This window comes from Paenibacillus sp. GP183, from assembly GCF_900104695.1.
Lineage (GTDB): Bacteria > Bacillota > Bacilli > Paenibacillales > NBRC-103111 > Paenibacillus_AI.
Genome location: NZ_FNSW01000001.1, coordinates 1,153,430 through 1,614,802 on the forward strand (window position 1 = coordinate 1,153,430; position 461,373 = coordinate 1,614,802).

Genomic DNA, 461,373 nt, shown 5'->3' on the forward strand with positions numbered 1-461,373 from the left:
GTCTTGCCTTCTTCAAGCTCAAAATCAACGCCATCAACCGCATAAACCTTCTCTTTTAATCGGGTCTTGTAGTATGTCTTTAAACCGTTCACTTTCAGGATGTGTTTACTCATAGTTAGCTCCTTATTTTAGGATTGAAAATTTCATCCATCCCCGTATTCATCATATAAAGAGAGAATGTAATGATGGCAATAGAGAAGGCTGCCGGAATGAAAGCCCACCAAGCGCCGGCTACAGGAGCTTCAAAGACCAGTGCCCAGTTCATGAGAATTCCAAGCGAAATCGTATTGTAAGGTCCCAATCCCAACATGGAAATCGATGCTTCTGACAAAATCCCTGACGCAGTTTGAAGGACAAATGCCATCACCACATAAGAAGCAATATAGGGAAGGATTTCGAACACAATAATGCGGGGTGTACTGTGTCCGGAAATTTTTGCGATATTCACATGGTCTCGATTTCTTAACGACGTCGTTTGGGCGCGTACAGCCCTAGCCGTCCATGGCCAACTAGTAATCCCAATGATTAGCGCTGTCACTAAGGAGCTACGGGAATTAATACTAACCGAGACTAAGATCAAAATAATAAAGGAAGGAATCACGATAAAGATATTGGTAATCGTCGAAAGGATATTATCCCACAAGCCCCCAATATAGCCCGAAGCCAAGCCGATGGAGAGCCCAATCACTGTAGCGCAAATACCTGCAATCAGCCCTACCTTGACGGATGTTCGTATTCCATACATCAACTCTAGAAAAATATCTCTGCCGAAGTTATCCGAGCCCAGTATCATGCTGCCACCTGGCGGTTGGAAAGCTAGTGCCATCATGTCAAGCGGATCATTCCGATTAATCAAAGGGTAAATACTTACTATGACAAGCACAATCAATAATGCAACTGCTCCTATCACAAATTTAGGAGATTTAATTAAGATACGAACCGTATGTGTCATTATTAACTTTCCTCCATTTGAGCCGCCTTGATTCTGGGGTCAACCACTCCATAAATCATCTCAATGATGAAGTTTGCGAGTAGAACCGTAACCGCAATGAGCAGCGTGCAACCGGATATTAATGGATAATCCAACTGCCTAATGGCTGTGAACAGCCAAGTCCCGATTCCGGGATAACTGAATACAATTTCGCAGATCAAAGATCCGCCTACCATAGTCCCTATAGATAAAGCAAGACCCGTTATTTGTGGCAGCATCGCATTTTTAAATACATATTTGGCAATTTTCGAATCTCGAATACCAAGTAATTTACTATAAAGAACATAATCTGAATTCAATTCATAAATGGACATCTCTCTCATTCCGATGGCTTGACCACCGATAGTTACCAAGACAATCGAGATGAATGGGAGCGTATGATGCCTGATGACAGATCCTATAAAATCAAGACTCAAATTGGGTATTTTCTGATAATCATATCCCCCTGAAGGCGGAAACCAGTGTAAATTAAGAGCAAATATAAACAGCATAATAATAGCTAAAGTGAAAAATGGAATGGAATTTATAAATAAGGCAACCGGAAATATGACCTTATCAAGCACACCTTTCTTGTAGGCTGCTACAGCGCCAAGGACATTACCCAGTATCCAACCGACTAAAATGGCGGGCAATTGAAGTGCAACCGTCCAAGGTATGGCAGAGGCCAATATATCCGTTACTTTTTTGGGATATAAACCAAATGAGGTCCCCAGATTACCCGTCAGCAGGTTTTTGACATATATCACAAACTGAGTGCCGATAGGCTTATCTATCCCGAACTCAACCATGAACGTTTCATATACTTTCTTAATCGAATCACTGTCCGTCATTCCCTGAGTTACCAGAGTAGCAATTGTGCTTACAGGGTTTCCTCGAATCAATCTTGGTAATAAAAAGTTCAACCCTACAGCTATAATCAGCGTTAGAAGATACCAGCAGAACTTTTTGAAAAAGTACTTGGCATAGGTATTCAATTCAAGTGCACCCCCTTGTATGAAGAGGCCTATATTCAGGTTCAATTCCTAATCCCCGTATATAGGCCATATTTGGTTAGTTATGAATTTGATACAATGCTTTTACACCGGCTCCATCGATAGCGATTTGTGGAGGAATATTGCTTCCATCTCCCTCAACCGGGAACCCTTTCCAAACGGATTCATTGACGGTATAGAATTTCCACGGTCTGTACATGAGCGGGATGGATGGAATATCCGTCAGCCACATTTTGGTTAGATCCGTATACATGGATTTCAGCTGTGCTTCATCCGAAACCACCGGTATTTTGTCAATAATCGCATCAGCCTTTTCATTTTTATACCGGCCCCAGTTCCAGAAAGCCATTTCGCCAATTGCAGGAACGCCATTGGAATACATAATCGTTCTTGCTCGGTTCCAAGGCTGGCTCGGGCTTACTCCACCGGCAGGCGTATTCATGATAATATCGAATTTGCCTGTTTGCAGGTCATTAGTCCACACCGGTGCTTCAGGGAATTTGGTTCTAATTTCGATACCAATCGCTTTCGCGCTTTGAGCTACAATCTCCAGAGAGGCATTCCAGTCGGACCAGCCGTAAGGGCATTCAACATCAAATGGGCCAAGTCTTGTTCCGTTCAAGATGCGAATTCCATCGGATCCTTTTTTAGCTCCTATTTTGTCGAGCAGCTCATTCGCGCCCTTCACGTCGGTCGTCCACTGCTGAGACTTGATGGCAGCTTGATCCACGTATTTGGATTCCGCGACGGATGTGAGAGTAAGAGACGGCTGCATGGCTGCTGAATATCCGCTCATAGCCAGATCTGAAACTTTTTTGTAGTCAATGCTCATGGCGATCGCTTTTCGAACATCCGCATTGTCAAGACCTTTCTTAGATAGGTTGAAGAAGATCGACGGCATAGAACCTGGGAGGTAGTACGGCGCATCCTTCAAGTAAGTTTTAACAGGAGCCCCGTTCTTCCACATATTCCAAACCTGAGGAGTAAACTGCTGAGACATATCAACCTGACCGTTCTTGAATGCGAGGTCCCCGGCAGCGTTATCCTTATAAACAATATGAGCAATATATTTAGGAGCGGGAAGCTTGCCAAAAAGGGATTTTCCCCAGTAATTATCGTCCCTGCTGACGATAACTTTCTGGTCATTATAGAAATACATTTTATAAGGTCCCGTACCAATCGGATTAGCATTAATCTCCTTGCGCAGAGTTGCCAAATCATTATTTGATTTCTTCTCTAGTTCTTCCCAAATTTGTTTCGGAAGCATAGGAATGATCTCAACACTATCAAGTACTGTAAGCTTGTTCGGATTCTTTGCGTTTAATTTTATATTAACCGTATTCGCTCCGTCTGCGACGACATCGTCAATGTACGTCCAGTAACTGCTCCAGTTAACGCCATACTTCTTCCCTAGTTTGTATGTGTATACGACGTCATCGGCAGTAAACGCTTTTCCGTCGCTCCATTTGGCGTCTTTGTTAAGGTCAATTTTTAAAGTCATATCATCAGTCCAGGCATATTTGGTACCGAGAAGAGGCTCCATTTTTCCGTCAAGTTGGTTTATCATGAACAATGTTTCATAAATCAATTCCCGGGAGTCTCCATAGTTGACCGGGAAGGCTGGATTTCCGCTTATCAAATTGAAATTGGTTGGAGCCCCCCACTGCAAACCGTTAATATAAAGCGTCTCGTTCCTTGGTGTTTCTTTGGTATCACTTGTTTGTGCTGTCTGGGTGGCGGCAGGTTGAGTCGTGGGTTGAGCTGTCTCTTTTGCTGGTTGAGTGGACTGCGTAACAGAAGGCGGTGGTGTGGACTGACAGCCTACAATAAAAACGGCTGCAACGGCTACAGTTAAGATCGGTCGACTAATTGTCTTAAACTTCATCGATACCCCTCCATTCATGTAAATCATAGGAAAAATGCATATCTAGTTTGTTCTCTAATATAGTAAAATAAAGTAGTTATGAAAGCGCTACCTTTTTTTCGGAAAATATCCCAGATTTTCGGAGGAATGAACAAATGACGCACTTTCCCGATTATTTGAAAACGTATCCCAACATGCACTCCTCTTCCCCGCTTCATCTTAGAATTAACCGTCTGGATAATGGGTTTCGAGCGCACCGGCACGATTACCTGGAGTTTTCTTTCGTGGTAGATGGCAGCGGTTCAGAAACAATCAACGATGTTAGCCACCCTATGGTACCAGGTACATTCACGTTTGTTCTGCCTTATCAGGTCCACGAAATCTTCACTGATCCCGGAAACACCTTGGTTTTATATAATTGCGAGTTCAGTATGGACTTACTGATGGAACCGGGACCAAATAACGAGTTGGCTGGTTTGATTAACGACCTAAATTCATTGCAGGCATACGTTCAGTTTGAGGTGCATGAAATGGAACAAATGCGCAGATTAATTGAGGAGATGTTCGAAGAATATAATGGAAGTGACCGATGGCGAAGAACAGTCCTTCAGATTAGGCTGAAAGAAATATTAGTTCGTTTCGATCGTTATCGTCGAAAAGGGATATCGCTTCAGGGAGATGTGCGTCATTCTTCTAAAATAAGTGCATCAATTTGGCCGATTATTCACTATATCCACTGCAATTATCAAGAGGATTTTACCTTAACTGACCTAGCCGCTCTGTTCGCTATGAGCATGTCCCGTATTAGTGAAGTCATCAAACAAGCGACAGGCCAAACCTTTGTCCATTTTCTGCACGATTTACGTTTACGACACGCCTGCAGTCTGCTCGTTTCCACAGACATGAGTGTTATCGAAATTGCCCATGAGGTGGGATACGGTTCCTATAAAACGTTTTCTCACATTTTCCGTGAAATTAAAGGAGTAGCTCCGAAAGATTATCGTAAGATCAAAATCACAAATATTAATTAAGTGGTTCTGTTGCAGGAATTAAAAAAGTCTAGACGATCTGTTCGGTCAAACTAATTTTTATGCGATTAAACCGAACAACTGATGGATGAGTTGAACGACAAAAAGGGGCGACGAATGATTACATTCGACTTGCCCCTTTTTGATCATATGTATCGTTTCAATTCCTGTTATCGTTTGCTCTGCAGTTCGAAATGATTTAAACCACAGCATCAGGTTCGTTCGTTTCTTTATGAATCGATGGTCCTGTTCTATGATGTTATTGAGATACTTTGTCTGTCTGACCTGCGTTTCCTGAGATAGTTTATCATTCTTTTTCATATTCTCGATTGCAACTGGGTAGACCGGGTTCTTATCTACGGTAATCACTCTTGGAATTTGAACATGATCTAAGGCTAGAGCTTTCCGAAAAAACCGTTGTGCGGCTTTCCTATCCGCTTCTCACTTAACATAAAAAATGGTTTTACCTTTTGAATCCACAGCACGAGAAAGATAAGTCCATTGACCTTTTACTTTGATATAAGTTTCGTCACAACGCCATGAGTCATTCAAATGTTTGAGAAGGGGTCGAACTCTGTTGGCTATTTCAGGGGCATATTGATGTCCTGCCCGTTGATATGAAAAAAAGGATGGGTTTAGTCAAACTGTACCTGTTGGAATTTTTTCATTAAAATTTGTGACCCAAAGGTCATGGATGGTTACTTCAGTAAACTAAAAGAGGAGCCTGCCTCTAAGCAACTCCTCCGCTATCGTTCTCCGTTAGCATTCCTGTAGAGCGTTAATTTTGAGCTTTGCAAAAAAACGAGCGCCTCGGTACGATGGGAGTAGGTAACGGGTCAAAGCCCTTTTAAATCCCATCATCCAGGAGGACGCTCTACTATGAAGTTTAAATCGCAAGCCAGACAAAATCAACTCATTGAAAAAATTACCTCTTCGCATCTCGTTGTCGGGATCGACATCGCTCAGCAGACACATGTTGCTGCCGACGACGGTCGCACTTAATTGATGAGCTGTTTGCAGCTTCTGGATCCATTGAAGTAGGCTGTTAAATCCATCTTCGTCATTCGTAAACGACAACGCTTCTCCAATGATGATGCCGCGAAAGTTTACAGCGCGTTAAACCTCAATACCGTTTTGTATGACGTAGATTGGCTTATTCGCAGGATTTCAAAGAAAGCACGGAGTACCGGATACATTAAACCAAAGGGCACTGACCCGTACCGTTAGCAAAACCGGCCTCCACCCCTTGGATAGGTGTAACGAAGGAATGAGAGGGCTATGACCCGTTGAGACATGGGAGTGAAAACCTCCGAGGGTGGCGTGGAGAATGCGTGCAGTATATGGAAACAACTGGAGATATTTCTCCTCTCCTCTATTCCCGCATGCCTTCATTGTTGCCCAAGTATAGTACGGTCACCCCCACTTATCCTAAACTCCTAATCAAAGGGGCGAAATCCTGCGAATAAGCGAGCAAACGTGAGAAAACTGAATCGTACCGAGGGAGTTAAACAAAAACTATTAAATATAATGAAAAATAAATGGTTTCCCTATTTTAATTGTCTGTTCCAATGGATTGCTTATAAACATTTTTACGGTTAATTTGCATGAAAAGTTCAGGTTTATCTATCTGTTCAAAACCATATTTGGCATATAAAGAATGGGCATCGTTGGTGGCTAACATCATTCTTCGAACCCCTTTAAGTTGAGAGTGATTAGTAATGACATCGATTAACCATTTGGATAATCCTAAACCACGATAATTTGGAAGGACAAACACATCACAAAGGTATGCAAATGTCGCTAAGTCAGTAATGATTCTTGCAAAGCCCACTTGTTTACAGGTTCCTTCTACGTCCTCTTTATAAACCCCAAAACATAATGGAGAATTTTCTATCGATTTTTCTACTACTTCTCTTGGCACCCCTTTTGCCCAATACGATTCTTGATTAAGAAAATTAAATATCGTTTCTATATCTAAGTCTTCTTTCACTGTGGAAATCGTAAAAGCCTTCTCTCTCCATATTGTCATTATCTCTTCCCCCACGTTTTACTTTTTTTATCAACTAATTTATTTATATAACCATTTACTTTAGTTTTCAATCTCTTTTGTCACTATCCTGCCCGTTCGTATTATGAGGTCACCGAGTTTATCACTGTCAGCCTGCTTGATCTTTTATACTTTATAATTCAAATGATTCTTAACATCAGCGATTTGGTTACTGATATCCTCGAGCTTACGAAACAATTCTTCATCCGATCTCTTTTTTAATTGATACACTTTTAAAAAGCGATAAAGAAGGTAAATGAGAGCCCAAGGAGATAAGTAAAAGATAAACATAACAATTTGTCCAATAATGTATGGTGACATATAGAAACCCTCCATCCAGATTTTGATATACTACATATTACCATATATAAAGTAAGCCAAGACATAAAACTGGATCGTCCAAGGGTGGCCACTACGGCAATGAACTAACGTTTTCCGTTAGCGTAGCGATCTGGCCATTCTTCGCGTGATGGCCTTTCTAAAATGTATGTGATTACAGATATTAATATATTGAGATATCTGTTCCATAAAAGTGAAGTTGAAGGCGTTTTGCTACGGACTGCGAAGAGTAATTATCCCATGATGTACTATATAATGGGATTCTTTGAGATTGGCGTATTGCTTGTGCCCAAGAAGAGGCTACACGGATCGCGTATCCTTTTCCTCGATAATCCTCCAACGTCTCCACCCCAGCCTCTGCAGCCTTATCGCTATTTCTTGCGCTAAAACAGACAGATACCGCTATGTTGTTTTCCGTCACCATATAACAAGGTTCTCGAAACTTTATTTCCGACAATAGGGGTCCCGCCAACATTTTAACGAAAATATACGCTAAGCCCTCGGATGTGTCTGGCTTAGCGTTTTTTCTTACTTTAAGCCCAACAGTCCAGGCGGCATAACCCGGACCACCGGTCATTCAACTCCTTATGTTATTCATAATTTGACTGAAGATATTTTCTTGTTCAACCCAGTCCACATCAGGCAGAATATGCTCCACTTTGGCGCCCATTATGGCTAGATCCGCAGCTAACCGTTCAATGGCGGAGCTAATTTCATAGGAAACAGGTATGCCGGGGAAGCTGGCTGCCCAGGCGATCCGTAACTTATTTAACGCTGGTGAGGGCACTTCATTCACTGGTACGGGAGGCACATCAGTATCCATAATATCTGGTCCGGCGATGACCTTGAAGGCTAATGTTAAATCCTCAATGTTGCGTGCCATCGGCCCGATACAAGCCATTTGGCGGAAAGTACGAATTGTTCCTGGAAGTTCGGGAATATGGCCAGCTAAAGAGACCCGTCGCTCAGTTGGTTTAAGACCGAATATACCGCAAAAATGAGCCGGAACTCGTATTGAACCAGCTAGATCGCTACCAATTTCAAGAGGTATCATTCCCGCTGCGAGAGCCGCCGCAGCTCCCCCGCTTGAGCCGCCTGGCGTACGGTCTAGATTCCAAGGATTTTGAGTGCGTCCGAAGATAGGATTATTTGTTTGATAGTCACTTAAGAGAACGGGTACATTGCTTTTCCCTATGATGATGCCTCCTGCAGCCTTGAGTCGTGCAGAAACGGTGCCATCTTCGATTGGCACGTAGTCGTTTAGAGGCGTAAAACCCGCGGTGGTTCGTAACCCGATGGTCGAGTGGCAATCCTTGAGCGTAATAGGGAGACCATGTAGGGGCCCCCAGTTCTCATCACGAGATAATGCTTCATCAGCCGCTAACGCCCTCCGTCTTGCCCCCTGCTCATCCAAGGTGATAATGGCGTTGAGCTGACCGTTATGAAGCATTATCTGGGCCAGATGAGCTTCCAATACCTCGACTGCCGAAATTTTACGTTCACGGATTGCATGAACCAAAGCGGATGCACTTTGGAAAATCAAGTCACTCAAATTCACTACCTCCTCTTTAGATGCACTTTCTCAGCAATATTCATTTTTAGTAGAAAATTCGTGATATGATAAAAAAGTTTTCCTTTTTTGTTATATGACGTTCCTCGATTATGTATCACATCAGCTAATTGTGAAGAGCCGCCGTCGCGGCAAGCTCCTCAACTCTTGTACCCGTTAGCTTAATCAGTCGCTCCATGTTGTAAATCTACTCCATCACAAGCCAAGATTTTGCATCCTCCGGATCGTTAAAAAAATTTATTGGCATTGAGATATTTCCATTTCGCTTGATTTTATTACGAATTCTCCATTTCATTATAGATGAGCAACCAACAATTGAAAGCTTACGAATAGACTTGTTTAACCGGCCTATACTCTCTACAAACTCATTTATTACCTCTTGTGTTAAGCTTGTTTTATAGAAATCAACCCAAATATCTAGGCGTCTATGAGTTTCCAATATAAACTCTTCTTCCAATTTTATTAAGGAAAACAAGGCGTCTTTATTAGAATAAAAACTTCCATATTTAAGACAATGGATTTCGCCATCTTTATAAAAATAGGGAAATAACGAGCCGCCAGGTGATTTTATACTGTTCACAATAAAACCTCCTCCTCCTAATACTAATCGATGAATACGTGATATTTACCCACCCAATAATACCACAATTTGTAATGCAAAACCTTTATACTTACTATGTTAATCTGTCCGTTTGTTGAGCAAACGGCTGCTGATCATTAGATCTTCAGCCGTTCTATTACGCTATCGTTCTCCGTTTTGATATGCTCAATTTCAAGCCAAGTAAATTGCAGACACAATCACTTGTTTTGAGACCTATCCGTAGACAGAAAGAGACCCACAGACTAGTTGGCGGGTGCTGTGGGTCTTAATGTTATATGAAAAAGGGGGTCGAGTTCTATTATATGCTTGGTACATTATCGCAGTGTCAACGGCTTGTTTCATTATGATTACAAATGCCGCTGCACATCTTCAAAAGTTAGTGTTTTGTTCAGATGTTCTTTATCGTTAGCTTGTATTATTAAATCGTGGAACTCTTCGAAGACGAACTTGAAGATGTGTTGGAAATGTTAGAATTGCTTTGTGTATCCAATGCCGATTTAATATCTTGAATGAGTTTAGACATTGGATCGGTTTGGGAAGAATCTTGCGAATTTTGAGAGGCAAGTGCTGCTTTAATATCTTGAATCAGAATATGAATCGGATCATTATCTGAAGTTTGGGTATAATCCTGATTCGATTTGGCATTTAAGATGGATTTAACATCTTGTATGATTTTGGAAATTGGATACGTTTGTGAATTTTGACCTGAAGTCGTTGTGGAATCTTGATTGGATGGAGTATTTAAGGAATTCAACACCGTATCAATGATCTGAGCAATTGGGTTTGTTTGTGAATTTTGCGAAGAATATTGGGCTCCTTGAGCGTCTTGAATACCGCTCTGACCCAGTTCTACCGAATCCGCTCTTTTCGCATGGTGTTGATGATGGCTTTGCTTATCAACAGCCGTATCAGACTTTTGACTCTGATACGAATGATTGATTTGATAGCTCGAATAATTCAAACTGCTGGTACTTGTTGGTTGAATGCTCAATTTAATCACTCCCGAATTTGGATTAGTGTAGCTAACATCTTTTATCGGAGAGTACATCGAATAATGTTATGAAATCAAACTGAAAGTTTGCTGAATATTCTTGTGCACAGTAAAAACGGACTCGATTATACTTTTTGGAATAACTGATAGTAAAAATCTTTTCAGTATAAAGGCAAGGCATTGAAGCATTAGATAAACTATTCTGCCAGTTAGCTGAGAGAAGGGCTCCACATGGATGCCTTTCGATATTGATCTCTAGATTTCCAATAGCTTAACGAAGCATACGTTACACATCTTCTCCGCTGTCAAATAGCTCTTTGATCATCATTTCTTTGTTATTGAGGAACTGCTTCATGATGATATAATGATCGGTTTCTTCTAAAGTTCTGGTTTCAATCCCAAATGGTGTCAAATTATAGATTAACGAATCCGGATATGCCATGAGAATTGGGGAATGAGTTGAGATAATAAACTGAGAGTTCTTTTGGACCAACTCATGAATTCGTGAAAGCATGGCCATTTGTCGTAGTGGAGACAAGGCCGCCTCAGGTTCATCCAAAATATATAATCCTTGCCCTCCAAAGCGGTTAATAAATGTGGCAAAAAATGATTCACCGTGAGATTGTTCATGTAGAGATTTCCCACCGTAAGAATTTATGATAGGTGGGCCAAAAGAAGGTTCGTTATCCAAATTCTCTATATTCGTTGCTAAGTTATAATAACTTTCTGCCCGAAAGAAGAAACCATCCCGGGGTTTATAAACTCCACGTACCAAACGAATAAATTCATGTAAGTTTGAATGAGTGGATTGCGTGGAAAACGAAAAATTTTTGGTTCCACCTTCCGGATTAAATCCCCAAGATACGGCAATCGATTCCATTAGCGTCGATTTCCCCATCCCATTTTCACCAACAATATAGGTCACTTTGGGATGGAATTCCAGCCTACTTAGGCTCTTAATCACTCCGAGGTTAAATGGATAATAATCAAAGGAGGGAACAATGTGCCTCTCTAATTCTATGCCTCTCAAAAATGGATCGAAAGAATTGATATTCATCTGCCTATCACCTCTACAGTCAAGCAAGTGTTATAAGTTAATTATGCACCTTTAGAGTGAAATTTAAAGTATAAGCTAGCTATAATTGTATGAAAGATACTTAATAAGCTGCCCTTTAAATGAGAAAAGCCACCAATCCAGTTGGCAGCGTCGTGTATTTGTGCTATCGTTATCCGTTAGTTAAGTCATTTCACTCCTAATACTTTCAGCATAGCGCCTATATTCCCAACATGTAAATATTCGTGGAAAAGATTAAACAAAAGAAGCTCCTCCACCGTCTCACCCTTGGAGGGATTATCCTTAGACCTAGTATCCAACTTGCCTGTAAAGACACGACGGATTAGGGGGATTTGGGCCTTTAGTTGGGAGAGAATTTCATTCCATGATGGCGGTTCCCCGTTCCACTCAGATGGCTTTGTCCCATTTACAAAAAATGCTTTATACTCAGCCGACAGAGTCTGATTTTCTCCGGACAGCCTGGTAATTAAGCCATCTGTCTCTGTTACGATATGACCGAGTTGCCAAAGGATATTGTTATTGAATCCAGTGGGAACAACATAGCGTTTATCAAGAGGACAATCCCCAACTTGTTTCAGTAGTTGCTCTCGACCCCTTGCCAGGGCATCAAATAAAACGTTTTCCCTCATCTCGATTCCTCTTAACTTCTACGTATAAGATGATGTTCACTATAACGTTATCAAGCCAATTCTTCCTTTTTAACTATATCAATACCGACTACTTCCATGCAATATTTCCAGTTAAAATTATCAACTAATAATGTATATATTCTACAATGTAATTGCATTAGCTGCCCGTTAGCTGAGCGGATATCAACTGTTTTATTTTATCCTCAAGATTGCTTCGTCGGGAATGAGTACAAGTTCTTGTCACCCGACACAAGATGAAAACAAAAAGTAGGGGTATAAAACGCATGTATTGAAATAATGGCCCGATTGGCGACGGCGTGTATCGGACGCTTGTCTGGCATTGTTCATTGGCAGGGTTTCACTCGGCCGGAAAAGGGAAGGGCTTTTCATAGATGCTGATTTCGTAGTCGGGCTTCATACCGGCCTTCTCATAGAGGCGGTAGGCGCCCGAAGGGTTCGCAGTGTCGAAGCCAAGCGAGACTAGCGGCTGCCTAGCGCGATAGGATGTCTCGAACACGCACTGCAGCAGCGCAAGCGCAAGACCGCGGCCACGGAACGGCCGGCGTACGCCGACCTGCTCGATGAAGAGCAGGTCTTCACGCATGCGGCCGAGCGCAAAGCCAGCGACGGCACCTTTCGGGTCGCGGGCTATCAGCCACCATCTTTCGTCGAAGGTAGGCAGCTGCGTCTTTTCGACCCATTTCTCGAAGGAAGGCACCGTGAAATCCCAGTGGTCGGCGAACGATTCTACATAGGCTTCATAGACGGCTTGTTCATCGCGATCCTTCGCGAACGGCTCTATTGTGAAGCCCTCCGGTGGCGCGGTTGCGGCCGGTTCGGCATCCAAGCGGATTCCCATGCGCTTGAAGTAACGGACCGAGGTGAAGCCGTGAGCCTCCAGCAAGCGGACGGCATCTTCGCATAACGTCGGGATCATGCTTTGTAGGCGCTTCGAGACGCCGGATTCATTCCGAAGTGCCGCAGCGCGCGCTTCGAGCGCCGCAACGAGCGCCTTGCCGACGCCTCGGCAGCGAGCGGTGGGCAGCACGCATCCGCAGCTGAACAGCTTCTCTTCGCTGTCCTCCTCGAGGAAGGCGTAACCGATTAATGCTGAGTCTGTGTCTTCAACGACCCAAACATTGTTCTTGAGATCGAAGCGGGACCACATGTCTAGGACGTCGTCTAGAACGATGTCTGGCGCGCCGAGGTCTTCGGTATCGCAGGCAGCCACAAGGTTGCACACAGCTGGGCGTCATCCATTGAGGGGCGACGGATGCGGAAGGTCGTTTTCGTCATATAGGGGTAATCTCCTTAACGGGTATTCAATTACGTTTGGTTTGATTATACACTATTGAAGATTACTGCCCTAGTTGAGTCAGCACGTCTTCGCTGCCCTAGGATTATGCCCATATGTTTGTGTTGTCGGACACTTAACACCCGGCCTTTTTGCTGTTTGCGCTAGCTTAGCTTTCAATCTTTTGCATCATCTCCAACAGAGTACGTTCGGTTCCCACATTACCCGGAAAGACAATGTAAGGCATCCCGGCAAATTTGGCCTCGCTTCCGGTTTGCCAAACCGGAATTCCGGCGGACACTTGGCCAAGCACTCTCGCTTTACGGATGTTCAGCCCTTTAGTAGCCACATCGCTTGAGGTAATGCCGCCTTTAGCAATGATAAACTTAGGCGTTACTTTCAGGGAACGCACGATTTGAACAAGAGCATTCGAAACGATAGTACCGATCTCAAGATTCTTGGATTTATCCTCAGCAGCGACCAAATCACGGCTGCTATAAACGACTACGTTATGCCCCTGAACGAGCCGCAGGTTCATTTCCTTGATGACCCGTTCCAATTCGTCCGCCTTCCGCTCCGAGTTCAAAATCTTTTCCACATCCAATTTCAATGAGTAAATGTCGGTGTTTTGCAGCAATTGCTCCAGCTGACGTGTGGTCTTTTGGACATACGATCCGACTACGACAAGTCCACCGTTGGACTCCGCGCCTTTCGCGATCAGTTTATCCTTCGTCAAATAACCCTGCTCTCCGAACCCGCCGTACGCTTTAACAAAGGAAGCCGCCGTTCGAAAAATAAATTTCTTGCCTTTTGACTCCGCTTGTACCAGCGCAAACGACAGCACATCGAGATCGGCATAAGATAGCGCGTTGACAATAACAGGTGAATTGCCTTGGACCCTTAATAAAATATCCTCCACGGCATCCGGTCCGCTTCTTATGTCATCCAAACCGACCACGGTGCACTCCTCAGGTTGAAACCGGCCCTCCGTTTTTTCCTCCACCCATTTCGTAAGATCGCCATGCCTATAACCGAACACCTTGTCCCTGGCAAATTCCGACTGTTGTGCGGGAACCATGATGTCGCCTTCGAGAACGTAGTGAGTATTCTGATAAGTCAGTCGACCGCCTTCAATAAATGCGGGGATGATCAGATGACCGTCGTAGCCTTTACCCGTTAACCGTTTCATTTCTTCCGATAAGACATCAATTTCCAAAGGATAATACCCGCGCAAGGTAGAATCGCTGCGGCTGACAAACGCGAAATCGACACCCGTCTCGCTAGCAATCTGATAAACATTACCGGCGATTTCACGATTAATCCGCTCCGTCTCCACCGCATCCAACCCCCGCGTATTGGTAAGTATGTAAAACACCGTTTCTTTCTTTGTAAAGGCCTCCCGAAGTAGGCCTTTATCCCACTGGGTCAACACGTCGATGCCTTGGACCGTTTGCACGCCTGTAGGGTCATCGTCCAGCACAATGATTTTCTTATGCTGTGTGTCGTTCATCCGCTTGATTTGCTTACGAAGGTCCTGACCGGTCCACTCAGCCGGCAATATTTGTTTGAGCGCGGAGAAGGACAAAGTGCCGTTTTCCCCCATACGCTTATCCCTCCATTCTCTTCACTTCAACATGCGCAAGCTTCTCGTAAAACTGCACGATTCCGCAGTGATCGAGACCGGCTTTCCCGTCCGCCTTCATTGCGTGAAAAATCTCCAACAGCTGGCTGGATAAAGGCAAAGGAACCCCTATCTCATGGGCTGTTTCCATTACATTGGCGAGATCCTTCAAATTGATGTCTATTCTTCCGCCGGCAACAAAGTTCCGGTCAAGAACCATAGGAACCTTTGCATCTAAAACGGTGCTTCCGGCAAGTCCGCCCCGGATGGCCTGGTACATTTTATCGATATCAATGCCGGCTTTTGCCGCTAAAACCAGAGCCTCCGACATCGCCGCAATGTTCAGGTTAACAATGATTTGATTGGCTAATTTCGCCATTGTCCCACTCCCGATTCCGCCCACCAGTGTCACGCTGCTGCCCATACAATGCAGTAAATTTTTGACACTCTCGAATATCTCCGCCTTGCCGCCGACCATAATTGCGAGCGTCCCGTCGATCGCTTTCGGCTCGCCTCCGCTAACCGGAGCGTCGAGCATTTCCACTCCCTTTTTCGCAGCCGCCGCAGCAATTTCCTTGGAAGCTACAGGAGTGATAGAGCTCAAGTCTACAATGATGGTTCCCGGATCCGCACCCTGCAGGATCCCGTTCTCACCTAGAACCACTTCCTTAACATGCTGTGAATTAGGAACAATGATAAAAATAATATCGCTTTGCTCCGCAACCTCTCTTGGCGATAAAGCCGCTTGCGCTCCCAAAGCCGCAACATGGTTAACGGCTTCTTGATTAATATCGTACACGGTCAATTGATAGCCCACCTTGATTAAATGCAGCGACATCGGTCTTCCCATAATGCCCAAGCCAATAAATCCGATACGTTGTTTCATTTCTTTCCCTCCCGCGGTTCGATAGAGTAAGTGATATGAATCTTATTTTATATGAAAATGGAGAATGTTGGTTAATAATTCCTTATATCCGAAAAAAAAGAATGTGGAGTTTTTGTTCTCTATATTTTTACCTATCTCTACTTGGGCTAAGATTCCATCCATTAGGCAATTCGCCGCCTACTACGGCAAAAGCCCGTAAAATAAAAAAAACCGCGCAGCGCGCGGACCGTCATTCGATTTTGTTTATCGCGCGAAAGCTTGTTCCAATCTGTCCGCCAGCTCTTCAGGCAACTTCCAGCCGGTTGCTCCCGCGTTGTCGACGATTTGCTCGGAGCGCGTTGCGCCGATGATCGCCGATGAAACGGCCGGACGGTTGATGAGCCAGTTCAGGCTTACTTGAGACGGGGATTTTCCGAGCTCTGCAGCGACATCTCTAAGCACGCCGAGCGCTTGCTGAAGCTTCTCGACCTGCGACTTCATGTTTTCCGCCCTGTCCCAGGTCAAAGGGTTGCTGTCGCCGGCGCGGCTGTCATCCGGAATACCTTGATTGTACTTCCCTGTCAAAATGCCGCCTTCCAGCGGACTGTAAATGATCATCCCGATGCCTTGGTCGACGCAAAGTGGCTGAAGCTCCTTCTCGACCTCCCGGCTAATCAAATTGTATTTCGGCTGGGCGGAAACAAAGCCGGCCAAATTTCTGACGTCGCTGATCCAAAGCGACTTGGCAAGAAGCCACGCCGGGAAGTTGGAGCAACCGATGTAGCGCACCTTTCCTTGGCGGATCAGATCATCGAAGGCGCGCAGCGTTTCCTCGAGCGGAGTTCCCCAATCGACGTCGTGCGCTTGCAGCAAATCGACATAGTCGGTATCGAGCCGTCTTAAAATATTTTCCACTTCCTGCATGAAATGTACACGGGACAAGCCTTCGTCATTCGGGCGCTCCCCTACCCGCTTCATCAGCTTCGTCGCCACGATGAAATCCGAACGATGTCCCTTCATGGCACGTCCCTGAATTTGATCCGCTTCGCCGCCGGTGTACCGGTTCGCGTTGTCGATCAGGTTGATGCCGAGATCATAAGCCTCGTGAATAAGACGAATCGCGTCTTGCGACGTCACCCTGCCCGGTATGCCGAAGGGTGGATTCGGACTGCCGAAATTCCAGCATCCCAAGCTGATCTTCGAAATTCGCAGGCCGCTGTTGCCCAATCTGCCATACTCCATAACGAACCACTCCATTCCAAAGATGTGAGGCTATTTTGAATGTAACAAATATTTGTTTCGGGTGACTAGTTCAGCTTAATACATCACATGCCTTTGTTCTTTTGCGGATTCATATGCGCATTCGATCAGACGGGTAATCCCAATTGCCGCCTCAATGTCAAAGTAGGGTAAGCTTAGCGCCGTATCGGACGACACAAGCCCTACAAACTGGGCGCTTGGAAGTTCGTCGTCTTCCGGAACGTTCTCGCTCGGAACCGGCACCAAGTTTTCGTGGCCAGGCACATGTTTGGATTGCAGCAATACCCGGAAGTTGGACTTATTCGTGCCGGAAATGACCAATGTTCCCTCTGTGCCGATGATCTCCAGCAAATTATCAATGCGGTAAGAGACAAAAGAGGTGTGGGAAGTACCGATGGCTCCGCTGTCAAATTCAATTATGGTGGTCGAATTTTCATCGCTTCCGGTACCGTACAGTTCATTCATAAGGCAGGTAACCTTTGTGGGTGTTCCGCAAAAATGCGGCAGAAGATATAATCCGTGGCAGCCCAAATCCAATGTCACTCCCCCGCCAGTTTGAGCAGGATCAAACCAGTACGCCGGAAGCATGTTTTTATCCAATGCCGCTTGATGAGCGCGTCTGAAATAGGCTGACGTCACGCGGCCGAGCTTGCCTTCATCCACCAGCGTTTTGGCGTAGCGGTATGGGCCAATGATCTTGGATTCCAGGGATACAGCAAATTTTACACGATTGTCGAGAATGGCCTTTTTGATCGCCAGACAGTCTTGCACCGTTAGCGCCAGCGCTTTATCGGTGAAAATATGCTTTTTGGCGTTGGCGGCCTTTACGATGACTTCCTTGTGCATTGCGGTGGCACACTCCACTATTACCGCATCTATATCTTTTCTGCTAAGTACGCTGTCCAAGTCGCCTTCATAAGCGACCCCGAACTTTTCGGCAAAAGCTTTGCCTCTTTCTTCATCATCATCCCAGACCACTTTTAAATCCGCTATTCCGGTCTTTAATGCTTCCTCTACAAAATTTTTGGCATGAACATGCCATGCGCCAAGTAATGCCAAATGAACCATATTTCTCGCCACCTCGTTATTAATTTTTCGAATTGGAGAATACAAATACTCATCTCCTGTCCTATTTTTCGTGATTATGTCACGTTATTATGCTTCTCCACACAACTTCTGGATTCCTTTCTTTTTTTATCGAATATTTAAATATTGTTAACCGGTAATCAAAAGGGGAGTTTTGTGTCAAACGAGCCCTAGGATTATGCGTCCATGTTTGGGGGATCTCATAGCACACAGTGCCCATAGCCCGTTATCCATTCTACGCTTTAATAGCAAGCGGTGAGCCTTCCCGTTACTTCAATAAACGAAAAAGGAGCTACCGCAATGGACATGGGGATGATCCATTAAGTTTTGGCCCCAGGTATGAAGCAGTGAAATAAATCCGATTTGAGCACCTAGATACTTGGGATCATTAGCAAGCTCTAAAAGGGTTTCCGCGCTTGCTTTAAACAACAGAGTGTACATCACTTTCTTGTTTCTTAAGGCAATTGCTCGTAATTCAGTTGGCAGTGTAAAGACGATGTGGAAATACGGGATAGGTAATAAATCTTTTTTCCGTTCTTCCAACCATCTTTCTTTGGGCAGGTTTTGACATTTAGGACAATGCCTGTTACGGCAGGAGTTGTACGAGATTTGTTTGTGTCCGCAATCGTCGCATTGGTCCACGTGGCCTCCCATCATGGATGTTCGGCAGTATTGAATAGCATGCATCGCTCTAATCATCGGTAAGGACAGTTTATGGTGAGCTCTATACTCATCACCGTACTCTCGAAAGATATCTGCAACCTCAATCATGGACTATCTCTTTCAGACGATCGAGCGGACTTTTAACGTTTAAGAGGTCTTTGCGGGTTAGATACAGATATATATTCGTTGTTTTCGGGCTGGTATGTCCAAGCAAATTCTGAATATGGTAAATGCTTGTTCCTGCTTCCAATAAATGCGTCGCAAAACAGTGACGGAGCGTATGGACGGACACCTGCTTATGTATTCCAGCTATACTCTTAGCCTTTTCAAACATTTTTTGAATGGAACGTGTGGTAAGCGGTTTATCCTGATCATAACCAGGGAACAACCATTCTTTGGGTCTACATCGTTTCCAGTATTCTCTAAGAATATGTAAATTTTCAGTTGATAACAGGCTGTATCGATCTTTCTTCCCTTTCGCTTGCCGAATTCGGAGTTGCATGTTCTTGCTATCTATATCCGCAACTTTTAGATTAGCAGCTTCACTTACACGAAGTCCGGCAGCATATATGGTCATTAAAATGGCTCTATGTTTTATGTTGGTTAACGCATCAAAAATCCCCTTTACTTCAGCTGCGGAAAGTACAGAGGGTAATTGTTTTGGTGTTTTGGTTCTCGGAATTGCTTTAACGTCCCAAGTTCTCCCTAATGTGATTTCATAGAAAAACTTTAACGCACTATACATTGTGTTGATGGAGGAATGGCTTTTGGTTTGGGTTGAAAGTAATAGATGTAGGTAGTCTTTAATTTCAGTGGTTCCGAGTAAACTAGGAGATTTTCCGTAGTGGCGAGAAAATTCAGTAACACAACGCAGGTACGCTGCTTGGGTATTGGGACTATATCCCCTTAACTCTAAATTGAACTTCATCTGTTCTTTTAAAGTAGGCATTGTATTCGCTCCTTTCAAATCATTACTGGTCATTATTCCCAATAATGATTTAAAAAAAGCTTGCAAGTTAGCCACCGCGCAGCGGTTTAGTTCAACGTCTTATTTACGAATTTCGCGAACTTTCCATATATAAGGTATTCACGAAAGGAATTAAACTATCCTGCCCGTTCAATGAACAATAAAAACAGCCCCATTACGAGTTTGGTTGTTTGAGGTCAAGAAGATAACGTCCCCAGAATGTAGCTCCTACAATACATAGACTTCCGAACCAGTTTGTCACGGACAAAACTTCACCACCTAGGAAAACTGCAAAAACGGCTCCAAAGACAGGTTCCATTCCCATTAGTAGTCCAACTCTTGAAGGAGATGTTTTTCGAATAAAAACAATTTGGGCATAGAAAGCAAAGATTGTACAGAATAGAGCTAAGTATAGAGTAGGAAGCCAAAATTCCTTAGATTGTGGAATTACAAATAAAGATGAACCTTCTAAAGCGAGGCTGGATACTCCTGAAAAAATAGCCACTACGCATAACTGAATGACTGTTAACGCACTATTATCTAACACTTTTCCATTTGTCAGTTTTTTTGTAAATGTCATCTGAATAGCTCTTAGCAGTGCAGCTCCAAGAATTAAGGTATCCCCTATATTAAACAAGATTGTATCTTTGTAAGTTAAAAGTCCTGTTCCAATAATAGATAAGCCAACTGCTAGGAAAAAGAGATATCCCGTGAACTTCTTGTTTACGAACCAATCCATTAAAGGAGTCAAGATGAGCGTTAGGCTGATAATGAAGGCAGAATTTGAAGCTGAAGTATAGTGGATTCCCCATGTTTCAAAAGAGAAAATAGAAAATAAAAATAATCCAAAGACAGTACCAATTTCCCATGTCTCTTTGGAAGCATTTCTTAGGTTCTTCCATGTAAAAGGAAGCATTATGAGGACGGTGGCTAAAAAGCGGTAGAACAAGAACATAAAAGGTTCATATTGATTTAATACTGTCTTGGCAGTTATGTAGCTCGACCCCCAGACTACCGCAACTAGAAGCAGAATAACGTCTCCTGCCCTTGGGTAGGAATTGATAGCCCTTCTTCTCTTGGGTGTTGGGATTGAACTTTTCATAGTATTCTCCTGTACTTTTCAAAATGGCAGTTATTATTCGCATTATACCACTTACTTACTTAGCGATACTGCCGCCCGTTATTTTAATAAACCAAAAAGAGGAGCTGCCCCGAAGCAAGTTCCTCCACTATCGTTTCCGTTAGCATTCCTGTAGAGCGATTATTACGAGCTTTGCAAAAAAACGAGCGCCTCGGTACGATGGGAGTACGCAACGGGTCAAAGCCCTTTTAAATCCCATCATCCAGGAGGACGCTCTACTATGAAGTTTAAATCGCAAGCCAGACAAAATCAACTCATTGAAAAAATTACCTCTTCACATCTTGTTGTCGGGATCGACATCGCCCAGCAGACACATGTTGCCCGCGCTGTAAACTTTCGCGGCATTATCATTGGAGAAGCGTTGTCGTTTACGAATGACGAAGATGGATTTAACAGCCTACTTCAATGGATCCAGAAGCTGCAAACAGCTCATCATTTAAGTGCGACTGTCGTCGGCATGGAACCCACGGGACACTATTGGCTTAACGTGTCTCGATGGTTGGCTGCTCACCAATTTGAAGTCGTTTTGGTGAACCCGCATCTTGTGAAAAAGAACAAAGAGAACAGAGATAATACGCCCTCGAAGAGCGACAAAAAGGATGCCCTTGTCATCGCCGACATGGTGAAGAACGGGTACTACTCGTTTAGACGCAACACCCCTGAAGCGTTCGAGGAACTCCGTGTTCTTCTTTCGAACCGAGACTCTGTGGTGAAACGTCTCGTCAGCGCAAAAAACCAAATCCACCGTTGGGTGGACATTGTTTTCCCTGAATTGCGGCATGTATTCAAGCACATCACGTGTATCGGTGCCTTGACCACGTTACGCCTCTTCCCTACACCGGCAGAATTAGGCCAACTACAACCGCAAGACGTGATTAAAGGGTGGAAATCACTCATGAAGCGGCACAGCGGTTCACGAAAAGCCCAGGAACTCATTACACTGGCCAGCCTCTCTGTCGGATCTCGCCAAGCTACTCATGCATACCAACTGCATTTGAAGCAACTGCTTGCAGAGTATGATCTGGCCTGCGAGCAGCTGCAGGTCGTAGAGCAGGAGATCGTCGCTGTGTTAGAACGCATCCCCTTTGCAAAATCCATGCTTGCGATCAAAGGAATTAGTGCAATTTCACTGGCCAGTATTCTGGGTGGGGCTGGGGATTTAAGCGGATTTGTTCACGGGAATGCTTTGCTGCGCCATGCCGGCCTAAATCTTGCTGAATCAAGCTCCGGTAAATGGACCGGACAGATGATCATTAGTAAACGCGGACGCTCCCGGCTCCGCCGCTTCCTCTACATAGCGACCATGTGTTTAATTATGAATAATCCAGAGTTTAAAGCGATGCATGCTTACAATGTGAACGTGAAGAAGATGAAGAAAAAGAAGTCCGTTATGAAGCTCTGCGGTAAATTGGCTCGCATCTTGGTGGGGATGGCTCGCAGCGGTCAAGCCTACACACCTATAAAAACATGGCCACTTGAGCAAGCAGCTTAAACCTCAATACCGTTTTGTTAGACGTAGATTGGCTTATTCGCAGGATTTCAAAGAAAGCACGGAGTACCGGATACATTAAACCAAAGGGCACTGACCCGTACCGTTAGCAAAACCGGCCTCCACCCCTTGGATAGGTGTAACGAAGGAATGAGAGGGCTATGACCCGTTGAGACATGGGAGTGAAAACCTCCGAGGGTGGCGTGGAGAATGCGTGCAGTATATGGAAACAACTGGAGATAAACTCACTCTCCTTTATTCCAGCACGCCTTCATGTTGCCGAAGTCTAGTACGGTTGTTCCCTCCTCCTTCTATACTCCTGTCCAAAGGGATGAAATCCTGCGAATAAGCGAGCATGCGTGAGAAAACTGAATCGTGCCGAGGGAGTTTAGTAGGGGGCGTGTTTCAATAGAAAATCTTGATCCTAACTCCCCCCTGTGACTTCATCCAATTCACTTACTAATGATTCCAATGATCTATCCTCCCCATACAACTCTTTCAAATGTTTTACATGAGCTGTTCCCCATTCATGCATTGCCTCTAAAAGAGTAGTCATTCCTTTGCCGTATTCTGTGATGGAATATTCAACTTTTGGAGGGATTTGGCGATATATCTCACGATGAACGATACCGTGATACTCTAAATCCCGTAATTGTTGGGTAAGCATTTTTTTTGTTATATCCGGCATTGCTTTTTGAAGTTCGTTAAATCTCATCGTGCCATTTGATAAAAGATGAAACAGAATGATGGGTTTCCATTTGCCAACAAGAATTTCTATTACCGTATCGAATTTACAACCATTGTACATCTGAGATCCTCCTTTAATAATTTTAGGTATCTTTTTGCATACTATGTTTAAATTAAGTGCCTACTTCCAAATAATCTACTTATAACTTATTATACTCCCATAAGATAATTATTCAACGAGAGGAGTACAAATTTATGAATATCGCATTATGGATCGTGCAAGGCATCTTAGGATTAGCTTTCGTTATGATTGCTTCTATGAAAGTTTTCCGTTATGAGAAAGTACAAGCCGCTGGGATGACTAAAGGCTTAGTTATTTTTGTCGTGTTATCTGAAATTCTTGGAGCACTTGGCTTGATATTGCCTTTTGCAACCGGAATTGTACCTACATTGACACCTATTGCGGCTATTGCACTTGGCGTAGTCATGGTTCTTGCTACTGGAATTCATGCGAAGAGGAAAGAATACCAGAGCATCGGTATGCCCATCATTTTCTTGGCGTTATTGATATTTGTCGCCGTCGGACGTTGGTAATTCTGATTCCCAACAAAAACGATTACGCCTGATCGGGAACTGCTGATCAGGTTTTTTTACGGTACAATCAACCACGCTATACTGCCCCCGTTAGTTGAGCAAACAAAAAACGGCTGCCGAAGCAACCGTACTGCACAATCGTACCTGTTAATAGAATCATTCTTTTTTATTAATCATCCGAAAACAATGTTCCATTCGTCCAAAAATCTTTATGTTTGTTCCACCATCGTAGTGATTCTGGTTTTAAGAAAGGAATAAAGCTATTCGATTCCACATCCAAGGTAAAGGTCCTCCAACAATCCTACTGTTATAGCTTCTTTGACCAAAGCATCCCCATAGATATGCAATATCTCTACAACATCAAAGACCTGCGAAACTCGTCAACTCTATTTCCCTTCAACAATTCAATTAAATGATTAGCGAAATCCGCAAAGTCTATATAAAGTAATTGTTCTTCTCCAACTTCATATCCAGCATCATTCTTATAATCTTCCCATCTGGACTTATAAGAAGGACAAGCTTTTAGTAGTAAATCCATTACTTCTTGTTTCTGAATTTGCTTTTCCATTAAACCGCCAACACACAATATAAAATCATTATTACTTTTATTTTACCAAACACCGTCATTACGCGATATTGCCCGTTAGCTGAACAGGCTGCCGATCGTGCCGGCAGCCTTCAATTTCCTCATCTCGCGGACCAGGACCACACCTTCCCATCAACACCTTCAGCCGCAATTCTCACCTGATCTTTAACTCCTAAGTTGAAAGGAAGCAAGGTTGACGCATTAATCGACGGTTTAAATGGAAACACTGCATATCCCTTCTCTCGTTAAGATCATGTTAAGGCGTAACTTCAACCGTCCTTCTTTCATAGCTGCTCATTATACCCAGTTCGATCATCCGGATGGCCATACGAGCTTGTTCCGGTTTGACCTCCAGCTCGGTCCTACCGGTAATGGCATCATAAACATTTTGAAAGTAGGATGTGTACGATCCTGGTATCGTTCGGACACGACCGACATAATGGAGACCTGCGATGGAGGTGTTTAACGTCCCCCACATGGTTTCAGGCTCCACCCCCCAGTTTGGCTTCAGAGGTGTTTCTCCATCGATCAACGCTTTCTCCTGAGGATCAGTCCCATACTTGACGAATGAGCCTTGTGTTCCGTGCAGCACATAACGCGGACCGTGCTCACGAACGAGCGGGGAAGACTTGATGCGGATTCTGAGTCCGTCTTCGTAACCCAGAACGACATTGAAATAATCTGATGCGACGGCATTGTCGCGAATAGCACGTATCTCCGCGTCAATCGTCGCCGGCATGCCGAACAGGGTGAGCGCCTGGTCGAGTAAATGCACCCCCAGATCGTAAAACACGCCTGCACCAGGCGAATCGCTATCCCGCCAATTGGCTCCCACTGTCGGACGGTACGAATCCCAGCAAAATTCGGCTTCGCTTATCCGTCCCAGTAAATCTTTGCGGACGATCTCCCGAACGGTTAGGAAATCGCCGTCCCAACGCCGGTTATGGAAAACGCTAAGGACTTTTCCTTGTTCTTTGGTTAGTGCGATCAATCGATCCGCTTCACCGGCAGTTACCGTAAACGGCTTCTCGACGATGACATGCTTTCCCGCCAGAAGAGCGTCCTTCACGAATTCGTAATGATCGGTGCTTGGAGTCGTCACGACGATCAGATCGATAGTATCGTCCCGGTACAGCTCCTGCACATGATCCACGACTTCCACCCACGGATACCGTACTTTCGATGATGTGCCACTCCGCTGCACCACTTTAACCAGCTTCAAACCGGGAACGGTGGTAATCACTGGCGCATGAAAAGTTCTGCCGGCGTATCCGTAGCCGATTAAGCCTACGCGAAGTTCGTCGCCCATGAAAATCCCCTCCCTTTTATGAACCGATTGCAAGCTTATTTAATTGCTGCTGCATCATATATTGAGCATGATACAAATTAGCGTGCAAACCGTTTGCACGGGGCAGCTTTTACAACCAGCCCTTATGCTCCGAACGAACATTTATCTTAAAGTCGGTCAATTGTTCCGTTTGTACCGTCTTATAGGTCATGCAACCGGATAAGAGAAATAGAATTGACAACAATGCCGGCACCATTTTTCTTATCAGGATCCCTCCTTCAAATACAATGGATAGCTCTATCGGGAAACCATAGAACTATCCTTTATTTTATGGGATATTGGAAATACATCACTCCGCCCTTTAACCATCCATTGGCCAAATTGGACCCGGTAATCGATGCTTCGGTAAGTTATACCAATTATTTTCTGAATCGTCTCCGAGAAATTATTGCTGTTTAGGCCATATCGCTTCCAATTGAATTCCGTTGTTATCGAAAAATCCGAAGCTTCTCGTCGGTCCATTGCTCAGCAGTGCGGTCATTTCCACGCTAAGGCCCTCCAACCGGCTCCTCATTAGCAGGCCGGCGGCTTCATCCTGAAGCGCAAAAGCAATATGCTGCAAAGCGCCCGGGATAAAGGTCAGGCGCTGCAGCGCTTCAGGGTGCGAATGAATTTGCGCATCAGCGAGCTCGAAGAAATGCAACCCCCAAGTTTCGGAATCGGCCCCCGGCTTAATGAAAGAATGCCGCCCGTGAAAGGGATTTGAGGGTTGTATGGGGCTTGATTGCATACCCAAAACTTCCGTATAAAACTGGATCGTTTTTTCCAAATCTCGCGTAGCCATTGCGATGTGGTGAATGCCATGCCACTCCATCGTTTCACGTCCTTTATCGATTGGTTCGAACCGCGCTAATATTTCAATGTTAGTATAAGTTGCGTACAGGGAGAAGTCTGTCGATTGGTGGATATTCGTTCGCTAAAGGGGATCAGCTGGAGTCGGACGCCAAATGTTAAGCTGCCGCCAACAAAGCTAATTTTACGGTTAAATTGAAGAAAGGGACACAGACGGATGCGCTGACTGACGAAGCGAGCAAGAATTTAACGGCGATAGCGATCGCCGCGGTTCCGGGTTCGACTGTAGATATTAAAGGGGCGAAAAGCCGAGATCCGCCTACAGGGGATAGTCCCACCAGCGAAGGTATCATGGTGAAATGTTCTCAGTTAATTTTAAATTCGGGAAATAAACGGATTCCCATCGTTCTGGGTAATGACGATTACACTCGGCGGCTGCATAAACACATTGAGTCCGTACAACAAGGGCTCCCGCTCGGAATTCCGAATCCGGAGGCGTGGATGTGTTTCATCCTCTCGGATGAAGTTGCCTCGTTTCTCGCCTGGCTGCGCCAATCCGACCTGGAAGGACAGGTGAACGCCTGCTCTCAAGGTGATCTGTCCACCGGGCAAATTCTCTCTCTCATCACGGAAGCCGCGGGAAAGCAGGCGAACATTCTCAGCGAAACGGAACAGAAATCGCCTTTCGGTCCCGCCGTTTCAAGGTATATGGATACAACCAAAGCGGTGCAAGCCGGCTACACGTTCCAGCCACTGACCGATTGGATGCCGAAATTGATCCGGGAGATAGTTGCGTAACCGCTCTAATGTCAGTTAGTGGAACGAGGGCTGCACGCGTACAGGTCCATTTGTTATTTTACTTGCGTTCTCGTTAGCGGAGCGAAACAACGGCTGCCGACGACAAGTAACTGTTAGTTCCACTCCCTAGTTTATCAGGGGAAAGAGTATCAAGATCAAGAAAAGAGGGGTTGCCGCCCCTCTTCTACTTCTCCTCTTTCCGCCACCCACCCCATATGCCCATGCAATTGCCGTCCGGGTCGACTATTGGAAGCTGTAGCCGCCGCCTGGTTTATAGACCATCTCCTTGATTTCAGCGCCCTTCTGCTTCATCACTTCGTTGAGTTCATGGATGTTATCCACTTGGAAAGAGAAGAAAATCTTCCTTTCCCCTTTGGCGGAGACAAAAAATCCATTTTCGGAACCTCATTCGAATGTATAAAACCGAACCCCATCCGTTCACGTTCAGCCAAGCTTCCTCGTCACCTTCGTTGTAGGGGAAGCAGAAGCCGAGCCCGAACGTGCCCGTATACAACTCTACGATAGCACTATGAGTATGTCTTTCCAAAATGTGAAGTGAGGCGTTCATACAACCACATGAAGCACGTTTCTTGTCGAATAGTCATTCCTTGTTGCTCGCCAATCATCCCTTTATTTATTACCCAAGACCGCCTGCTTCCGAAGTAAGGGAGAACACATCAGGCAAAAGATCAGCATGCCGCCGGCTGCCGCCCCGAGCATGGCACCGACGCCAAACTGATCATAGACGCTTCCTCCCGCCACCGGTCCCAGGCCGCTGCCGAGAAACAGCGAAAACGCAAAAACCGAAACGGCCGTGGCGCGTCCCTGCGGAAGTAAATCCGTCGCGTAGGTTTGCAGAGTGGAGTGGCAGTAGCTGAAGCCGAAACCAAGTACCACGAAACCGAGAGTAAGCCCGATCACGTTTTCCCAGCTCCATACAACGCCAAAACCAGCCGCCATCAACAGCGAACCCAAAACCGGCATGCGCGGAGCTCCGATTCGGCGCAGCACCGCTGTAATCGTACGGCTGCCGAGAAACGCTCCTAAACTGTAAATTGCTGTCAGCAAGCCGATGGCGAGATACGATAGATGAAGAACCGACACGCCATAAACGCTTAAAAACGTAAAGCCGCCAAAAAACATAAAGCCTTCCGTGAACACCAAACCGTAGATCAGCCATGCTCTGCGATTTTTGAGCAAGGCGATATAACGAAGCCGAAGTGAAATCGTTGCTCCTGCAGGAGCCGCTCCATGCTTCCGTTGAAGAAACAGAGCCAGCAACGCGGGAAAGGCTACCAGCCCGATGATGAAAAACAGGAAGCTGAAGCTTGCAAACTGAGCGACTAATCCTCCCACCACAATTCCTAAAGCTTGGCCTGTAGTCGAAAAAGACATGAAGAACGCTATCGTACGCGGCCTTTCCGTAATGGCGTATTGGTCTCCGATCAACGCCAGCGTCGTCGGAATAATGCCCGCGGCAAACATGCCTGTAATAAACCGCATGATTAGCAGCCAGGTGAAATCATGAACAAATCCGCAGGCGATCGTGCCCACTGCAAATAAGCAAAGCGACATCAAGATCGTCCTGACTTTGCCGAACCGGTCCGCGATCGGGCCAAAAGCTAGTTGAAACACGCCGTATGGAATGGAATAGGCCGTAATAAGCAAAGCGGCTGTTGACGCATCGGTGTGAAATGTATGCGAGATCGCCGGCAGCATCGGCGTGATGGCTCTGCTATCAGCGTTGACAAGAAATCCCCCGAAGCCAAGCGCCCATATCATTTGCTGCCGTTTGATGTCGTTTTGACTGTTTTGCGGCTTGGATTTGTTGGCATCGGGCACATTTTGCGGTGTTGCTTGCACATGTAAATTACTCATCTGGCTGTTCCTCCCATTTATGTTCTGCAGTTATTACGTCGTGCTTCAAAATTTCAAGCATATGCTTCATCAGCAGCACTTCCGGCGCTTCGAACATGCTCATATGTCCACACGCTTTGATTCCGCTTCCCGGAAAATTAACATCTTTACAATCATTGCCTTACTGTCTGCGTTCAAAAGCAAGACGTACAGCAAGACCAGTAAAGACACTTCCCATAAGCTAACGCTGTACCCGTAACCATGTAGGTCGCGTGCCAAACCAAGCAGCAACCCTACTCGCTGCAAGAACAATCAAGAGGTTGACCGTAAAACTAACGGTTATTTGAATTAGACCCAAAGACGCGCTTTGAATAAACAAAGAACCCCGCGAGGGGTCTTCAAACTGTGGCAGTAGTGACACATACAGGATAGCAATTTTGGGATTAAGCAGGTTAGTCATGAACCCCATCAGAAATAACTTCTTTGGCGGGTCAATAGAAAGAATTCGAGGCGATAGAATAGATGCAGCCCCGGGCTTGATGGCATTCCAAGCAAGCCAGAGTAAGTAGGCAGCACCTGCGAGCTTGACAGTTTCGAATAGAAATGGAACCGCAGTAAAAAGTACTGTAAGCCCGAACATTGTTGCAAAAATGTAAACAAGAAAGCCAAGCATGACGCCAAGAAGAGAGATAATCCCAGCCAAACGCCCTTGCGTTATAGAACGAGAAATTAGGTATATCATGTTAGGACCAGGAGAACAAACCATACCAAGCGAAACTAATGAAAAAGCTAACAAAGTACCGAAACTCACCATGATTTTTCTCCTTACTATATTTGTCCAATTATTCATATCAAGACCATCTTGTTTACCAGTCTATATTCCCTTATGATTAGTGTCAATTCCGTAATGTTGCGTTATACTGCCCGTTACTTCAATAAACCAAAAGAGGAGCTGCCACGAAGCAACTCCTCCGCTATCGTACCCATCCCTCGGTTTTAAGGGGTTCTCTCACGTATACTCACTCATTCGCAGGATTTCATCACCATTGGATACAGTGATCGTTAGGGATGTAAGCTGATGAGAGCCCGCCGTTACATTTTTGGGCATACGGGAATAGAAGAAATGGCTGGAACATTTCCTTAAAGCCTTTTTCTACTGCACGTATACTCCACAAAATCCCTGGAAATTCACCATCCCATGGCTCAACGGGTCTATGCCCTTACATTCCATCGTCATATCTGTCCAAGGTGTGGAGACCGATTGCGTTTAGCGGATGGGTCTGTGCCCTTATCGGGTACGAACTCGGTTCTCCGTGCTTTCTTTGTTTGAAATCCTGCGAATGAGTCAATCTACGTGGCTTTCAGATGTCTTATGCAGCTTGTGTAAAAACGGGACTCACTTTTTCGGGAGAAAACGTTTCTCCTCCTTGGACGATGCCGATCAGGATCCGAGCCAGTTTTCCAAGAAGTTTAAATATCGACTGTTGCTTCTTCATTTTCTTGACTTGAACATTGTGTTCATGCATCTGTCGAAAGACGGGATTCGTTCCCACGAGAGTGATCGTAGCCAGATACATATATTTTCGCAGCGTAGCATCTCCCCGTTTGGAAAGCACGATCTGCCCCTTGCGCTTGCCAGACATGCTTTCAGCCAGATTTAAGCCCGCTTTACGCAATAACTGACGTCCATGGGCGTACTGTTTGAGGTCGCCTGCACCGGAGAGAATGGCCGCGATGAAGATCGTGCCGAGGCCTTTGACCGACCGTAGTTGCTGGGCCATAGGGATCTTAACGAGAAGTGCCCGTACTTCCTGTTCCATCTTCTCTAGCATTTCAACGATACGCTCATACTCTTCCAATAACCGCTCTAAATCCTGCTTCGCTTCGCTCAGAGCTGTCGTGTCTCCGACACTCTTCTTCGCTTGAGCGATGAGTTGTGCCGCTTTCTCCATTCCGGTTGACCCGCCCGCTCGCTTCATATGCTGCTCTCTCCAACCGGTGATGACCTCCGATACGGATAGAGATTCTAATTCTAGCGGAGAAGGAAATTCTTTGAGCGTAGCCAAGGATCGTGGGCAGGTCCAATCCTTGAAAACCGACGTGTACTCGGGGAACCGAATGTCCAACCAACGGATGAGCCGATTCTGCAGACGGACGCTATGAGTCACCCAAAATTCCCGATCACTCATCATCGTACGCAACCTTTGGAACACGCTTGCCTGTCGAGTATAATCGTAGTAGTATCCTCGACAGACGACGTCTGCAATGACAAGCGCGTCCTTGGGATCACTCTTGGATGGACTGTTATCGCGGTTCTCCTTGTTTCTTTTGGTGGTGGCAGGGTTCACCAAGACGACGTTAAGGCCTTTGTTTGCAAGCCAATTCGCCAAGTTCCACCAATAGTGTCCTGTAGGTTCCATACCGATGATGACGGTCTTCAGTTGATGCTTCCGTTGCAATTCATCCATCCAACGTTGTAATTTTTCATAACCTTCAAGCGCATTTTTGAACGTGAGATGTCGCTTAGCAAGAACGATGCCTCGAAAGTTAGTGGCTTGAGCTACATGAGTTTCCTTTGCCATGTCGATGCCTACAACGAGCTGAGTCGGGGAAATTCGTTCAATCCGTTGATTTTGTCCGTTGATTTGCTTAAACTTCATAATAAGAGCGCCTCCTTTGATGTTGTTGTGGACAAACCCATCATACCGAGGCGCTCCTTTTTTAGCAAAGGCCATTTCTTAGCCCATACAGGAATGTTTAGCGTAATACATTCGTATGATTGGAGCGAACCTCATCCAGAAGTTGCCGCATTCGCTCATGTGTAGATAATGTATACTCACAGACAGGCTCCAAGCTAACATAAACGCCCCATCTCTCCGCCTCTTCGATCAACTCCTCGACCGTTTCCTTTAAGACGGACCAGCCTATATCTCTGTAAAGCAGCGGGTCTTGAGCTTGGTATGTGTTCCAATCTCCGGTTTCCGTAGCTAAAATCGTCGTTCCAAAATCTCTGGCAAACCGAAGATGCTCTTTAAAGCGATCAATCTCATAGCGCCTTTGCACCGGATCCGGGTGAATCGGATTTATGTAGCAGCCAAGAACGCCAATTCGAATCCCCTGTTTATCAAACTGTTCTCCGATGTGATTGGCAAGCCAGGGCTCAGCTTTCCCAAACTCGTATCAAAATCACCAATCGCCTTGGCCAAAGCCAGCTGCCTTTAGGAGGAAAAGGACTTGAAATCGGATCATTGGTAATGGGTCCAGAAATAGGGGAATAAATTCATCCACACTGTTTATGATTTGAAACATGGGTGGAAATTCATTTATTGATTTCCAAGCTGTACATGAAGCATCATCCAATAACATAGTATAAGGAACCTTTTGACCCTGCTTGACTTGAGGCGAATCCTGAGGTTTAAATATTTGTTTATCACAACCTACTATAGCTATTAACACCATACAAAAAAGGATGAACCTGATCTTAAAATTCATAATATCATCCCTTATATTTATTGGTAATATTTTTATAATACTTCTTTAATAACGTTTATTTTTGAGTAATGTTGCATTACAATGATGTTTCTTAAAAGCAAAGAACTATACAATCCGAAACTCCGTTTTTAGAATCCGGATGGTGTCACCTTCTTTGATGGGATAAGACTGATAGGGGATGAGCGGTTCGTCATTCAATAAGGTTCCGTTTTTGGAACCCAGATCCTTAACACCATAGCCTTCAAGGGCTTTAAAAATCTCTGCATGCAGCCTAGATACTCCTGCTTCATGTTCCACATAGCTGCATTCTGCCTCTCCTCTTCCGATCGTAAAGGAATTTCCTAACATCGGAATTTGTTGCTTGCTTCCTTCCCTGTTCACTTCAATCATCGCAGCTCTGGCTTTCAATGGTATTACGGCGACTGCCTGTTTGCTTCCCAAAAAAACGGTTGCATTACTTGGTGCACCTGACAATAGGGTGGTATGCTTATGTAAATTTTCATAGTAATCATGAATATTCACTTGTAATTTTGGTTCCGAAACTTGAGGTGAAATTGATTTATTGTTTTTCTTGTTGACGAGTTTATTCCATTTCGAAGCTCCAGACGGAACCCATATAAAACTAAAGAGGATCCATAAATCGATCAATAATAGGGACATTCCACAGGCAATATACAGCATGGCATCGTGTGGATGATCTAAATACCTTTTCCAAATGAAAGATAAGACCAAAAAAATTACGACCAAAATAAGCAATCTATTTCTTTGTGAAAGCAGAATCGGATTGTCATTGTCTTCGAATGTTTTTAATTCCGGTTCAGGGTGCTTATGGAATATAGGACTTGGCAGTGGAGATAAGAAAGGTCTATCATCTTTTTTCGAAGGTGTTTGTGGAATAACATTCGGGGTTTCAAGTTCATATTGAGGTAGCTTGTTCATTTGCGGCTTCCCCATCCATTCGAGAAGCTTTTGTTTAAAGGCGGACAGATTGAAATCTTCGTTACAAGCTTTAAGCAGTTCGTCCAATCCTGCGCGTTCGTCCGGCACGACGATTTTGATAAGACGCTCAATGAGCATCCCTACTTGAGTATGTAAGGGGATTACTCCGACTAACTGCTGAAACGGCAAATAGGTTAAATACACATCCGTGATCTCGCTGCCTATGAAAATAAAATTTTCCTTAAGCAAATATTGCGATTCATTCAGCATGTAATTTCCACTTTGCTCCAACGCGGAAAGGATACCAAACATCAACTTAATGAATTGAGCTTTAGTCAGTCTTTCCGCCTTCAATACTTGGGAAAGCATCCGTTTGGAATGCATATGATAGAGCAGGCTGATTTGAAAATCAATTTCCTGAACCTCCAGTGGAAGCAGCCTCGGTATTTTATTGGATTCCAGCATACGAAGCTGAACGCCGGATAGCTCCTGCGAATAGATCCCATCGCTGCGATGAAGCTTCATGACCAATCCGTGACTGTAAACAAAATCATATCGTAAACCATAGATTTCCTGCATCGAATCCATCTCTTCTCCTCCTGTCTAACCTTGCGAATAATACCAAGCCGTGAAGACACCGGGTAAAACAGCATACATAAAAGGGAATTGTAAGAGCTATTGCTGCTTCATTTTTTTGAAAGTTAAATAATCCTTGAAAACAACAATCGAGAGCAGCCAGCCTGTCATTCTTTTTCCAACAGGTATAAGTTTTTTACGAACTAAAAGCAGTATCAACCCAATCACACCTGCGTAGATCAAGGAATACATGATGCTCTGCCATACAAAGACTGTTCCCATCAAAGCGCCAAGAGCAGCAAAAAGCTTCACATCACCCGCTCCCAATGCACCAAATATGTAAAGGACCAGAAGTATAAAAAAGCCAATAGAAAGTCCTATTGCCGAATCCAATAATCCATACCAGCCATCAAAAGCAATATGATATAGAAGTCCTGCCATTGCTGCACCCACGTTGAGAGTATTGGGAATCAGCGAGCTTCTAACATCAGAAATAAATGCGGTTAATATAAAAACGGCCAACAGTATAGTCACTTGCCACTACTCCTCTTCAATCCAAGTTAAGCACCGAGCCATGCTCGCTCATAGGCTTGTTTTTTCAAAATCAATGTTCGATTTATGAAAGGCAGCCGTAATCTAAATGCTAATTGAGCTTCCACTCCTAAATATTTTTCTCCACTTGTAAGTAAGTCCGGAAATATGACAGAAGTAACCTTCAAATTATCACGTCGAATTAACGTGCTGTCTGAAAATGCAAATACAATTGGAGTAAATGCAGCATTTACTCGCGGCCTAAACTGATTCTCGATGAAGCTGTTATATTCCGATTGAAGCGTGCCTTCTCCTTGTTCGCGCAATTCTTTTTCCAGCTTTAATAAGTCCAATAGTTGATCAGGGATATAAGCCGAATAATTATCGATAAAGTCTTCGACACCGATCATTTTGTCTCTTGCTGATTGCACCGTATTGACAGCAGAATTAAACACGCTCGATGTCTGACTTTGATCGAATTTGAGCTTTGCTTCTTGAACTACCAGCTTCACAGGGTACAACTGCGTGGCAATCGATTTGGCGGTTTCCGTTACTGCCGTCTGCAAAGCCATCTCAGCTAATGAAATTTGAATGAACATAATAAGAGAAACGATAAAAGTCAAAAATAGAGGCAAGAGCAGCGCTGCTTCCAGTACGATTCCGCCTTGTTCACTTTTGACAAGCTTACATTTCATTTATCTAGTCCTCCGTTTTTAGTATGACAAAGCAGAAGTTCGTGTTATTTCACAGCGGTTCATGTTTACCTTACAGCCAAGCAGATCGCTGCCGCTTATAAGCCTCATGATTCCTGGGATAAACCATAATCGAACCGTACTGGTTGCGTGACCCTGTACATATGTCGTTTGATTCTGTAAGTCTTTGCCTGTATTAAGCTCGATCAATGCCTGCATACGAGCCATCAGCTTGGTGTCATTACTATGCAGCAGCAGGAAGATCCGTAAATAGTCCTTATACGTTAATGTTAATACTGAAGATGCGAGTTTGGAGGACAACTCCACTTGATTTCCCTTAACCAGTTCATTCATATCCATAAAAGCTTTTGCCGCTCCTTCTGCTGCTGCAGCTAATAGAACCAGAAGTGGCGAGCCTGCGTTTAAAAGTTCTTTTTTCGGATCAAGCAATGCCTCCAACGTACGAATAGCCAATCTAAAAGAGAACATCTCCGCATAGGCAGAAGAAATATTAGCTTGGCAGGAAGAGAACCCATAAAGTAAATACTCGACTTCTTGTAAAGCTAATTTGTGTGAACCGGGATTGATCCGTTCATTCGATATTTTGGGTTGACCATTGATGTCTTTTTCAAAGCCATAGGTTCGGTAATTGAATTTGGTTAGCGCAAACTCATTCAGGTACAGCTCATTTCTGCTTCCCTCGGCAATACTCGCAAAAGCTCCCAGCATATCCATGGCCTTTAAACTCACTTTGTCTGATTTATCCAGATCGTAGGAAACTCCGCTTCCTATAACAGCAACATGGTTATTAATAGCTCGATATTTTTGATAAAGACCTTCCTTAGTTGGAACCTCCGGATCTTGTAAAATGCTAAAGAAGCTTTGGTCATTGCTGCTGCATCCGCCCATTACCAGCTTCGCTTGATCCAAAACAGCCTGGATCTTGTTTTTTTGGGCTAGTTTATTAGCCGTTAATTGTTTCTGTTCACCCATGCGCTGTTCTTCTATTTTTGACTGCTTCACAAAAAATTCGTTTGCTGTATTTTCATAGGCGTCATTTGTGGCTTTGGCCCGATTAGTATTGGCCAGTGTAAATAAGTAAATGGAGGAAATCGTACCTTTATATCCATTAAATAAGGCAAGAACAGCCGCTACTGAAGAAGAGTAAGAGTGAAAATAATCATCGTTAAGCACCTTTACACTCTTGAATGCATCGTACAGCTTGTTTGATCCATTGCTACCGCCCATGATTCGTTCAAGCTCATTACGCAAATTGTCGTTCGTATGCTTGGCCCTGATCAGCAAGGGTTCAATCTCACCTTGGTAAGAGGCGATGATCAAGCTTTCCGACGCAGCTTCCTGCTTAATTTGGATTAACAATCCCGCATATTTTATTAAAGCTTTGAGAATCTTATCCAGCTCATTTTGCACAACTGCCAAATCATTCAATTGACTTTGAAGTACTTGTTTGGATTGGATGATAGAAGCAATGCTTTCCATACTTGGTTTTCCAGCTTGAACAAGCGACGATAAGGTGAGGTCCAATGCTTGCATAGCATCCTGAATCGATTTGATCTGATCACGAATATGGATAAGTGAATTTTGGATTTCATCTACATTATGTATACCTATTATCTCAGCTAACGAAGCAAGCTCGACTATTTCCCCTTCATATCTCGAGTGTAATTCTATCGCTTTATCGTGCAGCGCCTTGGCATGAATCCATGCTTGGTCCAGGTCATCGTTTCGTTTATCCAACAGCTTCTCCAACGCTTCAGCTTCTTTGGAGAACTGTGAGGCGGATTGAAATGGAGCTGAAGCACCGCTTTTTTTGAACTTATCCGTAATCTCCAATGCAAATTCAATGGGAGCTTTAAGCTTCATGTCCTCTAAAATTTGCCTTTCGAAAATAGGATGGCTGGCCAGCGAATATATAGGTGTGAGTCGAGACTCGCTTGGCACAGGAACCGTATCTACAAAATGAAAAGCACCTGAGGCAGTGCTGCCAGACAAATTCTTGCCAAAGACGTTGCTGAAAATGTTTAGCGCTTCTTCAGTTGACAGACCTAAACCATATAAACCGTTTCCTTGAAGCTCTGTATCAAATGCCGATAGTGATGACCTTACACCAGCTTTGACAGCCGCTTCTGTTTCTTTTTCAGCAAGCTTTATTCTTGCAAAATCAATCAGCACCGCTTGAAACAAAAATATGGGAACGATGATCAGAATGAGATATACCGAGACGGCTCCATTCTCCCTATGCCATATGAATTTCAATCCCTCTCCCCTTTCTAATTGTGCAACACGACTGCAATTCCCTTATTCTCCAACTCCCTTCGCAGCTTATCACTTGGACCAACAACGCCGGCGGCATTTTTTTTAAAAAAATGCCACACAATGCCTTTCACTTGCGACCCTTGTTTCAAAAGCTCAAAATCCTTGGTCATTTGCTCTGACCTTAGTTGATTTTCTGTGAACGTATAAAAAGCAATATGAGCCACTCCATGTGCATCCAGTGCGTCTATCGTACGGCTTTTTCCCGTTGGAGTAATCAGCACTTTCTCTTGGCCATTCACAAGTGATTTCAAATAGGAGGCAGCTTGCCTTTCGGAAGTAATGGTAACTGTGTCTCCTCCAAAGCTTCCTGATGGTTCAACGAGAGCTTCTTTTGCCTTCCGTGGTGTAATTCTACCTTTTATGGCACCTATATAAGTTCTTGTGATATCCGTAAGACGAATAAGTTCAACGGGTTCAACAACTCGTGAGGAGGCTTGAGCTTTGATGCTATCTGCCCCATTCCAATGAAACACGCTTTTTGATAAGTAAAAAGGCTTCTGTAAAGCGATAGTTACTTTGCGATCAATCAAATGGTTCGTATAGGTTGCCGTTCCTGATAAAAAAGAGGGGATAAGACTGGATGCTTTTGCAAGCTTGCTTTCCGTTAGATTCATTATGTTTGATGGAGCTGATGGAATTTGAACTGTAGCCGGTGCATTTGGAACAATAAACCCGAAAAGGTCGGCTGCACTGTCATTCGTAAACCTCCAATATAAACCATCTGTCTCATTGGGATTGAAGTTGCCTGTCTTAGAATCCATATGACTGTTATTCCAGTTATAAGCTGCACGTTCAGCTATGATTCGAGCTATCTGCTGTACATAAACCTTTTGGTACATATACAACCCGAGAAATAGAAGGCAGATCGTGCCCAGCATCACCATTGGCATCACCAGGGAGGCTTCAATAGTGAAGCTTCCATATTCATTTTTTATCAGCTTTTTCATCAATTTATGGAGTGCAGCTGCCGCTCGATGGATCACAAGGTGTAACTGTACTGCCGTTTAAATCTGTATTGGCAGTACCAATTAGTTGATTAAACCAGTGAACGATCCATTTGCGAAAAATAATCGCAATCGCGACCAATACAGCGACAATCAATAATATTTCCAATGTGCCAAGGCCATCTTCATCCTGCCAAAGTTTTTTTAACATGGTCCATACGTTATTCATATCATCTCTCCTTCTATTGATTCATCATAAGTAATGCCGGTGCGGCCACTATGAGCATAACCACTGCAAAAATGAGCACCATCGGAAAAACTAACTTGGAAGAAGCTTCCTCACCCAGCGTTTTCGAAACCGTTTTGCGCCGCTGCCAAAGCTCCTGGGACAAGCCATGCAAGGCAAGGACAAAATCATTCCCTCCTCTTTTGTAATTTAGCATCAATGAAGAAGTGAATAGAGATACCTCGTGCATGGCGCAGCGTTTGCTGAAATCCTCCATCACTTTGGGAAAGGAAATATTCATCTCAAGCTCTCGGACAGCCATGTCCATTTCCTTAAATAAAGGAGATTCAGCCTCATTCCTGCGTTTTACCTGCAAGCACCGTATCCATGCTCTTTGTACGGTTTCTCCGGCATTCACAAGAAGAACTATAGTACTCAATACCTCGGGAAGCTCCATAATGATCTGCTGCTGTTTTTTGCGTATTTGAGCGTCCAATTCTTTGAGCATGAGCAAAGGGGTGACCATCGCACAGAAAAGTCCCAACCCTATATAAACGACATCCCCGCCAGCTAGTACAGCTATAAGGTTAAAGAATAGCAAGCATAAAGAACCTGCCGATACTTGTTCCGCATAAAATAACTTGGAACGATTAATACTGTTGGACCGGCCATGAAGCAATAATAATTTATGATGAATGCGCAATGTGAAATCAGGCAATCTCTCCATGAGTTTGGTTTGATCTAGAAACAACAAGCCTGCCGGATGAAGGAAGGTGAGCTTGAAGGAAAAAACATTTTCATTCATAAAGCTGCTGTATTTCTTTCGGCCGAGGATTAAATAAGCAGATAAGAGAACAAATTCGATAGATAATGTAATGGAGCTAAACATGATCACACCTTGATATTCATAATTTTATGGGTTAACAAGCCGCAAGCTGCTAGCAGCAGTAAACATAAACTCATAATGATCAATCCAATTCCTTTATAAAGCGGCTCCATATACTCGGGTGAGGTGAAACTCAGCAAGGCTACAATAAGAATGGGTGCGATCAAGAGAACTCTGGATTCGAATTTCTTTTGCGCAATCATCACCGTGATGTCCTGCTTGATTTCCAGCTTTTCCCCGATAATACCTGAAGTTCGCTTCATCACTTCGATCAAGTTACCTCCAGTTCGTTTACATGTGACGAACACATCAGTGAAGCTGGCGGCATCCTCCAAATGAGCTCTTTGCGAAAAATCCATCAATGCGGCTTCAATCGGTTCCCCATTTTCCATCCTTCTGCATATAATGCTGAATTCATGAACAATAAAGCAAGATGGATCCGGATAAAGCACCCGCAGATCCTCCAACGCTTCCCGAAACGCGGTTTCAACGGACTTGCCTGCGGATAAAGATGATGATAAACAGCTAAGAGCTTGTTTAAATTGAACATTCAATTTGTTTTTGCGTAATCGGATCATGTGCCCCTGGTAGTATCTTGGGTATAGAATTGCCAGCAAGGAAAGCAGCAGGGCCATGATCATGCTTTTGTAAAAAACATAGCCAATCATGGAGAGCGGAATCGCTAAGATAAAAATCGACAAAACTTTTTCTTTGCTGGATAAAAGATATTCATCATAGCGGATGAGTGCTTGCGTCGATTTGTCGACAGAGTGTACGGGATGGGAAGCCTTCTTTTTCCGATCCCACCAAATAAATAATACCCAGCTAATCGCGCCAAGTATAAAAGTCGGTGCGGCTAAGTGCAAATAGCATCCCTCCTTGTTTGGTTAAACCATTCTGGCATGCGCTTACCCGCCATCTGCAGCTTATGGTCATTCACTAATGGATTACCTGTGTATTCCAGTTGACCGATAACCTTGCGATCCTCGGTTTCTCCCATTTCCTTAAAGAAGAATAACGGGTTTAGCATGATTTCGCCATCGATTATTCCTATCATCTCGTGAATCTCGGTTACCTTCCGGGTACTGTCGCGAATTCGGCTCAAATGAATCATAATATCGATTGCCGAGCTGATCTGCTTGCGGATAACCTCCACTGGAAGCGAGGCACCGCTTAAGACCATCGTTTCCAAACGGCTTAGCATATCCGCTGCTGAATTGGCATGACCCGTGGATAAGCTTCCATCATGACCGGTATTCATCGCTTGCAGCATATCCAAAGCCTCAGCTCCGCGAACCTCGCCCACAATGATCCGATTGGGTCTCATCCTCAGCGAAGCACGAATCAAATCTCGAATAGGAATCTCCCCTCTTCCTTCCGTATTCGCATTCCGTGTCTCCAAACTAACAAGATTAGGAATATTGCGAATTTGCTGCTCAGCTGAATCTTCAATAGTAATAATGCGTTCCTCTGCAGGAATGGAAGCCGCTAACGCACCCAAAAATGTCGTCTTCCCCGATCCTGTGCCTCCACCGATAAAAATGTTGTAGCCGGATTCAACCAGGCTTTGCAGCAGCTCGGCAGCCTCATGGGTCAAGCTCCCCTTGCGAATTAAATCGTCCATCTGCAGCGGCTTCCCCGGGAACTTACGGATGGTCATACTGGGACCGCTGAGTGAGGCAGGAGGCAATACAACATGAACCCTCGAACCGTCAGGAAGCCTTGCATCCACTATGGGCGTTCCTTGATTAACGATTCGGTTTACTTTTGCCACGATGGTTTGAATGATGTCCTCCAGCTTCTCTTCACTCTCAAACTGATCAGGATGCCGAGTTATAATCCCCTGTCTTTCTATAAAAATATCCTTGTACCCATTGACCATAATTTCCGTTATCGCAGGATCTTCCATCAGCGGCTGCAACACATCCAAGCCGCGATAAGAATGAAACAAACGCAATACCCAATCCTTAATATCCCTGGAAGTCCAATCATGCTCAGATGAAACAGAGAAAAGAACTTCTTCAATCAATTCCTTTAGCTGCTCATCCGAAGTATAGCTCGATAAATCCAATTGTTCTTTGATTCTTTGCTTCAACACAGCCATTAGCTCCCGATCCCGTTCCTGATTTTGCTCCATCAGACGAGTGCTCCTTTGAGTTGGTTAGCTTCGAAAGCTTGCATCAACTGGTCAGGAAAAATGCCGCCTGTAAAAAAAGGCTCCAGTGAATGGACAGTCTTCCATTCTGGCATATAGGGCAGATAACCGCTCAAAACAATGTCGGCAGACCCAAAATCGTTTTGTATGGTTCCCGTGTATTTATTGAGAACAAAATGTATGCCGCTCTGAACTCCAAACGATTTCATAACAGCCTTTGTTTTATGCAGACAATTCAGTTCATCCAAAACGAGCCACAGCGTAATATCGCTTAACTTCAAAGCCTGACTGATTCTTACATGCAGCGAAGCCTCCAAGTCAATGATGATAAAATCATAGCTGTCCATTGCAACTAAAGCCTCAATCAGATGACGTGTTTCTTCTGCGCTCATTTCTTGAGCCTCTCTTAAGAGATGGCAAGGGGATAGAAAATCAATGCCCAGCCGAAGATCTTGTTTAATAAACATTCCAAGCTTGCTATTTAGCTGCTCAGGCATACTTTTCACAAAATAGAGAATCCGTGAAAAGTGCTGGGGATCTGCCCCCTGTAACAAATGAAATGCGAAGCTGGGCGCCTCCAGACTGAGAAAAAGCACTTTTTTGCCGCGAAAAGCAAGTTCTCTGGCTAAATGAACAGCTGACAAGGTCTTGCCGCAATTACCAATTGCTGAATAAAGCGAAACTATTTTAGTGGTATTCTTGGATGGAGTAGAGTGAAGCCTGTGTTTATCCTGATAAAAGTCAAGGATTCGCGACAGCAGTTGCTGTAAAGATTGAAACCGATATACAGCTGGAACATCCGGATCGATTAATTCATCCGCCAGTAGAATGTTGCTTATAGACAGCATACAAAGACGTTCTTTGTACTTCTCACATTCAGGAAGAAAAGATTCTGAAGCAAGTAAAATGCAGAAATCACTAATTGTTTCAAGCAGTCTGTCTACATATTCCGTTTTTGTAAATAGCTTGGGCTGTATCCTTTCCTCGAACTTAGACGACTTGATAAACGCAGCCAGCCGCTCCGCATAAAAATGGTCCTCGTCGAGCAGCAGCAGTTGAATTTTTGCCATAATAACCTCCTTAGAGTTTTGCTTTAGCAAAACTAACTTCGTAAGCATAGTCTTTCTACGCAAATGTGAGATATAGTCCGCTAGCTAATAAAAATGCACCCATCACAGCCGTTACAGCAGCAATTCGGATTATTAGAGTTCTGTTCATGCATCCATCAACCTCCCCGGGACACAAAAAAAGCACTCGCCGACTCAGAGAATCTCTGAAATCAGCGGTGCTTCCGCTTATGTATTTTTATGTATTTGTTCAATTGATGAAATTATATCATAACGATCACATTATTCAACCTTTTTTTGTAAATTAAATCTGGAAAATAAATTCTTAGGTCTTGCTTCGCTACGGATAAGTTTCTCTTCTGGAATCAGCTCTCGAAGCAAAGGGTGTAATGCAGCTCTCAGCTTATCCAAAACCGCAGGTTGATCCTGAATGAATTCTCCTTTCCAAAGGCAGCGCACAACGTTTTCAAACGGAAGCTCCGGCAAGGTGCAAATAACAGGACCTGGAAGAGACTCCTGCCATTCCTTACGGATGCCTGAAGGTATTTCTTTGTTGGCGATGTAACGCACCGATTTGCCTCTTGCTTGATAATCGATCAGCTGCTTAAGGCGTGAGCGCGAGCTGAGCCTATTGATTTTAGCCGGTGAGGCATCGAGCACGATGATGATTTCATCTGCACTTTGGCAGAGTTCTTGAACCGAGGGCTCCCCCCAGCCTGTTGAAATATCCCAGATGACGATAGGCTTGGTCATGGAATAGAGCAGCTTGAAGGTATCCGCTGGAGTCCAGGTGCCCGAGAAGCCATCGAGATGAATGGGAATCCAGGTGGTTAAGCCATTCTCCCAAGTCGGCTGATGCAATAAGCTTCCTGCACTAGCCGCAGCATCTGAAGCAAACGTATAAGACGGCGGAGCTTTGGCATCTCCAAAAAGGAGCATGTACAAGTCTGGCTCATTCGTGGGCTGTTCAACCAAGGCTTGAGGAACTCCGCAGGCATGAAGCACACGGGCGATGGTAACGGCCGTGAAAGTAGATCCAACGCCTGCATACAAACCGCCAACGACAATTAATTTGCGTGGGATAGAGGCAGGCGTGTTTGGTAATCCCAAGGCAGACGATCGAGCCGCTGGCTTATTGGGGTTAGACGCAAGCGGCGCCAACCGGTGCTGCACTTCCAGGGCCGACTGGCAGCGGTCCTGCGGATTGTCGTGCAGCAGCATCTGCACGGTGTCGGTCAGGGACTGCGGCAGGTCAGGACGCAGCTTGGCCAGCGGGATTTGAGTGATGTACATATACTGGCCTCTGCTTAGCAAGTAATACATCATCGCTCCAAGCGTGTAGAGGTCCGAACGGGCATCCGTTTGCGCTGAGGCCAGCTGTTCAGGGGCAGCAAACCCGATGGTGCCGAGCTGCAGCGTATCCGCATTCTTCCCCAGCGTGAAATGTCGGGCTACGCCAAAATCAATCAGCCTTACACGATCATGCTCATTGATCATTACATTCGAAGGCTTGAGATCGCGATAAATGATCGCTTTTGGACGAAACGAGTGCAGATAATGAAAAAGCTCGCAAAGCTGCAGCGAATAGTGGACGACTCGATCAACTGAAAGCTCACGGCTGCTGCGTTCAAATAGATCATGCAAGGTAGGTCCCTGAATATAATCCATAACCAAATAAGCAAAACCGCCCACATCCGACGCAAAATAATCCACCAGCTGCGGCAGCTGAGGATGCTGGAGTTGAGCCAACATTTCAGCTTCTTCGAGAAAGATCTGCACATCAGTACCTACATGCAGGCACTCCTTTACAGCCCATCTCTTTCCTTTGAGCTTCAAATCCTCAGCCAAAAAAACACGGCCCATCCCTCCTTGACCCAGCAAGGAAACAATCCGATATCTTCCTCCTAACGTATCTCCTTCATCAATATGTTTAAACTCCACAATAAAAAAATCGCCCCCTACAGGTAAGAATTACCTAAAGTATAAGGGAACGATTTATTAAAATCCATATATTTCATAAAATGGTTGACTTAATCAGATACAAAGTCAGCTCCTCGCGATTATGAAACAACTGCTTGGCTTGCACCAAGTGCAGCTGCGATTCAAAAGCTTGCAGCAGTTCTTTAACCGTTTGAAAAGGCTTCTTGTGCATCAATTTCACCGTGATAATGGCAGTTCCGCCCTGCTTCAGAGCATAGAGCAGATCGGCTACAAGCCGGCCCATTTGCCTTGGGCTCCAGCTCATATCGCAAACAAGCAGATCGAATTCCTCATCTCGCAGCTTTACATCGCCGGCATTCTTTTTATGAAAAGTCAGCTTGGGATTACTGATCAGACTGGGATGCATGCTCGCTGGATCAATCGCGGTTACCTTCAATCCTTTTTCCAATAAAAAAGAAGTCCAACCTCCCGGCGCAGCCCCGATATCGAGAGCATTCTTATAGGAGCCGAAATCGAGGCCAAAACGCTGCTCCGCTTCCAATAGCTTGAATTTCGCCCGCGATATTTGGTCCTCTTCTTTATGAAAACGAATAGCCCCGCCGGACCAATCCGATAGATTATCCTCCGGGCGGGAAGTCCCGATATACACCTTCTCGGCTGTCACATATACAGAAACGATGCGGTCGGCATCTTTGACCACCGGTTCCGCACCAAAGTGCGATGCGAATAACTGATCCATAGCCGATTTTACGGCAATAGGCGCATATGGCGCCCCAGATCCCTCTTCTTTGCGTACTTGCACTGCTATCTTTTCCCCGGCCTCAAAGGAAGCATGTTCCTTCAGCCATTGAACCAGCTCGCTCAAATCCGCTTCAGAACGTGAACTCTCCAAAACATGATCAACCGGCTGCATATGCCTCAGAAACATAGGCTCTTGCTGTCTGATCAAACGAGCAGCTTCTTCGACCGAAACCGGGAGTTCAAAAATGAAAACCTCGGTCGGTACCAAAAGCGTAAACCGCGCATTCGGAAATAATCGCTTAATCTCTTCTTGCGCATATTGGGCAAAGCCATGATTGGATGTTCCTATAAATCGGGAAATGTTCATGCTGGCAGCACCTTGATCCATGGACGGTCTTGAAACCATTCAAGCTCGATAGGAACCTCAAAGGTTTGATAAATATTTTCAGTGGTAAGCACCTCACGTTTGGGCCCAGCCGCAATCAATTTGCCGTTATCAATCAGCGCAACATGGGTGAACAGCGGGATAATTTCTTCAATATGATGAGTCACATAGATGACCGTTATTTTCTCTTTGCTCAGTTCATTAATGTCATTAAGTAATCGCTCGCGCTCATATAAATCCAGGCCGGAAGCCGGTTCATCCATAATTAAAATATCCGGACTCATCATCAAAGCTCGGGCCAGCATCACCTTTTTGCGTTCACCCTGCGAAAGTGTTCCGAGCGGTTGATCCTTGAGATGCGCAATCCTTACACGCTCCAGCATGCGAACCGCTTTTGCCTTAACCTCGTCAGGTATTTCCTCGTAAAATCTCAGAAACGCATATTCACCCGTGGCTACAACTTCCCAAACCGGATCAGAGAGATTCAGCTTTTCAAACAAGGATTGGCTGATATAGCCTATTTGCTTGCGCACAGCTCTAACATCGCACTGGCCATACACATTGCCCAGCACTTCAACTTTTCCCCTGCTTGGAAATTCATATCCGTTCATCATTTCCAGGAGCGTCGTCTTGCCGGAGCCGTTCTTCCCCAGAATGACCCAATGCTCTCCCGCTTCAACATGCAAATTGACATCGTCCAGAATATGGCGTTCTTCGCGAATAAATGAAATATGGCTTAAGTGAATCATATGGTCTTAACCCTCTCCTATTATCTATGTATAAGTCTCTTGAGCAATTTGCTTTATCCTTGACTCGGGCACTGGTGTCTGATAAAGCTGAACATCTTCGGGTTTAGCAATGATTAACATTTCGTACATCCGTTTTCTAGCGGGAAGGCTTGAGGAATGCAGATAAATCTCTTTGGCGAATTTCTTATGCCGGATCATCCAGTTCACCACCTCGTCGCCATTCTTTTGATTCCAGCCGAGATCATGGTCCAGAGAAAGCACCTGGATTTCAAATTCCTGCAGCAGCAAAATGCACTGCTCAGCGTTATTTGCCGAGGTAAAGCCTCGCGGGCATGGACGCATATCATCCAAGTAAACGTGAATCATGACTCCGGTTTCTCCTCTCAAAGTGGTTAGGGCTTATGCTGTCCCTGCGGCAAGAGATTGTACAAGGGCAATTTCAGTCTGATGGCCCCCATGCTCGGCAGGCTCTGTTTCCAGAACAACAGGAATCCCGCGCAAATAAGGAGAAGCAAGCAGCATACGGAAGGCGTTCAGTCCAACTTGACCTTGTCCGATATTCGCATGACGATCGCGGCGTGAGCCAAAAGGATGCAGTGAATCATTCAAGTGAACGGCCTTTAAATGCTGAAAATAACCGAGCTTCTCGCCATTTTCCTCAAAGCGCTTCCAAAGCGATTCACTCCAAATACCACCGGCAAAAGCATGGCACGTATCGAAGCAAAATCCAATCCGCTCCTGCACAGCACACAGTGAACGAACCTGGACGAGCTCTTCTAGCGTGGTTCCCATACCTGTACCTTCACCGGCTTGATTTTCAAGTAAAACCAGTGAATTCCCTTTCCAATCCATTAATGCTTCATTCAGTAATTGTATAATATTTTTGTACCCTTGCAAGAGGTCTTTTCCATGATATTTGCCAAAATGCACAACAAGGCCAACAGAGCCGCATGCTTCCGTGATTTCAAGAGCATTCATCAGCACCGCCCGCATCAATGGTCGATCTTCTTCGTCTACTGCGAGATTCAGTGGATAGGGAGAATGCCCAATGGATAGCAGGCCCTTTTCCTTGCTGAAGTCTGCACAGCTATGAGTGTCTTGGGTATTCCATTTTGTTTTAAGCGCCAAGCTTCTTGGATTTTTGGGGAAATATTGAAAAGCCCCTGCTCCCATACCGAAAGCTGCGTGGGCCGCTCCCTCGTAGCTCCCTCTTGTACTCACATGAGATCCGATGTGCATGCTTTTGTCACTCCTTTACCTCTGACAATTCGAGCAGTAAAAGCATTTTTTCGCGGACAATTCCCTCTTGATCAGAGGGTGGCCGCAGCGTGCACAGGGCTCGCCTTCGCGATCATACACCTTGCACATGGAATCGAACTGCCCGGTTACCTTATCGCCAGCAAACAAAGGCTCCATGTAACCGCCATATCTAATCGCCTCTTTCAGCACACTTTGCATGGACTCATAAAGCTGAACCTGTTCAGTGGGGTTAAGCGAATTCGCTCTTCTCGCAGGGAGTAGCCGGGCATCAAAACAGATTTCATCCGAATAACAGTTGCCTATACCGGATAAAAAGCCTTGATCGACCAGGGTCACCTTTAAATTCGTTGTTTTGGCGGATATTCGCGTTTTAAAATCAGGGAGCTTAAAACCTCGATCAAGCGGCTCAGGACCAAGCTTTTCCAAAAGACCATCGACCTCATCCACCGTATGCACATGCAAATAACCAAGTCGAAGACCGATAAAATATAGTTGCTTGTCACCAAAGCTAAGAGTAACCTGAACGGTACGGTCGGGTTTGTCTGCCTCAGACCCAAAAAACATCGAGCCGCCAAGCATCAGATGAAGCAGCAGGATCTTGCCGCTGGATAAATGAAACAAGATATGCTTCGCTCTTCGTTCTATATCCTTGATGCTGGTGCCGATCACTTCTCTAGCAAAAAGCTCAGGGGCCACATTTAAAGATTTTGGCCGCTCAATGTCAACAGCAGTTATCTTTTTACCATGGATCAATGGATGCAGCTGCTTTTTGTAGTTTTCCATTTCAGGCAGTTCCGGCATTGCAGTCCACTCCCCATGTCTGATTTTGGTAATTGATTCTGTTATATCCATTCCAGGGCAATGTTATAAGTGTACCCATCAATCAACCATGATACCTAATTAACCACAAGCCAAAATGAGTGAATCGTTATGAAAATCAACAGACTTTGATCGATATCATGCTCAAATTAAGCTGTCCATGACATAAACAGGCTTATTGCGCCGCTTTTTGCTTGAGCCTACAGATGCTGTATGATGCCCTCGCAGATTTGCAGTCCCCGATGCATAATGGGCCTGGGCTGTTGGATCAAGAGTCAAGCTGCTCCTCCCCTTATTGCTAGCTTGTAACGCTTTGGTTTGCAGCTGCAGCAGCTTCAAATTCAGACGCTCCAATCGATGTTTAAGCATGAGCTCCTGCTCCGACTGTTTCTTGTCCAATCGTGACAATGCTCTTCTGCGCCAAAGCTTGGTCCATGCCTCTTCGGTATAAAAAAGGGCTTGCTGGATATCTTTCTCGCGATGCTCATAATACATGGCCAGCTCTATATAAGGCTCTAGGTTCGCCGACAAGCCGCTCTTTTTCCCTTCAATATGCCGCAGCCAAAGCTGTGAGGCTCGCTTATACGCGCCTTTTTTCTTATAGAAGGCAGCGAGCAGCAGCATGGCTTGAGCAGTCCCCTCAGAAACGAGCGGTCTCTCCATCATGCTTGAACGCAAGCGCTCAAACACAGCCTCGGCCAGATCGTCCCGCCCCATCTTATCCAGCCAAACACCGATGCGGTAGGTTTCTTCGTCTTGTGCATGCGTATGGATGCCGCTCAGATTAGCGGATTTGCCGGCTTCTTCGGAGCTGACTGAGCTGATCTCCCACTCCCCGCTTAGCAGCTTCCCAAAATGGGTGGCCAGCGCGGCTAAGCTCACGATGTCGTGTTCATTATGTATAAACAAACCCTTCAACACCCGAGCATCTTTTTCCGCCAAATATTGAAAATATAACGTCGGTGCCATCGAGCCCGGCACATCCCCCACTCTGTTAAAGCCAAGAATGTTCTCTTCCACACTGCTAAGTCTGCAGGAAGGCAAACAGTTCCTCCAAAGACTTCTGGATGAATATAACAAATCAAGCTGAAGCAAGGCGCTGTCATTAAACCCAAGCCGGTTCAGCACATAACGGTTTTTCAAGATCGGCCAGTCAAAGCTGCGTCCATTATAGGACACGATATGGGTATAGCGGCTGAGTTTATCCTGCAGATAGCGCAGCATGGCCAGTTCCTCGCTGGGGTTGCGCATGAACAGCTGCTCCACCACAAACTGATCCCCGGTGTAGTAACCGATGCCCACCATGAAGGGCACATTGCCCGCGCCGACCCCAAGCCCGGTCGTCTCCGTATCAAAGAAAAGCAGCCGCTCCAGCCCGACCTCGGCTGCTTGATGAAACCGCGCCAGCTCACCCACGCAATCAGCCAGCTCCTCCAGCTGATATCTGCCGTGGCGGCTGCCAAGGCTGTAAACCCGGCGCCTCAAAATGAAGGCGCCGTATGCGCTCGTCTCCAGATGGGCGCCGAGCTTCGCCCAATCCTCGCCCGCGGAAGCCGCAGCGGACGCAAGCGCCGGAGCCCGGTCCGCTTCCGGCTTCTTGAAGCGGCTTAACCGCTCGCGGAGCCCGCTCACCGGGCACCGCCTTCGAGCTGCGTCAGCAGCTCCAGCGCCAACTGCTTGCCGAGCAGGCCGACCTCTTCGATCGGCCCGACGCAAGCCGGGCAGCCGCTCAGGCAACCGCAGGCGGTGATCAGGCCGCGCGCTTGCCGCATCAGCTGCCCGTGCACCTCGTAGAGCCGCTCGCTGAGGCCGACTCCTCCCGGGTAGTGGTCGTAGAAGAAGACGGTCGGCAGCTTGCTGTGCATGGCCTTCACCTGCGGCACGACCCGAATGTCCATCGGGTCGCACATCAGGTACAGCGGCGCTATGTGCGCCAGCACGTTAGCGATGCCCAGCAGGGCGAACTGGACATCGTTCGTGGTTTTCCCTGAAGTCATCGACTCGTCGAAGGTGAACCAATAGGAGCTGGTGTGCAGCTCCTCCTCAGGCAAATGGATCGGACCTGAGCCAATATTCTCGTGCGTATGCAGCCGGATTTTCTTAAATATTGTCGGCTTCGCATTCACGGTAACATCCCCAAATTCACGGAGCAGACCGCCCTCTTTGACTTCGCGGTTCACATGCAGCACCTTAAGCTCTACAGCTAAGTTGGCGTCTGTGTAATAATCGACGTTGACTTGACGAATGAACGCCTTTTTCTCTTCATAATCCAGCTTCTCCACCTGAAACTGGACGCCTTCGTGAAGATAAATGGCTTCCTCATGGATCAACGTCGGCGCCCCGAAACGATCCACCTCGCCAATCACGCGATGGACAGGATTGGTAATATCAATAATGACAAAATTCTCCTGCGTTGCAGAGCGCAGAGAAATATTATGAGCCGGGAATGACTGCTCCATCCAGTACCAGCGGTCCTGAACGGTGTGGAGCACCTGCTCCTCCGTCAGGAAATCGAGGATGTCCCTAAGCGGCTCCCCGCCGAATTGTTCTCCCGCTTCAAATGGCAGCTCATAAGCGGCGCACTTCACATGATCCACCAGAATGATCAGGTTGTCCGGGTGAATGCGCGCCTGCTCCGGCGGGCGCTCGAAGAAGTACTGCGGATTCTGGATCAAATATTGATCCAGCGGGTTGCTGCTCGCGACGAGTATCGTCAGCGAGCTTTCCTGGCGGCGTCCGGCGCGCCCGGACTGCTGCCAGGTGCTGGCTATCGTGCCTGGATAGCCGTTGAGCACGCACGCTTGCAGCTGGCCGATGTCGATGCCCAGCTCCAGCGCGTTCGTGCTGACCACGCCGCGGATTTCGCCGCTGCGGAGGCCCCTTTCGATCTCCCGGCGCAGCTTCGGGAGATAGCCCCCGCGGTAACCGCGGATCGATTTGCTGCCCAGCTCATGCGCTACAAGCTCCTGCAGATAGGTCAGAAGGATCTCGACCCGCACGCGGCTTCGCGCAAATACAATGGTCTGGATCCCGCTGCGCAGCAGGGTTCCAGCCAGCTTCCGCGTCTCCAGCACCGAGCTCTTGCGGATGCCAAGCTGCTGGTTGACGACCGGCGGATTATAGAACGCGAAGTGCTTCTCCCCGGCCGGAGCGCCGTTATTGTCGACAAGCGCCACTTGCTCGCCAATCAAGCGCTCGGTATGCTCCTTCGGGTTGTCAATCGTCGCCGATGCACAGATGAAACGCGGATTGGAGCCGTAAAAACGGCAGATTCGCTTCAATCTGCGGATTACATTGGCGACATGACTGCCAAAGACGCCGCGATAGGTATGCACCTCATCAATCACCACATAGCTGAGATTCTCGAACAGCTTAACCCATTTGGTGTGATGCGGCAGAATTGCGGAATGAAGCATATCCGGATTCGTCACCACGATATGCCCGGCATTGCGGATGGCCTGCCTTACGGTTGGCGGAGTGTCTCCGTCATACGTGTGAGTTTTGAAATCGACTCCCATGAAATCAACCATTTCCTGCAGCTCCGCAACCTGATCTTGCGCCAAAGCCTTGGTCGGAAATAAATAAAGCGCGCGGGCGCTGTCGTTCTCCAGTATCTTCTGCAGAACAGGAAGGTTATAGCAGAAGGTTTTGCCCGATGCAGTAGGCGTCACAGTCACGACATGATTGCCGCTCAATGCCTCTCGAAAGGACTCGGCTTGGTGTGTATAGATTTGATGAATGTTTCTATGCTTGAGGGCATCGCGTATGCTCTCATGCAGGCCAAGCGGGAAATCAACCAGCTTCGCCTCGCGCGGGGGTATTGTATGCCAATAAGTAACCTGAGACATAATCTCCGGGGATTTACGGATCCAATCAATCATTTCGTTGATGGAAGACATCTTGCCTGTTAAAGGATTCATTGAAGAAACTCCTTACAACTGAGATGCTTCTATTTTACAGAATATATGTTCGTATGGCAATATGTTTATAGCTGTATACCCATCCAAACTACTTGAAGCGTTTCGCGATGTCCGCCAGCCGTCTTGTCCCATCCCGCAAACAGGCTTCATTGACAAAAGAATAGCTTAATCGTATCCATCCTTGCATTTCACGCAGAGGATCAAACAGGGTTCCTGGAACGAATGAAATGGACTGCCGAATGCTTTCGCTTCGGATTGTTCCCACTGTCAACCCGTCAGGCAGCTTGATCCATAAGTTAAGTCCGCCGTTTGGGGTAACCCATGTCCAGCCGGTAGATGCTAATTCTTCTTCCATGATGTCTCTTCTGATTTGCAGGGCGATCCGCAGTTTCTCCAAATGCTGCTGCATTCTTTCCGATTGAAAATAATGCAAAAATATTTTCTGATTCACCAGCGGCGACCCATTGTCGGCAAGAGATTTGGCTGTGATGAGCGGCTCGATCACGGACGGCTGTCCGATTACAGCGCAAATACGCAAACCCGGCGCCACATACTTGCTAAAGCTGCGGATATAGACCACCCACCCCTCCGTATCATAAGCAAACACAGGCTTGGGAGGAGGCACTTCGAAATACATATCATGAAACACATCGTCTTCAATCAGCAGACATCTGTATCGTTCAGCAAGCTCGACCAGGTGCTTTCGCTGAGCAGAAGGAACTGTATAACCCGTCGGATTATGAAAGGTAGGATTCATGTAAAAAAACCGCGGTTTATACTCTCTCATCAGCATCTCGACTTTGTCCAAATCATAGCCTTCAGGGCTAATTTCAACGTCAAGAAAACGTGCGCCCTGCTGACGGAAAATATCTAAAGCAGCGCTGTAAGTCGGACGTTCAACCAAAATGGCATCCATGGGCCTGATGAATAATCGGGAAAGCAAATCTATGGCCTGCTGTGCCCCTGTCGTAATGAGCAGATTGTTTGCTGTCAAATGAACCCTCAGCTGACGAACCATATATCGGCAAAGTACGTCGCGAAGCTCCTCGTCACCTTGCACACTGGAGTAAGTTCCCATTAGCTTCGGGTAAATATCGAACACTTTCTTGACATATTCAGACAGATAAAGGTTCGGCAGCAAGCTCGGATCGATTAAAGATTGGGAAAACTGATAAACGACCGGTATTCTTTGAATTTCGGATAAATAGTTTTTCAAGTGACTTGGAGCTTCAATTGGTCGGATAGCGGTTTGCTCGTAGAGCTCTTGCTCCGGATCATCTGTGCTTACATAATAACCGGACTTTTCTCTTACATAGGCCTTTCCATCCTGTTTAAGCATCTGATAAGCTCGGAAAACCGTTAACCGATGGATTTGCAATTCACTCGCGAGAAGCCGAATCGATGGAAGTTTGTCATGTGCTTTCAACTCACCTCGATCAATTCGGGTCATTATGTAATCATAAACTTGTTTAAAAAGCAGTTTGGTGTCCATAGTCGTTGTGAGTTTATTCTTCACGATTCAACCCCCTCTACGCTTATTGTACACTACTTTTTCTCAAACTGTTCTGTTCGGAGAAATCTGTTCTACAAACTGTGTAGTATGATACATACATAACGAAAGGAGATTCACGATGATCATTATTAATTATCTGCTGGTATGTCTTGTATTTGGAACCACGTTTCTGGCTATTAAAATCGGAGTCGATGCTTCAGGTCCGCCATTCTTTCTAGCCGGGTTGCGTTTTTTCAGCGCTGGCTTAATTCTGTTTCTTTGGATGATTTGGAGGAAAAAAGCAAAATTCGCCTTGCTGCTTCGCAAAGAAATGCTGTTTACGGGAATTGGTCTGACATTCGGAACTTTCTCGACCTTATACTGGGCCGAACAATATGTGGCTTCAGGAATTGCTGCCGTACTGTCGGCAACTGGCCCGATCATGATTCTTATTTTACAAATTGTTGTTTTAAGGCAAAGATCGACGATTCGTTCTACATTTGGCTGTATCATTGGATTTGCTGGAGTATTCTTGCTGCTGCTTCCAAAGCTTACAGTATCCGTTAGTCTCTTGTGGGCTGTCGGTTGCATCGCTATTTTAATTGGCGAGCTTTCCTATTGTGCAGGAGCACTATACTCCAAAGGTGTTATTCAGAGCCTCCCTGATGCTTCACCCATTGCTCTAAATGCTGTTCAGATGATGTATGGAGGTGTGTTGCTGCTAGTACTGTCATTATTTACTGAACAGGTTCATTTAAAGAGCTTAATGTCGGCAAGCGTGATTGGATCACTTCTCTATTTAATCGTCATCGGTTCCATGGTAGGGCACAGCCTTTTCTACTGGCTTGTCGCCAAAACGAATCCTGTCTTTCCTGCAACATGGCTTTACATATCCCCGCTAATTGCTCTTGGCTTTGGAGCCCTGTTCTATCAAGAGACCATCACTTGGATTACTGCTATTGGAGTTGTTACGATTATTGTCGGAACGGTACTGGCCAATCTGGATAGTTTATTGCCGTTGATCCTTAGATCGAAAACATCTTCTGTAACCTTACGGAAACCTGTATAAATCTATCAGGTGCATGAGAAAAGGAGCCTTACAAAAGTAAGGCCCCTTGGTTTAGGATGTAGTTATCATTGTCGATTTTTGTATCCTTTAATGGAGATCAGAGGAGTCATCATAATCATAGCGAATTCCGTCCGGCATGGACTCTATGACATGATTCGTCAAAAGGTTGTTGACCTGACGGGTGCTGCTTTGCAGCTTTAAAAGCACCTCGCGAAATTCCTCATTGCGGCGTTCATCGATTTCACTCTGCATGGCAGATCTTAATGCTTTTTCGATAATGTCAATATCCTGACTCGTGAAATTCATCATTTGCACCTCAATTATGCTGACAACTAGCTTCTAGTATATCCCAAAAGCAAGATTTACATACGAAGGCGTCTCCTTGTTTATCTCGCATGATTTCGATACAATTTATGAAGAGACAACCTAGAGGAGGAATCATTGATGAGTTCAGCAATAACAAAGGAAATTGAAGCCCACAGACAACCCGATCATGAAATCCATCCGCAATTTTTGACACGTTGGTCACCAAGAGCCTTTAAGGAGCAAGAAGTCCCGGATGATGTGCTTCACAGTGTATTCGAAGCAGCGCGTTGGGCGCCATCCGGCAGCAATCTTCAGCCTTGGCGGTATATCATCGCACATACTCCTGAGCAGCGCAGCAGATTTTTGGAGTTTATCAATCCTTTTAATGTCGAATGGTGCCAAAAAGCTCCGGTGCTTGCTGTTGTGGCTTCCCAAACCAAAGCAGCAAACGGTAATCATAATGGATCTCATGCCTTTGATGCAGGAACCTCTTGGGGCTATCTGGCTCTGGAAGCCGCCAATCAAGGCTTGATCACCCATGCAATGGGCGGTTTCGATAAAGCCAAAGCCCGTGAGATTCTTCACGTTCCGGATGAATATGAGCTGCACGCAGTCATTGCCATTGGCTATCGCGGCCCGAAAGAATCGCTGTCGGAGAGATATCTGAACCGTGAATTCCCTTCTTCTCGCAATCCTGTAAGCGATATGGTGTTTGAGGCAGATTTCGGACAAAAATGGTCATGACTATAAGGTTGAACAGGATGCTTTCCTGCTCAACCTTTTTTCCTGTTTTGGTCCGATTCCTGCTTACTAGAGGCAACATCCACCTTACCCTGCTTGGTGAAGCAAATGGCAGCATAGCAGATGAATGATCATTTATACGAGTGTCGGTGAAACCGACTTAATGATGAATTCGTAGAAAAAGCAAAAAGGACTGAGGCAATCGGATGAAACGATACAAGGTGATTAATGCTAAAACAGCGATGCTGATATCCTTGGCGTCCATGTTCCTCACAGTATTACTGGTATTCTTAATCGGACACCGTTCTGTATTCATAAAGCTGGAGCTCACGTTAGGAATACTCGCTCTAGTACTTTTTTGCTTTTTCTGTCTCGGCTTGTATATGGGCTTTCGAATGCAGAACGATCCCTTTTTCAAGGAAGGTTGGAAACCCTTTAAGGGAAAGTGGGATTCATTAGATCTTTCATCGGCCGGCAGCCTGATGCCTTTCGAGATTGTCGGGGAAGGCTTATGGGGTTTTCTTCTCTCGATTCTGGCCTGGATTGCTTTCTCGCTTGTAATGGTCCTGCTATTATTCCTGATCGGCAACATGCTTTGGGGCGTCATCTTTTTCATGATTGTAATGTTGTATTGGCTGTTTTATAGGGCATACCGGAACGTCTTTCTCAAAAGTCGCTATTGCCGAAATCGTGCATGGAGAAGCCTTGCTTATGGCAGTTTGTATACAGTGCTCTATACGGGTTGGGCATTTTTGTTGCTCCAAGTCGGGGCCTGGGTGATTCACATGCATTAAGTAGTGACTAGTTGATTCTCCTGATCAGGTTCGAGCATTCTCTTTTCACGACTAGAACGTCGTTATTTAAACCACAAATAAATCGGTATGAATAATAGGGAGGTAATAATACCGGCTAAGCCCATGGCGAATCCACTCAGGCCCCCTCGGGTTTCCGAATCTTTTAGCAGTCTTGCAGTTCCTATCCCATGAGCTGCAGTACCGATGGCAATGCCAATCGAAACCCCGTCTTTCATTCCGAACCAATGCAATATCTTCGTTCCGAACATACTGCCAAAAAGTCCGGTTAAAACGGTTAGCACTGCGGTAAGCTCCGGCAATCCTCCCAAATGACGCGAGATCTCAATCGCAATTGGCGAAGTTACCGATTTGGGCATCATGCTAAGCAGGATTTCCCGGCTTCCGCCGAGGAATCCCACTAAAGCAGCAGAACTAGCGATACCTGCTGCCGAGCCTGCTGTTACAGCGATAAAGATACGAGTGAAATGTTGTTTGATCAGACCGGCGTTTTTATACAATGGAACCCCAAGAGCTACTGTGGCAGGACCCAGCAAAACAGTAAGCATGTCTCCCCCAACTCTATAAGCCTCATAAGGAATATGAAAGAGAAGCAGAATCAAAATAATAAACCCGGAGCAAACAATAAGCGGATGCAGCCATTTCCAGCACTGTTGGATCAATAACGCACCGGAATAAGCCAAGACGCTGACAGCAACACCGAATATCGGATTGGTAATCCATTCAGGCACGTTCATTCTGCACCACCTTCAGACTCTGAACTTCGCAGCTTGGAGGTGATAAAGCCGGTTACTAGTAAGACAGCCATGGTGCTGCCTGCTAATCCAATGCCAATCGATAACCAATTTGATCCTATCAACGGGAAAAAGACCATGGTTCCAACCACAATAGGCGTAAAGAAAAGCATCAGATGGCCTGTAAGCCAAGATGCAGTCGTCTCTACCCATTCCAGCTTGATCAGCCTGGCAAAGAGCGCGCCAGTAAATAGAATAAGGCCAATCACATTGCCGGGAAGCGGAAAATGGAGGCTCATTTGAAGCCAGACACCTATTAGATTAAAGCCTAGTAATATAGCGAATCCTAGCATAGCTTCTCCTTTAGGGTATAAAATCGTCCTGAGTTGGCAATCGTAAAAAAGGCTTTTCAATCCATCTAAAAAGGAGCGATTTCCCATGGCAAAACCGGATAACCGCGAAGATAACGAAGAGCATCTGCAAGAGCATATCGATCATACGATAGGTAATCTGCACGAAGCCAAAGACTACCTGGACGAGCACGCGGATGAAATCACAGAGGAAGAGAAGCAATCCATTGAAGCTAAGAACGAACGGCGAGAAGAGAGCATTCAAGCTTTCATTGAAGAAAAACGCGACGAATCGAAGCGTTAATCGGCTTCTACTAATCAGCCTATTCCACAATGGAATGGGCTGTTTTGGGTTGAGGACTCATCAGCATTCGATGGGTGTTTTTTCTATTTCAAAGCCCCACAAATCTCTGGCCAAATGACTGCTTGAGTGGACGCTTCTCGCTTCCTGCAGCAGCATAACTTCTTCTTCCTCCTGATAACGCGAGCTGATATGCGTCATTATCATGTCTTTGACACCGGCTTCTTGCGCCGTGCGAGCTGCATCAAGGGTCGTGGAGTGATCAAAGGCGTCGGCTAACTCCTGGCGTTCCTTGGCAAAAGTAGCCTCATGGACCAGCACATCGGCTCCCTGAGCCAAAAGAACCGCATTGCTGCAATATTTCGTATCGCCGAGAATCGTGACCCTTCTGCCCTTGCAAGGCGGTCCGACAAAATCAGCGCCATTCAAGATTCGGCCGTCTTCCAGCTCAACCGTTTTACCTTGCTTGAGCTTCCCGTAAATCGGACCGGACGCTACACCAAGAGCCGCTAATTGGGCATGCTTCAGCTTCCCAGGCTGGTCACGTTCCACGATGCGGTAGCCGAAGCTTTCAACCCGGTGCTGGAGCTTGCCTGTTTCCACTACAAATCCATCATCCTCAAAAAGAAGGCCTTCCCGCTCAATCTCAACTATGTCCAGTGAATAAGACAAATGAGCATCACTCAATGACAGCGCATTCTCTATAAAGCTGCGAATCCCTTTCGGTCCGTAAACTGTAAGCGACGTCTCCCCGCCTTGATAGGACCGGCTTGTCAACAGGCCGGGAATGCCATATATATGATCGCCATGCATATGGGTTATAAACAGCTTTTCGGTTTTGCTAAGCTTTACAGGAGAATACATCATTCGCTGCTGGGTGCCTTCTCCGCAATCGAACAGCCAATAAACCCCTCGTTCAGCAAGCAGGTCCAGTGCAATCGAAGTGACATTGCGCTGCTTGGAGGGCATGCCTGCTCCAGTTCCTAAAAAATACAATTTCACTTCAAGCGGCTCCATTCTATGAAAAGTTCATCATGTCTATTTGTTATTATCATTTCCATAAATGCCTAAATCAATGAATAGAAGCGAAGGACGCCTTTTCCATTTGGGGAATGGCAGTTCCTTCGCTTTTAACGTTCATGGAAGTGTTAGGCCTTATCCACGTTAAAATAACGTGCTTCAGGATGGGCAAACACAATAGCAGAGACGGAAGCTTCCGGCTCCATCATGAAGGATTCCGTCAGCTCGACACCGATATCCTCCGGCTTCAATAAATCAAACAACGGCGCCTGATCTTCCAGGTTCGGGCAAGCCGGATAACCGAAAGAGAACCGCTGGCCGATATATTTGGCACCGAATCTTTCCTGCATTGTCATTTGCGGAGCATCCGCAATTCCCCACACATCGCGCATAATGTGATGGATGCGCTCAGCAAAACCTTCCGCCACTTCAAGCGCGGTAGCCTGCAGAGCGTGGGATTTGAGATAATCGCCTTTATCTCTCCACTCCTTGGCCAGCTCGTTAATGCCATGGCCCGCCGTTACCAGCAGGAGCCCGATATAGTCCATCTCCCCGCTTTCCACGGATTTCAAATAATCCGACAAGCAGTAATAAGGCTCGGTTTCCTGCCGCGGGAAGCTGAAGGTCTGAAGCACCTTGCCAGGATCCTCCGGGTCATAAACCAACACATCGTTGCCGCTGGATTGAGCCGGGAAGAATCGATATATGCCGTGCGCTTCGATAATGCCACTCTTCTGCGCATCCTGCAGGATGGCATCCACGGTTTCCTTCAGCTGTAAGGCCTTGGCGTCTTTATCGCCAAGCAGCTGCTCGACCTTGCCCTTCAAGCCAAGATGATGCCCAAGCAGCATCTGCATATTCACATAGGGCATGATGTGACCGATCGGGTAATCGCGCAGAATATGGCGATCCAGATCCGGCGGCACCTGAACGGGCACCGTTTTGGAAATACTGGAGCTCGTCACCCGTGTCAGTTTAGGCATATCATCCTTCTTGCCGGCTTCCATGACATCGGATTCCTTGCTTTCCCTCAGCTCCTGGATCAGGCGTTTACGCTGCTCAGGATCACTTAAGCGGTTCGCGATGTCAAGCCCGTCCATCGCATCCTTCGCATAGAGAACCATGCCTTCGTACTCCGGCGCGATTCTCGTTTTGGTGAACTTGCGCGTAAGCGCTGCGCCTCCAACGAGAATCGGCACATCCACTCCGGCGCTGCGTAGATCCTGCGCAGTAATAACCATTTGCTGCGCCGATTTAACAAGCAGGCCCGAAAGCCCAATGGCGTCCGGCTTCTCTTTACGGAATGCTTCGATCAACTGCTCAGGCGGAACCTTGATGCCGAGGTTGACGATTTTATATCCGTTGTTGGAGAGAATGATCTCCACCAGGTTTTTCCCGATATCATGAACGTCCCCTTTGACGGTCGCGAGAATGATTTTACCTTTGACTGCGGATTCTGCCTTCTCCATAAAAGGTTCCAGAAAGGAAACGGAGGCCTTCATGACTTCAGCGCTTTGCAGCACTTCCGCCACAATCAGCTCATTATTGTTGAACAACCTTCCGACCTCTGCCATCCCCGTCATCAATGGACCATTGATCACTTCGAGCGGTGTATACTTAGCCAGCGCAAGCTCGAGGTCCGGGATCAGGCCTTCCTTCGTGCCCTCGATGATGTAGGATCCAAGCCGTTCTTCCAAGGAAAGGTTGGAGATTTTTTCTTTCTTCTCCACCTTTTTCCCACGAAAATGGGCGACAAATTCAGCAAGCGTCTCATCATTCGTGTTATAGATCAGATTTTCGGCCAATTGACGCTCATCTTCAGGAATGGAAGCATAACGCTCCAGTTTTTCCGTATTCACAATCGCATAATCCAGTCCGGCCTTCGTGCAATGGTACAGGTAGACAGAATTCAGCACTTCGCGGCCAGCGTCCGGCAATCCGAAGGAGATGTTGCTGAGACCCAGAATCGTCTTCGTTTCCGGGAAAGCTTCCTTGATAAGCCGAATGCCTTCAATCGTCTCCACAGCTGAACCAATATACTGCGGATCTCCAGAGCCAACCGGGAACATATTGGGGTCAAAAATGATATCTTCAGGGTTCAAATTATATTTATTTACGAGCAGATCGTAGGAGCGGGCAGCTACTTCCATCTTGGCCTCTCTTGTAACGGCTTGCCCTCTCTCATCAATTAAAATCACAACAACGGACGCACCATAACGGTGAATCAGCGGGACTATGCTTTGAAACTTCGATTCGCCGTCCTCCAGATTAATGGAGTTGATGATCGCTTTACCTTGGGAATACTTGAGCCCCAACTCAATAATATGGTCATAAGTGGAGTCCAGCATTAGCGGAACTTTAATCTTCTTGACCACCTGAGGAAGAAATTGATTGACCGCGAAGGCTTCATCAATGTCGGTATCCTGCAAATTGATATCGATGATATGCGCGCCATTTTTCACCTGGGCACGCGCGATTTCAGAAGCCTCATCGAACTTTTCTTCCTTAATTAGCCTTTTGAATTTTCTGGAGCCCGAAATGTTGGTTCTTTCGCCAATCATGATCGGCCGATTTTCCGGCTCGATATAAACGGTCTCAATCCCGGAAACGGCTGCAGGATGAGTTCCGAACTGAGTTCTCGGTTTGTACTGAGCCATCGTTTCCGCTAACACCCGAATATGATCAGGCGTTGTTCCACAGCATCCACCGGCTATGTTTAGCCATCCCTGCTCGGCAAAGCCGGCCATTTTCTTGGACAGCGACTCCGGAGATTCGTGATAGTGTCCGTTCTCGTCAGGCAGTCCCGCATTCGGATAACAGCTTACCGCCGATTCCGCAATTTCCGACAAGGTGCGGATATGATCGCGCATAAATTCGGGTCCGGTCGCACAGTTAAGTCCGATTGAAATCGGCTTCAAATGCTCTAACGAAATATAGAAGGATTCGATATTTTGCCCGGCCAGAGTAGTTCCCATTGGTTCAATGGTCCCCGAAATCATGATCGGCAGCGTGAAGCCAAGCTCTTCAAAAGCCCTGCGAACTCCGATACTGGCTGCTTTTACATTCAGTGTATCCTGTGAGGTTTCGATCAGCAGCGCGTCCACTCCGCATTCAATCAGCGCTAAAGCTTGTTCATGATAGCTTTCTTCCAAATTCTCAAAAGTAACACCGCCGGTAACGGATAATGTCTTGGTTGTCGGTCCTAAGGCTCCTGCTACATATCGCGGCCATTCCTGCGTCGAGAATTTCTCTGCAGCTTGTACTGCCAGCTTGGCAGCAGCAATGTTGATCTCTCTCGCCCGATCTTGAAGGTTATATTCAGCCAGCACCACACTGGTGGCGCCAAATGTGTTGGTTTCAATCATATCTGAGCCCGCAGCAAAATAAGCCTCATGGATTTTTTGAATAACATCAGGTCGTGTCAAAACCAGAATCTCGTTACAACCGTCAAGATCTTCGCTGCCGAAATCCTCGGCGGTCAGATCCTCGCGTTGAATCATAGTGCCCATAGCCCCGTCTAATATTAAAATTTTCTTCTTTAATTGATCTTCTAGTGATGGTCTGCTCATTACCTAACTTCCTTTCGGCCCTCAAATCGTTAATTTTTAGTCTATCAGAATCAAGTCAGTAAGGGAAGATTGTTTAATATCAATATTTCCTATAAGGTAGGTCGGATTTGTTTATGCGTCCATCGACAACTACAGTTTTTTCCACTATAATATTTATTATATACGTTAAAGGAAAGAGGGATATGGACATGGCACAAATTAGAATTCGCAACACGAATGAGCGTATTTCGTTAGAAGATCAAGTAAAAGCTTTTTTGGATACTCAAAATGTAGTGTACGAACACTGGGATATGAATAAGCTCTCTGCACCTCTGCGGGAAAAGTTCACACTTAGCGATGAAGAAAAGGCACAAATTCTGGAGACCTTTGATTCGGAGATCCGTGATCTTGCAGCTAGACGCGGCTATGAAATCTGGGATTTGATCACTCTATCGGATGCGACTCCCAACATAGAAGAGCTGCTCAAAAAGTTCGAGCAGGTGCATACGCACACGGAAGATGAGATTCGAGCCATCATATCGGGCAAAGGTATTTTCATCATTAAAGGTGAAGGCGACCTCGGATATTACGATGTCGAGCTGGAAGCCGGAGATGTCATTTCGGTACCGGAAAATACGAACCATTTCTTCACATTGATGGACAATCGCAAAATCGTAGCGGTTCGCCTCTTCATCGAAAAAGATGGCTGGATCGCTCACAATGTGGATGATCCACAGTTCGTAAAGGCTTAATCAATTTGTTATTAAAAAAGAAATGCCCAACGATTTGAAGGAATGAAACTCCTGACAATCATTGGGCTTTTTTTGTTCATGCTCCTTCGATGATTGGCAAAATATCGCGCAAACGGGATACCTCATGAGTTGGTACAATCTCATTCGTGCGCTGGATGGCGTGATGATTGATCCAAATATTCTTCATCCCTACTCTTCCTGAACCAAGAATATCTGTAGTCAGCTTATCTCCGATCATGATGCCTTCATTCGCCGTGATATTTAATAAGGATAATACGTGATTAAAAATTGCTGCAGCTGGCTTCCCTTCGCCAAACTCACCCGAGATGACGATATGCTCAAAATAACCGGCTAATTCAGGCACACCAGATATCTTTTCCATTTGCAGGTCGGGAGCTCCATTAGTGAGAAGCAGCAGCCTGTATTTGGATTTCAATGCATCCAGCACTTGAAAGGTTTCTTCATACAAAAGAGGTCTCGCTCTGCGCTCTGCCGGAAATAACTCTCCAAGCTTGTACCCCAACTCACGATTCTCAATGCCTAAAGTCATAAGACCTCTAGTCCAAGATTCCGTTCGATACCCCGGAGCCAGCTGCTCAAGCTTGCGAAAATTCTCATTGTCGCCTTCGCTAAAATTGGCCCACAAGGCCTCAAAGGGATTAATACCAATCATTTTGGTAAAAGGAAACGGTTCATAAGATTCGTACAGGGCACGCGCCTCTTTACGCACCGCCTCTTCCAGGTCCCCAGGGTTAACGGACACGTGCTTAGCCGCCTCTTCGCAAGTTGCCCGGAAAGCCTCTCTAACGCTTTGCTCGTCCCAAAGTAACGTATCATCCAAATCAAACAGCACAGCCTTGAGAGTCATCTTCTTATTTCCCCTTTTATTCGCATATCTTTATATAAGAAAAAGAATTATTTCTTTTCTTCGTCTACAAATTTAATGTTTTCCAGATGACCTCTAAGCGAGCTACGAAAAGCTTCAATATAAGCTTGTCTTAACTCATTGCGTTCATCAATCTCCTCATCGGTGAGACCTGTAGTTTTTGCTTTAGCCGCAAGCTCGTTGATCCTTTGTATTTTTTGATCCATGGAGTCGCTCATGTTTGTACCTCCTGCATTTGGATATGACTATTACTTTGCCATCCTCTTCAGGGATTGTCAAGACGAAAAGACCATAGATAGAAAGAAAACAGACCTGGAAAAGCATCCAGATCTGTTCATAGAACGATAAGAAAGTCTCGATCAAAAACAAGTTAAGGGAGAATCAATACGTCGCCTGCGTTGACGGAACTGGATGTTAAACCGTTCAATTTCTTAATATTTTCGATGTACGAACGAACGTTCTGTCCATTCGAAGCATGCGTGGATGCGATATTCCACAATGTATCTCCACTATTCACAATAATCTTTTTTGCGGCAGGAGATGGATTAGAAGCTGAATGGTTATCATAATAAGATCCGCTGGAGATCTTTAAGTTATTCGTATGAGTGGATGCTGTGTTCGCGGCATAAGCCTGTACAAACGCACCAAAGGAAAATACAAAAGTTAAAACAACAAGGGCAATGAAGAAATGAAGAGACTTGTTTGGCCCTTTGACCGCAGCCTCGGTTCTGTGTGCAGATTTTAATTTGGAGCTTACATTACCGTCATAAGAATTGGAATAAGCTATGTACATAGTTAGGATTCCCCCAAACGTTTGTTCTGTTCTTGTTTTTAGAATATCACGAACAAATGTTTGTGTCAACAAAAAATTAGAACTTATGTTTGTACGAACTCCGGTTCTATGTTATACTTCGTTTAACGATTCCCACTAATTGGAGTGATAACCATTGAGCAAGATTTCCCAGCGGCAGCATGCAATCATGGAATTTATCAAAACAGAGGTTAAGGACAAGGGCTACCCCCCATCCGTGCGAGAAATAGGAGAAGCGGTTGGCTTGGCTTCCAGCTCTACCGTTCACGGACATCTGGAGCGTCTTGAGAAAAAGGGCATGATTCGCCGAGATCCAACCAAACCAAGAGCCATTGAAATTCTGGGCACTGATGATGGAGCAGCCAATTTTGCAATGTCGGTAGCAAGGGTTCCCCTAATCGGTAAAGTCACCGCAGGCTTGCCTATTACAGCGACCGAAAATATCGAAGAATATTTCCCGCTTCCAGCTCATTATGTGGGTGATTACAATGTGTTTATGTTAAGCATCGTTGGAGACAGCATGATCGAAGCCGGCATCCATGACGGAGACTATGTCATCGTCAGGCAGCAGCAGACGGCAAATAACGGAGACATCGTAGTCGCCATGACTGAAGACGATGAAGCAACCGTCAAACGCTTCTACAAGGAAAAGGACCACATCAGGCTGCAGCCTGAAAACTCCGCTTTGGAACCTATTCTACTGAAGCATGTGACCATTTTAGGAAGAGTAATCGGCTTGTTCCGGGACGTAGTATAAAATGGCCGTCCCCATAAACAGCTAAGTTATTCCAGAGATCGAAAAAGGATTGAGCGAGATGATCATATCTCCTCAATCCTTTTCTTATTTAGAGAGTATAGAATGCAGTGTTAGTTCTTGCTTTACAGCTCCCGAGAAATAGAAGTGATAGAAAAAAGCCCGCTGATTGAGAGCTTTCCTCAAATCAGCGGGCTTGTCTGCACCTTTTAGTAAAGAGTCAAATATTGATCACGTTCCCATGCATGAACCTGGGTGCGGTACATATCCCACTCTATTTCTTTAAGCTCGTAAAAATGGGCAAGCGCATGTTCGCCCAAAGCATCGCAAATCACATCGTTGCGAATCAGCTCATCCAACGCATTTTTCAAATTAACCGGCAAGCTTGGAATGCCTTGATCTTCTCTTTCCTCTTCGGACATCACGTAGATGTTGCGGTCGGTTGGAGGCGGAAGCTGCATTTTGTTCTTGATGCCATCGAGGCCTGCAGCAAGCATTACAGCAAGAGCAAGGTATGGATTCGCAGCCGGATCAGGGTTACGAACTTCAATGCGGGTGCTTAATCCGCGGGAAGCCGGAATACGAACCATCGGACTGCGATTGCTGGCAGACCATGCTACATAGCAAGGCGCTTCGTAACCAGGCACAAGGCGCTTATAGGAATTAACGGTAGGATTTGTAATAGCTGCATAAGAGCGCGCATGTCTAAGAACACCTGCCATATATTGTCTGGCAACAGCACTTAAGCCCAGTTTGTCATTTTCATCGTAGAAAGCGTTCTCGCTGCCTTTGAACAGAGATTGGTGGCAGTGCATACCGGAACCATTCATCCCAAACAAAGGTTTAGGCATAAACGTTGCATGCAGGCCATGCTCTCTGGCAATCGTTTTTACAACAAGCTTGAACGTTTGAATTTGATCTGCCGCTTTAATCGCATCTGCATATTTAAAATCAATCTCATGTTGTCCGGGAGCTACCTCGTGATGGGAGGCTTCAATTTCAAAGCCCATTTCCTCGAGGGTCAAAACAATTTCACGGCGGCAGTTTTCGCCAAGATCCATGGGAGCCAGATCAAAGTATCCGCCCTGATCGTTAAGCTCCGTAGTTGGGTTGCCCTTCTCATCGGTTTTGAACAGGAAAAATTCCGGCTCGGGCCCGACATTCATGGCCGTAAAACCCATGGTTTCTGCTTCCTTCAATGTTTTTTTCAGGATAGCGCGCGGGTCTCCGGCAAATGGAGTGCCATCCGGCATATAAATATCACAGATCAAGCGAGCCACTTTACTTTCTGTAACCCAAGGGAAAATAACCCAAGTGCTTAAATCCGGATAAAGATACATATCGGACTCTTCAATCCGCACATAGCCTTCAATGGAGGAACCGTCAAACATCATTTTGTTTTCAAGCGCCTTCTCTAATTGGCTTACTGGAATTTCCACATTCTTGATGGACCCCATCAAATCCGTAAACTGCAAACGAATAAATCTTACATTCTCATCCTTGGAAATCCTGATAATGTCCTCTTTTGTGAAGTTTCTGTCGGTCACGCAGTCATTCTCCTCTCTAATGAAAAGCCTGTTTTAGTGAAAAAATCGGGAAAGCTCTCCTTGAATGAGCGATACCTGACCAGGACGCTTGCCTCCACCGATCAGCTGCTGCTTAAGCATTTTGTGCAGCTGAGAATCGGACAGCTCCTTGCGCTTCACCTCGGTATGCTCATTAAGAATGGTAGCGTCTTCCGAATCCTTGGAAACGGGCAGAAGCACCTGCTTGATCCCTGCAATGTTGACACCTTTTTCAATCAAATCTCGAATTTCCATCAGCCGCTCCACGTCGTTGAACGAATAAAGACGCTGGTTTCCAGAGGTTCGGGCCGGTATGACAAGCTCATGCTGTTCATAATAACGAATTTGTCTTGCAGTTAAATCGGTCAGCTTCATGACGATTCCTATCGGGAATAACGCCATATTTCTACGTATCTCTTCACTCATCATTTATCACTCCTGTGCAGGTTCTACCTAACCCTATTGTAACGCTGTAACAAATAGGTGTCAAGGAGTGTCAGGTTTGTTTACAGTTTCAATAAATTCCATCACAAAAGATTCTTCTGCTGCATATGCTCGAGCACCGTCAGGATACCAAGCTTGCAATGCGAGTATGTAAGCCCGCCCTGCATATAAGCAATGTAGGGCTCGCGGATCGGCGCATCGGCGGACAATTCCAGGCTGCCGCCCTGGATGAAGGTCCCCGCAGCCATAATGACCGGATGCTCGTATCCGGGCATGTCCCAGGGCTCGGGCACGACATGGGCATCCACGGCGGAAGCCTTCTGGATGCCTTGCACAAAAGTGATCAGGTGCTCCGCGGAGGTGAAGCGGATCGCCTGGATCAAATCCGTGCGCTGCTCCTCCCAGCGCGGATGGGTTTCAAACCCGAGCTCGGCGAACACCGCGGCGGCGAGCGTCGAGCCCTTGATCGCTTGGCCCACGAGGTGCGGGGCAAGGAAAAGCCCTTGATACATGGCTCGCGTCGCGCCGAGCATGGCCCCGACCTCGCCACCAATCCCGGGGGCGGTCAAGCGGAAGGCGGCGAGCTCCACGAGGTCGCGCCGCCCGGCAATGTAACCCCCGGACGGGGCGATGCCGCCGCCGGGGTTCTTGATCAGCGAGCCGGCCATCAGGTCGACGCCGGCTTCCGTCGGCTCCGCCGTTTCGGTGAACTCCCCGTAGCAGTTATCGACGAAGACGATAACCTGCGGGCTGAGTTCCTTAACGAAACGCACCATCTCTGCGATCTGGGCGACAGTAAAAGACGGCCGCCAGTCGTACCCGCGGGAGCGCTGAATGCCGATCACCTTGGTGTTCGGCTGAATGGCTGCAGCGATCCCCCGCCAGTCAGGCGTGCCGTCGGCAAGCAGCTCGACCTCGCCGTACTGGATGCCGAAGTCCTGGAGCGAACCGGTACCGTCGCCGGGTTTGCCTATGAGCTTATGCAAAGTGTCATAAGGTTTACCTGTGATGTAAAGCAAGTGTTCGCCCGGCCTGAGCACACCGAACAAAGCGGTCCCGATCGTGTGCGTGCCGGATACAAAATGCGGCCGAACCAACGCGGCTTCAGCGCCTAATGCATCCGCAAAAACAAGATCAAGCACTTCCCTCCCCCGGTCGTTATAGCCGTAACCGGTAGAACCCGCAAAATGATAGTCACTGACCTGATGCTTCTGGAAAGCGCGAATTACCTTCCATTGGTTCGTATCAATGGTACTTTCAATTCGCTTAAAGGCGCTCTGAATCTTTTCTTCCGCTTGCTCGATGAGTTGTGTGATTTTTTCCCCGTTGTGCATGATTCAATAGCTCTCTTCCTGATCTTCTTCACGTTTGGGCATAGGCGGATCCAAATCGTACGCTGCGAGCAGGTACCCCATTTTTAAATAATCGTCCTTATTGATCCGCACCTGAAAACGCATATCCTCACCGTCCACAGCTTGCTCAACAACTTCGCCTATACGATAAATGAGCGAGATCATATCGCCTTTGTCCGCCGGAATCCGAAAGCTTTTGGTTTCGCCCATCAGCTTGTTTTGAATCGCATGGCGCAGCCGCTCCAAATCCTCTTCCGAGTAGGCTGAGATTTTCAGAAAATCACCCGCTGTCGAAAGCATTTCAATCTCCTGTTTGTCGCAGAGATCGATTTTATTGAACACAGTGAGCTGCTCCTTGCCGTGCGCGCCCAGCTCCTGAAGCACTTCCGCAACTACGCGCATTTGATCGCTGCGCATATCCGTTGAGCTGTCCACCACATGCAAAATCAAATCGGCTTCATTCGCTTCTTCCAAAGTAGCCCGGAAGGAGGCAACCAAATCATGCGGCAGATTCTGGATAAAGCCAACCGTATCAGTGATGACGATTTCTTTGCCGCTGGGAAGCATCATCGTTCTCGAGGTCGGATCGAGCGTAGCGAACAGCTGATTTTCGATAAAAACATCGGCGTGCGTCAGCTGCTTTAGCAAAGTAGACTTGCCTGCATTCGTGTAGCCAACCAAAGCTACCTGAAAAACACCGGTCTTCTTCCTGCGCTCACGATGCAGCGTGCGATGCTTGACTACTTCCTCCAGATGCGCCTTCAGCTCTTCGATACGGCCGCGGATATGACGGCGATCGGTCTCCAGCTTGGATTCCCCCGGGCCTCTGGTCCCGATCCCTCCGCCCAGTCTGGACAAATTTTTGCCCTGCCCCGACAATCTGGGCAGCAAATAGCTGAGCTGCGCCAGCTCAACCTGAATGATGCCTTCCCGCGTTTTGGCGCGCTGCGCAAATATATCGAGAATCAGTTGGGTGCGGTCGATGATTTTCACATCCAGGCTGGCTTCCAGATTGCGCACCTGCGCACCGGACAGCTCTTGGTCAAAGATCGCAGTATTGGCACCCAGCTCATCCAGACGCACTTTCAGTTCTTCCACTTTTCCCTTCCCAATGAACCATTTGCGATCAGCCGATTCTTTATTTTGGGTCATGGTTTCCAATACCTCGACGCCCGCCGTTTCAGCCAGCTTTGCCAGCTCAAGAAGGGAATATTCAGCCAGATCCTCACGCTTCTTCTCCTTTTGGGTCAACACGCTGACCAGTATGGCTCGATCCAGGATCTCACCTTCAACGTTATGTGTGTTCAGTTTCATGGCAGTCTCCTTTACCGGATACCGTCCATCCTCATCCGGTTCATATCTACCATATTTTGAAGCAATTCGCAGGGAAAGTCAATTTAACGGGATTCCAATCCTCCTCATTTTTACCCACAAAAAAAGCATATCCAACATCAAAATGTCAGATACGCTGGCCGTTCCGTTCAGGTCTTCACCTTTAACCTTAAATCCTCTGGACGAATAGTCATCAGCTCTTGCTTGGAAGGAGTATTCGTATAATGATTCAGAAGCCTCACCGCCTGATGGCGGATCGATTTTTCCAACAGATTTCTCACATATCTCGCATTGCTGAATATTTGCCAGCTCTCCGCTTTTTCCTCAGCCAGATGCTGTTTCAGCTTGGTGACCGCTTGCGGCACCAGCACATATTCACGTTCCTTGGCCATGAGCTCCGAAATTTGAATCAGCTGATCGATGTTGTAATCCTCGAAATCCACTTGTATCGGAAACCTCGAGGGCAATCCCGGATTGGTCCCAAGAAACTGCTCCATCTCTTCCGAGTAACCGGCCAGAATCAGAATGAATTCATTTTTCTTGTCCTCCATCCCTTTTACCAGACAGTCGATAGCTTCCTTTCCAAAATCTTTTTCGCCGCCTCTGGCCAAGCTGTAGGCTTCATCAATAAACAAAATGCCGCCCATTGCTTTTTTCATCAAATCCCGTGTCTTCAGAGCCGTGTGCCCGATGTATTCACCTACCAGATCCGCTCGCTCTACTTCGATAAAATGCCCTTTGCTCAGCACTCCCATGGCATGAAACATACGCCCCATCAGCCGCGCCACCGTCGTTTTTCCCGTACCTGGATTTCCCTTGAAAATCATATGATACACATGTGAATTACTGAGCAGCCCCGCCTCCGCACGAAACTGGCTGACTTGCAGCAGAGCATAAATCTCGTGCACCAGTTCTTTGACGTTATCCAGACCGATCATCTGATTAAGCTCTTTGAAAATATTGGAGAGCGGTCCATTCTGAGGTGATCTCTTGTTCAGCATTTGATCTTCTATTACCGCTGCCGGCTGGGCTTCCGCATGTCTGAGTACGATATTGATCTGTCTGGAGGGTACGGTGCTGTTTCTCGGCTCCCTGGCAATCACACGACCACTCATGGATATCACCTCATTGTCTAGGTGGTTTCAATATACGCAGGAGCCCAAAATAAAGTTCCTAGGGATCAGTCCTTCCCTTCATACTTATTAGGCCCGGGGCTTTTTTATGTAGATAAAATAATCCGCGGATCGGAAATGGATACCATTTGAGATCCAATGTGAAGCAATAAAATGTAGATTGTATATTTATGCATTTTTTTGTATAATTATAAATATTCATTGAATTAAGGGAAAGGGTGTTTCTCTTGGAAACTGTGAAGCAAATCGATCTGATTGAACGTTTATCCGTCCAAATTTGGCCCGCGGAGCACATAGAGCCTCTCTGCAATTGGATCTTACGCGCTTCCGGCGGAATAACCCGAAGAGCTAACAGCGTTTTTACTTGGGGAAATTTTCCCGAGGACTCGGAGTGGCTGAACCAAGTTGAGAGCTTCTATCATAATCGTGGGCTGCCTGTTTATTATCATGTCAGTGAAGCATCTCCGGACGGATTGGATGCAAAGCTGGAGCAACTTGGCTATCTTAAGGATGCTCCCACGATTGTCATGACAGCAGAATGTAAGGAAGTATTGGCGTTATCCAAGCTTAAGTGGGAACAAAAAGCGAATGCTGCATTAACGTCAGAATGGTTGACACCAGTTGATGACAAAAGGTTGGATCCTGCGGCTAAGGAAATATGGGTGAAGCATTTTATGAGTCTGGAGAAGTTTTCTGACGAGAGAGCTGATTTTTATAGGGGTTTGATGGATAGGATTAGCCCAATAAAAGGATTCATGCAATTGCGGCTAAATGGGGTGACGGCAGCGGTGGGAACTGCCGTGGTTGAACAAGGCTGGGCCGGGCTGACCAATGTTGTGGTAGGCGAGCAGTTCCGCGGTCAAGGCATCAGCTACAGGCTTATACAGGAATTAGCCGAGTGGAGCAATCAGCAAGGGGCTTCGAATTTATATTTGCAAGTCATGGCGGATAATAACAGTGCCATTCGTTCATATACGAATTTAGGTTTCTCCCCGCAGTACGGTTACCATTATCGCTGTAAAGTGTAGCTTGAGTTCAACTACAGCGAATTCATCAAACCAAGCTGCAGGAGCAGCTTATCAATCTGCCACTTGGTATAGGCCAGCGTTTCTCTTGCTTCGTGATAAGGCATGAACAGTACCTGTGAGCCCGTTGTCGCAATCGCTGGCTGCTTGATGCCTACAGTGTGAGCAATATCCAAGGACCGAGCACCATGAAAATTATGTGTCATAATGATAGCTGATTTCCAGCCGGATTTATCCATAATATGCTTGCTGTACAGCAAATTTTGATAGGTGCTGGTAGCTTCAGGTTCCAGAACGATGACGGAATTCGGGATACCTTGTTTTATCAAGTACAGGCGCATCCCTTCCGCTTCGGTAAGCTTCGAACCGTTATGGTCGAGTCCCCCTGTCACGATGATGTGCTTGAACTTGCCTTCATGATAAAGCTTGAGAGCAAGATCCAAACGCTCTTGCAAGCCGGGACTTGGAATGTCATTGCGAAGAGAGGCTCCAAGAACAATTCCCGTATCTGCAGAGGCAGGAAGCGGCGAATGGGGAGTGCTCTGCACCTGCCACTGAATATATACAACCCAAATAATCGAGAGGAAAATCAGTAGAAGCAGCCCTCTATACATGATGCTCAAGCCGCGTACGGCTGTTCCGCTGCCTTTGCCGCTTCGAGCCGCTTGTTTATTTGTGCCTCTGCTGCTTCGATCAAACCATGCATATCTGCCTTTTCGGCGTTCCACGGTCCGGCTGTCCCTGCGAGCTTTTGCCAATTTCACGACTGTTCGACTCTCCTCATTCTTTTTCCAAAAAGGCGTTCACTTCTTTAAACAGCTGCGCAGCTTCTTCACCCAAGCAGATGAGGTGATTGGACCTGGGATACCAGGTGAGCTTTCGATAGCCTCCAACCTTCCTATAAATATAACGGGCGCTGAGCGGATGAACCACATAATCCTCTTCGCTTTGGATAATTAAAGTAGGAACCGAAACCTTGGACAGCTCCGGCTTGAGATGCCGAACGAGTCGTGTAAACTGCCATGCCGCGCGAATGGGTGTGGATCTTAGCTTGTTAAAAAAATCCCGATCCCGATATATCCCATCCTGCCGAATGACTTTAAGCAGTCTGCCTGGACTCACATACACGACAGGTGTATTTATCAAAACCAGCCGCCGAACAGGATAACGCGATGTCAAGTAGGCGGAAAGCAAGCCGCCCATGGAGAATCCGACTAAATCAAAGCTCCCGTACTCCGCTGTCATCCGATGAGCTTGCTTCTCGGCAGAATCCACCCATTCGGTCCAATGCCAGGATTCCAGCTCGGCCATATTTTCTCCGTGCCAAGGAAGCTTGGGCACGCTGCAGGTTTTCCCTTTCTTTTGCAAATAATCACTGAGCGGCTGGACCTCGAAGGGACCGCCGGTAAACCCGTGAAACAAAAGACATGGCGGCTTCTCCAAGTTGCTCAGCTCCTTGCGTGCTTAATGAATCGGCATTACTTTTCTTTGATAGAAATGGATTGGATGGTTACTTTTTCTGTCGGCATGCTGGGAGAAGTGTCACTGCCGCCCGGATTCATTTTAACGGGAGTATCCGCGATTTTCTGGACATTCTCAATACCTGACGTCACGATCCCGAAAATGGTGTAGTTCGGACGAGCATTCAGTGAAAATATCGCATCCGGACCTGTGCAAATAAAAAACTGACTGCCGTTGGTGTCAGGTCCGGAGTTTGCCATCGCGACAGTGCCCTCTTCATACTTGTAAGGTGTATTGAGTTCATCCGCAAAACGATAACCGGGACCACCGCTGCCATTCCCCAGCGGATCACCGGTTTGAATCATAAACGATTTAATGATCCGGTGAAATATGACATTGTCATAGAAGCCTTGCTTGGCCAAGAACACAAAGTTATTTACCGTCTTGGGCGCCTCTTTGGCAAAAAGCTGAATCGTAAATTTGCCTTTGGACGTTGTTATTTCTGCTTCGTAGGACTTCTTGGGGTCGATTATCATATCTGGAGCCTTACTCCACTGCTTCGGCTTGGCCGATGCGCTTGGCGCTGTAGACGAAGTCGGAGCTGCAGTTGAGCCTGCGGAAGACTTGCCTGAACCTGAGCTTGCGCAGGCGGATAGAAGTACAAAACTAACTGTAAATAAAACAAGCACATTCCATCTTGATCTAAAGCTTATCATCTAAAAAGCATCCTCTCATATCTATTCTAATTGGTTTAAGTGCCGGCGCCTGTAGCAGGTGTCGCTGAAGGCGAGGGCGATGGTGAAGGTTTTGTACTCGGACTCGGACTAGGGCTGGAGCTTGGACTTGCACTTGGTTTGCCCCCGCCACCATTACCCGTTCCGCCGTTTGGCGATGGGCTTGGTGATGGAGATGGTTTATTGCCATCCGGCGAAGGAGATGGACTCGCTCCGCCTGGCAATGGTGATGGATTTAGCGGATTCAGTACCGCTCCATCTGCTGGAATAGCGATCTGCGCGATATTTGATTTATCTCCTGCAATCGAGGTGTCCGTGTTCATTGGGACCACGTAATATGAATACGTTTCACCAGGCGATACAGTCGTATCGAACACTTCGGCCGTTGGTGATTGGGTGATCATTTGCGCTTGATTTTGCTTCGAATCCGAACGGAATACTTGATAAATGACCTTTGAATCCTGCAATGGTGTCCAAGTCAGGCTCACGGTTTTTGTCATAGGGGCATAGACTGCAGCCAGATCACTGATACTCTTGGGAGGCTCGGTTAAATCAGCCACTCCATTTGGTTTGACAAATGGCTTTACCGGTTTGCCGGCTAAAGCTTTAGACATGACTTCCTTGAAAATGGCAGCTGTGCTTCCGCTGCCGACGGTTACATAGTGCTTGATATCTGTATTGTCGAAGCCTTCCCATACGGCAGCAGTCCATTCCGGTGTGTACCCGACAAACCAGACATTGCTGTCATACTTTTCAAGTCCTTTGAAATCGAGTCCTGTTGAACCCGTTTTACCGGCTGCCGGCCGATCCAATTTGGCTCTTACACCTGTACCGCCATCCACGACACCTTGCAGGAGCAGCGTCATATAATAAGCGGTCTTTGGAGAAATAAGATCCTTTTTCTCCTGCTTGAATGCGGCCACAATAGTTCCTTTGCTGTCCTCGATTTGATTAATGGCATGTGATTTGTTTTGTGTACCCTGGTTTGCAAAAGCACTATACGCCGACGCCATGCTCATCGGAGAGGCACCTTGCGTTAAACCCCCAAGCGCTATAGCCAGATTATTATCTTTGGGGTCCATTTTGATGCCCAGCTTTTCGGCAAATTTCACACCGGTACGTACACCAATTTGATCCAGCAGCCATACTGCCGATAAGTTATAGGATCTCTTGACGGCCTCAAACATGGTCACTTCTCCGTGCTCGGTATTATCATAGTTATTCGGCGTATATCCTTTTCCGTTTCCGTAAGTTTTAGAAACGTCCTGCATTTTCGAATACGGATTATAATTTCCGCTTTCCAGGGCCGGGCCGTACACAGCAATCGGCTTGAAGGCAGATCCCGGCTGTCTGACGCTGAATACACGGTTTAGTGTCTTCTTCTTGTAATCCCTGCCTCCGATCATCCCGACAATACCGCCGTCCTGATGATTCAGGATAACCATGGCGCTCTGTATTTTCTCGCCGTCAGCAGCATCCTTTTGAAAAAAATTGGGATTCGCATATGTTTGCTCCATGATGAGCTGGGTCTTGGAATCCATCGTTGTTTTGATCTTATATCCTTTGGTAAGAAGCTCTTCTTCAGTAATGTTATAAACAGATTCAGCTTCCTTCACAACATAATCCATAAACGTCGCATACTGCTCATTGGTCTTGTTTACAGGCGCAACATAAGGTATATCAACAGCAGCCGCTCTTTCCGCCTCTGTGATATAGCCTTGATCAGCCATTAATTTCAACACAACCGCCCGGCGTTCTTTGGAATTGGCAGGATTTTCGATCGGCGAATAAGTTGACGGTGCTTTAGGAAGGGCTGCGAGCGTTGCTATCTGCCATACCTCTAGTTTGTTTAAGTCAGGCTGGTTAAAATAAACCATCGACGCGGCTTTAATCCCGTAAGCTCTGCTGCCGAAATAGATGCGGTTTAAATACATTTCAAGAATTTGATCCTTGGTAAATTGTCTTTCCAATTCAATGGCGATCGATACCTCGGACACTTTACGGAATGCCGTTTTCTGTGAGCTTAAAAATACGTTTTTGGCCAGCTGCTGAGTGATCGTGCTCCCGCCTTCTACCGCACTGCGATGCAGGATATCTGTATAAAGCGCTCTTCCCATCGAATAAAGATCAACCCCGGCATGAGATTCGAACCTGCGGTCCTCGGTCGCGATAAAAGCATCCTTCAGCTTCTGCGGAATATCTTTAATACTGACGCTTTCCCGATTTTCGCGATACAGCTTGGATACCTCGACACCATTCACATCATAAATATGGGTCGACTCGGGCGCATCCATTTTACCAATATTTTCACTCAAAATCTTGGCACCGTTAAGCATGATCAAAATGTACATGCCCATCCCGCATATCACAGCCAGAATTGCTGCAATAACTGCACCAAGCAACAGTTTTTTTACTTGAAATTTTTTCTTTCTGCCCTTTTTTTGCGGCGTCTTTGGATGATTTGTTGCAGCCATGTTCCACCGACCCCTTTTTTTAGTATATTTCTCTGTAATAAAAGAACAACCCTACATGTAAGGTTGTTCATTTCGGTTCCTATTAGGTTAGACGATTGGCCAAAATAAAAAGTTGCAAATTACTCCGTTCCTTCAGCCGGCATGAGCGAAACCGATCTTTGCGGAGTAAAGGTTGAAATGGCATGCTTGTATACCATTTGTTGACGGCCTTCACTATCAATGATAATCGTAAAATTATCAAAAGCGCGAATCAGCCCTCTGATTTGAAACCCATTAGTTAAATACACAGTTACGGGAATGCTCTCTTTGCGAAGTTGATTCAAGAAATTGTCCTGGATGTTAATGGATTTGTTCATCAATGGGTCCCCCTTAATGGAATCGAAACTTTTATTGTAGTTAGTTATATTCAATTTTATGTACAAACTTTCCTGTTATTATATCACTAATTTTTTTCAAATGCGCAGAAAAGTTTGTTTGATCGGTTACATCAACCCAATTAATCTCCTTCATATGGCGGAACCAAGAGAGCTGGCGCTTGGCGTAATGTCTCGTATTTCGCTTAAGGAGGTAGACTGCAGCCTCGAGGGAAAGTTCTCCTTCCAGGAAGCTTATGATCTCTTTGTAGCCCAGCCCTTTCATGGAAACCGTGTCCCTGGGACACCCTGCTGCGAGCAGCGAGCGAACCTCTTCGACAAGGCCCGACTCCATCATGGCGTCAATCCGCTCTTCAATCCGTTTATAAAGCAAGGCCCGATCCATAGTTAAGCCTATGATACAGAGTTCATATGGAGAATCCTTGGTTTGATTAGCCATATGCTCGGAAAGAGGTATCCCCGAAACATGAGCTATCTCCAATGCGCGAATGACTCGCCTGCGATCGTTATAATGGAGCCTCTCCGCACTTTCCGGGTCAATGGCTCTCAGCTTGTCATGGAGCGCTTCCTCACCACGCTGATCGGCAAATGCATCTTGATCGTCGCGGAATTGCTGATCCGTTCCCACCTCGGTGAACCGATAGTCGTAACAGACCGATTCAATGTAAAGACCTGTGCCGCCCACGATAAAAGGCAGCTTGCCGCGCTGATGAATTTGGGGAATTAATTCTCTCACCAGCTCTTGAAATTCGGCAACTGAAAACGGATCCTCCGGATCATGAATATCGATCAAATGATGAGGCACCAGTCTCCGTTCAGCTTTCGAAGCTTTTGCTGTTCCAATATCCATACCCCTATAAACTTGCATTGAATCACCGGAAATAATCTCACATTCATATTTCGCGGCAAGTTCCAGACTGAGCCTGGTTTTGCCAATGGCCGTAGGGCCAATAAGCACCAAAAGCCGGGGCTTGGATGAACCTTCACTCACAGCCTGATCACTCCATAAGTTGTTTTCGTATTGGATCGGGGTACATGCTCAAAGCCCAATCGGGTAAATTCACCGCTGTTCCATTTTTCTTTGAGCACAATGCTTTTTCGTGCTATGCGCTTTGCCTGTTCCAAGGCTTCAAAAGTAATGGCATTGCTGTTTGCCAGTTCCCGCAGTGGTGAGATCGAGCTGGATTCTTCAATGGGACTGCGAAACATAGGATCAAAATAAACTGTATCCACGCTTCGCGCCTCAAGTGATTGCATGTAGGCGACATGCTCGGCATGCCTCACCTGCACACGCCGCATAGCCTCATTAAGCCCGGGAATGTCCGAATGATAGGAGGCCAAGCCTTCTTGAATCAGCAAAGCAGGAATTCGTTCGCTTTCGATTGCTGTTACTTGCCCTTTGCTTCCGACTGCAAATGAAAAAACAATCGAGTCGGATGCCAGACCTGCCGTGCAATCCAGCACAGTGTCTCCTTCTTGAACATCCGAAGCTTGCAGCAGCAGATCCGTTTGACCGTCAAGCAGCCGTTTGACGCGAACCGCAGCCATACTGGGATGAAAAAAAATCGCCGGCTGATCATCTACATAGTACCTGATCTCATCCTCAGTAACAAGCAAGAGGGAAATGATCCCATATCTACTCCGGAGCTTTTCCAAGGAGTCCTTCCCTCTTGGCACAAAGGTACCCTCCCATATTGCCGCTGTTTGGATGGCTTTGTCTTGAAGTTCCTCAGATGGGTTGTAAGATGTGGTTACAAGCACTGGGTTACATCACCCGCTTAAACATTTTTTCAAGCTCATAATTGGAGAAGCTGACTACGATCGGCCTTCCATGCGGACACGTATACGGATTCCGGCACTCAGCCAATCGGTCAAGCAAGGTTTCCATCTCCAAGGTTCCGAGACTTTGATTGGCTTTGATCGATGCCTTGCAGGAGCATAAAATGGCTGATTTCTCGCGGAGCTTTGCTATATCTACGGCTTTTCTCTCCGTCAAAATCCATTCACACATATCTTCTATGATCGATTTTTCGTCGCCGTCCGGAAACCAATGCGGATGGGATCGGACCAGGAACGTATTGCCGCCAAACGCCTCCAGATAGACTCCCGACTGTTCAAAAAGCGCCAGCTTTTCAGCAATAATTCCGGCTTCGGAGGGAGTGAATTCAAGCGTGATGGGAACGAGCAGTTCCTGGCTGGCTTCCGTCGGATTGCCAAAGCGTTCATAATAATATTCATAATGAATCCGCTCGTGAGCGGCATGCTGATCAATCAGGTACAGCCCGTCCGGACTCTGCGCGACCAGGTATGTGCCGTGCAATTGACCGATCGGAGTCAGACTCGGAAACTCGGGAAGACTCGGGGCTTCCGATTGGCCGGATGCCGACATTTGGTTCATGAAGCTTTCTGCTGCACGCTGCTGCTGTTGAAAGGAAATCTTGGGACGGCCGGAATCAATGCTCCGCGCAGGACTGCCTTGCTGTGAGCCGGAGCGATAAGGCGAGGCTGCTTCCTGCACCTGCGGGAGAGAATTGCTCCAGCTGCGAGCGCTTGACTGCGGCGTCCGTTCGCCCTGCGAGGGTCGCTCCGTCTGGTGGAGCTCGCCTGGCGCCGACTGTTGAGGCCGCTCAGGCTGCTGCGCTGGATCTGACACTCTCGTCAGCTCCAATTGCTCCTGCACGTAGGCGCCCTTTGGCACTGCAGGCTTGGCGCCCTGCGGAATCAACACCTGTTTGCCGAGTGCCCGCTTCACTTCTGATTCCACAAAAGCAGTCAGCTCGGTTTCTTTACTGAACCTCACCTCCAGCTTGGAGGGATGCACATTGACGTCCACCAACGAAGGATCCATGCTGATATGCACTACTGCTACCGGAAAGCGATTAATCGGCAGCAAGGTATGATAAGCTTGCATGAGCGCTTGGTTCAGCGCAAAATTGCGCACATACCGACCATTGACAATGGTCGAGATGCCTCCGCGGTTGGCGCGCGTCATCTCCGGCCTCGCGATATTACCACTGAGGACATAATCGAGGCTTTCCGCCTGTATGGGCAGCATCTGTTTGCCTACAGCAGTACCGTAAATGGCTGCGATTACCTGTACCAAATCTCCGTTGCCCAGTGTTTGCAGCAGCAAATTCCCATTATGCTTTAAGGAAAAGGCAATCTGTGGATGGGCCAGGGCAAGACGATATATATAGTCGGACACATGTCCGAGTTCGGTTTGTATCGTTTTCATATATTTCAATCGCGCAGGCGTATTGAAGAACAGTTCTTTGACCGTCACTTCAGTTCCTCGAGAAGCCGCTGTTTCTTCAACAGAACGAATGGCTCCGCCTTCGATGAATATTTTGCGCGCGAGTCCGCTGTCTGTTGAACTGGTTATACATTCCAGTCGAGATACAGAGGCAATACTCGGCAGAGCTTCACCGCGAAATCCCAATGTACGGATGGAAAACAAATCTTTATTGGTCGAAATCTTACTTGTTGCATGCCGTTGAAAAGCAAGCTCGGTATCTTCCGCTTCCATGCCGGATCCATTATCCGAAACGCGAATTAATTGAAGCCCACCCTCTTCAATCGTTATATCAATTCGGGTGCTTCCCGCATCTATTGAATTTTCAACAAGCTCTTTGACTACGGAAGAAGGTCTCTCCACGACTTCTCCCGCCGCGATCTGGTTGGCGATATGCTCGCTAAGCAGTTGAATTTTGCCCATGAGATCAGTTCCCCTTTACAGCTCGAATCGTGACCTTCTCCCCTTGATCTGTAACCTGCAGCTGTGAAAAAACAGAAGCAAACTGGTCGACATTCACATAACTCGTTCCAGCTTTAATGACCAGCTTGTCCGCTTCAACAGGAAACGTAAGCTTCTTTCCAGCGGAAGAGATCTCAACAGCTCTAGTTTCATTATTCCATGAAATTCCGGCTTCAATCATCGCAGCCAAGGCGCGCGTAGGTGCAAAAAGCTTGCCATTTTCACGAAACAGAGGAAAAGTATCTCTTATCTCAACACCGTTCACAAGTACTTTATGCTTGGACGATTCCACCGTTACATTTTGAATACCGGCTTTTTTCAACGCTGTAATCATCTGAGCCGCACTGCCATCCGCGACAATATCAGGTGTAATTCCTACTTTGTTCACTTTGTGCTTGTTCGGTGTCAAATACTCTTCAATGGTTACTTTAAGCGCCCCGCCGGCGGGGATTTCATAAAGCTGCTGAACACTGCCTTTTCCATAACTCTGTAAACCGATAACCTTCGCTACACCGTAGTCCTGCATAGCTCCTGCTAAAACCTCGGATGCACTGGCGCTATTTTCATTTAGCAGCATATAAACCGGCACATCCAGCGAAGATCCGCCTTGAATGAGTATCGGTTGATCCTGATTGTTTCGATCCCGAGTATGAATCAATGTTCCTTCTTTGATGAAGTTTTTGAATATATTTTGCGCTGATTCCAGGAAACCTCCAGGATCGTCACGCAGATCAATAATCAGTGAGCTAAGCCCTTTGGATTTTAAAGCTAATAATTGCTTGGTAAACTCCTCATCCGCATCACTGGAGAAATCCGTAACTTGAATATACCCAATGTTGCCATCAAAGCGCTTGCTGTATACCTCCGGTATATTAACTGCAGCTCTAGTAATGTTGACGTTGATGAGCTTGCCTTCACGAAGTACCGACAATTGAACCGAGGTTCCGGCTTCGCCGACTATTTTCGCTACTACCGCGCTCAGCGATTCACCTTTTACCGAAACGCCGTTAATCGCCTGGATATAATCGTCACGCTGCATGCCCGCTTTTTCCGCAGGAGAACCGGCAAAGACCTCAATAAGGTAAACCCCGTCCGCATCGATTCCGACTCTAGCTCCCATACCGACGACATTATTTTCAATCGAATTTTCAAATTTCTTCAATTCCGAATCGCTGAAATACATAGTATACGGATCCTGCAGCTGCGCGAGCATTTCCTTAATACTCTTACCTGACAAATCGCTTTCGGTTACTCCGCTGACATGCACATTGGAAAGAATAGTTCTCACCTGTGAGGTCTGCAGGCTGCTTTCGTCTGCAGCAGCAAGTGCAGGCATCGATAACAATAGAACCGAGGTTAAAGCTAATGTGACTTTCAATCTGTTCATGTGCCGCTGTCTCATATTATCCTCTACCTTCTTCGCTTGTAATGGTACTGCTTGTCGTGCCTTGAAGCTTTTGTTTCATTTCATAAATAAGATTGAGAGCCTGCAGCGGAGTCATATTAATCAAATCCAGACCTTTCAGTTGGTCGATAATCGGGTGGGATTTGGAATCCAGCTTCTTTTTGTGCTTGTCCGAGGATGAGCCGTCTTCTTCAAAAAGTGATAGCTGCACAACAGGTGCCCTATGGGATGATTTAGTCGGTGAGTGCGGAGCTTCATAATGTGACTGACCTTCAGCCGCTTTGCTGGCGATCGATGCAGCTTCGGTTTCAAACCGCTTGGCCTGAATTTCAAAAGCGCTAAGAAGCTCATACGAGCGTTGAATGATCGGCTGCGGAAGACCGGCGATTTCGGCGCAATAAATTCCGTAGCTGGAGCTTGCCGCGCCTCGGATCAGCTTGCGCAAAAAAGTAACCTGACGTCCGCTTTCCTTAACAGCCATACAATGATTGCGCAGATACTGAAGGCTTTCCTCGAGATGCGCAAGCTCATGAAAATGTGTCGAGACCAGCGTCTTGCAGCCGACTTGATCATGCAAAAACTCAATTACAGCTTGTGCTATGGCCATGCCTTCACCAGTCGAGGTACCGCGTCCCAGCTCATCGATAATGACCAGGCTTCTCTCAGTCGCCTTTTCCGTCATGACCTGGATGTCCATCATCTCGACCATGAATGTGCTTTGGCCGCCTATGAGATCGTCCGCCGCCCCAATTCTTGTGAAAATCCGGTCCGTTATCGGCACCTTTGCCGATCGGGCAGGCACAAAGCAGCCGATTTGAGCCATCAGGCAAATGACGGCAACCTGGCGCATGTAGGTGCTTTTGCCGGCCATATTCGGGCCGGTGATGAGCAGGATGCGTCCGTCCTCCAGCTCCATGCTCGTTTCGTTGGCGATGAATGAGCCCTCTTTCAGTACCTCCTCCACGACGGGATGCCGGCCTTCTTCCAGCATGAGATCATAGCCCTCGCCGATCTGCGGACGGCGATAATGATGGGCCGCGCTTACCGCTGCAAGTGATTGCAGCACATCAGCAGCAGCGATCAGCTCGGCGAGCCGCTGAAGCCTCGAGATATGCCCGGAAATGCGGTCGCGCAGCTCGGTAAACAGCTCATATTCAAGATCTACCATTTTATCCTGCGCCTCGAGTATCAAAGCTTCTTTCTCTTTGAGCTCTGGCGTCACGTAACGCTCTGCATTGGCCAGTGTCTGTTTGCGCTCATAGCGGCCTTCCGGCAAAGCTGACATATTGGCCTTGGTGATTTCAATAAAGTACCCAAACACTTTGTTGTAGCCGATTTTGAGAGATTTGATGCCAGAAGCTTCCCGTTCCTTGCGTTCCAGCTCCGCTATCCACATCTTGCCGTTCTTGTTCGCTTCCCGCAGCTGATCCAGGTACTCATGATAACCCTCGCGAATAATGCCGCCATCGCGTATCGAGACCGGGGGCTCATCTTCGATAGAACCGGCAATCCATGACAGGATATCGTCGCAAGGATCCATGTCCTCAACAAGCTTCTGCAGCGTTACGGAGCCTGAATTTGCACATACATCCTTGAGCGCCGGAATTTGCTGCAGGGAATGCTTTAAAGCGTTCATATCGCGGGCATTGGCATTTCCGTAGGAAATTCGCGCCACCAGTCGCTCCAGATCATAAACCTCTTTCAAAGCCAGCTTCAGATCCTCACGGATGATAAGCTGGTGGCAGAGCCTGTCCACCGCTTCAAGCCGCTCTTCGATCCGGGAGAGATTCATCAACGGTTTTTCGATCCAGCGGCGCAGCATTCTGGCCCCCATAGCCGTAACTGTTTGATCCAGCAACCAGAGCAGAGAACCCTTCTTGGTCCTTTCCCTAACGGTTTCGACAAGCTCGAGATTTCTCCGCGTAAAAGGATCCATAGTCATATACTGATCGTGCTCATAGAATCGGATATGCTTGATGTGAGTGAGCGATCTTTTTTGCGTTTCTCTGAGATAGGTCAGTAATAGAGCTATACCCTTGCGATTTACAAATTGAAGTGTCGGAAGAGCAGCATCGGCGGCAAAATGTTCATCCAGAAGATGCTCGTCCGCTTCTGAATAAACTGTAGTCACGACCTTATTGCTCCATGTGGAAGTGAATGGCGCAATTTGCTTAAGCAGAGCTTCCGAAGCAATGATCTCGGCAGGATTGTAAGCATTCAGTTCATCGAGCACAAGCTCTGCCGAATCTTCCAGATGCGTCGTATAAAGCTCACCGGTGGAAATATCGCAGGCTGTGAATCCATACCGGGCATTGCTGTATACAATTGAAACTATGTAATTGTTCAGGGATTCCCCTAGCAGTTTGCTGTCCATGACGGTACCCGGCGTCACAATCCGCACGATCTCCCTGCGAACCATGCCTTTGACGTCAGCAGGGTCTTCCATCTGCTCGCAAATGGCGACCTTATAGCCTTTTTCAATCAAGCGGGCTATATATCCTTCGGCTGCATGATAAGGAACTCCACACATGGGAATTCGTTCTTCCACACCGCCTGCCCGCCCGGTTAACGTAATTTCCAGCTCACGCGAAGCGTTCAAGGCATCCTCGAAAAACATCTCATAAAAATCGCCCAAGCGGAAAAACAGGAACGCATCCGGGACCTCTGCCTTCACGTCCAAATATTGCTGAATCATCGGTGTATACTGAACCATAGGATCCTCCAGGCATTTAAAAGAAATCGATAAGTCGAAATAGGCTGTTTGTTCAAGACAACAATTGACAAGTTACTCCATATTCCCATGTTCTATTATATCACGATTTTATGTTTGGTAGAGTCTTTCCGGTTGATAGGGGGCGATTTTCCAAGCCTTGCGGAAGTCGGCCCGCTCATTCCATGGTTCCATACGGACAATCATGGCTTTGAGTGGTTCCAGGCAGCCGGCGTGACGGCTGTAGCCGGGGAGCCTTTCCAGGTCTTCCCACAGCTGCGCGATGAGGCTGCGCACCTGCTCTTTATCGCCCCGATAGTAGGCAGCCTGCACATCGGTTTCCCTGAGCGGCTGCCTGCGCAGCGACCAGTAGTGCTCGGCGATCAGCGCAGCCAGCGACAGCACACCGCGCGTGACCGCGGGCGACACCAGCCAGCTCGGCAGCGTCCGATACTCGAAGCCGCCGTGCGGCTGCGGGCGAAAATCGCCGAGCCCTCCATATCGAGGGCGGCGCTGGCCGGTCGTCTCGCCCTCGATCTGCATGAGCGGCAGCGCCAGATAGTTATCCAGCGCACGCAGCATATGACCATTCAGCCACAGTCGGCTGAAATGGATATGCCCGCCGAGGGGGAAGCCCCTCAGCGGCATGCCGCCCGAGAGCCAGGCGAGGCTCTCGTCGGGAATCGCGCGCGCGGCGAGCTGCATCGTATGATGCAGATTCCTCGCCAGCTGGCGTGGGTCTACGCTGGGCTGCGGGCGCAGCTCGGCCAGCGGCAGGATCACGCGATGTCCGCTGAGCACGATGGCATCGCAGCCCACAGGGCCTTCCCGCTCCAGAAAGCGGGAAGCTGCCACGACCTTGCCCTGCGCGCTGAGCAGCAGGAACTCGGGGTCGCTGCCGAGCATGACAGGCTCGGTGCGCGCCAGCTCGCGCGTCAGCTCGGCGTCATAGCGCTGGATGGCGCGCGCAAACAGCTGACACAGCCGGCGGGTCAGCCGGGGAAGCGGTTCGACATGCAGCACCAGGGTATGGCCGCTTGGCAAAACGCCAACTGTCACTACGCCAAAATCAAGGCCAAGCGCATAAATCGCCTTAACGGATTCCCTCGCCGCTCGCCGTATATGAAAGGTCGATTGATCCGTTCCAATTTCGGTGTAACCGTCCTGAACCCCTTCTTGAATGACTAACTCGGGAACACCGTTTTTCCTTCTTTGCCCTGATGTCCAGGCCTTTTTTTTCTTCTCATAAATGGCCAATGATTGTAAATGAAAAACCGGTATTTTGTATTGGTAAGGAAAATAAGGAACGGTTTGAGGCTCGCTATGGGAAGATAACGTCTTAATTCCATTAATACTTAGAAGCTCATCTCTTCTTCTTGGATCCTGCGCTCGTTTAATCGCCTCGGCAGGTTGAAGCTTCAGGCAATCCAGGCGCTGATTTTCCCGCTCGTCGGCAAATAACCCCCATTGAATAACGACCTGCTTTGGCCATGCTTCCGGAAGCTGCGTGCCACTCTGGATACCGGCTTGCTCAGCCATCAGCTGCACATGGGTTCCTCCAGCATGAAGCAAAAAGGTTTGCACCTGTCAAACGCCTCCTTGTGCCAATCATCCCCTGCAAATTCAAGCCCATTTTATCCACAAAAACAAAAAAGAGGGCAAATGCCCTCTGCCGAATCCCCTGCTCCCGCATATGGTGGAGTATAGAATCGGATTATCCTAAATCATCTTCCAGCAGGTCAGCATCAAGATCTTCGAACTCGCCGTCCAAGGCATCATCGAAATCGATGTGCTTATCGCCAAAATCGTCGCAATGATCGCATACCTTAACACACACCTTGGTTTCAGCAATCATCTCCACTTGATATTCCCTTTCCACCCGGATGACCACGCTGTCGCCGCTTGAGGAAATACTGGCTTCCACGCAGTTGGGCTCTTGAGTGGCGACCGCGGATACCTCTGCCGTAGCGGACTTATGTTTTTTATCCAAGTAAGTAAGGGGTACGATTTCTACATATGTTACCGTTTCCTTGGCGACATCCGTTTTGGTGTTGCGGTCATGCGAATACCAAATGTTGATATCATAAGTACCTACGACCTCGACGCCGTCTCCCGACTGAATGGCTTCATATTGATTATTGATGAGCCATGCGCCTAATATGCTGGACGGAGAAAAAGGCGGAGTGACGGTATGGCTCACATGCGAAAATTTGCGACCTTTGCCACAGACAGCCTTCGTAATGATCTCTCTGCATTGCATATCCTTATCTATTGACATCCTTTCAACCTCCTCCATACAATCATTCATTACAAGTGTATGCAGGACATAGGCGTTTGTTGATTAAACAAGTGTGTATGTCTTAAAATTATTTGTAATTATCCGCAGGGACGCGTAAATTCGGACTTTTTAACATATTCTTTATCTATTTTTCAGCTTTATTTCATAATAGTTGATTATCCTTGTTAGTAGACCCCCTTTCATATATCAGCCCTGCGATCTTAATAGACCGCAGGGCTGGCTAATTTCTAGGGACCACCGAAAAGGATTAACTCATTTCGGGCTTCTGTTTCTTTTGCTTTTTGGCAATGGACAAGAAATGCATAAGCTCCGTATCCAATTGCAGCATTGCAGATCTTACTTCAAATTCGACCCGAGATTCAGGCAGAGGCATTTTTTTAAATCTCGCCTCCAAGGAGGACAAGAGCTTTTCTGTGTGTCCTGTATAGTATTCATTCTTTACATCCTCGCTCAGGCTGTCGAATAATGATGCTATCCATTCTCCTTGCGGCAGATTCTCATAAACCTGCGCAACCAGCGCAGTCATTCTCTCAATCGATTCTAATTGCTCGCCCCGCATATAGAAATAAACACTCCAATAAGTTTCCGCGCCAAAAACAAGCGAATTGTCAAGTGTTTGCTTCGCCAGCTCTGAGCCTTGCTTCACGGCTTCATGCGCTTCAAGAATTTCTCTTCCATCCCATACAATACTATGATCTCTTAGATGATGAGCGATATGCACAAAGATTTGCGAGAATAGCTGTTCGACTCTCACTTTTTGCGCTAAAATCGCCTTGTCCAACTTTGGCATGTAAGCAATGTTTATCAAAGTAGCCGTACCAAGTCCGATGATCAGCAACTGGATCTCATTCCACACACCCTGAAGGTTGATGATCCCTCTGCTATATATATGAAACATGACCACGGATCCGGTAACCACGCCTTCACTGAGACGCAAACGGTGCAGCAGTGGAAAAACGATGCAAACAAATATGCCGATCAGCCAGATGTGAAATCCAAACAAGCTAAGCAGCATTATCCCAAACAACAGGGCGAAAACAGATGCAGCGATTCGCTTGAGCGCGCTGTCAATTCCTTTGCGTTTGGTCACTTCCACACCGAGAATAGCTAGAAGCCCGGCAGAAATGGGCGAGGTTAGGCCGATCCACTCTGATATATAGATGGCGGCCACTGCTGCCAAGGCTGTTTTAATTACCCGAAAGCCCATTTCTCGTACCTCTCCCGTTTCTCATGCTAAATACCGTAAACTGTTTTGTACTTATCCTCCAGGTAGCCCACAAGATAATCCGGATTCAATTCTTCTCCCGTCACCTTCACAATGATTTCAGTAGGAGTCAGCAGCTTGCCGTACTGGTAAATTTGCTCGGACAACCATTCTTTGATCGGCAGTAAATTGCCGGATGCAATCCATGCCTCGTAGTCGGGGAATTGCTTTTTCAGCTGATGGGCAAATTGCGCAGCATACATATTTCCAAGTGAATAGGAGGGGAAATATCCAAAAGAACCATCTGACCAGTGAACATCCTGAAGCACTCCTTCACTGTCCGAGGCAGGAGTGACTCCCAAATATTCCTTATACTTCGCATTCCACACTTTAGGCAGGTCGGCGACAGAGATCTTGCCGTTAATCAGCTCTTTTTCGATTTCATAGCGAACCATAATATGCAGATTGTACGTCAGTTCATCGGCTTCAATGCGAATGAGCGAGGACTGAATGTGATTGATCGCGCGGTAGAACTCATCCACAGAAATACCATCCAGCTGTCCTGCAAAAGTCTTCTGTAAATTCCCATAATAACGATCCCAAAAAGCGCGGCTGTGGCCGACCATATTTTCCCAAAAACGTGATTGTGACTCATGAATGCCCATCGAAGAACCGCTGCACAGATTGGTACCAATCAGGTCGGGAGAAATATTTTGCTCATACAGCGCATGACCTCCTTCGTGGATTGTTCCGAATAATGCGTTGGTGAAATCATTTGGCTGATACTTGGTTGTGATTCGCACATCCCCCGGATTCAGTCCGGTGGCAAACGGATGTACCGTCTCATCAAGACGTCCGGCTTCGAAATCATAATGCATCTGGCGCAGGATAAATTCGTTGAATTCCTTTTGCTTATCCTTGGCGAAAGGTTGATTCAAAAATGAACAATCCGGCGGGTTTGGCGCGTTTTGGATCGCCTGAAGGAGGGGTACAACCTTCTCCCGAAGTGCACTGAATACTTGGTCCAGCTTGGCGACCGTCATGCCTGGCTCGTACATATCGAGCAGCGTATTGTATTTGTTGTCCTCATAGCCCCAGAGCTCTATAAATTCATTAATGGTATGTACAATCTTCTCCAAATAGGGCTGAAACAAAGCGTAATTGTTGCTATTTTTGGCTTCTTCCCATGCCGTTTCAGATTGAGCGGTGAGTACTACATAAGCTTGATATTTATCAGGTGGAATCTTTTTGCTGCGATCGTAATCTTTTTTGCTTTCTGTGACCATTTTTCGCGAGGTTGGATCCAAAGCATCAAAATGCTCAAGCTGGGTTAAATAAGCCAGGTACCCGCCCATATCATCCGATATCGTCATGCGAAAAGCTTCCGTAGACAGCTCGCCGACGACCTCGGACCTTGCTGAAAGTCCTTTCTTCGGCGCTCCGGTTCGCATATCCCAATAAATCAGGCCAACCGCTTCCTCGTAATGCTTTATTTTACGAACAAGCCTCTTGAAGCCAGCCAGCTGTGTTTCACTGCTCATTTGACTCACGGTCAATTCCTCCTTGACTAAAAACTCTACTTATAATCATACGTTTTCCCTGATCCAGAATCAACATTTCAATCGGCATATGTTACAATAGTACAAAGGAGTTGTTCCCATGCAAATCACATTTACCGAAGCAGCGATTCAGCAATTGGAACCCGTTGTATACAAAGATGCTCTGCTGAAGCTCGTGTTTGATTCCGATGGCTGCGGATGCGCAGTGAACGGAGTACCTGCTCTCTGGGTTGTGCCTGAAGCGGATCCTAAGGATCTCCATGCTGAAGCTTCCCCTTTCGAGCTCGTATACAGCCCCAAGCATGAAATATTCTTTGAGGATCACATGAATATAGACTACCAGCCGGAAAACAGATCTTATTTGCTGAAGAGCAATAATCAAATTTATAATGCAGGTATGAAAGTGATAGACAAGAGATAAAAATAGAGCTAGCGATAAAGCAGCCATTCCGGAGGGAAATCCATGTCTTTGATTGATGATATTTTGAGTTACAACCAAACCTTTGTGGAGCAAAAGAAGTACAAGGAATTTCTGACAACCAAATTTCCAGATAAAAAGATGGTCATCCTGACTTGTATGGATACAAGGCTTGTAGAGCTGCTTCCCAAAGCGATGAATTTGCGCAACGGCGACTCTAAAATCATTAAAAATGCCGGAGCTCTGGTCTCCCATCCTTTTGGGAGCGTCATGCGCAGCATTATTGTGGCTGTTTATGAGCTCGACGCCGATGAAATTCTCGTCATTGGCCATCATGATTGCGGCATGACCGGATTGAACTCGGACAATGTGCTTGCGAAAGCCAAAGAACGCGGCGTGTCCGAAGAAGTTCTGGCTACGCTCAGCAACTCCGGCATCGATCTGAGCCGCTGGCTCACCGGTTTCGACCATGTCCAGGAAGCTGTGGTCAAGAGCGTCAACATCATCCGACACCATCCCCTGCTACCCACCAATTTACCCGTACACGGATTCATCATGCATCCGGAAACAGGTAAATTGGATTTTGTGGAAGATGGCTATGCCGCTGCGGTAATATTGTAACGAATTACTTGAACGAGTGGCTGTCCCTTAGCTATTTTCATGGCTTTTGGGGCAGTCCGGAGTATTATTGCATACTGCTTAAAAAGGTGACTTAATAATGTGAAGGTGAAGGCGGTTAAAAAGGTGAGGTCTGACGCGATGGTAGAGTAGCTTGAATGTAATAAGACGTATTTTACGTATTATCGACGGGATTTAATGAATGTCTCTCGAAATAAGTCGTATATTGCGTCTTACAGCTAGGAATCCGAAGTAAACTCGAGAAAAACAATGGTTTAAGACGTATATTACATGCTAATGAATTATAAATATTTATAAAAAATGAAGGAACTGTCCCTCAGCCATTTTCATGGCTGAGGGGCAGATCCTATTTATACATCTATTAGTGCCCGCGAGCGCTTTACTTCTGGAAGAATGATTTTCATTCTTCCAGCTCACACGAGAATACAAGGCGGCGCTGGAAGGATGTTTTTCATCGTTCCAGCGGTCATTTAGCAACCGTGAAACTTCTTTTTGCTATTGGAAGAATGTTTTTCATTCTTTCAGCACTCGCGAGAATGTAAAACGGCGCTGGAACGATGTTTTTCATTGTTTTTCATCGTTCCAGCGCCGTTAATGGCATGAAGGAGCCTCTCCGAGCTTCTAGACTAATTCAATACCTTCACCAATCGCTTGGTTACACCGTTTGGTGTATCGATTTGCTCATACATACGGATGGTAATTCCGCTCTCGAGTTGATCTATTTTTACGCTGCTGAATGCGACCGTCTGCTTGCCGCTTACCAGCTTTTGGCTGCCGGTAAATGACAACGTCTGCGTTGCCAAAACATGTCCCAGCGAGTCTGACAGATCAAATGTCAATTTGGAGAAATTCGGATCGACGATCACTTCTTCCTGACGAGTGACATCCATGTCCAGAGTCAGTTTATAGGCATAACTGGAGCTGCTGTAAGTGGCGGATAAACTGTAATCCTTCACATTGACCAGGAATGGATAGAAAGAAATCGGGCCGTCTGCTGCATCATTTTGCATCTCGACTTTAAAAGCACCGATGCTTGTACGAGTGCTGTCATATATATTCATGGCCAATTGATCCGCTGTTTCGGCAGTTGGAATCAGGAATGAATAGCTAACGACATTGCTCGTATTGGGGAGCAGGGTTTGTGTGGCTTGCGTTTGTCTGACTCCCGTGTACGTATAACCGAGCTTGTTGACCAAATCGGTTTGAAAATTAGGTAAGGTTAGCGATGCTGTGCCTTTGTTCGTTATTTTATACTTGGCAATGGCGGTTTTGTAGCCAAGGTCATCATTGGTCTGCATGTGCAGCTCCATTAATGACACATCGATATTAGAGTCGATGAAGCTGCTCGAGCTCAAACTAAACGGTGTGCCCAATTTGTAACTTTGGGCATTCGCGTAAGGAGTTTCTGATTGGCTGCTGCCGGCATCACTCAGCGTTGTGATCATAACTGGCAGAGATGTGCTCATCTGCCCCGTGCCTTGCGCAGTTGGATCTTGACTGCTTGAGCTTGAAGTGGAAGTGGCTGGTTTCTTTTCCAAGACAACCAGCTGCAAATCCGAGATATTAAGACCGGCAGCAAGTACCCCGGAATACTTGTAAGTCACAGATTCTTTAGGCGATAAGAAGGCCGGCCTTACCGTATTATCATTGGAGGTAATCCCTATATTGCTGTTTGTTGCCTGAAATTCTCCTGCTAACACAGGGACAGCAGCAATATCCGAACCATTATTGGTTAATGTTACATTGGCTTGTACATGAACCCCGTCAGATTGTTTGCTTGCCGAAGCCCATGAAGTCGTTATATTCACACCCTGCAGGTCCGCATAAGGGTAAATGGCAGCTGCACCCGGCTTGTTGATGATCATTGTGGATTTTAAATCGATAGAAGAAACGACTTCCTTAACAGAGCCAGTTTTCTTAAGAAATTGCAGAACAAGCTGATCTGCGTCAATTTTACTTGAAATGGCTGCTTGCATGGTCATCTTCACTTTTTGACTGGGTAATAAAGTAACTCCATCTCCATCGACCACAAGAGCTGCGTAGGTCAAACCGGAATTATCTTTATAATTGTAGGATAAGCCGGCGGGCAGCTTAAAGCTTGAACTGCCCAAATTTTCGACGTAAAAATCCGTGTACATATTCCAAACGCCGTCTTTCAATACTCTGTAGCTCTGGCCGAGTTCAAAAGCAGCTAATGCATCCTCAGGGAGAGTCGCGTCCACACCAGACAAATTGAGAACGACTTGCTTAGCCCCAGGATTACCGACTTGAATGGCAGAAGCTACGGACAAGGTGCCGATTTCCTGAGTATAAGGCGCCTGACCGGACCATTCAAATAAATCCACTTTCAACCCATCCGCCTTAGCATCTGCAGGAACTTGCGAAATAAATTTATAATCCTGTACCTGCTGCGATTTCACACGGGCACTTACCTTTTCACTTAGCTTGGCCGTATACGAAACACCGCTGCTGTCGATAATTTTGACTCCGTAACGATTGAAATCAATGCTTTGACCGCTTCCATTATGGAGCTCCAGGGTGAATCGTAATGAACCCGTGTCTGCACCCGAAGCCAGTGTAACATTATTCAATGAGAAATATACAGAATCCTGGATATATACACCTTCATTAGCTGCAAATACTGATGCGGATAGAGGGAGCACCAGCATACTTGCCGCTGTGGCCAATAAAGCTGATTTTGTAAAAAGCTGCTTGATGTTAATTGGTTTTTTCACTGTATGGTTCCTCCCTAGAGTTTTGATTTAGCAAAACTGACTTCGTAAGCATTAACTGAGATTTGCTTTAGCATAGCTGACTTCGTAAGCATAAACTTTTGTTTAAATTTTGGACTTAATCCGAACGCAGAGCGTCTATCGGACGAAGCTTGGAAGCTTTGTTGGCCGGGTATAATCCGAATATCACTCCTACGGCTAAAGAGAACAGAAATGCATATAGACTGACATTTGGAGAGATAAGTGTAGCTTGCTTTGGAAAAAAATGCGGAATGGCTAAGGAAAGACCTATGCCCAGCAGCAATCCGATTAATCCGCCTAAACCGCTGATCACCGTGGCTTCAACGAGAAATTGAAACAAAATGTTCCGTCTTTTGGCACCAATCGATTTGCGTATGCCAATCTCCCTCGTCCTCTCGCTTACTGTAACCATCATGATATTCATGATTCCAATCCCGCCTACCAGCAAGGAAATTAAGGCAACGGCAACCAGCTGTGTTGTCAGCGTGTTATTGGCATCTTTGCGTGCTTTGAGCAGTTCATCCTGGTTGGTCAAGGTAAAGCCGGTATCCGTTTTGAATTTATAAGTCAGGTATTGCTTCATGGTATCCTGAGCTTTGTAAATATCTTCTTTGGATGATGCTTCTATAAAAGTAGTGCGGATTTGCCCCAGTTTGAATTCACGTCTGGCCGTTTCGAGCGGGACAATGACCGAGCTATCAATGGAAGTTCCACTGATATTGGAGCCTTTGGGCTTGAGCTTGCCGACAACTGTAAATACAGATCCATTGATATTGATTTCTTCACCAACCGGATCTAGAAAACCAAAGTATGCTTTTGATACTTCACTGCCGATAACGGCGACTTTATTGCGAAATTCGATGTCGGCATCCGCGATAAATCTGCCTTTCTCCATCTCTCCTTTCACGATACTAAGATAACGGTCATTCGTTCCGATTACATTGTAGGTGGACTGTGTTCGATCATATTTGATATTAGCTCCTGGCAATGTCATTGTTGGAGCTATGGTCTGAAATTCCGGAAAACTCTCAAACCTCATTAACTCGTTATAGTCGAGCTGAGTCGCTCTTCCTGCTCCATTCGCATTGACCACCAGCAGATTCGTGCCCAAGTTCTCATATTGCTTGGAGATCGCAGCTGTAGTTCCGCCTCCGATGGAGACCAGCGTCACTACAGAACTGACGCCGATGATAACACCAAGCATCGTGAGCATAGTTCGCAGTGGACTGGAAACAACCGTTCTCATGGCCATTGCGAGTAACTCTGTCAATCTCATACAATCACCTCTTGCTGCAGGCTATGTTGGGCGAAGAAGCGTTCATCACCGATGATAAATCCGTCCCTTATTGTGACCATCCGTTTAGATATCCGAGCAATTTCCGGGTCATGTGTGATTAGAATAATGGTATTGCCTTGCTCGTTTAATTCGATCATCAACTCCATAACTTCCGTTCCTGTCTTCGAATCCAACGCACCTGTAGGTTCATCAGCCAGCAGCATGGACGGAGAAATAGCAAGCGCTCTTGCAATGGCCACACGCTGCTGTTGTCCACCCGAAAGCTCACTAGGCTTGTGATTCCCTCTGGTGCCCATACCCAGCATATTCAGCACATGTTGGCTTTTCTCCATGCGTTCTTTTTTTGAAAGTCCGGCATAGATCATCGGAAGCTCCACATTCTGCAAAGCCGTCAATCGAGGAAGCAAGTTAAATTGCTGAAAAATGAAACCGATCTTTTGATTTCTCAGTTCGGCTAATTGATTGTCTGACAAATTCTCTGTCGAGACGCCGTCCAGTATATAGCTGCCGGAGGTTGGGATATCGAGCAATCCGATGGTGTTCATTAAAGTGGATTTTCCGGAGCCGCTAGGGCCAACAATGGCAACAAATTCGCCTTCTGCAACGGTTAATGAAATTTGTTTCAAAATATGAAGCTCCTCGATGCCTCGTTTATAAACCTTCGTTATCTCACTAAGCTCGATCTTGTTCATACAGCTTCCCTCCATTCCCGGACAACTAGTTGCCTCCGCCTCTATTACCACCATTACCACCATTGCCGCCAGGTCCACCAGCACCACCAGCTCCTCCAGCTCCACCAGGACCACCAGGTCCGCCAGCACCACCACCACCGAATCCGCCTTGTCCGCCACCTTGCTGGAACTGCTGACGCAAGGCGTTTATGTCCTGCTGGCTTAGATTTTGCTGTCTTTTTACGACCGGTGTGACGACTTTATCGCCTTCCTTCAAGCCTTCTGTAATCTCAATCTGAGTTTTAGAGGTAATGCCGATTTTAACCTCGTGCATCTGTTCGTTTGTACCGTCTGCATTTTTCAAAGTGACATAACGTTTGCCGTTCGACCTTTGGAGTGCTTCAGGCGGCAGATAGATCACATCTTTTTTATCCTGAATCAAAATTTCAGCTGTTCCCGTCATGCCGTATTTAAGCAGCTGATTCGGGTTGCTTACTGACAATACGACAGTAAAGAAAGTAACTCCATTCGTAGTAGTTCCCACCGTAGAAACCTGAGAAACCTCACCTGTGAAGGTCCGGCCGGTCAAGGAATCCACCTTTACATCGGCTTTCATGCCTGTCTTGATATTGGGCAGATCGAGCTCGTCCACCTGCACGGGCAGCTGCATCGCTGTCGGATTCGCAACACCGCCGAGCTGAGTTCCCGCCTTAATGATACTGCCAACAGGAAATGCGCTGAGTATGTTTGATTTTTGATTGACAAAATCGGTTGAGAATACTCCGTCAAAAGGAGCTTTCACTATTAAAGCATCCAATCGCGCCTGTGCATCATCCACGGCCAGCTTTTGCTGATCGAGGCTTGTTTGCTTGGCGACAAGATCATCTGCCAGTGTATCATTGCTAAATAAAGCTATTGTGTCCCCCGATTGAACCATATCCCCTGATTTAAAGTTCAGCTTGATCACATTACCTGGAACACCCGCAAGTATATTCACCACCTGGCTGTATTCAAGCGTCCCAGATGCCGCCGAATCCACAGAAATGGAGCCGATATTCGCCGTTCCCTTAACGCTTAATCCAGCATCGACTGAATTGTCATTTACAATCGAAATCTCGATATCCAGGAGCTTGCCACCTTTGCCATCGCCTCGCGGGTTCTGCCCAATCGATGTAATCGTTCCAACCTTAGTCAGCATAAACCCGTCGATGGCAAGATCAATGGAATCTCCTTTTTTCAATTGCATCGCAACATCGAAATTAAAAGGAAGCTTGACCTTCAACACTCTGAGGTCAGATATGGTGGCGATCTTCGTTGTTTTATTTACACTGGACCCTACGTCCAAATTGGCCGAATAAGTCAGCTTGCCGCTGATTGAAGCACGCGACTGCAAACTGCTCTGCTCAACCTGGAGTGATTTTAAATCCCTCTGCAGCTGATCATAATTCGCCTGTGCCTTTCTTAAATTACTTTCCAGAGTTGGATCCGAAAGCTCTACCAGGACATCGCCTGCTTTAACCGGCATGCTTCTTGTCAGCTTCATCGATTTGACCGTTCCCTCACTCGGGACGGAAATAATTTGACTGTCCTTGGCTTCGAATTGGGCCGTACCTGAAACGACCGAGCGGATATTACCCTTTTTTACCTGAACGATATTTTCTGTCGCCGTCTCTGCTGCCGTCTTATTGCTTTTGCCCAGAAACAGATATGTACCTCCTGCGCAGATTACGATTGCAAGAGAGATTAGAAAACTTTTACTGCGCAACCACTTCATCCTTGTTCCTCCTTAGAGTTTTTGCTTTAGCAAAAACTGGCTTCGTAAGCATTCTCTTAGAGTTTGCCTTGGCAAACTTGCATCGTAAGCATTATCTGAGTTTTTGCTTTAGCAAAAACTGACTTCGTAAGCATTATCTTATTTATAGCTTCACTTTCGATTCAAGCAAATCAACAAGCTGTTGTTCCATACTTTTTCCAAAGCCTTGCCCCGACGGACCCTCACCTTCTCCTCTGCTGCTAGCAGCGGGAGGCGGATGATTACGTCTATTCTTAAATTGCTCGATCAGCTTGTCTCGTTCTTCCTGGGTGAGATGATCGAAATTTTTGCCAGCCCCGCGATTCATGCTGTCTTTCATTTTGATCGCCAAATCATTATAAAACGCTTGTTGATCTACATTTAGAAATTCGAGTGCCTGCTTCTGCTGATCGGCCGTCAGATTGCCCTGATCCCTGCTGTTTCGAATCAAAGGCAGCAAAGCTGCAGCCTGCTCATTGCTGATGGAAAGTCCTTCCTTGCGGTCCATTTGCAAAAGCGCCTGAAAAAGCAGCACCATCTCCCGTTCTTTACGATTTTGCACAACCGGTTGGCTCCCATCTGTTGAGACGGGCTCTGGTGAATTGACAGCTTGCTGAACTGCTGGTTTGATTTCAGTTGAGCTGGCGTATCCAGTGAGCAAGGACAAGATCATCATGCCGCTTATACTCACCCGGAACCATCCGTGTTTCATCCTCCCACCTCCGAAACAGTAGGGTAAGACGAGGGATTACTCCCTCGGACTCCCCGTCAAACCGTGCATGCGGATTTCCCGCACACGGCTTTCCTTCGTCAGTTCCCCATCTTCAGGAGTGAGCTCTCTTCATCCGTCACCGGATTGCACATTTCACTCCTGAATTAGGAACGTGTGGTGAGTAAGCTTGTTAGAAATACCATTCCTGCCGATTCCAATACTTTGTTAGGTATCAGCGAATTAGAAACCGTAGATTTCTTTTGACGCATGAAGGCTCGAACCCTCATACGCGTCCATTCATCCAAACGTTGAAACTTTTTCTTTACATTCCCTATGCCGAAATAGTTACCAAAACCCCGTGCGATTTCATTTAGTTTCTTGAGCATTTCGCCAAAGTTATTCGCTTGTTGTCTGCGGGTGACTTCCCGGATTTTATCCTTGTACTTCTTCACTTTCGTGTCGGGTACCATCAGATAGTCTTTCCAGAAGTCGAATCCTAGGAAACGAAAGCCTTCATCGAAATGCACCACTTTTGTTTTCTCAGGGTGCATTCGAAGCTGTAATTCCTTTTCCAGAATGGTCTTTGCCGCTAGATACGCTTCTTCTGCTTGCTCCTTTGTTTTGCAAAGAATAACGGCATCGTCTGCATACCTTACCACAGCAAAACCTTTCTTCTTCATCCCCCAGTCGAAATGGTTCAAGTACAAATTCGCAAGCAATGGCGACAAATTCCCGCCCTGCGGAGACCCGATTTCCGTTTCATGGAACTGGCCACCTTCCATGAATCCCGCCGATAGCCATCCGCGAATGAGCGTCAGCACTTTTCCGTCAGTGATTCTCTCATGCACTTTCTCCATCAGTGATTCGTGTGGAATTTCATCGAAGAAAGACATGATGTCCAGGTCAACCGCATATTCGTATCCGCCACGTTTCGCGCGTCGAATCGTATTCACTGCTTGGTGCGCCGAGTATCCTGTACGAAAGCCAAAGCTATAATAGTAAAAATCCTGTTCGAAGATCGGTTCAATGATTTGGCGTACCGCTTGCTGACATACGCGATCTCGGATTGTGGGTATCCCTAACGGTCTTAACTTCCCATTTTCCTTCTTGATGAAATGTCGTTTCACAGGGTCGGGTTTATACCGCCCTTGTTGCAGTAACCTTTGGAGTTCCCTTAGGTTTATGCTCACGTTTTTCTCGAACATCGCAATGCTTACGCCATCGATTCCGCCGCTTCCTTGATTCTTCTTTACAGATAGCCATGCTTCGTACAGATTATCCATTTGGTACACTTTATCGATCAGGGAGTAATATCGTCGTTTCGGTTTCATTGGTGTTTCACCACCTTTACCGCTACTCACCAAGCCGGTCTTGTTCTCGCTACAGATGATCGATTCCTTGCTTGTTCCACGGCGTGACAAATGCGTTTTAGACTCTTTGTCAATCGCTCCTATTTGTTCACCGTGTACTCAGGTCGCCAGTAGCCCTCTATCCGTTGGCGTTCTTTCGCCATTGGCGGGACTCACCCACTTGGAGCTACCCTCATTGGTTTAAGGCACTTACGATCTCCCACTCACGCAAACTCACAGACTTTGACGAAGCACGTCCCCTTTGCCTCTGTCTTCCCTCTTTTGAAGTGGAAGCAGGTTATGCGACTGAGTTTTTTTTCTACGACAGCATAATCAACTAACTGTTCAATAAATTCCATTTATGCTCTAAGTCGTTGAGGTAGCCTTCGGTATTGCGATTAAACTTTTTACGTAATATGACACAGGTTAAACGCTGGTCCCACTGTGCTTTCCGTGCTTTATAACGACTAAAGGAAACGGAACGCAGTCGTGAAATCACATGCTCTTGACGAAGCGCATCGTTCACCAATACGATCATTTCACCATTGCGTACGATGTAGCTGTTCCAGTTACGAAGTCCTGTAATTCGACGGTGACTAGCCTTCGTCTGTCGAAAGAATTGCTCCAAGTCATTATTTGTTCTTGGAATGTAATAATGATCATAACAAGTGAATAGACCTCTCCAAAACCCTTTGGAAAAGTTGAGTAAATTGTTAACCATGAGTTCGTCATTCTCAAGCGTGTAGGTTTGTTTTACCCAATTCAGTAACATTGATAGCTCCCATTCAACCGTCTCGCTAGTTTTATCTTCACCAGGGGTAAGGATAATGGCGATATAATCCATCGGTTTCATTAGCCGCGATACGGCTTCATAAACAGGATTCATTTCATCTATTTTGCTGAATATTCTGATAATATTTTGAAGCAAACTAGGCTCTTTTTTTACTCAAGCATCTTTGTAAAGAAGCCTGAATCGCTTGTGCACGTTCATAAATCATTAATCCAGGAAGCTCCAATGGTGGATCTCCGTCTTCTAGGAGCAAGGCTCGGACAGCTGCCACATATCCCTTGGCAATCTGCGCTTCGGTAATTTCAGCAGTTTCCGAATCTGGCTGTTCCGTTTTCCCCGTCTCGGATGCTTGGATCTCAGCCTGTTCTATTTTTCGTTCGATGTCCCGAATCCCGCGCATGCTTTTTTTGAGTTCCATTTTTAATTTACGATCGGCTTCGACAATGGGTTTGGCTATGTCCTTCAGATAATGGTACTGACAGTATTGGTAAGGCACATCCGGTAACAAGGTCTCAAATGCCAGCCGAATGGATTTTTGCCCGTCACTTACAATACCTACAATTGGATAGCCCAACTCCATGATGGGTTCAATGAGCGTCTTCAGCTCTTCTGCCGTTCCGCTCTTCATGTTTTGTGCAGCGAGTACCGTGCCGCTGAATACTTCGCGTAGGACATATAGAGTTTCATTCCCTTTCTCAGGCTGAACGCCATCCATCGATAAGATGACGCCGCCATTTTGTTCGGTAGTCTCTGCAAGTACTTTGTTTACATGATCATCCAAACTCGCAGAAAGCAACGTCTGATAGCGTTCGTACAAATTTTGAGCATGCCTTTCACTCGTTGGAATACCTCGTTCATTCAACGCATCAGCAACTTCTTTAACTGTTCGATGCTGCTTAAAGCGCAGTTCTCCAACGAGAGCAAGCACATCATATCCATATGAGGAATGCTTCATGCTAAGCATCTCAGCTTCAGCAGATTTATACGCAACTCCTGTATGTGTACAATCTAGATTTTTGCAAGCATAAGCCATACTCCATGCATGGATGATTCCGTTTGTTGTGACAATCTTTTTCTCCCATGCTGTATGGGTTCTCCGCAATTTTGACTCACAGTGCGGACATTTTTTAAACTCAGGTCTGAAGTAAACTCTGGGCGCAGCACCCAATCTATTTTTCTCAAGCATTAAGGTCATCTCCTACAATAAATTCTGACCTTTATACTTTCGATAAAAGATTGGAAATTCCTGCTAGTCAATCTTGCTGTCGTAGTTTTTTTTCTCGTGCGCATACTCATCCGAGTTTTATCCTCCAGACTGTTACCAGCTTTCATCGGCTCGGACTTACTCGCTACTACGGGACGATCCGCCATCTCGCAGCCCATCGGTTCGACTTTCCCCTCTAGGTTATATCTCTCCTACCTTGTCCGCGTTTACGTCAAGGAAACTACGAGACTTCCCTCAGTTATCTACACATTCTGTTCCATCCATCCTGACCCTAATCACGTCGATGAGCCTTGCAGGTCATATCCCTTTATTTGTTTTCCTGCAAGATATGCTTATTCGCATAAGTTTCCCCGTTTTCATGGCGGGTCACCCTACACGCCGCCACCTCTGGTTCACCGCATTCCGGGCTGGACTTTGCCTGCAGGCCCTTCGGATTCCCCCTCACGAGAGACACCCTGCCAATCCTGCTCCTATTGGAGTAGGACCTTATCTTCGGCTGCGGCACTTTAAAGGGTAAAGTTACCGAGTGGATTTGAACCACTTAGATTGTGCGACTGTGAGGCGCACACAAAAAATCCTGCCCACTGTGGACAGGATAACGGTTAAACATGAACAATGTATGCTCAAGTTGTAAAATAAGTGTGAATTGATTGCTTATGGCTGGATTCTTGGGAAAACAATGCGGAATTCGGTGCCTTCTCCCACCCGGCTTTGAACTTCAATCGTTCCATTCATCCCGCTGATCAGGTGCTTCACAATAGTCAGTCCCAGTCCGGTTCCGGATCCACCATCCGTTCGCAGCGTTCTGGATTCGTCCGCCTTGTAAAAACGGTCCCATATTCGCGCCAGCTCTTCAGCAGGCATGCCCACTCCGGTATCCCGCACATAAAGATGAACTTCTTCCTCATTCGCTTCCACAGCCAATGTGATTTCACCACCCGCAGGAGTGAATTGCATGGCATTGTAGACCAGATTCTGGACAATTTGCGCGAATCGATCTGGGTCGAGTAAAGCCCAAATGGCCACATGGCCGGGATAAGGAACGATCATTTGCAAGCTAAGCCCCCGCTGCTCAATCGGGCTCCGCAGCAGCTCCAACACATCTTCCAGCTTGGCCAGCAGGTTTACAGGCTGCAGTCGGAAGCTGTCAGCGCTATTCTCAATTCTGGCCAGATCGAGGAGATCATTGACCAGTCTTTGCAGTCTCTGCACTTCAAAATCGCACAGCTGCAAATAGTGAGAGTATTTCTCCTCCGGGATAACGCGATCATTCATTGCAATAATGAATCCGCGCAGCGTAGTTAACGGCGATCGGAGCTCATGGGAAACATTCGCCAAGAACTCTTGGCGTGTTCCTTCCCAATGCTCCAGTTGATCCACCATGAAATTAAAACTGGATGCAAGCTGCCCCACTTCATCATGCGTAGTCACGGGCACTCGCGTGGAAAAGTCGCCATTAGCCAGATCCAGGGCAGCTCTATTTATCTGCTGAATTGGCTTTGCCAGCATTCGGGAGATTATAAACAAGATCAAGCCAACTGCGAGCAAGGAGAAAAGCAGCGGCACTAATATATTGATCCTCACCGCTGCAATCGTCTCGCTGATATCGCCTGCTGGAACTTGGAGCAGCACAACAATCGGCTGTCCGCTGAGTTGAGAGGGGGCATAATAGGCGAAAATGTTGTTCTTCTGATTCGCTCCCCCCTCCGGTTTAGCTATCTCGAAGCCGGACTTGCCTTTCACCCCGTTAACAAACAAGCTGTCCATAAATGGCGGAAGTGCGGCACCTTCCAAATTGGAAGAGCCATTCATGACTGCACCCTTGCTGTCGACTAATAGGATTTGTCCATTGATGCTCCTTGCCAAAAGCCGAACCGTTATCCGCAGCTCTCTCGTAGAAATGGAACCATCTTGAAACGAATTAAGCAAGCGGGTGACTTCCGTGTATCGAGACTGCAGCAGCACCTTTTTATCCTTGTAAAAAAGATCCGTAAAATAATAATTCCAGAACACGCCAAGTCCGACAAAAAAAAGCACGCACGTCGCCAAAAAAGACAAAAAGATTTTAAGATACAAGCTTTGGAATAGATCCGATATTCTTTTTTTCATCATATGTCATGCACCTCGAGGGAGTATCCGATGCCCCAAAGCGTTTGGATAGTCCACTGCGGATGTGCGCCGAGCTTTCTTCGAAGATTTTTGACATGCGCGTCCACCGTTCTTGTTCCGCCGATAAAGTCGAAGTTCCAAACATAACCCAGCAGATCCTCCCTGGAAAACACTCGCCCGGCATGCTTAATGAAGAAATTGAGCAGCTCCATTTCCTTCAGCGTCAAATCCACCCGATTACCGTCTACAGTAACCTTGAACTGCTCCATATCTACGCAAATGTTGGCAGCGCAAAGCATTTTGGCGGGTGGCTTGGGCTTCTCCGCTGTGTCGGGTTCAGTCAATCTCGCTCTGCGAAGGACGGCTTTGATCCGTGCCATCAGCTCATTGGGGTCAAAGGGCTTTACCACATAATCGTCGCTCCCCAGATTAAAGGCTCTAAGCTTATCGATCCCTTCTCCTTTCGCCGAAAGAAATATCACAGGAGTCTGGGCCGCAGGACCATCCAGCTTGCGAATGCCTTCACAAATTTCATACCCATTGACATCGGGAAGCATAATATCAAGCACGACCAGCCTCGGCTGCTGCGTTCGAACAACCTCAATCACATCTTGTCCACGATGTAGAATAACAGCCTCATAGCCCGAATGCTCCAAATACAATCTCACAACCTCAGCGATATTCGGTTCATCATCTACCACCATAATTTTGGATGAATCCTTCATGAGGATACTCCTTTTTGCTGCTGTCTCTTGCGAATTTGCACTTCTCTCTCTTCTATAACTTTCGATCGGTCGCGCAGTGTGTGTTTATGAATCAAATGCTCATTGCTTATATCGCTAGGTACTGACCACAATAGGCCAAGCCGTCGGCTTTCTTGCTGACATTGCTCTAACAGCCTTGGATCCTGGATGGGCAGCTCGATATCTTCATAGACGGGAGTTCCTGAATTTAAAGCCTTAATTCGCTCTGCGATACTATCTTTTAGAGTCTTTGGGTGCATGCCAAGTGCTTCGATATGCTCTTCACTCAGGTGATTCCATGAGCTTTGCAGCATTTTGACTGCGCCCGCAAAATTACCTCTTCGCTGGTGATATAAACCTACCGCAAGCTGGATCAGTCCAACGAAAGCTAAACTGTGCGGGTCACCGGGATGTTCCTTCCAATACGCCTCCAATACTTCATGACACTCGAAATAATCGCGCTCAGCTTGAAAAAAAATCAAATAGTCCAGATAAGCCTGCGGGTACATATTCATAAGATGACTCCACCTTTTGTATAAATAATTGAAACTAATGAAAGAGTAATACGTATGGAATGGTCGGAAAAGCTTCAAGACCACTATAACAAATTCCGGAAGGGGATCATATGATGTTAAAAAAAATGCTCGTCTTAATCATGGCAAGTATGTTACTATTCTCAGTTTCTGCACCAAATCTGGTAGATGCCAAACCTTCTTACAAATCTGGAACCAAGAGCTTCTCGCCAACTCAAAAAGCGCCTACTAGCAATGTTACTCCAAAACAACCAGCCAGTCCAACTGGTGCAGCAGCTCCAAAACCTGGATTTTTCAGCGGCGGCTTGATGAAAGGGTTATTGATCGGCGGTATCGCAGGCATGTTATTCGGCGGAATGTTCGGAGGCATGGGGGCTTTCGGTAATATTCTTGGATTATTGGTCAATGTGTTCGCGATTTTTCTTCTCTTTGTTGTCATCCGAAACATCGTGATGTACTTCATCAATCGCAGAAAATTGAATGATACTAATAACAAGAGGTACTAAACTTATGCACTTGTCCGAGCAAGAAGTCATTAACGCAGTATGTCTTAATATGGCTGAGCGAAAGCAAGTCAAGCCTACGGATGTCAATGTCGAGCTGATGTGGGATGAGGATACCGGTTTTTCCGCAGAGGTCTTTACGAATGGACGCAGTCAAATTTTGGTCCAGGGAAATTTGCTTGAAGCGATTGAACAATATATGTACAACCAGTATGAGATGCGTGTTTTCCGCGATCAGATCGAGCTGCGATTGGAAGAAGAAATCGTTGCCGAAATTGCAGAATAAAAAAAAGAACCAGGCGAGGGTTAACCTCTTCCTGGTTCTTTTTTGTTTTACGCATTTTCGAGCTCAACAACCAAAAGGGTACGAATTGTATCTGATTCTGAGCATTGCAGCCATGAAGGAAATGATCACAGATTCCTTACCCGTGTCCGTATGGAGCAAGCGTCCAAGTTTTTAAAAGCAAGGCCCGCCGAGAAAGTTGTCGATATTTTCGAGTAGGTCGGATATGTCAGCATGAGGCATTTTTCCTATGTTTTCAAGGAATATTTACACATGCCTCCTGGTGAATATCAGGACATGCAGCATGGGCAGCTAAGCCCCAATTCCACGAACCGACAATTCAATTAAGCTTTGATTAAATCTATGAAAACGCTCTATGGACTACTTGTCTCAGCTATAAAACCATAGTATGATTGTTACATATCGTATCATAGCAAGGAGGTGTAATATATTGAGCGCTGAAGAAGAAGTAGTTTACGATAGCGAAGCTGAGGGCGCAGAAGAGTCCTCTGAAGAAGTTGTAGCTGAAGATGCTGTGTCGGAGGAAGCCGCTGAAGAAGCAGCTGTAGCCGAAGAAGCAGCTGATGAAACTGCAGTTTCCGAAGAGGCAGCCGATGAAACTGCTGCATCCGAGGATGCCGTTGAAGAAGAAGCGGCTGAAGATGCAGTGAGCGAGTAATGAATTGTAAAATACCAAGGGCTGGCTCCGAGTCTAACGACGAAGAGACAGCCCTTGTTTCATCCAAACCAAATAAGCAGCAAAAAAGTATCTGTAAATTTGTTGAGGTGCAGAAAGTACAACTGGAATTGCGGTATGCTTCATTTCGAAAAAGTGGCATGTAAAACCTACATCTATTTTCCGATGCAGGCAGAAAATAATTGGAAATTTCTGTTTTTAGATGTAGGTTTTACATTTTATATGTCAAAAAATAAGCTGCTTGATGAATTTAGATGTATGTAATACATCTCGGCTTTGGCTTCAGAGCATGTTTCATTCTACTGCTCACGTACTCCCCGATCCGATCCGCTGCGAAACCAAGAAATTTCCCTATAACCACCAAACCAATTAAATAAGCGCATGATAGCTCATGCGCTTGTCGAAATATTCTCTCAGGAAAACACCAAGGTCAAAGTCAAGGCCAAGATCAATTTCAAGAGCAAGATCAGATCAAGATCAAGACCAACCAAGACCGTTAAAACCCCGAACTCCTCGGCACCTCCTTGCATTTATCCCCTTGCAAGTTGGTCTTCCAGCTCCTCTGTGTCGTCTGTCGGTGCCTGACAGGCGAAGTTTTGGCACACGTACGCTGTCGCACGGCCGCCGAGCGGTGTTTTGTCCTGCACCAGCGGGATGAGCGCACGGACTTCTTCACCGGCCGCACCGGCCGGGTGAAGAATGAGCAGCGCATTCGGCAGGAATCGCCGCTGCACGATGCCGAGCATGTGCTGCGTCCCGCTCTGCGCCGGGTCGCCGGCGATCACGATTTCGCTGCTGCCGCTGTAAGCGAAATCGATCGCGGCGAGGAACAGCGCATGCCCCGGCGGGTAGCTCGAGACAGCTCCGGCGAAGGCCTGGAGCTGTTCGTCGGCCTTCTGCGACAGCTTCGCGTCGTAGGTCAGCTTTGCAAGGCGCAGCAGATTCAAGGCTGCTGCAGAATTGCCCGACGGCATCGCGCCGTCGTAGATCTCTTTGGGGCGGGTGAGCAGCTGCTCGCTGTCGCTGCCGTAGAAGAACAGCCCGCCCTTGTCTGCATCCCAGAACAGCCGCAGCATCTCTTCGTTCAACTGGACGGCTTCACGAAGATAGCGAAGCTCGAAGGTTGCTTCGTACAGCTCGATCAATCCCCAGACGAGGAAAGCATAGTCGTCTACATAGCCCGCGAACGCGGCCTCGCCATCACGGTAGCGAGCCAGCAGGCGCCCGTCTTCTCTGCGCAGATTCTGCAGCAGGAAGTCCGCCGCTCTTGAAGCCGCCTCTGCATACAGCGGCTTATCCATGGCTCGCGCTGCTTTCGAGAGCGCGGCGATCATCAGCCCGTTCCAAGACGTAAGGATCTTGTCATCCTTACCCGGATGAATGCGATCCTCCCGCTCTAGGAACAGCTTCTGCCTTGAAGCCTCGATCCGCTGCTTCAGCTCTTCCAGAGGAATCTGCTTGCGCTTAGCAAACGCCTCAAGCTGCGTTCCGATCAGATTCGGAATATTGTGCCCCTCGAAATTCCCTTCCTCTGTGATATCATACAGCTCACAGTAGAGGTCTCCTTCTTCGGCACCCAATAGGTTCACGACTTCATCCGGCTGCCACACGTAGAACTTGCCTTCTTCCCCATCCGAGTCGGCATCCTCAGCCGAGTAAAAAGCCCCGCCCTCGTCGGTCATATCCCTCAGAATATAAGTGAAAATTTGCTCGGCGACCTCTGCATATTTTACTTTTCCAGTAATCTGGTATGCTTCGGTATAGGTCATTGCCAGCAGAGCATTGTCATACAGCATCTTCTCAAAATGTGGAACCAGCCACTTCTCATCCACCGAATACCTGGAGAAACCGAAACCGATATGATCATAGATGCCGCCTTGATGCATCGCTTCCAGCGTTTTTTCAACCATAGCCAGAGCTTCGGCATCACCTGTTTTCTTGTAATACCTGAGCAGGAAGGACAGGTTATGCGAGGTAGGAAATTTGGGTTTGCTGCCAAATCCGCCGTATTCCGTATCAAACATCCGCTCATACATTTGAAAAGCCTTTTGCAGCGTTCCTTCCGAGATACTGCCGCCCTGCTTATTCTCCAATAGGCGACTAGTCGTATCTTGAATCACCTGATCCCCGATTTCCCGAATCTTCTCGTGATCCTCGTTCCACTTTTCCGTAATCTGCTCAAGAAGCTCCATAATCCCTGTTCGGCCGTACTTGCGGCTTTTGGGAAAATAAGTCCCGGCAAAGAAAGGCTTTTTATTAGGAGTCAAAAAAACCGTGAGCGGCCAGCCGCCTTGTCCGGTCATAGCTTGACATACAGCCATATAAATATGATCAATATCGGGACGCTCTTCCCTATCAACCTTAATGCTGATGTAGTTTTCATTGAGCCGAGCAGCTACCTCTTCATCCTCAAAGGATTCGTGCGCCATGACATGGCACCAATGGCAAGTTCTTAGGATAACCCACGTTAGCTATACCCGATAGATAAAAAGATTGGCTTATTTTCACGGCTTGCCGTTTCAAAAGCTTCATCTGACCAAGGGAACCAGTTGACCGGATTGTATTGATGTTGTAAAAGATACGGCGACTTTTCCTTGGCTAATCTATTGGGTATATTGTTATTAGTTGGCATATGACCACCCCCATTCAACTGGTAAATTTTAATTAAGTTTATCATACCCAAGACAAAAGAAAAAACCCCAAGAAGGGTTTTACTGGAACTTCACTTTTACCTCCACGTTGTGTTCAAGTGTTGAAGTGTCCGGTGCATCCTGCTTCGGTGCTTGAGTAAGAAGTTCCTGTTCAAAATTGCCTAGTTCTTGGTTCAAGCAAAAATAAATGTGTTCCATGTAAATTCCACTGTTTCCGCAACGATTTCACACAGGGTCACGTTAAAATAAAAAAGGGTAACCGAATATCTGGCGGCTACTCTTAATTGATCATATTACCATGGATGATAGAATGATAATCTATTTGAACAGAATTTGGATTTGATTAGGTCCAGTGCGTTTCATAACACGATAACCTGTAGTTGCTTCTGACGCGACTCCTTCATCGTTGGATTTGCAATATCCATTTACAAGGCAAGTGCCGTCATCTCGAACAAGAAGTTGTCCAAGGAGTCCAACAGCCACCCATTCAGGTCGTAGCAAACGTGAGATATATTCTTTTGAACTGTCGTACTCTGGATTTAAGATGGGTTCAGTTTTTGTGTATTCCGGAGATAGTATGTTCCCTTTTTCATCCCGTTTTTCCGGAACAACAACATTATGGTATTGAATTCTACCCCAGTCATCCGTTATGAACAGTTTGTGCCAACGCAAATCTGCGCTGGCTGCAATCATTGCAGGGGTAGCACTTGTAACCCCTAGAATGTAATCATCATCTGCATTCGCTTTTCTGATTTTACCACCTTCTAGGGTAACGAGATAGCCAACTTCAATAGAATTGCCGTCCAAGGTTTCGAACATTTCAGCGTAATCCGCACCAGCTGGGCCAATTAAAGCACCATCAAAACGGACATTGCCTGCATTATCAAGAATCACTGCATTAAGTGTCGGACCAATTGCAAGACCGTTGCCAAGATGAAAAGAAAATGGAAAAGCGGCTGTAGCATTTTGACCGATTATGAAAGCACCAGTTTGGCCGCCTGTGTTGGTATTGTCTCCTCCGGCATACGAAACAAATGAATCTGCAACTGTGTTGTTACCTGCCGCATGAGAAGCATCACCACTTGCTGTTGTGCTTTGCCCTTCAGCGTGGGAACGTAGCCCACTAGCGACTGAACCCTCCCCTTCGGCGTGGGAAGAATCCCCACTAGCGGTTGTACTTAACCCTTCTGCATGAGAAGCAAATCCACTCGCAGTTGAATCAACGCCTTCTGCATGTGAACCAACGCTTCCACTGGCGGTTGTTAAGACGCCTTCCGCATGGGAGGAAGTTCCACTGGCATTTGTATTAAAGCCTTCCGCATGGGAAGCAACACCACTTGCGATACTAGAAATTCCTTCTGCGTGAGCAGCAGTATTAGTGGCTGACGTAAGCTGTCCTTCACTATGAGAATCCAAAGCAGTAGCGCTGGTCTGGTTCCCTTCTGCATGAGCATGAGGAGCGCCAGCCATTGTGAGATAACCTTCAGCGTGGGACGCATCTCCACTGGCAGTTGTATCATAACCCTCTGCATGTGCCGTGTCTGCTGTCGTCTCGGTTAGGTATCTTTCGGTGTGGGAAGCATTCCCCCCCGCTGTATTGGTGCTGCCTTCCGCATGTGATGCTTCACCATTAGCTGTCGTACGATATCCCTCTGAATTGGACGCTGTTCCATTTGCTATTGTCTCTAGTCCTTCTGCATGCGAACAAGAACCATTTGCGTTTGAACTGCACCCGTTTGCCACGTGACACATCCACCCCTCTTAAACTCTTAATTTTTAACCTACTATCGATATATGTACAGGCGTGGGATTTGGCTTGTTCGTTTGGCTATATGAAAGGGATGCTGTACAAAAACAAGCACATTCATGGACGCGACTACAATAAAAGAACCCGCCAGCCATTTGCTAGCAGGTCGATAGAAGGGATGACAACTTTCAGGCTTTCTGCCCAAAAGTAGGAAAATCGTTTATATACGTTTGGTAATGGGAAGTGTTGAACTGACTGAATATTCCGACTTCCCCTACATGATAATAAATATTAGAACATAATTTGTGATTGGAGTGCTTTAGTGTGTGTTCTAGTTCGGTTTATACAAATATAACGGGAAATGTAGTTGTAGATTTGCTGATTTTAATGTTAGTGGGGTTGATTTTTATGCGTTTAAGTTTTCCTAGTCTTTATTCCGATTATAAGGAAATTAGACAGGAGAAGAAAACGATATTGAAAATTTTATGGATAATCTTGGGGACAATTTCGATACAATGGGGAACGTTCTTTTTGGGTTTGATTATCTTTTTAGCTTCTTTTGTTAGTTTGATTTCAAAATACGTATGTTAATTGAAAATAATAACAAGAGAAAGTAAAAACCCACCCTAATCGCAGGTGAGTTTTGTCCCCAGATTGCAGGTGTTTTACTAAACTATTTGGCTGGAGTCGGGCTGCTGCTAGTATTATTGCTATTCGGGTTATTACCGCCGCCATTTTGCCCGTTTGCCCCGCCTTGACCTCCTGGTCTTCCTTGACCTTGACCTCCTGGGGCACCATTTTGTCCTTGACCTCTTGGGAAGCCGCCTTGACCTCCAGGGCCGCCACCTTGACCTCCTGGACCACTAAAATTTGCATCCTTATGTGCCATTTTACCGCCTAAATGACCTGTATATGTAACCAAACCTACACCAATGAGTGCGATAATTAAGTAAATTGGTGTTTTCCCGATGTCTATCTTTTTTCTATAATGGAAAAACAAACGGGCCAAGCTCAGTATGATAAACAAATACATCGTCAAATTTGCATAAAGCTGGTGATCGTGAAAGTACGGATTTCTTGTTTCCTGCTGTCCATCTGGTCCCGTAAGTACGGCGGCGATTGCACCGAGGGTACCGATAATCAAACAAAGAAATCCAGCAGTGTGCCAATCTTTCTTCTTAATAATTACTGCACACAAGTCGAAAATAAAACTGAAGATCAGCATCGCAATGGGAATGTGATTAACGATAAAATGAGCATTATTTAATAGGTAAGTCATAGCCAATCCCTCATCTCTATAGAGTTGCCTGCATATTATTGAGCCGGCTTCTAAAGATAATTATAAGCTTGGACTTGTATTTTAAACCTTAAAATAAGCTGAATGTCTGCTGAAGAAATGCTGAAAGAAATGTTGAGAAAATCACTATGAAACGGTTTGCTATCAAAGTAAATAATTCAGCAATATGTCTATGTACAAACCAAAAAAGCACATACCCTGAAGTTTCCGGTTGCGCTTTTTTGTCTATTAGTTCAAATCGCTTATATCCAAGGCAACAGCTTGCGCTCTAGCCATTGAAGTCCCCGATTAAAAAGAAGCCCTAACAAAGACAGGATCAGAACACCAACCATAAGCTTTGTTGTGATCATCAAATTCCCGTAGTGCAGGATCATGGAGCCAAGGCCTTGTTGAGCTGCAATCATTTCTGCAGATACCAGCAGCAAAAGGGAGGTACCAGCCGCAAGCTTAAGTCCAGCAAAAATCATCGGCAGGGCTCCCGGGAGTATGACTTTACGTATGACGTTCAAATGACTGGACCCGAAAGTGACCGCTGCTTTAATCCAAATAGGATCAACATTTTTGACTCCTGAATAGGTATTAATCACAACTGGGAAAAATACACCAAGCGCAATCATAGTAAACTTTGGTGTTTCCCCTATACCAAGCCACAAAATAATCAAGGGCAGCAGTGCAATTTTCGGAATCGGATAAATGGAATATACGATAGGTGTAAGTACAGCATCCACCCAACGTGAAAAACCTAACAAAAGTCCGAAAACAATACCGCATACAGCGCCGATAGCATATCCTATGATAATCCGGTACAAGCTTGCAAGTACATTTTCGTGCAGCTCACCACTGATCAGCATATCCCAACCGGCCAATAGAATGGATGAAGGAGCCGGAAGAAACAGTGGCGGTACTAACTCAAGTTGGCAAATCAATTCCCAAAGGACCAGTATACCTACAATACCGATCACAGAAGCGTAGCCTGGTATCTTCTGTTCCAAGAAGGACACACGATTGCGTATGATATGCCGTTTCTGTCCTTGCACCGAAGAGTGGATAGACGCTGCGGTTAAATCTTCTTTTGATGATGGACTCATTATCTATCCCTCCTTCAGTGCTTCTTGTGCATCATGCCGGATAAGCTGCCAGATCTCATTGGCATAACGCTCGGAAGCAGCCCTATACTGCTCATGATCTCTACCGGTCTTAGGAAGATCGATTTGAATGATTTCTTTGATTTGACCGGGATGACGAGATAGCACTATCACCCGGTCAGCCAAGTAAACCGCTTCCTGAATATTGTGAGTTACATATAAAGTACTTAGCCGTGTGCGGTTCCAAATGGAAAGCAATTCTTCTTGCATCAGAGTTCGCGTCTGTGCATCCAGAGCCGAGAATGGTTCATCCATCAACAGTAAATCGGGTTCAACTGCAAGCGCTCTGGCTATACCAGCACGTTGGCGCATCCCTCCCGACAACTGCTTCGGATAGGCTGATTCAAAACCGGTGAGCCCTACCATATCAATAAAATGTTTGCCTTTATCCCTCTGCTCTTTCTTGCTTGCTCCCTGTTCTTCCAGACCGAACACGACATTTTCGTAGACAGTACGCCATGGGAAAAGTGCGATTTCCTGAAAAACGATGCCGAGCCGAGGCGGTTTTTCGGAGGATAATCCTTCGAAGTAAACCTCCCCGCTGGAAGGCGTCAGCAGACCACCGACAATATTTAAAAGTGTGGACTTCCCGCAGCCGCTGGGACCAACCAGCACTACAAACTCCTGCTCTTCAATTGTAAAGTTGATGTTTTGGAGAGCGGTAACATCCCGTTTCTTTGAATCAACGAAGTGTTTCTCCACTTTATTCACTACGATTCTCATAACGTTATTTCCCCAGCTTTTTCAATGCTTGATCCAACAAATCAGTGTTAACGATTCCCTTGGTATCGATAGCTTTGTCAATCAGCTTCTCTTTGGCATACCAGTCCACCTGTGTCTTGATATCATTCGCCAAAAGCTTACCGTCGCGGTCCATATAAGGGAGTCCCTGCTTCACATTTTCTTCTGGCTGACCCGTATATTTGGCAATAATTTTAACCACTTCGTCGTAGTTAGCTCCAGGAACGACTTTACCATCTTTTTGCGTTAATGCCGCATCGTAGTAATACCGTGTGGCTTTGGCATAAGCCTCTAAAAAGCGTACGGCAGCATCTTTATTGCTTGCAAGCTTCGGCGAGAAAAACACGCCGGATGTTTGGTATTCCATCTCGTCGCCTACCTGCGCCACGACCTTACCATAGCCAGCCTTCACAACAGCGGTAAGGTTAGGTTCATTAAGCATAACCGCATCTACCTGTTTGCTTTTGAGAGATTCCATTAATCCGGAAATGCTGTTCAGAGGTACCAATTCAATATCCTTGAGCGACAAACCGTGTTTATCAAGCAGTCGTCCAATCATGTAATGATAAGTGGAACCGGTCTGTGTAATTCCGATTTTCTTTCCTTTCAATTCCTCTATCGATTTGATAGGCGAATCTTTATGCACCATCAAGGCTGTAGATGAATAGCCCTTTTGCTCCCTGCCTTTATCCGCAACAATAAGGAGCTTTTGACCACCAGCCACCATATTGTAAAGACTTGCTGTAATACCTGTTGCGCCTACATCCACACTTCCGCCTGCGGTTGCTACAGCTATTGGCTGTGCTGCATCAAACCATTTGGCTTTCGCGTCAATATTCTGTTCCTTGAAAAATCCTTTCTCGATCCCGATAAATAACGGGGCAGAGCTGGTAAGCTTAAGCATTCCGATTTCAACAGAAACCGGTTCTGATTTTACAGGCTCCGCTGAGTTCCCTGCGGCAGGTGTTGGTGTTGCCTTTTGACCACAGCCAGCCAGAGCAGTGGTTACACATAGAATTGCAGTTATTGCCAAGAGTGATGCCTTTTTCATTCAGTTATACCCTCCAATATTTTTCTAGGTTGCAATAAAACAAAATTCTATTATATTTCGACAAAAAAAATCGAATCTCCTGCTCATGTTAATCATATATTGAATATTAATGACTCCATTTAAGTAGATTCTCATTTCCCTCCTGATTTAGTCGTGTGAGATACACAATTTGCCCCGTATGATAGGCATAGTGTACTGTGACATGATACAACAGCTCCATCATTGGCCGGGAATAGGAGTTGATCCCTGCTCCAGGCGGATAACTAATATTTATTTCACGCTCGAGATCATCTTCTGAGAGAGCAATAAGCACTTCACGAGACTTTTCCCTCACGGCTGACAAATACTCAGAAAGTTCCCTGCATGTGTAACCTCCCTCAGCCAAAAATTCAGCGGAACGCTCCCGCACATAAGGATAGCCGCCTATACTGCTAACTATATTGTGGTATTCGTTGCCTGCTAAATGAAGACATAAATTCCCTACACTATTAGTCCCCTCCCTGAGTTTTTTCCATAAGGCTTTATCAGAAATTCGACTTAGCGCCAGTTGATTTTTTTCAAGTTCTTTATCAAGAAAATTCAAGGTCATATCAATGAACAATATTATTCCTCCTCGTGAATATAATAAATCATAATAAAATAAAGCGTCACTACATTCATAGAATTGGGATACGAATCATATCATAACATTTTCGGAGATTTCGTCCAAAGGATTTCATTTCATTCCTGGAAAACCGACATATCGGTTGGGCTGCAAACACTTTTGTAAACCGGGATGAGTATCCCTGATATTCAAAAAAAAAGCATGATTATGCCCTAAATTCGAAAGGGTTTAATCTTGCTTGTTAAATGCTGTTCATTGCTTATTTAATGATTCACACGAACATCTCACCAATGGTGTGTTGGAGCAAATACGGGCTTTATCGCCGTATTCTTAATACTATTTCATCGGTGGCTTATTATATCCTTTGTCTCCGTAAGGCTGCAATTTCTCCAGCCACCGCTTTTCCATTTGCTTAACCTCCCAGCGCACGTCGGTAACTCCGTCAGCTTCTTTCTCCTCTAGCACCTCATATTTGAAAGCTTCGGCCCCCAGTTCCTTCCAGTCCTTTTGCATCTGGGAATTAGCAAACCTGCCCATGTCCAGTTGGCCCTGAAGGTTCACCCATTTGTTTTTCAGATTGGGATAGCTATCTACATAAATTTTGCCGTTGGCTTTGTTTGTTATTTGTATTGCACCCATGTAAGTCTTAAGCTGCTTGTATTCCTCCAGCAGCTCCCTACGCTTGTTCTTGTCCATGTATTTCTCTCCTTTCGAGGCCTATAAATGACTACAACAATCACAAATAAACCTTTTTAATACCCCATTTCTTTTAATAAACGGGATAATACACGAAGTCGTTCTCCAATCATTTCGCTATCATCACTAAGAGCCTGGGCGAACAGCTTAATGTCATAATCAATCATGGGATTTTCTGCACAAACGGATACTGTCATTGCATCCCCTTGCAGCCCAATACGATCAATCATTGTGTTATCAGGATCATAAAGCTTCGGGAAACGATATGAATCCTGAAAAAATAAACTGCTTCTGCAAATCAAAATGGCAAGGTCAAGTACGCGGTGCATCGGCAACTCTTCTGATTGACGGGACCATTTCTCCCCTGTGTATCGCCATACTTTGGCTGAGATATCGACCTTTCCCCTATCATTCCACTGAGCCAATCCCAGGGACAGACCTTTCGCATCCGTGTTCCGGGCGTATCGGCCGTCAACCTGCTCATAGTTTTCCGACACGACAACAGGCTTATGTTTTAAAGTTGTTGGTATTTTCATTTTTTCACACACTCCACTTTTATTTTACTGATTTACTTATTTACTAATTTAGTAATTTACTAAATATAAAATCATCTTAACCTGCATTTCATCATCTGTCAACCCGGTTATTTGACCAAAAGTAGCTCTTACGAGCAGGAATGTTCTGTCCACCCAATAGATAAGAGTAGGCCTACTCACCCACCAACGATAAAAAAACACGCCTCAATTGGCGTGTTCTATGTTTGAGAGGATGAAACAAGCGAAACGAGTTAGAAAGGATCAGGTGATGGATGCATTATAAATTGACTTAATTGAATGGGATAGCATAGTGTTGAATTCTTCGTCTGTTTGCTGGGCAGTTAACCCCTCCGATAGGGCACGCGAAAAGCTTGCAATTAAGCCGTTATTATGGGCTAGTTTTTCATTTGCTTCCTTTTGATCGTATCCGCCCGACAGAGCAACAACCCTTATAACATGCGAATCATCGATAAAATCGCTATAAAAATTATCTTTAGTCGGTATTGAAAGTTTGAGCATTACTTTTGAGTCTTTATCAAGGGCGGATAATTGCTTAAAAATCTCATCCTTTAATATTTTTTCCGATTTCTCCTTGTTCGTGCTATGGATATCTACTTCAGGTTCAATAATCGGAACGAGCCCCATCGACAGGATTTGTTTGCCAAGATCGAATTGCTGCTCAACTACTTTTCTAATTCCTTCCGGGTTGGCTTCTTTAATAACCGAACGCATTTTTGTCCCAAAAATATTTTTTTCATTCGCCTGCTTTAATAGGCCGTTCAAATCGGGAATAGGCTTCATGAGTTGAACGCCATTCTCAAGCTCGGCGAGCCCTTTATCGATTTTTAAAAAAGGCACAATCCCTTTCTTCTCCCAAAGATAATCGGCGGTAAATTGACTCTCAATTGTACGATCCATGGTGTTTTCAAATAAGATAGCACCCAAAATATATTCCGAATCAAACGCCGGACTCGTGATTATTCGCTTTCTCATTTCATGAACCAAACCAAGCATCTCTTCGTCATTGGAATAGCTCTTTTCCTGAATACCGTACTGCAATAGTGCCTTTGGAGTACTTCCGCCACTTTGGTCCAACGCTGCGATAAAGCCCTTTCCCGTATGAATTCGATCCATTTGTTCCTTTTTCAATGATATTTCTCCTTCCTTTTCGTGGAATGATTACCGCTAAACAAGTGTCAAGATTAGAAGTGATTAATTTTATGAGAAACGACGTGTCGATCGAAGAGGCTCGTAGCCATATTCCGCTATAAAAGGATCCATCGCATACAATGGCTTATATTCATTGCCAGGAATCTTATAATAATCCAAAACGTAATGATCTCCTAGAATGGATGTAAGAATTTCCAATGCAGGTATATGACTGCTAATATCCGGACCTACTAAATTAAAGTTTCTTACGCCAGATTTCATTGGCGCCTCTACTACCCTCACCATTCCCTCAACGACATCGCTTGCATACACATGCCCTAAGACGATAAAAGGAACAGACATCTTGGTATCCTTTTCGACCAAAGGCGGTATCCAATCCTCATCAGCTACGGCACCGAAGCGTAAATTGATAAAATCCGTGTCCGAATTTTGGCGATGAAAATAACGGGTCAATTCCTCCACCATTGCTTTGCTGAGCCCATACGCATCTGTTGCCAGACAAGGATGATCAGCTTGCATCGGCAGCTCAAGCGGAATAAAATCATCGTCCAGGCTGCCTACTGCTGCAATTGAGCTGGCCGTCACGAATTTTTTGCATCCACGATTAAGCAAATACCGGTAAAGCCTTCTCGTACCAAGTACATTGACGGCAAGTCCGTCCTCTTCGGAGCAACCTCCGGTAACGGCAGCCAAGTGAATGACCGCATGGATCTCGTAAGGATCCAATCCGCGCAAATCTTCAAAACGATCAAACGATCCTCGGACGAACGTTGCATCTTCACTAAAGGGATGCCGTGACAAACAAATGACAGTATGCTGGCTTGCCAAGCGATTGACCAATTTCTTTCCGATAAATCCGCTTGCGCCAGTAATCAGAATATTCATCGTATCATCTCCATTTAGACCAAGATCTTATTTAAATTATACATAAAATGATCATAAGTTGTTGCGTAACTCTGCCACAAAAAAAAGGAGTTACACGAAGCAAGCTCCTCCACTATATCAGTTAGTTGAATGCCTTACAGGAGCTGAGCCGCTCTATGGCATTTCGTGATGTCTCTCCTGAGGAAGCAAACGGATGATCAGCCGGTAAAAGGTGACGTTCATAGCGTTAGAGACGAGATAAAAGAGAAACGAGTAATAAAGCGACCAGCCTTTATAATGGTACACATGGCACATCCAAGCCACGGCCTCCAAACCGGTTGTCACCAAGGCGACGGCGAGCAAATAGGCAGCGAGACGCCAGCCTCTCGGCCGTAACCATACATATACCCGGACGACGAGAAGCGATACGGGCAGGTACGTAAAACAGTACAAGAAAAGGTCAAACCATTCGTATTGTGGAAGGTCATTGATGTCATACAGATCGATGGGTGGCGACAGCGCGATTGCAAAATCGACCGTTTGCCCCAAATAGAAGTTGAACAGCCACAAGCCGATCACTACGATCAAAGAAAAGCGGTTCCTAATCAATAGATAGATCGACCAACCGAGCACAGTGGCTGCTATGACGAACCATTCGTTCAAATCGAAACGGACGGGTGGATAAAGGATCATGCGGTCGCCCCCCGCCTGCGCAGCAGTTTGCGGGTCGCTGCCAATATTAAATAAACGATACTGGCATCTACCAAGTTACGGATGAATGAAAAACCTGGGTTCCAATTTATCAGTTGTACATACCCGGCAAACACGAGCGAATAGTCGACCAAACCGTGGAATGCCGTGAAAACCAGCAAAGCTAGCCACTTGAGCGCTGAAGGGACAGACTGCCAAAACAGGATGAACATAAGCCATAACGTCTGTGTAGGACAGAGCGCCACAAAGTAAAGAGTTTTTACGATATATGGAATCCAGCCAGGTGCGGGTTTGAACAGTTGGAGATTAAAACCGAAGATAGTGAAAAACTGATCGTTTAGAATGGTGGCAATAAAAATGCCGTATATGATCATGATCGGATGCAGATGCCTGCGTAAGAGAAAGAGACTGAGGATGGCTATTACACCGAGGATGAGAAAGCTGGAAAAAATCAACCATTTCACCTTTGACACCACTCTTTTCCATTTAGGATGACAGCATTAGTATGGTGCTATTGCCGCAAAATATACCTACACCATCTTCCGCTATAGGCATATATCTATAAGATCAGGTGATCTATCGTGATTAACCAACAGTGGGAGGCTATATATGATGCAGTACCCTAATTGGCAGAATCCCCGTCAACAGTACCCTTATCGACAAGCGTTTTACCAGCTGACGAATCCCGTTTCAACAGAAGTCAATCAAATAGGCCAATATCAAATGATCTTCCATTGGAATCGATTGGATTGGGACTTTCCTGATTTAAGCATGAAGCTGGATTTTGAAACCAATCAATATTGGAAAAAGGCGATGCCTGCCGGAGTAAAGGTCGACCAGCAAGGCCATTATTACGTTTCAGTGCCCCGCTGGGCCGAGGGCATTCCTTCCACCATGAATCGAATTGTGATCAAAAATGGAAAACCACTCTTGGATGCTTTTCCGAGTTGGGAATGGAATCAAGCGGGTAATGTCAATGTTCTCCAATCGGTCCTTGGTTATGAAATCGATGAATTTAACCGGATGTGGCTGCTCGATCAAGGGAAGATCGCCTACGCTCCCTCTCCGGAAGGGTCGCAGAAGCTGATCGTCTGGGATTTGAATACCAACCGGATGATCGACTGCATCATCATTCCAAATGAAATTGCGCCGTATCGGACTTCTTTTTTAAATGATTTGGTCGTGGACAATAAGAACGGTTTTGTCTATATTACCGATTCCGGTTGCGGCTCACCGGATCACCCTCTTGACGGCGGAATCATTGTGTACAATATGAGGACGAGAACTCTCAGACGGGTGCTCGATCGGCATTTCAGTACACAGGACTTTCCCGATTTTCATTTTCAAATTGACTATAAGCCGGTTTACAAGGATAACCCTCTTCGAATCGGAGCTGATGGCATCGCCTTATCCGCGGATCGTTCCACATTGTATTACTGTCAGGTCACCGGGCGCAATCTATATGCAATTGATACTATGCTGTTAAGAAACTTTAATACGCCATTAGAAGAAATCCGCAAGGTAGTACGTGCCATTGGCAGCAAGCGTACGACCACCGATGGAATGCATGCGGATAATAAAGGAAATGTCTTTTACACCATGCTGGAAGGAAAGGGAATAGGCATTTATACACCTTCTAGCAATACATTTCAAGATATTGTGTCTGACGACCGAATGCTATGGGTAGACGGAGTTGCTTTTGATCAAAAGGGCTCTATCCTCTTCAATAATAACCGGCTTCACGAGATGTTTGGGAAATACGAGATTGATTGGACTTATCCCTATAACCTCATCATTTGGAAAGCATTTGTGGGCCATGGCGTAAAGTCTTACTTGTACACTGATTTATAACTATCTGCACGTTAACGGAGAAAGGGCAGTCATTCGGGGCTGTTGACAAACTAGCTAATTAAATAGGGTTATTGAGGGCCGTGTAGAATTAGTTTCTATACGGTCTTTTTCTTTGGATGGTTGCGCTATGATGGGCGTGGATAAAGATAAACAAAACCAATTCATGTATGTAAGCCTAGATGATCTAGTACCACAAGATCACCTGCTACGGGATATCCGAAATAAACTTGACTTCTCTTTCATTTATGAGAAAGTACAACACCTTTACTCACCCATGGGGTGTAAATCCATTGACCCTGTCCTCCTAATGAAGATGCTGCTCATTGGTTACTTGTTTGGAATACCTTCAGAAAGAAAATTAGAGCAAGAGATCATTGTTAATCTTGCTTATCGTTGGTTTCTTGGCTTAGATCTGGCTGAATCCGTTCCAGACCACTCTACGCTAAGTCAGAACCGTCGCAGGAGGTTTAAAAATAGCCAGGTATTCCAGGATATCTTTGACCATATTGTTTCAGAATGTATGACAAAAGAAATCGTGACTGGAGAAGTTATTGTTGTAGACTCTACTCACATAAAGGCTCATGCATCCATTGGCAAAACAGAAAAAATCGTAGTTGAGAAAAAGCCTACGGAATATTTAAAGGAGTTAGAGCAAGAAGCCCGTCGAATTGAATCTGAATGGGATAATGACCCCAACAAGAAAAAGGGCGGGAGAAAACGAAAAGAAGAACCGTCTGAAAAAGAGGTAACACAGAGTAAAACCGATCCTGAAGCAGGACTACTGAGCAGACCTAACAAACCTAAGGGATTTCACTATTTGGCTCATACCAGCATTGATGTGAAACATGGAATCATAACGGATATTCATGTTACGCCAGCAAACATTAATGACCACGAACCATTCACCGCACGATTAAGGGAACAACAACACAAGTTTAATTTACGAATCCAAAAGGTTGGAGCAGATAAAGGTTACGATCGCTCTCCTGTGCACCACACATTAGAACAACTTGAGATCAAAGGATACATAGCGCCGATAAATTCTGATGATAATCATTTACATAAATCGGGCTTTAATTATGACAGTAAAAGCGATACATATACGTGTCCAGAGGGAAAAATCCTGCGATTCTCACACCTTAAATGGAAAACGGAAAGGCAAAGTTCCAGTAAAATTTATGCCTCGCAGAGAAAGGACTGTAAGCAATGTCCATTACGCTCTAGCTGCTTCGGTAAGACAGGGGGTCAAAAGAAGATTGAACGCCCGTTATTTCAAGAAGCAAGAGAACGAAAGGTAGCCCGAACACAAACGAACGTATATCGCGATGTTCAAAAAGCAAGGCGTGTCTGGTGTGAGGGTAGCTTTGGAACGATGAAAAGATGCCATAACCTAACGTTTACATACAAGAAGGGCATTCAGAGCGCCACCGAACACTGCCTTCTTTCTGCATTGGCTTTAAACATAAAGCGTTATGTAAAAGTGGTATGATTCGAGAGGTCAGCCTCCGAATTCACACGTAAATAAGGGCAAAAACAAAGTGGAATAAGGAAAATTGATTCCCTAGCCCACATTGTCAACAGCCCCATGCGGCAGCCCTTTCTCAATAGCGATTCTAATTCCTGGCTTTCCGCGAATTAAGGAGTGCTTATTCCGGTCTTGTATTTGATTTGTCGGGTGCTATGTATTCAAGCATATCCGTTGGTGACCCAGCGAGTTCATGATTGGGTTTCAAACCCGTGCACAAATCCATCATTGAGGCGCTTCTTTTCTCATTGACGTAAAAACTGACGAGTTTTATAATGATCCAATATGTTTTATTATTCATTCGTCAAAGGAGGTGGCCGTTACCCTGCCTTAAGCTATTTCATAAGGTCAGGCATCGGCAATCAAATGCGAATTGCAGAAGGCATTGAAATGTTGGAATTAAATTTGGGTCCCATGACGATTCATCCGACGATCCTGTACGACAAGGATTCCTTGGTGTTGATTGACACCGGCATGCCTGGCTCCGCTCCGGCTATTCTGGAATTGGTGAAGCAAGTCGGGATTGGGGATATCCCGCTGCGTTCGATTATTCTGACGCACCAGGATATCGACCACATTGGCGGCTTGCCCGCATTTCTGGCGGATGGAGATGAAGCTCCGATCGTGTTCGCCCATGAAGACGACAAAGGCGCAATTAACGGTTCACAGCCGTTGCTCAAGATGACTACGGAAAGACTGGCCGCAATCCTTCAACAGCTTCCGGAAGAAGCGCGAAGCCAATTCGAAGAGACTTTTCTCCATCCGTCACACCCTAACGTGGACCAAACGATCACGGACGGGGAAACACTACCTTTTGCTGGAGGCCTTACTGTTATTCACACCCCGGGACATACGCCCGGCCATGTCAGCTTGTTCCATCAGCCGAGCAAGACGCTGATTGCCGGTGACGCTATGGTTGCCGAGAATGGCGAATTAAAGGGACCTAGGCCTTCCAATACGCCTGATATGGAGAAAGCTTTGAAATCGTTGAAGAAATTCAATGACTTCGACATCGAGAACGTTATCTGCTTTCACGGCGGAAAAATTCAAGGCGGCGTTAACAAACGTATTGCCGCGTTGGCTGACCCGTCATGATCCGTTTCGTTGTCACCCTCATTTTGGCACTTGCGGGAGGAACGCTTTTCACGGTTATTCATTCTCCCCTGCCCTGGCTCCTTGGTCCGATGGTTTTTGCCTTGCTTGGAGCGCGGGTACTGAAGAAGGTCAAGCCGCTATGGCCCAGCTACATGCGGGATACGGCGTTGATCATCATCGGTTATTCCATTGGCTTGTCGTTCACGAAGACTACGCTGAATGAGATGGGACAGCAATTGCCGACCATGATCATGATGACGGTTCTCCTGCTGCTGTTCAGCACACTGATAAGTTTCTGCTTCTCGAAGCTGTCGGGCCTGCCGCTGCCGACGGTGTTGATGGGGAGTATTCCTGGCGGATTGTCGCAGATGGTTATCCTTGCGGAGGATACCAAAGGAATCGATCTGACGGTCATGACGTTCCTCCAGGCGTCTCGTCTCATTATGATTATTTTCTGCGTTCCGCTTCTCATCTTCAGTCCGCTGTTCGGAGGCACCCGATCAGAAGTCGCGGGAATCGAAGCAGCGCACGCCCAATGGGGAGACCTGTTTCCCAACATTCTGCTGTTCGCCGTCGTCTGCGTGGTATCCGCTCTGCTGGCCAAGAAAATCCGGTTTCCTTCCGCATATCTGCTCGGGCCGATGATCGCGACCGCCGTTCTTCATCTGTCCGGGGTGATCGGGCCTGCCCTTCCATCCGGACTTCTGGACGTTTCGCAAATGCTGATCGGAACGTACGTCGGTTTATTGCTTCGCCCGGAGACCCTGACGAACAAATTTAGAATCACTGGCCTGGCGATTATTAGCGGCGCCGTCCTGATCTTGGGCTCTCTGTGTTTAAGCGTGCTGCTTAGCCGCATGCACGGCGTCACAGCGGCGACAGCTTTCCTGAGCATGGTGCCCGGTGGCATGGATCAGATGGGGATCATGGCCAAGGAGATCCACGCCGATATCGCGATCGTAAGCTGCTATCAACTATTTCGAACCTGGTTCATCTACTTCGCGGTTCCTCCTCTTTTGAAGCTGGCCTTCAAATATATGATGCCGGCGACGAATGCGGGGGACGAGGCGCTTGGAGGAAGCTGATGGGGCATCAATTGAGAGGGATCGTCTATTCCCTGTCCCTGCAATACACCTAGCATGTGGGTAAGCACTAGGTGTTCCCAGTAAGAAGATCGATAAATTGAAAATCAAAACATTTCTGCCCTTTTCGCTTCCCAATAGAAGCTCGGAAGGGCATTGTTTGTATTTCAGGACATTTCCCAAAGCCCTCACCTGAGTTTGCATCGACATCGGCAAAGCAGGCCAAATGTTCCGCTGTTCGTTTTCAAAACATCCCTAATTGCTGCATTAAATTTCTCGTTCAGTCAAAATGAAGCCAGGTTCAATGGGACAGAACTTTATTTTCCTCTACACGTAATTTCCTTTACATGTATATTCGTTTCATAGTATATTCTAATTAAGGCAATCATCAATTCTAAGTAAAGGGTGTTTCAATTCATTTGGAGAGGAGGTCCTTGATTCGCAATAGGTGAAGGTTTGAAGTATCCAGGGCAGCACAAACATTCAAGTAAGATAAAATTCATGATATGGGAGTGATTGACAATGACAAATAATAACGCAAAAAAAGACACCGCAACATATATAGAGGACCTGAGTCTCGTCGTAGAGCGCACCTTCGACGCTCCTCGTGAAATCGTCTGGGAGGCTTGGAGCCAACCGGAGCACGTTGCGCTTTGGTGGGGCTATCAAGAAATGAAACTGCATGTTTGCGAAATTGATCTTCGAGTTGGCGGCAGCTATCGCTTTGTTCAGCTTACTCCTGACGGAGCAGAATTGCCGTTCAAGGGTGTGTATCGGGAAGTCGTTGAGCCGGAGCTGATGGTTTACACACAAATCTTTGACGTTGAACCCTATTCGATCCACGAAGCGGTCGTCACGGATACGTTCGTTGAACATCCCGGCGGTAAGACGAAACTCACAAGCAAAACGGAATTTCCGACATCAGAGGCTCTCCAAGGTGCATTGGCTTCCGGGGCGGAAGCAGGAGCGGCAGCTTCGATTGAACGGTTCGCCGAGCATTTGAAGTCCTTGATAGCAGACAACTAGGCAAACTCGGTAGGAAGCATAGCGACCGCATCATCATGCAATGCCAAATATTCCTTGACAAAAAAAAATCGAAAGGGAGTAATTTGAAACGAGGGGAGCTCAAATCATGAATTTAACAACTTTGAACGCGCTCGCTGAGCCCAACCGATTGCACATTGTCGAGCTTTTACGTGACGGCCCTCTCACAGCGGGGGAAATTGCTGATCGGCTTGAGCTCAATCACCCTCAAACTTCCAAGCATCTACGTGTACTGAGTGATGCCGGGCTCGCTGAGGTACAGCCGGTTGCCAATCGCCGGATCTATAGGCTGCGGCTTCAGCCTTTCGCAGAGCTTGGTTCTTGGCTGGAGTCATTTCGCCTTCTAAAAGAGGAAAGGTTCGATCGGTTTGACCAATATATAAAGCGGCTGCAACTCAAGGAAAAGAAACCACAAGACAATGACCAAACGGATTAATGTGACTCGGAACATTGAATAGGAGGAATTAAATTGGCCGAACATAACTTTAATCAAGACGTCACAGAATACATCCAAAAGATTGAGCAAGAATGGCAAGTCGAGGTTTGTGAGCTTATTCGCAAGGTTATCCATCAATCCGTTCCGGACGTAAAAGAACAGATAAAAATGACAACGCCTAATTATACAAAGAACGGTAAAGTAGTCTGTACGTTTTTCGCTGCGAAAACCTGGGTCACGTTAACGATTTTCAATGCCGGAAATCTGGAAATACCGGAAAGCTTGCATAATGTTTCAGATTACCCCGACCGCATGCAGCTCAAAATCAAAAAAGGGCAAGCTTTGGACGAATATGCTTTAGCTAAGTTCATGGAGCTAGCTGCTAAATCTATTTAATGAACGTTGTAGATAAAACCCGCGTTAAGGCGGTCAGGGGTGGTCTCAAAAGGTCTGAACTGACCCTGGGATCACCCCATTTACCATGCAAATTAAAGGAGAGATAATTTATGGATCATGCTAAATCCGAATACGGAGACCTAAAAATTATTTCTGCTGAAGATTGCGGAAATGCACCAAAAAAAGAATTGCTAAGGGAATTCAATATAGCTTTTGCTAAAAACGATATAGGCTTTATTATCGAGAATATTACGGACAATGTCTTATGGAATATCGTCGGGGATAAACGGATCGAAGGAAAAGATACTTTTGCCGATACGCTGAAACAAATGAGGAATAGTACAGCAATAGAATTATATATCAGCAACATCATTACACACGGTAATACTGGCTCTGCTAACGGGATTTTAACATTTGAAAATAAAAAAAGTTATGCTTTCTGTGACGTATATATTTTTAGCTCTGCAGCCAAAAATGCAAAAATTAAAGAAATAACTTCATATGTAATTGAAGTAGCTTAATCCTCTATTTTGCAGCTCCTCTTCCCTGATAGGTGTTTGTCCGTTTCGTATAAACTCCACATACATACCCTGTATATCATCTATAAATTAATGCAGGAGTGTGAATAATGAGGAGAATAAGGCGCAAGAAAGCAAGACTAACCCTGCGTGTCGTCATAGACGGAAAGATAACTTCCATTCGATATCCTATGCCCAAAAAATTGAAAATTGTGGTCGTCATGAACAACCAGTTCAGCAATGCAGCCAATACGACTCAAATCGCAAGCGGTGCTGGTCAAAGCGGTGCAGCTGGAAATAATGCCGCTATTGATTCCTCCAATACACAGCAGCAGCAGAGCGTCGGAGCTGACGGACAAGCCAGAAACACCGGTATGAGCCGCAAGCAAACTGAACGTCACATAAAGCGCAGAAAATGGAAAAAGGAAGAAGAAATTGTGATTGTCCTTAATAATCAGATGCATGTAACCGAAAACAGCACAACTCCAACGGCAGCCACTCAGGTTGCGGGCGCTGGCGGATCTTTCAGCGCCGGTGGCACCAATGCTGCGATTGAAAGTTCGAATACTAAACAACAACATGCTGTAGGTGGAAGTAAAGAAGCAACGGCATTAAACGAGGGGATGAACTCCGGGCAAGAAGAAAAATAATCATGCACACCCTGCAGGTCCACCGATGACTGGGTAATCCATAAAACGTTAACTTTTTGTTTTTTTACGGTAAGTGATATAGTAAAGTAGTACTTATCAATTAACCGTTGAGGAGTGAAGAAAATGTCTGTAGATGTTTATATCAATTTTAATGGAAACTGTCGTGAGGCGGTAGAGTTTTACGCAAAGGTTTTTGGCACAGAACAACCGCAAATTATGACCTTTGGAGAAACGCCGCCTAGCCCGGAATATCCTCTTCCAGAAGAAGCCAAACATTTAGTCATGCACACACGGCTTAACATTGATGGAAGCAATGTGATGTTTTCCGATGTTTTCCCGGGAATGCCGTTTGTTGCAGGAAACAACATAAGCCTCTCTTACATCAGTAAGAACATAGAAGAAATTAAATATTTATTTCACAAACTGAAAGAAGGCGGCACTATTGGCATGGAACTTCAAGAAACCTTCTGGAGCAAATGCTACGGCAGTCTAAAAGATAAGTTCGGCATTGAATGGCAATTTAATTATGACAGAGGCGAAATGAGCATGTAGTTTAAAATAATAAGCTTAATGTCAAGATTAGGATATGGAACTTTTCTTCAGAGAAAAGATTCTGTATCCTTTTTTGTTAATCTTAATCATAATAATTACTACCTTGACAGATTTATTGATAAATATTACTATTACTTATGTTAGTAATTATTACGAAATGATGGTTCAGATAACTGTGTTACTAGTCGGGGAGGAAAAGATCTACATGTCAAGTTTTCGCTACAAATTTTCATTAATCTCTTTAACCGCAGTAATTTCAACTGCCCTATTATTATCAGGCTGCAGCTCTACGGCTACGAAAGCAAAAGATACGACAAGCGCACCCGCTGGTAAAATTAAAATTGTTGCCGCGGAAAACTTTCTGGGAGAAGTGGCAACCGCAGTTGGCGGAGATCGTGTAGAGGTAACCTCCGTAATTACAAGTCCTGATATGGATCCCCATGCTTACGAGGCTACCACGGATACATCTAAAGCTGTTAGCGACGCACAGGTGGTCATCTATGTAGGAGTCGGCTACGATGTATGGATTGAAAAGCTGCTCAAAGCAAGCTCCGCTTCCAAAAAGGTCATTAACCTCGGCGAGCTCTTAGGCAAAAAAGACGGAGATAACCCTCATGTCTGGTACATTCCCGAGTCCATGCCCAAGCTGGCGGACGCACTAGCCGAACAATTGGGCAAAATCGACTCAACACAGATGGATGCCTTCAAAAAACGCGCGCAAGACTACAAAACCAGCTTGGCTCCACTTACAGATTTGGTCAAAAAGCTGAAGCAAGCTTCTCCAACGGATGTTGCGGTATCCGAACCTGTTTTCGGATACATGTCTACAGCTCTAAATCTGAATACAGTTAATGAGAAATTTGCATTGGCGATTGAGGAAGAAACAGATCCTGCCCCCGGCGATGTCGCGGCCTTGCAAGATGTTCTCAAGGGGAAAAAAGTGAAGATGTTTATACAAAATACGCAGGTCAACAGCCCGACTGTGAAAACCATGGTCGATTTAGCCGGAGCCAACCAAATCCCTATCGTTCATGTTACGGAAACGGAACCTAAAGGCAAGAACTACTTGCAATGGATGACGGATCAGTTAACAGAGATCAAGAACGCGCTTGGCGTCAAATAAATAAGCATGGTTATACTATAGGTTGTCGGAACTTCTCTCTTAATGAGAGAGTTCTTTTTTTGTCAAGCATCATGATATAATAAGAAGCAATCCGATTCATGGAATGCTCGGGAAGGAAGGTTTTGATTATGGGCTGTGAATTAGCGGTACAAGATATCAGTGTTCATTTGAATGGCAAATCGATTCTGAATCATATTTCGTTCTCGATCAAGCCTGGGCAGTTTATGGGGATTATCGGACCGAACGGCGCGGGGAAAACGACATTGTTCCGAGTTCTGTTAGGCATGCTGGAGCCCTCTCGCGGTTCGATGTCGTTTCAGGATGAGAACCATAATCCGGTAAATCGAGCCTCTGTTATCGGATATGTTCCTCAATCTCGACAAGTCGATCCGGAAATTCCGATGACAGCTGAAGACTTTATTAGTTTGGGTCTTCCCCATCGGTACAGATTCTGGTCGACTACGAAGGATCGTCAGACGATCTCGGAAGCACTTCGTCTTACGGATTCCGTTCATTTGGCCAAACAGCCTGTCGGCAAATTGTCGGGTGGAGAGAGACAGCGTATTTATTTAGCTCAGGCGCTGGTAAGGAATCCACAAATTTTGCTATTGGACGAACCTACCTCCAATCTGGATCCTGGAGCTCAGGAGCAAATGGCCTCGGTCGTAGACAGAATTTGTCGAGAGCGGAATGTTTCCGTCCTGTTTATAAGTCACGATATTAACTTAATCGCCAGATACGCTGACCGTATTTTATATATAACTCGCGGGCAATACGCGGAAGGCACTGTAGAAGAAGTGATGCAGACGGATGTGCTAAGCCGGTTGTACGGAAGCACGGTGGAAGTAATGAAGGTCGATTCTAAACTGCTTGTCGTTTCTTCAGGCAAAGATGCCGTAGCGCCTATTTGTTATCATGGCGAGGCACTGTAACGAGCGGTAATTCAAGGAGGTTTCATCAATGCTACAATACGATTTCATGCGGCATGCATTCGCGGCCGGGACCATTGTCGCCATCATGTGTGGTGTCATCGGCGTCTTCGTCATTGCCCGAAATTTGTCTTTCATCGCGCACACCTTCTCGCACATCGGGTTTTCCGGAGCATCGTTTGCGGTCTACATGGGATGGCATCCATTGGTCGGGCTTTTGCTGTTCACGGTATCCAGCGCTCTCGCGGTGGGTCGAATGGGCATCAAGGTTTTCCGCAGGGATGTATCCATCAGTGTCGTGTTGAGCATATTTTTAGGTTTAGGACTTCTATTTTTGTCATTGTCCACCAAGCAAGCTAGTACGATGTTCTCCCTGCTCTTCGGCAGCGTTGTCGGCATCAGCACGCAGGATGTTTGGGAGCTCGTGTTACTTTCCTTTATCGTACTGCTTCTGCTTGGTGCCGGCTATCGGATGCTGAAGTTCGATTCCTTCGATCCACTCGGCGCGCAGGCAGCCGGGCTCCCCGTTCGATTTATCTCCGTAGGCTTTCTGCTGCTCTTATCCATAGCGGTAGCCGAGGCCGTACAAATTGTCGGGGCCCTTCTGTTATTTACACTAATGACCATCCCAGCCGCCTCGGCACGCTACTTATCTCAATCGGTAGCCAAGATGATCTTATTCTCTGCAGGGTTTGCGGTATTAGGCGTTTGGCTTGGTTTAATTCTCGGCTATTATTTGAATGCGCCGGTCAGCTTCTTTATTACCGCGCTGGAAGGTATCTTTTATTTCACTGCTTTAGGCTGGTACACGATGCGGGAAAAGATGCAGGCGAAAGATTCATCCCCCGCTCCTTTAACTTCACCCGGAACCGCGGAATGAGATAAACCTCTATTGTGGTAAAAATGCAAGAAAAGAGCAGATGGCTAATCACGCATCTGCTCTTTTCTCTTTTATTTTTTTCATATATCCGTTTAATCTACAGCCACAAGTTCCGCTGATGGCATATTCGGAAACCGGTCTTCAAACGCCATTGCATCCAGCTTCATTTCTTCCTCCGTCAGCAGGCAGGCATCGAGCGATTCAATGATTTGCTGCCGGTTCATGTCGATTCCAATAAAGACGATTTTATTAACACGATCACCATATTGGGGATCCCAATCGACCGCAATTTCGGGGTCGTCAAGGAGCGTTTGCTGCTTTTCCTCCTCTGGCAAAGCAGCTACCCAGTAACCGGCTGGGCCGAATTGGATCGACGGTCCTGCCTGGCTGAAGCTCTGGGCCATATCATCCCGGCTGGCCAGCCAGACGGTTCCTTTGGCGCGAACGATTTCAGCCGGCCAATCCTCCATCCACGCCATCAGTCGCTCCGGATGAAAAGGCCGCTTACGTTCATAAACGAAGGAGGAAATCCCATATTCCTCTGTTTCAGGCGTGTGATGTCCTTTCTCCATCTCTTGGATCCATCCCGCCGATTGACTGGCTTCTTCGAAATCGAATCGCCCCGTATTCAAAATCTCCGAAGGATCAATATCCCCATATTCCGAACGAATCACCCTGGCCCTCGGCTGCAGCTTGCGAAGCACTTGCTCCAGCTCATTCAACTCTTCCAGCTCGACTCTATCGCACTTATTCAGGATAAGCACATCGCAGAATTCGATTTGACTGATCAGCAGATCGACAACATCGCGTGTATCATCGCTTCCCACAGCCTGCTGACGATCAAGCAGGCTTTCACCGGAAGCATAATCATGCCAAAACCGATTAGCATCTACGACCGTGACCATGCAGTCCAACCGACAATATTGTGACAGGTCGATGCCCTGCTCCTCATCGATATAGGTGAACGTTTGAGCTACGGGAACAGGCTCCCCGACACCAGTTGATTCGATCAGCACATAATCGAAGCGTCCTTCCTTCGTAAGCCGTTCCACTTCCCGCAGCAAATCTTCCCGCAGGGTACAACAAATGCAGCCATTGGACATTTCCACCAGCTTCTCATCCGTACGAGAAAGTCCTGCACCATCGCGAATCAAATCCGCGTCAATGTTGACTTCGTTTAAGTCGTTGACGATAACGGCTACCTTCAGCCCTTGCCGATTGTTAAGCACGTGATTTAAGATCGTCGTCTTGCCTGCTCCCAAATAACCGCTAAGGACCGTAACGGGAATTTTATTCATGGATTGTTGATTCATAGAACCTCCTGATTTAAATGTAATAATTACGATTTTTAATTTATTTTAATCCGGGCATTAGCCCGGTTAATAATAGCTGTGTCAATAGTCTGCATTCATTTGCTGCTGTACGTTCTCCCGGCGCTCCAATGTGCATTCGGGACAATATCCGTAAACCTCAAAGCGGTGATGCATCACCTCATAATTGCCCGGAAGCTCCGACATATTAGGCATCGGACAATAGTCGAACGTGATCGTTTTTTCACATTTCATACAAATCAGATGGTGGTGGTGATGAGCCAGGCAGCTCGCCCGAAATTTGAGCCCGTCATTGAAATAAAACTGCTCGAACACGCCCATTTCGCTTAGCAAACGGAGATTCCGGTATATGGTGTCGAAGCTGACACCGGGATATATTTGCCGCATATGTTCATAAACATCTTTCGGCGACAAGTATCCATTCGCTTCTGCGAATAAAGCCGCCATCGTTTTGCGCTGTTCAGTCACTCGCCAGCCTTTGTTTGCCATGGACTTGATGATTTGTTCAACAGTAGCCGTATGCTGCATGTCTGTATTCCTCCGCTTATAATACTATAATTTCTATAGTGCATCATCACGGTTCTGGAGTCAAGGATACGGTTATATCCCATTCAATCAGCAACAACTGCCCGTTCCCGTTTTTAACCCTCCAGTTCTCGAATGACCTGATCCACTTGTTGCTTATCAAAATGCTCACCGATAAAAACTGCGACAGTTTGAACCTCCTGCTGTGCATTCAGTTTGACAATCTCCATTTCCCGATAAGCGTACTGGAATAAAAAGCGATCTTCACTTTTGGTAAACTGGAGAATCCCTTTGGCGCGGTACACTTCTGAAGGTAATTGACCGAAGAGTTTTTCAAATTTCTTATGATCGATAGGTTTGTTAAAATAATGAGTATGGACCATCACATGGTTATGGGTATGATGCTGCTGTCCATCGTTGGGTTGATCTTGAAGAACCTTTTTCATCTCTGTATGGCTAGTCATTTGAAGCAGAGAATCTATTTCCACATTGCAGCGCATGGTCTCCTCGATTCTTGCTTTGGAATTAAGCTCCCGGAGACGGGTGTTAACCTCATGGAGATCTTTTTCCTCAATTAAATCGATTTTATTGAGCAATATCAGGTCTGCACAACGGATTTGTTCATCCATCAATCGGGTTGTCTTACCTTTCTTCCCACGAGACGCATTAAGAAAATGTGGCGCCGAGACCACCGTTATGACAAGCCGTAAATCAATCTCCACAATAAGCGAGGTGTTCGTTATTCCCTCAATCAGCTCTAACGGGTTAGCTATACCGGTCGATTCGATGATGATGACATCTGGCTGTTCATTTCTTACAATCGCAAGCAGACTCTTGCTTAAATCTTCTCGTATCGTACAGCAAATGCATCCGTTAAGCATCTCTGCCATAGGTACATTATCATCAATTAATAATCCTTCTAAATTTACATCGCCAATTTCATTCATTATGACTGCCGGCTTTTTGTTCTGCTGCAAATAATACTTCAGCATGTTCGTTAACAATGTTGTTTTTCCGCTTCCCAAAAAACCTGAAAGAACAAATACCGGGATTGTCTCCATCTAATTATGACCTCCGTATAGGCTTGTTTGCAGTTGATGTCCAAACCCCATGTTACACACATTGATTGCAGTATCCGAAAATTTCAAACTTGTGCTTGACCACTTGGAAATGATTTGGAATTTCTGCAACATAAGGCATCGGGCAAAATTCGAGCGGATAAATGTGGTCGCAGGATAAGCAGATTAAATGGTGGTGATGATGGCTGTGATTATTGGTAAAGCAGCCGATCCGGAATTTGATTCCATCCTCAAAATGAAACTGCTCTACCACGCCCAAATCATCCAGTACCCGCAAATTGCGGTATACGGTATCAAAGCTTAGCCCGCTGTGCTTTGCTTCAAGCCCCTCGTAGACTTCCTTTGCCGTTAAATAGCCAGGTGCCTCAGCAAACAGCCGCGCCATTGTTCTGCGCTGTTCAGTAATCCGTAGCCCCTTGCCAGCCATCGTACGCAGCATCTGCTCAATCATGTTCTCAACCACGCTGAATTCCGCCTTTCCTTAAACTATAACTGTTCCAGCGCCGCATTCACGGTTTCCTTGGAACCGTAAACGGCAAAATTCTCTTGGTGCTTCGTAATAGTAAAAATTACGATATTTGTTTAAATATACTCTGGTCGAATAATGACTGTCAAGGGTTAGCCATGCTTTGCTAACAAATTTTACGATAAAGGTGACAAGTCCTCTCGCTCGTCCGCATAAGATGAACAGGAGGTGAAACTGTCATGGATCTTATATTGTCTATTCCCGCGGCTATCGGACTCGGCGCTCTTCACTCGCTGGAGCCCGGTCACGGCAAAGGAGTGATTTCCGCGTATTTGATTGCAACGCGCGGGAAAACAAGAGATGCCGTACTGCTTGGCTTAGTCTCTTCCATCACCCATACGTTTTCGATCGTCATCTTGTCCGTGGCCGCAACTTCTGCAATCAAGCTGCTCGCACCCGATAGCTTGACTCGCTGGCTGGAGTTGTTATCCGGGGTTTTGATTACAATCATCGGAGCGCGAATCTTGTATCGCCATGTTAGACCCCGCATGGTTTCCATAGGAAAGCTATCGGCGAACCATGACGCCATCCATGAGCATCACCACCACGAACATCATCACCATCATCACCACCATCAGGAGAAGCCGTCCTCGCTAGCCGGAATTGTAACAGTAGGCTTGTTAACCGGGTTGATTCCATGCCCCAGCGCGATGGCGATATTCCTCGCTTCGCTAACAGCAGACCAAATTTCGCTCGGTCTCGTGCTGGTCTCCGCCTTCTCGCTCGGAAGTGCTGTCACAATGTCGATGATCGGCATTCTTATCGTTCACGCCGGAAAAACAGTCAAAATGATGGACCGCATTGGATTTGTACGTTCTTTAAACTTGCTCTCCTCATTGCTGATTCTTGGTCTTGGTGTTGCAGTGACTTTTCAAGCGCTGCTTCCTCTCCACGCTTGATTATGGTTGGTGAGAAAAAAGCCTTCCGGAACTGAATCCGGAAGGTTTATCTCACTTCTTCTTTTATTGAATACCTAACGCCTTACCGATATTATCTAAAATATCTGTCATCCATTTTACATAGTTTTTTCCTTCTGGTTCTGTCTCCGTTACTTCTACAATAGGAACACCAGATGATTTCGCCATTTTTACGATATTATCGACCGTGGGACTTGTATTTTGAATATCATATACGAATAACTTCACGGCTTTGCTTTTAATGTCTTCTTGCATTTGAGCGATATCCGCAGGTGAAGGGTCATTACCGTCATTAATCGCTTTACCGAATTTTGTGTTATTGATGGTTAGATTCATCGCGGCAGCCATGTAATCAAAGATGGTTTCCGATACAGCAATTTTGGCGCCGGATTGTTTTAGCTTCTGAATCTTAGCTTTGATCGAATCCAGGGAAGTTATATACGCTTGCGCATTTTTATGAAAATTTTGATCCCCGCTTGGATCCAGCTTCGTCAGTTCATCAGCAATTTTATTAGCCAATTTGGGCATGGTTTCGGGGTCATACCAGACATGTGGATTATCCCCTGCTTTTTTTCCCATTACATCATCAGCTACTTTGATGACTGACTTCGATTTTGAGGCAGGGTCAGCATTTACAAGCTTCTCCATCCACTCATCATACCCGACGCCGTTCAACACAATTATTTTGGAATTACTAACGGTTCTTGCCACATCCGGAGTGGGTTCATAATCATGCGGATCAACACTTGGATTGTTAAGAACTGAGGTGACTTCTACACGGTCACCGCCGACAGCTTTGGCTGCTTCTCCATAAAAATTTTCCGCTGCGGTGATTTTTATCTTTGCGGTGGATACAGTTTGAGCAGAGGATGAAGCCGAGTTAGGTGACGCAGATCCCCCGCAAGCCGATAGCAGAAATAAGAAGGATAGGGCGATGCAGCTTGCTTTAAGCGGGATTTTGTTCAACGACTTGTTATTCATGGTTACTTTTTTCCTCCAAACGGATCTATGTAGATAGATATTATAAACTTGATTTGTTCAAAAATGATTGGGCTTGCACCCTGGAAACTGTTTCTGTCGGTTTCGTTCCTGCAAGAACAAAGCACCAACCTAGTGATAAAAAATAAATCGCTCCCTCAATTCCCGAGATCAAAAAACTGATCGGAAGGTTGGTATAGTAACCAAGCGTTAATCCCAGCCACATCCCGATAAGGGCAATCAAGATCGAATAAAAAATCATGCGTCCCAACGAATGAGTAAAATTACGAGCAGCCGCTGCAGGAATTGTCATCAGCGTAAATACCATAAGAGCCCCTACTACTTGAGAGGCTTCTGCTGTGGCAACAGCCAGCACAACTAAAAACCCGATAGAGATGAATTGAAGCGGCAATCCTGCTGCTTGTGCGCCGATGGGATCGAACGAATCAAACGTCAGCATTTTATAACCGACAGCCAACACAACCAGGACCCCGGCAGACAAGTATAAAATTTGCCAGACCGCGTCTAAGCTGATTCCAAGGATATTGCCAAACAGCAGAGCAGACATTGAATTAGCCTGCTTTGACGAGAGGGACAAAAACAGAAGCCCGAGGCCGAGAAATATACTTAAAACTACACTTATAGAGACATCTCTTCTAAACACCTTCACTCCCATTTGACCGATCACAATACTGCTTGCTACGGTAAAGAGAAGAAATCCATTTAACGGGTTGAAGCCCATATACACAGCAAAAGCTGAGCCAGAAAATCCGATATGAGAAAAGGTATGGGCAAGAAAAGAGCTGCTTCTTGCAATGACAAAGACGCCTATGACCCCACACATAATTGCAATGATCGTCCCCGCTAAAAAAGCATGATACATAAAAGCATAATGAAACATGTAGTCACATCCCTATTCCTTCACTGAATTTACAATCCTTTCTTGTAAATCGTAATTATTACATGTTTAATAATAAATATTACGATTAAATTTGTCAACTCTATTTCATCCGATAATTGTCGAGACGAAAAAGGGCTTTTTACCGGATACATAGTTTTAAAGGGCGGAATACATTAATGTACCGTTAAGTCGAGAGACTGGAGGTTCATAAATGAGCGATAGAACGTTATATTTATTTGATTCGATTGATAAAACAACAGTAAAAGCCGTTGTTGAAAGTATTGTAAAACTCAACAAAATCGACGATGACATCGATAGAAGAGAGAAAGAATATAAGCGAATACCGATTGACCTTATTATTAACAGCAATGGCGGCAATGTGTACGACGGGCTTGGACTGATTAATGTGATCGTAAATAGCAGGACACCTGTTTATACACATGTGCATGGTCTTGCAGCGAGCATGGGTTTACTTATCGCGGTTAGCGGTCATAAGAGGTTCGCAGGCAAATTGAGTACGTTTATGTATCATTCTGTCTCCAATCATATCGGCGGCCACCTGGAACACTTGAAGACTCGGCTGGATGAAGTGCAAAGATTGCAAGGGATCTACGATCAGCATTTATTATCCAAAACTAAACTCCGAATAGATGATCTAAAAAGCGTTCAGGAACATCAGCGCGATTGGTTCATAGATCCGGAGGAAGCATTAAATCTGGGAATTATTGATGAGATTATTTAGATGCCGATTCATTAAAATGGATCACAAAAAGGCCTAACCTGCTGAGGTTAGGCCTGATTATATTTTCGAAATTAAAATACTTTTCTCAAAATAACTGCTTGTAATAAATAGTGGTCCCATCCATTTGTCCATTCACGGAAAGTGCATAATTCGGGATTTGCCCGACTTCTATGTATCCTCGTGATTTATATAAAATATTCGAAGGATCCCCGGTTCTGGTGTCCAGAACTAACAAGCTTCGCCCCTCTGATCTTGCAAATTCCTCCGCAGTTTGCATTAACATCTGTGCAATCCCTTTTCTTCGATAGGCGGGGTCTACCATTAATTTGGCTACTTCTGCGCGATGGGACCCATTTTGCTTTAAAACCAAATGCAATTGAATGGTTCCAGCTATGATTCCATCACAAACCGCTGACCATAAAATGACTCCGGGGTTGATCACTTCTTTCCAATAATCAACGGCTGCGTCCTGCTGTAATGGCGGCAAAAAGCCAATTGATGCGCCATCATTTACAACTTTAATTAAAAGATCAGATAAGAACGATAAGGTTTGATTCTCCATGGTTTCAACCTGTTTGATTTCAATTTGACTATTCATACTCAATCTCCTTCTTCAACTTCTACATCCATACTTGATTCGGATCGACCTATCCAGAGCAGAACAATAATCAAAATAAAGGCAATAAGCGCCAGGAACGGAATCGTGATAAAACCAAGCCAATTGATATAGTCCTGATTACAAGGCACCCCGGAGGTGCAAGGAAGCAGCTTGGCGAGACCTGGAATCTTTTGCTCCGCATAATGGTACAGGGATATTGAGCCGCCGATGACGCTAAGCGGAAGCAGGTAAGGAATCTGTCTACGGTCGTTTTTGTAGCACGCAATTGCCAGCAGAATGGCCTGCGGATACATAAAAATTCGCTGAAACCAACACAGCTTACATGGCTCAAAGCCCATATAGTCACTGAGAAACAAGCTGCCTGACACGGCAACAAGTGAAACGACCCAAGCCAGATACAGGCTGTACGTTCTGCAAAAGGAAAGCAATTTCATTGCGGTTAACTCCCCTTTTGCGCTTGTTCAATCGCTGACTTGATTGCATTATAGTCGAGGGATCCCGTATATTTTTGGCCGTTGATGAAAAGGGTCGGTGTGCTGTTGAGCTGATTTTTGGCCGCGAAAGCGTTATGCTCGTCGACTTCGCTTTGATATGTCTTGGCGTTGATGTCCTTCAGCAGCTTATCATAATCGACCTTGATTCCTTCTTTTTTGGCGAGATCCGTCAGGAACTGAGGTGTAGCCCATTGAATCTTTTCATTCCCTTGATTTTTATAGACTGCATCGTAAAATTTCCAAAACTCATCGTTGTTCTGATGGAACACAGCTTGAGCAGCTAAAGCGGCCGTATTGGAATCAGGACCAATAATCGTAAAATTCATAAAGTAAAAGGACGCTTTGCCGGTATCGATAAAATCCTTCTTCAATTGAGGCTCGACTTGCTGACTGAAAAACTGGCAGGTAGGGCATTTATAGTCCCCAAGCTCAACAATTTTCACCGGTGCGTTGATATTTCCCAAAACCGGAAGCTTGTCATATGCGATATCTAACGGTTTCGGCTTATTTTGCGCTATTGCAATGACAGCAATGATGATAATCACGGCTGCTGCGGTTATCCAAATTAACCTCCTCATGCGAGTTTGATGCTTGGCTTGCTGAATGCGCTGCTCTCTGCGAGTTGCTTTTTTGGCGTTGGTTTTCAAAAGGCCCTCTCCTCTTTCTATTAATAAAGTGGTGACTTATCGAGTCTAGAATTAAGCCAATTAAAAGTCAATGATTAACTCCCTTATAATTAGGGTAATAGATAATACGCAAGCATCTTTCCCACTCTGAATGTTGAGAGGATGAGTGAAATGAAAACGATTAAGAAGTTTCATATGACGAATGAGCTTGTGCCGGAAACCGGAACTTATATATGTGAAAAAGGTGTGCCCAAGGATTTTCGCGAAGGTGAATTGTTCTCCAATTGTCCAGTGAATGATGATCATACCTCTTGGAGATCTGCGAATCATGAGCACAAAACAGGCGATACCGTAACCGAAGCAGGCATGTACGGAGATCCGGATGGAGAATTGATGGATCTCAGACAGGGAGAACCCTTCCCCGTTTGTCCCAAAACGGGACGAAATACAACATGGAAGTATGTGTATATATCCAACTAATGACATAACCGAGCCGAGGATCCACCGTCCTCAGCTCTTTTTTTTGAGTTCTAATGTGTCATCTCTTCATACAAAGAGATGTACTGTTGAGCGGACTTCTTCCAGCTGAAGTCGCTCTTTCTGACATTCTGATGCAGCCGGAGCCAGGAACCGCGATCATGCTCGTAGAAGCCAATCGCACGGCGAACGGTATACAGCAGGTCATGTGCATTGTAATTGCTGAAGCTAAAGCCTGTCCCTTCGCCTGTAAATTCATTGAAAGGTTGAACCGTATCTTTCAAGCCCCCGGTTTCTCTCACGATCGGGATCGATTTGTAGCGCAGCGCGATCAATTGTCCAATCCCGCAAGGCTCAAATTGGGAAGGCATAAGGAAGAAATCCGACGAAGCGTAAATTTGTCGGGCAAGTCCGTCATCGAATGTGATGAGTGCGGCAACTTTATCCGGCTGGGCATGCGCTGTATCGCGAAGCAGCTGTTCATATCGGTACTCGCCAGTTCCCAGAATGACCCATTGGGCTCTAATAGAGAGCAGCTCAGGCAAAACGTGCTGAATCAGATCGAGTCCCTTCTGCTGAACCAATCGTGTCACCAAGGCTATCATGGGAATAGTCTCATCTACTGGAAGGCCGAGCCGTTCTTGCAAGGCGAGCTTATTTTGCTGCTTTTTGGACAAGGAATCCTTATAGTTAACGACCAGCTGGGAATCATTCATCGGATCAAAGGATTCATAGTCAATCCCATTGACAATCCCGCTCAAACTGCCGCATCTATGACGAAGCAGGCTGTCCAAATTTTCGCCAAAATAAGGAGTCTGAATTTCTTCTGCATACGTTTGGCTTACAGTGGTGATGCGATCCGCAAAGTTCAATCCACCCTTAAGAAAGCTGGCCCCGCCATGCAGCTCCAAAGCTGTTCCCGTAAAATAATCATCGGTGAGGCCAAATAAATCCTGCAGCGTCTGGCGTCCGAAAATACCTTGATATTTCAGATTATGAATCGTCAGCATGGTCTTCATATTTTCATAAAACGGGAAATGGCTGTAGTGAGCCTTGAGCAGGACAGGAATCATGGCCGTCTGCCAATCATGGCAATGAATCACGTCAGGGTGAAAGTCCAAATAAGGCAAAGCTTCAATGACACCCCGGCAAAAGAAGGCAAAGCGTTCCGCATCATCATCATATCCGTAAAAACCGCTGCGCTTGAAATAATACTCGCTGTCGGCAAAATAAAAGGTAATTCCATCATACTCCAAGGTTTGGATGCCGAAATATTGCTTTCTCCAGCCCAGGGTTACTTCAAACGAGTCTATCGTGTGCATACCTTCTTTATAAATCTGGGGAATATCCTCATACTTGGGGAGAATGACACGGACATCGATCCCCTGACGCTTAAGCTCTTTGGGCAGAGAGCCAATCACATCGGCCAAACCGCCCGTTTTAGCAAAAGGTGCCGCTTCGGAAGCTGCAAACAGGATGTTCATCGTTCCACTCCTTCATGGCTTTTTCCGCTTAGATGACCTTGGTTTTGGCTGCAATGAACGGTGTTTTTTGATCACCGGTAAGGACTCGGCCGCGGCTGATAAAGACATCCTTATCGAGAATGGCATTTTCAATGATTACATTTTCTTCGATTTCACAGTTTTGCAGGATGATGCTGTTTTTGACATAGGCGCCTTTGCCAATTTTAACACCGCGGAATAGAATGCTGTTCTCTACCTTGCCCTCTATGATACAACCGTTGGCAATCAGAGCGTTTTTCGCGGCTGCAGTTTCCAGATAGCGGGCAGGCGGCTCATCCTTGACCTTGGTATAGATGAGATTCTTCTGGAAAAACAGCTCTCTCCATATATTTGGATTCAAAAGCTCCATGCTGTGCTTATAATAGCCTTGAACGGAATTGACAATCCCCAGATGGCCTTCGAATTTGTAACCATATACGCTGAGCTTGTCGATGTTTTTCATAATGCCGTCCCGCACCAAATGATCGTAGCCCTGTGCCAGGCAGGATTCCACCATATCCAGCAACAGCGCTTTGCTCATGATGAACATTTCCATGGAAATGTTATTCGTACGCAGCCTGCCCGTGTGATCCTCCATGACCGTAACTCTTCCGTCATCCTTTACGGCAAGCCTGCGGAATTTGGCTGCTACATCTTCATCAATTTGCTTGTATAGAACTGTAATGTCCGCTTGCATATCCTGGTGATAACGGACGGCATCCCTGTAATCCACATTGCAAACCATATGGCTGCGCGTAATCATAACAAACTCTTCCTTACCGCGATAAAAGTAATCGCGATGGCTGTAAAATTGAAACAGGTCGCCTCTGGAAATGCCAGTCGGCTCATCCAAAACGGAAGGCAATACGAACAGCCCGCCTCTCTTGCGGTCGAGATCCCACTGTTTCCCGGACCCCAGATGATCCATTAAGGAACGATATTTATGCTGAGTAAAGACCGCCACATTGTCAATTCCGGAGTTTACCATACTCGACAAAACAAAATCAATCAGACGATAGCGTCCGCCAAAAGGAACCGAGGCCAGATTGCGGAAATAGGTCAACTCTTCCAAATCATCCGGTTCATTCACAAGATTAATGACACCCATCACATTCTTCATTGAACTCATCCCTTCTGATTTGTAGTTGCTTTAACCCTCTCATTGCTGCCGATCAATACGATTTCTCCATTGCCGCCAACAGTGGCTCCATCCTCTACAACCGTGTTTTCCCCGATGATCGATTTCACGATCGTTACATGATTCCCGATCTTGGCATTAGGCATAATAACAGAATCCTTGATGACTGTTCCTTCCCCAATGTGTACACCATAGAACAGGACCGAATGCTCGACTTCACCGAAAACTGCGCAGCCCTCATTGACCAGAGAGCTTTTCACTATAGCGTTGGGAGCAATATATTGTGCCGGCTGATACGGATTAACGGAATAGACGCGCCATTGTTTATCGTTGAGGTTAAGCCCGTTATTCTCATCGAGAAGATCCATATTGGCTTCCCACAGGCTCTCGATGGTCCCGACATCTTTCCAGTACCCTTCGAAAGGATAGGCAAACAATCTTGCTTGATCCTGCAGCATCAGAGGAATGACGTCCTTGCCAAAATCCTTGCTGGAATCAGGGTTTTCTTCATCCCGGATCAAATATTCCTTCAATGCTTTCCAGCTGAAAATATAAACGCCCATGGACGCTAAATTGCTCTTGGCATCTTTCGGCTTTTCGTTGAATTCCTCTATCTCTTGCTTGTCATCCACAGTCAAAATACCAAATCGATGGGTTTCTTCCCATTTTACTTCAATAACGGCGATGGTTGCATCCGCCTTCTTTTCCTTATGAAAATTTAACATTTTATCGTAATCCATTTTATAAATATGATCACCTGAAATGACTAACACATATTCGGGATCGTAATTTTCGATAAAGCCGATATTGCGATAGATGGCATTCGCTGTGCCTTTGTACCAATCGCCGCCTTTTTGCTCCATGAACGGGGGAAGTACGGTAACTCCGCCGTATTTTCGATCCAAATCCCATGAGCTCCCGATACCAATATAAGAATTAAGCACCAAAGGCTGGTACTGCGTCAGTACCCCAACTGTATCAATTCCCGAGTTTGTGCAATTGCTGAGCGTGAAATCAATAATTCGGTATTTGCCCCCAAAATGAACAGCCGGCTTGGCTAAATTACTGGTAAGCACCCCTAATCTCTTTCCTTCTCCTCCCGCAAGGAGCATGGCCACGCATTCTTTACTTCGCATTTTTCCGTTCCCCCTTCTTGGTTGGCCTGGTCTCACATTTAAGATAGATTGCGGCAAGCGGCGGGACCTGGATGTCCAGACTGTACGGAAATTGCTGCCACTGCTCATTCACACTGGTCAGCTTATCTATATTGGCCTTTCCAGATCCTCCATAGGCTTCCAAATCGCTGTTGAACACTTCTTGATAGCTTCCCGGCCGGGGTACCCCAATGCGATAATCGGGATGATAAACCGGTGTGAAATTACATACGAGAATGAGATCGTCTTTCGGTAATTTTCCTTTTCTCATAAAGGTAACCACGCTTTGGCTCTCATCGTGAGGATTAATCCACTCAAAGCCTTGGGGATCATGATCGAATTCCCATAGCGCGGGTTCACTCCGGTAAAACTGATTCAAAGCGTTCACATAATTGAACATCTTGCGGTGCATCTCATACTCTTCCACCAAAAACCAATCCAGCATCTCAAGATCCTTCCACTCATCGAACTGGCCGAATTCCCCGCCCATAAAAAGCAGCTTTTTCCCGGGGTGGCCGGTCATGTATCCGTAGAAGGCTCGCAGGTTTGCGAACTTTTGCCAATAGTCGCCCGGCATTTTGTGAAGCATGGAGCGCTTGCCGTGTACGACTTCATCATGCGACAAAGGAAGTACGAAATTTTCATTGAAGGTATACATAAAAGAGAAGGTGATCAGATTATGATGCCATCTTCGATCGATCGGATCGAGCTTCATATAGCGAAGCATATCGTTCATCCAGCCCATATTCCACTTGTAATTAAAGCCAAGTCCGCCTTCATGAACAGGCGCTGTAACGAGAGGCCAATTGGTAGAGTCTTCCGCCATCATAAGGGCATTCGGGAATTTCGAGAAAATCACTTGATTCAGCTTGCGAATCAGCGCAACCGCCTCCGGATTGTCATCACCGCCGAATTGATTGGTCAGTTTCGGCGCTTCGCCGGATCTTCCGAAGTTAAGCAAAAGCATGCTGGCAACCGCATCCACTCTTATACCATCGATATGATAAACATCCATCCAAAAGACTGCGTTCGAGATTAAAAAGCTGATCACTTCCGGCCTGCCAAAATCAAATGTCAAGGTCCCCCATTCAGGCTTTTCTGCTTTCAACGGATCCTCATATTCATAGAGCGGGTCACCGTCAAATTGACGCAGCCCGTGATCGTCTTTGCAAAAGTGACCCGGCACCCAATCCATGATGACGCCGATTCCTCTTTGATGGCAGCGGTCCACGAAATACATGAAATCCTTGGGTGAGCCGTGCCTGCTGGTTACGGAGTAGTAGCCTGTAGCTTGATATCCCCAAGAGCGGTCAAAGGGATGCTCGGCAAGCGGCATCAGCTCAATGTGGGTGTAGCCCAAATCTGCTACATAATCAACCAACTCGTCGGCGAGCTGCCTGTAAGGATACAGGACATCACTGAACCGCTCCTCTTTTTTCCATGTGCCCAAATGAACTTCATAGATGGAAAGAGGGCTATGGTAAACGGATGTTTTCTCTTTTTGCTTCTGCCACTTTGTATCCTTCCATTCATAGCCGTCCAGATCATATATTCTTGAAGCTGTGCCCGGCCTGAGCTCGGAATAAAAAGCATAAGGGTCTGCTTTGGTCAATACCCGCCCGTCTCGAGAGTGAATTTCATATTTATAATGATCATATTCCTTGGCCTCGGGAACGAACAGCATCCAGACACCGAGTGTGCTTAATGGAGCCATGTTATGCTCGCTGCCCGACCAGCCGTTAAAATCACCAACGACCCTAACAGCACTTGCGTTAGGCGCCCACACAGTAAATCGTACCCCAGGTTGTTTTGTATCCTTGCTGAGATGGGCGCCCAGAAGTTTATAGCTTTGGTAAAGGGATCCTTCATGAAGCAAGTACAAATCATCGGGGCTGGGAACTATACTCGTCACCTTCATAACATCCCTCCTAAAAGTTTTGTGTTAGCAAAACTGACTTCGTAAGCATCATCCTTAGAGTAAAAATACAACAAATGACACGGAATTCCTTTATTCCATACCTCTAAAAAAGGATTTTAATCGTTCCTGGTGAAAACTTACATGATACCCAAATAGAATAGGTGGAATGAAAGAGAATGAAAGACAAGATGAAAGGTTTACTCGTTGGATTAACCATTGGCACCCTGATTAGCGGATCAGCCGCTTATGCAGCCGGAACCCAGATTGAGGTGGCTTTCAGAGCTCTCAAATATATGTTTGACGGTGTCGAAAAAGCGCCTGTCGATGGAGGAAAAGGCTTTATTTATGAAGGCACTACATACGTACCGATTCGCTTTGTAAGCGAGTCTCTCGGTAAACCGGTTGAATGGGATGAGGCGAGCCAAACGATTTGGATCGGCGATAACCCGACCCATATTGTGGCAACCTACCAAGGCGGCCAGGTTACGAAGAAGCAGCTGGACACTTTCCAAGCGATCACCCAATTTTTTAGTCCGAGCTATGCATCTGTAAAGGACAGTGCCGAGTATCGCAAGTCCGCAGTCCAGGATCTGATCAGAAATCGGATTCTTGCCTCGCGTGCTGTCGAAGCCGATTTGAAGGCTGCCCAAGACAAAGCAACCGGGCAAATCAATGCCTGGAAAGCCCAGGACACCGAAAAGTGGAGCCAATCTTTGCAGGCGGCGAAGCTTACGGAATCGGATGTTGAACAGTTTCTAGCCCAGAATTATGCAATGACAAGCTTGCTTAATTCAAGTATCACAGAAGACGAGTTAAAAGCCAAGTTTCAAGCCAATGTGGCTGCGGATAAAGACATCTATACGGTCGCATCGGTGAGACATATTTTGATCTCCATCAATGACCCGCAAGGGCAGCCTCTTCGTACCAAGGCAGATGCTTTGGCCAAAGCAAAGGAAATTGCGCTTCAGCTTAAAAATGGCGGCGACTGGGCCAAGCTAGCACTGGAAAGCTCTGATGATCCAGGCTCTAAGGATCAAGGCGGATTATACAAGGATGCCGAGGTTTCCGCATGGGTACCAGCTTTCAAGAAAGCCGCGGTTGAGCTGCCCATTGGCCAAATTAGCGAACCGGTGGAAACCAGCTTTGGCTACCATGTGATGAAGGTCGAAGCAAGAACCGTCAAAACCTGGGAGCAGGTCAAGCCGGCGTTGATGCTTCAGCTTGCCAAGGCAAAACTGCAAACGTTCGTAGAGCAAGAGCTACCAGGTTTGATTATAAAACTGGATATCAGGTAGAATAGAATAATGTCTATTTCAGAATGAAGGATGGATTGCAGCATGTTTGAAGCAAAAGATTGGACCGATTATGAATTGCTCGATACCGGCGGCGGCGAGAAGCTTGAGCGCTGGGGCACCTTTGTCCTGAGAAGGCCCGATCCCCAGATAATATGGCCCCTGGAGAAAGAGTCCCCATCCTGGCAGCAGGCCGATGCTCAGTATCATCGAAGCTCAAGCGGAGGCGGCCAGTGGGCTTATCGCACAGAGCTTCCCGAACGCTGGACGATAACCTATGACCGGAAGCTTACCTTTTACATCAAGCCGACTGGCTTTAAGCACACAGGCCTTTTCCCTGAGCAAGCCGTCAATTGGAAATGGATGATGGATAAAATTGAAGCTGCCGGAAGGCCAATCAAAGTGCTCAACCTCTTTGCTTACACAGGCGGAGCAACGACAGCTTGTGCACATGCAGGGGCTGAGGTATGCCATGTCGACGCATCCAAGGGTGTCGTGCAATGGGCCAAAGAAAATCTCCATTTGTCCGGTCTTGGTGCTCGTCCTGTTCGTTTTATCACCGATGATGTCTTCAAATTCGTGCAGCGGGAACAGCGCCGCGGCAGCAAGTATGACGCCATCATTATGGATCCGCCTTCTTATGGGCGCGGTCCGAATGGCGAGACCTGGAAATTGGAGGATGACCTCTTCCCCTTTATTCAGACATGCATGTCGATTTTATCCGATAAACCGCTGTTTCTCCTGATCAATTCCTATACCACCGGAATTTCGGCCACAGTGCTTCAAAACATTCTGGCGATCGCCATGAAGCCTAAATTTGGAGGGAGCATCACCAGCGGCGAAATCGGCTTGCCGATCACACACTCCGGGATGAAATTGCCTTGCGGTATCCTGGCACGCTGGGAGGAATAAAGCATGTCCGGCATTCCTGTCCTCTATGAAGATAACCACATTCTTGTTGTTGTGAAACCGGTCAATATGCCGACTCAAGAGGATGACTCCCGAGACCCGGATTTGCTGAACACCCTGAAGGCCGAGCTTAAAGTTCGCTATCAAAAACCGGGAAATGTTTATTTGGGTTTGGTGCACCGTCTGGATCGTCCGGTTGGAGGCGTGATGGTTTTTGCCAAAACGTCCAAAGCCGCTTCCAGATTATCTGAGGAAGTAAGAACCCGTCATTCGGATAAAACTTATGCAGCCGTTGTTCACGGTAAACCGATGAAATCTGAGGATACACTGATTCATTGGCTTCTTAAGGATACGAACCAAAATAACGTTCATGTTGTAAGGGAAGGCGCAGCCGGAGCCAAAGAAGCCATACTGGATTACCAAACTCTCGGCAGCTCCGATTGGTTAAGCTTAATCAGGATCAAGCTGCACACCGGCCGTTCCCATCAGATTCGAGTCCAGCTTGCGGCCATCGGCTGCCCGCTATTCGGGGATCAGCGCTATGGGGCCGGTTTGAATAAGCCTGGACAGCAGCTGGCGTTGTGGTCAACCGGGCTTTCCTTCCAGCATCCCACACTCAAAGAGCCTTTACAATTTAGCTCTCTGCCGCCTCAGCAGCATCCTTGGTCCTTATGGTCCGAATTAATTCGCGACCTTTCCCAGTAAATAGATCAGCAGCTTTTGATTATGGGCGGAAACGCGATTCAGGTAAGCATTCAGCAATAGTTCCCGAATGCGCACGCCTCTATCGCATTCCGCTTTTCCTTTGTCCGTCACATTGACCCAGACGATGCGGCGATCCTTTTCGTCGCGTTCACGGGCAATCAGCTCGCTCTTCTCCATGCGGTCCAGCAATGTCGTGATCGCCGCGGGCGTGGTCGCAAGAAATTCGATCAAATCCGAAGGCTTCATCCGATCCCCTGCCATCAGCAGCTCCAATACGTTGAGCTGTCCTTCCGTCAAAGTCGGCGCAAGCTGAGCTTCCATCTGCGACTTTAACTCCTTGCTCAATTTCAGCCATATTTTTCCGAATTCGTGAGAATACATAGACAACCTCTCTTTCCGCAGCATCTACCTCAAAGTATAGCATTATATAAAGGTTAATGGCATTAATATTTTCAGACAAAACCCGCGTTCTTATGGGAATTTTGTCGAGAATAGGCGCTTTTAACCTTTGCGGCTGAGCCCACATACAATGCTTTATAAGTCAGGCTAAAGGAGCGTTTCAATATGGAAGCATGGAAGCAAGAACTCGGGGAAAAGGCGATAATTCTAGGCATACTAAAAGACCCGCAATGGCTGGATCGAATGGATGATCCGTTGCCATTGTGGGCCGTATTGGAAATAGTGGTTCAGCTGCTCGATAAGCTGGATCCCCCGTCCGTCAGTTATGATTAAGGGGCTCGAAGCACATCGACGATCGAATCGGTTTTCCCGACTGTGATTAACTGCCTGCCCGGCGCTTTGCGGTCCTCGAGCGGAGCTGTCTCGGTGGAGAAGCGAATCCGCTCCCCGCTGGCCATAATGGCTGTGATGATGTAATCCATCTTCACAATGAATGTGCGGATCAGCATAGAGCCGTTAGGCCTTACCCGCTTGCCTTCCTTGAATTCGAAGGTCAGGATGCCTTTGCCCCCGCGGCCCTGGATCGGGTAATCCACGACCAAGGAACGCTTGGCATAGCCAAGGTCTGAAATCACGAGCACCTCGCCCTCGTCCCCATAAATCCACTCTGCGGCGATGACCTCGTCATCATCCTTCAGCTGAATGCCGCGAACGCCAGCTGCCGCGCGTCCCATTGGATTCACTTCCTCTTCCCGGAAGCGAATGCTCATGCCCTGCTTGGTGACGAGCAGAATCTCCTTCGTGTTGTCGCTCAGATGGACATGAATCACTTCATCCTGATCGGACAGCTTGCAAGCGACAATCCCGATGGAGCGGTTGGTCATGTATTCTTTAAGCTCAGTACGCTTCACTTGTCCCTTGCGGGTTACAAACACTAAAGATTTGGTTGGATCGTCGAAGTTCTTTAAAGGGATTACATTGACGATACGGTCCTCCTTGGCGATTGGAATCACATTTACAATCGCGGTGCCGTTCTCTTTCCATTTATACTCAGGCACTTGATGGACAGGCAGGAGGTAGTACTGGCCTCTCTTCGTGAAAATCAGCAGGCTTTCAATGGTGTTGACATCAAGCAGAAAGCGCATGAAATCACCTTCTTTGACGCCAGTGCTTTCCATTTCCCCGCCGGAGCGCGTAAAGGAGAGCTTGCTGGTGCGCTTAACGTAGCCTTCGTTCGAGAGCGTAACGAACACATCCTCAGAGGTTACCATAACCTCCAACCCCACCTTAAGCTCCTCCACTTCGCCTTGAAGCTCGGATCGACGATCTATTCCATATTTGGTGCGGATTTCGCCCATTTCCTCTTTAATGACGCCAAGCAGCTTCTTGATGCTTCCGAGAATGCCGCGCAAATAAGCGATGGTTTTCTCAACATCCTTCAGCTCTTTTTCAAGCGAATGAATTTCCAAATTCGTCAAACGGTACAGCTGCAGCACCAGAATGGCATCCGCTTGCCGCTCTGAAAAACCGAACTGAGCAACGAGATTGTTTTGCGCGTCCTGCCTGTTCTTGGAAGCTTTGATGCAGGCAATGACCTCGTCGAGGATATTGAGCGCCTTCACGAGGCCTTCCAGCACGTGTGCCCGGTCTTCTGCTTTCTCCAGCTCATACTGAGAGCGGAAGGTTACAACTTCCTTCTGGTGCTCGATGTAGGCTTCAAGGATATCTTTGATCCCAAGCTGTCTGGGATGTTTGTTGACAATTGCGACCATATTGAAATTGTAAGTGACCTGCAGGTCGGTTTTTTTCAGCAAATAGGCAAGTATACCCTGTGCGTCTGCCTCTTTCTTCAGCTCGATGACAATCCGCAGCCCGTTGCGTCCGCTTTCGTCGCGAACCTCGGCGATACCCTCTACCTTTTTCTCCAACCGAATATTTTCCATTGCCGTAACGAGGCGAGATTTGACGACCTGATAAGGAATCTCGGTTATCACAATTTGCTGTCTGCCGCCGCGCATATCTTCGATGGCCGTCTTGGCGCGGATATGGATGCGCCCCTTGCCGGTTTGATAAGCTTCGCGGATGCCATCCTCACCCATAATGATCCCGCCTGTCGGGAAATCGGGGCCTTTGATAATGCCCATCAGCTCTTCGAGCGTGATGTCCGGCCTATCGATCAAGGCGATGCAGGCGTCAATGACCTCTCGGAGGTTATGCGTCGGGATTTCCGTGGCAAAGCCGGAAGAAATGCCGCTGACTCCGTTTACCAGCAAGTTCGGATAACGCGATGGCAGCACAACAGGTTCCTTGGTCGTATTGTCGAAGTTATCCTTGAACTGCACAGTCCGCTTCTCAATATCGCGAAGCAGCTCCATCGCGATTTCAGACAAGCGGGCTTCGGTATAACGCATGGCAGCTGCAGGATCATCATCCTGCGAACCCCAGTTGCCGTGGCCGTCGATGAGCACGTGGCCCATTTTCCAAGGCTGCGCCATCCGCACCATGCCTTCGTAGATGGAGGAATCTCCGTGAGGGTGATAATTCCCCATGACATCCCCGACGGTTTTGGCCGACTTGCGGTACGGCTTGTCCGGCGTATTGCCGGCATCGTACATCGCATAAAGAATTCTGCGCTGAACAGGCTTCAGCCCATCCCGGACATCCGGAATCGCCCTGTCTTGTATAATATATTTGGAATAACGCCCGAATCGATCTCCTACGATTTCTTCCAGAAAAGCGGGTAAAAACTGCTCAAGTATGCTCAATTCCAGTCACCACTCATTCCACATATTCCGTAAAGTCTACATTCTCAATAATCCAACGCTTTCGCGGGTCTACTTTGTCTCCCATAAGCGTGGATACCCTGCGTTCCGCTTTCGCGGCGTCTTCAATCTGCACCTGAAGCAGTGTGCGGGATTCGGGATTCATCGTGGTTTCCCACAGCTGATCAGGATTCATTTCGCCGAGACCTTTGTAGCGTTGAAGCTCGCTTTGTTTGCCGAACTCCTTGGTCATCGCCGCAAGCTGATCATCTGTCCAGGCATAACGAACAGCAGTGTTCTTGCCCGCTTTTTTCGTCAGCTTGAACAGCGGCGGCTGGGCGATATATACCTTACCACCGTCAATCAGCTGTTTCATATAGCGGTAAAAGAAAGTCAGCAGCAGCACTTGAATGTGCGCTCCATCGGTGTCGGCATCGGTCATGATGATGATTTTGCCGTAATTGCATTCATCCAAATCAAACTCGGACCCAACGCCCGCACCAATCGCCGCAATAATCGCCTTATATTCGTCGTTCTTCATAACGTCGAGCAGCTTAGCCTTCTCGGGATTCATCGGCTTGCCCTTGAGCGGAAGAATAGCTTGATGCTTAGAATCCCTGCCCTGCTTGGCTGAACCTCCCGCAGAATCGCCTTCGACGATAAACAGTTCATTGCTCATCAAATCCTTGGATTGAGCGGGTGTCAATTTCCCGTTCAAGTTCGAGCTTTCGCTGCGGCCCTTTTTGCCGCTGCGGATTTCCTCGCGGGCTTTACGTGCAGCTTCGCGCGCTTTGGAGGCCTGAACGGCTTTCTTCAGCATCATCTGGCCAACCTGCGGATTCTCTTCAAGAAACACGCTCATCTTATCGGTCACGATGGCATCGACAGCACCTCGAGCCGATGCGCTGCCAAGCTGGTCCTTGGTTTGGCCTACGAATTCGACCTCTCCCATCTTGATGTTGATAACGGCCATCATGCCCTCGCGCAGGTCCGTACCATCGAGATTCTTATCTTTCTCTTTAAGCAGTCCAGCTTTTCGGGCATATTCATTCATCACACGGGTATAGGCCGTCTTAAAGCCTGTCTCATGCGTTCCGCCGCCGCGCGTTGGGATGGAATTGACAAAGGAAGCGAGCGTCTCAGTATATCCATCGTTATATTGGAGCGCCACTTCAACCTCGATATCGTCCTTTTCGGAAGCAAAATGAATGACGCTGTGCAGCACGGTTTTATCCTCATTGAGGAATTCCACGAACTGCTTGGCTCCGCCCTCATATTGGAAGGTTTCCTGATTATCGGTTCGCTCGTCCTTCAAGCTCACTTGAAGACCGGAGTTAAGGAAAGCAATTTCTTGCAGCCGCTCTGACAAGGAATCATAGTTGATAGTGATCCCGCTTTGAAATACCCGCCGATCCGGCTTGAACGTCACTTTGGTTCCTGTGCGGTTCGTATTGCCTAGTATCTCAAGTCCGCCTACAGGCTCGCCAACGTGCTCTTTACCGTCAGCATCCACCCAATATTCAAAGCGCTGCTTGTGAATTTTTCCGTCGCGATAGATCTCGACTTCGAGCCACTCGGAGAGCGCATTCGTTACCGACGCACCAACTCCGTGCAAGCCGCCTGATTTTTTATATCCGGCCCCGCCAAACTTGCCGCCCGCATGTAAAATCGTGAATACAACCTGCGGTGTAGGTATTCCAATCTTATGCATGCCAGTAGGAATGCCGCGTCCGTTATCAGTGACAGTAATAGATTGGTCTTTATGTATAATAACCCCTATCTTGGTGCAATATTTCGCAAGATGCTCGTCGACCGCGTTATCCACGATCTCCCAAATCAAATGGTGAAGACCAGATGTACTGGTACTGCCGATGTACATACCCGGTCTTTTGCGGACTGCAACCAGCCCTTCGAGTACCTGAATCTCATCAGCGCCATAATTCGCATCAAGGGCACCTTGATTTGTAAATATATCTAGCTGCTCGGCCATCAAAGCGCCTCCTCAGAGTTTTTCGTAGAAAAACTTACATCGTAAGCATCTACTTTAGAATTTTCGTAGAAAATTTACTTCGTAAGCATCTACCTTAGAATTTTCGTAGAAAATTTACTTCGTAAGCATCTACTTTAGAGTTTTCGTAGAAAATTTACTTCGTTAATTGAATATATCCTTCCGGGTAAAGACTGTAAAGGAAACGATTAAAGAGGCAATCGCCCAAAGAGCAAGCACACTGAGCGAGAAGCTCAAATCCATCCCTTTAATCGGCGGATTAGCTCCTGTTAAATATCTGGTCAAATCAAGATTGACCATAAATAAATATTTCGCTGTCTCCCACGAGGAAACCATGTTCGAAAGGATCGTACCCGATATGAGTACGGCCAGCATAATGCCCATGCCTGCGGCAGTTGATCGAACAAGCACTGAGAGCATCAGCGACATGAGGGCCACAACCAAAGCTGAGAACCAAACGAGGCCGAATTCCATAATAATGAAAAGCCATTGCCCCACAGCCCTGACATGACTGAAGTCCACATCGGATCCATTCGCTGTTATACCGACGAAAACTGGAAGGTCCCAGCCGCCGAAGCCAAAAACGATGCCTGAAACGAGGTAACATAGCACACCTGTAGACAGTATGGTCAGCGAAGTAAACAAGACCAGCGTGATTAACTTGCTCATTAGGATTTTCCACCGTCTTATGGGTCTTGTCAACAATAATTTAATAGTCCCCGTAGAATGCTCAGATGATACGATGTCCGCAGAAATGACCATAATGATCAGCGGGATGAATAATCCTACTGCGTTTTTCACAAACTCGCGGGTAAAAGTCACCGCATTCGGCGATGAAGGATCGACGTTTTTTTCCAAATAATAATTCGCGATCTGGGTTCTCGCCCTGAGTTGCAGCTTCCATTCTTCCGGAGTGCGCGGGCTGCTGAGTGTTTTTTGCCAATCGATGATTTGTTGGCGCTGAACGGCTCTCCAATCCTGGGTGCCGAACTGCTTCTGGGTATTTTGGGAAACCCGCATTTGCGCGTAAGTAAACATGGGAATGAGCGCAAGCAGGATGAGTAAAATGACATAAAAACGCTTTTTCTTGATCATTTTAAGGCATTCATTTTTGACGAGAGCGACCATATTATTCAATTCTTTCACCCTCAGTCAGGCTCAAGAACAAATCTTCGAGCGTTGGATTTTTAATTTCGACTGAAAATAAGCTGACGCCTGCCTCGACTAGAAATCGGCTGAGCTCAGGAACAGACTCTACATTCATTTGCGTGACGATACTCATATTATTTGCGCTGCCTATGGCAATCTGATCCTCCGTATTTTGTTCCTCAATCGCTTGAACATAGGGTGACTCTTGAATCAGCTTCAATGCGACTTCACCCGGAGCAACAGTCCAAACCACTTTGCCTCCGGCTTGATCGATCAGCTCATCCACTTTGCCCACCTGTATGACCTGTCCATGACTGATGATGGCAACCCGGTCACAAAGCTGCTGAATTTCGCTGAGCAAATGACTGGAAACAAATAGACTTAAACCGCCTTCTGCCAGCATGCGAATGAACTCCCGCATTTCTTTGATCCCCTGCGGATCAAGTCCGTTCGTAGGCTCATCGAGAATAAGCAGCTTTGGCCTGCCAAGGAGTGCCTGGGCGATACCCAGCCGCTGCCTCATGCCCAGTGAGTACGTACGCACCTTATCATGAATGCGTTGATTCATCCCGACAATGGCAACAACCTCTTCAATCCGTTTGTCATCCACATCAGGCAGCATTCTTGCAAAATGCTCCAGATTTTCCCATCCCGTCAAATAGGAATAGAGCTCGGGATTTTCCACGATGCAGCCTACATACTGCAGCGCTTCATTATGATGCTTCTGCACATCGAAGCCGCATATCGTAATCGTGCCCTCAGTCGGCCGAATCAAATCAACCAGCATGCGGATGGTGGTCGTTTTACCGGAGCCGTTTGGACCGAGGAAACCGAAGATTTCGCCGGCGTATACGTCAAAGGTGATGCCTTTGATGATTTCTTTATCTTTAATCCGTTTTTTCACATTTTTGACCGAAAGCACGATAGTTGTATCGGGAGCAGCGGGCGTCAAAGGCATAAATGTCTCCTTTCTATTTCAGTATTTGTGCGATCCGTTCAGCTATACGCGCATAGCCGTCTTGATTCGGATGAAAATGATCGGTCGATAAATACTTGAGTAAATTACGTTCAAATAGATCGTAGATGGGTACCAGTACCATATTCGGATAACGGTTTGTCATCGTAAATACCCTGCTGTTCCACTTTTGAACAACGAGGTCGCCTTCCTTCTTGGGATCCAAATCGGAAAAAGGATGATACAGACCGACATAAAAAATAACCGCATTCGGATTGGCCTGATTCACCTGGGCTAAAATTTTATCCACATTCGCAAGAGCGTGTCCCATCCTGTCTTCAGCGGCTTTTGCATTAAATTCCTGCAGATCCGTACCGTTAAGAATACCGGCTCCGCCTTGAAAAATATCATTTCCTCCTATCGTCAGGAGAATTATATTCGCTTCGGCCAACGCATCCTTCGTTTTCTTCAAACCCAGATCCGTTAAAACTTCCTTAGTTGTATAACCGGGGATAGCCAAATTATTAAGGACAAAAACGGGCTTCCCTGTTTGCTGCTCCAGCTTGTCCCGGACTTGTCCGACATAGCCTTTACCTGTCGCATCTCCGGTTCCTGCAGATAATGAATCGCCAAGGGCAACGATATTCAGCTTGTCCTTTCCTTCAATAAGCTTGTCTTTCTGCTCAGCAGGTTTAGATATATTCAAATCACTGGAAGCTGCACGGGGGAATAGGATTTGATTGGAAGCATACAGGAATCCGCCAATAAAAAGCAGCGTTGTCAGAGATGCCGTGAGGCCAATTGTCCCCCATAAAAGCCTTGATGTCTTCAAACGGAGTCCCCCTATTTAAAAAATGGCTTAATTCACCTTTAAGAGTAAAGCTTCTCCAAAAAATTTGCAACTTGGATGAAAACACTAGAATGACTAAAACAAAAAGGGCTAACCCTCAGCTATTTTCATAGCATTTGGCTTAGCCCATTATCTTGGTTAGATCGCATCCAAAAACTTATACTGAGCTTGGATCAGCCCGTGGTAGATTTTTTGCTGCTGCATCAGCTGCTCGTGATCGCCGCTTTCCATCACTTTGCCGTGATCCAGCACGATGATTTTGTCGGCACTGCGAATCGTTGAAAGGCGATGCGCCACGATGAATGAGGTCCGGCCAGCCAGGAGCGTCTTTAACGCCTCCTGGATCTTCAGTTCCGTTTCGGTATCGATGCTGGCAGTTGCTTCATCCAGGATGAGAATTTGCGGATCTGCGAGCAGCGCTCTGGCAAAGGAAATCAGCTGCCGCTGTCCCATTGACAGCACATTTCCCCGCTCCTGTACCTCCGTATCAAAGCCATTTGGCAAATTTGTAATAAAATCAAAGGCATGAACCGCTTTGGCAGCTAGCTCAACTTCTTCATCCGTCGCATTCAAACGGCCAAATCGAATATTGTCGCGGATCGTTCCCGAAAAAATAAAAGTATCCTGCAGCACGACGCCAATTTGTGAGCGCAAGCTGTTTAACGTAACATGACGGATATCCTGACCGTCTATAAGCACTCTTCCCTCTACGGGATCATAGAATCGGCATAAAAGATTCATAATAGTGCTTTTGCCGGAACCGGTATGCCCGACCAATGCGATGGATTGTCCAGCTTCAACGTCCAAGCTAATCCCTTTCAATGCGGGACGGCCCGGCTCGTACTCAAACACCAGATTGTCAAAAGTGACATTACCTTTGATGCTCTTCAGCTTCTTCGCATTAGGCAACTCGGCAACGGACGGCACTTCATCGATCGTTTCAAAAATCCGCTCTGCAGAGGCCATTGCGATCAGCAATTGAGAGTACATTTGTCCCATGCGGTTGATGGGCTCCCAGAAGTAACCGATATAGGTGGCGAAAGCAACTAGCAAACCTATAGTGATTTCCTGCGACTGGATTAAAGTAGCGCCTAACCAAAACAGAATGCAATACCCTAATGCTCCCGTCACTTCAATAATCGGACCGAATGTTTGATTTAACATGGACGCTTTATTCCAGCTAAGCCGGTTATCCATATTCATATTATCGAAAAAAACAATGTTTTCCTTTTCCTGCGTATAGGCCTGTGTAACTCGTATGCCTTGGATACATTCATTTAAATGGGAGTTGATTCTGGATTGCTTTATGGTTACGACCTGCCAGGCTTTACGAATAGTTTTGCGCAGTTTGGTTGAAACAAGAAACATTAAAGGTACCGTAATAATGATCGCCGCACCAAGCTTGACGTTGATAGCGAGTAGAATGACCATAATCCCAACCAGCTGAACACAGTCAATCATCAAATTGACTACGCCGTTCGTAAATAATTCTTGCAGTGAGTTTACATAATTGGTCACTCTGACGAGCACCGAGCCTGCTGGCCTTTTATCAAAAAAACGAAAGGAAAGCAACTGAATATGGCTGAAAAGCTCATGGCGTAGATCAAAAATCACTTTCTGCCCGATCATGTTCGTGTATCGAATGCGGAAGCTATTGGCTGCCCATTGAATCACATACACAGCCAGCATGATCCCTACCAACAGGAACAGAAGCTTGCTATCCTTGCCTTTAATCGCATGGTCAATCGAATAACTGATCAGCAGGGGAACGGTCAATTTCGTTATAGCCCCAACAATCATCATGATGATAATGATCGGTAGAATTTGTTTAGCATAAGGCCTCATATAGCTGCCCAAACGTTTTACTTGCTTCCAATCAAAAGGCTTATCCAGCAGCTCGTCATCCTGGTATATAAAACGCTGCTGTTGCTGTTGCTGTTGCTGTTCTTGCTGCTGCTTTGCTTCCGAACCAGCAGGTTCGCCGCTCGTTTTTATCGAGACACTCAATTGGCTAACCTTCTTTCTGAAAGAGGTAATTGATTTACTTTGTTCGGTTGGTCCGAATATTGAATGTTATAGGTGTCCAGATAAGGGCCCGCCTGCTCAAGCAGTTCTTGATGCTTCCCTCTTTGCACTATCCGTCCGCGATCGAGCACGATGATCTCATCCGCGTGCTTCAGCGAGGATATTCTATGGGCAATAATAAAGGTCGTGCGGCCTTGCATAACTTCCTTAAAGCCGGATTGAATCTGGTGCTCGGTCTCCATATCTACGGCGCTGGTAGCATCGTCCAAAATGAGAATTTTCGGATCTTTAATCAACGCTCGAGCAATTGCAATCCGCTGCTTTTGTCCACCGGAAAGCCCGAGACCGCGCTCACCTACGATCGTGTCGTAGCCTTCAGGCAGCTCCATGATAAAATCATGCGCTTTAGCCAGCTTGGCAGCACGAATAATTTCGTCCATGGATACATTTTTGCGTCCATAGGATATGTTATTGCGAATAGTGGAAGAGAACAGGAAGGTTTCCTGAAAAACGGTAGCTACTTGCTGGCGCAGGCTCTCAACCTTAATATTTCGAATATCCACGCCATCCAGCAGGATTGCGCCTTCTTTTACATTGTAGGCTCTCATTAAAAGGTTAACGACCGTAGTTTTTCCAGAGCCGGTACCTCCCAGCAACCCAATGACTGATCCGACTGGAGCATCCACTGAAAAATCAAACAAAGATGGCTGTTGTTCTGTATAAGCAAAAGTAACGTGATCGAAAACAACATGCCCTTTCACATCCGAGCTGCTCAGATCAGATGCTTGGGCTCCATCCTTGACATGGACATATTGATGAAGAATTTCGAGAATTTTTTCACCTGAAGCTTTGGCTTGCGTAAAGTTGTTGATATGAAATCCGAGTCCCCACATGGGGCCAATGATGTACCAAATTAAACTGAAAAAAGCAACAAGCTCACCGAGCGTCAATTTACTCTGGATGACCATGTATCCGCCCGCGCCCAGCAAAATGACAACACTTAGATTAGCGAGTACTTCCATGACAGGAAAATATTTGGCCCAAATGCTGGCCGTACTGATATTATTCGTTCTGAAATCGTTATTGCGAATCGAAAACTTATCAACTTCGTGCGGCTCTCTGGCAAAGGATTTAACTGTGCGCACACCCGTAATATTTTCTTGAACGGCTGTAGTCATCGTGCTCATGGATTGCCGCACCATCCGGAAAGCCGGATGAATTTTGCCCTCGAAGCGAATAGCCGTAAAAGCCAGAAATGGCATGGCTGACATGGTTATAAGCGTTAACTGCCAACTGATGGTGAACATCATGGCCATCCCGAATGTCAGCATCAGGAAGACGTTAAGAATTTGGGCAAAACCAAAGCCGATAAACTGACGAATGCCTTCCAGATCTGCAGTCAATCGGGACATCAGATCCCCTGTTCTCGCTTGATCGTAATATTGAAATGATAAGTATTGAAGCTTGTTATAGAGTTCATTCCTCAAGCTGAAAGCTACTTTATTACCAATACGCCCCCCGGTAAATCCATGAAAAAATTGAAACATTGCTTTGACGGAAACCACGCCTATCACAAGCAGGGAAAGCATGGGTACCACTTCGAATCTACGCTTCGTGATCACTTCATCAATCAAATAACGAAGTAAATTCGGGTAGACCAGGCCTAACGCCGTTGTCATCATCAAACAAAATATTGAGGCGAACAACAGCTTTCGTTCAGGCCAATAAAAAGATTTTAACTGCTTAAACACTTCCACTTGAAAGTAGCCTCCTCATGAAGGTCAAATTGAGCTGAATTGTTGCTAAAATAGGTTACTTTGATTCTTTATGAATAGTAACATCATCCATCCCGGTGAGCAATCAGAGGATAGCAGTATATCATAGCATAAATACGCATATACAGCCAAAATAAGGTTATAATCGAATCTATCCTTCCATATGATCTTTTTCCTCTTAAATGGAATCGCTTTCATTCCCAATTTAGTAAGTGAAATAAATCACTTTATAGAGGTAAAAGAATGACCGCTTTTTTAACCTGAAAAGCATCCTAAATGACGAGCGCGTTTGTCAAGTTTGATGCGAAGCAAGATAAGTTTAGAATTTATCAAAGAAGAAAAAACATTGACCCTTAAGCCAATGTTTTTCCTAATTCAGTAATTCTTTCAATTGTTGTTGTATCGCATTTAACACATTGACATCTACTTTCATCTCTAATGCGTCGTGCAGTCCGTGTACATGTTCAGACAGCTGCCGTTGGTGCAGCTCTTTTAATTCTTGCAGCCAATTCTGCATCTGAATCACATATGCTTGCTCCAGTTCTTTTCTTTGCTTTTCCAGCTGCTCGGCTACTGGCTCGTTCATTCGGCTTTCCAGCTCTGACCGGAGCTGGTCCTTGCCTTCGCCTTCAAAAAAGTGCTTCGCATTTTTGAACAAACCCATCATGAGCTTGGAGGGTACCTCAGGCATTTCCAATCCGGCGAGAACTTCGGGTGTCACGAAGGGCTGAGATTCATAAGCGCTCGATTCATATCCGTCCAACCGGTTGCTTATTTGTTGTTCCCATTCCTTAAATCTCTTGGCCGCAAGTAGATTGATCCGATTCTCCACGCGCAGTGTAGTTGCCAGTACCTCTTGCGACAAATCATGGGCGATCATGCCCTGCAGTTCTTTCCATGCGGATATCAAAACTTGCTTCGGATCCAAAGACGCCTCCCGGAAGGAAGAGGGATTGAAGGCCAGCCTGTACAATTCTCCAAAACGAAACAGGGTGCGTTGTTTTACATAATACAGCAGCTCTTGAATTTCTTTGCTCAATTCCTTGATTTCCGTCACAATATCGGAGTTCTCCAAATACGTGTGCACTTGCTGCTCCGCCAGTTTTAATTGCGTTATCCGTTGATTGCGCTGATCTTCGCCTTCCTGTGAGCTTTGAATCCACTGAGCCATGATATGAATGGCACGTGAGAGCTCTCTGTCTGCCGCATGAATGGCGATTTCACTTAACTCATCATAAGTAAAACACACAAAATCCGCTTCGAAGGGGCGAATTCCCGATTGCTGAATCTGCTCTTCGCTGCCGTTTATTTTTCCTTCAGCCGCCAGATAGCTGGATATGGGATAAATGCGCGGATGGCGAATACCATGCTGGAGCAAATTGTTTGTCACATGCTGAACGACTCCACTCAGCTCTTCCTGCGTTGAGGCCAGATCAGACGCATTGACGATGAAAAACATTTTATCCATTTCAAAGCTGTCTTTCACGCGTCCCAGCTGCAGTAGAAATTCTCGATCAGCCCCGGAAAAGGCATGATTGTAATAGGTCACGAAAAGGATGGCGTCGGCATTTTTGATGTAATTAAAAGCTACTCCCGTATGGCGTGCATTGATCGAATCAGCTCCGGGTGTATCGACCAAAATGATACCGAGGTCCGTTAAAGGGTTCGCATAGAACAACTCAATTCTTTCCACGAAGCAGGACTTGGTCTCGTCCGCCACATACTCCGGAAATTGTTCCTTGGTAATCCGTAAATCCTGCCCGATGTTCGGACTGGCTTCGTTCCAGCCTTTCTCCACAGCTCTTAGAAACGAATAGTGGGGTTTACCTTTCACAGTTATCTGTGAAGGAGACAAATCCCGAATACAATCCAAAGCGCTTGGCATATCTTGGACCGTTACACCGAGCAGATCCAGTGAGTACATGACGTCCTGCAGGATGACGTCCGCTGTTTTCATTTTGACTCGGGCCGTGCCATGCGGCCATCCTTCCTCCGGCGGCACAATCCGATTGATCGCCGCCGTGGTCGGGTTCGGCGACACCGGCAAAATCCGTTCGCCCATCAGTGCGTTGGCGAACGACGATTTGCCGGCGCTGAAGGCGCCGAACAACGCGATCGTGAACGTCCGCTGGCGCAGACGTTCTGCCTTGCCGCGCAGGGAGCGCGCTATCGAGCCCATCGCCGGCTGCGCCTCGATCAGGCTCGAAGCCGCCAGCAGGGCTGCGGCTTTGCGCTCCAAGCGCCCTCCGTGTTCACCGTCCGTGAACACGCTAACGCCAAAGGCTGCGGCCTCCGGCTGCGCGGCCGCGCCCAAGGCTGCCGAGGCCCCGGCGGCAGCCAGGATCGTGTCCATCGAGGACACGTACAGCTCCCCGCCCAGCGGGGCTGCTGCTTGGTCCTCGATGGCCGCGAACTGCTGCAAATCCGGCAGAGCCGGCGGAAGAGGCTTCCGCCAGCTTGCGATTTGCAGCAGCTCGCGCTGCGCGGCGGCTTCGTCGTGCTCGAGCCGCTGCAGCTGCCTGTAGGCGCTGAGCTGGCCCTCCAGCGCCGCCAATTGCGCCGCAAGCCCGCTTGCGGCTTGCGTGGATTGCTCGCGGCACTCGGCCGCGAGCAGATCGATGACCGCATAGGCACGCTTGCGGTACAGCTGCTTGACTTCAGCAGCGACCTGCTTCGTATAGTTAATCGTGTACTCTCCGCCGAACACCGCTCCCGGATTCACCTGCTCCGCAAGCCACTGCGGCGTCACGTCGATATGAAGTGCTTCGATCTCCGCCGTTAGCGGCTTCGCTGGAAGCCCATACGTACCGGTCGCCTTGGTCAAGGCATCCCGCAAATGCCAATCGAGCTGAGCCTCAACCTGTTCAGCCAGATCCAATTGAAACGCCAGCAGGCGTTTCTCTATTTCGGCAGCCGTTTGCGCAGCTCTCGCAAACAGCCCTGTCTTAAACCCAGGCTTACGGCTTTGCAGGTAAGCCTCAGCCCGAACCCGCGTCAACGCCGGGGTAATATTCGCATTATCAATAATGCTGCTTATCTGTTTGCGTACGCCTGTAACCAACTCTTCGGGCAGTCTGTGCAGCCTGTCCAGCTCGAACCGCACCGCTTCAGCCTCTTGTCTCACTGCCTCTGTTTCGGCCGCTGAGCCCATGGCTTCGCGCAGCTCGGCCTTAACGGGCTCGTTTTGCTCCGCACACCACTCGCCATGCTCGCCAATCAAATAGCGAGATGACGCATCTATGCTGTAAAGACGAAGCTCCTCACCGCGTTCCATTAACGCTCGAAGCAGATAGCGGAGCTTCTTCCACTCGTTCTGCGGGTGATCCTGCTGCTTCATCGTGACATACAAAATCCCGTCAGGTTCAATGCCCCAACTGCGAAAAGCTTGCAAGGTTCCTTCCTGATACTGCGGAAAAGGCAACTCATGCTCCTTATGCTTATCGATCATGTTCACAATAAGATAAAGCGGCTTGCCCCACTCCTTCATCTTCTTAGTGAAAGCCAAATTGATTTCCGACTGCACATGGTTATAGTCCATGATGTAAAAAACTACATCCGCCAGATGCAGCGCCGATTTGGTCGACTGCTCATGCGCATGGTCTGTCGAATCAATTCCTGGTGTATCCAGGAATGCCGTATGCTCACCGAGAAACGGCAGTGGATAGGTTATCTCTACATGTTCAATATCGGTTCCATTCACAGCATACTTATCCAGTTGTTCCAGTTCTATCCGTTCCTCTTCCCCGCTCAGCTTATGGGTCACACTAGCGCCGGACACCCCATTGCGGATGCTTACAATATTGGCGCTCGTTGGAATCGGGCTGGACGGCAGCAGCGGATGGCCGCATAACTGATTGATGATCGTCGACTTTCCCGCCGAGAAGTGTCCGCAAAAAGCAATGTTCATCCGATTGGAGCTTATTTTATCAAGCAGTTCTTGCATTTTACCTGCGTTGTTAAGGTCGCCGGCTTCCTGCAGTTCCTCTTGGATGCGGTGCAGCGCATCGGACATCCGTAATTCGCCGCCGACAGCTTTATTCATCATGGTTCAATTCTCCCTTATCGCTAACAAAAAATCTCCGCTAGGGAGATTTAGGATTGTAATGCCTTTTCTTTTTCCGGCAAAAAGATTTCGAAGATGTGCTTGTGCTGGAGGATGGTAATATCCTTTTCCTTGACCTTCATCACAACGACTTCTGGTTTGATTTTCATCCGGTCTATGTAGTTTTGCGGCACTTCGCCAGCTTCACTGACCGTCACACCCTCGATTTCCCTCTCTTCGTTATCTTTAAAAGGCGTATTGATGATCTGCTCATAAATATCGGAAAATACCTCAAAATTGTTCGTATACACTGCGATGCATTTCATTTCTATCCCATCCTTTATCTACTTTTCATAGTTCATCTGTTTTCTTACTTGAGCTAGTCTTTCTGGAAATGCTTGCTTTCATACGCTTTTTGCCTTCTCTGCATATGTCCAGAAGAGGACAAATTTCACATTGCGGGTTTTGCGCTTTACAGTGATATCTGCCAAAAAAGATGAATCGATGATGTGTCAGCGTCCATTCCTCTCGCGGCACGGCCTTCATCAGCTTTTTCTCGACTTCAAGCACCGAATCGTCCCATCCGGCTAATCCCAGCCTTTTGGAAACTCTCTCCACATGAGTATCAACCGCAATCGCTGGAACTCCAAAAGCGGTGGATACGACAACATTGGCCGTCTTCCTTCCAACTCCGGGCAGCTCAACCAGTGACTCATGCGTCTTCGGTATTTGTCCGTTATGCTTGTCAATCAACAGTTGGCACAGCTTTTGAATATTACTTGCTTTATTGCGGAACAGTCCGATTCGCCGAATATCGTGTTGCAGTTCTTCTAAAGAAACAGACAAATAATCCTCGGGAAGCTTATATTTTTGAAACAAAGCCGGCGTTACTTTATTAACGGTTTCGTCCGTAGCTTGAGCTGACAGCAGTACGGCAATGGTCAATTCAAACGGATTGCTGTGCGTTAATTCGCAATGCGCATCCGGGAACACTTCACCGATTACATCTAGTATATACCTTACCTGCTTCCGAGTCATAATTCCTCTTTCCTTAGGTGTAATATGTTCAAGTGTAGCGTTTTGTGGAGGGAGAATCAATCCTTTCCTTTAAGAATTTGCGAACATTTTATGAGAAAAAAATAAAATCCGCCTGACGCGGTAGAGACCCTCTACCTAATCAGACGGATTATGAGATTAAAAAGATGCATTATTGCTTTTGGATTTCAATAATTTGATCATCCACTACATAAATGGATATTGAATCATTGGCCGCAAGCGAGCCTAAAGTCATGGATTGTGTATCTTTATGGATATACACTTTGGCATAGAGATTAAATCTGGTTTTATCTGAAGAAGCGGCAGGCAGTACATTCAGTTGGTTCAGTACATTGTCATAAAAAGAAAATACTCTTTGCGCGGAGCTGGCTACCTGAATCAGCAGCTTATCACTCGCGTCTTTCATAATTTGTACACGGTCGCCGATCTTCAGAGCATCAAAGCTGACCACATTTCCGCCGTTTTGCTTCAGCAGGTAATTCGCGCCAAAACTGATGACTTTGTTGCTGCCGCTGAAATCCTGAATTGTAATACTGGAGCTGGCCGCATCCAAGGCCGTAATTTTACCGCGAATCGGAGTGACGACTTCGGCTTTTGCTATAGCTGAACCCTTAAAGGTCAGCTTTACATATTCATCTTTGGTGAAATCCGTAATCGCTGCCGCAGATTGACTAGTTTGATTTACTAGTGGAACCCCAGTTAAATCATATGTTACAAGTGCTCCAGCATCATTGACTACTGTAACCTTATTGGCGGCTGTATTGGTAATTGCAATTTTGTAAGCAAAAGATTTATTTACAACAATTTTGTTGATCGTGTTCTGATCATAGCTTAGTGTAATGCTAACTGGGTCTCCGACCAGCAGATCAGAAATCGTGCTGGTGGATTTGTTCGGAATTTCAACAGCGGGCTGATAAATATTCTTGAAGCTAAGCAGTTGACCACTGTTTGTCTTGATTGCAAAATCATTCGTCGAAACATTCAGTTGGCTTATAGAGCCATCGATCTGAGTTGAATAATCAACCGAGATCACCTTACCGTTCGAAACCTTCAAATCAATTCTTTTACCACTCGTAAACATGCTGGAAAAATTTGAGAAAGGTAAAGAAGTGCCCATGTAATTGATAATCGTTTTATCTGTCAGTGTGTAAGCTTGGGGATCGCCCTTACTGTCTTGCACGAATAGATATTTGGTTGGTGCATCATAACTGATTATTTTCGCAAAATAATTGTTGGCTACTGCGCGATTCGTAGCCGTAATTCTCGTTACTTTATTATTCAGCTTTTCCAAAGTGACTAAATCGCCTTTTTCCAAATCAAACAATCCTGCGTTTGGAAGTCCATCGATGACCACTTGAACATTATTTGCTAAAAAGTCTGCGGATAGAATTCCACCTGCTGTTTTAATATAATTGATGGTGGTTTTATCTGAGTTAAGATCCTGAAAAGTTCCGGCTACTGTAACACCAACATCCACCTGTTTTTTAACGGTAATCCTGGCGATTTGGCTGTTTACCACATCGTAGGAAATCGTATCCCCTACATGCAGCCCGTCCAGATTAATCAGAGTGTTATCCGTGGAGGCGATGATCGCTTGACTGGAAACTGGAAAGCTTTCAACTGAATTAGTTGAGGCTTCAAGCAGGGTGAGTTTATTGTCGCTCTTTGAAATTACTTGAAGGGTGCCTTCCGCTTTTTTGTTGATTGGCACCTGCTTGACCACAATTTGCGTGATTTTTGGACTTTTTGAAATTTTGTTCTTTTTTAGCTCAATGATGCTGTCTTTCAATAATGAATCCAAACTCAGACCACGGCCATCCTTGTCGGTAACCGTTACATCTGCAGCCAACTCTTTTTGCACATAATCCTTCACTACGTCACTGTAATAAGTGAGAGTAAGATCGTTCAGGTTTACCTTGAACAAAGTTCCTGATTGGACATCCATCTGCAGCTCATCCTTCAAAACTTCAACGAAATATGCGGTCCCATTAACTTGAATCAAGGAAACTTCATAAGATGGCTGGATGCTGGAGGGAACAATAGTGTCATCGTTCTTGTTGCCGTAAAAAACAGTATCATTGGATAATGTATAATTGCTGATATCCCCGTTTTTATCCATAATGGAAATGCTTCCGCTTGTAAGGCTGTTTAAATATCCCTTTACTGCACGTGCAGGCAATGAGGCCAGATTTTTTTGCGAGCGGCTGAGGAATGCTGCCATTTGTGCACGCGTTACCGCGCCTCCAGGCTTGAAGGATCCATCTTCAAAGCCGTCAACAATTTTCAATGAAACAGCAGAATTAATATAGCCTAAATTGGAATAAGCTATGTCGCTGTTATCGGTAAAAGAAGTCGGAGCGGATGCCAAGCTGTCTGCTGTTGCCTGCTGTCCGATGGCGCGGATTGTAATTTTGGCTACCCATTCCCGACTAGCGTTGCGGGCTCCCCATTTTGTTTTGGTGTTGTTCGGAAGCAGCTTTTCTTCATCCAACTTAATTAAACCTTTGTTTAAGGCAACAGCTACATATCCGTTAAAAAAGTCATCGACCTTCAAATAATCTGGGAATACAGTTGTCCCTTTGAGTGCTTTCACTTCACTTTCAAGCCCCATCATGCGAATGGCCATGACGATAACTTCCTGCTGCGACACCGAGCTTTCAGCACGGTAATTGCCATCCTCATACCCTTCAATAATGCCTTCAAGCGCCAGCTTGCTGATATGCCTGGCTCCCCAATACGTGGACTTCACATCAGGGAACTTTAGTTTGACTGTGCTGGCAACGGTTGTGGTGGTTGTTATTGGTGTATCAGTGGTTGATTGTGCGTATACAGGGCTCGCGGCTGCACCAACTACGATCATTGTGCTTAAGAGTACTTTAGCAATCTTCTGTTTCTTCATGGACAGGGTGACTCCTCTATTTATAAATTAGTTGGGGCGTTTGATCGGATATGGCAGATCCATGTGTCCCATTAAGCTATCCACTTTTTGGCCGTCCTTGAGCACGGAAAGTGTCTTCACTTCAGGAAACTGGAAGACGGTTTTTTTGAGTGCTTGAAGGAAATAGTCCTCTCCTGGAGCACCCAATTGAGTATTGGATCCAAACCCAAGATCGAGCTTCAAATCGCCGGATGCTTTGTCAAAAGCTACGGTTTTAAAAGTGACACCCGCAAATAGCGATGCCAAACTGGAGTCGCTGCTTTTTTTCAAAGCGTTCAGGGTCGCAGCATATGGAGCTTCATCCGGCTTATAGGTTACGGTTGCTTCTTTTTCAACGAGCTTCGATTGATTGCTGTCTGTGAAGTAAACCTTTACCGTGCTCTGTTTGAGTTCAGGTGTCGGTGCAGGTGTTGCTGATACAACTGGAGTTGATACAGGTGTTGTTGTCGGCTGAGTTGCATTAGTGGCAGGCTTTTGTCCACATCCCGAAACGGCTAGAGCAATAAAACTGGAAATTAAAATTCCTTGATAAAGGTGCTTTTTCATAAGTATTCATTCACTCCTTATTTGAGGTTCAAGTATTCTTTGATGGCGGAAGCTAAGGAGGCTGCGACTTGATTCTGGAATGCGTCCTTAAACATTGAAGCTTCATCACTTTGGTTGGATAAATACCCGACTTCAACTAATACGGCTGGCATGGTTGTTTTAGCAATGACGCGAAAATCCGCTTGCCTGACGCCACGATCGGGGAAACCAGTCGCTGCGACTGTATTCTTGTGAATCAAGTTGGCAAGGGCAATGCTGTCCGTCCTGCTGTAGTAAGTTTCCACCCCCGAAATTTTGGGCACATATTTATTGCCATGAATGGACAAGAACAAATCTACCTGATGCTCATTGGCGAATTTAGCTCTGTCATCCAGTTCAACAAATGTGTCATCATTACGGGTCATGAGCACCTCAATACGCTTATCTGCAGAAAGCAGCATATTTAATTTGTTCGCCATGGAGAGGTTGAAATCCTTCTCTTGTTTACCAGTTATGGAAATCGCGCCTGGATCTTTTGCCCCATGACCGGCATCTATCACAACTTTAATCGTATGCTTCTTGATCGCGGCAAGCATTATGCTTGGATCAAGAGACGGGAGGATTTCAAAATCCGCTTTTTCCTTCAAATCCAGAATAATGCGTACTGTGGAAGGAACGCTGTTGTAATTGGAAAAACGAATTTTCTGAATGAGCGGGTGATTCGATGGGAGCTCGCCTTGCGTTCCTGTCAGCTTTTTCGTCAAATTATCACCCAAAGCTGAATAGGGCAAATCAAATACGATTCGATCCGGATTCTCCAGCTTTAACATGGTCGGCTTCAGAATACCATCTTTGGACCTCACTATGATTCCTGTGCCGGATGTTTCAATAGATTCAACCAGTTTAACCGGTTGATTGGCGGGTATCGCAGGTGACTCTGCAGGTGGAATTACCGGTTCTATTTGAGGCCCATTCTTTACCGGAACCGGGGTTGGGGATGCTGTTGGACCCACTGGACTCGGCTTTGGACTTGCTGGCTGGTTTTCCGGAATCGGCGGTTTATCGGGAATCGAATCAGTTGGAGCTGCAGATTCCTTTTTGAACATATGCACTGAACTGGTTAGTCCATCCCAATTAAACTGGACACCAAATTGCTCACCAATGACACGTAACGGAAGCATGGAGCTGCCTTCAACTATAATTGGAGCAACTTCAAGCATCTTGCTTTTGCCTGAGACCAGGATATTAGGCTTGTCGATCGTGAGCTGAATGCTGGTATCACCTTTGTCTATTGACACTTGACGCTTGGCTTCATCCCACTTCACTTTCGCCCCTAATTCTTCTGCGACGATTTTCAAAGGCACTAAAGTATTGCCTGCAACAAGACGCGGAGCTACTTCTGGCTGCAAAAGCTTTTCATTCATATACAGTTTAATAGGCACATCCGCACCCCAAACCATACTCGGTAAAATCAGCGTACATACAAACAGCGCCAATAAAACTGCAGGAAGTTTCATTATTCACCTCTATATCATGTTAAAAAATTATGAGATCAATGAAAATATGGGTCGGCACAACGTCCTATCCAGCAAAAATAGCCGTTTCTTATGTATTATTATCTGGTTTCACGCAAAACCCCTTTCATTCGACATGTGTATATGGATTAGACGCGAAAAACTGGCAAAAGTTGCAACAAAAAATACCACTATGCGATAGTGGCAGATGTTTATATATCAATTGTTGTCGCTGCGGGAGAGCGTTGTTGCAGGGTTAGAGGAAGCAGTTGTTTAAACACCAAAAAAAAGTGGCTGCTCCCGTCCTGAAGGGAGCAGCCATGTTAACTTACTTATATGCTAATCGTGCGTGATGCTGTTCTTCGTATGCTGCAATTTTTTCTGCATGCTGAAGCGTTAACCCGATGTCGTCGAGACCTTGCAGCAGGAATTGGCGGCGGTGCTCATCCAATGTAAAGCTGATGTCCAGGCCGAAATTATCGCTTAGCTTGTTGTTTTCCAAATCCACATTCAGCTTATAGCCTTCATGAGCAGCCGTGCGCTGAAACAGCTCCTCGACCTGCTCTTCGGACAGGGTAATCGGCAAAATGCCGTTCTTGAAGCAGTTGTTGTAAAAAATATCCGCATAAGACGGAGCGATAATAACCTTGAAGCCGTAATCCTGAATCGCCCAAGGCGCATGCTCACGTGAAGATCCGCAGCCGAAGTTGGCTCTGGAAATTAACACGGAAGCCCCCTGATAACGAGGTTGGTTCAAGGAAAATCCCGGAATAACCGCACCGCTTTGATCCCATCTCCATTCAAAGAAAAGAAATTGTCCGAATCCTGTGCGTTCGATCCTTTTTAAAAATTGCTTGGGGATGATCGCATCCGTATCGACGTTCACACGGTCTACCGGTGCAACCAGGCCTGTATGCTGCTTGAATTCTTCCATATTGAAGGTCTCCTTTACACTTCTATATTAAGCTTGCTGATAAGTTTTGAATTTCCAATCACGTACATCGACGAAATGCCCTTCAATGGCTGCCGCCGCCGCCATAGCAGGAGAAACCAGATGCGTACGTCCATCTCGGCCTTGGCGTCCTTCAAAGTTACGGTTGGATGTCGATGCGCAGCGTTGACCCGGAAGCAGATAATCCGGATTCATCGCCAGGCACATGCTGCATCCGGCATCGCGCCATTCAAAGCCCGCTTCGACAAATATTTGGTCCAAGCCTTCTTCTTCCGCTTGAATTTTCACGCGGCCTGATCCCGGTACAACAATCGCTTGAACATTCGGCGAAACCTTGTAGCCTTCAGCTACCTTGGCTGCAGCGCGAAGATCTTCGATACGGCCGTTTGTGCAGGAACCGATAAATACAACATCTACACGGAGATCGGTCATGCGGGTTCCAGGTGTAAGACCCATGTATTCAAGCGCTTTTTCAGAAGCTTTACGCTCATTTTCAGTTGGGAAGCTCTGCGGATCGGGGACAAGAGCATTAATGTTTGTGCCCATGCCCGGGCTTGTGCCCCAGGTTACTTGGGGAATCAAGGAATCCGCATCGAATTCCACCACACTGTCATAGACTGCGCCGTCATCAGTCACATAATGCTTCCATGCGGCTACTGCTTCATCAAATGCTGCCCCTTGGGGTACAAACTCGCGGCCGCGGAGGTAGCTGAAAGTCGTTTCATCAGGAGCGATTAAGCCAGCTCTTGCGCCACCTTCAATCGACATGTTGCAAACGGTCATACGCTCTTCCATGGAAAGTCCACGAATGGCTTCGCCCGTATATTCAATGACATAGCCTGTTGCAAAATCAGTTCCGTATTTAGCGATGACACCAAGAATCAAATCTTTGGCAGTAACGCCCGGGTTCAGCTTGCCGTTGATCCGTACTTCCAATGTCTTAGCCTTCGACTGCTGCAAGGTTTGAGTCGCAAGCACGTGCTCCACCTCACTCGTACCGATACCAAAAGCAAGTGCGCCAAACGCGCCGTGTGTGGAGGTATGGCTGTCTCCGCAAACGATCGTTTTGCCGGGTTGGGTAAGTCCAAGCTCAGGTCCAATGATGTGCACAACACCTTGATCCAGGCTGTCAAGATCGTATAGCGTGACACCGAAATCGCGGCAATTTTGCGAAAGTGTATCAATTTGCTGCTTGGAGATCGGATCTGAAATGTTGAAACGGTCTTTAGTAGGCACATTGTGATCCATCGTCGCGAATGTCAAATCCGGTCTGCGGACCTGCCGTCCGCTTAAGCGCAGTCCTTCAAAAGCTTGCGGGGAAGTCACCTCGTGTACAAGGTGCAAATCAATATACAAGATGCCTGGCTTGCCTGCTTCTTGATGAATGACGTGATTATCCCAAATCTTCTCAAACATTGTCTTTTTACTCATTTATCAATCACCTCTCGCGAATCTTTTAAAGTCATCCTATCACTTTTCGCTTCATAGTTCCAAGATATAATTTCTATAAGCTTAATAGGATAAGACTATAAGATAATGCATTCCGGTGTATTGGGAGGATTACATTACCCATGAGCTTCTCGATATTACCGATATGCAGCCGCCTTGAAATGTATAGGTGCTACGGCCAAGATTCGGTCAATTACAAATACTCTCGGTGCTCGCTGCTGCAAACAATATGCACGTACTACTCTGCCCTTAATCGCCCGAACCTCAATTTTGCGTTGTGTAACCTTTCCCAATCTGTCCAGATAGATGATTTCCACCACTCGACCGATATACTTATTCATTCCGATCGCCTCCTGAAAGCGAACATATGTTCTGACTATTATAACCAAACAAAAGGCATACATGCAAGTCATACTAGGATAAACGGCTACGCTGTCCTAAAAGACGAGCGCGTTTGTCAAAGTTGATGCGAAGTAAGATAAGTTTAGAAAAACTTATACTTTCTTATCAACAAAAAAATCCTACCCCCAACAGAGGTAGGACAATGAAATAAAAAGGTTATGAAAAAAAGTTTAAAAACAGGAAATAAAATTTCCTTAATCAAATATACAACACAATATATTGTATGTCAATTAGCAAATTATACCTACATATAGGATTTATCGCCAGTACCATGTCGGAATTTACAAATCGTTTCATCATTAACAAGCTTTCTGGGAAAGATAATTCTGAAGTAAATACTTTATTGGAGCATTTAAATGAGAAAAATTATCTTAACGGTTGTGTTTTTGTTGTCATTCATCATATCAATGACTGATCCTTCTGGAACGCTGGCAAAACCAATCAAGAAGGATGACATTTATATCATTATTGACCCGCTCAAAAATCATTTAAAATTATTTGTGAACGGCGCTCTTTATAAGACGTATCCAATAGCATTAGGTAAACGTGAGACTCCTACACCGGTAGGGGATTTAAAAGTAATAAATAAATCCAGAAATTGGGGATCCGGGTTTGGCACTCGCTGGATTGGGTTGGATGTTCCTTGGGGAACCTATGGAATTCACGGTACCAATAATCCCTATTCCATTGGAACTGATACAAGCCACGGGTGTATTCGGATGTTAAATCAACATGTGGAACAGCTGTACGAATTTGTAGAAATCGGAACACGTGTAACCATTTTGGGTCACGTCCTTGGTGAACCGCAAATGGAACCCAGACGATTGGCTAAAGGGGATAGCGGGGCTGATGTGCAATTGATCCAACATTTACTGCAAAATGCAGGTTATTTTAAAGGTACCTGTAACGGAAAATTTGGTCCGTCAACCGAAAGAGCACTCTTAGCCTTCGAAAAGGAACATTCCCTTCCAATCGATGGAATTATGAGCCAACATGATTATATGGAGCTTGGACTTCTAGAATGAAGCCGATGCTTTCCGAACTGCATTTTTTGTGCAGCTTAGGTTATCCTAATCCTAACATCCCCAGTAAACAGGAGGAATTCATATCCAACACTTCATCATAAAAATCGTGATCACGGCAGCTGTCAGCACCTTTCTTCTAAGTTCCTCTGCTGATGCAAAGCCTAAAAAAGACAGAGCTTATTATGAAGCCAGAGGGGAAGTGGTATGGGAGGTACCCACCTCGGAAAAAGTGATTGCACTGACTTTCGATGATGGTCCCGATCCGGAGAATACTCCCCGTGTTCTTGATCTACTCAAGCAGTATGACGCCAAGGCAACCTTCTTCTTAACAGGAAAAAAAGTGGAGAGATATCCCGACATAGTGAAAAGAGAGCAAAATGAGGGTCATGAGCTTGCGAATCATACTTATAACCATACCTTTTTCAATAACCGTGCCTCCTTTTCCAAATTAAAACAGGAGTTGCTGCAGGCCAATGACGCGATATTCAAAGTTACTGGACAGAAATCTCATTTGTTCCGTCCTCCCGGCGGCTATTACAATGAAAAGCTCGTCAACATGGCCAAAGAGGAAGGCTACATAGTCATCATGTGGTCCTGGCATCAGGATACCAAGGATTGGAGTTCACCCGGGGTGAACAGGATCGTAAAAAATGTATTGAGTGATACGCGAAATGGAGATATCGTGCTGTTTCATGACTATTCGGATGGCCAAACCCAAACCGCGGATGCGTTGAAGATTATTTTACCCAAGCTAAAGGAACGCGGCTACCGTTTTGTTTCCGTTTCGGAGCTGCTGGCTTACGGTAAGCTGAAGCCCCGTGAAGTCAATGATAAAGACGCGATTAAGTGAACGTACTGAGGCATTAAACAACCCGCCCTCCATTAATGGGAGAGCGGGTTGTTTGTCAATACGTATGATAAATATGTTCACAGGTCGCCGAGTTGGGTTCGTAAAAGCAATGCTTTTTATATCTGCTTACAAAAGGCTGATTATACCATGTCGACGGGCAGTTTGCCGGGGGCCTGAAGTACCACAAGCTGAATTTTGCCGGCCAGTACCTTTCACCATTTATAGATCCCCGGGCTAAACGTTTTTCCTTGTCCCGGGCTGATTGATAAAAGAAGCCATGTATCGTCGCTTCAAATGCATGCGGTTGAAACACCATCTGCGGGATTGTCCGAAGCCCCCTGAAATCGGAGCAGTTCGCTCTGATCCGGTTGATCCCCACGTTTCCAACGAGCTGCATCCCCCGAATGCCTTCACCTTCCGCTTCCGCTCGAAGCAATCTGGCCAGGAGCGCAACATCCTGATTCCGAGCTTTCACTACTGCCATCCATTTCACCTCTCTTCAGTGTCATACACCTAACATATTGTGAATACAGCCAATGGGTGCGTAGAAGAGTAACGGTGATTGATATATAATAGCGATAAACTGCATTTGATAAAAAGGAGATACCTCTGTCATGGAACTAAGACAGCTGCAATACGCGATTCAAATTGCGGTCGAACGGAATTTCTCACGCGCCGCCGAAAAGCTGCACATCGCGCAGCCCTCACTCAGCCAGCAGCTCTCCAAGCTGGAAAAGGAAATCGGAGTTCTGCTATTTCAGCGCAGCACCAATTCGGTTGAGCTTACCCATGCCGGCTCACTTTTTGTGGAAAAAGCCCAAAGCATTCTCGATAAGGTCGAGCAGCTGAAAAAAGAAATGGAAGACATCTCGCAGATGAAAAAAGGGCGTCTGGTCGTAGGGAGCATGCCGATTACCGGCTCCACCATTCTTCCATTTGTTGTACCGGTCTTTCAGGCCGCGTATCCGGAGATTGAGATTTCGCTCGTTGAGGAAACCTCGTCACAGCTCGAAACGCTGACCAGCAACGGACAGACTGACATCAGCCTGCTTTCATTGCCTTTAAGGGAAGATTCCCTCTACTACGAAACCTTGCTGGTAGAAGAAATCGTCCTTGCCGTTCCTCCGCAGCATCCACTCACAGGCCGGAAAGAGCCGATCGATATCAAAGAGCTGCAGCAGGAGTCCTTCATTGGACTCAAGAAAGGTCAAGGCTTCAGCAAGCTAACCTTGGATCTATGCCAACAGGAAGGCTTTACCCCGAAAATTGTATTCGAGTCCAGCAATATGGAGACTGTGCAATCGCTTGTTGCAGCAGGAATGGGGATTGCTTTTGTGCCCATTTTGATTTCCAAACGAAGCTGGAGCGAGCCTGCTCCTATTCATCTAGCTCTAAAAGGGCGGCCGACTCGAACCTTAGTGATAGCGTACCGTAAAGGCAGATATATATCGAAGGCGGCGGAAGCTTTTATCGATACGATGAAGCAGGTTATGAAAGATTATAGATGACGATGTTCAGCGGGCATAGCGGGTAGGCACCTCTCCCCTTTCTGCAGCATAGTCTATATCAAAATTTCTTATAGAAAACAAAAAGTTTTCTAATAAAGACATCAGGAGGAGATTGGATTGCTGATAAGTCAAATTGAGCAGACATTCTGCAAATTGGCAAAACCCGATATCGATCAGTTAAAAGCTGCTATTCTATCGTTAGGACCTCATCTGAGTGAGGTAAAGAACTATAAGACGGAGCCGGAACAACTGCCATATGGCCGAAATGTGCTGCTTCGTACGGATGAACTGGAAGTCATCGTGATCCATATCCCTGGCCATCAACAAACAGCTATTCACGACCATGGTGAGTCGGTTGGCTGTGCATATGTTGTTGAAGGCGAACTGATGAATACGATCTGTTCGTTGGACAAAGATGGCTTTCCGCAGCCGGAAGCTTATCAACAAATTCGAGCAGGCGAATGCTTCACTGCGCCATCGGAACAAATTCATGAGCTGGCCAACCTCCGTGATGAAAGCATGATCTCCTTTCACGTCTATGCCCCGCCGCTTAAAGATGTTAAGCGTTATATACCTTATGTGGAGGGTCGACTAGCGAATTCGGGAAAAGCTAACCAAGCCTAAGAGATTTATCTTTGTCTTTTTCCCTTGCTCTCTGACCATACCCATAAATTGTCCAAGGAATTGTTCCCAGCTTAGACCGATTTCTTTTTTCTTGCCGTTGTCTTCAACGATCGTGTTCACGCTTTGATTTAAAGCGGCTTCCAGATGCCTTAATGCTTCTCGCAGATGATAATCTACATTATGCTCCATCTTGTAGTACATTCTCCTTAGCTTTCATTAGTGGCGCTGACTGCTCTTTAGCTTTTAATGAGAATTTATCGGCTTCGCTATGAATCATATTTCCAAACAATAAAGTAAAGAAATCGCACCATTTTTGCGCCAATTCCATGGGAAAATGTTCGTTTTGAACCTCAACTTTAGTCTGGTTGAATGCCTTTTCCAGATGCGCGGCTGCTATGTCCAAATGATGAATGACGGATTCTTGTTCTATCATTCACACCCCTCCCAGATCATAAGATCAAGTCTATTTAATTCGCGTAAAGAAAAGCTTCTCAGAAAATTATTTGCTTATTATGTACATTCGGGGTTGGAATATTCATGCGGAGGGGTGAAGGCTGGAGAAATACGTGTGATAATGCTGATTAAGGACTAATGGGAATATGACCCTATTAGTCCTTATTTTCTAATTCATGGCGTGAACTGTATTCTCTTGTTCCATGGGGTCTTTAAACATCCTTGATTCTTGCGATGCTGAATCCGTCATGAAATTAGGCATGCCTTGCTTGAAAACAGCGCTGCCAGCCTGATGTCCGACGACGGTTCCGACCTTGGCTCCGAGAACACCCCCCAAGACGGCTCCTGCTACAGTACCGAATCCCGGAAGTAACGTAGTGCCGAGCATACTGCCGTATTCCACACCTGCCCAGACGCCGACCCCACCGGTTATATTCTCGGTCGTTTCCACTGCATATTTCTTACGATATATCTCTCCTTGATTCAAGCTCTTGGTATCCTGATATTGCTTTACACCCCCAAACAAAAGTCCTGCCAATACAGAAATGCCTTGATACATAAAATATTCCCTTCCTTCTTGGAGTTAGTGTAAATCCGGCAAAAAGTGATCCTAATCACTTTAACTTGAGGGCTGCTGATTTCGTGCTTCTTCAACAACAGATTGCAATTGCCTCTTCATACCGGCTGCTGCTTCTTTGGCTTTCTCCGATAAGTCGAGCGCCATCTCCGTTGCTTTAACCGCCATTTTCCTTGCCGTTGATTTAGTTTCCTCTATCACGGGCTCCGTGATGTTAGACAGCCTTTGAATAGTAGCCGACTTTTGATTGAAAACAGCGTTGCCAGCCTCGTGTCCCACGGTGCTGCCGACTCTAGCCCCGAGTATACCTCCCAGAACAGCTCCTACAGCTGTACCGACTCCAGGAATTAATGTGGTGCCGAGCATACCGCCGTATTCGACACCTGCCCACACGCCTAGCGCACCGGTTACATTTTCGGTCGTTTCAACTGCATATTCTTTACGATCCATTTCACCTTGATTCAAATTCCTGGTATCCCGAAATTGCGTTATCCCACCAAACAAAGCTCCTGCCCATAAAGAAATGCCTTCAAACATAAACCATGTTCCTCCTTCCTGGAGTTAATGTAAGTTTGCGAATGCGGATTTTAATGGAACGAAAGAAAAAGCTCCTGAATTTCCAATTACCAACAACAATGGAAGCACGCGAACGTAAACTTTCGCTCAACTTATCCTGTTGAAAGGTTGCCCTATTTTTCAAAAAAACTTGCAGGCCAAATGTAAACATTTTTCTGGTTTGTTTCTTTAAGCAAAATCAAGGGGAAGGCTGCTGATTTCGGGCCTCTTCAACAACCGATTGAAATTGTTTCTTCATGCTCACTGTTGCTTCTTTGGTCTTTTCCGATAAGTCAAGCGCCGTTTCCGTTGCTTTGATCGCCATTTTCCGCACCGTATTTCTGGCTTCCGGCGACAACGCCAACAATAAAGCTACTGCGGCCAAGGTTAATCCGAAAGGTGATTTGAACATATTGGATCCTCCTGTACTGGTTAAATTCATACTACATGCCTAAAGTTTCCATCTATTTCTTTTTTATGCATCTTATTTTAATGAATAATTCATTTCGTGCTTGGTAAAACATATTTCAAAACATGAAGCCAAGTAAAAATGCCATTCAAGGAGACGAAACCTTTATGCCTTCGATTGTAGAGAATAGATTTGTCCGCCTTATGCCGGGAAGAATCCGGATTGAAGTGTACGGACTTCTTCAGAACACAAATATGGCCCATAAGCTGATGCAATCTTTCACTGCCGCCTCAGGCGTGACCAAAGTTGATCCCTGCCCCCTAACGGGCAGAATGCTTCTCCTTTACGATGAAAGGAAAATTTCCTCCAGCGATATTTTCCGCATGATTTTTGCGGCAGAACAGCCGGAAAGCGAATGCGGACCCGACACGGCAAATACCTTTTGTGAAGAACGTCCGGAAACCGAATTGGCCAGGAAAGAAGCAGCTGCAGCATCTGAACTTGGAATATCCGTAGCGCAGTCAGGAGAAGATAGGGGACTTATTGTTTCCAATAATCATCTTGCTTCCATTAGTACCTTACCGGAAACGATCTACCCGCCTGCATCACCCAAGAAAAGCGTGCCTCTCCCGCTCGTGGTGGCGTTGGGGGGGCTTGCCCTGTTAGGTGCTAAGCGGCTTTTGTTCGGAAAATCGGCATTAGCTGGCAGCGCCGTTCCCTTCTATTTTGCGGGACTGGTAGCGGTCGTGACCGGTTACCCGTTTCTAAGCCGCGGTATTGCCCGATTCGGCAGCGAGAAGCAGGTCAATACCGATCTTATTCTCGGCTCGAGTGCGCTAGCCTTGGCGCTGATTCGCGAAAATGTGGTGGTACTCGCCGGAATCAGCATTATACAATATATCAACTGGAAGCGAACACAATTCGCATTGAGCGAAGTACAGGCCGTTGCATTGCCCCCGGAGATCCGCGACTACAGCAACAAAGCAGGGAAGCTTGGAATGGCAGCCGCCGCAGCGGTCTGGGCGGTGACGAGGGATCCGCTGCGCGGACTCGCCGTGCTTCTGGCGGCCAACCCGCGGCCGGCGACGATTCCTGCAGAGTTCGCATGGAAACAGGCTGAGGTTGAGTTCAAAGAGCATGGGATGGACATTCCGAATAACGGCTCTCTATCCCGTTTTGCAAGGACCAAAACATTGCTGCTTGAGGATACGTCGCTTCTTATGGAAACAAATGTTTACGAGACCAGATGCGCTTCCCAAAATGAAGAACCTGAAAAAATCATCTGCACAGTTGCCTCCTTAATGGAGAAAATAGAGCATCCCTGGAAAGAAGGAGTTCGCCATTCAGCGAAAAGAACTTGCCGCACGCTGCGTACCGCTTTCCATGTGGAGCAGGAAGACGGCGGTGTTCGGGGCACCATCAATAATACCTTATATTCCGTCGGGACTCTGTCTTATTGCGGGCGGGCCGGAATTGCCTACGAAAGCTACTATTTGGAAGCCAAACGTTTGCAAAAGCAAGGGTTTGAGGTGCTTTTCGTCGCAAAGCAAACAGACAATGGCACTATTTGCCTGGGGTTTATCTATCGCCAACTCGAGAATTTAACCCTGGATACCAAACAACGGTTACAGCGGTTGTATGAGCAAGGGTTAACGGTTGCTCCTCTACGCGATTCCGCCTGGGCAGACAGCAAGCAGATATCCGGCTTGAGCATGGACACTGCTTGGCTTGGTGCTAATGAAGGTGACATACTTGAACGAATTTCCATACTTCGTCAACAAGGCGAGGAAGTGCTTCTGATCACAGGACAGGAGCCGCATGAGACCAGCCGATACTTGACGGAAACTGGAGTATCCTCCGTTGGTTACGAACAGCTTGAGTCGATTCTTATCGCTTTAAAAGGGGTTCGGAAGATTGAATCCAAGGTAAATAAACACTTTCAAATTACAAAAAAATGGAATTTAATAGGGCCGGTTCTTGCATCACTCGGAATGATGAGTGCGCCGCTAATCAATTTGGCAGCAGACGCAATTTCGCTTATTTTTATGGCGAAATCGCAAAAAACGGCAGCTGCCGCTTTCGCGGGAAATGCACCAATAATATCCAATGAAGTGGCCGCCACAGCGGAAGCGCTGAACTGGCATGCCGAGCCGTGGGAAAACATTAAGCAAAAGTTCAATGTTAACGAGCGGGTTGGGCTGAGTTCAGAGCAGCTATTAGTCTCGCAAAGCTTGTTTGGTCCTAATCAGTTAGAAAAGAAAAAAATCATTCCCTGGATCGTTTCATATTTGAGGCAATTCAAGGAATTCACTATGCTGGTGCTAGTTGGGACAGCAGTCCTCGCCTTTTTTAACGGAGGTGCGCTTGAAGGATTGGCTATGGGCGCAGTATTGCTCGCCAATGCAGCAATGGGCTCTTACCAGGAGCGGAAAGCGGAAAGGGTGATTCAAAACCTTAACCAATTTCAACCGCCAGAAACATCTGTGATTCGCAATGGAGAGCAAATGCGCATTTCCGCGACCGAACTGGTACCGGGGGACATCGTACACCTGGAAGCTGGAGATCGGGTCCCGGCGGATCTGCGCATCATCAGCTCCAGCAACCTTGAAGTGAATGAAGCGGCTTTGACCGGAGAATCCGTACCGGTGGAGAAAAATGAAGTTACGGTTACGGAAGATTGTCCATTGTCCGAACGGAACAATTTGCTCTTCATGGGGAGTGACGTATCTCGCGGTAAGGCGCTTGCCGTCGTCATACAGACCGGTATGGATACGGAGATCGGGCATTTGATCAGGCTCCTGAAAGAAGAGAATAAGGAGCTTACTCCACTTCAAGAAAAAGTAACTTCCATCAGCAAAAGATTCGTAAAGTGGGCGCTCCTCGCCGGCGGCGTTATTTTCATAACCGGTGCATTGAGAGGTTTGGCTATGAAGGAATTGATTACCACGGCCATCACGCTCGCTGTTTCCGCCATCCCTGAAGGACTTCCTGTTACAGTAACTATTGCCTTAAGCGCCGGTATTATCCAGATGGAGAGGAAACGGGTTGTGGTTCGCAAGCTTTCCGCACTGGAGACGCTTGGAAGGACGACGGTGATCTGCACCGATAAGACAGGTACTCTTACCAAGAATGAGATGACGGTTAAGGAAATCGCTTCAGTCGAACACCGTTGGACTGTTAAAGGAAACGGTTATGAACCTATCGGATCGATAGAAATGGACGGCGGCTGCGAAGGTGCCCCAGACAACATGGAAGATCAGCCGGACTTGCAAAAGGAACTGCAGCGTATCATTCAAATTGCAGTGTTATGCAACAACAGCAAGCTGCATATGAAGGAGGACAAATGGAAGATACAAGGCGATCCAACTGAGGGAGCCCTGCTGTCGATGGCGGCAAAAGCCGGTCTAGGACCGGAGCATTTTGCTCATTGGCATCGTTGCGATGAAATTCCATTCGATTCGAATACCGCCAGAATGAGCGTTGTCTGTAAGGATACGGCTACCGGGCAAGATTGTTATTTTCTTTCGAAAGGTTCCGTTGAGAGCATCCTGCTGCACTGCAGCTCATATCAGCTGAACGGAGAGGTTTTTCCACTAACTGATGAGATCAGGGACAAAATTATGAAGCAAAACGAAAAGCTTGCCGGTGATGCCCTTCGAGTGCTTGGATTGGCCTGCTTCCCTATCGACCCGAATGAGGATCGCCCATCCGGCATCGATATAGATCATATGATCTATATCGGAATGGTAGGGATGATAGACCCGCCGAAAGAAGATCTGGAAAAAATTATTCGTCAAGCCTACTCGCTCGGTGTCAAGACGGTTATGATTACTGGCGACCATCCCATCACTGCAATTGCCATCGCCAAGCAAATCGGAATTTTTGACGGGAACAAAGTGCTGTCCGGCTACGAGCTGGATCGATTAACAGATGAAGAGTTGGACTCCGTTGTTGAAAATGTATCGATCTTTGCGAGAATGACGCCCGAGAACAAGCTGCGCATTGTCAAGTCACTTCAACGCCAGGGGCAAATAGTTGCCATGACCGGAGACGGTGTCAATGACACACCGGCCATCAAACAAGCGAATATAGGCATCGCTATGGGACTAACGGGAACTGAAGTAGCAAAGGAAACGGCGGATATGGTGCTCCAGGATGATCTATTTAGTTCCATTATGGACGGTGTCAAGGAAGGCAGAACGATTATCGGCAATTTACGAAGGGCGCTCGGATGCCTTTTATCCGGTAATCTGGCTGAAATCCTTGTCATAAGCGGAGCCGTTTTTGTCGGTATGCCGTTACCGCTTGTTCCCATTCAAATTCTGCTGATGAATCTTTTGACGGATGCCCTGCCGGCTATGGTTCTTGCCGCCAATCCAGGCAACAAAACGAAAGAGACCCGACGCGTTGATATCGTAGACAAACAGCTGTATCGAAAAATCGTGACGCGCGGCGCAGTGCTCGGAATGGGATCTATCGCACTGTTTGCTTCCGCCCTCGCATCCGGCGCCCCTGTTAGGGTCGCGCGAAGCGTAGCTTTTGCAACTTTAATTGCAGGCAAGCTTATTCAGACCTTTTCCTGGCGGCGGGAAGATTCTAACGAAACCGTAGTCGATTTACGAAAAGATCGGTTCATGCTCGGAACAATAGGAATATCAGCCCTAGCTCTACTTACTACCCTTTATGTTCCTCAGGTAGCCCGATGGTTCAAAACGGCGCCTTTGACTTTGCGTCATTGGGTGCCGATCCTATTAGTCGGGGCTTCCGTCTCAATGATATCGAAAGCTATCCTGGCCGTTTTATCTGGCAAACAGCCCTTAGACAATGCCGATCAGTCGGCAAACCCACCCTATTCCGCAGCTTGATTGCGGAATAGGTAATATTTCCTGGAGGTGATCAGTCAATTATGGAGCGAAATGTTGAAAAAATCATTATCCTGGCAGCTTTGGTCTTTGCGGCTCCGTCGCTGCTCCCTATTGCCAAAAAAACTTTGCGGATTGCGCGCGATGAAGTGGAGGACATCTTTGTCGAAGCACAGTTTGAAAGAATGAAAAAACAGCTCGACAAAGAAATTGCTTCCGTATGACTAACGATTTATTTGTCAAACTGGGCATTGCGTTGCTTCTAGGCTTCCTGATCGGGATTGACCGCGAGTTGAAACATAAGCAGATCGGTATGAAGACCTTCATGGTCATTTCGGTAGCCAGCTGCCTGATTACTATCGTTTCCATCGAATCCGCCCAACGTTTTGCCATCTTGGGACGGACAAATATGGATCCGCTGCGGCTTGCAGCGCAAATTGTAAGCGGTGTCGGATTTATTGGGGCTGGAGTGATTTTAAGACGCCAAAACGATGTGATTTCGGGCTTGACTACAGCGGCCATGGTATGGTCGGCATCCGGACTTGGAATCGCCTCAGGCGCGGGCTTTTACAAGGAAGCCGTTACAGCCATGGTGCTCATCATTGTGATCGTCAATCTATTCCCGATGATCATCAAGCAGTTCGGGCCCCACAAGTTGAGAGAGCACGAGCTTTCCATATACATCAAACTGGAGCCGAATGACGAAATACATGCTCTCATCGACCGGATAAGCCATGAATTGGTCAGGGTGAAGCATGTCAAAGTGAAGGATCTGGGCGAAGATTACCAGCAATTGGAATTGGCCGTCTCGGCACATAACAGGATGTCGATTACGGCGATTTACTACAACATCAAGCAGATGCCGCATGTCCATGAGGTTGAAGTGGTGGATATACGATTCTAGTGGTACGAGATAATATCACAAGGAATGCCACAAATACAACATAAAGAACAATCGGCAGAGCGCTGGGCTCTGCCGATTATAAATTGACAATTAGAACTGAAGCTTCGATTCGATAAATGCCTTCAGCTCACTGATGGGCATTCTTGTTTGCTCCATCGTATCACGATCTCGCACCGTCACTTGTCCATCCTGCTCGGAGTCAAAATCGTACGTGATACAAAACGGCGTGCCGATTTCGTCATGACGACGGTACCTTTTGCCTATGGATCCGGCTTCGTCATAGTCTACCATATAATGCTTCGCAAGGTCGGCAAACACTTGCCCGGCGCCTTCCGACAGCTTCTTGGAAAGCGGGAAAATCGCTGCTTTAATTGGCGCTAAGGCTGGATGGAAGTGAAGCACGGTGCGGCTGTCATCCCCTTCCAGCTGCTGCTCTTCATAAGCATCGATAAGGAAGGATAGCGTTACACGATCTGCACCCAGGGAAGGCTCGATGCAATAAGCCATATAGCGTTCATTCGTCTCCGGATCGATATAATTAAAATCTTCGCCGGAGTGTTCCATATGCTGCTTGAGATCGAAGTCTGTCCGATCAGCGATTCCCCAAAGCTCGCCCCAGCCGAAGGGGAATTTATATTCTATATCTGTCGTGGCGTTGCTGTAATGGGAAAGCTCGTCATCATTATGGTCGCGCAGGCGCAAGTTGTCCGGTTTGAGTCCAAGAGTGAGCAGCCAGTTGTGGCAGTAGCTGCGCCAGTACTCGAACCATTTCAAATCCTCGCCCGGCTTGCAGAAAAATTCCAGCTCCATTTGCTCAAATTCACGGGTTCTGAAGGTAAAGTTGCCTGGGGTTATTTCATTGCGAAAGCTTTTGCCGATTTGCCCAATGCCAAAGGGCAGCTTTTTACGCATGGTCCGCTGGACGTTCTTAAAGTTCACAAAAATCCCCTGTGCCGTTTCAGGACGCAGGTACACCGTATTGGCACTGGATTCAGTCACACCCTGGAATGTTTTGAACATCAGATTAAACTGGCGGATATCCGTAAAATCCTTGCTCCCGCAATCCGGACAAACGATATCATGCTCCTTGATCAGCTTGGCCATATCGTCGAAGGTCATGCCGTCGACAATAATTTCAATGTCCTTCTCGGCGAGCTTCCCTTCAATCAGCTTATCCGCCCGGTGACGTGCTTTGCACTGCTTGCAATCGATCATCGGATCATTAAAATTGCCTACGTGGCCAGAAGCGACCCATACCTGCGGATTCATCAAAATCGCAGCATCCAAGCCGACGTTATAAGGCGATTCCTGGATGAATTTTTTCCACCAAGCCCGTTTGATATTGTTCTTTAGCTCGACGCCGAGCGGTCCGTAATCCCAAGTATTCGCCAATCCTCCGTAGATTTCGGAGCCCGGAAAAACAAAGCCTCTGTGCTTGGCCAATGCTACGATTTGTTCCATACTGACACTCATTATTACTCGCCCCTTCAAATGTGTTCAATAAATAAAAGCCCGCCATCCCATAGGCATCCACGATGCCTAGGGACGGGAGCTTATGACCCGCGGTTCCACCCTAGTTGATACGCAGCCTTACAGGCAGGCGCATCCCCTTTATTTGATGTCGGCTCCAGACTGCCGCTTCCCTGTTCTTCGTCCGGGCTTTCACCGCCCCCGGCTCGCTTTACGCAAGAATCATTCAGGTACTATAGGTCCTTCTCAGCCAAAATTCCTATGTGATTGGATCTAGTTTACAAAAGATAACGAAAAAAATCAAATATCTTTATCGGCAAGATCCATGGAGCGCAGCAAAACCTCCAGCTCCGGATCGGGCTCAGGGTACTTCAGGTTCATTTCCTCGAGAGCTTTTACAACGATTTTCAGGACCAAATAATCGCGAAACCAGCGATTATTCGCCGGGACCAAGTACCAGGGAGCTTCTTTGGTATTGCATTCATTGAACACATCCTCATAAGCGCTTTGGTATTCATTCCATAGCTTGCGCTCTTGCAGATCAGCCGGATCGAACTTCCACTTTTTCTTCGGATTGCTCAGGCGGTCCTTCAATTTTTCCAGCTGAAAATCTTTGGAAATGTGCAAAAATATTTTGACCACCTTCACCTGGCTGCCCACCAGAAGCTTTTCAAAATTACGTATGTGCCTGAACCTGCGTTTAGCATCCTTATTGGAAATCAGGCCGTGAACACGCGTTATGAGCACATCTTCATAATGAGACCGGTTGAAGGCAGCAATATAGCCTGCGGCCGGCACAGCTTTATGGGCGCGCCAAAGGAAATCGTGGGAAAGCTCCTCATCCGTCGGCTTTTTGAAGCTGGTCACCTGAAAGCCTTGAGGATTCATCGAGGACAGGACTTTTCGGATGACTCCGTCCTTACCGCTGCAATCCATTCCTTGAAAAATAATCAGGAGGGCGTGCTTTTTATCAGCGATCAGCTCGTCCTGAAGATCTTCCAGCTTTTCTTTCAAAGTCTGAAATTCAGACTGGAACGCTTCATTTTCTTCCATTGCTCCCGTGTCATCAGCATCGTAATCCTTCAGTTTTACATTCCCGTTTCGCGACAGTATATACGATTTCAGCATGAAGATTACCTCCTTAAACATGTTTTCAATACAACTGCGGACGGCGATCCTCGAAAACGGGAATTTTATTGCGGACTTGCTGAACTTCTCCCAAATCTATCGTTGCTTGCAAAATTTCTTCCGCTTCCCCCCCTTCAACCAAAATCTCGCCCCATGGATTGATCACCATGGAATGACCGAAAAATTCAGTGGTTCCGCTTTTCCCTACACGATTGCAGGAAACCACGTACATTTGATTTTCAATAGCTCTGGCCATCAGCAGAGTTCTCCAATGATGAAGCCTTGGATGAGGCCATTCTGCCGGAACGAACAAAATTTGCGCTCCATCCAGAGCCAGCTTGCGAGCCAGCTCAGGGAATCTTATGTCATAACAGATCATGGCGCCGGCAGGTGTGCCTTCAAGCTCAAAGCTCCCTAACTCATCGCCGCTGGACAAATATTTTTCCTCGTCCATTAAACGGAAAAGATGAATTTTGGAATAATCCGCAACCTGGTTGCCGTCCCTGTCAAATATATAAATCGTATTGAGTACTTGTTCCGCTTGTTTATCGGCAATTGAACCTGCTATCACATGGACTTGATGCTTAGCCGCAAAGCTGGAGATCAGCTCTCTTGTCCTCTCGCCTTCCCTATCCGCCAATTGATGGATTTCCTCCAATGCGTATCCGGTATTCCACATCTCGGGAAAGATAATCACATCGGGCTTCACCTGAGCATAAACCGCTTGTTGCAGCAGCTTTTCCAAATGTGCAAAATTCACATCCGGTTCCCCGATCACAATATCCATCTGCAGTAATGAAATCGTCAAAATGTTTGCCGCTGTCATTCAGAGCTTCTCCTTCCGGAATTACATCCATACTTTGATACTAATATTAGTCGAAGTTCCGCAGCAGTTCAATGTTTAGCGCTATACACCGCTAGTAAATCATGTTACATTATTTTTATTGCAAAATGACAGCTTCCCGGAGTGTGATCCATAATGGCAGCCTTTTCTCAAAAAACTAGCTCCATCCCTATACAACCGGCCGATCGGATTGCTGGCCTGCCAACCCAATTTTTTGCCAATCTGGTGCGCAAAGCAAATGAGCAAATCGCCCAAGGGCACGATGTGATTAATCTCGGTCAGGGCAATCCGGATCAGCCGACGCCTGCTCATATTGTACAAGCTATGCAGGAAGCTTCCGCGAATCCGGCCTATCATCGCTATCCGCCTTTCAGCGGTTTTCCCTTCTTAAAAGAAGCGATTGTCCAGCGCTATAAAGAGGATTACCAGGTAGATCTCGATCCGGAAACGGAAGTCGCTATACTGTTCGGAGGGAAGATCGGACTGATCGAGATCAGTCAGGTTCTGCTCAATCCGGGAGATGTTTGCCTCGTTCCGGATCCCGGATATCCGGATTATTGGTCAGGTGTCGCATTGGCTGGAGCCGAAATGGCTTTCATGCCTTTGAAGGAAGAAAGCCGCTTCCTGCCGGATTATTCTGTTCTGGATCAAGAAGTTTTAAAACGCGCCAAGCTGATGTTTATGAATTATCCGAACAATCCTACAGCGGTTACGGCTCCGGCTTCTTTTTATGAAGAGACGGTGGCTTTCGCGGAAAAGCACGGGATCGTGGTTGCCAGCGATTTTGCCTATGGAGCTATTGGCTTTGACGGGCAAAAACCTATCAGCTTTCTGCAGACTCCCGGAGCCAAAGAAGTCGGCGTAGAGTTCTACACCTTATCCAAATCCTACAACATGGCCGGCTGGCGGGTAGGCTTCGCGCTTGGAAATCGGGAAGTCATCCGACTCATTAACCTGCTGCAGGATCATTACTTCTGCTCTTTATTTGGGGGCATTCAAGTCGCAGCAGCCACAGCTCTTACTGGACCGCAGGACAGTGTCATTGCTCTTAACGCGCTATATGAGAGCCGCAGAAATGCCCTGTTTCAAGCGCTTAAAGGCATTGGATGGCAGGCCCGTCCATCAGAGGGTTCCTTCTTTGCCTGGCTTCCTGTTCCGAAGAATCATACCTCCACAAGCCTTGCTGATTTGCTTCTGCAGGAAGCCAAGGTTGTGGTAGCTCCGGGAATCGGCTTCGGCATGCATGGCGAGGGCTATGTTCGACTGGGTCTCCTCACCTCGGAGGAACGTCTGGAAGAAGCAGTACAGCGGATCGGCAATTTGCAATTATTTGATTGATGTCATCGATGTCATCAATGTGAATCTGCGTCAACCCCGAACCGACACCGAGCGCAGGCCGCTGCTCCTTTACAATGGATGACCCGCGTGCTATTCTAAAAAGAAAACGAACGTAGTGATGGGAATAGTAGGAACCGAGAATCATGCTTCAGAGAGTAAGCTCCACTGGCTGAGAGAGCTTACCGTGAATCGGTGCCGAACCCGCCCCTGAACGGTCAACGATGAGTTGAACAGTACCCTTCTGTTACCAAGGGAACCCGAGTTGGACACACTTTACGTGTCAATTTAAGGTGGTACCGCGGAAGTTACAGGCTTCCGTCCTTACAGGACGGGGGTCTTTTTGTTTTTTCAATCACGAATCCGCTAAAAGGTAAAAGTAAGGATGGGATCAATCATGCAGCAGCGTATCGTCGTTAAAATAGGGAGCAGTTCATTGACATCGGAAAACGGCGGATTGAATGTGGACAAAATCCGCTTTTTCGCAGATGAGCTGGCCAGCTTGCTGGCGTCCGGATATCAGACGCTGCTCGTCACTTCAGGCGCTGTAGCAGCAGGCTTCACTTCCCTTGGGTACAAGACGAGGCCCAAGGCGCTCCACGAGAAGCAGGCCGCCGCGGCGGTCGGTCAAGCCCTGCTGATGCAATCCTACCATGAAGCGTTCGCGGCCAATGGCATTGGAGTTGCGCAGATTTTGCTGACGCGCTACGACTTCTCGAACCGAAAGCGCGTGAATAACGCACAAATGACGATAGACGAGCTGCTCCAGCGGGGCGTCATTCCGATCATCAACGAGAACGACACGGTCTCGGTGGATGAACTGAAGTTCGGCGACAACGATACGCTGTCGGCGCTGGTCGCCAACCTTGTGAAAGCCGGCCGGCTGCTGATTATCACCGATATGGACGGCCTGTACACCGACGACCCCCGCAAGAACGCGAGCGCGCAGCGCATCGATCGCGTGGATCTGATCAGCGATGAGCTCATGCGCATGGCTGGCGGGTCGGGGAGCGCTGTCGGCACAGGCGGAATGCGCTCCAAGATCGAAGCCGCGCGGATAGCGATGCGCGGCGGAGTGCCAGTATTCGTCGGGCGCGTCGTGGAGCCCGGCGATCTGTCCCTTGCCCTCGGCAGCAGCGGCAAGGGTACGTACTTCGACACGGCGCTGAGCAACCTGTCGATGAAGAAGCAGTGGGTCGGCTTTCACTCGCCGACCGCTGGCACGATAATCGTCGACCGCGGCGCCGAGGCGGCTTTGCTCTCCGGCGGCAAGAGCCTCTTGCCGGCAGGGGTTAAGGAAGTCGCTGGCGACTTCCACCCCGGCGACGTCATTGAGGTCGCCAGCCTCAGCGGCGAGACGCTCGGCCGCGGCGTTGTCAATTACGCAGCTTGGCAGCTGCAAGCGGCAGCGGGGCTTTCCACCGACGAGGTGCGAAAGCGCGTTGAGGTGGCACGGATCGAAGTCATTCATCGCGATGAATGGGTAACGATCAAGTGAATATTGGAATTTTAAATGGAGGCCTAATCCGATGAGTGAAGTTATAGAGAAAGCCAAGCTGGCGAAACACGCGACACGAATCCTGGGGAATTTGACGACGGAGCAGAAAAATGAAGCATTGCTGCTCATGGCTGATGCGCTTATGACGGAGCAAGCATCCATTATCCAAGCCAACCGCCTGGATTTGCAAAGTGGTCGTGATAAGGGTACCAGCTCATCATTGCTCGATCGATTAGCTCTAGATGAGAAGCGGATCGAAGCGATGGCCGAAGGGCTGCGGCAAATAGCCGATCTCCCCGATCCGGTCGGAGACCAGCTTGAAGAGATCACACGTCCCAATGGGCTGAAAATAAAAAAAATCCGAGTTCCTATCGGAGTTGTCGGCATTATCTACGAAGCCAGACCAAATGTGACGGTCGATGCAGCGGGCTTATGCCTGAAGACCGGCAATGCGGTAGTACTGCGTGGAGGTTCTGCTGCCCTTCATTCGAATGAGCGCATCATTGAAGTACTTCATGCTGCTCTTCGTCGTTCCTCTATTCCAGCGGAGGCTTTGCAAATCATCATGGATCCTGACCGTTCCTCAGTGGATGAAATGCTGAAATTGAATGGCTTATTGGATGTGCTTATTCCCAGAGGCGGAGCCTCTCTTATTCAAACAGTTGTTAAAAACGCAACTGTCCCCGTCATTGAAACGGGGGCAGGCGTGTGTCATACTTTTATAGACGAAACCGCTATTCCCGAGATGGCGATCCAAATAGCGATAAATGCGAAGGTGCAGCGCCCTTCTGTCTGTAATTCAATGGAAACCTTGCTTGTCCATGAAGCTTTTGCGGCCAAATATCTCCCAGCATTAGCCGAATTATTTATATCGGCCAGCGTCGAGCTGCGTGGGGATGAATACTCCAGAGCCTTGGTGCCTGCTATGAAACAAGCCGCTGCCGAAGATTGGGATACCGAGTATGGCGATTATATTCTTAATGTCAAAGTCGTCCAAGGTCTGGATGAAGCTCTTGAGCATATTCGCCGGCATGGCACCATGCATTCGGAATGTATCGTGACCGAGAATGCCGCCCATGCAAGGCGGTTTATGCAAGATGTTGATGCCGCTGCGGTATATCATAACGCATCCACCCGCTTTACAGACGGTTTTGAATTCGGTTTTGGAGCTGAAATCGGCATCAGCACACAGAAGCTGCACGCTCGTGGTCCCATGGGACTTCCTGCACTGACATCTATGAAATACCGCGTTTATGGAAGCGGGCAAATTCGTGAATAAATCTCTTTAGGAGGCTTTATATATGACTTCTTCCCTAACCCAAGTTCGCATAGCCTTTGTCGGGGCCGGCTCGATGGCCGAAGCGATTTTTCGCGGACTGATTGAACGGGGTATAACCAAGCCCGACTATCTGTATGTGATGAACCGCTCGAATCAAACCAATCTGGACCGTATTCACGGGCAGTACGGCGTTCAAGTAACCAACGACCCGGCTACAAAGGAAGCTTTTATCCAGCAAGCGGATGTTGTTGTCCTCTGCATGAAGCCCAAAGATGTGGAAACGTCTTTTCAAGATTTGAAACCGCTGCTAAGCGAGCGGCAATTGCTGGTTTCCGTTATTGCAGGCCTGTCTATCGCCAAAATGGAACGCCTGCTGGATACGCAAATGCCAATCGCCCGCACCATGCCTAACACATCCAGTAACATTGGGCTCGGCGCGACAGGTATAAGCTTTTCATCAACTGTGAATGAAGCTAATCGTCAATTGGCTGTGGACATGTTTGAAGCCGTTGGCATTGTCAGCGTGGTTGAGGAATCAAAGCTGGATATTGTAACGGGAGTTTCCGGGAGCGGTCCAGCTTATGTGTATTATTTCATGGAAGCGATGATGAAGGCTGCCTTCGACGGCGGATTAACTGAAGAGGATGCACGCAAATTAACGGTACAAACGGTCCTCGGTGCTGCCCATATGGTCCAGCAAACCGGAGAAAATCCGGCTGAGCTGCGCCGCAAGGTGACTTCACCGAATGGATCCACCCAAGCAGCCATTGAAGCATTGGACGGCCATCAATTTTCCGAGGGGATTGCGAGCGCAGTATTCCGCTCTGCTCAGCGGGCCAAGGAAATGGGCGAACAAATCGCGGTGAAAACACTATGAGCGCTTATTGCTTAGCTACATATCGCTGTTTTGACGAGAAAGCGGATTTTGCCAAAAAAGCGGCAGGCATTGCCGTCGGACTCACGGTTGGCAGCTGGACAGAGCTTCCTGAAGCCCAAAAGGCGCAGATGGAAAAGCATTTAGGCAAGGTTATTTCTGTTGCCGTCCACGAGCCTGAAAATGGACAGCCCACTTCGGAACGCTATGCGGATATCCAAATTGCTTATCCGGATGTGAATTTCAGCCGGGATATTCCCGCTCTTCTTGTTACCGTATTCGGCAAGCTGTCGATGGACGGCAAAATCAAGCTGACCGATCTTTCTTTCTCTTCCGAATTCCTTTCCGTCTTCCCAGGACCGAAATTCGGGCTTCAAGGCGTCAGAAATTTGCTGGGCGTGCATGACCGCCCTCTGCTGATGAGCATATTTAAATCCGTGATCGGCTACGAGATGGCTGCGCTTCGTGAACAGTTTTATTTGCAGGCAGCAGGCGGTGTAGATTTAATTAAAGATGATGAGATTCTTTTTGAAAATCCGCTGACTCCGCTTGAGAAACGAGTTGAGACTTGTATGGAGGCCGCGGCTCAAGCAAGCCGTGAAACCGGACAAAAGCTGTTGTATGCCGCGAATATTACCGGGCCAACCTCCATGCTTGCTGATCAAGCCAAAAAAGCAATTCGAGCTGGAGCTAACGCCATTCTTTTTAACGTATTGGCATATGGCTTCGATGCTCTACATGAGCTCAGCTCGGACCCGGAGATTCAAGTGCCGATTATGGCTCACCCTGCGATGGCCGGAGCCTTTTATCCGTCACCGCATTATGGCATATCCGCTTCAGTCCTGCTGGGCAAGCTGATGCGAATGGCTGGGGCTGATCTGGTGCTGTTCCCTTCTCCTTACGGATCGGTCGTTATGCCTCGTGAAGAAAATCTGGCCATCAAACATGCGCTGCTAACCTCGGATTTGGCTCGTGATTATTTATATGATTCAACTGGATCGGAAGTCTCTTTGCCCTCCAGCTTTCCCGTTCCTTCAGCAGGTATCCATCCCGGCCTAGTACCTTTGATTCTGCGGGATTTTGGCAGCGAAGTCATCGTCAATGCCGGAGGCGGGATTCATGGTCACCCGCAGGGTACGATAGCAGGAGGTAAAGCTTTTAGACAGGCCATCGAGGCGAGCTTAAAGCGTATTCCTCTTCGCGAGCACGCAAAATCACATCAAGAACTTCAAATTGCTATCGACACATGGGGGATCAAGGAATGATATCATCTGAAGCTTATAACACAACTGATCCATTTGATGACAGTAAATCAACTGTAATCTTCTGTGATTTTGACGGCACAATCACGGTCAGCGACAATATTTTAGCGATCATGAAGCATTTTGATCCTCCCGGCTGGGAAGATCTTGTCGAGCAACTGGTCGCCAAGAAGCTGTCAATTCGCCAAGCTGTGGGTGCGATGTTCGCCCTCTTGCCGACATCCCGAAAGGATGAAGTTATCCATTATGCCATTCATAATGCCAGCATTCGTGATGGCTTCGAAGATTTTGTGGATTATTGTAAAATCAATCAGATTACGCTGCTCGTAACCAGCGGGGGTATCGACTTCTTCATTTATCCCCTGCTCGCTCCATTTGCCATTACGGAATCGAATATATACAGCAACGCCAGCTCCTTTGCCGGTGAGTGCATCGAAATTCTCTGGCCGCATCCATGCGATGAGCATTGCCATGTGGATTGCGGCATGTGCAAAACATCGATCATTCGATCGTACGACAGCAGGCAATATCATCGCATATTAATTGGTGACAGCATCACGGATTTTGCAGGTGCCAAATTGGTCGATACCATCTTTGCCAGATCTCATTTGATTGAGCTTTGTGATGAGCTCGGGTTGCCCTATACGCCTTTTGAAACGTTTTTCGATATTATCAACAGATTGGAGCAGATGAGCGGATGAGTGGAGTGATTCGTTTAGAAGACAAACAGCGGGCTTTTGCCGAGCTGCGGGAGGTTAAATCGGGGCTTGCCGCTAAAGGCTGGTTCCCCGCTACAAGCGGCAATCTCTCTATTCGTGTAGGACAATTCGAACCGAAGGATTTCACATTTGCCATCACTTCAAGCGGAAAAGATAAATCTGTGCAGACTCCTGAGGATTTTTTGCTTGTGAACGAAAAAGGGATACCTACCGAAGAGACCAGCTTAAAGCCTTCCGCGGAAACATTGATTCACTGTGAAATTTATCGCTTGACCGGGGCAGGTGCTATTTTTCATGTGCATACGGTATTCAATAATTTGGCTTCCGAGCTGTTTTGGGAGCGTGGATCTATCCCTGTGGATGGCGTGGAGCTGATCAAAGGCTTTAACATTTGGGAAGAAGACGCTCAAATTGAAATTCCGATCCTCCCGAATTATGCGGAAATTCCGCGTATTGCCGAGCTGATGGAAAAAGCAATCGTGCCGAGGATTCCAGGAATTGTGCTGCGCAAGCATGGAATCTATGCTTGGGGCGCCAATGCCTTTGAAGCCAAGCGGCACTTGGAAGCTTTTGAATATTTGTTCGAATATGTATACCGTTGGAATCTGCTGCGCCCATCAAAATGATGATACTTCTTGTATTTTAACGAGAATTGCGAAAACGCTGCGTGTATTCTTTGGCCTGTTCCACGGTAGCTACCCGATTGCGGCTCCATTCCAGCAAAATGCGGTCAATATAACGGAAATGAACTTTTCCGGCAAATACAGCTTCCTTCAAAGCGGCCAGGATCAGCTCTTCCCGGTAAGCGTCCTTATCCAGCCAACCGCTTATGGTCTCCAGCTCCATTGGGGTAAGAGGCCGGGCAAATTCCTTTTCAATAACGGTAAAAATGTCTTTGCCTTGGCTTGCTGCAGTGGCTTTCGGTACTTGAGACAATCGCTGCAATCGCAGCGCTTCATGGTCCTCAATTAAATTTGCAGCCAGCTTGTTGTAAAGCAGATCCAAATTGTATCGCTCATATTGGATTCCTGAGGCATCATCCACCTCCTCATCGATAGCGATAAAATTTTCATTCATCAGCTTCTGTAATCCCGATATGACTTGCTCTGGAGGAGCTGTCATTTGGGCTTGAATTTCATCAATCGTGGGAAAATCATTCTTGGCTTTATCCAAAGATGCGATTAGATGAATGACGATCATAACTTCGAGTTCGGTAAGCTTCATGCGCTTGTAATATTTTAAGAGCAAGGTAGGAATCGCTACAGTTCCTTCCTTCAATGCAGCAAGCAGCGCGGATTGCATTTGTTTATGCTGTTGATCACTTAAGGCCATCCGGGCTTCGCCCCTTTTTAACAATTTTCATACTCTCTTATTGTACACTATCTGGTTGAAAGATTCAGTTGCCGATTCAGTCCAAATGAAAAAAAACGCTGATTTTGTCAGCGAATCCGGAATATCGAGAAATTATCGACATTTTTTTACACAAAAAAGCTGCCATTGGCAGCTTCCGATTAGTGTCGAGTAAGCCCAGAGGACTTCTCGGCACCTTTTTTTAATGCTATGCAATTCTGGATATACTCGCCATGAGCAACTCTCTAAATATACTGCCGGAAAGGACTTCTTCCCGAAGCAGTACATCCAGCGCTTGCTCGAAAACGGTACGTTGTTTTTCCAGCAATTCACGAGTACGGGAGGTTAACTCCGCCATGATTGCGGCGTTTTCCTTCATCAGCTCTTCCTTGGGAACCATTTCCCGTTCCACGATGCCCAGCGATGTCAAGCCGCAGTCTATCATGTTGCGAACCATCAGCAGTGCCTGATCGAAGTCATTGCGAGAACCCGTGCTCCGTCCTCCGTAAAACATCTCTTCGGCGACTGAGCCTCCAAGTGCGATCATGATTTGCTGTTCAATTTGTTCCTTCGTGTACAAATATTGATCCTGCTGCGGATTATGACGCACATAACCGAGCGCTTTCCCTCTCGGAGTTACAGTCACCTGCGCAACGGATCCCGGGCGAACGAGCTCTGCTACGATAGCATGTCCAAGCTCATGGTAGGCTACTCGCTGCTTTTCCTCTTCATTCGTCTCCCGGTCCGTGCGTTCCCCCATCATCACTTTATCGATGGCGTCAGCCAGATGCTTCTGCTCGATCAGTGATTTTTCTTCACGCAGTGCATATATCGCAGCTTCATTCAAAACACCTTCCAGTTGGGCACCGGAGAAGCCAAAGGTTTGATCTGCCACCTTTTCGAGGACGGTACCTTCAGCGAGCGGTTTATTCTTCATATGAATACCCAGGATAGATAAACGGCCTTTCTTATCAGGCAGCTCAACATCGATATGACGATCAAATCGGCCCGGGCGCAGCAGGGCGCTGTCCAGCATTTCCTTCCGGTTGGTTGCCGCCATGATCAAGATGCGAGGCGCGTCATCCGTATGAATGCCATCCATCTCAGTTAACAATTGATTCAGTGTCTGGTCATACTCACGCTGCTGTCCGCCATCTCGTTTGCCTCCGACGACATCAATTTCATCAATAAAAATAATCGCGCTCTCTTTGCCTTCTTTTTGAGCTTTGGAACGTGCTTCCCTAAATAGATCACGTATACGGCTGGCTCCAACCCCCACATACATCTCTACGAATTCGCTTCCTGAAGCGGCCAAATATACAGAGTTCGTATAATGGGCGGCAGCTTTAGCCATTAAGGTTTTGCCCGTTCCCGGAGGACCGGTCAGCAAAATTCCTTTCAGCGGACGAATTCCCAGCTTCTTGATCTGCTCGTGCTTAATCAAAAAATCAAGAGCCTCCATCAGTTCTTTCTTGGCCCGATCCTGACCGCCGATTTGATCAAAATTTAAGAACGAAGGAGTCCGGCCTTTCGCTTTCCGTTCATTTGATGTACTTATCCCTGGGACGGAGCGGCTGCGAAGCATATAGTAGATAGTAAAAGCCAACAATCCAGTAAACAAAACAGGCATGATGTTCACACCTATAAAAATAAGAAATATTAATAATACCGGTAGAAACCCGATGAAAATCTCTTTTCCCAGCTTACTCATTAGGCCACACCCCAATCTTACCGGACACTCGAGGCAGCATAATGAATTTACTGCTTGTCCCTTTATTTATACGCACATAAACATACTTACTGTCCATTTGTGTATCTACCGTTAATCCACTCACCGAAGCAGCTTTAGCTTGCAGAGTAATTGGAATATTGGCATATTGTTTGGTTTCCATGGCTTGTGCTACATCGAAGAGAGCTTTGGACCACCATGCATCCAGCTCGGGTGACGATTGTCCGGTTACACGAACGACCAGCTCACGCTGACCTATAATAGTGGAACCTTGTTTTGAAATTTGTTGTACAATTTCACGAAGATTGGCATCCTGCTTTAGTTTTAACTCCAGCAATACTTGAGTGCTGCTCAGGTTTGTTGTGGAGCTTTCCACACCAGGAGCCTTATTCGCAATATCGGTCAGGGGTTGCTCCATGGCATAACTGTTATAGGCAAACCATCCTCCGAATAAAACTACGGCAGAAACGACGACACTTATAATTATGGGCATAGGACGCAATTTCATCAGCCATGTACCCCTTTCTATCAGATTTTAAACATCTTTTTTATATACAAAGAGTATATCACATTTTCTATACGATTGTGAAAGAAATCTGTGGCAAAAAATAAAACTCAGCCTAATGCAGGCTGAGTCGATACGTATCTAAATATGTCCCATCTTGAAAATTGTAATAATCATAGAAGTATCGGGTACCTGTATCCAGCTTCTTTTTATAAAAAACTTCCCAAATATATTTGCCTTCAATCATACCAGGCATCACGCGGAGCAACTCAATACTCGGATCTTTCTTCAGTACCATAGTGCGCACTTGCTCCTCAGTAAATCCTTCTGCCGCCATTTCAGAATGAACGTCATTATCTGAAACCCACACGATCACCTTTTGGCCGATTTTATCTTCTCCGAAAATAATTTTCATAGGTTTGTCACCATAGAAAGCTTCAACCTTAGTAGCTTTTGCCAAAATAGACTTCTGATAGGCGGTTTCAACCGCGGAAGCTCCATCGGCCCAATGCTCATGCTGAACGTTCATATAGAAACGGCTGAGAAAAAAAATCAAAGTGACCAGGATGAAAATACCGATAACCGTTACTCTTCTCCAAGTCAAGTTGTTTCAGCTCCTAACCAATCAGTTTGTCAAAGCAAAGCTCGAATTCACGTTTGATTCGTTCCTCATCCAGAGTCAGGCATTCGCCTCCGCGGACAATCCATTGACCATCTACACACACATCAGTCACATCTTTGGCTGACGCCGAGTAAACAATATGTGAAACAAAATCCGTTTTGGGCAGAAAATGCGGTTGATCCAGATCAAGCGCGATAAAATCGGCTCTCATTCCAGGCTTTAGTTGCCCCAAATTCTCGAGCCAAAGAGACTCAGCTCCGGTAAGAGTTCCCATCTTCAAAGCTTCTTTGGCTGGGATCGCGAGCGGATCTCCGGTCGCACCTTTGTGAATTAGCGCAGCTAAGCGCATTTCTTCAAACATATCCAAATTGTTGTTGGATGCTGCCGAATCCGTACCTAGGGAAACCTTTACTCCAGCAAGCTGAAGATCCTGCACACGAGCGATCCCGCTCGCCAACTTAAGATTGCTGCCGGGATTATGAGATACATTCACTTTATGCGCAGCCAGAATAGCAATCTCATCGTCTGTCAAATGAACGCCGTGAGCTATCAGAGTCGGTCTGGTAAACACTCCACACTTTTCCAAATGCGCAGCTGGTCTTAAACCGTATTGCTGCTCATTAAAAAATACCTCACGCGACGTTTCGGACATATGCGTATGTATAGGTAAATTCAAATCATGCGCTGCCTGCACGAACCTTTCAATATAATCAGGCGGGCAAGTATATGGAGAATGCGGTGAAATCATGGTTGTAATTCGGCCATCTGCAGCACCATGCCATTCTTTGGCAAATTCCGTCGCTTCCTTCAGCTTGGCATCCTGAATATCCGGAGGACATATTCCAATGACTCCGCGACACAAGCTTCCCCGCATTCCGGATTGCTCCACGGCCTTGGCTACCTCATTCATATGATCATACATATCCACAAAAGTCGTTGTTCCGCCTTTAACCATTTCCAGAATCGACAGTAAGGTTGCCCACTTAACATCATTAGCCGAAAATTTGGCTTCCATCGGCCACATTTTTTCTTCTAGCCAAATTTGCAGCGCCAGATCGTCACCATAGCCGCGCAGCAAAGACATAGCCGCATGTCCATGTGTGTTAACCAAACCAGGCATATACAGCTTATTGCTGCCGTTCACTACGTCATCATATTGCTCAATCGGCTCGGGAATATGGTCGCCTAGATAGGCGATGCGATTACCCTCTATAACCATACAGCCTTTTATCAAAGGGGCTGTTTCATCTACCGTAACGAAAATACCGTTCGTAATTAAAGTTTTTTTCATGGTATGTATAGACCTCTCTCTGCGCGCGACTTGGCTCAAAATATCATCTTTTCCAATGTACAACTTCACGCCTGTAAAATCAAGAATTCCCTTATACATTACCAAAATGTTATGATATTTTTAAGATTGTGAGTTTTCTACATATTTTTGATTGTTTTTGAGTACAAATTTATGAATATTATGTAAAGTTTATTAAATACTCAGCAGATGCATGAAGATTAGTAAGTACTCTGCCGAACATTTTAAGGAGGCCGAAATGACCCCAATCTTTGCCAGAAAAGAAGAAACTGATTTTCTCCAATTGCTGATCCAAGCCGCAGAAATTGCGCTTGAATCCGCGCAAATGTTCCGGATTGCGATGATGGGAGAAAAGCCGCCAACAGCTTATGTGGAAACCATTAGGAATTTGGAGCACAAAGCCGATTCCATCACACATCAAATTTTCAAAGGTTTAAATAATAAAGGGTTCAAAACGCCTCTGGACAGCGAACATATCATGGAGCTGGCCTCTAAGCTGGATGATGTGACGGATGGGGTCGAAGCTGCAATTGCCCGGTTTGATTACTTGAATATTGACAGCTCTGATGATGTCATGAAAGAATTTTCGGCTGTCCTTGTGTCCTCATGCCAACATATTCTCGATGCATTCAAGCTGCTCTCCAAGAAAAAATATATGCAAATAACCGAGCATACAGTGATCATCAACAGCCTTGAAAATGAAGGTGACCGTTTGATGCGTGAAGGAATCCGACAAATTTTCCTGGCTAAAAGAGACCCTTACCAGGATTTTAACCTGAAAGAAATATATGAACGCTTGGAACAAACCACCGACGCCTGCGAAGACGTAGCCAATATTCTGGAAACTGTTGTTCTTCGTTACTCATGAGGATCAACAAGGGGGATAGATAGGCAACGACGGTATAAAGTTTGGGTTAAGGCGGCTAAAGGTGAGGTATGGGATGGTGGTAACAGTAGCTTGATTGTGATAAGACGTATTTTACGTCTACTAATGGAGATTTATAGGGTAACTTTCGGAATAAGACGTATCTTACGTCCTAATCGCACGAAATATTGAGAAGATTGGTAGAAAACTATGAATTAAGCCGTATTTTACACACTACTAATGTAGGACCATTTATTATCGGGTGATTTAGATGTATTTTACGCCTTTTTTTCGAAGCAAGAAATTGGAGCCTCTGCGAGAAGAGCCACATGCTATGAAAGCAAAAGTCTAACAAAAAAGGGCGTTCCATCTGCCATTTTCATGGCCTTTGGAATAGCCCTTTTGTATGTTTGCTGTTTCTCAGCGGACATTGCCGCCAGGTGTGCTGCTTGGCGCCGAACTGCTGGCGCTCACGCCCGATGGCACCGGTGTCGCCGAAGGCTTCGGTGAGGTCGAGGCTTTCGGCGTTGTTGACGCTGGCGGAGGCGACGCCACAGGCGTATTCGTCGGCGCCGCAGATGGCTTCGGTGTCGCCGACGGTGTCGCTAGCGGTGTAGCTGACGCCGCGGCGCCTAGTCCCGTACCGCTTCCTGCTCCCGCACCTGCTCCTGCGCCCCCCGCTCCTTCCCCGCTTCCCGTACCTGCGCCCGTTCCCGCACCGGCTCCCGTACTTGCGCCAGCTCCCGCACTAGCTCCAACCCCTCCGCCGTTGTCAGGCATCTGTGTCGGAGTCCCCGTAATCGGGCTGACGCTTGGTGACGGGCTTGCCGATCCTGTGTTGATCGGCGTCAGTACATCTTTAGATACCGTTGGCGCATCCTGCTTTGCAAAGGCCATCATCGTCGCGAGATATTCCGCTGATGGATTGATCCGCTTAATCTCGCCATCCGGCAATCGATACCCGTTGGGCATAGCGAAGGCAGTGGCTTGCTTATCCTTCACAACCTGGCTGATCACTTCCTTAAAGATCGCCGCCGGGTACTTGCCTCCGGTTGTTGTCAAATAATGATCCCGATTGGTATTTGTATAGCCCAGCCAAACTGCAGCCACCAGCTCCGGTGTATATCCGACGAACCATGCGTCCTTGGAACCGTCTATCTGGTTTACTTTCTTGTCCTTAAATTCCGCTGCATCGGGTAGCTGCGTCGTTCCGGTTTTACCGGCTACCGGCCAGTTCATATTCGCATTCATCCCAGTTCCTTGAGTTACAACCTTCTGCAGCATAGTCGTCATCGTGTAAGCGACGGATGGATCCAAAATCTTGCGATTTACCGGTGCTGCCTCTTTGATAGTCTTTCCGTTCCGTGTGACAATTTTTATAATGGCATATGCCTCGGACAGCTCACCGGAATTGGCGAACATGGTGTAGGCTTGAGCCATGATAAGCGGAGAAGTGCCTTCCTGCATTCCGTCAAGCGCCAAGCCGAAGGTACGGTCGCCTGAAGTCAAAGGAATCCCCGCCTGTTTGACCATATCCATTCCTTTAGTAATCCCAACTTCTTTCAACATGGCCACCGCGGGTACGTTGTAGGATTGAACCAATGCTTCCTCCATGGTTACCCAACCATGAAATTTATCTCCGTAATTGTTTGGCTTATATCCGTTAAAGTCCGTTTCTTCATCGTCGATCAAATCAGTCGGCTTAAAGCCCTGAATCAGGGCAGGTGCATAGGCGACTATCGGCTTAAGCGATGAACCGGGTTGACGCTTTAATTGCGTTGCCGCATTAAACCCGCGGAATATGCGATCTTTGCTCAATCCCCTGACTAATCCGCGAATAGCTCCCGTTTTCGCATCAAGGATGGCGATTGCGCTCTGAAGTCCACCCTTGTCCTCCGGAACCATTTTCGGATTGCTGTATACCGATTCAGCGGCATCCTGGACTTTCGGATCCAGATTTGTATAAATCTTGAGGCCGGAGGTAAGTACTTCCTGTTCACTTAATTTAAATTTATCGGTTGCTTCATGGATGACATGATCCACATAGGAAGGGTATTTATTCGTTTCAGCCAAAATCGATTTGTCGGCCAGACGTATGGGTTCAGCTGTAGCTTTATTGCGCTGATCTGCAGTAATGCGTCCCTGATCAGCCATCAGATTCAGCACCAGATTCCGGCGGTCTTTGGCTTTACCGGGATTATCAACCGGAGAATAGTTGTTTGGAGCCTTCGGTAATCCAGCCAACATTGCGGATTCAGCCAATGTAAGCTCGGAGGCGTCTTTGCCAAAATAGATCTGTGCAGCCCTCTGAATCCCATATGCTCCTTCGCCATAGTATATGTAATTCAAATACATTTCCAATATTTGTTTTTTGCTGTAGTTCTGCTCTATTTTTACGGCAGCAATGGCCTCATTGACTTTGCGGGAGAGTGACTGCTCAGAAGAATAAGCATAAGCTTGGCCAATTGCTGGGTGATGGTACTTCCCCCCTGCACCACCGTATGATTTCGCAGATTGGTGTATAAAGCACGGCCAAGACCTTGTAAATCCACACCTTTATGCTCATAAAAGCGTGAATCCTCTACGGAAACAATGGCGTCTACGAGCGATTTTGGAAACTTGTCATAGGGCAGGTACTCCATGCGCGAATTGCTAATCTCTGTAACAACATTGCCATTGACATCATAAATCACAGTCGGGCTCGGCGGTTCCTTGCCCAGCTTGGATATGTCCGCATGGTCATACATGGCTACAGCTGTCTTATAAGCCCATCCTCCAGCCGCAAGAAATACGATAAAGAGGAACAAGCTGCAGATGCCAACCACCTTCAAGAAGGTTCTAAGCATGGGTTTTTTCTTTGCTTTTTGGGTTGCCTGTGTTTGTTTGCCTTCTTCATTCTGATTCATGTCCAGCCCCCGCAGTACTTGGATGTGAATGCAATCTCTTTAATCGTCATTACCACGAAACAAAGGAGGCCAAACATGGAGTAATCCATTATGGAAATTCAACAAAAAAAACCTAGCCTTACACGCTTGGCAGTGTGTAGGCTAGGCTAATTATTAAAAGCTACTTCAATCCAGATAATAAGCCAAGCTTTGCAGCTCGGTAGTGAAATCCGCATGATGCACGCGGACTTCGCCCGGCACCTTAATATTGATGGGTGCAAAGTTCAGAATGGCCTCGGTACCTGATTCAATGAACTGATTTGCGACATTTTGCGCTTCCAATGCAGGAACCGTAATTATCCCGATTCTTACATTCAGCTTCTTTATCGTCTCACGGAGCTCCTCCATGGGCTGTACGATCAGGTTATTGATCGTTTCCCCTACTTTACCGGGTGAAGCATCAAATACAGCAACGATTTTCATCTGATCATTTAAATAAGCATTATAATTGCATAAGGCGCGGCCCAAATTTCCCGCTCCGACCAAGGCTACTGGTATTTGCTTGTCCAGCTTCAATATCTGGCGGATTTTCTCAATCAGATAGGCGACATCGTAACCGATGCCCTTCTTGCCAAACTCGCCAAAATAAGCCAGATCCTTGCGGATTTGCGCGGGATTCAGGTCCAACTTCAGGCCCAAATCCTGCGAAGAAACGGTATTTATGTTTTTCATCGTCAGCTCATTCAGAAACCGCAGGTAGATCGGCAGCCTTCGAACTACCGCTTCGGATATTTTTATTGTTTTCATGGCTTTTTTCACCCATCCATTCCTGGATTCTTGGTACCATCTGCTCGGTATTCATGTGCTCGATCTTGGGGCCAGGCAGTGAATACAAGAAATATTTGCCGTACTGTGTGTCTATGACGCGGGTATCATAAATGATGACAACGCCTTTATCCGACGCTCTTCTCACAAGCCTTCCGAAGCCCTGCTTGAATCGAATGACCGCCTGCGGTACCGAAAACTTCATAAACGGATTCTCATTGCGCTTCTTAATATTCTCGCTTTTGGCCTCAACTAAAGGATGGTTGGGCGGCTGAAAAGGCAATCTTACAATGGCCAAGCAGCTTAATGCGTCTCCCGGGATATCGACCCCTTCCCAAAAGGAGCTTGTGCCCAGCAGAACACAGGAATGGTTATCCTGGAACAGCCGCGTTAGCTTGCTGCGATTGCCGCTGTCCACGCCTTGCCCCAAAACACTGATGGAATGCGGCTGAAGCCGTTCCTTCAAACCAGAATAAATCTGCTTCAGCATTCGGCTTGAAGTAAATAATACAAGCATTCGCCCATGAGTAGCTAGAGCTACCTCACTTAAAGAGTCAATCAGAGCTTTAATAAATACTTGGTCTCCCATGGAACCCTTGATTCCCGGAAAATCTCTGGGGATACAAACAAGCGCTTGCTCTCTATAATTAAAAGGTGAAGGCAATTGAACCGTTCGAACTTTGCCGCCTTTTTCTTCATTCTCGGGAATTTGCAGCCCTAATTGATCGGCCGAGTATTGGAAGGAACGATTCACGGATAATGTCGCCGATGTCATCACAATACTGTCTTTAGTGTCAAAGAAGTGCTGCTGCAGAAGTGAGCTGACATCAGTAGGAACACTGATCAATTGCAAAGATTTCGACTTGGAATAAGCTCCGGCTTCCATCCAATAAACATAAGCCTTATCCGTCATTTTCATAAAGAAATGCAGCGCGTCTCTGTGTCCATAGAGTTCTTTGAGAATCCCGCCCAAATCTGTAATCAAGCTCTGTACTTCATATTTGTCCTGGACATCCTTGATTTCATTAACCAGCTTTTCAAGAATGCGAACAATCTCACTGGCATTCAGGAAAATGCTTTCTTCCATGATCAAAAGTTCGGGCCACATTTGCGGCAGATGATCCTCCCTTACACGAAGCACAAATTGACCGGACTCCGATTGGGAGGCATCGCTTTTGGAGGAAACAAGCTCATAGAGGCTCTCACTCAAACGATCCCATTCTTCTTTAATCAGTACAACCTTTGGATATAGAGTATCTATGACCTGGCACCATCCAGCCGCTCGCTCTTCCTCCTCAAACTTTTGCAGCCGGAAGCGCAGCATGGGCAGCTGACCGCTTCGATTGTCCTTATAGAGCCACTGCAGGGTATGAAGAAACGCCGAAGAATGGAGTTCTATCCCCAAATGCTTGCTAGCCACTTCTTCAAAATGATGAGCCTCATCAATGATCAGATTCTTATATTGCGGAAGCAGCCGGCCTTCCGCTTTCATGTCCGTAAACAGCATGGAATGATTGGTTATGACTAAATCAGCTGCATTTGCATCATTTCGAGCCCTGTGATAAAAGCACTTCTTGAACCAGGGACACTGCCTGTTCAGGCAAGAATCCGTATCGCTGGCGACCGTATGCCAAAACTGCCGCCCTTTATTGCCAAAATGAATCTCTTCCTCGTCCCCGTTCTTGGTTTCGCCAAGCCAGACAACCATCTGCCCCGCAGTAATCGGATCCTCTTTGCCATTCTCATAATCTCTCATACTCAGCTTATTCTCAAATTTGCGCAGGCACAAATAATGGCTTCTCCCCTTAAGCACGGCTGCTTGGAAGGGCACCGGGAATATCTCGCTAAGCAAGGGAATATCCCGCTCGCGCAGCTGTTCCTGCAAATTAATCGTATGTGTACTGACAATCACCTTTTTGTCATGCTTGAGTCCATAGTATAGGGAGGGGATTAGATACCCGAGCGATTTGCCAGTCCCGGTACCTGCTTCAATCATCAGATGCTGCTCGGACTCCAGTGAATCCTCAACCTCTTGAACCATCTGCTCTTGCGATACCCGGTCTTCATAAACTTCAAATTTATCTTGAAGAGACTTTTTTATGTCTTTATAAAAATCAGGAAATGGGGTCTCCAGAGCCTTTAGCGTCTCCTCCTCCCGCTCCGATTCCTCTTCGCCCCAGTCTCCAACATTCACCGTAAATTGTCTGAAATATCGATGTGTGTCCATATCTACAGCTGTTTCTGCTTCTTTAAATGCGCGAATTTCATCCATAAACCAACCCAAATCACTGGCATCCGGCTCAAAAATCTGGCTTAATCTTTGTACACTCAGCAGCGGCAGACCCACCAAACGCTGCATGCAAATGATCCACAGCTCGGCTGTAACTTCTGCATCGCTATCCGCTTGATGGGGTCTGTCATGATGAAGCCCGAAGGTTCCTGCAACCATGCCAAGCTGAAAGCTGGTAAGCGATGGAAATAAAATGCGCAGCGCATCGATGGTATCCAGGACTCTTCCTTCAAAAGCTGGAAAACCGCTGCTGATCAAGCCTTTCTGCAAAAATCCCAGATCGAATGGGATATGATGCCCAACCAGCACGCAGTCAAATAAAAGCGGAAACATTTCGGTCATCACTTGATCAAGAACCGGTGCATGCTCAACCATCTCGTCCGTGATACCGGTTAAAGTCGTAATCAAAGAAGGTATACAAATCCCCGGATTGACCAAGGAAGTATACCTGTGGACGATTTCAAAGCCATCTATGATAACGAGCCCGACCTGAATAATTTCATCGGCGGCCTGGCTCCCCGTCGTTTCAAAATCCAAAACTGCAAATTTCACTTTATACCTTCAATCCCTTCGTTATCCCCTTTTCCTAGCATACCAAATTCCTTTGGCAAAAGGGAATAGCTAAGATCTTATTCCTCCAAATGAAGAAATGATTCCATCGTGGTGGGATCATGATGGTACGCCTTTTTGAAATATTCATACGCGATTTGCATATTTTTATTCTGAACCTGAATGCATCCCATGGCATTGTAGGAAATTGCCTTCATCTTTGTGTTATCCGTCAGCGGCAGCAAGAACTGAAAATGGCGGTAAGCCTCATGAAAGTCGCCTTTACGAAGATAACCCATGGCCAAATAAATACGGGCCAATAAAAAATCAGGCTGCAGCCGAACGAGCGCTTCAAATTCATCTATGGCCTGATCGTACATAAACAACTTGTAATAGCCCTGCCCTTTTGAAAATTCGGAGGTCATCTTGCCGGACAGCTCGAGCTCAAGCAGCTCCTCATGTAAATGTTGGGCTGTCTTCGGCAGTGCTCCATAAAAAGTTCCCAGCTTCTCTTCGAATAAAAGCCAGCTTTCGATACATTCATCGCTCATCGCCTTCAGAACCTGAAGCTGCTCCTCAAGCGCCGCTTTTTCCTCGCCGACTGAATTGGGATATCCGCTCAGAATTTCATCCAACACCTCGTTCATGGTGGAAAAAACATGCTTGAACATGCTGCACCTCGCTACAACCAGAGTTTGTATTCACATCACAGTCGAATGGATTTCTTCTTTAAGCAGCTGCGCGACCTGATTACCCGCTCCCATTATGGCAATCGTCGGTTGATGCTTCCTCGCTTCTTCCTCCGTCATCATGGCATAGGACACGATGATAATCGTATCGCCCGTTTGAACCAGTCTTGCTGCTGCGCCGTTAAGGCATATGACCCCCGAGCCTCGAGGACCTGGAATAATGTAGGTTTCAAGTCTGGCTCCGTTATTATTATTCACTATTTGCACTTTTTCATTAGGGTACATATCGACAAGATCAATTAAATTTTCATCAATGGTAATACTTCCAACATAGTTCAGGTTGGCTTCGGTAACGGTGGCGCGGTGGATTTTGGATTTCATCATCGTTCTAAACATAACAATCACTTCCTCAAGGAAATTAGTTGATTATCGATGAGATCGGACTTGCTGAATTTGTTGGAAAATAGCTGATTATCGATAAGTCTGGCCTTGCTGAACTTGACGGCTAACGCGACAATCACTTGATCGCTTTCCAGTTCATCACTTCTTTTGAAAGGCTCTAATGAAGGATAGGCTAATACCTCGATATAGTCGATCTCACCGAGCGAAGCTGTGCGAATATGGTTACTGATTTCACTCATAAGCTCTTCAGCTGAGAACTGCGGATGGTCCCTGATAAAATCTGCTGCAATAGCTAAGGATTGAGACAGCACCAAGGCTTGTCGCCGCTCAGCTTCGCTCAAATACACATTTCTGGAGCTCATCGCCAATCCGTCGGCTTCCCGCAGTGTCGGACATGGGACAATGTCCACAGGGAAATTCAGATCACTCACCATCTGCTGAATCACGGCTATTTGCTGAGCATCCTTTTGCCCAAAAAAGGCTTTATCCGGCTGTACAATATGGAACAGTTTACTTACAACCGTGGCCACTCCATCAAAATGCCCAGGCCTCGTAGCACCGCACAGCCTTGCGGTCAATCCGCTGACAGATACAGTTGTTTTCATGGGTCCGGGATACATTTCTTCAACGGAAGGCGCAAAAACGATATCGACACCCTCGGCTTCCGCCAAATGCAAATCACGCTCGGCATCCCGCGGATATTTATCAAAATCTTCATTCGGCCCAAACTGCAGCGGATTTACGAATATACTAAGCACAACGATATCGGTCTGCGCTTTGGCTGCCTTGATCAAGCTTGCATGTCCTGCATGCAGAAAGCCCATTGTAGCAACTAAACCAACTTTCACCCTATCCGGGCCTTGATTCAGCCGATGACTTGCAAGACAGTCTCTAAGCTGTGAAATGCGTGTGATCACTTCCATGACAGTCTACTCCTTGTCCCCATTTAAGTATTGGATCACATCATGATCCATATGAAATGAATGCTCGGGACCGGGAAATTGGCCGCTTCTGACTTCATTTGCATACGCCGCAAGCCCGTTTCGAATAGTTTCCCCAATCTGGGCATAAGCCTTGACAAACTTTCTGGGAGCGCTGGTTGAACCATACTCGAGTAAATCATGAAAGACCAATACCTGTCCATCACAGCTCACACCGGAACCGATGCCGATCGTAGGTATGGACAGCTCCCTGGAAATCCAGGCTGCCAGTTCTTCCGTCACCAGCTCCAGGACAATCGCAAAGGCTCCCGCCTTCTCAAGCGCCTTAGCGTCTTCCAGCAGCTTCTTGGCCTGCTCGGAGCTTTTCCCTTGAATCCGGTAACCGCCTAACTGATGCACAGACTGCGGCGTCAATCCGATATGCCCGATCACGGGGACTCCAGCTTGCGTAATCGCTTGAACCGTAGAAGCTATCTCCGCACCGCCTTCAAGCTTGACCGCTTTGGCATGGCCTTCCTGCATCAATCGAGCTACGCCGGCCAGCGTATGATCCAAGCTTCCGTGATAAGTAAGAAACGGCATATCCGCCACAATGAATGTAGAAGCTGCGCCCCTAACCACTGATCTTGTATGATAAACGATATCGTCCAGCGTGACGGGCAATGTAGAATCATATCCAAGCACTACGTTCCCCAAAGAATCTCCGACCAAAATGACATCAATTCCCGCTTCCTCCGCCAGCTTGGCTGAAGGGTAATCATAGGCTGTGACCATCGTGATCTTTTCCCCGTCCTGTTTCATTCTTCTCATGCGGGCGGTCGTAAGCGCCTTGCGCTGATCCATAGCAATCTCCCAGCTTTCCCATAAAATAAAAATACCTTTTAGCCGACAGCTAAAAGGAACCTATGCGCATAAAAAAAGCATATGATCCTTCTGTCTCGGTCCAAAATGGCTCAGAGCAGAATCCGACATACTACTGTATTATAATTCAATTGGGCTAAAACCTACATCATTATGCTTGAAAAACAGGATAAGAATGCAGTTCCAAGGGATACCGCTTCTTGGTTTAAGTATACCATACTTGTGCAGGTTTACCATACCGACTTCAATCCCGCTCAACGCAGCTCAACGTCACCCGAGAAAACGCGAATCGATTCACCCGATGCCAAGGATATGGTCAATGCACCTGACTCATCAATCGATTCAGCCATCCCCTCCATTAAACCATTGGGTGTTTGCACCCGAATAGGACGGTGCAAGGAAACGCTGTAGGTTTCCCATAAAAGCCTGATGGGTCCAAAGCCCTCCTCATGATACAGCCCATACAAATCTTCAAACTCCCGCAAAAAAGCTTGGATGACAGCTGTCCGGCTTACTGCCGAACCGGATTCAATCGCTAATGACGTAGCCACGCCGCGAAGCTCCTCCGGATAATCCTCCAGCCGCAAATTTGCGCTGATGCCGATTCCGGCTATCACATATTTTAAACGCTCGTCTTCACCGTTGATCTCAAGCAATATCCCGCATACCTTTTTTCCATGGATCAAGAGGTCATTGGGCCACTTGATGCCGATTTCCACCTTGCACAGCTTCTGAATGGACCTGCAAACTGCAACAGCGGCAAGCAAGGTCAGCTGCGGAGTGAAATAAATCGGAATCCTCGGAGTAAGCACCAAGCTCAACCAGATCCCTTTGCCGGGCGGGGAATGCCAATGGCGGCCCATACGGCCTCTGCCTGAGGTTTGGCGTTCTGCAAGCACAAGAGTGCCCTCCACTGCTCCAGAACCGACCAAAGCATGGGCAACAGCTTGCGTGGAATCCACCTCATCCAGGATATGGAGCTGGCGACCCATCACTTTGGTTGTGAGGCCGCCAATCAGTTCCGCGGCATTCAGCTTTTCAGGTTTGCTAATCAGCTTGTAGCCTTTGCGAGGTGCAGAATCAAATTCATAACCGGCCTCGCGCAGACTCCGGATATGCTTCCAAATGGCCGTACGGCTGCAGTTCAATTGTCGGCTGAGCTCTTCACCGGACAGAAAGGCATGCGGATGCTGCTCGAATACTTGTAAAATACGTTTGTTCATGATGGGCTCTCTCTCATTGAAATTGAAAACATAGTCAGGGGTGGGATGCTCCCCATTGCCTTGCTGCTAGCAGCAAGGACTCCCGATCATTGTGCAGCTCATTCAGAGCGGTACATTCCAGTAATTCCTGCAGCACCAAGCCGATCCAAGGTCCAGCCGGGCGATCCAAAGCCAGAACCAGGTCGCTGCCCGTGATCGACAATTGTTTAAGCTGCGTGCAGGACAGCTCCTCGAGCCACTTCTCGCCGGATTGGACCAGCGGCGGAACAAAAGTACGCAGACTGGCCTCCAGGCTGGCCAGGACAGGCTCTGCCGAGGATGCAGCCGCATCTCGGGCGAGAGCTGGCTGGCTGGCCTCCAGGCTGGCCAGGACAGGCTCTGCCGAGGATGCAGCCGCATCTCGGGCGAGAGCTGGCTGCAGGGCGCGCAGCACCTGCAGCCAAGCGCGGGCAGTCGGCACGCCGTGCCGGACCGCGGCAAGCTTCCAGATCCGCGCCAGCTGCAGCGGATCCTCATAGGGCGCCGAACCCGCGGCGCCCAGGGTCAAGAGTTGCCGCGCAAGCTGCTCGTGCAGCGCGAGAATCCCGGTCACCGCGTCCGTGTCGGCGCGAGAGAAGGTCAGCTCCTGGAGCGCCGAGCGGACCATGTCCGCAGGCGTCTCCAGGAGCAGCAGGAGCAGCGCCCAACGGGCGTTCTGCTCCTGCAGCGCGCTGACGGCGTCCAGCGCTTCGGGCCGGGCGAGCCAGCTTTCAAAAGGCAGCGGAAGCTGCTTTTTGAAATGGCGCCACAGGCGGCTCGCCAAGAGCAGCTGCACGGCCCGTGCCGGGGCAGCGCCTGCGACCATGCGCTGGAGCTCGCTGCGCACGCGCTCCATGGCGACGTGGCGCAGCAGCGGAGCTTGCCGCAGCAGCGCCTGCCACGTCTTCGCTTCGACCTGCAGGGCATAGGTCGAAGCGAAGCGAATACAGCGAAGCATGCGCAGCGCATCTTCGCCGAAGCGCTGCTCCGCTTCGCCGACGCAGCGGAGCAAGCCCGTTTGCAGATCCTTTTGTCCGCCAAAAGGATCGATCAGGGTTCCGCTCCGGTCCAAAGCCATCGCGTTCATCGTAAAATCCCGCCGCCGGAGATCCTCCTTCAGGCTGGAAACAAACGCGACCTCTTTGGGTCTGCGGTAGTCTTCATACTGCGACTCCGTGCGAAACGTCGTCACCTCGTAGGCTCCCTGTTCCAGGATCACGGTAACGGTGCCGTGCTGCAGACCCGTCGGCGCAGTCCGGGTGAAGAGGGCCATGACCTGTTCCGGCAATGCCGAGGTGGCGATATCCACATCTTGAATCGGCCGCTTCAGGAGATAATCGCGAACGCAGCCGCCAACCAAATAAGCTTCAAAGCCCTGATCCTGAAGCTTGTCCAGAATAAACCCGGCTTCTTCATGTTCCAAAACTCCGTGCACACCAGCACCTCATTCTAAGTCCGCCTGCTCGTTAATTAGCAGATGGGTTCCTCCAGCTTCATCTCTTCCGGCATCTCCCTACCCAGCACCCGGTAGTAGATCTCTTCATATTGTTTACGGATCAGGTCGTTGCAAAACGTGAAGCGAGCCCTGTATTGGCAAGCTTCCACCATCCGGGCATAGAGCTCGCGATCGGTTAACAGCTTTAACGTATAGTTTGCCATGGTTTCCGTATCGCCAACTTCGGCCAAGTAACCCGATTCGCCATGCGTGATCAGCTCCGGGATACCCCCCGCGTTCGAAGCGACTGTAGGCACTCCGCAGGCCATCGCTTCCAGGGCGACTAACCCGAAGCTTTCCTTCTCGGACGGCAGCAGATTAACATCTGCCAATGAGAGGATCTGTGCAACATCATCCTGCGTGCCGCAAAAAGTCACCTTTTCCGTTAAGCCCAGGTCTTTGACCTTGGCAATAATTTTGCAAAGCTCCGGTCCTTCTCCAACAAAGATCAATCGCGAGGGAATTTTTTTGGCAACTTGGGCAAAAATATCGACGATATCCGAAACGCGCTTCACCGGCCGGAAATTGGAGATGTGAATCAAAATCTTTTCATCAGGCCTGGCGAACTCCAGCCTGAGCTCCTGTACATCCCTCGGGTAATACTCGCGTTTATCTATAAAATTGTAAGCCAAATCAATAGGGCGGCTGATATCAAGCAGAGATCGGGTTTCCTCAATGAGATTATTGGAGACAGCTGTTACGGCATCGCTCTCATTTATGGCATACCGAATCAAATTGCTGATCGATTGATCCTGACCGAGCACCGTGATATCAGTTCCATGAAGGGTAGTGACCACCTTCAGGCTACCTCCCGCCATTTGCTTGGCGAGCAATGCACAAACAGCATGTGGAATCGCGTAATGCACATGCAGCAAGTCCAACTGATTCATCTGGGCGACTTGGGCCAGCTTGCTGGCCAGCGAAAGATCATAAGGAGGATAGCGGAATACGTAGTAATCGCTGACCTCCACTTCATGATAAAATATATTTTTATCGAATTTACCAAGCCGAAAAGGCATACTGTGTGTGATAAAATGCACTTCATGGCCTTTTTCCGCTAGCAGCTTTCCAAGCTCCGTCGCTACGACTCCCGATCCGCCCAATGTCGGATAACAGGTAATTCCGATCTTCAGCTTCTTCTCCATATTCGGCCTCTTCTCCGCTTACCTGAACATATCCACGAGTTGTGGTTGTTTCGAAATAAATCCTTCTGCATAGCCCACCATGCGTTTTTGTCCCATTAAACGATCTCTTGCTTCCACCCTCTCCACATAGCCTTGATTCAGTGGGGTAGAGACATAGTCATTTCCTTCCCCAGCAGTCACAAATTGGGAGCGATAGGCTTCTAAAGCAGCTATTTTCTTGCCATAGCAGTCTGAAACGTCGACTAGCAGATCAGCTTCAACTACATCATTAATGAAATAAAAATAAAGCTGTTCAACCTGAAAGGCCTTGGCATCCGGCAAATATTTGCGCAGCTTGGCGTTAAATACCGCTTCCTGGATTAGCTGCGAGCAAGCGACGTGATCCGGATGACGGTCCTGCCAATAAGGGGCAAATACAATTTTAGGTTGGAGTGCCCTTATTTCATTTGTAATTCGCTCTATAAACGTTTCCTTGAGGAGCAATCCGCGATCCGGAAGTCCCAAATTGGAGCGCATCGTAATCCCAAGAATAGCCGAGGCTTGCTCCGCCTCATTCTTTCTCGATTCAACAGAGCCGTTGGATGACAATTCGGCATAGGTCAAATCACAAATCCCGACTTTAAAGCCTGCTGCTGTATGCTTGGCGATGGTAGCTCCCATGCCAATCTCTGCGTCATCTGCATGCGCACCAAAAATCAAAATATCCAGCTGTGTTGGTCCCATGGCTACTCTTCACCTTGTTTGTATTTATGAACGATTTCCCTCCAGGCAAAATCCCCGCGATCCAGTGCCTTCACGAGAATTTCAGCTGTAGCCATATTCGTGGCGCAGGGAATACCTTGCACATCACACAACCGCAAAAGCGCCGTAATATCCGGTTCATGCGGCTGAGCCATCAAGGGATCTCTCAGGAATATAATCAGATCCAGCTCGTTTTGAGCGACCATGGCCCCAATTTGCTGATCCCCGCCAAGCGGACCTGACATATATCGATGAATGTCCAGCTTCGTATTCTCCATAATTCTCAGACCGGTTGTGCCTGTTGCATAGAGATGATGCCCCTGAAATACGTGTTCATAGGCCACCACAAAATTGACCATCTCATCTTTCTTTCTGTCGTGTGCAATCAGTGCAATATTCATCAACTGTCGCTCCCTAGTCTATAAATTGCTCGAAGCCGTATACCATTCCGGTGTATGTCATTACTTGTCTCACACCTATCGCAACTCCCGGCATATAAGCGGAACGTTCATAGGAATCGTGGCGCAATTTCAGTGCTTGTCCGTGTGAAGCCATAATGACTTCCTGCTGCGCAAAAATACCCGGGAGCCTTACGCTATGTATTCTAAACCCATTGTAATAACCTCCGCGCGAACCTTCGATGGTTTCCTCTTCCTGCGGATTTCCCTGCCGCAATTCTTCCCTGACTCCTGAAATCATTTCTGCGGTTTTGACCGCCGTACCAGAAGGAGCATCCAGCTTTTGGTCGCCGTGATATTCGATAATTTCCAGATGGGGGAAATATTTGGCGGCCTGCTTGGCAAAACGCATCATCAGGATGGCTCCGATCGAGAAGTTGGGAGCAATCAACCCGCCGATGCCTTTTTCAAGGCAATGCTTGTCCAGCAGATCAATATCGTTCAAGGTAAATCCGCTGGTGCCGATTACGGGACGAATGCCATGCTTAATGGCCAGATTCGTGTTTTCCAATGCAACATGTGGCGTGGTGAAATCAATCATGACATCGGCTCTGGATTCCACCAAGGCCAGCTCCAAATCATTCTGCAGCCGTATGCCGCATTCGTCCAGCCCAACCAGTCTGCCCATATCGACGGAATCGGAAGAACGGCACACGCCGGCTGCCAATTCAAAATCCGGCTCCGTCAGCACCAATTTAACAACCTCGCGTCCCATTCTTCCACTTGCTCCCGTGACAGCTACTCTAATTTTACGCTCCATGATAGTAGATCTCCTTTGTCATTTCTGATCATAAGAATTAGCTTGAATGTTATCTTGAAGCATGAGCTGATGCTTGTATTCCGTGATCTGTTGACTGGCAATTTCATGCAGGGGATCGAGCCGCAGCACTTCATTTACCGCACTCAGGGCTTGATGGTATTCCTGTCTGGATGCGTAAGCCGCACCCAGAATCAGATACGCTTCTATGGCTAGAGGATCCAGAATGATGGCTTCCTTCAAAAGCGCGATCGCCATATCCAGCCTTTCGTTTATCGGATTTAAAAGCTTCTCAGCCTGCTGCACCTTTTCCCGCGCATACAAATATTGCAAATGAAATCGATAGGATTCATTATCCGGTTCCAATCGAACCGCGTGCTTCGCACGATTCAAAGCCTTCTCCAGCTTGTTGCTTCTGGCATAGGTAATGGATAATTTATAGTGGTAGTCAGCATAATCCGGTTCCAATGCAATTGCTTTTTCAAACCACTCTATGGCTTTTTCAAAATCAGACCCGAGAATGGATTCGTATGCTTTTTGTAATTCTCGTTCTCCATCCACCTGCCCATCCTCCCTTCGATAACCGAAATTACAAAATCAGGGGATGGTACAGTTTATGAACTTCAAGTAGGTTCGGTGTTAATTTTAGTCCAACGACCAGCATCTCGTGTATTGAACTTATGCATGACTTTCTCATGAGCCTCGGTTAGATCGATTCCCAGAGAATTAGCGAAACATATCGTAATAAAAAGGATATCTCCAAGCTCCAACTCAATGGAGTTATCTGCTTCCGTCTTTTTCTTTGGTTTTTCTCCAAAGCTGTGATTGACTTCGCGCGCGAGCTCTCCGACCTCTTCGCTCATTCTGGCCAGCATGGAGAGCGGGCTGAAGTAACCTTCCTTGAATTGTGAAATATAAGTGTCAACCTCTTGTTGCAGCTCTTTGAGCGTTCTGTCTGACATAGTAACCCTTCTTTCAGGTCATTTCTGAACTTAAGCCATCCCTTCCATGTTATCGTAAACAACTTGCATTGACAAATGATTTTGAATTTTTTTCTTTCCAGCAAAAAGAGGTATAATTGACCTGTGTTCAAGTCCTTATACCCCTCGGAGGATTTCCATTTATGCCATTGAAAAGTTTTACAGATCGATTGACTTCCCTGCTCGCCATTACACTGGGAACGGCTATTTATGCTTTCGGCCTGCATTACTTCGTCATCTCAAACGAGCTCATGGAAGGCGGCGTGACCGGCATTTCCTTATTGCTGAATTACGTGCTCGGGATCCCTCCGTCTATTTCAACCCTGGTGCTGAATATTCCCCTGTTTTATCTTGGTTGGAAAATGTTTGGCAAGAACTCGATGTTTTATACCATCTACGGGGTTATTTCCCTTTCCATTTTCTTATGGATCGTGGAATGGCTGATTCGTTATCAATGGATCATACCCTTTCAAACTGAAAAGGATTATTTTCTTGCCACCTTATATGCGGGAGTAACCTTAGGCTCAGGACTGGGCTTGGTATTTCGCTATGGAGGGACAACCGGCGGTTCGGATATTGTGGCGAGAATCGGCCACAAGCTAAGGGGCTGGAGCATAGGGCAAGTGATCTTGTATATCGATGTGATCGTCATCGGGGTTGCACTTTTTTACATTCCAAAAGAAAAAGTGCTCTATTCATTGGTAGCTGTCTTTATTTCATCCAGAATGATCGATTATATAACGGAAGGAGCCTATGCTGCCAAGGCCTTCACCATCATCAGCGACCATGCTGAGCAGTTGGCTAGTGCCATTTCCGATGAGTTGAACCGCGGTGTGACCCTTTTTCCGGCAAAAGGAGCCTATTCCGGCCAAAACAAGGATGTCATCTATTGTGTCATCTACCGACAAGAGAGCAGAAGGCTGCGTGAGCTTATCAAAGGCATTGACCCCTCAGCCTTTATCATTATTGATGAGGTGCATGATGTGGTGGGTGAAGGGTTCAAAACAAGCTAAATTCACTCAACCCTTCTCTTTTTTGTTGACAGTCTGATTGGTTTTGAACATTCTCCAGCCTGCATAGGTCAATACCGTGCTGATGATGGCGCCGAATAAAAACACCCAGATGATTGGCGTTTGGTTATCTGCCAAGGGTAGATAGGCAGTTGCCTCCTGCCGTTTGTTGAAAATTTGATCCAGTGTATGCTGGAGCTGTTCAATCCCTTTGACCACATTTTGTGAAGCCATCGGCTTGGATTTAACTCCCGTTTGGATAAAGTTGATAACAGAGTCCAGCTTCTCTATGAGGGATGGATCTCGGCTGATCTGCAAGGACGGATGAATCAGAAAAATATGCTGCTTCAGTTTTTCATAACTATTAATCGTTTCTTGCTCATTGGAAGCTTTAACAGCCTGCTCCAGATGAGTGAGATCATTGCGGAGCACCTTGTCATATTGGAGCCACATCGGCTGGCTCGTATGAGTCAGAGCATCTGTTGCCAATCGAATTTGAGCTGCTGCTGCCTGGCCTTCTATGTGAGATAAAGAAGCGGCATTGTATACTCTCTTGGCCTCGGTTATGGAAGATGTCAGTGCATGAAGGCCTTCGATCGAAGTTACACCTTGAAACTGGATATGTGTGATTTGATCACTGAGCTGGAGCAGCATATTACGCGCTTCCATCATCTGCCCATCCATGGCTTTCTTATACATATCATCTGCCGTCCTATTCAGCAGCTGCATTTTTTGCTGCTGCTGAGGGTCGGCTTTTTTTGTGGGATTCGCAGATTTGGAGGATCCGCAAGAGGCAATTAATATAATAGCCATTAACACTGTGATTAAGAGTATCCAACTACGACCGCTGAAATAATCAAACATGGGACATTCCTCCTTCAAAATCAGCTTATGGAGGTTTGTCCCATTTTAGACCAAGCTATTCGATTGTTTTTGATTTTGTTTTTCTTTGGACCATCATGATTACAGCTATCCCTATTCCTATGATGCTCAAGCTTATGGTGAACTTCTCAATCCAGCCCAGGTCATCCATAAGTTCATCCGGCAGCCAAGGAAAAATACCGCGGTGATAATCCATAAAATCATTCCAAAATGTCCAAACAGCAACAGCGAGTATTGAAATCCAGCGATAGGTATAGAATCTGGCGAACATTAAGGCTTCCACGGCCATACCCAAATGAGAGGCAGTCAGCATCCAATCCTGCCAGCCAAGGATATTGCCCTGTGCGGCACCGGCAAAAATCATCGCCACGGCCCAAACGCCATACTTGATGGAAGTAATCAGAGCAAAAGCTTCCACAAAACCCCGCAGCGCTGATGCGCTCTTTCCAAGCGGAGAAGATTGGATGCCGTCTCGGATCAAGTAAAGTAAAGAAAGGGTAAAGAACAAGCTCGCCGTAGGACTGTCGGGAACAAACCATACATACCACAGAGGTTTTTCCGCGATGGTAAACATCATTTGCGACCAATACCATTCATATCCGTATAGGGTACCGGCTAAATTAACAATAAATAGCGTCCAGATGATCACCTTGCTGGTTAAGAAAGGTTTACTCAGCAAAAATGAAAATGATAACTGCTGCTGCAAACGTGCTCCTCCTTCATTTTCGTTCAAAAAACCTGACCGCTTAGTTCGGTCAGGTTTTGATGTTCATGTTTATCCTTGATTATTGAGCCTTTTTTTGCATCGCCAGCCAGTTGGCCAGCTTATCAATGTCGGCGTCGGTTAAGCCTTTGCTTTTATTGGCATCGTATTGAGCAGGCATGTTGCCCTTGCCGTTTTTGATAACTCCCAGGATTTGATCCTTGGAGAGTACATCGCCAATACCGAGCAGCGCCGGGACTCCAATGGAAGGATTACCCTTCAGGTTGCCGCCATGGCATTGCAAGCATGTGGCTTTGGCAAATACCTTGGCGCCTTCATCATCAGGTGCAACAATCGCAACGGCTGCTTTTTTGGCGCCTCCGGAAGTACCAGCGCCGCCTGTCGCGCCTTTGGCAGCTCGCAATTCTTCTTCACGCTTAATGTCCTCAGGGATAATATTCTTATCTTTCAGTTCGAACTGGTAATGTGACCAAGATGTATAAGTCAAATACGAAGTAGCGATTAAAGTCAAAAACATGAGTGTTGATGCAATCGGCCTTCTGTAAAAACGCCGCTCCTTGCCTGTATCCAGAAATGGCGCAAGAAGTAATGCACCAAACATAATGGCCGGTACAAGTACGGTTCCCATGATGATATATTTATCTGAAGTGTACGGATATTTCAGAAGCTGGTACAGGAACAGGAAGTACCAGTCAGGCATTGGAATAAACGCTGTATTTTTAGGGTCAGCCGGATATCCCAGCGGAGCCGGTTCCGACATAACCAATACGAGAATTCCAACCATCACGACGACTCCAACCATCCACTCTTTCAGCAAAAAGTTGGGAACGAATGCTTCTGATTTTCCCGGATAAGCCGAGTAATCCTTTGGAATCATCTTTTCCGTTTTTTTGATAACACGGGAATCCCCGACGAAAACTACTTTTTCATCCGATTTATGACCATGTGCCACGCATTAACCCTCCTTTCAATTATAGCGGTCCGGAAATACCTTGCTTGCGAATCATGAAGAAGTGTCCTGCAAGTAAAGCAAGCAGTACGCCCGGCAGGAAGAAGACATGAATAGCAAAGAATCTGGTCAATGTTTGTGCTCCTACGATTTCTCCGCCCTGCAGAAAAGTTTGAATATAAGGTCCAATGATAGGTGCGGATGCTGCAATCTTGATTCCTACTTGCGTTGCATAGTAGGCTTTGTTATCCCAAGGCAGCAGATATCCGGTAAAACCAAGACCCAGCATAACGAAGAAAATCAGCATTCCTACAACCCAGTTCATTTCACGAGGCGCTTTATAGGAACCTGTAAAGAACACGCGCAGAGTATGTAAGAACATCATGACAATGACAAGGCTGGCACCCCAGTGATGCATACCCCTGACAATGACACCGAAGGCCACTTTATGCTGAAGGTAATCAACACTGGCATAAGCATTAATAATATCCGGCGTGTAGTACATCGTTAAAAACATACCGGATAAAATTTGAATAACTGTAATAAAAAACGTCAAGCCGCCAAAGCAATAAACAAAAGCGGAAAAGTGATGCGCAGGATTTACGTGTTCCGGCACCTCGTGATCCGCAACGTCCCTCCACATCGGCGTGATATCAAGACGTTCGTCAATCCAGTTGTACATATTTTTCAACATCTGATGGTTACGCCTCCTTATTTCACTCTTGTGTTATGGCCAAGCGGACCTACATAAACAAAACCACTCTCTACTTTTACTTGATATTCGTCGAGGGGATTCGGTGCTACGGCAAGGTTTTTGCCGTCAGCCGTATAATGCGCGCCGTGACAAGGACAGAAATATTGATTTGGATAGGCAGGATTATCATTCCAGTTTACCGTGCATCCAAGATGCTTACAGGTCGGATTCAGAGCAAATATTTTGCCGTCCGCTCCTTTGGAAATCCATGCAACCAGTTCCGGATCGCTCTCATACCAGCCGTCTACTTGATGGATTTGGAATGAAAACGATTTAGGCTCTGTCGTAATTTTGCTTTCTTCAACAACTTTGATCCAAGCGGCCTGAATCTTTGGTTTAAGCACCGGATCTATCGCAAATCTGAGCATCGGCACAATCATGCCGGCTCCCATAAAAGCCCCAGCTCCACCTAAAGTATAGGTTAGAAATTGGCGGCGGGTAATTTCGCGCTTGGTTCCAGGTTTCTGTACATGCTGATCATCATTTGGATTGTTGTGGACATTCATTGATTCAGTCTACCCCCCTACATTTGCTTCCATTCGAATAATGAAGCAAACTTTTATCACCTGTCGTTCGATGTTACATTCATAACTAGGACATTTCTAATAATAGCTCACGACCTTGGAAGCGTCAAGAAAGGGAAGCTTGTTTTAAAGCATCGAATTCTTGCATGAAAGCCAAATTTAATTAAATTGTCACATCTACTATTTGCTTGGACGGAAACGGCTCTGTGCACCTAGCTTTCGCATTTTATTTTCCAAAAATACGTTAATCTTGAAAGTAGCTGTTCTCAGCTCCAAAGCAGCTGCAATTGCCTGGATATCCCGATTTTCATTTCAGACTGATGATCCATCCATTTTTCCATATCTATGTAAAAGATTTCGTCCACCGTTTGCTTCAGCCAGCTCTGTGATTCCGATTCTGTCGTCAATACTATCACATACGCGAAACCGGCTTCCTTCAAACGTGATCCGAGGGTATTGATTTGTACGGACAAGTCCATGCCTTCCACATAATGAACTGCAGGATAGGTAACTACTCTGCCTTTATAAGGGATCTCTATCAGATCAAGGGCATCACGGAGCTTTTCAAGCGCTTCTGTTGCCTGCCACGGCTGCTCCCTGCCCGTTAATCCGGTGACAGGCAGCAAGCAGGTGTCCAAGTAAGGCTGTAAAGCTTCCCATTCCTCTTTTATCACATCGCTGAATTTCATCGCATCTGCTCCTTTATTTCTTTTCGATCCGGGTTACAGTTACTTTAAAACAAAAAAAGACATATGTCACCACATGTCCATTTATCCATTCGATTAATTGGGTGTTTTCAATCCTATAAGCTCGGAAGTAAGCGCAAAAAACAGCTCTTGATCTCCTTTGTCCAACGCGTCGTCTATCTCTTGATAAAGCTCCTTCTCTTTTTGCTTTCGAATCGATTCATCCCAGATGATTTCAGCAAAAACCGCGAGCAGCGCATCGTTCGTTATATTCATTTTCCCCATAGGACCGATCTACCTCCTACTCTTAAGCATATTCAACGAAATTTTCACCGTTAAGTACACCAGCCCGCTTGATCGATTAATGTGTCTTTACCCAATTTCCTGGGAGTTAATATCAATCCGGTCTTCTTCCTTCACATATGTGCCTTCAATGACCTCGCTTCCGAGCTTTGTCATTTGAATGACACGTCCATGCAGCTCATCCTCGCCTATACGGATCAGACCAAGATGCATCATCATTTGTAAAATCCGCTGCTCCAATATGGATTCGGAGGAATCGTAATAAAATGGTTTAATCAGCTTGCACAGCACATCTCCCAGGGAAGCGGCCGTTACCCAGGAACCAGCTAACCGCTGGACCCATTGGACGATGGATTGGATATTCGGGATCGGACCTTTATAAAGCCTCAACCAGAAACGGTATATTTGAACGAGATTTTCTTTGCTGCCTTCGAGCACTTTATTTTTGCCGGAATCCGTTAAGGCAAGAATCGAATTTTGCTCGACAATCCAGTGGTGGAAATAACAATAATCGTAGATGAATGAAAACCGGCTTGGATATTCCTTGAACATCCGTCCATATCCGAATCTCCAGGCTCCTTTGGTGACCATTTCCTCTTTAACCGACATGCATTCCAATATTTGCTGCAGCTGGCGCTTATACATACTGTTGTCCGGAGACAGCATAATCTCAGGTTGCATGGATATGTACTTTAAAAATTGGTAGATATCTTCATGTATGAGCATTTGCTCTTCTCTATAAACCCTGGGATCATCAACAACAACCAGCGACTCCCGGAATTTCACCGTCAAAACATCGCGAAAACGCCGTTTGAGATCATGGGGAACCTGAAACAAATATTTGGTTTGCTGCGAGTAGCCGTTGAACAGCCAGCCCAGCTGCTTGAATTTGGTGATCACTTCTCGCGGATTCTTGGTGTCGGCTTCATTCTTGGGGAACATGCTTTGATTCACTCGAGCGGTCAATTCTTCAAGACTAAATGAGTTTCTGGCATCCGAAAGCAGTGAATTCAAAAACCGGACATCCTCCAGTCGCAAGCCTTGAATGTGGCGCTCGAATACCTCTCGGCGATTAAGAGTGCTAAGAATGGATTGGATCAATTCATTTTTGGAGTGCCCATTGCACTCACACTCGTAAGTGTCGGCAATTCTGCCGAGCTCCTGAATATCCGCATAGCTGAGCATATCTGCGAGATTCATTTCCATCTTAATCTCTCCCTTCCGCCGGTTTCTATTAACCATTATGGGAGACTTAATTGTAAAATATTCCGGTTGCGCAAAAAAACACTGCTCTTTTTTGAGCAGTGTTTGTCCTAGCTTTCCAGATGGACCAAACAGTTATAGAGCACAAGTTCCCACGAAGAATCCGTGCGCTTGAGGATGGTCAGTGAGGTGTTTTGCAAAAATTCGTCCTGCTCCATGCTTAAAGCCCTCAAAATCTGAACAATGAAGCCGCCGTGCGAAATAAGGAGCAGCCTCTCATCTGAGGCATTGGTCGCCAATTGCTCCAAAAAATCATGCCAGCGAGCAAGCACCTGCTCATTCGTCTCGCCGCCGAGATCCAGCTTCTTCCAATCGGCTCCCCAACGGTCTATTCTTTCTTGCTCCTTCGTGCCTTCGACTTGGCCAAAGCTCCTTTCACGCAGCCTGGCATCAAATCCAAGAATGGGGATTCCGGAGATGGCGGAGATGATCTCCGCTGTTTCGCGAGCTCTGGACAAATCGCTGCTGAATATCCCTGTCCATGCTTCATTCTTCATTCTATGTCCCAGCAGCCTCGCCTGGGCTCTGCCTTCTTCAGTCAAGCTCGTATCCATCTGTCCCTGCATTTTGCCCAGTTTGTTCCATTCCGTGCTTCCGTGCCGGATCAATCCAATAGTCGTCATTTTGTCCTCCCGAGGATAAACGGTTTCGCGGTCCTAAATGAAAAATGCTCCCCTAAAGGAGCAATGTAAGTATGCTATTGTAAAGCGTTTATGCTTTTGTTCTTGAAAACCAGTTCATGATCAGCATTGTAGCTATTAGACCGAGAATGGAGACTACAAGCAAATAATGCGGATAGGAATGAATAGGCCCAACGTTAAAACGCAGCGGCTCCATAAAGCCCGTATTCAGGCTTGCCACAGCTGTGCCAAGAGAATGTCCATTCAAGGATGCAGAGTTATCGCTAGGAACAAATACCTTTGGCGCTTGCAAATCATTCATGGAAGATCCTGAAGAAGCTAATGATGCTCCCGTCGACCGATCATTTAAGATAGAGAATAGAAAACTGACTACAAACAGAGCCAGAGAAAAAGCAATAACAGTTGTTAAATTTCTGCGCAGGTTATGTGAAATAGCATACATCCGATTCGGAACTGGGATTCTCCATGATTCGTCATGGTAGATTCTCGTCATGACCCTGTCGGAGACCGCATGTCGATAATCGGATTCCGCCTTGCTTTCAACGGCCGAACGAATCAGAACCGTACTTTCCTCCCATATTTGGAACTCTTCTTTGCAGGAGGGGCAAGTTTTGATATGGCTGTCCACTGCTGCGCGACGCAAGTCATCATTCGGCAAATCCCAGTAATCACCAAATAATTCTTGAATGTCACTACATTTCATCTTTGATTCATCCCTTCGTACTCTTCGAATATCGATTCCGCAAAATAAGGCTCCAGCTGAAGCTTGACACTCGCACGGGCCCTGAAGAGCAGTGACTTCACGGAACTGACAGTCTGGTCGAGAATGTTGGCAATTTCCTGATAATCCATTTGATCATACTCTCTCAGGATCAATGCGGACTTTTGCTTCTCTGGCAAACTGTTGATCGCTTCACGGACCATATAAATTTTCTCATTACGCAGCGCAGCTTGCTCCGGCATGGCCTCGAAGGATGCCTGAGGCGTATGCCCGCTTTGCTCCAGTGATACTTTGACGTTTTTATTTTTACGCAGCTCACTAAGCACCGTATTTCGGGCTATCGTGTAAAGCCATGTAGAAAAAGAAGCCTCAACTTCACGAAAGGAGTGAAGGCTGCGGTAAGCTTTATAGAAACTCTCGTTACACAGATCCTCAGCCAAGGCTTCCATCTGCGAGCTTTTAAGCATATGAAAGATAAATGCAAGAATTTTACGCTCGTAACGACGCATAAGCTCGTTGTAAACCTGAACGTTTCCATCCTTGATCTCTCTTATCAACTGGGAATCGGTCATTACGGGCGACTCTCCTCGTAATTGAAAGGTAGTGCTCCCCAGCTGCTCTTATCATGTTTGACTGCACAGGGAGAAAAAAGTTGCGGAAAAAGAACACTTTGGATGAAATAAATTGAACCTTATAAGAAAGTTCTGGACAAACCATTAAATTCCTCCTTACTTCGACAATCTTTTTGAAAACTGGACTGAGTTTGCTTCTCCTGCCGGACAAGAAATCACCTATTTAATTGTGTAAGAAAAAGTGCAGCAGTCCTGTATTTTGGGCAAAAAAAAAACTGCCTATAGAGGCAGCTGCACTTATGGTGCTAGTATCGGATAGGAGTGGAGAGAAACCATACTGTACTTTTATTATATGTATACGTTTTCAAAATGTCAACGTTTTTTTTGAAAACGTTTGCGGAGGTCATATGCAATGTATTTCTACACATGAACAGCATATTGCGCTTTAAGCATTTCTGCAGCGCGATCAGCATCCTCCTGATTGCGAAAGGATAGCCTTAACACTCCAGGAACGTCCTCTCTGCTCTCTACAATTTGAATATTGCTCAGATTAATTTTTTCATTCCCAAGGGCTGTTGTTACTTGTCCGATGATTCCGGGATGATCGGGAATATCGATGTAAATGTCATATAAGGAAGTGATCATGCCTTTACGTCGTTCCGGCAGCTTGCTGCGAAAATCGCCAGCCAGTTGAAATTGCCGGGTAATGCCCTCCCCATCGGACTGCTGCAGCAAGTCTATAAAACGAGATACCTCAAGCTTCCAATCAGTAAGCAATTTCAGCAGGATTTCACGGTTATTGATTAAAATATCCTGCCAGATCACGGGATCCGAAGAAGCAATTCGGGTAATATCGCGAAATCCGCCTGCAGCCAAATTCTGATAAAGCGGATTGGTCTCATTGTAGGCGCGAATTTGATTGACCAGGGCGACCGCAATGATATGCGGAAGATGGCTGATGGCCCCGACGATATCATCATGCTGTTTGGCATCGACCTGAATGATCTGAGCTTTGGTCAACTTCAGCAGGCCTGACAGCTTATCCACTTCCTGCCTGGGTGTATTTGCGGCAGGCGTGAGGACATAAAACGCATTCTCAAATAAATGGGAGGATGCGGCCTCTACACCTGACCGCTCAGAGCCTGCCATCGGATGTCCGCCGATGAAATGCACGCCATTCCAGGAAAGGGCTTCAGCCGCCTCCATGACGGAAGCCTTTGTACTGCCCACATCTGAGATAAGGCACCCAGGCTTCAGCGGCAGCTTATTCAGCTCTGAGAGATAAGTTTCCAAAGAGCCGACAGGCACACATATGAAAATATAATCTGCATTCTTTACCGCCTCTGCCATGGAGGTAGTCGCCTCGTCCACTACATTGCGCTTGAGCAGTTTTTCAACGGATTTAGGGTTGGGAGAATGTCCAGTCACCGTAAAGCCTGTTTTTCCTTTATAGCATAAGGCTAGCGATCCGCCGATTAAGCCGACGCCAAATATCGTAATTTTTGTCATGTGATCAACCTTTTTTGCTTTTTATTCTACCTTATCTCTTTAGCACTTTCCAGCGCAAAATAGGTTTACAGACTTTTCCCTTTAAGCCCACCCACAAATTGACTGATTCGCGAAAGTCCTTGCGGACTTGCGGGATCAGCTTCCAAATGAGAGAGCACCTCTTCTATCGAGCGAACAATCGCGCTGCCGACAACAACGCCATCGCAGGCTCCTGCGAATTTGGCAACCTGATCTCGAGTTGAAATACCGAACCCTACAACAACCGGCAATGAAGTTGCCGCTTTAACCGTAGCGATGAAATCATCAATTCCACCGAAAAACTCGGACCTTACGCCTGTGACGCCCAGCGAAGATACACAATAAACAAATCCGCTGGCGTTAGCCGCGATTCTCTTGATTCTATCATTGGAAGTTGGAGCAACTAGCGGTATCAAATGAATGCCATATTGCATAGCGATAGCACGGGCTTCCTGGTCCTCTTCCAGAGGAAGGTCAGGAATGATGATGCCGCTGATCTCATTTTCTTTCATTTGCTTGAAAATGCGATCCAAACCGATTTGCAGCACAGGGTTATAGTAAGTAAATAGAATGAATGGCAGCTTTGAACCTCGGCTTCTGGCCTGTCTGGCAGTCTCGATGACATCAAAGATCGAAACACGATTCTTTAAAGCTCTTTCCGAGGAGCGCTGTATGACAGGACCGTCGGCTAGCGGGTCTGAGTAAGGAACTCCGAGCTCCAATAAATCGGCCCCTGCTCGTTCCATCTCAAGAATGATTTCCAGAGAAGCTTGCGGCGAAGGATCTCCAACCGTCAGAAAAGGGATTAATGCGGTTTCTCCGCGGCTTTTTAGTTCGGCAAATCGTTGATCGATCAAATTCATACTCGCCCCTCTTCTCTATCCAGATAGCTCATAATGGATTCAACGTCTTTATCCCCGCGTCCCGACAAGTTGATGATCATTATCTGATCCTTGGACATGGTCGGGGCAAGCTTGACGGCTTGAGCGATGGCATGCGCGCTTTCAAGCGCAGGAATAATTCCTTCGGTGCGGCTTAACAGCTGCAGGGAGTCAAGCGCTTCCTGATCAGTGATCGGATAGTAAGTGGCGCGCTCCGAATCCTTCAGATAAGCATGCTCAGGACCGATACCCGGATAATCAAGTCCAGCGGAAATCGAATGCGCCGGCTGCACTTGTCCGAATTCATCTTGCAGCAGGTAGCTTAGTGAGCCTTGGAACACTCCCGGAGAACCTTTGGTCATCGTAGCGGCATGTTCTTCCGTATCTATGCCGCGGCCAGCAGCTTCTACGCCAATCAGCTTGACATCCGTATCCTGCACAAATGGATAGAATATCCCCATCGCATTGCTTCCGCCTCCAACACAGGCTACTACAGCATCTGGCAGACGACCTACCAATTGCAAAATTTGTGCGCGCGACTCATCGCCGATCACACGCTGAAAATCGCGCACCATCATTGGATAAGGATGAGGTCCGGTGACTGAACCGAGTATGTAGTAGGTATCCTCTACATGGCTGACCCAATAGCGCAGCGTTTCGTTGCAGGCATCCTTTAAGGTGCGTGTTCCCGACATAACCGGGATCACCTCTGAGCCAAGCAGCTTCATGCGAAACACATTGAGCTGCTGACGTTTGGTGTCCTCTTCTCCCATGAACACCTTGCATTCCATGCCCATCAAAGCCGCAACCGTTGCGGAAGCAACCCCATGCTGGCCTGCGCCGGTCTCGGCAATGATTTTGTTCTTGCCCATACGTTTGGCAAGCACCGCCTGGCCGATCGTGTTATTGATTTTGTGCGCGCCTGTGTGGTTCAAGTCTTCACGTTTTAAATAAATCTTCGCTCCGCCGAGCAATTGGGTTAACCGTTCCGCATAATACAGCGGTGTGGGTCTTCCGGAATACTGCTGCTGTAAATAACGGATTTCCTCGATGAAATCCGGATCGTCCTTGTAGCGTTTATAGGCCTCTTCAAGTTCAGCCAGCGCATTCATTAAGGTCTCTGGTACGTAACGGCCGCCGAACTTTCCAAATCTTCCAAACTCATCAGGTACTTGAGCCATGATGGATCACCCTTTCCACAAATGCTGTAATTTTGGATACGTCTTTGACTCCATCCGTTTCTACGCCGCTCGACACATCGACTCCGTCCGGTTGATAGTCTTCCAGAAGCTGAGTCACATTATCCGGCTGCAAACCTCCGGCAACGAGCAGCTTGACTCCTACCTCGCGAGCCCATTCCTGGTAGGGCGGGATGCAATTCCAGGCAAAAGCATTCCCGGACCCGCCTCCATAGACGGGATCAAACGTATCTAGGAGTACAGCGTCGATGCTTCCTCTATAATCATCCAATTGCTCCGCTACCGCTGCAAGGGTAGGAACGCGATCCCCCGATTTTTGTAAAAGCACCGCTTTAATTACGAGAACGCCAAATTGCTCTTTTACCCGTTTGCAAAACTCGGGGGATTCTTGTCCATGCAATTGAACCACATCCAGTGGAGCTGTTTGCAGTGTTTGGAGCAGCTCGTCCTCGCTTGGATTCACAAAAACGCCAACGGTCAAGGGAATATCGTCACCCGTTAAAGCTTTCTTTTGCAAAAAACGGATCATCTCTCCTGCTTGCTCGGGAGTAACCTGACGCTTGCTCCTCGCAAAAACAAAGCCGATGTGGGCAACCGGTAAATGGGCAATTGCTTGCAGCACTTCGATGCTCCGGATGCCGCAGATTTTCACGGTTGGAGCCGCAGATGAAGCCATACAGATCTTCCTTTCGACTAAAGCTTGGCCTCCGATGGGCTCATCGGTCCCATCAAATCATGGACGGCTTGCTCCACAATGGATTGTCTCATAAAATACTCACCGATAAGTACGGCATGAGCGCCGACTGATTCCAGATAAGCCATATCTGACTGCGAAGAAATGCCGCTTTCGCTTACAATTGTAATGCCCTTGGGGATATGGAGGATCAATTGTTCCGTTGTTTTGAGGTCCGTTGCAAACGAGTGCAGGTTGCGGTTATTGATGCCGATCAGCTTGGTATCCAGCTCCAAAGCACGATCCAGCTCAGCTTGATCATGAACCTCCACTAAGGCATCAAGTCCCAGCTCCCTCGATAAAGCGAGGAATCGCTTCATCTGTTCAGTGGTGAGAATAGCTGCAATCAGCAAAATGGCATCCGCGCCAATAAGCCGCGCCTCATAAATCTGCAGCTCATCAATCGTGAAATCCTTGCGCAGCAGAGGAACTTGTACAGCCTGGCGCACTGCCTTCAAATAATCGTTGCTGCCTTGAAAAAAATCCACATCCGTCAGCACCGAAATGCAGTCCGCGCCTGCCCGAACATAAGACTCAGCAAGGCTCACCGGGTGAAAATCCGGGCGGATTAAGCCTTTGGAAGGCGATGCCTTCTTCACCTCGGCGATTAATCCCATATGCCGCCGGCGGGAGCCTTCGGCCAAAGCTCTTTCGAACCCGAGGCAGGCCGCAAGCTGGCTGATTTGCTGTTCCGCATCCCGAAGCGACAAGCTTGTCTTCAGAGCGGCTACCTCTTGCCGTTTGCAAGCTACGATTTTATCAAGAAACATGGCTGAGATCTCCTGTGAATTGGACTAATTCTTTCAATTTGTCAGCCGCTTTGCCGCTGTCAATCACGCTACCGGCAAATTTGACGGCCTCTTGCAGAGTAGCGCATCGTCCCGTTACATAGAAGCATGCTCCGGCATTGGCGAGCACAATATCGCGGTGAGCTCCCTTTTCTCCAGCCAGGATACGATGAATAATAGCTGCATTCTCCTCTGCATTTCCGCCGATTACTTCTTTCAGCGGATAGGTGCGAAGCCCCAGATCATCCGGAGTAAGCTCATACGTATGGATCTCGTTATCTTTGAGCTCTGTCACCTTCGTTGGCGCCGAGACGCTGATCTCATCCAAGCCGTCCAGACTGGCGACAACAAGAGCCCGTTTGAGTCCCAGCGCCCGAAGCACCTCGGCTATAAGCTCCGTCCGGGTGCGATCAAAGATACCCAGCACCTGCCGGTCGGCTCCGGCTGGATTCGTCAACGGTCCCAGCAGATTGAATACCGTACGGAATCCCAATTCTTTGCGGGGTCCGGCGGCATGCTTCATGGATTGATGATAGGCCTGAGCAAACATAAATCCAATACCGACCTGATTGATGCATGCAGCCGCCTGCGCACCACTCAGCTGGATATTGACGCCCAGCGCTTCCAATACATCCGCGCTGCCGCTTTTGCTCGACATGGCGCGATTGCCATGCTTCGCTACACGAATCCCGCCGGCAGCGGCAACCAGCGCTGAAGCCGTAGAAATATTAAACGTATCCGATCCGTCTCCCCCAGTGCCGCAGGTATCCAGCAGGTTCGTCTGCGATACATTAACCTTCATGGCTTTGCTGCGCATGGTCTCGGCAAACCCGGTGATTTCATCCAGGGTTTCTCCCTTCATCCGCAGCGCCGTCAACAAGCTGCCGATTTGGGCTGAGGTTGCCGCCCCTTCCATGATCTCCGCCATCACGCCGCGCGCTTCATCCCTTTCCAGGTTCGAGCCGCTCACTACCTTGGAAATGGCTTGCTGAATGATCAAAAGTGCACTCATTGCTGTTCCCTCCTAAGAGTTTTGCTTTAGCAAAACTGGCATCGTAAGCATAATCTCAGTGTTTTCGTTAGAAAACCGGTTCATAAATTTCATCTTTTTGGCTTATTTACATGTTGATGAAATAGTCTTTATTGATATCGCTGACCGGCTTCTCCGCTGGAGCGAACATCACTTCGGCCATCCGTATGGATTTCAGCATGCCCTTTGCCTTGTTGACCGTTTCTTCGTATTCCTTTTCCGGAACAGAATCCCAAACAATCCCCGCTCCTGCCTGCACATAGGCTTTGCCATTTTTAAAGATGATCGTGCGAATCGTAATGCAAGTGTCCAAATTCCCGGAGAAACCCAGATAGCCAATGGCCCCTGCATAAGCTCCTCGCGATTCCTGCTCCAGCTCGGCGATGATGCTCATCGCTCTCAGTTTGGGCGCACCGGATACTGTTCCGGCAGGCATAACGGAAAGCAAGGCATCGAAGAAATCTTTGTCCTTGGCGATTGTGCCCGTCACATTGGAGACAATGTGCATCACGTGGGAATAGCGTTCGATTTCCATGAAGGTGTCGCACTTTACTGTACCGAACTCTGCTACCCGACCGATATCATTGCGCCCCAGATCGACGAGCATCAAGTGCTCGGCTCGTTCCTTCTCATCGGCCAGAAGCTCCTGCTCCAGCCGCATATCCTCCTCCGGTGTCGCGCCTCTCGGCCTTGTTCCGGCAATCGGTCGGGTTTCCACCTTTTCCTCCTCCACCCGGACAAGCAGCTCGGGGGATGTGCCCACGATCACCTCATCATCCATTTTGAGCACATACATGTAAGGAGAAGGATTTAAGGTTCTCAGCACTCGATAGACCTGCAAAGGGGATACTTCCGTTTCAATTTCGAAACGCTGGGAAAGCACAACCTGAAAAATGTCGCCGGCACGGATATAGGCTTTGGCTTTTTCCACATTGCCGATAAAAGCATCTTTTGTAATATTGGAATTTACCTGGCCAAGCTCCAGCTCGGAAGCTATCGGATTATGCGTCATGGTGTCCATGCTGAGCGGACGTTTGATTTTCTCAATCGTGGCGTCGATTTTGGCACAGGTTTCGTAATAGGCCTTCACGATGTCTTCATCTGTAGCAAACGGCGCGACATGCACATTCGCAATCACTTTGATCTGTTGTTTAAAATGATCGAAAGCAATCACTTGATCGCAGAACATGAACTGCATGTCATTCATCTGCAAATCGTCCACCCGATGGGCTGGCAGCTTCTCGTAGTATTGCAGTAAATCATATCCGAAGAAGCCGACAGCGCCTCCGGTAAAACGGGGTAAATCCTCCAGCTGAGGACTGGTATACGATCGAAGATATGCTTTTAAAATATCAATGGGCTTCTCTGCCGTTGTTGTGGTCTCCGATTTAGTTTGCACCTCGGTCAAGCCGTTCTTGGCACGGATCATTAAAAATGGATCGGAGCCAATAAAAGAATATCTCGCCCATTTTACGCCGCCCTCCACACTTTCCAGCAAAAATGCACGAGGCTCTTGATACAAATGATGAAACACGCGAATCGGTGTTTCCGTGTCTGCCAATAAATGGCGCACGACTGGAATTAGGTTGTAGGTGCGGGCAAGCTGAATGACTTCCTGGATTTCCGGTGTATACATGGTTTACATCCCCCTCTCAGCAGGCCGCAAAAAAACCTCTACCGAAGTAGAGGCGTCTGTTCATCAAGTAAGAAAAAGATGATTCCATAGAAAACAACAAAATAGGCACATCACTCACCTATTCTCTGCTCTGCTCATCTAAACTCTACTCAACTCTGGCTCTGCTCTACTTACTCATCTATACTCACTATACTACTGACCTTTGGAATTTGTCAATTTCACAATATCTGGACGAAGGCTTTGGGCGGCTTTCAAATAAACATGATTCATTTCATCCTGACCCTTGGTCGTATTGACCAGCACCATAAGCCGAATGCATCTAGGCAAGCTGTTCTCCACCGGAATCTCCAGTGAGCACATCAGAGGCACCAGCGCCCAGTCACTCATTTGACGAATGGCTCTAGCCGGGAATGTCGCAGTGATATCATGGGTAACTGTAATAAAAACGGAGCTGATTTCATCGGGCCTAAACTCATTGGCTTCTATAATCGCTTGAAGCAGCTCGGATGTTGCGGATAAAATCTCTTGCTCTTCGTTGTGCTCGACGGTTGTTGCGCCGCGTATGCCACGATTCCACATCGATTAGGTCCCTCCCTTCAATTGGTCCACAATGGCTCTAACCTGTTCAGGCTTTACATCCTTGCGAATCTCGACCTCGCCGATCCGCTTAGGTACAATATAAACCATTGAACCTTCCATGAACTTTTTATCATGCATCATCGCACTCATAATTTTATCCGTATTCAAATGCGGCGGAATCGTCACAGGTAAACCAAACTTCTCAAAAAGACGTTTAGTCTCGTCATGAATCTGCTCCAAGTATCCGAATTCCCGCGCCAGCTTCGCCGCACCGACCATGCCGATCGCAATCGCCTCGCCATGCAGCAGCTCGCCGTATCCGGCAACCGCTTCCAGCGCATGGCCAATCGTATGGCCCAGGTTCAAGATAGCGCGAAGATCTTGCTCTCGCTCATCCTGGGACACGACGATCGCCTTTACCCTGCAGCCCTGATACAGCGCATATTCAAGCGCTTCCGGGTCCAAGGCCAGCAGCTTTTCCGCATTCGCGTCGCACCAGTCGACGAAGCTCTCGTCCCAGATCAAGCCGTGCTTGATCACCTCCGCCAGCCCGGCCCGCACCTCGCGGACGGGCAAGGTCAAGAGCGTGGAGATGTCGTAGAGCACCATCTCCGGCTGATGGAACGCCCCGATGATGTTCTTCGCCATCGGGTGGTTGACCGCCACCTTGCCGCCGACACTGCTGTCGTGGGCAAGGATCGTAGTCGGGATCTGCACGAAGCGGATCCCGCGCATGAAGCTCGCCGCCGCAAAGCCGGCGAGATCGCCAACGACGCCGCCCCCGAGGGCGATGATCGCAGACTTGCGATCGAGGCCCGCCTCCAAGGCGGCCGTGACGATTCCCTCGAGCTGCGCGAGGGATTTGGACGTTTCGCCTGCGGGAACCACGCAGGCTTCGGCTTTGTAGCCGCCGTGCCGGAGCCCGGCCATCACCTTGTCGAGGTGATGGGGGGCGACGGCGGCGTCGGTGACGACGAGCAGCGGCGAGATGCGGCTGATCTGGTGCTTGTCGAAGTAAGCAGCGATGCTGTCCAAGAGGCCGCTGCCGATGTAGATGGGGTAGGAGCGTTCAGCCAGATCGACAATGAGCTCTTTCATATTAATAGCTCTCCACTTGAGCTAGGTAATTGTTCAAGTTGCCGCGGATTTCCTCCAGGGAATCGCCGCCGAATTTCTCCATGAAGGCCTGCGCCACTTCCCATGCGATGACATTTTCCATGATCACGCCTGCAGCAGGCACGGCACAAGTATCCGAGCGCTCCACTTGAGCGGTGAACGCTTCCTTCGTATCAATATCAACGCTTTGCAGGGGTTTGTAAAGGGTAGAGATAGGCTTCATAACACCGCGGACAACAATCGGTTCACCTGTGGTCATACCGCCTTCAAAGCCTCCGGCCCTGTTGCTCTTGCGGCGGAAGCCGCCTTCCTCCGTATACACGATCTCATCGTGAACGAGAGAGCCTCTGCGCTGTGAAGCTTCAAAACCAATGCCGAATTCTACACCTTTGAACGCTTGAATGGAAAGTACCGCCTGCGCTATTCGGCCATCCAGCTTACGGTCCCACTGCACATGGCTCCCCAATCCGACCGGCGCGCCTTCGATGATCACCTCAACAATGCCGCCAAGAGTATCGCCGTCTTCTTTGGCTGCATCAATGGCAGCAATCATCTTTGCTTCTGCTACACTATCAACCACTCGCACAGGAGATTCCTCTGTGACGCGAATCAATTCATCCATCGAAAGCTCTTGGCGTTGAACTTCCACTTCACCAATACGGATGACCTGTCCGGCCACCTTGATGCCGAATTCGGCCAGCAGTTGGCGGGCAACCGCTCCGCACGCCACACGCATCGTTGTTTCCCTGGCGCTTGAACGTTCCAGGATATTGCGAAGATCCTTTTGGTTATATTTGAGTCCTCCGTTCAAATCGGCATGCCCGGGTCGCGGTCGATTGACTCTGCGTTTGCCTTCGCTATCATCGGCAATCGGTTCGATTCCCATAACTGTCGTCCAATGCTTCCAATCATTGTTCTCGACTACGAGCGCAATTGGAGCTCCCGTCGTTTTGCCGTGACGGACGCCTCCCACGATATTCGCCGTATCCTTCTCAATTTGCATCCGGCGGCCGCGGCCGTAACCCTTTTGCCGTCTTTGCAATTGAAAATTCAATTCATCAAAATTCAAGTTTACATTGCTCGGAAAACCTTCAATAATTGCTGTAAGCTGCGGTCCGTGCGTTTCACCTGCCGTTAAATATCTCAACTTTGGTTCCCCTTTCTCCAGTTCCAATCCAAAACGCTTTAGCGCTTTGGTGCGTGTAAGTATCTGTTGTCATTATAGTATAGCTCTATGAGTTTGGCAACCAGGACAGCGAAGGGACAACAACAAAAACACGCCATCCCAATAAGCTGCTCGGCAGCTCCAAGAATGCGTGTCTGTAACCGTCCGGCACCACTAGATACGCTCTAGCCGTGCATAGGCCGCTTCTGTATAATCCGGGAGCTGTCGGCCAACTGGGAATCGTTTAGCAAGCTAAGTATTTGCATGGAATCGATTCCTAGTATTTGCGCGCATTCCTGAATCGTGATGATTCCCTGACGGTAAGCGGAAATCACTTTTCTCTTATCCATATAAACCCTCCTAAGAGCTGATACAGCCATTTCCTCTTAGTATTGGAATTTATGGAAGAGGTTATACCTACGAAGCCAGAAACGTTTCTCAGAGCATTTTTTTGCGATAAAAGAATGTATCAGCCGACTCCAGATCGTATTGACCGGGTGTAAAAATTTGCTCCGTGGACCCAACGAATAATAATCCTCCGGGCTTTAGCGCCTTTGCAAACTTTTGATACAGAAGATGCTTGGCTTCCTCAGTAAAATAAATAATGACGTTCCGGCAAACGATCAAATCAATGTCTCTGTCGAATGGATCAACCAGCAGATTTTGCTTTTGAAATTTGACGGCTTGCTTGAGCTGTTCCGAGATGAGAAACGTGGCCGCCTGCTCCTGCCGAAAATATTTCTTGATGTAATCTTCTGGAACGTCCCGAAGTGAGCGGTCAAGATAAATTCCCTTTTTTGCTTTCTCAAGAGCACCTTCATCAATATCGGTTGCCAGCAAATGAGCTTCCGCAAGCACACCTTTTTCCGCTAGAATCATGGCCAGCGTGTAAGGCTCCTCACCCGTTGAACATGCTGCGCTCCAGACCTTGAGCCTGCGGGTTTTTCGTAGCATTTCTGGAATGAACCGTTTCTCCACGATCTCCCATCGGTTCGGGTTGCGCCAAAACTCCGACACATTGATTGTCATGCGGTCCAAAAACTCATAAAATAAAGACTTATCCTTCATCATTTCATCGAAGAAAGCGGCGAATGTATGGAACCCGCGTTTTATTCGCAGCGTTGTTAATCTGCGCTTCATTTGGGCTTCTTTATATTGCGCCAAATCTATGGAAGTAAAGTCTTTTATCTTTTTGATAAAGAGCAAGAAATCTAGATCTTGTTCCTCCACGCTTTGCTCCCACCTTGCCTTAGGCTAAATCCACTGTTGAATGGTTTGCTTGTATTCCACAATCTCTTCGGGCTTGAAGAAATTGCTGATTTCACGCTCCGCACTCTCAGGTGAATCCGATCCATGAATCAGGTTCCTGTTGGTATGCAATGCGAAATCACCGCGAATTGTGCCTGGAGCGGCATCCAATGTGTTCGTTTTTCCGACAACCACCCTGGACAATGCAATGACTTGATCCGCTTGCCAAACCATGGCAAATACAGGTCCGGCGGTAATAAAATTTAACAAATCATCGTAAAATGGCTTGCCTTTGTGTTCCGCGTAATGGAATTCGGCTTGTTCCCTGGTGACGACCATCAGCTTGCTTCCTACCAATTGAAAGCCCTTGCGTTCAAATCGTTTCACTATCTCTCCGATTAATCCGCGCTGGACTCCATCGGGCTTGACCATAAGGAAAGTTTTTTCCATGTAAAATGAGCCTCCTTATATCCATTTTCAATAGGTTCGATTACCGATAAAATGAGCTATCTCAATCAGATCTTTTTTTGCCCTGATCTCAGGTAGAGTATCCAGAGCATGAATGGCTTTGTCTATGTATTTTTGCGATAAAGCTTCCGCTTTGGTTACTCCCTCACTGCTCCGAATGATCTCGAGAAAGTGATTTACATCCGTTTGTCCATCCAACTGCTCGATCCGCGATAATTCGTTAAGAATAGTGGCTTTGAGCTGGGGCTCTTGCAGGGCAAACAAGACGGGAATCGTAATGTTTCCTTGTTTGACATCGCTGCCGGGCGGCTTGCCGATCTGCTTCTCGGTGCCGCAAATATCGAGTAAGTCATCTCGAATTTGGAATGCCATTCCGACGTTGTAGCCAAAATCGTAAAGCTTGCTGCTCACGGAGTCAGGTGCTTCCGCTGCCATCGCTCCGAGCTGGCAGCTAATCGCAATCAACAAGGCTGTCTTGCGCTTGATTCGCAGTAAATAATCGCGGATGGTCTGCTCTGTATGGAAAAAGAAACGGATTTGCTCCATCTCTCCGATACAAACCTCTACAATGGCTTTGGACATAATTTGATGGACAGCCGGATTGGCAATTTTCGTGACGACGCCGAGCGCCTTTGCGAATATATAATCACCCGTGTACATGGCTATTCGATTGTCCCATTTGGAGCGGACCGTGAGCTGGCCGCGCCTTGTATCGGCATCATCAATCACATCGTCATGCACCAAGGTCGCCATGTGGATCAATTCCAGAGGTACCGCAATATGCTTCATCGTTTCGAGCTTGTACGTTCCAAATTCGCCTGCCAGCAAGACAAAAACAGGTCTTATGCGCTTTCCTCCAGCTTTAAGCAAATGCAGCGAGGTTTCCTTCAACATGGCATTGTTGGAATAGACGCTTTCCTCCAGCTCCCGTTCTATGGCGGCAACATCTTTCTTTTTTCTCGAATAAATGTCCAGTAGATTTTTCATTCCGTCACCCGTGCTATTCTTTTCTCGAACCAAATCTCAATGGAGGGCATCTTTGGCAAAAGGCCAAGCTCCCAGCAGTATTGATAGTAAGTCCGCAATCCCTTCCATTGCTGTGAACCAAAGTCGTAGCAGAGCTGGCCGAAGTAATTCCTCCAATATTCCTTGCTTCCGCCGATCGTACGTTCAGCTTCACCAATCATCGCTTCCGGGCTTTCCAGACCCATTTTCTTGCTTTGGACGAAGGATTCAAACACCCTCTTAACCAGCTCGGGGTGCTTGTCTACTGTATCTTTGCGAACCGCCCAAACAGCGAACGACATCCACTCACCCGTCCATTTCGCCCATTCTTTCCCAAGGTCGGTTATCCTATACTTCGTATTCCGCCAGCTTTCGCGTATGGCATCATCCCCAATCAGGAGCGCCGCATCGTGCTTTATCATCATATCATCCAATACTGGAGAAGCAAAGGAGTAGCCAGGTTTCCCAGCGTAAAATTTTTCAATAATAATTTTTAAGAGATGAATGGAGGTCGCCGAGCTTGTCGTCAGGGCTATTCGACCGTTTACGATCTCATGCAACGGCTTTTCATGAAAAAGCAAAATGGAATTAACCTTGCCGAAGGCGCTGACGGATAAATCGGGATAGAGCACATAATCCTCAAAAACTTCTCCATAGGCGAAGGACGAAATAGTCCCCATGTCAATCTCTCCGGCAGCCAACGCTTTATTCAAACCGGTCGGCACCTGGTTGACGATTTCAATGTCTTCCTTGCTCACGAGCTCGGGGAAATAGTAGTAGATCGGCCATACATTGGTATAGTTAATTCTTCCGATCCGAATCTTGTTGTTTTGGCTCTTCATCGCTGTTCTCCCCATCTTTTGTACGCTCCGCTGGCGCTCGTTATCCCGATTACCCGATGGCCGTTCATTTGTGATGCACCAAGACCAGATCAAGCAGCGTAAATGCAAAGACAACCGTGCTTAATATCCCATTCATCGTAAAAAATGCAGTGTTGAGCTTGGATAAATCCTTGGGTGAAACGAGCTTATGCTCGTAAAAAAGAATGAGATAGGCGATTACAAGACCAAGCAAATACCATAAACTTAGATTCGTCATAAAAAATAATGTAATAAGTCCGACTGCAGTCAAGATGTGTAAAATACGCGCCGTGTATAACGAAGCGGCAATTCCAAAACGGCTGGGGAACGAATACAGTCCTTCCTTGCGGTCGAAATCCACATCCTGGCATGCATAGATCAGGTCGAAACCGGTACTCCAGCAAACGATGGTCAGGTAAAAAACAAGCGAAGCCCCTGAGATCGAGCCGGTTACCGCTACCCATCCCCCAAGCGGAGCCAGTCCCAGTGTCAAACCAAGGATAAAGTGGCAGGTCCAGGTGAATCTCTTGGTGTAGGAGTAAAACACTAGTAAAAATACTGCAATGGGCAGCAGCTTCATGCTCAAAATGCTAAGGTGCATTGTGGCCCAAATGAGTAAAGCAAACGATAGAATGATATATAATAACACTTGACGCGTTGAAAGAAGTCCGGCTGGTATGGCGCGATTCGCTGTTCGCGGATTTTTCTTGTCGATCACCCGATCGATGACCCTGTTGAGCGACATGGCCGCTGTTCTTGCTCCGATCATCGCGAGAGTGATCCATCCGATTTGGATCCATGATGGCATATGCCCTGTTATGACTACTGAACCGAGGATCGCTCCCATAAACGCGAAAGGCAATGCAAAGACTGTATGCTCGAATTTGATCATTTCCAAAAATATTTTAATTTTTGTCCACATGCGATATTTACACTCCCGAATTTGATTTCCCCTTCAAACCGATATGAAGGGCGGCTACTCCGCCGGTAAGCGGATAAGCTTCAACGTGCTGCAGCCCTTGCTCCCTGAATATAGCAGCGAGTTGGATATGGTCCGGAAAGCTCACTAACGATTCCGGCAGCCATCTGTATTGTTCATACCGCTTGGCAATTAATTTCCCAAGAACGGGCAGTACCTTTTGAAAATAAAAATAGTACATCGCCTTGAAGGGCTGCCAGGTTGGCTTGGACAGCTCAAGCGACACCACCATGCCTCCAGGTTTGACTACACGCTGCATTTCTCTGATGACTTGCTCCAGATCAGGGACGTTGCGCAGGGCAAATCCAATCGTTGCATAGTCGAAAGTATTGTCCTCATAAGGCAAGCTCATCGCATTACCGCGAATGAGCTTGATTTGCGTGTCGAGTCCCAGCTGTTTAATTTTATCGGCTCCGTAATCGAGCATGTTTTGGCTGAAATCAAGTCCCACTATGGAACCGCTGCCGCTGGCTTTCGCCAAGCTGATGGTCCAATCACAGGTTCCGCAGCATAAATCAATTGCGGTTTCCCCCGGCTTGACTTGTATTTTGTTCATGGTGAATTTCCGCCAGGCCTTATGCCTGCGAAAGCTTAAAATATTGTTCATCATGTCATATTTGGGAGCTATACTCTCAAAAACGGAATGAACGAACTGCTCCTTGGATTTGGATTCCACTTCAATGACACCTCAAATTTCTTCCAGCAGCTTTGGCTTGGATAAATGACGAAGGAAAGGCTGTCCTATGTGAAATAGTTCACTAATCAGCTTATCCGAATCGAGCTTCTGTACCTTTGTGTAGAGCTGTTTGATTTGGGAATCCAGCATCTGATACAGCTGTGAGGAGATATTGTATTTATGCAGCAGCGTTTTTATTTTGAAGGAATCCAGCTCTGCGGTTTGAAGCTGTTTGCGCTCTTCTTTGGAGCCATTTTGCAAAATGTACCAGAATCCCCAGCTTTCACGAAAATCAGCATCCGACTCCATACGAAACAGCTCTTCAAAAATAACCTCGCACTCGGTAAAGCCTTGGAGCATGTCCGGCCATGCCTGTTCGTACATTTTATCTAAAAGTCCTGTATAGGATAAAAAAAGCTGTGCTTTAATGGCAACAGATTGATGAATATATTCTTCGGCAGAGCATTTCAGCTGCTTCATCTTCATGTACAAATTCATTTTGAGTCTGTTCACTTCACAAATCGCATTGGATAATTGCTTCACCAGCTCGATCTGTCCTGCCTCTGCCAGCAAATGATAAAAGCGCGAACTGAAATAATCGCCTGCCAGCACCTTTAATTGTCTGGAGCGAGCCGCTTTCTTCTCCTTCACGTCATTGGAAATGGATACCTGGTCATGCGTATCCAGCCCCAATTGAACCAATGAGGTAACAAGCGCAAATAGTTCGCTCGTGTTATTCTTTACCGGGCTCCCGTTTAAAAAGGCAAATAACAGTCGCGTACGAAATTCAGGAAAGCCAGGCAAGTCTGTATGGTTTTGGATCATGTCATAGTTCGTATATTGTTTGGCGATCTCTGGGATGCGATAAGAATTCATAGAAAAGCCTCCGTAACCTTATGCCAATCTCATTTCTTGCTAAATCCAATTAATTATATCATAACCAGTACGATGAAGCCTAATTAATTACAACGGATAGCGTGCCTGCCATCTGGAGGTATAAGTCAGATGAAAGCGGGCTTTCACCTGCTGCTCCAGCAGAATGGAGCTGACTTCCTGCAGACGCGCATCCAAATTTTGAGCATTATCCCTATCTGCCGCCATGGCTAAAACCATTTGCGCATTGGTAAGAGCTGTAGCGTTCGAATAATCCATAATTCGTACAAGGACCTGGTTCACATTCGAAGTTCGGGTGAATGTCAATTGAGCGATAGCATATAGATCCCGATAAACCAACGCTTCTTCCACATTCCTTGGCAGACTGAGATCAATCGAGAGAACACTTTGGCTCAGTTCAACTTTGCGAATTCGCAGCTGCAGGGGGATTTGGACAAGCAGATCTACAAGGTTGCGGTCCGACAGCTGAACAACCTGGACGGTGGAGCCTGTCTGAGCAGAATTGGATATTGACAGATTTGTGGCCTCCGGCAATAAGGACATGGCTAACGCCAACAATCCTGAAAGTGCTGCAGTGATGAGGATACGGGCTTTCCATTTCATGTACATGGCCTCCCTGAAGTTTTCCATGGGAAAACTTGCTTCGTAAGCATAAGCTAAAAGCTTATACACCATTGTACAATGAAAAAAAGCAGGCTATGCCTGCAAGCCGAACAATTATTCCTCCGTGTCGATCGTACCGAACTTGGTCAATACAATCGCTTTGCCGCGAACCTTCACTGCCGAGGTATGCTCCGTAAATTGGGCGATCATGACTTCGCCTTTATCCAGCTTCTCGGTATGATGGAATCGGGTATCCTGACCTCTGGTTAATCCGATCACATGAACACCGTTTTCTTTGGCTTTAACTACAAAATATTCATTTTGTCCGCCGCCGCTGCCCTGATTGTTTTCCATGCCTTTTCCCCCATTCCGTTCATGGCTTAACACTGCTTCTCTTATGATGCTAAAAAAGCGATCACAAGTCAACCCTCCTGACAGATTCCTCAAGGATAAACGGCTACGTCGTCCTAAATGACGAGCGCGTTTGTCAAGGTTGAAGCGAAGTAGGATAAGTTTAGGAAAACTTATACTAACTTATCAACGAAACAAAAACCTCCCGATTAAGTGTTATCTTAACGAGAGGTTTCGAAATCCCAAATCAAAATTTCCTGCATAGAGCCTGATCGGAGTAGCGGGATTCGAACCCACGGCCTCATCCACCCCAAGGATGCGCGCTACCGAGCTGCGCCATACCCCGTAATCTTTCACTTTAGTTATTATAGTGCGTGCTTTTGCAAATGTAAAGGCATTTGAAAGCCATAGAAAAAAGCCGCGTCTGTGCACAGCCGCGGCTTCTTCTAATATGTAAAACTAGCAATTATTGAATTCCGTCCTTAAGCGCTTTTCCAGGTTTGAATGCCGGGATTTTACTTGCAGCGATTTCAATCTCTTCACCGGTTTGCGGGTTACGTCCTTTACGAGCGGAACGTTCACGAACTTCAAAATTCCCGAAACCTACAAGTTGTACTTTGTCTCCGCTTTGCAAAGCTTCAGAAATTGCGTCAAAAACAGCATCCACTGCTTTAGTTGCATCTTTCTTGGTAAGCTCGGAGGTTTCTGATACCTTGTTGATCAATTCAGATTTATTCATGCCATTCACCTCCTCCCAAAATTCTTTCATCCATTACTTTTCTGTTTTCACTGTTTCTCTAAAAAATATACATAGAAACAGAAAAATGATTGATTTCGCAGCGAAAAAATTGCTTTTCGACCAAACGAACAAACCTATCGTAATACACGGGCGAAGCAATTTCAAGTCCAGTTTGCTTTTTTTATGATAGATTTGGATAAAATAAGACAAAAAGCACTCTTTTGAGTGCTTTTGGACTATAACCTGCCAAGGAAGCTGAAACTGTACGGCATTAAAGTATAATGGCGATCAATCCACCGGAACCTTCATTGATAATACGGCCCAAGGTTTCCTGCAATTTGTATCTCGCGTTATCCGGCATCATCGCAAGCTTGCCTTGAATGCCTTCGCGAACAATGGAATGGAGTGATCGACCGAAGATGTCCGATTCCCAAATCTTGAGTGGATTGGCTTCAAAATCCTGCATCAGATAACGAACGAGCTCTTCGCTTTGCTTCTCGGTTCCGATGATCGGCGAGAACTCGGATTCCACATCGACACGAATCATATGGATGGACGGCGCTGTCGCTCTCAAGCGAACTCCAAACCGAGAGCCTTGCCTGATCAGTTCAGGCTCATCCAGATTCATCTCTGCAAGCGTTGGAGCAGCAATTCCATAACCCGTGGTCTTGACCATCTCCAGAGCTTCTGCGAATTGATCATATTCCCGCTTCGCATGCGTAAGATCCTGCATCAGCTGCAGCAGATGATCTTTTCCGCGGATTTCTACCCCTACGACCTCGACCAGAATGCGGTCATACAGTTCATCCGGGGCATACAAATCAATTTCTGCAACGCCTCGACCCATATTCATGCCAGCCAGAGCCGCTCTATCAATGAAATCATATTCGCCAAATTGATTAACTACACGATCCACGTCACGCAGTCGACGAATGTCTTGAACCGTGTCGCGTACGGATGTTTCAAATCTATCGCGCAGCCAATGGTTTTCATTCAGCACCATCACCCAGCTCGGCAAATTAACATTGACCTCGTGAACAGGAAACTCATAGAGCACCTCGCGCAGTACAGAGACCATTTCTTCCTCACCTGCAGTGGCGACGCTCATGGTCATTACGGGAACATCGTAGCGGCTTTGCAGCTCGCTGCGAAGCTCCTTCGCTGAATCGCTGCTCGGCTTTTGTGAATTCACAATGACGATGAACGGTTTGCCGACTTCTTTAAGCTCTGCGATGATTCGTTCCTCCGCCAGAATATATGAAGATCTGGGGATTTCCGAAATTGTGCCGTCGGTCGTGATCACAACACCAAGAGTGGAATGCTCTTGTATCACCTTACGCGTTCCGATTTCTGCCGCTTCCTGAAATGGAATGGGTTCATCGAACCAAGGGGTGCTGATCATGCGGGGACCATTTTCATCCTCATAGCCTTTAGCCCCTTCTACTGCGTAGCCTACACAATCTACTAGGCGTACATTGACATTCAAACCTTCCGCGACAACAATTTGAACCGCAGTATTCGGCACGAACTTGGGCTCTGTTGTCATAATGGTGCGGCCTGCTGCGCTCTGCGGGAGTTCATCCGTAGCACGAATTCGTTCCGTTTCGCTTTGAATGTTCGGCAGAACCACAGATTCCATAAAGCGCTTAATAAAAGTCGATTTACCTGTGCGGACCGCGCCGACAACCCCAAGATAAATATCTCCTCCCGTACGCTCTGCAATGTCCTTAAAGATATCCACTTTCTCCAAGAGAATCCCTCCTACAGTTTTGCGTAGCAGCTCTTCAGGCTGCGACTTGATAACTCGTACAATCATTTGTTCTAGTAAGAAATATATGTTTCTTCGATAGAATTATGTTAGGTGCGCAAATCTTTTTTCAATAATCGCACACACCTAACAAACTCATTCTCACATGGAACCTCTGAAAAAATATATGTAACAAGTCCAAAGCTTATGTCAAAAAAAATAACCTTTCGCATAAGTTCGCAAAAGGCATGTACATCATTGCTTTTTCATTGCTGATAAGGCAGCGGCTGCTTGTCGCTCCACCTGTAAGCAAAGGATCGGGCGGGTACAAAATAAGAATTCGCAACAAGCAATTCTCGCAAATCAGGCACGGGGTCCAGCTTGCTTTCTAGTTGTTTCGAAGTAATCACTTTCATGATGTCCGGCGCATAATCAATGGCAACAGTACCTGTTGATTGTTGGATGATATAGTTAATAAGGCTTTGTCGATTGTACGTCGATTTGACGGCCGGAGCTTTACCCCCAAGCTTTTGCATATCCAGATAATAAAAATCAGGAGTGATTTGAATCCCAATAGGCAGCGCTCCCGCATGCTTCGATTTATAATCTTCCACCTGTTTTTGCAAATCAACTACAGACTGATAGGCTGTCAGATCCATAAGCTTGACCTCCGCCCTGGTCTCAACATTAATGAGCACATACATAAAAATGCCGCCTTTTTCAAAGGCGTTTGCCGGTACAGCGCTTAATAAATTCATTCTTTGCAGCTTGCCAAAATCAATGACATATTTTTCGTACAACGGAGTTTTCATGTCGCTGTTCTTGATCGGCAGCACGCCTGTCTTGGTCCGATACTGATCGATAGCTTGTTGAACAACAGTGATGAACTCCGATGGATTCACTTGATTTTCCTTGCGGAGCTCATTTGGATAGGCACATCCCCCAAGCATTACCAGTAAAAGAACCCCCGCCAGAAAGCTAAAAGAAGTCCTAGTATACCGTTTCAAACCGATCCCCTCCTTCAAGGATAAACGGCTACACCGTCCTAAATGACGAGCGCGTTTGTCAAGGTTGATGCGAAGCAAGATAAGTTCAGAAAAACTTATACTTTCTAATCAACGATCTAAATAACTACATCCAATCGTCTTCTTCCTTCTGTTTAGACAATTGGGCGCGGATCACAGCTTTCAATGGATCTTCAGGAATGAAAACTTCTACATTCCCCTTAACCCTTGCCTGGCAGGACAATCTGTACCCTTCCGAAGCTTGGCTGCCTATTTTCAAACGCTCGTTTTGATTCATTGGCTCAAGCCCGCTCTGGTCTTTGACCATCACCTTGCACATCAAGCAGGCCGCTTTCCCTCCACAGCGAGTGCGAATGGTCACTCTGGCCTTTCGGCCTGCATCGAACAAGGTTGTTCCGGGCCGCACTCCAATCTTTTTGTTATCCGGCCAAAATGTGATTTCCGGCAAAGACATGGCTATCCCCTACTTCTGGTTTCCATAGTATGTGAAGTTGTGCCAAGCAATTTATCTAATCGAAGCATAAATTCCGGCGACCACTGATTGCGTTCAATCAGATCCTGCAATACCGGCAAGTGCTGCTCCGGCTTGATGAGCATAGCAGCTGCAATAGGCTTATAACGGTCGGGACGATCACGCAGCATGTTAAAAAGCAGTTCATGCGCTAGCGGCATTACTGCTAAGACAGTTCCTTGTATTTCCACATTGAGCGCATACTGCTGCAGGAAGTACTCGGCCTCTGCGTAATAGTGAGAGCCATTCTTATGAACACTGAATCCGCCTACAGCTTCAACCTGCATATCCGCTACCCGATAATGACTTAGTGTTGATGTGTAAATCTCGGTTGTACTGAGCAGCGGTTGATCAAGAGCCCAATTTTGCAGGATATGAAACAATGCCTCCACTTCATGTTCATCCAGATAAATGTCCAAATCTCCGGGACTCTGAACTAGTTCAATCCCATGGAGCAGAAGACCGCAACTCCCGCCGACCAGCCATTTTATCCCGCTGTATTGAAGTGCTTTTTGAAGCATCTCCATAGCTTGAAGCACTTTGAAGGACAACTGCACAAAGGACACACCTTTCCCTGACGTTCATATTTAAAAGTATGGCTTGTGTGTCACTGAAATCGTTCCGGTCTGAGACTTGATTGCGCATTGGCAGCCTAGACGAAACCCCTGTTCCAGCTCTTCCGGTTCCAATCGGTCTTCCTCAGCTTCGGTTGGCAATTCCAGATCCTGCATCCCTTCCGTAACCAAGCAGCGGCATCTAGCACATGTTCCACGGGTACAGGAAAATCCCCAATCGACCTCGTGTTTAAGCGCCAGATCCAGAATCGTCAGCCCTTTCTCAGCCTCTACGGTTTTCTGAATTCGGCGAGCTTTGAGCTCTAACAAGCGATAACCCCCTACAACATAGATAGCAGCATATAGATTATGATGGGTATAAATAAAATAAAGGCAATTACAGATAAAATAATTCTTACCGCACCTGTTGTCCGGGTTCGAGCATAGGTGATCAGTAAGGAGGAAACGACCATAAGTCCAATCGCTACAAATGAAGCCCACATTTTGTCCAAACCTGACATACTGATTGCTCCCATTTCAAAGTGTCAAAAACCTATGAATGATTATAGCATATGGGCAGAAAAAAAGCATAAACGGGTATGCCCGTTTATGCTCACACACCTTGCTAAAGCTGCTACTTTTTCCCCATCATCATACTCATCAGTTGGTTCAAATTGTCGGGGTCCAGCTTGCTGCTTTTGACAGCCTTGATGATTTCATTCACGGTATCTTCCGATACCTTTACATTGACGAGTCCCGACACCTGCTTGATCAATTGACGAAGCTGCGTCTCGTTTTGCAACGTTGACGGCTTCACGCCGCTAGCTATCTTTTGAATATCCTTCTCGGATACGGATTTGCCCGTTTTCTTCTTCACAACATTCAACACGTCTTTGGATACATCTTTATTCGCCACTTTCTCGCCTCCCACTTTCTTATGATGGATACGATCCAACTAAGATATAGTATGAAGGCGAAGCGGTGTCCGTGTAGGCTATTCGAGCCACTTTGCACTGCTCGGGGAATCCAATTCTTCCATCTCCTGGGTTCGGTTTCTCCCCATCAGATCCTCTACCGCAAGCTTGGGCGATTTCCCTTCAAACAGCACATGATAAAGCTCATCCGAGATTGGCATTTTAACTCCAAAAGTGCGTGACAGCTCATAAGCGACCTTGGTTGTTTTAACACCTTCCACGACCATGCCCATTTTTTCCAGTACCTGATCCAGCGGCTCTCCTTTGGCCAACATGTAGCCGGCACGCCAATTACGGCTGTGTTTACTCGTTCCGGTGGCAATCAAATCGCCCAAGCCGGCAAGCCCTGCAAAAGTTTGCGGATAGGCGCCCATGGCCACACCCAGCCTGGCGACCTCGGCGAGACCGCGAGTGAGAAGCGCTGCTTTTGCGTTATCCCCAAAGCCAAGCCCATCCGATAACCCGGCCCCAAGTGCGATGATATTCTTGAGCGCTCCGCCAACTTCAACTCCGAGCACATCGGAATTGGTATATACCCGAAAATAAGGATTAATCAATAAATCCTGTGCCATTTCCGCCGATCCTTGATCCTGTGAAGCGACTACGACTGTGGCCGGGCTTTTGAGGATGACCTCTTCCGCATGGCTGGGACCGGATAAGACCACAATCTTTTCTTCCTTAAGCTGCGGAATTTCGTCTGCAATTACACCCGTCATTCGCATTAAGGTTCCGGTTTCAAATCCCTTGGCTGCATGGATCACAAGTGTATCCTTATGTAAAAAAGGCCTAATTCGGGAGGCTACTTCTCGCATGCCTGAGGTAGGTACAGCCAAAACAATTGCGGCCGCACCTGAAAGTGCCTCCTGCACTGAACTCGTGGCCCTAATCTCGGTTGACAGTTTAGTATCTGCAAGAAACCGGCTGTTATGGTGCAAGGTGTTGATTTCCACGACCTGATCCTCATTTCGGGACCAGAGCCATACCTCCTTGCCGTTGTCCGCCAATACGGCTGCAAGAGCCGTTCCCCAACTGCCTGCTGCCATTACTGCCACTTTGTTCGACAAGTTGATGCCCCCCTTACATGCGAGCTGATTGAAGCGCAAGTCACGCTTTTTTCGAGCCTATCTTATTCTCCTTACCCTGAAGGAGCTTGGCAATATTCTTGCGATGCCTGAGAAAAGCAAATAAACAAATAACAATACTTACCCAAAACACCTCGATCGGCCGGCCCATACCCCAAATGAAAAAAGGTAAAATCGCAGTAAGCAGCAGGGAGCCTAGCGATACATAGCGAGTAATTACTATTAAAAGAATAGCCAGAAGACCGGCAAAAAGCGTTGGCAAAAAACATAAGGTTGCCATGACACCTATTGTGGTCGCGATCCCTTTACCGCCTCTAAAACCAAAAAACAGCGGCCAATTATGCCCGATAATAGCGGATAATCCACTTACAACAAGGATCAACTCTATGCCGCCAAGCCATTTGGCGAGATAGACCGCAAGCACACCTTTAAGCGCATCTAGGATTAAAACGAGAATAGCAGGGCCTTTACCGAGTACACGAAGTGTGTTGGTAGCTCCCGCATTTCCGCTTCCATGCTCGCGGATATCGATCCCTTTAAGCCATCTGCCAAATAAATAACTAAAGTTGATAGAGCCTAGTAAATATCCCGCTATAATTGCTCCAAATGATAGCAATGGTTTTCCCCCTATTCATTATCCGATGATTTCCTGCGGGTAAACAAGCGGATTGGCGTTCCTTCGAAGCCAAAAGCTGCCCGTATTTTATTCTCCAAGTAGCGCTCATAGGAGAAATGCATCAGCTCAGGATCGTTGACAAACAGCACAATGCTCGGCGGTTTAACGGCCACTTGTGTAGCATAATTGATGCGAAGCCTTCTGCCTTTATCCGTAGGAGGAGCGTTGTAAGCGACAGCGTCCGAAACGACGTCGTTGAGCATGTGCGTCTGGATCCGCAAGGAATGCTGTTCTGCAACCTGGATCACGACCGGTAACAGCTTTTGCAGTCTCTGCTTGGTTTTGGCCGATACAAATACGACAGGCGCATAGGACATAAAGAGGAAGTGATCGCGGATTTTCTGGGTAAACTGCTGCATGGTTTTGTCATCTTTATCTACAATATCCCATTTGTTCACAACAAATATGGCCGCCTTGCCGGCTTCATGTGCATACCCGGCAACGTGCTTATCCTGCTCGATAATCCCTTCTTCACCATCAATCACCACGAGCACAACATCCGCTCTTTCGATGGCTTTCATCGCACGCATAACGCTGTATTTTTCCGTGTTTTCATAAACCCGGCCCCGCTTGCGCATCCCGGCTGTATCGATGATGACAAACTTTTGTCCATCCCGTTCAAAAGGGGTATCAATAGCATCGCGAGTCGTACCGGCAATATCGCTGACGATCACGCGCTCTTCACCCAGAATGGCATTCGTTAAAGAGGATTTTCCGACATTCGGTCGGCCGATCAATGCGAATCGAATGACTTCTTCCCCATACTCATCTTCTTTTTTCTCAGGAAAAAGAGCCGCCGCTGCAGCGAGCAGATCTCCGATCCCGATGCCGTGGGCACCGGAAATACCGATGGGATCGCCAAAGCCCAGGCTGTAAAACTCATAAATGTCATCCTGACGCTGCAAATTATCCACCTTGTTTACAGCAAGGATGACGGGCTTCTTGGAGCGAAAAAGCAGCTGCGCCACTTCCTCATCCGATGAGGTCACACCGGCCTTGGCATCCACCATAAAAATAATAACGTCCGATTCATCAATAGCCAGCTCAGCTTGGACTCTCACCGATTTGAGCAGCGCATCTTCGCCATCGATTTCAATGCCACCGGTATCGATCACACTGAACTCCTGGTTCAGCCATTCGCCAATACCATAGAGCCGATCACGGGTCACTCCTGGTTTATCTTCCACAATCGCCAGCCGATCGCCAACGATTCGATTGAATATAGTCGATTTACCGACATTCGGACGGCCGACAATTGCAATAATAGGTCTGGCCAAATTACCTTCAACTCCTCAAAACTCATTTATTTCCTTGGAAAAATTCACAATCTTCATCATATCAAAAAAGCCTGATCTTGGCTATTTCTTTTCCTGATCAAACCGCATTATCGCTGGTGTGCTTGACCAATATCATAGTTCCGTTATTCAAGTCCTGGGCGATGCAATCCAGTATTTTTTCCAACGTTAATGCTACCTTTTGCCGCTCCTCCTCATCGCTGACGATAAAAATCGGTGCACCTCCCCCCACTTTATCCTTGTTCATTGTCACGACCGCAACAATTTGTGCCATGCTGTCATCATGCCTTTCATTTTTGATTAATGCCGGCTTTGGAGGGCATCCGAACCGCGCTTTCCAATACAGGCACTCGCCGCAGAGCAGCTAACGATTTATTCATATCTTTTTCAAGCGGCAGTAAAAATACAGCCAAGTCACCGGTATTCAGCTGCAGCTTGGCCATCGGAATCAGGGAAGGCTCGCCCGAATCCCGATAAACCCCGAGGAGAATGGTCATATCATGTAAAATCGCTTGTCTTTGTCCCAAATTAGCAAGCGTTACGCGGTTATTTTGATTTTTGGGCTTTATCATAAAGCCGACTCCATGCTCCTTAATCAGCTTGCGGTCTTCATCAAGACCGACATTCATAATATACGTATCCCCCACATACAGATCGGGACCGTCCAATCGAACATCACTATGCGCGACCTCAGCAATATCCGCTAATTTCTGGCCTGTCTTAAAAAAATAGGCCAAGCCGACAGAAACAAGTCCGGCCATTACACCCCAGTACCAAGCAAACACGATACTGAACAAAGTCCCGATAAATGCCGTAAATATCACTAAATAGTTTCGGCCTTCAAACACCATGGCGATGCCCTCTATGTAGGCGGCGCCTCTCGGGACCAGCTCCAAATTATCGATCTGAGAGAGGCTGAGCCTTTCCATATTGCGGACATCACGGAACTGCTGGGCGGCCAGCGTCAAGAAGGTTACGGCCGTATAGTTTTTCTCAAGCAAGGCCGGCACCGCCACAGCTCCTAATGCCGCGGCAATGATACCGAGAGAGATATGAATGATTTTGCCATGGGGATAGGTAGGATACTGCCTGTAATCTGTCTGCAGCATACTCACTCTGGAAACAATACCAAAAATAACCCCGACGATGATCCCGATGGTATACCCGTGAGTATGCACCCAATTACTCATTTTCTCCAGCCCCCTCTGCGGCTCAGCCAGGAACGAATCATCCATTTACAGCCGCTGTATGCCGTTTGAAGCAGAATGGTCATGGTGCGTGCCGTGAATACCGAAAGCCACCACTCATCCTGAAAAGAAGGGCCTCCGAATTGAACGGGGGCAGCCGAATGATGAACAAAGCCGAAGAGAAAGTCACCCATTAACAGGCCGATCGACAAGCAGGCGATTTGCTCCTTGACATGGCGTTCAACAAGTATCACAATCATGGCCAGCAATAAGGCGGCATCCAGACTTGGCTTGAAAATGACCAGGATGGGATCCATCGACAGCACTTCTTGCAGCAAAAAATGAATGGAGCCCAGCAGCAGTCCGATTGACAGCAAATGAAGCTTGTGCAAAAACCCGGTTATTTGGTACAAAATGGCTATACTGAACAAAGCAACCCAAATATAGACCAAGTTCATTTGCCAGCCATACAGATTCAGATGAAAAGGGAACAGGACCAGCCACCCGACAAAAAAAAGAAGGATCCTTTTAGTCGATATATGCTCGACATATACATCTTTCCAGCCGCTGAGCAGTAAAATCAGCATAATGCAAAGTATGATTAGCGAAAGATAGCCTGAATTCATTTCTTTTATCACCCTAAAGGTCGTTCGGGCCTGCAGTCGATGTGTCCGAATGCATGCTCCATATGATCCTTAGTATGGCAAAATCCTCATTAATTACTCCAGCTGCCTCTATTTGCATAAGGATGAATATCGATTCCGCGAGCTCTGCACCATTCCGCTGTCTCTCCTGTGATTACAACCGGACGGTTCCATAAATCAGGAACACTGGGAGCGCCCAAAGCGGTCATGATCAGAGTCAATCCTTCATGCAGTTCATCTATAAAGGTCATGAGCGACTCTGTTCCCTCCAGCCGCAGAACCCTCAGAAATGCGCCAGCCATCCCTATTGCTGAAGCGCCAAGCGTCAATGCCTTGCATGCTTGCAGCGCATTTGTGATGCCGCCGGATGCTAAAACCTGGCCACGCGGATACACGCTCAGCGCTTCAAGCAGTGCCGTGCTGGTCGGGCATCCCCAGTCGTTCAGCCAATCGATGGGCGCCGATCGGCGCGCATTCTCGATGGCCGCGAAATTGGTTCCTCCGGCACCGCCTACATCGAGGATGCGCACCCCGATACTGGCGAGCTGCTGCGCATTTTCCCTCATAATGCCGAAGCCGACTTCCTTGATGATGACCGGAACGTGTACTGCCTGTACAATCGCTTCGATTCTCTTAAGCATCCCGATAAAGCTGCGGTCGCCCTCAGGCATGATCAGCTCCTGCATGACATTCAAATGAATCTGCAGCGCACTGGCTTCAATCATGTCAACGGCGCGGAGCGCCTGTTCGACATCGGCTTCGCTGCCCAGATTGGCCACCACGATGCCGCGCGGATTCTCACGGCGGACGATCTGGTAGCTGGACGCTACCTCTGGATTCTTAATCGCCGACATCTGAGAGCCGACCGCCATAGCAAGTCCTTTTTCCCTGGCCACGATGGCGAGCTCTCGATTGATGGATTCCGTCTCCGCTGCTCCACCGGTCATTGCATTAATAAAAATCGGCGAACTCAAAATGAGATCGCCGATTCGTGTAGTTAATGCAATAGCATTTGTGGACGTTTCAGGAAGACAGTTATGCACAAACTTGATATCGGACAGCCCCTGCTGACCGGATTGGCCAAGCTCCAGCGCATGAAGGACATGCTCCATTTTGCGTGAAATGCGCATTCCTGCGGTCCTCCTTAGAGTTTTGCTTTAGCAAAACTGACTTCGTAAGCATAATCTATATTCAACTATTTTTTGAATTTGTTTAATTTATCGCCAAAGCGTTCAGCCAGCGTAAAGGAGAGGCCTTGATTGTTCAAAGACACATTCTCGTTGCCTGCGATTTCCTTCTGATGGTTCGCGCTGGAACCTCCGTCTCTTCTTGGCTGTCTTTCTCTCTCCGGCTTGGCTGGAGCTTCCGGAGCTTCTTCTGTTTCTTTGATGCTCAGGCTTACTCTTTTTTCAACTGTATTCACTTCAAGAATTTTCACTTGAACTTCCTGGCCTTCTTTTAATACTTCATGCGGAGTTCCAATGTGGCGGTGAGCGATCTGCGAAATATGCACAAGTCCTTCTACACCTGGAGCAATCTCGATGAAAGCGCCAAAAGCAGCAAGACGCTTAACGGTACCTGTCACAATCGATCCCGCTGTAAAATCACGATCCACCATGCTCCATGGACCTTCCTGAGTAGCTTTTATGCTCAGGCTGATCTTGTCGTTGGCGGGGTCTACTTTAAGGACCTGAACTTTAACCTGATCGCCTTCTTTGACAACCTCGGAGGGCTGTTCCACATGATGCCAGGCCATTTCGGAAATGTGAACCAGACCATCGATGCCGCCAATATCCACGAACGCCCCGAATTGTGTCAGGCGCTGTACAGTTCCATCCAGCACTTGACCCACCTTGATGTTCTCCATAATTTTCTTTTTGCCGGCTTCGTATTCTTCATCCAGAACATCTTTCTGGGATAGGATGACCTTGTTCTTCTCTTGATCGATTTCTTTAACACGCAGGCGAAGGGTACGGCCTTTGTAATCGCTGAAATCTTCCACAAAATGCCGCTCTACCATCGAAGCCGGAACAAATCCACGTACGCCAACTTGAACCACAAGTCCGCCTTTTACAACTTCCGAAACTACAGCTTCAATAATTTCTTTGCTGTCCAATTGCCCTTGCAGGGTTTCCCAAGCTTTGGAATTGTCAACCACACCTCTGGATAAAGTAAGCTGTTCCTTCTTGTCGTTGATGCTGGCTACTTTCAATTCAACCTCTTGGCCAACTTCCACAGTTTGTCCATCTCTGCTAAGCTCTTTTACCGGAATGATGCCATCATATTTATAGCCGATATCAACAAACGCTTGATCCTCGGCAATCTTAGCAATTTTACCTTTGACGGTTTCACCCTTTTTCAAAACGGCTACATTCGAAAGGGCCTCTTTAGCTTCAGCCTGAGAATCGGATGTTTCCTGCTCGGTGGCTTCTGCTTTCTTGGACTTTTTCGCTTCCGTTTTAGGCGCTTCTACCGCTTCGGATGACTTGGTTTCTTCAGCGGCTTTGGCCTCAGTATCTTGGGCTTTTACTTCAGTTTCTTCTGCGGCTTTTACCTCTTCCTGGTTATCCACGCTTGCATCTTTTACATCTTCTGACATTGAATTAGCCTCCTCGACGATTAAAAAACCTATCCATATTATTTATAAATTCACAAAGATCAAGCACAGGGCCAAACTTTGTTCATACCAAGAGTTATGATTAGCTGCTATGCTCGGCGAGCATACGGCGTATGATCATCATAATCTTATCCGTAGCTTGTTCCAAATCCTCCGAGCTTCCTCCAGCAAATTCACTTAAATCTACTGGCGTTCCATACACAATCTTCATGGGACGAAATAAAGTATAATTGCCGATGATTGCTACAGGAACTACTGCAGCGCCTGATTTCAACGCCAGGCTGGCCGCGCCTTTCTGGCCTATTCCTCCGCTGTTGCTGCGGCTTCCTTCGGGGAAAACCCCCATCATTTTACCTTCTTTAAGTAGCGAAATCGCAAGCCGGATGGACTCCCTGCTCACGCCGCCGCGTTTGACCGGGAATGCGCCGACCTTCGAGATTACTGTTCCAAGAATCGGAACATCGAATAGCTCAGCCTTGGCCATAAAATGAACCATGCGCTTAAGTGGAGTTCCAAGCAGCGGCGGGTCCAACAAGCTCGTATGATTCCCGCATAAAACGACAGGCCCATTGGCGGGAACATTGTCTGTGCCGACGACACGCAGGCGTAACAATGAATAAAAGTAGATGCGAAATAAAAACCTGCCTAATCGATACAGCATCTTTACTTCCCTCCTCCGGCTTTGTCTCTGCAAAGCCCGAGAATCGCATCCACGACTTCAGGGATGCTCATGGTCGTGCTGTCGATGAGAAGCGCATCATCCGCACGGACAAGCGGAGAGATTTCTCTTTCCTGATCCATTTGGTCACGACGCGCAATATCCTGCTCTAATTGTTGAAGCGTCGCATCCCTGTCGCCGCCGTCCTGCATTTCCTTGAAACGGCGCTCCGCTCTTTTATGGACGCTGGCTGTTAGGAAAATTTTAAGCTCGGCATCCGGCAGGACTTGGGTGCCAATATCACGCCCGTCCATGACTACGCCTTTGGCAGTGGCCAATCGTTTTTGTTTGGTTACGAGAATCTGTCGAACTTCACCGATGCTGGCTATCTTTGAAACATATCCGTTAACTTCAGCAGATCGGATCCATTTCGTTACATCGACTCCGTCTACCCAAACCTGCTGCCCATCCGGACGAGGCTGAAGCTCAATTTCCAGACGTCTGGCCACAGCAATGACATCTGCCGTTTGCTCAGGATTCAAACCTTCTTGTAATACTTTCCAGGTTACAGCCCTATACATGCCTCCGGTATCCACGTAGATGAATCCAAGTGCACCGGCCACCATTCGGGCAACCGTGCTTTTCCCGGCTCCAGCGGGACCATCAATGGCAATGTTGAATTTTTGCAAGCTGCCTTTCCTCCTAAACCTAAATACCTTACGAACAAAAAAGCAGGCACTGCCCGCTCGCCTTAAAATTATACCACATCAAGGGGACAGATGCAAAATCATGCCTTCCCCATTCCTATTTCTCATAATCGGAATACAGCTTCCCTTCCAAGGGCTCCACTCGCGTCAGATGCGTTCTCCAATAAGGAAATTGAAGCAGGGCTTGGCTGCAAATCAAGAGCAACAAAAAAACGAGCACAAAGCGGATCAAAACCTTCTCCACCTTGACGGAGAACACAATGAACAGCTGCTCGTATGTGAATGTTTGCCTTTGTTTGTCTCTGGTCATTTGCCTCTACCGCCCAAAGCTATCGATTTGGTTGGTAGTATATCCAATTCATGTGAATCTATGCACTATTTTTTGCGAAAATCCATTTGCCGTTCAAAGCAAAAACGAATCAGCTTCTGGCGATCTCTATCCGTAATATCAACAAAGCGCACCATGGCCAGCTGCTTGCCGGATTCCAGCACCTTGACGCGGACAATCTCACCTTTTAAGGGCACATGCTCAATGGTGCCAGCTTTATAAGGCACCAGCACCCAACAGGAGATGGTATAATTGACGCTAAGCGGTATGTATCCATCACAGATAAAGGAGATTCCGCCGCCGCCGACATCGTCGGTTATGGCAACGAACTGCGGCTGGTTGGAGAATTTCACAGCAATCTCCAGCTCGGCGGGAACCCGCAGAAAACTGCGCCGCTGCACTTGCGTGATGGCCTCCGGCTCCGGCTTCTTGATGACCACGAGTCGAATGACATCTTCTTTAAAGCCAACAACCGATGTATTGAAATAGTTTTTAACGCCGCCTTGAGAAACAAAATAGGCACTGATCTCATCGCCCAAATAAAGCCTCTTGAGCCGTCCCGATCTTTCATTAAGCGGGACTTCCATGACGATTCCTTCATCCGTCACATCCGCGATTCTGGATTTATATTCAATCTTCGCTTCTTCTTCATCAATTGAATTCACTTGTAAATGTAAAATTTGGTTTACCTTAGGAAGCAATTCGCGCACCCCCTTATCAACTAATCTTATGAACGTTAGAATCGCTATTTAGATTATATCATTTCTATGTATTTTAGGAAGCATAAAAAAGAGAAGCCGGCTCTCAGCTTCTCCGAGGCTATCTATTTGGCTATGGCATTGACCTCTTGCGGCCTGATCGTTTCGACCTTTTCCTCCACACCTGTTTCACCGTTCACATAAATCCGATAATGGTTTCCATTCATTCTTCCCAGAAACTCATGGCACAGGATCTCCTGATTGGTGTCATCCTTGATGACTGCCAAGCTTTTGGAAGTTATCTCCATAGCCCCGCTGAGCGCCTTTCTTGCTTCTGCCGCATTCACCTTAGGGGCGGCAAATTTACGCACTTTCTGGCCGAAGACATAGTCATTCATTTGCATTCCGGTAATCTCTCCGTTATCCAGCGCTACGGTCACATTAATTTGCTGGGGATAGATTGTTATGTCATTTTCCCTTTTGGCAAAAGCAAGATTGGCTACGTTATGGTATTGATCGTAGCTGACGGCACTCATGCTCTTGTACCCGTGCCGATCGAGAAACTCACTCGCGGCATCCCTCGCTTGCCTGATGTCGAGCTTAGCCGCGTCCACTGAACGAGGATGCATATAATATAAAAGCTCACCGCCTTTTTTGGTAAAATCCATTTGAACAGCATTATTATTATTTTTTCCGTCAGGGATGGTTACGCTGTAGGATTGATAATCCGTATTGCTGCCTCCGTTGGCTTTCACCTGCATGGCCGAAGTATCCGTATTTTTAAGGAAAGCTGCCGCTTTTTGCTTAATCTCCTGAGGGCTCATTTCATTTCCGGACAGGGCATGCATATTCATTGTTTTCAACATGCTCGAGCCGCCTGGCCCCCAATTGATTTCCGGATAGCCCCCCACTTTCTTATCTACCGTAGAGAAACCGTCGATGATGACATTGTCATTGGGTCCTTTTTCCGAAGCCAGTGCAACCTCGACATCCATCCATCTCAAATTGTTCGTGATTACCTTATCCTGAACACCTTGTATTTCAGTAGTCAACTGCTTGGAGTGCCCATATAAGGCGTTCAAAGTCTTCAGTTCATTGTCATTCATAGGCTGCTTGGTTAAATCCCGAATAGATGTCTTGTACGAGAAGTTAGCCAAATTCGCCAGAAATTCCTCCGTTTTGTTAAAAGGAAGCAGGGAAAGCGGCAGCTGGCTGATATCGCTCTGCGCCTGACTCGTGATCCTCCATACATTAACCAACCCTTTTCGATAAGAGCCCTGCGAAGTGGAATTTACTGCAAGCGTATTGCCTAACTCTTGATGCAGTTTATCCATATGATACGATAGATCATGAAAGGCCCGTTGGTACTGATTCTCCGCTTTAATCAATATAGAGTTTTTGTCCTGATGCTCCTTGTACCCCCATACCGCTGTTCCGATAAAAGCAACTGCCAGGATGGGAAACAAGGCCATGCTTAGCCTACGATATATCATTGGATGGAGTTCCCCTTTCTTTTGCGTTAACTTGCGTTAGTTTTTGCCTGCTCTTGAAGCTTTATGCATCTGTTACGATGATGAGGGCAAAAAAAAGAAGCCGTTCCCGGGAAGGAACGGCTTATTCCGGTTCGGTCTCCACTTCAAAATCATCTTCATTATTGCAAATACACTGCCGAAAACCGGTTTCTATCTTACCTTTACCTTGCTTGCCTTTAAGGACGAAACGTTCGCCGCATTGCCTGCAGCGGATCGTGACTTTGACTCTGTGATTCTGCATAAGCACCCTCCCGTATGTCATCCGCAGAAAAGAAGGGGGAATTCTGCGGATTCTTTCGATTAGGATGCCCTTTTCAGACGATTTTAACCTCATCCTCACGTTGTATGGCTCGCAGCGGCGACCTCGCATTGGCTCTTTCCACTTTCCAAAGCGTGCGAAGCCACAAATAGGTCATAAAAGGGATCATCACCCAAGCCCAATAGGATTTGGCAACGAGCAGCACATAATCGAAGGAGCCATGCCAGAAGATAGGCAGGAGCAGAGAAGCCCACATATATTTATAGGAATGATCAGGATCGAATTTGGCTTTCCCTAAATAATAACCCATCATCACACCAAAAAGCGCATGTCCAGACACGGGCAGCAGGGCTCTGATCATCAGGGTGGAAAAATTTGACCCATTCATAAAGGCATAAAATACATTTTCCAATGTTCCGTAACCCAAGCTTACAGCAACGGCATATACAATTCCATCATAAGGCTCATCAAAGGAAGTATGACGGTAAATGATATGGTACAAGACGAACCATTTGAGAAATTCCTCTAACCCGCCTGACCATAGAAATGCGGTAGTGAAATTGTTTTGCCCCAATTCTTGAATGAACGCCTGCTGCAGAGCAAGGGACGGGAAAACAAGGATGATGCCAAATATAAACATCCGAATCACCAGATGAATGGGTTCGGTCTCGTATCGATCCTTCAAATAAAAATAAACAAGGAGAGAGATTCCCGGTGCAATGGCTGCCATTATAACGGGCAGTATATTCAATTGAGGTCTCCCCCTTTCCGTTACGTAATTTGCAGGTCGACTTAGCTATACCCACCCTCTGAAACGAGAGGCTTCAGCCATTTTTCTTGCTCCAACCATATATGCGGCTAAACGCATATCAACCCCGCGTGTGATATGTACATTATAGACATTTTCAAACGATTTTTCCATGAGTTCTTGCAGCTTGGCATGAACTTCAGCTTCTGTCCAATAATAGCCTTGATTGTTTTGCACCCATTCAAAATAGGAGACAACCACACCGCCGCTGCTGGCAAGCACATCTGGAACAAGCAATATGCCGCGTTCCGTCAAAATTTTTGTAGCTTCCAATGTAGTGGGGCCGTTCGCCGCCTCTACAATGATTTTGGCATTGATTAAATGGGCATTCTCTTGAGTAATTTGATTTTCAATGGCCGCAGGTACAAGAATATCGCATTCCTGTTCGAGTATCTCTTTATTGGTCAATACATTTTTGAATAAATTAGTCACGGTTCCGAACGAATCCCGACGATCCAGCAAATATTCAATATCCAGCCCTTCCGGCTGATATAGGCCGCCGTGCACATCCGAGATGCCCACCACTCTGGCCCCTGCCTCGTGCATGAATTTGGCCAGATAGCTTCCGGCATTTCCGAAGCCTTGAATCACAACCTTGGCGTCTTGCAGGGGGATCCCTTTTTTCTGCAGCGCTTTGTCTATCATGATCGTGACGCCTTTCGCCGTTGCTGTCTCTCGACCATGGGAACCGCCGAGCACCAGTGGCTTGCCTGTAATAAAGCCCGGCGAATCGTATTCACGAATTCTGCTGTATTCATCCATCATCCAGGCCATGATCTGAGAATTCGTCATCACATCAGGCGCAGGGATATCTTTGGAAGGGCCCACCAGCTGACTGATCGCCCGAACATAACCTCGGCTGAGCCGTTCCAGCTCCTGAAAGGACATCTGCCGCGGATCACAGATGATACCGCCCTTTCCCCCGCCGTAGGGCAGGTCACAGATCCCGCATTTGAGGCTCATCCATATCGAGAGCGCCTTCACTTCATCTTCATTGACATCCGGATGAAAACGAACTCCTCCCTTGGTTGGGCCTACAGCATCATTATGCTGAGCCCTATAGCCGGTGAATACACGAGTTTTCCCATCATCCATACGGACTGGAATGCGCACGGTAAGAACTCGCAGCGGTTCCTTAAGGAGTTCGTACATTTCATCCGAATAGCCGAGGCGTGTGAGCGCTTCATGAATGACGGACTGTGTTGATACCAGGACGTTAAGATTTTCTATCATTGACACAGGAACCACCTCATTGTGAAAGTTTATTTAGCATGGGCACCCCTTAAGGGTTCTATTCAACCAGATCCGACTCTAGCTCTATCTCTCTTACTCTGTAACAAATCAATTCACGCTAAAAAAGCACCTTGCAAAAACAAATGTTTTTGAAGATGCTTTATAGGTTTAAGTCTGGAGCTTACCCGAGGAGCATTAGGAATGAAAATGGCGGCACAGCACTTTGACTGCGTCATCCGCTATGACCACCTTGCCGTACTCTTCCAGAACAGCACGCGTGACAGAAGCCGCCTCTCCAAATTCGGACAATACCGCAATCAGAGCCTGGAATTTGATGTCGTCAAGCTCAATGGGTTCGAGCTGTAAAATATACTTGCCTTTATAGGAATACAGAGTGCCGCCTTCCATTAATAACGGATTGATGACTTTGGCAGCGCGAAGCAAATCTTCGAAGTCTTGGAACACATAGGAGATCAAATCGCTTTGCTCAAGCGTGACTTCCATCTCATATACTTCTTCTGCTTCCTGGTCATCAAAGGTATCCGTATTAGCATAAAGGTCGAGCTTGCCTCTGGTTACTATCACTACCATGCCTTGAGCGGGCAGAGCAAACACTTCCACCGCAAGAGGTCCTGAAGGATCGAATCCAAGCTCCGAATAAGCTTGGTCCATCATCTCGCTGAACAATTCATGGACCTTGGGGATTTCTCTCCACATGTCATCCTTTTGGATGCCGCGTTCGGTTAAGTCGTCAAATGTTAGGAAAATCCGTATCTTATCCTGACTTAAACGCTCTATTTTCATGATAGGATCCCCCCTTTTATACAGATTATGATTCAAGGCACTAAAAGGTGAGCAGCCAAATCCCCACTAGATGTATGTGCAACCAGATCAACTTCTAGAGATTTTCACCTATCATGTTATCATTATTCAGAACGAAATGCACGTTTAAGTTCAATAGAAATGAAAAAGAACAGCCGGACCCGTGGTCAGGCCTGACTGCTCTCGCTGTTGATGGTTAATGGATATTCGCACTGTTCTGAACTGCTTTGGATTGACTTTCATCTCCGGCTTGAAACATGGTCGAGTTCATCTTTCCCATATGATCCGACTGCTGGGAACGATTCTTCCAGGAACTGTCGGCTGAGGTGTTCGACGAATTAAAGGCTGAGTACATCATTGATCTTGCGTTGCGGTTCAAGTAAATTACAGCGGCAGCGCCGACAATTCCACCGAGCATAAAGGTGCCCATTCGCATGTAAATCCCTCCATAACATGTAGTTTCAACTCTTGTATAGGGTACACCTCTTTACAAATGGCCATTCATCCATTTTATAGGAAAAGAAAGGAGTAAATCTTTTGGGAATTGTGGTAAAATGATAAGGGTAAGGCATATCCAACAAAGAGGAGATTATGATGAGAAAAGCAAGTTTGACCTTAATTGCTTTAACTATGCTGTTATCCGCATGTACAGGCGGGGCCGCTAAATCAACGGCAGGTTCCAATGCAGCCAGCTCCACGCCTATGGTTACTGCAAGTACTGCACCTACTAACACAACTTCTCCTGCTTCAACGGCGACCGCAGCACCATCCCCATCTCCAGAGCCGTCTCCTGCAGGGAAAGAGGTTGCTAAAACGTACCACATGAATAAAATTTACGACATTGTGCCTAATGATTCCTCTGGGAATAAGAAGGTTGTCCTTCTGACATTTGACGACGGACCGAAAGAAAAAGAGATGAATGAGTCCTTGATAGCTACATTAAAAAAGCATAAAGCCAGCGCCATTTTCTTTTTGAACGGATATCGCATCAAGCAAAAGCCGGAGATTCTTAAGCTGCTGAATGACAGTGGAATGACTATTGGTAATCATTCCTGGGATCATATTGATCTCAAAAAAGTCGACAATCCGAAGGTTGATCAACAGGTTGGTGATGTGCAGAAGATTGTCAAGGACCTGACCGGTTCGGCACCTCAATTTTTCCGCCCGCCCTTCGGCTTGGGCAGCAGCTACCTGAGAGAAAAAGTCAGTTCCGAGCATATGCTCTATATGACCTGGTCCAACGGTTCCAAGGATTGGGAGATGACGAACGCAAAGAACGAACCCGCTAAAGTCGTCGAAAACGTGTTAAGCCAGCTGCATCCCGGCAGCAATATACTCATGCATGAGCTTCCGTGGACTGTAAGCGTCCTGGACGAGCTGCTAACCAAGCTTGAGGAGAAAGGCTACTCCTTTGTGGACCCTCGCTCTATAGAGCTCGAAGCCAGATAACACTATAATCTGCACCAGGAACAAAGAAAAAACGACCCGGAGAATGGGTCGTTTTTTCTTTGATCATTAATAAGAAAGTATCACAGTGCGAGTACTGTCAACATAATCGACTTTCGCGCCTAAGGTAAAAGAGAGTAAGCGAACTGGAAGCATGGTCATCTCGTTAATCAATTGCGCTGGAGCACCGGTGGAATATTCAACGCCATTAATGGCGTACACATTCCTATTTGTAAAGAAAGTAACAGTCTTATCATTTTTCTTATAAATAGCCGCTTTGCGGGAATCGTCCCAGGAAACTGTTGCTCCAAGCGCTGCTGCCAGATCACGAATGTACAAAAATGAAGTTCCGTCCACGATATAGGGGGTGCGTGTCATGGGAAAACGAACTTGATCCAGCAGGTAGTAATTATTATCCAATCCGAAGGAAACGGAATGCTGGCGAATTAAGCCCAGATTTCCGATCTGCAGCATATAGCCATTCGTATCGGCGTGAAGTTTGTCGGAACCAATACCAGGTGTCGGCTCTGTGCGGAACTTCCAGGTCTTGTCAAAGCTTTGTGTCCTGCCGTCCTTATAGATGGTTGTCAATTTAACAGATGCCTGGTAAACGGTATCGGCCTGCAGAGCCACAGCTGGAAGAAGGATGACTTCGGTATCCAGATGGTCATCATTGGAAGCCTGATTTTGCAGCAGCTCTATTTTTTTGCCGCTGCTGTCCGCTAAAGTGGCGGATTGCAGGGTGGTTTTTGAGATCCCTGGCCCTGTTACGCTGGCCATGATCGGGTAGCCTACCGGGTAAGAGGCCCCAGGATGAATCCGAATCGGATCCGGCGCTTCATGCCCGTCAAATGAAGTCGGGACGAACACATCGCCGTCCGATGGAGAGACAACCAATTGAGAGGTCGCGGGACTTTTATATCCAAACTCAACGACATGGAAATCCCCTTCTTTGGCAATGCCTATTTCTGTCATATCCGGGCTCAGAAATGGACTGCGGTGGTACGGAGCATCGAACAAGCTGTCAATCGCTTCTACCAACGTAGATCGTTTATAAGCGACATCCTCCGCTGCACCTTTTCCGTACCCGACATAGTTGATTCGGTCTGCCAGGCTTTTGCCGATATAGGCGGTTTTGGAAGGATTCTCATCATGCAAGGAATCCGAGGTATTGATCGGATCTATCTTATTCACGGCCAAATAATGCGCATGCTTGAGTGCAGCCGTATTAAGAGCATTGTTGAAAACAACCGGTGAAAGCCCCAGCAGCTGGCGATAGTCATTAATAGCTTGAAGTCCTGCACGCTGCTCGGCTGTCGAACCTGCAGAGAGCGAGGCAGCCCCGCTCAAGATCGAAAAGCTCCATTCGAGGGTTTTCGCTTGATATCCATCGTAACGGAAAACAAGCTTGACCGCATAATTGCCTGGAGACAAATCATTGCCAGGGTGATATACATATTGTGTCTTATTAGGATCATAAACGGCGTTTACAAGTTTGTTGTTGATATACATTTCATAGGAAACGGGTGCGAGTTGTTCGCTAAGATCCATGAAATTCACACCAATATCAGGCCTTGCAATACCTAATTTCCCATCCGGGAAAGTGACATAACTGTAAGATAAAGCCCATGTAGGCTTGGCAGGCAAAATAATTGCGCTCAATAAGACAAGTAAAAATAAGAGTACTTTAAATGATGGATGAAATCTAAAAGTCATCTGCGTTAATATCCTCCTGTCTATTAAATGGCTGTGTAGCTACAAATTAGAGTTTAACCATAATTTGTTAGAGAAGAATAAGATAAATATAAGCAAAGTATAATGATCTTGTTACGGGAGTGTTTCATTTGGGTGGAATTGGGGTATATTCCTGCTCGCGATAACAAAAATGCTAGATTTACTTGGAACGGCGTGCAAGCCAAAGCATGAGGAAAGAAAGCCATATAATAACGGCCGACCAAGTCCAGGCCAGCGATATTTTCCCCGAATCAACAGCTCCAAAAATGGCAGTCGGAATGGTCTGAGTCCTACCAGGTATATTGCCCGCAATCATAATGGTCGCACCGAATTCTCCGAGCCCTCTGGCAAACCCAAGTATGTAACCGGCTTTCAGTGAATTCAACATTAAAGGAAATCTTATGTATCGAAGAAGCTGCCATTCTCCGGCCCCTTGACAACGTGCTGCCTCCAGAATCTCCCTTTCTACCGAAACAAATCCGAGCTTCATCGTTTGATAGACCAATGGAAATGAGACGACAACCGAAGCTATGACCGCAGCCCACCAGGTAAAGATCAAAGAGCTGTGAAACCAGGCTTGAATGACTTGCCCCAACCAGCCATTTCGGCCCAAAAGCATAAGCAAAACAAAGCCGACTGCGGAAGGCGGAAGCACGAGCGGCAGGATAAATACGGTTTCCACCAATGATTGCCCGCGAAACGTTTTATCCGCCATCCACCATGCGGCCCATGTGCCGATTACAAACACAATCAAGCTCGATAACAGACTAACTTTCAGTGAAATCCAAATCGGACTGTAAAATTCTTGCCAGCTTATTTCCATAGCACTTATTCTCCTGGCTTTTTAAAGCCATATTTGGTGAAAATCTCTGCTGCTTCTTTCCCTTGAAGGTCCGCTAATAAAGCAGCAGCCGCATTCGCATGCTTTGCTGCTTTTAACACTCCTGCAGGGTATTGGATCACATGATGGCTTGCCGGATCAAAGGTAAACGCTAACTTCACCCTTTTCGACGTTAATGCATCTGTAAGATACACCAGGCCTGCATCTACATTTCCGGATTCCACGTAGGTCAGCACCTGCCTTACATCCTTGGCAAAAACCAGTTTGGGCTGAAGCAAGTCCCAAAGCTTATAGAAGCTTAAGGATTCTTTGGCATAACCACCCGCGGGTACGGATTCAACATCACCAATTGCTAATTTTTGCAACCTCGGATCGTTAATCTCGTCAGCTGCCGATAGAGGAAGCTTGCTGTCAGCTGGAACAATCGCAACCAACGAGTTATCCAACAAGGGTACGGTTTGGTCCTTCGCTAATAGCTGTTTAGCAATCAATGCGTCCATTTGCTTCTGTCCGGCAGAGATAAACAGATCTGCGGGCGCGCCTTGTTCAATTTGCTGCTGCAAAGCTCCAGAGGCGCCAAAGTTAAAGACAAGCTTTATTTCCGGATGCGACTTCTCATACAACGCGGCAAATTCCTTTAAGCTGTCCTGCAAGCTGGCTGCAGCCGAAACGATTAATTCGGTTTGGGCCGAAGTCTTAGAAGGAGTGATTGAAGCCAGAGAAGATTGTCCGCCCGATGTTTGGCATCCTGATAAAACAAATAAGCTTACAGATAATAAAAGCATGATTTTCTTGACGGTATTCATCTTTCTTCCACCTTATTTATAGCTTATCCCCCAGATTGTCAGACCAATTACCAGCAGTACAAAAAGCCAAAGCACGGTCTGATAAAAGATGCGAGTCCATTTTCCATTTTCCGAGGGATGGATGACTTTTCTGGGAGGTAAATAGTGATCTTCCGTTTCCTGCTGTCTGAGTATGTCTGAATATGCAGGGACTTCCCGCGATTTTTTCGAGCGCATTACTGAGCTTCTTCCTCCTTGCTGTAACGAAGTATACAACCCATAGTTAAATCGATGAGAAAATGAGCGACAATCGGGGTCCATAGTGTTCCCGTGTGCAAATAAATCCATCCAAGCCCGTAGCTGATGCTAAAAACCATTCCCGTCATAAGCCAATGCTGCAAGTAGCGAATATGAATAGCCGCAAATAAAATACTGGTCCAATAAGGTCCCCAAGCATGCTGAATGGCACCCCGGAATAACAGCTCTTCACAACAAGCAACGATCAATGAAATCAGAGCAATATGCCAAAAAGCTCTTTTGCCGAAAATCATCTCGTTGACTCCGCCGTCATCCGAAACTTCCTTGGGTACCCACCTTGAAACCAAGAGGTCTAGTCCCAGGACGGCAGCAGCAAACAGTACTCCCCAGATCAATATTTGCCAGCCTGCATGAAGGTTGAATAATGAAAGCACATGATTCCTTTGAATGAGGATAATGACAATACCGACAATCAAGGTTATTAGTTGCGTCAAGTATAAATTGAGCATTAAGGTCTTATCATCCAATGTATCTAAATTCACTTTGCCAAAGCGAATATTCTTGAAGTCGAATTTCCTCATTAGTTTTCCCTTTCCAAGGCGGATATTCCCTTTTCCAGATTTTTCACCTATACTATAGAAAGAAAAAGAGATTTAAGGGAGCTAGATTATGGATAAGCGTCTGACCCGCACCGATTACTTGTTTGCATTAATGTTTATCTTTATGCTCGTTTGTATTCTCGGAGCTTTTTTCTATGGATTAGAAATCGGCAGACAGAAATCGGATCAAAAATACGAGAAATTGATGCAAAAAGACAAAGAAGTTATCGAAGAACCGGGTGCTTATGACCAACAGGTCTTGGTCTCTTTCTACCATACCATTTATTTGCCCTTTAGGGAATTTCAGAATAAATGGTTTGATCAGCTGCATCAAATTGAAGTCAACAGCTCTACCATTGATGCCGCAGCCGTTCTGAAGGAGCTGTCCAAGCTCTCGGATGAAAAATACAAAGCGCTTCAGGGTAAAACATTGCCCAATTCTTCACCCCTGCTGCAGGAGTCGCATCAAAATTATCTCAAAAGCTTAAAATTATTTACAGACGCATTGAACAATTTTCAACCTAAGGCAAATTCCTTGCGCGGCACTCAGCTCCTAGAGGAGATGAATAAGGATGCATTCTTCGTTGAAGCCAAGAATCAAGCACTTACCGCACAAAAGAATTATTTCGAATCGGTGGTGAAGTGGAATCAAACCCTCGATAATAACCTGAAACAGGCAGACATCAGTAAACCGGTCAGCCTGGATGCATGGAGACAAATGAATCTTAATGTCAAAAATTGGTACGTGACCATGCAGCTGTTAAACGGAAAATTCTTTGTGCCTTATTATCCTCAGGATGTCACGATACGTATCGATGATTTCATTGCTTCCGGACAAGCTACTAAGCTGGGAGCAGCCGATGTAAATCAAACGCTCGATCTACTTCTGAGTACGGATGCGATCCGCTCTGGAGATTTCGTGAATGGAAAGGCGAAGTGGTACAGCAATGAGCTGCTGCCTCAGCTGCCTTTCTTCTCAAGCGTGAATTAATGGAAACAGGGCTGTACCGAAAGCATCATTACATACTTTCGGCACAGCCCTTAGTTTAATGCTTCTAAGCCTAATCGTAAGCAAACCCTCTTAAATAAGCGACCGCTGCCATGCCCCCATCCACATTGATGACTCGATCAAATCCGTTTTCCCGTAAATACCCGCAAACCATCTCGCTGCGAACACCATGAGCGCAAATGATATACACCTCTTGATCCTGGGGTATTTCATGAATTCGTCCGGGTATGGAATTCATCGGTATCAACAGCGTATGATCCAAATGGTAATAATCCCATTCAACCTGTTCCCGCACATCAATAACGACTATTTGTTTCCCGGTATCCTGTTCGAGTAACTCTGTAAATGGTTTAGGATGAATATGGGTCATTCCGGTTCCTCATCTCCCTCTTCTATCAACGCTGCTTAGTTGAAGCATAACGAATTTTTATCATTCCTTCAAGCGAAAAGCATTGCAATTCCTTCGACTAATGCTTAGAATGAGAAGGGTCAACTCCATGAATCCAAGGAAGCATTTGCAATTATGACATTGATGTGAAAAGGATTCATCACTATTGACACTCTATGAATACCCGTGTTACATTAATAAAAATTCTATATCGCAGTAAAGCGTTGACGGAACCAAGCAATAGAATTAGCTTTCAGAGAGCCGATGGCAGGTGAGAATCGGCAGCGAATCTTTTGCGGAGCACTCCAGAGTTATTGCATCGAAATGAAGTAGATGCAGTCGGAATCGGAACCCGTTACAGTTCCCGGTCGCAAGACCGTTGAGGTTGTCCATGCGAATGGACGACGAATTAGGGTGGTACCACGAAAGCAAGCTCTCGTCCCTTTGGCTGCAGGTTTTTTCTCGCCTGCACCAAGGCCGGGAGTTTTTTATTCTTTATAGACCATTGCATCCCTAGATTATGCTTACGATGCCAGTTTTGCTAAAGCAAAACTCTGAGGAGGAAACCATCATGTTCAAAGTATTAGTGACCGACCCCATCAGTGATATGGGAATTCAGCTTCTGTATGATGCAGAAGATGTAGAAGTTCACAGAAAAGCCGGCCTTTCCGAGGATGAACTCGCTGCCATTATCGGCGAGTATGATGCTCTGCTCGTACGCAGTCAAACCAAAGTGACTGCAAATATCATGAAAGCCGCTCCAGGATTAAAAGTCATTGGCCGCGCCGGAGTCGGTGTGGACAACATTGATCTGGAAGCTGCAACCAACAGCGGGATCGTGGTGATCAACGCCCCGGACGGCAATACGATCGCTACCAGTGAGCATACGTTTGCTATGATGATGTCGGTTGCCCGTTTTATCCCTCAGGCTTATAAGAAAACAGTCAGCGGGGAATGGGACCGCAAATCCTTCGTTGGCGTAGAGCTTCGCAACAAGGTGCTGGGTATCCTTGGAATGGGACGCATTGGCAGCGAGGTCGCCAAGCGTGCGAAAGTATTCGGCATGGAGGTTATCGGCTATGACCCGTTCCTGACAGAAGAGCGCGCAGAGAAAATCGGAGTCAAGCTGGGCACCGTGAATGAGATTGCGGCGAAAGCGGATTTCATTACGGTTCATACACCGCTGACCAGTGAAACCCACCATTTGATTGGCAAGGCTCAATTCGCTCTAATGAAACCGGGTATCCGCATCATCAACTGCGCACGCGGCGGCATTATTGATGAGCTTGCCTTGGTGGATGCTGTAAATGAAGGTATAGTGGCAGGAGCCGCTTTCGACGTTTTCGAAGAGGAGCCTCCCGCACCCGATCATCCTTTTTTGAACAATCCTCGCATCATTGTGACACCGCATCTCGGTGCTTCCACGATTGAAGCGCAGGAGAATGTCGCGATTGATGTTTCCGCGGAAGTGCTTCATATTCTTAGAGACGAGCCGTTTAAAAACGCGGTCAACATGCCTCCAGTTCCCGCCAATGTACTTAACAAGCTTCAACCGTATTTTAAGCTCGGTGAAAAGATCGGCCGAATTCTCGGACAAATCACTCGTGGTGCGGTATACGAAATTATCGTGAATTATGCCGGCGATCTTGCCGATGTAGATACAAGCCCGCTCACTCGCCATATTGTGAAAGGTGTCTTCGCCGAGCAATTGGAGTCGATCAATATCGTCAATGCGATGAATTTGGCAAAAACCCGCGGGGTGAATGTTTCCGTGCAAACATCAACGACTTCAAACAGCTTTACTAACCTGTTGACGGTAACCGTCAAAACCAAGCAAGAAGAAAAAGTATTGGCCGGCACCCTGCTCGCCGGTATCGGCGAACGGATCGTGCTGATCGATCAATATCCGGTTGACTTCACTCCGGAAGGTCATCTCCTGCTCATCTCGCATAATGATAAACCGGGTATTATCGGTCGTGTAGGCACTCTGCTCGGCAATAATGATGTCAACATCGCCACCATGCAGGTCGGCCGTAAAGTGATAGGCGGATCCGCCATCATGGTTCTGACCATCGATAAACAAGCTCCGAAGGAAGTCTTGTCGGAACTTGGCACACTTTCGGAGATCGTTAACGTGAGAGATCTTCGGATTTAAAGATTGTTTCACGAACAACAAGATTAATGTTGATCATTCTACACCAAAGAGGCGTATGCTGCAGAATTCTACAGCATACGCCTCTTTCCTGCACTGACAGTATGGCACATCCAGTCAATAAGGTGCCTGCTGAGTTTACTTTGTATCGCAAGGCAGAAGGATCGTGAATGTCGTTCCCTGCCCCACCGTGCTCTGCGCGTTTACAGTGCCGTGATGGGAGTCTACAATGTTTTTGACGATGGCCAGGCCTAAGCCCGTGCCGCCTGTGGACAAGCCTCTGGTACGCGCTTTGTCCGCTTTGTAGAAGCGCTCAAAGATAAAAGGCAGATCCCCCGCAGGAATTCCCTGCCCTTCGTCCGTGACCTCCAGGCGCAGAGCCGGCTGCTCGCGCAGCACGGCCGGCTCCGCCTTCACGACAATACGCGCCCCGGCGGGCGTATGTCGAAACGCATTATCGAGCAGGTTGGTCAGCACCTGCTCGAGCCGATCCTCATCCGCGCTGTGCAGGATGAGGGGATGATCGGGCAGCACGACGGCGAGCGTGATGCCCGATTCTTTCGCCAGCACCGTGAATTTACGGTGCATGCGCTTGATCAGGGAGGTGAGCTCCACCTCCCTGAAGTTCAGCTCGAGATGGCCGGCTTCCATCCTCGCCAGATCGAGCAGGTCGCGGACCAGCCGCCCCATGCGGAGCGACTCGTCATAGATGACCTGCGCCAGCTCCTTGCGCTCCTCCGGCGTCGCCGCGATATCGTCCAGCAGGGCTTCACTATAGCCCTGCAGCATCGACAACGGTGTGCGCAGCTCGTGCGACACGTTGGCGACGAAGTCCTTCCGCAGCTTATCGAGGCGGAACTCCTCAGTCACGTCGCGAAGCACAGCCACAGCTCCGCGAATCTGATCCCGCGAGTATAAGGGGGTCATCGCGACAGACCAGACACCGCTCAGCACATGAACCTTGGAAGTAGTCTCCATCGATTCGACCACTACGGATTCAAACAGCGGCTTGAGCGGCTCAGGTATTTGCTGGGCATCATAGCTTCCACCTCTTCCGCTGTACGGCTTTATCGATTCACGGGAATATTCATCCGGCAAGCTGTCCGACGGCTCAGCCCAATGAATTTGGCCCCATTCCTGGATGATGCGTTCGCCCTGCGGATTGGTCAGTATGACGGTGCCCTCGGCATCCAGAGTAATGACCGCATCCGTCATACTGCGCAAAACGCTGGACAGATGCTCCTTCTCCTGGCTGAGCGCCTTGATGCTGTCCTGCAGCTCTTCCCCCATGTGGTTGAAGGTTTTGGCAAGCTCCCCGATCTCATCGCTCGACAAAATAGGCACACGCGTGCCATATTCCCCTTGCGTGATCAGGTCAGCCGCTTTATTAAGCTGCTGAAGCGGCCTTGTAATTCTCGAGAACAGAAAGAATGCAAAGAAAGTGGTCATCAAGAAGCCCATGATGGATACATAAATGAAAAGACGAAGCACATAAGATTGAGTCGCTTCCAAGGATTGCAGCGATTGGTAAACGACAGTTGCGCCGACGATCGTTCCAGCCTCTGTGCGAAGCGGGACCGCTACAGCCAAATAACCGGTTCCCGAGCGAAATCGGTTGGCTTGATCAGAGGTAATTTGATTCATCATCGTCTGACCTGCAAATACCTGCTTAAGCTCTCCAAGGGTGAAGAAATCCAAAGCATGAAACGGAAGCACATTATCTGCCCCCGCTGCAGGTGCAGCGGTTTCCTTCATATCCGTCGTGACAATCAGCATTCTCGCAGCCAGATTCGAGAGCACTTCATTGCTCAACGAGTAAAATTGCACGTCATTCAAGTGCCGTCCCGCCTCTACGGAAAAACGGGTAGCCAGCCGTTCCAGACTGGCCTTTTGATCGTTAGCCTGAGAGAAGTAATCGCCCAGGTAATTAACGAGAAAAAGGCCCAGGATGAGCAGTACAACCGCCACCAGGCCGATAATGGTGAGCCACAGCTTACCTACAACACTTCTGAAGATAAACACGTTATTTGGGCACCTCTAGCTTATAACCTACTCCCCATACGGTTGTAATCATGGTCGCCGCTTCCGGGGAGACTTTGTTTAATTTTTCACGAAGACGCTTCACATGCGTATCAACAGTGCGGAGGTCGCCGAAAAACTCGTAGTTCCAAACATCCTTGAGCAGCTCTTCCCGAGAGAACACCTTGTCCGGCGACACCGCCAAATAATGAAGCAGCTCATACTCTTTGGGTGTCAGAGCAATTTCTTGTCCACCGGCCGTAACTCGGTGCGCATCATGTTCAATGATCAAATTCGGAAAGACAATATTATTGCTCGAGTTGGCGTCCTTCGATAAAAAGGCTGTTGCCGAGGAGCGTCTTAAAATCGCTTTGACCCGATAGATAACCTCGCGAGGGCTGAAAGGCTTCACCACATAATCGTCCGCTCCCACTTCAAAGCCCTGAACGCGGTTCGTTTCTTCCCCTTTGGCTGTCAGCATAATAACCGGGGTCGATTTAACCTGGCGGAGCCTCGAGCATACCTCGACTCCGTCGATTCCGGGCAGCATAACATCAAGCAGCACAAGATCATAATCCGTTTCACTCGCCATGCGCAGTGCCGTTTCTCCATCCTCGGCTTCTTCGATGAGATAGCCTTCCTTTTCCAGATACATCCGAAGCAAACGGCGAATTCGTTCTTCATCATCGACGACCAAAATGCTTGATTTCTGTTCCATGAGCTACACAACCTTTCTTTTAAAGCTGAAGTTATACGCCAGCGTAGGAATGCAAGCCTGCAATAACCAAGTTGACACCAACTAAGGTAAACATCACAACTATGAAGCCTATAACGGACAGCCAAGCGGATTTCTTGCCCTGCCAGCCTTTTGAAAGACGTAAGTGCAGGAAGACCGCGTAAAACAAAAATGTGATTAAAGCCCAAACTTCCTTGGGGTCCCAGCCCCAAAAGCGGCCCCATGCTTCCTGCGCCCAAATCATCGCAAAGACCAAAGCACCCAACGTAAATATCGGATAGCCTATCGCGATCGCCCGATAACTGATTTCATCCAGATCTTCAGCGTCCATCCCTTTTAATATCGGGCTGATGGCCGCTCCGAGCGGTTTGCGTACAAGCACTCTGAGCAGTCCGTAGAGCAAGGCACCCAGCAGCAAGGACCAGATCATGGTGTTCAGCTTACGGCCAGCACTGACTCCATTCATCCATGACGGAGCTTCAAATATTGGCTTGGTCATGCCCAGAAAAGAGTTCATCTTTACCACCGTCGCTCCGTGAGGCTGAACGATTGGAGGAAGCACATAGGATTCCTGCTGCGCAACAGTTTGACTGACACCTTGTTGGTCAACAGTTGTTATGTCCTTAGTAAAGGTTGCTTCATAGCCCGCAGCATGAAACGTGAAGATCGAGCCAATGAACCCGATGAGCATCAAGAAAATGAGCAGAGTGGCTTCGATGCCTCTTTGTTCTTTTTTATGCTCGGATGTTGTGCCGCTGAAATCGATGGAGCGCAGCAGGTACATCAGCCCTCCTGCAAAGCCGACGGCAAAAAATGCTTCGCCCGTCGCAGCCGTGGTAACGTGAATTTTGAGCCAATAGCTCTGCAGAGCAGGAATCAAAGGTTGTACCTCGCTTGGAAAAACGGAGGCATAAGCGATGATGATAAAGCCGATCGGCAAGGCGAATACCCCAAGCACAGGCGTCCGGTAAATTAAGTAAACAACGATAAAAGCAAGCATGATCATCATGCCGAGGAACGTCATAAACTCATACATGTTGGCTGTAGGGATATGCCCTCCGCTGTACCACCGGGTAAAGAAAAAAGCCACATGACAGATGAAGCCTGCAACCGAAATGATAAAAGCAAATTGCCCCCATCGTCTTGTGTGCTCTTCAGGTTCGCGATTGCTCCACTTTTTTCCTATGATCGAAAGCACAAACAATAAGAAGGCAAGCAGATAAACGAAAAAGGCGATTAATAAAAATGTACTGCTCAGCGAGTTCAAATTCACTCCGGCTTCCCTCCTGTATCAAGCGACTTGGGTGTAACGGCAACTCCGCTCTTCGTTAAGGCGTAAGCAACTTCATTGCGGACCCCAAACCAATTTTTATTCGTATGCGCTCCCAGTGTCACCTTGCTGTCATCAATCCGCAGCCATACGCGGCGATGCTGCCAGTAAAAACCCATAATCAGTCCGATCATCGATATGGCGGCTCCTACCCAAATGTAGGGCATTGCTTTATCCACCCGGATGTTCAAATAAGAAGTGTACTCGGCAAATTTGACCCCATCCATGGAGCCTACCGAAAGCTCCAGCTTCTTGCTGATAGCTCCATTGATATCGTCTTGACGGAAATTGACCTTGTCTATCTGTCTTGGGAAGTATAGATAAGGCTCACCGTTTGCAGCAAGCCCGGGTCCGATGATTGAAAATATAAATGCAGGGGCCTTGGGTTCATTAGACTTAGTGATAGGCTGCCCGTTTTCAAGAGCAAATTCCGGTAAGAATCCTTTCAGCTTCAAGGTGTACGCACCTACTTGATAGGAATCCTTGGGATGGCTCATGGGAAGCTCAAAGCTTCCATATACTTCACCCGTTTGCGGATTTCTTAAGCTGGGTGTAACTGAAATCAAGAGCGGTGTTGGCTTGTAGTCGAATTGATATGCCTTCAAGCCTTTATAATCGAGTGGTTGATTGACCAAGATATTGGCCTTTGTCACCTCTTCCAGCACGGGATCGCCGACCGGATTGTCACAATTTGCCGTGCAATGGTAGAGGACCGCTTGAGTTTCATACTTTTTGGGAACCATCTGGCCCTTTTTCTGAAAATCCTTGGACATTTCATCCTGAGTATACACTTCCAGGGTGAACTTTTCATTTTTCAAATAATAAGAGGTGTGAGGAATTTGCTTGGTTTCCCCTTCCAAAAAACCCATGTATTGATCCATATGCCAGCCTGGAATGCTGCGCATCAGGACACCCAGCAGAAAAATAATAAGTCCAATATGGTTAATGTAGGGTCCCCAGCGGCTAAAGCGGTATTTTTCAGCCAGCATCGCCGTACCTTCGCTGTCGATATGAACACGGTAGTTCTTTTTTTTCAGCGCTGCAGCTATTTGGCTTGTCCATGCTTTCGGATCGCTGTCGGCTGGAAGATCTCCGAGATAGGATACCTTTTGCCTGAGTAAAAAGTTGGGATGCTTGCGCAGCTGCTGTTTGGTTAGAGCGCGGTACAGAGGCAGTACACGGTCAAGGCTGCACACGACCAAGGAAGTCCCGATCATAAACAAAAGGGTGATAAACCACCAGGAGTTGAACGTGTGAGAAAGTCCAAGTAAATAATAGATGTGGCCAAGAGTGCCATAATTATCTTGATAAAAAGCCGAGGGTTCCATATTGAGGAATGTATTTTCTTGCGGGTAAATGGTCCCTACGGCTGACGCGACAAGTGTAATGATAATGAGATATACGGCTATCTTCACGGAAGAAAAGAAATTCCATACTTGATCGATCCAGGTCGGATCGGCTTTCTGCGAGCGGCGCGCCATACCGTCATAGCGCATTTCAAGCGGAAGATTCGGATCTTCATCGAGCAGAGGCTTTCCGCAAGCTTCACAGAGCACGGTGCCGACCGGGTTTTGATGGCCGCATTCACATTTTGTATTTTGAATCATGCTGCACCTCAGTTCATAACATAACAGGTAATTTTACTTGCCGGTCAGTAAAGCCAGCGTATCCTGGATATAGGACTCTTGCATCTCGCCGATTTTTTTGTAGGCGATTTTCCCGTCCGCCCCTATAAAGAGAGTAGAAGGATATTCAGAGATTCCGTACTGCTTGCGTACGGTTTCCTTCGTGTCGAGTAGTACAGGAAGATTAAGTTTATATTGCTCCATAAAGCTTTGAGTGGTAATTTTATTCGTATCCAAATTAATCTCCAGAAACCGTACTCCTTTAGGGCTCCACTGGTCGTATTGCCGCTGAAGCGCTGGCATTTCGGCCTTGCAAGGAGGGCAGAAAGTCCCCCAAAAATTGATCAATACAGGCTTACCTTTATAGTCAGACAATTTATGCGCTTGTCCGTTAAAATCAACCAGCGTGAAATCAGGCGCTTTATCGCCCACCTGCGGATATTTCTTATCGCCTGAAGCAAATAAATTGTTGATTATCGTAAACACGCCAATGACCAGCACGATCGCAAATATAGCAAGCTGCAGCCATTTTTTATTATTTTTCATTCAGATCACCTTCGACTTTGGGCTGAGATATCTGAGGAAGCCGTCCTATTTATTATAACGCAATAGAAGGCCAATTCTTTATTGGCCTTTTTGAATATTATGTGTCGAGAGTGCTTCTTCCTTGAGCTCTTTGACCTCGGCCGGCGTTAAATGCCGGTACTTGCCGCGCGGAACTCCTTGTAGGAACAGCGGGCCGAATTTAATCCGTCGGAGACGTGTCACCGGAAAGGAAACGGCTTCGAACATCCGCCTTACCTGACGGTTCCTGCCTTCATAGATTGTAATCTGAATGATGGATTCGTTTTTCTGAGGGTTCACATCCGCATACTCGACCTCAGCTGGTGAAGTCATCCCGTCCTCGAGCTGGATTCCGTTTCTCAGCTTATCCAATATCGTACCGTGCGGCACTCCTTTAACAGTTGCTTGATAGGTTCTGGGTACATGATGCTTCGGATGCGTGAGCAGGTGGGCAAATTCCCCGTCGTTGGTCAGCAGCAGCAAGCCTTCTGTATCATAATCCAAGCGACCCACCGGATAAACCCGCTCTTTGATCCCTGGCAAAAAGTCGGTAACCACTTTACGTCCGCCAGGATCCGCACTGCTTGTTATGACCCCTTTGGGTTTATTGAGCAGAACATAAATTTTGGTCTGTTGATTGATGTATCGCCCGTCCACTTGAATCTCATCCAGCTCAGGGTCAACTTTAACACCGAGTGTCTTTACAACTTCGCCGTTAATCTGCACTCTTCCGGCTGTGATGATCTCCTCGCATTTTCTTCGTGAAGCAATCCCCGCTTCGGCCAATACCTTTTGTAAACGTTCTTCCATAATCCGCCTTCACCTCAACACTAATGATACCCATAGAGGAGGGAAATCACAAGCGGGCTAGCCGAACACCAAAAAGCAAATGACAATCGAGGCCACAAAGCCCACAAGGTCAGATATTAGACCCACCTTTAACGCATAACCTGCTTTGCGGATGCCAATGGCGCCAAAATAAACCGTGATGACATAAAGCGTCGTATCCGTACTGCCCTGGACGGTCGAGGCAATACGGCCAATCATCGAATCAGGACCGAATTGCTCTATCAGATCTGTGGTAAAAGCTAGAGAGCCCGCTCCCGTAATGGGTCGAAGAATAGCAAGCGGCAGAACCTCCGTAGGTACCCCAATATAATTGAAAAAAGGCTTCATCCAATCCATGAGCATGTCCATTGCACCGGAAGCGCGAAATATGCTGATCGCTACCATCATGCCCACAAGGTGAGGAATAATTTTAATTGCGGTATCGAAGCCATCTTTGGCTCCTTCAACAAAAGATTCATAGACTGGAACCTTGCGATAAGCCGCGTATAGGGGAATAAAAACAATCATAGCCGGGATAGCCCAGGCGGAAATCATGGACACAAAAGCATACACGAATATTCACCCTTTCAGCGGTGGAATGGGTGCGCTTCTGCGTCGGTACCAACGGTCTACGAAAATAGCAGCTGTGGTAGAAATGATCGTAGCTATTAAAGTAGTACCCACAATTTCAGCAGGGTTGAGAGAATTGAAATTCATCCGAATGGCGATCAAGGTTGCGGGTATCAAAGTTACGCTGGATGTGTTCAGCGCTAGCAGTGTACACATCGCGGTGCTGGCTTTTTCTTTATCAGGATTAAGCTTTTGCAGCTCCTGCATGGCTTTAATGCCCATAGGCGTAGCAGCATTGCCCAAGCCCAGGATGTTCGCACTCATATTGGACATGATATACCCTAACGCAGGATGATTTCTGGGCACACTCGGAAACAAAAAACGTATGAAAGGGCGAAGCAGAACAGCAAGCTTCGAGAGGATCCCCGCATCTTCAGCAATACGCATCATCCCAAGCCAAAAAACCAGAATGCTGATCAATCCGAAGCAAACGCTCACCCCGCTCTTTGCGCCTTCAAATGCTGCCTGAGTCACGGCCTCCACATTGCCTTGTACAGCTGCAACGATAAATCCGGAAAGGATAAAAAATAACCATATGAAATTGACCATGACTCTTCTCTCCTCTCTGATGTGTTATTCCAACGCGATCAGCTTACTTAAAGTTAATTTGAGCATTCGCCAATAGTGACCCCATACGGACTCCCGATAGCGCTCGCCTTCTTGAAAGCGAAAAGCTGAGGTGTCTGCCAGCTTCAGCCTGGGATTATTTGCCTCAAATAAAGGAATAGACCCAATCTGCTCCCCTCTGAGCGAGATCTGCAAACTGCCTCTTTGACCAAGGCGAAAATCCGTTGCCTCTTCCTTGAGCGGAATCACTTTTCGGGTGATTTGAGCATGTTCCTCTTGCAGCAGCGGATAGGTAAAGGAATTGCCTGCAGACCATAAGGAGCCTTCAACCTTATCCCCTTTACCAATGATCGATTGCAAAGGGAAATTTTGAAACCCATATTGCAGCATTTTAGCGTGATCGGCCCAATCATCTCCATCATTCAGGGTTACCGCAACCAATTGTTGGCCGCCTCTGGTTGCTGAAGAAACCAGACATCGCTTTGCCAGCTTCGTGTAACCCGTTTTGACTCCATCCGCTCCTTCAAACATGGCGAGCATTTTATTTTTATTGAACCAAACGTAGTCCCATTTTTCATTCGGATTAGGAACTTTTTTCCGCTTGGTTTTAACGATGTCTTGAAAAATCGGGTTTTTAAGTGCATACGCAGCAAGCTTGGCCATATCGTTGGCGCTGGCGTAGTGCTCCCCCTTATCATCCAGACCTGTAGGGTTATTAAAATGAGAATGCGTCATTCCGATCAACTGCGCTTTCTCATTCATCAAGTAGGCGAAGCCTTCCACGCTGCCTCCCACATGCTCGGCAATCGCAGTAGCAGCGTCATTGCCCGACCTGAGCATGAGACCGTACAGCATATTCGATAAGCTCATTTCTTCGCCCAGCTTCAAATAAATCGAGGAGCCTTCTTTGGCATAGGCATTCTTGCCGACCTTCACCATATCGGATAGATTCCCGTATTCGATAGCAACGATCGCTGTCATGATTTTCGTTAAACTGGCTATTTTCATAGGGGTATCCCCCATTTTGTTATAGAGAATACGTCCTGACTTCACATCAATGAGTGAGGCTCCGGCTGCATTTGTTTGAAGGGGCGGATTGGCCTCTGACTTATTGACCGGGAAGAGCAAAGCACTGACACAAACAAGGGTCATACTGAATTTCAAACAAAGCCTTATCATGATTTACCTCCATCGGTCATTTGTACAAGTATATGCTTGTTCAAAAAGGTTATGTCCTGATGCGATATCAGACATAAAAAAAGCTGCTCCCCTTGAGCAGCTTCCCATTCATTTCATATTTACACGATAAAATTCGGGTTATTGCCGCCAGGAATGTTTGTATTTCCTGTTTCTGTTTTTGCAGCTCCGGTTCCTGCCAAGGGGCCTGTCATCGTTCCTGGGGTTACTCCTGTTGCAGTATTTGTCATACCGCCCACTCCCATTCCCTTCAACATGCTTTGTATTCTCTCGACAACCTGTGGTGCCGAATCAATCAAGCGTTCAAAGATATGTGTTTGATTATCGAGAGGGACTACTTTCACTCCTGCGCTGCCCACAACCAGAAACGCTATGGGTGTGATGCTGACTCCGCCGCCGCTGCCGCCGCCGAAGGGCAGCGCTACTTGGGCATTCATGCCATCATTTCTGATCGAGGAAGACCCATCCATCTTAATATCCGTTTGAGTAACAAATTCACTTCCTCCAGCAGCAAATCCGAATCCCACTTTCGATATAGGCATAATGACGCTTCCGTCCGGAGTTTCAACCGGATCCCCAACAATGGTATTTACGTCCACCATTTCCTTGATATTCTCCATGGCGACTTTCATTAGTCCTTCAATAGGGTGTGTTGACATTATTTTTATCCTCCATTTTCATTAATCTTCATAAGATATTTCATTTCGTTGTATATAATCTCCCAAAGATTGCGCCATTATGTACTTGGCTTTATTTTTACTTCTTTCAATTAGGCAAGCACCACATTTCTGACATGCAACATATGCTAAAAGGATCTCAGAATTTCGAAGGGAAGATGAGAATGGCTTACACTGCTTATCCATATACGCAAGGATTACCTTTTGCACAAGGTCAGTACCCATATCCATATTCCCCCCAGTATCCTTATTTCTATCCATATCCTTACTCACAAGCTCCATATCCGTATCCTTATGCTCCGATTGCCCCAGTTCCTATTCCTGTGCCTATCCCAGTCCCTATTCCTGTTGGCGGCGGCTGGCAGGGAGGCTTCGGTCACGGCTGGCATGGTGGGTATGGCGGCAGCCACGTTGAACATGGAGAGCATGAGGAACATGGACACTATGGGAACAACCACGGGCATAAGCGATAACAGCAACTCAAAAAGACCTTCAATTCCACAAAGGGAAATGAAGGTTTTTTTATGACTTAAGCTTTGGACATCACGCGGTACCAGGTTCTTAGGCCTCCCTTGATTTTCATCACCCGCAAAGCAAGCTCGATTACGGCCCAAACGATATTGGTGCCCCTGGTCCCTACTGCACCATTGAAATCAGTTGAGAAGTGCACCCCCGTATATTGCGGAACCACTTTAACCAGCGGCTTGGTTTTGACCTGGACCAAATGCATAATAAATCCCAATGAGGATGTCTTCAAACCCCAGACCACTCCGGTGGCGATCGCTGTGTGCGTTGCGTCTCCCATGCCAACCCGTGTAATCCAATTCAATTGCGTGCACTCAATACGTGAAAATGTATGCTTCAGCCATTCATACCCATGAACGGTATTGTGCAGTAACAGCTTGACCTTTTGGAAGCTTTCTTTCATTTTCCCCTTGACGCCGTCATTGGTCTCTTGGGTAGTTTTTAGTGGTGTCTCTACATGATCCGATGAGAATGGAATTCTTTTGCAGTAATCCTTCAATTTAATTATGGGAAAGAATCGATTGATTTTCATCCCCAAACTAGCTTTAATCTTTAGCTCCATGTAATCTTGCTCCACCACTCGAGAAAAATGGACTTCACCCTGAACATAGCTTAAGATCAGAATCGTCAGGATGATAAGTAAAAAAGCGATAAACACCAACAACCAGATCAACACAAAACCCTCCCTGACTAGGATAAACGGCTAAGCCGTCTTACTTGACGAGCGCGTTTGTCAAGGTTGAAGCCGGAGCAAGATAAGTTCAGAAAAACTTATACTTTCCGATCAACCCAAAAAAACTCCGAAGCAGGAAAATTTCCCTTTTCGAAGATTATTATGAGCCTAGTCTGGAAAATCATGCATACTGTGGCCTTATTACACATCTTCAAATGTAATTTGCTTATTATCCAGTTTATCAAATAACATTTTCGTCTCTTCTTCCAAGTCAAAATCACCTTGTATCGAAGAGGACTCCGGTAATTCCCGGAGTGAACTGAGGCCAAAGTAATCGAGAAACTGTTTGGTCGTCCCATAGAGAATAGGTCTGCCGACGGCTTCCGCACGTCCTGTTTCCTCAATCAAATCCTTACTCACAAGTGTATGCAGGGCTCGGTCACTCTTGACGCCTCGTATTTCTTCGATTTCCACACGGGTAATCGGCTGCTTGTAAGCAATGATGGATAAGGTTTCAAGCGCCGCTTGAGATAAGGAGGACCGAGACGGACTGTAGGCAAGCCGTTCGAAATATGGGGCATGTTCCGCTAAAGTGGTTAGTTGAAAGGCTCCCGCTACTTCAACGATCTGAACGCCGCGTCCAGCTCGCTTCAGTTCATCTCTTAATTCAAGAACGAGATCTGACGCCAGCAGAGGGTCCATCTCCAAAACTTCGGCTAACTGCTTGGCATCAAGCCCCTCATCTCCGGAGGCAAACAGCAGTCCCTCAATAACTGATTTCATCAGCTGGTAATTCAACGGTGAGTCCCTCCTGTCTGGCTTGAATCACGATATCCTCAAATAAACTGTGCTGGTAGCAGACAACCTTTTTCATTTTCATCAGCTCCAGCAATGCCAAAAAAGTAACCACGATTTCCTCGCGAGTCATCTCATAATCAAACAGCTTGGAAAAAAGCAATCTTCCGCTCTTTTCCCCCAGCAAATGCACGATTTCTTTCATTCGGTCCTTCACCGAGATTTCATCTCTGCGAATTTTGGAAACCGTATTGCGGCTAACCATCTTGCGCAGTGTGCGCTGAAAAGCAATAAGCAGATCGGTCACGTCCAGCCCCAATACAGGATTTTCCTGCACCACCGGCAAAAATGGGGATAAATCCTCAGGTTCGCGTGTATAAACAAGGCTGCGCTCTACCTCTTTATCGCGAAGCAGATCAGCAATCGATTTATATTTGCGATACTCGATCAGCTTTTGGACTAACTCGACACGCGGGTCGAGCTCATTGTCCAAATCATACAGGGAATCATCATACTCAATAACTGGAGGCTTGGGCAGCAGCATTTTACTCTTGATGGATAACAAGGTTGCCGCCATGACAAGGAATTCACTTGTCACTTCAAGCTCCAGCTCATGCATCGCCTGCACATATTCGAGATATTGATCCGTAATATCCTTGACGGGAATATTGTAGATATCCAATTCGTTCTTATCAATAAGGTGCAGCAATAAATCAAGAGGGCCCTCAAATGCCTCCAGCTTATAGGTTACTTTCATCTCAGGAAGAGAATTGTTTCGACAAATTAGCCATTTCGATTGCCGATGAAGCAGCTTCCCAGCCTTTATTGCCGGCTTTTGTTCCTGCGCGTTCAACGGCCTGCTCAATGGAATCTGTCGTCAGTACGCCGAAAATAGTAGGAATACCTGTTTTGAGCGAGATGGCCGAAACGCCTTTGGCAACTTCATTGCAGACATAATCAAAATGAGGCGTAGAGCCGCGAATCACGGTTCCCAGCGTAATGACGGCATCATACTTGCTGCTTTCTGCCATTTTTTGAGCGATTAAGGGGATTTCAAAGGCTCCCGGTACCCAGGCGATTTCGATTTCTTCATCCTTCACACCGTGACGCTTCAAGCTATCCAATGCACCGGAAAGCAGCTTGGAGGTAATAAATTCATTAAAACGTCCAACCACGATTCCAAATCTTAAATTTTGCGATACCAAATGGCCTTCATATACTTTGTGCATGAGAGTTCTCCTATCTTTTATTTAAATTCCACTGCCTAAATCCTGAAAGTCAAGCAAGTGTCCAAGCTTTAGCTTTTTGGTGTGCATGTAGTTCGTATTATCCTCATTCGCTTCCATTTGGATCGGAACGCGCTCGATAACCTCCAGGCCATAACCTTCGAGGCCTTTGATTTTACGAGGATTATTAGTGAGTAAGCGCATTTGGCGGATACCGAGATCCTTCAGGATTTGCGCGCCGATTCCATAATCGCGAAGATCCGGAGCGAATCCAAGCTTTATATTCGCCTCAACGGTATCAAATCCCTGCTCTTGCAGGGCATAAGCTTTTAATTTATTAATCAAGCCGATGCCTCTTCCCTCCTGTCTCATATACAGCAGCACCCCGGAGCCTTCGAGCTCAATTTGCCTCAAAGCCGCATCCAGCTGGGGACCGCAATCACAGCGATGCGAATGAAACACATCCCCTGTCAGGCATTCCGAGTGAACCCGCACAAGCGTAGGATGATTGGGATCGATAGTTCCTTTTACCAGGGCAATATGCTCTTTACTATCAACCTGGTTGGTATAGGCAATGGCATGGAATGTGCCGAAATCGGTTGGCAGCTTGATCTCAACCTCTCGCTGTACCAGCTTTTCCATCTGATTGCGGTAGCTGATTAAATCCTGAATGGTGATGATCCGAATATCATGCTTTTGCGCAATTTCCATCAAATCCGGAACACGCGCCATAGAGCCGTCTTCCTTAATGACTTCACATATGACCGCGGCCGGATAAGAACCGCACATTCGCGCCAAATCAACAGCGGCTTCCGTGTGCCCTGCTCTGCGCAGGACTCCGCCTGCTTTCGCTACAAGCGGAAACACATGGCCAGGCCTGCGGAAATCCTGTGAGCGAGTCTCCGCATTCATCAATGCCAGTATAGTCGCTGAGCGTTCATGGGCGGAAATGCCTGTACTGGACGTTGCATGATCGACAGAAATCGTAAATGCCGTGCCATGATAATCGGTATTACGGGCAACCATGGGCGGCAAATCCAGCTCCTGAGCCCGCTCTTCCGTGATCGGTACACAAACCAGACCGCGACCTTCCTTGATCATAAAGTTAATGACTTCAGGTGTCGCTTTCTCGGCAAGGGCGATGAAGTCTCCTTCATTTTCACGATCCTCATCATCTACGGCAATAATCACTTTTCCCAAAATTAAATCATAGATCGCATCCTCAATCGAGTTAAATTTGAGGTCTTCACTCATGCTCATGCTGTACCCCTCCGTTTTCGATAAAGCAAATTCATGATCCAGTGCATTACATAAATCCATGTTCGGCTAAATAAGCCGCAGTCATCGGCATTCGCTTACTGTCGGTTGTTTTTCCGCTGCTCGGAGCAGGCTGAAAGCCGAGTAATTTTTCTATATATTTACCAAGTACATCGCATTCCAAATTGACTGTATCCCCTGGCTTCTTATCCTGCAAGACGGTTTGAGCGAGGGTGTGCGGGATAATCGAAACCGTCAGCGTATGCTCGGAAACATCCACAACCGTGAGACTGATGCCATCTATAGTGATTGAACCGCCGGGAATGATATATTTGAACATCAGTTTATTATCCGGCTCAAAGAGAAACACAACCGCATTTTCTTCCGGTGTACGGGAAACCATAACCGCCGTCGTATCCACGTGCCCTTGGACCATATGCCCTCCAAAGCGTCCGTTCGCTGGCATGGCTCTCTCCAGGTTGATTCGGGAGCCTGTTTGCAGCTTGCGCAGATTCGTTTTTCGATAGGTCTCCGGCATCACATCCACCGAGAACGACTCTTTATCGAACGATATGACCGTTAAGCAAACTCCGTTGACGGAAATGCTGTCGCCCAGCTTCATATCGTCCAGAATCCGTATCGCGCCAATCGTCAGCACCATGGCTTGCCCCTGGCGATGAATCCGGCGCATCACACCGATTTCTTCTATTATTCCTGTAAACATGCTTAGCTGTTTTCCCCTTCCCGCTTACGTTCATATACCGGGTACCCGGTCAGGCAGATGTCCGGCCCGAACTGCTCGACATTCAGCCGTTCAAGCGTAATTGCATCACTCATCTTCTCGAAGCCGTCGAAGACGAAGCTGCCTGGCGCTCCGGCGCCTCCAATAATCTTGGGTGCATAGAACAGCACCAGCTTATCGACTAATCGGCGCTCCAGCATCGTGCCATTCAAGCGGCCTCCACCCTCGAGGAGGATGGAGCCGATCTCCCGCTCGCCGAGCTGACGCATCGCGAGGGCCAGATCCACCTGCGGACCGTCGCCGCATGTGAGCACCTCTATGCCGCGCGCTTCCAGCGCGGCTCGGCGCTCTGCGGGCGCTTGCCCGCTGCACAGCAGGATCGTCGGCTGACGATCCTGCTCCTGCAGCACGCGGGCGCCCGGAGGGATGCGCAGCTGCGAGTCCGCGACCAGCCTGACCGGCTGCACCGCCGGTACCGGAAGCCGCGCGTCCAGCTGCGGGTCGTCGGCGAGGACCGTGTCCACGCCGACAAGGATACCCTGGTGCCGATGGCGCAGGGTATGCACGTACGCGCGCGAGGCTTCGCCGGTAACCCAGCGGCTGTCGCCGCTCTTGGAGGCGATGCGGCCGTCGAGCGTGCTCGCGGTCTTGAGCGTCACGAACGGCATGCTCGTGACGATATATTTGTTGAAGGCTTCGTTGAGCAAGGCAGCCTCTTCACCGAACAGCCCAACCTCCACCTCAATGCTATGGCTCTTGAGCTTCGCGATGCCCTTCCCCGCTACCTGCGGATTCGGATCAACTGCTGCCACCACTACGCGTTTCACTCCTGCAGCAATCAATCGATCGCTGCAAGGGGGCGTCTTACCGTAATGGCTGCACGGCTCAAGGGTGACATAAGCCGTGCTTGCTCTGGCCTCTTCCCCGGCCATCTGCAAAGCATGAACTTCGGCATGAGCTTCACCTCGCTTCAAATGCGTGCCCATCCCGAGGATCCGTCCATCTTTCACCAGCACGCAGCCAACGACGGGATTGATACCGGTCTGGCCTTTGGCGCCTTCAGCCATTTGCAGCGCTAGTCTCATGTAGGCTTCATCATTCAACAGCTGCTCCATGCCGCACCGCCTTTATTTCGGATTCTTATCAACCGTTTGTCAAGGGTTGATGCGAAGCAAGATAAGTTTAGAATAACTTATCTTCTTATCAACCAAGGATAAACGGTTAGGCCGTCCTAAATGACGAGCGCGTTTGTCAAGGGTTGATGCGAAGCAAGATAAGTTTAGATTAACTTATCTTCTTATCAACAGAAAAAGCCCCATCCTTCGAAGGATAGGGGCTTTGATCGGAATTTCAAACAACACGAAATGAACCTGCAGGGGAACATGTTTGTACGCTTTCAAAGACATGCAGAAAACAAAAGCTGAAGCCTCTTGTGGTCAAGGCGGCATCTACATAGCTTTCCAGCACGATTGTCTTGTGAAAAAAAGTACAAACATACGCAGTGATTCAAGCTTCCGTGTTCTCCTTCTCCCATCCAGACTATACTGTCGGTCTCGGACTTGCACCGAGTCAACCGTGCAAAAGTGTCGGCTCGAACCGCTCAGCTTGTTGCACGGGTCACGGACTGAACATCGGACTTACTTGCTGTCCCATGTAACACCGCCGGTGGGGAATTGCACCCCGCCCCGAAGGATTGCACTATTTGATTATTGATTAGTATACAGTTGAAACGAAATCCTGTCTATGGAGGAATCTCACTTACACTTCCACAACTTCAACTTTCTCCATCACATCTCTGCCTTTAAATGCATCAACGTACTCCATGCCTTTCGAAACTTTGCCAAATACCGTGTGCTGTCCATCCAAATGAGGCTGTGGTTGGTAGGCAATGTAGAATTGGCTTCCTCCAGTATTTCTGCCTGCATGCGCCATAGCCAGGCTTCCACGCTCATGCTTGTTGGGATTGATTTCACAATCAATCTGGTAGCCGGGACCGCCGGCTCCTGTTCCGTTCGGGCAGCCGCCTTGCGCGACAAAGCCCGGGATGACACGGTGAAAATTAAGTCCGTTATAAAAGCCCTTGTTGGCCAGTTTTTCAAAGTTGGCAACCGTATTGGGTGCATCCTTTTCAAATAAATCGATGACTACTTCCCCGCCGTTTGCGAGTTGAATTTTCGCTTGTTTTGCCATGTAAGTCCACTCCTCTAGTCATAATGTGATTATTGTACTATTAATTGTCCTTGTACTCAAATCGAAGGGACTTCAAAACGAAGAATCGTTTCGAGGTCCCCCCATAGATATGCATACTTATACTCTTGTACTGGTTAGCTTCATTCTTTCCGGAATTACATCGTTGCCAACAATATCGTTAAATGATTCGCGTTTTACAACTAAATCCGCTTGTCCGTCTTTAACAAAAACGACAGCTGGACGGCGAATCCGGTTATAGTTGCTTGCCATTGCATAATTATAGGCACCCGTGCAGGAAACGGCCAGAATATCCCCATTGTTTACTTTCGGTAATGACAAATCCCAAATCAGCATGTCGCCGCTCTCGCAGCATTTCCCGGCAATGGTGACTACTTCTTGCGATTCCTCAGTTGCCCTATTTGCCAGCATGGCTTCATATACGGAATCGTACAGTGCCGGACGCGGATTATCCGTCATCCCGCCGTCAACGGCCACATATTTACGCACGCCTGGAATATCCTTGCTGGTTCCAACAGTATATAAAGTTGTACCGGCATCGCCTACAATGCTGCGGCCTGGTTCTACCCAAATCTCCGGAAGCGGATAATCATTGCTGCTGAAATTCTCTCTAACTGCATCCGTGATTGCTTTCACATACACGGCTATTGGCAATGGCGTGTTGCCGGCAACATAACGAATGCCGAAGCCTCCGCCCAAATTAATCACCTTGAAGGTTACCTGAAGCTCGCTGCGAACCTTTACAGCCAAGCTGGCTAAACGATCCGCCGCCATTTGGAACCCTTCCACTTCAAAGATCTGTGAGCCGATGTGCGAATGAATACCCAAAAGCTCAAGATTACTAAGCTGTGCCGCTTCCTGAATAGCTTTAAAAGCGGAACCATTGCCCAGATCGAAACCGAATTTGGAGTCAGTTTGACCCGTGGATATAAATTCATGTGTATGTGCCTCAACACCCGGAGTGACGCGAAGCAATACATTTACTTTTTGTTGTTTGTGTGCAGCTATGGCATTCAGCATCTGCATTTCCACAAAATTATCTACAACGAAACAGCCGATTTTGGCATCTATGGCCATTTCGATTTCCTGAGGAGTTTTGTTGTTTCCGTGAAAATGAATGCGTTCTGCCGGGAACCCTGCTTCCAAAGCTGTGAACAGCTCACCGTCTGATACTACATCTAAAGACATGCCCTCTTCAAGCGCAATGCGGCACATAGCCTTAACAAGAAATGCTTTACTGGCATAAGCCACTTGGAACTTAAAGCCGGAAGCACGGAACGCATCCACATACTCGCGGCAGCGCTGGCGAACGAGTGCTTCATCAAAAACATACAAAGGCGTACCGAAATCCGCTGTCAGCTTGGTCGAGTCAACGCCACCGATCTCGAGGTGACCGTGATCATTTATTTTACTGGTACCGTGTAAATACATAGCTGGATATTCCCCTCTTCCATTGCGTTAGCATGCTTCTTATACGGACGTACAGCTTCATGCATTACTATTAAAATTACCACATTCCAGGTATATTTGACAATACAGTTTCAATATAATAGCCATTCAAAGAGAGATCCAATGACCTTGCCAAGGATCATGGCCATCAAAAACCAAATCATATATCCATCCATACCCATGCGCTTTGCTAATATTGGCAGGACATTGATGATTTCAGTCAGGGCTCCAGCCAGCATGCCGATAAAGCAGCCTGCGAACAAGCCGATTAATGAGGCTCCAAGCGGAAATAAATGAAGGTGCGCGTTGCTGAAGTCGATCCAGGTGAAACCTACAGATCCTGTTATAATGGCAAACTCATGGCTGCGCAGATGGTTCCATGAGCGAGTTAATTGCGTGAGTCTCGGAATAATATCCAGCACAATCAAAAAAGCGACAATTCCGCTTCCTACCGTAACACCTCCGGCCAGTCCAATAAGCACAACAAGGCTGGATTGCAGCAGCGCGATAATCATGGCTCATCCTTTTTCTCATGAATTTTATTATATTCTTCCGTGATCACAAAGTGATTCATACTCTCCTGATACATGAACATTTCCAGTTCGAGCGGACTTGGTTCCTCGTTGAATTTCTTTTTGAATAAGTGATTGAAAAAGATCACCATGCCCACTCCGATGCCGAAGGAGTATGGAATTTGCATCAATAAGGGATGCTCCACAACTCTGCCGGTGATCAACTGATAGAGCCGCTGGTGCACCTCCAGCATGCTCACATCGACATGAAAATTCATGATCGCCAGACCTGATCCGATGAACAAAAGCAGCCAGACGAGTACAATCCCAATCAAGCTGGGCCGCTTGGCTTCGGTCGTGATTTCCAGCAGCACATGCGGCTCGCCGAAATGCTCGATTTGCATATGCGGAAAGGACTGTTTGATCGTACGCACAATCATCAGCATGTCGATGAGCACCCGATTCCCATCCTTTTGGGAGGGATTATATATGATCAGCTTAGCCAGCTTGCGTTCATATTCCGGTTCAGCGATCATTTGTGCAATATCGCTCAAGTAAACGATTTCCCCTTTGGCAATCGCGGCCTTTCGGCGAAGGCGAATATATAAGCAAGGTGACGCAGATTCAATCATAAGTATCGCTCCCGGCGGTAACCTTTTATCCTAGTATGAGTTTGAATTTCCATGTATATGTATAAACATCAACCGGATATGGAAATAGTAAAGATGGAATAAAGGACTTAACACTTTAAGAAACGGGTGAAAAAGATGGCAAGATTAGCTCTAACTTTGGTCATCATTGGCGCGCTCAACTGGCTGCTCGTCGGGTTGTTTGAATGGGATTTGGTAGCTGCATTATTTGGCGGAGATTCGCACCGTGTATCTTCAGGGGTCAGTCGGGTTGTCTATTCGCTGGTAGGAATAGCAGGATTGTATTGCATCCGGTTTTACGTTGATGACAACGCAGTTGCCAAGTGAATATGCAACCAAATAAAGCCTCGAGATCCCGACGACTCGGAAACTCGAGGCTTTGCTTTGTTCATTGCGCGATCTGATCCTTGATCGTTTGCAATATTTTCTTTTCCAGCCTCGATACCTGAACCTGTGAAATGCCTAATCGCCCAGCCACCTCCGATTGAGTCTGGTCGCGGAAATAGCGTAGATACACAATCAGCCTCTCCCGCTCGGATAAGGTGCCAATAGCTTCATTGAGCGCCAGCTTTTCAAACCACTTTTCCTGGGATTCATCAGCGATTTGGTCGATCAGGGTAATCGGGTCTCCATCGTTTTCAAATACCGTTTCATGAATCGAAGATAGAGGTTTGTTGGCTTCCTGGGCAAATACGACTTCTTCCGGACTGATCATGAGTTCCTCGGCCACTTCTTTAATCGTGGGCAGCCTTCCCAGACGTTTAGACAGCTCATCCTTGGTTTTTCTGATCTTGTTGGCCAGTTCCTTCAAGGAACGGCTTACCTTCATTGTGCCGTCATCGCGCAGAAAACGCTGAATTTCACCGATGATCATCGGCACGGCATATGTGGAAAATTTGACATCATAAGAGAGATCAAATTTATCAACAGACTTTAACAGTCCGATACACCCTATTTGAAACAGGTCCTCAGCCTCGTAACCTCTGTTTAAAAACCGCTGTACAACGGACCAGACCAGGCGAATGTTGCAGTTAACCAGTGTATCTCTGGCAAGCTGATCACCGGTCTGGCTAAGCGCTATCAGCCTCTTGACTTCACCATCATCCAAATAGCTGTGGGAAGCGTGCTTCAAATCTATGTCCATAGATCAAAACCCCTAATTGGTTAAAGCTTTTTTAGATTCGATTCGCTTCATCATCGTAATACGGGTACCGATTCCAACGGCCGACACGACTTCAACCTCATCCATAAAGTTTTCCATGATGGTAAAGCCCATACCGGATCGTTCGAGCTCCGGCTTGGACGTATAGAGCGGCTGTTTGGCCTGCTCCAGATCTTCAATTCCGGCTCCGCTGTCCTCGACTGTCAAGTAAACACGGTCATCCTCGATCCGGGTTGTGATGGTAATAATTCCATCCTTCTGATGATCGTAACCGTGAATAATCGCATTGGTGACAGCTTCGGAAACAACGGTTTTAATATCCGTCAATTCATCTATTTGTGGATCCAGCTGAGACACAAAAGCGGCTACAGCTACACGGGCAAAACCCTCATTCTCGGAACGGCTGGCAAATTCAAGCTTCATGAAATTGCTATCACTCATAATGCAACCTCCAAACTGGAGATCGCGGATCTCTCATTTTCTTGAATGGAGACAATCTTGAACATGCCGGACAATTCAAACAACCGATAGACGGAGGGCGTGACGTCACAAACGACCATCTTGCCGCCCTTGCTTGTAATTTGCTTGTAGCGCCCCAAGATCACTCCCAGTCCCGAGCTGTCCATAAAGGTCAAATCCCTTAAGCTCAGGATAAGATGACGTGTTTCCTCCTTGGCTATTGCCTCTTCCATTCGGGCCTTTACCGCATCTGCAGCATGATGGTCCAATTCGCCCTTCAATCTTACAATCAATGCTCTTCTGCCTTGTTCAAACTCGATTTGCAGGCTCACGCATTCCTCACTCCTTCCATCATGAAGAGTAGAGTTCTACAGGGAAAGAAGCAATTCCTGCTGCCCGACAAAACTAGAAGAAACCCGCCAAATTCAGCCTATATTCGCGCTTATGGACAAGCATTTTTATCCGAACAAAAATACATTTGACGCGGTTCTTTTAAACAAGATCCACCAGTTTGCCTTGACGACATCCATTGGAGATGCCAAGGGAAATTCGGATATGGCGACATCCCCTTTATAGACCACAAGCTTGCCTACAGCCTGACCTGCTTGAATGGGTGCTCTAAGCTGAGGATCCCATTGTACTTCGTGACGGATCCCCTGTGAGGCTTCCCCTTTTTTCATCAAAACGCTGTAATTTTGCTTGGCTGTAAAAGGAACTGTGGTAACCTCACCTTTCCCCACCTTGAAGCTTCCCAAGCTGTCTCCAGCCTTGTAGAGCGGATAATTCGTATATTGTGAGAATGCATAGTCGAACAGCTTGGTGACCTCGGCATTTCTGGTTTTGGTATTCGGCTCTCCCATCACTACAGCAATAACGCGAAAATTCCCTCTTTTAGCCGTTGCGGATAAGCAAAACTTGGCTTCAGCCGTGTAACCGGTTTTTAATCCATCCGCACCACTATAAAACCTAACAAGCTTGTTGGTATTCACGAGCCAAAACGGATTTTCTGAATCCTTGCGCAAGTAATCCTGATAAACACCTGTAAATTTAGTGATATCCCCATGCTTTAAAAGCTCTTGTGACATGATCGCGATATCATGCGCAGAAGTATAATGATTGGCAGCCGGCAATCCGTTGCAGTTCACAAAATTTGTATTTTTCATTCCGAGCTGCTGGGCGCGCTCATTCATCATTTGCACAAAATTTTCTTCGGAGCCAGCAAGCTTTTCGGCCATGGCAACAGAGGCATCATTGCCTGAAGCCATGGCAATCCCCTTGAGCATTTCCTGGACCGTCATTTCTTCCCCAGCCTGGAGAAAGATCTGTGAGCCTCCCATGGAAGCCGCGTATTCACTGGTGGACACTTTCTCGTCCATTCTTATTTTCCCCTGCTCCAACGCTTCCATAATGAGCAGCATCGTCATGATTTTGGTAATGCTTGCCGGAGGATGCTTTTCATCCATATTCTTATTTAGAATAATAGTACCTGTATCTGCATCCATGAGCACCGCCGAGCCCGCATTTGGCGTCATGTCAATGGGTTTGGCGCTGCTTTCCGCAGCGTGAGCTCCAGGCAATACGAGCAGCGAAACAAGCAGAAGCCCCAGCATACTCGCCAATCCTTTTTTTAGCATAGCCTTCAACCTCCCGAGAAAATGGTAGCTTTGATAGATGTATAGAAATCCTGCTACTCAGTGTTGACGATTTGATTGTAAAATATTCCAATCTGCAAAGAAAAAAGCACTTCCTCTTGGAAGTGCCTGGTTGATGTAAAACCTCATCTTACATAATGACGTCATAGATCAATTGTGCAGGTACGGGTTTGGCGTCAGCAATGATATAAGCGCCATGAATTAAATCGATTACGTCCTGCACGTTCTGGCGATTGGCATGCAGCGTACAGATGGATTGACCGGATTGGACGGCGTCGCCGATTTTTTTATTTAACGTGATTCCCACTGAGTAATCAATGGGGTCTTCTTTTTTGGCTCGGCCTGCGCCTAGGAGCATGGCGGCAATCCCGATTTGCTCGGCTTCGATCTGCTGAACAAAACCATCAGACTTAGCCAGTACTTCAATATGATGAGCAGCGGTTGGGAGCAGCTCCGGATGATCAACAATATCCGGGTTCCCGCCTTGATTGGCGATAAATATTCGAAAAGTATCGAGAGCTCTGCCGTTTTGAATAATTTCCTTAACAGCGGCATGGGCCTCTTCAAAGCTGCTGTATACTTTACCAAGCAAAGCCATATAAGCTGCTACCGATATGGCTACTTCGGTCAAATCATGGTCGCCGGTACCCCTCAGCACATCGATCGATTCGCGAACTTCATTTGCGTTGCCGATCTCACGGCCCAGCGGCTGCTCCATATCCGTAATCATCGCAATCGTATGGCGACCCAGACTCTTGCCGATGCTGACCATAGTTTGCGCCAAAACCCTGGCATCCTCGACGGTTTTCATAAAAGCACCTGAACCCATTTTGACATCGAGCACAATCGCATCAGCTCCTGATGCAATTTTTTTGCTCATGATGGAGCTGGCAATCAGCGGAATGGAATCTACTGTTGCCGTAACATCTCGCAATGCATAAATTTTCTTATCAGCTGGCGCCAGGTTACCGCTTTGCCCGACAATGGCAATCTTATTCGTATTCACGGAGCGGATGAACTCTTCTTTACTTAACTCAATATGGAAGCCTGCTATCGACTCCAGTTTATCAATCGTCCCGCCTGTATGTCCGAGGCCGCGGCCTGACATTTTGGCTACGGGTATGCCCAAATAGGCTGCTATAGGCGCTACGATCAAACTGATTTTATCGCCTACACCGCCTGTTGAATGCTTATCGACCTTAACGCCGTTGATCTCGGACAAATCAATCCTGTCACCCGAATTTGCCATTGACATCGTTAAATGGGAGATCTCCTCGCTCGTCATGCCTCGAAAGTAGACCGCCATAAGCAGAGCCGACATTTGATAATCCGGTATGTCCCCTTGTGTATAACCTTGTATGATAAAATCGATTTCTTCTTGCAATAAGGCAGAGCCTGATCTTTTTTTATGTATCAAATCCACCATTCTCATCATGGAAATCCTCCATTGTGCGGAAACAAGGATAAACGGCTGCACCGTCCATATTGGGACGGATGCGTTTGTCTAGATGATTCAGAGAAAAGTATGACGAAAGGATATACTTTCTGAATCATTCAAGGATAAACGGCTACGCCGTCCTAAATCACGAACGCGTTTGTCAAGGTTGATGCGAAGCAAGATAAGTTTAGAAAAACTTATACTTTCTTATCAACTGAAAAAGGGCCCCGGAATGAGCCCCCTTTGGTACTTTATTTTATCATGAAACAATGATCTTGGACATCATATTGGCATGGCCCTGACCACAAGGCAGAACACAATGGATTTCATAGGTTCCCGGCTTATCAAATTTCACTTCCTGCATAGGTGCATCCTTAGTAAGCTTCACATCAAGTCCTTGTCCCGTAATATCAACGGCATGCACGCCTTCTTTAAGCGTTAGCGAAACTTTCAATGTATCGCCTTTAGCCACCGTATATTCAGGCTTGTCGAATTGCCAATTCGAAGCAATAATTTTCAGGGATTTGCCGGCATCCGCTTTTGCCGCTGCATCTTCAGCCGCGTGCTTGGAAATATCCTGGAAAAGAACACCGATTCCTAACACGGCTGCTCCGATAAATAACACAAAGAAAATCCACTTTTGCATACATATCCCCCCAATTTGTGTTCACTCCATCTATTTTACAAAACTATTCCCAAATAGCCAAATGCTTGGCATGGCAAAACCTTGAAGGTTTTGTGACAAGAATGTGAACGTGATGATGGACAAAAAATAACCTCCGCTTGGGAGGATGATTCTAGCATACCCTAATTATTCACGAATTACGTCCAAATCTATCGCGAATTTGAAAACCGCCTTCAATTTGCGGCCGAGCTGCTTGTCTTTCATTCAACTTATTCACATCATCGGTAAATTTCGTTAGGCAATTCGTGCACATTTTGTTTTTACGAATCGGTTTACCGCAAGAGCTGCAAGGATAATTTAAATTGGGATAATCGCTGACCAGCAGCCTGCCGTCTTTAATCCATGCCTTAATGAATTCAGCAGGGACTCCGGTCTCTTGCACGATTTGTTCCTCATCCGCTTTATGGTTTCTGCGTAAAAAATCCATACATCGAATTAAAGCCGCATCCAGTTCACGCGTGCAGTCCGGGCATTGGCTGCGATTGCTTTTCTGAAAAATTTTATTGCAACGAGGACAGTTGACCACTTCAAATTGCGGATTCGCCAAATTCCTTCACTTCCTTGTTCTAGTCCGAATTGACTATATTGTAACATGGAATGCAATGGCTTCATAGGTCAATTTTCACTTCACGCACAAAAGCTCTGACCAAAGAGATGAATTTCGGCTTGGTTCGATTGGCTACAGCTACGACCTGTTCATGTGTGAGAGGTTCAAGCTCTTCGCCAATAGCCATATCGGTAATGCAGGAAATGCCCAGGACTTGAAGTCCAGCGTGTCTTGCGGCAATGACTTCACCCACTGTGGACATGCCGATGGCATCCCCGCCAACACGTGCAAGCATCGTTAACTCGGAAGGCGTCAAATAGGCTGGACCTGTAATACCCGCGTAAACTCCCTGTTGAAGGCGCAAAGGTTCATTAGGCTCAACTTGAATCTCCTCAGCGAGTTTTATGGCGAGTGCCCTGTATTCGCGGTTGTAGGCTTCTGACATGTCCGGAAAGCGGACGCCCAGCTCACTATGATTAGGTCCGATCAAAGGATTATCTCCGGTCATATTCAGATGATCGCTGATCAGCATCAGATCTCCGGCTGCGAAGGAACGGTTCATTCCCCCTGCCGCATTCGTCATAACGACTGTCTTTATACCCAGCTCCTTCATGACATAAACCGGAAAAACGACTTTTTTCATTGAATAACCTTCATAATAATGAAAGCGCCCCTGCATAACGATGACTTGCTTGCCTTCCAGCGAGCCTGCAACAAAACGGCCTTCATGCCCCTCAACAGTCGATACCGGAAAATGGGGTACATCATGGTAATCTATCGCTGTGGGCTGCTCTACTTGATTCGCCATATCGCCCAAACCAGATCCCAGCACTAGGCCAATTACGGGCTCCTTGTCTCCTAAGCGATTTCTGATATATGCTGCTGCTTCTTTAATTTGTTCTATGTATGTCTTTTCCATGTTGGCCTCCTTCACCTATAGAGCTTCAATAATCCCTAACACCAGCTTTAGAAATTTCGGTTTTACCTTCTCCGTTGTTACCATGACTTCCGCATGAGACAGCGGTTGATCCAATATGCCTGCTGCCATGTTAGAGATACAGGAGAAGCCAAGTACTTCCATGCCGGCGTGTCTGGCAATAATCACTTCGGGTACCGTCGACATACCGACAGCGTCCGCACCCATAATCCTTAGCATCCGAATTTCTGCCGGAGTCTCATACGATGGTCCGAGCAAACCCGCATAAACCCCTTCACGAAGGCTGAAGTTTTGGCTTGCGGCTACATCATGGGCAAGCTTACGCAAGCGGCGGCTGTAAGCCTCCGACATATCGGGAAATCGAACGCCTAGCTGATTGTCGTTGGGGCCGATTAAGGGATTCCGATACGTCAAATTCAGATGATCCTTGATCACCATTAAATCTCCGACCTCATAGGAAGTGTTTACACCACCTGCCGCATTGGTCACCATCAATGTATGTATGCCCAGCTCTTTCATAACTCTAACCGGAAAAGAAACGGTTTGGGCGGCATAGCCCTCATAAGCATGAAAGCGCCCCTTCATGATCAGAACTTGTTTATTCTGAATGGTGCCAACGACAAGCTCCCCGGCATGGCCTTCCACGGTAGAAACCGGGAAATGAGGGATCTTCGAATAATCGATGACGATGGGTTTCTCAATCAGGTCAGCCAGTACTCCAAGACCGGATCCCAGAATTAAGCCTATCTCCGGCCGCAAGTCTATTTCACCGCGAATAAATGCTGCAGCTTCATCAATTTTGGATTGTTCGGACATTTTTTATTCCTCCTTAGAGTTTTGCTTTAGCAAAACTTTCTTCGTAAGCATCATCTTGAGATTTGTTTTTTATCGTAAGCTGATCTTGATTTTGCATCATTATTGCAATCTTTCTAAAAAGCTGGCTCCATTGCCTGTAGACGGCAGATCAAAATTATCGGCTATGGTAGCACCCAAATCTGCAAATGTAGCACGTACACCGATCGAGTCAGGCATCGTCAAACCTGGACTGAAGAGCAGAATGGGCACATACTCTCTCGTATGATCCGTTCCGGCATGTACAGGATCATTGCCATGATCGGCCGTCAAAACAAGCAGGTCATCCGGACCGGTACCAGCCATGATCCTTGGCAGAAGCGCATCAAATTCCTCCAGTGCTTTACCGTATCCTACCGGATCACGCCGATGGCCGTAAAGGGAATCAAAATCAACTAAATTCGTAAAGACGAGCCCCTTGAAGGAAGTATCCAGCACTTCAATCGTCTTTTGTATACCATCGAGGTTGCTTTTGGTATGTAATGCCTTCGTTACCCCTTCCCCATCAAAAATATCTTCTATTTTACCGATAGCAATAACCTGTTGTCCAGCATCCTTTAAATGATTCATCACTGTTGGTGCCGGGGGCTTTACCGCATAATCACGACGATTCGATGTTCGGGTAAACGCCCCCGGCTCGCCAACGTATGGACGGGCAATCACCCTGCCCACAACAACCTCACCTTCCAGAGTAAGCTTTCTTGCAATCTCGCACGCCACGTAAAGCTCCTCAAGGGGGATGATTTCTTCATGCGCGGCGAGCTGAAAGACGCTGTCTGCGGAAGTATAAACAATCCATGCCCCCGTCTTCATCTGTTCTTCACCCAGCTCATCCAAAATCTCAGTTCCTGAAGCCGGTTTGTTGCCAATCACCTTACGGCCTGTTTGTTGCTCGAATTGCTTGATCAATACATCCGGAAACCCATCCGGATACACATTGAATGGAATCTCCACCTTTAATCCCATCAGCTCCCAATGGCCAGTCATCGTGTCTTTGCCAACCGAGACTTCCGCCATTTTACCATAATAGGCATGCGGATTTGACTCTGGTGGAATACCCTTCAGATCAGCTATGTTTCCTAAACCCAGCTTTTGCAGATTCGGCAGCGATAAGCCGCGGGAATGCTCGGCAATATGCCCCAGAGTATGGGAGCCAATATCGCCAAAATGGACAGCGTCAGGCAGCTCTCCGATGCCGACACTGTCCAAAACAATTAAACAAATTCGCTTAAAACGCATGGGATACCTCCACCTATTTTGGCTAAATCATTCTTTTTATCATTTCAATTAACGGGTTAACCATACCCGCATCAATGAAAATAGCTGATCAATCTGCAGCGGCTTGCTGATGTAATCGGATGCTCCGAATTCCAGGCATTTCTCGCGGTCATTTTTCATGGCTTTAGCCGTTAAGGCGATAATCGGAAGCTCTGCGTGAGCAGGATTGCTGCGAATGGCCTGCATCGCCTCGTAACCATCCATTATGGGCATCATGATATCCATGAGCACAAGATCAAAACGCTCTTCCTCTCGCAGAATTTCCAGACTTTCGCTTCCGTTGTTGGCCACTTTCACAATCATGCCTTCATTCTCTAAGGAGATCGTTAGAGCAAACACATTTCGGATATCATCATCGACGAGCAGAACCCGTTTATTTTTGAACAAGGTATTCTCAGAATTCGTTTCTATCTTAGTAAATTCAAAACCTTCCTTATCTTCCTTAGTCCTGTCTGTCAATTGGACTGTGTTGGCAGTTGATTGGATCAAGCTTGAATTTGTACTGGTAAGAGCTGCCGCCACCTCAACCTGAGCTGTTACCGTTTGCTGTTCTTGACTTCTTCTCATCGAGGGCACAAATACAGTGAACGTACTTCCTTTATTTTCTTCGCTCTCCAAAAAAATCACACCGCCTAACAACTTGGTGAACTCACGGCAAATGGAAAGTCCCAGCCCCGTACCGCCATAACGGCGGTTTGTCGTACCATCAGCCTGCTGGAACGCATCGAAGATCAATTCTTGCTTATCTCTGGGAATGCCAACTCCAGTGTCGACAACAGAAATGGCCAATATCGAGTCTTCGGTATGTGACTGAAAATGTTTGGTGACTATATGGCTATCCGCTTTTTGGATCTTCAAAGTCACAGACCCTTTTTCCGTAAATTTAAAAGCATTAGTCAATAAATTTCTGAGGATTTGCTGCAATCTGCGGCCATCCGTAAATAATCGATTCGGGATATCCTTGCCGATCTCAACCTCGAACTGAACCCCTTTTTTCTCGGCTACAGGTCGGAAATGACTATGCATGAGCTGCGGCAGCTCCATGAGCTTGACCTCATCGACCATAATTTCAATTTTGCCGGCTTCCACTTTGGACAAATCCAAAATATCATCGATGAGCGACAGCAAATCATTGCCAGCAGCTGTAATGACACGGGCATACTCTGCTTCTTCCGGGTTCAGTGTACCGTTTTTATTTTCTTGCAGCATTTGCGACAGGATGATCACGCTATTTAAAGGTGTGCGAAGCTCATGGGACATATTAGCCAAAAATTCCGACTTGTAGGCTGAGCTTCTCTGCAAATCCATGGCCAATTTTTCCAGATCTTTTTTGGCTTTTTCCAATTCAATTGTTCTCTGAAGCGAGGATTCGTTCTGTTCCTCCAACTGCTCATTATTGACACGCAGCTCTTCTTGCTGCGCTTGCAGTTCCTCGGTTTGCGCCTGAAGCTCTTCAGTTAAGGACTGCAGCTCTTCGGATTGAGCTTGCGATTCCTTCAGCAGTCTTTCCACTTCCATGCGCCCTATGACATTATCAAGCACGACTCCGAAGTTGCCAATGGCACTCTCTATCAAGCTTCGCTGCATGATCGTATAGTTATTTAAAGAAGCAAGCTCTATGACAGCTTCTACTCTGCCTTCAGACGAGATAGGAGCCACAAGAATGGTCTTGGGTGAAGATTGCCCCAAGCCTGAAGTTATTTTTATAAAATCATCGGGAACGGAGTCCAGATAAACAATACGGTTTTCCAGTGCAGCTTGGCCTACCAAACCCTCACCCAAATTAAACCCGGCCATGCCTTTTTCTGTTCCATAGGCAGCAAAAGCTGCTACTTTGACCAGCCTTTGCTGCTCACCTTTATCTACTCGCAGATAAAATACCCCATATGACGCACCGACCATAACAGCTAATTTATTTATAAAAAGTTGGGCCAGTTGATTCACATCGTTTATTCCGTTAGAAATAACGGCCAGCTCGGAAACACTTGTTTGATACCACATATATTGTTCATGGATGTCCAACAATTCATTCATGGAAAGAGCGAGATCATGGACTTCATCATTCGTTTTGATTTCGATGCGGCTAACCTTTTGCCCATTATTGGAATGGGTTATTTCCTTAATTGCACGAATGGTTTGCTTGATCGTTTTGCTGATAGAACCGGAAACCAGCAAACCGATAACTATGGCAAGAGCCGATATCAACAAGAAATAAAACAAAAGATCGGTTTTTATTTGCTTATTCCTATCATCCAGCGCAGCTGAACGAGTTGCGGTCATTTGTGTTTCCATACTGCGCAAAGCATCAAATTGATCTCGTATTTGATCGATATAACCTTTACCCGGATCCATTTTAACGAAATTTTGCAGTTCTTGTTCCTTGTTTTCTTTTTTCAACAAAATGGCCGGTTCTGCAGCCTTTTGAATCCAGTCTGTGATGATTGGTTTAATGGCTTCCAGATTCTTTTGCTGTACGGGACTATCCGACAATAATTCATGAAGCTTGTTATAATCGGCCAGCCAAAGTAAGTTTTCACTCGTATATAAGTCTAAATAGCTCGTATTCCCTGTAAGAATATAGCCTCGCTGACCGCTTTGCAAATTCAATACATGCTTCTCTATTTGATTAGCCAGATTTAGAGCTTCTATATCATGTTTCGCTATGAAATCTATCTCTTTTTGCAGCTCATTAATTCTTCCGGACACACCAAAAACAGCCAAGCTTAGGCACAGAATCACAAACACGTAACCAAGGATGATTTTTCCGCTTATATTAAATCGTTTATTAGAAAACATCTCTTAAACCCCTAATTAGATGATAGATTCTATATTTAATAGTAACATAGTGTGAGGTTTAGCTCCAGTTATGCCGTGTTCAATGAAAAAACGGTTCTCTATTTGAAAGAGAACCATCGATCACATATTCGCCCTGGGGTGGGTTCTATTGTACACTTCCTTCATCTTGGACTTGGTGACTTGTGCATAAATTTGTGTGGTCGATATATCCGCATGGCCCAGCATCTCTTGTACGGATCTCAAGTCAGCGCCGTTTTCGAGCAAATGGGCCGCAAAGGAATGTCTAAGGGTATGGGGAGTAATTGGTTTCATGAGGCGGGTTTCTTTGGCATAACGCTTAATAATTTTCCAAAAGCCCTGTCTTGTCATTCGCGTTCCCAAATGTCCGATGAACAAAGCCTCCAGCGTCTCGGATTGCTTCATGAGCTTGGATCGCATTCCCTTTATATAAGCCTCCAAGCTACGAGCACACATGGAACCAATCGGAATCATTCTCTCCTTGCCTGCTTTACCGACACAGCGGATATAACCCATTTGCAAATTGACATCATCCAAATTAAGTGAGATCAGCTCCGTTACACGAATCCCGGTTGCATAAAGCAGCTCCAGCATAGCTTTATCTCGCGAGCCATTGACTTGGCCTGTTGCCGGCGCGTCCAGCAAAGTATCGATTTCCTCGATCGAGAGGACACTTGGAAGCTTTTTCTCCAGCTTTGGCGCTTCCATGCTTAGAGATGGAACTGTATCTACCAGCCGTTCCTTCAGCAAAAATTGGTAAAAAGCACGAAGTGAAACCATTGTCCTGGATAAGGTTGCTGCTGCCCGGCCGATTTTTTTTAATTCATTCATGTAGGCCATAATCTGCGTTTTGCCCGTTTCTCTCCAAACCGTTACACCTTGCTGCTGAATAAAGTGAACGTACTGAGCAAGATCCCGCTCGTAAGACTCCAGCGTATTTCGGGACAGCCCGCGTTCTACTTTTAAATATTGGATAAAAATTTGTACATCCTTAACCATTGCTGCATGCTCCTTCATTTCCTGTGAATCTGTCTGTCAACATTCCACAAAGTTCCAGAATCTCCTTTAATATTCGATCATTCCCCGTACCAATAAAACAAACGAAGCCTATCCGCCATCGTTCCAGTTTCAGACAAGACCGTATGGTGATGAAAAACTTTAGTCGCTTTTCCGCTAGGAGGTTTATATTTATCGCTAGGTACCGACCAATTCGACAACATCAGCAAAAACTGATAAATCAAAAAGGTCAGCGTGCAAAATAAAATCACAAAGCGCAGCCGCGCCAACCATTTATGATGAAAGAAGATCATGGCAAGCCCCCCGTTCTTATGGACAGGATATGTTTGTAATTTTACAGGTATGCCGCATTTTATTAATGTTTTATTGTTTCAACAGCATCAATATTTGGTTACGTATTATAAGTATGATTATTGGCGAAGAGGAGGTCTTTGTGATTTTTTTGATCATTTCCATCATTTTAGCTGTTGTGATCGGAGCGATCGGGTATACTATCATCGGAAGCAGTTTTGCCGGAGGCATCATAGGTTCCATCCTTACCGGATTCATTGGTTTTTGGATAAGTTACTTACTATTAGGATCATGGGGACCTCATATTGCCAACTTTGCAATAATTCCCGCGGCAACTGGTTCTATCCTCATAGTGTTTATATCGGGACTTCTTTCAAGATTGATGAGAAGATCCGCTTATTAGTGTATAATAAAGTGTATTAACTTTAAAAGGGGTTGAATTCTATGTCAAAAGATAACAATGGAGTTCTGGTCGCTGCCATTATAGGAGGCGCTGCCGGCGCCATTGCCGCCCTTCTGCTTGCTCCAAAATCCGGTCGTGAGCTTAGAAGCGACGTTTACAACACGGCGCAGGACCTGCAGGAAAAAGGCGAGCGTCTGCTGAGAAGAGCGCTTAAGAGATCTGAAGAAGCTGTAGAAGAAACAGCAGACCTTCTGGAAAAAGCACAGGCTCTATATGGTGAAGCCATGGAATCATCCGCTAGACTTATGGAACAAATCAGAAATTCCAAATCAGCCGAGCAATTGCAAACCTCTTTGTCGGAAGATGTATTATCCGAGTCTAAACCATCTAACGAAGAAGACAATGACAAGGATAAATCCAACATTTAATCGTTGCAAATAAAGCCAACCCCTGATTATCTGAAAAGATAACCAGGGGTTGGCTTTAATTATATGTCCATTTATTCGCACCATCGTAAAGCGTGCCAAAGGGACCATGTTTGCGTAAGCAAACATGATCCCTTTGGCTAAAGCGCTCAAAGCACCATCTTACCTAAACTCCTCTACCTTCGCACCCTATCCAGACCTAATAGTCGTCCAGGGGACGTTACCCCTGGAGTCCCCCTTTTAGGGGGATTGAGGGGGTAAACAATGTCACTTAAAAAAGTCAGGAGTCTGCCCCCGCTCCGCGAAATAAGCCCGCAGCTTATCAAGAGCTCTTCTCTGTATCCGAGACACGCTCATTTGAGAGACATTCAACTCCTCGGCAATGGCTCTTTGTGAATGGCCATGAACATAGGCCAGCTCGAGCACTTGCCTTTCTTCATCTTTGATCACGCTCAAAGCTTCCTGTAAATCGAGGCGGCTGTCCACTCTTTGATATTCATCGGAAGAGGTGGCCAGGATATCCCCGATCGTCGCTCCGTTTTCTTCCTCAGACAAAGGAGTATCCAAAGAGACATAGTGGTAGCATTCGCGCCCGGCCAAAATTTCAATCGTTTCCTCTTCGGTCAGGCCTACTTCTGCCGCAATTTCATCCACCCTGGGGGAACGCTCCAGCTTGGCTGTGAGATTGTCGATGGCATTTTGAATTTGAAAACCTTTTTCCTTGATGCGCCGCGGCACTTGAATGTACCAAGATTTATCACGCAAAAAGTTTTTCATATGACCAATGATGCTTTTCATCATATAGGGCTCAAATTGCACGCCCAAGGTTACATCATATTGCTTAAAGAGACGAAGCAGGGACATTGAACTGACTTGTACCAAATCTTCATATAAATCTGGCCGGCTTCTGGCAATCTTTCCTGCTGCCATTTTCACCATAGGCTCATATTTCAGCAATAAGGTCGTAGCGATTTCATTAGACTCGGTTTTCTGATATTCCAGAATCAGCTCATAAATGGATGGCATTTCGCGTGGTCCGGAGTCTATACTCATACCATTTCCTCGCTTTTCACCAACTTTTTGATGAGTTTAACTTCAGTTCCTCCGTTTACCTTCACCTCCACTTCATCCATGAGCGCTTGCATCAAATAAAGTCCTAGTCCCCCAACTTGTGTATCATCTAAAGTTCTATCGTGCATGGAAGTTGAACTTTTAAGTTTATTGATATCGAAGCTATGGCCTTCATCCTTCACAATAATCCGCAGTTCCTCTACGGAAGGCTCGAATCGAATTTCAATCAAGCCCGAATTGCCGGGCTCATAAGCATGAATGACCGCATTGTTACATGCCTCTGAGACTGCTACCTTCATGTCCTCCGTCTCTTCATAAGAAAAACCAAGACGTGTAGCGATACCATAAAGCGTAAACCGGACTAGATCCAAATATTCCGCTTCAGCTGGCAGAGTCAAGGTAACAGGTCGATTAGGGAGTTTCATATGTGGCTTCTTTCCTCTCTCTGATTTAGGCTGACAAGAATGGTGTTAATCCTGTAATATCAAACAGACGCTGGATTTTAGGGGGAGTAGCTACAACATGGAAAGGCGCTTTCAGAACATCTCTTGCTTTTAAGATCGATACAATGACCCCAATGCCAGTACTGTCAATATAACTGAGATCCTGCAGATTAAGAATAAGTGCTTTATTAGTTTCTGCAACTAACGGATCAATCGCTGATCGCATTTCCGCTGCCTGGGATAAGTCCAACTCACCTTTTAGGTACAATGTGTTGCTAAGTTCGGTAATTTCTTTGTTTAGTTGGAATTTTGGTTCAATCATTGGACAGTCCTCCATAAATTTTTAACGTGATTTCTTTATCTTATGCCAAACATCCAGAAGCACGGGGACGGTTTTAATCATTTCAGTCAAATGATCGACCCATGTAGCCGGCTCCGGCTTTCTCCTGGAATGAATAAGCTGTGCTACCGCGCTGGATACCTGTCTTACGGATGAAGTCACTTCTTTTGCCGCTTCACCAGATTGCTTGAGCGATGAGAACGCGGAGTCCAGCTTCTTTATCTTATCCTGAACATCCACAACTATTTCCTTAGCATGCTGAATCAATTCAGTGCTGTCAGAAGTAATGGCCCCTACTTGCTGTTCTACTCTGCTCAGCGTTTGGCTGGTATTCTCAAATAGTACAGTGAGAGATTTCAAAGTCTTGATTAAATACACAACTAACACGACAAAAGCAATAGCAATTGCCGCAACACTGATTTGATAGACCATTCAACCTCTCCTTTACTTGCTTTTTGTTTACTTACCCCATTGTGAAACAGTTGAAACACCTCGTCAACATAAATGTAAAAAAAAGCCCACTGCAAAACAGTGAACTTAACTTACTCCCTTTCACAATTACCCAATTGATTCCAAACCTATCAATTCTTCATGAGACACGGCCACAACAATACGACCGCTTGCAATTTCTTTCTCATAATAATCAACGGCTGTTTCCGACCAGCCAAAGGACAACATCTTCTTGCGAAGGTCGCTGCCCTTGGAGCGGAATAAATCCGATTGTGTTTGATTCATAGCTTGTGTAGCCATTCCTATTCGGCTCACGCATTGCTGGGTAAGCAGTTCTTTGTTCTTGTCATTATCATAAGCGAGCACATGAATTTGGAAAGGCCGAAAGCCGGCTTCCAGAAACTGCAGAATCGCCTTTTTCACATCACTTTCCCGATCAGCTACTACAATAGAATAGCTCATTTGGACAGCTCCTTTAATTAGACTGGGATCTGAAATCCGATAGCGGCGTGCTGATCCATTTCATCCAGTACTTAGAAAAAACAGGCTTGGTCAGTCTTTCGGATCTTATTAAAACCGTCTCTCTTTCACCGATTACGGCAATATCATTACGGCCGGTACCTTTGATCATGACTCCATCGCCTACATAGGTGCCTTCGCCAATAATGGCATTTTTGACAACCGTATTTTTACCGATAATGACGCCTGGCATAATGACACTATCTTCAATCAGGCTGCCTTCACCAATTTGAACGCCAAATGAAATAATGGATCGTTCAACTTTGCCGAAAATGGTGCAATCCTCACAGACAATGGATCGCCTTACGCGTAATCCTGTTTGAATAAATTGGGGAGTCATGTCCGTGCAGGTGCTAACCACTTGTGTATCCTCATTCATCCATGGCAAAAGCTCAGGATCGTGGAGCATGTCCATATTGGCTTCCCATAAGCTTTGAATAGTTCCAACATCTCTCCAATACCCCTTGAACGAGTATGCGAAAATATTGGCGCCAAAGTTAATGATGGCCGGGAGCACATCCTTGCCAAAATCATGGCTGGAGCTGCTGTTGCCATTATCCTTAATCAAGAAAGACTCTAAAAACTTCCAATTGAAAATATAAATACCCATTGAAGCCAAGTTGCTTTCTGGTTTTGCTGGTTTTTCCGTAAATTTAGTGATTCTCCCGATTTCATCGGTACTTAAAATACCAAAACGATGCGCTTCGTCCCAATTAACCGGGGCCACCGCAACGGTAACATCTGCTTTGGTACGCTTGTGCTCTTCGAGCATTGAATTGTAATCCATGCGATATATATGGTCACCGGATAGAATAATTACATATTCCGGTTGGTGTCTATTGATATAAAATCTGTTTTGAAATACAGCGTCAGCTGTACCGGCATATACCTCGCCATTTCCTGGATGAAGCAGGGCAATTTCTCCGTCCTGATCAGAGTTTAACCAGGATTGTCCTTCCCCAATATGGTTAAAAAGCGCTTCTGGCTTATATTGAGTGACAACACCAACATTGGATATACCGGAATTCAGACAATTACTGAGCGCAAAATCAATCATTCTATAGGATCCACCAAAATGTACAGCAGGCTTTGCCGTATGCAAGGTTAATGGATGTAAACGGGTTCCTTCTCCACCGGCAAGCAACATTGCAATGCATTCTTTGTCTTTAACTACATTCACATGCATCCCTCACTTTATATATTTAGTTTATAACATCATACTTGGCATGGGCTGTACTATATGTATAAACTCTCAAACTCATTTTGAATCACGATTCTAGCAAAATTTGAAAATAAAAAAGCCTCTTTCGAGGACTTTTTTTAAAGAGATTTATATAATAAAACGCTGAAAACAAAGGTGGTTCCCGGTCCTTCATTCCTTCTGACACCTATGGTTCCGTTCATCAATTCTACCAAGCTTTTACAGATAGCCAGTCCCAGTCCGGTGCCTCCATATTTCCTTGTCATGGAAGAATCTACCTGAGAGAAAGGCCGAAATAAGGAGCCTATGGATTCTTCATCTATGCCAATCCCCGTATCACAAACAGAGAATTCTATCTCCAAACTGTTATCATAGGATGTTTTAATGCGCGCGTTGACATCAATCCGTCCACTGTCAGTAAACTTCACTGCATTTCCCACCAAATTGATGAGAATTTGCCTTATCCGGGTCACATCGCCAAACAATTGATCGGGAATGGCTTCATCCAGAGTTTGTGTAAGCTCAATCGATTTCTTGCGGCAGTCGACGTTGAATAAATCCAAGGTTTCAGCTATGCAGAGGCTTAAATCAAACGGCTCTTCCACCAGCTCCATCTTGCCTGATTCCATTTTGGAAAGATCCAAAATATCATTGATAATCAGAAGCAGGGCATTTCCGCTTTTGTGAATCGTTTCGGCGTAATCCTTCTGATCCTCGGTGAGCTCGGTTTCCAGCAATAAGTCCGCCATCGCAATCACCCCGTTCATGGGGGTGCGAATCTCATGGCTCATCATGGCCAAAAATTCGGACTTGGCCTTCGCGGCAGATTCAGCAGTTTCTTTGGCTTTCTGCATTTCGCGGGTTTGCTCATTAAGAATATCCGTTTGCTCAAGCAATTTAGTTTGCACCTTGTGCATTTGTACAAAGCCTTCTATTTTACTCCTCAGGATTTGAGGTGAAAATGGCTTGACCATAAAGTCAATAGCGCCAACCGAGTAGGCCGTAAAGGCAAATTCTTCTTCCCGTGTGGAGGCGGTTATAAAAATAATCGGAATCGCTTTCGTCTTCTCTCTCGACTTGATCCATTGCGCTGTCTCAAAGCCGTCCATGCCAGGCATCTGGACATCCAACACGATCACCGCGATATCCCGTTTGAGCAAGCATCTAAGTGCCTCAACTCCAGAATGGGCTTTAACTAGATTGTACCCGCTGTCATCCAGAACGGATTCCAGAGCAAGTAAATTTTCCGGTTGATCGTCAACCAGCAATATGTCGACGGATTCATTCCCTGCCAGTTTAAACGCCTCATTTCATCTTGGGATACAAGCAAGTGGTTACTTCGTCTTCTTAAATATTTTTATCGCCGGGTGAACTGGAACATAACTTACCTGCTGCCTGCTAAAAGCGACGGATTCATTTTGGCCCAAAGCCAGAAAACCATTTAAACTTAAGCTGTTGTAAATCAATTGATATACTCTTTCCTGCAAATCATGATTAAAATAGATCAGAACATTCCGGCAAAAAATAACGTGAAATTCATTAAATGAACCATCCGTTACCAGATTGTGCTCGGCAAATACGATGTTCTCTTTGAGGAAATCGTGAAAGACGGCATGATCCTTATCAGCTTGATAATATTGGGAAAAAGCATTCTTTCCGCCAGCCTGTTGATAATTCCGAGTATAAAGCTGCATATTCTTCAGATGGTAGGTTGCTGATTCTGCAGCCGCGAGAGCTTCCTCATGGATATCGGTTGCGTAGATCCGAGCTTTATCATACAAGCCTTCCTCGTGCAGCAGAATAGCTGTAGAATAAGCTTCCTCACCCGTGGCGCAGCCGGCATGCCAGATCCGAATGGATGGCAATGTGCGCAGCCAGGGGACGACTTCAGTTCGAAAAACAGCAAACATCTCTGGATCGCGAAACATTTCCGTTACCGAAATGACCAAATCCGAGAGCAGTCTCTTTAAATAGTTGCGATCATGAAGAACTTTATTCTGCAGCTCAGAGATCGTATTCAGATTTTCTGCGTTCATTCGGTGAAGAATGCGCCGTCGAATGGAAGGGGAATTATAATTTCGGTAGTCATAACCGTAAAGTCGATAGATTCCTTCAAGCAGCAATGAAATTTCCAAAGATTCAAGCTCCGTGTCGGCCGCGGAAGTCTGAATTGAATCTTCGATTTCAGAACTCATCCCTTCGCACTCCCTTCTTCAGAATGGTTAAAAAGCCACAAATTTATTATAGACATTAATTGATCAACTTGCACGGGCTTTGTCAAATAATCCGATGCACCGGCCTGGATGCATTTTTCTTTATCTTCTTTCATCACCTTGGCGGTAAGAGCGATGATGGGCAGCTTTTGAAATTGGGTCATTTCCCGAATATTGCGCATCGCTTGATACCCATCCATTTCCGGCATCATCACGTCCATAATAACCAGGTCAATGGCCGGATCGCTCTTCAGCGTTTCGATGGCGCCAATCCCGTTCTCCGCATGAACGACCTTCATACCATTGCTTTCCAGCAAATTCGATAAGGAATATAAATTCCGGATATCAACCACAAGGAGCAGTTTCTTCCCGGTAAGATCCATTGAAATTTTCCGAGAAGGTTCTCCCCATTGGACTGGAATCGGCGGTGAGGTTTGTTTCAGCATCGCGCTTTCATGGCTCGTAGCTACTTGCTTAAGAACTTCAGATTGGAAATCCGAGCTGAGCTCGGGAAGCAGTAAGGTAAACCTGCTGCCTTCGCCAACACTGCTTTGCAGCTGAATTTCGCCTCCCAGCAGCGTTGCGAATTCCCGACTGATGGACAGCCCCAATCCGGTGCCTCCATATTTGCGGCCCGTTGTGCCATCCGCTTGGCGGAATGCCTCAAAAATCATCTCATGCTTGTCCGCAGAAATTCCGATTCCTGTGTCTTCGACGGCAAAAGCGACCATGGAAGATTGAAATCGATCACGATAAATTTCCAGCTTGACCTCTCCATGACTGGTAAATTTTATAGCGTTGGACAGCAAATTTTTGAGAATTTGCATCAATCTTTGGCGATCTGTAAATATTTGCTCTGGCGCGTCTTCATCGATACGAATGTTCAAATTCAATCCTTTTCGTTCGGCAAGAGGCAAGAAAACGCGGCGAAGCGATTGATTTATTTCAAGAATCATGACGGTGTCACGCTGCAGGTCCAATCTTCCTGACTCAATCTTCGATAAATCCAGCACATCATCAATCAAATTCAGCAGCTCTTGCCCCGAGCTATGAACAGTTTCCGCATACTCAATCTGTTTTTCCGTCAAGTTCCCTTCTTTATTGTCAGCAAGCAGCTGAGACAGGATCAGCATACTGTTCAGCGGTGTTCTCAGCTCATGAGACATGTTGGCTAAAAATTCGGATTTATACTTTGAAGCTACCGACAGCTCCTGAGCTTGACGCTCCATTTTATCGTAGGAGCCTCGAAGTTCGTTTTGGTGCGTCAATAATTCCTCGGATTGGTTTTGCAGCTCTTGAGTGAGGTTTTGTGAGATGCGCAGCAGCTCCTCGACCTTCATTCGGCCGCGAATGTTATTCAGTAAAATTCCCATACTTTCAGATAGCTGCTCCGCTAATTCCAAATGCAGCTCCGTATATGTTTTCAGCGAAGCAATTTCATAAACAGCAACGATTTCATCCTCGAACAGAATCGGTTGTATCAAGATCGATAAAGGTGCAATTTGCCCAAATGCAGAACTAACCTTGACGTAATCGGGCGGAATTTCTTTCAGAAAAATCGCTTTTTTATCCTGCGCACATTGCCCTGGAAGCCCTTGTCCAAATTCCAGCTTCGCATTTGACGTAATTTGATCGTTGCTGCTGCGGGCGTACGTTGAATAGAGTTGAAGATACTTTTGACCCTGCAGCTCCTTTTTGACATAAAAAGCACCATAGCTCGATTCGGTCATTCGGCATACTTCACCAATAAAGGAGAAAGCAAATCCGCTCAAATCCTGTAGTCCCTGAAGCATGGTGGACATATGCGCCAAATTTGTTTTTAACCAGGCCTGATCGCTGCTTAGCTTACCCAGAGCCCTCTCGCTCTCTGACTTTTCCTCAATGACCAATGTCATTTCGTTAAACACTCTCACCAGGTCGCCAAACTCATCATTGGAAGCAATATGTATCCTTTGGGAACTAGAGCTGCCGGACGTTTCTATATTTCGGATCATCCCGGTCATCATATGAAGCCCTTTGGTTAAACCAACCAGAATCCAGAACATCACGCCTCCGCCTAAAAAGAGACCAATCAGCGTTAGAAGTCCTGTATAAGCGACAGTCTCCGAATTTTTCATTTTGGCATTTTTCAAGGCTGAATTCATAGCGTTTTCTTGAAATCGAGTCATATTATTTGCGGAAGTCATTACGTCATCCTGAAGTTCAGTTCCTTGGGCACCTCTTAAAGCAATCGCCGCATCCATGTTACCATTGACAACTAGCTGTTTGATCTGACCCTGCAGGCTTATATATTTTCGTGATTTATCCAGAATATCATTGGCAATCTGCTTCTCTGCTTCAGTGGTATAGGCATTATTTACCTGTTCCATTGTGACATTCAGCTTAGAGTTCGCAGCTTGTATCGCTTCTTCATTTTTTATCTGGCTGTCTTTATCTTTGCTTAACAGCAAATTGGATGTGTTCTTCCCTAAATTGTAGACATCCGTCTTGAGTAAGGAAATCAACCTTAATTTTTCATATTGATTTTTGTACATATCATCCAAGCTTCGATCAATGCTGGTCATTCGGTTTAACCCGATTCCCGCCAATGCAAACATCAGCAGCAGCAGAACACCGAAGCCAATAAATAGCTTCGTCCTCATTTTCATGTTAGCTCCATCCTTTCGCGAAGCACTCATGTATCTCCTACAATTTAGGAAACCGTAACCCTTACCAAACATATATCATCCGTTTGTATTTCCAGCAGCTCGGGAGGAAGCAAATGATCGATGACAGAAGCGAGTTCCTGACCCGTATAGTTTTTTAAAGCATCCGATAAAGTATCCAGCGGATCATTCTCCGAATCATCGATGGCTTCAAGCAGCCCGTCCGTATACAGCACAATTTCTACCGATTCCTGAAATGAAACAGTTCCTCTATTAATTTCCGCCTGCTCAAAAAAACCTATTGCGCAGGTGCCTTGGTCAAGCAGAGAGATCAACTGTCCATTCTCTATCAGCAAGCCCGGCGGATGACCCGCATTCACATATTCAATGGTCTTTAGCTCCACATCAATCAATAAATAAATGGCAGTGAAATAATAGCTGATGGATTGACCTCGGCTGTTTAATTGATTCATATATCGATTTAGTTCGGCTATAACGATTTCCGGAGAAACATAACGATTTATGGTATCCTGCATGACGGAAGAGATAAACATACAAACCAGGGACGAGGAAATGCCATGACCCATAATATCCAGAATGATGACACCATATCGGTGATTATCGATCCGGTACCATGCATAATAGTCTCCCGCGAGCTCGGAAGATGGATGGTATACCGCTTTTATATCGAGATGCTCGTCCCGAAGCGGGGGGCTAAGCACATTGCCTTGAACCTGTTTGGCAAGCTCCAGCTCATGACGAATCCGCTTTTCATTTTCTTTGTGCCAATCTTTTTCATACTTGAGCCTTAAAGCAACCCGAATGCGTGCGATAAGCTCAATTTTATTTATCGGTTTGATGACATAATCAATAGCTCCTGCTTCCAAAGCTTCTGCAAGCTTCAGCGAATCACCTAATGCGGTTACCATAATAATGGGGATGTCACGTAAACGCTCATCCTTTTGAATGATTCGGCAGGATTCTATCCCATCCATGACGGGCATCATTATATCCATAAGAATTAAATCGACGGGATTTTTATTCTTAGCTTCAAAAGCAGGCGCCCTATCCATATCTAGATAATCGAACAGCTCTTTAGACGAGGTCATAGCTGTATATTCCATATAGCCTGCACTTTTTAAAATTTTCTCGATTACAATGAGATTTACCGGGTTGTCGTCTACGATTAATATATGCATGTTTCAGTCACCTTTTTGGCCCCTTTGCTATTAATTACCACATAAGAAAATATAACATTTCGGCTCTCCGAAATCGACTTTCTTATTGGCGAATAAACCTACCTTTAAACGCGGTCGCTCATCTTCGAAAAGACCTCGATAGAGGTTTATCTCATAACTATACTTCTTTAAATATGTAACCATATCCGATGGCTCTTGAATCTTTTGCATAATGGCTTGTTTCATAGAGTGTGTGAAGCGGGTATTAAACATTAACCAAATTAATTGAGAATTCGCTTATGATGCTATCTGAGATTACGCTAACGAATTCAGTTTTGCTAATGCAAAACTCTAAGATTATGCTTACGAAGCCATTTTTGCTAAAGCAAAACTCTAAGATTATGCTTACGAAGCCAGTTTTGCTAAAGCAAAACTCTAAGATTATGCTTACGAAGCCAGTTTTGCTAAAGCAAAACTCTGAGGAGGAATCAAAATGGAAAGCAGAATGATGCTCGTCAATGATCAAGAACAGGCGCTGCGGCACATCTACAGCCTTCAACATGAAGGGTTCCCATTAAGTCAAATGTATATTTTGGCTTCGGATGAACAATTGGTAGATGAATTAGTCGAGATCACGGGAGCCCAGCATCCAGCTTTAGCAGATGAAGGAATGACATCTGCGTTAACCAAGCTCCTTCGCAGTCAAGGTCAGCGGCTTCTGGATGAAATGGAAGCTCTCGGAATGACGCAGCATGAAGCCGAGCAATATGAACAAGCACTTGAATTCGGTGGGATTTTAATTGTTGCCAAGCCAAGACCGGAATCTCAGGTTTACCTAGCCGCTCAGATGGCTCCTTCCGATTATCGTAACCCGCCGCTTGGTTATAACTAACTACTCCTGATAATACGAAGGGGCTGTCCACATTGTAGATAACAATCTACTCCGGACAGCCCCTTTCTTCGTTGATAAGAAAAGTATATGTTTTTAAACTTATATGCATCGCATAAATCTTGATAAACACTCGTCAAATAGGATGATGCAATCGTTTATCCTAGTATGACAGCCATCTCAGGTAGGAGCATGAGTTTTCGATCTATCTAGCGCTGCCGGCTTGCCTCTTCCATTGCAGCGATGGCAAATACCTTGAAAATCGAGGCGATGGTCGAGTACTTGAAAATGATACTCTTCGTCCAGCCTTACTTCCAATGGAGTCAGCCAATCTTCCATAATTTCATCGACGGAACCGCATTGAACACATATCAAATGATGATGATGATGATGAGTACTGTCATTGCGCAAGTCATAACGGGCTACGCCATCGCCAAAATTCATTTTCTCCAGGACATGCAGCTCGCTTAACAGTTCGAGGGTTCTGTATACTGTAGCGAGGCCAATCTCGGGAGCCTTATCCTTAACGAGCATAAACACGTCTTCCGCGCTGAGATGATCCTCTTCGTTCTCGAGCAAAACCCGCACCGTTGCTTCCCTTTGAGGGGTCAGCTTAAACCCTTGGGATTGCAGCGCCTGCTTAATCTTTTCGATTCGTGCTTCCATACTCCTCCCCCTCATGAGGGCTTACGGCTTTTGTTAGTAAGCACCACTTTCTCATTATAGGGTGAGCAAGCTGGCAAAGTCAAACATGGATCTAGCGAGCAATACGCTGGAATTCTTTAATAAAGTCCATTTAACATTGGGGTTACCCATTTGATTAAACCAAGCGAAAAGTACCCTTCCCACACTGCCGCACCCAGCAGCAAGACACCCATCAGCAGGGTGATTGAGGTATATCTCATAAAAGGTTGATACATGCTACCCTTGCGCTGAATAAACCGATTTTTGATCATATAAATGGAGAAGGCAACAGCCGAAACACTGCAGATCAGCAGAGAGGGTATAATGATCAGATTTTGCGGTGCTACAGAAACAAAGGCAAAGAGCATCCCTTTCCAGGAAAGCTGTCCGATTAAATACCCCACGGTAAAGCCAATCAGCACACCTTTTAGAAAATCAAGAATAAGAATGAGCGGCAATCCGATAATCGAGAGACCAAAAAGCCAAATCAGTAAAATCCATTTCATATGCATCCCGAAGGATTGCTGAAACGAAAGGCCTTTGTCGACTTCCATTCCCCCGTTTACTTCTTGAAAAAAGCTGCCGAGATGACGTGACATCTCCTGTTTTTGCTCCAGGGACAAGGCGTTAACCATAACCGCTCCAAAGACGACACCTATGACAAACAGCACAGACACAAATACAAATAAAGATACATTCTCTTTCATAAATTGTTTCATTGTTTGGTTTCCGTTCATCATGAAGCCCCTTTCCAGCACATGCATCCTACAAAATAAGCATATGCCGAAAAAAGTGAATCTATGAATCACATTCCATTAAAAATTGCGAACTTGATAGATTGTTAAGAGGGTGATGGCCTGCCTTCAAATGAATCATTCGTGACGTTGGACCTTTCCATAGCGTCCGCCGCCGCCCACTTCCAGCACCAGTGTATCCTCTCTGGCCTGTACAATATAACCAGCAGATTCCAACCCGATGACGTCTGCAAGATCCTCCAAGATTACCTTATGGAGTATATTCATCTCCGTGCCGAATCGGGCAAGCAGCAGGTCAATTTTTTTACGGCCCAGCCCTGGAATGAATTCGAGCGGAACCTGAAAATGATAAGGGGGGCGATAGCTGGGAAAATAAGGCTCATCCCTGTCAGATAAAGACTGGACACGCTCCATTACCCCTCGCACGATCCTCTTGCCGCCGCAGAATAAACAGCGTTCTACAGCCATAGCCGATTCATCCAAAATCGATTCGCACTGAACGCAATACGTTCTATGGTATTTGCCAAGCCGCGGGTTCAAGCCGTAGTTGGCCAGGACCGATCGGCCGTCCTGGTGAGCGAGCGCTTTGGTGAGCTCCGTGAAATTGGCCTTTTGCATCGCCATACGATTATATTCCCTGCCGATTTTTGCTAATGAATGAGCGTCTGAATTGGTCACAAACGTGTATCGATCCAGCTCGGAGATCGTACCGGCCATGGCGGAGTCAGCGCTGAGGCCCAGCTCTACTGCTGCGATCTTGCTCATATCCAGCAGGTTCTCCATGCGGCTTGTCGCGCTGCCGTACACACTTTTATGCGGTGTAAAAATATGAGCGGGGATCAGAATTCCACCCCTCCCGACAACCTCCTCCTGCAGGATGCGAGCCGGTACATAAATCCGCTGTGAGCTAAGCTCCACATTTTTCATATGCTTGCGCATCCAGCTCGTAAAGTCCTGCATCGTTTGGAGGTCGGGCAAATAAACCAGCAGGTGCGCTGGCCCCATATCCGGATCCCGAACCTCGATTTCGCTGCCAAGCAGGATGGTCGTTTGATGGTACTGAATCCCGCCGCCTTCCATTTCCTCCATATCCCCCAGATTCAAGTAATGCAGGATTTCATCTTGAACGGTTGGCGAATGGCAATCGATAATACCGATCAAGTCCATACCTTTTCGCTCGGATGCCTCATGAGCAATGTTGAAAAAAGTCAAGTGCTTGGAGCCGCTGATTTTCACGGGATTTCCTTTTTCCGTGCGGCCGATATGAACATGCAGATCTACATAATAGGACTCCATCTAGATCTTTCCGGTGAGCCGGTATACTTCCCAAGCGTAAACAGCCAGGATCGTTTTGGCATCACTGATCCGCTGATCGCGAATATAGGCCTTGGCCTGTTCAAGTGTAAGGGCTTCGCAATCCAAAAACTCATCCTCATCCAAATGAACTTCACCTTTTGTCAGGTTTTCGGCTACATACAAGTGAATAATTTCGTCGGCAAAGCCGGGAGAAGTTGCAAAGGAGGAAATCAATCTAATGGAGTCGGAGCGGTAACCTGTCTCCTCTTCCAATTCTCGAAGCGCAGCATCAAGCGGAAGCTCTCCCGGATCCAATTTTCCTGCTGGAATTTCCACCTGATTACGTTCAAGCGCCTTACGATACTGCTCAACTACGATCATAGTATCGTTTAACAACGCAAGCACGGCTACGGCTCCCGGATGCCTGATGATTTCTCTTGACGCCGTCTTTCCATTGGGGAGCCTGACTTGATCAACCTGAAGGGATATGACTTTTCCTTTGAAAATCGACTCGGAGCTTAAAGTAACCTCTTCAAATTTGGAATTGGAGATCGGGTTCATTCGGCTTGCCTCCCTTTGGATTTGTGAACATGCATAACATGTCCAATTCTTGCATAACGTTCATTATATCAAAAATAAATTCAAGAATGAGGAATGCGCGTATGAAAAGCTGTACTGCAGAGCAGCAGATCAGATTGGTCGGCAAGGTATGGGAAATCAAGCGCTATCTGAATCAAGCAGCGCAAAAATCCCATGAAGAACTCAAGCTCACTGAGTTTTTGACCCATCAGCTGGCCTATTCGACAGCCAATAGAAAAGTAAAAAAGGTATTCCGCACCTGAAATTCGGTGTGTGAAATACCTTTTTAAATCATTTTCAAATCACAGGCCCTTTGTAGACTCCTTAATGATAGCTACTACCAGCTCAGCTGTTTTGACCAGATCACTGATGGCAATATTTTCTTTGGTCGTGTGAATTTCATTATAGCCGACAGCCAGATTGACAGTAGGAACACCCAAGCCATTAAAGATATTGGCATCGCTGCCGCCGCCTGAATGGAAGGTCCTGGAGGTCAATCCCATCGTCTTCATCGCACGGGAAGCAAGTTGAACTACAGGAGATGAATCATCATGCATGTAAGAAACGTATACAATCTCAGAATTAAACTCGCAAGTAGTTCCCGCTTCCTTGGCAGCCGTTTCGCAAGCTTGGCGCATCGATTCGATCTGCTTTTCCAGCTTGGGCTGGACAATACTGCGCGCTTCCGCTTCCAGTGTCACCTTATCACACACCACGTTGAGCGGCCCTATTCCGGAGAAGCTGCCGATATTCGCTGTAGTTTCACTGTCAATGCGGCCCAGCGTCATCTTGGAAACAGCCTTGCTCGCCACCTGAATCGCACTGATGCCATCTTCGGGATTCACACCTGCGTGAGCGGATTTCCCCTGAAAAGTTATGGCAATTTCGGCGCGGCCGGGTGCTGCTGTAGCTATATCACCGATGCTACCATTGGAATCAAGCGCAAATCCGTATTGGGCTGTGATCCATTTGGGATCCATCGACCGAGAGCCTTTTAAGCCTACTTCCTCTCCGACCGTAATTATAAATTGGATCTGTCCGTGCGGAATGTTCTGCTCCTTCAATATACGAATGGCTTCGAACATGACTGCAATTCCAGCTTTGTCGTCACTGCCCAGTATGGTCGTACCATCGCTTCGTATGTAACCGTCATCGCCGATTTGCGGCTTAATCGCTTTGCCCGGCGCCACTGTATCCATATGCGATGTAAATAAAAGCTCAGGAATGAACGAGCTGTTATCCGTAGCATCCAAGGTGCAAATCAGATTGCCTGCTCCATGGCCGATTTTTGACGCCGAATCATCCTCTTCCACCTTTAATCCCAATTCACTAAATTTCTGTGTGAGCACCTTGCTGATTTCTGTTTCGAATTTTGATTCGCTGTCAACCTGAACCAGGGAAATAAATTCCTGAACCAAACGATTTTGCTCAACCATGCACTTTCCTCCAATACTCGCTATGAGTTACAATATGATTAGACATGCTATTCAAAAAGGAGTGAATCTCATGAACCCCAATAAGCTTTGGTTCAAAATAGTGATCTACGTGATGCTGATATCCATTGTCCTGTCCAGCCTTCTGTTCACGTTCAGCTTATTCATGTAAATCTAATCTTAGTATAATTTCGTTTCGGAATTATATCCCTCCAGGTTTTCCTTGACCCGCTGCAGGAATCTGCCGCAGATGACGCCATCCAGTATCCGATGATCGAGCGATAAGCAGAGATTGACCATGGATCGGACTGCAATCATATCTTGAATCACAACAGGCTTCTTCACGATCGATTCAAAAGTTAAAATCGCCGCCTGAGGGTAATTGATAATCGGGTAGGACAATACCGAACCGAAGGAGCCTGTATTATTGATCGTGAATGTACCGCCTTGCATATCGTTTAAGCTTAGTTTCCCCGTTCTTGCCTTCCTTGTCAATTCATCGATTTCCCTTGCCAGACCGGCGATATTCTTCTGATCCGCCTGTTTGATCACCGGTGTGAGCACCGAATCTTCCGTTCCCACAGCGAGAGAGAGATTGATATCCCGCTTCACGATAATTTTATCAACCGCCCATACAGAATTCATGATCGGATAATCCTTGATCGCACCTACTACCGCTTTGAGTAAAAAAGCCAGGTAAGTCAGGTTCACACCTTCCTGGCGCTGAAATTCATCCTTGACCTTGTTCCTCAGCACAACAAGATTCGTGACATCGACTTCAATCATTGTCCAGGCATGCGGTATTTCCGAAACGCTTTGGCGCATACGGCTGGCAATTGCATTACGCATTGGCGTAACATCAATGAGCTGTTCGCCGCGTCCGCCCGCATAAGGCTCGACCTCAATAAAGGGCGTAGCCGGATTCGCGGACAGATGAATACCCGTGGTGCGAACCGGCACTTTGACAGGCACATCAGGTTCCGCTGGAGAAGCTTGCGAGGCAGCAGGTTGTGACACTACAGAGCTTGGACTGTCAGGTGACCTTGGTACAGCCGCATCGTTTGCCGCAGCCGGATAAGCAGACTGCATTGCGGAAGCGGATGATCCGGAATCCGACCAGGTGGCAGAAGACCTTCGTGCTTGCCCTGAGGCGATGGCCTGCTCCACGTCTTGTCGCGTAATTCGACCGCCCAAGCCTGTGCCTGCCACTTGCTGAAGATCAATTTGATTATCTTCAGCCATTCGAAGTACGGCTGGTGAAAAACGATTTCTCATACTTGGCTCCGCATGCTCATCAGTCAAGACCATTTCCCCTTCTTCACTGAGTGAAGGGGAAATTGAAGCGGCATCTGCCGCAGAAGCCGGCTCCTCGATGAGGCAGATGGCTTCGCCCACAGCTGCTACTTCCCCTTCGCCGAATATAATTTTTATCAATTTACCTTCGATGGGCGAAGGCATCTCCGTGTTCACTTTCTCGGTAAACAGTTCACAGATCACTTCGTATTGCTCCACGTAGTCACCAGGCTGCTTCAGCCACTTGCCTATCGTAGCGGATACAAGGCTTTCCGCCAGATGCGGAACTGTCACCTCGGTAATCCGTCCATTTGCCACACTCATGCACCTCCTGCCTAATTTATGAAACCCGTTTTTCAAGCTTAAAGGATGAAAAATCTCATCATGATGGAAAGTCGCACGGTCAAATGAGAAAGCTCGCTTTAAAACATAGCAAGCTTTCTCATTGCCTCCTTCAGCTTATCCGTGCTGAGCAGGAAAAACTTCTCCATCGGCGGATTGTTGCCGACGGCCGGAACGTCCGGCCCGCACAGCCGGGCAATCGGCGCGTCCAGCTCAAACAGCATCTCCTCAGCGATGAGCGCTGAGACTTCAGCTCCAACCCCGCCGGTCTTGTTGTCCTCGTGGACGATCAACACCTTGCCGGTCTTCGCTGCCGCTTCCAGAATCGCTTCCTTGTCCAGCGGCTGCAGCGTGCGCAGGTCCAGCACATGCGCGCTGATCCCTTCCTTGGCCAGCTCTTCCGCCGCCTGCAGTGCATAATGCACGGTGATTCCGTAGGATATCACCGTAATATCCGTACCCTGACGCTTGACATCGGCTTTGCCGATAGGCACGATAAAATCTTCGTCAGGCACATTCGCTGAGAGCGAAAGGTAGCATTTCTTATGCTCGAAAAACATGACAGGGTCGGGATCGCGAATCGCTGCCTTGAGCAGCCCTTTGGCGTCGTAAGGATTCGACGGCGCTACGATTTTTAGACCGGGCGTGCCGAAGAAAACCGATTCCGGGCACTGGGAATGGTATAAGGCGCCTGCGCCGGTAGCGCCGTAAGGCGCGCGTATGACGATTGGACAGCTCCAATCGTTGTTCGAGCGATAGCGGATCTTGGCCGCTTCGCTGATGATCTGGTTCGTTGCCGGGAAGATGAAATCGGCAAATTGGATCTCGGCGATCGGCTTCATGCCGTACATCGCCGCACCGATGGCCACGCCGACAATGGCGGATTCGGCCAGCGGAGTGTCCATTACGCGAGCTTCGCCGTATAGATCGCGCAGCCCTTTGGTGGTGTTGAGGACACCGCCTTTGCCCACGTCCTCGCCGAGAACGAACACATTCTCGTCTTGCCGCATTTCCTCCTGCATGGCGGAGCGGATGGCTTCAATATAGGTGATCACTGCCATAATCGATTACACCTCTCCTTCAGCGTACACGTGGAGGAGAGTATCCTCCGGCTTTGGATAAGGCGCAGCTTCCGCATACCGGGTTGCTTCATTGATGATTTGTTTTTGCTTTTCTTGCAGCTCCTGGTCCTGCTGTTCGCTCCAGATCCCGCATTCGATAATATACTGCTTAAACTTTTCATTTCCGTCTTTGCCCCTGTGCAGATCCACTTCTTCCTTGGTGCGATAAAGCATGTCATCATCGGAAGTGGAATGCGGGGAAATGCGGTAAGTCAACAGCTCGATCAGGGTTGGACCTTCGCCGCGTAAAGCACGCTCGCGTGCTTCCTTGACCACTCGGTACACCTCAAGCGCATCGGTACCATCCACTTGAAAGCCTGGAAAGCCGTAGCCGATGGCTCTGTCCGCAATTTTGCCGCTAACCTGCTTGTGAAGCGGAACGGATATCGCATATTGGTTATTTTCACATACAAAAATAACGGGAAGCTTATGAACTCCGGCAAAGTTGCAGCCCTCATGAAAATCTCCCTGATTGCTGGAGCCTTCGCCAAAAGTAGCAATGGTGACAAAATCCTGCTTCTTCATCTTGGCAGCAAGGGCAATGCCCACCGCATGCGGCACCTGAGTAGTAACCGGTGAAGAGCCTGTTACGATGTTCAACTTCTTGCCGCCAAAATGGCCCGCCATTTGCCGGCCGCCGCTGTTGATATCCTCAGCTTTGGAGAAAAGGGAAAGCATGAGATCCTTCACAGTCATCCCAATGGAGAGAACAAAACCATAATCGCGATAATAGGGTAGAAAATAATCTTTCAGCGGCTGCATGGCGAAAGCCATACCCACTTGACCCGATTCCTGGCCGATACCGGACACTGTAAACGGAACTTTACCGGCACGCTGCAGCATAATGCCGCGTTCATCATATTTTCTTGCCAAATTCATGTATGAGTACATTTGTACAGCTTGGTCGTCTGTAAGGCCTAATCGCTGATGTTTGGATATTTGACCGATTGACATGAAGATTACCTCCTTAGAGTTTTTGCTTTAGCAAAAACTGACTTCGTAAGCATGATCTCGCTTTTGCTTTAGCAAAAACTGACTTCGTAAGCAATATCTTATGGAGTTTTAATACCTGGTCCTAAGACTTGGCTCTATATCATTATAAACGCAATTGCCAATGAAAACAATTCCTTAGTTTGAATCAGCTTCCAATCGCATTTCCATCCACTGCCAGCATGGCTTCTCCAAGCGCTTCGGACAAGGTGGGATGCGGATGAATCGTCTGTCCAACCTCCCAAGGGGTTGCATTTAGCACCTGCGCGAGAGCCGCCTCGGTAATATAATCGGTCACGTGAGGACCTATCATATGAACTCCCAGGATGTCGTTTGTTTTCGCATCAGCGACTACTTTGACGAAGCCGTCGGATTCTCCGTATACGAGCGCTTTACCCACAGCTTTAAAGCTGAATTTGCCAACCTTTATTTGATGGCCCTTCTCGGCCGCCTGTTTTTCCGTCCAACCGACATTGGCGATCTCCGGTCGGGTATAGGTGCATTTCGGAACCAGATGCGGCTCCATGGGATGAGGATTCAGACCGCAGATGTGTTCAACGGCTGCAATTCCTTCGTGGCCTGCTACATGCGCCAGCTGGAGTCCGCCTATTACATCGCCGATTGCATAGATATGAGATTCGGAGGTTTGCATGTGGCGATTCACGTGAATGACGCCTCTCTCCACCTTAATATCCGTGCTTTCCAATCCGATCCCCTCAATGTTCGCTTGGCGGCCAACAGATACGAGTACCTTCTCTGCGATCAGGTCTAACCTTTCACCATTCTTGTCCGCTTGCAGAACAGCTTGACCATTTTCCAATTTCAATGTTTCTGTTAAAATCTTTGCTCCGGTGATCATTTTGATTTTGCGCTTTTTGAACAAGCGTTCAAGCTCTCTGGAAATATCCTCATCTTCCAACCCGACGATCCGTGAATCGACTTCAACAATCGTAACCTCAACGCCAAAATCACTAAGCATCGAAGCCCATTCCACCCCAATCACACCGCCGCCGATGATCAATATCGATTTGGGCAGCTTGTCGAGATTTAAAGCTTCTTCGCTCGTCAGCACATATTCGCCGTCCACCTGCAAACCAGGCAAGCTGCGCGGCTTGGAGCCTGTAGCAATAATCAGATTTTCAGAAAGCAGCATTCCGATTTCGCCGTCTGCCTTTTCCACTGAAACCGCACCGCTGCGCGGCGAGAAAATGGAAGGACCGATGATCCGGCCGTTCCCGTAAAATATATCAATTTTATTTTTTTTCATTAAAAATTGCACGCCTTGATGAAGCTGGTCCACAATACGCTGCTTGCGGCTCATTACACCCGGCACATTTAATTCCACGGAAGAAGTCGAGATGCCATAATCTTCGCTGACCTTCATCGCAGCGAATAACTCAGCGCTTCTAAGCAGCGCTTTACTGGGAATACAGCCTCGGTGCAGACAGGTTCCACCCAGCTTGTCCTTCTCGACAATGGCAACCTTTTTTCCTAGCTGTGCAGCGCGTATAGCTGCAATATAACCGCCGGTTCCACCGCCGAGCACAACTATATCATATTTGATTTCACTCATTTATTATTCCTCATTTCTGCTATGTACTGCGTCCTATCTATTATATTACCCTTTTGGGGAAGAGCAAATATATTCTTATTTGTGGTATAATATTGAGTAAAACACCAAGGAGCACGTATGAAAGCGCCATTTTACCGATTTATTGCCATACTTCTGCTCGTGATACCCGGCCTTATGGCCACATATGGTTTTTTAGCAATGAAAGATGCTCTGTTTGCCAAAATTTACAGCGAACAAGGACATGTGCTTTGGGGAAAATTCACACTGGGCTTTGTGCTCTTTGCAATTGGGGTGGCCTTTATCGGAGGATGGACCTTTTTCCGGGATCGTAAGCGAAATTATGTAGCCCCGCGGTTTAAGGGAAAAAGAAAAAAAAAATAATCTCACTCCTCTTCCAAAACTTCCCATTCAATTTGCAGGTGTTTGTCCAGCCAGCTGCGAATGTTGATTTCAATCGCTCTCTCGATTTCTTCATCCGAAAGTTCACCCAGCTTCTGTTCCTTAATTTCCAAAATCTCTTCTTTGACAGATTGATTATCAAACGCCAGTGCCACTTTGAAGCGCATTCTTATCACCTTTTTCTCGGCTCGATAAATATGGAAATAATCAAACTTTCCCTTGCCAGCCGATCATTATTTTTTTAGATTATATACAGCTTAGTTTAAGATTATCTTACTAAGACAGTTTGCTAAGCAAACTCTAAGGAGGAAACCATCATGTCAACATCAATGGCCAAGAAAAAACGGCTCAAGCAAGCCCGTGAAGGCAAACGATCGCCGGAAATGCAGCGTCTTTCCTGGAACGGAATACATCCTGTTTCCAGAATCACGCCTACCCGAAGCGAGCTGACCACTCGACAAACCAACAAACATAAAGGCAAATGGAATCGGAACCGAAATCATGGGGACGATTCCATTTTTCATTTGGGACGGTGCAGCCGTTTATCCTTTTTTGCGCTCTTGAAGGAGCATTCCAGCCTCTGATAGATGTGCCAGAACTTTTACCTTTTCCTCCGGCTTAAAATTGTACTTGCAGTCCACCCCGTTATACAGCAGCGTCCATGCTTTTACCCATCCATTCACATCCACACTGATATGTATCACATAAAGAGAATCCGGTTCGTCTTCGAATTGAATACCCACATGAATACTAAGCTCACCATCAGGTTTTGTCTCTGCCTCATGATAGTCAATGATCAACTGGGGCGTCCCTCCTATTGAATTAAGTGTGCTTTATTTATATAATATACTAATGCGTGTCCAAGGAGGAATTATCGAATGGCTTATGATCCGCAAGTTGTTGACGCAAAATTGGTTAGTGATAACAAAAAGAATGGTCTATTCGAGGTAGTTGCCTACTTAAAAGACCGGAATCAAGCCCGCCTTACGTTTCAAAGAGATCCGCAAACCGGTACACCCAAAGCCACCGATCTGAACAGATTGATGAATGAGCCTTGTCCGATTTGCCGTAAGGACTATTTGTGCAATTGTCTCGAACGATATATGGATGATATCGCCGAACAATCCATGACTCACATAAAGTTTTAACTTGCAAACAGCTCCTCCTTCGGGAGGAGTTTTTTCATTCATAAATAGCTTTATACAGTCCCTCGAGCAAGCTTTGATAGCTATTTGGGTCATATTCAATTTCAGAAAAACAAACATGAATGATCTTATTTGTTGTGCGAACCAGAAAGAAACTGTTTGCCGTATCATCAGGATCAATATAGGTGTAACATTCCAAATGTCCGCTCCCCGTTTTCCCGGTCAGCCATTTTGTTGCTTCTTCACTATAATTGGCGTAGGCAGGCATATCCAATCATCATCCTCCGAAAAACTTCTCTTTCAGACTATCATACTTTCCTAGCCTCTCCAAATACAATCCTCCGACTTCTTGTCAAAGAGGAACCCCTTAAACACGGTCATTCTCAACTGATGCGTATCTGTCCGTTCAAGATAATTAATGCAGCAGCACAAACGCGGCTCAATCCATTGCGTTTTTTGATCCTTTACCGTATGTATTTGCTTGGCCAATTCCAAGAATAACTGCTTTTCTTCAGACTTAAAACCAAACTCTACAACTCCGACAGGCTTATTCTTCACAGTTCTAAAATTCAATCCCATCACAAGCCCAAACGGATTGGTTCTATAACCCAATATGATAACATCTATTGATTTAAAATGCTTTATTTTCACCCAGTTAGGGGTTCTGGTGTCCAACATATATCTCGAATCCTTCCGCTTTGCCACAATGCCTTCCATATCTTGCTCTTTGGACAATTCAAACAAAGTTTTACCTTTCTCTTCAAGATACATTGTGGGAGTGACGACAGGTGTAATTGCAACAATATCACTTAACCGCTGCTTTCGCTGCATTAAAGGCTCATTCAGATGCTCCTGATCCGTATATAGAACATCAAAAACGACGAATGTTGCTGGATGCGTATTTACCGCTTTTTTGATCCTTGAAGCATTGCTCAACCGTCCACGATATGTAAAATCATCAAAAGCCGGCCGGCCGTTTCGCAAAACAATACCTTCGCAATCCAGAATGGCTGTGTTCGTTTTAATCCCCGATGAAGCTTCCTTTAACTCCGGAAATTTACTTGTTACGATATGGCCGTTTCTCGTATAAGCCTCAATTCGGTCACCCTGCTTATGCAAAATGATTCTCCAACCGTCCCACTTCGGCTCAAAGATGAAGCTTTCATCATCGAACGGCTTATTGCCCATACTGACAACCATTGGCTTAACTGGTCTGAAAAGCAAACAGATCCCCCCATTCTTATCAACTAAAAAAGGACCTACGTTCACCGTCGGCCCCCGTGAGTGACTCATTGCCAAAGTATATTGTAACGAACATCTTCATGAAAAGAGAGCCACTAAGCCGCAGAATTATAACGGTTTAATGGCGCTCGAAAATGTAATCGCTTGCGGGCAGTCAGCTAACTTTATGCTCAATCCGCAGCTTATCCGCAACCATAGCGATGAATTCGCTGTTTGTGGGCTTCGATTTCGAAATGTTGATCGTATAGCCGAAGATAAAACTGATGCTGTCGATATTACCGCGAGTCCAGGCCACTTCTATGGCGTGGCGAATGGCGCGTTCAACACGGCTGGGGGTAGTCTTGTACTTGTCGGCAATGGCCGGGTACAGCGTCTTGGTGATGGCCCCGAGGATTTCAATATTGTTATAAACCATCGTGATCGCTTCGCGCAGATATTGATATCCTTTAATATGCGCAGGTACGCCGATTTCATGTATGATGCTAGTAATGTTTGCATCCAAATTTTTGGTTTTGGGCATTTGAACGACATTAGCCTTGGAAGCCGAACCTACAGTTACGGACACTTGATTGGAAACCAGTTGGCGAATTCGATTCGTCAGCACTTCCAGATCAAATGGTTTAAGTATGTAGTAGGAAGCCCCTAATTGTACTGCCTTCTGCGTAATGTTTTCTTGACCGAAAGCTGTCAGCATAATGATTTTCGGCTGTGGGTTCATACTCATGCCACGAAGCCTTTCAAGCACACCGAGACCATCCAGATGAGGCATAATGATGTCTAAAATCAACACATCGGGCGCTTGGTCCTGCTCTTCCATGTAACGAACGACCTCATTGCCGTTATAGGCAACACCCACAACCTCCATATCATCCTGTTCTCCAATATACTCTGATAATAAGTGAGTGAACTCACGATTATCATCTGCCAACAACACCTGAATTTTTTGCAACTTAAAATCCTCCTTTGTCCTTAAACAAATTTTGGTAATTTCTCTTTAGGTGTATTCGACAACGATTCTTTAATTCCTTCTGTCGAAAATTATTTTTCTTTCCTTTTTTTTAAGTTTATCTTATAATGGTATATTTATCTTGTTCTTTCATCATGGTTCGACAAAATCATCTAAAATGAGAAAAAATCGAAGGCTTAACCTGCCTTCGACTCTTCGTTCGGTTGTCTGATTAAGATTCCGGAATCCTGAAGCATCCACTCAATGAAGCAGCCGTATCCGCTGGTAGGATCATTGACAAACACATGCGTCACACCTAAAAACCCTACTCAGAAATCACGTAGTTTTAGCTATACAGACCGCTATTGCAGAATGGAATGATCGGGGTGCTTAAAAAATGCGACAATCAAAAAGTCCAGCTGTATCAATGGTTTCATCAATCCAACTATATCATACCATATTGCAGTATGGAATGATCGGCGTCCGCTCATACGGCTATACCCCGATAATACTGTATGGAATGATCGAAACTTGGATACCAATAATACAGGACAACACGATAAAGGAGAATATGAGACAATGAACTCAGTCATTTTTGTAAGAGTAGACGAAGGAATGCAAGCTATTCAAATGATGCAAGCAAAGCTGGTCGAACCATTTGCCGCACAGTTACGAGCAAACGTTGTTGGCTACTCGTTCCAAGTCGGTGAGATATCCATAGACAAAATCATTGATAAGATCCACAACGACACCAAGACCGAGTTTGATTCCATTATTATAATGAACAAGGACTCAATATCCCCAGGCATCGGTGACGTGTTCCGCTTCGTTTGTGACGCACAGGGACGCGGCATCGAAATTTACACAGTATCAGACGGCAACTTAACTAAGTTCGTGTCAGGGCTTGTAGGTGCCGCAAAGGACGTTGAGAAAATAGAGCTTAGTAATGTAACTACCGAACGTATGAAGAAGGTCGCATCAAGTGGTAAGTGGCTAGGAGGACGCACCCCATTCGGCTACGATAAAAGCGTGGACAATACGCTGTCGATCAACGATGACGAAGCGGCTGTCGTTCGTGAAATGTTCCAGCTATACGCTGACGGCATTTCACAAAACACTATTGCCCACATCGTTGCCGACAAGTACGGGCTGGCTCATCCTAACGGTCACGGACGCTGGCGGCAGAAGAAAATATCCGACATGCTGAACAACACGATCTATAACGGCTATCCTGCGTGGGGCAAGACTTCACAAAAGAACGGAAGGTCGGTACAGCTGCCAAAAGAAAAATGGACTGTATCAGACCGACAGATTAAAGAACTTGTTGTCGTGGACAATGAACTTTGGGTACAGGTACAGGATCGACTAAACAGACAACTTAAAACTGTTAATTGAAACGTAGAAGGCGGCTCATTAGAGTCCCATTATTGTTATCTAATGGGTTAGGGTAGGCTATGAAGTACTTTGGTTTATCTGCTCATGAATTAAGTTCAATGAGGCTCTAATTATAACTCCTCTAAGTTGTTCATGTGTAATCGACATTTCAAAATAACGATTTTCTTTACTGTCTTTTTTAAACTCTCGTAGATTTATTGATTCTAAGAAATTATTTTCATTCGAATCACTAAACAATGAAGTATGATACTCTAATCCATGAGAAAATTCATTTCTGATTGAGTAAAATATTCGTGAAATTATGTCTATCGGCAACTCAGAATTGTTGTTGAATCTTTTATCGACTATTGACCTCTTCAGATGTTTTACCAGTAGGTCGTTGTCCGCTTTACTTAAATATGTTCTAAAGAACTTAAGAATAACCCCTAGTTTATCCACCTTCTCAGAATCAATTTCCGGGTTCAGTGTGTACTCATACGACTCAATTAAAGCCATCCACATGAAAATCTGAAAACTCCTATTGCCTAACCTATGGGAAAATGTAAAATCCGTAAACGAAATTGTACGTGCAAGTTGGTTTACTAATCGTCTTGGGAAGACATTTATGTCAGTTAAATTGTAGCATCTGTTAAGTAACTCTATAGCTTTACCATTATCATTAAAATATTGAGTATAAAAAACAATGTAATCTTCATTTATTGGATAATCCAATTGCACTTTCTCCTCCCCTATATTTGCCCGTGGCTTAAACATCACGGTTCTTATATATAATTTCAATATCAGGTTTCTTCATCTGAATATAATACTGCATCACCTTGTTTTTTAATTTAAGCAATAATGCCACAGCTTTACTGAGATTCCTTAGAGATCTGCTTAAATTCTTGCCGTCACCTAAATATTTATAGGTGCTACTCATCGAAATTAGATCGGAAAACAGAGCTCGCTCTGATCCATCAATTCGATCAAAAAGTTCAAATTTGTTATTTTTATTTTTTCTTATGGATTGGATTAAATCTTTATTATCTATTTTTGGGTAATGAAATGAATTGTTTCTAAAGCTATTGAGATTATTGTACAGAATTCCATTGATACAGTTTATAAACTGATTAAATATCTCTTGGTCGTCTGGATTAAACCTGGTTATAAAAGTCTTTATCTCCTCAAACTGTAAGGAATGACCAAAAAAATCAATTGCCTCCTTCAAGTGTGATGAAGCTAATCTAAAGTAGTACTGTGTTAATGCTGAATGCCCTTCTTTATCAAGATGATGTAGGACTTTTGAATTCGTATATAGGATATCATTACAAATAGAGTAGAATTGTATCACCCATCTTGACACTAAATCATTCTCATCAAAGATTTGACCAAATTTTAAATCCACACAATCACCTACTAACTTAGTCTTGCCCTATATTTTACCATATTCATCTTGACGACTTACGTTTTTCTTACTTTAGCGTATATCGTTGACCGCGGAACGCCCGTCATACTGGATATTTCGTTGACGCTAAGTCCGTTATCTTGCCGAGCGTGAAACAGTGCTAATGCCTATCAGCAGCTTCTCGTTCCAAGAGCAGCCGCAAACCGTTGGTACACCTAACTATCATGCCAAACGGCTGTTAACAGCGAAATGGCTGTATTATAACTATGCCAAACGGCTGTGTTGTATTAGCTGTGCAAGTTAGCGGCAAGTTACGAGCAAGTTAACAGTCCTATCACGTATGATCACGCACCGCCGCCCAATCACGTAACAGTCATCCTAACGGCGGCATAGACTAACACACTAGAAAGGAGCTGACTTATCTATGCCCTCTTTTGCAGGAGTAATTAAAATAGACAGTAATTCTGGAACCTTTAATAACGGAGATAACTTGATAATTTCACCTACCGTGAGCACCAAAATTCATGAGGGATCGGGAAGTGGAAGTATAGGCGACTTTCAAATACACAATGATATTTTCAGTATTACGGCTGTTGTTGATAACGATCTTGTCGACTCAGGAAGTACTAAAGTTGCAACTGGGACGTAAACTCTACACGACCGATCACGTATGATCACGTCACGCCGCTAATGAGAACGGGTGTGTGTATCGTCTGACGCAACACGAACAGACCGACCCACGTCTGGATCAGCCTAATGGAACGTTAGGAACGCTATGTAACCATCTCGGTGGCTCCACCATCGTCATTCCGTTGGTTCGTGAACGAGCGTATTTACGCAAATGCGAACAAGCTAAATACCTCGTTATTGGATATGTTCACCAACGTCCCTCGAACGTATACCCCCGCGTTTTTAAAGTTTGAAAAAATTTTTTTTGCGGCATTTCGTAATCGGCACGTCAACAGCCGCATCAACATAGGGGTGGCGTGGGGGGGACGTCACCGAGTCGGGGTTCGCGTTTTTGAAACGAATGATAGCACTGCATCAGGCGTATAGCAATTAAGGGGTCGTCTCCTCTTGCGAAGGGGTGGCTGGGGTGCAGCTGTATAGCTTACATGTTCACTTGTTCCTTCATCTTAGCTTAGATTGTCGACCGAGGAACGCCTGCTACGTTTTCAGCAGCCGCAAACCGTTGAGCCGCCTAACAACTATGCCACGCAGAATATATCGTACAGACTATTTATTCCGTACAGACTAAATGCGAACGAATGTGCGTATCGTCATCAGCCGCGAAAGGGTACGCATATTGTGCATACTACATACGAAGTTACCATCAAGTTACCAGCAAGTTAACGTCCCGCCGCCGAACACGAATAGACCGAACCACGTCTGGTCCAGCCTAATGGAACGCTATGTACCCCGCCGTGGGGCTTTACGGCAAAACAACGTCCACCAACTGGCATGCCGCTGATTCGTTAACGAGAACGCAGTATGTACGCCTAACTGGTGGGATGAAGCCTAAATTTGTTTAACATATAAGTACCGCCTCCGATTAACTGAATTTTTAATGTTATCGTGTGATACAGATGTCTTTGTCAAATGGAAATTAGCTTGAATCAATCAATTAATTTAACTAACTCAAGGTTTTCTCTTCGATTATCCAAACCGTTACCATTTTTGTGGATTACAGCACAATTCGGTGGTGTTGACAAAATGACATCATGCATAAAGATAATTTTTCCTTTTGCCTCACTAGAGGCGTATGTCATTCTCTGTGTAAGTTTGTTGTATTGGTCAATTGTCATGGTCCGCATATTCCGTCTCCTTATATTTGTATTATTTTTTAGCTGTAAAAGTCATTTCTTTGACCTGAGACGTAGTACCTCGTCATTGGATATGATGACCAACGCTCCAATAATGTATGCCCCCAAGTTTCAAAAATTTGCAAAAATTTTTTTTGCGGCATTTGCGTTTTTGACGTTTGCGATCCGCGAAACAACGGGGGTGGCTGGGGGTGTACGTAAATATGTGCAAGGTTCAGGAGTCTACCTCCAATTCCGTCTTACACATCAGCACGGGTGCCCTGAACATCCCATAAACAGCACAAATAACGGCATTCAATACATCACCGTCGTTTCCTGAACTTCGCAAACCGTTGGTACGCCTAACAACTATGCCAAACGGCTGTTATATGCCAAACGACTGTTAACAGCCAAATGACTGTTATATGCCAAACGGCTGTGTTGTGTTGTTTCAGTGCGTGGCAAATATGGTTATGTGGTATATGTAGATTTATAAATATTGACGGGGGGGATGATAGTTGGAAAATTTATCTCAAGTGGAAAAAGTCGTTCTTGACGTACTAAATAAGGGTAAGGCAACGTCTGCCGACACTCATAAAATAGCAGTAATATGTAAAATAACTGATCTTCAAGCGGCTGTTGCTGTACAGTTGCTTCAACATAGGAATCTTATAGTCCGCATCAACTGATGCCACCAATTCCTCTGGCTTACAACAGAAACGCAAAAAACCCCAATCGGACGAGTGCCGTCACCCGTTGGGGATCGTGTAGGAAGGGATACAGTGGAATGAGCGGCACTGCATCCAGTAATATCGTATGCCAATTTAATCTAGTTGTGAGACCGATCAACAGAAGGAACTAGCTTAGTTGTACGTCAAAAATCCCCAAACCGTAAGGGGTGTTGGGGATCGTGCTGAAAGGAGGATACAGTGAATCGGTAGCACCGTATCCAATCACATTCTATGCTGATGTCACCTAGTTGTGCAACCGATCCGCGGGAGGAGAGTAGCCATTAAAAAATCCCCAAACGAGGAGGGGGGTGTCCATCGCACGTTGGGGACGTTCAGGAAGGGATTACGGAGATAGGTGACACCGAACCCAATCACATTCTATGCTGATGTCAAGTATTGTGCCAACGAAAAAAATATCCCCAAACGAGTGTGCCCCTCACCCGTTGGGGATCGTATTTGAAGGTATTACGGAGTAGAGGGTTAGAACACCGTATCCCTGCTGCATTCTATGCTACTAGGCAAAAACGGGATTGGACGTATACCCAACGCAAACAAGCCGAAGCACGTCTGCTCCAAATAAGAATACGATAGTCGAATCAACGGCTGCCCCCGATGCATGGGGTTCGAGAATTTGAAACGAATGTATGCGTCCGATCACGTAAGATCACATAAGGTTGATCACGTAACAGCGGATCACGCAAGATCACGTCTATCAGCCGAAAAATCTCGGGAAAAAGGAAAGTACCAACCAACCTACTTCCTAGAAATACGCAAGCGAACCCTGAGCCGCAAAGTCCGTTACTTAGATCGAATTTATCCCGTCCAAGATGAATCCACAGTAATATGCCGCCTATAAATGCTAATACCCCGCCGCCAATTCCCATTCCCACACGTAATCCCTCCGTTGATTATGTTCCCCATCATTCTACGGACGTATTCCCCCGCATGATCACGTATGATCACGTAACGCCGCCCAACACGAACAGACCGACCCCCGTAACTGGATCAGCCTAATGGGACACTATGTAGCCGTACGCCAACGACATCTACTTCGCTGACAAACGACATGCCGCATGGTTCGTGAACGAGCGTATTTACGTCAAGGAGAGTTACATAAATACTTTCGTTAATGGATATGTTCCCCAACGTCCTACCCACGTATACACCCCCGCGTTTTCAAAAATTTTAAAAAATTTTTTTTGCGGCATTTCGTGACCGGCACCGTCAACAGCCGAAAAAACGTCAGTCGTACGTGCGGGGTCGGGGGTCGCGTTTTTGAAATGAACGTGTCCATTACATCAGGCGTATTACAATATATGGGTGCCGTCTCTCTTGCTGACCAGTGGCAGGGGGTGTACGTCTAAGACGACGAACCTGTATCGGTTAGCTCGCCGTCCAATGTGGCAATAATGCATATCTAGTCGTGCTGGCGTTGCTATTCGTGCCATTCTAGCGTTGCTGTTCAGCTGCTCCAACATAAGAAGCTAATAGTCGGATCAACGGCTGCCACCGTTTCCTGGCTTTCAGTAGAAACGCAAAATCCCCAAACGAGTGGGTGGTGTCAAGCACCCGTTGGGGATCGTATAGGAAGGGATACAGTGTATAACGGCACCGTATCATGTTGTATTCTATACAAATTTCGTCTAGTTATGTAACGTTAAAAAAACCCAACCGTAGGTGGTGTCAGTCACCCGTTGGGGACGTTCTGGAAGTGATTATGGCGATAGGGTAGATTGAATTGGCATCGTACAACAACGCGAAGACGACCCGTTCTCATCCCTTGAAGCGTACAATGCCAACGCCTTTTTGATCTGCTTCTCGTTCTGACCATTCCGTCCCATATGTGTACCCATACCCTGCCCTCAGCCGTCCGCTCGTGCCCTGAACATCCCCTACACAGCCCAAATAACAGCCTTCAACGCATCGCCGCCGTGTTGGGCAGCCGCAAACCGTTGGTACGCCTAACTATCATGCCGCGTAGACTATATATGCCACACGGACTATATGTAGGTGGGCTGTAGATGGACGACTATGCCACGCGGACTAAATGTCTCGCCGCCCAATCACGTAACAGCCGCCCTGCTACTGCATAAGCTAAAACACACTAGGAAAAGGAGCTGACTTAACTTCTTTTCTGAATCAGATTCTAGTGCTGTCAAACTCGTTAGCAAAGACTTCCCAAGTAGTCTTTTAAACACTTTGGCATTATCTTTGATCACATGATGATTATGTTCATTTAGCACAATCTTACTGTAATCAATTGAACCTAGCGTTTTAGTCAGAACATCCTCAATCGTGATTTCTTCCTCTGGTTGAACTAGCACATCAATCATTTTCGTGAACTTTTCCACAGCCATTGTCGTCACCTCCCTGCAACCATATTATTCCACATGAGAAGCTGCTTTCCTGCACGGCTCGGTTGGACAGCACAGCCGATTGGCATATATAGTCGTACGGTTGGGACGTGCTTCGGTCTATTTGTTGTGGCAAACGTCCTATATGTGTCGGGGGGCGGCGATTCCTCCACGCTTTCCATCTTATTGGAAGCCAGCTACGTCCTAAACGATGCAGCTGGTTTCTTGTTTTGTCCACGAACGTCCACCACACGTTTTTGGTCATAACACAGCCATTTGGCATATAACAGAATTAACGTCGCTGCCAATTTTCAATTATAGGAGTCAACAAACAGATAGATATGTGGTAATGTGAAAAGTAATAGCCTGTGAAACGTAAACAACATACTGTAAGAGATATTAGCGTACTTCGTAAAAAAAGTTATACGTAATTGCACGAACGCATAAAACCAAACTCAAGAGCACTCGCATACCTCGTACCTAACCGCATAGGGCGTCCTGAATGTATCAACGTTATCGGAAATTACTCAAGATCAGAGGAGATAATATCAGGTGGACTTTCTATATATTTTTCATTTGATTATTAAAAACATTGATTCAATTAATATTAGTTTACTAACAGGTGTTTTTACTGGATGGGTTATTGTTTTATTAGACACCACTCTTAAAGAAGTCCAGCTAAATCGAGAGGGATTTGAACAAGATAAATATAGGAAATATCAATTACAAACTGCTAAAAGCAGAGCAATAAGCAGATTTTTAGATATTTCAATGATAACTGATAACGAGGATATCAAACTATTAATTTTTAATGATTTTAAGACTGAAATGGAACATCTTATTGATTTTAATGAGCCCTTTAGATTTTTTCATGAAAAATTTGGATATCGAGCTAATGACTTGGATAAAGCATTAATTTACGGATCAAGCATTGACATGAAGCTAAAGAATATAATTGAAGCTCAAAGTTTTAATGAAATTAACATGTTCGAATTAAGAAACATGAATAGGGATCTTTTACATATTGCTGTGACAATTCTCAAATCTAAAAGGAATATTGTAAAGTGTGAAGCCATTAAGTACTTATTCGGAAAGAAGAAAAGTGCATACATATGATTTGACCCCAAAAACCCCTGTTCCAAGAATAGTCTCTGAATGCCTTTTAAACGCATGTAAGTTGTAAAAAGTGAATCACAAGGCAGTTTTGTAATTGTGAGGCAAGTGACCTAACATTATGCCGTTCTTGCTCTGTACTTCGTCACTGATTTGAAGTTGTAGGCTAGAATTTTAGCATGTATCCAGATTTTTGAGCGCAGAAGTCCCCTGACAGGGAGATCATCAATTCGGAATCCCCGTCTTAGTGCGGACACAACGCCTTCAACACCAGCTCTGAATCGCGACAGTTCGCGGTGCCGGTCTGTCCCCATGCTGCTGCGCATTGAATCGGATTGAAGTTTGCTTTCTGTGAAACGAACGTTATTGTACTTTTGCTGTTCTTTCATCGGGCATTGTTCCCTAAACGGGCAAGTGAGACATAGATCCTTAGAAAACTTGGCGGTATATAACTGCTTACTTGCTTCATACGTCGCACGAATCGGTTCATGACCGGCAGGGCATTTGACGATGAGGCGCTTATCATTTCTTTCGAATTGCTGAACGGGCAATGTTTCTTTAGCGGCTTTACGGCCTGTCATATTGGATAGATTCAGCTCGATGTCTTTACCCTTTGCTTCTTCCAAGGTGCTTTGGCGATAGTAAGCTCCATCAGCAGCCAGCGTTTTGATCTGAGCCGCAAGGGGATCATTTTGAATAAAGGATTCGCCAAATGCTGCGTCGCTATGGGTATTCTTCCGTACATCATGGCTAAGAATCAGACCGACTTTCTTTTGTTGGTCACGAACTTCAACGAGATTAACAGACAACCCAACATGGCCTTTACCACCCTTGTTACGGTAAGTAGCATCTGGGTCTGAGGGGTTTTGCAAACTCTCTGGTGAAATATGCTTGGCGTCGATCGCAATAGCGACTCCTTCTTCGGTTTCGATGCATTGCTCATTGAGTAAACGAGAAAGATGCTGGAATTCATTCATTTCGCGCCACTCCGGATGTTGTACAGCGTAACGATACAACGTTGCAGCTTGCTCAATTTGGTAGTCCAGCTTAGATCCAACTTCTTCACTTTTCGTATGATATAGCGTTTGGTTGAGGTGTTCTTCTTTCAGATAGTCTTGAAAAACTTCTGGTACGAAGACTGCATCTAACTTATTAAGCCCTTTGACCATGTATTGAACGACTTTGTACACAAGTTCAAGACGGGTCAGCTTCTTGCAAGAGCTGCTGAACATAAAGGAATCCATTCGGGCCATGCTTTTATCCAACTGAATGACTTCGGCTAGCTTCTGAGACAGAGCATCGGTTTCTTGCTTTAATAAGTCTTCCTGGGTCTTGCTTTCATGTTCGACTAAGCGTTGTCGGAAGTTCGTGATCGTATTGATGCAAATACTCTCTTTTTCAAAGTCGCTAATCCCAAGCGCATATTGATAGCGATAATCGAAGTACAACGATCCCATCAGTTGATCATCGGTCAGACTGTGCAGCTCTTTGAGAATGAGCAAGCTAACCAGGATATTCACAGGCTTGTTCGGGCGGCTATATTGGGGGCTGTAGAGCATGGAAAAACGATCTTCATTAATGGATAGAAATATGTCGTTGTAGAAATCCTCAGCCCAACTTTTACGAAGATTCTCTACGATCGATTTGGGTATATTCATGAACGGATCGTCCATCGATATTTGTTGTTCTTTTCTGCCACGTTTATACATGATACTAACCCCCGAGAACCGTACTATTTGGCTTAATTATACCATTTTCGAGGGTATTCTTGGGGGATTTACGCTGATTTCAACCTTTTTGGGGGAGAATCATACATATTATTTATTCTTTTTATTGCGGCTATGTTAGTAGGATAGTAGGGGAGTAACTTCCGATAACACCATATTCACGAATCGGCCTTTCGATCTTTTGAAACCAAATCGACCACATACGTCCAAGCCCACTCGTCATTTCATTACACAGCGACACCGACGTAAAATGTTCGACTCAAATAATATAAGTACATCCATTATCATAAAGTCTTATCTCGTTGATATTACGTTGATGGCATACGTTACTGTTTTACGTTTCTCCTTCCTTCGGGTGTTCCACCCTCACTCAGACATAATTAATACGTCAATTTTGTTCGATTCGTCACAACTGTACGAAATATTTTTAACATTTTTGATGCGATTCAGCCATTAAGCAACGGCACTACGTTCGGGCGACCGAAGGCGGACATAACAGAGGCGTTCGTCGCCGCGTACAACAGATGGAGGGCGGGCGAGATCACGGCGACAACGGCGATGGAGCTATCGGGAACGAAGCGAACTACGTTCTATAAGCTGACTAAGGAATACGAAGAACAGCAACGCTAGAATAACAAGTATAGCAACGCTAGAACGACTATATTAATCCAACATTACCGGCGAGCTAACTGACACTGGCTCGTGGAATCACATTTAGCTATTGTTCCTTGATAAATACATGTCTTAGTTTGAAATAACGCATTTATAGTTAATATCTATAAAGTTTATCTGTATTATATATTAGACCAATAGAAGATTAAACGATAAGATTAATACAATTATATTAAGGAGGGAAACCATATGAACACAAATACTGCTCGAAATCGGGCAGAATTATCAGGAAAGTTGACAAACGTATTAGATTCCAGATCGTTAACAAACTCTCATAAAAGGCTTGCAGGGATACTCACTGAAGGTATGACGATACTTGATGTTGGTTGTGGAACAGGAGCAATTACACGTGGAATAGCAGAAGCAGTAGGACCAAATGGGCGTGTTGTAGGAATTGATAGTAATCCAAACCTAATCGAAAAAGCCCGTCAAACTCACGGTGAAACACCAGGAATAATTTTTGAAACAGGTGACATCTATAATCTTACTTATGAAGAACAATTTGACATTGTCACCTCCGCTCGTGTTTTAGTATGGTTGTCTGACCCGTTGAAAGCATTAAAAATGATGAAATCTGCCGCTAAAATTGGTGGGCGTATTTTGATTGCTGATTATAATCATGAGAAAATATCATGGGAACCACAGCCTCCCTCAAGTATGCTTTATTTCTATTCCGCATATTTGAAATGGCGTTCCGATGCAGGTATGGATAATGCGATTGCAGATCACCTTCCTGATATGTTTCAAAAAACTGGTATTGAAGAAATCACTATAACCCCCCATCATGAGGTAACTAAGCGAACAGATCCTGATTTCCAAACTCGCATTGGAATATGGGCTGATACTGCTTCAAGCAGAGGAGTCCAAATGGAAAGAGATGGGTATATCACTGAAAATCAATATGTGATAGCGGAAAAAGAATATCGGGAATGGATGATTCAAGACGCCAAATCTTTAACGATGTATATGTTAGCAGTTGAGGGTGTGAGACTTTTGTAAATTCGGCGATTGAATGGCTATGAGCTTAAGGATTATCGATCTTTCCACCTTAATTGAGAAATTGGAGAAGGACGGATTATAAGCTCTTTTCCACCACAAATTCCGAATACCCCATTTATAAAAAAGTATTAGAACTTAAGGTTACGGCCGAGAATCTTAGTCCAGACGATAATTGGGCTATTGAGAGCAGGTTAGACGCGAAGAGAGACGAATTGATTACTATGTTAGGTAAAGTTCGTGGACTGAACGTTTCCATTAAAGAGAAATATCGCATAGACGAGGATTGACGTTTGTGGGCCGCTCTGAATATTGGGTGGACCAAAAAGCAAGCAGAAATGTGGATGAACGACTCTCGCATATTGCAAGCCATCGAAAAATACAAGAAGTCGATCAGTCGTTTAAAATAGGTCGAAGCCACGAAGTTTGCTAGACGTACGCAAAAAAATTTTACACTGCTATCCGACTACGAACGTTGCCGCTACGTTGCAAGACGGGGTGGTCCCCCACGGTCATTCAACAGCTGAAAAACGTACGATTCACGCACAAATTACGACCGATTCACGTCACGGGTCGGGTTCGGCGTTTGTGAAACGAATGTTAGCGTGACGCAAGGCGAATAGCACACAAAGGGTCGGCTTCTCTTGTGCATGGGTGGCATGGGGATGCGTGATCACGTACGAAAAAAGCGAACTGTTCGCCAGCTCGCCTTTAGTACGTTACTATTACTGTTCTTTTACCTTTGCGTAAATCGTTGAACGTGGAACACCCGTCATACCGGCTATTTCGTTGACGCTAAGTCCGTTGTCTTGCCTAGCATAAAACAGTGCCAACGCCTTTTTGACCTGCTTCTCGTCCTGCCCTTTTCTCCCCATATGCGTTCCCTTAGCTTTCGCCTTTGCTCTGCCTTCCGCCGTCCTCTCGTTGATCAGATCCTTTTCAAACTCTGCTACGGCACCTAACATAGTGAACATCAGCTTACCGGCTGGTGTGGATGTGTCGATGTTCTGTTTCAGAATTACTAAGTGAATTCCCCGCTCTTCCAACTGCTTAGCGATCCGATGTAGATCAAATGTGCTTCGGGCAAGCCTGTCCAGCTTTGATACGACAAGTGTATCGCCATTACGCAGATAACCCAACGCGGCATTTAATTCGGGACGGTCACTCTTTCCGCCTGATTCCTTCTCCATAAATATCTTCGTGCAGCCATGCTGTTTCAGTGCGTCAAGTTGTAAGTCCAGTTTCTGCTCACGTGTAGAGACTCGTGCGTATCCGATTAATTCCATGACGTTTAATCCCCTGTCTAGATGTTATATTAACTTCTGTACAATATATTCTAGACTAACTTATAGACAATAACAAGGGTTATTTTGCGACGTTATTTCGAGTCGAATTTATTTGTACAAAAGTATCAACTTTTAGAAGGATGTCAACACATGCAACCACCCGTTAGAACGCAAAGATGCCCTAGGTGAAGAACCTGGGGCGTGATTCTTTTTACGCACATGTTGAATGAATGTCGTTTAACTATCGTTTTCCGTTAGTTTAGAGTTCACAATTACATTGTTGCCCCCTTTAGCGACGGATTTTATTATAGAAGGCGGTACTCTCCGTATGAATTAGACGAAGCAGTTCAACCAAGTCACATAATCGCTTTAAATAAGAAGAATACTCGCGTGTACGCTCTAAACGTTTTATCGCAATTGCCTCGCGGATAAGTCCGTGCCAACGATCCGGTAAAAGTTTAAGCCCATACTCGCCAGCTGCAACCTTGCTGATTACATCGTACTCCTTTATCGAATAATATTGCCTTAACATGCCAAGCGTGCACCATTCAACCGCAAAATCTAACTGCTTAATTTGCTCCAAAGTAGTTGGTTCCGATATGTCCGTCAAACTTAATTGATGTTCCAGTCGTTCAATCCATCCGACCCAATATGTATTCAAATTTCCAAATACATATTGGACGAGTTCGTCAGATGAAATCTCATATTCGAAGGCTTTTTGCTGTCCATAAATACAAATACCGTATTTCTTAAGCACCCACCACGTAACAGGATTTATATCCCCATTCCCATTGAAATCTAAAGTCTTATCGTGATATTTAGGAAATGGAGGAATTTCATTTAAGGATTTTCCTGCATCCTCCTGTCTAATGTAAGCACCCATAATGTCCAAAGTTGGAAATTCCAGCTCAACAAGCCTATGAGCTTCAATAATGAATTGGATGTCCGATGGGATAAGGGTTCTATTGACAAATACAAGAAAGTCTATATCGCTTGACCCATTAACATAGGCGTTGAGTGCGGTCGACCCATAAACATAAAAGGATTCTATTGTCTGCGGCAACCGAGCTTGTAATGCTTCGTTTAACTTTCGCATTGAAGTATCAACAACTTCTGGCAACCTGTAAGACATCTTCAGTACCTCCTCCATGCTGTTCAATCCTGTCCATATTAAGCAGGCTGCAGATGAAGCCGGTAGCCTGTTCGTCAAGGTGCTATCGTATCCGTTATCTGAATCCCTTATGAGTAATCGTCAACCTGAACATTTGCCGTGAACCACCTTCTGGACCATTTGAAATCAATTCCATCAAAGGAATAAAACCAAATTTCTGATAGAGCCGTCTTGCAGGTTGACCATCTGGAATATCATCACCAAATGTAGTAACTGATATATCTGATGGAATCTCGACAAGTTGTAGGATATGTTTAAGCAATGCCGTTGCGACTCCTTTATTTCTCGCTTGGCTTGAAACCGATAACCACCCAATCTTGTAACTTGGAGCATTTGATGAAGAAAACAACACTCCCCCAAGTAAGCGTGAACCTGGTAAACCATCACTTTCTCGCACACAGAACGCACTATCTTGATTTATATTTTTCTCTAATGCCTGAAGAAAATTTGGGTCATTCACCATTGGACCAAAAAGATACTCAACCTCAGAAGCCAGTTCTAACCAACCTTTGATATCTTCCTTTGTTGCGTTTACAACATTCATTACTAAGTCACCTTCAGTTATAATAGGATGCCGATAAAGAACCACATCATACCAGATATTGGGGGATAATGCCCGTTAGAGGAACAGGCTACTGAGATTAATCTGCGGTAGCCTGTTGTGGTATTTTTATTAAGCTATCGTACCCGTTTAGCTTAGCGAAAACTATTTATAATTTAGTTTTTTTCTCTAAATAATAATGCCCTTATGGCAAAACGGGGTAAGATCAGTTGTCGTCTCCATCTTGATGGTTGCTGAATCAATCTATAGAGCCATTCGACATTTAGCCTCTTCCAACTTTCAGGAGTCCCCTTTACTTTTCCAGCAATTACATCGAGGCTTCCTCCAACACCAATAGCAATTTTCGCATTAAGCTCTAATCTATATTTATGAATCCATCTCTCAGCATAGGGGGCTCCAAGTGCAACTATCAAGATATCCGGTTTTAAGGAACCAATCTCTTCAACTATCTTATCTTCTTCATTTTGCTTAAAGAAACCGTGGTGCCTCCCTAGTATTAAAAGGTCCGGATACTTATCACGAATAACCTCACATACTTTTAGATTCGTGTTTGGATCTGCACCCAAAAAATAAAATGACCATTTCTTTTGATTCCCGGAATCGAGTAGCCTTAATAGCGTATCGTAACCAGTAACACGTTCAGGAAGATTTCCTCCCCTTAAACGAGATACCATTACAATCCCAATACCATCGGCTGTAATAAGACCAGCATCATCTATTATTGAACGTAGCAATCTGTCCTTTTGGCATGCCATTGTGATTTCTGGATTAACCGTAATAACATGAAAAAGTTGAGATCTTTTCTGTTCAATTACACTACTAAGAATTTCTACCGTACGGTCTAATGTGATTTCGGGAAATTTAACTCCCATTACTTTCGCATAATTTTCCAAATTGACATGTCCACCTTTAATTAATATCACCCATATTTTAACATAAATTGGTTTCCTAAACTATGCTGCCCGTTACTTCAATAAACCAAAAGAGGAGCTGCCAGCCTCTAAGCAACTCCTCCGCTATCGTTACCCGTTAGCATAGTAATCAATACGTTATAATGTTCTACTTCGCAACTCAGTCCGCGAATATTTCATGTATATTTCCTTCAGGATCGGCAAAGAAAGCCGTTGTTTGCCCCCAAGGCATCGCCGTAGGTTCTTTAACCGCGACGGCTCCTTTCGCAATCAATTCATCATAAGTCTTCTTAACGTCTTCAGGAGATTCGCAAGGGAATGCGAGTTCAAAAGACTGTCTCTTGGTATCCTCCTTGAAAGAATTGTGACCGCCTGTGACATCAGCCAATATTTGTCGGGAACAAATCGCAAACCGCACCCCCTCGTTTTCAAACTCAACGTAATTTTCAGATTTGCTTTTGGTTTTGAACCCAATCACGTCACTGTAAAATTCGGTCATTTTAGGCACGTCGCTCGTAACGATCGTAATCAAGGAAATTTGTGCTCTCATTTAAAACACTCCTTATCGTATATAACATGAAATCATGTCATGATGATGCAATGCCCTCAAAGCGTCCATTGTCCAAATGCTTTTCCAAATCCTACTGGTTTCCTCGTCTTGAACTGTCCAGTTGAGGACGAAATTGCCCTCTTCGGTTTGGGTTGTTATTTCATTTTCCAGGCTTCGAACGACATGATCCTTTATCGTTTCGAATAGCGGGCTTTTGGGGGAATGGGCGAAAAAAAAACGGTTTTGCACTGTATGTTGTTGCCCATTTTACCTTGTCTGTCTCAATAATTTCATAAATATCGGCTTTGACCCGATTTATGATTTCTGTCTTTAACGGTTCGGCAATTCGGGCAGCTAAACGAAGGATGCAGAGAGCTTCCAGAAAATAAAATTGATGGTATGGTTTTTTAGGGTTTCGAAGTGATGACATTGCTGTTTCAGTTACAGATTCGAGGAAATTGAACGGAACCAAATCCCGATATTCATATAGGTATCCGACCAATTCAGCACAAGGGTTGTCGTGCCACCCGCTTGATTGTTCGTTATGCCTTGGGTGCCAGCATTTTAGGGAACGGTCATAAGATTCAACGATGTATTTGATTCCCATCTGAACTATTTCATCATTGGATGTTGCTCCAGCTTCACTAAGATATTGGAAAGCCATGCAAGTATCCATTGCATTTGTATAAATGGGGTTTCCTTCGCCCATATTTTTGAATCCTCCATCTTCGCCCTGATAGCTACTCAAGACGTCAAGTAAAACTCGAAGAGAACCGTTTTCGAAGTGAAATCGAAATAATTCTTGTTCCAGATCTCTCCCGTTTTTCATTAAATAATTTTTGGCGGCTTCGAATTTTTCAAAAGAAAGTTTCAAAATCAAGTCACACCAATCTTGGATATCTTTTCCTCAAACTCTTCTACATAATTGCCCAAAACCCTTTATTTGCGTTCTGGAACTATGCTGCCCGTTAGTGTAGTTCACCTTAAACCATGGTATGTTCCCTATCAGCTTTTAAGACTCCTGAGACCAATCAAAGAATCGAATAAGCTACTACTTGGTATGTCGTTCCAATACCTGGTGGAAATCACTAGCCCATAAACGGGCTTTTTAGGACTTATGTAACAATTTCCTTTGTATGAAAATTTCCTCACTATGTATACAGTCGCTCCTACTGTCAATATAAATACTGTTGTAAATCATAATGAATTTATAAGACAAATATCCTTTGTTAAAAAGAAATTTAAAAATAATATAATGTTTATCGAAAAAGAAATTACAGTTCAAAGGCCTTATTAAATATTATCTTTAGCATAATGATTCCATAAGTTAATGAAAAGAAACCTACAATTAAATTTGCAGGTTTCTTTTAACATTTTATTCACAGATCTTGCATCTCAGATTCAGACCAATCTTGGGACAACTCCGCTTTTATCACATCCCGAAACATGAACCACTCCCAATCAGCAACTCCAGTAAAAGGATCTTCGGTGTCTAGACGGAAGCTATCACGCTGGGTACATGTAACAATGCCGGTTACACTTCGCAGATCGTACTCACCATATAAAGTTAACCTGACCACTTTCTGTTGTCTGTGAGATTGAAAAAGAACGGTGCTGATGATCTCCAATCATCCAGCGTTGGCCTCACTAGGCGATCTATTTGCTTTGCTTGCCTCCGAGTGGCATCTTTGTGCTCAGGTAACATCATTCGTGAGGATTCCCATAATCCGTTTGCTTCCAGTTTCTTTCCCAATGTAACGACCTCCTAATAATCTAAGCTGCTCACCCGCATTCCTAAATTCATAAGCATTGTCATCAGTTCTGCCTTTACCAAACTCCTAAGCAAATAGAAACGATGCATATAGCCGCGGACCTTGTATTCTATTTCAATACCCTTTAAATTCATGTCTGTGCTCAATATTTTAATGTCAAGCTTTTTCATCCTGTTCCTGATGCTATGCAATTCTTCATATATCAATTTCTCAACTCCTTTAAGGTAGAAAATAACATGACTGTACACAATCTTGTCCTGATTGATTTGCAGCTCATCAATATCTCTGGCCAGCATATCCAGCAAAATGGGCAGCAATGTAAATTCTTTGATGATTTGAAGATCCTCTTCGGTTTCAATCCTTGGATTTATACTCAAATTCATCACCTCTATAATGAGAACGTATATTCGCATTTTGTATTATACACTGAAATGGTATGTAATATGCAAGTGGAAATTTTGATTTTCAAAATTCCCTATATGCTGAACAACAATTGAGTGGCTTTAACAGGTAATTATAAGCACAAAAAAGACTGTTGGAACTCGGCTTCTTCTGCGAGTTAACAGTCTGTTGTGTTTGAATATTTATATCAGCCTTAATGAAATTTAACTATTGTTTTTCGTTAGTTCAGTTGGGGTATGAGAATTTCCCTTTTCACAACCTCACACTATTCAAAAAAAAGCCAGTAAGAGCTCAGCCATTAATTCAAGGTATTGTTTAAGCAATTAATCCCCCCATACGTCAACCGACACCTCAAACCTTCGTACTTTTTTAGCATATTTACTCTGAAAATCTGAATTTGAGTTATATCAGCTAACTGGGCGTTATGACAAAACTCACGTGCTTCTTCCAAACTAATATTCTTTTTTTTGATAAATTCCAGAAAATCTCCTTTCTTATTAGGTTCATCATCTTTTTTTTCTGACAAGAAAGAATCTAATTTCTCTTTTAGTGGCAACAAGTCATCTCTTGAAAGATATTTTGCTATTAATTTTGCAAAATATGGTTTGGAGTATCCACGCTCTAAAAGTTCATATAACAACTCCTTAATAACATTAGATCCCTTAACGTTTTTTGTTTGTTCGATCGACACAGACTCCTTATCAATACCTAGTATTTTAGCAGTTTTCTCTTTAATCGTTTCTTGAATGTCCTGAGGTTTAATGTTCATAATTTTTTCAGCAAATGCAACATCAGTCTTGCTTTTTTGTATTACGTATTCCATATCTTTTATCGCAGATAATATTGCTGAGGGATTTGTAAGAAATAAGTTCTCTAACTCATATACATTCAAATGCTTTTCTGTTTCTGTATCAACTTTACTGCCGTTGTCACCGTCATATAGGAACAAATAAGGTATTGGCAACTTATATAACTGCGTAAATTGATCATTAATCTTTCGAACATACTGATCACGATCTTTTCCATGCATATTGATAATTGAAACATTCAGTGACTTTAAGTTATAACCACAGATTGACTAAAGCCTCTGCTTCTCCTTCAACAAATAATATTTTGTTAGCCAATGCTATATCAGCATTCCTTAGACCAATTTCTTGAAAAATTTCCGTTATACCAGTAGTTTGCGTAAGAGTGCGTATTTTTGTTTCATTATTTTCAAAGGTACACAATAATACACGATTTGAATCTGCTGCGTTAATTATAGTTGTTGAATGAGTGGTCACAAAATAATAATGTTTATCATACTTTTTCAAGAAAAGAACTAGATTAAGCTCTGCCTCAGGGTGCAAAAACGAATGAGGCTCATCCATAAGAAAAATAGTTGGTTCGGAACGTAATATAACTAAAGAAGCTAGAAGTATCAATTGCCCAACACCTGCACCACAAGCGGAAAGAGGGATGGTGTTCTCCATTACATCCCGTAATTGTATTTCTGCATAATGCGAGGAATCAGCTTCCACGATATTAGGTGCAATTATTTCTCTATATTGGGGGAATAGACTGCGTACAAACTCTTGAAGCGGTTCTAAGTGATTGTTTCTTTGTGAAAGTATTGTGTGAATTACGTTATGCAAATTTCTTCCATCCGGGTGGATTTCAACTTCTGTTGCAAGACCATTTTTTGAAGGTATAGTACGAAAGGCAGGAATATCAATTATAGTGGGGAGATTATTTAGTAAGGCTGAGCCAAGAGTACCTGTAATTGAATTTACCTGTGATAAATAACCAATATCAAGTTTTTTTTCGACTTCCCTAGTTTCTAAACCGAAATTGAACGCGTTTTTTTGTTCAGGCTGTCTCCCACTTTCAGAAAAGTATAAATAAGAAACCACACCAGGTGCCGCACCTTTAGAAGGTAAAAGTTTGGTCCACTGATTTGAGATAAATCCACTAATACTGAAGGTCCGATCTGGATAAATACAAATAGCTACTGTACGAAAATCAATTCGTGCGAATTGTGAGGCAAATACTTCACGCAGGGATTGTATGTTTTCTAAATGAATATTTCGGTGCCATAGAGCCAGCTGGTTAATGAGTCAGAGCCACCGTGTTAAAAAAATAGAGCCATTATGTTAATGGTGAGAGCCATCAAATAATTGATGGCTCTCGGTTAACTAATTCAACTATCGTACCCGTTAGCTCAACAAACTTGTGCAATGAAAATCTGTTTCCATTGATGAACTATTGATCCCCGATAGTTGAGTATTTTTCATTACTTACTTTTCTTATTTACTCTGTCAATCCATTCGGATCACTAATTACATTGACTTCAAACTTCGAAATATTACCAATTTGACCTGTACCATCAATTATTATGTCAGCATATTCAGTTGGTTGTTGAATTTCAAAATATCTATCTTCAGCTGGTAACCATACATTTTCCCACATTTGTCGGTTGGAATTACCATCTCTCTTTACTCCTCTTTCAAGCCTAAATTCTCTAGGGCTATCAACCCAAATTAGGATGTCATAGAGATGAGATAATTCTTTTCGAATGGAGTAACACCCCTCAATAATCACAATTCCTCCAACCAACACTGTAGACCATTCAGCCATCTTATCTCTATCCCAATCATATTTTTGATACTGACTTGGCATATCGTTTTTTAATGGGCTTAATACCTGTGTTCCAACACGCCTCCAATCCCAATTTGCACCAATCTCATTTCTATGATCGATCAGTTCTCTCTCATCGGAAGGTTTATAGAAATCATCCATATGAACAACAGTCACATTTTCATTTATCATTTGAAGTTTTTGAGCTAGCGTACTCTTTCCTGATGCTCCCCCGCCATCAATTCCTAATATCAAGGTCTTTTGTTTTCTAGGAATGACATTAAATTTATCCATAAGTTCTTCCAATGATGTGATCATAACATCTCTCCTTTTCAAAAATTAAATAGTCCTTAATTTTACATCCTTCGAATGAATGAGAAAAATTTATTACTAACTAATCTCTCCTGCCCGTTAGCGGAATAACGATCCTATCGCCTTAGATATGCCTTTAAAGCGAATTGCTATATGTTAACTTAGTCACTTCAAGCAGATTCGCTATTCCATTAGTTTCCTCATTATAAAACAAACCATCTTTAATATGATCAATGTAGAGGAATCCATTTAAATGATCAACTTCGTGTTGGATGCATCTTGCTAGTATCCCCTCACCTTCAATAATAGACTCTGAGCCGGATCTAGTTAAACTTTTAATTTTTACATATTGAGATCTTCTTACTACACCCGCGTAACCCGGATAAGATAAACATCCCTCAGGTCCCACTTGTTCTCCGCTTCGATAAATTATCTCGGGATTAATTAATTCAATTAAACCTTCACCGCAATCCATAACAATAACTCTTCTTAGAATTCCAACTTGTGGGGCGGCTAAGCCAGCTCGACCCTCCGAAGCGTAGAGTGTCTCAGTCAAATCATCAAGAAGTTTTATGATTCTTGGAGTAATGCTTTCAACTGGCTTAGATAACTTTCGAAGAGTAGGATCTCCGAATGGCAAAATAGTCTTTATAGTCATCGTTAAGCACCCTTTATTCGTGAAGATGGAGTATGGACCCATAAGTCATTTGGTTTACAATCTAAAGCTGTACATAATGCATCAAGCGTATCTGCCTTCATTTGTTTCGGGTTTCCTGATAATAGAGCACTGATGGAAGGTGCAGAAAGGCTATAGTCTACTTTTTCGTTTAAAAGACGCCCCAATGCTGCACCTGACCATATACCTCTGTCAGCCATTATTTTTCTCAACATCCATTCGAGCAAGTCGAACACCCCTCGCATTTATTAGGTATCACCTAATAAATTTAGGTATTACCTAATAAATATACTACCATTAAATTGGGATATATTCAACTCTACTGCCCGTCCCTCAACAAATGAAAAAGGAGCTGCCGTAGCAATCTCCTTCACTATCGTATCCGTCAATCTTTTATTAGTGTCAATAACCCACAGATCCGATGTATGTAAATTACCCCTTATATTCATGTCTAAGTATAGACATTACTGAGAGAGATTCAAATCTTTCTCCATTGAAGAAGCAGTCCCTAAGTGTTCCTTCAAAGATAAAACCAACTGATTCATAAACATGACGTGCCCGATGATTAAAATTTTTCACATCCAACCAAATACGATGAGTCTCGGTATTCTCAAAAACCCACTTTATGATAAGCTTCATTGCTTCTTTTCCATACCCTTGACCCTTAATCTTAGTAGTTATTCGCTTTACGCAAACAGCTTTGTTCGAATCTAAAAATCCTGTTAATATAACATATCCAACCTTATTGCCCTGTTTGTTCTCAATGGTTAAATGAACCATATTTTCATTCGTTAAGGCTTCTAAGTGTTGTTCGAAAGTCCATTGTCCAATAAATGGAATGTTATTTGGGTCAGTTTCTGTTTCTAAAACAAATGCTAAATCATTTATTTGTGTTTTCCGTAGGTCCAGTATCTTAGATTGAATAATCATAATCAGTTCCTTCTTTCCTACATCCCTACTTAATAGAATTAGAGCTCATATTTGCATTCTCCTGCCCGTTTACTTCAATAAACCAAAAGAGGAGCAGCCCCGAAGCAAGCTCCTCCACTATCGTTCTCCGTTAGTTCAGTTGTCATGTGGATGTTTTTATAGAAAATTAAGAATGTCCATCGGCGTATAAGCTAACATTTTTGAACAAATCGGCTCAAGCCGTTCAAATTTGCCGTCTCCCCAAAGTGCCGCAATACCCTTCATTCGTGCAGCACCAGCTGCTCGTAAGTCTGAAGGTTGGTCACCAATGTATATGCAATTCTCAGGAGGAGACTTAAGGTGACTAGCCGCGAGAATCAGGGGATCGGGGTGAGGTTTGTGCAGTTTAGTGTCTTCTTGGGCTACGATAACATCAAACAAGTTGTCTAAAGTCTTTGCCTTCAATTCATTTACAACATGGAATCGTCGTTTAGAAGATACGATTCCCATTCGATAACCTCTCCGCTTCAATTCGCTCAGTAACTCTGGGATACCTGAGTAGCAAGGGATTTGTTCAGCACGTTCTTGGTAATAACTTGTCCCCGTATCAAGAATCTGTTTTGCCACATCATCATCGAACCATTCATTGTAAACTACTGGAACTGGACGCCCGACAAGTTGAGCAAATTCGTCTTCCGTTGGCTCCCTTCCAAGAACCTGCTTGAATCCATAGCGTGTCCCATCCTTTGCTAACGCCTCGCTATCTTGAATAGTCCCATCTAAGTCCCAAAGAACAACAGAGATCAAAGTTACACCCACCTTTAGATCAATTTGCCAATAGCAAAAAAGCAACCCGTGCTAGCAGGTCTGCGTTTTGTTGAAAAGTTTGACGCATTCCTATAAAATAAGTAATTCTCCATTACGGAAATAGTAAATATTCTCCCGTTTAAAGCCATACTCTCCATTTCTGTACTTTATATGTGGCTCAAATGTAAAAAGAGATGCTTCACTAAGCTTCATCTTATTCCCCGACTCAAAATATCTTCTATGATCTTTATTAAATTCGATTGTGTGCCCCAAATTCCCAGAAAAATCAAGATTAATGTAACCAAGTTGTTGTATAACCTCATTCATATATATGTAAACTTCTTCAAAAGTCATGTCAGGTCTTACAAAATCAATAAATACTTTATGAAGTTCCTTTTCGGCGATAATTCCACGTGAAAATTCTAAGGCATATTCATTTTTGGTATTTGCAAGTATGTCTTCTTCAATTACATTTCCGTCGACGACTATTAGCGTTCGTGCATAGTCTCCCCAATAGGTGTTAATCTCTGGACTAAGGTCTATGGTCACGATGTCATTTCTGCCGATTAATGTATCCGATGATGGCTTATAATCCTTACCTGACTCAGAAATGGTTGTCCTTTTTCCAACATGAACAAATGCCCCTACACCGTGATACCAAAACCTATGAATGCCCTTATTTCTCATGATCTCTTCGGCACTATAGACGATTTCAATTTCCGAGATACCTTCTTTAATTATCTCCTGTAATTCACTTATGGTAGCTTTAGCGATCGATTGAACGTAGGTATACTGTAACAATTGTTCCACAAAAAACCTTCTTCCTACACCTTTTATATTAAGAGTTTTTCCTTTTTGCTTAAGTATCCTCCCGTTAGCTTAACGAAGGGAATAACGTTTCCTTTTTATAACGCCGTTGGTCCTTGAAGTTTAATCCGATCATGAATACAGTGCCGAGTAGGAACAGCAACGAAAAAAATTGAATAACTTTTGAATTTCACTGATTTAATTACATTTTTAAATAACTTGAGTCTTGCGATTTCCAACGAAACTTTCGAAAATGGGCAGACTTGTAGCATGACGGGAAACTCGCTTGCTCAGGCAGGTATCTTGAGATGCTTAAGGATGTCGAATAGGGGCTTTTTCTCTAGGGCTTGTTGATACACGTATACGATGATCTGCCCGAAATACTCTTGCCGGATTCTGTACACCACATCTCCAAGCGTAAGATGCTTGTCGCTCTTCATCCAGTCCTGACGCTGAGATTCCAGAAAGTTCTGCGTCAGATACTGAATGGTCCAAAACCGTTGAATGCCTGCAAATGAGAGCAACTGATAGTGGTCAAAGCCCAGCAGTTCTTTGAAATAGCGATAGCCGGTTTCGATGTTCCATCGTACGTGATAATAGCGTTGGATCGTGACGAGATCCAAGCTTAAATCCGTACACAGGAGACAAACCTGAGGTTTGCTCGAATCGGCATATTCATCTTTCCAAGACAGCAGAGCTTTGACGTTTTCCATTTCGCTTAATGGTCCTTCATATTCATAAACCCAGTACGTTCCCTGACTTTCCACCGTAACGGAGCGGAGGTCAGACTTGCGAAGATACTGGACAGCGAAATCAACCATGGAGATCGTTATACCGCTGACGCAGATCAGTCGATTCGTCTTTACAGCGGCGATGACATGAAAACCCTTGAGGTTACAGGCATTAATGACCTTCTCACTGGTGTACCAGCTATCCATCAGAACGTAAACTTGTTCGTCTTTCGAAGCCGGGAATGCTTCAATCATTTCAAGAGCGAGATCGTTCTTGCTTTTGAATGATAAGCGGTGCTCCTCGCAATATTCTTCACGGTAATAGGGACGAAAATCCCAAGCATAGGAACTGCCTTCGCTTACAATGTGAGCAGTGACAACGCAGTGGCACCAGACTGATTTTCCGGCTTCGTGTGAGTATTGAAAGCTGAGGGCTTCCATTTTCTTCGTCGAGGTTTCCTTCTTACAGCAAGTATCATCCACGATGAAGAATACAAGTTGTCGAGTGTCACCGCTCTTTGCTCGTTTATCGCGAATCTTATCCATTATGAATTGCATGCGTCGGCGCTGCATGCGATTAACGCACCATGGCGAATGATTCAAAAAATTCGTGACATTACTGAGGTGACGATCTCCTCGGGCAGCTTGCTGAATTTGTGTCATATTTTTACGGCCGGCACAAAGAATGATGCCGTGAATGAGGGTAAACAGATGACCAAGCTGTGGTTTAGAAAATTCCAGCTTCAAGGCTAAAATGAACTTGACGATAGGCAAGTAGAGGGATACCATGAGATTGGGACATCTCCTTTTCTTGGAAATTGTAGTTGTGGTAAACGACAATTTCTCTATCCAAAGGCGATGTCCTTCTTCTGTTTATGGATTCGACGAAGCTTCTAAATTTCTACCCTAAATCTGCGGTCATCGACGGCAATATTTTCGCAACACTCAAGTAAATAATATAAAAAATGTTATTATCTTAATTTAGTTATTGTATTTACTCATTAAATTAATATAGTTTCCGTTCCTAATTTCACTATTCTCATACGGAAAAGGAGCTACAACAAAGCAAGCTCCACCTCAACTGAGTTCCTCGTTAGTGTAACAATTACGCCATTCACAGTACAAATTTCTCAAGTGCTACAGCAACACCATCATTATCATTTGATTCGGTAATGTACTTCGCACAATCTTTTAATTCAGTTATACCATTACCCATTGCAATTGGAAATCCGCACATATGGAAAAGTCCCAAATCGTTAAAATCATCTCCGAATACCATTACATGTTCCGAATTTATCCCGATATCATTTAATACCGACTTCACTGCATTTTCTTTTGATGCTGATTTATGCATGATTTGCACTAATAATCCTCCATCGGTTGCGATTACGTTAACTTGGTCACCGAATTTCTGGATAACATCTCTCCATGTGCTATAACCGAGAGCTAGTATTTTTGTCGGGGAGATTGAACTGATAAAATCGTAATCGACTACCTGCGGTTTAGGCTCATTCGAACGGGCACCGAACTGAGCACTCTCTGTCTCGGGAACTGGTGTGCACGTATACCATAAGTCATTTACTTCATATGAGATTGTTGACTGAGGCTCATTCAACCTAATGAATTCGTTAATCTGTTGGCTAACCTCTATAGGGATACTAATGTGCTGCTGAGTCTGCTTGGATTTGCATTTTACCAGGGCACCATTGTAGAAAACCATGTAGTCTACAAAAGGAATAGCCTTTACAAATTGTTCAGCCGCTCTAGGCGGTCGTGCCGTGGCAACAATAATATGTATTCCTGAATCAAAACATCTTTTAACAGCACTATAATTTCGAGGAGATATGGATTTATTAATATCAAGTAATGTTCCGTCCAAGTCTAATACAATTGCCTGTATTTCTGCCACTTACATTCCCCCATAGTTTAATTTTTCCAATTATACACAAATAACTGTGCAAATGGTAGTACATTATTGAATTAATCTGCCCGTTAGCTTAATGAAATTACCCAAGCTTACTGAACAACACTTAATACAAAGATGGCTCTCCCTTCCGAGAAGGTGGCTCTATTTCGTTAACATCATGGCTCTGACTCATTAACCAAGCGGCTCTCCCGTAGTGAAATATTCAATTTTTGGCCAAAAGAAAAATCGCCCATATCATTAGGCGGTTAATTCTGAACTATCGTACCCGTTAGTTCGATGATGTATTTCGTAAGCTCAAATAAATTTTAGTTTTGTCATATTGTATTTTTATCTGAACACAGCATCGAAAAGTGACAACTATCCCAATGAGTTGTAACCAAAATTTCATTATTGTCGGTAAAAAGATTCAAATGTTGATTTCTTAAAGCATTATTATCCTTGACTATGTCAAACCATTACCCCAAATGGCTGAGGTCTTTTTTTTATCTTTCAATGAGTTGTCCGCCCTCGAGCATGACTTTATACCGATAACCCTTCCATAGTGCATAGAGATCACGGGCATCGTAATAAAGCGAGTATCGAGTCAATGGACTCCATGGAGCATCCTTGTTTAACTTTTCATACCCACTACCCATACGTTTCACGTATCCGACAGGACTTATCCAATCAATGTGGTCATCCGTTGCACCGAGCTTATGCTGCAGCTCATGGAGTTCCATGTAATAAGACTGGTCACGATAATCTTCTAAGTATAGGTAGTCTAAATCAACTGTGCGATTAAATAAAGGTGCATACAGACGCTCATGCGTGTCGTAGAAAAAAGCGGCAGGATTTTCAGAATCGTGAGGCAGTTCATCACAAAAAACGACGGGATTCATACAAATGCAGAAACCGTCTACAAGGCGGCAGGAGTCTTTGTAGCTCAACTAGGGCATCAATAGGGGCGGATATACTCGAAAACGCCATACTGGGGCAAATAAAGGCGTTTACAAAGGAGTTAGCCGATAGCCCCTTGCTCAACGAGATCAAGAACTATACAGAAACATCATTAAATCAGGTTGATACAGAATATGAGGACACTTTGAAAGAATTAAAAAAGTACTCCACTATAAAAAGTAGTGCTGAAGCAATGCTTGATAAAATATTTCTTGGTATGGAGGTTCCATTCACGCAAGAAGACATAGCAGATAGACTTAAGGTATCAAAGCAAAAAATTGAAGAATTGAACTTAAAGAAAACCGAACTAAACAATTCACGATCACGAGAAAAAATTAGTCAAGAAGACTTATTACAGCTTTCCACTGTTATTAATGAATGGAGTTCATTGTTTGACCACACTGACATAACGACAAGAAAAGTCATGTTATCAAAGATTGTAGATAAGGTTGTAGTTCACAAGGATAAAATTGATATTAAGATTAATTTAAAACTAGAAGAGTTTTTTGAAGCTGTAATGGGGACAAATAGCGAGGTTTCTTCTGCTTTAGACACCAGTGCATATAACAACAGCATTATGTATACAGTTGGAACTCCTACTGTTAATATAGAAACTGTTGAAATCATAATGAATTTATAAGACAAATCTCCTTTGTTAAGAAGAAATTTAAAAATAACATAATGTTTTTTTGAAAAAGAAATTACAGTACAAATAACATAAGGCCTTATTAAATTATCTTTACCATAATGATTCCTAAAAGATGAATAAGTAAAAGAAAAGAAACCTACAATCCGCTACACTTTATCTCCCCCTCCTAAAAAGTTGTCCTCAATTAAAGATCCGTTCCAAAATCCGTTTTTGTTACACGCACATAAAAAAACGCCGCACCCAAGTTTTTGGGTGAGCGTTCTTATAGTTAGTTATTCGGGCTATTCTATCTTTACTCCATGTATTATTAATTCCATCCCCCCGACAATAACATCTATAACGGCAACATGTAAATTATCCCTCCGACTTACGTTCCTTTAAATCCGATTGACGCTTCATGTTATTTAGATAACGTTCCACAACCATATCGGCAAGAATGTATTTAAGGGACTCCTTTTGCTGATCTGTTAAATTGCCTATTATCATAATTGGCACCCCCAAACATTGTAAGAATGGCTTGTTTATGGTGTCCAATGCGTGATAAAATTATACTGTCTACACAAAGTTGGAGGTGTTACCATATTGTCGTCTAACCTATTACCAAATAAGTCAACAGTGACAATCGACGGAATAAGGGTCGTAATTTACTTGCGTGTTTCATCAGATGAACAAGTAAAAAGCGGTCTAGGTTTGGAAGGTCAGCTACATGAATGCAAACTGTTCATCGCCAAGAAGTTTCCGAACGCTGAAATCATTATTGTCTATAGTGAAGATGGTGTTTCTGCCGCAAAAGTTCCGATGGAATTTAGACCTGAACTTGTCAGGATGCTGGGTGACGCTATTAAAGCGAAGTTTGACGTGATCGTAACGTTCAAGCAAGACCGACTTGCCCGTAAGGTTGAAGAATCCGAATCCATTTATAATAGAACTGAATTAGTTGGGGTTGAAGTGTGGGAAGCTTCGTCAGAGACTAGGCTTAACAAGGCAACACCCCAAGAAAAATTTAAGCGTCAAATCCTAGCGTCCGTTGCTGAAATGGAGGTCGAGAACACCCGCGACCGTATCAAGGCTACCAAGGCAGGGCAACGGGCTAAGGGCAACTTTGCTGGTGGCGACCTACCATACGGCTTTCTTTGGGACTCAGATAACAGCAAGATCATTGAGGTTGAGGAAGAAATACGTGTTTGGTTGCAGATCATACATAAGTTCCTGAACGAGAACAAAGGAACAATCGTTATTGCTCGGGAGCTTAATGAGTCAGGAATCAGCTACAGCAGCGGCAAGAAACGTGATGGTCGAAGTGACAAGTGGTCGAAGGATAACGTGCTGTTACTTCTAAAAAATCCGACAATCTGCGGCAAACTTCCTAATGGTGTCGTGGAACGCTACAAAGATGCTGATGGCAGACCGAGAGTAAGACGTAAGCCAGTCCGTGAATGGACGCTACAGGAAACACCGCTGTTACGTGAAATTGTTCCGCTAGATGTTTGGCACACGATTATTGACAGGTTGGAATCCAAACGGGTTGCCAAAGTTCCACCGAAACAAATGGCAACGTCTTGGCTATTAAGCGGCATGGTGAAATGTGCTCACTGTGGTTCTGTTATGCTTGCAAGGGACTCGGGCAAGAAGACAGTCGCTGGCAAAGTTCACCGTTACTATCGGTGTCCTAACTCCGACTGCTCGTCAATACTTAGGTCATTGCGTAAAGACGACTTGGAAAACCTTGTGTTAAGTGAGCTACAGGAAATGTTCACCACTGTTGATTCTAGGGAAGTCGCTGAAATAGCACTACGCCACCTACAGGCTTTCCACGATACAGTTGATAGCGATATTGATACGCTGGATGCAGAAATCGAGTCGCTACATAGCAAGATGCAGACATTTTTAACCGACTACACAAATGGAGATTTGTCTGCCAAGGCATATAACATGGCGGTCGAAAGTATAGAAAAAATACTAGAAGAAAAAGTCGACCAACGTGATGCTAAAGTCGCGGCTCACGATGCGAAAGTGAAACAAACGATGAACCTTGAAGTGACTATGGAAACTTTACAGTTACTTACCCAAGGAGTATTAATGGATGATGCCATCAGCGTGCACCGAAAACGTGCCGCTGTCCTGCAATTGATCGACCATGTTGTAGTTGAAAATGGTGAGGTTAGAATCGTTACTCGGGGAGAAGCTGGAAGCGAGATTCCTACCCACTTGGAAAGGGCAATGGATAGACAAATGGAAGACATCATGAAGGAAGTTATGGCTGGAAAACTAGAGGTTTCGGCTACGTCTGTGATGTGGGGTAATTCGGCGTTACGCTCACATGCGTCACCGCTCCGATCATTTTGCCATTTTGGATAATCGGGCTTCCGCTCATTCCTTGCACGATGCCGCCTGTTTTCTCCAGCAGCCTGGGATCAGTGATTTTTATGACCATACCTTTCGTTGCGGGAAAATCCTGACGAGAAACATGTGCGATCTGGATATCGAATTTTTCCACCTTTTGCCCATCGATAACCGTGTAAATTTGAGCAGGTCCTTCTTTAACTTCCTCGGAAAAAGCGACAGGTACCGCTTCATGCTCCAAGCTGTGGTCAGGGGCTGTATACATTTTACCAAAGATGCCAAACGATGTGTTTTTCTCAATGTTGCCGATGATCTTGCTGTCCTTGAAAAATTGGGCGCGTTTCTCTCCAGGTTCGCCGTTATGGCTTTTGGCAATCGAGGTAACATTGGAATAGACGATTTCCCCGTCACCGACAATAATAGGGGATTGGGTGTCCATATCGGTGATGACATGACCCAAGGCTCCATAGACGCCCTGATTAGGGGCATAAAACGTCAGAGTACCAACTCCGGCAGCGGAGTCCCGAATATAAAGTCCAAGCCGATATGACTTGTCGACGACATCGTACATGGGCTGCAGTTTAATGTGAAGCTCTTCATTATTGCGCAGAATCGTGAGGTCGAGCGGGGTTTGGCTTTTACCCGCCTTCGTCACCAGATCGGTCACTTTATTGACATCTCTTAATTCCTTGCCGTTAATTTTCGTAATCAAATCGCCGACTTGAACCTTGGATTCTTCTCCAGGTGAAATTCTCTGCTCATCGGCAATGGTGATGAGATGATGGCCAACCACCATAATTCCGGCGGACTTGATCTTCACACCGATGGTTTGACCCCCTGGTATGACTTTGAGATCGGGCACCACATTAACTTTGATCGTTTTAAACGGGATGGCTCCGAACAGTTTCAATTGCATTTCCGTTTGGCCCGAATGGACCGATTCTAGTGAAATAGGTTCTTTTAAACTAATGTGAGATGAGTGCTTGGCTGAGCCATTGACCTTAACGATATCGGGGTTTCTTACAGTCACTTGGGCGCTTACGGGCATGGATAATTGCAGCAATCTTTCTTGGCCGCTAAACAATCGCAGCTCTTCAGGGAATGATGCAAAGCTTTGGAAAGGTGCGGACAAACTCCCCATACAAACGAAGAAGACAAGCAGTAATCCGAATAACCTTCTTTTTCTTTTGCAGGACCTCATTATTTCACGCTCCCTCTACTACTGAGCCCTGACGACGACTTGATCGTCAATTGCGTACACTTAAGGTCCCCCTGCACCCCCGCTTTTATTACTGTAAATCATCCCTGTCTTCGCATTCATATCCTTGTCTTTTTCTCGTCTGCCAATGAAATCATCTCACGCGCATGGCGCAATGTCGTTTCCGTAATTTCTACGCCTCCCAGCATTCGGGCAAGCTCTTCAATTCTTTCATTCTCTTGCAAATCCTGTACTCTTGTAAAAGTCCGCTCATGATCCACTTCTTTATGAATAGCAAAATGCACATCAGCCATACAAGCCACCTGGGGCAAATGCGTGATCGAAAAAACCTGGCAGTCCCGTGAAAGCAGCGACATCTTTTCGGCAATCGATTGAGCCGCACGTCCACTCACACCGGTATCCACTTCATCAAAAACAAGCACCGGAATCTGATCCACGCGGGCAAAAATGGTCTTCATCGCCAGCATGATGCGAGAAAGCTCTCCGCCGGAGGCAATTTTGCTCATTCCCCGCAGTGGTTCTCCAGGATTGGGGGCCATAAGAAATTCAACCTGATCGATCCCGTCTCTACTAAAACGGACCTTCTTGCTTTCAAGCTCAATGCCCTTCTCATCATGGATACGTTCCAACTGGACACGGAATTGGGTTCGCTCCATCTGAAGTTCACGAAGCTCAGCTTCGATGTTGGCAGCCAGCTTCTCGGCGATCCGATTCCGCATTCGGGAAAGCTCCTCAGCGGAATGGATGAGTTTAACTTCCTCATCCTTTAACGCTGTTTCAAGCTTGCGGATGATCTCGTCCTTGTTCTCGATCATATCGACTTCCCGCTTGATTTTATCCAAATAAACGAGCATATCCGGGATACTTTCGCCATATTTGCGCCGTAAGGTAGTGATCGCATCCAGCCGAAGCTCAATTTGATCCAATCTTGCAGGATTGAATTCCACTTCATCCCGATAATCACGCAGTTGATAAGCAGCGTCCTCGAGCTGATAATAAGCCGACTGCGCTTGTTCCAGTAAAGGTTGCAATCGGGGAGGATCCAGACTTACGATATCCTGAAGCCGCTGAATAGCCTTCCCTGACGCTTCTAAAGCTCGATTCGAACCGTACAGCAGATCATAGGATTCCGAAGCGTTCTGCGACAGCTTCTCTGCATGAGAAAGCTTGCGCTTTTCATCAGACAAAGCCTCATCTTCGCCTTCTTTAAGCTTGGCAGCGGATATTTCTTCAATCTGAAACCGATATAAATCCAGCATCTGCAGCGCCTGCTTGCTTGTTTCCTGGAGCTCACGCAATTCCTTTTGCAGCTTTATATAGGCATCATAAGAAGCTTGGTAAGTTTTTTTGGAGATGCTGATCTCCAACTCGCCGAACATGTCCAGCCAATGCATGTGTTCTTCGACCTTGAGCAAGGACTGATGCTCATGCTGGCCATGGATATTCACCAAATAATCACCGGTATCCCTGAGCATACTAAGATTGACAAGCTGACCATTTATACGGCTTGAGCTTTTCCCGGCAGCCGTAATTTCCCTGCGAATAATAAGATGCTCGTCCGCATCTGCTTCTATACCCAAGCTTCGCAAGGTTTCCCAAACCGGGTGAACCTCAGGAAGGTCGAACATGGCTTCGATCTCAGCCTTATCACAGCCATAACGAACCAGCTCCGAAGAGCCGCGGCCGCCTATGATCAAACTAAGGGCATCGATAATAATCGATTTTCCCGCACCCGTCTCGCCAGTCAATACGTGAAAGCCTGATTTAAATTCAATGTTGAGCTGTTCAATAACAGCCAAATTGCGAATCGAGAGCTCTTTTAGCATGAGTTCCTCCTAATCGTTTGGTCAGGATAGCAAGGACATGATCTGATCCACAAAAGAGCCGCTCTGCTCCTTGGATCGGCAAATAATCAGAATGGTGTCATCGCCGCTGATCGTTCCCATGACTTCATTCCATTCGAGGCTGTCGAGCAGCGCACTGATCGTATTCGCCGTACCCGGCAAGCATTTGAGCAAAACCAAATTGTCGGTGTAATCAATATGGACAAAATGGTCGCTTAAAGCCCTTTTTAGACGCTGCATCGGATTAAACCGCTGATCCGCCGGCATTGAGTACTTATATCTGCCGTCGTCAAGTGCGATTTTCATCAGGTGAAGCTCTTTGATATCGCGGGACACCGTAGCCTGGGTGACATTATACCCTGCCCTTCGCAGGGAATCGACCAGCTCATCCTGAGTTTCAATTTCATGGTTTGTGATGATTTCCCTGATCTTCACGTGACGTTGACCCTTCATTTTACACCTCTATGTGAAATGTTATTTTCTTGATTTTCAGTTGGTCCATATCCACATAAAGCACTCCGGAAGCTTCCGGATACAGCAGGGAGTAAGTGAGGAGCATGTCCCTTATACTGCTGCCTGTTTCCTCCATCGGCTTTCGTGCTCTAGCCACCTTAACTATATACAGCTGACCATTCTTTTGGGCAAAATAATCGATATACAGCCGGCTTTGAAAATCCTCGGAGTCATTTAAGGTCATGGTGATGGGGATTTTGGTTTTGCCTGCCAAAACATCGAAGCCCGCTCCTTCCAGGAGCTCAACCGTGTCGTTGAAGACGACAGCCTCGTCTCGAGGAATACGGAAGCGTTTCTTCGGCGGATTAACCAGCCAATGGCGGAAACGCAGTGTAATAAAGCCCATAAAGACGATCAGGATCAGCAAAATGACCATGATATCGCCTTTCTCCATTTCCAATCACCTCGAAACAAGTATTCGCGAGTTTGGCTGGAAAATCCTTTTTTGGAAGCAAAAATAGAAACAGAGAAAATGGGTTTATTTGAGGTGCAGCCGCTTTGCTTCATTTACTGTGCTTTCAATTAGAGCACTGGTATCATTCATAATCTCATCAGCATCAGAGGCATTGCAAGTCCAATAAGCAAGAAACTCAATATTCCCTTCTCCTCCGGTAATCGGCGAGTAGGTAAGCCCCTTCAAATAAAATCCTAATGCCGCGGCAAAAGAAAGCACCTCCGTCAGCACCTCTTTATGAACCTGCGGGTCACGGACAACACCCGTCTTGCCAACCTTTTCACGGCCTGCCTCGAATTGGGGCTTAATCAACGCCACAACATTTCCGCGATCAGCGAATATTTCCTTAAGCGGGGGCAGGATCATGCGCAGAGAGATAAAGGAGACGTCGATCGTAGCAAAATCCGGTGACGGTCCCTCCAAATCCTCACGTTTCGTATAACGGAAATTCGTCCGCTCCATCACATTCACCCGGTCATCCTTGCGCAGTGACCAGTCAAGTTGATTATAACCGACATCCAAGGCATACACATAAGAGGCACCATGCTGCAATGCGCAGTCGGTAAAGCCCCCGGTCGAAGAGCCGATATCCAGCATAACTGCACCCTGCAAAGCAATGTCAAACAGCTTTAAAGCTTTTTCCAGCTTTAATCCGCCTCTGCTGACATAGGGATGTACGGCGCCTTTCACTTTGATGGCGGCTGCTCGGCTGATCCGGGTGCCGGCCTTATCGACAGGCTCTTCATTCGCAAAAACAAGGCCTGCCATAATGGCGGCCTTGGCTTTTTCTCTGCTTTCAAAATACCCTTGCTCGACTAGCAATATATCGAGACGTTCCTTATCCGATGACATGCGTCTTCTCCTAACTATTAAGCCCGCTGCCGTTTTAACGGCATGAGCGCCTTCACCTCGGCCGCAAGATTCTGCGCGGTGAGTCCAACCTCTTGACGCTGCTCATTCACTGAGCCATGCTCAACGAAGTAATCGGGTATGCCCAGATTCTTAATGGAAAGCCCGACAATTTTATTTCGCGCATAAAATTCCAGGACCGCGCTGCCCATCCCGCCTTCAATCGAGCTTTCTTCCATGGTGATGATCGGAATTTGCTCTTTGGCCAGCTGCAGCAGGTACGCTTCATCAAGGGGCTTGATAAACCGTGCATTCACTACCCGCAGAGAGATGCCTTCTTTACGAAGCGATTCAGCCGTTTCTTCAGCGATCTGGACCATCGGTCCGATAGCCAGCACTGCTGCATAATCGCCATCCGTTATAGTCTCCCATGTACCGATCGGGATAGATGATGCTGTTTCATCCAGTTCAACGCCTGTGCCATTAATCCGTGGATATCTATATGCAATAGGACCCTCATTATAGTCGTTTGCCGTTTTCATCATATTGCGCAGCTCGTTTTCATCCTTTGGCATCATCAGCACCATATTGGGAAGCGTACGCAGGAAAGCAATATCATACACACCTTGATGCGTCTCACCGTCTGGTCCGACAAATCCGGCGCGATCGATAGCAAAGGTTACGTTCAGATTAGGCCGGCAAATATCGTGAACCACTTGATCATAGGCCCGCTGTAAGAATGTCGAATAGACGGCGAAAACCGGCTTTAAGCCTTCAGAAGCTAGTCCTGCACACATCGTTGCAGCATGCTGCTCGGCGATGCCCACATCAATCATCCGGTTTGGAAAATGCTTGGCAAATTTCAGCAAGCCCGAACCGCCCGGCATCGCAGGAGTGACAGCCACAATCCGCGGGTCCTTCTCTGCAAGCTCTATCAGCGAATTTCCGAAAACTTCGGTATACATCGGATGTCCTACGGATTTGATCATTTGTCCGGATTCAATTTTGTAGGGTCCTGCGCCATGCCAGGTTAAAGAATCCTTCTCCGCCGGCGTGTAGCCTTTGCCCTTGGTTGTAACCACATGGACCAGCACCGGTCCGGCCACTTTCTCGGCTTGTCTGAGAGTATCCATCAGGATCGGCAAATTATGCCCATCCACCGGCCCGATATAGTTAAAGCCGAACTCTTCAAACCAAACGCCGGAAAGCACGAGATATTTCAAGCTGTCTTTTAATTTTTCCGCTGTCTTGGCGAGCGTCCCGCCGATGGCCGGAATTTTTTTCAGCAAATGCTCGACTTCTTCCTTCGCCTTCAGATAATGGCGATCAGAACGGATCTTGCTCAAATAATTATGAATAGCCCCTACATTGGGCGCAATGGACATCTCGTTATCGTTTAAGATCACCATCATATTCGTCTTGGCATGACCGATATGGTTCATGGCTTCAAGAGCCATTCCACCTGTCATGGCGCCATCGCCGATGATGGCAATCACTTTATTATGTTCGCCCAGCAGATCTCGGGCTGTCGCCATTCCCATGGCCGCAGATAAAGAGGTGCTGCTATGGCCGGCCTCCCAAACGTCATGAGGACTCTCGGAGCGCTTGACGAATCCGCATAATCCTTTGTATTTGCGCAGGGTATCGAATTTATCCATACGCCCTGTCAGCATTTTATGGACATAAGCCTGGTGGCCTACATCGAAAATGAATTTGTCGTAAGGACTGTGAAACAGAGTGTGCAAGGCGAGCGTCAGCTCCACCACTCCAAGATTCGGGGCGAGGTGTCCACCCGTGACCGACAGCTTTTCAATTAAAAACAGGCGAATTTCTTCGGCCAGCTTTTCCAGCTCCGTCATGGATAAACGTTTTAAATCTTCTGGCTGTTTGATTTGTTCGAGCAGCACGGTTATTTCCTCGCTTTCCGTTATCGAAGTCCATTTATTATAGCATAAGATTTGGGCATCGCGTAACTCTGCCGTTATCTGCCTAATGATCTCTATGTGTCAAGTAATCGGCGAGCTGAAAAAGCCGTTCCGGCTTTATCAGGTTCGCGCGATGCAGCGCCTGCTTTCCTTCTTCGGTCAGCTCTTTGACCTTTAGCCTCGAAGCAGAAAGCCCTATAAAAAACGGAAAGGTGACTTTTTGCTGCTTGACGTCGCTTTTTACCGGCTTGCCCAGCTTCCGTTCATCCCCTGTTAGGTCGAGGATATCATCCTGTATTTGAAAAGCAAGCCCAATGCACTTGCCAAAGATCTCTAATGCCCTCAGCTGCTCCTCATTGGCGCCAGCGATCCGACCTCCTGCACGAAGTGAAAATACGATTAAATCACTTGTTTTATGCATATGAATGTATTCCAGTTGTTCCAAACTCGTAATCCCTTGCTCACCCAGCATGTCTGCAGCTTGTCCGCCTACCATACCGCGGGCTCCAGCGTACACAGAAAGCTCCTCCACGATGCCAAGCACTTGTTCAGCCGGGACATGGTGAACGCGAGACGTCTGGGCAATTGCATAAAAAGCATGAGTTAACAGAGCATCGCCGGCCAAAATCGCCATAGCTTCCCCATAAACCTTATGATTGGTCAATTTGCCTCTGCGGTAATCATCATTATCCATAGCGGGCAAATCGTCGTGGATCAGTGAATACGTATGAATCATTTCGATCGCACAGGCTGCTGGCATAGCCGCTTCTCTGGAACCGCCCAAAGCTTCGGCTGCCTCTAGAACAAGAATAGGCCGCAGCCGCTTTCCGCCAGCCATCAGCGAATATTGGAACGCTTCACGCAGCTTGGCGGGAATGTCCCAATGCAAGGGCAGCGACTTGGCAAGCGCAACTTCTATATGCGCCGCTTCCGCAGCTAAATAAGCCTGGATCGTCAGTTCTTTACTCAACATTATTCCCCTTATCTTCAAGCGAGGGCTGGAAGGGCTTGCGCGAAATACCAGCTTCGCCTTCGACCAGCATCTCGATTTTCTTCTCCACCTGCTCGAGCTTTTGGCCGCATAAATGCGACAGCCGCATGCCCTCCTGGTAAAGCTCAATCGCTTTTTCCAGCGGGACGTCACCGCTTTCCAGCTGGGCTACAATGATCTCCAGCTGCTCAATCGCTTTCTCAAAGTTCACATCCGTTTCCTTCTCATTCGGCATTCTTCTTCTCCTCCATCCCCCATACATGACAATCCAGCTTCCCATCGTGCAGCCGGATTTTGACGATATCGCCGATCTGGACCTGATTGATCGAGCGGATTAAGGTTTGCTCCTTCTCCTCATACGCGAGGCTGTAGCCGCGCTGCATGACTTTGAGCGGGCTGAGCGCATCCAGGTGGCGCAGCGTGGCCAGCCACTCCTGCTTCTTGCCGCGAAGCAGGCTCTGCATGGTCGTGACCATCTGCCGCTTGGACGTATCGAGGCGCAGCTTTGCGAACACGACCTGCTCTTTGGGATTGAAAGCGGACAGCTTGCGGTCCAGCTTGCCGTACCTGTCGGCCGCGCGGGCCAGCCGCTGCCGCATTTTGTAACCGAGCTGCTCCGCCAGCCGGTCGAGCTTTTGGGCAGGCTGCATCAGCAGCTGCCTGCGGGGGTCGACCAGGTACGGCGAGCGCCTCAGGCGCCCGAGCCGTTCCTGCTTGCGCTGCAGTTGGAGCTGCAGACCGGCGTCCAGCCGCTGCCGGTGGCGCGCCAGCTGCTGCTTCAGCTCGAGCTGGTGCGGCACCGCCAGCTCGGCCGCAGCGGTGGGCGTCGGCGCCCGCAGATCGGCGACGAAGTCGGCGATCGTGAAGTCCGTCTCGTGGCCAACGGCCGAGATGACGGGAATCGCGGAGGCGAAGATGCTCCGCGCGACGGCTTCCTCGTTGAACGCCCACAGCTCCTCGAGCGAGCCGCCTCCGCGGCCGACGATGAGCACGTCCGCTTCAGCGAGCCGGTTCATGGCTTCGATCGCTTTGACGATCGAAGGGGCGGCTTGCGCTCCCTGCACCAGCACGGGGTAGAGCAGGATGGGGATCGACGGGTACCGCCGCTGCAGCGTGATGATCACATCACGGATCGCAGCTCCAGTGGGCGAGGTGATCACTCCGATCGCCCGGGGAAAGCGGGGAATGGCTTTTTTTCTTTCCGCTGCAAAAAGCCCCTCCGTCTCCAGCTTCTTCTTCAACTGCTCATAGGCCAGATATAAACTGCCTATGCCGTCGGGCTGCATCGCAGTTACATAGAACTGGTAAGCTCCATCTCTCTCATATACGGAAATATTGCCGCGAGCGATCACCCTCGTGCCTTCACGCGGAATAAAGCCCAGCCTTTGGTTTTGGGAAGCGAACATGATGCTTTTGACTCGGCTTTCCGAGTCCTTCAAGGTGAAATACATATGTCCGCTTGAATGATGGGTGAAATTGGAAATTTCTCCACGCACCCAAACGTCCTGCAGCTGGTTGTCCCCTTCAAGCTTCATTTTGATATAGCGATTCAAATCCTTGATCGACAGGATATTCGTTTCTTTTTTGGACATGGGCGAATTACACGCTCACATTCGTTTTCATATGGCGCTTCGCTGACTCTACGGTATTTCGCAGCAGGGTGGTGATGGTCATGGGACCCACAGTACCAGGAACCGGAGTGATGGCTCCGGCTACTTCCTTGACGGATTCAAAATCCACGTCACCCGTGAGCTTTCCTTCGGGCGGACGATTCATGCCAACATCTATGACTACGGCTCCCGGTTTCACATGCGCAGCTGTAATTAGATTCGCTTTTCCAACCGCCACAACAAGAATATCTGCTTGACGCGTGATTTCCTCCATGTTAGGCGTACGGGAATGGCAAATCGTCACGGTAGCGTGCTCTCGCAGCAGCAGCATAGCCATCGGCTTGCCTACAATGTTGCTTCTCCCTACGACAACTGCATGCTTGCCGGAAATGGATACATTGATTTTCTTGAGAATTTCAATAATGCCTCCTGGAGTACAAGGCAGCATACTCGGTTTGCCGATCATCAAATTACCCACATTCACTGGGTGAAAGCAATCCACATCCTTGGCTGGATCCAGCTCATCCACAACTTCATCTTCGTTGATGTGCTTGGGCAGCGGGGACTGCACAAGGATTCCATGAATGCGGTTATCCTGATTTAATTGGTGGATCTTGGCGATAAGCTCCTTCTGGGTTGTTTTCTCAGGAAGGCGGTGTACCACGGAATATATACCCGTTTGCTCACATGCTTTGGCCTTGCTGTTGACATAGATCTGGGAAGCAGGATCTTCACCAACAATGACAACTGCGAGACCGGGTTGCCTGCCTTGCGCTGTCAATTGATAGGCCTCTGCTTTAATCTCCTCGCGAAGAGAGCTTACAATTTCTTTTCCATTGATGATCTGAGCGGTCATTCAGACTCCTCCTCTTCCAGTTACGCCTTATTTTTTGCCTTTTAAACCGTCAAGCTCCTTGATCATTTTACCCAATACGCCATTAACGAACTTGCCCGATTCTTCCGTTCCAAAATGCTTTGACAGCTCGATCGCTTCATTCACAACAACCTTCGGCGGCACGTCGTCCCTGTATACCATCTCATAAACGGCAAGTCGCAGCACTTCACGATCTATCCTGGAAAGCCTGTCCATTTGCCAGCCCTTCAAATATTCCTCGAGCAGGATATCAATCTCTTTTTTATGAGTAAAGGTACCTTCGACCAGCTCGACAATGTAGTCCGGCGACAATTTTTCATCGGCTACTTCCAGCTCCGACTCGTTATCGTTCTCCGCCTCCTCAATGACGCTTGTGACCGCATCCATGGGTGACACATGGTTCATTTCAATTTGGTAGAGGCTTTGTAAGGCAATTTCCCTTGCTACCCTTCGTTTCATTTCATGAATTCCAACTTTCGTTTTCTTATAGTATATGTCATTAGGTATTTATTCCAAACAACTTATCTTTTCTTATCAAACAAAAAAATCCATGGAAGAACCAGGGATTTCAGCGGATCCATCACCATTTTTGCGTCAGATAACGCCAAATGTCCTCAAGGCTGGGGAATCGTTCTTTACGGTCCAGCATGCCGCCGATATAGCATCCCACTGTGACAATAAAAGCAAAAATCAACATGTCCCAAAAGCCGAAAAACAAATAGATAAATCCCAAAAACAAGCCTGCTCCCGCTCCGATGACCTTCCCTTTATGCTGCTTCCACACTTCATTCCACATAGACTCGCTCACCTCTATTCGACACGGCTTTTAAAGGTTGGAGAAGACTGTACGATGTTGGCTACAAATACCGTTACCGAAGCAACCGGAATGCCTGTAATGTCCTCAATATAACGTTTTACGCCGTTTTGCATCTCTTCGGTCAACTCAGGTATCGAGTGGTCTCCATCCACAATCGTACGTAGGGTGATTTCCAAGCCTGTTGAGTTGATCTTTACTCTGGCTCGAAGATCTTTAACTCCGCGTGTGCGCCCGGCAGCCTTTAATGCAAGATTCTCAACCGTTTCTATGGAAATTCGAATATCGCCAAATTCGCTTCGTTGATCAATAGAAGGGGCTTGAGTACGCCCCCGGCGAATGGATATGTACAAAAAACGCAAGCTGATCAGCAAAATAATCAAGGTCAGCGCTATAGTTGTATAAGCGGGGCCTTTGTCTGTGTAAATGTTGTCGACCGCTTGCTTTGCAATTGACATCGGAATCCAATTCCAGGCAGCAGACAACACGATCCACGACACTATGAAAACAACAAGGCTGTACAGGAAAAGCAGCAGCTTATCGACTATTCTAACCACGAAAGCTTGTCCCCTTTCTATATTGGCTGAAACCCCCTGCTAACCTGTAGGGGGTTTCAATTTGTTTGAAAGCTATTTATTTGACCCTCAGCACTATTGTTTCATCTTCCACTGGTTTCTCGTTGTTGAAATGAACATCGTGGACGTGTACATTCACTTCCACCACATTCAGCCCCGTCATCGATTCAATCGCATTTTTCACATTTTGCTGAATGCTGTTCGCCACTTCCGGGATGCGGTTCCCATATTGAATAATAATGGAAACATCAATAGCTGCTTCCCTTTGGCCGACTTCCACTTTAACACCTTTGGAGAGATTCTTGCGTCCCAACAGCTCGGCAATACCTCCGGCAAATCCACCGCTCATTCCGGCTACACCCTGTACTTCTAAAGTTGCAAGTCCGGCAATGACTTCGATCACTTCGGGTGCAATCTGGATGCTTCCCATGTCCGTTTTGACATAATCGGGAGCGATTGTGTTCATTGGTTTCCTCCTAAGAGTTTTGCCTTGGCAAAACTAACATCGTAAGCATCATCTTTTGAGCTTTGCTTTAGCAAAGCTAACTTCGTAAGCATCTTCTTTTGAGTTTTGCCTTGGCAAAACTGACTTCGTAAGCTTCAACTTTTACTTCAACTATACCATCACGCCCAATAGTTGACAAATACTTGTCTATGATTCGGGATCGTTAATATCATGCTCCTCCAGAAACTTGATATCATGGTCACCGGAAATAAATTTCTTGTGCTCAAGCAGCTTCAAATGGAACGGAATGGTCGTATAAACGCCTTCTACGGCAAACTCGCTTAATGCTCTTTTCATTCTATTTATGGCTTCTTCTCTGGTATGGCCCCAAACGATCAGCTTGGCAATCATAGAATCATAGTGCGGCGGAATCGTATAACCCTGATAGGCGGCGCTGTCAATTCTTACACCAAAGCCTCCCGGAGGCAAGTAAAAAGTAATCTGCCCGGCGGATGGCATGAAATTCTTATCCGGATCCTCCGCATTTACGCGGCATTCAATGGCCCAACCGTTAATTTGAATATCTTCCTGGGTAAATGAAAGCGGATCTCCCTCGGCGACACGTATCATCTCTTTAATGAGATCAACTCCGGTGATCATCTCCGTTACCGGGTGCTCAACCTGGATTCTTGTATTCATTTCCATAAAATAAAATTGGCCGTCCTGGCCAAGTAAGAACTCCAATGTGCCTGCGCCGGAATAATTCACGGCTTGAGCCGCGCGTACGGCAGCTTCTCCCATGGCCTTGCGTGTGTCCGGGCTTAAAATCGGACAAGGAGCTTCTTCTATTAGCTTTTGTCTGCGGCGCTGAACCGAGCAATCGCGTTCTCCCAAATGAACCACATTGCCATGCTTATCGGCAATAATTTGAATTTCCACATGCTTCATGCCTGTCAAATATTTCTCCAGATAAACACCTGAATTGCCAAATGCATTTTGCGCTTCCTGCTGTGCGTTAGTAATTTGCTGAACCAGCATTTCCTCATTGTCTGCGATACGGATGCCCTTGCCCCCGCCGCCGGCAGTTGCTTTGATAATAACCGGATAGCCGATATCCCTGCCGATGATGATTGCATCTTCAACCGTCTCGACCAGACCGTCAGAGCCTGGAATAATCGGAACGTTGGCATTTTTCATCGTTTGCTTGGCCACGGATTTATCACCCATACGGCTGATGGCATCCGGGGACGGCCCGATAAATGTAATGTTGCAGCTTTCACAAATCTCTGCGAAATCTGCATTTTCAGCCAAAAATCCATAACCGGGATGAATCGCATCGGATTCCGTTAATGTGGCTACGCTCATTAGATTGGTAAAATTCAAATAACTGTCTTTGGAAGCCGTCGGACCAATGCAATAAGCTTCATCTGCCAATCGTACATGCAGCGCATTGCGATCCGCTTCCGAATAAACGGCAACCGTATATATACCGAGCTCTTTGCAGGCGCGGATAATGCGAACCGCGATTTCTCCGCGGTTGGCGATAAGAACCTTCTGGAATTTCATGATTTTCCTCCCAAGGAAAAACGGCTACGCCGTCCAAATGACGAACGCGTTTATCAAGGTTGATGCGAATGCATTCTTACTCTGGCTTTACCAAGAATAAAGGCTGTCCATATTCGACAAGCTGGCCGTTTTCAACCAATATTTCAACGATTTCGCCGTTTACTTCGGCTTCGATTTCATTCATCAGCTTCATAGCTTCAATAATGCATACAGCTGTTTTAACGCCAACTTTGGCGCCAACGCTGACAAAAGGGGCAGAACCTGGAGAAGAAGATTGATAAAAAGTGCCGACCATCGGCGAGACAATGGTATGTAGGGTACTGTTCATTTCCTTTGCAGCATTGCTGCTGTTCATTGGGGCTTGCGGCTGATTAACAGCTGTTGGATATGCCTGTGAGTAAGCATGCTGCGGCGCTGTATTCACAAACAGGGACTCCGTTTTATTAGGCTTGCGAATCAGCAGGCGGGAACCTTCATTTTCGATCTCAAGCTCTTGTAAAGAAGACTGATCGACCAGCTTGATCAACTCTTTGATTTCACTCATTTTAAACATTCAAGTCACTCCTCAAAAGTTGGTGAACCTGGTGGCGGATAGCACATGTGCAACGTTAGTATTATAACCATAATCGCTGGAAATGGAAAGAGTCCAGTTTGACCGGACTCTTTCCTCCTTAAATGAAGTTTTTTGCTATACCGGCGGGTCAAGGCTGAATATATTGAATTTTGATATTCTCAGGTGCTGCCCCCAGTTCCTTAATGACCATATCAACAATAGAGACGCCTTGGCTCTTCTCCAGCTTTTGGCTTTGTACAGTGACCTTCCAGCCTTTGCCCTCTTGGGAAATCACCGCCTGCGGATAGTCCTTCAGCAGCATCTCCTCCAAATTATCGATTTTTTCCTGTTGACCTGAAATGAGCTGCAAATCGTTCTGAGCTTTGACCACAGCATCGGCCTTTTGTTTAGGATCGGTAATGGTCGTCATCAGCTGCTCGGTTTTCTTCTGCAGCTCTTCGTGATTTTTCATCTGCTGTGTGGTAAAGTAATCGCTCGCTGAGGCCGCTTGCGCTTGAGTTTCTGCTACTTTTTGCAGCACTTTGGCATCCGTATTGGCATTGGCAGTCGCTTGATCTGCGCCTTTCGCTGCAGAAGACGTTTTACTTGCATCCGTGCCTGCTGCAGATTTTGAAGCATCAGGGCTTGTTGTAGATTTTGCGGTATTTGGGCTTGTTGTAGATTTAGCGGTATTTGGGCTTGTTGTAGATTTAGCAGCATCTGAATTCGTTGCGGAAGTGCCGGCAGCCGGATTGTCGATTTGACTCATGTCAATTTTGACATCCTGCGGTTTCCCGGTTGTGTCTACAGTTGCAACATTCAGCTTGTTCACATCTTCGGTAAATAAATAATATGCGGATAATACCACCATCAAGCTGAGCATGGAAACTAGCCAAATCGTTTGTCTTTTTGCGTTCATATCAATCTTCCTCCTTAGAGTTTTGTTTTAGCAAAACTGGCATCGTAAGCATAATCCTTAAGGTTTCGTCTGTTATCCAGTCTTTCTTGGCAAAATGGAAATACGGTGCGAGGGAATATCCAGTCCGCGTTCAACAGCTTCCGAGATCATTTTCTTCACAGTTACATTTTCTGCGCCCTTGGCTACAACTATGACTCCCCTGATTTTCGGTTTGATTACTTTTAGCACGAGGGGCTGTTGATTGCCTGAAACCTGATAGAGCACCACCTCGCCGCTTCGGGACACCTCGGAAATATTGCGGGTGGCCCCTTTATCATCTCTCTCGGTAGTCACTTGCGAGCTGTCTTTGTAATTTTTGTCCACAGTCTTCTCCTCCGTAGACTCAATATTGACCCACACCTCAACATCCCCTACACCCACTATTTTTTGTAAAATTTCCTTCAGTTGGGATTGAAAAGCTGCCTCATAGTCATGAAAAGGAGACTTTTCACTTGCCGAACCTCCAAGAAAGGTTTCTTTGCTGGCCGGATTCGGAGATGCGCGAGCAGCGTTTAGGGGATCCACGTGTTTCACTGTTAAAAATGAATTCATAATCATTAGCGCAGCCCCGAACAGTCCAATCAGAATCAACCACATCACGCTGTTCGTACGCTTGGTTCCCCCTGGTCCCCCGCCGAGTCTTTGCTCCAGCCATTGGAACCATTTCCCCATTTTGCTCACCTCCCCTTTCAATCCATTCTGCTTGGTTTGATCTTAAGAAGTTACCCAATGTGAACCGCTATCCGAGCTTTTGGCACCAGCCAATCACGGGATAGGCTGTCAATCAGCTTGCTCTTTTCATGATCCCAGGATGAAGCTGTATCCGATGATGGACTCATTCCCGGAGAGGTTGAAGCAGCTTTATCAGCAAAAATGTTAATCCGAACGGGCTGCATGGTTTGAACAGGTGCTATTGCTGCAAGGGTACGATCAGCCTGTCTCTTAACTTCACTGGCTTTCGCCTTTATTTCATGAAGGGAAACCTGTATATCCGTTATGGACGGCTTCCCGTTATTGTCGATCTTGGTCAATACTTGAACCTGATCCACTTGCAGCTCCGTTTGCTTCTGCAGGTCCGCTGTGATCGCATCCGCAATTTGCTTTTGGAGAAGCTCCTGTGATTGCTGCACATTTATGGCCTTCAGCTTATTTGCCTCCTGTGTGATAGCTTCCAATGAAGCTAAACCTCCATGCTGCCCGCTTGATTCCTTGCGGTCCATAATGCTTTGCTTTTGCATGGCAGCCGTCAGCATATCATCGATACTCCCTTTATGCTGGAACAATTGTAAAATAGGAGTAAGCAACGTGAGCAAAATGAACAAGCTCATCACCGTCTTGACGTACCTTTGCATCTTATTATTTGGAAGCAAGAGATCAACAAAGCTCGCTAACAAAATGGCCATAATGATCGTTTTCAACCATCCGCCAAGCCAATCCATAGTCGCTGCCTCCTCGCGTCATGATGAGAGTAACTCCAACCGGCAGCTAGCGTACCATCACCGAAACATTGCTCACTGTGATCATGATCGTGATAGCCAGAAAGAACATTAGTCCAACCGCAGCCAAAGCTGCAAACACATAAATCATGTTCTTGCCAATCGTTTGCAAGCAAGCGATGATCGGATTGTCTCCCAAAGGCTGGATGATGGCAGCCGATAGATTATAGATGAAAGCCAACGTCAAAATTTTGATGGCTGGAAAGGCGCACAGCAGCATAATGATGGCGACACCGGTTAAGCCTATCGCGTTTTTAACAAGCAGCGATGCACCAATGACCGTTTCCGAAGCATCGGAAAAAAGACGGCCTACCACGGGAACAAAATTGCCTGTGATGTACTTGGCGGTGCGGAGCGTTACTCCGTCGGTGATGGCGCCTGCTCCTCCCTGAATGGAAATCACGGCGAGAAATACCGTTACGAAAACACCAAGCAGGCCTATACTGATTGTGCGCAGCAAGTTAGCCAGCTGAGTCACTTTGTATTTGTCGCTAATGGAGCTGACAATGTGCAGAACCGTCGAGAAAAATAAAAGCGGGAATACGAATATATAAATAGCTGTCCCCACGGAGTTAACCATGAACACGATAAGCGGATGAAGGATGGCAACCGAAGTCAGATTCCCCATGGATGCAAGCAAGGTCAAGAGCAGCGGAACCACAGCCAGCATAAAATCGATCATGGAGGTAATTGCGCCTTTTGCATATCCGATTGCAACACTGAAGCTGTTGATGGCAAGAATGATCATAACCAGATAGGCGATGGAATAGCCCAACTTGCTCACCGTATTCTTTTCAAATGAGCTTTGTAAGGTTTCGAGAATCATACTGAACACCGTCAGAAGCACGATGGAGGCCAGCAGCTTGCCATTCACCAGCAGCTCATGGAAAAAATAATTGAGAATGCCTTTAAACATACTGGAAATGCTGAAGCCTTTCGTACCGAGCAGCAGCTCCATAAAGCTGGGCGTCTTGTTTTCCGGAAAATAACCGCCATACTCGTTCATCAATTTATCCCAATACTGGGAAACCTGATCGGTCTTTAAATGCTCGGCTTGCGCTTTAATGATTGCTTCTGCCGGAGTTTCCGCTTGCAGGGTGCCGCTTAAACCTAACCAAAGTCCAAAAATTAGCAGCAAGGTCGGCAAAGGTTTCCACGAAAACAGGTGCGAATAGGGCTTGATCAACAGATTCAGCTCCTTAAGCCGGAAGCAGCTTGACAACCGTCTCAATAATGACACTTATAATGGGAATGGCCATCACCATGATCAGAATTTTGCCGGTCAGCTCAATTTTGGAAGCGACGGATTCCTGTCCGGCATCACGAACGATTTGGGCGCCAAATTCAGCGATATACGCGACACCGATGATTTTGAGAATCGTTTTGAGAAATACCATATTGATGCCGGTTTTGGTCGCCAAATCCTCCAGGACTCGAATCACGGAAGAGATTCTGCCGATTAAAAAAAGAAAGATCACTATGCCAGTAAAGGTGGCCAGGAGAAAGGCGATTTCCGGCTTCTGCTCCTTGATGATCAAAGAAAGAATGGTGACGATCAGGCCTAGTCCGACAATTTGGATGATTTCCATAAACCCACCTGCTTAAGAGCTGTTCAGCCCTTATTGGAATAGAAAAATGGTTTTGATTTCTTTAAACAATTGATCGAGCATGCTGACCACCATAAAAAGCACGACCACAAAGCCAATCAGTGATACCCAGTGCGCCATATCCTCTTTACCCATTTGCTTGAGCACCGTGTGGATCATTGCGATAATGATGCCGATGCCGGCGATCTGGAAAATGGCGTTTACATCTACGTTCATTCCGGGCACCTCGCTTAGTTGACAACTAATACATCAAGATCACAATCAATCCCCCGATAAGCACCCCGAGGCTTTTCCACATTTTTTCGTACTTTCGCTGTTCCTCGCGAGCATCCACCTCTTCGGCTTGCAGTTGGCTTACGGCCAACCGCAAATGCTTGACCTGATCGCTTCGATCGCTCATTCCGAGCACATGTCCAAGCTGCAGCATCACCTCTTGCTCCGGAAGCTTCATCGATGTTCTTTTCCACGTCTCCTGAACCTCCTGCTGCCAAATCTCGCGTGTTGACATGCCTGATGAGCCTGTCAGCTGTTCTGATGTTTTGCGATAGAGACCAGCCAAGGGTTCAACAGTTTGTTTGGCAAGTGAGGCCAGCAGCTCCGGCAAGGGTGTAAGTGCATACGTCATCTCCGTCTCCATACGTTGGAGCGCGCCGATCAGGCCGCGGATCTGCTTGGGGCGTCTGGCATAATGAAGGGCTTGGAGAAAGCCGAAGAGAGATGCTGCGATGATGATACAAACGGCTCCGATAAATTTAAGCATATCGAGTCAACTGCTTTCCATGCGAGCTGCGAATGCGGCATGCACCGACTGCCCGGCTGCGTCAAAAATCTGGAACGGAGCTTCGCGAGCGCTGCGTCTGCCCAGAACCACAAATCTCGCAAACATGCCTTCCGCTATCAGCTCTTTAAGTACCGGCCGGCGCCTCGCATCGTCAAGACTTCCGGCATGCGCGGTTGCCAGCACCCGGATCCCCGCATGCATGGCTTCATGAATGGCATCCGCATCTTCGGGACGGCCGATTTCATCCACTACCAGCACCTCCGGCGATAGAGATCGAATCATCATCATCATTCCTTCCGCTTTCGGACAGCCATCCATAACATCGGTGCGCGGTCCCAGATCAAATCGGGGAATCCCCTTCACACAAGCTGCCAGCTCGGATCGTTCATCGATGACTCCCACCTTGACACCTTTGCCTCTGATGCCGGCCTGCCCATGGCCCCATTCCCCATTGCTGATCATGCGGGCTAAATCACGGATCAATGTTGTTTTACCCTGCTGAGGGGGAGACAGGACCAAGCTGTGATGAATGCTGAGAGCTTTGGGATCAAACAAGAAGGGAAGGATAGGCTTACCGACACCGGTAACGGCTCGGGCAATTCGGATATTGAATGAGCTCACATCCCGTATTTGCTTGACCTTTCCGTTTTCCAGGATCGTTCTGCCCGCAAGTCCAACCCGATGTCCTCCGGCAATCGTGATGAAGCCTCGTTTCAGCTGTTCTTCAAACGTGTAAAGCGAATGATTCGTCAGCATTTCGAGTAATCCCAAGCAGTCTGAACGTCCGGGCTTGTATGCCTTTTGCTCATCTTGAACCAATAATCCCTGCTCACTGATAAAAGCATAACGACCGGCAAAGCAAACCTCCAAAGGCCTTTCTTCTCGGACGCGAATCTCTTCCAATTCGGCTTGTACTTCTTTTGAAAGCTGAGAGAGAAGAAATTTGAGAGACTGAGGAAGTATAGTCCCAATTGAGTCCAGCATGATCTAGCCTCCAAGAAGTCCAAGCTTCTCTACATATGTATGCCGGGCGGCAGCAAATATGACCGATTACTTTTTTAATATGCCTATAAAAATACAGCTGACCCCAACGAGCACCCAAAGCATTTTCCCATATGATAGTTTCTCGGCAATTCCTGCTAGACCGATAGTCGTAGTGGACAGCAGTACTAGAGGACCTAATAGAGCCAGTCCGGAGTTTACCAGCAGAGCTTTTTCAATCTGATTGAAACGAATCATAAGCAGCGCCGCGATAATTTCCAGACTCCCTGACATCAATCTGAGTGAAGCCATACTCATCACAATTTTGTTCAGCATCTTACTTGATCCTCTCCATAGCAAATTAAAAGGTTTCACCCTACCTTATGCAGGCTAGTCTTATTTTAGGCATAGAGGTCACCCCATTTGCCTACATCGCATATGATGAACACAGAAAAACACACATTAAGGGACAGTGAGGAGATTTAACTTATGGAAGTAGCCTCTAAACTAAATTGGAATCCGCTGCTGGCTGACCCTTCCGGGCGCAGACAGAATAAACCAAGAACCCTTGGCAAAACGATGGTGATTGACAAAGGACTCGGTCTCCATGCCTTTGAAGATTTGCTGGAAACCTCAAGCGAGCATCTGGACATGATCAAAATCGGATTTGGCACATCACCGCTTTATCCTCTGCAAATTTTGCGCAAAAAGATTGAAATGGCCCATGCATATGGAGTCTGCATTTATCCCGGCGGCACGTTTTTGGAGGTAGCCATTGTTCAAGGCGAGGTTTCCTCTTTTTTTGAGATGATCTTGAATCTTGGATTTACCGGATTGGAAATTTCGGATGGGTCCATTGAAATGAAGCGAGAGCTTCGCAATGAATTGATTGAAAGAGGTCTGGATGAAGGCCTGGATGTGATCACGGAATACGGCAAAAAGGGCTGGGGTTCTTCCATCGAGATCGAGGAATTGATTGAAACGGTCATGCTTGATGTGGAATATGGGGCTCAGCTTGTTACAATCGAAGCGCGCGAATCCGGGATGGGCGTGGGTATTTTTGATGAGCATGGAACCTGTAAGGATGAAGAATTAAACCAGGTGCTCTCCGCCATTCCGGCTCAGGACATTCTATTATGGGAAGCGCCTTTGAAAAGCCAACAGGTTCATTTGCTGCAAGTCCTGGGACCTGATATCCACTTGGGCAATATTTTCCCGCAAGAAATTATTTCACTCGAAGCATTGCGTAGAGGCCTACGTTCAGACACGCTTTCTTTTGCCAACGCAAGGAGCTAGCAGGAGGGAAGCGATATGCAAGTAGAGGTAATGGGTAGGATTGGAGAAGCTAGAGCGGAGGACATGAAGCAAAAGACGGTTATTGTCATCGACGTCCTTCGTGCAACGAGCACCATGATCACAGTCTTGTCACGAGGCTGCAGCGGGATTATCCCGGTAGAAACCTTGCAGGAGGCCAATGAATGGCATCAAGACGGCGATCTGTTGATCGGCGAACGCTTCTGCCGGAAAATCCCGGGTTTCGATTACGGCAACTCCCCGTTGGAATTTTTGCAAGCAAATCTCGAGGGAAAACGTGTTATTATGACGACAACCAATGGGACCAGAGGTATTCAAAAGGCTTGCAACGGTGAGCATGTTCTTGCGGGGTCCCTGCTAAATGGCAAAGCTTGCGCACAGCTCGCAGCCGGATTTGGGCGGGATGTTGTGATAATTTGCTCGGGAACCCAGGAGGATTTCTCTTTGGAGGACGGACTTTGTGCCGGACAAATCGCAGATGAGTTGATGGCTTCGTGCGGGGAAACGAATGTAAGTCTTAATGATTTCGGGATCGCTATGCGAAACAGCTTTATACAAGTCAAAGACAATATCGAGGATGCTTTATTTCAATGCTGGAATGGCCATCGTCTGAATGACCTCGGGTTTGGAGCTGATATTCGCTTCTGTGCACAAATGAATATGACGGAAATCGTTCCCATTATGGAAGGCACCATGATGGTCATCCATAGGAGACAGCCCAATCCAGCGTTCTAAAAACCTTGTCCTTTCATAAAGTAAGAAAGAGACTACGGACAAGGGGCTATGCTATGAACGGCGACATATTGCTGGTGATTCTTATCATCATTGGGCTGATTGGCCGCTCTCCGATCATTACAACTGCGGCTTGTATTTTGCTTGTTGTAAAACTGCTTGCCCTGGATCGATATTTGCCTTCTTTGGAACGCAGGGGATTAGAGCTCGGCTTGCTTTTTCTGACAATCGGAGTACTTGTGCCCTTTGCCAGCGAACGTATCTCGTATAAGCAGGTGTTTTCGGTTTTCACCACCTGGCCGGGGATCATTGCTCTGATTGGCGGAGCGATAGCCACGTATATGAATGGTAAAGGACTGGAGCTATTAAAATTAGACCCACAGTTAATTGTGGGTCTGGTGATTGGATCGATATTTGGCATTTTATTTATGCGCGGCATTCCGGTTGGCCCCTTGATGGCTGCCGGAATCACCGCTTTTTTATTGAAGCTCGCTTATTTTGTAGCAGGAAAAATGGGAGGAGAATGAGTTCAGTTATCTTCGTTCAGAAGGACCGCCGACAAAAGCTTGCTCGGTTGAATCCAACCCATAAGCTGAATGCAGCGCACGAATCACATCCGCCAGATGAGTCTGGTCAATGACGCAGGAAACCTTGATTTCGGAAGTGCTTACAAGGCTGATACTGACGCCCAGATCTGAAATAACCTGGAACATGGTTGCTGCAACTCCAGGCGTGCTGACCATTCCCGCACCGACAATGGAAACCTTCACCAGGTTCTCTTCAAAGGTAACCTCGCGATATCCGATAACCCCGCGTGTTTGTTCGATGATCTCAAGTGCCCTTTCGCGATCCGTCAACGACGTTGTGAAGGAAAAATCAGCAGAACCGCCCGTTACACCGCTTTGAACGATGATATCCACATCTAAATGATTTTTTGCCAGTTCCGAGAATAATTTTGCCAATTGGCCCGGTTTTTCGGGCACTCCAAGGATGCTGATCCTTGCCACGTTTTTATCATATGCGATGCCGCGAACGACAATCCCTTGCTCCATTACGGCTTCCTCCTTTACATTGGTCCCTTCGTTATCCGTAAAGCTTGAACGCACCACGAGGGAAACGTTATAGTTTTTTGCATATTCCACAGCTCGAGGATGGAGAACGGCCGCACCCAAATGGGCAAGCTCGAGCATTTCATCGTAAGAGATTTCTTGCAGCTTTTTCGCTACTTTTACAATTCGAGGGTCAGTGGTGTAGATGCCATCAACATCGGTATAGATTTCGCATAGATCCGCGTTAATCGCAGCAGCCAGAGCCACTGCAGTTGTGTCAGATCCTCCGCGGCCAAGGGTTGTTATTTCTCCAGTTTCGGACATGCCCTGAAAACCGGCAACAATCACGATCTGGCCTTGCTCTATTGAGCTAAGCACACGCAGCGGCTGGATATCCGTGATTCGAGCTCTAGCATGCACAGCTTCTGTATAAATCCCGCTTTGCCAGCCTGTATAGGAAATCGCCTTTTCACCAAGGCTGTTTATCGCCATCGATAATAGGGAAACAGAGACTTGTTCACCTGTCGTCAGCAGCATATCCATTTCACGTGCCGGCGGGGGCCCATCGCATATTTGTTTGGATAAATCGATCAGTTCATCCGTCGTATCGCCCATGGCTGAAACCACGACTACACATTGGTGTCCAGCTTGCTTTCTCCGCACAATCCTTTGTGCTACACGCTTCATACGTTCCGCATCACCGACGGAGCTTCCGCCAAATTTCATCACTATAAGAGACAAGCTGTTCACTCCCAATGCTCACTTTTGCATAACAATTAGATATTATAGCACAATGCACATGAAATGTGGTAAGAATACACATGGTGAAAAATCTACAAAAAAATCCTCCCTCAGCCAGGAAGGCGCAAGAGAGGATTTCCTTATTGGAACTAAGCGCGCGAGATATATTTACCCTCACGTGTGTCGATCAGAAGCGTGTCGCCTTCATTGATGAATAGCGGCACTTGGACGCTAAAGCCGGTTTCCAGCTTGGCCGATTTCAGTGCACCTTGTGCGGTGTTGCCTTTGACGCTTGGCTCGGCTTCCACGACCTTCAGCTCAACGCTGTTGGGCAGGCTGATTCCGAGGATTTCGCCTTGGTAGCTCATGATATTGATCATCATGTTTTCTTTCAGAAAATTAAGCTCCCATTTGAGCTGCTCCACCGGGAGGCTGAATTGATCGTAAGTTTCGGTATCCATGAAGGTATGTTCGCTTCCGCTTGCATAAAGGTACTGCATCTCACGGTTCTCAATGTGTGCACGCGCTACGTTTTCACCTGCACGAAATGTGCGTTCAACGGTGTTGCCGTTACGGATGTTTTTGAGCTTGGACCGCACGAAGGCTGCACCTTTACCTGGTTTGACGTGCTGGAACTCGATTACTGTGAATAAGTCGCTTTCCACCTGAATGGTGAGGCCTGTTTTAAAATCGTTAACTGAAATCACTGGTTTTCCCTCCGCTAATCAATAGTAAGAAAATCTTTGGTAGAATGAGTTAATATTTTAATCCCGGTGTCCGTAAATACCACATCGTCTTCAATTCGCACCCCGCCAAATCCAGGGAGATAAATGCCAGGTTCAACGGTAACGACCATGCCGGTCTTTAAAATCGATGTATCCAGTTTGGAAAGTCGGGGGGATTCATGAATTTCCAGGCCCAGGCTGTGCCCGGTGCCGTGACCAAAATGTTCCCCGTACCCATATTGGGAAATCACATTTCTGGCGAGCGCATCGCCTTCCGAGCCGGTCATGCCGGGCTTCAGATTGTTCAAGCAGTTCAGCTGCGCCTCGAGTACAATGTCATAAATTTCTTTATGCTTGACCGAAGGCTTGCCGAGCACCACAGTCCGGGTAATATCAGAGCAATAACCTTTATAATACGCTCCAAAGTCCATTTTTACAAATTCATTGGCCTGCAGAATCCGTTCACTTGCCCGCCCGTGAGGAAGCGCCGAACGTTCGCCGGAAGCAACAATCGAATCAAACGAGGTTGAAGTCCCTCCATTGCTTCTAATAAACATCTCAATTCCCAATGCAATTGCGTTTTCGGAAACGCCCGGCTTCAGCTTGGTTAAGATATGTGTGAATGCAGCGTCGGCGAGATCGGCCGCTTCCTGCATGATTTGCAGCTCGCCTGCGTCTTTAATCATGCGCAGCTTCTCAACTACTTGCTCGGTTGGCACAAGATCAATGCCGCTCAGATTCTTTTGATAACTGAGAAACGCTCCATAAGATACATCGCTTTGCTCGAAACCAAGCCGTTTGATCCCCATCTGATTCAACAACTCAAGAATAGTTGCAGCTACTTTGGGCTCGTGCTCAATAATTTCATACCCGGCCGCTTGCTCGGAAGCTTGGGTGACATAACGGAAATCAACCAGAAATAGAGCTCGATCTTGAGTAATCACCACATATCCGGCTGAACCTACAAAACCGGTCATATATTGTCGATTATACGCATTGGTAATGAGCATAGCCGGCAAATCTTGCTGCTGCATCACTTGACGAAGTCGTTCTATTCGCTTTTCTTGCATATAGTCCCTCCTAATTTTGCTGTAGATGTTGATGCAATGCCCTTAGTCCAACTTCGTAGCTGTAAGCTCCAAAACCGCTTACTTGTCCAACCGCAACAGGGGCTATCACCGAGAGATGACGGAAAGCTTCCCGTTTGTGGATATTGGACATATGTACTTCTACAGTAGGCAATGCAACCGCAGAGATCGCATCGCGTATAGCATAGCTATAATGGGTAAAAGCCCCTGGATTGATCAAAATCCCGTCTACCTGCTCAAATGCCAAATGCAGGGTGTCGATAATGCCGCCCTCATGGTTGGATTGGTAAAATTCAAGCTCAAGTGAAAGCTCATCTGCCAGTCCAAGAAGCTTTTGCTGGATATCCTGCAGCGACACGCTGCCATAAACTCCTGGCTCGCGAACACCAAGCATATTTAAATTTGGGCCGTTGATGACCAACACTTTTTTCAATGAGAACCCCTCCTTACCGTAGCCAATTTTACCATAACTTTAATAACTTTGGTATAGTTCTCTTGCGCCCTAGTATGCACAGCGCGATTCTTCTGTAATCGGTAGCTTTCAAACCTTGAATCCGTTACAATGAATAGGTACACAAAGATAGAACAGAATAGATGAAGAAGGTGGATTAGGTGTCAGAAAAAAGCAGCATCTACGGCGGACAAGCGGTTATTGAAGGAGTTATGATGGCCGGCAGAAATGTGCACGTTACAGCAGTTCGTAAAAAGGATGGCTCCATTGAGTATCTCGAGGTTCCCAAGACTGAAATCGGTTGGGTCCAGGTATTAAAAAAGATCCCATTTGTACGGGGGATTGTAGGCATAATTGAAGCCAGTGCCAAAGGCGCGCAGCATTTGAATTTCTCGGCAGAGGTTTTTGCGCAGGAAGAGGATGAGAACGGCGATAAAGCTGCAGTCAAAAAGGAAGAAAAACCAGGTTTCTTTTCCAATATTTCTATGCTTCTCGGTGTAGCCGTGATCGGTGTGATTTCTTTTTTATTCGGTAAATTCGTATTTACCCTGGTTCCTGCCATCATAGAAGAGTTTTTGTTCAAAAATGCATTCAGTAGTCAAATTGGTCATAATCTGGTTGAAGGCCTGATTAAAATCATTCTGCTTGTCGGGTACATTTACGCCATCTCTTTAACCCCGATGATCAAACGATTGTTCCAATATCACGGCGCAGAGCATAAAGTAATTAGCGCCTATGAAGCCGGTGTCGATTTAACCGTTCCCAACGTTCAGAAATTCAGCACCCTTCATTATCGCTGCGGCAGCAGCTTCATCGTATTCACCGTTATTGTCGGCGTAGTGGTATATTCTTTTGTCAGATATGACACCTTGCTCGAGCGAGTCGGTCAGCGATTGATTCTTCTTCCGCTCGTCATAGGCATTTCTTATGAGCTGCTGCGTTTTACGAATTCATTACGAACTGTGCCCGTACTTCGCTATTTGGGTTATCCAGGGCTTTGGCTGCAAAAGCTGACCACCAAACAGCCATTTGACGATCAAGTTGAAGTGTCGATTGCGTCATTTACCCGTATGCGCGAAGCTGAACAACGAATCATGGAGGGAAGCGTATGAGGCGAGGTCGATTTACAGTTGGCGGATATATCATTCTGGGTCTAATCGCGATAGGCCTGCTAGTCAGCTTAAGAACATTATTCATTCCAATCATCGTTTTCGGGGTTATTTTTCTGCTATACAAGTTCCCGCCATCTCGTTGGGGAATGAGGAACACCGCGCAGCCGGGGCGCAGATCCACCGCCAAAAGAAGAAGCAAGGATGCCACATTCCGTGTGATTACAGGCAATAAAAACCAGGATCCCGATGACAGGCCAAAATATCATTAATCACGCTTTGCGAATGACATATTTTTCATAATCATTCTCATAAAGCTCCATGGACCAACTTTTAAAATACTGCTCGGAAGCCTTGTAGCCTGCATCATAAAGCGCAAGGCTTTTTTCTTTGGACAAATTAAATTGTGTGTTCTGAACATCCAATGTCGGTATTTTTACCGTACGAAATCGATTATGCTGTTCAATATAGCGCCCGTCATGGGCGTTGAGCATTGTCTCAAACAAGGCTTGGAGCATGGAAATCGGTCCTTTGATATTCCGGCTTGAACCCATAAGTTTACCCACCAATTGAAAGCCAATGACAGGTCTGCGGCTGACGCGGAATTCATGATCGAATACCCAAAGCGGAAAATTGCTGAGCAATCCCCCATCGACTATATAAACAAATTGATCCTGAAAAGGCGCATTTGAATCCGCATGTTGTACTGATTTACGGAGCATGACCGGATCAAAAAAATAAGGGATACTGGTGCTCATTCGTATCGCTTTGGCAACAGATAATTTAAGCGGATCAATTCCGTACTGGGCTATATCATCCGGCAATACAAGAAGTTTTCCTTGGGAGATGTCGGAAGCAATAATTTTAAGCTGGTTCGGGGCCAGGTCCTTAAAAGTACGGATGCCTTTGACCAGCAGCATTTGAGACACCCAGTTTTCCAGTGCTTCGCCGGAGTACAAGCCTTTTTTCAGAATCAGCCGCACCACAGGGCCGATTCTTTTGACACTGTCAAAGATCCAGGAGCGCTGTAAAAAAGAGGAGAACGGCGTCTGCAAAATCATGTTCCTCATCTCATCCCCGCGATATCCGGCAGCCAGAAATGCAGCCACAATCGACCCGGAACTCGTCCCGGCTACCTCTTGAAACTCATAGCCTTGATCCATCGCAGCACTGACTGCACCCGCCAGCCCGATACCCTTAACCCCTCCGCCTTCAAAGACTCCATTGATTTTCATCACTTTGCACACTCCCCGGAGCTTATATATTCGATATTGGGCTCCACTTGTATGTATGCGATTATGGATTGTACCTATGCCATCGAAGCTAACAAAAAAAGACGAAGATCGCTGGGATCTTTCGTCTTTATACGGATGCGATTTCCTAAACGTCTGCATCCATCTCTTTGCGTATTTGTTGAAGGATGTCCGAACGTGACGGATCGCGGCGAAAATATTCGAGCAGAGTTTCAATACATGTAATCGAGTCCCAGCTCAGATGATGCTCAATGCCTTCCACATCTTTATATATGTTTTCTTCGTTAACGCCTAAAACGGTTAAAAATTCCTCCAATAGCTGATGACGGTCTACAAGACGCTTGCCCATCTTCTTACCTTTGGAGGTCAAGATCAAGCCTCTATATTTCTCATAAACGAGATAACTGTCCTTGTCCAGCTTTTGAATCATTTTGGTTACGGAAGATGGATGAACTTCAAGCCCTTCAGCAATATCGGAGACACGAGCGTAGCCTTTCTCATCGATCAGCTTATAAATTTTCTCCAAATAGTCCTCCATGCTTGGTGTGGCCATCGGCTGTTTCCTCCTACATTTCGTTCAAAAACGGTTCTTTTGTATGATAACTTGTTAATAACAATAAAGCAAGCTGTCCCCTGCTGCCAAAGGCTTGTCGCTTCCCTTCTCTTCCCAAGATTACCATGATTCAAAGCCATGTTGCATTGGAAATCTAATAGAACAAAGCAATCGCTGAGCTCTTGCATGAAATGAAAGGAGTTGCCAAATGACCACACAGCAACTAATCCCTCCCATACACAGCACGCTGAAATTTATGCCCGAGCTTGTATATTTTGAGCCGGATGCACTGAATTATCCCAAAGGTCAGCACATTCATCAATGGGCTTTGGAACAAGGCTTGGAGATCCATATGACGACCTCTCATAACCAAATCAGGGATTTGCCGGGTGAATCCGAGCTGGAAAAATACCGCATCGCGAAGCGGACTCTCGTTGTCGGAATCCGTAAAACGCTCAAATTCGATTCATCCAAACCCTCTGCTGAATACGCGATTCCGATTGCGACCGGGTGTATGGGCCACTGCCATTATTGCTACCTGCAGACAACACTCGGGGCTAAGCCTTATATTCGCATTTATGTTAATATCGATGATATTTTGGGGGCTTCCAAGCAGTATATCGATGATCGAGCTCCGGAGATAACCCGTTTTGAGGCGGCCTGCACATCGGACCCGGTAGGTTTAGAGCATATATCGGGTTCATTAAAGCAGCTCATTGAGTTTATGGCGGAACAGCCTCTTGGCCGTCTGCGATTTGTGACAAAATACCATCATGTGGATTCTTTGCTGGATGCAAAGCATAACAAGCATACACGCTTTCGCTTTAGCGTCAATGCGGATTATGTGATCAAAAATTTTGAACCGGGAACGTCGAAATTCGCTGAAAGAATCGAAGCTGCGAGCAAGGTAGCAGGGTCCGGTTATCCGCTCGGGTTCATTATTGCTCCGATCATTTGGCACGATGGATGGGAAGATGGCTATGAAGAACTGCTGGAAAAGCTAAAAGGTTCCCTGCCGCCAGAAGCGACGAAGGATTTAACCTTTGAACTCATTCAGCATCGCTACACGAAAACAGCGAAAAATATCATCCACACGAGGTATCCGAAAACAAAGCTGGAAATGGATGAGGAAAAACGCAAATACAAATGGGGACGTTACGGACGCGGCAAATATGTCTACCCTGACGATCAGGCGAATGCGCTAAGGACGTTCATTACCGAGCAAATTTTCGACAAATTTCCAGCAGCGAAAATCGAGTATTTCACTTAAAAACGCAGCCATTCCGGTGTGATGCTGTTCAGCCATAGCGTGATCTGCGTCATTTTGTCAGTGTAGAGCAAGGCAGCTACAATGATCATGATGACTCCGCCGATTTTCATAATCCCATTGGAATATCGGAGAATCCATTTGGTCGATCCGATAAAGAAGGACATGATGAAAAATGGAATGGCAAAACCTAAGGAATAGGCGGTTGTCAGCTTAAACCATGTGCCAGGTTCCGTAGCGGCTAACGCCAAGATGGCCGAAAGGATTGGACCCACACATGGCGACCAGCCGGCAGCAAAACCCATGCCGATGAGTACAGATCCCAAATAACCGGCCGGGCGCAGTTTGATTTGAAATTTGCGCTCTTTCATCAACCATTGCGGTTGAAAAACACCCAGCAGAAAAAAACCCATGATCAAGATCAAAATAGCGGCTAATTGACGAAGCAAGTGACGGTAGTCAATGAAAAAGTTACCCAGAAAGCCTGCCGCCAGCCCTAGCGCATAAAAGATAATCGAAAATCCGACGATGAAGCCTAAAGTGTGAAGCATCGTCTGGCGTCGGACAAAAGCTTTCGAGCGGCCAGCCTTGAGCTCACTCACAGAAATACCGGTGATATAGGATATGTAAGAAGGATAAAGCGGTAAACAGCAGGGAGAAATAAATGAGGCAAACCCCGCCCATAACGCGATCCAAAGATTAAGCGAATCCATGATACAGCCTCCGTCTACGGTCCTCTTTAAAGCTCTTTTTAACCATCATAATCCCTATCAACAGGGTTATCAAGGTAAACACCTAATCGTCACCCATCTGACAAAAAAACCGAACAAATCAACAAAAAACCTCCAGCACCGGCTGGAGGTTGAGACTTATTTGACGATGGCTCCATTAGGCATGTTCTCATCGACGGTTGCCAGGGTCATCTGGTCGCCATGGGATGCCGCCAGAATCATGCCCTGCGACAGCTCGCCGCGCAGCTTAACCGGCTTCAGGTTGACGACGCATATCAACTTGCGTCCAACCATTTGCTCGGGCGTGTAAAACTTGGCGATGCCTGAGACCACCTGGCGCTGCTCGAAGCCGAGGTCCAGCTGCAGTTTCAGCAGCTTATCCGCGCCCTTAACGGGCTCGGCGGCGATAACCTGCGCGACGCGCAGCTCCACCTTGGAGAAATCGTCGATGCCGATTTCTTCCTTCGGCTCCGCCGCTGGCGCGCTTGCTGCGGGCGCCGGGTCGGCAGCGGGCTCAGCCGCTCCGCCTCCCATGGCCTGGACAATAAAGCCGATTTCCAGCTCCACGTCCAGGCGGGGAAACATCGGCTCTCCCTTCTGCACAACAGTGCCGGAAGGGAGCAACCCAAAGGTGTACGCGCTCTCCCACGAGGTGAGGCGCGGAAGTTCTTCAGCAGCGAGTCCGAGCTGCTGCCACATCCGCTGCGGCGTCTTCGTCAGGAACGGACGCAGGAGCACGGAATAGATGCGCTGCGACTCGGCCAGCGCATACAGCACCGAGCCGAGCTTCCCGCGGCTCGCTTCGTCCTTGACCATCGACCACGGCTGCGTCTCGTCGATGTATTTATTGGTGCGGCCGATCAGCTGCCACACCGCGGCGAGAGCGATGGAGAATTCCATGTTCTCCATCGCCTCCTCGTACTTCGCTACCGTGATGCGGACCGTCTCCAGGAGACCTGCCTCGAATTCGGTAGCGCCCGGCACATACGCGGGAATCTTTCCGTTAAAGTACTTATCGATCATCACGATCGTACGGTTCAGCAGATTTCCGAGATCATTGGCGAGGTCATGATTGACCCGCTCGACAAAGCTTTCCGGCGTGAACGTGCCGTCAGCGCCGAAAGGAACCTCGCGCATCAGGTAATATCGCAGCGCGTCCAAGCCGTAGCGGTCGATCAAGGTAACCGGATCGACGACATTGCCTTTGGATTTGGATATTTTGGCGTCCTTCATCAGCAGCCAGCCGTGCGCAAATACTTGCTTCGGCAGCGGCAGATCGAGCGCCATTAACATGATCGGCCAATAAATCGTATGGAAACGGACGATTTCTTTACTCATTAAATGCACATTAGCAGGCCAATAGCGCTCAAATTTACTTGCATCAGGTGAACCATAGCCAAGCGCAGTGATATAGTTGGATAACGCATCAATCCAAACATAGATAACATGCTTCGGATCACCGGGAACCTTAATCCCCCAGTCAAAGGTCGTTCTGGATACTGCCAGATCCTCGAGCCCGGGCTTGATGAAATTGTTGATCATTTCATTTTTGCGGGATTCTGGTTTAATGAAGTCCGGATTCGACTCGTAGTATTGCAGCAATCGATCCGCATATTTGCTCATCCGGAAGAAGTAGGTCTCTTCCTTCATTTTTTCCACGGGACGGCCGCAGTCCGGACATTTACCATCCACCAGCTTGCTTTCCGGGAAGAAGGCCTCGCACGGAACGCAGTACCAGCCCTCATAGGTGCCCAGGTAGACGTCGCCCTGCTCCAGCAATCGTGCAAAAATATCGGCGACAGCATCTTTATGGCGATCCTCCGTTGTACGGATGAAATCATCGTAAGAAATATCGAGCTTAGACCAAAGCTCTTTAATTCCGACGACAATATCATTTACATATTGCTGCGGGGTCACACCCTTTTCCTGGGCTTTGCGCTCGATTTTTTGCCCATGCTCATCTGTACCCGTTAAATACATAACGTCATATCCGCGCAAGCGTTTGTAGCGAGCCATCACATCTCCGGCTACCGTCGAATAAGCATGGCCAATGTGGAGCTTATCGCTCGGATAGTAAATGGGAGTTGTGAGATAAAAGGTTTGCTGTTTGTCTGCCATGGGAATGCTCCTCCTTCAAATTATCAGTCTCAGCTTCGTCAGGTTCAAGGACCGTCTTAGAAAAACATAAAAAGCCCCCGTCCCATATTGGGACGAGAGCTTTAGCTCACGCGATACCACCCAGATTCCCCCGTCTCTCGCGAGAAGCAGGGCTCAGTAAGTCACAAGGACTTCTCCATTAACGCTGGATCACGAAGCCAGCTTACTCTCGCGATGAGGCTGCGAGCAGCTCGAAGGCTTATTCTCCCGGACCATCTTCCAAGCTTGCTCCTATACCGGCTTTCACCTGACCCGGCTCTCTGGTTCATAGGCATCTGCTTGTACTTATCCGTTCATTGAACAATTTGTATACTTCTGTAAGCAAAATATAACGAATAAGAACCCCTGCTGTCAAGTTAGCCCCTTCTCCTTGGCTTCTACCGCTATTCTTTTCGCCGAAGGCGGAACCTTATCAATCCCTCCGGGATGAAAAGGATGGCATTTCGCTATCCGCTTGGCCGCAAGCCAAGATCCTTTAACAGCTCCATGCTCCTCCAAAGCCTCCAGCGCATACTGCGAACATGTCGGATAAAAGCGGCAGGTAGGCGGTTTTAATGGAGAGATAAATTTGCGGTATATATGAATTGGAACCTGCAGCACTTTTTTCATGATTCGCTGGCCTCCTTTTCTATCATCTATAATTGTAGTCCCGCTGTGTTACCTTTACAACACAAAAATATGGTTACACTAAAAAGAAATGAGCGATTTTTATGCTATGGTTAGCGTTGGTGGTTTTTGTTTTACTCCTACTCTTTACTTTCGTTAGGTTGTGGAAACGTGAAGGTATGGCTCAAGCAATGCTAAATCTTATTAGCATGGTTAGCTTCTATTTCGCTTTTTTTAATCCTTTAAACAATACTGTAAACGAAACTATATTCCTACCAGCCCTATTCATGGGAATTCTTTCTGTTACTGTTTCGTTTATTTTTTGGCAAAGAGACAAAAAACGAAAACCAAAATAATGAAAATGGTTAAACTTTTTTTAAATATACTCGACAATAATTCCTGCTGTCTCTTCGATGGCCTTATTCGTTACATTAATAACCGTACAGCCAAGCTGCTTCATAAGTCCTTCCGCATACTCCAGCTCTTCAACAACACGCTGGAGCGTCGCATACTTGGAACCATTCGGAAGTCCGACGGCTTTAAGGCGCTCCGTGCGAATGTTAAGAATGTGCTCAGCATCCATTGTGAGTCCGATAATGCGGTGACTCGGGATTTTGAATAGCTCGGCAGGCGGTTTTACCTCAGGCATGACCGGCAAATTGGCAACCTTAATCCCCTTATGCGCCAAAAATATACTCAGCGGCGTCTTGGACGTCCGAGATACTCCGATCAGTACAACCTGAGCTTGCAGCATGCCTCTGGCATCGCGTCCATCGTCATATTTAACGGCAAATTCAATGGCATCCACTCTGCGGAAATAATCCGCGTCCATTTCATGCAAAAGCCCAGGCTTGCTCTTGGGAGCATCCCCGTATGTATCTATGAAAGCTTGCATCATAGGTCCCATGATATCTACTGCACGCACTCCAAGTCGAATGGCTTCCGCTTTCATCATCTCACGAAGCTCAGGCTGGACCAAGGTGTATGCCACGAAGCCTCCGGTTGCTGCCGCTTCTTCCATAACCCGCCGTATTTCATCCTCTTGCTTCAGATGACCATGGCGCTTGATCCTTACTTGATCCGCATTGAATTGATGAATAGTAGCCTGCGCAACCGCTTCAGCCGTCTCTCCAATAGAATCGGAACAAATATACAGATGCTGCTCTTTCATAGCGCTTTTCCCCTTCCTGCTTAAGGTTATTGCTTCATCAGATCCACCAGTAGGCGGGTCATACTTGTTTTGGTGATTCGTCCAACAACTTCCTTCCGCGTTCGACCATCCGCTTCCTCATGCGAAATAACTACAGGCAAACTATCGACCTGATGGTGGATCATTTTCCGGGCAGCCTCAACGACAGGATCATCCGGGGAAACGGTGATTAAATTAGGCTGGCGAGTCATCACGAGACTGATCGGCATGGTCGCCGCATGAGGATTACCGAGAGTCACCTTTAGTAAATCTTTACGCGATACGATTCCGAGCAAGGTGCTGTCCTCGTCTGCAATGATCAAGGTTCCGATATTTTCCAAAAATAAAGTGACAACAGCATCATGCACTGTAGAAGTATCTCTGATGATCACCGGGATTCCGTGCACATCTTTTACTTGCATTTGCTGCAGCTTTAGGATGGACTGTCCTTGCGGCTGTAAAGCTTGCCCTGGGAAATAACCGACCTTTGGCTTCGCATCCAGAAGCTCCAGCATCACAAGCACGGAAAGATCCGTGCGGATCGTCGGTTTGCTGATGCCAAGCATCTCCGCTATTTGATCTCCGGTTACGGGAGCGTGCTGCTGCACTAGCTCAAGTATTTCCTTTTGCCTGGTTGTCAGCTCGATGACGCGTCCCTCCTCATACGAACCCGGAAGCATGAATACGAGCGAACCGTCTTCACCCTTCCGGGAAGTAAATCTACTTATTAACTATAGTCAAAATAGCAAGCAATTACAATGAACTTACGCTTCTCTCTAGCTCTACGTGGGGATGAACATGGGAGCCTAGAAGTATCTGGGCTTGAGCAGCAGCAATTCTTGCTAAAGGTACCCGAAAAGGCGAGCAGCTTACACAATCCAGACCTGTCTGATGGCAAAAGAAAATCGATTCCTTGTCTCCGCCATGCTCGCCGCAAATGCTTGTTTTGAGCTGAGGATTATGGGCCCTGCCCTGCTTGACCGCCCAATCGATTAACACGCCTACACCGTCGGTATCAATCACCTGGAACGGGTTTTTCGGCAGAATGCCCTGATCTACATAATGGGTTAGGAATTTTCCTTCCGCATCATCACGGCTGTAGCCCAGTGTCATTTGAGTCAGATCATTCGTCCCGAAGGAGAAAAAGTCCGCGTATTTCACAATTTGCGCTGCAGTCAGCGCCGCTCTTGGCACCTCGATCATCGTACCGACTTTGTATGCAGGTTGGTCAATTTCAACGCCCAAAACCTCATTGGCGGCGCGATCCACAAGCTCACGCATCAGCTTCAGCTCGTTTGCATGGCCTACCAACGGGATCATAATCTCAGGTAAAACGGTGATTCCGCGTTTTTTACATGCTTGCACTGCACGGAAAATCGCAATGGCTTGCATCTCATAAATTTCCGGAAACACGATGCCCAGTCTGCATCCGCGTTGTCCAAGCATGGGATTCATTTCTTGTAAACCGCGGACCTTACGGATCAGCGAGTCTAGCTTGCTTTGTTCCTGAAGGTCGGTTTTCCGGTGCTTAAGCTGCTCCTGACGAACCAACAGATCCTCCAGCTTTGGCAAAAATTCATGCAGAGGAGGATCCAGCAGGCGAATCGTCACCGGCAGCCCATTCATGGCGGTGAAGAGACCCTCGAAGTCGCCTTGCTGCATGGGCAGCAGCTGCTCCAAGGCGGCTTTGCGCTCCTCGAGTGTGTCCGCCAGGATCATCGCCTGGACTACAGGCAGACGTTCGGCGGACATGAACATATGCTCGGTGCGGCAAAGACCGATACCCTCCGCGCCGAATTCACGGGCCTTGACCGCATCCTCCGGTGTGTCGGCATTGGTCAGCACCTTCAGCTTGCGCACGCCGTCCGCCCATTGCAGCAGCTCCCTCAGCTCCTCGCTCACCTCAGGCTCCTTGAGCTCGACGACTCCAGAGATCACGCGGCCGGTGGAACCATCGAGCGTGATCCAGTCCCCTTCGCGGACGGTGATATCGCCAGCCAGAAACAGCTTCTCCTCGGCATCGATGCGCACCTCGTCACAGCCGCAAACGCACGGTTTGCCCATGCCGCGGGCGACAACCGCCGCGTGGCTGGTCATTCCGCCGCGGCTGGTCAGAACGCCTTCGGCGGCAATGACGCCGTGGATGTCCTCGGGGCTCGTTTCACTGCTGACGAGTACGACTCGCTTGCCTGCGCGGCCCCATTCCTCAGCCGTGTCAGCGTCAAACACGGCCTGCCCCGTCGCCGCGCCTGGGGATGCGGGCAAACCTGTCGCCAAGACATCAAGCTTGACGGATTCATCAATGGCTCTATGGAGCAGTTGATTCAAATGCTCCACTTCAATGCGCTGCAGCGCTTCCTCGCGGCTTAGGATGTTTTCCTTCGCCAGGTGCACAGCCAGCTTCACGGCTGCTTGAGCCGTTCTTTTGCCGTTGCGCGTTTGGAGAATGAAAAGCTCCCCTTTTTCCACGGTAAATTCGATATCCTGCATATCTTTATAGTGCGCTTCCAATCGAGCTGCCGTTTGAGCAAGCTTGTTAAAAACCAGGGGCATCTCTTGCTCCAACTGCGCAATCGGCAAAGGAGTTCTTACACCTGCAACGACATCCTCACCCTGCGCATTCGTCAGGTATTCTCCGTAGAGCATCTTCTCTCCGGTTGAAGGATTACGGGTGAATAATACCCCGGTTCCGCAATCATCCCCTTGGTTGCCAAAAACCATCGCCTGGATGTTAATGGCCGTGCCCTGCTGCTCTGGAATGTCAAACACTTTGCGATAGACGATCGCCCTTTGATTGTTCCAGGAACGGAATACTGCTTCCACCGCCAGCTCAAGCTGCTCGAATACATCCTGCGGGAATTCGCGCTTAGTCCTAAGCTCGATGATGGATTTGAATTGATCAATGAGCTGCTGCAATGCCTCAACGGGCAAATCTTTATCAAACTGAATGGAAAGCTCTTCTTTCTTGCGATGAAGCTGCCGCTCGAAATAAACTCCTTCAATGTCAAAAACAACATTACCGAACATTTGAATCAATCTCCGGTAGCAATCAAAAGCAAAACGGGGATTTCCCGTATTACGCGCGAGTGCTTCAACAGTCTCATCATTCAATCCCAAATTAAGAATGGTATCCATCATCCCGGGCATCGAGGTCACGGAGCCTGATCTAACGGACACTAGCAAAGGATCCTGTAAGCCGCCGAACTTTTGATTTTTGCTGAGCTCCACCCGCTTGAGAGCCGTGCGTATTTCCTGATTAAGATCAGGAGGAACGACTCTTCCACTCGCATAAAATTCCCTGCAAGCATCGGTAGTCACCGTAAAACCGGGCGGTACCGGCAAACCGGCATTGGTCATTTCCGCCAGATTGGCGCCCTTTCCCCCAAGCAGCATCTTCATTTCGGCGTTGCCCTCGTGGAAATGCAGCAATCTTTTCGTATCGGTGTTAGCGCCCATTTGATGTTTCCTCCTATTTTAAAAAAATGATGATTAAATAAAGAATTATCCTTAATTATGTTATACTATATAATTTTATATGACGCAATTTATATTATTTAATCTATTTATTACGTATTATATTTCGAGAATAAATTAGAGGCTTGTTCTTGTAGTTGGATTTGTCGCCTCTTATCCTTTAAAATTGTAAATAATGATTTCAAGCTGGAAAGGATGGTGATCGGAATGTACGTGGTGACTGCCGAGGAAATGAAAAAGCTGGAGCGCGAGACGATCGAGCGCATCGGATTCCCGGCTATTTTACTCATGGAGAATGCTGCACGCGGTGTGGCCGACGCGGTTCTGAAGGCAGCCGAGACGGTGGGAAGATGCTGGCTGGTTCTGGTTGGTAAAGGAAACAATGGAGCGGACGGATTGGCCGCTGCCCGGCATCTCGTTGAGGCAGGTCTTGAAGTCTCCATTGTCTATGCCGAGAAACCCGATGATGATTGCAGCAAAGAAACCGCAATGCAGCGTCAATTTGCCATCGAATGGGGGATCGTCTCCTCTGTTGCCGGCGATTCGTCTATTCCTTGGGAGCGCTATGACGGCATCATTGATGCATTGCTTGGAACCGGCAGCAAGGGAGCTCCGCGCAGACAATACGCTTCCCTGATCATAGCTGTGAATGATAGCCAATTGCCGATCATTTCCGTAGATATTCCCAGCGGGATTAATGCAGATACGGGTGAAGTTTATGTTCCCTGCATCCAGGCTGTCCATACGGTTACTTTCGCTTTTTCGAAACGGGGGCTGCTGCAGTTTCCGGGAGCTTCCCGAGCCGGCAAGGTGACCGTATGCCCCATTGGCATTCCCGTGCAATTGGCCGAACAGCTGGAGGTTCGGACCTTTCGTTTGGATCCGCACAGCTTGACTGAGCGGCTTGGTGTAGATTCGGGCCGCGGCCGAGCGGCTGACGGGCATAAAGGCACCTACGGCCACGTGCTGCTGGCCGCCGGAAGCCGCAGCATGAGCGGCGCCGGGCTGCTCAGCAGCCAAGCGGCGCTGAGGGGCGGCTGCGGTCTGGCCAGCTGGGCGCTGCCGGGCCAGCTGGTTTTGCCGCTGCTCGGTCGGGTTCCCGAGCTGATGCTTTTAGGGCTCGGCGGCGCTGCTGCCGAGGATTGGAGCGCCGTGCCGCCGCAGGCGCTGGCGGAGCAGGCCGAGGGCAAGGACGCCCTCGTGCTCGGACCGGGCATGGGACGCTGGTCCGGTGACAGCGCGTGGTTGCGCGCTGTTTGGGACAGCACGGAGTGCCCGTTGGTCTTGGACGCGGACGCGCTGAACATGCTGGCCGACGCGGCGGACTTTGCCGCTTGGCCGGTGCGGAAGACGCCGGTCGTGCTCACCCCGCATCCGGGCGAAATGGGCCGGCTTGCGGGGCTCTCCGTGGCCGAGGTGCAGCGGGACCGCATTGCTCTGGCCCGCAGCTATGCGCAACAGCACCAAGTGGTCTTGGTGCTGAAGGGTGCGGGATCGGTGGTGGCGGCTCCCAGCGGAGCTGTGTACTTGAACACCACCGGCAACCCGGGCATGGCTACCGGCGGCACCGGCGATATCCTCGCCGGGTTGATCGGCAGCCTGCTGGCGCAGGGCCTCAGCGCCGAGCAAGCAGCGGCGCTTGGGGTTTACACCCACGGCGCAGCGGGGGATCGGGCTGCGGCGAAGCGAGATTCAGCGGCGTCTTTGATCGCCGGTGATCTGCTCGATGAGCTGTAAGCAGCAATATGTTGAGGAGATCCGCCATCTCGGTTTTTATTAACGTACATGTACAAGGATAAACGGCTGCGCCGTCATAAATGTCGAGCGCGTTTGTCAAGGTTGATGCCTTTCGGAGATGACCGACCGCGTTTAAAGGTAGGTTTATTCGCCAATAAGAAAGTCGATTTCGGAAAGCCGAAATGTTATACTTTCTTATGTGGTAATAAAACCTAGCAGCTAATCTGGCTTCATTAAAAGGAGATCCATATGGAAATTGACATTTTTCAAGATACAGTTTGCCCCTGGTGCCGCATAGGCAAAAAGAATTTGACAGACGCTTTGGCCAAATGGACGGGCGAGGAAGTGGAGATCCGTTACCGCTCTTTTCAGCTGGACCCGACAACCCCGCTGGAAGGCAAACCGTTCAAAGCGAATATGGAAAGTAAATTTGGGAATGATCCCGAGCGACTGCAAGGGATGTTTCAGCGACTAAAAGACGCGGGCGCCGCAGTTGGGTTGAATTTTGATTATTCGCGAGTAGAACGCAGCCCGAATACGCTGAAATCTCATCAACTGATTGTTCTCGCTCCAGAAGACAAAAAGAAGGATGTCGTGGATGCCATTTATCAGGCTTACTTTGAAGATGGCCGTGATATTGGCAGCGTTGATGTACTACTCGAAATAGCAAAAGAGGTCGGTCTAGCTGCGGATGGTCTCGCAGAACGGCTCCGAGCAAAAGAAGGCTTGGAACAAGTCGAAGATGACCTTGAATTTGCCCGCGAGGTTGGCATTACCGGTGTCCCCTTCTTCATCATTAACGACAAATATGCGCTCACAGGAGCTCAACCTTCAAGCACGATACTCCAGGCTATGGAGCAAGTCGTGCAAAAAGAAGGATAATCTTATTGTCGATTGTCTGAGTACTTTCGCGTATTCGATCAAAAACACTTCTCCTGCAATATTGAGCCAAAAAAGAGGCCTCCAACCCCACTCTAATAGTGGTTTTGGAGGTTTTTTCGATAATAATTTGGGAATGGATCAGCTGGATGTACCCTTTGGAGACCGCCTAGCCAATTTCTATTAATAAGGTTACACTCCATTCTATCAATAAGTTTAAACTCACAAATAATGACTCCAACCTTATTAATTTTCCCAATTCTTTATTGCAGCCTGCTATAGTGAGCCAAAAGTCCTTTTTCGGAAAGTTTGATTCACTAATAATGAGCATTTGATCACTATAGCTTGTCACATTAAGATTATACTGAAATATAATGAGGCTGAGCTTATTATTAGGGAGTTTATCCTCACTAGCCCCATGCAGCCATTTCACATCTCAACAAACAGAGCTATCCCTCAGTCATGATCATGCCGAAAAGCTCAAGTGCTTCACGGCCAAAGGCCTGAGGTCGGATATCACTCGGACCATTCTTGTGAAGATGAATGTATCGTTCTCGAAATCTCAAAGCCCATGCAATTGAGCAACTTTCAGGTGGTTTATGGTGGGTTTATCTTCACTAACCCTTAACTGCCGATCCAACAGTCATGGCTTTTTCTACCTGTTCACTGAACAGAACATATAGCAGCACAGTCGGCAAACTGGCAATGGTCATTGCCGCGCCCATCGCTCCCCAGTTCGTGGTGAATTGGCCTTGGAAGAACAGCAGCCCCAGCGGTAAGGTTTTTAACGTTTCCTTCGTAATGAGCACCAACGCCATGGTAAATTCATTCCAGGATGACAAAAAGATAAAGATCACCATCGTCGCCATAGCTGGACGAATAATGGGCAGCATAATGGTGAAGAACGTGCGATAAATCGTCGCTCCGTCCATACAAGCTGACTCCTCCAGCTCGACGGGAATGCTGCGGAAAAAACCGTAGAAAACCATACTGGAAAAGGATAAATTAAACGCAATATAAGGCACGATTAAAGCCCAATACGTATTAACCAAGTGGAAATCACGGACTAAAATAGCCAGTGGAATCATGATCACCTGAATTGGAATGAACATACCAATAATCATATAAATTCTTGTCGTTTCCCGTAAACGCCACTGCATCCTTGCAGCAGCATATGAAAATGTAACAGACAAAGCGATGGCTCCAATTACGGTTGCAACTGCTACCAGCATACTGTTTGTAAAGTAGACAGGCACATTAAATCTGGACCAAGCTTCGACATAATTTTCAAACCGTATATGAGTTGGAAACCCAAATGGATTAGTAACGAAAATTTCATTGTTATTTTTAAAGGAATAAAACAGCATCCAAATCAAAGGGTACACCGAAAGCGCCGCGTAAATCCAAAGGAAGAGCTGCAGCAGCGGATTCTTGGTTCTCCAATTCTTAACCCGGTTCATACAAGCATCCTCCTTCTTAATAAGATAATTTTTCACGAGCGATCAAACGGTTTATGGCAAGAGTGACTATAAGGCATTCAATGACAAGAAAAGCAGCTGCGGCACTTCCATAGCCAAACTCTCCAACTCGGAAAGCTGAACGATACATCAGATAGGTTAATGTGTAAGTTGAATTTCCCGGTCCCCCGCCAGTCATAATAAACATGTTGGCGAAAGCGTTAAGTCCTCCTGTCAATGCCAGCACGAGACAGAATTTATACGTTTCTGCCATCAGGGGGATTGTTATTTTGAAATGTGCCTTCACCTTGCTTGCTCCATCGATTCGAGCTGCTTCCATGTATTGCTCCGGAACGGACTTAACGGCCGCGAGCAAAAGTGCGAATTGATAGCCCATATATTGCCATGCATTTACAAAAGCGATTGCGATAATCGCGGTTTTTTCATTGCTTAGCCAATCCTGTCGGTAGCTCATCCCAAACAATTCGAACAATTTATTAATTAAACCGTTTTGGCCGTTGTACATGGACATCCAGAGCTGGCATACGACGGTAATGGAGAGTACTACAGGAATAAAATAGCTGATCCGAAGAATTTTACGTCCTTTGAACATCGTTTCGGACACGGCGAACGCAAGTATCGAGCCGATCCCGATTTGCACAACCGCCAAAATAACAGCAAAAATAAAACCATTGTAAAGGGATGTATAAAAAATTCGATCCTCAAATAACCGCTTATAGTTATCAAGGAAAATGAAAGTCCCTGCACTCAATCCGTCCCAATCGAACATACTGCGGTAAAAGGTCTGCACGATCGGATAAAACACAATAATGGTATATAAAAGTATCGCCGGCAGCGTAAAAAGCAGGATGGCAGCTTTATTGCCCAAGTATCTTCTCATGGAATCATCACTTCCTTACGTTTTAAAGGAATAACCCACACCGGCAAGTTGACCGGTGTGGGCTTTCCTTGTTCCAAGGCAATTATTTCGCTGGCTCGACAACCTTGCTTAAATCTTTAACAAATTGATCTGCTGTGTAATTCCCTGTCATCAGGTTCTGAGTAGCATCTTCCAAGGCTGCTTTAAATTTCGGATTGGATAAGCCCCATGCGAATGCGCTAGTACTGCTAATGGTCGGAATATCTTTCGACAACTGATCCATCATTGGAGGGTATTTCTTTACAATTTCTTTCGTAACTTTGGTTGCAACGACTGGGTTGCCTCTTTGTGTGTACTTGTATTCTGCATATTTTAATGACAAGAATGACGCTACTTTGGCTGCTAGCTCTTTATCTTTAGTGTTCGGAGATACCGCATATCCTCCGGGACCGCCGCTGCCGCTGAATGCTTTCTTGCCTTTTTCGTACGATGCCGCATCAGGCGCCGGATAATACATCCAGCCTGCTTTGTCGCCAAGCAGCTTGGTAGCTTCTTCAATTTCCCATTGACCGTTAACAAACATGGCTGCTTTGCCTTCATGGAACAATGCTGCTGCCTGGTCATAGTTCAGGTTTGTTGCTCCTTTTGGCAGCAAACCGGCCTTTACCAGCTCCACTACTTTTTCAGCAGCTGTTTTAAAAGCAGGATCACCCGGACTTGCTTTACCCTGATCCAGCTTGGTGATACCCATAGGCTCTGTCCGTGTGACGAACATATCGTAAAGCGCTACGCAAGGCCATTTTTCTTTAGCAAATAATGAAAGCGGGGTTACTCCTTTGGAGTTGAAGGTTTTTACCGCTGTCAGAAGCTCATCATAAGTGGTCGGCACTTTTACGCCATTTTTATCGAAAATGTCTTTGTTATAGTAAAGAAGCACAAGCTCGTTGCCCGCATAAGGGAAAGCATATGTATGGCCGTCATCCGATACGAGTGTATTCATTGCACTTGGCTGCATTTTGTCTTTAAAGCCCAATTTGGTGACATAATCATCTAATTGAAGGACATTGCCTGATTTCTTAAAAGTATTGATAATATCCAGCCCTGCTTGGAAAATGTCCGGCAAATTTCCGGTTGCCGCATAAGTTTTCAGCTTTTGGCCGTCATCCTGCGCCTGAATATCCAACTCAAGCTCGACGTTCGGCATTTCTTTTTTCAATTCTGCCACTGCGTAATCGTAAGGTGTTTTGGTATCTTCGTCTGCATATTGCGCATAAATGCGAAGTTTTACCGGTTTCGCTGCATCTTTGGTTGGATCAGCTTTTACTGTCGAAGCAGCTGTAGCTGCTGGCGCAGCCGCATCTTTGGTTGGGGCGCTGGTACCGCAAGCCGCCAAGCTCAAAGCCATCATTGAGCTGACTAATGTTACACCTATCTTTTTCATTGGAAGACCTCCCTGTTTTCATTTCTTTTTGAGTATAAGAGGAATTAAAGCTCTTGATAATGGAAAAAACGAGGGTTTCTTGTAAAATCCGCATATCTTAATCAGTATACAGAGTATACAACAAAAAACCACCCGAATTTCGGGTGGTTATGTTGTATTACTTAAAGGTGGTTTTTTCTAGCAATTTATTGTAGATCAGCACGTACAATCAAACGATGAGAACCGTCGTTATCACAGGTTATCAAAGTCAGATGCTTGCCTTTCGCAGGTTGATCAAGAACGGAAATATCTGTCGGTTCGACCATTTCGGAACCCGTTACTTTATATTGTAAAGTCTGGTTTCCATTCTGAATGGTGACGATGTCCCCCGCTGCCAGTTCTTGCAATCGGTTAAACATGCGTCCGTACTTGTAACTGTGATGCGCTGCAATTACTGTGTTGCCGTCGTTTCCAATCGCGGCTGTCCCGGCCAAATGAGCCGCTCCAACATTCAGATTGGCATTGCTGGCTCCCTCCAGGATGGGCAACCTGACATTAATTTTGGAGATTTCCAGGATGCCGATACCCATTGTAGCCGGTTTCTTCTTGATTGGTGGTGCTAGTGCCTGTACCTTAGCAATGGAATCCGCTGAAGATGATTTAACAACAGTTTTGACAGGCTGTGCCGGTGCATGATCTACCTTTGGAGCTTCTTTCACCAGGGAAAATGTTTCGGGTACAGAAGATTCCATATAACCCGAGCTATCGGGAGATTCAAGCTGAACATCCTCTACCGGCGCTACTGAGGCAGCATCCGTGAATTCATTTAATGAAGCAAGCAGCTTTTGCTGCTGCAGATCTTCATAATAAAGCTGCAATTGGGGAAATGCGAATACGCACATCCCGATCAGCATCAGAACGATCCCCCATCGACGCATGATCTTAGCCTCCATTCATGGGAAGGAGAGGAGAATATGCTTCTCCTCTCATTTCATGCTTCTAGCTTATTGGTTGCGGTGAAGTTTGAATACGCCAAGCGCTCCAAGAAGCATCATTAACGTACCGATCAGGTAGAAGGACCAAGGAACTTGCTGACCTGTTTGCGGCAGGGAATCATAGCCTGCAACAGGCTGTATACCATTACCTGCTGCTATGCTTGCTCCAGCTGCAGGCAATAATTCACCGCTTCCTGGTTGACTTCCATTCGCTCCATTAACCGCTGTTTGGCCAGGCATTGGAGTTGCAGTTGGCGTTGGAGTTGAGCTGGTATCCTGCGGCGTTCCGGAGCTTGAATCGGAAACGCTTGTTCCTGGCGCTGGTGTTGTTCCAGGTGCTGGTGTCGTTCCAGGTGCTGGTGTTGCGCTTGGTGTCGGTGTGAGAAAGTCATTGCCCGGAGTCACCACTCCCAGGTCAACACTAGCTAGAACAGGTGTCTTGGTTACATCATTTACCCACACATTCAAAGCAGGCTTGCCTGTTACATCAATTTCAATATCTTTACTTTCATTGGCTGCCAGCTCAATTTCTTTCTTGAGATCCACACCGGCTACTGCGTAAGTAACGATGACAGGTACATCTGTCTTGTTCTCAAAATGGTAGCGAACCTTGCCGACAGTAAGTTGAGGCAATGCCTTTACTATGATCTGATCTGCATTTACTTGAACAGTCGGAGTTGTAATCACTGTGATCGGTTTCAGGGTTAACTGATTGACCCAGAATGCAAGAGAAGTTTTGTCGGAAGCATCGATTTCAATAATTCTGGTTTCATTGCCAGCCAAATCAATTTCTTTGGTCACCGTTGTCCCAGCCCAGCCATATTTCAACGTTACCGGTGCCGAGTTGCTGTTGACAAGCTGCAAACGAATCTTCCCTGCAACTCTTGCCAGCAGCGGCTTCACAGTGATCGATTTGGCATCAATTTGTGCATTTGCGGCTGTATATACATAGGCTGTCACAGGAGCTTTGGCTACTTCGTTGACCCATATCGTAAGTGCAGCCGTCAATTTCGAATCAAGCTCAACTATTTTGCTTTCATGTGCAGCCAAAACCAATTGTTGTTTGGCATTGGTTCCTGTCAGCACATAAGATACAAGAGCAGGCACATCATCATTGTTTACAAAAAGGAAACGAATCTTCCCGTCTACCAAGGCTTGCAGCGGCTTCACTACAACCAGATCCGCCTTTATGTAAGCATTAAGCGCAGCAGTTGTAAATGATTCTACTGGAGTTTTAGCGATTCCGTTAATCGATAAATCCAGGAATGCCTTAACGGAGGAATCAAATTCAACTACCTTCGTTTCATGCGCGGCCAAATCAATTTCTTTTTTCAAACCGCCATACAATCCATATTTCATCTTTACATTCTCATTTCCATTATTGACACACTCGAATTGGATCTTTCCATCTTTATTGGACAATGGCTTTACAAAAACCAGATCCGCTTTTTTGTGTTCCTTCCAATCAGCGTCTCCCTCATGTTCATTAGCATTTGCAGTGGCTGCGTGTAGAACTTCATTCAGATTTACATTAACATTTCCATTCGCAGCAAAAGCCGCTGTAGGGAGCATGATTATCCCCGTAACCATCAATGACGATAGACCCAACTTTACTGTTTTCAAACTTAGTTTCATCTTCTCAAGCCTCCTCTCTATTGGTAGAATGTGGATCGGTTCTGATATGAATTAAACATGGAATTAGACATTTAAACATCAAAATTCAACAAATTGAAAAGTGTTTTAAAATTCAAAAATATGGTTAATATAAAGGCTAAAAATGGAAATATAAATCTAGTAAAATCAGTTTTTTAAACTATTAAAGTGCTTAGATTTTGATGAGCATGGGTAAGTATAAGAGAAATCGGATACAACTGGTTGTCGGATATCGACAAACAGGCGTCACCGCAAATTGCCCGCAAGGCAGTTTAGCAAAAAAAATTTCTAGGAGGTATACCAATGGCTAATGAAAAGAAGGTTGTAGGCGTGTTTCACTCGGAGAGTGAAGCCATTAGTGCAATTGAAGGCCTTAAGCAGCAAGGGTACAGAGCAGAAGATATTTCCGTTATTGCCAAAGATAAAGAAGATCTGAACACAGTTACGGAGACAACAGGTTCCAGTGCTCCTGAAGGAATTGCTACTGGAGCTACTGCCGGCGGAATATTGGGAGGAGTCACAGGACTTCTGGTCGGTATCGGCGCACTCGCTATTCCGGGAGTTGGTCCTATTATTGCGGCGGGTCCAATTGCAGCTACCTTGACTGGGGCAGCAGTAGGAGCAGGAACCGGTGGCTTGGTCGGAGGCTTGATCGGACTGGGTATTCCTGAAAATGAAGCAAATGTTTATAATGATTACGTCAAAGAAGGAAATATTCTAGTGCTTGTTGATTCACATACAGACCGTGATATTCACACCTACAACAATTTCCGTAAAAATAATTCATTAAACGCAAACACTTATGACAATTATGCAACTAACAATCGTCGTTTCTAATTCCTGACGATACAAGAAAAGCTCCCAGCCGGGAGCTTTTTTCATTTTTTGGTAATCTCATATTCACTAGGCGAATAGCCAAAGAATTTTTTGAAGCTTTTACTGAAATAGCTCGGATCATTATATCCGATTTGCTCGGCGACATCAGAGTGCTTGTTATTGCCTCTGCCCATCAGTTCCTTCGCTTTGTGCATGCGATAATGGGTAACATAGTCCGTGACTGTCATGCCCAGTTCTTTCTTGAATACAGCACGCAAATAACTCGCATTAATGAATACATGTTGGGCAATTTGCTCTAATTGCAGATCAGGATCCGCATAATTTTGCTCAATATATGCTTTGGCGGTTATGGCGATCTTGGATGATCGGGTTTGTTTATACTTGCTTGTGTATCGAACTGCTGTGCGGAATAATGCTTGAATCCAATCATAAGTAGCTTCAATAGATTCCAGGTTCGTAATTTCACTGTAAGGAAAGAAATCATCCCCGAAGCAAGCCTCGATGGGGTGTCCGGTTTCTGCCACATACGACAAACATACGGAAACTAGGCCCATACAGATCACATATACATAATCGAGTGATAATTTTCGTTCGCGAATGGACTGGAAAACTTCCTCCAGTATGGCCTCAGCACGCTCTCCATTGTGCATACGCAGCTGAGCCAGCAGATTTTCATTCATTTCTATAGGAAAAAAAGCCATTGTTCCCGTTTCCAGCGATTGTGCACTATAAGCAATGACTCGATCGTTCCCCAGTACAAATTTATGCTGCAACGCTTCAAGTGCCTCCAAATAGGAGCTGCGAATGCCGATAAAGCCCAACTGGCTGCGGCCAACCCCCACCGTAATGGAGAACTTCAAATACTTTTTGATCAAAAATATCAGCTTTTCATAGCCCTCAAGTGGAGGTGTTTCATAGGGATGCACGCTTTGATGCTCGACCAGGCAAATAATCCGCCCTTCCGGTCCGTTAAAAATAAGATGATTCCCGCTTTCATCCATGGCTTCGTTCAAAATGTTCGTTACTGCGTACTTCCAAAGCAATCTTTCGCTGACTTCGTTCCATTTGCGGTCCATATTATCAATTTCTATACAAGCGACTATGAAGCAATTGTGAGTGGTTTGTATGCCAAATTGCTTGAACCGCTCAGCTGTATTTACTTCTGAAGGGTTATACTCTGCACTGAGCAAATGATTGAGAAAGCTTTCCTTTATGAGTTGTTGGTTTACCTTGAGTGTGGATTCTTGCTCCTGTGCCTTTTGATGCTCTTTTTGCAATTTGATCAAAGTAAGAGTCAATTCATCCTTGGAAAAAGGCTTCAATATGTAGTCATCAACCCCAAGCTTGACCGCTTTTCTTGCATAGTCGAATTCATTGTGGCCGGTAATCAGCACGACACTAACGGCTGGATAACGCTCCTTTAATCGTTCAGTCAGTTCTATGCCATCCATAAAAGGCATCGTAATATCGACCAGAGCTATGTGAGGCAAAGTCTGCTCCATTAATTCAAGTGCTTCGACGCCATTTTTGGCTTCACCGCAAATTTCAAAGCCATATGCTTCCCAATCAAGGGCTGAATGTAAATATTCACGAAAAATAGACTCATCGTCCACAATCATAATCTTTTGCATAAACTAACTTTCCTCTCTTTCAAAGGGTAACTGCAGAGTCACTTGAGTGCCTTGACCCGGCTCGCTGTCAATATGAAGTCCATACTCTTCGCCAAAATAAAGCTTGATTCTCTCATGCACATTGCGCAGACCATACCCTACAGGCTCTTCATTCTCGTCCTTTCCAAACATGACTGCTTTCTGTCGTTCCAAAGACATCCCAACTCCATCATCGATCACTTTCAATATCATTTTTCTCTCTTCTCTTTTACCGCTTATCTTCAGGTGCCCAAAGCTGCCCTTTTTTTTTAAACCATGATAAATCGCATTTTCCACGAGCGGCTGAATGGTCAACTTTAATATCGTGCAAGGCAGAATCTCATTTTCAATATCAATCTCAAAGTCAAAAACATCCGAGTAACGGATACGCTGAATGGATAAGTAATCTTTAACATTAAGAACCTCATCCTTCAAGGAGATGGTCTCTTTTCCCTTACTTAGGGCAACCCGATAAAAATCGGCAAGTGCTTTCGTTGTCCGCTGCACATCCCTTGCCCTGCCCAGCTCGGATAAAGTATATATCACATCAAGCGTGTTGTATAGAAAATGGGGTTTTATCTGGGCTTGAATGAGCGCCAGCTCGTATTCGCGTTTCTTCCTTTGCTCCAGATTGATATTGACCAGAAGCTCCTGAATCCTGCGGATCATCGTATTGAAGCCGGAAGCCAGCATCCCGATTTCATCGCCAGAACGAATCTCTAATTCCATATCCAGATTGCCTTCCTTCACACGCTTCATATGCTTGGTAAGTTCAATGATAGGCTTGGCAATTACCTGAGAGAGTATTCCTGCTCCAAGTACGGCAAAGATTAAACAAACAAGTCCAATCAAGCTGATCAACATTGTGATTTTGCGAGTATCCGCAGTTAATGCATCAAAAGGTGCCATGGATATCAGCTTCCAACCGAAATTGGGCACTTGCGAGCTCACTACAAGCTTCTTCCCGTCTTGAAATGATTTGATATCGGAAGCGACATTTTCCGTCAGCACCCAATCTTTCAGCATGGGATCCTGAATTTCTGTAAGCACATCCTGAGAATTTTGCGCTGAAATCATGACTCCTTGCTCGTCAGCTATGAAATAACTGCCGGTTTGAATAGATCCGATTTTTTGATAAATCGTGGAGAGTGCACTCTCTTTTATATTGAGAATCACAATCCCCAGCTTCTGTCCTGTGTTGATATTTACTACCTTTTTACCCAAGGTAAGTACGGGATCTTTGGGATCAAGCGTTAAATAGCTTCGCCTTTGCATGGGAAACCAGACGTTGTTGCCGGTTGATGCATCTATTTGCCTCAACACCTCACTATTCACAGCTAAATCCGCATTCACTTCCATGGCCAAATTAGATCCGTACACCCGATTGCTCGTATCGATAAAAGCGGCAGATTTTACATCCGGGAACACAAGCAGGGCAAAGCTGAGCTGATTCGTAATCTGCGTATAGAGCTGCAGATCGACTTCGAGCGGTGATACCGGCGTCTGCCGATCTTCTACAATGACCTTATTCAAGTTAATCGTCAGCATATTTGCGCAGCTTTCCACGTTGGTCAGCATCCCGCTGATGCGTGTGATGATAAGAGAGGAGTTATCCGATACGTTCTTAATCGTTTTTTGAACAACTGCATCCAAATAAATGCGATTCGAAGATAAACCCAGAATAAACAAAGGCACAAAAATGAGCGGTACATAGACCAAAATAATCTTATAACGAATCAACCAGTTATTAAACCAATTGTTCGGATTGAGCCAATTCGGAAAAGGCATAGTGAGAATCTCCTTATTAGGTTATATATCAACCTTTCTATTCTATAACCGACTCCATCTATGACGCAAAGAAAATTAAAAAAAAGGATGCACCTGGTCAATTGACCGCGGTACATCCTCTTCCTCTTTTCATTCTGGCAGCTTATTCAATTTAAACAAATAGTCAATCCTTTACGCCTGTGTAAATGCGGACAGCATCTCTCAAGAACTCGGCAGAGCCCGGCTGTTTATCATCGTAGTACGCTTTGAATCTTTCGTCGTCCACGTACATTTGGGCCAGGCCGGCATGAGCTTCCTTACTGTATTCGCTCCAGTAAAAGGACAGCCATTGCTTATGCAAATCAGCGGCTTTTTGCGCGATAGGGCTTGCTGGATCGCCGTTTTTATAAGCTTCAGCTAATGTGGCTATGACTTCATTGCCCAGCCGCGTTACTTCTTCATGCTGTTCTTTTGTCATGTTTTTCAATTTTGCATTGGACTGGTTAACCATATCATCGCCATACTTTTCGCGAATTTCCTTGCCGTACTTCTTCTCATTGTCATCAATCATGGTTTGCTTAAAGCCTTCGAACTTTTCTTGATCGGTCATGGTTATTCTCCCTTCTGTTAAAGCAATCGTTTTATCCACATTTGCAATCAATACATCCAATTGGTTTCTCTTGTCGAGGAGTTTTTCCCTATGGTCTCTAAGTGCACTAGCTCCGTTAAAGGAAGGGGCAGTCACGATGTCCTTGATGCTTTCCAAACTGATACCCAACTCTCTGTAGAACAGGATCTGCTGTAACCTGTCAACTTCCGCTTGACCGTATATCCGGTAACCTGATGAATTGATTTTTGCCGGCTTAAGAATGTCAATTTCATCATAATACCGCAGCGTCCTGGTGCTGATTCCAGCGAGCCTGCCCAGCTTTTGCACTGTATATTCCATAAACTTTACCTCCTGACAATCTAACTGTACACCTTTACGTAACGTTAATGTCAATCATATATTTAATCAATATTCCAAATGAATTGTGATATAATGGCATGAGTCTAATGAACAGGAGATTTCCATTTTATGTATACCCTTACTAAACGCATCGTTTTGCGGATCTGGATAGTGCTGCTTCCTTTCGCTATCTTGGGCATTACTGAATATTTGAACCGTGGAAGCTTCCGTGAAATTCTCAATTGGGGATTCAGCCATACCCCTTCCCTTTTTCTTGCCTATTTAATCGTCTTAGGTCTCTTTTTGCTTTTGCTCTCCTTGACAGGAATGGGCAGATTATCATTCTGGCTGCTAAGCGCTCTATTATTCGTCATTGCCGGACTAAGCGGAAGCAAGCTTAAAGCATTGGGTGCGCCGCTATTCCCATGGGATGTGTATTTTCACAACGAAGATGTAAAATTGAGCTCATATCTAAGCGCATACCTCACATTTCCCATTATAGCGAGCATCCTGCTTTTTACGATTATTTTCTTTACGCTGCTGCATCGGGCTGTCCGGAAACGCAACACTTCAATATTCAAGCTCTCTTGGAAAGAACGTGCAGCATACGCTGCGATTTCTATCCTGCTGCTAATTACTATTTTCATAGATAAACCCATTGATCTCAAAAGCTTTTATCATATAGATACGATACCTTGGGATCAAACACTCACCTATGATGACAACGGCTTTGTGCTCTCATCGGTGATGATGACTCATTTCTTAAAGACTGACCAACCCAAAGGCTATAGCAAGCAGGATATATTGGCGACGATCAAAAACATTCCATCCAGCAAACAATCAGACACGGCCCACCCTAATATCATCGTGATGCTCAGTGAAGCCTTTTGGGATCCGACCGTGATGACCCATGTCAGCTTTAGCAAAGATCCTATTCCATTCCTTCACAGTCTGCAAAAAACCTACACAAGCGGCACGATGCTGTCTCCCCAATTCGGAGGAACGACTGCCAATGTCGAGTTTGAAGTATTGTCCGGCAATTCCATGCGCCTGCTTCCTTTGGGACCGGATCATGTGATACCGTATCTCACTTACATGAATCACGGTGTGGATTCTCTCGCCAGCATCATGTCCCGAAAAGGATACACAAGCACAGCCATCGATCCTTTTTTCAATTGGTTTTTTGACAGCCGCAAGGTGTATAAGCATTTTGGATTTTCACACTATATCAGCAGTGAATTTTTCCCGAATGATTTTGAAGGGCCTAATTATGCCGACCGCTCGGTTGCGAACAAGATTATAGAAGAAACCGAGAAAAGCAGCGGCCCTGATTTTATTTTCGCCAGTACGATGGAGAATCACGCGCCTTTCATTCCAAACAAATTCAACAGCAATGAGATTAAAGTAACAGGCGATATTTCAGCACTGTCCAAAGGCATGCTGGAATCCTATGCTCACGGTATCTCCGACGCAGATAAGTCCTTGCAACAATTGGTCGATTTCTATACCAAAAAAGGCGATCCGACGATCATTTTGTTTTTTGGCGATCATCTTCCTTATCTGGAAAAAGACTATATGGTTTACCGCGACGCCCAATATTTGCTCCCGGACGACCCGGATTTCTTGACCAAAACGCACAATACCCCATTTGTGATTTGGAACAATTATTTACCTGCGGGCAAAGAGGAGCTTCATCTCAGTCCTGCCTACCTGGGACCGTATTTGCTGCATATGGCTGGGATTCAAGGAAGCTACTATACCGATTATTTGTATGAGCTGTACAAAAAATTCCCCGTGATACCGCCGCCGGAGTATTGGCAGAAAGCGGGTATACAGGCGAAGGATCTGGAAACCTACCGCAAGCTGGAGTACGACATTATGCTCGGCAATCGCTATGCCTATGAAGCTAAAGGCTTTAAAAACAGCATTATAGATCCAACTTTCACGCTCGGCTACGGAAACCCTCAGATTGGCGAAGTGAGTCAAGACTCGAATCAGATCACGATTAAAGGTAAACGATTTTTTCCGCAATCCACGATTTATTTGGACGGTACACAACTATCCACGAGTTATCGGGATGAAACAACTCTTTCCGCCTCATTAACGAAGGATCTGAAACTGGGAACAGGCAGACAGCATCGTCTGGAAGTCAGGCAATATGACGACAAAAAAGCTTTGATCGGCCAGTCGAATGTTTGGATTTTGGAGTGAATGCGGCGGCCAGACAAGGATAAACGGCTGCGCCGTCCTAATGACGAGCGCGTTTATCAAGGTTGATGCGAAGCAAGATAAGTTTAGAAAAACTTATACTTCTGATCAACTTAAAAAAAAACCTGCCCCCCTTGATCACGGGAAACAGGTAAGCTAAGTTCTTATTCCTATCTTATAAATGTCATTCTACCCCACATCTGAATCATTCAATCGTGATAAAAACAGTCGGGTTCGTTCATGTCTCGGCTGCTCAATCACTTGCTCCGGCGGCCCTTGCTCAACGATCACTCCATTGTCCATAAAGACGACCTGATCTGCTACATTACGCGCAAATTTCATTTCGTGTGTCACGATAGCCATCGTCATTCCTTCGTTCGCTAATTGCTTGATAACCTTCAGAACTTCCCCGACTAACTCCGGGTCTAACGCCGATGTTGGTTCATCAAACAGAAGCAGCGCAGGATCGATCCCCATCGCCCGGGCAATGCCTACCCGCTGCTGCTGTCCTCCGGAAAGCTCATGGGGATATGAATTCGCCTTTTCTTCAAGGCCAACCTTCCTCAAAAGCTCCATCGATCGGTTATGCGCCTCTTCCTTTGACCTTTTTTGCACAATGACCTGCGCCTCCATGACATTCTGCAGCGCAGTCATATGCGGAAAAAGGTTATAGGACTGAAACACCATGCCGGTTTGTCTGCGAAGCGCAAGTACTTCCGCAGGATTCGGTTTGGTATCGCGATTGAATGAAATCCGGGAACTTCCGATGCTAAGTGTTCCCTCCGTTGGGGTCTCCAGCAAATTGATACTCCGCAGCAGGGTCGTTTTCCCTGAACCTGAAGGGCCAATGATGACCATGACTTGACCTTTTTCAATCGTAAGATCAATGCCTCGAATGACTTCATGAGTCCCAAAGCTAATTTTCAAATTTGCAATTTCAATCATTCGGTTCTCCTTTATCCGTTACCTTGCGACATATCGTCCAAACCGCTTTTCCAATCGACTCTGCAGTGTGGATAACACTGTGCTGAATATCAAATAGATGATTGCAGCTTCACTGTAGAGCATCAATGGCTCGTAAGTAGTTGCTGTGATTTGCTGTGCTTTTTGGAACATCTCCGTCATTGTTATGGTCGCCGCAAGGGAAGTGTCCTTTAATAAACTAATAAAAGAATTGCCCAATGGAGGTACGGAAACTCGAGCAGCCTGCGGCAAGATAATACGGCGAAGCGCCTGTGAGCGCGTCATCCCAATGGAAGAGGCGGCCTCCCATTGACCTTTGCTTATGGAAAGTATCGCCGCGCGAATAATTTCCGAATTGTAGGCACCTACACTGATGGAAAATCCGATCACAGCAGCCGGAAAAGCATCAATGATAATGCCAACGCTCGGCAGCCCATAAAAGATTATAAATAACTGCACCAAAAGTGGTGTACCCCGAATGATCCAGACATAGAATCTGGCAATAGCATCAAGGACCCTCAAGTTCGAAATCCGAGCGAGTGCTGTTAGAAATGCCAGCGCAAACCCAAACACGAAAGAGAGCAAAGTAAGCGGAATCGTAAAAGCTACCCCTGCCTTGAGCAGGGGTAGAAAAGAGTCAAGTAAGATTTGAATTGTTCTATCGCTCATAGAAGTTTCCCTTATCATACTTATTTCGATACGTCTGCACCGAAGTATTTTTGTGAGATTTTCAAGTAAGTTCCGTCTGTCTTCATATCGGTTAATGCCTTATTGATGGCATCCACCAATTCCTTATTGTTCTTGTTAATCAAGACAGCGCTTGGTGTAGCATCCTTCACTTCATCGACAATCTTGATCTTTGCATCCGGTTTTTGCTTTTTGAAATCCAGGAACGAAAGTCCGTCATTGACCGTTGCATCGATCCGTTTGGAGAGAAGCAAATCAATCGCTTGATTAAAACCATCGGTTTGCACAATGGTCGCACCGTTGGATTTGGCGATTTCAGTCAAATTACTAGTTAGGGATTGACCTGCTTTCTTACCTTTGAGATCCGCCAGTTTTTTAATATCCTGATTATCTTCATTCACGATTAACACTGCTTTTGAAACAATGTAAGGGTCGGAGAAATCATACTTCACTTTCCGATCTTCTTTAATACTGACTTCGTTGACAACAACATCGAATCGTTTCGCATCAAGTCCGGCAAACATGCCATCCCACTTGGTTTCAATAAATTCCGGCTGTACGCCGAGACGCTTGGAAATTTCTTGCGCGATTTCCACATCGAAGCCTGTAAGTTTCCCGTCTTTATCGTGGAAAGTGAACGGTGCATACGTTCCTTCTGTTCCTACGCGAATTTTGCCGTTAGCTTTAATTGTTTCCAGCAAGTTCTTAGCTGCCGCAGCCGAAGTAGCTGTTGGAGTAGCTGCTGGTGAAACTGTTGGAGCTGCTTTAGTCGAATCTGATGCATTTGGTCTGCTTCCACACGCTGTAAAAATAATCGCCACGGTCACCAGAAGTGCCGCCATTGTAAACCATGATAATTTTTTCATTTTTTGTTCCCCCATCTGTGCTCTTTTACGCTGTATGGATTACCTTAAAACGTAATTTTGATTCTACCACTTCTTACTTTAGCTCGTCAATAGTTATTCCGACTTATTAACTAGGGATTATAACACTAATTAGTCAGTGTATTATTTGTAGGGGTGACTTTCCATCTTATGAAGATCGGTAAGGGTCCGTAACGCATGATCGATGATCGTGGGGATGTCGCCCATCTGCTCCTCGTTAATTTTGCGGTGAAACCGAAGCTCAATCTTGTTCATGTAGATAACAGGCTCCTGACCATAAACAAAGCTTAAATTTTGGATAGGAGGCAGCTCGGGCTGCCATATGTCTTGAATTATAGCTTCTATTTGTTCACACTGGTTGGACACGTTCTCAACAGGCATGTAGAAAAATAATCGCAGCGTACATGCTGGTATCTCGCCCGAAAGCTCAAGAATTTCTGCCGCTAAGTCTCTGAGCGAAGCTTCAAGTCGAATCTCCCCAGTTATCTTCTGGTGGTCATTAAGCTGGAACTGTAGGGAAAACTCTCGGGACATAACGGACATTTCCATCCGATCGGTTCGATGGGTGATTTGGATTTGCTCTGTAAGATTGTCGAGGTCATATAGCTGATTTTCAAAAGCTACCTTTAAATTATCGAAAATAGTTGGATCAAACATGGTCATGGTCTGCCTATCCGCCTCCCTTGATCTAATTATTTACCCCAATTGCATAATTCATAAATATCCATTCGGTGTTCCAACTCCTTCCAAGCAAAAGTATCTTGTGCTATGATCTTCATCATGCCACAATAGAAGAAACATTGGAATTGCGAGGGTGTCCGACATGCTGTTTGTGTTAATTGCCTTATGGCTGATCGCCATTCTTCTCCTGCTGCTAGACCCGCGTTCCGCGACGATTCGCTGGATCAGCGCTGTTGCTTTTACCGGCGGTCTTGGCGCATTGGCTGCTGTCTTTGATGATAATCTGCTTCCACATCTTCGGCAGGCTTCCATCGTCAGCGAATCAACGCTATCCTTGCTCTTCAACATACAAGCTCTATGCTCCCTAACTTCCTATTACGGGCTTCCTTATTCCTATCTCATGCTGTCCCTTCATTATCACCCTGTGCTGCGGCAATCTCGAGTCGGCAAGTGGGTGCCTTATTTGCTGCTGCTGCCGCCGATTGCATGCATCCTCTTCACGCCAGGGTATACGGTCAGCAGCCCCATAGACTTCCCTATCGTCTCCCTTTGGGCGGTTCCTTATATCATTGCAGGCTCTTTACTCCTCGCGTTAAAAAAGGAAACACTCCCGGCCATGCAGCGCACTCATTTATTCACCTGTCTGGCACTAATCCCTTCTTTACTCTGCTTTGCTGTCCTAAACTACCTGCTGCCTACTTTCGGCTTTTACCGGATGTGGGTATATAATGCTTGGAGTTTATCGATTACGGTCCCTTTCTTCATATTCACCCTATTTAAATACGGGCTATTCGGCATCAGGCTTCTATTGGAGCGTCGAAAGCTCGATTCCACGTTACGCGCAATCACTTCCGGAACTGCCATCTTGAATCATGCAATCAAAAATGACGTGGGCAAAATGCGCCTGTTCAGCGAAAAAATGCGTCACTATGCTGAAGAAACCAATCAGCCGGAGCTGCTGGAAGACCTGCAAGTGATTATGAAAGCTTCTGAGCACATTCAAGAAATGATTGGAAGAGTTCATGAGCAGACCCAAGAAATACCTCTTAAGCTATCAGCATTATCATTGGATGACATGATTCGCGATATTATCGCTTCGATGAAGCCTTTAATGGGATCGATCCAGGTCGAGATGAACATACCGGAAGGAATTGTGTTTAGTTGTGACGAAGCGCAGGTGACGGAAACAGTTACCAATGTGGTGAATAACGCCGTTGACGCTATGCCGATGGGCGGCGTACTGGAGATCAAAGCTTTCATCACCAAAAAGAATGTTGTGCTCGAAGTGAAGGATACTGGAATTGGCATGGAAAAAAACGAGTTGAAGCAGGTGCTCGAGCCCTTTTATACGACAAAAAGCGGCAGCCGCCATAACTTTGGACTCGGACTCGTGTATTGTTATAATGTGATGAAAAAGCACGGCGGCTCACTGGAGCTGCGAAGCGAAAAAGGAAGGGGAACGAGCGTATTTCTTTCCTTTCCGGCGAACCGTCTGATCCCGATTGAATCAAGAGCGGAGGAACTTTATGGATCCAATCAAACTGTTCATCGTCGAGGATGATCGCGACTGGCTGCGAGGGCTGACCGCTTATTTGAACCGGCAGCCGGATTTACAGATTATCGCAACGGCAGCAACAGCCGAAGAAGCACGCTCCATTCTAAGCGGACCGGACTTTGGAGCAGATGTGGCCTTGCTCGATATTATGCTTGAGGACGAACCGGCAGGCATTCAATTGGCGGAAGAAGCGGTTGAAGCTTGGGGGATCAAGGTCATTATGCTGACCTCCATGGAGGAGAAGGATTTGATCTTTCGTTCCTTCCAGGCAGGCGCCATCGATTATCAGATCAAATCGAACTTCGAACAGCTGCCGACCGTAATTAGATCGGCACATCAGCGCAGCGCTCCGATCAATGCTGCCGTTGCCGAGAAGCTCCGCGAAGAATTTCGCAGGCTTAAGCGGCTGGAGCAGCAATTCAAGGTCAAAGAAATGAGTGACCTGATCACTCCGACAGAGCTGCAGGTGCTCGAGATGATTGACCAAGGCCATACGCAAACGGAAATTGCCGGGAGATTTTTCATCTCACTGCGCACTGTGAAAATTCATGTCGGCCATATTCTGAAGAAGCTGGGCAGCTCCAGCAGCAAGGAAGCTGCGCAAAAGGTGCGAGAGCTTGGTTTGTTTGAACAAAAGCGTTCCAAAGGCGATAAGGATATCTGATTGCCCTTGGAACGCTTTTGTTTATGTTAGTGGATGTCCTTCTTTTTGAAACGGCCGCCTTTGACATCATGGATATTGCCGACAGCCATGAAGGCATTAATGTCAATATCATCAACGATTGCTTTGAGCTTCGCTTCCTCCAGCCTGGTAATGACGACGAAAATCACCTTCTTATCCTCTCCGGTGAATCCGCCCTCTCCTTTTAAATAAGTCACACCTCTACCCAATCGATCCATCAAAGCATCGCCGATCTCCTGAAATTTATCGCTGATGATCCAGACGGATTTGGATTCGTCGAAGCCTTCTATCGTAATGTCAATCATTTTGAAAGCTATGTAGTAGGCAATTAAGGAATACATCGCTCTATCCCAAGTAAAGACGAATCCGGCACTGCCCAGGATAAACAGATTGAAGAACATGACCACTTCACCTACAGAGAAAGGCGTTCTTTTATTAAATAGAATGGCAATAATTTCTGTGCCGTCGAGCGAACCGCCAAAGCGGATGACCAGGCCAACGCCGATTCCCAAAATAATTCCGCCGAATACGGAGGCAAGCAGCGGGTCGATCGTCAAAGGTGCAACCGGATGCAGCAAACTCGTGCCAATGGACATGATGGCAATCCCGTATAACGTGGATATTGCGAACGTTTTCCCGATCATTTTATATCCGATATACAGAAAAGGCAGGTTGAGCACAAATAGAAATATTCCTATAGGTATATGGCTTAGATAGGAAGCCATAATCGATATCCCGACGATGCCTCCATCAATGATCCGGTTCGGAACCAAGAAGATCTCGAGTCCTACTGAAACAAAGGCGGCTCCAAGGAATAAGAATACAGATCGGCTCCAAAAGGCGGTTCTCGTTAATCTTCTGTGCTGGTGAACTGAGGAGCTAAGCTGCTTAATCTGCTCTTCCGGGGTCAATGTCTCACTCTCCTTTTGCTGCATTCTAACTTCAATATTACCATAAAAATACTTATATAATGCTGATTCACATGATATAATAACTATGTCTTTACAAAATGTTTACATATAGGGGAGATTGCATGAAGCTCTATGGAAAGCGGATATGGGAACTGACGAGACTCAGACTTCCAATCCTGTTATTTGCGATAATACCTGTAGGGGTGATGGAGCTTCTCAGTCGAGGGCACTTTGGAGAATCCTTCACCTGGATATTTCAGCATAGTTTCGAATTTACCGGAAATGTTCTGCTCGTATATATCCTCTTGCTTTTGTTTACAGCCCTGATTGGCAGAACCCGAATTGCTTTTTGGAGCTTGTCGGCAATACTCATCCTTCTCTCCTTGATCAGCGGAATTAAGTTGAAAATGCTCGGCGTTCCTCTACTGCCTTGGGACTTCGTATTAAGCGGAGAAACTCAGGATATGCTTAAATATCTCAACAATATTTTAAGCATAAGAATCATTTCAGGAATTGTTCTATTTATTGCAATCAGCTATGTACTTCTCTATCGCACATTTACATTCAAAACCAGTTTTTCCTGGAAGGAACGGGGAATCACAGCTGCGGTTTCCATACTTCTCTTGATTGCTCTATACACCGATCGGCCTCTGCAATTGCGAAATTGGACCGGTATCCATGCTCAGCCCTGGAATCAATCACAAAATGTGCACACCAACGGATTTGCCTTAACCACGATGATGAATACCGCAATTATGTTTACAAATCAGGCGAGCGGTTTTACCGATCAAGACGTCTCGGCCATCATAACTACCATTTCTCCATCCATAAAACCGGAAGAAACGGCAATCAAGCCCAACATCGTGATTATCTTGAGTGAAGCATTCTGGGATCCTACCCTAATCAAAGGTACTCAATTCAGCCAGGATCCGATCCCATTCTTCCACAAATTGCAGCAAAACTATTCCAGCGGCACCATGCTGTCTCCACAGTTTGGAGGTGGCACCGCAAACGTGGAGTTCGAAGTCCTGACCGGCAACTCCATGCGTTTCCTGCCGCAAGGTTCTATTCCATATAACCAATACATCGATCATGGTATAGATTCCCTGGCGAGCATACTTGCCAGACAGGGCTACACGTCCACCGCGATCAACCCGTTCTACAGCTGGTTCTTTAACAGCAAGACCGTGTATCAAAATTTTGGCTTCTCTTCCTTTATTCCTATTGAATATTTCAAGCCGCACTATGAAGGCCCTTACATCGCTGATAGTGAAGTGGCCGATAATGTCATCGCCAAAAGTGATGCTACACCGGGGCCTGACTTCATTTTCACCAACACGATGGAAAATCATTTCCACTTTTATCCCGGTAAATTCAAGGAAAACACCTTCAAGATCAAGGGTGACATGACCGAATCCGCCAGAGGGATGCTGGAAACCTTGGCCCAAGGGATCAACGCTTCCGATAAGATGCTGCAAACGATCGTCGAGCATTTTGAGAAGAAGAAAGAGCCTACCATCGTTGTGTTTTTTGGAGACCATCTTCCTTATCTGGGGGATGATTATCAAGGCTTTATTGAAGCCAAGTATCTGGACGGAAAAAATGATCCTGATTTTCTAAATAAAATGTACCGCGTACCCTTGGTTGTATGGAATAACTATCTGCCTGCCAAGAAAGACAACCTGGATATGAGCCCCTCATTCCTCGGACCGTACGTGCTGAAGCAAGCAAAGCTCCAGGGCAGTTCTTATACGGATTTTTTATACAACCTTTATCAAAAAATTCCTGTTATACCGCCTAGTAATTATTATGAGCGTTTGAACATCAAAGAAGAGGATTTGAAAAACTACGAGATTTTGCAAAAAGACATCTTATTCGGACATCAAGTGTCCTATCAGAGTTATACCGAGCCCATCATCAGCAAAGAGTACCAGCTTGGATTTGGACCGATGCAGATCAATAAGGTCAGTTCCAATACGGCAGAAATTTCCGGAAAAACCGAAATGAATCTGACCGTGCAAGGTACGAATTTCCCTCCGTTGGGCGTGGTTACAGTGAACGGTAAGAACCTCCCAACCACCTATATCAGTGATAATACCTTAACGGCCAAAGTTGATAGCAGTCTGCTGCAAGCAGGCACCTTGGAGATTCAAATCAAAGTTATTGACTCTAAAGAAACCGTCATCGGCAAATCCAACACATGGCCACTGGATTCTGGCACTCATTAAGCCTTAAAAGAAAGCTGTTCCCAAGCCCTTTGGCTGCGGAATGGCTTCTTTTGTATGTTTCAAAACTAGTTCAGCAGGTTAAGAAATACATGTACCGGATTTTATCAAATTCTGAGGAGGAATCATCATGAACAATGATAACAAACGGACAATCGTACACACAGTCAATAATATTCTTGAAGCGCGTAATACCATAATGAGGCTTCAGCAAGATGGATATCCGAAAGAAAATATATTCGTGCTAAGCCATGATAAATCTAGAACCGAGGATGTCGCGGATCAAACGGATACCAATAAAATAGGTGTAGCGGAGGAAGGCGTCCTGACAGCAATCGCAAACCTGTTCCGATCCACAGGAGATGGTCTGCGGGCCAAGCTGACCGCGATGGGCGTATCCAAGGAGCATGCCGACCGCTTGGAGAAAGAAATGGATTATGGCAAAATTGTTATACTGGCCTGGAGCGGCACAGCGTATGATGGGGATAAATATGATGACAACATTGAATATATGAGGCCGTACGACTCCGTCCCACTTCTTTAAGAAAATGAGCAAGGGGCTGCAACTTCAAGCAGAATTCTGCTTGAAGTTGCAGCCCTTTTTTTGTGTGTTTTTGAATCCATGTTTTTCTTATTATGATTATCTTGCACTCCATGATCCTCATCGTTGCTCTCTTGCAAACGTTCCATTCGCGTTCGATTGCCTACAGGGTCATATAGATAGTAAACCGATATTAATAAAACTTAACATTCTATTAACATACCTGTAACAATTGCCCCTTAAAATGGAAGAGTTACATATTCAGCACTTGTCCCATAATTTGAAAGGAGTAATCAAATGAAGAAAATTTTACACGTAGCACTCGGTTTGGCGTTATTGGGTTCGATCGTCACTCCAGCTGTAATGGCTGCAGACACACCTGCTTCCACAGTGAAAGTACAGCTTCTGGGCATCAACGACTTCCATGGGCAATTGGATACGGTATCCGATGTGAAAGACGCAAACGGGAAAGTAGTCGACCAACGGGGAGGTGCCAGCTATCTCGTAGCTTACTTAAATGAACGCAAAAAGACCAACCCGAACACACTGCTGATCCATGCAGGTGACGCGGTCGGCGCCAGTGCACCGCTATCGGCCCTTTCCCAGGACGAGCCGACGATGGACTTGATGAACAAGCTTGGGTTTTCCGTAGGTACGCTCGGCAACCATGAATTCGATCATGGCGTCGCTGAAGCGAAGCGTTTGGTCTATGGCGGAATCAATCCGATCACTGGGAAAAATTACGCTGGTGTAAGCACAGATTTCAAATATGTCATCGCCAATGTTGTGGATGAAAAAACGAATGAGCCCATTTTCCCAGCTTACACCATTAAACAAGTGGGTGGCGTGAAAATCGGTTTCACCGGCGTCGTCACTATGGAAACACCGAATATCGTGAACCCGAGCGGAATCCAGGGCTACAAGTTCATAGATCAGGCTGAAGCGGTCAATAAAGCTGTCGCCGAAATGAAAAAGCAAGGCGTAAACACCATCGTCCTGCTTGCGCACGACCCCGGCTTCGGCACGAACGAAACAGATGCAAACGGCGAAGTCATTGACCTGGCGAAAAAGCTGGGCGACGGCGTCGATGTCATATTTGCCGGGCACAACCATGGACAGTTAAGCGTCAATGTGAACGGCAAGCTCATCGTTGAGGCCTATTCGTACGGCACAGCGTTCTCCGATGTCGATCTTGAGATCGATCCGGCAACGGATAAGGTGGTCAGTAAAAAAGGTGTAATTGTAAGCACCAACCACAACGGCGTGACCCCAGATGCGGAAACGGAAAAGATGCTCAAAGATTTGGTAACAGCTACTCCTAAATTGACTGAATCGATTGGAACGCTTGATAAAGAAATCACCCGCACTACAAGCGCAGCGGGCGAAAGCGCGTTCGGCAACCTGATCGCTGACGGGATGCGCGAAATCATGAAGACTGATTTTGCCTTCATGAACTCCGGCGGCATCCGCAACGACCTTCCCACCGGAAAAATCACATATGGCGACATGTTTAAAGTCCAGCCTTTCGGTAATGTGCTCATCAAAATGACTTTGACCGGCTCCCAACTCCGTGAGGTGCTTAACCAGCAGTGGAAAGGACAGGACCCGAAAAGACCGCGAATCGGCCAGGTATCGGGCTTAACTTACATCTATGACGACAGCAAGCCAGCAGGAGAAAAGGTCGGCGAGATTAAGAAACTCGACGGCACTCTAATCAAGGACACTGCGTCATACACCATTACTGTCAATGACTTTATGGCCAACGGCGGCGACAAATACGAGCTGTTGAAGCAAGGTACCAACCGTGTAGCCGGTCCGGTCGATCTGGATGCGACTATCCAATATGTCAAGGACCATTTCACCTCAAAAAACCTACCGGTGACCGCTTCCATAGAAAACCGGTTTACCAAAATCGCAGCGCCAGCCAAAGATTTTAATGACGTGCCGACGACCTTCTGGGCGTACAAAACCATTCAAGACCTGGCTGCAAAAAATGTAATCCAAGGCATCTCCGACAATCAGTTCGCTCCGGACCGCAATGTGTCCCGTGCTGAATTCACCGCCTTGCTGGTGCGCGGACTGGGCTTGAAAGACTCGGCGGACATCAAGTTCTCTGACGTTCCTTCCACGGACCCACTTGCGAAAGAAATCGCTATCGCCATTAAAGCAGGAATCATTGAAGGCGAATCCGACACTCGTTTCGCTCCCGAAAAATCCATCAAGCGCGAAGAGATGACCGCGATGATGGTGCGCGCTTACGAAGTCAAATCGGGCAAGAAAGCGAAGTCGACGAAAACTGCCAACTTCAGCGACATGTCAGACGTCAACGTTTGGGCGAAGGAATATGTGAATGTGGCTGCTGAGCTTGATTTAGTACGTGGCCGCATGCAGGGTGTTTTCGAGCCGAGCGGCATCGCCACACGTGCGGAAAGCGCGCAGATCATTTACAATCTTTTGCAGAAATAATCTATTCGGATAGCAAACCGATATAATAGACATGCTCCGGACATAGGTGCACCCCTTAAATAGACATTGAGAAAAGCCTCTCAATGACGATCTATTTTAAGGGGTGCATTTTACTTATCTTACCTTTTGAAAGCTGCCGCAATTCTTGCGCCTACCTCTGCATTATGTTTGACAAGCGCAATGTTCGTGGTCAAGCTGGCTCCGCCAGTCAGCTCTTTGACTTTATTAAGCAGAAACGGCGTTACATCTTTACCCTTGATATTCATGGATTTGGCTTGTCCAAGTGCGTTAGCAATCGCCTCGCCAATTTGAGATTCCTCGATCTCATCCTCAACTGGCACCGGATTAGCTATAATTACGCCTCCATGAAGGCCAAGCTGCCACTTGGTTTGAATGAGTGAAGCGACTTGTTCCGGAGTATCCAACCGAAAATCTACCCCGTGACCGCTGCTTCGTGAATAAAACGCAGGGAATTCATCGGTTTGGTACCCAATGACAGGCACACCGTGGGTTTCGAGGTATTCCAAGGTTTTTGCAATATCCAGAATAGACTTTGCGCCAGCGCAGATGACTGCTACACTGGTTTGGGCAAGCTCCGTCAAATCTGCAGAAACATCCATCGTGATTTCCGCTTCCCGGTGAACACCACCGATCCCTCCGGTTACAAAAAATTGGATGCCTGCCATCTCTGCGCAGATCATCGTCGCGGCTACTGTGGTCGCTCCATGCTTTTTCTTTTCCAAAATATAAGCAAAATCCCGACGGCTAACTTTCGCTACATCTTTGCTTTGTGCAAAAAATTCCAATTCCTCCGGGGTTAAGCCAATTTTGATTTTGCCCTGAATGATCCCGATCGTAGCGGGAACCGCTCCGTTATCCCGAATGATTTGTTCTACGGCCCGCGCGGTTTCCACATTTTGCGGATAAGGCATGCCGTGTGAAATGATGGTCGACTCCAGGGCAACAATCGGCTTGCCCGACCTTTTGGCATCTATGACTTCTTCTGTAAACTCCAATAATGTTTCCAATCTCATAGCAATTCCTCCGATTTATGTTGAGTTAATAGGCTGTATAGCTGCTCGGCATTCAAGTTCGAAACGGTTCCTCTGGATTGCAAGGTCAGCGAGGCTGAAATCATGCCCAAGCGGCAAGCGGTATGTAGAGATTCACCTTGCAGGATACCGAAAAGGACGCCAGCCATCAGAGCATCTCCAGCACCGGTAACATCTGCAACCTCGACTTTAGGCGGGAGCAAATGTTCACTTTCATCCTTGATTGCCCATACAAGGCCCTGCTCACCTAACGTGATCACAACCTGTTTGACTCCTCGGCCAATGAGTTGCTTGCAAGCTTCCTGGGCATCCAATATTGAATTAATCTTAGTATCCGTTAAAACCTCGGCTTCATTTCTATTTGGTAAAATAAGCTCAATCCCGTTCAAATCCCGAGGAAGCTTCCTGGCTTTAACTGCGGATACCGTATTCACGCACAGGGAAAGCTGATCATGCTTGCATTGCTCAATCACATAAGCAAGAATGTGCTCCGGCACGTTGGTATCGATCAGCACCAGCTTTGACGACACGATGTGCGGCCACCTGGACCTAACCATCTCCTCCGTAAGCTGATCATTAATACGCATGTCATTCACAGCAATTACCATTTCCCCATTCGGATTCAGAATGGCCGTGTAAGTGCCCGTCTGGCTCTGGGGAAGCACAAAAGCTTGGCTGACATTAACCCCCTGGCGTCTCGTTTCCTCCAAGAGCCATTTCCCTTCATTATCGTCGCCAACCATCGTAATGAGCGAGGCCGCGCATCCGAGTCGGCTAAGATTCTCCGCTACATTTCGCGCAACGCCGCCGCCTGAGTGGACAATCTCCGCCGGATTGGATTCGTGGTACTGTACCGGCTGAATGCTTTGAGCTTTACGGTCTACATTCGCTGCGCCGATACAAGTAATCCGTGCTTCCTGCGGCAATACATAGGCACGGCCCACAATTTTCCCTTTGCGTACAAGCTGGGAAATGTATCCCGCTACGGCTGACCTGGATAATCCAAGCCTGGCAGAGAGATCATTCTGCGTAATAAATGGGTTCATCTTAATATAGGAGAGAATTTCTTGTTCTTTATCCACTGCATCATCACCTTATCAAATCTATCTTACTTTAAAGAAATAACAAACACTTGTCCTTATTATAGACGTTTGTCCATGCATTGGCAACGAATCATCGATGGATGGCTGTTCACGATATAAAAAACCGACAGCGTAAATGACTACACAAGCGTAGTCGATTTGGCTGCCGGTTCTACTGTTTTAATCAAGATTGTGCTTACTTACCGATCTTCACGATACTGCCTGTGGCTTGAGATTCAAAAGCGGCTAAAATCACTTTAAGGGATCTCGCTCCCTCTTCTCCGGAGATGCTCGGTGCTGTGCCGTTCACAATGCAATTGATAAACACATCAATAACATCACTGGAGGTTTGCTTCTCATTCGTGGCCATTTCCCCGACCTGATACTTATTCACAGTTCCATCTCTTAGCTCCACGATGACCTGATCGTCAGGATCTGTCCCGATCTTCATCACGCCGTTTTGACACCACAGGATCGTGCTGTTGTCTTCGCCCTTGTATGAGGTCCAGCTCGCAACCAGGTTACCGATGACGCCGCTTCTCATCCGCAGCAAGCAGATGGCGTTATCGTCCACATCGGTTCCTTCTTTATCCAGCGTGCCTATCATCGCGGCGACTTCAATGACTTCATCGCTGAGCATCCAGCGAATCAAGTCCGCCTTATGTACGCCCAGATCACCCATTGCTCCCATGATCGCTTCTTTTTTCCGGAAGAACCAGCTGTTGCGGCCATCGATGCTCCAGCCTTCAGGTCCCGGATGACCAAATGCGGTGCGAAATGTCAGCACTTTGCCCATGATGCCGCTGTCCAAAATCTCTTTAGCCTTAACATGCGCAGGCATCAAGCGTTGGTTGTGGCCCACCATCAGGATGACACCATTCGTGCGAGCCGCTTCGATCATGGCCGCAGACTCTTCCTCGGTAACAGCCATCGGCTTCTCAACCAATACATGTGCACCGGCTTTTGCTGCGGCAATGGAGGCATGCGCATGCAAATAGTTAGGTGTGCATACGCTGACCGCATCTACCTTCTCATGGTTGAATAATTCTTCATAGCTGCTGTAAGCTTTCCCGCCATATTCCTTTGCATAATGCTCCGCTCTTTCTATGACAGGATCACAAAAGGCGACAAACTCCACATGCGGATTATTCACATATTCCGGGACATGCCTTTTTTCGGCGATGGAGCCGCATCCGATCACGGCGACTTTTATTTTGGACATGGTGCAATTCCCCTCTACAGTTGATTAATTTTTGCGATAGTTTTCTTTTATCCAATTCAGGCTGTTCTCAATACTGACGAGCGGCGGCTTCTGGCATGTATCCTGCTCAACAATGAGCCACTCCACGCCTGCCTCTGCGGCGGCTTGAATCACTTTTTTCAGATCCACGTCACCGAAGCCAAGCTCTAATGTAACAATGTTTTGATTGGCATCTTTTGTAAAATCCTTGAAATGCAGCAGCGGCAGTCTGCCGGCATATTTATTAATGTAAGCAAGCGGGTCTTGCCCGGCAAATTGCACCCAGCATACATCCAGCTCTACCTTAACAAACTCCGGACTTGTAGACGCATACATCGAATCAAAAACGAAGCTGCCATCCACTTCCAAATCAAACTCAAAAGCATGATTGTGATAGAGGAACTGCAGACCTTGCCGGGCGGCTTCCTCACCAAATTTTTCGATTTCAGCAAAAATCCGCTTCCAACCTTCAACATTTCTTTCATCTTCAGCCACATAGGGACAAATTAAATACTTGCCGCCGAGTGTCTTCAAATAGTCAATTTCCCCTTGCAGATTCGTCCGCATGCTTTGCAAGCTTACATGGCTTCCTATGGCTTTAAGTCCAATTTCGTCCAGCAGCTTCCTGAGAGCTCCAGCTTCCATCCCAAAATAACCAGCAAATTCTACACCTTCATAGCCTAGAGCTGCTACCTTGCGAAGAGTGCCTTCCATATCTTTTTGCATATCATCTCTTAAGGTGTAAAGCTGAACGCCAATTCCCATTCTTGACATATACATTCCTCTTTTCTCTTAAATAATGATTATAGTAAAAAAAGCACATCTATAATTGTAACTAAAATTAGCCTGAAATGAAAATAAACGATATAATCAAAACATATCTTATTTTGCTGTAATTGGATGGTATCTATGGAGATAGAGCTGTTGACCTGTGGTTATTCCTTTCATATGGACCGATTTTATATCATGAATAAGGGCGGCTTGCCATCCTTTCTATTTCGGCTGCAAACCGAGGGCAATTGCGAAGCGATGGTCGAAGGCTCTTTGAGGGCGATAACGTCCGGCGATCTGCTGATGTATCGACCGGGTGATATGTATGAGCTTCGAGTGGAAGAGCAGCCGGATCAACCCAAGGCGAAAATTGCCAGCGGCGATTACTATTTATTTTGCAGAGGCGCTTGGATCGAGAATTGGTGGTCACGTTCGCCCAAACCCGCCTGCAGCCGAATCGGCCTTGACGACAAGCTGCTCTCCCTATGGAGACAGTTGATTTTGGAGAAGCTCCGAATGGAAGAAGCCGATCCGGAGCTCACGGAATATCTATTGAGGGCCTTATGTATCAATTTGGAGCGAGCCGCGTCAGAAACTGTCTCTCAGCAAGGACGTCCTTTTACAGGAACAAGAATGAAGAGGTATATAGAAGCTCATGCGAGTGTCACCTTCAAGGTTGATGATGTGGCCAGTCATGTGGGCTTAAGCGTCTCCCGTGCCCTTCATTTGTTCAAGGAGTATTTTGGGAAGACGATGATCGAGTATGCACAGGAAGTTCGACTCACCAGCGCCGTTGAACGAATGCATTACAGTGCCATGACGCTGGAGCAAATCTCCGAAAGCTGCGGCTTCGGAAGCTATCCTTATTTTCATCGCGTTTTTAAGCAAAAACACGGCATCTCACCCAGCCAATATCGCCAAAATCTCGCACACTAAGGGGTATCGGCAGCCTTGATTTCTTTCACTCTGCCTACCTGTCCGTCGGTCAGTCTGACCTTTATGCCATGCGGGTGGTTCGGGGAATTGGTTAAAATATCCTTCACGATTCCATCCGTCAATTTGCCGGTTCGCTGATCCTGCTTCAGTACAATACTCACGCCCAGCCCTGGTTTGATGTCATTGCGATTTTGTCCATTCATGATGAGCCACCTCTTCAGTTATATCTAAATAAATTTCTTGAAAAATTTTTAAAAAAGCCGATTTAAGTTTTACAATTTTGGTTAATACATTGATAAGGTACTTACATACGGAACTAACTTTAAAGATAGGCAGGTGCTTGGAAAATGGAAGTTGTTAGCTAAGTTGTAACCAATTTTTAAGGTTATCTTAATCATTGTACATTATTCTATACTTATATATCCAATACTCAGGATGGTGATATGAAATGAGAATGTTTATTACAGTTCAAAATAAAACAGTCCCGGTCTTCTCCGATGAAAAAAATAAAAAGAAATTGAATCTATTAAAATCTGCGCTGGAATCCAAAGTGGTCAAAGGACGCAAGGCGATCAAGCAATGCCTGGATTCCTTGATCAGTATTGAAATTGTGGGCTGCGAGGCCATATTGCATTCTTTTAACGAAAGAGATTCTTTGGCTTTGTCTCTTTATTAAAAAAACCGGATAAATGAAAAACGGAGCTGGAAAGATTCCAGGACTCCGTTTTTGTCGTATTCGTATTTATCAATTACAATTGGGAAAGATATAATTCTTCTATTATTTTGCGGTGGTGCAACTGGTGCCCTGCAATGATATAAGCGATTCCTTTGACTGTAACGTCATTGTTGCTGAATTTACCGGCGCGCCCCCATGCCTCATCTGTCAATCCATGCAGCTGATATAAAGTCGCATGACGCACAGCAGTGAGCTCTTCAAGAAGATCCTGCACGGAATGCAGTTCAAACGCTGCCCCATTCACATAAGTATCCTGCTCGAATCCCGGTAATGGAGTTTGATCGCCGCGAGAAAATCTCAGAAGACGATAACTCATAATTCGTTCCGTATCGGACATATGGCCGATGACTTCCTTAAGGCTCCACTTACCGGGAGCATAGCGGTATTCACCTTGAGCATCTGTAATATTCCTAAGAAGATCCGTTGTTTCCTTGATTTGCTGGGACATAAGCTGGAGCAAATCGCCTTCAGGCACGAGACTTACATACTGTTCATGATAAGCTGCATATTCATTTGATGCTGGACGTTGGTTCATGACTTATCTCCCTTCTTTAATATATTATCCATCATATAACATCTCTCCTCTGTTGTAACCTAAAGATTTTTACCGAATTTGGATGGCTGCCGCAGAAGTCGTAAGTGGACAAACTTAAGTGTACAATAAAGGAAACAAGGCATTGACTGCGTCTTGGCCATCCATCCCAGTTAAAAGAAGAGGTGTACGATGAGAACGGAGCAACAAGTTAAGCGAAAATGGAATGAACTGAAGAAACAAAAACAGACACTGACGGAACAGCTGGGGCAAACGACGGAAAATGAACATCAAAGCGTAGAGAGCATCCAAATTCTATCGCTGCAGATTGAACGGGTGGATGAAGCTATAACCCTTCTTGAATGGGTCCTAGAACAGCCGATGGGGAGCTATCATACATGAAAAAAGGACTAACCCAAAAGCCATGAAAATGGCCGAGGGTCAGTCACTATGCTCATGCAGACATGAATCAACCGTACTTGTATGTGATGCCATGCCCGCCCTTTGGATATACCCAAGCGATATTGTCGGACGGACAAGCAATTCGGCAGGTGCCGCACTCGATACAATTTTCAAAAGCTACTGTCGTAATTTTTAGCTTTTTCTCCCATTCATACACATCGGACGGGCAAAAGAAGTTGCAATCTTTGGTCACACATTTCAAGCAATTTTCCGTCTCTTTGATCACCAGGTGAGACTCGGTATCGCATTTATAGCGAATCGTAAATAATTTCTCCGAAACATCGCTGTTGCTCATCCATTCATCGCCCTCCATCCTTTATAGCCCAGCTTCATCAAATTCATCGTTCCGCCGGCTGCATTCTTTATGATTTGTGCCGCCTTTTTCTGTTTTTCCGCCTTGCTTACCCCATCTACCAGGAACATATTATAGGCCGCTTCATTCACGGCTCTGGGCAGTTTATCGAACAAAAGCTCAGGATCCTGGTCTTTCAGGAATTGATGCATACCCCTGTATTTTTTCAAGTCCTTGTGGATAAAAGAGGTCTTAATCTTCTCGTCATACGCTGCCAATGAAGCGGCCGAGAAATCATGGTTAGCCTTAGCTGCTATAATCGTCTCACCGGCAAATCGTCCTGAGGTCATGGCTAAATTGGTTCCTTCCCGATGGACAAAGTTGACCAGCTGCGCTGCATCCCCGCATACACACCAGCCATTCCCCGATAACGGAGGAATAGAGTTCATCCCGCCCTCAGGTATCAAGTGGCCTGAATATTCTTTGGTTTCCCCGCCCTGGATCAGCTTGCGGATCATAGGATGCTGTTTGACCGAATCCAGTATCGCATAGGGCTTAACCTTTTTATCGCGGAGATGGTTCACCATAACGCCGACTCCGAGGGAAATGGTTTCTTTATTCGTATACAGGAAGCCCATGCCCGCCATCCCGAGTGAAGTTTCTCCCATAAATTCAATGGTGACTCCTTCGTCTCCTTCAAGGCCAAAACGGTCTTCGATCTTCTCTCTTGGGAGCGCGATCACCTCTTTAACCGCAAGAGACACCTCATCCGGCTTCCATTCCTTATGAATGCCCATCGCTTTGCCGAGCAAGGAATTCACACCATCGGCAATCACCACAACATCCGCATAGAGGTTGCCATCCTCACGGTCTGTTTTTACGCCGATAACTTTATCCCCTTCGCGAATCACATCAAGCGCTACAGTTTCATAGATCGGCAGCGCTCCGGCTTGTACGGCCTTATCGGCGAACCACTGATCAAACTTGACGCGCAGCCCGGTGAAGCAATTATAGGGTTCCTTGTAGGCCTCATTCCGATGGCCAAAAGTCACCATCGATTCCTTGCTCATCATCCAAATGCGCTGCTCTACCACATACCGCTCCATCGGGAAACTCTTTTCCAGCCAGAATTCGGGCACCAGCTCTTCAATCTGTTTGCGGTACAATATGCCGCCAAATATGTTTTTGGCACCAGGGAATTCACCCCGCTCCAGCAAAACCACAGAAAGCCCGGCCCGCGCCATAGTCATTGCTGCTGCTGCTCCCGCAGGTCCGCCGCCGACTACGATCGCATCGAATTTTTCGTTCATATGGCTTGTTCCTCCTTGGCTCGAATGCCGAAAATCCCTCTGCGCCGTCTGACTTCCTCTGTGATCGCCGGGACGATTTTGAACAAATCGCCAACGATGCCGTAATGCGCAAACTGAAAAATCGGAGCTTTCTCATCTTTATTGATAGCCACGACAATATCCGAGTGGCTCATGCCCACGGTATGCTGAACCGCACCCGAGATGCCGATTGCAAAATACAGCTTGGGCCGCACCGTAAATCCGGTCTGTCCCACCTGATGCTCGTGCTTGATCCAGCCTGCATCCACAGCTGCGCGGGAAGCGCCAACCACGCCTCCCAAGGCATCCGCCAGCTCCTGGAGCATGGCGAACGGCTCAGGTCCGCCGAGGCCGCGGCCCCCGGACACAATAATCTCGGCTTCCTCGAGATTGATCGAACCCGTATCGCGCAGAAAATCAAGCACCTGCGCGGCAATCTCGTGCTCCTGCATCGTATTCTCGATGCGGATAATCTCTGCGCTGCGAGAAGCATCTCTCGGCAGCGCCTGGAAAACACCCGCACGGGCCGTGGCCATCTGCGGTCGATACTGCTTGCAGAGGATGGTCGCCATCATCTTCTCCGAGAAGGCAGGACGGCTGGCGAGCAGCAGCCGTGACGGAGGCAGCTCGACGTCGAGCTCCGTCGTGTCGGCGGTGAGCCCCGTCGGCAGATGGGTCGCGATGGCTCCCGCCAAATCGCGTCCGGTCGCCGTGGCTCCGAAGAGCACGATTTCCGGCTTCACGTCGTGGATCAGCTTCAAGCACACGCGGCTGTAAGGCCGTGTCCGGTAAACGCGAAGCTCTGGAGCTTCGCACAGGTACACTTTATCCGCGCCGTAATAAACGGCTTCCTGCGCAAGCTGCGTCACATCGTCGCCAATAACCAGGGCCAGGAGCGGCACCTCCAGCTTGGCGGCCAGCTTTTTGCCTTCGCCCAGGAGCTGCCAGGACACCTTCTTGGCTTCGCCTTCCCTTTGTTCAACAACGATCAGAACGCCCCTGTAAGCGGACCAATCTGGCATGGCATCTTCTTTTTGCTCTTCAACTTGTTCTGTGGACATTGGTTCGATCCTCCTTAAAGTTTTGCGATAGCAAAACTGGCATCGTAAGCATTATCTGAGTTTTGCGATAGCAAAACTGGCATCGTAAGCATTATCTGAGTTTTGCGATAGCAAAACTGGCATCGTAAGCATTATCTGAGTTTTGCGATAGCAAAACTGGCTTCGTAAGCATTATCTGAGTTAAGCTGCTACACCCATCCCAATCGTTTGGGCAGCTCCCCGGCCCAGAGTTTTTCTCCCAACTGAGCTGCAATGTCATCGGCTGAATCCCCGCTAATCTTATGTGATTTAACAGCCTTCACCTCCGGCACCCACGTTTTTGCAACGATGGTTGGAGAGCCTTTCAGTCCAATTTTGGCACGCTCGAGGTTAGGAAAGTCCGCTGTCGTCCATACAATCGGCTTGTATCTCGCCGCACGAATCATTCCAGGCATCGAAGCCCGGCGAACTTTATTCAATTCCTTCAAAGCCGTAATCAAGAGCGGCATACTTGTTTCAACGACTTCGATGCCGTCCTCAAGCAGGCGATGGACCTTAACTTTGCGCCGTTCTTCATCGACCTCTACTACTTTGCTGACATACGTCAATTGCTCCAGATCAAGTCTGCACGCTACACCCGGACCCACCTGGCCTGTATCCCCATCCAACGTCTGCTTCCCGCAAAAAACCATATCTACAGCACCAAAGGTCTCAGCTATTTTTTCAATCGTACTCGCTACCACATAAGAGGTTGCCAAAGTATCAGCTCCGGCGAAGCCTCTGTCCGTCACCAGCACGGCTTGATCCGCACCCAGTGAGATACATTCCTTTAAGCTTTTTTCCGCGGGAGGCGGTCCCATGGTTACGACAGTTACCTGTGCTCCATGCTGATCCTTGATCCGCAATGCTTCTTCCAAGCCATGCAAATCATAAAAATTCACAATACTGGGAACCCCTTGACGAATCAGTGTGTTGTTTTTCGGATCGATACGTATTTCCCTGCTGTCCGGCACTTGCTTGATACATACCACGATATGCAGCATCTGCTTCCTCCAATCTTTGTGAAAAAAGTCACTTAGTCAAACGAGACGAAATCGCTTACATTTTCTTTGAAAACATATTCATTCTTCTACAAGATATGCAAAATCGTAATTAAGAATGACACCCGATAAAAGATTTGGACAATTCCCCCATTAATTGTTCCAATATTCTATTTATTCTGTATTTTGTGATAAACTCCTGCATTTTAAACGATAAAAATGAAGCGTTTTCAAATATTTTTTCTTAAATCGTCTATTCTTATAGTATTTCCGAAATAAACTTTAACAGACAGGGTGAAAACACAATTCACTAGGATATAACCTTTGCACGAGAAAGTAGGTCCTGTCATGCACCCTTATCCATTTTACAAGGCAGCTTCTTCTAAACATTCGAATTCTTACTCAAAATGTTTCGTCAATAAATCTGCTCCATTTCTTAAATAATTCAATAAATCCCCAAAATACCCCTTCTTTCTTTCTCGCTTTTTTAACCATATCATAAAATTCAACAAAAAGAGACAGTACCCTATTGGGGTAACTGTCCCGATGCTTATTCATTTGATCGAGGTTGCTTCCAGTTTACAGCATTTTTCCTGCACCTAAAGCAATACATTCCATGGGTCTCTCGGCCATAAAAACAGGAATTTGGGTTTCTCTCTCCAGTCGTCGGTCCAATCCCTGAAGTAAAGAACCGCCGCCGCACAGCATGACGCCTCTCTCCACAATATCGCCAACCAGCTCAGGCGGACATTTTTCCAGGCATCTTCGTATCGAGTCAACAATTGTATAGATAAAGTCATTTAACAAATTGTGAATTTCCAAAGCATGAATCGTGACGATTTTAGGCAGGCCATAGACGAAATCCCGGCCTTTGATGTCCATCTGCTCATCTTCTTCCGGCTTCATGGCCGAACCGATCGTTTGTTTAATCAACTCCGCAGTGGCATAACCGATATCGAGTGAATGTGTGCTTTTCATATAATCGATAATTTCTGTATCCAAGGATAGACCGGCTCTTTGAACGGTATTGCCTGCAACCAGGCCTCCCATGGAAAGAATGGCCACCTGCGTAGTTCCGCCGCCGATATCCACAACCATACTGCCGACAGGCTCGTCCACCGGAAGTCCGGCACCAAATGCCGCGGCAAGCGGTTCCTCAATCGTAGTCACCTTGGCCGCTTTAATCTGTCCCGCGATTTGCTCGATGGCTCTTCTTTTTACACTCGTTATATCATAAGGAACCGATATCACAACATGGGGATGCTGAAAGAACCGCTTTCCAACAATTTTCTTCAGAAAGTGCTCCAGCATGGCAGCTGTCAGGAAAAAATCGGCAATCACCCCATCTTGAATCGGATGAATAACTTCAATTTTATCTGAGGTTCTTCCTATCATTATCTTGGCTCTTTCGCCGATTGCCAAAATTTCCTTGGTTTCTGTATGGATAGCAATGACAGATGGCTCATTCAGTACAATACCTTTCCCTTTTTGATAAATCAATATATGAGTTGTGCCCAGATCAATACCAAATTCTCCTTTTTTCAAACCTATCATATTAGCATCCACCTCTTCTTTTAAACATACTCTTTATATTATTCTGATGGGATTGTATTTTTTAGTGGGTCGCGAGTAAATTGTTGAGGTACCCCCATAAATCCGGAGGCAGCTGCGAATAGATTATGAAATCATGTGAAGGTGGTGACTCCCCCGTGGCAGAATACAAAAAGTTTATTCAAAGTCAGTTAGATAAAGTCAAATCTACTGCTAATGATTTAATTTCCTCTAAACATGAACAAGCAGCAGCAACGATCGAATTAGAACCGAATGCTTATGAAGCGTTACATCAAATTGCGGAAAGACAGCAAACATCCGTCCAATCGCTGGCGAACCATATTATTGATCAGCATCTTTCCAGCCTGTCCGCTCTAAGTGGACAAATTCCCGTAGAAAAGAAAGAAGAGAATCCGATGCTGTATCTGGACGCAATGTGCAAAATACAAGGTTAAGGAGCGTTATTGCCAATATGGAAAATCATCAAGCATGGGAAGCGCATCAAGACTCGATATTTGTAGATGAAACCGCCTTAATGGCATTTATGAATCCTGATCATCCTCATTATTTCAAAGCACGTTCTTTGTTCCTTGATTTGCATGACTTGGAACGCAATTTTATTACTACGAATTCAATCATATTTGATATTCATCAGTGGCTTCGTAACGAATATGGCTACACACAGGCGGAGTTTTTCCTGAATGTGATGGATAAATCCGTAAGCGCGGGTAAGCTCTTGGTCATCTCAGGCGAGTCGGAATTTGAGTCCGAATCCAGACGCTTGCTGATGGACCGACCGGAGCTGAGATTTTCGCTTAGTGAAGCTTTGACGGCAGTCGTGATGGCGTCCTATCAAATCAAGCGAATTTTTACGTTTAATACGAACTTCATTATGCTGGTCAATTTGAATAAAGAGATTAAGGTCATTCCTTCTTCTTGGTGAAAAAGCAAAAAAGGCGCGTCCCACAGGATGCGTCTTTTTATTGGGTCTCGACATTACCGAAAATAGCTTATCATGCCGGCCGGCCATTGCCGCGTCCACCCGCTTCATGCTTCAGCAGCCAATAGCCCAGAATCACATAAATCAGTGCCTCAACAAGCTGATACGGCGTCATATACTTAAAAGGAAACAGGACGATGACCGCATAGGCCCACATGGCAAAAGAGACAAACTTTCTGCTCGAGGTAGCGAGGGTCAATAGGATACCCAAAAAGTATCCATAATGCCCTGCCGTGTATACGAGCGGCTGGTATCCGCCAACGAAATTGATCAGATCGGACACAAATAACAATACGACTCCGCCAAAGAGGAATATTAGATGAAAGGGCAGGATAGCTTTAACCCAGGAGATGGAAGTTAACCAGTTTGTATACTCGCGAAGTACATTGTTGAATGAGCTCATGATCGTACAATTCACCTCTCGTCAGACATAGTTTTGAAGGTTGGCCCCGCACTTCGGACAGTATTTCACATCGCTCGAAACGACACTGCCGCAGGAGCAGACTTTTTCTTTTTTGATCGCATTGAGCCTCAGCTCAAGAGAGGCAATTTCCTTCAGCAATCTGCTCACTTCCGAGCAAAGCTTCAGGATAGGCGCTTCTGCCGCTTCCCTGCGATTCGCACGATGCGCATCATATACGTTTTGACCAATCTTTTTGTATCTCTCTTCTATTTCCTTCTTTTTGCTCGAAATCTGCGAATTGATCTTAGTGATATCCACCGCTTCTTGGGCCAGGATCGTTCCTTTTTTGGCGGCTTCTTTGATTTTATCAAATAACCTCATAGGATTTCACTCTCCATATGGAAATTTCGGTTTACCACGGGCAGCGGCAATCCGATTTTCACATATATATATATGAAATCATTTGATTATTATTCCTTGGTCGTTACTAACCGGAATCATCATGACCGTATCACTTGAAAACGGGATGCTTCTCGTAACTTATTATAATTCAATCCAAGACTCAAACCTAATTATTTTTGCCATGAAAAAAGAGCCGCGTATGCACGCAGCCCCTTTCCAATCCATATTATCCTTTTCCTACCCAATCTGCAGCCGCTGTTTCCTTCCAACGTGAGCGTATGGCGTCGAACTGTTCTTTTGGCAAAGGACCCTGATCCGTCAGCTTGGCGTTTTCCAACCAACGGCTTGGGTTTGCGGTTCCAACAATGGCTGTATGTACGCCAGGGATGGAAAGAGTAAAACGAAGAGCGATACCTACCGAATTCTTCAAATCTCCTTCCAGAAAATCATACCTCAATTCTTGCAGCCGATCCCAATACACATGATGATAGGCGGACTCGGGCTTTTGACCCGTTCTCCAGGCAGCATTGGCAATGGGCCGTTTGATAACTACGCCCATTCCTCTTCTCGCCGCTTCCGGAATGGTCAATTCAATGGCTTCTTGATCCGCGATGCTGACTGAAGTCTCCAGCGAATCGAATGCTCCGGATTGCACGGCATACAAGGCCGCTTTATGATCACCGCTATAGCCAATGAAACGCGTCTTACCTTGCTCTTTTGCGCGCTGCAAAACTTCGATGACTTCTCCTTTGCGAAGCAATTCTTCAGAACAGCTATGCAGATGAATGACATCCACATAATCGGTTTGCAGCCTTTTCAAGCTGCGGTCTATGCTCATCTCCAGCAGCTTGGGATCCCAGTCGGGAAGTTCATAACCGGACGAATGTCCGCATTTGGTGAATAAATAATAATCATCGCGTCGTTTGGATACGGTTTTGCCGATTAATTCTTCGCTGATTTTATAGCACTCTGCCGTATCGATGACATTTAATCCAGCATCCAGCGCGCTTCCAAGCAGCTTGTCCACGGTTTCTACAGTTGCATCTTGAAAGCCGATTTCTGATCCGCCAAATCCAAGCACGCTGACATTCATTCCTGTATTTCCATATTTTCGTTTTTCCAAGATGTATTCACTCCCTTATTTAACGATCGAATCAATGCGCTCCAATACTTCTGGGGACAGTTCAATTCCCGAAGCTTTGGCGTTTTCTTCAACCTGTTCAGGACGGCTGGCTCCAATCAATGCACTGGACACATTCTGCTGGCGAAGAATCCATGCAAGTGCAAGCTGCCCAATGGATATATGTAAATCTCCAGCTATTTCCGATAGCTTGTTGACCTTCGCGATATTTTCTTCGGTGAGCCCTTTACGGAAATTATCAAGCTTCGCAGCCCGGCTTCCTTCCGGAATATCCGATACGGATTTGTATTTACCGGTCAACAACCCTTGAGCCAGCGGCGAAAAGACAACTTGCCCGATGCCAATTGTTTCTCCCAGCGGAATCACTTCTTTTTCAATATAACGGTTAAGCATATTATAGACAGGTTGATTCACGATAATCCGGTCGAGTAAATATTTATCCGCCAAGGCATGAGCTTGAGCCATTTGGGTGGCCGTCCATTCACTCACTCCGATGTACAGCACCTTGCCTTGAGTCACCAGATCGTCCAAAGCACGGAGCGTTTCTTCCAACGGTGTCTGAGTGTCATAACGGTGGCAATAGTAGATATCTACATAGTCCGTTCCCAATCTCTTCAAGCTCGCATGCAGCTGCTCAAAAATATGCTTGCGCGACAGGCCTCTATCATTAGGACCGTCTCCCATCTGCCCGAAGACTTTGGTAGCCAGCACATAGGAGTCGCGATTATATTTCTTCAGCTCATCGCCTACTACCTTTTCTGCTGCGCCGCGCTCATACACATTGGCCGTATCAAAAAAATTAATGCCCAATTCAAAAGCTTTATGGATGGCATTAGCAGCATTTTCCCGCTCCACATAACCGCCGTAAGTTAACCAGCTGCCTAAACTAATCTCGCTGACTTTTAAACCTGAATGACCGAGTTTACGATATTTCATAGTTTCTCCTCCAATTGAATAATAGAATAGATTGCTAATTCGGATATCTTTTTTATTATAACGCACTGATTCTGTCATATACAAATGTACAGTTAATTCAAATTCATACTTTTTAGTCCGATTATTGGATCAATGGCGTTGATCGGATACAGCTTACCTTTGAAAGCAAAGGAGGCGCCTCCCGTTTCTTCAGATATGACGAGCACAAGCGCATCTGTTTCTTCAGTCAAACCTATGGCGGCACGGTGCCGCGTCCCCAGTTTCTTTTCGCCAGCCAAGGCTTTGGATAAAGGCAGCACATTCCCTGCTGAGAAAATGAAATCAGATTTGATCAAAACGGCTCCGTCATGAAGCGGACTGCCAGTGTAAAAAATGGATTCCAGCAGCGAATGCGTAAGTGTTGCTCCAATAGGGATACCAGAGTGAAGAAATGTATCAACCGAATCATTTCTCTCAATAACCACCAAGGCTCCATGGCGGCGCTCCGACAAATGCCGGATACTGATGGACAGTTCCAGAAATCTATTCGTAAAAGTAGATAAATAGCATTGCAAGTAGAACGAAGCGGCAATGGATTCAACGTTCTGGATGGCATCGCTAATGAGCACAAATTCGCTCAACAAACAGTAATTTTCATTATCCAGGGTTGCCAAACTGCGCTCAATCTCCTTCGAAATTTGACGCAATTGCAGCTTCATCTGTTCCTTCAACGGGGAAACATCACAATCTTGTTGCTGCACTTGGCTCACCTCGAGGCTCAGAGTAAAACGGATTCCGCAACTATTATGCACAATCATCCATTTAAATATTACATTACCTTGTCAATACCTTTACACAATCTTCCAAATAATCTAGATCTCCTTTTACAAATGTAAGATATCGTTGAGTAGCAGGTATTATAAATGGGGAGTGTACATATGAAAAAAATACTAAAGGTATTGGTTGGAATCAGCCTGGCAGGTACGATGCTTCTTGCCGGAGGAGCTTCTGTGGGAGCCGCCGAAAATGGCGACACAGCTTTGCGAGCAGCGGTTGAAAGCATGAACGGCACGCTTGGTTGGATGTCCGATACACAGCAAATTACGGTTGACGTTGCCGGAAGTAAAGCCATGCTAAAGATCGGATCTGCTGACGCGACGATTATGGGACAAGCTGTAAAGCTCAACAAAGCACCTTACATTTCAGAAGGTTCAACGTTGATCTCGGCCGCCACTTTGAAGCAGCTGCAGGACGCGCTGAAAAACACGGATAAGCTGCTCTTCACGTTCTCCTCTGTTGGCGACAGTCGTATCGATAAGACGGTGACCGATGCTTCTGCGCAAGATAGCTTGACTACTCGTTCGATTATCAAGGCTCGCATTTCGTCATCATCAATACAGATCCTACAGGAAATGATTCTCACTCCCCGACTGAATGGCTGGCTAAAGATCTTGCTTCTGCAAAACAGCGCGGAATGAAACACACTTTCGTCTTCGGACACAAGCTTGCCTATACCTACTATTTTGACGCAACCGCCAAAGTGAGCGGACTGGATGCGGATATGGAAGCTGCTAACGCATTTTGGAAAGTGATTCAAGACAACAAGGCTACTTATTTCAGCGGTCACGAGCACATCTTCAACGTCAGCCGTCCGAACAATGGCGCAGCCTACCAAATCGTTGTGGGTTCCGGCGGTTCCCCTTTCGAAGCGAAAAAGCCGACAAACAACCCCATTGACCGGAACTTCGCTTATGTGACTGTAAAAGCTTACGAGAGCGGCAAAGTGCATTTTGACGCTTACGGCTTTGATGAAAACTACGGCCCAACACAGAACTTCTTGAGTTGGGATCTAGATTCAGGTTTTTAATCTTTTAACGTTAAATGAAAACAGCAATCCCGATTCATTATTGGGATTGCTGTTTTTGTTATGATGGAGGTTAGCAGCATGCCTGCAATATTCCGTTAATCCTCACAAAAGTTGCACCAACCATACTAAACAAATCAAGCATTTACCGTCGAAGCGAACTCCGGTAGAGGTTCGCGTTACGAAAATCTCTAGCCGCCTATATGAGACATCTCGACTTTCTTTTTCTTCTTCAAATCAGGTGTATTGGAAAGCCTTTCTTCCGAATAGCGGTCATCTCTTTGACTCCAGGAAGAGGTAATCAATTCGCGAATTTCCTGATCGCTTGCGCCTTCACGCAGAGGCATCCTTAGATCGGTTCCGACTGAGGCAAACAAGCAGCTGTACAGCTGCCCCTCGGCGGATATCCTGGCTCTGGTGCAAGTGGAGCAAAACGCTTGAGTCACCGATGAGATAAGGCCAATCTCATTCTTCTCGCCTACATAGCGATAGCGCGAAGCTACTTCTCCATAGTGATTAGGTTCGATGGGTTCAAGCGGCATTTCCTTATGAATTCGTTCGACAAGCTCTTTGCCGGGAAGGACTTGATCCAGCCTCCAGCCATTGGAATTGCCTACGTCCATATATTCAATAAAACGTAGAATGTGCCCCTGCTCGCGAAAATATCGGGCCATCGGAAGCACATCTTCATCGTTGGTTCCTTTTTGTACCACCATATTCACTTTCACTTGCAGCCCTTCGGCTGCAGCGGCTTCGATACCTTCCAACACATGAGAAACCTTGAACCCGCGGCCGTTCATTTTACCAAAGCGAATGTCGTCCAAGCTGTCGAGGCTCACCGTTACCCGGTTCAGTCCCGCATCCTTAAGAGCCTTCGCATGCTTCGCGAGCAAAGAACCGTTAGTGGTCATGGCAATATCCTTGACTCCCTCGATACCGCGAATCATCTGGAACAAAACAGGAAGTTCTCTCCGCATAAGCGGCTCTCCACCGGTGATTCGCACCTTCTCCACGCCCAGAGAAACAAAGATCCGGGAAACCCGCGTAAGCTCCTCGAAGGTAAGCAGTTTTTCCTTGGGAAGAAATGTATAATCAGCGCCAAATATTTCTTCGGGCATACAATACCGGCAGCGAAAATTACATTGATCGGTAACCGACACACGCAAATCATGGAGAGGACGCTGCAGCTTATCTACAATGGTTTGAACAGGTTCTCGCATTTGCCAATCACTCTCCTCAGTTTATCCCTTACATCTAATAAGCTTTGTTCTTCTACACTATCGTAAAAACTCCTGTTCATCAAGTGCAAAGCGCGGTTCGCCAACGGAAATAAAATGAAAAGCCATCCCCGCGGATGGCTTTAATTCATCTTTACTGGCTCTACAGCTCATCCCAATTCAAATTGGACGATTTGCTGTAGTTTGTTACTTTTTGTTCGAAAAAGTCGGTTTTCATGCCGTTCATGTTGCTGAAGTTTTCGACCCATTTCATGGGATGCTCGACCACTTCGGGGTATAGAATGTCGAGACCGATCTTTTTCAGACGTTCATTGGATAAAAACTTGATGTATTGATCGATGATTTCATTGCTTAATCCGGGAATGGAGTTAGCGGTGATGTACTGGCCCCATTCAATTTCATGCTCAACCGCAGTTTGCATCATCAGCCGTAAGTCCGCATCGAGTTCACTTGTGAACATTTCGGGGTTTTCCTTGCGGATTTCACGGAAAATGCCTTGAAACAAAGCAAGATGGGTTAACTCGTCCCGTTGAATATATTTAATTTCCGAGACCGTACCCAGCAGCTTCCCTTGACGACCCAAAGCATAGAAAAAGCTAAAGCCGCTGTAAAAATAAATACCCTCCAAAATATAGTTGGCCATGATCGTCCGCAGCAGATTTTCAGTGGTCGACTCTGCAATGAACCTCTCGTACAAATCCGTAATAAAACGATTGCGGCGAAGCAAATGCTTATCTTCCCGCCACTCGTTATAAATACGATCACGCACCTCGGCTGGACAAACACTGTCCAATATATAAGAGTAGCTTTGGCTGTGCACCGCTTCCTGAAAGGTTTGTACGGTTAAACACAAATTGACTTCCGGTGCTGTGATGTACTCGTTGATATTTGGTAGATTGGCCGTTTGCAGAGAATCCAGAAAGATCAAGAAGCTTAGAATTTTATCGTAGCTTTGACGCTCCGACGGTGATAACAGTGCATAATCTTTCGCATCCTGAGCCAGCGGAATCTCTTCCGGAATCCAGAAATTGTTCATCATGGATCGGTACATTTTGGTAGCCCATTCGTATTTCACATTGTTCAACTCAATCAGATTGGTTGTATTTCCTCCGATAATACGCCGTTTTCCCCAATCGCGATCTCCGTGCTCGTTAAACAGCTTCTTCTTTTCCAATTCCATGGATGATTACCCTCCAATTTTGTTTTAGGCTGAGCAGCTCACGCAATCTTCAACTTCCAGACTTTTATTGCGGCAGTAGTAGACGGTTTTGAGACCATTCTCCCAAGCGCTGTTGTACAGCTCCATAAATTGCTTCGCCGAGTACTCGGGAGTAATGTACAGGTTAAAGGACTGCGCTTGATCAATGTGCCTCTGACGTTTGCCGGCAGCAAGTATGCTCCATTGTTGGTCGATTAGATGGGCTTCCTTGTAGTACCAGAAGGTCTCTTGACTTAGATTTGGCGCAGTTTGCGGGATCACGGCTTTCTTCTTCTCTTCCACCCAAAACTTGTTGAAAATCGGATCAATACCCGCCGTTGAACCAGCAATCAGCGAGGTTGAAGCCGTTGGGGCAATTGCAAACATCCATGCATTGCGGACGCCGTTCTCAGCCACTTCCTGTCTAAGCTGCTTCCACTGCTCGCTATCATAGCCTCTGGACACAAAATATTGTCCATTTTGCCACTCACTTCCTTCAAACACGGAGTAAGCCCCCTTCTCACGTGCGATAGTCATGGATGCTTTAATCGCGCAGTAGTTAATCCACTCATACAGTTCATCCGCTTGCTGAACGTGCTCTTCGGACTCCCAAGTTATCGCTTTTTGAGCCAACCATTGGTGGTAGCCGCTTGTACCGAGACCGACCGCTCTGTATTTTTGGTTGGTAATTTCAGCTTGAGGAATCGGGTAGCGATTCAGGTCGATGACGTTATCCATCATCCGCATTTGGATCGTGACGACCCGTTCAATATCCTCCTTAGCCGTGACTCGGCCGAGGTTGAGTGAGGACAAGTTGCAGACGACAAAATCCCCGCTTTTCATCTGGGTGGAGATCATCCCCTCATCGTGTGTGGTCGAAATATACTCGGAGGCGCTCATATTTTGGCAAATTTCCGTGCATAAATTGGAGCAATAAATAACGCCTTTGTGCTTATTCGGATTCGCCCGATTCACCGTATCGCGGAAAAAGACGAAGGGTGTGCCGGTTTCAAACGCGCTGGTCAAAATCTTCTTCATAATGTCGACAGCGGGAACTTCCGTCCTGGATAACCTGGTGTCCGATATACATTCTTCGTATTTGCGCTCCCACTCTTCACCCCAGCTGTCCTCGATGCTGTAGCCTTTGAGCAAGCGAACTTCATGGGGATCGAACAAATGCCAGGTGCCCCGCTCGTTTACCTTTCGCATGAACAGGTCGGGAATGCATACTCCCGGGAAAATATCGTGGGCCTTCATCCGATCGTCCCCATTGTTCGTCTTCATATTTAGAAAGTCGAAAATATCTTTATGCCACACATCCAGGTAAATCGCTACCGCACCCGATCTGACACCAAGCTGATCCACGGCAATTGCTGTATTGTTGTAGTTTTTGATCCACGGAATCACGCCACCGGCTACATTCTTGAAGCCGCGTATGTCGGAGCCCCGACTGCGTACTTTGCCGATGTAAATCCCCATGCCGCCGCCGCTTTTGGACACTTGCGCAAAGCTCTGATCCACATTGTAAATGCCCCATAAATTATCCGGGACGGTATCTATAAAGCAGCTTGAAAGCTGATGGAACGGCTTGCGTGCATTGGACAAGGTAGGCGTTGCCACAGTCATTTCCAGCTTGCTGAGCACATCGTAAAACTGTTTAGCCCAAAACAGCTTGTCCGTTTCGTTCATGGCAAGATGCATCGCCACACCCATAAACAGTTCTTGTGGGAGCTCGAGCACAGCGCCGTCATAGCCTTTGATCAAATAACGATCTGATAGAGTTTTCAGACCGATATAGTTGAACAGAAAATCTCGCTCAGGCACAATGTAACTGCTTAATTCATTAATTTCGCTGCGCGAATAATGCTCTAGTATATATTTGCCGTAAAGGCCTTTTTCGCTCAAATAAGTAAGCATTGAATAAAAGTCGCCATAACCAAAGTACCCATACTTGCGATTAAGCGCTGCTTCTTTATACAGATCGTAAGTGAGCAGCTTTGCCGCGACAAATTGCCAATTGGGCTGCTCTACGCTTGTTTTCTCAACGGCGACCTGGATCAGAGTTTGTTGAATTTCTTTGGTCGTGATGCCATTGCGAAAATGGGGAAGCAGCGCCGTTTCCAGTTCAATCACTGCACATTCCGGATAAGCATCACAGGCAAAATCAATCACACGCTTTAGCTTGGAGAAGATCAATTCTTCGACTTGCCCGTTACGTTTCACAATATCCATGAGAAAACTCCTTTTCTGAATGAGATGATCTGATAAGTCAGCAAAACAAAAGAGAAGCACTCATCCCTCACGCCTTCAAGGGAAAAATGCTTCTCCGAATTTTAAAACCATCGTACCTGCAGATACTTCGGTTTACCTTAACCATTCGTCGAAACACCTCCCTATCTCCCGTAGGTACGAACAGTGTTTTCAGAACCGGCAGGTTTCCTGGCTTCAGCTTCATCGCCTGAAAGCCGCCTTCCCAATCCGAATCGATCAGTGGCAAAATAGCTTTCCGCTCAGCTGTTACAGTGGCGGGACCGCGTCGGATTTTCACCGATAACTTCCCTTTTAAGCCTTAAGCCATTCACTTAAGGCACCTGTTCCAACAATATATAGTGTGCTTAAGCAACAATACATCAATATATTGTGCGTGTCAAGCTGGAAAATTTCAAACGAATGACCCTCTCCGTCATATTCGTGAGCAGCTGCCTTGCATTAGTCATTGCATCCTCAAGCGGCATGGGCCGGTCGATCATGGAGAAAACACTAGTCACTCCATGCTCATACAACTCTTCAATTCCCTTTCCAATAGAGCCGGAGATCAATACGACAGGAACCGCTGATTTCGAAGCAGCCTTGGCTACTCCAAAAGGGGTTTTTCCAAATTTCGTCTGGAAATCACTCTGCCCTTCTCCGGAAAGGACCAAGTCAGCGCCGCTTATCTTTTCTTCCAATCGCGTCGCCTCAATAACAAGCTCAATCCCTTTCTTTAACGAACCTTCAAGAAAGGCAGTGATTCCAGCCCCCAAGCCTCCGGCAGCGCCGGCTCCCGGCAAATCCCGAACCGACTTGCCAAGCTGTTCGTCGATGAGGTGCGCATAATGCTCAAGGTTTTGATCTAAAATAGCAATCATTTCAGCAGTTGCACCCTTTTGAGGCCCGAATACATTACTTGCTCCTCTGACTCCGCACAGCGGATTATCCACGTCGCAAGCGACTGTAAAAGAGCTTTCCTTGATCCTCGGATCCAGACCGGTGACGTCAATGCGGTGCAGACGATTCAGGCTGCCTCCGCCAAACGGCAGATCTTCTCCAGCAGCATCGACCAATTTGGCACCAAGCGCTTGAGCCATTCCAGCTCCGCCATCATTGGTGGAGCTTCCGCCGATACACAAAATAAACTTGCGGCAACCGCGGTTTAACGCATCGAGAATCAATTCGCCCGTTCCGTACGTGGTTGTCAATAAGGGGTTGCGACGGTTAGCATCGATCAAGTATAACCCGGATGCTTCCGCCATCTCAATGACAGCCGTCTCCTGATCTTGCAAAATGCCGTATCTTGCAAGTACCGGCTCACCTAACGGATTTTTCACTGTTGCTTGAACCAAGTGTCCGTTCATCGCATCGACCAGACTTCGAACCGTTCCTTCTCCTCCATCGGCCATAGGCACTTTAATAATGGCTGCATGCGGTATCACCCGCCTGATGCCTTCCTCCATTGCATCACAAGCCTCAATGGCCGTTAAGCTGCCCTTGTAAGAATCCGGAGCCAATACAAATTTCATACGCTGTCATCCTCCATAATACGTGATTAACTGTTATTAACTGAGCCCACCGCACATTATGGCTTCGCAGTCGCTGAGCTTGTCTTCCCATCGGTTAGCGCACCGCTTGCAGGACTTGCACTTGAGCTTTGGCTTAGATTTGGAGTTGGGCTTGGCTTAGCAGATGGAGCATCGCTTGTCGGTGTAGAACTCGGCCTAACGGTTGGCTTCGGATCGGAACTCGACTTGGCGGGCGATGTATCCGGTTTGGTTGTCGGCGAGCTCTTCGGTGTCGCTCCGGGAATCTTGCTTGGATCATTGCTCACCTGCGGACTATGGCTCGGAGTCGGCTTCGGTGATGGAGTGCTGGAGTTAAGCAGCCCTTTGGCACGAAGATCAGCTTGTTCCTTTTGAAAGCCAGGATTGTCATAGGCGCCGCCTGCGTCAATCTTCGTTAAACCTGCCCACATATTATCCGGTTTATAGCTGCCAGGATCAGCGAAAACCAGGAATCCGTCGGGCAATCGACGTTCACCGTAACGGCTGGCAGGTTTGGTCTGCAGCTTGCCGTCTGAGACTAACTCCGAAGATGCTCCTCCATCCAGAAAGCCTGCATTCATGCAGCCCTCTGCCAGGAAGATATCCTGGACTTCCTTCAAAGTGGCTCCCATACTGTAACCTGGCTGGCGTCCATCAATGACGAGAAAGATGACTGTTCCATTCTTCGTCTGGCATAGAGCTGTCCTTGGGTCGCGTCCCGCCCCGCCGTCACCGCTGGTGATAAGCCCCTTGCCGTCTTCAATAATTCGTGGTTTCCAGTAGGCAGCATCGGTTACACCATCTTGTATAAGTTCATTTATGGAATATAGACCAAGCTTGAGAATGCCATCCTTGGTAAATCCCACAACGTGCTGTTTGACACTGCCGTCATATTCAGTAATGATGACCTTGCCGCCTGACATAAGAAAGCCGATGGGAGCAAATCCATTGCCCAAGCCTTGCGGATCATCAAACGCGCCGCCGTTCACACCTGCGATCGCTCCCGTCCTATTGACCATGTCGGTGATCTTCTCGCCCTCTTGCTTATGGCTGGTCGTCACGAGGCGTATCGTCCTTGGATCATAGACGTACATTTTTTTCCCTCGCCAGGTCGGTGTACTGTGAGCTTCATCCTGAATGTCTACCACTTTGACTAATTCACTAGCCGTACGTTTACGGGTATCCGGCTTGATTAAGCCGTCAGTTTGCTTTTTTAGCCCCCATGCATCGATTTGCGCCTGCATTTGGTTCACCATCTCATCGCGCTTCGCTGCACCTACCAAGAGCCAAGCCCAATCGCGGTGCTGCGTATTAATGACTGTCTCTGCGAGGCTTGTCCGAAAATTACTGCCCCAAGGTGTTAAAAATAAAATATTAGAGCCTATAAAACAAAGTGCAGCTAGAGTCATCAGCGTCTTTTTCAACGGACCCCAGCCTGCTTTTATTCCGCTTTTGCGTAGTATATCTGGTTGCGTATTCATAATTAACTCCTTCTCATCTTTTCCCCTTACAGGATTTGACGCAGCTAACATTCATTAAGTTTAATTTAGGCATGTCGTGCGGCTCTGAAGATCCCCACACACGGCAAAAAGCAACAGTTTTAACTTTTCCACATACATGCTATCACTGCGCTTTTAAAGTCACTACCTATTCTACGGACAAAATGAAGAGTTTACAAGCGTACCGGAAGAGAGTTTATGAACCTTTATATGGTAGAGTTAACAAAACGGGAGCCTCCCAAAGGAGGCTCCCGTTCCCGTTTACAATTTTCATCTTATCCCTTTACAGCCCCAACGCTTAGTCCACCGATAATGTATTTTTGAAAGAATAAAAAGACAAGAAGCGGCGGAATCAGTGTCATGGTAAGAATAGCAAAACGAATATTCCAATTAATCGTTGAGCCTGCATAAATAATTTTCGAATAGATCGCGGCGGCCAGAGGCAGCATGTCTTCCTGCATCACTAAACTGGACCAGTAAAAGTCATTCCATGTTGTAGAAAATCCAAGCAAAGCAAGAGTGATCAATATAGGGGTTGATAAAGGTACAGCGATTGACCAAAAACTTTTCAGATCTGATGCGCCATCCATTTTTGCCGCCTCAAGCAGCTCCTTATGAATACTGTCGAAAAAGTTTTTTAACAATAACAAAAAGAATGCATTTGCTCCGGCAGGCAGCCAAAAAGCCCAATAGCTATTCAGGAGTCCCAAGCTTTTGAGGTTTAAAAAATTGGGTATCAGATACGTGTTAGCAGGAATTAACAGGGTAGAAAGAAAGTAAAGGGTTATCCATTTTTTCATTGGTACTTGCAGGTGGGCCAAGCTGAATGCGGCCATTCCAAGGAAGGTTAAAGAAATGATGGTGTTTCCCAGATAAATGAATACGGTATTTTTGAAATATAAGAATATATTCAGATAAGTAAAGGATTCATGGTAATTTTTCCATAACCACACCTTTGGAAAGAACGGCGCCGGGAAAGCAAAAAATTCTTTCGTCGATTTTAATGAATTCAGGAAGGTGTTCACAAACGGATACAGCATGGAAATTGAAATGAGTATAATGCACAGTACCATTAGGGTATAAATGACCTTGACCCCGAATTTTCTGAAATCATAACGAGACATGATGGCGCGGTCTTCAGTTGACTTCATGCTTCTTCACCTCCGCGTCTGATTCTAATGGTGAGAATGGAGAAGATCACCAATACGACAAACATGATAGTGCCCATAGCACTGGCTTTACCGAAGTTAAAGAATACAAATGCTTCTCTGGTGGTTAAAAGCAAATAAGTCAATGTCGCATTATCCGGTCCCCCGCCAAACATCAGCAATTGGGACTGAAAGCTTTGGGAAGTGGCGATTAATTGCAGCACAAGCAGCAATAATATTAAATTTTTTATGCCGGGCAGCGTAACATAGCGAATACGATTCCAAACACTGGCCCCATCTATTTCAGCAGCTTCATACAAATCCTTGGGAATCGTGGAAAGACCGGCGATATAAATTAAGGTTGTGCTCCCAAAATTTTGCCAGGTCTCCAAAATAATAAGGGAAAACATCGCATTAGCCTTGCTATAAAAGTCAATGCCCGCTATTCCCAAAGTATTTAAAAAAGAATTAATCGGACCCACAGCATCATAAAACCATTGCCACATTCCATAAAGTACAATCGCCGGAATTATGCTTGGCAGGTAACCTACAATCCGTGCCGGTCCTTTAAACCATTTCAATTCGGAAACGGCAATGGCCATTGCAATAGGAACCCAAAACCCAAGCAATAGCGCTAATCCCATAAATAACAGTGTATTTTTTATGGCTGTATAAAAGTCAGGGTTACTTAACACTTCGATATAGTTTTGTAAACCGACAAATGTATTACCGCTGACAAAATCTACCGAATAAAAACTATAGGCAATACCTTTATATATGGGTATCCATAAAAATATTAAAAAGATGACTATTTCAGGAATCAAAAATAGCAAACCCCAAAAATACCACCGTATTTTTCTGCGAGATGCCGATTTCGTGATTGGAGTTGTCAGCTGCAAATCCATAAATTTTACACTCCCCGTATTATCTTTAAAAAAGGGCCTAATACTGTTGCCAGCATAGACCCCATTTCCCTTCCTTCAAGCTTTATTCAACTTTAACTTTGTCGAAAGAACCCTTTTGGACTTTAGCCGCTGAATCATCCAGTATTTGCTTCAAATCCAGCGCACCTTTGCTCGTAAATACCTTTTGAATCGCGTTTGACATTTCCAGATAATAGGCTTGAGTCTCATAAGTTGCTTCCGGTTTGGATTCAAGCAACT

At 46.3% G+C, this 461,373-nt stretch carries 475 protein-coding genes, 1 tRNA gene, 3 pseudogenes, 2 riboswitches and 1 other annotated feature (2 of these 482 only partly in view); of the genes and pseudogenes, 95 read left to right on the forward strand and 384 right to left on the reverse strand.

From position 1 onward, the window contains the following. The 4 genes from BLV33_RS05710 to BLV33_RS05725 form a co-directional block, all read right to left on the reverse strand. Positions 1-113, reverse strand: the 5' end (the start) of a protein-coding gene (locus tag BLV33_RS05710) for an ABC transporter ATP-binding protein (RefSeq protein WP_090789090.1). Its footprint begins 898 nt before the window's first position; 113 of the gene's 1,011 nt are visible here — the first part of the coding sequence; the start codon lies at positions 111-113; its stop codon lies beyond the left edge, outside the window. 2 nt (positions 114-115) lie between these two features. Beyond that, on the reverse strand, positions 116-952 hold the full coding sequence (locus tag BLV33_RS05715; RefSeq protein ID WP_090789092.1) for an ABC transporter permease: 837 nt from the start codon (positions 950-952) through the stop codon (positions 116-118). A 2-nt stretch (positions 953-954) separates the two neighbouring features. Then, positions 955-1,965, reverse strand: coding sequence for an ABC transporter permease (locus tag BLV33_RS05720; RefSeq protein WP_090789094.1), 1,011 nt, complete (start codon positions 1,963-1,965; stop codon positions 955-957). 76 nt (positions 1,966-2,041) lie between these two features. Then, positions 2,042-3,868 carry an ABC transporter substrate-binding protein gene (locus BLV33_RS05725; RefSeq protein ID WP_090789096.1) on the reverse strand — a complete coding sequence of 609 codons (1,827 nt, stop codon included), beginning with the start codon at positions 3,866-3,868 and terminating at the stop codon, positions 2,042-2,044. Between the two features lie 173 nt (positions 3,869-4,041). Between BLV33_RS05725 and BLV33_RS05730 the strand changes: the two genes are divergently transcribed. Next, the gene (locus BLV33_RS05730) at positions 4,042-4,878 is read left to right on the forward strand and encodes an AraC family transcriptional regulator (protein ID WP_290439071.1); all 837 of its coding nucleotides are present in this window, start codon (positions 4,042-4,044) and stop codon (positions 4,876-4,878) included. 123 nt (positions 4,879-5,001) lie between these two features. Here the strand turns inward: BLV33_RS05730 and BLV33_RS29890 are convergent. Then, a pseudogene (locus tag BLV33_RS29890) lies at positions 5,002-5,478 on the reverse strand (IS6 family transposase); the annotation flags it as partial. A 276-nt stretch (positions 5,479-5,754) separates the two neighbouring features. Here BLV33_RS29890 and BLV33_RS30410 point away from each other — a divergent pair. Further along, positions 5,755-5,877 carry a hypothetical protein gene (locus tag BLV33_RS30410; protein WP_290439043.1) on the forward strand — a complete coding sequence of 41 codons (123 nt, stop codon included), beginning with the start codon at positions 5,755-5,757 and terminating at the stop codon, positions 5,875-5,877. A 550-nt stretch (positions 5,878-6,427) separates the two neighbouring features. Here the strand turns inward: BLV33_RS30410 and BLV33_RS05750 are convergent. The 16 genes from BLV33_RS05750 to BLV33_RS05825 all read right to left on the reverse strand — a co-directional run bounded on the left by BLV33_RS05750 (position 6,428) and on the right by BLV33_RS05825 (position 20,985). After that, positions 6,428-6,904, reverse strand: a complete 477-nt coding sequence (locus BLV33_RS05750) for a GNAT family N-acetyltransferase (RefSeq protein ID WP_090789108.1) — start codon at positions 6,902-6,904, stop codon at positions 6,428-6,430. Between the two features lie 144 nt (positions 6,905-7,048). Then, entirely contained in the window at positions 7,049-7,243 is a 195-nt protein-coding gene (locus BLV33_RS05755) for a hypothetical protein (protein ID WP_090789110.1), read from the reverse strand. Positions 7,244-7,424: 181 nt separating this feature from the next. Further along, positions 7,425-7,838 (reverse strand): GNAT family N-acetyltransferase, encoded by a 414-nt coding sequence (locus BLV33_RS30630; RefSeq protein WP_366414714.1) that lies wholly within the window; start codon positions 7,836-7,838, stop codon positions 7,425-7,427. Continuing rightward, positions 7,839-8,813, reverse strand: a complete 975-nt coding sequence (locus BLV33_RS05765) for an amidase (protein ID WP_090789112.1) — start codon at positions 8,811-8,813, stop codon at positions 7,839-7,841. Between the two features lie 205 nt (positions 8,814-9,018). Further along, complete coding sequence (locus BLV33_RS05770) at positions 9,019-9,411, reverse strand: hypothetical protein (protein WP_090789114.1); 393 nt, start codon at positions 9,409-9,411, stop codon at positions 9,019-9,021. A gap of 439 nt (positions 9,412-9,850) precedes the next feature. After that, positions 9,851-10,423 (reverse strand): hypothetical protein, encoded by a 573-nt coding sequence (locus tag BLV33_RS05775; RefSeq protein ID WP_090789116.1) that lies wholly within the window; start codon positions 10,421-10,423, stop codon positions 9,851-9,853. A gap of 286 nt (positions 10,424-10,709) precedes the next feature. Next, the gene (locus BLV33_RS05780; RefSeq protein WP_090789119.1) at positions 10,710-11,480 is read right to left on the reverse strand and encodes an AAA family ATPase; all 771 of its coding nucleotides are present in this window, start codon (positions 11,478-11,480) and stop codon (positions 10,710-10,712) included. A gap of 185 nt (positions 11,481-11,665) precedes the next feature. Continuing rightward, a complete protein-coding gene (locus BLV33_RS05785; protein WP_090789121.1) occupies positions 11,666-12,127 on the reverse strand; it encodes a DinB family protein in 462 nt (153 codons plus the stop codon). Positions 12,128-12,485: 358 nt separating this feature from the next. After that, positions 12,486-13,370, reverse strand: a complete 885-nt coding sequence (locus tag BLV33_RS05790; RefSeq protein WP_253186978.1) for a GNAT family N-acetyltransferase — start codon at positions 13,368-13,370, stop codon at positions 12,486-12,488. Between the two features lie 220 nt (positions 13,371-13,590). After that, entirely contained in the window at positions 13,591-15,024 is a 1,434-nt protein-coding gene (locus BLV33_RS05795) for a four-carbon acid sugar kinase family protein (RefSeq protein ID WP_090789123.1), read from the reverse strand. Positions 15,025-15,028: 4 nt separating this feature from the next. Next, positions 15,029-15,928, reverse strand: a complete 900-nt coding sequence (gene garR, locus BLV33_RS05800) for a 2-hydroxy-3-oxopropionate reductase (RefSeq protein ID WP_090789125.1) — start codon at positions 15,926-15,928, stop codon at positions 15,029-15,031. Positions 15,929-16,171: 243 nt separating this feature from the next. Next, positions 16,172-17,149, reverse strand: a complete 978-nt coding sequence (locus BLV33_RS05805) for an aldo/keto reductase (RefSeq protein WP_090789127.1) — start codon at positions 17,147-17,149, stop codon at positions 16,172-16,174. A gap of 75 nt (positions 17,150-17,224) precedes the next feature. Further along, positions 17,225-18,235 (reverse strand): Gfo/Idh/MocA family protein, encoded by a 1,011-nt coding sequence (locus BLV33_RS05810; protein WP_090789129.1) that lies wholly within the window; start codon positions 18,233-18,235, stop codon positions 17,225-17,227. A gap of 291 nt (positions 18,236-18,526) precedes the next feature. Then, positions 18,527-19,024 (reverse strand): IS91 family transposase, encoded by a 498-nt coding sequence (locus BLV33_RS05815; protein ID WP_090789131.1) that lies wholly within the window; start codon positions 19,022-19,024, stop codon positions 18,527-18,529. Next, positions 19,017-19,865: a tyrosine-type recombinase/integrase gene (locus tag BLV33_RS05820; protein WP_090789133.1), complete on the reverse strand. Its 849-nt coding sequence runs from the start codon at positions 19,863-19,865 to the stop codon at positions 19,017-19,019. Before BLV33_RS05820 ends, BLV33_RS05815 begins: the two co-directional genes overlap by 8 nt. 193 nt (positions 19,866-20,058) lie before the next feature. After that, positions 20,059-20,985, reverse strand: coding sequence for a DMT family transporter (locus BLV33_RS05825; RefSeq protein ID WP_090789135.1), 927 nt, complete (start codon positions 20,983-20,985; stop codon positions 20,059-20,061). 259 nt (positions 20,986-21,244) lie between these two features. Here BLV33_RS05825 and BLV33_RS05830 point away from each other — a divergent pair, with 259 nt between their 5' ends. Continuing rightward, the gene (locus tag BLV33_RS05830; protein ID WP_090789137.1) at positions 21,245-22,516 is read left to right on the forward strand and encodes an IS110 family RNA-guided transposase; all 1,272 of its coding nucleotides are present in this window, start codon (positions 21,245-21,247) and stop codon (positions 22,514-22,516) included. A 421-nt stretch (positions 22,517-22,937) separates the two neighbouring features. Here BLV33_RS05830 and BLV33_RS05835 read toward each other — a convergent pair whose 3' ends face one another. Then, on the reverse strand, positions 22,938-23,321 hold the full coding sequence (locus BLV33_RS05835; protein ID WP_090789139.1) for a winged helix-turn-helix transcriptional regulator: 384 nt from the start codon (positions 23,319-23,321) through the stop codon (positions 22,938-22,940). A gap of 134 nt (positions 23,322-23,455) precedes the next feature. Between BLV33_RS05835 and BLV33_RS05840 the strand changes: the two genes are divergently transcribed. Further along, a complete protein-coding gene (locus BLV33_RS05840) occupies positions 23,456-23,794 on the forward strand; it encodes a DoxX family protein (protein WP_090789141.1) in 339 nt (112 codons plus the stop codon). Positions 23,795-24,146: 352 nt separating this feature from the next. Here BLV33_RS05840 and BLV33_RS05845 read toward each other — a convergent pair whose 3' ends face one another. The 3 genes from BLV33_RS05845 to BLV33_RS05855 form a co-directional block, all read right to left on the reverse strand. Then, positions 24,147-24,362 carry a DUF7674 family protein gene (locus tag BLV33_RS05845; RefSeq protein WP_253186979.1) on the reverse strand — a complete coding sequence of 72 codons (216 nt, stop codon included), beginning with the start codon at positions 24,360-24,362 and terminating at the stop codon, positions 24,147-24,149. A 274-nt stretch (positions 24,363-24,636) separates the two neighbouring features. Then, the gene (locus BLV33_RS05850) at positions 24,637-25,689 is read right to left on the reverse strand and encodes an oxidoreductase (RefSeq protein ID WP_090789142.1); all 1,053 of its coding nucleotides are present in this window, start codon (positions 25,687-25,689) and stop codon (positions 24,637-24,639) included. Positions 25,690-26,113: 424 nt separating this feature from the next. Continuing rightward, complete coding sequence (locus tag BLV33_RS05855) at positions 26,114-26,542, reverse strand: VOC family protein (RefSeq protein ID WP_216234714.1); 429 nt, start codon at positions 26,540-26,542, stop codon at positions 26,114-26,116. Positions 26,543-26,715: 173 nt separating this feature from the next. Between BLV33_RS05855 and BLV33_RS05860 the strand changes: the two genes are divergently transcribed. Then, on the forward strand, positions 26,716-27,318 hold the full coding sequence (locus tag BLV33_RS05860; RefSeq protein ID WP_090789146.1) for a Rossmann-fold NAD(P)-binding domain-containing protein: 603 nt from the start codon (positions 26,716-26,718) through the stop codon (positions 27,316-27,318). Between the two features lie 630 nt (positions 27,319-27,948). Here the strand turns inward: BLV33_RS05860 and BLV33_RS05865 are convergent. From BLV33_RS05865 to BLV33_RS05980, 24 genes are all read right to left on the reverse strand, one after another. Next, entirely contained in the window at positions 27,949-29,196 is a 1,248-nt protein-coding gene (locus BLV33_RS05865) for an MFS transporter (RefSeq protein WP_090789148.1), read from the reverse strand. Between the two features lie 220 nt (positions 29,197-29,416). Continuing rightward, positions 29,417-29,989, reverse strand: coding sequence for a LysE family translocator (locus BLV33_RS05870; RefSeq protein ID WP_090789152.1), 573 nt, complete (start codon positions 29,987-29,989; stop codon positions 29,417-29,419). Between the two features lie 556 nt (positions 29,990-30,545). Beyond that, the gene (locus BLV33_RS05875; RefSeq protein WP_090789153.1) at positions 30,546-31,835 is read right to left on the reverse strand and encodes an IS110 family RNA-guided transposase; all 1,290 of its coding nucleotides are present in this window, start codon (positions 31,833-31,835) and stop codon (positions 30,546-30,548) included. Positions 31,836-31,932: 97 nt separating this feature from the next. Then, a complete protein-coding gene (locus tag BLV33_RS05880; protein WP_366414847.1) occupies positions 31,933-32,316 on the reverse strand; it encodes a sugar phosphate isomerase/epimerase family protein in 384 nt (127 codons plus the stop codon). Positions 32,317-32,361: 45 nt separating this feature from the next. After that, on the reverse strand, positions 32,362-32,667 hold the full coding sequence (locus BLV33_RS29210; protein WP_090789155.1) for a hypothetical protein: 306 nt from the start codon (positions 32,665-32,667) through the stop codon (positions 32,362-32,364). A gap of 105 nt (positions 32,668-32,772) precedes the next feature. Next, the gene (locus tag BLV33_RS05890) at positions 32,773-34,194 is read right to left on the reverse strand and encodes a DUF6382 domain-containing protein (protein WP_090789157.1); all 1,422 of its coding nucleotides are present in this window, start codon (positions 34,192-34,194) and stop codon (positions 32,773-32,775) included. An 87-nt stretch (positions 34,195-34,281) separates the two neighbouring features. Then, positions 34,282-34,704: an A24 family peptidase gene (locus BLV33_RS05895; RefSeq protein ID WP_253186980.1), complete on the reverse strand. Its 423-nt coding sequence runs from the start codon at positions 34,702-34,704 to the stop codon at positions 34,282-34,284. A gap of 38 nt (positions 34,705-34,742) precedes the next feature. Beyond that, complete coding sequence (locus BLV33_RS05900) at positions 34,743-35,408, reverse strand: TadE/TadG family type IV pilus assembly protein (RefSeq protein WP_090789159.1); 666 nt, start codon at positions 35,406-35,408, stop codon at positions 34,743-34,745. Between the two features lie 18 nt (positions 35,409-35,426). Continuing rightward, a complete protein-coding gene (locus BLV33_RS05905; protein WP_090789161.1) occupies positions 35,427-37,682 on the reverse strand; it encodes a hypothetical protein in 2,256 nt (751 codons plus the stop codon). Between the two features lie 14 nt (positions 37,683-37,696). Continuing rightward, positions 37,697-38,689, reverse strand: a complete 993-nt coding sequence (locus BLV33_RS05910) for a TadE/TadG family type IV pilus assembly protein (RefSeq protein ID WP_139305695.1) — start codon at positions 38,687-38,689, stop codon at positions 37,697-37,699. A gap of 4 nt (positions 38,690-38,693) precedes the next feature. Beyond that, the gene (locus BLV33_RS05915; RefSeq protein WP_090789166.1) at positions 38,694-38,915 is read right to left on the reverse strand and encodes a Flp1 family type IVb pilin; all 222 of its coding nucleotides are present in this window, start codon (positions 38,913-38,915) and stop codon (positions 38,694-38,696) included. Between the two features lie 13 nt (positions 38,916-38,928). Next, positions 38,929-39,801, reverse strand: a complete 873-nt coding sequence (locus tag BLV33_RS05920) for a type II secretion system F family protein (RefSeq protein ID WP_090789168.1) — start codon at positions 39,799-39,801, stop codon at positions 38,929-38,931. A 2-nt stretch (positions 39,802-39,803) separates the two neighbouring features. Then, positions 39,804-40,664 (reverse strand): type II secretion system F family protein, encoded by an 861-nt coding sequence (locus BLV33_RS05925; RefSeq protein ID WP_253186981.1) that lies wholly within the window; start codon positions 40,662-40,664, stop codon positions 39,804-39,806. After that, positions 40,655-41,935, reverse strand: coding sequence for a TadA family conjugal transfer-associated ATPase (locus BLV33_RS05930; RefSeq protein ID WP_171909029.1), 1,281 nt, complete (start codon positions 41,933-41,935; stop codon positions 40,655-40,657). Before BLV33_RS05930 ends, BLV33_RS05925 begins: the two co-directional genes overlap by 10 nt. Further along, on the reverse strand, positions 41,935-43,023 hold the full coding sequence (locus BLV33_RS05935; protein ID WP_171909030.1) for an AAA family ATPase: 1,089 nt from the start codon (positions 43,021-43,023) through the stop codon (positions 41,935-41,937). Before BLV33_RS05935 ends, BLV33_RS05930 begins: the two co-directional genes overlap by 1 nt. Positions 43,024-43,302: 279 nt before the next feature. Further along, on the reverse strand, positions 43,303-44,961 hold the full coding sequence (locus BLV33_RS05940) for a serine/threonine protein kinase (protein WP_090789171.1): 1,659 nt from the start codon (positions 44,959-44,961) through the stop codon (positions 43,303-43,305). Positions 44,962-45,034: 73 nt separating this feature from the next. Next, the gene (locus BLV33_RS05945) at positions 45,035-46,069 is read right to left on the reverse strand and encodes a 23S rRNA (cytidine(2498)-2'-O)-methyltransferase RlmM (protein ID WP_253186982.1); all 1,035 of its coding nucleotides are present in this window, start codon (positions 46,067-46,069) and stop codon (positions 45,035-45,037) included. Further along, complete coding sequence (locus BLV33_RS05950; protein WP_090789175.1) at positions 46,066-46,836, reverse strand: ABC transporter ATP-binding protein; 771 nt, start codon at positions 46,834-46,836, stop codon at positions 46,066-46,068. The genes BLV33_RS05945 and BLV33_RS05950 overlap by 4 nt, the downstream gene beginning before the upstream one ends. A 24-nt stretch (positions 46,837-46,860) precedes the next feature. Continuing rightward, positions 46,861-47,202: a cyclic-phosphate processing receiver domain-containing protein gene (locus BLV33_RS05955; protein ID WP_090789177.1), complete on the reverse strand. Its 342-nt coding sequence runs from the start codon at positions 47,200-47,202 to the stop codon at positions 46,861-46,863. Between the two features lie 33 nt (positions 47,203-47,235). Continuing rightward, positions 47,236-48,075 carry a deoxyribonuclease IV gene (locus BLV33_RS05960; RefSeq protein WP_090789179.1) on the reverse strand — a complete coding sequence of 280 codons (840 nt, stop codon included), beginning with the start codon at positions 48,073-48,075 and terminating at the stop codon, positions 47,236-47,238. Positions 48,076-48,090: 15 nt separating this feature from the next. After that, entirely contained in the window at positions 48,091-48,897 is an 807-nt protein-coding gene (locus tag BLV33_RS05965; protein WP_090789181.1) for an Fpg/Nei family DNA glycosylase, read from the reverse strand. A 162-nt stretch (positions 48,898-49,059) separates the two neighbouring features. Next, the gene (locus BLV33_RS05970) at positions 49,060-50,547 is read right to left on the reverse strand and encodes a ribonuclease H-like domain-containing protein (RefSeq protein WP_171909031.1); all 1,488 of its coding nucleotides are present in this window, start codon (positions 50,545-50,547) and stop codon (positions 49,060-49,062) included. After that, on the reverse strand, positions 50,544-52,835 hold the full coding sequence (locus BLV33_RS05975; protein ID WP_090789185.1) for a DEAD/DEAH box helicase: 2,292 nt from the start codon (positions 52,833-52,835) through the stop codon (positions 50,544-50,546). The genes BLV33_RS05970 and BLV33_RS05975 overlap by 4 nt, the downstream gene beginning before the upstream one ends. Positions 52,836-52,923: 88 nt before the next feature. Then, positions 52,924-54,327 (reverse strand): aminotransferase-like domain-containing protein, encoded by a 1,404-nt coding sequence (locus BLV33_RS05980; protein ID WP_171909336.1) that lies wholly within the window; start codon positions 54,325-54,327, stop codon positions 52,924-52,926. Between the two features lie 139 nt (positions 54,328-54,466). On the opposite strand from BLV33_RS05980, the gene BLV33_RS05985 reads away from it, so the two are divergent. Then, positions 54,467-55,396, forward strand: a complete 930-nt coding sequence (locus BLV33_RS05985; protein WP_090789187.1) for a DMT family transporter — start codon at positions 54,467-54,469, stop codon at positions 55,394-55,396. A gap of 87 nt (positions 55,397-55,483) precedes the next feature. Here BLV33_RS05985 and BLV33_RS05990 read toward each other — a convergent pair whose 3' ends face one another. Continuing rightward, the gene (locus BLV33_RS05990) at positions 55,484-55,705 is read right to left on the reverse strand and encodes a hypothetical protein (protein WP_090789188.1); all 222 of its coding nucleotides are present in this window, start codon (positions 55,703-55,705) and stop codon (positions 55,484-55,486) included. Positions 55,706-55,840: 135 nt separating this feature from the next. Here BLV33_RS05990 and BLV33_RS05995 point away from each other — a divergent pair, with 135 nt between their 5' ends. Both BLV33_RS05995 and BLV33_RS06000 read left to right on the forward strand, forming a co-directional pair. Beyond that, complete coding sequence (locus BLV33_RS05995) at positions 55,841-56,446, forward strand: nitroreductase family protein (protein ID WP_090789190.1); 606 nt, start codon at positions 55,841-55,843, stop codon at positions 56,444-56,446. Between the two features lie 203 nt (positions 56,447-56,649). Next, positions 56,650-57,237 (forward strand): hypothetical protein, encoded by a 588-nt coding sequence (locus BLV33_RS06000; RefSeq protein ID WP_090789192.1) that lies wholly within the window; start codon positions 56,650-56,652, stop codon positions 57,235-57,237. A 62-nt stretch (positions 57,238-57,299) separates the two neighbouring features. On the opposite strand, the gene BLV33_RS06005 is transcribed toward BLV33_RS06000, so the two are convergent. Both BLV33_RS06005 and BLV33_RS06010 read right to left on the reverse strand, forming a co-directional pair. Further along, on the reverse strand, positions 57,300-57,992 hold the full coding sequence (locus tag BLV33_RS06005) for an LrgB family protein (protein WP_090789194.1): 693 nt from the start codon (positions 57,990-57,992) through the stop codon (positions 57,300-57,302). Beyond that, the gene (locus tag BLV33_RS06010; RefSeq protein ID WP_090789196.1) at positions 57,989-58,342 is read right to left on the reverse strand and encodes a CidA/LrgA family protein; all 354 of its coding nucleotides are present in this window, start codon (positions 58,340-58,342) and stop codon (positions 57,989-57,991) included. Before BLV33_RS06010 ends, BLV33_RS06005 begins: the two co-directional genes overlap by 4 nt. 85 nt (positions 58,343-58,427) lie before the next feature. Between BLV33_RS06010 and tlp the strand changes: the two genes are divergently transcribed. Continuing rightward, on the forward strand, positions 58,428-58,643 hold the full coding sequence (gene tlp / locus BLV33_RS06015; protein WP_090789198.1) for a small acid-soluble spore protein Tlp: 216 nt from the start codon (positions 58,428-58,430) through the stop codon (positions 58,641-58,643). 60 nt (positions 58,644-58,703) lie between these two features. On the opposite strand, the gene rnz is transcribed toward tlp, so the two are convergent. Both rnz and metH read right to left on the reverse strand, forming a co-directional pair. After that, positions 58,704-59,642, reverse strand: a complete 939-nt coding sequence (rnz, locus tag BLV33_RS06020; protein WP_090789200.1) for a ribonuclease Z — start codon at positions 59,640-59,642, stop codon at positions 58,704-58,706. Positions 59,643-59,788: 146 nt separating this feature from the next. Further along, the gene (metH, locus tag BLV33_RS06025) at positions 59,789-63,229 is read right to left on the reverse strand and encodes a methionine synthase (protein ID WP_090789202.1); all 3,441 of its coding nucleotides are present in this window, start codon (positions 63,227-63,229) and stop codon (positions 59,789-59,791) included. A gap of 188 nt (positions 63,230-63,417) precedes the next feature. On the opposite strand from metH, the gene BLV33_RS06030 reads away from it, so the two are divergent. Then, positions 63,418-63,960 (forward strand): 1,2-dihydroxy-3-keto-5-methylthiopentene dioxygenase, encoded by a 543-nt coding sequence (locus tag BLV33_RS06030; protein WP_090789203.1) that lies wholly within the window; start codon positions 63,418-63,420, stop codon positions 63,958-63,960. A gap of 76 nt (positions 63,961-64,036) precedes the next feature. Here the strand turns inward: BLV33_RS06030 and BLV33_RS06035 are convergent, their stop codons facing one another. The 3 genes from BLV33_RS06035 to BLV33_RS06045 form a co-directional block, all read right to left on the reverse strand. After that, positions 64,037-64,828, reverse strand: a complete 792-nt coding sequence (locus BLV33_RS06035; RefSeq protein WP_090789205.1) for an HAD family hydrolase — start codon at positions 64,826-64,828, stop codon at positions 64,037-64,039. A gap of 47 nt (positions 64,829-64,875) precedes the next feature. Beyond that, positions 64,876-65,064: a DUF896 domain-containing protein gene (locus BLV33_RS06040; RefSeq protein WP_090789207.1), complete on the reverse strand. Its 189-nt coding sequence runs from the start codon at positions 65,062-65,064 to the stop codon at positions 64,876-64,878. 152 nt (positions 65,065-65,216) lie between these two features. Next, positions 65,217-65,639 carry a LysM peptidoglycan-binding domain-containing protein gene (locus BLV33_RS06045; RefSeq protein WP_090789209.1) on the reverse strand — a complete coding sequence of 141 codons (423 nt, stop codon included), beginning with the start codon at positions 65,637-65,639 and terminating at the stop codon, positions 65,217-65,219. 154 nt (positions 65,640-65,793) lie between these two features. Here BLV33_RS06045 and lexA point away from each other — a divergent pair, with 154 nt between their 5' ends. After that, positions 65,794-66,414 carry a transcriptional repressor LexA gene (gene lexA / locus BLV33_RS06050; RefSeq protein WP_090789212.1) on the forward strand — a complete coding sequence of 207 codons (621 nt, stop codon included), beginning with the start codon at positions 65,794-65,796 and terminating at the stop codon, positions 66,412-66,414. Positions 66,415-66,620: 206 nt separating this feature from the next. Here the strand turns inward: lexA and glnA are convergent, their stop codons facing one another. The 5 genes from glnA to BLV33_RS06075 all read right to left on the reverse strand — a co-directional run bounded on the left by glnA (position 66,621) and on the right by BLV33_RS06075 (position 72,219). After that, positions 66,621-67,958: a type I glutamate--ammonia ligase gene (gene glnA / locus BLV33_RS06055; protein WP_090789215.1), complete on the reverse strand. Its 1,338-nt coding sequence runs from the start codon at positions 67,956-67,958 to the stop codon at positions 66,621-66,623. A gap of 33 nt (positions 67,959-67,991) precedes the next feature. Beyond that, positions 67,992-68,402: a MerR family transcriptional regulator gene (locus BLV33_RS06060; protein ID WP_090789217.1), complete on the reverse strand. Its 411-nt coding sequence runs from the start codon at positions 68,400-68,402 to the stop codon at positions 67,992-67,994. 101 nt (positions 68,403-68,503) lie between these two features. Then, positions 68,504-69,754, reverse strand: a complete 1,251-nt coding sequence (locus BLV33_RS06065) for a methionine gamma-lyase family protein (RefSeq protein ID WP_090789218.1) — start codon at positions 69,752-69,754, stop codon at positions 68,504-68,506. Between the two features lie 3 nt (positions 69,755-69,757). Continuing rightward, entirely contained in the window at positions 69,758-71,086 is a 1,329-nt protein-coding gene (hflX, locus tag BLV33_RS06070) for a GTPase HflX (RefSeq protein WP_090789220.1), read from the reverse strand. Between the two features lie 167 nt (positions 71,087-71,253). Beyond that, positions 71,254-72,219 carry an AAA family ATPase gene (locus BLV33_RS06075; protein ID WP_090789221.1) on the reverse strand — a complete coding sequence of 322 codons (966 nt, stop codon included), beginning with the start codon at positions 72,217-72,219 and terminating at the stop codon, positions 71,254-71,256. 254 nt (positions 72,220-72,473) lie between these two features. On the opposite strand from BLV33_RS06075, the gene BLV33_RS06080 reads away from it, so the two are divergent. After that, a complete protein-coding gene (locus BLV33_RS06080) occupies positions 72,474-73,265 on the forward strand; it encodes a GNAT family N-acetyltransferase (RefSeq protein ID WP_253187213.1) in 792 nt (263 codons plus the stop codon). A gap of 11 nt (positions 73,266-73,276) precedes the next feature. On the opposite strand, the gene BLV33_RS06085 is transcribed toward BLV33_RS06080, so the two are convergent. From BLV33_RS06085 to BLV33_RS06150, 14 genes are all read right to left on the reverse strand, one after another. After that, positions 73,277-74,026, reverse strand: a complete 750-nt coding sequence (locus tag BLV33_RS06085) for a YdcF family protein (protein ID WP_253186985.1) — start codon at positions 74,024-74,026, stop codon at positions 73,277-73,279. A gap of 16 nt (positions 74,027-74,042) precedes the next feature. Beyond that, on the reverse strand, positions 74,043-74,705 hold the full coding sequence (locus BLV33_RS06090) for an alpha/beta hydrolase (protein WP_253186986.1): 663 nt from the start codon (positions 74,703-74,705) through the stop codon (positions 74,043-74,045). 35 nt (positions 74,706-74,740) lie between these two features. Then, positions 74,741-75,439 carry a peptidylprolyl isomerase gene (locus BLV33_RS06095; protein ID WP_090789226.1) on the reverse strand — a complete coding sequence of 233 codons (699 nt, stop codon included), beginning with the start codon at positions 75,437-75,439 and terminating at the stop codon, positions 74,741-74,743. A 35-nt stretch (positions 75,440-75,474) separates the two neighbouring features. Beyond that, positions 75,475-77,931: a PBP1A family penicillin-binding protein gene (locus BLV33_RS06100; protein WP_090789228.1), complete on the reverse strand. Its 2,457-nt coding sequence runs from the start codon at positions 77,929-77,931 to the stop codon at positions 75,475-75,477. Between the two features lie 119 nt (positions 77,932-78,050). Beyond that, positions 78,051-78,287, reverse strand: coding sequence for an RNA chaperone Hfq (hfq, locus tag BLV33_RS06105; RefSeq protein WP_090789230.1), 237 nt, complete (start codon positions 78,285-78,287; stop codon positions 78,051-78,053). A gap of 40 nt (positions 78,288-78,327) precedes the next feature. Next, on the reverse strand, positions 78,328-79,296 hold the full coding sequence (gene miaA, locus BLV33_RS06110; RefSeq protein ID WP_090789232.1) for a tRNA (adenosine(37)-N6)-dimethylallyltransferase MiaA: 969 nt from the start codon (positions 79,294-79,296) through the stop codon (positions 78,328-78,330). Next, on the reverse strand, positions 79,293-79,982 hold the full coding sequence (locus tag BLV33_RS06115) for a class I SAM-dependent methyltransferase (RefSeq protein WP_253186987.1): 690 nt from the start codon (positions 79,980-79,982) through the stop codon (positions 79,293-79,295). Before BLV33_RS06115 ends, miaA begins: the two co-directional genes overlap by 4 nt. Positions 79,983-80,070: 88 nt before the next feature. Next, positions 80,071-82,020, reverse strand: a complete 1,950-nt coding sequence (gene mutL, locus BLV33_RS06120) for a DNA mismatch repair endonuclease MutL (protein ID WP_090789236.1) — start codon at positions 82,018-82,020, stop codon at positions 80,071-80,073. A 4-nt stretch (positions 82,021-82,024) separates the two neighbouring features. Continuing rightward, positions 82,025-83,446: a S41 family peptidase gene (locus tag BLV33_RS06125; protein WP_171909032.1), complete on the reverse strand. Its 1,422-nt coding sequence runs from the start codon at positions 83,444-83,446 to the stop codon at positions 82,025-82,027. Positions 83,447-83,462: 16 nt separating this feature from the next. Then, positions 83,463-86,177, reverse strand: a complete 2,715-nt coding sequence (mutS, locus tag BLV33_RS06130) for a DNA mismatch repair protein MutS (protein ID WP_090789240.1) — start codon at positions 86,175-86,177, stop codon at positions 83,463-83,465. 108 nt (positions 86,178-86,285) lie between these two features. Continuing rightward, the gene (locus tag BLV33_RS06135; RefSeq protein ID WP_090789242.1) at positions 86,286-87,758 is read right to left on the reverse strand and encodes a putative amidoligase domain-containing protein; all 1,473 of its coding nucleotides are present in this window, start codon (positions 87,756-87,758) and stop codon (positions 86,286-86,288) included. A gap of 130 nt (positions 87,759-87,888) precedes the next feature. Then, complete coding sequence (cotE, locus tag BLV33_RS06140) at positions 87,889-88,452, reverse strand: outer spore coat protein CotE (protein WP_090789244.1); 564 nt, start codon at positions 88,450-88,452, stop codon at positions 87,889-87,891. A 268-nt stretch (positions 88,453-88,720) separates the two neighbouring features. After that, entirely contained in the window at positions 88,721-89,680 is a 960-nt protein-coding gene (locus BLV33_RS06145) for an aromatic acid exporter family protein (protein ID WP_090789246.1), read from the reverse strand. Positions 89,681-89,706: 26 nt separating this feature from the next. Further along, a complete protein-coding gene (locus tag BLV33_RS06150; RefSeq protein ID WP_171909337.1) occupies positions 89,707-91,218 on the reverse strand; it encodes a carboxypeptidase M32 in 1,512 nt (503 codons plus the stop codon). Between the two features lie 118 nt (positions 91,219-91,336). Between BLV33_RS06150 and BLV33_RS06155 the strand changes: the two genes are divergently transcribed. Together BLV33_RS06155 and BLV33_RS06160 are read left to right on the forward strand one after the other, a co-directional pair. Next, entirely contained in the window at positions 91,337-91,657 is a 321-nt protein-coding gene (locus BLV33_RS06155) for an iron-sulfur cluster biosynthesis family protein (protein ID WP_090789250.1), read from the forward strand. A 42-nt stretch (positions 91,658-91,699) separates the two neighbouring features. Continuing rightward, positions 91,700-92,275 carry a beta-class carbonic anhydrase gene (locus BLV33_RS06160; protein WP_090789252.1) on the forward strand — a complete coding sequence of 192 codons (576 nt, stop codon included), beginning with the start codon at positions 91,700-91,702 and terminating at the stop codon, positions 92,273-92,275. Positions 92,276-92,919: 644 nt separating this feature from the next. On the opposite strand, the gene BLV33_RS06165 is transcribed toward BLV33_RS06160, so the two are convergent. The 11 genes from BLV33_RS06165 to BLV33_RS06220 form a co-directional block, all read right to left on the reverse strand. Beyond that, positions 92,920-95,028 carry a hypothetical protein gene (locus BLV33_RS06165; RefSeq protein WP_090789254.1) on the reverse strand — a complete coding sequence of 703 codons (2,109 nt, stop codon included), beginning with the start codon at positions 95,026-95,028 and terminating at the stop codon, positions 92,920-92,922. A gap of 115 nt (positions 95,029-95,143) precedes the next feature. Continuing rightward, entirely contained in the window at positions 95,144-96,322 is a 1,179-nt protein-coding gene (locus BLV33_RS06170; protein ID WP_090789256.1) for an ABC transporter permease, read from the reverse strand. Next, a complete protein-coding gene (locus BLV33_RS06175; RefSeq protein ID WP_090789258.1) occupies positions 96,319-97,035 on the reverse strand; it encodes an ABC transporter ATP-binding protein in 717 nt (238 codons plus the stop codon). The genes BLV33_RS06170 and BLV33_RS06175 overlap by 4 nt, the downstream gene beginning before the upstream one ends. Positions 97,036-97,060: 25 nt before the next feature. Then, the gene (locus tag BLV33_RS06180; RefSeq protein WP_090789260.1) at positions 97,061-98,788 is read right to left on the reverse strand and encodes an efflux RND transporter periplasmic adaptor subunit; all 1,728 of its coding nucleotides are present in this window, start codon (positions 98,786-98,788) and stop codon (positions 97,061-97,063) included. 142 nt (positions 98,789-98,930) lie between these two features. Continuing rightward, positions 98,931-99,518, reverse strand: a complete 588-nt coding sequence (locus BLV33_RS06185) for a hypothetical protein (RefSeq protein WP_090789262.1) — start codon at positions 99,516-99,518, stop codon at positions 98,931-98,933. Positions 99,519-99,682: 164 nt separating this feature from the next. After that, entirely contained in the window at positions 99,683-100,849 is a 1,167-nt protein-coding gene (gene ltrA, locus BLV33_RS06190; protein WP_090789263.1) for a group II intron reverse transcriptase/maturase, read from the reverse strand. Between the two features lie 355 nt (positions 100,850-101,204). Continuing rightward, the gene (locus BLV33_RS06195) at positions 101,205-101,795 is read right to left on the reverse strand and encodes a hypothetical protein (RefSeq protein WP_090788281.1); all 591 of its coding nucleotides are present in this window, start codon (positions 101,793-101,795) and stop codon (positions 101,205-101,207) included. Between the two features lies 1 nt (position 101,796). Then, entirely contained in the window at positions 101,797-102,843 is a 1,047-nt protein-coding gene (locus tag BLV33_RS06200; RefSeq protein WP_253186956.1) for an ogr/Delta-like zinc finger family protein, read from the reverse strand. Between the two features lie 693 nt (positions 102,844-103,536). Then, positions 103,537-104,994: a sensor histidine kinase gene (locus BLV33_RS06210; RefSeq protein ID WP_090789267.1), complete on the reverse strand. Its 1,458-nt coding sequence runs from the start codon at positions 104,992-104,994 to the stop codon at positions 103,537-103,539. Then, a complete protein-coding gene (locus BLV33_RS06215) occupies positions 104,991-105,716 on the reverse strand; it encodes a response regulator transcription factor (protein WP_090789269.1) in 726 nt (241 codons plus the stop codon). The genes BLV33_RS06210 and BLV33_RS06215 overlap by 4 nt, the downstream gene beginning before the upstream one ends. After that, a complete protein-coding gene (locus BLV33_RS06220; protein WP_366414722.1) occupies positions 105,713-106,249 on the reverse strand; it encodes a DUF309 domain-containing protein in 537 nt (178 codons plus the stop codon). The genes BLV33_RS06215 and BLV33_RS06220 overlap by 4 nt, the downstream gene beginning before the upstream one ends. 113 nt (positions 106,250-106,362) lie before the next feature. Between BLV33_RS06220 and BLV33_RS06225 the strand changes: the two genes are divergently transcribed. From BLV33_RS06225 to BLV33_RS06240, 3 genes are all read left to right on the forward strand, one after another. Then, positions 106,363-106,773, forward strand: a complete 411-nt coding sequence (locus BLV33_RS06225; RefSeq protein WP_090789271.1) for a hypothetical protein — start codon at positions 106,363-106,365, stop codon at positions 106,771-106,773. Between the two features lie 4 nt (positions 106,774-106,777). After that, positions 106,778-107,056, forward strand: coding sequence for a YxcD family protein (locus tag BLV33_RS06230; protein ID WP_090789272.1), 279 nt, complete (start codon positions 106,778-106,780; stop codon positions 107,054-107,056). Positions 107,057-107,504: 448 nt separating this feature from the next. Next, positions 107,505-107,732: a hypothetical protein gene (locus BLV33_RS06240; protein ID WP_090789276.1), complete on the forward strand. Its 228-nt coding sequence runs from the start codon at positions 107,505-107,507 to the stop codon at positions 107,730-107,732. Positions 107,733-108,280: 548 nt separating this feature from the next. Here the strand turns inward: BLV33_RS06240 and BLV33_RS06250 are convergent. The 14 genes from BLV33_RS06250 to BLV33_RS06315 form a co-directional block, all read right to left on the reverse strand. Continuing rightward, complete coding sequence (locus tag BLV33_RS06250; protein ID WP_090789280.1) at positions 108,281-110,179, reverse strand: thioredoxin domain-containing protein; 1,899 nt, start codon at positions 110,177-110,179, stop codon at positions 108,281-108,283. Between the two features lie 38 nt (positions 110,180-110,217). Further along, positions 110,218-110,382, reverse strand: coding sequence for a DUF255 domain-containing protein (locus BLV33_RS06255; protein WP_090789282.1), 165 nt, complete (start codon positions 110,380-110,382; stop codon positions 110,218-110,220). A gap of 337 nt (positions 110,383-110,719) precedes the next feature. Next, positions 110,720-111,871 carry a peptidase G2 autoproteolytic cleavage domain-containing protein gene (locus BLV33_RS06260; RefSeq protein WP_253186988.1) on the reverse strand — a complete coding sequence of 384 codons (1,152 nt, stop codon included), beginning with the start codon at positions 111,869-111,871 and terminating at the stop codon, positions 110,720-110,722. Between the two features lie 950 nt (positions 111,872-112,821). Then, positions 112,822-113,427 (reverse strand): DUF2231 domain-containing protein, encoded by a 606-nt coding sequence (locus tag BLV33_RS06265; RefSeq protein WP_090789285.1) that lies wholly within the window; start codon positions 113,425-113,427, stop codon positions 112,822-112,824. Positions 113,428-113,687: 260 nt separating this feature from the next. Next, a complete protein-coding gene (locus BLV33_RS06270) occupies positions 113,688-114,533 on the reverse strand; it encodes an ABC transporter permease (protein ID WP_090789286.1) in 846 nt (281 codons plus the stop codon). 3 nt (positions 114,534-114,536) lie between these two features. Continuing rightward, complete coding sequence (locus BLV33_RS06275) at positions 114,537-115,313, reverse strand: ABC transporter ATP-binding protein (RefSeq protein WP_090789289.1); 777 nt, start codon at positions 115,311-115,313, stop codon at positions 114,537-114,539. Between the two features lie 4 nt (positions 115,314-115,317). Continuing rightward, the gene (locus tag BLV33_RS06280) at positions 115,318-116,382 is read right to left on the reverse strand and encodes an ABC transporter substrate-binding protein (protein ID WP_090789291.1); all 1,065 of its coding nucleotides are present in this window, start codon (positions 116,380-116,382) and stop codon (positions 115,318-115,320) included. Between the two features lie 106 nt (positions 116,383-116,488). Continuing rightward, the gene (locus BLV33_RS06285) at positions 116,489-116,983 is read right to left on the reverse strand and encodes a DinB family protein (RefSeq protein ID WP_090789293.1); all 495 of its coding nucleotides are present in this window, start codon (positions 116,981-116,983) and stop codon (positions 116,489-116,491) included. A 339-nt stretch (positions 116,984-117,322) separates the two neighbouring features. After that, positions 117,323-117,682 (reverse strand): GIY-YIG nuclease family protein, encoded by a 360-nt coding sequence (locus tag BLV33_RS06290; RefSeq protein WP_090789295.1) that lies wholly within the window; start codon positions 117,680-117,682, stop codon positions 117,323-117,325. 56 nt (positions 117,683-117,738) lie between these two features. Beyond that, positions 117,739-118,218, reverse strand: a complete 480-nt coding sequence (locus tag BLV33_RS06295) for a DUF6530 family protein (RefSeq protein WP_090789297.1) — start codon at positions 118,216-118,218, stop codon at positions 117,739-117,741. 261 nt (positions 118,219-118,479) lie between these two features. Beyond that, positions 118,480-119,367: a fructose bisphosphate aldolase gene (locus BLV33_RS06300; RefSeq protein WP_090789298.1), complete on the reverse strand. Its 888-nt coding sequence runs from the start codon at positions 119,365-119,367 to the stop codon at positions 118,480-118,482. A 69-nt stretch (positions 119,368-119,436) separates the two neighbouring features. Continuing rightward, positions 119,437-120,273, reverse strand: coding sequence for an NAD-dependent epimerase/dehydratase family protein (locus BLV33_RS06305; protein ID WP_090789300.1), 837 nt, complete (start codon positions 120,271-120,273; stop codon positions 119,437-119,439). A 153-nt stretch (positions 120,274-120,426) separates the two neighbouring features. Further along, a complete protein-coding gene (locus BLV33_RS06310) occupies positions 120,427-120,945 on the reverse strand; it encodes a hypothetical protein (protein WP_090789302.1) in 519 nt (172 codons plus the stop codon). After that, the gene (locus BLV33_RS06315; protein ID WP_139305696.1) at positions 120,942-121,427 is read right to left on the reverse strand and encodes a hypothetical protein; all 486 of its coding nucleotides are present in this window, start codon (positions 121,425-121,427) and stop codon (positions 120,942-120,944) included. Before BLV33_RS06315 ends, BLV33_RS06310 begins: the two co-directional genes overlap by 4 nt. Before the next feature lie 259 nt (positions 121,428-121,686). Between BLV33_RS06315 and BLV33_RS06320 the strand changes: the two genes are divergently transcribed. The 13 genes from BLV33_RS06320 to BLV33_RS06380 all read left to right on the forward strand — a co-directional run bounded on the left by BLV33_RS06320 (position 121,687) and on the right by BLV33_RS06380 (position 133,044). Continuing rightward, a complete protein-coding gene (locus tag BLV33_RS06320; RefSeq protein ID WP_090798722.1) occupies positions 121,687-122,814 on the forward strand; it encodes an L-dopachrome tautomerase-related protein in 1,128 nt (375 codons plus the stop codon). Between the two features lie 127 nt (positions 122,815-122,941). Then, positions 122,942-124,303, forward strand: coding sequence for an IS1182 family transposase (locus BLV33_RS06325; RefSeq protein WP_090789306.1), 1,362 nt, complete (start codon positions 122,942-122,944; stop codon positions 124,301-124,303). Between the two features lie 426 nt (positions 124,304-124,729). Further along, a complete protein-coding gene (locus BLV33_RS06330; protein ID WP_253186989.1) occupies positions 124,730-125,434 on the forward strand; it encodes an MBL fold metallo-hydrolase in 705 nt (234 codons plus the stop codon). Beyond that, positions 125,431-126,519 carry an AbrB family transcriptional regulator gene (locus tag BLV33_RS06335; protein WP_090789308.1) on the forward strand — a complete coding sequence of 363 codons (1,089 nt, stop codon included), beginning with the start codon at positions 125,431-125,433 and terminating at the stop codon, positions 126,517-126,519. Before BLV33_RS06330 ends, BLV33_RS06335 begins: the two co-directional genes overlap by 4 nt. A gap of 519 nt (positions 126,520-127,038) precedes the next feature. Further along, positions 127,039-127,542 carry an SRPBCC domain-containing protein gene (locus tag BLV33_RS06340; protein ID WP_090789310.1) on the forward strand — a complete coding sequence of 168 codons (504 nt, stop codon included), beginning with the start codon at positions 127,039-127,041 and terminating at the stop codon, positions 127,540-127,542. Between the two features lie 106 nt (positions 127,543-127,648). After that, positions 127,649-127,996, forward strand: coding sequence for an ArsR/SmtB family transcription factor (locus tag BLV33_RS06345; RefSeq protein WP_090789312.1), 348 nt, complete (start codon positions 127,649-127,651; stop codon positions 127,994-127,996). 33 nt (positions 127,997-128,029) lie between these two features. Continuing rightward, positions 128,030-128,392: a DUF1801 domain-containing protein gene (locus BLV33_RS06350; RefSeq protein WP_171909033.1), complete on the forward strand. Its 363-nt coding sequence runs from the start codon at positions 128,030-128,032 to the stop codon at positions 128,390-128,392. 110 nt (positions 128,393-128,502) lie between these two features. Further along, on the forward strand, positions 128,503-128,913 hold the full coding sequence (locus BLV33_RS06355) for a nuclear transport factor 2 family protein (protein ID WP_090789316.1): 411 nt from the start codon (positions 128,503-128,505) through the stop codon (positions 128,911-128,913). A gap of 107 nt (positions 128,914-129,020) precedes the next feature. Next, positions 129,021-129,560 carry a hypothetical protein gene (locus BLV33_RS06360; protein ID WP_090789318.1) on the forward strand — a complete coding sequence of 180 codons (540 nt, stop codon included), beginning with the start codon at positions 129,021-129,023 and terminating at the stop codon, positions 129,558-129,560. 123 nt (positions 129,561-129,683) lie between these two features. Next, entirely contained in the window at positions 129,684-130,112 is a 429-nt protein-coding gene (locus BLV33_RS06365; protein WP_090789320.1) for a VOC family protein, read from the forward strand. Between the two features lie 205 nt (positions 130,113-130,317). Continuing rightward, positions 130,318-131,235, forward strand: coding sequence for a metal ABC transporter solute-binding protein, Zn/Mn family (locus tag BLV33_RS06370; RefSeq protein WP_171909034.1), 918 nt, complete (start codon positions 130,318-130,320; stop codon positions 131,233-131,235). Between the two features lie 128 nt (positions 131,236-131,363). Further along, a complete protein-coding gene (locus BLV33_RS06375) occupies positions 131,364-132,167 on the forward strand; it encodes a metal ABC transporter ATP-binding protein (RefSeq protein WP_171909035.1) in 804 nt (267 codons plus the stop codon). Positions 132,168-132,195: 28 nt separating this feature from the next. Then, on the forward strand, positions 132,196-133,044 hold the full coding sequence (locus tag BLV33_RS06380; protein ID WP_090789324.1) for a metal ABC transporter permease: 849 nt from the start codon (positions 132,196-132,198) through the stop codon (positions 133,042-133,044). Between the two features lie 92 nt (positions 133,045-133,136). On the opposite strand, the gene BLV33_RS06385 is transcribed toward BLV33_RS06380, so the two are convergent. The 4 genes from BLV33_RS06385 to BLV33_RS06400 form a co-directional block, all read right to left on the reverse strand. Then, on the reverse strand, positions 133,137-134,357 hold the full coding sequence (locus BLV33_RS06385; RefSeq protein WP_090789326.1) for a GTP-binding protein: 1,221 nt from the start codon (positions 134,355-134,357) through the stop codon (positions 133,137-133,139). Positions 134,358-134,438: 81 nt separating this feature from the next. Further along, the gene (locus BLV33_RS06390; RefSeq protein WP_139305697.1) at positions 134,439-134,903 is read right to left on the reverse strand and encodes a Fur family transcriptional regulator; all 465 of its coding nucleotides are present in this window, start codon (positions 134,901-134,903) and stop codon (positions 134,439-134,441) included. Between the two features lie 113 nt (positions 134,904-135,016). After that, entirely contained in the window at positions 135,017-135,961 is a 945-nt protein-coding gene (locus BLV33_RS06395; protein WP_090789328.1) for a CobW family GTP-binding protein, read from the reverse strand. 52 nt (positions 135,962-136,013) lie between these two features. Next, a complete protein-coding gene (locus tag BLV33_RS06400; protein ID WP_366414727.1) occupies positions 136,014-136,442 on the reverse strand; it encodes a Fur family transcriptional regulator in 429 nt (142 codons plus the stop codon). Between the two features lie 242 nt (positions 136,443-136,684). Between BLV33_RS06400 and BLV33_RS06405 the strand changes: the two genes are divergently transcribed. Next, a complete protein-coding gene (locus BLV33_RS06405; protein ID WP_090789330.1) occupies positions 136,685-137,404 on the forward strand; it encodes a HoxN/HupN/NixA family nickel/cobalt transporter in 720 nt (239 codons plus the stop codon). A gap of 63 nt (positions 137,405-137,467) precedes the next feature. Here the strand turns inward: BLV33_RS06405 and BLV33_RS06410 are convergent, their stop codons facing one another. Both BLV33_RS06410 and BLV33_RS06415 read right to left on the reverse strand, forming a co-directional pair. Then, positions 137,468-138,403 carry a metal ABC transporter solute-binding protein, Zn/Mn family gene (locus tag BLV33_RS06410; RefSeq protein WP_090789331.1) on the reverse strand — a complete coding sequence of 312 codons (936 nt, stop codon included), beginning with the start codon at positions 138,401-138,403 and terminating at the stop codon, positions 137,468-137,470. A gap of 40 nt (positions 138,404-138,443) precedes the next feature. After that, positions 138,444-139,301 carry a metal ABC transporter permease gene (locus tag BLV33_RS06415; RefSeq protein ID WP_090789333.1) on the reverse strand — a complete coding sequence of 286 codons (858 nt, stop codon included), beginning with the start codon at positions 139,299-139,301 and terminating at the stop codon, positions 138,444-138,446. 211 nt (positions 139,302-139,512) lie between these two features. On the opposite strand from BLV33_RS06415, the gene BLV33_RS06420 reads away from it, so the two are divergent. Continuing rightward, positions 139,513-140,043: an ATP-dependent Clp protease proteolytic subunit gene (locus BLV33_RS06420; protein WP_090789335.1), complete on the forward strand. Its 531-nt coding sequence runs from the start codon at positions 139,513-139,515 to the stop codon at positions 140,041-140,043. Positions 140,044-140,128: 85 nt separating this feature from the next. Here BLV33_RS06420 and BLV33_RS06425 read toward each other — a convergent pair whose 3' ends face one another. From BLV33_RS06425 to BLV33_RS06435, 3 genes are read right to left on the reverse strand one after another with little or no spacing between them, the layout of a single operon-like run. After that, positions 140,129-140,641: a GNAT family N-acetyltransferase gene (locus tag BLV33_RS06425; protein ID WP_090789337.1), complete on the reverse strand. Its 513-nt coding sequence runs from the start codon at positions 140,639-140,641 to the stop codon at positions 140,129-140,131. A gap of 2 nt (positions 140,642-140,643) precedes the next feature. Further along, entirely contained in the window at positions 140,644-141,096 is a 453-nt protein-coding gene (locus BLV33_RS06430; protein WP_090789339.1) for a disulfide oxidoreductase, read from the reverse strand. Between the two features lie 5 nt (positions 141,097-141,101). Further along, positions 141,102-141,803, reverse strand: a complete 702-nt coding sequence (locus BLV33_RS06435; protein WP_253186990.1) for a DsbA family protein — start codon at positions 141,801-141,803, stop codon at positions 141,102-141,104. Between the two features lie 150 nt (positions 141,804-141,953). On the opposite strand from BLV33_RS06435, the gene BLV33_RS06440 reads away from it, so the two are divergent. Next, positions 141,954-142,262, forward strand: a complete 309-nt coding sequence (locus BLV33_RS06440) for a hypothetical protein (RefSeq protein WP_090789341.1) — start codon at positions 141,954-141,956, stop codon at positions 142,260-142,262. Positions 142,263-142,312: 50 nt separating this feature from the next. Here the strand turns inward: BLV33_RS06440 and glgA are convergent, their stop codons facing one another. The 4 genes from glgA to glgB are packed head-to-tail and all read right to left on the reverse strand — an operon-like array spanning position 142,313 to position 147,971. After that, positions 142,313-143,743, reverse strand: coding sequence for a glycogen synthase GlgA (glgA, locus tag BLV33_RS06445; protein WP_090789343.1), 1,431 nt, complete (start codon positions 143,741-143,743; stop codon positions 142,313-142,315). Positions 143,744-143,771: 28 nt separating this feature from the next. Next, positions 143,772-144,881 (reverse strand): glucose-1-phosphate adenylyltransferase subunit GlgD, encoded by a 1,110-nt coding sequence (gene glgD / locus BLV33_RS06450; RefSeq protein WP_090789344.1) that lies wholly within the window; start codon positions 144,879-144,881, stop codon positions 143,772-143,774. Between the two features lie 5 nt (positions 144,882-144,886). Continuing rightward, entirely contained in the window at positions 144,887-146,035 is a 1,149-nt protein-coding gene (locus BLV33_RS06455; protein WP_090789346.1) for a glucose-1-phosphate adenylyltransferase, read from the reverse strand. Continuing rightward, complete coding sequence (glgB, locus tag BLV33_RS06460; RefSeq protein ID WP_139305698.1) at positions 146,025-147,971, reverse strand: 1,4-alpha-glucan branching protein GlgB; 1,947 nt, start codon at positions 147,969-147,971, stop codon at positions 146,025-146,027. Before glgB ends, BLV33_RS06455 begins: the two co-directional genes overlap by 11 nt. A 176-nt stretch (positions 147,972-148,147) precedes the next feature. Here glgB and BLV33_RS06465 point away from each other — a divergent pair, with 176 nt between their 5' ends. From BLV33_RS06465 to BLV33_RS06475, 3 genes are read left to right on the forward strand one after another with little or no spacing between them, the layout of a single operon-like run. Beyond that, the gene (locus BLV33_RS06465; RefSeq protein ID WP_090789349.1) at positions 148,148-149,266 is read left to right on the forward strand and encodes a peptidylprolyl isomerase; all 1,119 of its coding nucleotides are present in this window, start codon (positions 148,148-148,150) and stop codon (positions 149,264-149,266) included. A 42-nt stretch (positions 149,267-149,308) separates the two neighbouring features. Continuing rightward, on the forward strand, positions 149,309-150,175 hold the full coding sequence (locus BLV33_RS06470; protein ID WP_090789351.1) for a class I SAM-dependent methyltransferase: 867 nt from the start codon (positions 149,309-149,311) through the stop codon (positions 150,173-150,175). A gap of 3 nt (positions 150,176-150,178) precedes the next feature. Continuing rightward, complete coding sequence (locus BLV33_RS06475) at positions 150,179-150,877, forward strand: RluA family pseudouridine synthase (RefSeq protein ID WP_090789353.1); 699 nt, start codon at positions 150,179-150,181, stop codon at positions 150,875-150,877. Here BLV33_RS06475 and BLV33_RS06480 read toward each other — a convergent pair. Then, positions 150,854-151,258 carry a MarR family winged helix-turn-helix transcriptional regulator gene (locus BLV33_RS06480; protein WP_090789355.1) on the reverse strand — a complete coding sequence of 135 codons (405 nt, stop codon included), beginning with the start codon at positions 151,256-151,258 and terminating at the stop codon, positions 150,854-150,856. The two genes, BLV33_RS06475 and BLV33_RS06480, sit on opposite strands and share 24 nt — an antisense overlap. A gap of 183 nt (positions 151,259-151,441) precedes the next feature. Here BLV33_RS06480 and BLV33_RS29215 point away from each other — a divergent pair, with 183 nt between their 5' ends. Continuing rightward, positions 151,442-151,609, forward strand: a complete 168-nt coding sequence (locus tag BLV33_RS29215; RefSeq protein WP_171909036.1) for a hypothetical protein — start codon at positions 151,442-151,444, stop codon at positions 151,607-151,609. Here BLV33_RS29215 and gyrA read toward each other — a convergent pair. The 16 genes from gyrA to BLV33_RS06560 all read right to left on the reverse strand — a co-directional run bounded on the left by gyrA (position 151,606) and on the right by BLV33_RS06560 (position 175,617). Next, complete coding sequence (gyrA, locus tag BLV33_RS06485; protein ID WP_090789357.1) at positions 151,606-154,041, reverse strand: DNA gyrase subunit A; 2,436 nt, start codon at positions 154,039-154,041, stop codon at positions 151,606-151,608. The genes BLV33_RS29215 and gyrA overlap by 4 nt on opposite strands. A gap of 13 nt (positions 154,042-154,054) precedes the next feature. Continuing rightward, entirely contained in the window at positions 154,055-156,028 is a 1,974-nt protein-coding gene (gene parE / locus BLV33_RS06490) for a DNA topoisomerase IV subunit B (protein WP_090789359.1), read from the reverse strand. 162 nt (positions 156,029-156,190) lie between these two features. Further along, positions 156,191-157,183: an ABC transporter permease gene (locus BLV33_RS06495; RefSeq protein ID WP_090789360.1), complete on the reverse strand. Its 993-nt coding sequence runs from the start codon at positions 157,181-157,183 to the stop codon at positions 156,191-156,193. Continuing rightward, the gene (locus BLV33_RS06500) at positions 157,176-158,153 is read right to left on the reverse strand and encodes an ABC transporter ATP-binding protein (protein WP_090789362.1); all 978 of its coding nucleotides are present in this window, start codon (positions 158,151-158,153) and stop codon (positions 157,176-157,178) included. The genes BLV33_RS06495 and BLV33_RS06500 overlap by 8 nt, the downstream gene beginning before the upstream one ends. Positions 158,154-158,166: 13 nt before the next feature. Further along, a complete protein-coding gene (locus BLV33_RS06505; RefSeq protein WP_090789364.1) occupies positions 158,167-158,982 on the reverse strand; it encodes a GDSL-type esterase/lipase family protein in 816 nt (271 codons plus the stop codon). A gap of 156 nt (positions 158,983-159,138) precedes the next feature. Further along, positions 159,139-160,914, reverse strand: coding sequence for an ABC transporter ATP-binding protein (locus BLV33_RS06510; RefSeq protein WP_253187214.1), 1,776 nt, complete (start codon positions 160,912-160,914; stop codon positions 159,139-159,141). 89 nt (positions 160,915-161,003) lie between these two features. Further along, positions 161,004-162,782: an ABC transporter ATP-binding protein gene (locus BLV33_RS06515; protein WP_090789367.1), complete on the reverse strand. Its 1,779-nt coding sequence runs from the start codon at positions 162,780-162,782 to the stop codon at positions 161,004-161,006. A 388-nt stretch (positions 162,783-163,170) separates the two neighbouring features. Continuing rightward, positions 163,171-166,845, reverse strand: a complete 3,675-nt coding sequence (locus tag BLV33_RS06520; RefSeq protein ID WP_090789369.1) for a dynamin family protein — start codon at positions 166,843-166,845, stop codon at positions 163,171-163,173. Between the two features lie 47 nt (positions 166,846-166,892). Continuing rightward, positions 166,893-167,168 (reverse strand): NAD/NADP transhydrogenase alpha subunit, encoded by a 276-nt coding sequence (locus BLV33_RS06525; protein WP_090789371.1) that lies wholly within the window; start codon positions 167,166-167,168, stop codon positions 166,893-166,895. 25 nt (positions 167,169-167,193) lie between these two features. Beyond that, a complete protein-coding gene (nth, locus tag BLV33_RS06530; protein ID WP_090789373.1) occupies positions 167,194-167,880 on the reverse strand; it encodes an endonuclease III in 687 nt (228 codons plus the stop codon). A 169-nt stretch (positions 167,881-168,049) separates the two neighbouring features. Then, positions 168,050-170,797, reverse strand: coding sequence for an S-layer homology domain-containing protein (locus tag BLV33_RS06535; protein WP_090789375.1), 2,748 nt, complete (start codon positions 170,795-170,797; stop codon positions 168,050-168,052). 27 nt (positions 170,798-170,824) lie between these two features. Further along, on the reverse strand, positions 170,825-171,382 hold the full coding sequence (locus BLV33_RS06540; RefSeq protein WP_090789377.1) for a GerMN domain-containing protein: 558 nt from the start codon (positions 171,380-171,382) through the stop codon (positions 170,825-170,827). A 17-nt stretch (positions 171,383-171,399) separates the two neighbouring features. Continuing rightward, positions 171,400-172,878, reverse strand: coding sequence for an N-acetylmuramoyl-L-alanine amidase family protein (locus BLV33_RS06545; RefSeq protein WP_090789379.1), 1,479 nt, complete (start codon positions 172,876-172,878; stop codon positions 171,400-171,402). A gap of 325 nt (positions 172,879-173,203) precedes the next feature. Then, positions 173,204-173,809 (reverse strand): 3-isopropylmalate dehydratase small subunit, encoded by a 606-nt coding sequence (gene leuD, locus BLV33_RS06550; protein WP_090789381.1) that lies wholly within the window; start codon positions 173,807-173,809, stop codon positions 173,204-173,206. Between the two features lie 27 nt (positions 173,810-173,836). Next, positions 173,837-175,258 (reverse strand): 3-isopropylmalate dehydratase large subunit, encoded by a 1,422-nt coding sequence (gene leuC, locus BLV33_RS06555; RefSeq protein ID WP_090789383.1) that lies wholly within the window; start codon positions 175,256-175,258, stop codon positions 173,837-173,839. Between the two features lie 155 nt (positions 175,259-175,413). Next, positions 175,414-175,617, reverse strand: a complete 204-nt coding sequence (locus BLV33_RS06560) for a hypothetical protein (RefSeq protein ID WP_090789384.1) — start codon at positions 175,615-175,617, stop codon at positions 175,414-175,416. A gap of 417 nt (positions 175,618-176,034) precedes the next feature. On the opposite strand from BLV33_RS06560, the gene BLV33_RS06565 reads away from it, so the two are divergent. Together BLV33_RS06565 and BLV33_RS06570 are read left to right on the forward strand one after the other, a co-directional pair. Continuing rightward, positions 176,035-176,703, forward strand: a complete 669-nt coding sequence (locus BLV33_RS06565; protein ID WP_090789385.1) for a L,D-transpeptidase family protein — start codon at positions 176,035-176,037, stop codon at positions 176,701-176,703. Positions 176,704-176,809: 106 nt separating this feature from the next. Beyond that, positions 176,810-177,553: a polysaccharide deacetylase family protein gene (locus BLV33_RS06570; RefSeq protein ID WP_253186991.1), complete on the forward strand. Its 744-nt coding sequence runs from the start codon at positions 176,810-176,812 to the stop codon at positions 177,551-177,553. Between the two features lie 55 nt (positions 177,554-177,608). Here the strand turns inward: BLV33_RS06570 and BLV33_RS06575 are convergent, their stop codons facing one another. Further along, on the reverse strand, positions 177,609-178,037 hold the full coding sequence (locus BLV33_RS06575) for a cell wall hydrolase (protein ID WP_090789388.1): 429 nt from the start codon (positions 178,035-178,037) through the stop codon (positions 177,609-177,611). Between the two features lie 130 nt (positions 178,038-178,167). Here BLV33_RS06575 and BLV33_RS06580 point away from each other — a divergent pair, with 130 nt between their 5' ends. After that, on the forward strand, positions 178,168-179,061 hold the full coding sequence (locus BLV33_RS06580) for a LysR family transcriptional regulator (protein ID WP_090789390.1): 894 nt from the start codon (positions 178,168-178,170) through the stop codon (positions 179,059-179,061). A gap of 117 nt (positions 179,062-179,178) precedes the next feature. Next, positions 179,179-179,685, forward strand: coding sequence for a cysteine dioxygenase (locus BLV33_RS06585; RefSeq protein ID WP_171909037.1), 507 nt, complete (start codon positions 179,179-179,181; stop codon positions 179,683-179,685). On the opposite strand, the gene BLV33_RS06590 is transcribed toward BLV33_RS06585, so the two are convergent. The 5 genes from BLV33_RS06590 to BLV33_RS06610 all read right to left on the reverse strand — a co-directional run bounded on the left by BLV33_RS06590 (position 179,653) and on the right by BLV33_RS06610 (position 181,682). Then, positions 179,653-179,874: a hypothetical protein gene (locus tag BLV33_RS06590; protein WP_090789394.1), complete on the reverse strand. Its 222-nt coding sequence runs from the start codon at positions 179,872-179,874 to the stop codon at positions 179,653-179,655. The two genes, BLV33_RS06585 and BLV33_RS06590, sit on opposite strands and share 33 nt — an antisense overlap. After that, on the reverse strand, positions 179,864-180,118 hold the full coding sequence (locus BLV33_RS06595) for a hypothetical protein (protein WP_090789396.1): 255 nt from the start codon (positions 180,116-180,118) through the stop codon (positions 179,864-179,866). The genes BLV33_RS06590 and BLV33_RS06595 overlap by 11 nt, the downstream gene beginning before the upstream one ends. A 189-nt stretch (positions 180,119-180,307) precedes the next feature. After that, positions 180,308-180,697: a hypothetical protein gene (locus BLV33_RS06600; RefSeq protein WP_216234716.1), complete on the reverse strand. Its 390-nt coding sequence runs from the start codon at positions 180,695-180,697 to the stop codon at positions 180,308-180,310. Between the two features lie 60 nt (positions 180,698-180,757). Then, complete coding sequence (locus tag BLV33_RS29660; protein WP_216234718.1) at positions 180,758-181,252, reverse strand: hypothetical protein; 495 nt, start codon at positions 181,250-181,252, stop codon at positions 180,758-180,760. Positions 181,253-181,469: 217 nt separating this feature from the next. Beyond that, complete coding sequence (locus tag BLV33_RS06610; RefSeq protein WP_090789398.1) at positions 181,470-181,682, reverse strand: hypothetical protein; 213 nt, start codon at positions 181,680-181,682, stop codon at positions 181,470-181,472. Positions 181,683-181,846: 164 nt separating this feature from the next. Between BLV33_RS06610 and BLV33_RS06615 the strand changes: the two genes are divergently transcribed. Genes BLV33_RS06615 through BLV33_RS06625 form a run of 3 tightly spaced genes read left to right on the forward strand, consistent with a single transcriptional unit; the run spans position 181,847 to position 187,445 of the window. After that, positions 181,847-186,544: a cation-translocating P-type ATPase gene (locus tag BLV33_RS06615; protein ID WP_090789400.1), complete on the forward strand. Its 4,698-nt coding sequence runs from the start codon at positions 181,847-181,849 to the stop codon at positions 186,542-186,544. 41 nt (positions 186,545-186,585) lie between these two features. Beyond that, complete coding sequence (locus BLV33_RS06620) at positions 186,586-186,765, forward strand: hypothetical protein (RefSeq protein ID WP_090789401.1); 180 nt, start codon at positions 186,586-186,588, stop codon at positions 186,763-186,765. After that, entirely contained in the window at positions 186,762-187,445 is a 684-nt protein-coding gene (locus BLV33_RS06625) for an MgtC/SapB family protein (RefSeq protein ID WP_090789403.1), read from the forward strand. Before BLV33_RS06620 ends, BLV33_RS06625 begins: the two co-directional genes overlap by 4 nt. A gap of 90 nt (positions 187,446-187,535) precedes the next feature. Here the strand turns inward: BLV33_RS06625 and BLV33_RS06630 are convergent, their stop codons facing one another. The 3 genes from BLV33_RS06630 to BLV33_RS06640 all read right to left on the reverse strand — a co-directional run bounded on the left by BLV33_RS06630 (position 187,536) and on the right by BLV33_RS06640 (position 190,869). Further along, positions 187,536-188,918, reverse strand: a complete 1,383-nt coding sequence (locus BLV33_RS06630) for a glycine--tRNA ligase (RefSeq protein ID WP_090789405.1) — start codon at positions 188,916-188,918, stop codon at positions 187,536-187,538. A gap of 297 nt (positions 188,919-189,215) precedes the next feature. Then, entirely contained in the window at positions 189,216-190,043 is an 828-nt protein-coding gene (locus tag BLV33_RS06635; RefSeq protein ID WP_090789407.1) for a PPK2 family polyphosphate kinase, read from the reverse strand. 25 nt (positions 190,044-190,068) lie between these two features. Beyond that, complete coding sequence (locus tag BLV33_RS06640; protein WP_253186992.1) at positions 190,069-190,869, reverse strand: carbon-nitrogen family hydrolase; 801 nt, start codon at positions 190,867-190,869, stop codon at positions 190,069-190,071. A gap of 153 nt (positions 190,870-191,022) precedes the next feature. Between BLV33_RS06640 and BLV33_RS06645 the strand changes: the two genes are divergently transcribed. From BLV33_RS06645 to mtnB, 7 genes are all read left to right on the forward strand, one after another. Further along, positions 191,023-192,225 carry a pyridoxal phosphate-dependent aminotransferase gene (locus tag BLV33_RS06645; RefSeq protein ID WP_090789409.1) on the forward strand — a complete coding sequence of 401 codons (1,203 nt, stop codon included), beginning with the start codon at positions 191,023-191,025 and terminating at the stop codon, positions 192,223-192,225. Between the two features lie 394 nt (positions 192,226-192,619). Next, positions 192,620-193,720, forward strand: a complete 1,101-nt coding sequence (proB, locus tag BLV33_RS06650) for a glutamate 5-kinase (protein ID WP_090789410.1) — start codon at positions 192,620-192,622, stop codon at positions 193,718-193,720. Positions 193,721-193,751: 31 nt separating this feature from the next. Next, a complete protein-coding gene (locus BLV33_RS06655) occupies positions 193,752-194,999 on the forward strand; it encodes a glutamate-5-semialdehyde dehydrogenase (RefSeq protein WP_090789412.1) in 1,248 nt (415 codons plus the stop codon). Positions 195,000-195,021: 22 nt separating this feature from the next. After that, the gene (proC, locus tag BLV33_RS06660) at positions 195,022-195,876 is read left to right on the forward strand and encodes a pyrroline-5-carboxylate reductase (protein ID WP_090789414.1); all 855 of its coding nucleotides are present in this window, start codon (positions 195,022-195,024) and stop codon (positions 195,874-195,876) included. Further along, on the forward strand, positions 195,873-197,138 hold the full coding sequence (locus BLV33_RS06665) for a 2,3-diketo-5-methylthiopentyl-1-phosphate enolase (RefSeq protein WP_090789416.1): 1,266 nt from the start codon (positions 195,873-195,875) through the stop codon (positions 197,136-197,138). The genes proC and BLV33_RS06665 overlap by 4 nt, the downstream gene beginning before the upstream one ends. Continuing rightward, positions 197,135-197,836, forward strand: a complete 702-nt coding sequence (locus BLV33_RS06670) for a 2-hydroxy-3-keto-5-methylthiopentenyl-1-phosphate phosphatase (protein ID WP_090789419.1) — start codon at positions 197,135-197,137, stop codon at positions 197,834-197,836. Before BLV33_RS06665 ends, BLV33_RS06670 begins: the two co-directional genes overlap by 4 nt. Continuing rightward, entirely contained in the window at positions 197,833-198,480 is a 648-nt protein-coding gene (gene mtnB / locus BLV33_RS06675) for a methylthioribulose 1-phosphate dehydratase (RefSeq protein WP_090789421.1), read from the forward strand. Before BLV33_RS06670 ends, mtnB begins: the two co-directional genes overlap by 4 nt. Positions 198,481-198,496: 16 nt before the next feature. Here mtnB and BLV33_RS06680 read toward each other — a convergent pair whose 3' ends face one another. From BLV33_RS06680 to BLV33_RS06700, 5 genes are all read right to left on the reverse strand, one after another. Continuing rightward, positions 198,497-199,186, reverse strand: coding sequence for a DnaD domain protein (locus BLV33_RS06680; protein WP_090789425.1), 690 nt, complete (start codon positions 199,184-199,186; stop codon positions 198,497-198,499). Positions 199,187-199,412: 226 nt separating this feature from the next. Continuing rightward, positions 199,413-200,915, reverse strand: a complete 1,503-nt coding sequence (locus BLV33_RS06685; RefSeq protein WP_090789427.1) for an AAA family ATPase — start codon at positions 200,913-200,915, stop codon at positions 199,413-199,415. Then, positions 200,908-201,441: a hypothetical protein gene (locus tag BLV33_RS06690; RefSeq protein WP_090789429.1), complete on the reverse strand. Its 534-nt coding sequence runs from the start codon at positions 201,439-201,441 to the stop codon at positions 200,908-200,910. The genes BLV33_RS06685 and BLV33_RS06690 overlap by 8 nt, the downstream gene beginning before the upstream one ends. A 112-nt stretch (positions 201,442-201,553) precedes the next feature. After that, positions 201,554-202,042, reverse strand: a complete 489-nt coding sequence (locus BLV33_RS06695) for a cell wall elongation regulator TseB-like domain-containing protein (protein WP_090789431.1) — start codon at positions 202,040-202,042, stop codon at positions 201,554-201,556. Positions 202,043-202,055: 13 nt separating this feature from the next. Then, positions 202,056-203,351, reverse strand: a complete 1,296-nt coding sequence (locus tag BLV33_RS06700; protein WP_090789433.1) for an amidohydrolase — start codon at positions 203,349-203,351, stop codon at positions 202,056-202,058. A 256-nt stretch (positions 203,352-203,607) separates the two neighbouring features. On the opposite strand from BLV33_RS06700, the gene BLV33_RS06705 reads away from it, so the two are divergent. Further along, positions 203,608-204,237: a DUF47 domain-containing protein gene (locus BLV33_RS06705; RefSeq protein WP_090789435.1), complete on the forward strand. Its 630-nt coding sequence runs from the start codon at positions 203,608-203,610 to the stop codon at positions 204,235-204,237. Positions 204,238-204,654: 417 nt separating this feature from the next. On the opposite strand, the gene BLV33_RS29895 is transcribed toward BLV33_RS06705, so the two are convergent. The 16 genes and pseudogenes from BLV33_RS29895 to BLV33_RS06780 all read right to left on the reverse strand — a co-directional run bounded on the left by BLV33_RS29895 (position 204,655) and on the right by BLV33_RS06780 (position 220,475). Continuing rightward, complete coding sequence (locus tag BLV33_RS29895) at positions 204,655-206,388, reverse strand: transglycosylase domain-containing protein (protein WP_366414848.1); 1,734 nt, start codon at positions 206,386-206,388, stop codon at positions 204,655-204,657. Positions 206,389-206,445: 57 nt separating this feature from the next. Continuing rightward, a pseudogene (locus BLV33_RS30635) lies at positions 206,446-207,140 on the reverse strand (biosynthetic peptidoglycan transglycosylase); the annotation flags it as partial. A 165-nt stretch (positions 207,141-207,305) separates the two neighbouring features. Further along, positions 207,306-207,926: a redox-sensing transcriptional repressor Rex gene (locus BLV33_RS06715; RefSeq protein WP_090789437.1), complete on the reverse strand. Its 621-nt coding sequence runs from the start codon at positions 207,924-207,926 to the stop codon at positions 207,306-207,308. After that, positions 207,859-210,786: an ATP-dependent DNA helicase DinG gene (gene dinG, locus BLV33_RS06720; protein ID WP_090789439.1), complete on the reverse strand. Its 2,928-nt coding sequence runs from the start codon at positions 210,784-210,786 to the stop codon at positions 207,859-207,861. The genes BLV33_RS06715 and dinG overlap by 68 nt, the downstream gene beginning before the upstream one ends. 77 nt (positions 210,787-210,863) lie before the next feature. Continuing rightward, a complete protein-coding gene (locus BLV33_RS06725; RefSeq protein WP_090789441.1) occupies positions 210,864-211,454 on the reverse strand; it encodes a tetratricopeptide repeat protein in 591 nt (196 codons plus the stop codon). 30 nt (positions 211,455-211,484) lie between these two features. Then, positions 211,485-211,868: an aspartate 1-decarboxylase gene (gene panD, locus BLV33_RS06730; RefSeq protein ID WP_090789443.1), complete on the reverse strand. Its 384-nt coding sequence runs from the start codon at positions 211,866-211,868 to the stop codon at positions 211,485-211,487. Between the two features lie 5 nt (positions 211,869-211,873). Next, positions 211,874-212,797 carry a pantoate--beta-alanine ligase gene (gene panC / locus BLV33_RS06735; RefSeq protein WP_090789445.1) on the reverse strand — a complete coding sequence of 308 codons (924 nt, stop codon included), beginning with the start codon at positions 212,795-212,797 and terminating at the stop codon, positions 211,874-211,876. A gap of 6 nt (positions 212,798-212,803) precedes the next feature. After that, positions 212,804-213,658: a 3-methyl-2-oxobutanoate hydroxymethyltransferase gene (gene panB, locus BLV33_RS06740; protein ID WP_090789447.1), complete on the reverse strand. Its 855-nt coding sequence runs from the start codon at positions 213,656-213,658 to the stop codon at positions 212,804-212,806. Between the two features lie 272 nt (positions 213,659-213,930). Continuing rightward, entirely contained in the window at positions 213,931-214,899 is a 969-nt protein-coding gene (locus BLV33_RS06745) for a biotin--[acetyl-CoA-carboxylase] ligase (protein WP_090789448.1), read from the reverse strand. 34 nt (positions 214,900-214,933) lie between these two features. Then, on the reverse strand, positions 214,934-216,340 hold the full coding sequence (locus BLV33_RS06750) for a CCA tRNA nucleotidyltransferase (RefSeq protein WP_090798736.1): 1,407 nt from the start codon (positions 216,338-216,340) through the stop codon (positions 214,934-214,936). A gap of 47 nt (positions 216,341-216,387) precedes the next feature. After that, entirely contained in the window at positions 216,388-217,557 is a 1,170-nt protein-coding gene (bshA, locus tag BLV33_RS06755) for an N-acetyl-alpha-D-glucosaminyl L-malate synthase BshA (RefSeq protein WP_090789450.1), read from the reverse strand. A gap of 18 nt (positions 217,558-217,575) precedes the next feature. Continuing rightward, a complete protein-coding gene (bshB1, locus tag BLV33_RS06760) occupies positions 217,576-218,280 on the reverse strand; it encodes a bacillithiol biosynthesis deacetylase BshB1 (RefSeq protein ID WP_090789452.1) in 705 nt (234 codons plus the stop codon). A 2-nt stretch (positions 218,281-218,282) separates the two neighbouring features. Continuing rightward, positions 218,283-218,702, reverse strand: coding sequence for a methylglyoxal synthase (locus BLV33_RS06765; protein WP_171909038.1), 420 nt, complete (start codon positions 218,700-218,702; stop codon positions 218,283-218,285). 10 nt (positions 218,703-218,712) lie between these two features. Next, positions 218,713-219,516, reverse strand: coding sequence for a 4-hydroxy-tetrahydrodipicolinate reductase (gene dapB, locus BLV33_RS06770; protein ID WP_090789456.1), 804 nt, complete (start codon positions 219,514-219,516; stop codon positions 218,713-218,715). Positions 219,517-219,534: 18 nt separating this feature from the next. Next, positions 219,535-220,074, reverse strand: a complete 540-nt coding sequence (locus BLV33_RS06775; RefSeq protein ID WP_090789458.1) for a tetratricopeptide repeat protein — start codon at positions 220,072-220,074, stop codon at positions 219,535-219,537. 62 nt (positions 220,075-220,136) lie between these two features. Beyond that, entirely contained in the window at positions 220,137-220,475 is a 339-nt protein-coding gene (locus BLV33_RS06780; protein ID WP_090789460.1) for a nucleotide pyrophosphohydrolase, read from the reverse strand. Positions 220,476-220,636: 161 nt separating this feature from the next. Here BLV33_RS06780 and BLV33_RS06785 point away from each other — a divergent pair, with 161 nt between their 5' ends. Beyond that, positions 220,637-221,506: a YitT family protein gene (locus BLV33_RS06785; RefSeq protein WP_090789462.1), complete on the forward strand. Its 870-nt coding sequence runs from the start codon at positions 220,637-220,639 to the stop codon at positions 221,504-221,506. Positions 221,507-221,512: 6 nt separating this feature from the next. Here BLV33_RS06785 and BLV33_RS06790 read toward each other — a convergent pair whose 3' ends face one another. The 58 genes from BLV33_RS06790 to BLV33_RS07065 all read right to left on the reverse strand — a co-directional run bounded on the left by BLV33_RS06790 (position 221,513) and on the right by BLV33_RS07065 (position 267,792). Then, complete coding sequence (locus tag BLV33_RS06790; RefSeq protein ID WP_090789463.1) at positions 221,513-222,367, reverse strand: sporulation protein YpjB; 855 nt, start codon at positions 222,365-222,367, stop codon at positions 221,513-221,515. A gap of 55 nt (positions 222,368-222,422) precedes the next feature. Beyond that, positions 222,423-223,091: a DUF1405 domain-containing protein gene (locus BLV33_RS06795; RefSeq protein ID WP_253186993.1), complete on the reverse strand. Its 669-nt coding sequence runs from the start codon at positions 223,089-223,091 to the stop codon at positions 222,423-222,425. A gap of 79 nt (positions 223,092-223,170) precedes the next feature. Continuing rightward, a complete protein-coding gene (locus tag BLV33_RS06800; RefSeq protein ID WP_090789465.1) occupies positions 223,171-224,061 on the reverse strand; it encodes a c-type cytochrome in 891 nt (296 codons plus the stop codon). A 19-nt stretch (positions 224,062-224,080) separates the two neighbouring features. Further along, positions 224,081-224,752 (reverse strand): menaquinol-cytochrome c reductase cytochrome b subunit, encoded by a 672-nt coding sequence (gene qcrB / locus BLV33_RS06805; protein ID WP_090789467.1) that lies wholly within the window; start codon positions 224,750-224,752, stop codon positions 224,081-224,083. 17 nt (positions 224,753-224,769) lie between these two features. Beyond that, positions 224,770-225,318, reverse strand: a complete 549-nt coding sequence (locus BLV33_RS06810; protein ID WP_090789469.1) for a QcrA and Rieske domain-containing protein — start codon at positions 225,316-225,318, stop codon at positions 224,770-224,772. Positions 225,319-225,602: 284 nt separating this feature from the next. Next, on the reverse strand, positions 225,603-226,025 hold the full coding sequence (locus BLV33_RS06815; protein ID WP_090789472.1) for a DUF2487 family protein: 423 nt from the start codon (positions 226,023-226,025) through the stop codon (positions 225,603-225,605). Positions 226,026-226,118: 93 nt separating this feature from the next. Continuing rightward, entirely contained in the window at positions 226,119-226,307 is a 189-nt protein-coding gene (locus BLV33_RS06820) for an IDEAL domain-containing protein (RefSeq protein ID WP_090789474.1), read from the reverse strand. An 87-nt stretch (positions 226,308-226,394) separates the two neighbouring features. Beyond that, positions 226,395-227,525: a hypothetical protein gene (locus BLV33_RS06825; RefSeq protein ID WP_090798740.1), complete on the reverse strand. Its 1,131-nt coding sequence runs from the start codon at positions 227,523-227,525 to the stop codon at positions 226,395-226,397. Positions 227,526-227,638: 113 nt separating this feature from the next. Next, positions 227,639-228,211: a histidine phosphatase family protein gene (locus BLV33_RS06830; RefSeq protein ID WP_090789476.1), complete on the reverse strand. Its 573-nt coding sequence runs from the start codon at positions 228,209-228,211 to the stop codon at positions 227,639-227,641. Between the two features lie 88 nt (positions 228,212-228,299). Further along, positions 228,300-228,932 (reverse strand): anti-sigma factor family protein, encoded by a 633-nt coding sequence (locus BLV33_RS06835; protein WP_090789478.1) that lies wholly within the window; start codon positions 228,930-228,932, stop codon positions 228,300-228,302. Next, a complete protein-coding gene (locus BLV33_RS06840) occupies positions 228,929-229,522 on the reverse strand; it encodes an RNA polymerase sigma factor (protein WP_090789480.1) in 594 nt (197 codons plus the stop codon). The genes BLV33_RS06835 and BLV33_RS06840 overlap by 4 nt, the downstream gene beginning before the upstream one ends. 420 nt (positions 229,523-229,942) lie before the next feature. Next, positions 229,943-231,031, reverse strand: coding sequence for a prephenate dehydrogenase (locus BLV33_RS06845; protein ID WP_090789482.1), 1,089 nt, complete (start codon positions 231,029-231,031; stop codon positions 229,943-229,945). A 65-nt stretch (positions 231,032-231,096) separates the two neighbouring features. Next, the gene (trpA, locus tag BLV33_RS06850) at positions 231,097-231,912 is read right to left on the reverse strand and encodes a tryptophan synthase subunit alpha (protein ID WP_090789484.1); all 816 of its coding nucleotides are present in this window, start codon (positions 231,910-231,912) and stop codon (positions 231,097-231,099) included. After that, positions 231,909-233,111, reverse strand: a complete 1,203-nt coding sequence (gene trpB / locus BLV33_RS06855; protein WP_171909039.1) for a tryptophan synthase subunit beta — start codon at positions 233,109-233,111, stop codon at positions 231,909-231,911. The genes trpA and trpB overlap by 4 nt, the downstream gene beginning before the upstream one ends. Continuing rightward, complete coding sequence (locus BLV33_RS06860) at positions 233,095-233,805, reverse strand: phosphoribosylanthranilate isomerase (RefSeq protein WP_090789488.1); 711 nt, start codon at positions 233,803-233,805, stop codon at positions 233,095-233,097. The genes trpB and BLV33_RS06860 overlap by 17 nt, the downstream gene beginning before the upstream one ends. Positions 233,806-233,822: 17 nt before the next feature. Further along, entirely contained in the window at positions 233,823-234,632 is an 810-nt protein-coding gene (gene trpC / locus BLV33_RS06865) for an indole-3-glycerol phosphate synthase TrpC (RefSeq protein ID WP_090789490.1), read from the reverse strand. Next, complete coding sequence (trpD, locus tag BLV33_RS06870; protein ID WP_090789492.1) at positions 234,622-235,662, reverse strand: anthranilate phosphoribosyltransferase; 1,041 nt, start codon at positions 235,660-235,662, stop codon at positions 234,622-234,624. Before trpD ends, trpC begins: the two co-directional genes overlap by 11 nt. A 106-nt stretch (positions 235,663-235,768) precedes the next feature. Next, on the reverse strand, positions 235,769-237,316 hold the full coding sequence (trpE, locus tag BLV33_RS06875) for an anthranilate synthase component I (RefSeq protein WP_090789494.1): 1,548 nt from the start codon (positions 237,314-237,316) through the stop codon (positions 235,769-235,771). Between the two features lie 192 nt (positions 237,317-237,508). After that, a complete protein-coding gene (gene aroH, locus BLV33_RS06880) occupies positions 237,509-237,895 on the reverse strand; it encodes a chorismate mutase (protein ID WP_090789495.1) in 387 nt (128 codons plus the stop codon). Between the two features lie 3 nt (positions 237,896-237,898). After that, on the reverse strand, positions 237,899-238,993 hold the full coding sequence (gene aroB / locus BLV33_RS06885; RefSeq protein ID WP_090789498.1) for a 3-dehydroquinate synthase: 1,095 nt from the start codon (positions 238,991-238,993) through the stop codon (positions 237,899-237,901). Between the two features lies 1 nt (position 238,994). Next, positions 238,995-240,158, reverse strand: a complete 1,164-nt coding sequence (gene aroC / locus BLV33_RS06890) for a chorismate synthase (protein WP_090789499.1) — start codon at positions 240,156-240,158, stop codon at positions 238,995-238,997. Positions 240,159-240,361: 203 nt separating this feature from the next. Beyond that, a complete protein-coding gene (locus BLV33_RS29220; protein ID WP_171909040.1) occupies positions 240,362-240,526 on the reverse strand; it encodes a hypothetical protein in 165 nt (54 codons plus the stop codon). Between the two features lie 88 nt (positions 240,527-240,614). Beyond that, a complete protein-coding gene (locus BLV33_RS06895; RefSeq protein ID WP_090789501.1) occupies positions 240,615-241,406 on the reverse strand; it encodes a CheR family methyltransferase in 792 nt (263 codons plus the stop codon). 24 nt (positions 241,407-241,430) lie between these two features. Further along, positions 241,431-241,874, reverse strand: coding sequence for a nucleoside-diphosphate kinase (ndk, locus tag BLV33_RS06900; RefSeq protein WP_090789503.1), 444 nt, complete (start codon positions 241,872-241,874; stop codon positions 241,431-241,433). 27 nt (positions 241,875-241,901) lie between these two features. Then, a complete protein-coding gene (hepT, locus tag BLV33_RS06905) occupies positions 241,902-242,879 on the reverse strand; it encodes a heptaprenyl diphosphate synthase component II (protein ID WP_090789504.1) in 978 nt (325 codons plus the stop codon). Next, the gene (locus tag BLV33_RS06910; protein WP_090789506.1) at positions 242,876-243,739 is read right to left on the reverse strand and encodes a menaquinone biosynthetic enzyme MqnA/MqnD family protein; all 864 of its coding nucleotides are present in this window, start codon (positions 243,737-243,739) and stop codon (positions 242,876-242,878) included. The genes hepT and BLV33_RS06910 overlap by 4 nt, the downstream gene beginning before the upstream one ends. A gap of 64 nt (positions 243,740-243,803) precedes the next feature. Continuing rightward, complete coding sequence (locus tag BLV33_RS06915; protein ID WP_090789508.1) at positions 243,804-244,679, reverse strand: UbiA-like polyprenyltransferase; 876 nt, start codon at positions 244,677-244,679, stop codon at positions 243,804-243,806. Between the two features lie 7 nt (positions 244,680-244,686). After that, positions 244,687-245,412: a demethylmenaquinone methyltransferase gene (locus BLV33_RS06920; protein ID WP_090789510.1), complete on the reverse strand. Its 726-nt coding sequence runs from the start codon at positions 245,410-245,412 to the stop codon at positions 244,687-244,689. Positions 245,413-245,424: 12 nt separating this feature from the next. Next, positions 245,425-246,288 carry a heptaprenyl diphosphate synthase component 1 gene (locus tag BLV33_RS06925; protein WP_090789512.1) on the reverse strand — a complete coding sequence of 288 codons (864 nt, stop codon included), beginning with the start codon at positions 246,286-246,288 and terminating at the stop codon, positions 245,425-245,427. An 87-nt stretch (positions 246,289-246,375) separates the two neighbouring features. Beyond that, positions 246,376-246,909, reverse strand: a complete 534-nt coding sequence (locus BLV33_RS06930) for a hypothetical protein (RefSeq protein WP_090789514.1) — start codon at positions 246,907-246,909, stop codon at positions 246,376-246,378. Between the two features lie 114 nt (positions 246,910-247,023). Further along, a complete protein-coding gene (gene mtrB, locus BLV33_RS06935) occupies positions 247,024-247,263 on the reverse strand; it encodes a trp RNA-binding attenuation protein MtrB (RefSeq protein WP_090789517.1) in 240 nt (79 codons plus the stop codon). 269 nt (positions 247,264-247,532) lie between these two features. Continuing rightward, positions 247,533-247,606, reverse strand: a tRNA-Pro gene (locus BLV33_RS06940). A 120-nt stretch (positions 247,607-247,726) separates the two neighbouring features. After that, positions 247,727-247,999: an HU family DNA-binding protein gene (locus BLV33_RS06945; RefSeq protein ID WP_090789519.1), complete on the reverse strand. Its 273-nt coding sequence runs from the start codon at positions 247,997-247,999 to the stop codon at positions 247,727-247,729. A 271-nt stretch (positions 248,000-248,270) separates the two neighbouring features. Beyond that, the gene (spoIVA, locus tag BLV33_RS06950; protein WP_090789521.1) at positions 248,271-249,749 is read right to left on the reverse strand and encodes a stage IV sporulation protein A; all 1,479 of its coding nucleotides are present in this window, start codon (positions 249,747-249,749) and stop codon (positions 248,271-248,273) included. Positions 249,750-250,012: 263 nt separating this feature from the next. After that, positions 250,013-250,753: a hypothetical protein gene (locus tag BLV33_RS06955; protein ID WP_253186994.1), complete on the reverse strand. Its 741-nt coding sequence runs from the start codon at positions 250,751-250,753 to the stop codon at positions 250,013-250,015. 124 nt (positions 250,754-250,877) lie between these two features. After that, a complete protein-coding gene (locus BLV33_RS06960) occupies positions 250,878-251,225 on the reverse strand; it encodes a 2Fe-2S iron-sulfur cluster-binding protein (protein ID WP_090789523.1) in 348 nt (115 codons plus the stop codon). A 2-nt stretch (positions 251,226-251,227) separates the two neighbouring features. Further along, the gene (locus tag BLV33_RS06965) at positions 251,228-251,839 is read right to left on the reverse strand and encodes a nucleotidyltransferase family protein (protein ID WP_090789525.1); all 612 of its coding nucleotides are present in this window, start codon (positions 251,837-251,839) and stop codon (positions 251,228-251,230) included. A gap of 30 nt (positions 251,840-251,869) precedes the next feature. Continuing rightward, positions 251,870-252,166 (reverse strand): 2Fe-2S iron-sulfur cluster-binding protein, encoded by a 297-nt coding sequence (locus tag BLV33_RS06970; RefSeq protein WP_090789527.1) that lies wholly within the window; start codon positions 252,164-252,166, stop codon positions 251,870-251,872. Positions 252,167-252,177: 11 nt separating this feature from the next. Then, positions 252,178-252,357: a DUF2768 family protein gene (locus tag BLV33_RS06975; RefSeq protein ID WP_090789529.1), complete on the reverse strand. Its 180-nt coding sequence runs from the start codon at positions 252,355-252,357 to the stop codon at positions 252,178-252,180. Between the two features lie 113 nt (positions 252,358-252,470). Beyond that, positions 252,471-252,752, reverse strand: a complete 282-nt coding sequence (locus BLV33_RS06980) for a stage VI sporulation protein F (RefSeq protein ID WP_090789531.1) — start codon at positions 252,750-252,752, stop codon at positions 252,471-252,473. A 78-nt stretch (positions 252,753-252,830) separates the two neighbouring features. Beyond that, positions 252,831-253,874 carry an NAD(P)H-dependent glycerol-3-phosphate dehydrogenase gene (locus tag BLV33_RS06985; protein WP_090789533.1) on the reverse strand — a complete coding sequence of 348 codons (1,044 nt, stop codon included), beginning with the start codon at positions 253,872-253,874 and terminating at the stop codon, positions 252,831-252,833. 40 nt (positions 253,875-253,914) lie between these two features. Then, positions 253,915-254,508, reverse strand: a complete 594-nt coding sequence (gene plsY / locus BLV33_RS06990) for a glycerol-3-phosphate 1-O-acyltransferase PlsY (protein WP_090789534.1) — start codon at positions 254,506-254,508, stop codon at positions 253,915-253,917. A gap of 11 nt (positions 254,509-254,519) precedes the next feature. Continuing rightward, a complete protein-coding gene (gene der, locus BLV33_RS06995) occupies positions 254,520-255,845 on the reverse strand; it encodes a ribosome biogenesis GTPase Der (RefSeq protein WP_090789536.1) in 1,326 nt (441 codons plus the stop codon). A gap of 97 nt (positions 255,846-255,942) precedes the next feature. Then, positions 255,943-256,137, reverse strand: coding sequence for a capping complex subunit for YIEGIA (locus tag BLV33_RS07000; RefSeq protein ID WP_090789538.1), 195 nt, complete (start codon positions 256,135-256,137; stop codon positions 255,943-255,945). A gap of 16 nt (positions 256,138-256,153) precedes the next feature. Further along, on the reverse strand, positions 256,154-257,053 hold the full coding sequence (locus tag BLV33_RS07005) for a YIEGIA family protein (RefSeq protein WP_090789540.1): 900 nt from the start codon (positions 257,051-257,053) through the stop codon (positions 256,154-256,156). After that, positions 257,050-257,676, reverse strand: coding sequence for a YphA family membrane protein (locus tag BLV33_RS07010; RefSeq protein WP_090789541.1), 627 nt, complete (start codon positions 257,674-257,676; stop codon positions 257,050-257,052). The genes BLV33_RS07005 and BLV33_RS07010 overlap by 4 nt, the downstream gene beginning before the upstream one ends. A gap of 89 nt (positions 257,677-257,765) precedes the next feature. Continuing rightward, positions 257,766-258,824, reverse strand: a complete 1,059-nt coding sequence (gene fni / locus BLV33_RS07015; protein ID WP_090789543.1) for a type 2 isopentenyl-diphosphate Delta-isomerase — start codon at positions 258,822-258,824, stop codon at positions 257,766-257,768. 65 nt (positions 258,825-258,889) lie between these two features. After that, complete coding sequence (gene rpsA, locus BLV33_RS07020) at positions 258,890-260,293, reverse strand: 30S ribosomal protein S1 (protein WP_090789545.1); 1,404 nt, start codon at positions 260,291-260,293, stop codon at positions 258,890-258,892. A 100-nt stretch (positions 260,294-260,393) separates the two neighbouring features. Then, positions 260,394-260,972, reverse strand: a complete 579-nt coding sequence (locus tag BLV33_RS07025; RefSeq protein ID WP_090789547.1) for a lysophospholipid acyltransferase family protein — start codon at positions 260,970-260,972, stop codon at positions 260,394-260,396. Positions 260,973-260,974: 2 nt separating this feature from the next. Then, positions 260,975-261,658, reverse strand: a complete 684-nt coding sequence (cmk, locus tag BLV33_RS07030) for a (d)CMP kinase (protein WP_090789549.1) — start codon at positions 261,656-261,658, stop codon at positions 260,975-260,977. A 115-nt stretch (positions 261,659-261,773) separates the two neighbouring features. Further along, complete coding sequence (locus BLV33_RS07035) at positions 261,774-261,986, reverse strand: hypothetical protein (protein ID WP_090789551.1); 213 nt, start codon at positions 261,984-261,986, stop codon at positions 261,774-261,776. A gap of 65 nt (positions 261,987-262,051) precedes the next feature. After that, positions 262,052-262,705, reverse strand: coding sequence for a flagellar brake protein (locus tag BLV33_RS07040; protein ID WP_090789553.1), 654 nt, complete (start codon positions 262,703-262,705; stop codon positions 262,052-262,054). A gap of 122 nt (positions 262,706-262,827) precedes the next feature. Further along, positions 262,828-264,192 carry a germination protein YpeB gene (gene ypeB, locus BLV33_RS07045; RefSeq protein ID WP_090798743.1) on the reverse strand — a complete coding sequence of 455 codons (1,365 nt, stop codon included), beginning with the start codon at positions 264,190-264,192 and terminating at the stop codon, positions 262,828-262,830. A 124-nt stretch (positions 264,193-264,316) separates the two neighbouring features. After that, positions 264,317-264,475 carry a hypothetical protein gene (locus BLV33_RS29225; RefSeq protein WP_171909041.1) on the reverse strand — a complete coding sequence of 53 codons (159 nt, stop codon included), beginning with the start codon at positions 264,473-264,475 and terminating at the stop codon, positions 264,317-264,319. A gap of 73 nt (positions 264,476-264,548) precedes the next feature. Continuing rightward, positions 264,549-265,244 carry a glutamic-type intramembrane protease PrsW gene (prsW, locus tag BLV33_RS07050; protein ID WP_090789555.1) on the reverse strand — a complete coding sequence of 232 codons (696 nt, stop codon included), beginning with the start codon at positions 265,242-265,244 and terminating at the stop codon, positions 264,549-264,551. Positions 265,245-265,289: 45 nt separating this feature from the next. Next, positions 265,290-266,534, reverse strand: coding sequence for a Glu/Leu/Phe/Val family dehydrogenase (locus tag BLV33_RS07055; protein ID WP_090789557.1), 1,245 nt, complete (start codon positions 266,532-266,534; stop codon positions 265,290-265,292). 195 nt (positions 266,535-266,729) lie between these two features. Further along, positions 266,730-267,338, reverse strand: a complete 609-nt coding sequence (locus BLV33_RS07060; protein ID WP_090789559.1) for a genetic competence negative regulator — start codon at positions 267,336-267,338, stop codon at positions 266,730-266,732. 214 nt (positions 267,339-267,552) lie between these two features. Further along, complete coding sequence (locus tag BLV33_RS07065; protein ID WP_090789561.1) at positions 267,553-267,792, reverse strand: hypothetical protein; 240 nt, start codon at positions 267,790-267,792, stop codon at positions 267,553-267,555. Positions 267,793-267,947: 155 nt separating this feature from the next. On the opposite strand from BLV33_RS07065, the gene BLV33_RS07070 reads away from it, so the two are divergent. Then, positions 267,948-268,805, forward strand: coding sequence for a polysaccharide deacetylase family protein (locus tag BLV33_RS07070; protein WP_090789563.1), 858 nt, complete (start codon positions 267,948-267,950; stop codon positions 268,803-268,805). A 66-nt stretch (positions 268,806-268,871) separates the two neighbouring features. Here the strand turns inward: BLV33_RS07070 and BLV33_RS07075 are convergent, their stop codons facing one another. The 5 genes from BLV33_RS07075 to BLV33_RS07095 all read right to left on the reverse strand — a co-directional run bounded on the left by BLV33_RS07075 (position 268,872) and on the right by BLV33_RS07095 (position 273,001). Then, positions 268,872-270,518: a stalk domain-containing protein gene (locus tag BLV33_RS07075; RefSeq protein WP_090789565.1), complete on the reverse strand. Its 1,647-nt coding sequence runs from the start codon at positions 270,516-270,518 to the stop codon at positions 268,872-268,874. A gap of 178 nt (positions 270,519-270,696) precedes the next feature. Further along, positions 270,697-271,359, reverse strand: coding sequence for a molybdate ABC transporter permease subunit (modB, locus tag BLV33_RS07080; protein ID WP_171909042.1), 663 nt, complete (start codon positions 271,357-271,359; stop codon positions 270,697-270,699). Positions 271,360-271,364: 5 nt separating this feature from the next. Then, positions 271,365-272,183: a molybdate ABC transporter substrate-binding protein gene (gene modA / locus BLV33_RS07085; RefSeq protein WP_090789568.1), complete on the reverse strand. Its 819-nt coding sequence runs from the start codon at positions 272,181-272,183 to the stop codon at positions 271,365-271,367. Between the two features lie 12 nt (positions 272,184-272,195). After that, the gene (locus BLV33_RS07090) at positions 272,196-272,399 is read right to left on the reverse strand and encodes a hypothetical protein (protein ID WP_090789570.1); all 204 of its coding nucleotides are present in this window, start codon (positions 272,397-272,399) and stop codon (positions 272,196-272,198) included. Further along, complete coding sequence (locus BLV33_RS07095) at positions 272,399-273,001, reverse strand: CPBP family intramembrane glutamic endopeptidase (protein ID WP_090789572.1); 603 nt, start codon at positions 272,999-273,001, stop codon at positions 272,399-272,401. The genes BLV33_RS07090 and BLV33_RS07095 overlap by 1 nt, the downstream gene beginning before the upstream one ends. An 88-nt stretch (positions 273,002-273,089) precedes the next feature. On the opposite strand from BLV33_RS07095, the gene BLV33_RS07100 reads away from it, so the two are divergent. Beyond that, positions 273,090-274,010, forward strand: a complete 921-nt coding sequence (locus BLV33_RS07100) for a hypothetical protein (RefSeq protein WP_090789574.1) — start codon at positions 273,090-273,092, stop codon at positions 274,008-274,010. A 70-nt stretch (positions 274,011-274,080) separates the two neighbouring features. On the opposite strand, the gene BLV33_RS07105 is transcribed toward BLV33_RS07100, so the two are convergent. Beyond that, positions 274,081-274,398 carry a rhodanese-like domain-containing protein gene (locus BLV33_RS07105; protein ID WP_090789576.1) on the reverse strand — a complete coding sequence of 106 codons (318 nt, stop codon included), beginning with the start codon at positions 274,396-274,398 and terminating at the stop codon, positions 274,081-274,083. Positions 274,399-274,631: 233 nt separating this feature from the next. Further along, positions 274,632-274,863 (forward strand) — a binding site (T-box leader). Positions 274,864-274,987: 124 nt separating this feature from the next. On the opposite strand from BLV33_RS07105, the gene serA reads away from it, so the two are divergent. Next, on the forward strand, positions 274,988-276,571 hold the full coding sequence (serA, locus tag BLV33_RS07110) for a phosphoglycerate dehydrogenase (RefSeq protein ID WP_090789577.1): 1,584 nt from the start codon (positions 274,988-274,990) through the stop codon (positions 276,569-276,571). A gap of 135 nt (positions 276,572-276,706) precedes the next feature. On the opposite strand, the gene BLV33_RS07115 is transcribed toward serA, so the two are convergent. From BLV33_RS07115 to ytfJ, 10 genes are all read right to left on the reverse strand, one after another. Beyond that, the gene (locus BLV33_RS07115) at positions 276,707-278,590 is read right to left on the reverse strand and encodes an ATP-binding protein (protein WP_090789579.1); all 1,884 of its coding nucleotides are present in this window, start codon (positions 278,588-278,590) and stop codon (positions 276,707-276,709) included. 1 nt (position 278,591) lies between these two features. Continuing rightward, positions 278,592-279,305, reverse strand: a complete 714-nt coding sequence (locus BLV33_RS07120; protein WP_090789581.1) for a response regulator transcription factor — start codon at positions 279,303-279,305, stop codon at positions 278,592-278,594. 31 nt (positions 279,306-279,336) lie between these two features. Beyond that, positions 279,337-280,596 (reverse strand): cytochrome c biogenesis protein CcsA, encoded by a 1,260-nt coding sequence (gene ccsA / locus BLV33_RS07125; RefSeq protein WP_290439044.1) that lies wholly within the window; start codon positions 280,594-280,596, stop codon positions 279,337-279,339. Next, on the reverse strand, positions 280,593-282,260 hold the full coding sequence (locus BLV33_RS07130) for a cytochrome c biogenesis protein ResB (RefSeq protein WP_090789583.1): 1,668 nt from the start codon (positions 282,258-282,260) through the stop codon (positions 280,593-280,595). Before BLV33_RS07130 ends, ccsA begins: the two co-directional genes overlap by 4 nt. A 33-nt stretch (positions 282,261-282,293) precedes the next feature. Further along, the gene (locus tag BLV33_RS07135) at positions 282,294-282,824 is read right to left on the reverse strand and encodes a redoxin domain-containing protein (protein ID WP_090789585.1); all 531 of its coding nucleotides are present in this window, start codon (positions 282,822-282,824) and stop codon (positions 282,294-282,296) included. A 78-nt stretch (positions 282,825-282,902) separates the two neighbouring features. Then, entirely contained in the window at positions 282,903-283,652 is a 750-nt protein-coding gene (locus tag BLV33_RS07140; protein WP_090789587.1) for a pseudouridine synthase, read from the reverse strand. A 57-nt stretch (positions 283,653-283,709) separates the two neighbouring features. Further along, on the reverse strand, positions 283,710-284,243 hold the full coding sequence (locus BLV33_RS07145; RefSeq protein WP_090789588.1) for a spore maturation protein: 534 nt from the start codon (positions 284,241-284,243) through the stop codon (positions 283,710-283,712). Positions 284,244-284,249: 6 nt separating this feature from the next. After that, the gene (locus tag BLV33_RS07150) at positions 284,250-284,849 is read right to left on the reverse strand and encodes a nucleoside recognition domain-containing protein (protein ID WP_090789590.1); all 600 of its coding nucleotides are present in this window, start codon (positions 284,847-284,849) and stop codon (positions 284,250-284,252) included. 24 nt (positions 284,850-284,873) lie between these two features. After that, positions 284,874-286,046 (reverse strand): D-alanyl-D-alanine carboxypeptidase family protein, encoded by a 1,173-nt coding sequence (locus tag BLV33_RS07155; protein ID WP_090789592.1) that lies wholly within the window; start codon positions 286,044-286,046, stop codon positions 284,874-284,876. 119 nt (positions 286,047-286,165) lie between these two features. Beyond that, positions 286,166-286,723, reverse strand: coding sequence for a GerW family sporulation protein (gene ytfJ, locus BLV33_RS07160; RefSeq protein ID WP_090789594.1), 558 nt, complete (start codon positions 286,721-286,723; stop codon positions 286,166-286,168). Positions 286,724-286,905: 182 nt separating this feature from the next. Between ytfJ and BLV33_RS07165 the strand changes: the two genes are divergently transcribed. Then, positions 286,906-287,214 (forward strand): hypothetical protein, encoded by a 309-nt coding sequence (locus BLV33_RS07165; RefSeq protein ID WP_139305700.1) that lies wholly within the window; start codon positions 286,906-286,908, stop codon positions 287,212-287,214. 56 nt (positions 287,215-287,270) lie between these two features. Here BLV33_RS07165 and BLV33_RS07170 read toward each other — a convergent pair whose 3' ends face one another. The 11 genes from BLV33_RS07170 to BLV33_RS07220 form a co-directional block, all read right to left on the reverse strand. Then, positions 287,271-287,939 carry a DUF2953 domain-containing protein gene (locus BLV33_RS07170; protein WP_090789596.1) on the reverse strand — a complete coding sequence of 223 codons (669 nt, stop codon included), beginning with the start codon at positions 287,937-287,939 and terminating at the stop codon, positions 287,271-287,273. A gap of 201 nt (positions 287,940-288,140) precedes the next feature. Then, positions 288,141-288,737, reverse strand: a complete 597-nt coding sequence (scpB, locus tag BLV33_RS07175) for an SMC-Scp complex subunit ScpB (RefSeq protein WP_090789598.1) — start codon at positions 288,735-288,737, stop codon at positions 288,141-288,143. Next, on the reverse strand, positions 288,706-289,491 hold the full coding sequence (locus tag BLV33_RS07180; protein WP_090789600.1) for a segregation and condensation protein A: 786 nt from the start codon (positions 289,489-289,491) through the stop codon (positions 288,706-288,708). Before BLV33_RS07180 ends, scpB begins: the two co-directional genes overlap by 32 nt. A 1-nt stretch (position 289,492) precedes the next feature. Beyond that, complete coding sequence (gene ribE / locus BLV33_RS07185; protein ID WP_090789602.1) at positions 289,493-289,963, reverse strand: 6,7-dimethyl-8-ribityllumazine synthase; 471 nt, start codon at positions 289,961-289,963, stop codon at positions 289,493-289,495. Between the two features lie 21 nt (positions 289,964-289,984). Then, positions 289,985-291,214 carry a bifunctional 3,4-dihydroxy-2-butanone-4-phosphate synthase/GTP cyclohydrolase II gene (locus BLV33_RS07190; protein ID WP_090798747.1) on the reverse strand — a complete coding sequence of 410 codons (1,230 nt, stop codon included), beginning with the start codon at positions 291,212-291,214 and terminating at the stop codon, positions 289,985-289,987. A 52-nt stretch (positions 291,215-291,266) separates the two neighbouring features. Then, a complete protein-coding gene (gene ribE / locus BLV33_RS07195; protein WP_090789604.1) occupies positions 291,267-291,941 on the reverse strand; it encodes a riboflavin synthase in 675 nt (224 codons plus the stop codon). A gap of 2 nt (positions 291,942-291,943) precedes the next feature. After that, positions 291,944-293,074 (reverse strand): bifunctional diaminohydroxyphosphoribosylaminopyrimidine deaminase/5-amino-6-(5-phosphoribosylamino)uracil reductase RibD, encoded by a 1,131-nt coding sequence (ribD, locus tag BLV33_RS07200; protein ID WP_090789608.1) that lies wholly within the window; start codon positions 293,072-293,074, stop codon positions 291,944-291,946. A 403-nt stretch (positions 293,075-293,477) separates the two neighbouring features. Beyond that, positions 293,478-293,656, reverse strand: a riboswitch (FMN riboswitch). 61 nt (positions 293,657-293,717) lie between these two features. Continuing rightward, the gene (locus BLV33_RS07205) at positions 293,718-294,149 is read right to left on the reverse strand and encodes a peptidylprolyl isomerase (protein WP_090789610.1); all 432 of its coding nucleotides are present in this window, start codon (positions 294,147-294,149) and stop codon (positions 293,718-293,720) included. A 117-nt stretch (positions 294,150-294,266) separates the two neighbouring features. Next, complete coding sequence (lysA, locus tag BLV33_RS07210; protein ID WP_090789612.1) at positions 294,267-295,598, reverse strand: diaminopimelate decarboxylase; 1,332 nt, start codon at positions 295,596-295,598, stop codon at positions 294,267-294,269. Between the two features lie 110 nt (positions 295,599-295,708). Continuing rightward, complete coding sequence (locus BLV33_RS07215) at positions 295,709-296,125, reverse strand: stage V sporulation protein AB (protein WP_290439072.1); 417 nt, start codon at positions 296,123-296,125, stop codon at positions 295,709-295,711. A 2-nt stretch (positions 296,126-296,127) separates the two neighbouring features. Next, positions 296,128-296,760: a stage V sporulation protein AA gene (locus BLV33_RS07220; RefSeq protein ID WP_090789616.1), complete on the reverse strand. Its 633-nt coding sequence runs from the start codon at positions 296,758-296,760 to the stop codon at positions 296,128-296,130. Between the two features lie 135 nt (positions 296,761-296,895). Here BLV33_RS07220 and BLV33_RS07225 point away from each other — a divergent pair, with 135 nt between their 5' ends. Then, the gene (locus BLV33_RS07225) at positions 296,896-297,105 is read left to right on the forward strand and encodes a DUF378 domain-containing protein (RefSeq protein WP_090789618.1); all 210 of its coding nucleotides are present in this window, start codon (positions 296,896-296,898) and stop codon (positions 297,103-297,105) included. A 61-nt stretch (positions 297,106-297,166) separates the two neighbouring features. Here the strand turns inward: BLV33_RS07225 and sigF are convergent, their stop codons facing one another. The 13 genes from sigF to BLV33_RS07290 form a co-directional block, all read right to left on the reverse strand. Continuing rightward, the gene (gene sigF / locus BLV33_RS07230; protein ID WP_090789620.1) at positions 297,167-297,922 is read right to left on the reverse strand and encodes an RNA polymerase sporulation sigma factor SigF; all 756 of its coding nucleotides are present in this window, start codon (positions 297,920-297,922) and stop codon (positions 297,167-297,169) included. A 12-nt stretch (positions 297,923-297,934) separates the two neighbouring features. Continuing rightward, positions 297,935-298,381: an anti-sigma F factor gene (spoIIAB, locus tag BLV33_RS07235; protein ID WP_090789622.1), complete on the reverse strand. Its 447-nt coding sequence runs from the start codon at positions 298,379-298,381 to the stop codon at positions 297,935-297,937. Further along, positions 298,378-298,731: an anti-sigma F factor antagonist gene (spoIIAA, locus tag BLV33_RS07240; protein WP_090789624.1), complete on the reverse strand. Its 354-nt coding sequence runs from the start codon at positions 298,729-298,731 to the stop codon at positions 298,378-298,380. Before spoIIAA ends, spoIIAB begins: the two co-directional genes overlap by 4 nt. A gap of 126 nt (positions 298,732-298,857) precedes the next feature. Then, the gene (locus BLV33_RS07245) at positions 298,858-300,033 is read right to left on the reverse strand and encodes a D-alanyl-D-alanine carboxypeptidase family protein (RefSeq protein WP_090789627.1); all 1,176 of its coding nucleotides are present in this window, start codon (positions 300,031-300,033) and stop codon (positions 298,858-298,860) included. A gap of 148 nt (positions 300,034-300,181) precedes the next feature. Then, positions 300,182-301,483: a pyrimidine-nucleoside phosphorylase gene (locus tag BLV33_RS07250; protein ID WP_090798749.1), complete on the reverse strand. Its 1,302-nt coding sequence runs from the start codon at positions 301,481-301,483 to the stop codon at positions 300,182-300,184. Between the two features lie 265 nt (positions 301,484-301,748). Further along, positions 301,749-302,135, reverse strand: a complete 387-nt coding sequence (locus BLV33_RS07255) for a cupredoxin domain-containing protein (protein WP_090789629.1) — start codon at positions 302,133-302,135, stop codon at positions 301,749-301,751. Positions 302,136-302,304: 169 nt separating this feature from the next. Further along, complete coding sequence (locus tag BLV33_RS07260) at positions 302,305-302,721, reverse strand: hypothetical protein (RefSeq protein ID WP_090789631.1); 417 nt, start codon at positions 302,719-302,721, stop codon at positions 302,305-302,307. Positions 302,722-302,782: 61 nt separating this feature from the next. Continuing rightward, positions 302,783-303,640 (reverse strand): purine-nucleoside phosphorylase, encoded by an 858-nt coding sequence (locus tag BLV33_RS07265; RefSeq protein ID WP_090789633.1) that lies wholly within the window; start codon positions 303,638-303,640, stop codon positions 302,783-302,785. Between the two features lie 15 nt (positions 303,641-303,655). Continuing rightward, positions 303,656-304,474, reverse strand: coding sequence for a purine-nucleoside phosphorylase (locus tag BLV33_RS07270; RefSeq protein ID WP_090789635.1), 819 nt, complete (start codon positions 304,472-304,474; stop codon positions 303,656-303,658). A gap of 99 nt (positions 304,475-304,573) precedes the next feature. Continuing rightward, a complete protein-coding gene (deoB, locus tag BLV33_RS07275; RefSeq protein ID WP_090789637.1) occupies positions 304,574-305,749 on the reverse strand; it encodes a phosphopentomutase in 1,176 nt (391 codons plus the stop codon). A 48-nt stretch (positions 305,750-305,797) separates the two neighbouring features. Then, positions 305,798-308,584, reverse strand: a complete 2,787-nt coding sequence (locus BLV33_RS07280) for a CHASE3 domain-containing protein (RefSeq protein ID WP_090789638.1) — start codon at positions 308,582-308,584, stop codon at positions 305,798-305,800. Between the two features lie 120 nt (positions 308,585-308,704). Next, entirely contained in the window at positions 308,705-309,601 is an 897-nt protein-coding gene (xerD, locus tag BLV33_RS07285) for a site-specific tyrosine recombinase XerD (RefSeq protein WP_090789640.1), read from the reverse strand. A gap of 77 nt (positions 309,602-309,678) precedes the next feature. Beyond that, positions 309,679-309,912, reverse strand: a complete 234-nt coding sequence (locus BLV33_RS07290; protein WP_090789642.1) for a DUF4227 family protein — start codon at positions 309,910-309,912, stop codon at positions 309,679-309,681. 140 nt (positions 309,913-310,052) lie between these two features. Here BLV33_RS07290 and BLV33_RS07295 point away from each other — a divergent pair, with 140 nt between their 5' ends. Together BLV33_RS07295 and BLV33_RS07300 are read left to right on the forward strand one after the other, a co-directional pair. Next, positions 310,053-310,313: a GlsB/YeaQ/YmgE family stress response membrane protein gene (locus BLV33_RS07295; protein WP_090789644.1), complete on the forward strand. Its 261-nt coding sequence runs from the start codon at positions 310,053-310,055 to the stop codon at positions 310,311-310,313. 41 nt (positions 310,314-310,354) lie between these two features. After that, positions 310,355-310,741, forward strand: coding sequence for a YtxH domain-containing protein (locus BLV33_RS07300; protein ID WP_171909043.1), 387 nt, complete (start codon positions 310,355-310,357; stop codon positions 310,739-310,741). 264 nt (positions 310,742-311,005) lie between these two features. On the opposite strand, the gene BLV33_RS07305 is transcribed toward BLV33_RS07300, so the two are convergent. The 10 genes from BLV33_RS07305 to BLV33_RS07350 all read right to left on the reverse strand — a co-directional run bounded on the left by BLV33_RS07305 (position 311,006) and on the right by BLV33_RS07350 (position 320,819). Continuing rightward, entirely contained in the window at positions 311,006-311,791 is a 786-nt protein-coding gene (locus BLV33_RS07305) for a sigma-70 family RNA polymerase sigma factor (RefSeq protein WP_090789648.1), read from the reverse strand. Further along, positions 311,788-312,234, reverse strand: coding sequence for an anti-sigma B factor RsbW (gene rsbW, locus BLV33_RS07310; protein WP_090789650.1), 447 nt, complete (start codon positions 312,232-312,234; stop codon positions 311,788-311,790). Before rsbW ends, BLV33_RS07305 begins: the two co-directional genes overlap by 4 nt. Before the next feature lie 25 nt (positions 312,235-312,259). Beyond that, positions 312,260-312,574 (reverse strand): STAS domain-containing protein, encoded by a 315-nt coding sequence (locus BLV33_RS07315; protein ID WP_090789652.1) that lies wholly within the window; start codon positions 312,572-312,574, stop codon positions 312,260-312,262. Between the two features lie 21 nt (positions 312,575-312,595). Beyond that, entirely contained in the window at positions 312,596-313,024 is a 429-nt protein-coding gene (locus BLV33_RS07320) for a DUF948 domain-containing protein (protein WP_090789654.1), read from the reverse strand. 126 nt (positions 313,025-313,150) lie between these two features. Further along, the gene (locus BLV33_RS07325) at positions 313,151-313,504 is read right to left on the reverse strand and encodes a YflT domain-containing protein (protein ID WP_090789656.1); all 354 of its coding nucleotides are present in this window, start codon (positions 313,502-313,504) and stop codon (positions 313,151-313,153) included. A gap of 13 nt (positions 313,505-313,517) precedes the next feature. Further along, positions 313,518-314,741, reverse strand: a complete 1,224-nt coding sequence (locus BLV33_RS07330) for a glucose-1-phosphate adenylyltransferase (RefSeq protein WP_290439045.1) — start codon at positions 314,739-314,741, stop codon at positions 313,518-313,520. 140 nt (positions 314,742-314,881) lie between these two features. After that, on the reverse strand, positions 314,882-316,030 hold the full coding sequence (locus BLV33_RS07335) for an ATP-binding protein (RefSeq protein ID WP_253186995.1): 1,149 nt from the start codon (positions 316,028-316,030) through the stop codon (positions 314,882-314,884). 66 nt (positions 316,031-316,096) lie between these two features. Continuing rightward, positions 316,097-316,957, reverse strand: coding sequence for a CheR family methyltransferase (locus tag BLV33_RS07340; RefSeq protein ID WP_090789662.1), 861 nt, complete (start codon positions 316,955-316,957; stop codon positions 316,097-316,099). Continuing rightward, entirely contained in the window at positions 316,954-319,623 is a 2,670-nt protein-coding gene (locus tag BLV33_RS07345) for a sensor histidine kinase (protein ID WP_171909044.1), read from the reverse strand. Before BLV33_RS07345 ends, BLV33_RS07340 begins: the two co-directional genes overlap by 4 nt. Before the next feature lie 44 nt (positions 319,624-319,667). Next, positions 319,668-320,819, reverse strand: coding sequence for a SpoIIE family protein phosphatase (locus BLV33_RS07350; protein ID WP_090789666.1), 1,152 nt, complete (start codon positions 320,817-320,819; stop codon positions 319,668-319,670). Between the two features lie 472 nt (positions 320,820-321,291). On the opposite strand from BLV33_RS07350, the gene BLV33_RS07360 reads away from it, so the two are divergent. After that, positions 321,292-321,690, forward strand: coding sequence for a YflT domain-containing protein (locus tag BLV33_RS07360; protein ID WP_090789670.1), 399 nt, complete (start codon positions 321,292-321,294; stop codon positions 321,688-321,690). A gap of 177 nt (positions 321,691-321,867) precedes the next feature. Here the strand turns inward: BLV33_RS07360 and BLV33_RS07365 are convergent, their stop codons facing one another. The 4 genes from BLV33_RS07365 to BLV33_RS07380 form a co-directional block, all read right to left on the reverse strand. Next, a complete protein-coding gene (locus BLV33_RS07365) occupies positions 321,868-322,353 on the reverse strand; it encodes a ferric iron uptake transcriptional regulator (protein WP_090789672.1) in 486 nt (161 codons plus the stop codon). Between the two features lie 116 nt (positions 322,354-322,469). Continuing rightward, complete coding sequence (gene spoIIM, locus BLV33_RS07370) at positions 322,470-323,108, reverse strand: stage II sporulation protein M (RefSeq protein ID WP_090789675.1); 639 nt, start codon at positions 323,106-323,108, stop codon at positions 322,470-322,472. A 135-nt stretch (positions 323,109-323,243) separates the two neighbouring features. Then, complete coding sequence (locus tag BLV33_RS07375; protein ID WP_090789677.1) at positions 323,244-324,422, reverse strand: endonuclease Q family protein; 1,179 nt, start codon at positions 324,420-324,422, stop codon at positions 323,244-323,246. Continuing rightward, positions 324,423-324,983: an NUDIX domain-containing protein gene (locus tag BLV33_RS07380; RefSeq protein ID WP_090789680.1), complete on the reverse strand. Its 561-nt coding sequence runs from the start codon at positions 324,981-324,983 to the stop codon at positions 324,423-324,425. Positions 324,984-325,084: 101 nt separating this feature from the next. On the opposite strand from BLV33_RS07380, the gene mciZ reads away from it, so the two are divergent. Next, on the forward strand, positions 325,085-325,264 hold the full coding sequence (gene mciZ / locus BLV33_RS07385) for a Z-ring formation inhibitor MciZ (RefSeq protein WP_090789682.1): 180 nt from the start codon (positions 325,085-325,087) through the stop codon (positions 325,262-325,264). A gap of 39 nt (positions 325,265-325,303) precedes the next feature. Here the strand turns inward: mciZ and BLV33_RS07390 are convergent, their stop codons facing one another. After that, the gene (locus BLV33_RS07390) at positions 325,304-326,437 is read right to left on the reverse strand and encodes a M20/M25/M40 family metallo-hydrolase (protein WP_090789684.1); all 1,134 of its coding nucleotides are present in this window, start codon (positions 326,435-326,437) and stop codon (positions 325,304-325,306) included. A 70-nt stretch (positions 326,438-326,507) separates the two neighbouring features. On the opposite strand from BLV33_RS07390, the gene prli42 reads away from it, so the two are divergent. Continuing rightward, entirely contained in the window at positions 326,508-326,606 is a 99-nt protein-coding gene (gene prli42 / locus BLV33_RS29230; protein WP_171909045.1) for a stressosome-associated protein Prli42, read from the forward strand. Between the two features lie 8 nt (positions 326,607-326,614). Here prli42 and BLV33_RS07395 read toward each other — a convergent pair whose 3' ends face one another. The 4 genes from BLV33_RS07395 to lpdA all read right to left on the reverse strand — a co-directional run bounded on the left by BLV33_RS07395 (position 326,615) and on the right by lpdA (position 331,753). Then, the gene (locus tag BLV33_RS07395) at positions 326,615-328,051 is read right to left on the reverse strand and encodes a dihydrolipoamide acetyltransferase family protein (protein WP_090789686.1); all 1,437 of its coding nucleotides are present in this window, start codon (positions 328,049-328,051) and stop codon (positions 326,615-326,617) included. Positions 328,052-328,149: 98 nt separating this feature from the next. Then, positions 328,150-329,130 (reverse strand): alpha-ketoacid dehydrogenase subunit beta, encoded by a 981-nt coding sequence (locus BLV33_RS07400; protein ID WP_090789688.1) that lies wholly within the window; start codon positions 329,128-329,130, stop codon positions 328,150-328,152. Positions 329,131-329,136: 6 nt separating this feature from the next. Further along, positions 329,137-330,144 (reverse strand): thiamine pyrophosphate-dependent dehydrogenase E1 component subunit alpha, encoded by a 1,008-nt coding sequence (locus BLV33_RS07405; RefSeq protein ID WP_090789690.1) that lies wholly within the window; start codon positions 330,142-330,144, stop codon positions 329,137-329,139. 184 nt (positions 330,145-330,328) lie between these two features. Then, a complete protein-coding gene (lpdA, locus tag BLV33_RS07410) occupies positions 330,329-331,753 on the reverse strand; it encodes a dihydrolipoyl dehydrogenase (protein ID WP_090789692.1) in 1,425 nt (474 codons plus the stop codon). Positions 331,754-331,870: 117 nt separating this feature from the next. On the opposite strand from lpdA, the gene BLV33_RS07415 reads away from it, so the two are divergent. Then, positions 331,871-332,134, forward strand: a complete 264-nt coding sequence (locus BLV33_RS07415; RefSeq protein ID WP_090789694.1) for a DUF2627 domain-containing protein — start codon at positions 331,871-331,873, stop codon at positions 332,132-332,134. Positions 332,135-332,136: 2 nt separating this feature from the next. Here BLV33_RS07415 and BLV33_RS07420 read toward each other — a convergent pair whose 3' ends face one another. Continuing rightward, the gene (locus BLV33_RS07420; protein ID WP_090789696.1) at positions 332,137-332,319 is read right to left on the reverse strand and encodes a hypothetical protein; all 183 of its coding nucleotides are present in this window, start codon (positions 332,317-332,319) and stop codon (positions 332,137-332,139) included. Positions 332,320-332,469: 150 nt separating this feature from the next. On the opposite strand from BLV33_RS07420, the gene BLV33_RS07425 reads away from it, so the two are divergent. Continuing rightward, positions 332,470-332,736, forward strand: coding sequence for a hypothetical protein (locus tag BLV33_RS07425; RefSeq protein WP_090789698.1), 267 nt, complete (start codon positions 332,470-332,472; stop codon positions 332,734-332,736). Here BLV33_RS07425 and BLV33_RS07430 read toward each other — a convergent pair. Then, complete coding sequence (locus BLV33_RS07430) at positions 332,695-332,952, reverse strand: hypothetical protein (protein ID WP_090789700.1); 258 nt, start codon at positions 332,950-332,952, stop codon at positions 332,695-332,697. The genes BLV33_RS07425 and BLV33_RS07430 overlap by 42 nt on opposite strands. Positions 332,953-333,030: 78 nt before the next feature. Here BLV33_RS07430 and BLV33_RS07435 point away from each other — a divergent pair, with 78 nt between their 5' ends. Then, positions 333,031-333,300 carry a hypothetical protein gene (locus BLV33_RS07435; RefSeq protein WP_090789703.1) on the forward strand — a complete coding sequence of 90 codons (270 nt, stop codon included), beginning with the start codon at positions 333,031-333,033 and terminating at the stop codon, positions 333,298-333,300. 34 nt (positions 333,301-333,334) lie between these two features. Here BLV33_RS07435 and BLV33_RS07440 read toward each other — a convergent pair whose 3' ends face one another. The 4 genes from BLV33_RS07440 to BLV33_RS30640 all read right to left on the reverse strand — a co-directional run bounded on the left by BLV33_RS07440 (position 333,335) and on the right by BLV33_RS30640 (position 335,799). Continuing rightward, positions 333,335-333,571, reverse strand: coding sequence for a hypothetical protein (locus BLV33_RS07440; protein WP_090789705.1), 237 nt, complete (start codon positions 333,569-333,571; stop codon positions 333,335-333,337). A gap of 44 nt (positions 333,572-333,615) precedes the next feature. Further along, positions 333,616-334,521: an ATP-dependent DNA ligase gene (locus tag BLV33_RS07445; RefSeq protein ID WP_253186996.1), complete on the reverse strand. Its 906-nt coding sequence runs from the start codon at positions 334,519-334,521 to the stop codon at positions 333,616-333,618. A gap of 172 nt (positions 334,522-334,693) precedes the next feature. Next, positions 334,694-335,488 (reverse strand): sporulation transcription factor Spo0A, encoded by a 795-nt coding sequence (gene spo0A / locus BLV33_RS07450; RefSeq protein ID WP_090789709.1) that lies wholly within the window; start codon positions 335,486-335,488, stop codon positions 334,694-334,696. Between the two features lie 194 nt (positions 335,489-335,682). After that, positions 335,683-335,799, reverse strand: a complete 117-nt coding sequence (locus BLV33_RS30640) for a SpoIVB peptidase S55 domain-containing protein (protein ID WP_090789711.1) — start codon at positions 335,797-335,799, stop codon at positions 335,683-335,685. 265 nt (positions 335,800-336,064) lie between these two features. On the opposite strand from BLV33_RS30640, the gene BLV33_RS07460 reads away from it, so the two are divergent. After that, entirely contained in the window at positions 336,065-336,880 is an 816-nt protein-coding gene (locus tag BLV33_RS07460) for a recombinase family protein (protein WP_090789713.1), read from the forward strand. Positions 336,881-336,937: 57 nt separating this feature from the next. On the opposite strand, the gene BLV33_RS07465 is transcribed toward BLV33_RS07460, so the two are convergent. From BLV33_RS07465 to BLV33_RS29905, 3 genes and pseudogenes are all read right to left on the reverse strand, one after another. Continuing rightward, positions 336,938-337,597: a hypothetical protein gene (locus tag BLV33_RS07465; RefSeq protein ID WP_171909046.1), complete on the reverse strand. Its 660-nt coding sequence runs from the start codon at positions 337,595-337,597 to the stop codon at positions 336,938-336,940. A gap of 28 nt (positions 337,598-337,625) precedes the next feature. After that, positions 337,626-338,261, reverse strand: coding sequence for a hypothetical protein (locus BLV33_RS07470; protein ID WP_090789717.1), 636 nt, complete (start codon positions 338,259-338,261; stop codon positions 337,626-337,628). 56 nt (positions 338,262-338,317) lie between these two features. Further along, positions 338,318-338,428 (reverse strand): annotated as a pseudogene (locus tag BLV33_RS29905) (helix-turn-helix domain-containing protein); the annotation flags it as partial. Between the two features lie 257 nt (positions 338,429-338,685). On the opposite strand from BLV33_RS29905, the gene BLV33_RS30645 reads away from it, so the two are divergent. Then, positions 338,686-338,910, forward strand: a complete 225-nt coding sequence (locus tag BLV33_RS30645) for a spore germination protein (RefSeq protein ID WP_090789719.1) — start codon at positions 338,686-338,688, stop codon at positions 338,908-338,910. Between the two features lie 967 nt (positions 338,911-339,877). On the opposite strand, the gene BLV33_RS07480 is transcribed toward BLV33_RS30645, so the two are convergent. After that, entirely contained in the window at positions 339,878-340,075 is a 198-nt protein-coding gene (locus BLV33_RS07480) for an HNH endonuclease (protein ID WP_090789721.1), read from the reverse strand. A gap of 506 nt (positions 340,076-340,581) precedes the next feature. Between BLV33_RS07480 and BLV33_RS29235 the strand changes: the two genes are divergently transcribed. Next, positions 340,582-340,752 carry a hypothetical protein gene (locus BLV33_RS29235; protein ID WP_171909047.1) on the forward strand — a complete coding sequence of 57 codons (171 nt, stop codon included), beginning with the start codon at positions 340,582-340,584 and terminating at the stop codon, positions 340,750-340,752. 638 nt (positions 340,753-341,390) lie between these two features. On the opposite strand, the gene BLV33_RS07485 is transcribed toward BLV33_RS29235, so the two are convergent. Both BLV33_RS07485 and BLV33_RS07490 read right to left on the reverse strand, forming a co-directional pair. Further along, a complete protein-coding gene (locus tag BLV33_RS07485) occupies positions 341,391-341,684 on the reverse strand; it encodes a hypothetical protein (protein ID WP_090789723.1) in 294 nt (97 codons plus the stop codon). 1,173 nt (positions 341,685-342,857) lie between these two features. After that, positions 342,858-343,151, reverse strand: a complete 294-nt coding sequence (locus BLV33_RS07490) for a hypothetical protein (protein WP_090789725.1) — start codon at positions 343,149-343,151, stop codon at positions 342,858-342,860. Between the two features lie 549 nt (positions 343,152-343,700). On the opposite strand from BLV33_RS07490, the gene BLV33_RS07495 reads away from it, so the two are divergent. After that, positions 343,701-344,264, forward strand: a complete 564-nt coding sequence (locus BLV33_RS07495; protein WP_090789727.1) for a hypothetical protein — start codon at positions 343,701-343,703, stop codon at positions 344,262-344,264. 116 nt (positions 344,265-344,380) lie between these two features. Here BLV33_RS07495 and BLV33_RS07500 read toward each other — a convergent pair whose 3' ends face one another. Continuing rightward, positions 344,381-345,970 (reverse strand): transposase, encoded by a 1,590-nt coding sequence (locus BLV33_RS07500; protein ID WP_090789729.1) that lies wholly within the window; start codon positions 345,968-345,970, stop codon positions 344,381-344,383. A gap of 879 nt (positions 345,971-346,849) precedes the next feature. On the opposite strand from BLV33_RS07500, the gene BLV33_RS07505 reads away from it, so the two are divergent. Beyond that, positions 346,850-347,659 carry a class I SAM-dependent methyltransferase gene (locus tag BLV33_RS07505; protein WP_090789731.1) on the forward strand — a complete coding sequence of 270 codons (810 nt, stop codon included), beginning with the start codon at positions 346,850-346,852 and terminating at the stop codon, positions 347,657-347,659. Between the two features lie 722 nt (positions 347,660-348,381). Here BLV33_RS07505 and BLV33_RS07515 read toward each other — a convergent pair. The 18 genes from BLV33_RS07515 to BLV33_RS07605 form a co-directional block, all read right to left on the reverse strand. After that, on the reverse strand, positions 348,382-348,942 hold the full coding sequence (locus BLV33_RS07515) for a recombinase family protein (RefSeq protein WP_090789735.1): 561 nt from the start codon (positions 348,940-348,942) through the stop codon (positions 348,382-348,384). 289 nt (positions 348,943-349,231) lie between these two features. Beyond that, complete coding sequence (locus BLV33_RS07520) at positions 349,232-350,092, reverse strand: nucleotidyltransferase domain-containing protein (RefSeq protein WP_090789737.1); 861 nt, start codon at positions 350,090-350,092, stop codon at positions 349,232-349,234. A 76-nt stretch (positions 350,093-350,168) separates the two neighbouring features. Beyond that, a complete protein-coding gene (locus tag BLV33_RS07525; RefSeq protein ID WP_090789738.1) occupies positions 350,169-350,657 on the reverse strand; it encodes a GNAT family N-acetyltransferase in 489 nt (162 codons plus the stop codon). Between the two features lie 173 nt (positions 350,658-350,830). Then, a complete protein-coding gene (locus tag BLV33_RS07530) occupies positions 350,831-351,568 on the reverse strand; it encodes a WecB/TagA/CpsF family glycosyltransferase (protein WP_090789740.1) in 738 nt (245 codons plus the stop codon). A gap of 178 nt (positions 351,569-351,746) precedes the next feature. Then, entirely contained in the window at positions 351,747-352,136 is a 390-nt protein-coding gene (locus tag BLV33_RS07535; RefSeq protein ID WP_090789742.1) for a VOC family protein, read from the reverse strand. 160 nt (positions 352,137-352,296) lie between these two features. Continuing rightward, positions 352,297-353,010 (reverse strand): prenyltransferase/squalene oxidase repeat-containing protein, encoded by a 714-nt coding sequence (locus BLV33_RS07540; protein ID WP_090789744.1) that lies wholly within the window; start codon positions 353,008-353,010, stop codon positions 352,297-352,299. Positions 353,011-353,901: 891 nt separating this feature from the next. Beyond that, a complete protein-coding gene (locus tag BLV33_RS07550) occupies positions 353,902-354,285 on the reverse strand; it encodes a YhjD family protein (RefSeq protein WP_090789748.1) in 384 nt (127 codons plus the stop codon). A gap of 323 nt (positions 354,286-354,608) precedes the next feature. Further along, complete coding sequence (locus BLV33_RS07555) at positions 354,609-355,274, reverse strand: hypothetical protein (RefSeq protein ID WP_139305702.1); 666 nt, start codon at positions 355,272-355,274, stop codon at positions 354,609-354,611. 97 nt (positions 355,275-355,371) lie between these two features. Next, positions 355,372-356,202 (reverse strand): ATP-dependent nuclease, encoded by an 831-nt coding sequence (locus BLV33_RS07560; RefSeq protein WP_171909048.1) that lies wholly within the window; start codon positions 356,200-356,202, stop codon positions 355,372-355,374. 397 nt (positions 356,203-356,599) lie between these two features. After that, positions 356,600-357,244 (reverse strand): uridine kinase family protein, encoded by a 645-nt coding sequence (locus BLV33_RS07565; RefSeq protein WP_253186997.1) that lies wholly within the window; start codon positions 357,242-357,244, stop codon positions 356,600-356,602. A 130-nt stretch (positions 357,245-357,374) separates the two neighbouring features. Then, positions 357,375-357,896, reverse strand: a complete 522-nt coding sequence (gene def, locus BLV33_RS07570; protein ID WP_090789755.1) for a peptide deformylase — start codon at positions 357,894-357,896, stop codon at positions 357,375-357,377. A 2-nt stretch (positions 357,897-357,898) separates the two neighbouring features. Further along, the gene (locus tag BLV33_RS07575; RefSeq protein ID WP_090798753.1) at positions 357,899-358,141 is read right to left on the reverse strand and encodes a helix-turn-helix domain-containing protein; all 243 of its coding nucleotides are present in this window, start codon (positions 358,139-358,141) and stop codon (positions 357,899-357,901) included. A gap of 205 nt (positions 358,142-358,346) precedes the next feature. Next, complete coding sequence (locus BLV33_RS07580) at positions 358,347-358,844, reverse strand: GNAT family N-acetyltransferase (protein ID WP_090789757.1); 498 nt, start codon at positions 358,842-358,844, stop codon at positions 358,347-358,349. 156 nt (positions 358,845-359,000) lie between these two features. Continuing rightward, positions 359,001-359,630 carry an HAD family hydrolase gene (locus tag BLV33_RS07585; RefSeq protein ID WP_171909049.1) on the reverse strand — a complete coding sequence of 210 codons (630 nt, stop codon included), beginning with the start codon at positions 359,628-359,630 and terminating at the stop codon, positions 359,001-359,003. A gap of 90 nt (positions 359,631-359,720) precedes the next feature. Further along, positions 359,721-360,440 (reverse strand): M24 family metallopeptidase, encoded by a 720-nt coding sequence (locus BLV33_RS07590; protein ID WP_171909050.1) that lies wholly within the window; start codon positions 360,438-360,440, stop codon positions 359,721-359,723. A 287-nt stretch (positions 360,441-360,727) separates the two neighbouring features. Continuing rightward, positions 360,728-361,957: an IS701 family transposase gene (locus BLV33_RS07595; protein ID WP_090788734.1), complete on the reverse strand. Its 1,230-nt coding sequence runs from the start codon at positions 361,955-361,957 to the stop codon at positions 360,728-360,730. Positions 361,958-362,282: 325 nt separating this feature from the next. Continuing rightward, positions 362,283-363,077: a Cof-type HAD-IIB family hydrolase gene (locus tag BLV33_RS07600; RefSeq protein WP_090789761.1), complete on the reverse strand. Its 795-nt coding sequence runs from the start codon at positions 363,075-363,077 to the stop codon at positions 362,283-362,285. A gap of 500 nt (positions 363,078-363,577) precedes the next feature. After that, positions 363,578-363,973 (reverse strand): hypothetical protein, encoded by a 396-nt coding sequence (locus BLV33_RS07605; protein WP_090789763.1) that lies wholly within the window; start codon positions 363,971-363,973, stop codon positions 363,578-363,580. A 203-nt stretch (positions 363,974-364,176) separates the two neighbouring features. Between BLV33_RS07605 and BLV33_RS07610 the strand changes: the two genes are divergently transcribed. Next, a complete protein-coding gene (locus BLV33_RS07610) occupies positions 364,177-364,671 on the forward strand; it encodes a hypothetical protein (protein ID WP_139305704.1) in 495 nt (164 codons plus the stop codon). Positions 364,672-365,034: 363 nt separating this feature from the next. Here the strand turns inward: BLV33_RS07610 and BLV33_RS30415 are convergent, their stop codons facing one another. Then, entirely contained in the window at positions 365,035-365,166 is a 132-nt protein-coding gene (locus BLV33_RS30415; protein WP_290439046.1) for a hypothetical protein, read from the reverse strand. 96 nt (positions 365,167-365,262) lie between these two features. On the opposite strand from BLV33_RS30415, the gene BLV33_RS07615 reads away from it, so the two are divergent. Continuing rightward, the gene (locus tag BLV33_RS07615; protein WP_171909051.1) at positions 365,263-367,038 is read left to right on the forward strand and encodes a recombinase family protein; all 1,776 of its coding nucleotides are present in this window, start codon (positions 365,263-365,265) and stop codon (positions 367,036-367,038) included. Here the strand turns inward: BLV33_RS07615 and spoIVB are convergent. The 25 genes from spoIVB to BLV33_RS07740 all read right to left on the reverse strand — a co-directional run bounded on the left by spoIVB (position 366,962) and on the right by BLV33_RS07740 (position 387,414). Further along, positions 366,962-368,224 carry a SpoIVB peptidase gene (spoIVB, locus tag BLV33_RS07620; RefSeq protein ID WP_090789769.1) on the reverse strand — a complete coding sequence of 421 codons (1,263 nt, stop codon included), beginning with the start codon at positions 368,222-368,224 and terminating at the stop codon, positions 366,962-366,964. The two genes, BLV33_RS07615 and spoIVB, sit on opposite strands and share 77 nt — an antisense overlap. A gap of 116 nt (positions 368,225-368,340) precedes the next feature. Continuing rightward, positions 368,341-370,068, reverse strand: coding sequence for a DNA repair protein RecN (gene recN, locus BLV33_RS07625; RefSeq protein WP_090789770.1), 1,728 nt, complete (start codon positions 370,066-370,068; stop codon positions 368,341-368,343). 21 nt (positions 370,069-370,089) lie between these two features. Continuing rightward, positions 370,090-370,539 carry a transcriptional regulator AhrC/ArgR gene (gene argR / locus BLV33_RS07630; RefSeq protein ID WP_090789772.1) on the reverse strand — a complete coding sequence of 150 codons (450 nt, stop codon included), beginning with the start codon at positions 370,537-370,539 and terminating at the stop codon, positions 370,090-370,092. A gap of 1 nt (position 370,540) precedes the next feature. Continuing rightward, entirely contained in the window at positions 370,541-370,993 is a 453-nt protein-coding gene (locus tag BLV33_RS07635; RefSeq protein ID WP_090789774.1) for a hypothetical protein, read from the reverse strand. Positions 370,994-371,077: 84 nt separating this feature from the next. Next, positions 371,078-371,905, reverse strand: coding sequence for a TlyA family RNA methyltransferase (locus BLV33_RS07640; RefSeq protein ID WP_090789776.1), 828 nt, complete (start codon positions 371,903-371,905; stop codon positions 371,078-371,080). Between the two features lie 17 nt (positions 371,906-371,922). After that, complete coding sequence (gene dxs / locus BLV33_RS07645) at positions 371,923-373,809, reverse strand: 1-deoxy-D-xylulose-5-phosphate synthase (RefSeq protein WP_090789778.1); 1,887 nt, start codon at positions 373,807-373,809, stop codon at positions 371,923-371,925. A gap of 82 nt (positions 373,810-373,891) precedes the next feature. Beyond that, positions 373,892-374,797 carry a polyprenyl synthetase family protein gene (locus BLV33_RS07650; protein ID WP_090789780.1) on the reverse strand — a complete coding sequence of 302 codons (906 nt, stop codon included), beginning with the start codon at positions 374,795-374,797 and terminating at the stop codon, positions 373,892-373,894. Next, a complete protein-coding gene (gene xseB, locus BLV33_RS07655; RefSeq protein ID WP_090789782.1) occupies positions 374,790-375,053 on the reverse strand; it encodes an exodeoxyribonuclease VII small subunit in 264 nt (87 codons plus the stop codon). Before xseB ends, BLV33_RS07650 begins: the two co-directional genes overlap by 8 nt. After that, positions 375,043-376,410: an exodeoxyribonuclease VII large subunit gene (gene xseA, locus BLV33_RS07660; protein WP_090789784.1), complete on the reverse strand. Its 1,368-nt coding sequence runs from the start codon at positions 376,408-376,410 to the stop codon at positions 375,043-375,045. The genes xseB and xseA overlap by 11 nt, the downstream gene beginning before the upstream one ends. Positions 376,411-376,417: 7 nt before the next feature. Next, positions 376,418-377,284: a bifunctional methylenetetrahydrofolate dehydrogenase/methenyltetrahydrofolate cyclohydrolase FolD gene (gene folD, locus BLV33_RS07665; protein WP_090789785.1), complete on the reverse strand. Its 867-nt coding sequence runs from the start codon at positions 377,282-377,284 to the stop codon at positions 376,418-376,420. 27 nt (positions 377,285-377,311) lie between these two features. Next, positions 377,312-377,761 carry a transcription antitermination factor NusB gene (nusB, locus tag BLV33_RS07670; protein ID WP_090789787.1) on the reverse strand — a complete coding sequence of 150 codons (450 nt, stop codon included), beginning with the start codon at positions 377,759-377,761 and terminating at the stop codon, positions 377,312-377,314. 121 nt (positions 377,762-377,882) lie between these two features. Further along, positions 377,883-378,098, reverse strand: a complete 216-nt coding sequence (locus BLV33_RS07675) for a DUF2273 domain-containing protein (RefSeq protein ID WP_090789788.1) — start codon at positions 378,096-378,098, stop codon at positions 377,883-377,885. A 14-nt stretch (positions 378,099-378,112) separates the two neighbouring features. Continuing rightward, positions 378,113-378,673: an alkaline shock response membrane anchor protein AmaP gene (amaP, locus tag BLV33_RS07680; RefSeq protein ID WP_090789790.1), complete on the reverse strand. Its 561-nt coding sequence runs from the start codon at positions 378,671-378,673 to the stop codon at positions 378,113-378,115. Between the two features lie 76 nt (positions 378,674-378,749). Beyond that, the gene (locus BLV33_RS07685; RefSeq protein ID WP_090789791.1) at positions 378,750-379,157 is read right to left on the reverse strand and encodes an Asp23/Gls24 family envelope stress response protein; all 408 of its coding nucleotides are present in this window, start codon (positions 379,155-379,157) and stop codon (positions 378,750-378,752) included. A gap of 186 nt (positions 379,158-379,343) precedes the next feature. Beyond that, entirely contained in the window at positions 379,344-380,702 is a 1,359-nt protein-coding gene (accC, locus tag BLV33_RS07690; RefSeq protein WP_090789794.1) for an acetyl-CoA carboxylase biotin carboxylase subunit, read from the reverse strand. 76 nt (positions 380,703-380,778) lie between these two features. Further along, positions 380,779-381,255, reverse strand: coding sequence for an acetyl-CoA carboxylase biotin carboxyl carrier protein (gene accB, locus BLV33_RS07695; protein WP_090789796.1), 477 nt, complete (start codon positions 381,253-381,255; stop codon positions 380,779-380,781). Between the two features lie 148 nt (positions 381,256-381,403). After that, positions 381,404-382,174 (reverse strand): SpoIIIAH-like family protein, encoded by a 771-nt coding sequence (locus BLV33_RS07700; RefSeq protein WP_090789798.1) that lies wholly within the window; start codon positions 382,172-382,174, stop codon positions 381,404-381,406. Between the two features lie 72 nt (positions 382,175-382,246). After that, positions 382,247-382,885, reverse strand: a complete 639-nt coding sequence (gene spoIIIAG, locus BLV33_RS07705; protein ID WP_090789800.1) for a stage III sporulation protein AG — start codon at positions 382,883-382,885, stop codon at positions 382,247-382,249. 50 nt (positions 382,886-382,935) lie between these two features. Further along, positions 382,936-383,652, reverse strand: a complete 717-nt coding sequence (gene spoIIIAF, locus BLV33_RS07710) for a stage III sporulation protein AF (protein WP_090789802.1) — start codon at positions 383,650-383,652, stop codon at positions 382,936-382,938. Between the two features lie 46 nt (positions 383,653-383,698). Continuing rightward, positions 383,699-384,847, reverse strand: a complete 1,149-nt coding sequence (gene spoIIIAE / locus BLV33_RS07715) for a stage III sporulation protein AE (protein WP_253187219.1) — start codon at positions 384,845-384,847, stop codon at positions 383,699-383,701. Positions 384,848-384,908: 61 nt separating this feature from the next. Beyond that, on the reverse strand, positions 384,909-385,298 hold the full coding sequence (gene spoIIIAD / locus BLV33_RS07720) for a stage III sporulation protein AD (RefSeq protein ID WP_090789804.1): 390 nt from the start codon (positions 385,296-385,298) through the stop codon (positions 384,909-384,911). 30 nt (positions 385,299-385,328) lie between these two features. Further along, complete coding sequence (spoIIIAC, locus tag BLV33_RS07725) at positions 385,329-385,532, reverse strand: stage III sporulation protein AC (protein ID WP_090789806.1); 204 nt, start codon at positions 385,530-385,532, stop codon at positions 385,329-385,331. Between the two features lie 25 nt (positions 385,533-385,557). Further along, complete coding sequence (spoIIIAB, locus tag BLV33_RS07730) at positions 385,558-386,076, reverse strand: stage III sporulation protein SpoIIIAB (protein WP_090789808.1); 519 nt, start codon at positions 386,074-386,076, stop codon at positions 385,558-385,560. Positions 386,077-386,082: 6 nt separating this feature from the next. Continuing rightward, complete coding sequence (gene spoIIIAA, locus BLV33_RS07735) at positions 386,083-387,081, reverse strand: stage III sporulation protein AA (RefSeq protein ID WP_090789810.1); 999 nt, start codon at positions 387,079-387,081, stop codon at positions 386,083-386,085. Positions 387,082-387,147: 66 nt separating this feature from the next. Beyond that, entirely contained in the window at positions 387,148-387,414 is a 267-nt protein-coding gene (locus BLV33_RS07740; protein ID WP_090789812.1) for a YqhV family protein, read from the reverse strand. Positions 387,415-387,567: 153 nt separating this feature from the next. On the opposite strand from BLV33_RS07740, the gene BLV33_RS07745 reads away from it, so the two are divergent. The 3 genes from BLV33_RS07745 to BLV33_RS07755 are packed head-to-tail and all read left to right on the forward strand — an operon-like array spanning position 387,568 to position 389,651. Next, entirely contained in the window at positions 387,568-388,374 is an 807-nt protein-coding gene (locus BLV33_RS07745) for a phosphosulfolactate synthase (protein WP_090789814.1), read from the forward strand. A gap of 15 nt (positions 388,375-388,389) precedes the next feature. Next, entirely contained in the window at positions 388,390-389,127 is a 738-nt protein-coding gene (locus tag BLV33_RS07750; RefSeq protein WP_090789817.1) for a 2-phosphosulfolactate phosphatase, read from the forward strand. A 53-nt stretch (positions 389,128-389,180) separates the two neighbouring features. Next, a complete protein-coding gene (locus BLV33_RS07755; protein WP_090789820.1) occupies positions 389,181-389,651 on the forward strand; it encodes a DUF441 domain-containing protein in 471 nt (156 codons plus the stop codon). Positions 389,652-389,657: 6 nt separating this feature from the next. On the opposite strand, the gene BLV33_RS07760 is transcribed toward BLV33_RS07755, so the two are convergent. The 4 genes from BLV33_RS07760 to aroQ all read right to left on the reverse strand — a co-directional run bounded on the left by BLV33_RS07760 (position 389,658) and on the right by aroQ (position 393,160). Beyond that, positions 389,658-390,914, reverse strand: a complete 1,257-nt coding sequence (locus tag BLV33_RS07760; protein ID WP_090789822.1) for an aspartate kinase — start codon at positions 390,912-390,914, stop codon at positions 389,658-389,660. A 149-nt stretch (positions 390,915-391,063) separates the two neighbouring features. After that, positions 391,064-391,621, reverse strand: a complete 558-nt coding sequence (efp, locus tag BLV33_RS07765; RefSeq protein WP_090789824.1) for an elongation factor P — start codon at positions 391,619-391,621, stop codon at positions 391,064-391,066. 14 nt (positions 391,622-391,635) lie between these two features. Further along, a complete protein-coding gene (locus BLV33_RS07770; RefSeq protein WP_090789826.1) occupies positions 391,636-392,709 on the reverse strand; it encodes a M24 family metallopeptidase in 1,074 nt (357 codons plus the stop codon). A gap of 10 nt (positions 392,710-392,719) precedes the next feature. Then, entirely contained in the window at positions 392,720-393,160 is a 441-nt protein-coding gene (gene aroQ, locus BLV33_RS07775; protein ID WP_090789827.1) for a type II 3-dehydroquinate dehydratase, read from the reverse strand. A 179-nt stretch (positions 393,161-393,339) separates the two neighbouring features. Between aroQ and BLV33_RS07780 the strand changes: the two genes are divergently transcribed. Further along, entirely contained in the window at positions 393,340-394,290 is a 951-nt protein-coding gene (locus tag BLV33_RS07780) for a DUF1385 domain-containing protein (RefSeq protein ID WP_090789829.1), read from the forward strand. Beyond that, the gene (locus BLV33_RS07785; protein WP_090789831.1) at positions 394,287-394,559 is read left to right on the forward strand and encodes a hypothetical protein; all 273 of its coding nucleotides are present in this window, start codon (positions 394,287-394,289) and stop codon (positions 394,557-394,559) included. The genes BLV33_RS07780 and BLV33_RS07785 overlap by 4 nt, the downstream gene beginning before the upstream one ends. Here the strand turns inward: BLV33_RS07785 and BLV33_RS07790 are convergent, their stop codons facing one another. Both BLV33_RS07790 and mntR read right to left on the reverse strand, forming a co-directional pair. Then, positions 394,560-395,522 (reverse strand): patatin-like phospholipase family protein, encoded by a 963-nt coding sequence (locus BLV33_RS07790; protein ID WP_090789833.1) that lies wholly within the window; start codon positions 395,520-395,522, stop codon positions 394,560-394,562. Positions 395,523-395,667: 145 nt separating this feature from the next. Then, positions 395,668-396,093, reverse strand: coding sequence for a transcriptional regulator MntR (gene mntR / locus BLV33_RS07795; RefSeq protein WP_090789835.1), 426 nt, complete (start codon positions 396,091-396,093; stop codon positions 395,668-395,670). A gap of 208 nt (positions 396,094-396,301) precedes the next feature. Between mntR and splB the strand changes: the two genes are divergently transcribed. Then, entirely contained in the window at positions 396,302-397,363 is a 1,062-nt protein-coding gene (splB, locus tag BLV33_RS07800) for a spore photoproduct lyase (RefSeq protein ID WP_090789837.1), read from the forward strand. Here splB and BLV33_RS07805 read toward each other — a convergent pair. From BLV33_RS07805 to ppdK, 6 genes are all read right to left on the reverse strand, one after another. Next, a complete protein-coding gene (locus tag BLV33_RS07805) occupies positions 397,360-398,073 on the reverse strand; it encodes a cytochrome c biogenesis CcdA family protein (RefSeq protein ID WP_090789838.1) in 714 nt (237 codons plus the stop codon). The two genes, splB and BLV33_RS07805, sit on opposite strands and share 4 nt — an antisense overlap. A 156-nt stretch (positions 398,074-398,229) precedes the next feature. Further along, the gene (gene metG / locus BLV33_RS07810) at positions 398,230-400,209 is read right to left on the reverse strand and encodes a methionine--tRNA ligase (RefSeq protein ID WP_090789840.1); all 1,980 of its coding nucleotides are present in this window, start codon (positions 400,207-400,209) and stop codon (positions 398,230-398,232) included. A 390-nt stretch (positions 400,210-400,599) separates the two neighbouring features. Further along, positions 400,600-400,857, reverse strand: coding sequence for a membrane protein insertion efficiency factor YidD (gene yidD / locus BLV33_RS07815; protein ID WP_090789842.1), 258 nt, complete (start codon positions 400,855-400,857; stop codon positions 400,600-400,602). A gap of 373 nt (positions 400,858-401,230) precedes the next feature. Beyond that, positions 401,231-402,025 carry a pyruvate, water dikinase regulatory protein gene (locus BLV33_RS07825; RefSeq protein WP_090789846.1) on the reverse strand — a complete coding sequence of 265 codons (795 nt, stop codon included), beginning with the start codon at positions 402,023-402,025 and terminating at the stop codon, positions 401,231-401,233. A 26-nt stretch (positions 402,026-402,051) separates the two neighbouring features. Continuing rightward, a complete protein-coding gene (locus BLV33_RS07830) occupies positions 402,052-402,723 on the reverse strand; it encodes a CBS domain-containing protein (protein ID WP_090789848.1) in 672 nt (223 codons plus the stop codon). 73 nt (positions 402,724-402,796) lie between these two features. Further along, on the reverse strand, positions 402,797-405,499 hold the full coding sequence (gene ppdK, locus BLV33_RS07835; RefSeq protein WP_090789849.1) for a pyruvate, phosphate dikinase: 2,703 nt from the start codon (positions 405,497-405,499) through the stop codon (positions 402,797-402,799). Positions 405,500-405,724: 225 nt separating this feature from the next. On the opposite strand from ppdK, the gene BLV33_RS07840 reads away from it, so the two are divergent. Together BLV33_RS07840 and BLV33_RS07845 are read left to right on the forward strand one after the other, a co-directional pair. Further along, positions 405,725-407,254 (forward strand): NAD(P)H-hydrate dehydratase, encoded by a 1,530-nt coding sequence (locus tag BLV33_RS07840; RefSeq protein WP_090789850.1) that lies wholly within the window; start codon positions 405,725-405,727, stop codon positions 407,252-407,254. 249 nt (positions 407,255-407,503) lie between these two features. Beyond that, on the forward strand, positions 407,504-408,136 hold the full coding sequence (locus BLV33_RS07845; protein ID WP_090789852.1) for a DsbA family oxidoreductase: 633 nt from the start codon (positions 407,504-407,506) through the stop codon (positions 408,134-408,136). A 614-nt stretch (positions 408,137-408,750) separates the two neighbouring features. On the opposite strand, the gene BLV33_RS07850 is transcribed toward BLV33_RS07845, so the two are convergent. The 5 genes from BLV33_RS07850 to BLV33_RS07870 all read right to left on the reverse strand — a co-directional run bounded on the left by BLV33_RS07850 (position 408,751) and on the right by BLV33_RS07870 (position 414,520). Next, positions 408,751-409,593: a carbohydrate ABC transporter permease gene (locus tag BLV33_RS07850; RefSeq protein WP_090789854.1), complete on the reverse strand. Its 843-nt coding sequence runs from the start codon at positions 409,591-409,593 to the stop codon at positions 408,751-408,753. A gap of 16 nt (positions 409,594-409,609) precedes the next feature. Continuing rightward, positions 409,610-410,491 (reverse strand): carbohydrate ABC transporter permease, encoded by an 882-nt coding sequence (locus BLV33_RS07855; protein ID WP_090789856.1) that lies wholly within the window; start codon positions 410,489-410,491, stop codon positions 409,610-409,612. An 82-nt stretch (positions 410,492-410,573) separates the two neighbouring features. Continuing rightward, a complete protein-coding gene (locus BLV33_RS07860; RefSeq protein WP_090789858.1) occupies positions 410,574-411,911 on the reverse strand; it encodes an ABC transporter substrate-binding protein in 1,338 nt (445 codons plus the stop codon). 185 nt (positions 411,912-412,096) lie between these two features. After that, entirely contained in the window at positions 412,097-412,828 is a 732-nt protein-coding gene (locus BLV33_RS07865; protein ID WP_171909052.1) for a class D sortase, read from the reverse strand. Positions 412,829-412,894: 66 nt separating this feature from the next. After that, positions 412,895-414,520, reverse strand: coding sequence for an LPXTG cell wall anchor domain-containing protein (locus BLV33_RS07870; RefSeq protein WP_090789862.1), 1,626 nt, complete (start codon positions 414,518-414,520; stop codon positions 412,895-412,897). A gap of 321 nt (positions 414,521-414,841) precedes the next feature. Between BLV33_RS07870 and BLV33_RS07875 the strand changes: the two genes are divergently transcribed. Next, the gene (locus BLV33_RS07875) at positions 414,842-415,375 is read left to right on the forward strand and encodes a general stress protein (RefSeq protein ID WP_090789864.1); all 534 of its coding nucleotides are present in this window, start codon (positions 414,842-414,844) and stop codon (positions 415,373-415,375) included. A 41-nt stretch (positions 415,376-415,416) separates the two neighbouring features. Here the strand turns inward: BLV33_RS07875 and BLV33_RS07880 are convergent, their stop codons facing one another. The 3 genes from BLV33_RS07880 to BLV33_RS07890 form a co-directional block, all read right to left on the reverse strand. Beyond that, complete coding sequence (locus tag BLV33_RS07880; RefSeq protein WP_090789866.1) at positions 415,417-417,006, reverse strand: response regulator; 1,590 nt, start codon at positions 417,004-417,006, stop codon at positions 415,417-415,419. A 3-nt stretch (positions 417,007-417,009) separates the two neighbouring features. Further along, positions 417,010-418,812: a cache domain-containing sensor histidine kinase gene (locus BLV33_RS07885; protein WP_090789868.1), complete on the reverse strand. Its 1,803-nt coding sequence runs from the start codon at positions 418,810-418,812 to the stop codon at positions 417,010-417,012. Between the two features lie 163 nt (positions 418,813-418,975). Then, positions 418,976-419,740 carry a MerR family transcriptional regulator gene (locus tag BLV33_RS07890; RefSeq protein ID WP_090789870.1) on the reverse strand — a complete coding sequence of 255 codons (765 nt, stop codon included), beginning with the start codon at positions 419,738-419,740 and terminating at the stop codon, positions 418,976-418,978. Between the two features lie 129 nt (positions 419,741-419,869). Between BLV33_RS07890 and BLV33_RS07895 the strand changes: the two genes are divergently transcribed. Next, on the forward strand, positions 419,870-421,951 hold the full coding sequence (locus BLV33_RS07895) for an LTA synthase family protein (protein ID WP_090789872.1): 2,082 nt from the start codon (positions 419,870-419,872) through the stop codon (positions 421,949-421,951). Positions 421,952-422,137: 186 nt separating this feature from the next. Here BLV33_RS07895 and BLV33_RS07900 read toward each other — a convergent pair whose 3' ends face one another. From BLV33_RS07900 to BLV33_RS07915, 4 genes are all read right to left on the reverse strand, one after another. Then, positions 422,138-422,893, reverse strand: coding sequence for an amino acid ABC transporter ATP-binding protein (locus BLV33_RS07900; protein WP_090789874.1), 756 nt, complete (start codon positions 422,891-422,893; stop codon positions 422,138-422,140). An 18-nt stretch (positions 422,894-422,911) separates the two neighbouring features. Then, the gene (locus BLV33_RS07905) at positions 422,912-423,580 is read right to left on the reverse strand and encodes an amino acid ABC transporter permease (protein WP_090789876.1); all 669 of its coding nucleotides are present in this window, start codon (positions 423,578-423,580) and stop codon (positions 422,912-422,914) included. 20 nt (positions 423,581-423,600) lie between these two features. Next, complete coding sequence (locus BLV33_RS07910; RefSeq protein ID WP_090789878.1) at positions 423,601-424,464, reverse strand: amino acid ABC transporter substrate-binding protein; 864 nt, start codon at positions 424,462-424,464, stop codon at positions 423,601-423,603. Between the two features lie 141 nt (positions 424,465-424,605). After that, the gene (locus tag BLV33_RS07915) at positions 424,606-425,139 is read right to left on the reverse strand and encodes a hypothetical protein (RefSeq protein WP_090798758.1); all 534 of its coding nucleotides are present in this window, start codon (positions 425,137-425,139) and stop codon (positions 424,606-424,608) included. A 166-nt stretch (positions 425,140-425,305) separates the two neighbouring features. Between BLV33_RS07915 and BLV33_RS07920 the strand changes: the two genes are divergently transcribed. Then, positions 425,306-426,724, forward strand: coding sequence for a sensor histidine kinase (locus BLV33_RS07920; protein ID WP_090789880.1), 1,419 nt, complete (start codon positions 425,306-425,308; stop codon positions 426,722-426,724). Beyond that, positions 426,690-427,382 carry a LuxR C-terminal-related transcriptional regulator gene (locus tag BLV33_RS07925; protein ID WP_090789882.1) on the forward strand — a complete coding sequence of 231 codons (693 nt, stop codon included), beginning with the start codon at positions 426,690-426,692 and terminating at the stop codon, positions 427,380-427,382. Before BLV33_RS07920 ends, BLV33_RS07925 begins: the two co-directional genes overlap by 35 nt. Positions 427,383-427,408: 26 nt before the next feature. Here the strand turns inward: BLV33_RS07925 and BLV33_RS07930 are convergent, their stop codons facing one another. Continuing rightward, complete coding sequence (locus BLV33_RS07930; protein ID WP_253186998.1) at positions 427,409-428,311, reverse strand: YitT family protein; 903 nt, start codon at positions 428,309-428,311, stop codon at positions 427,409-427,411. A 122-nt stretch (positions 428,312-428,433) separates the two neighbouring features. Between BLV33_RS07930 and BLV33_RS07935 the strand changes: the two genes are divergently transcribed. The 3 genes from BLV33_RS07935 to BLV33_RS07945 all read left to right on the forward strand — a co-directional run bounded on the left by BLV33_RS07935 (position 428,434) and on the right by BLV33_RS07945 (position 433,543). Beyond that, the gene (locus BLV33_RS07935; RefSeq protein WP_090789886.1) at positions 428,434-430,539 is read left to right on the forward strand and encodes a sulfatase-like hydrolase/transferase; all 2,106 of its coding nucleotides are present in this window, start codon (positions 428,434-428,436) and stop codon (positions 430,537-430,539) included. A 127-nt stretch (positions 430,540-430,666) separates the two neighbouring features. Next, entirely contained in the window at positions 430,667-431,080 is a 414-nt protein-coding gene (locus tag BLV33_RS07940; RefSeq protein ID WP_171909053.1) for a YflT domain-containing protein, read from the forward strand. Positions 431,081-431,374: 294 nt separating this feature from the next. After that, positions 431,375-433,543: a 5'-nucleotidase C-terminal domain-containing protein gene (locus BLV33_RS07945; protein ID WP_090789890.1), complete on the forward strand. Its 2,169-nt coding sequence runs from the start codon at positions 431,375-431,377 to the stop codon at positions 433,541-433,543. A 119-nt stretch (positions 433,544-433,662) separates the two neighbouring features. Here the strand turns inward: BLV33_RS07945 and BLV33_RS07950 are convergent, their stop codons facing one another. From BLV33_RS07950 to BLV33_RS07965, 4 genes are all read right to left on the reverse strand, one after another. Beyond that, entirely contained in the window at positions 433,663-434,571 is a 909-nt protein-coding gene (locus BLV33_RS07950) for a pseudouridine-5'-phosphate glycosidase (RefSeq protein WP_090798761.1), read from the reverse strand. A 2-nt stretch (positions 434,572-434,573) separates the two neighbouring features. Continuing rightward, positions 434,574-435,677 carry a carbohydrate kinase gene (locus BLV33_RS07955; protein ID WP_090789892.1) on the reverse strand — a complete coding sequence of 368 codons (1,104 nt, stop codon included), beginning with the start codon at positions 435,675-435,677 and terminating at the stop codon, positions 434,574-434,576. A gap of 196 nt (positions 435,678-435,873) precedes the next feature. After that, positions 435,874-436,899: a Gfo/Idh/MocA family protein gene (locus BLV33_RS07960; RefSeq protein WP_090789894.1), complete on the reverse strand. Its 1,026-nt coding sequence runs from the start codon at positions 436,897-436,899 to the stop codon at positions 435,874-435,876. Positions 436,900-436,923: 24 nt separating this feature from the next. Further along, a complete protein-coding gene (locus BLV33_RS07965; protein ID WP_090789897.1) occupies positions 436,924-437,691 on the reverse strand; it encodes a sugar phosphate isomerase/epimerase family protein in 768 nt (255 codons plus the stop codon). 135 nt (positions 437,692-437,826) lie between these two features. Here BLV33_RS07965 and BLV33_RS07970 point away from each other — a divergent pair, with 135 nt between their 5' ends. Then, entirely contained in the window at positions 437,827-438,624 is a 798-nt protein-coding gene (locus tag BLV33_RS07970) for an AraC family transcriptional regulator (RefSeq protein ID WP_090789899.1), read from the forward strand. On the opposite strand, the gene BLV33_RS07975 is transcribed toward BLV33_RS07970, so the two are convergent. Then, a complete protein-coding gene (locus BLV33_RS07975) occupies positions 438,621-438,827 on the reverse strand; it encodes a YwbE family protein (protein ID WP_090789901.1) in 207 nt (68 codons plus the stop codon). The two genes, BLV33_RS07970 and BLV33_RS07975, sit on opposite strands and share 4 nt — an antisense overlap. 245 nt (positions 438,828-439,072) lie before the next feature. Here BLV33_RS07975 and BLV33_RS07980 point away from each other — a divergent pair, with 245 nt between their 5' ends. Then, positions 439,073-439,300, forward strand: coding sequence for a 3-dehydroquinate dehydratase (locus BLV33_RS07980; protein WP_090789903.1), 228 nt, complete (start codon positions 439,073-439,075; stop codon positions 439,298-439,300). A 73-nt stretch (positions 439,301-439,373) separates the two neighbouring features. Here the strand turns inward: BLV33_RS07980 and BLV33_RS07985 are convergent, their stop codons facing one another. After that, the gene (locus BLV33_RS07985; protein ID WP_090789905.1) at positions 439,374-439,895 is read right to left on the reverse strand and encodes a DinB family protein; all 522 of its coding nucleotides are present in this window, start codon (positions 439,893-439,895) and stop codon (positions 439,374-439,376) included. A 189-nt stretch (positions 439,896-440,084) separates the two neighbouring features. Here BLV33_RS07985 and BLV33_RS07990 point away from each other — a divergent pair, with 189 nt between their 5' ends. Then, positions 440,085-440,294, forward strand: a complete 210-nt coding sequence (locus BLV33_RS07990; protein ID WP_090789906.1) for a hypothetical protein — start codon at positions 440,085-440,087, stop codon at positions 440,292-440,294. A 67-nt stretch (positions 440,295-440,361) separates the two neighbouring features. On the opposite strand, the gene BLV33_RS07995 is transcribed toward BLV33_RS07990, so the two are convergent. The 5 genes from BLV33_RS07995 to BLV33_RS08015 all read right to left on the reverse strand — a co-directional run bounded on the left by BLV33_RS07995 (position 440,362) and on the right by BLV33_RS08015 (position 445,608). Continuing rightward, the gene (locus BLV33_RS07995; RefSeq protein ID WP_090789908.1) at positions 440,362-440,649 is read right to left on the reverse strand and encodes a ferredoxin family protein; all 288 of its coding nucleotides are present in this window, start codon (positions 440,647-440,649) and stop codon (positions 440,362-440,364) included. Next, a complete protein-coding gene (locus BLV33_RS08000; protein WP_090789909.1) occupies positions 440,646-441,956 on the reverse strand; it encodes an FAD-dependent oxidoreductase in 1,311 nt (436 codons plus the stop codon). Before BLV33_RS08000 ends, BLV33_RS07995 begins: the two co-directional genes overlap by 4 nt. Next, positions 441,953-443,035: an electron transfer flavoprotein subunit alpha/FixB family protein gene (locus BLV33_RS08005; protein ID WP_090789911.1), complete on the reverse strand. Its 1,083-nt coding sequence runs from the start codon at positions 443,033-443,035 to the stop codon at positions 441,953-441,955. The genes BLV33_RS08000 and BLV33_RS08005 overlap by 4 nt, the downstream gene beginning before the upstream one ends. Positions 443,036-443,223: 188 nt before the next feature. Beyond that, entirely contained in the window at positions 443,224-444,057 is an 834-nt protein-coding gene (locus BLV33_RS08010) for an electron transfer flavoprotein subunit beta/FixA family protein (RefSeq protein ID WP_171909054.1), read from the reverse strand. Between the two features lie 576 nt (positions 444,058-444,633). Then, the gene (locus BLV33_RS08015; RefSeq protein WP_090789913.1) at positions 444,634-445,608 is read right to left on the reverse strand and encodes a rod shape-determining protein; all 975 of its coding nucleotides are present in this window, start codon (positions 445,606-445,608) and stop codon (positions 444,634-444,636) included. 155 nt (positions 445,609-445,763) lie between these two features. On the opposite strand from BLV33_RS08015, the gene BLV33_RS08020 reads away from it, so the two are divergent. Beyond that, positions 445,764-446,060 (forward strand): hypothetical protein, encoded by a 297-nt coding sequence (locus BLV33_RS08020; protein WP_090789915.1) that lies wholly within the window; start codon positions 445,764-445,766, stop codon positions 446,058-446,060. A 17-nt stretch (positions 446,061-446,077) separates the two neighbouring features. Next, positions 446,078-446,548, forward strand: coding sequence for a hypothetical protein (locus tag BLV33_RS08025; protein WP_090789917.1), 471 nt, complete (start codon positions 446,078-446,080; stop codon positions 446,546-446,548). A 70-nt stretch (positions 446,549-446,618) separates the two neighbouring features. Here BLV33_RS08025 and BLV33_RS08030 read toward each other — a convergent pair whose 3' ends face one another. The 5 genes from BLV33_RS08030 to cdaS all read right to left on the reverse strand — a co-directional run bounded on the left by BLV33_RS08030 (position 446,619) and on the right by cdaS (position 450,227). Then, a complete protein-coding gene (locus BLV33_RS08030; RefSeq protein WP_090789919.1) occupies positions 446,619-447,008 on the reverse strand; it encodes a hypothetical protein in 390 nt (129 codons plus the stop codon). Positions 447,009-447,029: 21 nt separating this feature from the next. After that, positions 447,030-447,389 carry a zinc ribbon domain-containing protein gene (locus BLV33_RS08035; RefSeq protein WP_090789921.1) on the reverse strand — a complete coding sequence of 120 codons (360 nt, stop codon included), beginning with the start codon at positions 447,387-447,389 and terminating at the stop codon, positions 447,030-447,032. Positions 447,390-447,636: 247 nt separating this feature from the next. Beyond that, positions 447,637-448,533, reverse strand: coding sequence for an aldo/keto reductase (locus BLV33_RS08040; protein WP_090789923.1), 897 nt, complete (start codon positions 448,531-448,533; stop codon positions 447,637-447,639). 15 nt (positions 448,534-448,548) lie between these two features. Continuing rightward, the gene (locus BLV33_RS08045; RefSeq protein ID WP_090789925.1) at positions 448,549-449,487 is read right to left on the reverse strand and encodes an aldo/keto reductase family protein; all 939 of its coding nucleotides are present in this window, start codon (positions 449,485-449,487) and stop codon (positions 448,549-448,551) included. A gap of 92 nt (positions 449,488-449,579) precedes the next feature. Continuing rightward, on the reverse strand, positions 449,580-450,227 hold the full coding sequence (gene cdaS, locus BLV33_RS08050; RefSeq protein ID WP_171909055.1) for a sporulation-specific diadenylate cyclase CdaS: 648 nt from the start codon (positions 450,225-450,227) through the stop codon (positions 449,580-449,582). Between the two features lie 177 nt (positions 450,228-450,404). Between cdaS and BLV33_RS08055 the strand changes: the two genes are divergently transcribed. Then, positions 450,405-450,944, forward strand: coding sequence for a copper amine oxidase N-terminal domain-containing protein (locus tag BLV33_RS08055; protein WP_171909056.1), 540 nt, complete (start codon positions 450,405-450,407; stop codon positions 450,942-450,944). Next, on the forward strand, positions 450,941-451,333 hold the full coding sequence (locus BLV33_RS08060; protein ID WP_090789931.1) for a hypothetical protein: 393 nt from the start codon (positions 450,941-450,943) through the stop codon (positions 451,331-451,333). Before BLV33_RS08055 ends, BLV33_RS08060 begins: the two co-directional genes overlap by 4 nt. Positions 451,334-451,521: 188 nt before the next feature. Here BLV33_RS08060 and moaA read toward each other — a convergent pair whose 3' ends face one another. The 8 genes from moaA to BLV33_RS08100 all read right to left on the reverse strand — a co-directional run. Beyond that, positions 451,522-452,550 carry a GTP 3',8-cyclase MoaA gene (gene moaA, locus BLV33_RS08065; protein WP_090789932.1) on the reverse strand — a complete coding sequence of 343 codons (1,029 nt, stop codon included), beginning with the start codon at positions 452,548-452,550 and terminating at the stop codon, positions 451,522-451,524. Between the two features lie 160 nt (positions 452,551-452,710). Further along, the gene (locus tag BLV33_RS08070; RefSeq protein ID WP_090789933.1) at positions 452,711-453,748 is read right to left on the reverse strand and encodes a ribonucleotide-diphosphate reductase subunit beta; all 1,038 of its coding nucleotides are present in this window, start codon (positions 453,746-453,748) and stop codon (positions 452,711-452,713) included. 24 nt (positions 453,749-453,772) lie between these two features. Then, positions 453,773-455,998, reverse strand: a complete 2,226-nt coding sequence (locus BLV33_RS08075; RefSeq protein ID WP_090789935.1) for a ribonucleoside-diphosphate reductase subunit alpha — start codon at positions 455,996-455,998, stop codon at positions 453,773-453,775. A gap of 179 nt (positions 455,999-456,177) precedes the next feature. Next, positions 456,178-456,376: riboswitch (cobalamin riboswitch) on the reverse strand. Positions 456,377-456,396: 20 nt separating this feature from the next. Further along, entirely contained in the window at positions 456,397-457,545 is a 1,149-nt protein-coding gene (locus tag BLV33_RS08080) for a glycerate kinase family protein (RefSeq protein WP_090789937.1), read from the reverse strand. Positions 457,546-457,601: 56 nt separating this feature from the next. Then, positions 457,602-459,044 (reverse strand): phosphodiester glycosidase family protein, encoded by a 1,443-nt coding sequence (locus tag BLV33_RS08085; RefSeq protein ID WP_253186999.1) that lies wholly within the window; start codon positions 459,042-459,044, stop codon positions 457,602-457,604. Between the two features lie 293 nt (positions 459,045-459,337). Further along, positions 459,338-460,213, reverse strand: coding sequence for a carbohydrate ABC transporter permease (locus tag BLV33_RS08090; protein WP_090789939.1), 876 nt, complete (start codon positions 460,211-460,213; stop codon positions 459,338-459,340). Next, positions 460,210-461,115 carry a carbohydrate ABC transporter permease gene (locus tag BLV33_RS08095; protein ID WP_090789942.1) on the reverse strand — a complete coding sequence of 302 codons (906 nt, stop codon included), beginning with the start codon at positions 461,113-461,115 and terminating at the stop codon, positions 460,210-460,212. Before BLV33_RS08095 ends, BLV33_RS08090 begins: the two co-directional genes overlap by 4 nt. Positions 461,116-461,197: 82 nt before the next feature. Beyond that, on the reverse strand, positions 461,198-461,373 hold the end of the coding sequence (locus tag BLV33_RS08100; RefSeq protein WP_090789944.1) for an ABC transporter substrate-binding protein. It continues 1,267 nt past the right edge of the window; only the last 176 of its 1,443 coding nucleotides appear in the window; its start codon lies off the right edge, out of view — the gene reads right to left on this strand; its stop codon occupies positions 461,198-461,200.

Bases quoted from the DNA above. Each gene is read 5' to 3' on its own strand.
- spoIIIAA (WP_090789810.1), bottom strand. From the start codon at position 387,081: ATGCTGGACTCAATTGGGACTATACTTCCTCAGTCTCTCAAATTTCTT.
- BLV33_RS06265 (WP_090789285.1), bottom strand. From the start codon at position 113,427: ATGACTTACCTATTAAATAATGCTCATTTTATCGTTAATCACATTCCC.
- BLV33_RS05820 (WP_090789133.1), bottom strand. From the start codon at position 19,865: ATGCCTACTTTAAAAGAACAGATGAAGTTCAATTTAGAGTTAAGGGGA.
- trpA (WP_090789484.1), bottom strand. From the start codon at position 231,912: ATGAATTTGATCGATCAACGATTTGCCGAACTAAAAAGCCGCGGAGAA.
- panB (WP_090789447.1), bottom strand. From the start codon at position 213,658: ATGGATCAGCGCAAGGCGCTTACGACCGCCCGCATGAGAAGAATGAAA.
- ytfJ (WP_090789594.1), bottom strand. From the start codon at position 286,723: ATGTCAACACACCCTATTGAAGGACTAATGAAAGTCGCCATGGAGAAT.
- BLV33_RS07340 (WP_090789662.1), bottom strand. From the start codon at position 316,957: ATGAGTTCTGAAATCGAAGATTCAATTCAGACTTCCGCGGCCGACACG.
- BLV33_RS06475 (WP_090789353.1), top strand. From the start codon at position 150,179: ATGTCCGGCATTCCTGTCCTCTATGAAGATAACCACATTCTTGTTGTT.
- BLV33_RS06860 (WP_090789488.1), bottom strand. From the start codon at position 233,805: ATGGCTTCATCTGCGGCTCCAACCGTGAAAATCTGCGGCATCCGGAGC.
- BLV33_RS07880 (WP_090789866.1), bottom strand. From the start codon at position 417,006: ATGCAAAAGATTATGATTGTGGACGATGAGTCTATTTTTCGTGAATAT.
- BLV33_RS07070 (WP_090789563.1), top strand. From the start codon at position 267,948: ATGATGAGAAAAGCAAGTTTGACCTTAATTGCTTTAACTATGCTGTTA.
- BLV33_RS07325 (WP_090789656.1), bottom strand. From the start codon at position 313,504: ATGAGCTATTCTATTGTAGTAGCTGATCGGGAAAGTGATGTGAAAAAG.
- BLV33_RS08090 (WP_090789939.1), bottom strand. From the start codon at position 460,213: ATGAAGTCAACTGAAGACCGCGCCATCATGTCTCGTTATGATTTCAGA.
- BLV33_RS06150 (WP_171909337.1), bottom strand. From the start codon at position 91,218: ATGAGCAGTGAAACACAGCTGGCTGGCTTCAAGAGGCTTGTTCGTAAA.
- BLV33_RS07825 (WP_090789846.1), bottom strand. From the start codon at position 402,025: ATGAAAGAGCAGCATCTGTATATTTGTTCCGATTCTATTGGAGAGACG.
- BLV33_RS06320 (WP_090798722.1), top strand. From the start codon at position 121,687: ATGATCTTCCATTGGAATCGATTGGATTGGGACTTTCCTGATTTAAGC.
- BLV33_RS07135 (WP_090789585.1), bottom strand. From the start codon at position 282,824: ATGAAAAATAATAAAAAATGGCTGCAGCTTGCTATATTTGCGATCGTG.
- BLV33_RS05755 (WP_090789110.1), bottom strand. From the start codon at position 7,243: ATGTCACCATACATTATTGGACAAATTGTTATGTTTATCTTTTACTTA.
- BLV33_RS06360 (WP_090789318.1), top strand. From the start codon at position 129,021: ATGAGGAGAATAAGGCGCAAGAAAGCAAGACTAACCCTGCGTGTCGTC.
- BLV33_RS07745 (WP_090789814.1), top strand. From the start codon at position 387,568: ATGGAAGTAGCCTCTAAACTAAATTGGAATCCGCTGCTGGCTGACCCT.
- spoIIIAB (WP_090789808.1), bottom strand. From the start codon at position 386,076: ATGCTTAAATTTATCGGAGCCGTTTGTATCATCATCGCAGCATCTCTC.
- BLV33_RS29210 (WP_090789155.1), bottom strand. From the start codon at position 32,667: ATGAATTTTAAGATCAGGTTCATCCTTTTTTGTATGGTGTTAATAGCT.
- spoIIAB (WP_090789622.1), bottom strand. From the start codon at position 298,381: ATGAGTGATAGCAATTTCATGAAGCTTGAATTTGCCAGCCGTTCCGAG.
- BLV33_RS06075 (WP_090789221.1), bottom strand. From the start codon at position 72,219: ATGAGTGGTCGTGTGATTGCCAGGGAGCCGAGAAACAGCACCGTACCC.
- BLV33_RS07935 (WP_090789886.1), top strand. From the start codon at position 428,434: ATGAAGCTCTATGGAAAGCGGATATGGGAACTGACGAGACTCAGACTT.
- BLV33_RS07005 (WP_090789540.1), bottom strand. From the start codon at position 257,053: ATGAGTAATTGGGTGCATACTCACGGGTATACCATCGGGATCATCGTC.
- proB (WP_090789410.1), top strand. From the start codon at position 192,620: ATGCAGCAGCGTATCGTCGTTAAAATAGGGAGCAGTTCATTGACATCG.
- BLV33_RS05945 (WP_253186982.1), bottom strand. From the start codon at position 46,069: ATGAACATTTCCCGATTTATAGGAACATCCAATCATGGCTTTGCCCAA.
- BLV33_RS07740 (WP_090789812.1), bottom strand. From the start codon at position 387,414: ATGCTGAACAAAATTGTGATGAGTATGGCTTCACTCAGATTGATGTCA.
- BLV33_RS29895 (WP_366414848.1), bottom strand. From the start codon at position 206,388: ATGGCTGATCAGGGACGCATTACTGCAGATCAGCGCAATAAAGCTACA.
- sigF (WP_090789620.1), bottom strand. From the start codon at position 297,922: ATGGACATAGATTTGAAGCACGCTTCCCACAGCTATTTGGATGATGGT.
- BLV33_RS06725 (WP_090789441.1), bottom strand. From the start codon at position 211,454: ATGTTCAAGCATGTTTTTTCCACCATGAACGAGGTGTTGGATGAAATT.
- spoIIM (WP_090789675.1), bottom strand. From the start codon at position 323,108: ATGAACGGAAACCAAACAATGAAACAATTTATGAAAGAGAATGTATCT.
- spoIIIAD (WP_090789804.1), bottom strand. From the start codon at position 385,298: ATGGAAATCATCCAAATTGTCGGACTAGGCCTGATCGTCACCATTCTT.
- BLV33_RS06595 (WP_090789396.1), bottom strand. From the start codon at position 180,118: ATGATAGAACAAGAATCCGTCATTCATCATTTGGACATAGCAGCCGCG.
- ribD (WP_090789608.1), bottom strand. From the start codon at position 293,074: ATGGAGCAGCTGTTGAATGATGAAGCCTACATGAGACTAGCGCTGCAA.
- BLV33_RS05900 (WP_090789159.1), bottom strand. From the start codon at position 35,408: ATGAAATGTAAGCTTGTCAAAAGTGAACAAGGCGGAATCGTACTGGAA.
- leuC (WP_090789383.1), bottom strand. From the start codon at position 175,258: ATGAGTAAAAAGACAATGTTTGAGAAGATTTGGGATAATCACGTCATT.
- BLV33_RS06685 (WP_090789427.1), bottom strand. From the start codon at position 200,915: ATGAGTAAGCTGGGAAAAGAGATTTTCATCGGGTTTCTACCGGTATTA.
- BLV33_RS06390 (WP_139305697.1), bottom strand. From the start codon at position 134,903: ATGCAGCATACGGCTACTGTTGAACAAATCATCAAGTCCATGGCAAAC.
- hflX (WP_090789220.1), bottom strand. From the start codon at position 71,086: ATGAAACTGAACACACATAACGTTGAAGGTGAGATCCTGGATCGAGCC.
- BLV33_RS06925 (WP_090789512.1), bottom strand. From the start codon at position 246,288: ATGAATTCTTATCGCATCCCAGAGATCGCCAAACAATATACGAACTAT.
- BLV33_RS08000 (WP_090789909.1), bottom strand. From the start codon at position 441,956: ATGAACGAAAAATTCGATGCGATCGTAGTCGGCGGCGGACCTGCGGGA.
- BLV33_RS06415 (WP_090789333.1), bottom strand. From the start codon at position 139,301: ATGTTTCATTATGCTTTTATGTATCATGCTTTTTTAGCGGGGACGATC.
- BLV33_RS08035 (WP_090789921.1), bottom strand. From the start codon at position 447,389: ATGAGGTTATTTGATAAAATCAAAGAAGCCGCCAAAAAAGGAACGATC.
- BLV33_RS06175 (WP_090789258.1), bottom strand. From the start codon at position 97,035: ATGAACAAGATCGAGCTTAGTGAGATAACGAAGGTTTATAAACGAGGC.
- BLV33_RS07855 (WP_090789856.1), bottom strand. From the start codon at position 410,491: ATGAGAAGATACTTGGGCAATAAAGCTGCCATCCTGCTTTTTACGCTG.
- BLV33_RS05715 (WP_090789092.1), bottom strand. From the start codon at position 952: ATGACACATACGGTTCGTATCTTAATTAAATCTCCTAAATTTGTGATA.
- BLV33_RS06835 (WP_090789478.1), bottom strand. From the start codon at position 228,932: ATGAAATGTAGTGACATTCAAGAATTATTTGGTGATTACTGGGATTTG.
- nusB (WP_090789787.1), bottom strand. From the start codon at position 377,761: ATGAAACGAAGGGTAGCAAGGGAAATTGCCTTACAAAGCCTCTACCAA.
- aroH (WP_090789495.1), bottom strand. From the start codon at position 237,895: ATGTGGAATCGTGGCATACGCGGCGCAACAACCGTCGAGCACAACGAA.
- BLV33_RS07845 (WP_090789852.1), top strand. From the start codon at position 407,504: ATGGAAATTGACATTTTTCAAGATACAGTTTGCCCCTGGTGCCGCATA.
- BLV33_RS05805 (WP_090789127.1), bottom strand. From the start codon at position 17,149: ATGGAGTATGGCAGATTGGGCAACAGCGGCCTGCGAATTTCGAAGATC.
- BLV33_RS06430 (WP_090789339.1), bottom strand. From the start codon at position 141,096: ATGAAATTGCTTTCCTTTTGCAGAACGTACAGCCTGTATCTGGCTTGG.
- deoB (WP_090789637.1), bottom strand. From the start codon at position 305,749: ATGCGTTTTAAGCGAATTTGTTTAATTGTTTTGGACAGTGTCGGCATC.
- BLV33_RS07350 (WP_090789666.1), bottom strand. From the start codon at position 320,819: ATGCATATATTAATCGTAGACGACAACCCGGTAAATCTCATTGTAATC.
- trpE (WP_090789494.1), bottom strand. From the start codon at position 237,316: ATGTATACACCGGAAATCCAGGAAGTCATTCAGCTTGCCCGCACCTAC.
- BLV33_RS06830 (WP_090789476.1), bottom strand. From the start codon at position 228,211: ATGACGACTATTGGATTGATCCGGCACGGAAGCACGGAATGGAACAAA.
- BLV33_RS06665 (WP_090789416.1), top strand. From the start codon at position 195,873: ATGAGCGCTTATTGCTTAGCTACATATCGCTGTTTTGACGAGAAAGCG.
- BLV33_RS06470 (WP_090789351.1), top strand. From the start codon at position 149,309: ATGTTTGAAGCAAAAGATTGGACCGATTATGAATTGCTCGATACCGGC.
- recN (WP_090789770.1), bottom strand. From the start codon at position 370,068: ATGCTAAAAGAGCTCTCGATTCGCAATTTGGCTGTTATTGAACAGCTC.
- BLV33_RS05980 (WP_171909336.1), bottom strand. From the start codon at position 54,327: ATGGACACCAAACTGCTTTTTAAACAAGTTTATGATTACATAATGACC.
- BLV33_RS07975 (WP_090789901.1), bottom strand. From the start codon at position 438,827: ATGAATGGACAAAATCGCAATGACATCAAACCAGGGCTGGGCGTGAGT.
- BLV33_RS07805 (WP_090789838.1), bottom strand. From the start codon at position 398,073: ATGGATTCGCTTAATCTTTGGATCGCGTTATGGGCGGGGTTTGCCTCA.
- BLV33_RS05910 (WP_139305695.1), bottom strand. From the start codon at position 38,689: ATGAAAAAGCTGATAAAAAATGAATATGGAAGCTTCACTATTGAAGCC.
- BLV33_RS05930 (WP_171909029.1), bottom strand. From the start codon at position 41,935: ATGGAGCAAAATCAGGAACGGGATCGGGAGCTAATGGCTGTGTTGAAG.
- BLV33_RS06610 (WP_090789398.1), bottom strand. From the start codon at position 181,682: ATGTTCAAATCACCTTTCGGATTAACCTTGGCCGCAGTAGCTTTATTG.
- moaA (WP_090789932.1), bottom strand. From the start codon at position 452,550: ATGCGAGAACCTGTTCAAACCATTGTAGATAAGCTGCAGCGTCCTCTC.
- BLV33_RS06565 (WP_090789385.1), top strand. From the start codon at position 176,035: ATGAGAAAAATTATCTTAACGGTTGTGTTTTTGTTGTCATTCATCATA.
- BLV33_RS06645 (WP_090789409.1), top strand. From the start codon at position 191,023: ATGGCAGCCTTTTCTCAAAAAACTAGCTCCATCCCTATACAACCGGCC.
- BLV33_RS07595 (WP_090788734.1), bottom strand. From the start codon at position 361,957: ATGGTATCCCTCTACTTGCCTATCGTCAAGTTCATTTTAGCCTTGAAG.
- leuD (WP_090789381.1), bottom strand. From the start codon at position 173,809: ATGGAAGAATTCAAGCAGCATACAGGCCTGGTTGCACCGGTAGACCGT.
- BLV33_RS07870 (WP_090789862.1), bottom strand. From the start codon at position 414,520: ATGAAACTAAGTTTGAAAACAGTAAAGTTGGGTCTATCGTCATTGATG.
- BLV33_RS07345 (WP_171909044.1), bottom strand. From the start codon at position 319,623: ATGAAAATGAGGACGAAGCTATTTATTGGCTTCGGTGTTCTGCTGCTG.
- BLV33_RS06255 (WP_090789282.1), bottom strand. From the start codon at position 110,382: ATGCCAACTAATAACAATATACCCAATAGATTAGCCAAGGAAAAGTCG.
- BLV33_RS06465 (WP_090789349.1), top strand. From the start codon at position 148,148: ATGAAAGACAAGATGAAAGGTTTACTCGTTGGATTAACCATTGGCACC.
- BLV33_RS06625 (WP_090789403.1), top strand. From the start codon at position 186,762: ATGACTAACGATTTATTTGTCAAACTGGGCATTGCGTTGCTTCTAGGC.
- BLV33_RS05975 (WP_090789185.1), bottom strand. From the start codon at position 52,835: ATGAATCCTTTAACAGGCAAGATGTCTTCCATCAACGAAATGATTGAT.
- BLV33_RS06840 (WP_090789480.1), bottom strand. From the start codon at position 229,522: ATGACCGATTCCCAGTTGATAAGAGAGATCAAGGATGGAAACGTTCAG.
- BLV33_RS07190 (WP_090798747.1), bottom strand. From the start codon at position 291,214: ATGAGTGAAGACCTCAAATTTAACTCGATTGAGGATGCGATCTATGAT.
- BLV33_RS06615 (WP_090789400.1), top strand. From the start codon at position 181,847: ATGCCTTCGATTGTAGAGAATAGATTTGTCCGCCTTATGCCGGGAAGA.
- BLV33_RS05795 (WP_090789123.1), bottom strand. From the start codon at position 15,024: ATGGGGGAAAACGGCACTTTGTCCTTCTCCGCGCTCAAACAAATATTG.
- BLV33_RS06225 (WP_090789271.1), top strand. From the start codon at position 106,363: ATGTTAAAAAAAATGCTCGTCTTAATCATGGCAAGTATGTTACTATTC.
- parE (WP_090789359.1), bottom strand. From the start codon at position 156,028: ATGGCCGAGCAGCTAGATATATTTACAAATCAAGGTGCCCTTGATGCG.
- BLV33_RS07910 (WP_090789878.1), bottom strand. From the start codon at position 424,464: ATGAAAAAATTATCATGGTTTACAATGGCGGCACTTCTGGTGACCGTG.
- BLV33_RS05725 (WP_090789096.1), bottom strand. From the start codon at position 3,868: ATGAAGTTTAAGACAATTAGTCGACCGATCTTAACTGTAGCCGTTGCA.
- mutL (WP_090789236.1), bottom strand. From the start codon at position 82,020: ATGGGCAAAATTCAACTGCTTAGCGAGCATATCGCCAACCAGATCGCG.
- BLV33_RS08030 (WP_090789919.1), bottom strand. From the start codon at position 447,008: ATGAGCTCATTCAACAATGTACTTCGCGAGTATACAAACTGGTTAACT.
- BLV33_RS06125 (WP_171909032.1), bottom strand. From the start codon at position 83,446: ATGAACAGATTGAAAGTCACATTAGCTTTAACCTCGGTTCTATTGTTA.
- BLV33_RS07460 (WP_090789713.1), top strand. From the start codon at position 336,065: ATGAACTCAGTCATTTTTGTAAGAGTAGACGAAGGAATGCAAGCTATT.
- BLV33_RS07075 (WP_090789565.1), bottom strand. From the start codon at position 270,518: ATGACTTTTAGATTTCATCCATCATTTAAAGTACTCTTATTTTTACTT.
- BLV33_RS07255 (WP_090789629.1), bottom strand. From the start codon at position 302,135: ATGCAAAAGTGGATTTTCTTTGTGTTATTTATCGGAGCAGCCGTGTTA.
- BLV33_RS07925 (WP_090789882.1), top strand. From the start codon at position 426,690: ATGGATCCAATCAAACTGTTCATCGTCGAGGATGATCGCGACTGGCTG.
- ribE (WP_090789602.1), bottom strand. From the start codon at position 289,963: ATGCACAAAGTATATGAAGGCCATTTGGTATCGCAAAATTTAAGATTT.
- BLV33_RS05875 (WP_090789153.1), bottom strand. From the start codon at position 31,835: ATGAAGTTTAAGCAAATCAACGGACAAAATCAACGGATTGAACGAATT.
- BLV33_RS05730 (WP_290439071.1), top strand. From the start codon at position 4,042: ATGCACTCCTCTTCCCCGCTTCATCTTAGAATTAACCGTCTGGATAAT.
- BLV33_RS06635 (WP_090789407.1), bottom strand. From the start codon at position 190,043: ATGCTGAAATCGTATATACTGTCGCGAAACGGGAATGTAAAACTGAAG.
- BLV33_RS06785 (WP_090789462.1), top strand. From the start codon at position 220,637: ATGCCATTGAAAAGTTTTACAGATCGATTGACTTCCCTGCTCGCCATT.
- BLV33_RS06260 (WP_253186988.1), bottom strand. From the start codon at position 111,871: ATGGCTGGCGCTCCTCATGCTCATGCAGAAGGGAACCAGACCAGCGCT.
- BLV33_RS07980 (WP_090789903.1), top strand. From the start codon at position 439,073: ATGAGAATGTTTATTACAGTTCAAAATAAAACAGTCCCGGTCTTCTCC.
- rpsA (WP_090789545.1), bottom strand. From the start codon at position 260,293: ATGTCAGAAGATGTAAAAGATGCAAGCGTGGATAACCAGGAAGAGGTA.
- spoIIIAF (WP_090789802.1), bottom strand. From the start codon at position 383,652: ATGGATTGGCTTGGCGGATGGTTGAAAACGATCATTATGGCCATTTTG.
- hepT (WP_090789504.1), bottom strand. From the start codon at position 242,879: ATGAAAAATCTACTGGACATTTATTCGAGAAAAAAGAAAGATGTTGCC.
- BLV33_RS06820 (WP_090789474.1), bottom strand. From the start codon at position 226,307: ATGGGGAAAATGAATATAACGAACGATGCGCTGCTCGCGGTTTTTGCT.
- BLV33_RS05965 (WP_090789181.1), bottom strand. From the start codon at position 48,897: ATGCCGGAACTGCCTGAAATGGAAAACTACAAAAAGCAGCTGCATCCA.
- BLV33_RS29660 (WP_216234718.1), bottom strand. From the start codon at position 181,252: ATGTTTGAAGGCATTTCTTTATGGGCAGGAGCTTTGTTTGGTGGGATA.
- BLV33_RS07990 (WP_090789906.1), top strand. From the start codon at position 440,085: ATGAGAACGGAGCAACAAGTTAAGCGAAAATGGAATGAACTGAAGAAA.
- modB (WP_171909042.1), bottom strand. From the start codon at position 271,359: ATGGAAATAAGCTGGCAAGAATTTTACAGTCCGATTTGGATTTCACTG.
- BLV33_RS07675 (WP_090789788.1), bottom strand. From the start codon at position 378,098: ATGTGGAATGAAGTGTGGAAGCAGCATAAAGGGAAGGTCATCGGAGCG.
- BLV33_RS06420 (WP_090789335.1), top strand. From the start codon at position 139,513: ATGAGCGATAGAACGTTATATTTATTTGATTCGATTGATAAAACAACA.
- BLV33_RS07120 (WP_090789581.1), bottom strand. From the start codon at position 279,305: ATGGAACAGAAATCAAGCATTTTGGTCGTCGATGATGAAGAACGAATT.
- BLV33_RS06845 (WP_090789482.1), bottom strand. From the start codon at position 231,031: ATGACAAAAATTACGATATTTGGCGTCGGCTTAATCGGCGGATCGCTA.
- BLV33_RS07900 (WP_090789874.1), bottom strand. From the start codon at position 422,893: ATGATTGAAATTGCAAATTTGAAAATTAGCTTTGGGACTCATGAAGTC.
- BLV33_RS06170 (WP_090789256.1), bottom strand. From the start codon at position 96,322: ATGAGATTGACAGAGTTACTCGCAATGGCCATGAGAACGGTTGTTTCC.
- BLV33_RS05960 (WP_090789179.1), bottom strand. From the start codon at position 48,075: ATGCACATCGGATCTCATGTGAGTACAAGAGGGAGCTACGAGGGAGCG.
- garR (WP_090789125.1), bottom strand. From the start codon at position 15,928: ATGAAACAACGTATCGGATTTATTGGCTTGGGCATTATGGGAAGACCG.
- BLV33_RS07265 (WP_090789633.1), bottom strand. From the start codon at position 303,640: ATGGAAAAGACATACATAGAACAAATTAAAGAAGCAGCAGCATATATC.
- dapB (WP_090789456.1), bottom strand. From the start codon at position 219,516: ATGGAGCGTAAAATTAGAGTAGCTGTCACGGGAGCAAGTGGAAGAATG.
- BLV33_RS08060 (WP_090789931.1), top strand. From the start codon at position 450,941: ATGAAACACACTTTCGTCTTCGGACACAAGCTTGCCTATACCTACTAT.
- panC (WP_090789445.1), bottom strand. From the start codon at position 212,797: ATGGAAGTGATCACACGCATTTCACAGCTTAGAGACTGTCTTGCAAGT.
- BLV33_RS07960 (WP_090789894.1), bottom strand. From the start codon at position 436,899: ATGTCCAAAATAAAAGTCGCCGTGATCGGATGCGGCTCCATCGCCGAA.
- BLV33_RS07420 (WP_090789696.1), bottom strand. From the start codon at position 332,319: ATGCGCTTCAAAGTGGCACTGGCGTTTGATAATCAATCTGTCAAAGAA.
- BLV33_RS07425 (WP_090789698.1), top strand. From the start codon at position 332,470: ATGTCAACATCAATGGCCAAGAAAAAACGGCTCAAGCAAGCCCGTGAA.
- BLV33_RS06270 (WP_090789286.1), bottom strand. From the start codon at position 114,533: ATGAGTCCATCATCAAAAGAAGATTTAACCGCAGCGTCTATCCACTCT.
- BLV33_RS07865 (WP_171909052.1), bottom strand. From the start codon at position 412,828: ATGCGTCGATGGGGGATCGTTCTGATGCTGATCGGGATGTGCGTATTC.
- BLV33_RS07965 (WP_090789897.1), bottom strand. From the start codon at position 437,691: ATGTCAAGAATGGGAATTGGCGTTCAGCTTTACACCTTAAGAGATGAT.
- BLV33_RS07435 (WP_090789703.1), top strand. From the start codon at position 333,031: ATGGCTTATGATCCGCAAGTTGTTGACGCAAAATTGGTTAGTGATAAC.
- BLV33_RS07320 (WP_090789654.1), bottom strand. From the start codon at position 313,024: ATGGTCTATCAAATCAGTGTTGCGGCAATTGCTATTGCTTTTGTCGTG.
- BLV33_RS05935 (WP_171909030.1), bottom strand. From the start codon at position 43,023: ATGGCAAAAATTCAACTGCTGCTGCTCGACGAGGACCATTTTTATGCG.
- BLV33_RS06455 (WP_090789346.1), bottom strand. From the start codon at position 146,035: ATGCGAAGTAAAGAATGCGTGGCCATGCTCCTTGCGGGAGGAGAAGGA.
- BLV33_RS07640 (WP_090789776.1), bottom strand. From the start codon at position 371,905: ATGTCATCGGATAAGGAACGTCTCGATATATTGCTAGTCGAGCAAGGG.
- spoIIIAC (WP_090789806.1), bottom strand. From the start codon at position 385,532: ATGAACGTAGATGTAAACGCCATTTTCCAGATCGCCGGCATCGGCATC.
- BLV33_RS05985 (WP_090789187.1), top strand. From the start codon at position 54,467: ATGATCATTATTAATTATCTGCTGGTATGTCTTGTATTTGGAACCACG.
- BLV33_RS05990 (WP_090789188.1), bottom strand. From the start codon at position 55,705: ATGATGAATTTCACGAGTCAGGATATTGACATTATCGAAAAAGCATTA.
- BLV33_RS06185 (WP_090789262.1), bottom strand. From the start codon at position 99,518: ATGAAACACGGATGGTTCCGGGTGAGTATAAGCGGCATGATGATCTTG.
- BLV33_RS06380 (WP_090789324.1), top strand. From the start codon at position 132,196: ATGCTACAATACGATTTCATGCGGCATGCATTCGCGGCCGGGACCATT.
- BLV33_RS06395 (WP_090789328.1), bottom strand. From the start codon at position 135,961: ATGGAGACAATCCCGGTATTTGTTCTTTCAGGTTTTTTGGGAAGCGGA.
- glgA (WP_090789343.1), bottom strand. From the start codon at position 143,743: ATGAACATCCTGTTTGCAGCTTCCGAAGCGGCACCTTTTGCTAAAACG.
- lysA (WP_090789612.1), bottom strand. From the start codon at position 295,598: ATGTATTTACACGGTACCAGTAAAATAAATGATCACGGTCACCTCGAG.
- BLV33_RS05830 (WP_090789137.1), top strand. From the start codon at position 21,245: ATGAAGTTTAAATCGCAAGCCAGACAAAATCAACTCATTGAAAAAATT.
- BLV33_RS07915 (WP_090798758.1), bottom strand. From the start codon at position 425,139: ATGTTTGATCCAACTATTTTCGATAATTTAAAGGTAGCTTTTGAAAAT.
- BLV33_RS06500 (WP_090789362.1), bottom strand. From the start codon at position 158,153: ATGCCTTTGACGCCCGCTGCTCCCGATACAACTATCGTGCTTTCGGTC.
- rsbW (WP_090789650.1), bottom strand. From the start codon at position 312,234: ATGAAACTCCCTAATCGACCTGTTACCTTGACTCTGCCAGCTGAAGCG.
- BLV33_RS06960 (WP_090789523.1), bottom strand. From the start codon at position 251,225: ATGTCTTTGCCGGAAATCACATTTTGGCCGGATAACAAAAAGATTGGA.
- BLV33_RS07700 (WP_090789798.1), bottom strand. From the start codon at position 382,174: ATGAACGCAAAAAGACAAACGATTTGGCTAGTTTCCATGCTCAGCTTG.
- xseA (WP_090789784.1), bottom strand. From the start codon at position 376,410: ATGTCCAAAAAAGAAACGAATATCCTGTCGATCAAGGATTTGAATCGC.
- BLV33_RS06340 (WP_090789310.1), top strand. From the start codon at position 127,039: ATGACAAATAATAACGCAAAAAAAGACACCGCAACATATATAGAGGAC.
- BLV33_RS06280 (WP_090789291.1), bottom strand. From the start codon at position 116,382: ATGAAAAAGGCATCACTCTTGGCAATAACTGCAATTCTATGTGTAACC.
- BLV33_RS08015 (WP_090789913.1), bottom strand. From the start codon at position 445,608: ATGATAGGTTTGAAAAAAGGAGAATTTGGTATTGATCTGGGCACAACT.
- BLV33_RS07860 (WP_090789858.1), bottom strand. From the start codon at position 411,911: ATGAAAAAGATAGGTGTAACATTAGTCAGCTCAATGATGGCTTTGAGC.
- BLV33_RS07280 (WP_090789638.1), bottom strand. From the start codon at position 308,584: ATGTTTTCTAATAAACGATTTAATATAAGCGGAAAAATCATCCTTGGT.
- BLV33_RS06365 (WP_090789320.1), top strand. From the start codon at position 129,684: ATGTCTGTAGATGTTTATATCAATTTTAATGGAAACTGTCGTGAGGCG.
- BLV33_RS06715 (WP_090789437.1), bottom strand. From the start codon at position 207,926: ATGAAAACAATAAAAATATCCGAAGCGGTAGTTCGAAGGCTGCCGATC.
- BLV33_RS06330 (WP_253186989.1), top strand. From the start codon at position 124,730: ATGTTGGAATTAAATTTGGGTCCCATGACGATTCATCCGACGATCCTG.
- BLV33_RS07535 (WP_090789742.1), bottom strand. From the start codon at position 352,136: ATGAGAGCACAAATTTCCTTGATTACGATCGTTACGAGCGACGTGCCT.
- BLV33_RS08080 (WP_090789937.1), bottom strand. From the start codon at position 457,545: ATGAAATTTGTATTGGCTCCGGATTCTTACAAGGGCAGCTTAACGGCC.
- BLV33_RS07850 (WP_090789854.1), bottom strand. From the start codon at position 409,593: ATGAACCGGGTTAAGAATTGGAGAACCAAGAATCCGCTGCTGCAGCTC.
- accB (WP_090789796.1), bottom strand. From the start codon at position 381,255: ATGTTTAAAATGAGTGAAATCAAAGAGTTGATCAAGCTGGTCGATCAG.
- BLV33_RS07415 (WP_090789694.1), top strand. From the start codon at position 331,871: ATGAAAGCGCCATTTTACCGATTTATTGCCATACTTCTGCTCGTGATA.
- BLV33_RS08005 (WP_090789911.1), bottom strand. From the start codon at position 443,035: ATGTCCACAGAACAAGTTGAAGAGCAAAAAGAAGATGCCATGCCAGAT.
- BLV33_RS30415 (WP_290439046.1), bottom strand. From the start codon at position 365,166: ATGATAATAGGCAATTTAACAGATCAGCAAAAGGAGTCCCTTAAATAC.
- metG (WP_090789840.1), bottom strand. From the start codon at position 400,209: ATGGCAGACAAACAGCAAACCTTTTATCTCACAACTCCCATTTACTAT.
- ribE (WP_090789604.1), bottom strand. From the start codon at position 291,941: ATGTTTACAGGAATAATAGAAGAAATCGGTGTGATGCGCCGGATTCAT.
- BLV33_RS06095 (WP_090789226.1), bottom strand. From the start codon at position 75,439: ATGATAAGCTTTAGATCAAGATGGAATGTGCTTGTTTTATTTACAGTT.
- BLV33_RS06480 (WP_090789355.1), bottom strand. From the start codon at position 151,258: ATGTATTCTCACGAATTCGGAAAAATATGGCTGAAATTGAGCAAGGAG.
- BLV33_RS07790 (WP_090789833.1), bottom strand. From the start codon at position 395,522: ATGAAAATCAATGGAGTCTTTGAAGGCGGAGGGGTTAAGGGTATCGGG.
- BLV33_RS06385 (WP_090789326.1), bottom strand. From the start codon at position 134,357: ATGAATCAACAATCCATGAATAAAATTCCCGTTACGGTCCTTAGCGGT.
- trpD (WP_090789492.1), bottom strand. From the start codon at position 235,662: ATGAGTGCACTTTTGATCATTCAGCAAGCCATTTCCAAGGTAGTGAGC.
- BLV33_RS06030 (WP_090789203.1), top strand. From the start codon at position 63,418: ATGGCACAAATTAGAATTCGCAACACGAATGAGCGTATTTCGTTAGAA.
- BLV33_RS06620 (WP_090789401.1), top strand. From the start codon at position 186,586: ATGGAGCGAAATGTTGAAAAAATCATTATCCTGGCAGCTTTGGTCTTT.
- metH (WP_090789202.1), bottom strand. From the start codon at position 63,229: ATGAGCAGACCATCACTAGAAGATCAATTAAAGAAGAAAATTTTAATA.
- BLV33_RS07035 (WP_090789551.1), bottom strand. From the start codon at position 261,986: ATGACCAGAGACAAACAAAGGCAAACATTCACATACGAGCAGCTGTTC.
- serA (WP_090789577.1), top strand. From the start codon at position 274,988: ATGTTCAAAGTATTAGTGACCGACCCCATCAGTGATATGGGAATTCAG.
- BLV33_RS30630 (WP_366414714.1), bottom strand. From the start codon at position 7,838: ATGACCGGTGGTCCGGGTTATGCCGCCTGGACTGTTGGGCTTAAAGTA.
- BLV33_RS07315 (WP_090789652.1), bottom strand. From the start codon at position 312,574: ATGATTGAACCAAAATTCCAACTAAACAAAGAAATTACCGAACTTAGC.
- BLV33_RS06780 (WP_090789460.1), bottom strand. From the start codon at position 220,475: ATGTCAGACAGAACGCTCAAAGAGCTGCAACAAGAGGTTGACACTTAT.
- BLV33_RS06975 (WP_090789529.1), bottom strand. From the start codon at position 252,357: ATGTCAGGTTTGGACAAAATGTGGGCTTCATTTGTAGCGATTGGACTT.
- BLV33_RS05850 (WP_090789142.1), bottom strand. From the start codon at position 25,689: ATGGGCGACGAACTTCGCGTAGGCTTAATCGGCTACGGATACGCCGGC.
- BLV33_RS07840 (WP_090789850.1), top strand. From the start codon at position 405,725: ATGTACGTGGTGACTGCCGAGGAAATGAAAAAGCTGGAGCGCGAGACG.
- BLV33_RS06180 (WP_090789260.1), bottom strand. From the start codon at position 98,788: ATGAAGTGGTTGCGCAGTAAAAGTTTTCTAATCTCTCTTGCAATCGTA.
- BLV33_RS07885 (WP_090789868.1), bottom strand. From the start codon at position 418,812: ATGCCTTTTCCGAATTGGCTCAATCCGAACAATTGGTTTAATAACTGG.
- BLV33_RS05870 (WP_090789152.1), bottom strand. From the start codon at position 29,989: ATGGTGAGTTTCGGTACTTTGTTAGCTTTTTCATTAGTTTCGCTTGGT.
- BLV33_RS05750 (WP_090789108.1), bottom strand. From the start codon at position 6,904: ATGACAATATGGAGAGAGAAGGCTTTTACGATTTCCACAGTGAAAGAA.
- BLV33_RS07565 (WP_253186997.1), bottom strand. From the start codon at position 357,244: ATGATCACATCATTGGAAGAACTTATGGATAAATTTAATGTCATTCCT.
- BLV33_RS06670 (WP_090789419.1), top strand. From the start codon at position 197,135: ATGATATCATCTGAAGCTTATAACACAACTGATCCATTTGATGACAGT.
- BLV33_RS06210 (WP_090789267.1), bottom strand. From the start codon at position 104,994: ATGATGAAAAAAAGAATATCGGATCTATTCCAAAGCTTGTATCTTAAA.
- mntR (WP_090789835.1), bottom strand. From the start codon at position 396,093: ATGGCCACACCAAGCATGGAGGACTATTTGGAGAAAATTTATAAGCTG.
- BLV33_RS07390 (WP_090789684.1), bottom strand. From the start codon at position 326,437: ATGGTTGAGCAAAATCGTTTGGTTCAGGAATTTATTTCCCTGGTTCAG.
- BLV33_RS06200 (WP_253186956.1), bottom strand. From the start codon at position 102,843: ATGCTTGAGAAAAATAGATTGGGTGCTGCGCCCAGAGTTTACTTCAGA.
- BLV33_RS07300 (WP_171909043.1), top strand. From the start codon at position 310,355: ATGTCAAAAGATAACAATGGAGTTCTGGTCGCTGCCATTATAGGAGGC.
- BLV33_RS06945 (WP_090789519.1), bottom strand. From the start codon at position 247,999: ATGAATAAATCTGAATTGATCAACAAGGTATCAGAAACCTCCGAGCTT.
- BLV33_RS05915 (WP_090789166.1), bottom strand. From the start codon at position 38,915: ATGAATAACGTATGGACCATGTTAAAAAAACTTTGGCAGGATGAAGAT.
- BLV33_RS06590 (WP_090789394.1), bottom strand. From the start codon at position 179,874: ATGGAGCATAATGTAGATTATCATCTGCGAGAAGCATTAAGGCATCTG.
- BLV33_RS06700 (WP_090789433.1), bottom strand. From the start codon at position 203,351: ATGAAAAAAACTTTAATTACGAACGGTATTTTCGTTACGGTAGATGAA.
- BLV33_RS06145 (WP_090789246.1), bottom strand. From the start codon at position 89,680: ATGGGCTTTCGGGTAATTAAAACAGCCTTGGCAGCAGTGGCCGCCATC.
- BLV33_RS06290 (WP_090789295.1), bottom strand. From the start codon at position 117,682: ATGGACAAGAACAAGCGTAGGGAGCTGCTGGAGGAATACAAGCAGCTT.
- BLV33_RS07155 (WP_090789592.1), bottom strand. From the start codon at position 286,046: ATGATAAGGCTTTGTTTGAAATTCAGTATGACCCTTGTTTGTGTCAGT.
- BLV33_RS07940 (WP_171909053.1), top strand. From the start codon at position 430,667: ATGAACAATGATAACAAACGGACAATCGTACACACAGTCAATAATATT.
- BLV33_RS06810 (WP_090789469.1), bottom strand. From the start codon at position 225,318: ATGAATGTCCACAACAATCCAAATGATGATCAGCATGTACAGAAACCT.
- trpC (WP_090789490.1), bottom strand. From the start codon at position 234,632: ATGTTTCTTGATAAAATCGTAGCTTGCAAACGGCAAGAGGTAGCCGCT.
- BLV33_RS06680 (WP_090789425.1), bottom strand. From the start codon at position 199,186: ATGGCCTTAAGTGATCAACAGCATAAACAAATGCAATCCGCGCTGCTT.
- BLV33_RS06405 (WP_090789330.1), top strand. From the start codon at position 136,685: ATGGATCTTATATTGTCTATTCCCGCGGCTATCGGACTCGGCGCTCTT.
- cotE (WP_090789244.1), bottom strand. From the start codon at position 88,452: ATGTCAATAGATAAGGATATGCAATGCAGAGAGATCATTACGAAGGCT.
- BLV33_RS30410 (WP_290439043.1), top strand. From the start codon at position 5,755: ATGAAGTTTAAATCGCAAGCCAGACAAAATCAACTCATTGAAAAAATT.
- BLV33_RS07750 (WP_090789817.1), top strand. From the start codon at position 388,390: ATGCAAGTAGAGGTAATGGGTAGGATTGGAGAAGCTAGAGCGGAGGAC.
- qcrB (WP_090789467.1), bottom strand. From the start codon at position 224,752: ATGTTGAAAAATATGTACAACTGGATTGACGAACGTCTTGATATCACG.
- fni (WP_090789543.1), bottom strand. From the start codon at position 258,824: ATGCGCATTTCACGCAAAATGGAGCATGTCCTTCATGCGCTGGAGCTT.
- BLV33_RS06630 (WP_090789405.1), bottom strand. From the start codon at position 188,918: ATGAGTGTCAGTATGGAACAAATCGTAGCATTGGCCAAGCACAGAGGC.
- mutS (WP_090789240.1), bottom strand. From the start codon at position 86,177: ATGGTTCAGTATACACCGATGATTCAGCAATATTTGGACGTGAAGGCA.
- BLV33_RS07395 (WP_090789686.1), bottom strand. From the start codon at position 328,051: ATGAGTGTGGCAAATGGACGGATTACCGAGGTGACAGTTCCGCATCTG.
- BLV33_RS07090 (WP_090789570.1), bottom strand. From the start codon at position 272,399: ATGCGCTCGAAAAAATCGCGGGAAGTCCCTGCATATTCAGACATACTC.
- BLV33_RS07105 (WP_090789576.1), bottom strand. From the start codon at position 274,398: ATGACCCATATTCATCCTAAACCATTTACAGAGTTACTCGAACAGGAT.
- bshA (WP_090789450.1), bottom strand. From the start codon at position 217,557: ATGGAGAAGAAGCTGAAGATCGGAATTACCTGTTATCCGACATTGGGC.
- BLV33_RS06000 (WP_090789192.1), top strand. From the start codon at position 56,650: ATGAAACGATACAAGGTGATTAATGCTAAAACAGCGATGCTGATATCC.
- BLV33_RS07830 (WP_090789848.1), bottom strand. From the start codon at position 402,723: ATGCTTCCGGGTTCGTATGAGGAGGGACGCGTCATCGAGCTGACAACC.
- mtrB (WP_090789517.1), bottom strand. From the start codon at position 247,263: ATGGAAAACAATCAGGGCAGCGGCGGCGGACAAAATGAATATTTTGTA.
- BLV33_RS07130 (WP_090789583.1), bottom strand. From the start codon at position 282,260: ATGATTCAAAATACAAAATGTGAATGCGGCCATCAAAACCCGGTCGGC.
- BLV33_RS07500 (WP_090789729.1), bottom strand. From the start codon at position 345,970: ATGTATAAACGTGGCAGAAAAGAACAACAAATATCGATGGACGATCCG.
- BLV33_RS08025 (WP_090789917.1), top strand. From the start codon at position 446,078: ATGGAAAATCATCAAGCATGGGAAGCGCATCAAGACTCGATATTTGTA.
- mtnB (WP_090789421.1), top strand. From the start codon at position 197,833: ATGAGTGGAGTGATTCGTTTAGAAGACAAACAGCGGGCTTTTGCCGAG.
- BLV33_RS07920 (WP_090789880.1), top strand. From the start codon at position 425,306: ATGCTGTTTGTGTTAATTGCCTTATGGCTGATCGCCATTCTTCTCCTG.
- BLV33_RS06355 (WP_090789316.1), top strand. From the start codon at position 128,503: ATGGATCATGCTAAATCCGAATACGGAGACCTAAAAATTATTTCTGCT.
- BLV33_RS07270 (WP_090789635.1), bottom strand. From the start codon at position 304,474: ATGTCCGAACAATCCAAAATTGATGAAGCTGCAGCATTTATTCGCGGT.
- BLV33_RS05840 (WP_090789141.1), top strand. From the start codon at position 23,456: ATGAATATCGCATTATGGATCGTGCAAGGCATCTTAGGATTAGCTTTC.
- splB (WP_090789837.1), top strand. From the start codon at position 396,302: ATGACCACACAGCAACTAATCCCTCCCATACACAGCACGCTGAAATTT.
- BLV33_RS07895 (WP_090789872.1), top strand. From the start codon at position 419,870: ATGTATACCCTTACTAAACGCATCGTTTTGCGGATCTGGATAGTGCTG.
- BLV33_RS07140 (WP_090789587.1), bottom strand. From the start codon at position 283,652: ATGGAAGAACGTTTACAAAAGGTATTGGCCGAAGCGGGGATTGCTTCA.
- BLV33_RS07785 (WP_090789831.1), top strand. From the start codon at position 394,287: ATGAGGCGAGGTCGATTTACAGTTGGCGGATATATCATTCTGGGTCTA.
- BLV33_RS07400 (WP_090789688.1), bottom strand. From the start codon at position 329,130: ATGGCAGTGATCACCTATATTGAAGCCATCCGCTCCGCCATGCAGGAG.
- BLV33_RS05995 (WP_090789190.1), top strand. From the start codon at position 55,841: ATGAGTTCAGCAATAACAAAGGAAATTGAAGCCCACAGACAACCCGAT.
- BLV33_RS06010 (WP_090789196.1), bottom strand. From the start codon at position 58,342: ATGCTAGGATTCGCTATATTACTAGGCTTTAATCTAATAGGTGTCTGG.
- BLV33_RS06825 (WP_090798740.1), bottom strand. From the start codon at position 227,525: ATGAATCTCGCAGATATGCTCAGCTATGCGGATATTCAGGAGCTCGGC.
- BLV33_RS07250 (WP_090798749.1), bottom strand. From the start codon at position 301,483: ATGAGAATGGTGGATTTGATACATAAAAAAAGATCAGGCTCTGCCTTA.
- BLV33_RS06705 (WP_090789435.1), top strand. From the start codon at position 203,608: ATGACCCCAATCTTTGCCAGAAAAGAAGAAACTGATTTTCTCCAATTG.
- BLV33_RS06325 (WP_090789306.1), top strand. From the start codon at position 122,942: ATGATGGGCGTGGATAAAGATAAACAAAACCAATTCATGTATGTAAGC.
- BLV33_RS06230 (WP_090789272.1), top strand. From the start codon at position 106,778: ATGCACTTGTCCGAGCAAGAAGTCATTAACGCAGTATGTCTTAATATG.
- accC (WP_090789794.1), bottom strand. From the start codon at position 380,702: ATGAAATTCCAGAAGGTTCTTATCGCCAACCGCGGAGAAATCGCGGTT.
- BLV33_RS07150 (WP_090789590.1), bottom strand. From the start codon at position 284,849: ATGGTCAATTTCATATGGTTATTTTTTATCCTTTCCGGATTTATCGTT.
- BLV33_RS06005 (WP_090789194.1), bottom strand. From the start codon at position 57,992: ATGAACGTGCCTGAATGGATTACCAATCCGATATTCGGTGTTGCTGTC.
- BLV33_RS08055 (WP_171909056.1), top strand. From the start codon at position 450,405: ATGAAAAAAATACTAAAGGTATTGGTTGGAATCAGCCTGGCAGGTACG.
- BLV33_RS07065 (WP_090789561.1), bottom strand. From the start codon at position 267,792: ATGCGAATGGGCACCTTTATGCTCGGTGGAATTGTCGGCGCTGCCGCT.
- argR (WP_090789772.1), bottom strand. From the start codon at position 370,539: ATGAAGGGTCAACGTCACGTGAAGATCAGGGAAATCATCACAAACCAT.
- BLV33_RS06295 (WP_090789297.1), bottom strand. From the start codon at position 118,218: ATGAAAATACCAACAACTTTAAAACATAAGCCTGTTGTCGTGTCGGAA.
- BLV33_RS07605 (WP_090789763.1), bottom strand. From the start codon at position 363,973: ATGAATCCCGTCGTTTTTTGTGATGAACTGCCTCACGATTCTGAAAAT.
- nth (WP_090789373.1), bottom strand. From the start codon at position 167,880: ATGACTCGGAAGCAGGTAAGGTATATACTAGATGTAATCGGTGAAGTG.
- BLV33_RS06410 (WP_090789331.1), bottom strand. From the start codon at position 138,403: ATGAATAACAAGTCGTTGAACAAAATCCCGCTTAAAGCAAGCTGCATC.
- BLV33_RS06045 (WP_090789209.1), bottom strand. From the start codon at position 65,639: ATGTACATAGCTTATTCCAATTCTTATGACGGTAATGTAAGCTCCAAA.
- BLV33_RS06220 (WP_366414722.1), bottom strand. From the start codon at position 106,249: ATGAATATGTACCCGCAGGCTTATCTGGACTATTTGATTTTTTTTCAA.
- BLV33_RS29220 (WP_171909040.1), bottom strand. From the start codon at position 240,526: ATGGATAAGAGAAAAGTGATTTCCGCTTACCGTCAGGGAATCATCACG.
- BLV33_RS06065 (WP_090789218.1), bottom strand. From the start codon at position 69,754: ATGCACAACGGGGAAAAAATCACACAACTCATCGAGCAAGCGGAAGAA.
- BLV33_RS07515 (WP_090789735.1), bottom strand. From the start codon at position 348,942: ATGGAATTAATCGGATACGCACGAGTCTCTACACGTGAGCAGAAACTG.
- BLV33_RS05825 (WP_090789135.1), bottom strand. From the start codon at position 20,985: ATGAAAAGTTCAATCCCAACACCCAAGAGAAGAAGGGCTATCAATTCC.
- BLV33_RS06690 (WP_090789429.1), bottom strand. From the start codon at position 201,441: ATGAAATTGCGTCCTATGCCCATAATTATAAGTGTCGTCGTTTCTGCC.
- BLV33_RS05955 (WP_090789177.1), bottom strand. From the start codon at position 47,202: ATGATTCACGTTTACTTGGATGATATGCGTCCATGCCCGCGAGGCTTT.
- BLV33_RS07220 (WP_090789616.1), bottom strand. From the start codon at position 296,760: ATGATTGAATCTGCGTCACCTTGCTTATATATTCGCCTTCGCCGAAAG.
- BLV33_RS07875 (WP_090789864.1), top strand. From the start codon at position 414,842: ATGGCTAATGAAAAGAAGGTTGTAGGCGTGTTTCACTCGGAGAGTGAA.
- BLV33_RS08075 (WP_090789935.1), bottom strand. From the start codon at position 455,998: ATGGATATTGTGAAACGTAACGGGCAAGTCGAAGAATTGATCTTCTCC.
- BLV33_RS07890 (WP_090789870.1), bottom strand. From the start codon at position 419,740: ATGGAATATACAGTGCAAAAGCTGGGCAGGCTCGCTGGAATCAGCACC.
- proC (WP_090789414.1), top strand. From the start codon at position 195,022: ATGACTTCTTCCCTAACCCAAGTTCGCATAGCCTTTGTCGGGGCCGGC.
- BLV33_RS07290 (WP_090789642.1), bottom strand. From the start codon at position 309,912: ATGATCTTCTTTCATCATAAATGGTTGGCGCGGCTGCGCTTTGTGATT.
- BLV33_RS07985 (WP_090789905.1), bottom strand. From the start codon at position 439,895: ATGAACCAACGTCCAGCATCAAATGAATATGCAGCTTATCATGAACAG.
- BLV33_RS06425 (WP_090789337.1), bottom strand. From the start codon at position 140,641: ATGAATAGTCAAATTGAAATCAAACAGGTTGAAACCATGGAGAATCAA.
- BLV33_RS07580 (WP_090789757.1), bottom strand. From the start codon at position 358,844: ATGATTATTCAATCTAAGATACTGGACCTACGGAAAACACAAATAAAT.
- BLV33_RS06640 (WP_253186992.1), bottom strand. From the start codon at position 190,869: ATGACAGCGGCAAACATTTTGACGATTTCATTACTGCAGATGGATATT.
- tlp (WP_090789198.1), top strand. From the start codon at position 58,428: ATGGCAAAACCGGATAACCGCGAAGATAACGAAGAGCATCTGCAAGAG.
- BLV33_RS05865 (WP_090789148.1), bottom strand. From the start codon at position 29,196: ATGAGTAATTTACATGTGCAAGCAACACCGCAAAATGTGCCCGATGCC.
- BLV33_RS06525 (WP_090789371.1), bottom strand. From the start codon at position 167,168: ATGAAATGCATCGCAGTGTATACGAACAATTTTGAGGTATTTTCCGAT.
- BLV33_RS06440 (WP_090789341.1), top strand. From the start codon at position 141,954: ATGAAAACGATTAAGAAGTTTCATATGACGAATGAGCTTGTGCCGGAA.
- BLV33_RS07995 (WP_090789908.1), bottom strand. From the start codon at position 440,649: ATGAGCAACAGCGATGTTTCGGAGAAATTATTTACGATTCGCTATAAA.
- BLV33_RS07000 (WP_090789538.1), bottom strand. From the start codon at position 256,137: ATGGCACAAATTGTTGCGGTCGTGACAATGAACAAGGATAAAGTGGGG.
- BLV33_RS07095 (WP_090789572.1), bottom strand. From the start codon at position 273,001: ATGAGGAAATTCGACTTCAAGAATATTCGCTTTGGCAAAGTGAATTTA.
- mciZ (WP_090789682.1), top strand. From the start codon at position 325,085: ATGAAAAGCTGTACTGCAGAGCAGCAGATCAGATTGGTCGGCAAGGTA.
- BLV33_RS08070 (WP_090789933.1), bottom strand. From the start codon at position 453,748: ATGGAATTGGAAAAGAAGAAGCTGTTTAACGAGCACGGAGATCGCGAT.
- BLV33_RS06160 (WP_090789252.1), top strand. From the start codon at position 91,700: ATGTCTTTGATTGATGATATTTTGAGTTACAACCAAACCTTTGTGGAG.
- BLV33_RS07755 (WP_090789820.1), top strand. From the start codon at position 389,181: ATGAACGGCGACATATTGCTGGTGATTCTTATCATCATTGGGCTGATT.
- def (WP_090789755.1), bottom strand. From the start codon at position 357,896: ATGACTATAAAGACTATTTTGCCATTCGGAGATCCTACTCTTCGAAAG.
- BLV33_RS06915 (WP_090789508.1), bottom strand. From the start codon at position 244,679: ATGTGGACAAAAATTAAAATATTTTTGGAAATGATCAAATTCGAGCAT.
- folD (WP_090789785.1), bottom strand. From the start codon at position 377,284: ATGACCGCTCAGATCATCAATGGAAAAGAAATTGTAAGCTCTCTTCGC.
- BLV33_RS06215 (WP_090789269.1), bottom strand. From the start codon at position 105,716: ATGAAGGATTCATCCAAAATTATGGTGGTAGATGATGAACCGAATATC.
- BLV33_RS07380 (WP_090789680.1), bottom strand. From the start codon at position 324,983: ATGAACCCGATCTCCAATTCCAAATTTGAAGAGGTTACTTTAAGCTCC.
- BLV33_RS06520 (WP_090789369.1), bottom strand. From the start codon at position 166,845: ATGATGAATAAAGCTGTCGGCGGCGAATTACGGATGTCCGATGCGCTG.
- BLV33_RS07685 (WP_090789791.1), bottom strand. From the start codon at position 379,157: ATGAACACAATCGCTCCCGATTATGTCAAAACGGACATGGGAAGCATC.
- BLV33_RS07945 (WP_090789890.1), top strand. From the start codon at position 431,375: ATGAAGAAAATTTTACACGTAGCACTCGGTTTGGCGTTATTGGGTTCG.
- BLV33_RS05855 (WP_216234714.1), bottom strand. From the start codon at position 26,542: ATGGAGTGGCATGGCATTCACCACATCGCAATGGCTACGCGAGATTTG.
- BLV33_RS07405 (WP_090789690.1), bottom strand. From the start codon at position 330,144: ATGTCAATCGGTCAAATATCCAAACATCAGCGATTAGGCCTTACAGAC.
- BLV33_RS06580 (WP_090789390.1), top strand. From the start codon at position 178,168: ATGGAACTAAGACAGCTGCAATACGCGATTCAAATTGCGGTCGAACGG.
- BLV33_RS06035 (WP_090789205.1), bottom strand. From the start codon at position 64,828: ATGACTCTCAAGGCTGTGCTGTTTGATTTGGATGATACGTTACTTTGG.
- BLV33_RS07770 (WP_090789826.1), bottom strand. From the start codon at position 392,709: ATGCAAGAAAAGCGAATAGAACGACTTCGTCAAGTGATGCAGCAGCAA.
- BLV33_RS05890 (WP_090789157.1), bottom strand. From the start codon at position 34,194: ATGGATTCGATGCAGGAAATCTATGGTTTACGATATGATTTTGTTTAC.
- BLV33_RS05780 (WP_090789119.1), bottom strand. From the start codon at position 11,480: ATGAATATCAATTCTTTCGATCCATTTTTGAGAGGCATAGAATTAGAG.
- lpdA (WP_090789692.1), bottom strand. From the start codon at position 331,753: ATGAGTGAAATCAAATATGATATAGTTGTGCTCGGCGGTGGAACCGGC.
- BLV33_RS06535 (WP_090789375.1), bottom strand. From the start codon at position 170,797: ATGAAGAAACAGAAGATTGCTAAAGTACTCTTAAGCACAATGATCGTA.
- BLV33_RS30645 (WP_090789719.1), top strand. From the start codon at position 338,686: ATGCCCTCTTTTGCAGGAGTAATTAAAATAGACAGTAATTCTGGAACC.
- prli42 (WP_171909045.1), top strand. From the start codon at position 326,508: ATGAACCCCAATAAGCTTTGGTTCAAAATAGTGATCTACGTGATGCTG.
- xseB (WP_090789782.1), bottom strand. From the start codon at position 375,053: ATGCCGAATGAGAAGGAAACGGATGTGAACTTTGAGAAAGCGATTGAG.
- BLV33_RS07225 (WP_090789618.1), top strand. From the start codon at position 296,896: ATGGCAAGATTAGCTCTAACTTTGGTCATCATTGGCGCGCTCAACTGG.
- BLV33_RS06375 (WP_171909035.1), top strand. From the start codon at position 131,364: ATGGGCTGTGAATTAGCGGTACAAGATATCAGTGTTCATTTGAATGGC.
- BLV33_RS05920 (WP_090789168.1), bottom strand. From the start codon at position 39,801: ATGTTTAGCTCCATTACATTATCTATCGAATTTGTTCTCTTATCTGCT.
- spoIVB (WP_090789769.1), bottom strand. From the start codon at position 368,224: ATGAGGTCCTGCAAAAGAAAAAGAAGGTTATTCGGATTACTGCTTGTC.
- BLV33_RS29225 (WP_171909041.1), bottom strand. From the start codon at position 264,475: ATGCAGAATCACAGAGTCAAAGTCACGATCCGCTGCAGGCAATGCGGC.
- BLV33_RS29215 (WP_171909036.1), top strand. From the start codon at position 151,442: ATGGAAGCATGGAAGCAAGAACTCGGGGAAAAGGCGATAATTCTAGGC.
- BLV33_RS06930 (WP_090789514.1), bottom strand. From the start codon at position 246,909: ATGAAATGGAAAGCCCGTATCCTCATCACTGCAGCACTTTCAGGATTG.
- BLV33_RS06545 (WP_090789379.1), bottom strand. From the start codon at position 172,878: ATGAAACTTCCTGCAGTTTTATTGGCGCTGTTTGTATGTACGCTGATT.
- BLV33_RS06790 (WP_090789463.1), bottom strand. From the start codon at position 222,367: ATGTTTGATTATTTCAGCGGTCGTAGTTGGATACTCTTAATCACAGTG.
- BLV33_RS07180 (WP_090789600.1), bottom strand. From the start codon at position 289,491: ATGAAAGTAACCTATAAGCTGGAGGCATTTGAGGGCCCTCTTGATTTA.
- BLV33_RS07480 (WP_090789721.1), bottom strand. From the start codon at position 340,075: ATGCGGACCATGACAATTGACCAATACAACAAACTTACACAGAGAATG.
- BLV33_RS07525 (WP_090789738.1), bottom strand. From the start codon at position 350,657: ATGAATGTTGTAAACGCAACAAAGGAAGATATCAAAGGTTGGTTAGAA.
- hfq (WP_090789230.1), bottom strand. From the start codon at position 78,287: ATGAACAAATCCATTAACATCCAGGACAATTTCTTGAATCAACTTCGC.
- BLV33_RS06155 (WP_090789250.1), top strand. From the start codon at position 91,337: ATGCAAATCACATTTACCGAAGCAGCGATTCAGCAATTGGAACCCGTT.
- ndk (WP_090789503.1), bottom strand. From the start codon at position 241,874: ATGGAAAAAACTTTCCTTATGGTCAAGCCCGATGGAGTCCAGCGCGGA.
- BLV33_RS07010 (WP_090789541.1), bottom strand. From the start codon at position 257,676: ATGAATTCAGGCTATCTTTCGCTAATCATACTTTGCATTATGCTGATT.
- BLV33_RS06370 (WP_171909034.1), top strand. From the start codon at position 130,318: ATGTCAAGTTTTCGCTACAAATTTTCATTAATCTCTTTAACCGCAGTA.
- BLV33_RS06655 (WP_090789412.1), top strand. From the start codon at position 193,752: ATGAGTGAAGTTATAGAGAAAGCCAAGCTGGCGAAACACGCGACACGA.
- BLV33_RS07905 (WP_090789876.1), bottom strand. From the start codon at position 423,580: ATGAGCGATAGAACAATTCAAATCTTACTTGACTCTTTTCTACCCCTG.
- BLV33_RS08010 (WP_171909054.1), bottom strand. From the start codon at position 444,057: ATGCTGCATATCGTGGTATGTATCAAGCAAGTGCCGGACAGCAGGGAA.
- BLV33_RS07520 (WP_090789737.1), bottom strand. From the start codon at position 350,092: ATGGAGGAGGTACTGAAGATGTCTTACAGGTTGCCAGAAGTTGTTGAT.
- BLV33_RS05815 (WP_090789131.1), bottom strand. From the start codon at position 19,024: ATGATTGAGGTTGCAGATATCTTTCGAGAGTACGGTGATGAGTATAGA.
- BLV33_RS07055 (WP_090789557.1), bottom strand. From the start codon at position 266,534: ATGATAGAAAATCTTAACGTCCTGGTATCAACACAGTCCGTCATTCAT.
- BLV33_RS07165 (WP_139305700.1), top strand. From the start codon at position 286,906: ATGGCTTACACTGCTTATCCATATACGCAAGGATTACCTTTTGCACAA.
- BLV33_RS07060 (WP_090789559.1), bottom strand. From the start codon at position 267,338: ATGAAAATAGAGCGTTTAAGTCAGGATAAGATACGGATTTTCCTAACA.
- BLV33_RS07635 (WP_090789774.1), bottom strand. From the start codon at position 370,993: ATGGAGAAAGGCGATATCATGGTCATTTTGCTGATCCTGATCGTCTTT.
- BLV33_RS07365 (WP_090789672.1), bottom strand. From the start codon at position 322,353: ATGGAAGCACGAATCGAAAAGATTAAGCAGGCGCTGCAATCCCAAGGG.
- BLV33_RS06250 (WP_090789280.1), bottom strand. From the start codon at position 110,179: ATGGCGCACGAATCCTTTGAGGATGAAGAGGTAGCTGCTCGGCTCAAT.
- BLV33_RS06060 (WP_090789217.1), bottom strand. From the start codon at position 68,402: ATGAGTGAAGAGATACGTAGAAATATGGCGTTATTCCCGATAGGAATC.
- spoIIIAG (WP_090789800.1), bottom strand. From the start codon at position 382,885: ATGGGGAAATGGTTCCAATGGCTGGAGCAAAGACTCGGCGGGGGACCA.
- BLV33_RS07305 (WP_090789648.1), bottom strand. From the start codon at position 311,791: ATGAGTATAGACTCCGGACCACGCGAAATGCCATCCATTTATGAGCTG.
- BLV33_RS06600 (WP_216234716.1), bottom strand. From the start codon at position 180,697: ATGTATCAAGGCATTTCTGTATTGGCAGGACTTTTGTTTGGGGGTGTA.
- BLV33_RS06910 (WP_090789506.1), bottom strand. From the start codon at position 243,739: ATGAAGAGCCAAAACAACAAGATTCGGATCGGAAGAATTAACTATACC.
- yidD (WP_090789842.1), bottom strand. From the start codon at position 400,857: ATGAAAAAAGTGCTGCAGGTTCCAATTCATATATACCGCAAATTTATC.
- BLV33_RS07245 (WP_090789627.1), bottom strand. From the start codon at position 300,033: ATGCTAAAAAAAGGATTGGCGAGTATGCTGGGGCTTCTGCTTGTTTCG.
- aroB (WP_090789498.1), bottom strand. From the start codon at position 238,993: ATGAAAGAGCTCATTGTCGATCTGGCTGAACGCTCCTACCCCATCTAC.
- BLV33_RS07375 (WP_090789677.1), bottom strand. From the start codon at position 324,422: ATGGAGTCCTATTATGTAGATCTGCATGTTCATATCGGCCGCACGGAA.
- glgD (WP_090789344.1), bottom strand. From the start codon at position 144,881: ATGAAGAATGTGATGGGTGTCATTAATCTTGTGAATGAACCGGATGAT.
- BLV33_RS05810 (WP_090789129.1), bottom strand. From the start codon at position 18,235: ATGGTTCATTTGGCATTACTTGGCGCATGGCATGTTCATGCCAAAAAT.
- panD (WP_090789443.1), bottom strand. From the start codon at position 211,868: ATGTTTAGAACGATGATGAAATCCAAAATCCACCGCGCCACCGTTACC.
- ppdK (WP_090789849.1), bottom strand. From the start codon at position 405,499: ATGGGCGCTAACACCGATACGAAAAGATTGCTGCATTTCCACGAGGGC.
- BLV33_RS07100 (WP_090789574.1), top strand. From the start codon at position 273,090: ATGGATAAGCGTCTGACCCGCACCGATTACTTGTTTGCATTAATGTTT.
- BLV33_RS05845 (WP_253186979.1), bottom strand. From the start codon at position 24,362: ATGGAAAAGCAAATTCAGAAACAAGAAGTAATGGATTTACTACTAAAA.
- BLV33_RS08095 (WP_090789942.1), bottom strand. From the start codon at position 461,115: ATGGATTTGCAGCTGACAACTCCAATCACGAAATCGGCATCTCGCAGA.
- BLV33_RS05950 (WP_090789175.1), bottom strand. From the start codon at position 46,836: ATGATTCACTTAAGCCATATTTCATTTATTCGCGAAGAACGCCATATT.
- BLV33_RS06540 (WP_090789377.1), bottom strand. From the start codon at position 171,382: ATGAAAAAGCACCTTTATCAAGGAATTTTAATTTCCAGTTTTATTGCT.
- ltrA (WP_090789263.1), bottom strand. From the start codon at position 100,849: ATGAAACCGAAACGACGATATTACTCCCTGATCGATAAAGTGTACCAA.
- BLV33_RS07360 (WP_090789670.1), top strand. From the start codon at position 321,292: ATGGAAAGCAGAATGATGCTCGTCAATGATCAAGAACAGGCGCTGCGG.
- glgB (WP_139305698.1), bottom strand. From the start codon at position 147,971: ATGAAGGTGACGAGTATAGTTCCCAGCCCCGATGATTTGTACTTGCTT.
- BLV33_RS06815 (WP_090789472.1), bottom strand. From the start codon at position 226,025: ATGAAATTCAGCGATGTGATAAAAGAGGAATGGGAAGCTTTACAGCCT.
- BLV33_RS06275 (WP_090789289.1), bottom strand. From the start codon at position 115,313: ATGAGAATCGTAGTGAATAAAGTGGAGAAACACTTCGTTGATTCAAAG.
- BLV33_RS06040 (WP_090789207.1), bottom strand. From the start codon at position 65,064: ATGAGCGACTCCATGGATCAAAAAATACAAAGGATCAACGAGCTTGCG.
- BLV33_RS07490 (WP_090789725.1), bottom strand. From the start codon at position 343,151: ATGGCTGTGGAAAAGTTCACGAAAATGATTGATGTGCTAGTTCAACCA.
- BLV33_RS07505 (WP_090789731.1), top strand. From the start codon at position 346,850: ATGAACACAAATACTGCTCGAAATCGGGCAGAATTATCAGGAAAGTTG.
- BLV33_RS07970 (WP_090789899.1), top strand. From the start codon at position 437,827: ATGGAGATAGAGCTGTTGACCTGTGGTTATTCCTTTCATATGGACCGA.
- BLV33_RS06575 (WP_090789388.1), bottom strand. From the start codon at position 178,037: ATGGCAGTAGTGAAAGCTCGGAATCAGGATGTTGCGCTCCTGGCCAGA.
- BLV33_RS08045 (WP_090789925.1), bottom strand. From the start codon at position 449,487: ATGAAATATCGTAAACTCGGTCATTCAGGTTTAAAAGTCAGCGAGATT.
- BLV33_RS06310 (WP_090789302.1), bottom strand. From the start codon at position 120,945: ATGATCCTTTATCCACCCGTCCGTTTCGATTTGAACGAATGGTTCGTC.
- BLV33_RS06745 (WP_090789448.1), bottom strand. From the start codon at position 214,899: ATGAACAAACGTATTTTACAAGTATTCGAGCAGCATCCGCATGCCTTT.
- BLV33_RS07025 (WP_090789547.1), bottom strand. From the start codon at position 260,972: ATGCTGTATCGATTAGGCAGGTTTTTATTTCGCATCTACTTTTATTCA.
- xerD (WP_090789640.1), bottom strand. From the start codon at position 309,601: ATGGTTAAGGATGTACAAATTTTTATCCAATATTTAAAAGTAGAACGC.
- trpB (WP_171909039.1), bottom strand. From the start codon at position 233,111: ATGGCTCAAGTACCTGATGAGTTTGGAAGATTTGGAAAGTTCGGCGGC.
- BLV33_RS06100 (WP_090789228.1), bottom strand. From the start codon at position 77,931: ATGGCTGCAACAAATCATCCAAAGACGCCGCAAAAAAAGGGCAGAAAG.
- bshB1 (WP_090789452.1), bottom strand. From the start codon at position 218,280: ATGGGACCAACACAGCTGGATATTTTGATTTTTGGTGCGCATGCAGAT.
- BLV33_RS06560 (WP_090789384.1), bottom strand. From the start codon at position 175,617: ATGAATAAGTATATCGGTCGAGTGGTGGAAATCATCTATCTGGACAGA.
- BLV33_RS06345 (WP_090789312.1), top strand. From the start codon at position 127,649: ATGAATTTAACAACTTTGAACGCGCTCGCTGAGCCCAACCGATTGCAC.
- BLV33_RS06335 (WP_090789308.1), top strand. From the start codon at position 125,431: ATGATCCGTTTCGTTGTCACCCTCATTTTGGCACTTGCGGGAGGAACG.
- BLV33_RS05785 (WP_090789121.1), bottom strand. From the start codon at position 12,127: ATGAGGGAAAACGTTTTATTTGATGCCCTGGCAAGGGGTCGAGAGCAA.
- BLV33_RS08085 (WP_253186999.1), bottom strand. From the start codon at position 459,044: ATGAATACGCAACCAGATATACTACGCAAAAGCGGAATAAAAGCAGGC.
- modA (WP_090789568.1), bottom strand. From the start codon at position 272,183: ATGAATACCGTCAAGAAAATCATGCTTTTATTATCTGTAAGCTTATTT.
- BLV33_RS06305 (WP_090789300.1), bottom strand. From the start codon at position 120,273: ATGAATATTCTGATTACTGGCGCAAGCGGATTTATCGGAAAGAAATTG.
- BLV33_RS07205 (WP_090789610.1), bottom strand. From the start codon at position 294,149: ATGGCAAAACAAGCGAAAATTCAACTCGCAAACGGCGGGGAAGTAGTC.
- BLV33_RS05835 (WP_090789139.1), bottom strand. From the start codon at position 23,321: ATGTACAATGGTTGTAAATTCGATACGGTAATAGAAATTCTTGTTGGC.